The 454171-nt window shown below is 63.8% G+C and carries 418 protein-coding genes, 4 tRNA genes, 3 rRNA genes, 1 other RNA gene, 4 pseudogenes and 2 CRISPR repeat arrays (2 of these 432 cut by a window edge); of the genes and pseudogenes, 200 read left to right on the top strand and 230 right to left on the bottom strand.

Annotated elements, in window-relative coordinates:
• The 8 genes from PVE35_RS24880 to PVE35_RS24845 form a co-directional block, all read left to right on the top strand.
• A protein-coding gene (locus tag PVE35_RS24880) for a TonB-dependent receptor (RefSeq protein WP_277374935.1) crosses the window boundary here: on the top strand, positions 1-856 show its 3' portion. Its footprint begins 1826 nt before the window's first position; the window shows 856 of its 2682 coding nt (coding positions 1827-2682); its start codon lies beyond the left edge, outside the window; its stop codon occupies positions 854-856.
• A gap of 105 nt (positions 857-961) precedes the next feature.
• Entirely contained in the window at positions 962-1579 is a 618-nt protein-coding gene (locus PVE35_RS24875) for a heme acquisition protein HasA (RefSeq protein ID WP_277373317.1), read from the top strand.
• 166 nt (positions 1580-1745) lie between these two features.
• A complete protein-coding gene (locus tag PVE35_RS24870) occupies positions 1746-3503 on the top strand; it encodes a type I secretion system permease/ATPase (RefSeq protein WP_277373316.1) in 1758 nt (585 codons plus the stop codon).
• Positions 3500-4816, top strand: a complete 1317-nt coding sequence (locus PVE35_RS24865; RefSeq protein ID WP_277373315.1) for an HlyD family type I secretion periplasmic adaptor subunit — start codon at positions 3500-3502, stop codon at positions 4814-4816. Before PVE35_RS24870 ends, PVE35_RS24865 begins: the two co-directional genes overlap by 4 nt.
• Before the next feature lie 2 nt (positions 4817-4818).
• The gene (locus PVE35_RS24860) at positions 4819-6150 is read left to right on the top strand and encodes a TolC family outer membrane protein (protein WP_277373314.1); all 1332 of its coding nucleotides are present in this window, start codon (positions 4819-4821) and stop codon (positions 6148-6150) included.
• A gap of 40 nt (positions 6151-6190) precedes the next feature.
• Positions 6191-6778, top strand: coding sequence for a biliverdin-producing heme oxygenase (locus PVE35_RS24855; RefSeq protein WP_277373313.1), 588 nt, complete (start codon positions 6191-6193; stop codon positions 6776-6778).
• Positions 6771-7169, top strand: a complete 399-nt coding sequence (locus PVE35_RS24850) for a YbaN family protein (protein ID WP_277373312.1) — start codon at positions 6771-6773, stop codon at positions 7167-7169. Before PVE35_RS24855 ends, PVE35_RS24850 begins: the two co-directional genes overlap by 8 nt.
• Before the next feature lie 126 nt (positions 7170-7295).
• Positions 7296-7724, top strand: coding sequence for a GFA family protein (locus PVE35_RS24845; protein WP_277373311.1), 429 nt, complete (start codon positions 7296-7298; stop codon positions 7722-7724).
• 197 nt (positions 7725-7921) lie between these two features.
• Here PVE35_RS24845 and PVE35_RS24840 read toward each other — a convergent pair whose 3' ends face one another.
• The 7 genes from PVE35_RS24840 to zur form a co-directional block, all read right to left on the bottom strand.
• Positions 7922-8692, bottom strand: a complete 771-nt coding sequence (locus tag PVE35_RS24840; protein WP_277373310.1) for a MetQ/NlpA family ABC transporter substrate-binding protein — start codon at positions 8690-8692, stop codon at positions 7922-7924.
• Positions 8693-8735: 43 nt separating this feature from the next.
• A complete protein-coding gene (locus PVE35_RS24835) occupies positions 8736-9404 on the bottom strand; it encodes a methionine ABC transporter permease (RefSeq protein ID WP_277373309.1) in 669 nt (222 codons plus the stop codon).
• Positions 9404-10411 (bottom strand): methionine ABC transporter ATP-binding protein, encoded by a 1008-nt coding sequence (locus PVE35_RS24830; protein ID WP_277373308.1) that lies wholly within the window; start codon positions 10409-10411, stop codon positions 9404-9406. Before PVE35_RS24830 ends, PVE35_RS24835 begins: the two co-directional genes overlap by 1 nt.
• 164 nt (positions 10412-10575) lie before the next feature.
• Entirely contained in the window at positions 10576-10947 is a 372-nt protein-coding gene (locus PVE35_RS24825) for a hypothetical protein (RefSeq protein WP_277373307.1), read from the bottom strand.
• Positions 10948-11076: 129 nt separating this feature from the next.
• Positions 11077-11865, bottom strand: a complete 789-nt coding sequence (gene znuB, locus PVE35_RS24820; RefSeq protein WP_277373306.1) for a zinc ABC transporter permease subunit ZnuB — start codon at positions 11863-11865, stop codon at positions 11077-11079.
• Complete coding sequence (znuC, locus tag PVE35_RS24815; protein WP_277373305.1) at positions 11865-12653, bottom strand: zinc ABC transporter ATP-binding protein ZnuC; 789 nt, start codon at positions 12651-12653, stop codon at positions 11865-11867. Before znuC ends, znuB begins: the two co-directional genes overlap by 1 nt.
• Positions 12650-13135 carry a zinc uptake transcriptional repressor Zur gene (zur, locus tag PVE35_RS24810; protein WP_277373304.1) on the bottom strand — a complete coding sequence of 162 codons (486 nt, stop codon included), beginning with the start codon at positions 13133-13135 and terminating at the stop codon, positions 12650-12652. The genes znuC and zur overlap by 4 nt, the downstream gene beginning before the upstream one ends.
• 66 nt (positions 13136-13201) lie before the next feature.
• Between zur and znuA the strand changes: the two genes are divergently transcribed.
• The 4 genes from znuA (at position 13202) to PVE35_RS24790 (ending at position 17826) form a co-directional block, all read left to right on the top strand.
• Positions 13202-14140: a zinc ABC transporter substrate-binding protein ZnuA gene (gene znuA, locus PVE35_RS24805; RefSeq protein ID WP_277373303.1), complete on the top strand. Its 939-nt coding sequence runs from the start codon at positions 13202-13204 to the stop codon at positions 14138-14140.
• 243 nt (positions 14141-14383) lie between these two features.
• Complete coding sequence (locus tag PVE35_RS24800; RefSeq protein ID WP_277373301.1) at positions 14384-15637, top strand: MFS transporter; 1254 nt, start codon at positions 14384-14386, stop codon at positions 15635-15637.
• Positions 15638-15813: 176 nt separating this feature from the next.
• Entirely contained in the window at positions 15814-16806 is a 993-nt protein-coding gene (locus tag PVE35_RS24795) for an SUMF1/EgtB/PvdO family nonheme iron enzyme (protein ID WP_277373300.1), read from the top strand.
• Positions 16807-16833: 27 nt separating this feature from the next.
• Complete coding sequence (locus tag PVE35_RS24790) at positions 16834-17826, top strand: SUMF1/EgtB/PvdO family nonheme iron enzyme (protein ID WP_277373299.1); 993 nt, start codon at positions 16834-16836, stop codon at positions 17824-17826.
• 34 nt (positions 17827-17860) lie between these two features.
• Here the strand turns inward: PVE35_RS24790 and PVE35_RS24785 are convergent, their stop codons facing one another.
• The 5 genes from PVE35_RS24785 to zwf all read right to left on the bottom strand — a co-directional run bounded on the left by PVE35_RS24785 (position 17861) and on the right by zwf (position 25865).
• The gene (locus PVE35_RS24785; protein WP_277373298.1) at positions 17861-20416 is read right to left on the bottom strand and encodes a LysM domain-containing protein; all 2556 of its coding nucleotides are present in this window, start codon (positions 20414-20416) and stop codon (positions 17861-17863) included.
• Between the two features lie 11 nt (positions 20417-20427).
• Positions 20428-21264: a DUF4123 domain-containing protein gene (locus tag PVE35_RS24780; RefSeq protein WP_277373297.1), complete on the bottom strand. Its 837-nt coding sequence runs from the start codon at positions 21262-21264 to the stop codon at positions 20428-20430.
• A 5-nt stretch (positions 21265-21269) separates the two neighbouring features.
• Positions 21270-23321 (bottom strand): type VI secretion system tip protein TssI/VgrG, encoded by a 2052-nt coding sequence (gene tssI / locus PVE35_RS24775; protein WP_277373296.1) that lies wholly within the window; start codon positions 23319-23321, stop codon positions 21270-21272.
• Between the two features lie 318 nt (positions 23322-23639).
• A complete protein-coding gene (locus PVE35_RS24770) occupies positions 23640-24158 on the bottom strand; it encodes an Hcp family type VI secretion system effector (RefSeq protein ID WP_003241180.1) in 519 nt (172 codons plus the stop codon).
• A 285-nt stretch (positions 24159-24443) separates the two neighbouring features.
• Positions 24444-25865 carry a glucose-6-phosphate dehydrogenase gene (gene zwf, locus PVE35_RS24765; RefSeq protein ID WP_277374934.1) on the bottom strand — a complete coding sequence of 474 codons (1422 nt, stop codon included), beginning with the start codon at positions 25863-25865 and terminating at the stop codon, positions 24444-24446.
• Positions 25866-26059: 194 nt separating this feature from the next.
• Between zwf and hexR the strand changes: the two genes are divergently transcribed.
• Positions 26060-26926, top strand: coding sequence for a transcriptional regulator HexR (hexR, locus tag PVE35_RS24760; protein ID WP_277373295.1), 867 nt, complete (start codon positions 26060-26062; stop codon positions 26924-26926).
• 7 nt (positions 26927-26933) lie between these two features.
• Here the strand turns inward: hexR and PVE35_RS24755 are convergent, their stop codons facing one another.
• Positions 26934-27710: an IclR family transcriptional regulator gene (locus PVE35_RS24755; RefSeq protein WP_277373294.1), complete on the bottom strand. Its 777-nt coding sequence runs from the start codon at positions 27708-27710 to the stop codon at positions 26934-26936.
• A gap of 167 nt (positions 27711-27877) precedes the next feature.
• On the opposite strand from PVE35_RS24755, the gene PVE35_RS24750 reads away from it, so the two are divergent.
• The 5 genes from PVE35_RS24750 to PVE35_RS24730 all read left to right on the top strand — a co-directional run bounded on the left by PVE35_RS24750 (position 27878) and on the right by PVE35_RS24730 (position 31683).
• Complete coding sequence (locus PVE35_RS24750; protein ID WP_277373293.1) at positions 27878-28633, top strand: ABC transporter substrate-binding protein; 756 nt, start codon at positions 27878-27880, stop codon at positions 28631-28633.
• Between the two features lie 60 nt (positions 28634-28693).
• Positions 28694-29350 (top strand): amino acid ABC transporter permease, encoded by a 657-nt coding sequence (locus tag PVE35_RS24745; protein WP_277373292.1) that lies wholly within the window; start codon positions 28694-28696, stop codon positions 29348-29350.
• Positions 29347-30090 carry an amino acid ABC transporter ATP-binding protein gene (locus PVE35_RS24740; protein ID WP_277373291.1) on the top strand — a complete coding sequence of 248 codons (744 nt, stop codon included), beginning with the start codon at positions 29347-29349 and terminating at the stop codon, positions 30088-30090. Before PVE35_RS24745 ends, PVE35_RS24740 begins: the two co-directional genes overlap by 4 nt.
• Complete coding sequence (locus PVE35_RS24735; protein ID WP_277373290.1) at positions 30087-31373, top strand: FAD-dependent oxidoreductase; 1287 nt, start codon at positions 30087-30089, stop codon at positions 31371-31373. The genes PVE35_RS24740 and PVE35_RS24735 overlap by 4 nt, the downstream gene beginning before the upstream one ends.
• 106 nt (positions 31374-31479) lie before the next feature.
• The gene (locus PVE35_RS24730) at positions 31480-31683 is read left to right on the top strand and encodes a transcriptional regulator (protein ID WP_268179923.1); all 204 of its coding nucleotides are present in this window, start codon (positions 31480-31482) and stop codon (positions 31681-31683) included.
• A gap of 6 nt (positions 31684-31689) precedes the next feature.
• Here PVE35_RS24730 and PVE35_RS24725 read toward each other — a convergent pair whose 3' ends face one another.
• Entirely contained in the window at positions 31690-32634 is a 945-nt protein-coding gene (locus PVE35_RS24725) for a LysR family transcriptional regulator (protein ID WP_277373289.1), read from the bottom strand.
• Positions 32635-32789: 155 nt separating this feature from the next.
• On the opposite strand from PVE35_RS24725, the gene PVE35_RS24720 reads away from it, so the two are divergent.
• Together PVE35_RS24720 and oadA are read left to right on the top strand one after the other, a co-directional pair.
• The gene (locus PVE35_RS24720) at positions 32790-34205 is read left to right on the top strand and encodes an acetyl-CoA carboxylase biotin carboxylase subunit (protein ID WP_277373288.1); all 1416 of its coding nucleotides are present in this window, start codon (positions 32790-32792) and stop codon (positions 34203-34205) included.
• A 97-nt stretch (positions 34206-34302) separates the two neighbouring features.
• A complete protein-coding gene (gene oadA / locus PVE35_RS24715; protein ID WP_277373287.1) occupies positions 34303-36117 on the top strand; it encodes a sodium-extruding oxaloacetate decarboxylase subunit alpha in 1815 nt (604 codons plus the stop codon).
• Between the two features lie 254 nt (positions 36118-36371).
• Here the strand turns inward: oadA and PVE35_RS24710 are convergent, their stop codons facing one another.
• The 12 genes from PVE35_RS24710 to PVE35_RS24655 all read right to left on the bottom strand — a co-directional run bounded on the left by PVE35_RS24710 (position 36372) and on the right by PVE35_RS24655 (position 49510).
• On the bottom strand, positions 36372-37100 hold the full coding sequence (locus tag PVE35_RS24710; RefSeq protein ID WP_277373286.1) for a carbonic anhydrase: 729 nt from the start codon (positions 37098-37100) through the stop codon (positions 36372-36374).
• Between the two features lie 184 nt (positions 37101-37284).
• On the bottom strand, positions 37285-38232 hold the full coding sequence (locus PVE35_RS24705; protein WP_277373285.1) for a carbohydrate kinase: 948 nt from the start codon (positions 38230-38232) through the stop codon (positions 37285-37287).
• Between the two features lie 28 nt (positions 38233-38260).
• Positions 38261-39760 (bottom strand): xylulokinase, encoded by a 1500-nt coding sequence (gene xylB / locus PVE35_RS24700; RefSeq protein WP_277373284.1) that lies wholly within the window; start codon positions 39758-39760, stop codon positions 38261-38263.
• Positions 39761-39762: 2 nt separating this feature from the next.
• Positions 39763-41238 carry a mannitol dehydrogenase family protein gene (locus tag PVE35_RS24695; RefSeq protein ID WP_277373283.1) on the bottom strand — a complete coding sequence of 492 codons (1476 nt, stop codon included), beginning with the start codon at positions 41236-41238 and terminating at the stop codon, positions 39763-39765.
• Between the two features lie 26 nt (positions 41239-41264).
• Positions 41265-42368, bottom strand: coding sequence for a sn-glycerol-3-phosphate ABC transporter ATP-binding protein UgpC (ugpC, locus tag PVE35_RS24690; RefSeq protein WP_277373282.1), 1104 nt, complete (start codon positions 42366-42368; stop codon positions 41265-41267).
• A gap of 15 nt (positions 42369-42383) precedes the next feature.
• Complete coding sequence (locus tag PVE35_RS24685) at positions 42384-43217, bottom strand: carbohydrate ABC transporter permease (protein ID WP_277373281.1); 834 nt, start codon at positions 43215-43217, stop codon at positions 42384-42386.
• A 10-nt stretch (positions 43218-43227) separates the two neighbouring features.
• Positions 43228-44160: a sugar ABC transporter permease gene (locus tag PVE35_RS24680; RefSeq protein ID WP_277374933.1), complete on the bottom strand. Its 933-nt coding sequence runs from the start codon at positions 44158-44160 to the stop codon at positions 43228-43230.
• A 156-nt stretch (positions 44161-44316) separates the two neighbouring features.
• Positions 44317-45627, bottom strand: coding sequence for a sugar ABC transporter substrate-binding protein (locus tag PVE35_RS24675; RefSeq protein ID WP_277373280.1), 1311 nt, complete (start codon positions 45625-45627; stop codon positions 44317-44319).
• Positions 45628-45854: 227 nt separating this feature from the next.
• Positions 45855-46760 carry an AraC family transcriptional regulator gene (locus PVE35_RS24670; RefSeq protein WP_268179902.1) on the bottom strand — a complete coding sequence of 302 codons (906 nt, stop codon included), beginning with the start codon at positions 46758-46760 and terminating at the stop codon, positions 45855-45857.
• 61 nt (positions 46761-46821) lie between these two features.
• Positions 46822-47883 carry a PA0069 family radical SAM protein gene (locus tag PVE35_RS24665; RefSeq protein WP_277373279.1) on the bottom strand — a complete coding sequence of 354 codons (1062 nt, stop codon included), beginning with the start codon at positions 47881-47883 and terminating at the stop codon, positions 46822-46824.
• 72 nt (positions 47884-47955) lie between these two features.
• Positions 47956-48459: a hypothetical protein gene (locus PVE35_RS24660; protein ID WP_277373278.1), complete on the bottom strand. Its 504-nt coding sequence runs from the start codon at positions 48457-48459 to the stop codon at positions 47956-47958.
• Positions 48460-48514: 55 nt separating this feature from the next.
• The gene (locus tag PVE35_RS24655) at positions 48515-49510 is read right to left on the bottom strand and encodes a bile acid:sodium symporter family protein (protein ID WP_277373277.1); all 996 of its coding nucleotides are present in this window, start codon (positions 49508-49510) and stop codon (positions 48515-48517) included.
• An 82-nt stretch (positions 49511-49592) separates the two neighbouring features.
• Between PVE35_RS24655 and PVE35_RS24650 the strand changes: the two genes are divergently transcribed.
• Both PVE35_RS24650 and PVE35_RS24645 read left to right on the top strand, forming a co-directional pair.
• Positions 49593-50384, top strand: coding sequence for a helix-turn-helix transcriptional regulator (locus tag PVE35_RS24650; protein WP_277373276.1), 792 nt, complete (start codon positions 49593-49595; stop codon positions 50382-50384).
• Between the two features lie 105 nt (positions 50385-50489).
• Entirely contained in the window at positions 50490-50675 is a 186-nt protein-coding gene (locus tag PVE35_RS24645; protein WP_277373275.1) for a hypothetical protein, read from the top strand.
• Between the two features lie 515 nt (positions 50676-51190).
• Here PVE35_RS24645 and PVE35_RS24640 read toward each other — a convergent pair.
• Positions 51191-51454, bottom strand: coding sequence for a YheV family putative zinc ribbon protein (locus PVE35_RS24640; RefSeq protein ID WP_277373274.1), 264 nt, complete (start codon positions 51452-51454; stop codon positions 51191-51193).
• Positions 51451-53499 carry an oligopeptidase A gene (prlC, locus tag PVE35_RS24635; RefSeq protein ID WP_277373273.1) on the bottom strand — a complete coding sequence of 683 codons (2049 nt, stop codon included), beginning with the start codon at positions 53497-53499 and terminating at the stop codon, positions 51451-51453. Before prlC ends, PVE35_RS24640 begins: the two co-directional genes overlap by 4 nt.
• A 128-nt stretch (positions 53500-53627) precedes the next feature.
• Here prlC and PVE35_RS24630 point away from each other — a divergent pair, with 128 nt between their 5' ends.
• Complete coding sequence (locus PVE35_RS24630) at positions 53628-54170, top strand: gamma carbonic anhydrase family protein (RefSeq protein ID WP_277373272.1); 543 nt, start codon at positions 53628-53630, stop codon at positions 54168-54170.
• A complete protein-coding gene (locus PVE35_RS24625) occupies positions 54167-54667 on the top strand; it encodes a GNAT family N-acetyltransferase (RefSeq protein WP_277373271.1) in 501 nt (166 codons plus the stop codon). Before PVE35_RS24630 ends, PVE35_RS24625 begins: the two co-directional genes overlap by 4 nt.
• 282 nt (positions 54668-54949) lie before the next feature.
• On the opposite strand, the gene PVE35_RS24620 is transcribed toward PVE35_RS24625, so the two are convergent.
• The 6 genes from PVE35_RS24620 to csy1 all read right to left on the bottom strand — a co-directional run bounded on the left by PVE35_RS24620 (position 54950) and on the right by csy1 (position 61397).
• Positions 54950-56236, bottom strand: coding sequence for a HipA domain-containing protein (locus tag PVE35_RS24620; RefSeq protein ID WP_277373270.1), 1287 nt, complete (start codon positions 56234-56236; stop codon positions 54950-54952).
• Positions 56233-56484: a helix-turn-helix domain-containing protein gene (locus tag PVE35_RS24615; RefSeq protein WP_268179884.1), complete on the bottom strand. Its 252-nt coding sequence runs from the start codon at positions 56482-56484 to the stop codon at positions 56233-56235. The genes PVE35_RS24620 and PVE35_RS24615 overlap by 4 nt, the downstream gene beginning before the upstream one ends.
• A gap of 207 nt (positions 56485-56691) precedes the next feature.
• A CRISPR array of direct repeats spans positions 56692-57320; the repeat unit is 28 nt; unit sequence TTTCTGAGCTGCCTATACGGCAGTGAAC.
• A 130-nt stretch (positions 57321-57450) separates the two neighbouring features.
• Positions 57451-58014: a type I-F CRISPR-associated endoribonuclease Cas6/Csy4 gene (gene cas6f, locus PVE35_RS24610; RefSeq protein ID WP_268179882.1), complete on the bottom strand. Its 564-nt coding sequence runs from the start codon at positions 58012-58014 to the stop codon at positions 57451-57453.
• Between the two features lie 2 nt (positions 58015-58016).
• The gene (gene csy3, locus PVE35_RS24605) at positions 58017-59036 is read right to left on the bottom strand and encodes a type I-F CRISPR-associated protein Csy3 (RefSeq protein ID WP_277373269.1); all 1020 of its coding nucleotides are present in this window, start codon (positions 59034-59036) and stop codon (positions 58017-58019) included.
• Positions 59037-59041: 5 nt separating this feature from the next.
• The gene (csy2, locus tag PVE35_RS24600) at positions 59042-60043 is read right to left on the bottom strand and encodes a type I-F CRISPR-associated protein Csy2 (RefSeq protein WP_277373268.1); all 1002 of its coding nucleotides are present in this window, start codon (positions 60041-60043) and stop codon (positions 59042-59044) included.
• Entirely contained in the window at positions 60036-61397 is a 1362-nt protein-coding gene (gene csy1, locus PVE35_RS24595) for a type I-F CRISPR-associated protein Csy1 (protein WP_277373267.1), read from the bottom strand. The genes csy2 and csy1 overlap by 8 nt, the downstream gene beginning before the upstream one ends.
• Positions 61398-61673: 276 nt before the next feature.
• On the opposite strand from csy1, the gene PVE35_RS24590 reads away from it, so the two are divergent.
• Positions 61674-62015, top strand: coding sequence for a helix-turn-helix transcriptional regulator (locus PVE35_RS24590; RefSeq protein WP_277373266.1), 342 nt, complete (start codon positions 61674-61676; stop codon positions 62013-62015).
• The gene (locus PVE35_RS24585) at positions 62015-63280 is read left to right on the top strand and encodes a type II toxin-antitoxin system HipA family toxin (RefSeq protein ID WP_277373265.1); all 1266 of its coding nucleotides are present in this window, start codon (positions 62015-62017) and stop codon (positions 63278-63280) included. Before PVE35_RS24590 ends, PVE35_RS24585 begins: the two co-directional genes overlap by 1 nt.
• 78 nt (positions 63281-63358) lie before the next feature.
• On the opposite strand, the gene cas3f is transcribed toward PVE35_RS24585, so the two are convergent.
• The gene (cas3f, locus tag PVE35_RS24580) at positions 63359-66709 is read right to left on the bottom strand and encodes a type I-F CRISPR-associated helicase Cas3f (RefSeq protein WP_277373264.1); all 3351 of its coding nucleotides are present in this window, start codon (positions 66707-66709) and stop codon (positions 63359-63361) included.
• Positions 66706-67674: a type I-F CRISPR-associated endonuclease Cas1f gene (gene cas1f, locus PVE35_RS24575; RefSeq protein ID WP_268179872.1), complete on the bottom strand. Its 969-nt coding sequence runs from the start codon at positions 67672-67674 to the stop codon at positions 66706-66708. Before cas1f ends, cas3f begins: the two co-directional genes overlap by 4 nt.
• Before the next feature lie 231 nt (positions 67675-67905).
• A CRISPR array of direct repeats spans positions 67906-68833; the repeat unit is 28 nt; unit sequence TTTCTAAGCTGCCTACTCGGCAGTGAAG.
• Between the two features lie 278 nt (positions 68834-69111).
• Here cas1f and PVE35_RS24570 point away from each other — a divergent pair.
• Positions 69112-69759, top strand: coding sequence for an HAD family hydrolase (locus PVE35_RS24570; RefSeq protein ID WP_277373263.1), 648 nt, complete (start codon positions 69112-69114; stop codon positions 69757-69759).
• Between the two features lie 88 nt (positions 69760-69847).
• Here the strand turns inward: PVE35_RS24570 and PVE35_RS24565 are convergent, their stop codons facing one another.
• Together PVE35_RS24565 and PVE35_RS24560 are read right to left on the bottom strand one after the other, a co-directional pair.
• On the bottom strand, positions 69848-70078 hold the full coding sequence (locus tag PVE35_RS24565) for a DUF1161 domain-containing protein (protein WP_277373262.1): 231 nt from the start codon (positions 70076-70078) through the stop codon (positions 69848-69850).
• Positions 70079-70135: 57 nt separating this feature from the next.
• Complete coding sequence (locus PVE35_RS24560) at positions 70136-71203, bottom strand: aminopeptidase (RefSeq protein ID WP_277373261.1); 1068 nt, start codon at positions 71201-71203, stop codon at positions 70136-70138.
• Positions 71204-71315: 112 nt separating this feature from the next.
• On the opposite strand from PVE35_RS24560, the gene PVE35_RS24555 reads away from it, so the two are divergent.
• Positions 71316-71738 carry a hypothetical protein gene (locus PVE35_RS24555; protein ID WP_277373260.1) on the top strand — a complete coding sequence of 141 codons (423 nt, stop codon included), beginning with the start codon at positions 71316-71318 and terminating at the stop codon, positions 71736-71738.
• A gap of 23 nt (positions 71739-71761) precedes the next feature.
• On the opposite strand, the gene PVE35_RS24550 is transcribed toward PVE35_RS24555, so the two are convergent.
• Complete coding sequence (locus PVE35_RS24550) at positions 71762-72187, bottom strand: OsmC family protein (RefSeq protein ID WP_268179860.1); 426 nt, start codon at positions 72185-72187, stop codon at positions 71762-71764.
• 86 nt (positions 72188-72273) lie between these two features.
• Positions 72274-73275, bottom strand: coding sequence for an LLM class flavin-dependent oxidoreductase (locus PVE35_RS24545; RefSeq protein ID WP_277373259.1), 1002 nt, complete (start codon positions 73273-73275; stop codon positions 72274-72276).
• Positions 73276-73556: 281 nt separating this feature from the next.
• Here PVE35_RS24545 and PVE35_RS24540 point away from each other — a divergent pair, with 281 nt between their 5' ends.
• Positions 73557-74528 (top strand): TAXI family TRAP transporter solute-binding subunit, encoded by a 972-nt coding sequence (locus PVE35_RS24540; protein WP_277373258.1) that lies wholly within the window; start codon positions 73557-73559, stop codon positions 74526-74528.
• Positions 74529-74669: 141 nt separating this feature from the next.
• Positions 74670-77228, top strand: a complete 2559-nt coding sequence (locus PVE35_RS24535) for a TRAP transporter permease (RefSeq protein ID WP_277373257.1) — start codon at positions 74670-74672, stop codon at positions 77226-77228.
• Between the two features lie 61 nt (positions 77229-77289).
• Here PVE35_RS24535 and PVE35_RS24530 read toward each other — a convergent pair whose 3' ends face one another.
• From PVE35_RS24530 to PVE35_RS24510, 5 genes are all read right to left on the bottom strand, one after another.
• Positions 77290-78420, bottom strand: a complete 1131-nt coding sequence (locus PVE35_RS24530) for a PilT/PilU family type 4a pilus ATPase (RefSeq protein WP_268179853.1) — start codon at positions 78418-78420, stop codon at positions 77290-77292.
• A gap of 107 nt (positions 78421-78527) precedes the next feature.
• Positions 78528-78827, bottom strand: coding sequence for a hypothetical protein (locus PVE35_RS24525; RefSeq protein ID WP_268179851.1), 300 nt, complete (start codon positions 78825-78827; stop codon positions 78528-78530).
• Positions 78828-78974: 147 nt separating this feature from the next.
• Positions 78975-79736 (bottom strand): TerC family protein, encoded by a 762-nt coding sequence (locus tag PVE35_RS24520; RefSeq protein ID WP_268179849.1) that lies wholly within the window; start codon positions 79734-79736, stop codon positions 78975-78977.
• 93 nt (positions 79737-79829) lie between these two features.
• On the bottom strand, positions 79830-81134 hold the full coding sequence (locus PVE35_RS24515; RefSeq protein ID WP_277373256.1) for a CitMHS family transporter: 1305 nt from the start codon (positions 81132-81134) through the stop codon (positions 79830-79832).
• 203 nt (positions 81135-81337) lie between these two features.
• A complete protein-coding gene (locus tag PVE35_RS24510; protein WP_277374932.1) occupies positions 81338-82207 on the bottom strand; it encodes an AEC family transporter in 870 nt (289 codons plus the stop codon).
• Positions 82208-82313: 106 nt separating this feature from the next.
• Between PVE35_RS24510 and PVE35_RS24505 the strand changes: the two genes are divergently transcribed.
• Entirely contained in the window at positions 82314-82718 is a 405-nt protein-coding gene (locus PVE35_RS24505) for a GFA family protein (protein WP_277373255.1), read from the top strand.
• 71 nt (positions 82719-82789) lie between these two features.
• Here PVE35_RS24505 and PVE35_RS24500 read toward each other — a convergent pair whose 3' ends face one another.
• From PVE35_RS24500 to PVE35_RS24465, 8 genes are all read right to left on the bottom strand, one after another.
• A complete protein-coding gene (locus tag PVE35_RS24500) occupies positions 82790-84745 on the bottom strand; it encodes a DUF4105 domain-containing protein (RefSeq protein WP_277373254.1) in 1956 nt (651 codons plus the stop codon).
• A complete protein-coding gene (locus PVE35_RS24495) occupies positions 84742-85062 on the bottom strand; it encodes a DUF2388 domain-containing protein (RefSeq protein WP_268179842.1) in 321 nt (106 codons plus the stop codon). Before PVE35_RS24495 ends, PVE35_RS24500 begins: the two co-directional genes overlap by 4 nt.
• Before the next feature lie 124 nt (positions 85063-85186).
• Entirely contained in the window at positions 85187-85507 is a 321-nt protein-coding gene (locus PVE35_RS24490) for a DUF2388 domain-containing protein (RefSeq protein WP_277373253.1), read from the bottom strand.
• Positions 85508-85647: 140 nt separating this feature from the next.
• Positions 85648-85863, bottom strand: coding sequence for a DUF1127 domain-containing protein (locus PVE35_RS24485; protein ID WP_268179838.1), 216 nt, complete (start codon positions 85861-85863; stop codon positions 85648-85650).
• A 356-nt stretch (positions 85864-86219) separates the two neighbouring features.
• On the bottom strand, positions 86220-87656 hold the full coding sequence (locus PVE35_RS24480; protein WP_277373252.1) for an NAD(P)(+) transhydrogenase (Re/Si-specific) subunit beta: 1437 nt from the start codon (positions 87654-87656) through the stop codon (positions 86220-86222).
• Between the two features lie 3 nt (positions 87657-87659).
• Positions 87660-87971, bottom strand: a complete 312-nt coding sequence (locus PVE35_RS24475; RefSeq protein ID WP_027591131.1) for an NAD(P) transhydrogenase subunit alpha — start codon at positions 87969-87971, stop codon at positions 87660-87662.
• A 114-nt stretch (positions 87972-88085) separates the two neighbouring features.
• Positions 88086-89207, bottom strand: a complete 1122-nt coding sequence (locus PVE35_RS24470) for a Re/Si-specific NAD(P)(+) transhydrogenase subunit alpha (protein ID WP_277373251.1) — start codon at positions 89205-89207, stop codon at positions 88086-88088.
• A gap of 417 nt (positions 89208-89624) precedes the next feature.
• Positions 89625-90566, bottom strand: a complete 942-nt coding sequence (locus PVE35_RS24465; RefSeq protein WP_277373250.1) for a LysR family transcriptional regulator — start codon at positions 90564-90566, stop codon at positions 89625-89627.
• Between the two features lie 168 nt (positions 90567-90734).
• Here PVE35_RS24465 and PVE35_RS24460 point away from each other — a divergent pair, with 168 nt between their 5' ends.
• From PVE35_RS24460 to PVE35_RS24400, 13 genes are all read left to right on the top strand, one after another.
• Complete coding sequence (locus PVE35_RS24460; protein WP_277373249.1) at positions 90735-91913, top strand: acyl-CoA dehydrogenase; 1179 nt, start codon at positions 90735-90737, stop codon at positions 91911-91913.
• Between the two features lie 70 nt (positions 91914-91983).
• A complete protein-coding gene (locus tag PVE35_RS24455) occupies positions 91984-93207 on the top strand; it encodes a CaiB/BaiF CoA-transferase family protein (RefSeq protein WP_277373248.1) in 1224 nt (407 codons plus the stop codon).
• 539 nt (positions 93208-93746) lie between these two features.
• A 16S ribosomal RNA gene (locus tag PVE35_RS24450) occupies positions 93747-95281 on the top strand.
• A gap of 85 nt (positions 95282-95366) precedes the next feature.
• A tRNA-Ile gene (locus PVE35_RS24445) sits at positions 95367-95443 on the top strand.
• Between the two features lie 22 nt (positions 95444-95465).
• Positions 95466-95541: transfer RNA gene (locus PVE35_RS24440), tRNA-Ala, on the top strand.
• 257 nt (positions 95542-95798) lie between these two features.
• A 23S ribosomal RNA gene (locus PVE35_RS24435) occupies positions 95799-98689 on the top strand.
• 138 nt (positions 98690-98827) lie between these two features.
• Positions 98828-98943, top strand: a 5S ribosomal RNA gene (rrf, locus tag PVE35_RS24430).
• The 16S, 23S and 5S rRNA genes sit together here with 2 tRNA genes alongside, the layout of an rRNA operon.
• A gap of 311 nt (positions 98944-99254) precedes the next feature.
• Complete coding sequence (locus PVE35_RS24425; protein WP_277373247.1) at positions 99255-99806, top strand: chorismate lyase; 552 nt, start codon at positions 99255-99257, stop codon at positions 99804-99806.
• A 169-nt stretch (positions 99807-99975) separates the two neighbouring features.
• A complete protein-coding gene (gene ubiA / locus PVE35_RS24420) occupies positions 99976-100869 on the top strand; it encodes a 4-hydroxybenzoate octaprenyltransferase (protein WP_277373246.1) in 894 nt (297 codons plus the stop codon).
• Positions 100870-100948: 79 nt separating this feature from the next.
• Positions 100949-101638 carry a phosphate regulon transcriptional regulator PhoB gene (gene phoB, locus PVE35_RS24415; protein WP_268179822.1) on the top strand — a complete coding sequence of 230 codons (690 nt, stop codon included), beginning with the start codon at positions 100949-100951 and terminating at the stop codon, positions 101636-101638.
• 51 nt (positions 101639-101689) lie between these two features.
• Positions 101690-102997, top strand: a complete 1308-nt coding sequence (gene phoR / locus PVE35_RS24410; RefSeq protein ID WP_268179820.1) for a phosphate regulon sensor histidine kinase PhoR — start codon at positions 101690-101692, stop codon at positions 102995-102997.
• 62 nt (positions 102998-103059) lie between these two features.
• Positions 103060-104400 carry a hemolysin family protein gene (locus tag PVE35_RS24405; protein ID WP_277373245.1) on the top strand — a complete coding sequence of 447 codons (1341 nt, stop codon included), beginning with the start codon at positions 103060-103062 and terminating at the stop codon, positions 104398-104400.
• A 206-nt stretch (positions 104401-104606) separates the two neighbouring features.
• Positions 104607-105362 (top strand): outer membrane beta-barrel protein, encoded by a 756-nt coding sequence (locus PVE35_RS24400; protein WP_268179817.1) that lies wholly within the window; start codon positions 104607-104609, stop codon positions 105360-105362.
• Positions 105363-105456: 94 nt separating this feature from the next.
• Here PVE35_RS24400 and PVE35_RS24395 read toward each other — a convergent pair whose 3' ends face one another.
• A complete protein-coding gene (locus tag PVE35_RS24395) occupies positions 105457-106332 on the bottom strand; it encodes a DMT family transporter (RefSeq protein WP_277373244.1) in 876 nt (291 codons plus the stop codon).
• Between the two features lie 351 nt (positions 106333-106683).
• On the opposite strand from PVE35_RS24395, the gene PVE35_RS24390 reads away from it, so the two are divergent.
• From PVE35_RS24390 to PVE35_RS24375, 4 genes are all read left to right on the top strand, one after another.
• Positions 106684-108177 carry an acetyl-CoA hydrolase/transferase family protein gene (locus PVE35_RS24390; protein ID WP_277373243.1) on the top strand — a complete coding sequence of 498 codons (1494 nt, stop codon included), beginning with the start codon at positions 106684-106686 and terminating at the stop codon, positions 108175-108177.
• Between the two features lie 162 nt (positions 108178-108339).
• Positions 108340-108507, top strand: a complete 168-nt coding sequence (locus PVE35_RS24385; protein ID WP_268179792.1) for a rubredoxin — start codon at positions 108340-108342, stop codon at positions 108505-108507.
• An 83-nt stretch (positions 108508-108590) separates the two neighbouring features.
• A complete protein-coding gene (locus PVE35_RS24380; protein WP_268179790.1) occupies positions 108591-109739 on the top strand; it encodes an FAD-dependent oxidoreductase in 1149 nt (382 codons plus the stop codon).
• A gap of 186 nt (positions 109740-109925) precedes the next feature.
• Positions 109926-110198, top strand: a complete 273-nt coding sequence (locus PVE35_RS24375; RefSeq protein ID WP_268179788.1) for an HU family DNA-binding protein — start codon at positions 109926-109928, stop codon at positions 110196-110198.
• Positions 110199-110280: 82 nt separating this feature from the next.
• Here PVE35_RS24375 and PVE35_RS24370 read toward each other — a convergent pair whose 3' ends face one another.
• On the bottom strand, positions 110281-110646 hold the full coding sequence (locus PVE35_RS24370) for an SH3 domain-containing protein (RefSeq protein ID WP_268179786.1): 366 nt from the start codon (positions 110644-110646) through the stop codon (positions 110281-110283).
• Positions 110647-110801: 155 nt separating this feature from the next.
• Here PVE35_RS24370 and PVE35_RS24365 point away from each other — a divergent pair, with 155 nt between their 5' ends.
• Both PVE35_RS24365 and PVE35_RS24360 read left to right on the top strand, forming a co-directional pair.
• Positions 110802-111197, top strand: a complete 396-nt coding sequence (locus tag PVE35_RS24365; RefSeq protein WP_268179784.1) for a helicase — start codon at positions 110802-110804, stop codon at positions 111195-111197.
• A gap of 60 nt (positions 111198-111257) precedes the next feature.
• Positions 111258-112010, top strand: a complete 753-nt coding sequence (locus tag PVE35_RS24360; protein WP_268179782.1) for a hypothetical protein — start codon at positions 111258-111260, stop codon at positions 112008-112010.
• 187 nt (positions 112011-112197) lie between these two features.
• Here PVE35_RS24360 and PVE35_RS24355 read toward each other — a convergent pair whose 3' ends face one another.
• From PVE35_RS24355 to exbB, 6 genes are all read right to left on the bottom strand, one after another.
• A complete protein-coding gene (locus PVE35_RS24355; RefSeq protein ID WP_277373242.1) occupies positions 112198-113601 on the bottom strand; it encodes an aminoacyl-tRNA deacylase and HDOD domain-containing protein in 1404 nt (467 codons plus the stop codon).
• Between the two features lie 90 nt (positions 113602-113691).
• Positions 113692-115767: an ATP-dependent DNA helicase RecG gene (gene recG / locus PVE35_RS24350; protein WP_277373241.1), complete on the bottom strand. Its 2076-nt coding sequence runs from the start codon at positions 115765-115767 to the stop codon at positions 113692-113694.
• A 7-nt stretch (positions 115768-115774) separates the two neighbouring features.
• Positions 115775-116701: a hydrogen peroxide-inducible genes activator gene (locus PVE35_RS24345; protein ID WP_268179779.1), complete on the bottom strand. Its 927-nt coding sequence runs from the start codon at positions 116699-116701 to the stop codon at positions 115775-115777.
• Between the two features lie 87 nt (positions 116702-116788).
• Positions 116789-117529, bottom strand: coding sequence for an energy transducer TonB (locus PVE35_RS24340; protein WP_268179778.1), 741 nt, complete (start codon positions 117527-117529; stop codon positions 116789-116791).
• Positions 117529-117948 (bottom strand): TonB system transport protein ExbD, encoded by a 420-nt coding sequence (gene exbD, locus PVE35_RS24335; protein WP_268179777.1) that lies wholly within the window; start codon positions 117946-117948, stop codon positions 117529-117531. The genes PVE35_RS24340 and exbD overlap by 1 nt, the downstream gene beginning before the upstream one ends.
• 3 nt (positions 117949-117951) lie before the next feature.
• Entirely contained in the window at positions 117952-119046 is a 1095-nt protein-coding gene (gene exbB, locus PVE35_RS24330) for a tonB-system energizer ExbB (RefSeq protein WP_268179776.1), read from the bottom strand.
• A gap of 182 nt (positions 119047-119228) precedes the next feature.
• Here exbB and PVE35_RS24325 point away from each other — a divergent pair, with 182 nt between their 5' ends.
• The 3 genes from PVE35_RS24325 to PVE35_RS24315 all read left to right on the top strand — a co-directional run bounded on the left by PVE35_RS24325 (position 119229) and on the right by PVE35_RS24315 (position 121580).
• A complete protein-coding gene (locus tag PVE35_RS24325; RefSeq protein ID WP_268179775.1) occupies positions 119229-120086 on the top strand; it encodes an NAD-dependent epimerase/dehydratase family protein in 858 nt (285 codons plus the stop codon).
• A gap of 2 nt (positions 120087-120088) precedes the next feature.
• Positions 120089-120889, top strand: a complete 801-nt coding sequence (locus PVE35_RS24320; protein ID WP_268179774.1) for an AraC family transcriptional regulator — start codon at positions 120089-120091, stop codon at positions 120887-120889.
• Positions 120890-120959: 70 nt separating this feature from the next.
• On the top strand, positions 120960-121580 hold the full coding sequence (locus PVE35_RS24315; RefSeq protein ID WP_268179772.1) for a LysE family translocator: 621 nt from the start codon (positions 120960-120962) through the stop codon (positions 121578-121580).
• A gap of 18 nt (positions 121581-121598) precedes the next feature.
• Here PVE35_RS24315 and PVE35_RS24310 read toward each other — a convergent pair whose 3' ends face one another.
• From PVE35_RS24310 to PVE35_RS24285, 6 genes are all read right to left on the bottom strand, one after another.
• Complete coding sequence (locus PVE35_RS24310) at positions 121599-122330, bottom strand: hypothetical protein (RefSeq protein ID WP_268179771.1); 732 nt, start codon at positions 122328-122330, stop codon at positions 121599-121601.
• Positions 122331-122389: 59 nt separating this feature from the next.
• Positions 122390-122770, bottom strand: coding sequence for a RidA family protein (locus tag PVE35_RS24305; RefSeq protein ID WP_268179770.1), 381 nt, complete (start codon positions 122768-122770; stop codon positions 122390-122392).
• Between the two features lie 141 nt (positions 122771-122911).
• Positions 122912-125020 (bottom strand): bifunctional GTP diphosphokinase/guanosine-3',5'-bis pyrophosphate 3'-pyrophosphohydrolase, encoded by a 2109-nt coding sequence (spoT, locus tag PVE35_RS24300; RefSeq protein ID WP_268179768.1) that lies wholly within the window; start codon positions 125018-125020, stop codon positions 122912-122914.
• Positions 125021-125083: 63 nt separating this feature from the next.
• On the bottom strand, positions 125084-125347 hold the full coding sequence (gene rpoZ, locus PVE35_RS24295) for a DNA-directed RNA polymerase subunit omega (protein ID WP_037051139.1): 264 nt from the start codon (positions 125345-125347) through the stop codon (positions 125084-125086).
• Positions 125348-125497: 150 nt separating this feature from the next.
• A complete protein-coding gene (gene gmk / locus PVE35_RS24290) occupies positions 125498-126118 on the bottom strand; it encodes a guanylate kinase (protein ID WP_268179765.1) in 621 nt (206 codons plus the stop codon).
• A 53-nt stretch (positions 126119-126171) separates the two neighbouring features.
• Positions 126172-127035 (bottom strand): YicC/YloC family endoribonuclease, encoded by an 864-nt coding sequence (locus tag PVE35_RS24285; RefSeq protein ID WP_277373240.1) that lies wholly within the window; start codon positions 127033-127035, stop codon positions 126172-126174.
• A gap of 186 nt (positions 127036-127221) precedes the next feature.
• On the opposite strand from PVE35_RS24285, the gene rph reads away from it, so the two are divergent.
• Positions 127222-127941, top strand: coding sequence for a ribonuclease PH (rph, locus tag PVE35_RS24280; protein ID WP_268179761.1), 720 nt, complete (start codon positions 127222-127224; stop codon positions 127939-127941).
• A 26-nt stretch (positions 127942-127967) separates the two neighbouring features.
• Positions 127968-128339, top strand: coding sequence for a DUF4870 domain-containing protein (locus tag PVE35_RS24275; RefSeq protein WP_268179759.1), 372 nt, complete (start codon positions 127968-127970; stop codon positions 128337-128339).
• A gap of 53 nt (positions 128340-128392) precedes the next feature.
• Here the strand turns inward: PVE35_RS24275 and PVE35_RS24270 are convergent, their stop codons facing one another.
• Complete coding sequence (locus PVE35_RS24270; RefSeq protein ID WP_268179758.1) at positions 128393-129172, bottom strand: exodeoxyribonuclease III; 780 nt, start codon at positions 129170-129172, stop codon at positions 128393-128395.
• An 81-nt stretch (positions 129173-129253) separates the two neighbouring features.
• Between PVE35_RS24270 and pyrE the strand changes: the two genes are divergently transcribed.
• Together pyrE and PVE35_RS24260 are read left to right on the top strand one after the other, a co-directional pair.
• Positions 129254-129895 carry an orotate phosphoribosyltransferase gene (gene pyrE / locus PVE35_RS24265; protein ID WP_277373239.1) on the top strand — a complete coding sequence of 214 codons (642 nt, stop codon included), beginning with the start codon at positions 129254-129256 and terminating at the stop codon, positions 129893-129895.
• 21 nt (positions 129896-129916) lie between these two features.
• Complete coding sequence (locus PVE35_RS24260; RefSeq protein ID WP_268179754.1) at positions 129917-130519, top strand: DUF4124 domain-containing protein; 603 nt, start codon at positions 129917-129919, stop codon at positions 130517-130519.
• Positions 130520-130729: 210 nt separating this feature from the next.
• Here PVE35_RS24260 and argB read toward each other — a convergent pair whose 3' ends face one another.
• The 4 genes from argB to coaBC all read right to left on the bottom strand — a co-directional run bounded on the left by argB (position 130730) and on the right by coaBC (position 135957).
• On the bottom strand, positions 130730-131635 hold the full coding sequence (gene argB / locus PVE35_RS24255; RefSeq protein ID WP_268179752.1) for an acetylglutamate kinase: 906 nt from the start codon (positions 131633-131635) through the stop codon (positions 130730-130732).
• A gap of 24 nt (positions 131636-131659) precedes the next feature.
• On the bottom strand, positions 131660-133054 hold the full coding sequence (gene algC / locus PVE35_RS24250) for a phosphomannomutase/phosphoglucomutase (RefSeq protein WP_268184417.1): 1395 nt from the start codon (positions 133052-133054) through the stop codon (positions 131660-131662).
• A 1236-nt stretch (positions 133055-134290) separates the two neighbouring features.
• Positions 134291-134746 carry a dUTP diphosphatase gene (gene dut, locus PVE35_RS24245; protein WP_277373238.1) on the bottom strand — a complete coding sequence of 152 codons (456 nt, stop codon included), beginning with the start codon at positions 134744-134746 and terminating at the stop codon, positions 134291-134293.
• A 2-nt stretch (positions 134747-134748) separates the two neighbouring features.
• The gene (gene coaBC / locus PVE35_RS24240) at positions 134749-135957 is read right to left on the bottom strand and encodes a bifunctional phosphopantothenoylcysteine decarboxylase/phosphopantothenate--cysteine ligase CoaBC (protein WP_277373237.1); all 1209 of its coding nucleotides are present in this window, start codon (positions 135955-135957) and stop codon (positions 134749-134751) included.
• A 144-nt stretch (positions 135958-136101) separates the two neighbouring features.
• Here coaBC and radC point away from each other — a divergent pair, with 144 nt between their 5' ends.
• A complete protein-coding gene (radC, locus tag PVE35_RS24235; RefSeq protein ID WP_268179747.1) occupies positions 136102-136776 on the top strand; it encodes a DNA repair protein RadC in 675 nt (224 codons plus the stop codon).
• Between the two features lie 52 nt (positions 136777-136828).
• Here the strand turns inward: radC and PVE35_RS24230 are convergent, their stop codons facing one another.
• Positions 136829-138406: an ABC transporter substrate-binding protein gene (locus PVE35_RS24230; RefSeq protein WP_277373236.1), complete on the bottom strand. Its 1578-nt coding sequence runs from the start codon at positions 138404-138406 to the stop codon at positions 136829-136831.
• Between the two features lie 339 nt (positions 138407-138745).
• Between PVE35_RS24230 and rpmB the strand changes: the two genes are divergently transcribed.
• Both rpmB and rpmG read left to right on the top strand, forming a co-directional pair.
• Entirely contained in the window at positions 138746-138982 is a 237-nt protein-coding gene (rpmB, locus tag PVE35_RS24225) for a 50S ribosomal protein L28 (protein ID WP_003242523.1), read from the top strand.
• 10 nt (positions 138983-138992) lie between these two features.
• Positions 138993-139148 (top strand): 50S ribosomal protein L33, encoded by a 156-nt coding sequence (gene rpmG / locus PVE35_RS24220; protein WP_012703270.1) that lies wholly within the window; start codon positions 138993-138995, stop codon positions 139146-139148.
• Between the two features lie 73 nt (positions 139149-139221).
• On the opposite strand, the gene PVE35_RS24215 is transcribed toward rpmG, so the two are convergent.
• Together PVE35_RS24215 and PVE35_RS24210 are read right to left on the bottom strand one after the other, a co-directional pair.
• A complete protein-coding gene (locus tag PVE35_RS24215) occupies positions 139222-142065 on the bottom strand; it encodes an EAL domain-containing protein (RefSeq protein ID WP_277373235.1) in 2844 nt (947 codons plus the stop codon).
• A gap of 159 nt (positions 142066-142224) precedes the next feature.
• Positions 142225-143283 (bottom strand): fatty acid desaturase, encoded by a 1059-nt coding sequence (locus PVE35_RS24210; RefSeq protein ID WP_277373234.1) that lies wholly within the window; start codon positions 143281-143283, stop codon positions 142225-142227.
• Positions 143284-143444: 161 nt separating this feature from the next.
• Here PVE35_RS24210 and PVE35_RS24205 point away from each other — a divergent pair, with 161 nt between their 5' ends.
• The 3 genes from PVE35_RS24205 to PVE35_RS24195 all read left to right on the top strand — a co-directional run bounded on the left by PVE35_RS24205 (position 143445) and on the right by PVE35_RS24195 (position 147398).
• Positions 143445-144458: an AraC family transcriptional regulator gene (locus PVE35_RS24205; protein ID WP_268179739.1), complete on the top strand. Its 1014-nt coding sequence runs from the start codon at positions 143445-143447 to the stop codon at positions 144456-144458.
• Positions 144455-145531, top strand: coding sequence for an FAD-dependent oxidoreductase (locus PVE35_RS24200; protein WP_268179737.1), 1077 nt, complete (start codon positions 144455-144457; stop codon positions 145529-145531). The genes PVE35_RS24205 and PVE35_RS24200 overlap by 4 nt, the downstream gene beginning before the upstream one ends.
• A gap of 286 nt (positions 145532-145817) precedes the next feature.
• Positions 145818-147398 (top strand): methyl-accepting chemotaxis protein, encoded by a 1581-nt coding sequence (locus PVE35_RS24195; RefSeq protein WP_268179735.1) that lies wholly within the window; start codon positions 145818-145820, stop codon positions 147396-147398.
• 1052 nt (positions 147399-148450) lie between these two features.
• Here the strand turns inward: PVE35_RS24195 and PVE35_RS24190 are convergent.
• Positions 148451-149023 carry a xanthine phosphoribosyltransferase gene (locus PVE35_RS24190; protein ID WP_268179734.1) on the bottom strand — a complete coding sequence of 191 codons (573 nt, stop codon included), beginning with the start codon at positions 149021-149023 and terminating at the stop codon, positions 148451-148453.
• 228 nt (positions 149024-149251) lie between these two features.
• Complete coding sequence (gene rep / locus PVE35_RS24185) at positions 149252-151261, bottom strand: DNA helicase Rep (protein ID WP_277373233.1); 2010 nt, start codon at positions 151259-151261, stop codon at positions 149252-149254.
• A gap of 265 nt (positions 151262-151526) precedes the next feature.
• Here rep and PVE35_RS24180 point away from each other — a divergent pair, with 265 nt between their 5' ends.
• Positions 151527-153206 (top strand): bifunctional diguanylate cyclase/phosphodiesterase, encoded by a 1680-nt coding sequence (locus PVE35_RS24180; protein WP_268179730.1) that lies wholly within the window; start codon positions 151527-151529, stop codon positions 153204-153206.
• Here the strand turns inward: PVE35_RS24180 and PVE35_RS24175 are convergent.
• On the bottom strand, positions 153174-154586 hold the full coding sequence (locus PVE35_RS24175) for a NorM family multidrug efflux MATE transporter (protein WP_277373231.1): 1413 nt from the start codon (positions 154584-154586) through the stop codon (positions 153174-153176). The genes PVE35_RS24180 and PVE35_RS24175 overlap by 33 nt on opposite strands.
• A 138-nt stretch (positions 154587-154724) precedes the next feature.
• On the opposite strand from PVE35_RS24175, the gene PVE35_RS24170 reads away from it, so the two are divergent.
• Together PVE35_RS24170 and PVE35_RS24165 are read left to right on the top strand one after the other, a co-directional pair.
• The gene (locus tag PVE35_RS24170; RefSeq protein WP_277373230.1) at positions 154725-155648 is read left to right on the top strand and encodes a LysR substrate-binding domain-containing protein; all 924 of its coding nucleotides are present in this window, start codon (positions 154725-154727) and stop codon (positions 155646-155648) included.
• Between the two features lie 159 nt (positions 155649-155807).
• Positions 155808-157784 carry a methyl-accepting chemotaxis protein gene (locus PVE35_RS24165; protein WP_277373229.1) on the top strand — a complete coding sequence of 659 codons (1977 nt, stop codon included), beginning with the start codon at positions 155808-155810 and terminating at the stop codon, positions 157782-157784.
• A gap of 5 nt (positions 157785-157789) precedes the next feature.
• On the opposite strand, the gene PVE35_RS24160 is transcribed toward PVE35_RS24165, so the two are convergent.
• Positions 157790-159283: a YifB family Mg chelatase-like AAA ATPase gene (locus PVE35_RS24160; RefSeq protein WP_268179721.1), complete on the bottom strand. Its 1494-nt coding sequence runs from the start codon at positions 159281-159283 to the stop codon at positions 157790-157792.
• Positions 159284-159507: 224 nt separating this feature from the next.
• On the opposite strand from PVE35_RS24160, the pseudogene PVE35_RS24155 reads away from it, so the two are divergent.
• Together PVE35_RS24155 and PVE35_RS24150 are read left to right on the top strand one after the other, a co-directional pair.
• Positions 159508-159639: pseudogene (locus tag PVE35_RS24155) on the top strand (IS3 family transposase); the annotation flags it as partial.
• A 511-nt stretch (positions 159640-160150) separates the two neighbouring features.
• Positions 160151-161130, top strand: a pseudogene (locus PVE35_RS24150) (IS5 family transposase).
• Positions 161131-161267: 137 nt separating this feature from the next.
• Here PVE35_RS24150 and PVE35_RS24145 read toward each other — a convergent pair.
• The 4 genes from PVE35_RS24145 to PVE35_RS24130 form a co-directional block, all read right to left on the bottom strand.
• Positions 161268-162764, bottom strand: coding sequence for an anti-phage dCTP deaminase (locus PVE35_RS24145; RefSeq protein ID WP_277373228.1), 1497 nt, complete (start codon positions 162762-162764; stop codon positions 161268-161270).
• A 41-nt stretch (positions 162765-162805) separates the two neighbouring features.
• Positions 162806-162979, bottom strand: coding sequence for a hypothetical protein (locus PVE35_RS24140; protein ID WP_277373227.1), 174 nt, complete (start codon positions 162977-162979; stop codon positions 162806-162808).
• Between the two features lie 150 nt (positions 162980-163129).
• Entirely contained in the window at positions 163130-163294 is a 165-nt protein-coding gene (locus PVE35_RS24135; RefSeq protein WP_277374944.1) for a hypothetical protein, read from the bottom strand.
• Positions 163295-163325: 31 nt separating this feature from the next.
• Complete coding sequence (locus PVE35_RS24130) at positions 163326-163586, bottom strand: accessory factor UbiK family protein (protein WP_277373226.1); 261 nt, start codon at positions 163584-163586, stop codon at positions 163326-163328.
• A 408-nt stretch (positions 163587-163994) separates the two neighbouring features.
• Between PVE35_RS24130 and glnK the strand changes: the two genes are divergently transcribed.
• The 5 genes from glnK (at position 163995) to sutA (ending at position 167982) form a co-directional block, all read left to right on the top strand.
• Positions 163995-164333 carry a P-II family nitrogen regulator gene (glnK, locus tag PVE35_RS24125; protein WP_003096476.1) on the top strand — a complete coding sequence of 113 codons (339 nt, stop codon included), beginning with the start codon at positions 163995-163997 and terminating at the stop codon, positions 164331-164333.
• A gap of 45 nt (positions 164334-164378) precedes the next feature.
• A complete protein-coding gene (locus tag PVE35_RS24120) occupies positions 164379-165695 on the top strand; it encodes an ammonium transporter (protein ID WP_268179719.1) in 1317 nt (438 codons plus the stop codon).
• A gap of 114 nt (positions 165696-165809) precedes the next feature.
• Positions 165810-167063: an ammonium transporter gene (locus tag PVE35_RS24115; RefSeq protein WP_268179717.1), complete on the top strand. Its 1254-nt coding sequence runs from the start codon at positions 165810-165812 to the stop codon at positions 167061-167063.
• A 92-nt stretch (positions 167064-167155) separates the two neighbouring features.
• Complete coding sequence (locus PVE35_RS24110) at positions 167156-167581, top strand: secondary thiamine-phosphate synthase enzyme YjbQ (RefSeq protein ID WP_268179715.1); 426 nt, start codon at positions 167156-167158, stop codon at positions 167579-167581.
• Between the two features lie 77 nt (positions 167582-167658).
• Positions 167659-167982: a transcriptional regulator SutA gene (sutA, locus tag PVE35_RS24105; RefSeq protein WP_268179713.1), complete on the top strand. Its 324-nt coding sequence runs from the start codon at positions 167659-167661 to the stop codon at positions 167980-167982.
• Positions 167983-168230: 248 nt separating this feature from the next.
• On the opposite strand, the gene PVE35_RS24100 is transcribed toward sutA, so the two are convergent.
• The 6 genes from PVE35_RS24100 to PVE35_RS24075 all read right to left on the bottom strand — a co-directional run bounded on the left by PVE35_RS24100 (position 168231) and on the right by PVE35_RS24075 (position 172825).
• The gene (locus PVE35_RS24100) at positions 168231-168932 is read right to left on the bottom strand and encodes an HAD-IA family hydrolase (RefSeq protein WP_268180618.1); all 702 of its coding nucleotides are present in this window, start codon (positions 168930-168932) and stop codon (positions 168231-168233) included.
• Positions 168929-169831 (bottom strand): tyrosine recombinase XerC, encoded by a 903-nt coding sequence (gene xerC, locus PVE35_RS24095; protein ID WP_277373225.1) that lies wholly within the window; start codon positions 169829-169831, stop codon positions 168929-168931. The genes PVE35_RS24100 and xerC overlap by 4 nt, the downstream gene beginning before the upstream one ends.
• A 72-nt stretch (positions 169832-169903) precedes the next feature.
• Positions 169904-170602, bottom strand: coding sequence for a DUF484 family protein (locus tag PVE35_RS24090; protein ID WP_268180620.1), 699 nt, complete (start codon positions 170600-170602; stop codon positions 169904-169906).
• Positions 170599-171429: a diaminopimelate epimerase gene (gene dapF / locus PVE35_RS24085; RefSeq protein ID WP_268180621.1), complete on the bottom strand. Its 831-nt coding sequence runs from the start codon at positions 171427-171429 to the stop codon at positions 170599-170601. The genes PVE35_RS24090 and dapF overlap by 4 nt, the downstream gene beginning before the upstream one ends.
• A gap of 10 nt (positions 171430-171439) precedes the next feature.
• Entirely contained in the window at positions 171440-172687 is a 1248-nt protein-coding gene (gene lysA, locus PVE35_RS24080; RefSeq protein WP_268180622.1) for a diaminopimelate decarboxylase, read from the bottom strand.
• Positions 172688-172699: 12 nt separating this feature from the next.
• On the bottom strand, positions 172700-172825 hold the full coding sequence (locus tag PVE35_RS24075) for a lipoprotein (RefSeq protein WP_268180623.1): 126 nt from the start codon (positions 172823-172825) through the stop codon (positions 172700-172702).
• Positions 172826-172960: 135 nt separating this feature from the next.
• Here PVE35_RS24075 and PVE35_RS24070 point away from each other — a divergent pair, with 135 nt between their 5' ends.
• The 5 genes from PVE35_RS24070 to PVE35_RS24050 all read left to right on the top strand — a co-directional run bounded on the left by PVE35_RS24070 (position 172961) and on the right by PVE35_RS24050 (position 176527).
• Entirely contained in the window at positions 172961-173998 is a 1038-nt protein-coding gene (locus PVE35_RS24070; RefSeq protein ID WP_277373224.1) for an AraC family transcriptional regulator, read from the top strand.
• 58 nt (positions 173999-174056) lie between these two features.
• A complete protein-coding gene (cyaY, locus tag PVE35_RS24065; protein WP_268180625.1) occupies positions 174057-174389 on the top strand; it encodes an iron donor protein CyaY in 333 nt (110 codons plus the stop codon).
• Positions 174379-174570: a DUF1289 domain-containing protein gene (locus tag PVE35_RS24060; protein ID WP_268180626.1), complete on the top strand. Its 192-nt coding sequence runs from the start codon at positions 174379-174381 to the stop codon at positions 174568-174570. The genes cyaY and PVE35_RS24060 overlap by 11 nt, the downstream gene beginning before the upstream one ends.
• A gap of 382 nt (positions 174571-174952) precedes the next feature.
• Positions 174953-175360 (top strand): nucleoside diphosphate kinase regulator, encoded by a 408-nt coding sequence (gene rnk / locus PVE35_RS24055; protein WP_268180627.1) that lies wholly within the window; start codon positions 174953-174955, stop codon positions 175358-175360.
• Positions 175361-175729: 369 nt separating this feature from the next.
• Positions 175730-176527, top strand: a complete 798-nt coding sequence (locus PVE35_RS24050) for a lipase family protein (RefSeq protein ID WP_277373223.1) — start codon at positions 175730-175732, stop codon at positions 176525-176527.
• Here PVE35_RS24050 and PVE35_RS24045 read toward each other — a convergent pair.
• The 7 genes from PVE35_RS24045 to argH all read right to left on the bottom strand — a co-directional run bounded on the left by PVE35_RS24045 (position 176524) and on the right by argH (position 183102).
• Entirely contained in the window at positions 176524-179382 is a 2859-nt protein-coding gene (locus tag PVE35_RS24045) for a class I adenylate cyclase (RefSeq protein WP_277373222.1), read from the bottom strand. The genes PVE35_RS24050 and PVE35_RS24045 overlap by 4 nt on opposite strands.
• A gap of 119 nt (positions 179383-179501) precedes the next feature.
• The gene (locus tag PVE35_RS24040) at positions 179502-179756 is read right to left on the bottom strand and encodes a TIGR02647 family protein (protein ID WP_268180630.1); all 255 of its coding nucleotides are present in this window, start codon (positions 179754-179756) and stop codon (positions 179502-179504) included.
• The gene (locus PVE35_RS24035) at positions 179753-180565 is read right to left on the bottom strand and encodes a transporter substrate-binding domain-containing protein (RefSeq protein WP_277373221.1); all 813 of its coding nucleotides are present in this window, start codon (positions 180563-180565) and stop codon (positions 179753-179755) included. Before PVE35_RS24035 ends, PVE35_RS24040 begins: the two co-directional genes overlap by 4 nt.
• An 86-nt stretch (positions 180566-180651) precedes the next feature.
• Positions 180652-180924, bottom strand: a complete 273-nt coding sequence (locus PVE35_RS24030) for a hypothetical protein (protein WP_268180632.1) — start codon at positions 180922-180924, stop codon at positions 180652-180654.
• A 10-nt stretch (positions 180925-180934) separates the two neighbouring features.
• Positions 180935-181420 (bottom strand): GNAT family N-acetyltransferase, encoded by a 486-nt coding sequence (locus PVE35_RS24025; RefSeq protein ID WP_277373220.1) that lies wholly within the window; start codon positions 181418-181420, stop codon positions 180935-180937.
• 18 nt (positions 181421-181438) lie between these two features.
• On the bottom strand, positions 181439-181681 hold the full coding sequence (locus PVE35_RS24020; protein WP_268180634.1) for a hypothetical protein: 243 nt from the start codon (positions 181679-181681) through the stop codon (positions 181439-181441).
• A gap of 26 nt (positions 181682-181707) precedes the next feature.
• Positions 181708-183102 carry an argininosuccinate lyase gene (gene argH, locus PVE35_RS24015; RefSeq protein WP_277373219.1) on the bottom strand — a complete coding sequence of 465 codons (1395 nt, stop codon included), beginning with the start codon at positions 183100-183102 and terminating at the stop codon, positions 181708-181710.
• A gap of 227 nt (positions 183103-183329) precedes the next feature.
• On the opposite strand from argH, the gene PVE35_RS24010 reads away from it, so the two are divergent.
• The 8 genes from PVE35_RS24010 to rsd all read left to right on the top strand — a co-directional run bounded on the left by PVE35_RS24010 (position 183330) and on the right by rsd (position 190704).
• On the top strand, positions 183330-184415 hold the full coding sequence (locus PVE35_RS24010) for a sensor histidine kinase (RefSeq protein ID WP_268180636.1): 1086 nt from the start codon (positions 183330-183332) through the stop codon (positions 184413-184415).
• A complete protein-coding gene (locus PVE35_RS24005; protein WP_268180638.1) occupies positions 184412-185158 on the top strand; it encodes a LytTR family DNA-binding domain-containing protein in 747 nt (248 codons plus the stop codon). The genes PVE35_RS24010 and PVE35_RS24005 overlap by 4 nt, the downstream gene beginning before the upstream one ends.
• A 169-nt stretch (positions 185159-185327) precedes the next feature.
• Positions 185328-186266 (top strand): hydroxymethylbilane synthase, encoded by a 939-nt coding sequence (hemC, locus tag PVE35_RS24000; protein WP_277373218.1) that lies wholly within the window; start codon positions 185328-185330, stop codon positions 186264-186266.
• A complete protein-coding gene (locus PVE35_RS23995) occupies positions 186263-187036 on the top strand; it encodes a uroporphyrinogen-III synthase (protein ID WP_277373217.1) in 774 nt (257 codons plus the stop codon). The genes hemC and PVE35_RS23995 overlap by 4 nt, the downstream gene beginning before the upstream one ends.
• A 12-nt stretch (positions 187037-187048) precedes the next feature.
• On the top strand, positions 187049-188176 hold the full coding sequence (locus PVE35_RS23990) for a uroporphyrinogen-III C-methyltransferase (protein WP_277373216.1): 1128 nt from the start codon (positions 187049-187051) through the stop codon (positions 188174-188176).
• Positions 188173-189420 carry a heme biosynthesis HemY N-terminal domain-containing protein gene (locus tag PVE35_RS23985; protein WP_277373215.1) on the top strand — a complete coding sequence of 416 codons (1248 nt, stop codon included), beginning with the start codon at positions 188173-188175 and terminating at the stop codon, positions 189418-189420. The genes PVE35_RS23990 and PVE35_RS23985 overlap by 4 nt, the downstream gene beginning before the upstream one ends.
• Positions 189421-189534: 114 nt before the next feature.
• A complete protein-coding gene (locus tag PVE35_RS23980; RefSeq protein ID WP_268180648.1) occupies positions 189535-190026 on the top strand; it encodes a disulfide bond formation protein B in 492 nt (163 codons plus the stop codon).
• A 204-nt stretch (positions 190027-190230) separates the two neighbouring features.
• On the top strand, positions 190231-190704 hold the full coding sequence (gene rsd, locus PVE35_RS23975; RefSeq protein ID WP_277373214.1) for a sigma D regulator: 474 nt from the start codon (positions 190231-190233) through the stop codon (positions 190702-190704).
• Positions 190705-190720: 16 nt separating this feature from the next.
• Here the strand turns inward: rsd and PVE35_RS23970 are convergent, their stop codons facing one another.
• Positions 190721-191365, bottom strand: coding sequence for an FKBP-type peptidyl-prolyl cis-trans isomerase (locus tag PVE35_RS23970; protein WP_277373213.1), 645 nt, complete (start codon positions 191363-191365; stop codon positions 190721-190723).
• A 137-nt stretch (positions 191366-191502) separates the two neighbouring features.
• Here PVE35_RS23970 and PVE35_RS23965 point away from each other — a divergent pair, with 137 nt between their 5' ends.
• Positions 191503-192372: an AlgP family protein gene (locus PVE35_RS23965; protein ID WP_277373212.1), complete on the top strand. Its 870-nt coding sequence runs from the start codon at positions 191503-191505 to the stop codon at positions 192370-192372.
• On the opposite strand, the gene PVE35_RS23960 is transcribed toward PVE35_RS23965, so the two are convergent.
• On the bottom strand, positions 192369-192812 hold the full coding sequence (locus PVE35_RS23960) for a TIGR02444 family protein (protein WP_277373211.1): 444 nt from the start codon (positions 192810-192812) through the stop codon (positions 192369-192371). The two genes, PVE35_RS23965 and PVE35_RS23960, sit on opposite strands and share 4 nt — an antisense overlap.
• Before the next feature lie 38 nt (positions 192813-192850).
• On the opposite strand from PVE35_RS23960, the gene abc-f reads away from it, so the two are divergent.
• From abc-f to PVE35_RS23930, 6 genes are all read left to right on the top strand, one after another.
• Positions 192851-194761, top strand: a complete 1911-nt coding sequence (abc-f, locus tag PVE35_RS23955) for a ribosomal protection-like ABC-F family protein (protein ID WP_268180655.1) — start codon at positions 192851-192853, stop codon at positions 194759-194761.
• Positions 194762-194769: 8 nt separating this feature from the next.
• Positions 194770-195309 (top strand): mechanosensitive ion channel family protein, encoded by a 540-nt coding sequence (locus PVE35_RS23950; protein ID WP_268184444.1) that lies wholly within the window; start codon positions 194770-194772, stop codon positions 195307-195309.
• A 63-nt stretch (positions 195310-195372) separates the two neighbouring features.
• Positions 195373-196005 (top strand): LysE family transporter, encoded by a 633-nt coding sequence (locus PVE35_RS23945; protein ID WP_268180657.1) that lies wholly within the window; start codon positions 195373-195375, stop codon positions 196003-196005.
• A 97-nt stretch (positions 196006-196102) separates the two neighbouring features.
• Positions 196103-197992, top strand: a complete 1890-nt coding sequence (locus tag PVE35_RS23940) for a cytochrome c/FTR1 family iron permease (protein WP_277373210.1) — start codon at positions 196103-196105, stop codon at positions 197990-197992.
• A 162-nt stretch (positions 197993-198154) separates the two neighbouring features.
• The gene (locus PVE35_RS23935; RefSeq protein WP_277373209.1) at positions 198155-198490 is read left to right on the top strand and encodes an enhanced serine sensitivity protein SseB C-terminal domain-containing protein; all 336 of its coding nucleotides are present in this window, start codon (positions 198155-198157) and stop codon (positions 198488-198490) included.
• 41 nt (positions 198491-198531) lie between these two features.
• Positions 198532-198981, top strand: coding sequence for a YaiI/YqxD family protein (locus PVE35_RS23930; RefSeq protein ID WP_061237351.1), 450 nt, complete (start codon positions 198532-198534; stop codon positions 198979-198981).
• Positions 198982-199018: 37 nt separating this feature from the next.
• On the opposite strand, the gene PVE35_RS23925 is transcribed toward PVE35_RS23930, so the two are convergent.
• Positions 199019-199486: a thioesterase family protein gene (locus PVE35_RS23925; RefSeq protein ID WP_277373208.1), complete on the bottom strand. Its 468-nt coding sequence runs from the start codon at positions 199484-199486 to the stop codon at positions 199019-199021.
• Between the two features lie 217 nt (positions 199487-199703).
• Positions 199704-200363, bottom strand: coding sequence for an isoprenoid biosynthesis glyoxalase ElbB (gene elbB / locus PVE35_RS23920; RefSeq protein ID WP_277373207.1), 660 nt, complete (start codon positions 200361-200363; stop codon positions 199704-199706).
• A 174-nt stretch (positions 200364-200537) separates the two neighbouring features.
• On the opposite strand from elbB, the gene PVE35_RS23915 reads away from it, so the two are divergent.
• Positions 200538-201782: a sterol desaturase family protein gene (locus PVE35_RS23915; RefSeq protein ID WP_277373206.1), complete on the top strand. Its 1245-nt coding sequence runs from the start codon at positions 200538-200540 to the stop codon at positions 201780-201782.
• Here PVE35_RS23915 and PVE35_RS23910 read toward each other — a convergent pair.
• Entirely contained in the window at positions 201750-202304 is a 555-nt protein-coding gene (locus PVE35_RS23910; protein ID WP_268180668.1) for a DedA family protein, read from the bottom strand. The two genes, PVE35_RS23915 and PVE35_RS23910, sit on opposite strands and share 33 nt — an antisense overlap.
• A gap of 376 nt (positions 202305-202680) precedes the next feature.
• Between PVE35_RS23910 and hemB the strand changes: the two genes are divergently transcribed.
• Both hemB and ppk1 read left to right on the top strand, forming a co-directional pair.
• The gene (hemB, locus tag PVE35_RS23905; protein WP_268180669.1) at positions 202681-203694 is read left to right on the top strand and encodes a porphobilinogen synthase; all 1014 of its coding nucleotides are present in this window, start codon (positions 202681-202683) and stop codon (positions 203692-203694) included.
• Positions 203695-203716: 22 nt separating this feature from the next.
• On the top strand, positions 203717-205903 hold the full coding sequence (ppk1, locus tag PVE35_RS23900; RefSeq protein WP_268180671.1) for a polyphosphate kinase 1: 2187 nt from the start codon (positions 203717-203719) through the stop codon (positions 205901-205903).
• Between the two features lie 396 nt (positions 205904-206299).
• Here the strand turns inward: ppk1 and ppx are convergent, their stop codons facing one another.
• The 6 genes from ppx to PVE35_RS23870 all read right to left on the bottom strand — a co-directional run bounded on the left by ppx (position 206300) and on the right by PVE35_RS23870 (position 211243).
• Positions 206300-207802: an exopolyphosphatase gene (gene ppx, locus PVE35_RS23895; RefSeq protein WP_268180673.1), complete on the bottom strand. Its 1503-nt coding sequence runs from the start codon at positions 207800-207802 to the stop codon at positions 206300-206302.
• A gap of 98 nt (positions 207803-207900) precedes the next feature.
• Positions 207901-208410: an ureidoglycolate lyase gene (locus PVE35_RS23890; RefSeq protein WP_268180674.1), complete on the bottom strand. Its 510-nt coding sequence runs from the start codon at positions 208408-208410 to the stop codon at positions 207901-207903.
• Positions 208407-209138, bottom strand: a complete 732-nt coding sequence (locus PVE35_RS23885) for an amino acid ABC transporter ATP-binding protein (protein ID WP_277373205.1) — start codon at positions 209136-209138, stop codon at positions 208407-208409. Before PVE35_RS23885 ends, PVE35_RS23890 begins: the two co-directional genes overlap by 4 nt.
• Positions 209125-209775 (bottom strand): amino acid ABC transporter permease, encoded by a 651-nt coding sequence (locus PVE35_RS23880; RefSeq protein WP_277373204.1) that lies wholly within the window; start codon positions 209773-209775, stop codon positions 209125-209127. Before PVE35_RS23880 ends, PVE35_RS23885 begins: the two co-directional genes overlap by 14 nt.
• Positions 209772-210437 (bottom strand): amino acid ABC transporter permease, encoded by a 666-nt coding sequence (locus PVE35_RS23875; protein ID WP_268180679.1) that lies wholly within the window; start codon positions 210435-210437, stop codon positions 209772-209774. The genes PVE35_RS23880 and PVE35_RS23875 overlap by 4 nt, the downstream gene beginning before the upstream one ends.
• A 20-nt stretch (positions 210438-210457) precedes the next feature.
• Entirely contained in the window at positions 210458-211243 is a 786-nt protein-coding gene (locus tag PVE35_RS23870) for a transporter substrate-binding domain-containing protein (protein WP_268180680.1), read from the bottom strand.
• A 287-nt stretch (positions 211244-211530) separates the two neighbouring features.
• Here PVE35_RS23870 and PVE35_RS23865 point away from each other — a divergent pair, with 287 nt between their 5' ends.
• The 5 genes from PVE35_RS23865 (at position 211531) to PVE35_RS23845 (ending at position 216912) form a co-directional block, all read left to right on the top strand.
• Entirely contained in the window at positions 211531-212235 is a 705-nt protein-coding gene (locus PVE35_RS23865) for a FadR/GntR family transcriptional regulator (RefSeq protein ID WP_277373203.1), read from the top strand.
• Positions 212236-212404: 169 nt separating this feature from the next.
• On the top strand, positions 212405-212731 hold the full coding sequence (trxA, locus tag PVE35_RS23860; RefSeq protein WP_004373332.1) for a thioredoxin TrxA: 327 nt from the start codon (positions 212405-212407) through the stop codon (positions 212729-212731).
• A 308-nt stretch (positions 212732-213039) separates the two neighbouring features.
• Positions 213040-214299 carry a transcription termination factor Rho gene (gene rho / locus PVE35_RS23855; RefSeq protein ID WP_268180685.1) on the top strand — a complete coding sequence of 420 codons (1260 nt, stop codon included), beginning with the start codon at positions 213040-213042 and terminating at the stop codon, positions 214297-214299.
• 178 nt (positions 214300-214477) lie between these two features.
• Positions 214478-215944: a 4-hydroxy-3-polyprenylbenzoate decarboxylase gene (gene ubiD, locus PVE35_RS23850; RefSeq protein ID WP_277373201.1), complete on the top strand. Its 1467-nt coding sequence runs from the start codon at positions 214478-214480 to the stop codon at positions 215942-215944.
• Positions 215944-216912 (top strand): CDP-6-deoxy-delta-3,4-glucoseen reductase, encoded by a 969-nt coding sequence (locus PVE35_RS23845; RefSeq protein ID WP_268180689.1) that lies wholly within the window; start codon positions 215944-215946, stop codon positions 216910-216912. Before ubiD ends, PVE35_RS23845 begins: the two co-directional genes overlap by 1 nt.
• On the opposite strand, the gene PVE35_RS23840 is transcribed toward PVE35_RS23845, so the two are convergent.
• Both PVE35_RS23840 and PVE35_RS23835 read right to left on the bottom strand, forming a co-directional pair.
• Positions 216909-218858, bottom strand: a complete 1950-nt coding sequence (locus PVE35_RS23840; RefSeq protein ID WP_277373200.1) for an alkaline phosphatase family protein — start codon at positions 218856-218858, stop codon at positions 216909-216911. The two genes, PVE35_RS23845 and PVE35_RS23840, sit on opposite strands and share 4 nt — an antisense overlap.
• A 59-nt stretch (positions 218859-218917) precedes the next feature.
• Entirely contained in the window at positions 218918-219601 is a 684-nt protein-coding gene (locus PVE35_RS23835; RefSeq protein WP_277373199.1) for a Crp/Fnr family transcriptional regulator, read from the bottom strand.
• A 101-nt stretch (positions 219602-219702) separates the two neighbouring features.
• On the opposite strand from PVE35_RS23835, the gene PVE35_RS23830 reads away from it, so the two are divergent.
• On the top strand, positions 219703-220227 hold the full coding sequence (locus PVE35_RS23830) for an Mpo1-like protein (RefSeq protein WP_277373198.1): 525 nt from the start codon (positions 219703-219705) through the stop codon (positions 220225-220227).
• 9 nt (positions 220228-220236) lie between these two features.
• On the opposite strand, the gene PVE35_RS23825 is transcribed toward PVE35_RS23830, so the two are convergent.
• Together PVE35_RS23825 and PVE35_RS23820 are read right to left on the bottom strand one after the other, a co-directional pair.
• Positions 220237-220986, bottom strand: a complete 750-nt coding sequence (locus PVE35_RS23825) for a hypothetical protein (RefSeq protein WP_268180697.1) — start codon at positions 220984-220986, stop codon at positions 220237-220239.
• 168 nt (positions 220987-221154) lie between these two features.
• A complete protein-coding gene (locus PVE35_RS23820; protein ID WP_277373197.1) occupies positions 221155-221895 on the bottom strand; it encodes a sulfite exporter TauE/SafE family protein in 741 nt (246 codons plus the stop codon).
• Between the two features lie 144 nt (positions 221896-222039).
• Here PVE35_RS23820 and PVE35_RS23815 point away from each other — a divergent pair, with 144 nt between their 5' ends.
• A complete protein-coding gene (locus tag PVE35_RS23815) occupies positions 222040-222732 on the top strand; it encodes a metalloregulator ArsR/SmtB family transcription factor (RefSeq protein ID WP_277373196.1) in 693 nt (230 codons plus the stop codon).
• Between the two features lie 3 nt (positions 222733-222735).
• Here PVE35_RS23815 and PVE35_RS23810 read toward each other — a convergent pair whose 3' ends face one another.
• The 5 genes from PVE35_RS23810 to oscA all read right to left on the bottom strand — a co-directional run bounded on the left by PVE35_RS23810 (position 222736) and on the right by oscA (position 226808).
• Positions 222736-223728, bottom strand: coding sequence for a sulfate ABC transporter ATP-binding protein (locus tag PVE35_RS23810; RefSeq protein WP_268180703.1), 993 nt, complete (start codon positions 223726-223728; stop codon positions 222736-222738).
• Between the two features lie 41 nt (positions 223729-223769).
• Positions 223770-224636 carry a sulfate ABC transporter permease subunit CysW gene (cysW, locus tag PVE35_RS23805; RefSeq protein WP_277373195.1) on the bottom strand — a complete coding sequence of 289 codons (867 nt, stop codon included), beginning with the start codon at positions 224634-224636 and terminating at the stop codon, positions 223770-223772.
• A gap of 10 nt (positions 224637-224646) precedes the next feature.
• A complete protein-coding gene (cysT, locus tag PVE35_RS23800) occupies positions 224647-225459 on the bottom strand; it encodes a sulfate ABC transporter permease subunit CysT (protein ID WP_268180707.1) in 813 nt (270 codons plus the stop codon).
• Between the two features lie 73 nt (positions 225460-225532).
• Positions 225533-226534 (bottom strand): sulfate ABC transporter substrate-binding protein, encoded by a 1002-nt coding sequence (locus PVE35_RS23795; RefSeq protein ID WP_277373194.1) that lies wholly within the window; start codon positions 226532-226534, stop codon positions 225533-225535.
• Positions 226535-226625: 91 nt separating this feature from the next.
• Positions 226626-226808, bottom strand: a complete 183-nt coding sequence (gene oscA / locus PVE35_RS23790; RefSeq protein ID WP_268180710.1) for a sulfur starvation response protein OscA — start codon at positions 226806-226808, stop codon at positions 226626-226628.
• 234 nt (positions 226809-227042) lie between these two features.
• Between oscA and PVE35_RS23785 the strand changes: the two genes are divergently transcribed.
• Both PVE35_RS23785 and PVE35_RS23780 read left to right on the top strand, forming a co-directional pair.
• Positions 227043-227624 (top strand): alpha/beta hydrolase, encoded by a 582-nt coding sequence (locus PVE35_RS23785; RefSeq protein WP_277373193.1) that lies wholly within the window; start codon positions 227043-227045, stop codon positions 227622-227624.
• 91 nt (positions 227625-227715) lie between these two features.
• The gene (locus PVE35_RS23780) at positions 227716-228531 is read left to right on the top strand and encodes a sigma 54-interacting transcriptional regulator (RefSeq protein WP_277373192.1); all 816 of its coding nucleotides are present in this window, start codon (positions 227716-227718) and stop codon (positions 228529-228531) included.
• Between the two features lie 36 nt (positions 228532-228567).
• On the opposite strand, the gene PVE35_RS23775 is transcribed toward PVE35_RS23780, so the two are convergent.
• Positions 228568-230394, bottom strand: a complete 1827-nt coding sequence (locus PVE35_RS23775) for an NAD(P)/FAD-dependent oxidoreductase (RefSeq protein ID WP_277373191.1) — start codon at positions 230392-230394, stop codon at positions 228568-228570.
• A gap of 237 nt (positions 230395-230631) precedes the next feature.
• Here PVE35_RS23775 and PVE35_RS23770 point away from each other — a divergent pair, with 237 nt between their 5' ends.
• On the top strand, positions 230632-232536 hold the full coding sequence (locus PVE35_RS23770; protein WP_277373190.1) for a sigma-54-dependent Fis family transcriptional regulator: 1905 nt from the start codon (positions 230632-230634) through the stop codon (positions 232534-232536).
• Between the two features lie 6 nt (positions 232537-232542).
• Here the strand turns inward: PVE35_RS23770 and modC are convergent, their stop codons facing one another.
• From modC to modA, 3 genes are read right to left on the bottom strand one after another with little or no spacing between them, the layout of a single operon-like run.
• Entirely contained in the window at positions 232543-233667 is a 1125-nt protein-coding gene (modC, locus tag PVE35_RS23765) for a molybdenum ABC transporter ATP-binding protein (RefSeq protein ID WP_277374930.1), read from the bottom strand.
• Positions 233667-234347: a molybdate ABC transporter permease subunit gene (gene modB, locus PVE35_RS23760; protein ID WP_277373189.1), complete on the bottom strand. Its 681-nt coding sequence runs from the start codon at positions 234345-234347 to the stop codon at positions 233667-233669. Before modB ends, modC begins: the two co-directional genes overlap by 1 nt.
• Before the next feature lie 14 nt (positions 234348-234361).
• On the bottom strand, positions 234362-235117 hold the full coding sequence (gene modA, locus PVE35_RS23755; RefSeq protein ID WP_277373188.1) for a molybdate ABC transporter substrate-binding protein: 756 nt from the start codon (positions 235115-235117) through the stop codon (positions 234362-234364).
• 221 nt (positions 235118-235338) lie between these two features.
• Here modA and PVE35_RS23750 point away from each other — a divergent pair, with 221 nt between their 5' ends.
• From PVE35_RS23750 to PVE35_RS23715, 8 genes are all read left to right on the top strand, one after another.
• Entirely contained in the window at positions 235339-235872 is a 534-nt protein-coding gene (locus tag PVE35_RS23750) for a L,D-transpeptidase family protein (RefSeq protein WP_277373187.1), read from the top strand.
• 23 nt (positions 235873-235895) lie between these two features.
• Positions 235896-236324, top strand: coding sequence for a hypothetical protein (locus tag PVE35_RS23745; protein ID WP_277373186.1), 429 nt, complete (start codon positions 235896-235898; stop codon positions 236322-236324).
• Positions 236325-236559: 235 nt separating this feature from the next.
• A complete protein-coding gene (locus tag PVE35_RS23740) occupies positions 236560-237234 on the top strand; it encodes a GntR family transcriptional regulator (protein WP_268180719.1) in 675 nt (224 codons plus the stop codon).
• 88 nt (positions 237235-237322) lie between these two features.
• Positions 237323-238099, top strand: a complete 777-nt coding sequence (locus PVE35_RS23735; RefSeq protein WP_268184448.1) for an ABC transporter substrate-binding protein — start codon at positions 237323-237325, stop codon at positions 238097-238099.
• Between the two features lie 9 nt (positions 238100-238108).
• Positions 238109-238876 carry an amino acid ABC transporter permease gene (locus PVE35_RS23730; protein ID WP_277373185.1) on the top strand — a complete coding sequence of 256 codons (768 nt, stop codon included), beginning with the start codon at positions 238109-238111 and terminating at the stop codon, positions 238874-238876.
• A 1-nt stretch (position 238877) separates the two neighbouring features.
• Positions 238878-239657 (top strand): amino acid ABC transporter ATP-binding protein, encoded by a 780-nt coding sequence (locus PVE35_RS23725; protein WP_277373184.1) that lies wholly within the window; start codon positions 238878-238880, stop codon positions 239655-239657.
• A 62-nt stretch (positions 239658-239719) separates the two neighbouring features.
• Positions 239720-241336 carry a gamma-glutamyltransferase family protein gene (locus tag PVE35_RS23720; protein ID WP_277373183.1) on the top strand — a complete coding sequence of 539 codons (1617 nt, stop codon included), beginning with the start codon at positions 239720-239722 and terminating at the stop codon, positions 241334-241336.
• Between the two features lie 578 nt (positions 241337-241914).
• The gene (locus PVE35_RS23715; protein ID WP_277373182.1) at positions 241915-243279 is read left to right on the top strand and encodes an autotransporter outer membrane beta-barrel domain-containing protein; all 1365 of its coding nucleotides are present in this window, start codon (positions 241915-241917) and stop codon (positions 243277-243279) included.
• 207 nt (positions 243280-243486) lie between these two features.
• On the opposite strand, the gene PVE35_RS23710 is transcribed toward PVE35_RS23715, so the two are convergent.
• Positions 243487-244320 carry a MurR/RpiR family transcriptional regulator gene (locus PVE35_RS23710; RefSeq protein WP_268180723.1) on the bottom strand — a complete coding sequence of 278 codons (834 nt, stop codon included), beginning with the start codon at positions 244318-244320 and terminating at the stop codon, positions 243487-243489.
• 229 nt (positions 244321-244549) lie between these two features.
• Here PVE35_RS23710 and PVE35_RS23705 point away from each other — a divergent pair, with 229 nt between their 5' ends.
• The 5 genes from PVE35_RS23705 to PVE35_RS23685 all read left to right on the top strand — a co-directional run bounded on the left by PVE35_RS23705 (position 244550) and on the right by PVE35_RS23685 (position 249630).
• Positions 244550-245587 carry a spermidine/putrescine ABC transporter substrate-binding protein gene (locus PVE35_RS23705; protein ID WP_277373181.1) on the top strand — a complete coding sequence of 346 codons (1038 nt, stop codon included), beginning with the start codon at positions 244550-244552 and terminating at the stop codon, positions 245585-245587.
• Between the two features lie 117 nt (positions 245588-245704).
• Complete coding sequence (locus PVE35_RS23700) at positions 245705-246811, top strand: ABC transporter ATP-binding protein (RefSeq protein WP_277373180.1); 1107 nt, start codon at positions 245705-245707, stop codon at positions 246809-246811.
• On the top strand, positions 246811-247698 hold the full coding sequence (locus PVE35_RS23695; protein ID WP_277373179.1) for an ABC transporter permease: 888 nt from the start codon (positions 246811-246813) through the stop codon (positions 247696-247698). Before PVE35_RS23700 ends, PVE35_RS23695 begins: the two co-directional genes overlap by 1 nt.
• Complete coding sequence (locus PVE35_RS23690; RefSeq protein ID WP_277373178.1) at positions 247695-248555, top strand: ABC transporter permease; 861 nt, start codon at positions 247695-247697, stop codon at positions 248553-248555. Before PVE35_RS23695 ends, PVE35_RS23690 begins: the two co-directional genes overlap by 4 nt.
• Positions 248548-249630, top strand: coding sequence for a P1 family peptidase (locus PVE35_RS23685; RefSeq protein WP_277373177.1), 1083 nt, complete (start codon positions 248548-248550; stop codon positions 249628-249630). The genes PVE35_RS23690 and PVE35_RS23685 overlap by 8 nt, the downstream gene beginning before the upstream one ends.
• 76 nt (positions 249631-249706) lie before the next feature.
• On the opposite strand, the gene PVE35_RS23680 is transcribed toward PVE35_RS23685, so the two are convergent.
• Entirely contained in the window at positions 249707-250636 is a 930-nt protein-coding gene (locus tag PVE35_RS23680; protein WP_277373176.1) for a DMT family transporter, read from the bottom strand.
• A 103-nt stretch (positions 250637-250739) separates the two neighbouring features.
• Between PVE35_RS23680 and PVE35_RS23675 the strand changes: the two genes are divergently transcribed.
• Entirely contained in the window at positions 250740-251657 is a 918-nt protein-coding gene (locus PVE35_RS23675) for a LysR substrate-binding domain-containing protein (RefSeq protein ID WP_277373175.1), read from the top strand.
• Between the two features lies 1 nt (position 251658).
• Here PVE35_RS23675 and PVE35_RS23670 read toward each other — a convergent pair whose 3' ends face one another.
• Positions 251659-252639, bottom strand: coding sequence for an NADPH:quinone oxidoreductase family protein (locus PVE35_RS23670; protein ID WP_268180739.1), 981 nt, complete (start codon positions 252637-252639; stop codon positions 251659-251661).
• A 156-nt stretch (positions 252640-252795) separates the two neighbouring features.
• On the opposite strand from PVE35_RS23670, the gene PVE35_RS23665 reads away from it, so the two are divergent.
• Positions 252796-253200, top strand: coding sequence for a flagellar basal body-associated protein FliL (locus PVE35_RS23665; RefSeq protein WP_268180741.1), 405 nt, complete (start codon positions 252796-252798; stop codon positions 253198-253200).
• An 85-nt stretch (positions 253201-253285) separates the two neighbouring features.
• On the opposite strand, the gene PVE35_RS23660 is transcribed toward PVE35_RS23665, so the two are convergent.
• The 4 genes from PVE35_RS23660 to PVE35_RS23645 form a co-directional block, all read right to left on the bottom strand.
• Positions 253286-254410 (bottom strand): ABC transporter permease, encoded by a 1125-nt coding sequence (locus tag PVE35_RS23660; protein ID WP_277373174.1) that lies wholly within the window; start codon positions 254408-254410, stop codon positions 253286-253288.
• A 1-nt stretch (position 254411) separates the two neighbouring features.
• Entirely contained in the window at positions 254412-257147 is a 2736-nt protein-coding gene (rbbA, locus tag PVE35_RS23655; protein ID WP_277373173.1) for a ribosome-associated ATPase/putative transporter RbbA, read from the bottom strand.
• Positions 257144-258214 carry an HlyD family efflux transporter periplasmic adaptor subunit gene (locus PVE35_RS23650; protein WP_268180747.1) on the bottom strand — a complete coding sequence of 357 codons (1071 nt, stop codon included), beginning with the start codon at positions 258212-258214 and terminating at the stop codon, positions 257144-257146. Before PVE35_RS23650 ends, rbbA begins: the two co-directional genes overlap by 4 nt.
• Before the next feature lie 103 nt (positions 258215-258317).
• Entirely contained in the window at positions 258318-258767 is a 450-nt protein-coding gene (locus PVE35_RS23645) for an EVE domain-containing protein (protein ID WP_268180749.1), read from the bottom strand.
• Between the two features lie 195 nt (positions 258768-258962).
• Between PVE35_RS23645 and PVE35_RS23640 the strand changes: the two genes are divergently transcribed.
• Positions 258963-259094, top strand: coding sequence for a hypothetical protein (locus PVE35_RS23640; RefSeq protein ID WP_268180751.1), 132 nt, complete (start codon positions 258963-258965; stop codon positions 259092-259094).
• Positions 259095-259129: 35 nt separating this feature from the next.
• Here the strand turns inward: PVE35_RS23640 and PVE35_RS23635 are convergent, their stop codons facing one another.
• The 4 genes from PVE35_RS23635 to PVE35_RS23620 all read right to left on the bottom strand — a co-directional run bounded on the left by PVE35_RS23635 (position 259130) and on the right by PVE35_RS23620 (position 260533).
• Positions 259130-259735, bottom strand: a complete 606-nt coding sequence (locus PVE35_RS23635; protein ID WP_277373172.1) for a 5-formyltetrahydrofolate cyclo-ligase — start codon at positions 259733-259735, stop codon at positions 259130-259132.
• A 37-nt stretch (positions 259736-259772) separates the two neighbouring features.
• Positions 259773-259951: non-coding RNA, 6S RNA (gene ssrS, locus PVE35_RS23630), on the bottom strand.
• Positions 259952-260018: 67 nt separating this feature from the next.
• Complete coding sequence (locus PVE35_RS23625) at positions 260019-260327, bottom strand: cell division protein ZapA (RefSeq protein WP_268180755.1); 309 nt, start codon at positions 260325-260327, stop codon at positions 260019-260021.
• Complete coding sequence (locus tag PVE35_RS23620) at positions 260324-260533, bottom strand: TIGR02449 family protein (protein ID WP_268180757.1); 210 nt, start codon at positions 260531-260533, stop codon at positions 260324-260326. Before PVE35_RS23620 ends, PVE35_RS23625 begins: the two co-directional genes overlap by 4 nt.
• 203 nt (positions 260534-260736) lie before the next feature.
• On the opposite strand from PVE35_RS23620, the gene PVE35_RS23615 reads away from it, so the two are divergent.
• From PVE35_RS23615 to PVE35_RS23560, 12 genes are all read left to right on the top strand, one after another.
• Complete coding sequence (locus tag PVE35_RS23615) at positions 260737-261288, top strand: YecA family protein (RefSeq protein ID WP_268180759.1); 552 nt, start codon at positions 260737-260739, stop codon at positions 261286-261288.
• 22 nt (positions 261289-261310) lie between these two features.
• Positions 261311-262645 (top strand): Xaa-Pro aminopeptidase, encoded by a 1335-nt coding sequence (gene pepP, locus PVE35_RS23610; protein ID WP_268180761.1) that lies wholly within the window; start codon positions 261311-261313, stop codon positions 262643-262645.
• Between the two features lie 4 nt (positions 262646-262649).
• Positions 262650-263834, top strand: coding sequence for a 2-octaprenyl-6-methoxyphenyl hydroxylase (gene ubiH / locus PVE35_RS23605; RefSeq protein WP_277373171.1), 1185 nt, complete (start codon positions 262650-262652; stop codon positions 263832-263834).
• A gap of 93 nt (positions 263835-263927) precedes the next feature.
• Positions 263928-265145 (top strand): 2-octaprenyl-3-methyl-6-methoxy-1,4-benzoquinol hydroxylase, encoded by a 1218-nt coding sequence (locus PVE35_RS23600; RefSeq protein ID WP_277373170.1) that lies wholly within the window; start codon positions 263928-263930, stop codon positions 265143-265145.
• A gap of 960 nt (positions 265146-266105) precedes the next feature.
• Complete coding sequence (locus PVE35_RS23595; protein WP_277373169.1) at positions 266106-267107, top strand: extracellular solute-binding protein; 1002 nt, start codon at positions 266106-266108, stop codon at positions 267105-267107.
• A gap of 277 nt (positions 267108-267384) precedes the next feature.
• On the top strand, positions 267385-269001 hold the full coding sequence (locus tag PVE35_RS23590) for an iron ABC transporter permease (protein WP_277373168.1): 1617 nt from the start codon (positions 267385-267387) through the stop codon (positions 268999-269001).
• Between the two features lie 360 nt (positions 269002-269361).
• A complete protein-coding gene (gene gcvT, locus PVE35_RS23585) occupies positions 269362-270459 on the top strand; it encodes a glycine cleavage system aminomethyltransferase GcvT (RefSeq protein WP_268179602.1) in 1098 nt (365 codons plus the stop codon).
• Between the two features lie 92 nt (positions 270460-270551).
• Positions 270552-270941 carry a glycine cleavage system protein GcvH gene (gcvH, locus tag PVE35_RS23580; RefSeq protein WP_277373167.1) on the top strand — a complete coding sequence of 130 codons (390 nt, stop codon included), beginning with the start codon at positions 270552-270554 and terminating at the stop codon, positions 270939-270941.
• 269 nt (positions 270942-271210) lie between these two features.
• The gene (locus PVE35_RS23575; RefSeq protein WP_277373166.1) at positions 271211-271525 is read left to right on the top strand and encodes a metalloregulator ArsR/SmtB family transcription factor; all 315 of its coding nucleotides are present in this window, start codon (positions 271211-271213) and stop codon (positions 271523-271525) included.
• Entirely contained in the window at positions 271522-271956 is a 435-nt protein-coding gene (locus tag PVE35_RS23570; protein ID WP_268179597.1) for a YeeE/YedE family protein, read from the top strand. The genes PVE35_RS23575 and PVE35_RS23570 overlap by 4 nt, the downstream gene beginning before the upstream one ends.
• A 2-nt stretch (positions 271957-271958) precedes the next feature.
• Positions 271959-272378: a DUF6691 family protein gene (locus PVE35_RS23565; protein ID WP_268179595.1), complete on the top strand. Its 420-nt coding sequence runs from the start codon at positions 271959-271961 to the stop codon at positions 272376-272378.
• Between the two features lie 14 nt (positions 272379-272392).
• Positions 272393-272581, top strand: a complete 189-nt coding sequence (locus tag PVE35_RS23560) for a DUF2892 domain-containing protein (protein ID WP_268179593.1) — start codon at positions 272393-272395, stop codon at positions 272579-272581.
• Between the two features lie 97 nt (positions 272582-272678).
• On the opposite strand, the gene aguA is transcribed toward PVE35_RS23560, so the two are convergent.
• From aguA to PVE35_RS23540, 4 genes are all read right to left on the bottom strand, one after another.
• The gene (gene aguA / locus PVE35_RS23555; RefSeq protein ID WP_277373165.1) at positions 272679-273785 is read right to left on the bottom strand and encodes an agmatine deiminase; all 1107 of its coding nucleotides are present in this window, start codon (positions 273783-273785) and stop codon (positions 272679-272681) included.
• 67 nt (positions 273786-273852) lie between these two features.
• A complete protein-coding gene (aguB, locus tag PVE35_RS23550) occupies positions 273853-274737 on the bottom strand; it encodes an N-carbamoylputrescine amidase (RefSeq protein WP_277373164.1) in 885 nt (294 codons plus the stop codon).
• Positions 274738-275076: 339 nt separating this feature from the next.
• A complete protein-coding gene (locus PVE35_RS23545) occupies positions 275077-275718 on the bottom strand; it encodes a TetR/AcrR family transcriptional regulator (RefSeq protein ID WP_277373163.1) in 642 nt (213 codons plus the stop codon).
• Between the two features lie 95 nt (positions 275719-275813).
• Complete coding sequence (locus PVE35_RS23540; protein WP_268179583.1) at positions 275814-277193, bottom strand: glutamine synthetase family protein; 1380 nt, start codon at positions 277191-277193, stop codon at positions 275814-275816.
• A 715-nt stretch (positions 277194-277908) separates the two neighbouring features.
• Between PVE35_RS23540 and PVE35_RS23535 the strand changes: the two genes are divergently transcribed.
• The 7 genes from PVE35_RS23535 to PVE35_RS23505 all read left to right on the top strand — a co-directional run bounded on the left by PVE35_RS23535 (position 277909) and on the right by PVE35_RS23505 (position 286226).
• Positions 277909-279267 (top strand): glutamine synthetase family protein, encoded by a 1359-nt coding sequence (locus tag PVE35_RS23535; RefSeq protein ID WP_268179581.1) that lies wholly within the window; start codon positions 277909-277911, stop codon positions 279265-279267.
• 85 nt (positions 279268-279352) lie between these two features.
• The gene (locus PVE35_RS23530; protein WP_277373162.1) at positions 279353-280726 is read left to right on the top strand and encodes an aspartate aminotransferase family protein; all 1374 of its coding nucleotides are present in this window, start codon (positions 279353-279355) and stop codon (positions 280724-280726) included.
• Positions 280727-280857: 131 nt separating this feature from the next.
• The gene (locus PVE35_RS23525) at positions 280858-281955 is read left to right on the top strand and encodes a polyamine ABC transporter substrate-binding protein (protein WP_277373161.1); all 1098 of its coding nucleotides are present in this window, start codon (positions 280858-280860) and stop codon (positions 281953-281955) included.
• A 113-nt stretch (positions 281956-282068) separates the two neighbouring features.
• Positions 282069-283160 carry a polyamine ABC transporter substrate-binding protein gene (locus tag PVE35_RS23520; protein ID WP_268179577.1) on the top strand — a complete coding sequence of 364 codons (1092 nt, stop codon included), beginning with the start codon at positions 282069-282071 and terminating at the stop codon, positions 283158-283160.
• A 54-nt stretch (positions 283161-283214) separates the two neighbouring features.
• A complete protein-coding gene (potA, locus tag PVE35_RS23515) occupies positions 283215-284369 on the top strand; it encodes a polyamine ABC transporter ATP-binding protein (RefSeq protein WP_268179575.1) in 1155 nt (384 codons plus the stop codon).
• A gap of 23 nt (positions 284370-284392) precedes the next feature.
• A complete protein-coding gene (locus PVE35_RS23510) occupies positions 284393-285274 on the top strand; it encodes an ABC transporter permease subunit (protein ID WP_268184408.1) in 882 nt (293 codons plus the stop codon).
• Positions 285275-285356: 82 nt separating this feature from the next.
• Positions 285357-286226, top strand: coding sequence for an ABC transporter permease subunit (locus PVE35_RS23505; RefSeq protein ID WP_277373160.1), 870 nt, complete (start codon positions 285357-285359; stop codon positions 286224-286226).
• Positions 286227-287203: 977 nt separating this feature from the next.
• Here the strand turns inward: PVE35_RS23505 and dctM are convergent.
• The 9 genes from dctM to rfbB form a co-directional block, all read right to left on the bottom strand.
• On the bottom strand, positions 287204-288487 hold the full coding sequence (dctM, locus tag PVE35_RS23500; RefSeq protein ID WP_268179572.1) for a C4-dicarboxylate TRAP transporter large permease protein DctM: 1284 nt from the start codon (positions 288485-288487) through the stop codon (positions 287204-287206).
• Positions 288487-289113 (bottom strand): TRAP transporter small permease, encoded by a 627-nt coding sequence (locus PVE35_RS23495; RefSeq protein WP_277373159.1) that lies wholly within the window; start codon positions 289111-289113, stop codon positions 288487-288489. Before PVE35_RS23495 ends, dctM begins: the two co-directional genes overlap by 1 nt.
• 132 nt (positions 289114-289245) lie before the next feature.
• Positions 289246-290238, bottom strand: a complete 993-nt coding sequence (gene dctP / locus PVE35_RS23490; RefSeq protein ID WP_277373158.1) for a C4-dicarboxylate TRAP substrate-binding protein DctP — start codon at positions 290236-290238, stop codon at positions 289246-289248.
• A gap of 314 nt (positions 290239-290552) precedes the next feature.
• The gene (locus PVE35_RS23485) at positions 290553-291938 is read right to left on the bottom strand and encodes a sigma-54 dependent transcriptional regulator (protein ID WP_277373157.1); all 1386 of its coding nucleotides are present in this window, start codon (positions 291936-291938) and stop codon (positions 290553-290555) included.
• Positions 291935-293749, bottom strand: a complete 1815-nt coding sequence (locus tag PVE35_RS23480; protein WP_277373156.1) for an ATP-binding protein — start codon at positions 293747-293749, stop codon at positions 291935-291937. The genes PVE35_RS23485 and PVE35_RS23480 overlap by 4 nt, the downstream gene beginning before the upstream one ends.
• A 95-nt stretch (positions 293750-293844) precedes the next feature.
• A complete protein-coding gene (gene rfbD, locus PVE35_RS23475) occupies positions 293845-294708 on the bottom strand; it encodes a dTDP-4-dehydrorhamnose reductase (RefSeq protein ID WP_277373155.1) in 864 nt (287 codons plus the stop codon).
• Entirely contained in the window at positions 294705-295253 is a 549-nt protein-coding gene (rfbC, locus tag PVE35_RS23470; protein WP_277373154.1) for a dTDP-4-dehydrorhamnose 3,5-epimerase, read from the bottom strand. Before rfbC ends, rfbD begins: the two co-directional genes overlap by 4 nt.
• A complete protein-coding gene (gene rfbA / locus PVE35_RS23465; protein WP_277373153.1) occupies positions 295250-296122 on the bottom strand; it encodes a glucose-1-phosphate thymidylyltransferase RfbA in 873 nt (290 codons plus the stop codon). The genes rfbC and rfbA overlap by 4 nt, the downstream gene beginning before the upstream one ends.
• A gap of 12 nt (positions 296123-296134) precedes the next feature.
• On the bottom strand, positions 296135-297196 hold the full coding sequence (gene rfbB / locus PVE35_RS23460; RefSeq protein WP_277373152.1) for a dTDP-glucose 4,6-dehydratase: 1062 nt from the start codon (positions 297194-297196) through the stop codon (positions 296135-296137).
• Positions 297197-297491: 295 nt separating this feature from the next.
• Between rfbB and PVE35_RS23455 the strand changes: the two genes are divergently transcribed.
• The 15 genes and pseudogenes from PVE35_RS23455 (at position 297492) to PVE35_RS23385 (ending at position 316001) form a co-directional block, all read left to right on the top strand.
• Positions 297492-298925: an undecaprenyl-phosphate glucose phosphotransferase gene (locus PVE35_RS23455; protein ID WP_277373151.1), complete on the top strand. Its 1434-nt coding sequence runs from the start codon at positions 297492-297494 to the stop codon at positions 298923-298925.
• 2 nt (positions 298926-298927) lie between these two features.
• On the top strand, positions 298928-300385 hold the full coding sequence (locus PVE35_RS23450; protein WP_268179552.1) for a mannose-1-phosphate guanylyltransferase/mannose-6-phosphate isomerase: 1458 nt from the start codon (positions 298928-298930) through the stop codon (positions 300383-300385).
• Positions 300385-301296 (top strand): glycosyltransferase family 2 protein, encoded by a 912-nt coding sequence (locus PVE35_RS23445; protein ID WP_277373150.1) that lies wholly within the window; start codon positions 300385-300387, stop codon positions 301294-301296. The genes PVE35_RS23450 and PVE35_RS23445 overlap by 1 nt, the downstream gene beginning before the upstream one ends.
• A 4-nt stretch (positions 301297-301300) precedes the next feature.
• On the top strand, positions 301301-302143 hold the full coding sequence (locus tag PVE35_RS23440) for a polysaccharide biosynthesis/export family protein (protein WP_277373149.1): 843 nt from the start codon (positions 301301-301303) through the stop codon (positions 302141-302143).
• Between the two features lie 51 nt (positions 302144-302194).
• Positions 302195-304153: pseudogene (locus PVE35_RS23435) on the top strand (lipopolysaccharide biosynthesis protein); the annotation flags it as partial.
• Between the two features lie 351 nt (positions 304154-304504).
• Positions 304505-304840: a cupin domain-containing protein gene (locus PVE35_RS23430; RefSeq protein ID WP_268184407.1), complete on the top strand. Its 336-nt coding sequence runs from the start codon at positions 304505-304507 to the stop codon at positions 304838-304840.
• Positions 304841-304974: 134 nt separating this feature from the next.
• Positions 304975-305334: a cupin domain-containing protein gene (locus PVE35_RS23425; protein ID WP_277373148.1), complete on the top strand. Its 360-nt coding sequence runs from the start codon at positions 304975-304977 to the stop codon at positions 305332-305334.
• A gap of 249 nt (positions 305335-305583) precedes the next feature.
• Positions 305584-307575 (top strand): lipopolysaccharide biosynthesis protein, encoded by a 1992-nt coding sequence (locus tag PVE35_RS23420; protein ID WP_277373147.1) that lies wholly within the window; start codon positions 305584-305586, stop codon positions 307573-307575.
• Positions 307575-308747: a glycosyltransferase gene (locus PVE35_RS23415; RefSeq protein WP_268179544.1), complete on the top strand. Its 1173-nt coding sequence runs from the start codon at positions 307575-307577 to the stop codon at positions 308745-308747. Before PVE35_RS23420 ends, PVE35_RS23415 begins: the two co-directional genes overlap by 1 nt.
• A 65-nt stretch (positions 308748-308812) precedes the next feature.
• On the top strand, positions 308813-310072 hold the full coding sequence (locus PVE35_RS23410; RefSeq protein WP_268184405.1) for a cellulase family glycosylhydrolase: 1260 nt from the start codon (positions 308813-308815) through the stop codon (positions 310070-310072).
• An 8-nt stretch (positions 310073-310080) separates the two neighbouring features.
• Positions 310081-311289, top strand: a complete 1209-nt coding sequence (locus PVE35_RS23405) for a glycosyltransferase family 4 protein (RefSeq protein ID WP_268179542.1) — start codon at positions 310081-310083, stop codon at positions 311287-311289.
• Positions 311280-312377: a glycosyltransferase family 1 protein gene (locus PVE35_RS23400; protein WP_277373146.1), complete on the top strand. Its 1098-nt coding sequence runs from the start codon at positions 311280-311282 to the stop codon at positions 312375-312377. The genes PVE35_RS23405 and PVE35_RS23400 overlap by 10 nt, the downstream gene beginning before the upstream one ends.
• The gene (locus tag PVE35_RS23395; protein WP_277373145.1) at positions 312377-313774 is read left to right on the top strand and encodes an O-antigen ligase family protein; all 1398 of its coding nucleotides are present in this window, start codon (positions 312377-312379) and stop codon (positions 313772-313774) included. The genes PVE35_RS23400 and PVE35_RS23395 overlap by 1 nt, the downstream gene beginning before the upstream one ends.
• Positions 313771-314583: an acyltransferase gene (locus PVE35_RS23390; RefSeq protein ID WP_268179538.1), complete on the top strand. Its 813-nt coding sequence runs from the start codon at positions 313771-313773 to the stop codon at positions 314581-314583. Before PVE35_RS23395 ends, PVE35_RS23390 begins: the two co-directional genes overlap by 4 nt.
• A 5-nt stretch (positions 314584-314588) precedes the next feature.
• Complete coding sequence (locus tag PVE35_RS23385; RefSeq protein ID WP_277373144.1) at positions 314589-316001, top strand: lipid II flippase MurJ; 1413 nt, start codon at positions 314589-314591, stop codon at positions 315999-316001.
• Positions 316002-316005: 4 nt separating this feature from the next.
• Here the strand turns inward: PVE35_RS23385 and chrA are convergent, their stop codons facing one another.
• From chrA to arsB, 6 genes and pseudogenes are all read right to left on the bottom strand, one after another.
• On the bottom strand, positions 316006-317211 hold the full coding sequence (gene chrA / locus PVE35_RS23380) for a chromate efflux transporter (RefSeq protein WP_277373143.1): 1206 nt from the start codon (positions 317209-317211) through the stop codon (positions 316006-316008).
• A gap of 137 nt (positions 317212-317348) precedes the next feature.
• Positions 317349-317622, bottom strand: a pseudogene (locus PVE35_RS23375) (SulP family inorganic anion transporter); the annotation flags it as partial.
• A 302-nt stretch (positions 317623-317924) separates the two neighbouring features.
• Positions 317925-319115, bottom strand: a complete 1191-nt coding sequence (locus PVE35_RS23370) for an MFS transporter (RefSeq protein WP_277373142.1) — start codon at positions 319113-319115, stop codon at positions 317925-317927.
• A 486-nt stretch (positions 319116-319601) separates the two neighbouring features.
• Complete coding sequence (locus PVE35_RS23365) at positions 319602-319838, bottom strand: thioredoxin family protein (RefSeq protein ID WP_268179534.1); 237 nt, start codon at positions 319836-319838, stop codon at positions 319602-319604.
• A gap of 24 nt (positions 319839-319862) precedes the next feature.
• A complete protein-coding gene (locus tag PVE35_RS23360) occupies positions 319863-320867 on the bottom strand; it encodes a permease (protein ID WP_277373141.1) in 1005 nt (334 codons plus the stop codon).
• A gap of 11 nt (positions 320868-320878) precedes the next feature.
• On the bottom strand, positions 320879-321958 hold the full coding sequence (gene arsB, locus PVE35_RS23355) for an ACR3 family arsenite efflux transporter (RefSeq protein ID WP_277373140.1): 1080 nt from the start codon (positions 321956-321958) through the stop codon (positions 320879-320881).
• Between the two features lie 105 nt (positions 321959-322063).
• Between arsB and PVE35_RS23350 the strand changes: the two genes are divergently transcribed.
• The 5 genes from PVE35_RS23350 (at position 322064) to arsJ (ending at position 326497) form a co-directional block, all read left to right on the top strand.
• Positions 322064-322840 carry a metalloregulator ArsR/SmtB family transcription factor gene (locus PVE35_RS23350; RefSeq protein WP_277373139.1) on the top strand — a complete coding sequence of 259 codons (777 nt, stop codon included), beginning with the start codon at positions 322064-322066 and terminating at the stop codon, positions 322838-322840.
• Between the two features lie 84 nt (positions 322841-322924).
• Entirely contained in the window at positions 322925-323605 is a 681-nt protein-coding gene (gene arsH / locus PVE35_RS23345) for an arsenical resistance protein ArsH (RefSeq protein ID WP_268184402.1), read from the top strand.
• An 18-nt stretch (positions 323606-323623) separates the two neighbouring features.
• Positions 323624-324124: a cyclin-dependent kinase inhibitor 3 family protein gene (locus PVE35_RS23340; protein WP_268179529.1), complete on the top strand. Its 501-nt coding sequence runs from the start codon at positions 323624-323626 to the stop codon at positions 324122-324124.
• A gap of 13 nt (positions 324125-324137) precedes the next feature.
• Complete coding sequence (locus PVE35_RS23335; RefSeq protein WP_277373138.1) at positions 324138-325142, top strand: ArsJ-associated glyceraldehyde-3-phosphate dehydrogenase; 1005 nt, start codon at positions 324138-324140, stop codon at positions 325140-325142.
• A 137-nt stretch (positions 325143-325279) separates the two neighbouring features.
• Entirely contained in the window at positions 325280-326497 is a 1218-nt protein-coding gene (gene arsJ / locus PVE35_RS23330; RefSeq protein ID WP_277373137.1) for an organoarsenical effux MFS transporter ArsJ, read from the top strand.
• A gap of 31 nt (positions 326498-326528) precedes the next feature.
• Here the strand turns inward: arsJ and PVE35_RS23325 are convergent, their stop codons facing one another.
• From PVE35_RS23325 to PVE35_RS23245, 17 genes are all read right to left on the bottom strand, one after another.
• Positions 326529-327230: a SprT family zinc-dependent metalloprotease gene (locus tag PVE35_RS23325; protein WP_277373136.1), complete on the bottom strand. Its 702-nt coding sequence runs from the start codon at positions 327228-327230 to the stop codon at positions 326529-326531.
• The gene (locus PVE35_RS23320; RefSeq protein ID WP_277373135.1) at positions 327227-330541 is read right to left on the bottom strand and encodes a type I restriction endonuclease subunit R; all 3315 of its coding nucleotides are present in this window, start codon (positions 330539-330541) and stop codon (positions 327227-327229) included. The genes PVE35_RS23325 and PVE35_RS23320 overlap by 4 nt, the downstream gene beginning before the upstream one ends.
• Positions 330542-330684: 143 nt before the next feature.
• The gene (locus PVE35_RS23315) at positions 330685-331734 is read right to left on the bottom strand and encodes a macro domain-containing protein (protein WP_277373134.1); all 1050 of its coding nucleotides are present in this window, start codon (positions 331732-331734) and stop codon (positions 330685-330687) included.
• Position 331735: 1 nt separating this feature from the next.
• Positions 331736-332386: a DUF4433 domain-containing protein gene (locus PVE35_RS23310; protein WP_277373133.1), complete on the bottom strand. Its 651-nt coding sequence runs from the start codon at positions 332384-332386 to the stop codon at positions 331736-331738.
• Entirely contained in the window at positions 332383-332511 is a 129-nt protein-coding gene (locus PVE35_RS23305; RefSeq protein WP_277373132.1) for a hypothetical protein, read from the bottom strand. The genes PVE35_RS23310 and PVE35_RS23305 overlap by 4 nt, the downstream gene beginning before the upstream one ends.
• A gap of 1 nt (position 332512) precedes the next feature.
• Positions 332513-333850 (bottom strand): restriction endonuclease subunit S, encoded by a 1338-nt coding sequence (locus PVE35_RS23300; RefSeq protein ID WP_277373131.1) that lies wholly within the window; start codon positions 333848-333850, stop codon positions 332513-332515.
• Positions 333843-336338 (bottom strand): N-6 DNA methylase, encoded by a 2496-nt coding sequence (locus PVE35_RS23295; protein WP_277373130.1) that lies wholly within the window; start codon positions 336336-336338, stop codon positions 333843-333845. The genes PVE35_RS23300 and PVE35_RS23295 overlap by 8 nt, the downstream gene beginning before the upstream one ends.
• A 274-nt stretch (positions 336339-336612) precedes the next feature.
• Positions 336613-336688 (bottom strand) — tRNA-Thr (locus PVE35_RS23290).
• A 295-nt stretch (positions 336689-336983) separates the two neighbouring features.
• The gene (locus tag PVE35_RS23285; protein ID WP_277373129.1) at positions 336984-338201 is read right to left on the bottom strand and encodes a methyltransferase; all 1218 of its coding nucleotides are present in this window, start codon (positions 338199-338201) and stop codon (positions 336984-336986) included.
• A gap of 188 nt (positions 338202-338389) precedes the next feature.
• The gene (locus tag PVE35_RS23280; RefSeq protein WP_268179440.1) at positions 338390-339082 is read right to left on the bottom strand and encodes an ABC transporter permease; all 693 of its coding nucleotides are present in this window, start codon (positions 339080-339082) and stop codon (positions 338390-338392) included.
• Positions 339079-339774, bottom strand: coding sequence for an ABC transporter permease (locus PVE35_RS23275; protein WP_268179439.1), 696 nt, complete (start codon positions 339772-339774; stop codon positions 339079-339081). Before PVE35_RS23275 ends, PVE35_RS23280 begins: the two co-directional genes overlap by 4 nt.
• Positions 339775-339828: 54 nt before the next feature.
• A complete protein-coding gene (locus tag PVE35_RS23270; protein ID WP_277373128.1) occupies positions 339829-340581 on the bottom strand; it encodes an ABC transporter substrate-binding protein in 753 nt (250 codons plus the stop codon).
• Positions 340582-340596: 15 nt separating this feature from the next.
• Positions 340597-341370, bottom strand: a complete 774-nt coding sequence (locus tag PVE35_RS23265; protein ID WP_268179437.1) for an ABC transporter ATP-binding protein — start codon at positions 341368-341370, stop codon at positions 340597-340599.
• A 244-nt stretch (positions 341371-341614) separates the two neighbouring features.
• Positions 341615-341690 (bottom strand) — tRNA-Phe (locus PVE35_RS23260).
• A gap of 177 nt (positions 341691-341867) precedes the next feature.
• Positions 341868-342140, bottom strand: coding sequence for an oxidative damage protection protein (locus PVE35_RS23255; RefSeq protein WP_268179436.1), 273 nt, complete (start codon positions 342138-342140; stop codon positions 341868-341870).
• Positions 342137-343204: an A/G-specific adenine glycosylase gene (mutY, locus tag PVE35_RS23250; RefSeq protein ID WP_277373127.1), complete on the bottom strand. Its 1068-nt coding sequence runs from the start codon at positions 343202-343204 to the stop codon at positions 342137-342139. The genes PVE35_RS23255 and mutY overlap by 4 nt, the downstream gene beginning before the upstream one ends.
• Positions 343201-345426, bottom strand: coding sequence for an AsmA family protein (locus tag PVE35_RS23245; RefSeq protein WP_277373126.1), 2226 nt, complete (start codon positions 345424-345426; stop codon positions 343201-343203). The genes mutY and PVE35_RS23245 overlap by 4 nt, the downstream gene beginning before the upstream one ends.
• A 410-nt stretch (positions 345427-345836) precedes the next feature.
• Between PVE35_RS23245 and PVE35_RS23240 the strand changes: the two genes are divergently transcribed.
• The 8 genes from PVE35_RS23240 (at position 345837) to PVE35_RS23205 (ending at position 352608) form a co-directional block, all read left to right on the top strand.
• Positions 345837-347495, top strand: a complete 1659-nt coding sequence (locus PVE35_RS23240; RefSeq protein WP_268179433.1) for an OFA family MFS transporter — start codon at positions 345837-345839, stop codon at positions 347493-347495.
• A gap of 145 nt (positions 347496-347640) precedes the next feature.
• On the top strand, positions 347641-348234 hold the full coding sequence (gene hisB / locus PVE35_RS23235; protein ID WP_268179432.1) for an imidazoleglycerol-phosphate dehydratase HisB: 594 nt from the start codon (positions 347641-347643) through the stop codon (positions 348232-348234).
• A complete protein-coding gene (gene hisH / locus PVE35_RS23230) occupies positions 348234-348872 on the top strand; it encodes an imidazole glycerol phosphate synthase subunit HisH (protein WP_268179431.1) in 639 nt (212 codons plus the stop codon). The genes hisB and hisH overlap by 1 nt, the downstream gene beginning before the upstream one ends.
• Positions 348872-349129, top strand: coding sequence for a DUF2164 domain-containing protein (locus PVE35_RS23225; protein ID WP_268179430.1), 258 nt, complete (start codon positions 348872-348874; stop codon positions 349127-349129). The genes hisH and PVE35_RS23225 overlap by 1 nt, the downstream gene beginning before the upstream one ends.
• A 95-nt stretch (positions 349130-349224) precedes the next feature.
• Positions 349225-349962, top strand: coding sequence for a 1-(5-phosphoribosyl)-5-[(5-phosphoribosylamino)methylideneamino]imidazole-4-carboxamide isomerase (gene hisA, locus PVE35_RS23220; protein WP_268179429.1), 738 nt, complete (start codon positions 349225-349227; stop codon positions 349960-349962).
• Positions 349963-350034: 72 nt separating this feature from the next.
• Entirely contained in the window at positions 350035-350805 is a 771-nt protein-coding gene (gene hisF, locus PVE35_RS23215; protein ID WP_004374000.1) for an imidazole glycerol phosphate synthase subunit HisF, read from the top strand.
• A 224-nt stretch (positions 350806-351029) separates the two neighbouring features.
• Complete coding sequence (locus tag PVE35_RS23210; protein ID WP_268179428.1) at positions 351030-351779, top strand: ABC transporter substrate-binding protein; 750 nt, start codon at positions 351030-351032, stop codon at positions 351777-351779.
• Between the two features lie 73 nt (positions 351780-351852).
• Positions 351853-352608 carry an ABC transporter substrate-binding protein gene (locus PVE35_RS23205; protein ID WP_268179427.1) on the top strand — a complete coding sequence of 252 codons (756 nt, stop codon included), beginning with the start codon at positions 351853-351855 and terminating at the stop codon, positions 352606-352608.
• Positions 352609-352668: 60 nt separating this feature from the next.
• Here PVE35_RS23205 and PVE35_RS23200 read toward each other — a convergent pair whose 3' ends face one another.
• The 3 genes from PVE35_RS23200 to gpmI form a co-directional block, all read right to left on the bottom strand.
• Positions 352669-353982 carry a S41 family peptidase gene (locus tag PVE35_RS23200; RefSeq protein ID WP_268179426.1) on the bottom strand — a complete coding sequence of 438 codons (1314 nt, stop codon included), beginning with the start codon at positions 353980-353982 and terminating at the stop codon, positions 352669-352671.
• 47 nt (positions 353983-354029) lie between these two features.
• The gene (locus PVE35_RS23195; RefSeq protein ID WP_277373125.1) at positions 354030-355271 is read right to left on the bottom strand and encodes a murein hydrolase activator EnvC; all 1242 of its coding nucleotides are present in this window, start codon (positions 355269-355271) and stop codon (positions 354030-354032) included.
• A 178-nt stretch (positions 355272-355449) separates the two neighbouring features.
• Entirely contained in the window at positions 355450-356982 is a 1533-nt protein-coding gene (gene gpmI, locus PVE35_RS23190; RefSeq protein ID WP_268179424.1) for a 2,3-bisphosphoglycerate-independent phosphoglycerate mutase, read from the bottom strand.
• A gap of 146 nt (positions 356983-357128) precedes the next feature.
• Between gpmI and PVE35_RS23185 the strand changes: the two genes are divergently transcribed.
• From PVE35_RS23185 to secB, 3 genes are read left to right on the top strand one after another with little or no spacing between them, the layout of a single operon-like run.
• Positions 357129-357542 carry a rhodanese-like domain-containing protein gene (locus PVE35_RS23185; RefSeq protein ID WP_277373124.1) on the top strand — a complete coding sequence of 138 codons (414 nt, stop codon included), beginning with the start codon at positions 357129-357131 and terminating at the stop codon, positions 357540-357542.
• 1 nt (position 357543) lies between these two features.
• Positions 357544-357804 carry a glutaredoxin 3 gene (gene grxC, locus PVE35_RS23180; RefSeq protein ID WP_268179422.1) on the top strand — a complete coding sequence of 87 codons (261 nt, stop codon included), beginning with the start codon at positions 357544-357546 and terminating at the stop codon, positions 357802-357804.
• Between the two features lie 28 nt (positions 357805-357832).
• Positions 357833-358312, top strand: coding sequence for a protein-export chaperone SecB (gene secB / locus PVE35_RS23175; protein WP_268179421.1), 480 nt, complete (start codon positions 357833-357835; stop codon positions 358310-358312).
• A 995-nt stretch (positions 358313-359307) separates the two neighbouring features.
• Here secB and trmL read toward each other — a convergent pair.
• Positions 359308-359772 (bottom strand): tRNA (uridine(34)/cytosine(34)/5-carboxymethylaminomethyluridine(34)-2'-O)-methyltransferase TrmL, encoded by a 465-nt coding sequence (gene trmL, locus PVE35_RS23170; RefSeq protein WP_277373123.1) that lies wholly within the window; start codon positions 359770-359772, stop codon positions 359308-359310.
• Between trmL and PVE35_RS23165 the strand changes: the two genes are divergently transcribed.
• The gene (locus PVE35_RS23165) at positions 359771-360214 is read left to right on the top strand and encodes a hypothetical protein (RefSeq protein ID WP_268179419.1); all 444 of its coding nucleotides are present in this window, start codon (positions 359771-359773) and stop codon (positions 360212-360214) included. The two genes, trmL and PVE35_RS23165, sit on opposite strands and share 2 nt — an antisense overlap.
• A 426-nt stretch (positions 360215-360640) precedes the next feature.
• On the opposite strand, the gene PVE35_RS23160 is transcribed toward PVE35_RS23165, so the two are convergent.
• Complete coding sequence (locus PVE35_RS23160; RefSeq protein WP_277373121.1) at positions 360641-363019, bottom strand: penicillin acylase family protein; 2379 nt, start codon at positions 363017-363019, stop codon at positions 360641-360643.
• A gap of 118 nt (positions 363020-363137) precedes the next feature.
• Between PVE35_RS23160 and PVE35_RS23155 the strand changes: the two genes are divergently transcribed.
• On the top strand, positions 363138-364151 hold the full coding sequence (locus tag PVE35_RS23155; RefSeq protein WP_277373120.1) for an AraC family transcriptional regulator: 1014 nt from the start codon (positions 363138-363140) through the stop codon (positions 364149-364151).
• Here the strand turns inward: PVE35_RS23155 and PVE35_RS23150 are convergent.
• Positions 364148-364723, bottom strand: a complete 576-nt coding sequence (locus PVE35_RS23150) for a DUF6436 domain-containing protein (RefSeq protein WP_268179416.1) — start codon at positions 364721-364723, stop codon at positions 364148-364150. The genes PVE35_RS23155 and PVE35_RS23150 overlap by 4 nt on opposite strands.
• A 109-nt stretch (positions 364724-364832) precedes the next feature.
• On the opposite strand from PVE35_RS23150, the gene PVE35_RS23145 reads away from it, so the two are divergent.
• The gene (locus tag PVE35_RS23145; RefSeq protein ID WP_277373119.1) at positions 364833-365774 is read left to right on the top strand and encodes an alpha/beta hydrolase; all 942 of its coding nucleotides are present in this window, start codon (positions 364833-364835) and stop codon (positions 365772-365774) included.
• A gap of 192 nt (positions 365775-365966) precedes the next feature.
• Here the strand turns inward: PVE35_RS23145 and PVE35_RS23140 are convergent, their stop codons facing one another.
• The gene (locus tag PVE35_RS23140; RefSeq protein ID WP_268179414.1) at positions 365967-366731 is read right to left on the bottom strand and encodes a hypothetical protein; all 765 of its coding nucleotides are present in this window, start codon (positions 366729-366731) and stop codon (positions 365967-365969) included.
• A gap of 120 nt (positions 366732-366851) precedes the next feature.
• Here PVE35_RS23140 and PVE35_RS23135 point away from each other — a divergent pair, with 120 nt between their 5' ends.
• The 3 genes from PVE35_RS23135 to PVE35_RS23125 are packed head-to-tail and all read left to right on the top strand — an operon-like array spanning position 366852 to position 368460.
• A complete protein-coding gene (locus PVE35_RS23135) occupies positions 366852-367469 on the top strand; it encodes a 2OG-Fe(II) oxygenase (RefSeq protein ID WP_268179413.1) in 618 nt (205 codons plus the stop codon).
• A 3-nt stretch (positions 367470-367472) separates the two neighbouring features.
• Positions 367473-367985 (top strand): DUF523 domain-containing protein, encoded by a 513-nt coding sequence (locus PVE35_RS23130; RefSeq protein WP_277373118.1) that lies wholly within the window; start codon positions 367473-367475, stop codon positions 367983-367985.
• A 37-nt stretch (positions 367986-368022) separates the two neighbouring features.
• Positions 368023-368460 carry a DUF4399 domain-containing protein gene (locus PVE35_RS23125; RefSeq protein WP_268179411.1) on the top strand — a complete coding sequence of 146 codons (438 nt, stop codon included), beginning with the start codon at positions 368023-368025 and terminating at the stop codon, positions 368458-368460.
• Positions 368461-368538: 78 nt separating this feature from the next.
• Here the strand turns inward: PVE35_RS23125 and serA are convergent, their stop codons facing one another.
• Complete coding sequence (gene serA / locus PVE35_RS23120) at positions 368539-369768, bottom strand: phosphoglycerate dehydrogenase (RefSeq protein ID WP_268179410.1); 1230 nt, start codon at positions 369766-369768, stop codon at positions 368539-368541.
• A 181-nt stretch (positions 369769-369949) separates the two neighbouring features.
• Here serA and PVE35_RS23115 point away from each other — a divergent pair, with 181 nt between their 5' ends.
• The 5 genes from PVE35_RS23115 to PVE35_RS23095 all read left to right on the top strand — a co-directional run bounded on the left by PVE35_RS23115 (position 369950) and on the right by PVE35_RS23095 (position 374532).
• Positions 369950-371341 carry an FAD-binding oxidoreductase gene (locus tag PVE35_RS23115; RefSeq protein WP_268179409.1) on the top strand — a complete coding sequence of 464 codons (1392 nt, stop codon included), beginning with the start codon at positions 369950-369952 and terminating at the stop codon, positions 371339-371341.
• Between the two features lie 87 nt (positions 371342-371428).
• On the top strand, positions 371429-372094 hold the full coding sequence (locus PVE35_RS23110) for a fumarylacetoacetate hydrolase family protein (RefSeq protein ID WP_277373117.1): 666 nt from the start codon (positions 371429-371431) through the stop codon (positions 372092-372094).
• A gap of 94 nt (positions 372095-372188) precedes the next feature.
• A complete protein-coding gene (locus PVE35_RS23105) occupies positions 372189-373106 on the top strand; it encodes an SdiA-regulated domain-containing protein (RefSeq protein WP_277373116.1) in 918 nt (305 codons plus the stop codon).
• A 101-nt stretch (positions 373107-373207) separates the two neighbouring features.
• Positions 373208-373555, top strand: a complete 348-nt coding sequence (locus PVE35_RS23100) for a NirD/YgiW/YdeI family stress tolerance protein (protein ID WP_268179406.1) — start codon at positions 373208-373210, stop codon at positions 373553-373555.
• A 62-nt stretch (positions 373556-373617) separates the two neighbouring features.
• Entirely contained in the window at positions 373618-374532 is a 915-nt protein-coding gene (locus tag PVE35_RS23095) for an SdiA-regulated domain-containing protein (RefSeq protein WP_277373115.1), read from the top strand.
• On the opposite strand, the gene PVE35_RS23090 is transcribed toward PVE35_RS23095, so the two are convergent.
• Positions 374529-374864, bottom strand: a complete 336-nt coding sequence (locus PVE35_RS23090; protein ID WP_277373114.1) for a YegP family protein — start codon at positions 374862-374864, stop codon at positions 374529-374531. The genes PVE35_RS23095 and PVE35_RS23090 overlap by 4 nt on opposite strands.
• Positions 374865-374924: 60 nt before the next feature.
• Positions 374925-375377 carry a Cd(II)/Pb(II)-responsive transcriptional regulator gene (cadR, locus tag PVE35_RS23085; RefSeq protein WP_268179403.1) on the bottom strand — a complete coding sequence of 151 codons (453 nt, stop codon included), beginning with the start codon at positions 375375-375377 and terminating at the stop codon, positions 374925-374927.
• Positions 375378-375456: 79 nt separating this feature from the next.
• On the opposite strand from cadR, the gene PVE35_RS23080 reads away from it, so the two are divergent.
• On the top strand, positions 375457-377667 hold the full coding sequence (locus PVE35_RS23080) for a heavy metal translocating P-type ATPase (RefSeq protein WP_277373113.1): 2211 nt from the start codon (positions 375457-375459) through the stop codon (positions 377665-377667).
• Positions 377668-377742: 75 nt separating this feature from the next.
• Here PVE35_RS23080 and rpiA read toward each other — a convergent pair whose 3' ends face one another.
• Positions 377743-378414: a ribose-5-phosphate isomerase RpiA gene (gene rpiA, locus PVE35_RS23075; RefSeq protein ID WP_277373112.1), complete on the bottom strand. Its 672-nt coding sequence runs from the start codon at positions 378412-378414 to the stop codon at positions 377743-377745.
• 160 nt (positions 378415-378574) lie between these two features.
• Between rpiA and ilvA the strand changes: the two genes are divergently transcribed.
• Both ilvA and PVE35_RS23065 read left to right on the top strand, forming a co-directional pair.
• Positions 378575-380089: a threonine ammonia-lyase, biosynthetic gene (ilvA, locus tag PVE35_RS23070; protein ID WP_277373111.1), complete on the top strand. Its 1515-nt coding sequence runs from the start codon at positions 378575-378577 to the stop codon at positions 380087-380089.
• A 14-nt stretch (positions 380090-380103) separates the two neighbouring features.
• Positions 380104-380544: a DUF2269 family protein gene (locus tag PVE35_RS23065; protein ID WP_277373110.1), complete on the top strand. Its 441-nt coding sequence runs from the start codon at positions 380104-380106 to the stop codon at positions 380542-380544.
• 371 nt (positions 380545-380915) lie between these two features.
• Here the strand turns inward: PVE35_RS23065 and PVE35_RS23060 are convergent, their stop codons facing one another.
• Positions 380916-381569 (bottom strand): HAD family hydrolase, encoded by a 654-nt coding sequence (locus tag PVE35_RS23060; protein WP_268179398.1) that lies wholly within the window; start codon positions 381567-381569, stop codon positions 380916-380918.
• 144 nt (positions 381570-381713) lie between these two features.
• On the opposite strand from PVE35_RS23060, the gene PVE35_RS23055 reads away from it, so the two are divergent.
• Both PVE35_RS23055 and ptsP read left to right on the top strand, forming a co-directional pair.
• Positions 381714-382193 carry an RNA pyrophosphohydrolase gene (locus tag PVE35_RS23055; protein WP_159970811.1) on the top strand — a complete coding sequence of 160 codons (480 nt, stop codon included), beginning with the start codon at positions 381714-381716 and terminating at the stop codon, positions 382191-382193.
• Between the two features lie 20 nt (positions 382194-382213).
• Positions 382214-384493 (top strand): phosphoenolpyruvate--protein phosphotransferase, encoded by a 2280-nt coding sequence (ptsP, locus tag PVE35_RS23050; protein WP_277373109.1) that lies wholly within the window; start codon positions 382214-382216, stop codon positions 384491-384493.
• A gap of 123 nt (positions 384494-384616) precedes the next feature.
• Here ptsP and PVE35_RS23045 read toward each other — a convergent pair whose 3' ends face one another.
• Entirely contained in the window at positions 384617-385360 is a 744-nt protein-coding gene (locus PVE35_RS23045) for an NRDE family protein (RefSeq protein WP_277373108.1), read from the bottom strand.
• Positions 385361-385490: 130 nt separating this feature from the next.
• Here PVE35_RS23045 and PVE35_RS23040 point away from each other — a divergent pair, with 130 nt between their 5' ends.
• Genes PVE35_RS23040 through PVE35_RS23030 form a run of 3 tightly spaced genes read left to right on the top strand, consistent with a single transcriptional unit; the run spans position 385491 to position 387878 of the window.
• Positions 385491-386273: a sulfite exporter TauE/SafE family protein gene (locus PVE35_RS23040; RefSeq protein ID WP_268179395.1), complete on the top strand. Its 783-nt coding sequence runs from the start codon at positions 385491-385493 to the stop codon at positions 386271-386273.
• A 10-nt stretch (positions 386274-386283) separates the two neighbouring features.
• Entirely contained in the window at positions 386284-387084 is an 801-nt protein-coding gene (lgt, locus tag PVE35_RS23035; protein WP_277373107.1) for a prolipoprotein diacylglyceryl transferase, read from the top strand.
• A complete protein-coding gene (locus tag PVE35_RS23030; protein ID WP_277373106.1) occupies positions 387084-387878 on the top strand; it encodes a thymidylate synthase in 795 nt (264 codons plus the stop codon). Before lgt ends, PVE35_RS23030 begins: the two co-directional genes overlap by 1 nt.
• A 35-nt stretch (positions 387879-387913) precedes the next feature.
• On the opposite strand, the gene PVE35_RS23025 is transcribed toward PVE35_RS23030, so the two are convergent.
• The 3 genes from PVE35_RS23025 to PVE35_RS23015 form a co-directional block, all read right to left on the bottom strand.
• Entirely contained in the window at positions 387914-389296 is a 1383-nt protein-coding gene (locus PVE35_RS23025) for a GTPase/DUF3482 domain-containing protein (protein ID WP_277373105.1), read from the bottom strand.
• Between the two features lie 105 nt (positions 389297-389401).
• Positions 389402-390793 carry a DUF2868 domain-containing protein gene (locus tag PVE35_RS23020; RefSeq protein WP_277373104.1) on the bottom strand — a complete coding sequence of 464 codons (1392 nt, stop codon included), beginning with the start codon at positions 390791-390793 and terminating at the stop codon, positions 389402-389404.
• A gap of 60 nt (positions 390794-390853) precedes the next feature.
• A complete protein-coding gene (locus tag PVE35_RS23015) occupies positions 390854-391993 on the bottom strand; it encodes a glycerophosphodiester phosphodiesterase (protein WP_277373103.1) in 1140 nt (379 codons plus the stop codon).
• A 132-nt stretch (positions 391994-392125) separates the two neighbouring features.
• On the opposite strand from PVE35_RS23015, the gene PVE35_RS23010 reads away from it, so the two are divergent.
• The gene (locus tag PVE35_RS23010) at positions 392126-392644 is read left to right on the top strand and encodes a dihydrofolate reductase (RefSeq protein ID WP_277373102.1); all 519 of its coding nucleotides are present in this window, start codon (positions 392126-392128) and stop codon (positions 392642-392644) included.
• 46 nt (positions 392645-392690) lie between these two features.
• Here PVE35_RS23010 and gloA read toward each other — a convergent pair whose 3' ends face one another.
• From gloA to ilvD, 3 genes are all read right to left on the bottom strand, one after another.
• On the bottom strand, positions 392691-393218 hold the full coding sequence (gene gloA, locus PVE35_RS23005) for a lactoylglutathione lyase (protein WP_277373101.1): 528 nt from the start codon (positions 393216-393218) through the stop codon (positions 392691-392693).
• Between the two features lie 198 nt (positions 393219-393416).
• Positions 393417-393875, bottom strand: a complete 459-nt coding sequence (locus PVE35_RS23000) for a metallophosphoesterase family protein (RefSeq protein ID WP_277373100.1) — start codon at positions 393873-393875, stop codon at positions 393417-393419.
• A gap of 125 nt (positions 393876-394000) precedes the next feature.
• Complete coding sequence (gene ilvD, locus PVE35_RS22995; RefSeq protein ID WP_268179387.1) at positions 394001-395839, bottom strand: dihydroxy-acid dehydratase; 1839 nt, start codon at positions 395837-395839, stop codon at positions 394001-394003.
• Between the two features lie 446 nt (positions 395840-396285).
• On the opposite strand from ilvD, the gene PVE35_RS22990 reads away from it, so the two are divergent.
• Positions 396286-397128 (top strand): alpha/beta hydrolase, encoded by an 843-nt coding sequence (locus tag PVE35_RS22990; protein ID WP_268179386.1) that lies wholly within the window; start codon positions 396286-396288, stop codon positions 397126-397128.
• A gap of 283 nt (positions 397129-397411) precedes the next feature.
• Here PVE35_RS22990 and PVE35_RS22985 read toward each other — a convergent pair whose 3' ends face one another.
• The 34 genes from PVE35_RS22985 to PVE35_RS22820 form a co-directional block, all read right to left on the bottom strand.
• Positions 397412-398476 carry a chemotaxis response regulator protein-glutamate methylesterase gene (locus PVE35_RS22985; protein ID WP_277373099.1) on the bottom strand — a complete coding sequence of 355 codons (1065 nt, stop codon included), beginning with the start codon at positions 398474-398476 and terminating at the stop codon, positions 397412-397414.
• Positions 398473-398979 (bottom strand): chemotaxis protein CheD, encoded by a 507-nt coding sequence (locus PVE35_RS22980; RefSeq protein ID WP_268179384.1) that lies wholly within the window; start codon positions 398977-398979, stop codon positions 398473-398475. Before PVE35_RS22980 ends, PVE35_RS22985 begins: the two co-directional genes overlap by 4 nt.
• Entirely contained in the window at positions 398972-399781 is an 810-nt protein-coding gene (locus PVE35_RS22975; RefSeq protein ID WP_277373098.1) for a protein-glutamate O-methyltransferase CheR, read from the bottom strand. The genes PVE35_RS22980 and PVE35_RS22975 overlap by 8 nt, the downstream gene beginning before the upstream one ends.
• A 15-nt stretch (positions 399782-399796) precedes the next feature.
• Positions 399797-400306, bottom strand: a complete 510-nt coding sequence (locus PVE35_RS22970; RefSeq protein ID WP_277373097.1) for a chemotaxis protein CheW — start codon at positions 400304-400306, stop codon at positions 399797-399799.
• Positions 400307-400356: 50 nt separating this feature from the next.
• Complete coding sequence (locus tag PVE35_RS22965) at positions 400357-401976, bottom strand: methyl-accepting chemotaxis protein (RefSeq protein ID WP_277373096.1); 1620 nt, start codon at positions 401974-401976, stop codon at positions 400357-400359.
• Positions 401973-402524 carry a chemotaxis protein CheW gene (locus PVE35_RS22960; RefSeq protein WP_268179379.1) on the bottom strand — a complete coding sequence of 184 codons (552 nt, stop codon included), beginning with the start codon at positions 402522-402524 and terminating at the stop codon, positions 401973-401975. Before PVE35_RS22960 ends, PVE35_RS22965 begins: the two co-directional genes overlap by 4 nt.
• 2 nt (positions 402525-402526) lie before the next feature.
• On the bottom strand, positions 402527-404461 hold the full coding sequence (locus PVE35_RS22955; RefSeq protein ID WP_268179378.1) for a methyl-accepting chemotaxis protein: 1935 nt from the start codon (positions 404459-404461) through the stop codon (positions 402527-402529).
• Positions 404458-406614: a chemotaxis protein CheA gene (locus tag PVE35_RS22950; protein ID WP_277373095.1), complete on the bottom strand. Its 2157-nt coding sequence runs from the start codon at positions 406612-406614 to the stop codon at positions 404458-404460. Before PVE35_RS22950 ends, PVE35_RS22955 begins: the two co-directional genes overlap by 4 nt.
• On the bottom strand, positions 406611-406919 hold the full coding sequence (locus PVE35_RS22945) for an STAS domain-containing protein (RefSeq protein WP_268179376.1): 309 nt from the start codon (positions 406917-406919) through the stop codon (positions 406611-406613). Before PVE35_RS22945 ends, PVE35_RS22950 begins: the two co-directional genes overlap by 4 nt.
• Before the next feature lie 15 nt (positions 406920-406934).
• The gene (locus PVE35_RS22940) at positions 406935-407303 is read right to left on the bottom strand and encodes a response regulator (protein WP_277373094.1); all 369 of its coding nucleotides are present in this window, start codon (positions 407301-407303) and stop codon (positions 406935-406937) included.
• Between the two features lie 11 nt (positions 407304-407314).
• On the bottom strand, positions 407315-408469 hold the full coding sequence (locus PVE35_RS22935) for a methyl-accepting chemotaxis protein (protein ID WP_277373093.1): 1155 nt from the start codon (positions 408467-408469) through the stop codon (positions 407315-407317).
• 1165 nt (positions 408470-409634) lie between these two features.
• The gene (locus tag PVE35_RS22930; RefSeq protein WP_268179373.1) at positions 409635-410264 is read right to left on the bottom strand and encodes a response regulator transcription factor; all 630 of its coding nucleotides are present in this window, start codon (positions 410262-410264) and stop codon (positions 409635-409637) included.
• Positions 410261-412066 (bottom strand): PAS domain-containing protein, encoded by a 1806-nt coding sequence (locus tag PVE35_RS22925; RefSeq protein ID WP_268179372.1) that lies wholly within the window; start codon positions 412064-412066, stop codon positions 410261-410263. Before PVE35_RS22925 ends, PVE35_RS22930 begins: the two co-directional genes overlap by 4 nt.
• Before the next feature lie 83 nt (positions 412067-412149).
• Entirely contained in the window at positions 412150-413205 is a 1056-nt protein-coding gene (locus PVE35_RS22920; RefSeq protein ID WP_268179371.1) for a chemotaxis response regulator protein-glutamate methylesterase, read from the bottom strand.
• Positions 413202-413720, bottom strand: coding sequence for a chemotaxis protein CheD (locus tag PVE35_RS22915; protein WP_277373092.1), 519 nt, complete (start codon positions 413718-413720; stop codon positions 413202-413204). The genes PVE35_RS22920 and PVE35_RS22915 overlap by 4 nt, the downstream gene beginning before the upstream one ends.
• The gene (locus PVE35_RS22910) at positions 413713-414534 is read right to left on the bottom strand and encodes a protein-glutamate O-methyltransferase CheR (protein WP_277373091.1); all 822 of its coding nucleotides are present in this window, start codon (positions 414532-414534) and stop codon (positions 413713-413715) included. The genes PVE35_RS22915 and PVE35_RS22910 overlap by 8 nt, the downstream gene beginning before the upstream one ends.
• On the bottom strand, positions 414531-415037 hold the full coding sequence (locus tag PVE35_RS22905) for a chemotaxis protein CheW (RefSeq protein WP_277373090.1): 507 nt from the start codon (positions 415035-415037) through the stop codon (positions 414531-414533). Before PVE35_RS22905 ends, PVE35_RS22910 begins: the two co-directional genes overlap by 4 nt.
• A 3-nt stretch (positions 415038-415040) precedes the next feature.
• Positions 415041-416678 (bottom strand): methyl-accepting chemotaxis protein, encoded by a 1638-nt coding sequence (locus PVE35_RS22900; RefSeq protein ID WP_277373089.1) that lies wholly within the window; start codon positions 416676-416678, stop codon positions 415041-415043.
• A gap of 49 nt (positions 416679-416727) precedes the next feature.
• Entirely contained in the window at positions 416728-417282 is a 555-nt protein-coding gene (locus PVE35_RS22895) for a chemotaxis protein CheW (RefSeq protein WP_277373088.1), read from the bottom strand.
• Between the two features lie 22 nt (positions 417283-417304).
• Complete coding sequence (locus PVE35_RS22890; RefSeq protein WP_277373087.1) at positions 417305-419482, bottom strand: chemotaxis protein CheA; 2178 nt, start codon at positions 419480-419482, stop codon at positions 417305-417307.
• Positions 419479-419808, bottom strand: a complete 330-nt coding sequence (locus PVE35_RS22885; protein ID WP_277373086.1) for an STAS domain-containing protein — start codon at positions 419806-419808, stop codon at positions 419479-419481. The genes PVE35_RS22890 and PVE35_RS22885 overlap by 4 nt, the downstream gene beginning before the upstream one ends.
• A 10-nt stretch (positions 419809-419818) precedes the next feature.
• Positions 419819-420187, bottom strand: a complete 369-nt coding sequence (locus tag PVE35_RS22880; protein WP_268179363.1) for a response regulator — start codon at positions 420185-420187, stop codon at positions 419819-419821.
• A gap of 8 nt (positions 420188-420195) precedes the next feature.
• Complete coding sequence (locus tag PVE35_RS22875; protein ID WP_277373085.1) at positions 420196-421281, bottom strand: methyl-accepting chemotaxis protein; 1086 nt, start codon at positions 421279-421281, stop codon at positions 420196-420198.
• A gap of 259 nt (positions 421282-421540) precedes the next feature.
• Entirely contained in the window at positions 421541-422179 is a 639-nt protein-coding gene (locus PVE35_RS22870) for a response regulator transcription factor (protein ID WP_277373084.1), read from the bottom strand.
• Positions 422154-422813, bottom strand: coding sequence for a sensor histidine kinase (locus PVE35_RS22865; RefSeq protein WP_277373083.1), 660 nt, complete (start codon positions 422811-422813; stop codon positions 422154-422156). The genes PVE35_RS22870 and PVE35_RS22865 overlap by 26 nt, the downstream gene beginning before the upstream one ends.
• Positions 422814-423441: 628 nt before the next feature.
• A complete protein-coding gene (locus PVE35_RS22860) occupies positions 423442-424641 on the bottom strand; it encodes a class I SAM-dependent rRNA methyltransferase (RefSeq protein ID WP_277373082.1) in 1200 nt (399 codons plus the stop codon).
• A 214-nt stretch (positions 424642-424855) separates the two neighbouring features.
• A complete protein-coding gene (locus PVE35_RS22855) occupies positions 424856-426025 on the bottom strand; it encodes a hypothetical protein (RefSeq protein ID WP_277373081.1) in 1170 nt (389 codons plus the stop codon).
• 100 nt (positions 426026-426125) lie between these two features.
• On the bottom strand, positions 426126-427001 hold the full coding sequence (locus PVE35_RS22850) for a sel1 repeat family protein (RefSeq protein ID WP_277373080.1): 876 nt from the start codon (positions 426999-427001) through the stop codon (positions 426126-426128).
• Positions 427002-427099: 98 nt separating this feature from the next.
• On the bottom strand, positions 427100-428059 hold the full coding sequence (locus tag PVE35_RS22845; protein WP_277373079.1) for a tetratricopeptide repeat protein: 960 nt from the start codon (positions 428057-428059) through the stop codon (positions 427100-427102).
• Between the two features lie 2 nt (positions 428060-428061).
• Complete coding sequence (locus PVE35_RS22840; RefSeq protein WP_277373078.1) at positions 428062-429027, bottom strand: tetratricopeptide repeat protein; 966 nt, start codon at positions 429025-429027, stop codon at positions 428062-428064.
• Entirely contained in the window at positions 429020-432007 is a 2988-nt protein-coding gene (locus PVE35_RS22835; RefSeq protein ID WP_277373077.1) for a hypothetical protein, read from the bottom strand. The genes PVE35_RS22840 and PVE35_RS22835 overlap by 8 nt, the downstream gene beginning before the upstream one ends.
• Before the next feature lies 1 nt (position 432008).
• Positions 432009-432842: a DUF4123 domain-containing protein gene (locus PVE35_RS22830; protein WP_277373076.1), complete on the bottom strand. Its 834-nt coding sequence runs from the start codon at positions 432840-432842 to the stop codon at positions 432009-432011.
• Positions 432827-434938 (bottom strand): type VI secretion system tip protein VgrG, encoded by a 2112-nt coding sequence (locus PVE35_RS22825; RefSeq protein WP_277373075.1) that lies wholly within the window; start codon positions 434936-434938, stop codon positions 432827-432829. The genes PVE35_RS22830 and PVE35_RS22825 overlap by 16 nt, the downstream gene beginning before the upstream one ends.
• Before the next feature lie 139 nt (positions 434939-435077).
• Positions 435078-435323 (bottom strand): hypothetical protein, encoded by a 246-nt coding sequence (locus PVE35_RS22820; RefSeq protein WP_277373074.1) that lies wholly within the window; start codon positions 435321-435323, stop codon positions 435078-435080.
• A 636-nt stretch (positions 435324-435959) separates the two neighbouring features.
• Between PVE35_RS22820 and PVE35_RS22815 the strand changes: the two genes are divergently transcribed.
• The 5 genes from PVE35_RS22815 to PVE35_RS22795 all read left to right on the top strand — a co-directional run bounded on the left by PVE35_RS22815 (position 435960) and on the right by PVE35_RS22795 (position 440912).
• Positions 435960-436772 carry an HDOD domain-containing protein gene (locus PVE35_RS22815; protein WP_268184398.1) on the top strand — a complete coding sequence of 271 codons (813 nt, stop codon included), beginning with the start codon at positions 435960-435962 and terminating at the stop codon, positions 436770-436772.
• A 91-nt stretch (positions 436773-436863) separates the two neighbouring features.
• The gene (mutM, locus tag PVE35_RS22810; RefSeq protein WP_268179358.1) at positions 436864-437676 is read left to right on the top strand and encodes a bifunctional DNA-formamidopyrimidine glycosylase/DNA-(apurinic or apyrimidinic site) lyase; all 813 of its coding nucleotides are present in this window, start codon (positions 436864-436866) and stop codon (positions 437674-437676) included.
• Positions 437677-437721: 45 nt separating this feature from the next.
• Positions 437722-438300, top strand: coding sequence for a lysophospholipid acyltransferase family protein (locus tag PVE35_RS22805; protein WP_268179357.1), 579 nt, complete (start codon positions 437722-437724; stop codon positions 438298-438300).
• Between the two features lie 75 nt (positions 438301-438375).
• Positions 438376-438714 carry a multidrug transporter gene (locus PVE35_RS22800; RefSeq protein WP_277373073.1) on the top strand — a complete coding sequence of 113 codons (339 nt, stop codon included), beginning with the start codon at positions 438376-438378 and terminating at the stop codon, positions 438712-438714.
• Between the two features lie 383 nt (positions 438715-439097).
• The gene (locus PVE35_RS22795; protein WP_277374929.1) at positions 439098-440912 is read left to right on the top strand and encodes a Na/Pi symporter; all 1815 of its coding nucleotides are present in this window, start codon (positions 439098-439100) and stop codon (positions 440910-440912) included.
• Positions 440913-440972: 60 nt separating this feature from the next.
• On the opposite strand, the gene ggt is transcribed toward PVE35_RS22795, so the two are convergent.
• The 6 genes from ggt to PVE35_RS22765 all read right to left on the bottom strand — a co-directional run bounded on the left by ggt (position 440973) and on the right by PVE35_RS22765 (position 447599).
• On the bottom strand, positions 440973-442646 hold the full coding sequence (ggt, locus tag PVE35_RS22790) for a gamma-glutamyltransferase (protein WP_277373072.1): 1674 nt from the start codon (positions 442644-442646) through the stop codon (positions 440973-440975).
• 99 nt (positions 442647-442745) lie between these two features.
• Positions 442746-442997 carry a YfhL family 4Fe-4S dicluster ferredoxin gene (locus PVE35_RS22785; RefSeq protein WP_268179353.1) on the bottom strand — a complete coding sequence of 84 codons (252 nt, stop codon included), beginning with the start codon at positions 442995-442997 and terminating at the stop codon, positions 442746-442748.
• A gap of 129 nt (positions 442998-443126) precedes the next feature.
• Positions 443127-443609, bottom strand: a complete 483-nt coding sequence (coaD, locus tag PVE35_RS22780; protein WP_268179352.1) for a pantetheine-phosphate adenylyltransferase — start codon at positions 443607-443609, stop codon at positions 443127-443129.
• 104 nt (positions 443610-443713) lie between these two features.
• Positions 443714-445312 (bottom strand): GMC family oxidoreductase, encoded by a 1599-nt coding sequence (locus PVE35_RS22775; protein WP_268179351.1) that lies wholly within the window; start codon positions 445310-445312, stop codon positions 443714-443716.
• A gap of 268 nt (positions 445313-445580) precedes the next feature.
• Positions 445581-446126 (bottom strand): twin-arginine translocation pathway signal protein, encoded by a 546-nt coding sequence (locus PVE35_RS22770; RefSeq protein ID WP_277373071.1) that lies wholly within the window; start codon positions 446124-446126, stop codon positions 445581-445583.
• A gap of 42 nt (positions 446127-446168) precedes the next feature.
• A complete protein-coding gene (locus PVE35_RS22765) occupies positions 446169-447599 on the bottom strand; it encodes a coniferyl aldehyde dehydrogenase (protein WP_277373070.1) in 1431 nt (476 codons plus the stop codon).
• 200 nt (positions 447600-447799) lie between these two features.
• Here PVE35_RS22765 and PVE35_RS22760 point away from each other — a divergent pair, with 200 nt between their 5' ends.
• Entirely contained in the window at positions 447800-448459 is a 660-nt protein-coding gene (locus tag PVE35_RS22760) for a TetR/AcrR family transcriptional regulator (protein WP_277373069.1), read from the top strand.
• A 108-nt stretch (positions 448460-448567) separates the two neighbouring features.
• Here PVE35_RS22760 and PVE35_RS22755 read toward each other — a convergent pair whose 3' ends face one another.
• The 4 genes from PVE35_RS22755 to PVE35_RS22740 form a co-directional block, all read right to left on the bottom strand.
• Positions 448568-449563 (bottom strand): hydrolase, encoded by a 996-nt coding sequence (locus PVE35_RS22755; RefSeq protein WP_277373068.1) that lies wholly within the window; start codon positions 449561-449563, stop codon positions 448568-448570.
• Between the two features lie 144 nt (positions 449564-449707).
• Positions 449708-450310, bottom strand: a complete 603-nt coding sequence (gene rsmD, locus PVE35_RS22750; RefSeq protein ID WP_277373067.1) for a 16S rRNA (guanine(966)-N(2))-methyltransferase RsmD — start codon at positions 450308-450310, stop codon at positions 449708-449710.
• Positions 450310-451770, bottom strand: a complete 1461-nt coding sequence (locus PVE35_RS22745) for a pitrilysin family protein (protein ID WP_268179345.1) — start codon at positions 451768-451770, stop codon at positions 450310-450312. The genes rsmD and PVE35_RS22745 overlap by 1 nt, the downstream gene beginning before the upstream one ends.
• A complete protein-coding gene (locus tag PVE35_RS22740; protein ID WP_277373066.1) occupies positions 451767-453134 on the bottom strand; it encodes a pitrilysin family protein in 1368 nt (455 codons plus the stop codon). Before PVE35_RS22740 ends, PVE35_RS22745 begins: the two co-directional genes overlap by 4 nt.
• 141 nt (positions 453135-453275) lie before the next feature.
• Between PVE35_RS22740 and ftsY the strand changes: the two genes are divergently transcribed.
• A protein-coding gene (gene ftsY, locus PVE35_RS22735; protein WP_277373065.1) for a signal recognition particle-docking protein FtsY crosses the window boundary here: on the top strand, positions 453276-454171 show its 5' portion. Its footprint extends 406 nt past the window's final position; only the first 896 of its 1302 coding nucleotides appear in the window; the start codon lies at positions 453276-453278; its stop codon lies beyond the right edge, outside the window.

The following is a 454171-nucleotide window of genomic DNA, read 5'->3' as shown; positions in this document are numbered from 1 at the left end:
CCGCCCTCATGGCGGCGGCAACGAGATGGTCTATCCCAACCCCTTCCTCGAAGCGGAGCGTTCGCACAACTGGGAGGCCGGCTTCAACGTCTTCAAGGAATCCTTGCTGCGTGACGGCGACCGCCTGGGCATCAAGGTGGCCTATTTCGATACCCGTATCGACAACTTCTCCTTCATGGATATCAACGTCAGCGTGCCGGGAGCTACGGTGGGCGGCACGGCCCTTGGCCGCTCGGCCTACCAGAACAACCTGAAGCAGACGCGCTTTCGCGGTGTCGAGTACAACCTCGATTACGACGCCGGTGACTACTACGCGCAGCTCAGCTACACCCACATGATCGGCAGCAACGAGTTCTGCTCGAAGGACTTCTACCTGGGCGGGGCGCAGAAGCGTGTGCAGGTGGGCACTGTCACCACCTTCATCCGCGTCGGGACGCGCCTGATTCCGGTGCGGCGGCCCCTCTACGAGGCGCAGCCCAACGAGGCGCTGAACGAGCAGGTTTCCTGCAATCACATCATGGGCAATGCCGCCTACATGCCGGCTGATCGCGGTTCGCTGACCCTGGGCATGCGCTTTCTCGACAGACGCCTGGATCTGGGCGCGCGCCTGCGTTACAGCGCCGGCAATGGCGAGAACCTCGACAACCACTCCTACTCGCAGATCGATCAGGCGCTCTGGCCGCAATACAAGGTCTACGACCTCTACGCCAGCTACTGGATGACCAGCAGCCTGAACCTGGCTCTGTCGATGGAGAACGTCACCGATCAGGCCTACTTCGTCGCCATGGGTGATGCCAACAACCTGTCCCTGGCCCGTGGCCGCACCCTCACCGGGATGCTCGAGTATCGCTTCTGAACGGCCCCGGCCAAGGGGCCGGGGCAAGGCTTTGCCCACGTCGGGCAAAGGCGCTGCAGCCTGTTGCAGCAGCGTCCAATACACCCTGTCACACGAGGATTTGTCATGAGCGTTTCCGTTACCTACGACCCGACTTTCGGCAGCTCCACCATCGACGACTACCTGGCCTTCTGGACGAGCGGCTTCGCCACTGCCGGCCATGGTCAGAGCAACACCGGTGGTTTCAGCAACGGCACATTCAGTGGCGACCAGTACGCCACCCACGGCGCCAATGGCTCGGACTACGCCTTCATCGCCGACAGCGACACCAGCAATGGCCTGCACTACGTGTTCAACCCGCTGTTGCCGGCCAGCAGCAACCAGAACCACTACCTCTACGGGGAACTGGACAACGTCTCCCTGGGCGAGGTGCTTGGCGGTGGTTCGGGCAGCGATTTCACCCTGAGCAACTACGTGGTCACCTTCAGCGGTCTGGACCTGTCCGCCGCTTACGGTGCTGGCCGTGCCGGCAACGAAGTGCACGAAACCATCTACGGCCTGATGCAGGGCAACACCGCGCCGCTGGAGTCGGTGCTGGACGAGCTGTTCGCCGCCTATGGCGTGTCCACCGACGACACCTTCGACGTGGTCGCCGCCGCCCTGGCTGCCGGCCCGCTGAGTAGCAGCTCGGCCGAGACGGTCGGCGTAGCTGAGCTGGCCGACGACCTGGCCATGGCGGCCTGATCGCGCGGTGATGAAAAAGGCGGCGGGGAGATCGCTCTCCCGGCCGCCGGCAACGACTACCGTGGTGCTGGCCTGAACAACTCGCGCCACGGTGGCCGAAGGAATTCTCGACATTCGCGGCCTGCTGCGTCAATCGCGGCAGGCGGCGTTTCTGGGGTGCTACGGCATGCAACCTGGCAATGAAATCCTCGCCGCGCTGGCCACCTGCCGGCGCGGCTTCGTCAGCGTCGGCGCGTTCAGCGCGGTGATCAATCTGCTGATGCTGGCGCCGGCGCTGTACATGCTGCAGGTCTACGACCGTGTACTGGCCTCCGGCAACCACATGACCCTGGCCATGCTGACGCTGATGGCGCTTGGTCTGTACCTCTTCATGGGCCTGCTGGAATGGGTGCGCAGCCTGGTGGTAATCCGCCTCGGCGCGCAGATCGACCAGCGCCTGGGTGAGCGGGTCTACGACGCCACCTTCGATGCCAGCCTGCGCCTCGGTCGTGGCAGCAGCGCGCAGCCGCTCAACGACCTGACCAGCCTGCGCCAGTTCGCCACCGGCAACGCCCTGTTCGCCCTGTTCGATGCGCCCTGGTTCCCGCTCTACCTGGCCGTGCTGTTTCTCTTCCACCCCTGGCTCGGCTGGTTGGCGCTGGGCGGTGCGGCGTTGCTGCTGGCGCTGACCTGGGGCAACCAGTGGCTGACCCGCGCGCCATTGGCCGAGGCCGGGCAACTGGCGATCCAGGCCACCCAGGCGGCCAGCGCGCACCTGCGCAACGCCGAGGCCACCGAGGCCATGGGCATGCTGGCGCGCCTGCGTCAGCGCTGGCAGGCCGAGCATGGCCGCTTCCTGCACCTGCAGAACCACGCCAGCGAGCAGGGCGCGGGGTTCAGCGCGGCGTCCAAGGCCGTGCGCCTGGCGTTGCAGTCGCTGATGCTCGGCCTCGGCGCGCTGCTGGCGGTGGACGGGCAGATCACCCCCGGCATGATGATCGCTGGCTCCATCCTCGCCGGGCGCGTGCTCGGCCCGCTGGATCAACTGATCAATGCCTGGAAACAGTGGAGCGGCGCGCAGCAGGCCTACCAGCGCCTGCGCGATCTGCTCCGCGCGCAGCCGCCGCGCACTTGCGGCATGAGGCTGCCGGCGCCGCGTGGCGCCCTGCGCGTGGAGCAGTTGTCGGCCTGCGCGCCGGGCTCGCGCACGCCGGTGCTGGCCGGGGTCAGCTTTGCCCTGGAGCCGGGCCAGCGCCTGGTGGTGCTGGGCCCGTCCGGTTGCGGCAAGTCCAGCCTGGCGCGCCTGCTGGTGGCGGCGCAGGCGCCGCTGGCCGGCAAGGTGCGCCTGGATGGCGCCGACCTGCAGCAGTGGCACAAGGACGCGCTCGGCCCGCACCTGGGCTACCTGCCGCAGGACGTGCAACTGTTCGCCGGCAGTATCGCCGAGAACATCGCCCGTTTCGCCGAGGTGGAGGCGGACAAGGTGGTCGCCGCAGCGCAGATGGCCGGTGTGCACGAGATGATCCTGCGCCTGCCGCAGGGCTACGACACGCGCCTGGGCGAGGGTGGCGCCGGGCTCTCCGGTGGGCAGAAGCAGCGCATCGGCCTGGCCCGCGCGGTCTATGGCTTGCCGGCGCTGATCGTGCTCGACGAGCCTGACGCCAACCTCGACGAGGCGGGGGAGCAGGCGCTGCTGGCCGCCCTCGATCGTCTGCGTGAACAGGGCCGTACCCTGGTGCTGGTCAGCCATCGCCCGGCGCTGCTCGCGGGCGCCGATCAACTGCTGGTGCTGCGTGGCGGGCAGATGCAGGCCTTCGGCCCGGCCAGCCGGGTGTTGCAGGACCTGCAGCAGGCCGCCCGTCCGGCGGTGCAGAACGCGTCGATACGGCGTGTCACGCCGACATTGAGCATGAGTTATGGCACCACGCCGGGAGGCCCGCGATGAGCGCGCCGGCTTCGCTGCCCCCTCTGCATGTGGTCGATGCGCGGGCGCCGACGCGGCTCGGCTGGTGGCTGCTGCTCGCCGGCTTCGGCGGCTTTCTCGCCTGGGCCGCGCTGGCGCCCTTGGACAAGGGCGTGCCGGTGAGCGGCACGGTGATGGTCAGCGGCAACCGCCAGGCGCTGCAGCATCCCACGGGCGGCACGGTGCGGCGCATCCTGGCCCGCGATGGTGATGCGGTGCAGGCCGGCCAGCCGCTGCTGGAGCTGGACGACCAGGCCTTGCAGGCGCAGGCCGAGGCCCTGCGTGCGCAACTGATCGGCAGCCGCGCCAGCGCCGCGCGCCTGGCCGCCGAGCGCGATGGCGCGGCGGGCATCGACTTCGGCCCCTGGTTGCTGGCGCGTGCGGATGACCCTTTGGCGCTCGCCAGCCTGGAGTTGCAGCGCCAGTTGTTCGCCAGCCGTCGCCAGGCCCTGGCCCTGGAGCTTGACGGCCTGGCGCAGAACCTGGCCGGCAGCGAGGCGCAACTGGGTGGCCTGCGTGCGCTGCATGGCAGCAAGCAAGCGCAGTTGCGCGTGCTCGACGAGCAACTGCTGGGCCTGCGCGAACTGGCGGCCGAGCAGTACATCCCGCGTAATCGCCTGCTCGATGCCGAACGCCAGCGGGCCGAGCTGAGCGGCCTGCTGGCCGACGACGCCGGGCGCATCGGCCAGTTGCAGCGGCAGATCGCCGAACTGCGCCTGCGCGCCGCGCAGCGCCGCGAGCAGTTTCAGGAACAGGTGCGCAGCCAACTGGCCGAGGCGCAGATTCGCAGCGAGGAGCTGCACCATCGCCTGGCCGGGGTCGAGATCGAATTGCAGCGTACCCTGTTGCGGGCGCCGGCCAGCGGCCTGGTGGTCGGCCTCAGCGTGTTCACCGAAGGCGGTGTGGTCGCGCCCGGTCAGGCGCTGATGGAGATTGTCCCGCAGGATCAACCGCTGCTGGTCGAAGGCCGTCTGAGCCCGGCGCTGGTGGACAAGGTGCACCCCGGCCTGCCGGTGGAACTGCTGTTCACCGCCTTCGAGCAGCGCACCACGCCACGGGTCGCCGGCACCCTGGAGCTGGTGTCCGCCGACCGCCTGCAGGACGAACGCAGTGGCGAGCCGTACTACGCCATCCGCATTCGCGTGGACGAAGACGCTATGCAGCCACTGGCCGGCCTGCGCATCCGCCCCGGCATGCCGGTGGAGGCCTTTATCCGTAGTGGCGAGCGCTCGCTGCTCAACTACCTGTTCAAGCCGCTGCTCGACCGTACCCACCTGGCCCTGGCGGAAGACTGACTATGCGCGCGCTCTGTTTCGCCCTGCTCCTGTGCCTGGCAACGCCGGCGGGCGCGCTCGGCCTGCTCGACGCCTATACCCTGGCGCTGCGCCATGACCCGAGCTTCCAGGCCGCCATCGCCGAGCGCGACGCCGGCCTCGAGGAGCGGGCCATCGGCCGCGCCGGGTTGCTGCCACGGCTTTCGTGGAGCTACAGCAACCAGCGCAACGACTCGCAGGTGACGGCCGGCGAGCGTCGCGTCGAGCGCGACTACCGCAGTTACGCCTCGGTGCTCAGCCTGCAGCAACCCTTGTTCGATTACGCCGCCTGGGCCGACTACCGCCAGGGCGTGGCGCGCACCTTGTTGGCCGACGAGCGCTTCCGCGCGCGCAGCCAGGAACTGGCGGTGCGCCTGTTCGAGGCCTACAGCCAGGCCTTGCTGAGTGACGAGCGCATCGCCCTGGCGCGTGCCCAGCGCCGCGCCCTGAACGAGCGTCTGCGTCTCAACCAGCGTCTGCTGCGGGCCGGCGAGGGCACCCGTACCGATGCGCTGGAAACCGAGGCGCGCCTGGCCCTGGCCGAGGCCGAGCTGATCCAGGCACAGGACGATCTGGACCTGGCCCTGCGCGCGCTGGAGGCCATCATCGGCGAGCCGCTGGCGCGCAGCGACCTGCAACCGTTACTCGAGGACTTTCCCATCCAGCCGCCGCAGCCGTCGCGTTTCGAGGCCTGGCGCGAGCTGGCCGTGGCCGCCAACGCCGAACTGGCCGCGCAGCGACGCGCCGTCGAGGTGGCGGCCCAGGGCATCGAGAAGCAGCGTGCCGGCCACCTGCCGACCCTGAGCCTGGTGGCCAACAGTCGCCTGACCAACTCCGATTCGGAGAGCAGCTACAACCAGCGCTACGACACCGACAGCATCGGCATCCAGCTCAGCCTGCCGTTGTTCGCCGGTGGCGGGGTGAGCGCGGCGACCCGGCAGGCCACGGCCGCCCATGTGCAGGCTGGCTTCGAGCTGGATGCGCAGACCGCCGAGCTGCTCACCCGCCTGCGTCAGCAATTCAACCTGTGCAACAGCGCGGCGGCGCGGGTGCGTGCCTATCGCCTGGCCGTGAGCGCGGCCGAGACGCTGGTGGCGGCGACGCGCAAGAGCGTGGCCGGCGGCGAGCGAGTCAACCTCGACGTGCTCGACGCCGAGCAGCAACTGCATGGTGCCCGCCGCGACCTGGCCGAGGCGCGCCACGGCTACCTGCGCGCCTGGTTGCAGCTACGCCAGTTGGCCGGCCAGCTCGATGCAACGGACTTGCAGCGCCTGGCCGGTTACTTCAGTGAGGTGCGGATTACTGACAAAGGCTGAGTGATTCGTCCTTATTTCATCGAACATATGGGGAACCATCATGACCGCATCCGCACTGTTCCACCCGCTGCGCTCGCAGCGCCTCAATGCCATCACCCACGAGCCGCACAGCCGTCTCGACGCCCGGGTGAAAAGCCATGAACCCTTCGCCAGCGTCGAGCGCTTTGCCCATTTCGTGGCGGCGCAATACCTGTTCCAGCGCGATTTGCAGAACCTCTATCAGGATCCGCGCCTGGTCGCGCTGATCCCTGACCTGCCGCAGCGCTGCCGCGTGCAGCAGACCGTGCTGGATCTGGCCGACCTGCAACGCCCCTTGCCCGAGGGCGACGACAGCATCCGTGATCGGCAGATGGATCTTGGCGAAGCGCTGGCCTGGCTGTTCGTCTCCGAAGGCTCCAAGCTCGGCGCGGCCTTTCTGCTCAAGCGCATGCCGGCGCTGGGCCTGAGCGAAACCTTCGGTGCGCGTCATCTGGGCGAGCCGGAGGGTGGGCGGGCGCAAGGCTGGAAAGCCTTCACGGCGGTGCTCGACAGCGTGGAACTGGATACCGAGCAGGAACGCCTGGCTGAAGCTGCGGCTATCGCCGCCTTCGAGCGCTTCAACCAGCACCTGGAGCGCTGCTTTGCCTGAGGCGACTCTGCCTCGGGCCGCCTGGCAGCGCTGGCTGTGGCTGCTGTTGGCCTACCTGAGCATCGGCATGGCCATGCTCGGCGTGATCCTGCCGGGCCTGCCCACCACCGAGTTCGTGCTGCTGGCCGCCTGGGCGGCATCGCGCAGCTCGCCACGGCTGGCCGCCTGGCTGGAGCAGCATCGGGTGTTCGGTCCGCTGCTGCGGGACTGGAAGAACGGCGGCCGGATCGCCCGGCGCAGCAAATGGCTGGCCAGCGCCAGCATGCTGGTGGCGCTGGCGATCATGCTGCTGACGGTCGATCACCGGCCGTCGGTGCTGTTCGCCGCGGCCGGCATGAGTTGCGGTGCGCTGTTCATCTGGACACGGCCGGAGAAACCCAAGGCCGGGTAGGGTGCGCTGTGCGCACCAGCGGTCTTGTGGTGCGCACGGCGCACCCTGCGGGCAATTGCATCATCCGTTGCTCGAGCGATGTTTGGCTTATGCTCTGTGTTCGATCGAACTGAGGGGGTGACGGCGATGAACAAGGATATCGGCGAGATCAACGGTGCCTGCCACTGCGGCGGTGTGCGTTTTCACGTGACCTTGAGCGATGGCTTGCACAGCGCGCGGCGCTGCAACTGTTCCTACTGCCGGATGCGCGGGGCGGTGGCGGTCTCGGCCGAGCTGGCCGGCTTGCGTATTCTTCAGGGCCAAGAACTGCTGACGTCCTATCGCTTCAATACCAAGAGTGCAGAGCACTTCTTCTGCTCGCGCTGCGGCATCTACACCCACCACCAGCGCCGCTCCAATCCCCATCAGTACGGCGTCAACGTCGCCTGCCTGGAGGGCATCAGCCCGTTCGACTTCGCCGAGGTGCCGGTTACCGATGGCATCGCCCATCCCAGTGACGACCCGACGGGAGCGGGGGCGCGACAAGCCGGCGTATTGCGCTTTATCCCGTCATGAGTGGCCAGCCGGGTAGGGTGCGCTGTGCGCACCGAGGGTTGCGGATTACCGTAGCCCGGATGCAATCCGGGATGCTGGCGAGGTGGGCTTGGTGCGCATGGCGCACCCTAGGGTTCGCCGACACATTCCGCGCATAAAAATGCCGCGCGGCTTGGCAGCGGCGCGGCATCAGGTAGGGCGAAGGCTGTCAGTGGCAATCAGAACGCCGGTACGACGGCGCCCTTGTACTTCTCTTCGATGAACTGCTTCACCTCGGCGCTGTGCAGCGCCTTGACCAGCTTCTGCACGGCGGCGTTGTCCTTGTTGTCGGCGCGGGTCACCAGGATGTTCACGTAGGGCGAGTCGCTGCCTTCGATGGCCAGCGCGTCCTGGGTCGGGTTCAGCTTGGCTTCCAGGGCGTAATTGGTGTTGATCAGGGCCAGATCAACCTGGCTCAGCACGCGCGGCAGGGTGGCCGCTTCCAGTTCACGCACCTTGATGGCCTTGGGGTTCTCGACGATGTCCTTCGGCGTGGCGAGGATGCCGGCATCCGGCTTGAGTTTGATCACCCCAGCTTTCTGCAGCAGCAGCAGGGCACGGCCACCGTTGGTGGCATCGTTGGGGATGGCGACGATGGCGCCTTGCGGCAGCTCGTCGAGGCTCTTGATCTTGCTGGAGTAGGCGCCGAAGGGCTCGACATGCACGCCCGCGACGCTGACCAGATCGGTCTTGCGGCTGGCGTTGAACTCGTCCAGGTACGGCTGATGCTGGAAGAAGTTGGCGTCCAGGTTGCCCTGTTGCACCTGCAGGTTGGGCTGCACGTAGTCGGTGAACACGCGCACCTTCAGCTCCACACCCTCTTTGGCCAGGGCAGGTTTGACGAACTCGAGGATTTCCGCGTGCGGCACCGGGGTAGCGGCCACGCTCAGGGTTTCGGCCTGGGCCGAGAAGGCCGCGAAGGCGGCCAGGGCAGTCAGCAGTTTCTTCATTTCAAGGTTCCTTTTGGGAAGGTTGGCGCTGGCAAGTCGCCGTTCATTTACGGGAAAAGTGCACCACCAGCAGATCACCGACCATCTGCAGTACCTGCACCAGAATCAGCAGCAGGATCACGGTCACGGCCATCACGTCCGGCTGGTAGCGCTGGTAGCCGTAGCGCACCGCCAGGTCGCCGAGGCCGCCGCCGCCGATCAGGCCGCTCATGGCGGTGTAGCCTACCAGCGTGATCGCGGTGACGGTGGTGGCCGCGAGCAGGCCGGGCAGGGCCTCGGGCAGCAGCGCGCGGGTGATTATCTGCCAGGTACTGGCGCCCATGGCCTGGGTCGCCTCGATGATGCCGCGTTCCACTTCGCGCAGGGCGGTTTCCACCAGGCGCGCGAAGAACGGCGTGGCGCCCACCACCAGCGGCGGGATGGCGCCAGCGACACCCAGCGAGGTGCCGACCAGCACTTCGGTGACCGGCAGCATCAGAATCAGCAGGATGACGAAGGGCACCGAGCGCACGACATTCACCACCAGCGACAGCACGCCATAAAGGGCCTTCTGCTCGAACAGCTGGCGCGGGCCGGTGAGGAACAGCAGCACGCCGAGCGGCAGGCCGAGCAGCACGGTGAACAGCATCGAGCCGAGCAGCATGTTCAGGGTGTCGAGGCTGGCCTGCCAGATTTCCGGCCAGAACACGTTGGGCAGCAGTTGTTCGAGCATCAGCGCAGTACCTCCATATCCACCTCGGCGGCCTCGAAGCGCGCCAGGGCGGCTTCGATGTCGCCACCGGTCAGGGCCAGGGTGAGCTGGCCGTAGGGGCTGTCCTTGATGCGGTCGATGCGCCCGGCGAGGATGCTGTAGTCCACCCCGGTCTCACGGGCCACGGTGCCCAGTAGCGGGGCGTAGGTGGCTTCGCCGCGGAAGGTCAGGCGCAGGATGCGGCCTGCGACATGGGCGAAATCGTCGCGCTGCCCGGACTCGTCGATGTGCTCGGACTCCTGCACGAAACGCCGTGTGGTCACGTGCTGCGGGTGCAGGAACACCTCGGCCACCGGGCCTTCTTCGACGATCACACCGGCATCCATCACCGCCACGCGGTCGCAGACGCGGCGGATCACGTCCATTTCATGGGTGATCAGCACAATGGTCAGGCCCAGCTCGCGGTTGATCTCGGCCAGCAGTTGCAGCACGGTGGTGGTGGTCTGCGGGTCGAGGGCACTGGTGGCCTCGTCGCACAGCAGGATCTTCGGCCGCGTGCTCAGCGCGCGGGCGATGCCGACGCGCTGCTTCTGCCCACCGGAGAGCTGCGCCGGGTATTTGTTGGCGTGATCCTGCAGGCCGACGCGAGCCAGCAGCTCGGCGACGCGGGCGTCGATCTCGGCGCGGCTCAGCTCGCCGGCCAGGCGCAGCGGCATGGCGATATTGTCGGCGACGGTCTTCGACGACAGCAGGTTGAAGTGCTGGAAGATCATCCCGACCTGCTGGCGGAAGCGGCGCAGGCCGCTGGCATCGAGGGCGGTAACGTCGACGTCGTCGATCTCGATGCGCCCGCCGGAGGGTTCTTCCAGGCGGTTGATCAGGCGCAGCAGGGTGCTCTTGCCGGCGCCGGAGTGGCCGATGATGCCGAATACCTGGCCGCTGCCGATCTGCAGCGTGGTGGGCTGCAGTGCCGGAATCTCGCTGCCCGCGACGCGGTAGGCCTTGTGGACGGATTGAAACTGGATCACGCGAACGACCTTTTGGGTGTGTTCAGGGCCGGGTTCTGGGTTGCGAAGCGGCCGATCGGCGCCGGATGGGCGCAAAAGGGCGCTAGTTTACCCGGCGATTTTTAGGCCGAGAAAATCTTTGTTGGCCTATGGTTATTTCAAAATGACATTAAGCCTGCTCAGGCTCATTGCCGAGCCTGTTCCAGCGTCTGGCGCACGTCGCTGCCCAGGGCCGGCGCGTCGGGCAGCAGGCTGCGTGCCTGGCCGATGGCCCTGGCGGCGGCGTCCAGATCGCCGCGTTGCAGGGCCTCACGACCTTGCTGCATGTAGGCATCGGCCAGGCGCCGCTGGTACTGGCGCACGCGCGCGTCCTGGCCGGCCTGCGCCTGGAGTGCGGCAAGCTGCTCACGGGCGCTGTCGAGCTTCGCCTGTGCAAGGCTCTGCTCGATCTGTTGCAAGGCCGGGGCCAGCGTATCGACGGGCGCTGGCGCGCTCTGGCAGGCGGCCAGCAGCAGTGCGAGGCCGAATGCGAGGCCGCGAAGAACGAACGACTTCATGCGTGTGCGTCTCGTGTTGTGCAAAAAACGCGCAATCATACCCTGTTGCCCGAGGGATTTCATGCCGCTCGACGGCGCGGGGGGCGAGCGCCCCGTGCGGTCGCCACGTCGGATGATGCAAGCGAGGCTTCAGGCGTTACGCCGCGGCAGCGCGAAACTGGCCAGGAACAGCGCGGCGGCGCTGACCACGATGGACGGCCCGGCCGGGGTGTCCTGATACCAGGACAGCGCCAGGCCGCAGCACACCGCCAGCAGGCCGAGCAGGCTGGCGCCCACGGCCATCTGCTCCGGCGTGCGCGCATGGCGCTGGGCGGCAGCGGCGGGGATGATCAGCAAGGAGGTGATCAGCAGCACGCCGACGATCTTCATCGCCACGGCGATCACCACGGCGATCAGCAGCATCAGCGCCAGGCGGATCGCCGCCACTGGCAGGCCTTCGACCCGCGCCAGTTCCTCGTGCACGGTGATCGCCAGCAGCGGTCGCCACAGCCAGGCCAGCAGTGCCAGCACCAGCGCACTGCCACCGATGATCCAGGCCAGGTCGCCGGGGCTGACGGCGAGCAGGTCGCCGAACAGGTAGCTCATCAGGTCGATGCGCACGTCGTGCATGAAGCTCAGCGCCACCAGGCCCAGCGACAGGGTGCTGTGGGCGAGGATGCCGAGCAGGGTGTCCGAGGCCAACGGCTGGCGCTGCTGCAGGGTCACCAGCAGCACGGCCAGCAGCACGCAACCGACGGTCACCGTGAGGGTCGGACTGACGTCCAGCATCAGGCCCAGGGCCACGCCGAGCAGGGCGGCGTGGGACAGGGTGTCGCCAAAATAGGCCATGCGCCGCCACACCACGAAGGAGCCGAGCGGGCCAGCCACCAGGGCCAGCGTCAGGCCGGCGAGCAGGGCGTTGAGGAGAAAATCGGGCATCAGTGCTTGCAACCAGGGCCGTGAACGTGGGCCGGGCCATGGATGGTCAGGCCGGGCTGAACCACGCCGCCATGCAGGTCGTGATCGTGGTCGTGATGGTGGTGGTAGACGGCCAGACTCTTGGCGTCCTGGCCGAACAGCTCGATGAAGGCCGGGTCGCCACTGACCTGTTCGGGATGGCCCGAGCAGCACACATGGCGGTTGAGGCAGACCACCTGATCGGTGGCGCTCATCACCAGATGCAGGTCGTGCGAGACCATCAGCACGCCGCAGCCATGGCGCTCGCGCAGCCGCGAAATCAACCGATACAGCTCGGCCTGGCCGGCGACGTCGACGCCCTGTACCGGCTCGTCGAGCACCAGCAGTTGCGGTTCGCGCAGCAGGGCGCGGGCCAGCAGCACGCGCTGCATCTCGCCACCGGAAATGTTCTGCAGCGGGCTGTCGATCACCTGCTCGGCACCCACTTCAGCCAGCGCCGCCAGCGCGCGCTTGCGATCCACGCCCGGCACCAGGCGCAAAAAGCGCAGCACCGACAGCGGCAGGGTGGCATCGACATGGAGTTTCTGTGGCATGTAGCCGATACGCAGGCGTGGCGCTCGGCGCACGCTGCCACGCTCGGGCTGCAACAGGCCGAGCACCACGCGCACCAGGGTGGTCTTGCCGGCGCCGTTGGGGCCGATCAGGGTGACGATCTCGCCAGGGCGCACGCTCAGTTGCACATCCTCGAGCACCGCCTGGTCGTTGAAGCTGACCGCGATGCCATCGAGACGGATCAGGGGCTCGCTCATGCCTTGCCCTTGCAGCCCGCGCACAGGCCGACCACTTCCACGGTCTGGCTTTCCACGGCGAAACCGACGCCGGCCGCGCCATCGACTATGGCCTGGCTGATGGCCGGTTGTTCCAGCTCGGTGGCGGCATGGCAGGCGCGGCAGATCAGGAACTGGCCCTGGTGCGCGTGCTCGGGGTGGCTGCAGCCGACGAAGGCGTTGAGCGAAGCGATGCGGTGCACCAGGCCGTTTTCCAGGAGGAAATCCAGCGCGCGGTAGACCGTGGGCGGCGCGGCACGGCGGCCATCCTCTTCGCTCAGTACGCCGAGGATGTCGTAGGCGCCGAGCGGCTTGTGGCTGGCCCATACCAGCTCCAGCACACGCTTGCGCAGAGCGGTCAGACGCAGGCCCTGGCGTGCGCAGATGGCTTCGGCTTCGGCCAGCGCATGGCTGACGCAGCGGGAGTGATCATGTGGGCGTGCAGCCAGGGGTGTGTCGGTCATGGGCAAGGACGGCGCGGGTAAGAGACGTTATTATGTTACCTGTTCAATCCCGCTTGAGTATGCCCCGTGTTGCGTCTTTTCTGTCTTATCGCCCTGTTTTTTGTCACCAGCGCCCAGGCCGAGGTGCGCGTTCTGACCAGTATCAAGCCGCTGCAACTGATCGCCGCAGCGGTGCAGGACGGCATCGGCGAACCCGAAGTGCTACTGTCGCCCGGCGCATCACCGCACCATTACGCGCTGCGCCCATCCGACGTACGGCGCGTGCGTGACGCCGACCTGCTGTACTGGATCGGCCCCGACATGGAGGCCTTCCTGCCGCGTGTGCTGGAAAGCCGCGACAAGCCGCAGGTGGCGGTGCAGGACTTGCCCGGCATGACCCTGCGCCGTTTCGGCGACAGCCATGACGAGCACGATCATGACCACGATGCGCACGAGCACGAACACACCAGCGCTGACCTGGGTCATGACCACGACCATCGCCCCGGCAGCCTGGATGCCCACCTCTGGCTGCTGCCGGCCAATGCACGGGTGATCGCCGCACGCATGGCGGCTGACCTGAGCAAGCTGGATGCCGCCAATGCACAGCGCTACGCCGCCAACCTGCAAGCCTTCGGGCAGCGCCTGGATGTACTCGATGGACGGATTCGCCCGCAACTGGTCGCCCTGCATGGCAAGCCCTACTTCGTCTTCCACGAGGCCTTCGATTACTTCGAGGCCGCTTACGGCCTCAAGCATGCCGGCGTGTTCAGTGTGCTGACCGAAGTGCAGCCCGGTGCCCAGCACGTCGCCGCCATGCGTGAGCGCCTGCAGCAGGCTGGCCCGAGCTGCCTGTTCAGCGAACCGCCACTGCGCCCGCGCCTGGCCGAAACCCTCACCGCTGGCCTGCCGGTCAAACTGGCCGAGCTGGATGCCCTGGGCGGCAACCTGCCGGTCGATGCCAGTGGCTACGAACGACTGCTGGAAAACCTGGCAAACGGCCTGACCGAGTGCCTGGGCAGCCTGTAGGGTGGAACACGCCTTATCGCTCCATCGGAGAAGCGCCTGCCGAGCCCTTTATGGCGGATGAAAAAAGCGTCATCCACCCTACGCTCTGGCAGCGATCCCGGATTGCATCTGGGTTACGGGCTGGCGAGGCTTTGTGGGAGGGGCTTCAGCCGCGACGAACCGAGCTACGAACTGTAACCACCCTCACGTTGCCGCTCGCCGGCGCAAACCACTAGGCTTGCGCTTTTGCCGCGAGCGCCCGCTATGTCGCCCACCGCACCTCGCCCGTCCAACGCCACACTGGTACTGCTGGCCTCGCTCTATTGCGCGCAGGGCCTTCCCTCCGGGCTGATCGCCCACTCGCTGCCGGTGCTGCTGCGTCAGCACGGCGTCGATCTGGCACTGATCGGCCTGCTCAAGCTGCTGGCACTGCCCTGGCTGCTGAAAGTCCTCTGGGCACCCTGGATCGACCGCCTGGCATCGCGACGTCTGGGCCATCACCGTGGCTGGATCCTGCCGCTGCAAAGCGGGGTGATCGGTTGCGTCGCCGTGCTGGCGCTGTTGGCTCCGCAAACCCTGTTCGGCGCCGGCCTGTGGGGCCTGCTTGGTCTTTTGCTGCTGATCAACCTGCTGGCAGCGACCCAGGACGTGGCCACCGACGGCCTCACCGTGCGCCTGCTACCCGAGCGCTGGCGTGGCCTGGGCAACAGCCTGCAGGTGGGCGGCTACAAGGTCGGCATGATCGTCAGCGGCAGCGGCCTGTTGCTGGTGATCGACCCGCTGGGCTGGAACCTGGCACTCGGCCTGCTGGCCGGCCTGATCCTCTTGATGACCATGCCGATCTGGTTGTTCCCCGAACGTCGCGTACTGCCCTTTCAGCCCGCCCTGGCGGAAAGCGCCCTCGGCCCGCGCTTGTTGCTGAACCACTATCGCGGCCTGCTGGCGCAGCCCGGCATGCTGCTGTGGTTGGTGGTGGTGCTCACCTTCAAGCTGGGGGACTCGCTGGGCTCGCCGATGCTCAAGCCGATGCTGGTGGATCAGGGCTGGAGCACCGCAGCGCTCGGCCAACTGACCCTGATCAGCAGCCTGGCCGGCATCGGCGGCGCCTTGCTCGGCGGTTTGCTCTACGCCCGCATCGGCGTGCTGCGTGCGCTGATCCTGTTCGGCGCCCTGCAGGCCATCGGCATCGCGGCCCAGGCCTTGTTGGTGGGGCAGGGCGCCAATACCGTGCTGGTGTATGCCGTGACCCTGTTCGAGCAGGTGGCCGACGGCATGTCCACCGTCGCCCTGTTCGCCGCCATGATGCGCATGTGCCGCCCCGAACACGAAGGCGCCGACTTCACCCTGCAGGCTTCGGCACAGGTGCTGCTGTCCGGCTTCGTCGGCGCTAGCAGCGGGGTGCTGGCCAAGGCGTTGGGGTATGAGGGGTTGTTTGTTGGGGCGGGGGTGTTGGGGATGTTGGTGCTGGTGGTCGTGTTGATGCATGCGCGTTTGCTGACTCAGCCTGCACAGAACTAGCTGGCAATGATGCAGTCAGTCATTACTTGAGTTTTGCCATGACAGGACGCACAAAGTGGTGACCCAAGCCTGGCGTTAGCGCCCGAGCTGTAGGTATGGTCGCGAGCTGTCGTTGAGATTTTCTCTGGTAAGTATTGTCGCCAGAGTTGCCCACCTGATTGATAGGGACGTTGCCAATGAATGACCGACTGATATCTCTTTTGCTCGCACCGCTGCTGCTGGCCGGCTGTCAGGCACAGTCACAGCCTTTGCCGAAAAGCGAAAGGCTTGGCCCGGAAAAGGTTGCCGCCATCGCCGAGCGCATCGAGTCGCAGTATCCCAAGCTTTCGTCTGCACTGCGCAGCCAGATGCTCGAGACGGTGGTGCGCTCGCTGGATGAGATGGTGTTTATCGAAGGGGGCGAGTTCGAGATGGGCGACTTCGGCGCGCCCTGCGATTTCGACCAGACCAATATGGGCACCTGGCCCTATGGCTACGAGCCGGATGAGCTGTGCCCAATTACCCCCAAGTTCCACGATGACTATCTGCATCAGGTGCGTTTGAGTAGTTACTACTTGGCGAGTTACCAGACTCGGCTGGGGGATTTCGATTTGTTCCGTACCAGCCAGGGCTTACCCTTGTTCGACGCAGAGTATCGTGATCGAGAAGACTTGCAGTTTCGTTATAGAGAAAACAATCCCGCGCCGCCTAGGGAGTGGCAAGAAGCCAAAGACTACTGTCTGTGGTTAGGTCAGCTCAGTGACTATCCAGTTGACTTGCCGACCGAGGCACAATGGGAATATGCCGCCCGTAATCGTGGGCAGTACGTACAATTCCCTACGGATACGGGAAGCCTGGACTATGGGCGTAATATCCCCCGTGATGAAGACACCAAAATACATCCCGTTGGACAGTTCGCTCCGAATCCACTGGGCTTATATGATATGGCGGGTAACGCCACCGACTGGGTCAATGACTGGTATGATCCTGATTATTACAGGGCTTCGCCTGTAGATAATCCACAAGGGCCTGAAACGGGAACGCAAAAAATTCATCGGGGCTCTAATTTTTCGGAGCAGAATTGGCAGTCTGCGAATACTGTCCGGCGTTGGGCCGATAATCCCGTCCTGAATGGGTATTTTTTCGGTAATGGTTTCCGCTGTGCCATTCAATCTGATAAGGCGCTTTAGTTGTTAGCTTTTTATAGGGATATTGCCATGTATCGTCGAGTGATATTTTCTCTGTTTGCTCCTCTTATGGTTGCTGGTTGCCAGGCACAGTCACAGCCTCTGCCGAAAAGCGAAAGGCTAAACCCGGAAAAGGTTGCCGCCATCGCCGAGCGCATCGACTCGCAGTATCCCAAGCTGTCGTCTGCATTGCGCAGCCAGATGCTCGAGACGGTGGTGCGCTCGCTGGATGAGATGGTGTTTATCGAGGGGGGTGAGTTCGAGATGGGCGACTTTGGCGCGCCCTGCGACTTCGACCAGACCAATATGGGCACCTGGCCCTATGGCTACGAGCCGGATGAGCTGTGCCCAATTACCCCCACGTTCGACGATGACTATCTGCATCAGGTGCGTTTGAGTAGTTACTACCTGGCGAGTTACCAGACTCGGCTGGGGGATTTCGATTTGTTCCGTACCAGCCAGGGCTTACCTTTGTTCGACGCAGAGTATCGTGATCGAGAAGACTTGCAGTTTCGTTATAGAGAAAACAATCCCGCGCCGCCTAGGGAGTGGCAAGAAGCCAAAGACTACTGTCTGTGGTTAGGTCAGCTCAGTGACTATCCAGTTGACTTGCCGACCGAGGCACAATGGGAATATGCCGCCCGTAATCGTGGGCAGTACGTACAATTCCCTACGGATACGGGAAGCCTGGACTATGGGCATAATATCCCTCGTGACGAGGATATTGAAGTACATTCAGTTGGGTCGTTTGCACCAAATCCTCTTGGGCTTTATGACATGGCGGGTAACGCAACCGATTGGGTCAATGACTGGTATGACCCTGATTACTACAGGAATTCGCCTGTTGATAACCCACAAGGGCCAACTACAGGCACCCAGAAGATTCGTCGAGGATCAAACTACTTTGAGTCAGGTTGGCAGTCCGCGAATACAGTTCGACGCTGGGCAGATAAGCCGGAACAGGACGGATATTATCCAGGAACTAGTTTTCGCTGCGCTATTCAGCTCGACCAGAAACTTTAAGAGACAAGGGCTCCCTATTGAGAGCCTTTGCTTTTTAGGCTAGCCCGTCGAACTGCCCACTGGATCTCGCTGCGATCAGAACGTCGCGCTTGCGCCATGCGTCTGTGGGTGTCCAAGCCAGCATCACAGTCGGGCTGGTATCCATTGAGCCCGGTAGACCGCGCACAGCCAGTCTCTCGATAAATTGATTGAATTCCTGCTGCTGCCGTCCATCGAGCAGTCGGTTAAGGCGATTGAGGCTTTCCATTGCATTGACCTTGGCGCCATTCGGCGAGCAGTGTTCCATCGTCTCTATGAATTGGCGCCAACGGCGATAGAGGTGGCTGAGTAGCAGGACGATCGCTTTTTCTTGATACTCTTGGAAACTATCCACATAGCTCTCGCTAAGCACATACAGCATTGGGCCAACGGTCTGCGGTGGGAGTTTATCCAGAGGTAAGCGCTTTCCATTTATCAGCACAGCATGGTTTGTTAGAAGATAGCGTGCTAAGTTTTCGGCTTCAGCTTTAGATGCATGCCTGTTTTCCCACCATTGGATTAGCTCTAGCCTGCCCATCTCGAATGCTTGAACTGTAGTGTCTAATGGTGCAGATGCAATTTTATATAAACCCCAGGCCATATAGTTAAAGGCATCCTGAGAAACCCCCAGCAGATATCGATAATCCACATCGGCCAGTGCTTCACACACCAGCTTCAGCAGTGCATAGGTCTTCTCCAGATCCACCACGGTCGAAAAGCCGCCGCTGGCGCCGGGGCCGAATACCAGGCGGCCTTTGCAGTTCACGGCGAGTCGGTCGCTGGCGATGGTGATACCGAATTCGCCGCCGATACCTGCACCGAAGGCGGCACTGGCCTCGGCCTTGATTTCCGCCAGGCTGCTCCAACTGCTACTGGCGTTGGATTGGCCTTTGACAACGGTGCCCTTGCCTTGATTCGAGGGCTCTACCCATTGCAGTGCGCCGCTCAGTGCGCCGCCGGCCTGAGCGCCGGCGAAGGCATCGCCTTTCAACCCTATATTGCCGCCACGGCTCGGCTCGATATGCGGTGAGCCCAGCAATGCCGTGGCGCCCCCCGCGCCTTCGTCACCGGGTTTGTAGCGTACGCTCACACCCGCCGATGCCTGGGCATGGGCGCCGACGAAGCAGGAAAGCTCCACCTTGCCTTGCAAACGTATGACACCCAGCGGGCAGTCGACGTCCTTGCCTTCTGCGTTACGGTAACGCAGACGCAGCGGATAGCCGCCTTGGGAGGGGAAGAAGCTGGTGAGCGAAACGGAACCTTCCGCCAACGAGAACGCCGCACTGGCCTTGGCGCCCACCTCGATGTTGCCCTCGGCCGGGTTCCAGTTGTTCACACCCGCGCTGGCACTGGCGGCGAAGCGTAGAGCGTGAGCTTCGGCCGAGATGGCGTAAGGTGCAGAATCATCCGGATTGCTGCTCCAGTTGGTCTCCTTGTGCAGGGCGTTGAGCAGGTTGTCTTCCTTGCTCGTCCAGCTAACCAGTTTGGCCTCCAGTGCACCTATCGGGCTGGATTTGCGACCTTCGCCGATCCCCTTGCGGATGTCGTCGATCAGATCCTTGGCCAGTTGGCGGTCGAAGGGTTTGCCTGCCAGCACGGTGCTGCGCACCTTGAGCTTCCAGTCCACCTGTTCATGGTAGCGGGTGCTGATGTAGTAACGCCGATCTGGCTGGCTGAACAGCACGACCTCTACCACGGTGACGCCGCTGCGGCGTCGCGTACCACGCTGTCGTTCGGTGCTGCGGCCCCGGCCGTGGGCTAGGTCGGGTCTGGTACCGCTGGCCAGTGTGCCACTGTCTCCCGGCTCTGTTTTCAGGCGGCCCCTTAAGGTCGCGATCTCCGCATCCAGTTCGGCCAGCTTTTTCTGACGTAGCGTGCGCCAGTTACTTTCGAGCAGGTTGCCGGTGGCATGGGATGGGCTGAACACTGGCGTATAGGATTCATACCAGATGCGCGCATCCTGCAGTGTGCGCAGTTGGCCCTGGATATCTTCTTCCGTGGTCGGAACGGTGGCTTCTTGTTCCTGCGGCGGCGGTGAAAGAAGAACCAGGCCGGCTTGTTCGGCCTTTTCGTTCCAGGCCTGCTTGATGCAACGGCTGCAATTGCATTCGTTGCCCTGGGTGCGTTCTTTCAGGCATTCGACACGCTCCACGGCTTGCGCGAGCTTTTGCTGCAGTTCGTCCATCAAGGCTTGTACGCGCTGGATTTCACGCTTCAGTGCCTGTGCCTGTCGCTCGTTCAGCACGTAATAGTGAGAGTCGCCCGTGATGTGCGCCACATCCACCAGTTCATCCTGGCATTGGCTGGTGCATTGCGCCTGGCTGCTGCTCTCATCCGTGCTGTGTTTGGCGGGTGGCAGCGATGAAGGCGTCTGTTTGCCGGGGGCTGGCGTCTTGGCTTCATTGGCTGCCGCCTGATCTGGAACCTTGAGCTTCCAGCCGGCATGAATGACGTTGGGATCACGAATGATCGGGTTCAGGCGCTGCAGCTCGCTCGTTGTGGTTGCATGCTGTTGGGCGATTGCCCCCAGTGTGTCGCCGTTTTGGACGGTGTGGATCTTGGTACTCGACATATCCCTTGCCCTTAGCCTGAAAGGTTTTCCAGTTCATCCAGTTTTGTGCTGATCGCGAGATCCTGGCGTGCTAACACGCTGTTAACAGGCGTTGACTGCCAGAACTGCGTGCCGTGACTCAGCGTCAATCGCAACCAGCGCTCGTACTGGGCTTTTTGGGTAACGCCCGCTGAATGCGCGTTCGATAGCTGGTCGAAGACGAACTCTTCGGCGGGCGAGCTTTCGATTGCGCTGCGATAGTCCTCGGCCAGCTCGGCGGCAAGCAGTCTAAGGCGTGCTTCTTCCATTTCCTGGCGGCGTTGCTGCCCCAGCCATAGCCAACCTGGTGCTTGCACTGTTCCATCCCAGGGTTGGTTGCGCTCCGTGTAGCGCCATCCCAGCTCATTGCGCCAGGCCAATCCGGAGAATGGGCCTAGGAATGCCTGTTTCTCTCCTTCGCTCAGCGTTGCGAGTAGCGGTTCAAGCCAGCGTGGCTCAAAGAAGCGCATCAATTGATCCGGGCGTTCTTCCGTACGAGCGGAAAGCAGGCTCTGGCAATGCTCGACGGCCGATGGCCAGTGCTGAGCGTTCTCAAGATAAAGGATGCAGCCAGCATCGCTCTGGGACAGCAGGGCGTTGGCATAGTCACTCCACTGATCCGAGGCGTTGCTCATGACCAGCACTGGCCCTTGATCGACAAGCGGATGATGTGGCGTATCGAGGAACAGAGGAACCCATTGCGGGATGCCGTCCGGTGCGAGCTGATAGAGCCATCGATGTAAGTCCGGGTCGGCAGCAGCCTCGAGAATCACGCAACGAAGGTGAGAGTTGGGGGCCTGCTCAAATGGCGATTGGATCGGCTTTACCATGTCGCTCATCCGTGATTGTGGATCATGCATTTGCCGCTGGCGTCGAATATGCAGTCCGAAGCCGGCAGTAGGTGACCTGCTAGTGCTTGCGCGCGATAGCTGCTGGTAACCATGCCCGTTTTATCAGCATCCGTCGGCTTCACCGCCCCCGGCAGGATGGGCGCTGCCCCCGAGCCATTGCCCGGCGCGCCGCCGGAGTTGATCTTGATCACCGGCCCCACCAGGGTCACGCCGCCGCCGTCGAGTTTGATGAAGCTGCCGCCGCCCTTGAGGGTCAGTTCGCTGCCGGCTTCGAGTACGACTTTCAGGCCGCTGGAGAGGTGGATTTCCTGGCCGGCCTTGATGAACTGGCCGTTGCCCAGTTTGATGTGCTGGCTGTCGCCGACGGTGAGATGGTCGTTGGCCTTGATCTCGGTCTTGCGGTCGGCGTGGGTGGTGCGGTGTTCTTCGGCCTTGAAGTGGCTGTAGGCATTGGCCTCGACGGTGTCGTGACGTTCATTGCCGACGCGGATCTTCTGGTCGTGCTCGATGTTCTCGTCCCAGTCGCGCTGGGCATGCACGTAGATCTGCTCGGCACCCTTGCGATCCTCGATGCGCAGTTCGTTGTAGCCACCGCCCCCAGGGCTGCTGAGGGTCTTGAACACGCTGCGGGTCTTGTTCGCCGGCAGGTCGTAGGGCACCACGTGTTCGGCGTGGTACAGGCAGCCGGTGACCAGCGGCTGGTCGGGGTCGCCTTCGAGGAAGGTGACCAGCACTTCCATACCGATGCGCGGGATGGTGATGGCGCCATAGCGGTCACCGGCCCAGCTAGAGCTGACGCGCAGCCAGCAACTGGTCTTGTCGTCGGCCTGGCCTTCACGATCCCAGAAGAATTGCACTTTCACGCGGCCATATTGGTCGCAGTGGATCTCTTCGCCGGCCGGGCCGGTGACCACGGCGCTCTGGCTGCCAAGCAGGCGCGGCTTGGGGTGGGCCAGCAGCGGGCGGAAGGGCACGTCCCACGGCGTGGCGGTAAAGCGGTTGCGGTAGCCCTGGGTGAAACCGTCGGCAGGCTGGGTGTCGCTGGTCACCGATTCTTCCAGCACCTGCGGCTGCTTGCCTTCGTGCTGCACTTCGGTGAGCAGCCAGAGCTGGTTCCACTCGCTGCGCGGGTGCTCGGTCAGTTCGAGGAAGTGGCCGCTGAGCAGGGTCGGTGAGTCGCCATCACCTTCGGCCAGCTCGAAGTCGTGGCGATGACGCTCCAGGGCGCGTTTGGCCAGATGGCGGCCACGCTCGCGGTCGGTGTAGCGACCGGGGTAGTCGTAGTCTTCCAGCTTGGGCTGGACGTCACCGTCGGCCTTGGCCTCCAGTTGCAGGCGCGGTTTCTCGAAGTCGTAGTCGCGGCGGGTGACCTGGCTGGTGCGGGTTTCCACGCGGGCGCCGAAGTTCTTGATCACCGGGTCATCCGCCACCAGGCCGGTGTCCTGCTGGTAGGCCAGCGGCGCCAGGCGCGGGAACGGCGTCTGGTCATCGCCGAAGGTCAGCACATGCCCCTCGGTGCTGTGGCGGAAGTGGTAATGAATGCCTTCCTCTTCGCACAGACGCTGGACGAAGTGCAGATCCGTCTCGTCGTACTGCACGCAGTACTCACGCTCGGGGTAGAGCGAACCGAGCTGGAATTGATAAGCGTCGGCCTGGATGCCGTGTTCCTCGAGCACCTGGCTGATGATCTTGTCCACCGTCAGGTGCTGGAAGATGCGTTGGTTGGTGCGGTGGGCCAGGTAGGCCAGTTGCGGCACCAGGGTCAGGTGGTAGCGCGTCATGCGCTGGCCGGACTCACCCTGGGCGATGCGGTGGATGAGGCCGTGGATACCGGCGCCGTGCTGATCGAAGGCGAGAAAGGCGCGCTGGTGCAGCAGGCTTTCCAGGTCGAGGTCGGGGCGTTCGCTGATCAGCGCCACGCTGAAGGCGTAAGGCTGGCTGATGGCTTCGCGCCCGCTGAATTCGAGCACCTGCAGGTCGTGCTCGCCCCCTTCGATGCTCAGGCTGAAATGGGTCTGATTGGCCGGGGCGAACATTCTGTGTTCCTCTCGTTTCGATCCGTGAAGGCGCGGGCCATTCTAGGCAGGCAGCGCGACAAAGGCTGTGCTCTTGATCGCGAATAAACTCGCTCCTACAGCCTGTACACACTCAAAACGCAACGGCCAGGACGATGCCTGGCCGCTGCGGTATTGCACGAACTCGGCCAGGACTTAGCAGGCTGTTGAAAAACTACCTGCGTTGCCATTGCTGCGTTAAAAACAGCCTCAAAATGCTCATTTACAACACGTAAACTGCGCTTTTTCGGCTGTTTTTGCCTTGCACTGGCTGCCTCGCCTACGTTTTTCAACGGCCTGTTAGGCAGAGATCGGGGTACGCCAGTCGTCGGAGCCGGAAGTGCCGGAGACTTCGTGGGTCCAGACGATCTTGCGGTAGGTGAAGTAGACGTCTTCCAGGTGAGTGAAGTGGGCCATGTTCGGGTCCTGGCAGTTCGGCATGCGCGACTGCACGTCGACGATCACGGCGTCTTCCAGTTCGATGGTGAAGTAGTGCTCCTGGGTACCGGTGGAGGAGGTGCGGTACCACTCCAGACGGCACTTGTTCAGACGCTCACCGGAGGTCAGGGCGTTGAAGATCAGCGGCGAGGACTTGTCGAAGACCTTGGTGATCATCAGCGGCTTGTGTACGCGCTGGCCGGTGGGTTGGCCGGACTGCGGATCACGCGGGATGATGACCTGGTGGTTGTAGGCCTGAACCAGAATCTGGTCTTCATGACCTTCCTGGAAGATGTTGCCGACCGAGTCCTCGGTGAAGGTGCCAGCGGTGATCAGACCTTGTTTGGTGCCTTCGAGGGACAGATACGCGGGTGTTGGCATGAGTGCTCTCCTTGCCTTGGGTCATGGATCGGAAGTGATCCGGGAGCCTGGTCTAAAGCGATCTGCGTGCCAATTTTTATAAGTACATATAAATCAGTCAGTTAAAGTGACCAATAAGAAGAATTTGGTCATATTGCGCATTGTGTCACGAAAAAGTGCGCAAGAAGTTGCGCACTACTGCGCAACTTTTTGCGCAGTGCCTTCGAGGCCTTTAAATCTGTAGCCTGTAGCGATGTGTCCACAGGTTTATCCACATTTTGCTGTGCAAGAAGTTGCGCAGTTGCCTTACTCGGCCCAGTGCCTGCCATAGCGTTCCAGCAGGTGTTGCAACTGCTCCGGGCCGTCGCTGCCGGCCGGGTAGGGGCGTGGGCTCTGGTAGTGCTGGTGCCAGCCCTGCAGGATGGGGTCGACCCAGCGCCAGGCCGCCTCCACTTCGTCGCGGCGCATGAACAGGGTCGAGTCGCCCTCGATGACATCGAGCAGCAGACGCTCGTAGGCGTCCCAGCGGCGCTGCTTGTTGAAGGCGTTGGCCAGGTTGAGATCCAGTTCCACCGGGTTCAGGTGCATGCCCTTGCCGGGTTGCTTGGCCATCAGTTGCAGGCTGATGCGTTCTTCCGGTTGCAGGCGAATCAATAGCTGGTTGGCCTGGCCTTCGGCGAACAGGCGGTGCGGTACGGGCTTGAACTGGATGAGGATTTCCGAGGTCTTGCGCGCCAGGCGCTTGCCAGTGCGCAGGTAGAAGGGCACGCCGGCCCAGCGCCAGTTGTCGATCTCCACCTGCACGGCGACGAAGGTTTCGGTGTCGCTGTCGTTGTCGACGTTCTTCTCGAAGTAGTAGGCCGGCACGTCCTGGCCGCCGATCTTGCCGGCGGTGTACTGGCCGCGCACGGTCTTGTCCTGCACGTCGAGGCCGCTGATGGGTTTGAGGGCTTCGAGTATCTTCACCTTTTCGTTGCGCACGGATTCGGCGTCGAAGCGCACCGGCGCCTCCATGGCCACCAGGCAGAGCAGTTGCAGCAGGTGGTTCTGCACCATGTCGCGCATGGCTCCGGCCTGGTCGTAGTAGCCGCCGCGATTCTCCACGCCTAGGGTTTCGCAGACGCTGATCTGGATGTGGTCGATGTGTCCGGCACGCCACACCGGCTCGAACAGGGCATTGGCGAAGCGCAGCGCCATGAGGTTCTGCACGGTTTCCTTGCCCAGGTAGTGGTCGATGCGGAACACCCGCGACTCGTCGAACACGGCGCCGATCGCCGCGTTGATGGCGCGGGCCGACTCCAGCGAATGGCCGATGGGTTTTTCCAGCACGATTCGCGACAGCGGGCCGGCCAGGCCGGCATTGGCCAGGTGCGAGGCGATGTCCTCGAACAGGCTGGGCGCGGTGGCCAGGTAGTAGACGCGCACGCGCTCGTCGCTGCCCAGGCGGCGGGCCAGGCGCGAGAACTCGGCGCGCTGCGCCGCATCCATGGCGAAATAGTCCAGGCGCGCGGCGAAGTGGCTCCAGGTGTCGCTGTCGAAGTCACTGCGCGCCACCTGGGCGCGGCAGTGGCGCTCGGCCAGGGCCTGGTAGCTCTCGCGGGTGTGGGCCGTGCGCGCCAAGGCGAGGATGCGGGTGTCGCGGTGCAGGCGGCCATCACGGTGCAGGTGGTAAAGCGCGGGCAGCAGCTTGTGCAAGGCCAGATCGCCTGTGCCACCGAAAACCAGCATGTCGCAGGGGATGATCAAGGAAAAAGCTCCAACTGGGTTGTAACAGGTCGTGGAAATCCGCCTGTTGACTGTGCGCGGGTGCGATCCATGTAGTATAACTACAAGGTCACTACAACCGCCGTTTCCCGATCATAACCGAGCCTCGCTCGATCTGGTGCCTGTGGTTGCCCCTTTTCTGCGAAGAGCCCTACACCGTGAATCTGTTGCAACACATCGCCCAGTCGCGCCACCTGCTGCGCAAGTCCGAGCTCAAGGTGGCCGACCATGTCCTGCTCGATCCTGCATCGGTGATGCACAGCTCCATGGCCGAGCTGGCGCACAGCGTCGGCATCAGCGAGCCGACCATCGTGCGTTTCTGCCGGGCCATCGGTTGCAGTGGTTTCCAGGATCTCAAGCTGAAGCTGGCACAGAGCCTGGCCGCTGGTGCCAGTTTCGGCCAGTTCGCCATTCATGAGGACGACTCGGTCGCCGATTTCAGCCTGAAGATCTTTGACACGACCCTGCACACCCTGATGGAGGTGCGCGAGAAACTCGACCCCGAGGCCCTGCAGCGCGCCATCTCCGCCTGCTCAAATGCGCAGCGTGTGGAGTTCTATGGCTTCGGGGCCTCCGGTGCGGTGGCGGCCGATGCCCAGCACAAGTTCTTCCGCCTGCTGCTCAATGCGGCGGCCTATTCCGACCCGCACATGCAGGCAATGAGCGCCGTGACCCTGCAGCCGGGCGACGTGGCGGTGTGCATATCCCAGTCCGGGCGCTCCAAGGATCTGCTGATCACCGCCAACCTGGTGCGTGAGTCCGGTGCCAACCTGATCACCCTGTGCCCGAGTCAGACGCCACTGGCCGAGCTGGCCACGGTCAACCTGGCCATCGACGTGCAGGAAGACACCGAGATCTACACCCCGCTGACCTCGCGCATCGCCCACCTGGTGGTGATCGACGTGCTGGCCATGGGCGTGGCCATGGCGCGCGGGCCGAGCCTGGTCAACCACCTCAAGAGCGTCAAGCGCAGCCTGCGCAGCCTGCGGCTATCGCCCAAATCGATCAAGGCCGTCGAGGACTGATCCGCCCTCAGAGGGTTCTGATCGAGGTGCGAATCGCCCGTGCGCATTCGATCACGGCGGGTGCCAGGCGCCGCTCGGCCTCCTCGAGCGTCCAGCGGCTGGTGGGCGCCACCACATGTACCGCTGCCACCGGCTGCCCCTGGCTACCGAGAATCGGCGCGGCGATGGTCATGTCGCCGAGAAACAGCTCTTCGTTATTGATCGCATAGCCCTTGCGCCGTGCCGTCTCGATCTGCCCGAGGATTTCATCGAGGTCGATGATGGTCTGTTGGGTATGGCGCTTCAGCTCACTGCTGTTCAGCACTCGGCGTGCCTCGTCGCCCTCCAGGGCACTGAGGTAGGCGCGGCCCGAGCCGGTACAATACATCGGGATGCGGCTGCCGATGGGCATGTGGATGGGGATGAACTTCGGCGCCACGAAGCGCGCCACGTAGACCATCTCCAGTCCGTCGGGCTCGGTCAGGTTGGTGGTTTCTCCGGTGGTTTGCGCCAGCTCGGCGAGAAAGGGGTTGGCCACGTCCACCAGCGTATCGGCGGCCAGATAGTTGTAGCCGATCTCCATGACTCGCGGCGTGAGTTGAAAGCGTTTGGTCTGCGCATGCTTGCGCACGTAGCCCAGGGTTTCCAGGGTGTGAATCATGCGTTGCGCCGAGCTCTTGTTGATGCCCGCCGCCTCGGCGACTTCCGCCAGGTTCATGGTGCGCCGCCTGGCATTGAAGGCGCGCAGTACCGCGAGCCCCTTCTCCAGGGACTGGTTGAACAGTGAATTTTCGCTTTCGCTCACGGCTTCATCCTTTTGTTTTTTGAGCTTGGATATCGATATTCGATATTTATAAATCTCTTTACGATTCTTGTAAATTGTTTATATTGAGGTCGACGCCTCCTGCCGATAACGAAGAGGCCATCCATAGCGCACAACGACAATAAACAGCGTCCAATGGGAGTACCGCCATGCGTCTCAGCCTTCGTAATCTCACCTGGGCCTGCGCTCTGTTCGCCGGCCTTCTGTCCTTCACCGCCAGCGCCGAACCCCTGCGAGTTGGCGCCACCGCCACCGGCGTGCCCTTCACCTTTCTCGACGTCAAGACCCAGAGCATCCAGGGCATGATGGTCGACGCGGCCGAGGCCGTGGCCAAGGCCGGTGGCTTCGAGGTGCAGATCCAGCAGACCAACTTCGCCGCCTTGATCCCCTCGCTGACCACCAGAAAGATCGACATCATCTCCGCCGCCATGCTGCGCACGCCCGCTCGGGAGAAAGTGGTGCAGTACTCCGAGCCGGTGTTCAGCTATGGCGAAGGCTTGATCGTGCGTGCCGACGACGACACCGCCTACACCAGCATGGAGGATCTGGCCGGTGAGGTGGTCGGTGCTCAGGTTGGTACCGTGTTCATCGATGAGTTGAACAAGCGCGGCATCTTCAAGGAGGTACGCAGTTACGACTCCATTTCCGATCTGATGCGCGATCTGGTGCTCGGGCGGGTCAAGGCCGGCTTCGCCGACCGTCCGATCCTCGCCTATCAACTCGCCCAGGGCACCCATGACCAGGTGCGCCTGGTGCAGAGCTACCAGCCGGTGATCATGGGTGATGTCTGCCTGATCGTGCGCAAGGGTGAGCCAGCCCTGCTCGAGCAGGTCAACAAGGGCATCGCCGCGATCAAGGCAGATGGCACGCTCGAGAAGATCATCGAGAAGTGGCAACTCGATTGATCGGCCTCCGGCCCGCGCTTTCCAGCGGGCCGTTCCTACCTTCTGTTCGCGAGTAATCCCATGTTTCTCCAGAACGCTCTGGACTTCCTGCCCATTCTTCTGAAAGGGGCGGTGGTCACCGTGCAGGTCACGGCGGGTTCCTTCCTGCTCAGTTCCGTCATCGGCCTGGTCTTCGCGCTGATGATGGTCTCCAAGGTGCGCGCGATCGCGTTGTTCGCCATTGGCGTGGTCAACGTCATCCGCGGCCTGCCGATCATCGTGCAGCTCTTCTACATCTACTTCGTGTTGCCGGATTTCGGCATCCAGCTCACCGCCTTCCAGGCCGGCGTGATCGGCCTCGGTATCGCCTATTCGGCCTATCAGGCAGAGAACTTCCGTGCCGGTATCCAGGCCATCCACCAGGGCCAGATCGAAGCCGCCGAATCCCTCGGCATGCGTGGTGCCATGGTGATGCGCCGGGTGGTGCTGCCGCAGGCCTTTCGCATTGCCCTGCCGCCTTACGGCAACACCCTGGTGATGATGCTCAAGGACTCGTCGTTGGTGTCGACCATCACGGTGGCGGAAATGACCCGTGCCGGGCAACTGATCGCTTCGTCGACCTTCGAGAACATGACGGTCTACACCCTGGTCGCGCTGCTTTACCTGGCGCTGAGTCTGCCGCTGGGCTACGGCTTGCGCCGGCTGGAAGCGCGTATCGGCAAGAGGGGTAAGGCATGATTGAGATCAAGCAACTGCACAAGAGTTTCGGCGATCTGGCCGTACTGGAAGGCATCGACCTGAGCGTCGAGAGCGGTGAAGTGGTGTGCCTGATCGGCCCATCGGGCTCGGGCAAATCCACCCTGCTGCGTTGCATCAATGGCCTGGAGAGCCATGACCGTGGCGAGATTCTGGTCAGCGGGCAGCCGGTCAACCGTCACCATGACAGCATCCACCAGATCCGCACCCAGGTGGCGATGGTCTTCCAGCGCTTCAACCTGTTTCCTCATCGCACGGCTGTGGAAAACGTCATGGAAGGGCCGGTCTATGTGAAGAAGGAGCCGCCGCGCGAAGCCCGCCAGCAGGCCGAGGCGCTGCTGCAGAAGGTCGGCCTGGCTCATCGCATGAATGCCTACCCCGACGAGCTGTCCGGCGGCCAGCAGCAGCGCGTGGCCATTGCCCGGGCCCTGGCGATGCAGCCCAAGGCGATTCTTTTCGACGAGCCGACCTCAGCGCTTGACCCGGAACTGGTCGGCGAGGTGTTGGCGGTTATGCGCAAGCTGGCTGACGAAGGCATGACCATGGTGGTGGTCACGCACGAGATGGGCTTTGCTCGCGACGTGGCGGACAAGGTGTGCTTCCTCCATGACGGGCGCATCGTCGAATCCGGCCCGGCTCGTGAGGTGCTGGGTGCGCCGAGTCATCCGCGCACCCAGGAATTTCTGCGGCGCCTGCTGAGCAACCCCGAGGCCTCGGCATGAACGCGATAGTCCATCCTGCCTTGCCCCCGTCCCTCTGGGCTGCCACGGCGCTGCCCGCTGTCGCTGCGCCGCCTCTGGTCGAGAGCTGCGAGGCCGACGTGGCCATCGTTGGCGCCGGTTATACCGGGCTGGTCACGGCACTGCACCTGGCCGAAGCCGGCGTGCGCGTCTGCGTGCTGGATGCCGGCGAGCCGGGCTGGGGGGCTTCCGGGCGCAACGGTGGGCAGGTCATTCCCGGCCTCAAGTACGACCCAGAACAACTGCTCGAAAAATTCGGTGAGAGGGGGGAGGCGATGATCGCCGCTGCCGGTGGTGCTGCTGACGAGGTGTTCGCGCTGATCGAGCGACTCGGTATCCAGTGCGATGCCTGTCGCAAGGGCTGGATCCAGCCGGCTGCTTCCAGCGTCGCCTTGCGTGGCCTGGAGCAGCGCGCCAGGCAATGGAGCGCACGCGGTGTTGCCGTCGAGCTGCTGGATCAGCCGGCTGTGGCGCGACGCATTGGCAGCCAGGCGTATCTCGGCGCCTGGGTCGATCCGCGTGCCGGCAGCCTGCAGCCCTTGAGCTACGCGCGTGGCCTGGCCGCTGCCGCGCTTCGTGCCGGCGCTGGCATTCATGGGCACAGCCGTGTCACCGCGCTGGCCCGCGAAGGGCAGCGCTGGAAACTGAGCACCGCGCAGGGTGCCAGCGTGCATGCCGAGCGCGTGCTGCTGGCGGGCAACGGTTACACCGACGATCTATGGCCGGGGTTGCGGCAAACGCTGATCGCCGCCAACAGCTTCATCATCGCAACCCAGCCTCTACCCAAGCACCTGCGGCGAACCGTCCTGCCGGGCGGAGAGGTGTGCTCGGATGCGCGCCGGTTGCTGCTGTACTTCAAGCAGGATGCTCAGGGGCGTGTGTTGTTGGGCGGTCGCGGCCCCTTCCCGGAGCCGCGCCAGGCGAGCGACTGGGCCCATCTGGAGCGCTCGCTGAGCGGGCTGTTCCCACAGCTCGCCGGCGTGTCCATCGAGTATCGCTGGAGTGGGCGCGTGGCTTTGACCCAGGACTTCCTGCCACATGTCCATGAGCCGGCACCCGGCTTGTCCATGCTGCTGGGTTACAACGGGCGTGGCGTCGCCCTGGCCACCAGTCTCGGCCGGCATATGGCCAGGCGCCTGGTCGGGCAGGCCGAGGACTTCCCCTTTGCCGTCACGCCGATCCGGCGTATTCCCCTGCATGCCTTGCAGCGTTTCTATCTGGGCGCCGGGATCGCCTGGTATCGATTGCTCGATGCGCTGTTGTAAGTGAATCCGGTGGCCAATGGTCACCGGAGTTTCACTGCCCTGCCGTCAAAGCGTCATCTGCTCGGAGCAAGCTGAGGCCTCCAGTCCTCGTTCCGGGAGAACCGAGATGCCTCGTATCTTCGATGACGCGCTGTTGGCCGTCCAGCCTGATGCCAAGACCCGTCGCAAACTGCAGGATCAACGGCGCATGGCCTATCGCCGGGCCATCGAGACCTACGCCGAGCAGTGCCGCTTGCAGCGTGAGTTGGCCGATTTCCCCGACCTGATTCCGGGCGGTTATCTGGTCGATGGGCAGCGTAGCGCGGCCTGATTGCCGCTACGGGCTGCTGTGCTGAAAGCGTTCCCCCAGTCGCACGATGGCGGCCCGTTCGCTGCGGATGAAGTCGACGAAGGCCTGTGCCACCGGCGACAGGCGTCGGCCACGGATATTCACCACGCACCAGCTACGATGCAGCGGCAGTTCGGCGACCGGCAGCTCGCGTAGCGAGCCGTGCTGTAGCTCCAGGCGTACCGCATGGCGCGGTAGCAAGGCCAGGCCGAGGCCGGCCAGCACGGCCTCGCGCTGCGACTCCAGCGAGCCGATCTCCAGTGTCTGCGGAAAATGAGCGCGCTTCTGGTGGCAATATTCCTCGCAGGCGCGGCGGGTGCCCGAACCGTTTTCGCGGATCAGCAGTGGGTAGGTCGTCAGATCCTGCAGGTGTAGGGCTTCGCGCTCGCACAGTGGGTGGTGGGGTGGCGCCACGGCGATGATGGGGTTTTCGAGAAAGGGCATGAAGTCCAGCGCCATGTCCTGTGGCACCTGGCTCATGATCATCAGGTCGTCGCGGCTGAGGGTCAGGCGGCGCACCACCAGGGCATGGTTGACCACCGTGAGGTTGAGGCTGACTTCTGGGTAATGGCGGCGAAATTCGGCGAACAGGTGCGGTACGAAATACTTCGCGCTGGATTCCACGCACAGGTTGAGCTGGCCCTGCAACGAGCCCTGCAAGTCCGATAGCTGCATGTCCAGGCTTTCCAGGCGACCGAAGATATCGCTGCTGGCGCGGCGCAGCGCCTCGGCGGCCTCGGTCAGGTAAAGCTTCTTGCCAACGTACTCGAACAGGGGCTGGCCGACCAGTTCCTCCAGTTGGCGAATCTGCAGGCTCACGGCCGGCTGGGTCAGGGCCATCTCGTCGGCGGCGCGGCTGTAGGAGCCCTGTTCGCACACGGCACGGAACACCTGAAGCTGGCGCAGGGTCATGCGCAGCAGGGTTTTACGCACGGTTCAATCCTCTTCGATTTGATGCATAAGTAATAACTTATGCTTGATCAAATAATTATTCATTTTTGTTAATTCGTATAGCCGGATAGGGTTTCACCACGTTTTGCAACCAACTGTTGCAACGGCCCTTGCAGCTCTGCGCTGAGGATTGGATCGTGATAAGAAAAATACTGATCGCCAACCGTGGTGAGATTGCCGTCCGCATCGTGCGGGCCTGTGCCGAAATGGGCATCCGCTCGGTGGCCATCTATTCCGAGGCGGATCGCCATGCGCTGCACGTCAAGCGTGCCGACGAGGCGCACAGCATCGGTGATGATCCGCTGGCCGGCTACCTGAACCCGCGCAAACTGGTCAATCTGGCGGTGGAAACCGGCTGCGATGCACTGCACCCGGGTTATGGCTTCCTCTCGGAAAACGCCGAGCTGGCCGAGATCTGCGCCGAGCGGGGGATCAAGTTCATCGGCCCGAGCGCCGAAGTGATCCGCCGCATGGGCGACAAGACCGAAGCGCGCCGCAGCATGATGGCCGCTGGCGTGCCCTGCACCCCCGGCACCGAAGGCAACGTCGCTGACCTGGCCGAAGCCTTGCGCGAAGCCGAGCGCATCGGCTACCCGGTGATGCTCAAGGCCACTTCCGGTGGTGGCGGTCGCGGTATTCGTCGTTGCAACTCGCGCTCCGAGCTGGAGCAGGCCTACCCGCGCGTCATCTCCGAGGCCACCAAGGCCTTCGGCAGCGCGGAAGTCTTCCTGGAAAAGTGCATCGTCAACCCGAAGCACATCGAAGCGCAGATTCTCGCCGACAGCCATGGCAACACCGTGCACCTGTACGAGCGCGACTGCTCGATCCAGCGCCGCAACCAGAAGCTCATCGAGATCGCCCCGAGCCCGCAGCTCACCCCCGAACAGCGCGCCTATATCGGCGACCTGGCCGTGCGCGCCGCGCAGGCCGTGGGTTACGAGAACGCCGGCACCGTGGAGTTCCTGCTCGCCGAAGGCGAGGTGTATTTCATGGAGATGAACACCCGGGTGCAGGTGGAGCACACCATCACCGAGGAAATCACCGGCATCGACATCGTGCGTGAGCAGATCCGCATTGCCTCGGGCCTGGCTTTGTCGGTGAAGCAGGAAGACATCATCCACCGGGGTTATGCCCTGCAGTTCCGCATCAATGCCGAGGATCCGAAGAACAACTTCCTGCCCTCGTTCGGCAAGATCACCCGTTACTACGCGCCCGGTGGCCCTGGCGTTCGCACTGATACCGCGATCTACACCGGCTACACCATTCCGCCGTACTACGACTCGATGTGCCTGAAGCTGATCGTCTGGGCGCTGACCTGGGAAGAGGCGATGGATCGTGGCCTGCGCGCGTTGGATGACATGCGCGTGCAGGGCGTGCGCACCACCGCGCCCTATTACCAGGAAATCCTGCGCAACCCGGAATTCCGTAGCGGCCAGTTCAACACCAGCTTCGTCGAGAGCCACCCGGAACTGACCCAGTACTCGATCAAGCGCAACCCGTCGCACCTGGCCATCGCCATCGCCACCGCCATCGCTGCCCACGCAGGCTTATGAAGCAGCGGCAAGCTTCAAGCTTCAAGCTACAAGAAAGCGCCCGCGTGCCTTTACTTGCAGCTTGTAGCTTGCGGCTTGCAGCTCAGGAGAAATAGGAATGAAGACGACTCGTCGTATCACTGTTACCGATACCGTCCTGCGCGATGCTCACCAGTCGCTGCTGGCCACGCGCATGTGCACCGAGGACATGCTGCCGATCTGCGACAAACTCGACCGCGTCGGCTACTGGTCGCTGGAAGTCTGGGGTGGCGCCACCTTCGACGCCTGTGTGCGCTTCCTCAAGGAAGACCCCTGGGAGCGCCTGCGCAAGCTCAAGGCCGCGCTGCCCAATACCCGCCTGCAGATGCTTTTGCGCGGGCAGAACCTGCTCGGCTATCGCCACTACAGCGATGACGTGGTCAAGGCCTTCGTCGCCAAGGCGGCGGTCAACGGCATCGACGTGTTCCGCATCTTCGACGCGATGAATGACGTGCGTAACCTGCGCGTGGCCATCGAGGCGGTCAAGGCCGCCGGCAAGCATGCCCAGGGCACCATCGCCTACACCACCAGCCCGGTACACACCAACGAGGCCTTCGTTGCCCAGGCCAAGGCCATGCAGGCCATGGGCATCGACTCCATCGCCATCAAGGACATGGCCGGCCTGCTCACGCCCTATGCCACCTTCGAGCTGGTCAAGGCGCTGAAGAGCGAAGTCGACCTGCCGGTGTTCATTCACAGCCACGACACCGCCGGCCTCGGCTCCATGTGCCAGCTCAAGGCCATCGAAGCCGGAGCCGACCATATCGACACCGCCATTTCCAGCCTGGCCTGGGGCACCAGCCACCCGGGCACCGAGTCGATGGTCGCCGCGCTCAAGGGCAGCCAGTATGACACCGGCCTGGATCTGGAACTGATCCAGGAGATCGGCATGTACTTCCATGCCGTGCGCAAGAAGTACCACCAGTTCGAGAGCGAATTCACCGGCGTGGATACCCGCGTGCAGGTCAACCAGGTGCCGGGCGGGATGATTTCCAACCTGGCCAACCAGCTCAAGGAGCAGGGCGCGCTGAACCGCATGAACGAAGTGCTGGAAGAGATTCCGCGCGTGCGTGCCGACCTCGGCTTCCCGCCGCTGGTCACGCCTACTTCGCAGATCGTCGGCACCCAGGCGTTCTTCAACGTGCTGGCCGGCGAGCGCTACAAGACCATCACCAACGAGGTGAAGCTGTACCTGCAGGGCCGCTACGGCAAGGCGCCGGGCAAGGTGGACGAGCAACTGCGCAAGCAGGCCATCGGCAGCGAGGAAGTCATCGACGTGCGCCCGGCCGACCTGCTCAAGCCCGAGCTGGCGCGCCTGCGTGAAGAGATCGGCAGCCTGGCCAGATCCGAAGAGGACGTGCTGACCTTCGCCATGTTCCCCGACATCGGGCGCAAGTTCCTCGAAGAGCGCGAGGCCGGCACCCTCAAGCCGGAAGTGCTGCTGCCCATGCCCAATGGCCAGGGCCCGGCGCCGGTCGGCGGCGAGGGCGTGCCGACCGAGTTCGTGGTCGATGTGCACGGCGAAAGCTACCGCGTGGACATCACCGGCGTGGGCGTCAAGGGTGACGGCAAGCGCCACTTCTACCTATCCATCGATGGCATGCCGGAAGAGGTGGTGTTCGAGCCGCTCAATGATTTCGTCGCCGGCAGCGGCGGCAAGCGCAAGCAGGCCGGCGAGCCGGGTGACGTGTCCACCACCATGCCCGGCAACATCGTCGATGTGCTGGTCAAGGAGGGTGACACGGTCAAGGCCGGCCAGGCGGTGCTGATCACCGAAGCGATGAAGATGGAAACCGAAGTGCAGGCGCCGATTGCCGGCAAGGTCAAGGCCGTTCACGTGGCCAAGGGCGACCGCGTCAATCCGGGCGAAGTGCTGGTGGAAATCGAAGGTTAACCTCAGGAGCCCGGCCTGTTGGATGGGCAAGTTTGACGGGGCGTAACCCGGGCTCCTTTTTTATTCAGGGGCGCTTCGCTTGAAGCGCCATAAGCGCCATAAGCGCCATGGGCGTGGTTGCCACGCCCAGCGCATCAGTTCTCTGGCCATGCCCCAGGTGCGCGAGCACGGCGCGGGCGATCAGCACCGCTGGCGCGGGGCATGGCCCTTTCCCTTCCATCGGCCGGAGCGCACAAGGCTCCGGCCGTCTCGTTTCAACTTTGCGCGAAGCGCGCGCGTGGCGTGGCCATCGGCACCTGGTCGCCATCGAGTGGCAGGAAGCTGCCCAGCTCGGCGTCGTAGGCCTTGATCTGGCTGGTTTCGATGTCGTAGACCCAGCCATGGATGAACAGTTGGCCGCGTGCCAGTTTGGCCGCCACCGAGGGGTGGGTGCACAGGTGGTTGAGCTGGGCCACCACGTTCTCTTCGGTGAGGATGGCCAGGGCTTCCTTGTCGTCGCTGCAGTTGCAGTTTTCCGCCACCACGGTGCGAGCTACTTCGGCATGGCGCAGCCAGGCCTTGACCGTGGGCATGTTTTCCAGCGACTGCGGGTTGAGCACCGCCTTCATCGCGCCGCAGTCGGAGTGGCCGCAAACGACGATATGCTGCACGCCCAGGGCCAGCACCGCATATTCGATGGCGGTGGAAACGCCACCCATCATCTGCCCGTAGGCCGGCACCACGTTACCCACGTTGCGGTTGACGAACAGGTCGCCCGGCGAGCTCTGGGTGATCAGCTCCGGCACCACGCGCGAGTCGGCGCAGGTGATGAACATGGCGCGTGGGTTCTGCGCGGTGGCGAGCTTCTTGAACAGTTCTTCCTGCTGGGGAAACACCTCGGTGCGAAAGCGCTTGAAGCCATCGACGATATTTCGCAGCGCCTGCTCGGCGGTTTCGTTGCCCTCATGGGTCTGCAGCGGAATCACCTGATGTTTGTAAGGCATGCCCTGAATCTCTGGGTTATCTGAAAAATACGCTGCTAGAACGACAGCCTCTGCGCTGTGCGAGTCACACGCCCAGTTGCGTCTTGCGCAGCCGGTACGACAACTGGTCGCTTTCCGCCACGTCCCGCTTGTGTCGCCAGGGCAGTGTAGTGGAACAGGAGCGCTGCGCTGCAGGTTACTCGGATCAACGGGCGCTTTGCCGCTCCAGTTCATGCAGGTAGGGCAGGTCGGGGCCGACCCGGGCGCAGGTCAGTGCGGCGGCCTCGATGGCCAGGCGCAGCATGGCGTCGATCTGCTCGCGGCTCAGGGTCGCCAGCGCCTCGGGGCTGTCCAGCCGGTGCCGTGCCAGATAGCTGAGCAGCGCGGCCTGGAAGGTATCGCCGGCGCCGACGGTGTCGCGGGTAGCCACGGCCACGGCCGGTACCGACCACTGCCCGTGGCGGCTATGCACACTGGCGCCTGCGCTGCCATGGGTGAGGAACACCAGTTGGCAGCGCTCGGTGCGCCAGCTTGCCGCGACCGCCTGCGGGTCGCGTTCGGGGTAGAGCAATTGCAGGTCTTCCTCGCTGACCTTGATCAGGTGCGCGTAGCGGGCGAAGGTTTCGATGCGCTCGCGCCAGCGGGCGATATCCGGCGCCGGGCCGAGGCGCACGTTGGGGTCGAGGCTGATCAGGCGCCGGTCATGCTCGCGCTCCACCAACGCCAGCAGCGTACTGGCCACCGGCTCCACCACCAGGGAGAAGGAGCCGAGGTGCAGGCCGCGTATCTGTGCCGTCAGGGCCGGCAGATGCTCGGCCAGTAGCTGGCGGTCGGCGCAGCCTTCGCCACGAAAGCTGTAATGCGGCGAGCCGGCAGCGTCCAGGCCGACCATGGCCAGGGTGGTCGGTGCCTCGCTGGCGATCAGGTAGGTATCGCTCACGCCTTCTTCATCCAGCACCTGGCGCAGGCGCTGGCCGAGCGTATCCGAGGAAATCCCGGTGAACAGCGCCGAGTCGCAGCCCAACCGGCGCAGGCCGACTGCCACGTTGAACGGCGAGCCGCCAGCGATGGCCTTGAAGGCCAGCTCGTTGCTGCGCTCGCCGTCATTCTGGATGAACACGTCGAACAGCGCTTCGCCACAGACCAGGTACATAGGCATCTCCTCTAGCGTCGTGGCGTTTTCACGCCGGTGTATTTTCGGCGAGTCGGCTGACCTGCTCGCGATAACGTTGATAGACCCCCTCGTACTGCGCCGTGCGCGCCGGGTCGGGCTGTGTCTGGGTGCTGGCATCCAGATGCACGCAGCGCTCGCACAGCGCGGCCAGTTGCGCCTGGCGGTCGCTGCCCGGCGTCAGGCACCAGGCCGCTTGAATTGCAGCGCCCAGAGCTGCGGCTTCGGTGTGCTGCGGGCAGACCAGCGGGGTGCCCATGATATCGGCGATTACCTGGCGCCATACCGGGCTCTTCGCCGCGCCACCGATCAGGCGGATGGTCTCGCTCTGCAAGCCGCTGGCGCGCAGCAGGTCGAGGCCATAGCGCAGGCCGAAGGCGGTGCCTTCGACCACCGCCCGGCACAGGTTGGCGCGGGTCAGGTTATCGCTGTCCATGCCCAGCAGGCTGGCGCGCGAGCGGGGCAGGGCCGGTACCCGTTCGCCGTTGAAGAAGGGCAGCAACAGCAATCCCTCGGCACCGATGGGGGCGTGTTCGACCAGTTCGCCGAAGGTCTGGATGTCCAGTTCCAGCAATTGCTGGATCAGCCCGGTGGCGTTGGTCAGGTTCATGGTGCAGATCAGCGGCAGCCAGCCACCGCTGGATGAGCAGAAGGTGGCCACCTGGGCGTGCGGGCTGACCGTCGGCTGGTCGCTGTAGGCGTAGAGCGTGCCAGAGGTGCCCAGGCTCATGGTGATGGCGCCGGGGCGGATATTGCCGGTGCCGATGGCGCCCAGCATGTTGTCGCCACCACCGCTGGCCACCACCGCCTCCGGGTTCAGACCCAGTTGCCGGGCGATCTGCGGGCGGATGCGGCCCGCCGGCTGATCCGGCTCGATCAGCTCTGGCAGCGCCTTGCGCAGGCGCCCGCTGGGGTCGATGAAGCTCAGCAGTTCGGTATCCCAGGTGCGTGTACGCACATCGAAATACCCGGTGCCGGAGGCGTCGCCGTACTCGCTGCAGGCGCGGCCGGTGAGCCAGTGATTGAGGTAGTCGTGGGGCAGCAGGATATGGGCGATACGGGCGAATGCATCGGGGTGCTGCTCCTTGGTCCAGAGCAGCTTGGATACCGTATAGCCTGGTGCGATGGCCACGCCCAGGCGTTGCAGCGAGCCTGCCTCGCCGCCGAGATGAGCGAGCAGGCGCTGGTTTTCCGGGGTCGATTCGGTGTCGCACCAGAGCTTGGCCGGGCGCAGCACGTCGCCCTGTTCGTCGAGCAGCACCAGGCCATGCTGCTGGCCGGACACGCCAATGCCGAGAATCCGCTCGCCGCCGATGCCCGCAGCCGCCAGCGCCTGTCGGGTCGCCTGCTCGAAAGCTTCCAGCCACTGTTGCGGCTGCTGTTCGCGACGGCCATTGGCGCCGCTGTGCAGGCTATGGCTGGCGCTGCCGGCGCCGAGCACCTGGCCGCTGCCGGCATCCAGCACCAGGGCCTTGGTGCCCTGGGTGCCGCAATCGATACCGAGGTACATGCTCAATCGCCCAGCAGGGTCTGCAGGGTGCGGGTCACACCGAGCTTGCGCAGGCTGTCGTAACACAGCTCGAAGGCTGCGACGAAGGCTGCCGACTGCGGTATCGCCGTACCGAAGATCGTCTCGACGCCGAGCACCCGCTGGCGCACCTGGTCGTCATCGGCTACCAGTGCCTGGCAGAACTCGGCGCGTGGGTCGGGGATGCGATAGTGCGCGCCGTTCTCGTCGACGCCCTTGAGGTACAGCGCCCAGGCCGCGACCACCAGCGCAGCGCGTTCCAGTGGCCGACCGTCCTCGATCAGGCGGTTGAGGGTGGGCACGATGAACTTGGGAAACTTCGACGAGCCGTCCGAGCAGACCCGCTCCAGTTGATCGGCGATGGCCTGGTTGGAGAAGCGCTCGATCAGCGTGTCCTTGTAGACGTGCAGGTCGATGCCCGGCACCGGCGCCAGTTGTGGCGTTACGTCGAGATCCATGAAGGTGCGCACGTAGCGGCGCAGCAGCGGGTCGTTCATGGTCTCGTGAACGTAGCGATAGCCCTTGAGAAAGCCCAGGTAGGTCAGCGCCAGGTGGCTGCCGTTGAGCAGCTTGATCTTCATCTCCTCATAGGGCGTGACGTCGTCGGTGAACTGCACGCCCACCTCTTCCCAGGCTGGGCGGCCGTTGACGAACCTGTCTTCCAGCACCCATTGCACGAAGGGCTCGCAGACCACCGGCCAGGCGTCCTCGACGCCGTGCTGCTCGGCCAGTTGCTGGCGGTGGGCGGCGCTGGTCATTGGCGTGATGCGGTCGACCATGGCGTTGGGGAAGCTCACGTGATGGTCGATCCAGGTGGCCAGCTCATGGTCGGCCAGGTGGGCGAAGGCCAGCAGCGCCTTGCGCGTGACCTCGCCGTTGTGCGGCAGGTTATCGCAGGACATCAGAGTGAAGGCCGGAATGCCGGCGGCGCGGCGCTTGGCCAGGGCGGCGCAGAGCAGGCCGAACACGCTGCGCGGCGACTCGGGGTGGCGCAGGTCGTGGGCGATGGCCGGCAGCTCGGCGAGAAATTCTCCCGTGCTGTCGTCAATGCAATAGCCGCCTTCGGTGATGGTCAGCGAGACGATGCGGATGGCCGGGTCGGCCAGCTTGTCGATCAGCGCTTGCGGCGATTCCTCGATCAGCAGCATGTCGGTGATGGCGCCGATCACCCGCACCGGCAGGTTCGGTTCGTCGCCCAGTTCCACCAGGGTGTAGAGAAAGTCCTGGCTGGCCAGGGCGTCGCGCATGGCACGGTCTTCGCTGCGCACGCCGACCCCGCAGATGCCCCAGTCCAGGGCTTGGCCGCGGTTCATCAGGGCGTCGGTGTAGACCGCCTGGTGGGCGCGGTGAAAGCCGCCGACGCCGATATGGGCGATGCCGTTGCGGAGCGTTCGCGGGTCGTATTGCGGCAGCGCGACGGCGCCGCCAAGCTGGGAAAGCTGCTGGCGATTGAGTTTCATCTGGATGATCCCGTCATGAAGTGGCGTCAGGCGGCCTGCTGCAAGGGTTTGGCGACGGCCTGGCCATCGGCGTCGAAGAGGTGGCAGTGCGCCGGGTCGAAATCCAGCTTCAGCGTCTCGCCATAACGCGGGGCGAAGTCACCACGCACGCGCACCGTGAGCATCTCGCCCGAGGCGCAGCGCACATGGCAGAAGGTGTCGCTGCCCAGGCGCTCGCTGACGTCGGCGCTCACCTGCAGGCGCCCGGCACCCTCGCCGACCAGATTGAGGTGCTCGGGGCGCACCCCCAGGGTCACCGCGCTGCCGACCTCGAGGCCGGTGGCGGACAGCGGCAGCCTCAGTTGCGCGCCGCATTCCAGTTGCACCTCGCAGCTATCGTCCTGGGCCTTGTGCAGGGTGCCGCGCAGAAAGCCCATCTTCGGCGTGCCGAGAAAACCGGCGACGAACAGGTTGGCCGGGTGGTGATAGAGCTCCAGCGGCGAGCCCACCTGCTCGACACGGCCGCCATTGAGCACCACCACCTTGTCGGCCAGGGTCATGGCTTCGACCTGGTCGTGGGTCACGTAGATCATGGTGGCCTGCAGTTCCTTGTGCAGCCGCGCCAGCTCCAGGCGGGTCTGCACGCGCAGGGCGGCGTCGAGGTTGGACAGCGGCTCGTCGAACAGGAAGATCTTCGGGTTGCGCACGATGGCGCGGCCGATGGCCACGCGCTGGCGCTGGCCGCCGGAGAGCTGCCTGGGCTTGCGTTCGAGCAGCGCCTCCAGTTGCAGGATGCGCGCGGCGTTGGCCACCTTGGCTGCGACTTCCTGCTTGCCCACCCGAGCCAGGTCGAGGGCGAAGGACAGGTTCTTGCGCACGGTCATGTGCGGGTACAGCGCGTAGGTCTGGAACACCATGGCCAGGTCGCGTTTGGCCGGCGCAGTATCGGTGATGTCCTGGCCATCGAGTTCGATATGGCCGCTGCTGACCTCTTCCAGCCCGGCGATCAGGCGCAGCAGGGTGGATTTGCCGCAGCCCGAGGGGCCGACGAACACCACGAATTCGCGGTCGCGGATATCCAGGTCGACGCCCTGGATGATCGCCGTGCCGTCGAAGCCTTTTTGCAGATTGCGGATCTTCAGATCAGCCATGTCGGAGTTCTCCCGTTATTTCACCGCGCCGAAGGACAGGCCGCGTACCAGTTGTTTTTGGCTGATCCAGCCGAAGATCAGGATGGGCGCGCAGGCCAGGGTCGAGACGGCGGAAAGCTTGGCCCAGAACAGGCCTTCGGGGCTGGAGTAGGAGGCCACCAGGGCGGTCAGCGGGGCGGCGGCGGAGCTGGTCAGGTTGAGCGACCAGAAGGCCTCGTTCCAGCACAGGATCAGCGACAGCAGCATGGTCGAGGCCAGGCCGCCGCGGGCGATCGGCAGCAGCACGCGGACGATCTCCTGCCAGGTGGTGGCGCCGTCCAGGCGCGCCGCTTCGAGGATGTCCACGGGGATGTCCTTGAAGTAGGTGTACACCATCCATACCAGGATCGGCAGGTTGATCAGGGTGTAGATGATGATCAGCGCCAGGCGCGAATCGAGCAGGCCGAACTGTTTGGCCAGCAGGTAGATCGGCACCAGCACGCCCACCGGCGGCAGCATCTTGGTGGACAGCATCCACAGCAGCGTGCGCTTGGTGTGGCGCGTCTCGAAGAAGGCCATGGAATAGGCGGCCGGCACCGCCAGGAGCATGCCCAGCAGCGTCGCCGAGACGGAGATCAGCACCGAGTTCCAGGCGAAGGCGAAGTAGTCGCTGCGCTCGTTGATGTGCAGGTAGTTCTCCAGCGTCGGGGTGAAGATGAACTGCGGCGGCGTGGCGAAGGCGTCGATCTCGGTCTTCAGGCTGGTCAGCACCATCCAGAAGATCGGGAAGAAGATCAGCGCGGCGATGGCCCAGGCCAGGAGGCCGATGACCAGGCTGTGCAGGCGCCGGGACTGTTTCAGGGTCAGCATGCTGCGCTCCTCACTGCCGTTCGGTCAGGTTCTTGCCGATCATGCGGATCAGCACGATGGCGGCGATGTTGGCGATGACCACCGCGATCAGCCCGCCGGCCGAGGCCATGCCGACGTCGAACTGCAGCAGCGCCTGGGTGTAGATCAGGTAGGCCAGATTGGTGGATTCGTAGCCGGGGCCGCCGCTGGTGGTGGTGTAGATCTCGGCGAACACCGAGAGCAGGAAGATGGTCTCGATCATCACCACCACCGCGATCGGCCGCGCCAGGTGCGGCAGGGTGAGGTGCCAGAAGATGGCGATGGGGCCGGCGCCGTCGAGGCGCGCGGCTTCCTTCTGCTCCTGATCCAGCGATTGCATGGCGGTCATCAGGATCAGGATGGCGAACGGCAGCCACTGCCAGGACACGATCAGGATGATCGAGAACATGGGGTGGTGCGCCAGCCAGTCCACCGGCTGGGCGCCGAAGAACTGCCAGACGGCGGCGAGAATCCCCGACACCGGATGGAAGATCAGGTTCTTCCACAACAGCGCGCTGACCGTGGGCATGATGAAGAATGGCGAGATCAGCAGCACCCGCACGATGCCGCGGCCGAAGAACTCGCTGGCCTCCAGCAGCGCGGAAATCAGAACCCCGAACACCACGCTGATCGCCAGCACGCTGCCCACCAGCAACAGGGTATTGCCGGCGCCGGAGAGGAAGGCGGCATCGGTGACGAAGTACTCGAAGTTCTCCAGGCCGACGAAACCGTTCTCGCCGGGGTAGAGCAGGTTGTAGCGGATCAGCGAGAAATACACCGTCATGCCCAGCGGCACGATCATCCAGATCAGCAGCAGAAGCACCGAAGGGCTGACCAGGAACCAGCCTGGCGCCAGGCGCCGCGGCTTGCGCCCGCCTGGCGTGCTGACCTGCGTTGTGGGTGAGTCGATGGCCGGAGAGTTCATCATGCCTCCGAGGGCGGTGTCGTGGTGAAACGTAGGGTGGGCAACGCTCTTTTTGTCCACCATTGGCGACATAGAGCGGTGGACAAGCTTCGCGTTGTTCACCCTACATACTTGGCGAATGGCGGCGCTAACCCACCCTGCGGGACGGCGGCTTGCTTACTTCGGATACCCGGCGCGCTTCATTTCCCGCTCGGTGCTCTGCTGCGCCGCCTGCAGCGCTTGCTCCGGCTGCATCTGCCCGGTGAGCGCGGCGGCGAACAGCTTGCCGACACTGGTGCCGATGGCCTGGAACTCGGGAATGGTCACTAGCTGGATGCCGACGTAGGGCACCGGCTTGGCGCTGGGGTTGGCCGGGTCGGCCTTCTTCAGCGAATCCAGGGTGACCTTGGCGAATGGCGCCGCCTGCATGTAGGCCTCGCTGTAGGTGGAGGCACGGGTACCCGGCGGCACGTTGGCCACGCCGTCGGTGTCGGCCACCAGCTTGGCGTAGTCCTTGGAGGTGGCCCAGGCGGCGAAGGTCTTGGCGGCGTCCTTGGCCTTGGAGCTGGTGGGAATCGCCAAGGCCCAGGAATACAACCAGGAAGCGCCCTTGTCGGTGACCTGGGTGGGGGCGAAGGTGAAGCCTACCGAGTCGGCCACCTTGCTCTGCGAGCTGTCGGTGACGAAGGAGCCGGCCACGCTGGCATCGACCCACTGTGCGCACTTGCCACTGTTGAACAGCGCCAGGTTCTCGTTGAAGCCGTTGCTGGAGGCGCCGGGCGGGCCGTACTTCTTCATGTTGTCGACATAGAAGTTCAGCGCGTTCTTCCACTCGCTGCCAGTGAATTCCGGCTGCCATTGCTCGTCGAACCAGCGGGCGCCGAAGGCATTGGCCAGGGTGGTGATCAGCGCCATGTTCTCGCCCCAGCCGGCCTTGCCGCGCAGGCACAGACCATAGATGCCCTTGTCCGGCTGGTGCAGCTTGCCGGCGAATTCGGCGATCTGCTCCCAGGTCGGCTGCTCCGGCATCGTCAGGCCGGCCTGCTCGAACAGATCCTTGCGGTAATAGGTGATCGAGGCTTCGGCGTAGAACGGCAGGGCATACAGCGTGCCCTTGGCGGACAGGCCTTCGCGCACCGAAGGGAACACGTCGTCGAGGTCGTAGTCGGCCGGCAGCCCGGTCATCGGCGCCAGCCAGCCTTTCTCGCCCCACAGCGCCGCTTCGTACATGCCGATGGTGAGCACGTCGAACTGGCCGCCCTGGGTGGCGATATCGGTGGTCAGGCGCTGGCGCAGCACGTTCTCTTCGAGCACCACCCACTTGAGCTTGATGTCCGGGTGCTGCTGCTCGAAGGTCTTGGCCAGCCGCTGCATGCGGATCATGTCGCTGTTGTTGACCGTGGCGATGGTCAGGGTTTCGGCGCCCTGAGCAAGCACGGCGAAGGACAGGCAAGAGGTGGCCACCAGGGCCTTGATCGAGTGGTTCATGCTTGTGAACTCCTCTTCCGCGCCGGGGCGGCTACGGAAGAACGCTATTGTTTTTGTTTCGCTCGGGCCGGATTACACCCCCGCAAGGGCGAGCGAACAAATCCTTGAGCGCACAGCGACCGATACTTTTTTGCACTCGATGAGCAGGGAAAAACTGCCCGGACGGCAGACGAATCTGCCTGGCACTGGGCTTGAAGAGGAGGTTGCAGGAGAAGGCCGTGGCCGATTCAGTACAGGTTTTGCTCGGTCAGGCGTTGTACCACCAGCTTGCGATAACCCGAGGGCGTCATGCCCTTGAGCTGCTGGAAGCGGCGGTTGAAGTTGGAGATGTTGCCGAAGCCGGACTCGAAGCACACCTCGGTCACCGGCTTGTCGCTCTGGCTCAGCAGCTCGCAGGACTTGCTCACCCGCAGGCGGTTGACGAACTCGACGAAGCCGCGCCCGGTGGCCTGCTTGAAGAAGCGCGAGAAGTAGGTGGGGGTCATGCCCAAGTATTCGGCCACCTCCTCCTGGCCGATGCCCTGGGCGTAGTGCTGGAAGATGTAGTCCACCGCGCGGTTGATGCGCTCGACATGCTGTTCGTCGCCCAGTTCCGAAGAGGTCAGGGTCGAGAGCAACTGGTAGTCCTCGCTGGCGGCCAGCAGCTCCATGAGGATGAAGAAATGCCCCAGGCGGGTGATGCCCTGGCTGTCTGCGATCCTGCGCAGCAGCACGGCGGCTTCGCGGATCACCTGCGGGTCGCGGAACTCGATGCCGAACTGCGCGCGCGCCAGCAAGGGCTGCAGGGTCTTGAGCTCGGCGAACACCGCGCTGCCGCTTTCCAGCACCTCGTCGGTGAAGTTGACCAGCATGTCGCGGGTCTGCACCACCTCGCCGTCCGCGACCTGGCTGATCCAGTTGTGCGGCAGACCGGGGCCGGTGAGGAACAGGGTGTAGGGAGAGAAGTTGCCGATGTAGTCGCCGATGAACACCTTGCCCGAGCTGGCGACGATCAGGTGCAGCTCGTATTCCTTGTGAAAATGCCAGCGCACCAGCGGCGAAGGAAAGCCGTGCTGACGGTAGATCAGCGAATGGCCTTCGTGGTCGTCCATCAGCTCGTAGGACGGGTCGGCTACGCGGGAGGTGCGGGTCATGGGCTGCGTCGCTCAATGCCTCGTATTGCGACGTTTTAACATATCGACGGCGGACGCCAAGTCATAGCAGGCTCAATTGCAGCCCCGGCGGGCAGAACTGTGAACAGTCCAGCACCACGCGCTCGCGCTTGTCCAGGCCGAGCTTGCGCCGTGCCAGGCGAAAGCGCTGGGCCAGCAGCCCGGCGAACTGGCCCTCGCCGCGCATGCGGCTGCCGAAGCGGCTGTCGTAGTTCTTGCCGCCGCGGCTCTGGCGGATCAGGCTCATGACATGGGCGGCGCGCTCGGGGAAATGCACCTGCAACCACTCCTCGAACAAACCGGCGATTTCCAGCGGCAGGCGCAGCAGCACGTAGCCGGCCGAGCGTGCGCCGGCATCGGCAGCGGCTTCGAGCAACGCTTCCAGTTCCATGTCGTTGATCATGGGGATCATCGGCGCGCACATCACGCTCACCGGCACCCCGGCTTCATGCAGCGTGCGCATGGCGCGCAGGCGGGCGGCCGGGGCGGCGGTACGCGGCTCCATGATGCGTTTGAGCTCGTCGTCCAGGGTGGTCAGGCTGAAGGCGACACTGACCAGGTTGTGGCTGGCCAGCTCGCTGAGCAGGTCGAGGTCGCGCAGGATCAGCGAGCCCTTGGTGATGATGCTCAGCGGGTGCTTGTAGCGCAGCAGGATCTCCAGCGCCTGGCGGGTCAGGCGCTGTTCGCGCTCGATGGGCTGGTAGGCATCGGTGTTGATGCCCAGGGCGATGGGCTGCGGCACGTAGCCCGGCTTCTGCAACTGTTCTTCCAGGCGCTCGGCCAGGTTGGTCTTGGCGATCAGGCGGGTCTCGAAGTCGATGCCCGGCGACATGTCCCAGTAGGCATGGGAAGGGCGGGCGAAGCAGTAGATGCAGCCGTGCTCACAGCCACGGTAGGGGTTCACCGAGCGGTCGAAGCCGACGTCCGGCGAGTCGTTGCGGGTGATCGCCGTCTTCGCCTTCTCCTTGCGCACCTCGGTGGCGCGGCTTGGTGGGGTTTCGTCCTGATACCAGCCGTCGTCTTCCTGCTCCGAGCGGGTCGGCGCATAGCGGTTGTGTGGGTTGCTGGCGGTACCGCGACCGCGCGTGGGCAGATTCAGGGCCATGGGAAACGCTCCATATACTGTATGGATGAACAGTATATGGATTGATCGATCCGCGCCAGTGCTGAGCGTCGCTCAGTCGTCCTCCTCGACAGGTGGAGGCGGCGGCGTGAACGGCTCGATCAGGTACTGGCGGCCATGGCGGCGGCAGTCTTCCAGGGTACCGTTGGCGTCACGACGGGTGACGAGGAAGGTGCTGCCCTGCGGATCATCGGCGTCGATCACGCCGGTCTGCAGATCGATGGCCTTGTTCAGATACCACTCGAATTCATCGTCAGACCAGTCGCTGCCGCCATGCCAGCGCAGGATCAGACCGCCCTCGCGCCAGTGCACGGAGGCGAACTGCATGCCATCCGGCCAGCGATAGCCGACCATGCAGAAGTGGTTGCGGCTGCCATAGGCCTTCTGCGACTGCAGCAGGACGCGCAGTTCGGGCTCCGGGTTCTGGTAGGGCGACGTGGTGGCGGTATCGAAGCGGGCGGTCATCCCGGCGTAGATCGAGGGGCCGAAATCGGTGGCGATGGCGAGCGGCGCGGCACCGAGCAGGGCCGCGGCGATCAGGTGTGCGAGCGTGCGCATGGACATCCTTGTGAGGGTGATCGACGCCCTGCACGCTAGCGCATTGCGGGGGTGTTCAGGAAGCCGTCCTGGCTTCGATCACCTCGGCTTCCGGGCGGCTCGCATAACGCTGCGCCAGCACCGCGCAGACCATTAGCTGGATCTGGTGGAACAACATCAGCGGCAGGATCAGCACGCCGATGCTGCTGCCGGCGAACAGCACCTGGGCCATGGGCACGCCGGTCGCCAGGCTCTTCTTCGAGCCGCAGAAGAGGATGGTGATGCGATCTTCCTGATTGAAGCCCAGCCATTTGCCGAGCAGGTGGGTGCTCAGCAGCGCCAGGGCCAGCAGCACGCAGCAGGCGAGGATCAGGGCCAGCAGGGTGATCAGCGGCACTTCCTGCCACAGTCCGCCGATCACCGCCGCGCTGAAAGCCGTATAGACCACCAGCAGGATCGAGCTCTGGTCGACGTACTTCAGCCAGTTCTTGTTCTTCGTCACCCAGCCACCGATCCAGCGCTGGGCGATCTGCCCGAGCACGAAGGGCAGCAGAAGTTGCAGGCTGATCTTGCCGATGGCATCGAGGGTCGAGCCGTTGTCGCCGTGCACGCCCATCAGCAGCGCCACCAGCAGGGGAGTGAGGAATATGCCCAGCAGGCTGGACGCTGCTGCGCTGCAGATCGCCGCCGGGATATTGCCGCGCGCCAGCGAGGTGAAGGCGATGGCCGACTGCACCGTGGCCGGCAGGGCGCACAGATAAAGCATGCCCATGAACAGCTCGGTACCCAGCAGTGGCTCCAGCAGCGGGCGCAGCAGCAGGCCGAGCAGCGGGAAGATGATGAAGGTGCAGGAGAACACCAGTAGGTGCAGGCGCCAATGGCCGGCACCGGCGATGATCGCCTGGCGCGACAGCTTGGCGCCATGCAGGAAGAACAGCAGGGCGATGGCCAGGTCGGTGATCCACTCGAAGACCGTGGCGACCTGGCCGCTGGCGGGCAGCAGCGAGGCGGTGAGCACCACCGCGAGCAGGGTAAGGGTGAAATTGTCGGGCAGCAGGCGAGAGCGGGCCATGTTCGAGATCCGGTTGTTGTCAGACTGGCCCGGCCACTCTAGCCTGTGTCGTATCGACCGACTAACGCCATCAGGCCAGAGAATGTCGCTTAACGGACAAAATCCGCTGCCCGAACGTGCGGTACCGCGCCTGCCCCATCTGCCCAGGCCGCTCTATGCGCGCAACGAATCCCTGGTGCTGGCGGTCAGCACGCCACGCCATAGCCACCCCTGGGTGCAGCTTTCCTACGCACTGGAAGGGGTGCTGCACGTGCACAGCGCGGCCGGTCGCTTCGTCGCGCCGCCACAACGGGCGATCTGGATTCCCGCCGACCTCGAGCACGAAGTGATCAGCTCGCCGGGCACCGAGATGCGCAGCCTGTACATCGACTGCGCCGTCAGCGCCTGGGCACCGCCACGCTGCCGGGTGCTGGCCATCGACAGCCTGACCCGCGAGCTGATCCGAGGCTTCTGCGAGCTGCCGGTGGAATACGACGAGCAGGGCGCCGATGGCCGTCTGGCGCAGGTGCTGCTGGATCAGTTGCGCGCGGCGCAGGAGGTGGGGCTGTCCTTGCCGTTGCCGCAGGACGCGCGCCTGCTGCGCCTGTGCCGCGCCTTGCAAGAGCAACCGGACGATGGCCGCAGCCTCATGCAATGGAGCCAGGTGCTCGGCGCCTCGGAGAAGACCCTCAGCCGCCTGTTCCTGCGCGAAACCGGCCTGACCTTCCGCGCCTGGCGCCAACGCCTGCGCCTGCTGCATGCGCTGGAACCGCTGCAGCGCGGCGAGCGCGTCACCGACGTGGCGCTGGCCTGCGGCTACGACTCCACCTCGGCCTTTATCGCCGCCTTTCGCCAACAGTTTGGTGCGACGCCGGGGGAGTTCTTTCGTGGTTAAGGCGAGCGCTGAGTCGCAAAGCGCGACCCAGTCAATGATTTGAAGAAGCGCCCACGGGTTAGACTTCCCCGTTTCGCATAACCAAGTAGCAAGGACGCAGGCAAGATGAAATATCTGAAGAAGACCATCTGGGTACTGTTGTGCATCGGTTCGGGCATTTCCATGGCCGCGGGCCTGTTCCAGTTCATGACTCCCCAAGGGGATAACGGACTGGGGCTGATGCTGGTCATGATCGCCGTCATCTCAGGCTTCTATCTTCGCCCCGAAAAGCCTCGCCCCAGGGTGCGCTGAGCCGCCGTAGCCCGGATGCAATCCGGGAAGAAGCGCACACATCCGTCCCGGCCTTCATGGCATGACCCGCCAGTGGTGCCAGGCACACCTCCGCCCGGTGGGTTACGCGGCGCGTGACCTTCATTGGTGTTGGTCAGCCCGTGCCCGGCGCCGCTAACCCACCCTACGGTTCCCGTCCGGCGCAATGATCGCCAGCGCCACTTTGCCGAAGACGGTTGCGGCGAGCTGAAAAGCATCCCGTTGATTGTAGGAGCGAGCTCTGCTCGCGAACCATGGCAAACGGCAGAAGCTTCGCGAGCAGAGCTCGCTCTTACAGCGGGGCCCGCTTGCCAGCTCCTCTCCCAAGGGGCGAGGGTGCTGACCGGAGTCGCCATCACGTCCAGCGGCACGGTTTGGCTCCCCTCTCCCATTTATGGGAGAGGGGCTGGGGGAGAGGGTGCTTTTTCAGCCCGTAGCCCGGATGCAATCCGGGAAATACCTGGCACATCGCCCCGGATTGCATCCGGGCTACGTCGTTACTCGCTCGGCTTCTTCAGCTTGGGATTGGGAAAGAACTGTACGGCCTGCACATTGGGGTCGGCGGCCTTGGGCTTCAGGCCGCTGACGTTGACCCGGGTCGGCAATTCCTTGGGCACCGAGTTGCCGTTGGCATCCAGGGTATCGGCGTAGCCGCAGGCCACGCATTCGCGGTGCGGCACGCCGTCCTCTTCCCACATCTGGATCTTGTCCTGCTCGCTGCAGGCCGGGCACACGGCGCCGGCGATGAATCGCTTCTTCATGCGGCCTCCTGACTCAGGCCAAGGTGGCGCAGCAGGGCGTCGATGCTCGGTTCGCGGCCACGGAAGTCGACGAACAGCACCATTGGTTCCTGCGAGCCGCCACGGGCCAGAATGGCCTCACGGAAGGCGCGGCCGGTGTCGGCGTTGAACACCCCTTCTTCCTCGAACTTGGAGAAGGCATCGGCGCTGAGCACCTCGGCCCACTTGTAGCTGTAGTAACCAGCCGCATAGCCGCCGGCGAAGATATGCGCGAAGCCATTGGCGAAGCGGTTGTAGGCCGGCGGGCGCATCACCGACACCTCGCGGCGCACCCCTTCGAGCACGTCCAGCACGCTGCGACCGTCGCCATGGGTGGCGTGCAGCTCGAAGTCGAACAGGGAGAACTCCAACTGGCGCACCATCATCAGCCCGGACTGGAAGTTCTTCGCCGCCAGCATCTTGTCCAGCAGGGTCTGCGGCAGCGCCTCGCCGGTTTCATGGTGGCCGGAGATCAGCGCCAGACCTTCCGGTTCCCAGCACCAGTTCTCCATGAACTGACTGGGTAGCTCGACTGCGTCCCAGGCCACGCCATTGATGCCCGAGGCACCGGCATGCTCGACGCGGGTCAGCAGGTGATGCAGGCCGTGGCCGAATTCGTGGAACAGGGTGGTGACCTCGTCGTGGGTCAGCAGCGCCGGCTTGCCGCCGACCGGCGGGGTGAAGTTGCACACCAGGTTGGCCACCGGGGCGATCAGCTTGCCCTGGGCATCACGGCGCTTGTCGCGCGCGCCGTCCATCCAGGCGCCGCCGCGCTTGTTGGCGCGGGCGTAGAGATCGAAGAAGAAGCGCCCGACGTGCTGGCCGTTCTCGGTGATCTCGAACAGGCGTACATCCGGGTGCCAGGTGTCGAAGTCTTTCAGCTCGCGAATCTCGATGCCGTAGAGCTTGCGCACGATGGCGAACAGGCCGCTGAGCACCTTGTCCACCGGGAACCAGGCGCGCACCTCTTCCTGGGAAATGCTGTAGCGCTGCTGGCGCAGCTTCTCGCTGTAGTAGCCCACATCCCAGCTCTGCAGATCGTTCAGGCCACGCTCGGCGGCGAAGGCCTGCAGCTCGGCCAGATCCTGCTCGGCGAAGGGCTTGCTGCGCACCGCCAGGTCACGCAGGAAGCTCAGCACCTGCTCGGTGTTCTCGGCCATCTTGCTGGCCAGGCTCAGCTCGCTGTAGTTGGCGAAGCCGAGCAGGCGCGCCAGCTCCTGGCGCAGGTCGAGAATCTCGCTCATCAGCGGGCCATTGTCGTTCTCCCCGGCATTTGGCCCCTGGTCGGAGGCGCGGGTGCAGTAGGCGGCATACACCTCTTCGCGCAGGGCGCGGTCGTCGGCGTAGGTCATCACCGCGTAGTAGCTGGGGAATTCCAGGGTGATCAGCCAGCCGTCCAGACCCTTGGCTTCGGCGGCCTGCTTCATCTGCGCCTTGGCCGAGTCGGTCAGGCCGCTGAGCAGGGCTTCGTCGGTGATGTGTTTGGTCCAGGCCTGGGTGGCGTCGAGCAACTGGTTGGAAAATTTGCTGGTCAGCTCGGACAGACGCATCTGGATTTCGCCATAGCGCTTCTGCTGCTCGACCGGCAGATCGATGCCGGACAGGCGGAAGTCACGCAGGGCGTGCTCGAGGATGGTCTTCTGCGCCACGTCGAAGCCTTCGGCTGCCGGGCTCTTGGCCAGCGCGTCATAGGCCTCGAACAGCGGCTTGTTCTGGCCCATCTCCGTCCAGTATTCCGACAGTTTGGGCAGGCAGGCCTCATAGGCCGCGCGCAGTTCAGGGCTGTTGCACACCGCGTTGAGGTGGCTTACCGGGCTCCAGGCACGACCCAGGCGCGCGCCGAGTTCGTCCAGCGCCAGCACCAGGCCGTCCCAGCTCGGATTGGCCTGCTGTTGTTCGAGCAGTTTGGCGATGGCGGCGCGGCTGTCTGCCAGGATCTGGTCGACGGCGGGTTCGACGTGTTCCGGTTTGATCTGCGAATAGGGCGGCAGGTCGAAGTCTTGCAGCAGGGGATTGTTCGCGGTCACGACGAGATACCTGTGGCGAAGGAAGGCGGTGTTGAGGTGGCTGGCATCCGAGAATCCAGCACGCTGACAACAGACATGGGGGCATCTTAATTACAATCAAGCTTTCCCGCAGCCCAGGAGCCTCTATCGTGGCCATTCGCAAATACCAACAGCACCTCCCGCAACTAGGCGAGCGCGTCTTCGTCGACGCCAGCGCCGTGGTCATCGGCGACGTGGTGCTGGGCGAGGACAGCTCGGTGTGGCCGCTGACCGTGATCCGTGGCGACATGCACCGCATCCGCATCGGTGCGCGCACCAGCGTGCAGGACGGCAGCGTGCTGCACATCACCCACGCCGGCCCGTTCAACCCGGAGGGTTTCCCGCTGATCATCGGCGACGAAGTGACCGTCGGGCACAAGGTCACCCTGCACGGCTGCACCCTTGGCAACCGCATCCTGGTGGGCATGGGCAGCATCGTCATGGACGGTGCAGTGGTCGAGGACGAGGTGATCATCGGCGCAGGCAGCCTGGTGCCGCCGGGCAAGCGCCTGGAAAGCGGCTATCTGTACGTCGGCAGCCCGGTGAAACAGGCACGCCCGCTGACCGACAAGGAGCGCAACTTCTTCAGCTACACGGCGGGCAACTACGTGAAACTCAAGGATCAGCACCTGGTCGAGGGGTACGACCAATGAGCGACGCACTGATCATCCGCCCCATCGAGGCTGCAGATTTCGACCAGGTCTGGCCGATCATCCGTGACGTGGTACAGGCGCAGGAAACCTACGCCTATGACCCCGACATGGATCGTGAAACAGCCTGGAAACTCTGGGTCGAGCTGCCGCGCGCCACCTTCGTTGCCGAAGAGGGTGGGCAGATTCTCGGCACCTACTACATCAAGGCCAATGCCGCCGGGCCCGGCGACCACGTCTGCAACTGCGGCTATATGACCGCTCCTGCCGCGCGTGGTAAGGGTGTGGCCAGCCGGCTCTGCGCTCACTCGCTGGAGGTGGCGCGCGAACTGGATTTCAGCGCCATGCAGTTCAACAGCGTGGTGGCCACCAATACGGTGGCCGTGGCGTTGTGGCAGAAGCACGGTTTCGAGATAGTCGGCACCCTGCCCAAGGCCTACCGTCACGCTCGGCATGGTTTGGTGGATTGTTATGTGATGTATCGCAGTTTGCTGGATTGAGGGGGCGGCAAACCGCGCCTGCGCATAAACCGAGCCGATAAGTAGCCTGGGTTGAGCACCGCGAAACCCGGGAAACGCTGCCCCGGGTATCGCTCCGCTCCACCCAGGCTACAGGCCTGACGCCGAACATCGACGCGAACAGCCCGCCGGGGCTGTCTGTGCGGCAGTGCGCTGTACAGCAAACCGCCCAGCAAGCAGTCTCATGAATCGCCATTTTCTTTATGCGTCGAGCGCTGAGTGCTACGCGTAAAGAAAATGGCGATTCTTTATGCACCTCAGTGTTTATTGCAGCCGAGCGGCCTGCTCCGCTACCAGCGCCCGAATTGCGCGCAGGCAACGCATCTCACCAGCAAAGGTGGCGCGTAGCTCTGGGCGTTCGGTTGCCAGCCCGGCATTTTCCCGCTCTGTCTGTTCCAGCAATTCGTCGGCGTGCGCGACGATGCGCCCCTGCATGCGCTGCAACTGCGCGTTGGCCGGGGAGCGTTTCAGGCCCAGCGCTTCGGCGGCATCGAGCAGGTGCTGGCGGTCGATACGTGCCAGGTGCGATTCGCCGAGGAGCGGCCAGGCCAGGGTGGTCGCCTGCGGCCAGCGATCCTGCTCGAAGGCGCGGGTTTCGTAGACGGCGGTGCTCAACAGGTCATAGAACGGCGCCAACTGCTGGCCGCGTGGGCCGACCAGAAAGCTGATGTTCTTCAGATGGGCGTCGGTATTGCCGATCAGCAGGTTGAACAGCAGCCAGTTGAACAGACGGGTACGCGCCACTGCCGGAGCTGTGGTCAGCCCCAATAGCTGAACCAGGCGTTCGATGCTGCCGGCCTGGTACTTGAAATGACGATCCAGGCCGAGCATCTGGCAGGCGTCGATGCTGTGCAGGCGTTGCCAGGTGTCGCCCTGTGCCTGGCGGTCGAAGCGCTCGATCAGATAGACCGGCTGGGGCACGTAATGACGGCTGACGTTGGGCACGGCCACACCGACGCGGGCGGCCAGGCGCATGCAGAACCACTCGTTGATCACCGAATGGGCGAAGGCGCGCTCGGGGTGATCCGGCTTGAGAATATGCGTCGAGGGTGCGTCGCCGACCGGTTCATACAGCTCGCCGCCTTTGAGCACCACGGCCAGCTTGTGCTGGGCGCCAGCCAGGGACATGCGCTTGCGGGCTTCGTGGGTCAGTGGCAGGCGCGGCATGGCGGCGATGCGCCTGGCCAATGCTTCGTCCGTCAGGGCGCGCAGTTCGCCTGTTGGCAATGTCTCGCCCGGCGGCAGCAGGGTCAGGGAACCGGCCGATTCGGCGCCGTAGTACGCCAGCAGGGCGAAGGCGTCGCTGGCCTCCAGGCGGGCATCGGCAGCCAGCAACTGGCGCTGGCCCTCCTCGGGCAGCAAGTTGTCGAAGTACCACTGCACGGGGCGCTGGCTGCTGTTGTCGAGGATGGTGCCTCGTGCCCGTGGCAGGTTCGGGCAGAGGTCGAAAGCGCCCCAGTCGTGCGCATAGCGGAAACTCCACACGCCATTGTCGTCGTAGAGATGCCCCATCAGGCGATCACCGATCCAGGCCAGCAGCTCGCGTTTCATGCTTCAGGCTCGCCGGGCAGTTTTGCCACCTCATCTGGCAGGTCGACGATCAGCCGCAGGCCGAGGCCATCGAGCACCTGGAACAGTTTGCCCCACTGCACGCTCTCGCTACCTCGCTCCACCTTGCCGAGGAAGTTCTCGCTGACACCGATGCTGCCAGCGGCGTCATCCTGGCGGATGTTCTGCGCCTTGCGTGCCCGGCGTATCAATTCGCCCAGTTCGGCGGCGCTCTTGAGTGTGGTTTGCATCTGAAATCCTCATTTTCGTGAGGATTTTGGCGCGGAATGCCTTCTTGATCAATAAAATCCTCATGTTTGTGAGGATTTATGGCTGGATAGCCTTGCTAATAACGATATCCTCATGATCGTAAGGACTATCACTTGTGGGCGGCAGCCAGGGTTTTATGCCAGCGCCAGACCTCGTCGGTTGGGGCGCTGGAACTGGCTGGCATACTGTTTCTGAGCTGCCTGTGCGGCAGTGAACAAGAGCGGCGGATTCTGACTCTGCAGGTCGTTTTTCTGAGCTGCCTATACGGCAGTGAACGACGACTACCTGCGCGACATACCGCTGGGCTGTTTCTGAGCTGCCTATACGGCAGTGAACCGCGAGCGCCTGGCCGAGGCGCCCCTCCTCGATTTCTGAGCTGCCTATACGGCAGTGAACTGGCTCGGGCCATTATCGGGCTCGAAGCTGCTTTTCTGAGCTGCCTATACGGCAGTGAACGCCACCGGCCCGCTGAACGCCGCGATTGCAGCTTTCTGAGCTGCCTATACGGCAGTGAACGGCATGCCTATCTGGCTGGTGGCGGTGCAACATTTCTGAGCTGCCTATACGGCAGTGAACCACGGCTGAGCGGGTCGTACCAGTCCCCCTCTTTTCTGAGCTGCCTATACGGCAGTGAACGCACCGACCCCCAGCCCGACCCGCCCGGCGAGTTTCTGAGCTGCCTATACGGCAGTGAACAGGACGAAGCCGAAGCCGGCACGGGCACGGCGCTTTCTGAGCTGCCTATACGGCAGTGAACCCTGGTCAACGGCAAGCCGAACACTCGCTGCTTTTCTGAGCTGCCTATACGGCAGTGAACTAGAGCCTGAAAACCCTAACCCTTTGATTGTTAAAGAACCATCCCTGTTTTATCGCTGTTACCCCTTTTTTCGGAGCCACCTGCAAGTCATTGATTTTGCGGGGGCTCCGTTTGTGCTTGGAAAAAAGGGTCAGAACCAGGGCACGCTGGCCTGGGCGCTCAGGCCGTAGGCGCCGAAGGTGCCTGGGGTGGGTTTATCGAGTAGTGGGCCGTGACGGATGAAGAGGCGGAAGCTGTGGCCGCTGCCGTTGCTGCGCAGGCTGGCATAAGGCAGGTCGCAGCGTTTGCCGGCGCTGTCGGGGATGCGCTGGCGCGCCTCCGCTTCGCTGATACCGTGGCGCTTGATCAGGCGGCGGCGGGCACGCTCCGGGTTGCTGTCCACCTGCACACGGCTGACGCAACGCCAGCGTACCTGCGCCGGGATCGGCGCCAGCTCCCCCAGATGCAGGTGGTCGCGCATGCCGGTGAGCCAGTTCAGCACCATCAGCCGATCCAGCGCCTCGGCACTGCCATGCAGGCGCAGGCGGGCACCGAGGCCGGAGCCCGCTGTTTCCACATCCGGGAAGCTGATGCCCACATCGCTACGACGCAGGTCATGCAGGCCACGATGCAGTTTGGCCAGCAGCGCGCTCATCAACTGTGTGGCCGGAAATTCCGGGTCGGGCAGGAGTTTGAGGTCGAGGTAGTGATCCATGGCTAGCCCGCCTCACCAAAGACGCCACCGCGAATCAGGGTGGCCATGACGTAATGCTGGTCGCCTACGCTGGGTTCCTTGTCCTTGAGCAGCCAGTTGTCCAGCAGGTTGTAGAAGTCCGCCTTGGCCTTCGGCTGGCGATAGGCGCGACCTTCGGTTGTTACCGAGCCGTAGGGTTCGACGGCGATGGGGCCGAGTTCGCCTGCGTCCGGATACCAGGTGTCGATGGTGCGCAGGGCATTGCCGAGTTTCTGCGAGTGCATACCGGCGACGCCGTTGACGCTGTACAGGGTTTTGCTCTTGTCGCCTTTGCCCCGGTCGAGGATCAGTTCCTGCGAGGGGAAGACTTCCTGGCCTGCGCCCATGCGCACATAGGCGGTGATGCCCAGCAGCAGGTGACGCTCGCCACCGAGACCTGCAGCGATCAGATTGGTCAGTTCGCCCAGGGCCATGGCCACCGGGCCGCTGGCGTCGAAGTTGCGCAGGGACAGGCTCAGGGCATCGAAGCTCCATTGCTGGGTGGCCTTGCCATCCACCAAATGAGCGATCTGCACTTCCACCTGTTCGGCGCCGATGCGGTTGCGCCAGAGGAAGCGACCATTGGCCAGGTTATGTGCATAGCGGCGCGCCAGTTCGGCGAAGCCGTGGCTGGCGACGTAGCCCTGTACGGTGTCCAGCAGCTTCTGCCGGTAGCCGGCGTCGTTGCATGCCGAGGGGGTGCCAGCGCCGCCGAGCACGCGCAGGGTGAAACTGACGCGTAGCGTGTCGGCGTCATGGGGCAGGGCCGCGACATCGACGGTCTGCAGATTGGGGTTCTCGATGGCAGCGTCGAGCTTGGCCGGATCCTGATCCTTGGCCTTGAGGCGGTTGGAGATGGTGCCGCGCACGGATTTTTCCCGCACGGCGAGCGGTTGCCAGTTGTCGCGCGTCTGCCAGTCACCGGCATAAAACAGCGCATCGGAAGGGTCGAGCTTGCGCTCGAAGGCCAGGACGGAAGCAGTTTTCAGAGGGGCGGTGGTCATGATGGTCACTCCATGTCATCAGTGCAGAGGGTTTGGCTGTAAAGGTTGTGGCAGCGGTACAGGCCGGCCTCGGGGGCAGCGTCGGCGTACCAGAGCAGGTCATCGACATCGCGCAGCCGGTGAGGGCTGAGCCATTGGCCGATGGAGTAGAGGCTTTCGACGAAGCGCAGCGGGGTTTGCCCGTCCCGCGCGTTGGCTACGCTGCCGGCGGCCTGCAACGGGCCGAGGGCGCCATAACCGACCGGGATTGGCACCAGCCAGCCGTTGGGCATTACGCGCTGGGCGCGCCACTCCACTTTGGCCGCCTGGGTTTCGCTGGCTGGGCGGGCTTCCTGAGCGCGCAGGTTCAGGCGTGACAGATCGAGCCAGGCATCGAGCAGGTCGGCGCTGGCGTTCTCGTCACGCAGATGTTGCAGATGGGTGTGCAGCAGGTCGTCGCGGCTGACCAGGGCAAAGCCCGGTAACCAGCGGCGGCGCAACCGACGGAACTGGGCACTGCGTTCCTCGCCCTGGGCCAGGGGCTGCAGCATCGGCTTGTGCTGCGGGTCGAGGAATACACTGCCCCCGGCGATACGCATGCCGCCCAGCAGTTCGGCGATGTCGCGGGCAATCTGCTGGCGCTGTTGCCAGTCGCCCTGTACCGGGTCGGGCTCGCCGTCTTCGCTATAGCCGCTGACGCCGAAGATCAGCGTGATATCCAGGTGGATGCGCCCCTCTTCGACGATGGCAGCGGTTTCACCGCGCTCGTTGACCGGGTTGCGGGTCAGGCGGAAGGCGCGTTGATAGCCCCCAGTGACCTGCGCCTCGTGGCTGTGGCAGACCACGCCGACGCTGTCGAACATCAGGGCGAAGCGGCCATCGAGCTTGCGTTCCAATGCTTGCATCAGGCCAATGAACGCGCTGATGGCGGGGAAGCCCCAGGTCAGTGGGCTGGAGATGGCGTTGGCGTTCTGCACCCGCAGGTGGGGGACGATCAGCAGGCCGTTGGAGGTGGGCAGTTCACTCATGTTCGGCCTCCAGGTCGCGTTGTTCACGCTCGAACTGATCGACCCAGGCTTGGTTCAGCCGGTCGAGGTCGAGCCACAGGGCATTGCTGCCAGCCTGTTTGGCCCAGTAGCTGTTTTCCACATCGCCGACCGAGAGCTTGCTGACCAGGCGGGCGTTGAGCCAGTTGGCGAAGCGCTCGCGGATTTCCACGAGCCATTCCATGCGCCGCCATTCGCTGGCGAAGATGGCATCGTGCTCTGCGCGGCGGAAATCCAGCCACAGTTGCTCGGCGCGGTTGAGGTTGCACTCGGGCTTGGCCGACCAGCCCGGCTCGAAGGCCCAGAGTTCGGCTGCATACAGCAGCAGTTCGTCGATCAGCTCGGTAAGCAGTTCATCACGGCTGTTGCGAGTATGCACATTGGGTGGCGGGCCGCTGAGCAGGAAATCGCGCAGGTGGCGCACCAGTTCGGCCACTGCCGGGCGCTGGCCGAAGGCAGGGAAGATCGAGCCGTCACGGGTACGGATCGGCAGGCGCACTTCGCGCTGCTGCCAGCTTGGCGGCAGGGAGGCGAGCAGGTAGTTATCGCCACGGCGCTCGCTGTTGAGCTGGGAGATGTTCTGCGGCTTGGTGCCGCCGAGCTTCTGCACCGCCAGGTCGGGGTACTCGTGGATCACGCCAGAGTGAAACTGCTTGTCGCGGCGAGCCTGGCGCGCTTCCTTGGCTGGCTCGCCGAAGCGGTCGGCCTGGATTTGCTGGTAGACCCGATGCGCCAGCGAGCTGGCATATAGCGGGGCGAGTAGATGGTATTGCTCATCGTCGCGCGGATCTTCGCCAACCAGCCAGTACAACTGCTTGCCGTGGGTGTGGGAGGCCAGGCCGTCGCGGGCGCGGGTGATGCCGGTAAAGGCTGCCGCCAGGATCTGCGCTTGCTCGCCATCTTCATGCAGCGCGCCAATGGCGTCGGCATCATCGGCCAGCAGCAGGCTGAGCAGCGACTGGCCGTCGTGCTCCAGCTTGAGCAGTTTGTAGACATCCAGCGCGGCAGCGTTGCCCACCACATCGCCGGCAAAGTCGTCGCCCAGGCAATGGCTGCCGACCAAAGCATGCCGGGGCAGGCTGTTCGGCAGGCAATAGAGGTTGGTGCCCTTGGCGTCCGGGTGAATGGCTTTGAGCGTATGGGTGACTGCCTGGATCTGCCCGGCACGGCGCGCGGCATCTTCCAGCCATACGTCCGGGGCGTATTGGGCAAGCAGGGTGGCGCGTTTGGGGTCTTCTTCGGCCAGGCCTTCGAGCTTGGTGGCCAGGCGTTCGGCGATAAAGTGTTCAAGCAAGTTGCGGATGGCCTGTCGTCGGCCGGAGGAGGGGTTGTGCATAGCGACAAATCCTTGTGCTGGGAAGCAACACGAAAAGTAGCATTGTTTTGCCACTGGCCTTGGCTGCCCGCCTGACTCAATTTGAATGATCTTTATATGTTGCAGTAGTCTTCTAAAGCAGCATTTATGCTTCAAATAAAGACTTGTGAAGCTTTTAAACTTCATTTACTAATGAAGCACATAACCTTCAAAGAGACTTTTCTGCAGCATAAAAGGCTCTTTTTCTCTAATAGAGCCTTTTATGCTGCATTTTTGGTAGAGCGAGTGAGGGAGCCCATGCGCAGCAAAGTGCTGACCCAGATCAAACGCCGTCGCTTGCAGCTTGGCCTGAAGGGCACGGATATGCCGTTGCGGGTCGGACTCAATCGCCAGCAGTACGGCAAGATCGAAAAAGACGGTAACCCCAGCCTGGCCACGCTGGACAAGATTGCCGAGGGGCTCGACGCCACCCTGATGCTGATCCCCAAGGAGTTGGCGCGTGAGGTCGAGCAACTGCTGGAGGCCGGCCCTGCCAGGGCGCAGCAGAACTACGGAATGAACCGCACACCGGCATCAGCGCCAGAGGTGGGGATCAAGGAAACCATCGAAGACCCCTGGCAAGTGCTGGGTGATGACTGATGGCCGGGGAGCAGGTATCGGCGCTCAAGCTGACGCTGCATGGCCAACTGGTTGGGTATGTTGCCGGTTATGCCCATGGCCGCACGGTGCTGTCGCTGGCGCCGTCGTTCGTGGCCAATCGCAATCGCCCGGCATTGACCTTGTCGCTGGCCAACCCGGATACCTTCGCCGCGCGTGCCGGCAAGCTGTTTCCCGTGGCAAGCAAAATGCAGCTGCATCCGTTGCTGAGTAACCTGCTGCCTGAAGGCGCGTTGCGCCAGTTGCTGGCGCAACGCCTGAAGATCCACGAGCACAACGAGTTCCCGCTGTTGGTGCACCTGGGCGGTGACTTGCCGGGGGCGCTGATTGCCGAGCCCATCGCCGCAGAGGCCATTCCCGATGTGGCTTTCGGCGATCTCGGACGGCTCGACCGAGTGGCGGTGAATGCCGTGGATCGTGTGGCGCATTTTTCCCTGGCCGGGGTGCAGATGAAGTTTTCCATGCACCAGCGCGATGGTCGTTATCAATTGGGGGATGCGGCAGAGCCTGGTGACTGGATCATCAAAACGCCATCGACGGTGCACAGTCATGTACCGCTCAACGAATACACCTGCATGCGCCTGGCCGAGCTGGCCGGTGTGGATATACCGGAAGTTCGCCTGGTGGCGCTCGACAAGATCGAGCGCCTGCCGCAGATCAAGCTACCCGACGAGGGCTACGCCTATGGCATTCGACGCTTCGACCGGGTGGATGGGCAACGTGTGCACGCCGAGGATTTCGGCCAGGTGCTATTCGCCTATGCGGCGGACAAGTACCAGAAGGCCAGCTACGAACAGATCGCCCGGCTGATCTACCAGAACACCTACAGCGGCCAGCGTGACGTGGCGCAGATGGGGGTGCGCCTGTTGGTCAACATCCTGCTGGGCAATGGCGACGCGCATCTGAAGAACTGGAGCATTCTCTACCCCGATGGCGTGAGCCCGGTGTTGTCGCCGGCCTACGACATTCTCTTCACCCGTGCCTACATCCCGGACGAGCAGCGTTATGCGCTGAACATGGCGCAGACCAAGCAGTGGTACGAGGTATCTCTAGAACACTTCCGGCGCTGGGCCAGGCGCGCGGACTTGCCGGAGTCGCCGATTTTCTACAACCTCAAGGCGGCCATCGGCAAAGCGCGCGAGCGATGGCCGGCAGCCCTGCGCGACAGCCCCATGCACGATGCGCAAAAGGCTGCGCTGCGCGAGCACTGGCGGGCGCTGCATGGGGATTTTCGGATTGATAGTTAGCTGCTGACATCACGGGTTCCTACCCAACGGAGTCGCGGCTAAAGCCCTGCTACACGCCGCGTACGGTGTAGGGGAATCTCACCTGCGTTTGGCAAACCCAAGCGCCGGGTGAAAGCGCCAGCCGCGCTCGCTCTCGGGCAGGCTGACGGTGCCGAAGCGTTTGGCGCAGCCCTCCAGGCTCATGTCCAGCTCCTGTGCCAGCTCAGCCAGGGCTTCGAGGTAATCTGTGGCGCTCCAGCAGCTAATGCGCGGGCCGGCCAGTTCGCTGTCGGGGATGCGCTGGTGCAGGCTGTTTTCCACCGGCACGTAGATCTGCTCGTAGCGGCGCTGGCCGGGGTCGATACGGTGCAGTTGGTAATCCTCGCCGTCTTCATTCGGCAGCAGGATCAGCTCGACCCTGGGTTGGGTGTCGAGGCGAAAGGGCTGTTGCTGCTGCGCCAGGGCTGTGAGGTGCAACAGCGGCTGGCTCCAGCCGTCATGGGCGTTCATTTCGCGCGGCTGGCTGCTTTGCCGTCGCCGTTCGCGAAGAGACAGTGTGGTCGGGTCGGTTTCGGCGGGTTGCAGCATCCAGCCTTGCAGGCGAGCGTGTTCCAGGTCGACCAGGTTGTTCTTGGCATCCAGTGGTGCGGGGCGTTCGAGGATGCGCGGGCGGGCATCGATCTGCTGGTACTGCTCGGCCTCCAGCAGTTTGTCCAGACGATGGCTGTTCAGCCGCCAAGGGTGTTCCGTCTCGAAACCGGGCTTGCAGAAAGCTGGCTGGTCGCGCCGTTCGGCATGGCGCAGGTTGCTGTCGAATATCTGCACATTGGTTGCGCTCCAGGGCTCGGGGCGATGGCGGCGCACGCGCCCGCCCAACTGGATCAGCGAGCGCATCGACGAGGGCTCGACCAGGGCCCAGTCGTAATCATGGTCGCGGCCCACTTCGGTCACGGGCGAGCCGAGCACGATGAACAACTGATCCGGCTCGTCGTGGCGTAGCAGACGCTGGCGGATGTCCGGCAGGGCGAAAACCGCTTGCGGCTGTTCGCGTTGCAGGGTTGTGTCCAGACGGTTTTCGATGGCCGAGCGCAGCAGCAGTGGGTACTGCGAGTGATATACGCACAGGTGGATGCGAGTGCCTTCGGCGGCACCCAGGCGAAATAGCGCCAGGGCCACGTCGAACAAGGGCTCGATATTGGCCATGCGTACCAGGCCGAAACTCACGCGCTTGCCGCTGTGCGGGTCGGTTGTGGCGTTGGCCTCGTGCAGTCTGCGGGCGGCGGTCAGTAGCTGTTCGGCAAAGGCCGGGCGAATCTCCTCCGGGCGCTGGCTGGCAAAGCGCAGGGGCAGCAGTTGCGCATGACGGCGCGCGGGCTGCGTCGCGAGCCAGGCGTGGCGGCGTTGGGCAAAGTCGTGGTGGGCAGCGCTGAACGCGGCGCTGTCGCTGCAGTCCAGGCGGCTTTGCCGCTGTTCGTCGATCCAGGCGCAGGCGATGGCTGGCAGCTCGCCGGGGCGTTCGCCACGGTGGCGCTGATACTCGATACGCCCGGCACGATAGGCCTCGAACAAACCCTGGATCAGGGCGGGCGGCAGGGTGGCCGAGGACAGCAGCACGCGGCTACCCAGCAGCCCGGCCCAATGCACCAGACGCGCCAGGGCAGGCAGGTCGGCGATATCGAAATCGTCCGGCTCGTCGAGCACCAGGTCTCCGCTCATCAGGCGCAACATGGGGGCTATCTGTCGCCCGCCGCGCTGGCTCTCGGTGGCTGGGGTCAGGTGGTCGATGGTGCAGACCAGTACCGGCGCGACCAGCAGGGCGCGCACTTGGGGTTCGTGGATCACCTTGTTGAGCAGCGGATGGGCGTCCACATTGCCGTCGAAGCGCACATGGCCATCGTCCTCGAACAGTGCCTGGCTGGAGGCCGAGCCGCTGCGTTCGGCGAGCGCCTGCTGGTGCTCGAACAAGGTGCTGTTGGCCGTGCCACCGACGCGAATGGCCAGGTCATCCTCGTCCAGTTGCAGGCGTTGGCGGAAGGCGCGCCCGGTTTGCAGGGTCAGGCTGCGTAGGCCCAGAGCGAAGGCACAGCGCATGCCGCGCTCGGGGTCGCTCAGGGCATACATGATGCGTGCATTGCCCAGGGTCTTGCCGCAGCCGGTGGAGGCCATGTTGACGATGAAGGCGCCGTGCCGGGCAGCCTGTTCGCGCATGCCGGCAGCCAGGTCGAAGGCCTTGTCCTGCCAACGAAAGCGTTCGTTGCTACTGCGCTTCTTCAAACCCTTGTGCCGGGCCAGGCGTGGCAGGCTGCGCTCGAAGTCGGTCAGGCGATGGCCGATCAGCCCGGCGTTGGCCTCGACCCCCAGCAGGTGTTCGTCGAGTCCCTGATTGAACCTGCCGCTTTTGCGCTCGGTATTGGCCCACAGCGGATAACCCGCCTCGCCCTGCACCCGGCCTGGGCCGGTGAGGCTGGAGTAGTGGTGATCGGCGAGCATCAGGTTCAGGCGTGCCAGGTGCATCAGGTAAGGGCTGCCCAGCCAGTCTCGCTGGGGGCGGCGTGGCAGCAGCGCCAGCAGGCGTTGGGCCTGCTTGGCGGCCCGTTTGCGCCAGCGCTCGGTGGTCACGGGCAGGCCGTGGGGGAAGTGCCAGTAAGGTTCGATCTGCCCTCTGTCCTGGGTGGCACAATGCTCGTTCCAGCTGGCGTCGATATCTCCTGGCAGGTTCTTCAACATGCCGAGCTGTAAGTGGCGGATCTTGCTGCCCAGGCGCGCGTCCTCGCTGGGCATCAGGGGCAGGCGGTGATGGGTTAGTACCAGCCAGGCCAGGGCGGCGGCCAGAGGCGGCAAGTTACGAAAGGGCTTGTCGCAGTTGGGGTCGAGGCCATCGCGTTGAAGGCGGCTCAGCCAGGTGGCGTCGTCCTGCTCGCTGGGGCTGGCCAGGCGTGCCAGCCAGGCCTGATCGTCGTCATTCCCGACGAAGGCCTGGAACAGACGCAGCGATGTCCATTCGTGGCGATACAGGTTGCGCTCCATGGGCGCGCCAGGTTTGAGGCGGTTCTGGAAGGCCAGGCTGGCTTTGCCCAGATCATGCAGCAGCGCGGCCAGGGCGCTGAGCAGACGAAGGTCCTCGGCGCTGTGCCAGTCGTTCTCGTCATCCTTGCGCAACACGTCGCGGCGGGTGGTATTGGTCGGTACCGCGCCCTGTTCGTTGAAGCGGCTAGCGTCGCCGACTATCCACAGCAGCTCGCTGTGGTCCTTGCCGCGTATCCAGTGGCAGGCCACGGCGGTATTGCGCCTGGCGCTCTTCTTCAACAGCTTGCGCAGGGTATCCAGCCCGGCCTGGGTGATCGGCGTTTGCCAGGTGCGCTCGCCGCGGCGCTCGGCGAACTGGTCGAGGATGCGCCGGCTTTCCACCAGTGCGCGTTTGTCGCACTGACTGATCAGCAACACGTTCATGCGCCAACCTGCTCGGCCACGGCCTTGAGGGTGTCGATCATGAAGTCCAGTGACTCGCTGCGGGTGAGGTTCTCGATGCAGGCCTGGCGGAACTCCTGTTCCTCGTCGCCGCGCACGGCGCTGACGAAAGCTTGCGGCAGGATGGTCGCGTCCTTGACCAGATCGGCCACGTCGAACACCAGGCCGCCACGGCGCGTCTTGCCGTGCAGCACGGCCAGGCCATGGGGGATGCCCAGCACCCAGGTAGCGCTGGCGGCCAGGCCATAGGCCAGGTAGTTGCCGTGATCGAGAAAGCGGTTGGCCGGGTCGCTGCCACTGCCCTTCTTGGCGCGGGTGAAGTCGCCATAGCTGACGGCGCGGGCGGCCAAGGCGAACAGTTGCTTGCTCAGGCGTGCTTCTTCGGTGAGCAGGAAGGTGTTGTCCGGCGCGGCGACGATGGCGCGCTGCGAGGCATCGAGGGCATTTTCCAGAGCGGCGGAATCGACCTGAAAACCGGCATCCTTCAGTGGTCGGCTGTTCAGCCAGCCCTGGCGGATGCGTTGCAGGCGCGCCAACTGGAAGGCCTTGGCTGCCTCCAGGCGTTTGCCGTCATCGAACCAGAACCCTACCCACTTCTGCAGATATTCCGTGGGGCGGTATTCGCTCTGTGGTGAGAACCAGGCGACTTCCATGTCCATCTCGTTGGCCGAGAACAGCGGCGTGCCGCCGCTACCGCAGAAGCCCACCAACACACCGGCCTTGGCCAGCTCGCGCATCGCCGCCTGGGTGATCGAGGTACCGGTGCCGAGCAGGATGGTGGTGGTATTGGCGATGGGGATATTCCAGTACAGCGACTGCTTGCCAGCATCGGTGACGTACTCCACCCGCCCGCCATTGACCAGCACCCGGCAGTGCTGCAGGTAGTACAGGTTGGCGCGCTTGGAATGGAGGATGGTCTTGAGGTCGGAGGGGCTGATGTCGTCCATGAAAGACTCCTGAGGCAATGCCGGCAGTTAAGCGCTTTTGCCAGAAGGTGCCAAGTGCAGGGGCGGCTTCGTTGACGATCTCATGGCCCATTCATGAGCGGCAGGGCGACCGGTACGCCGGCCGCTCGTAGCACCAGTGGTAGGGTGGACTCAGGAGCGCCAGCGAACAGTCTGCCGCAGACCTCATGGCGGCATACTGCTTCGCGAGTACGCCCTACGGCTGCCCAGACACCATTTCTCTGCCTACTCGGCAGTGAAGGGCTCGCCCTTGAAGCCGATTTGAACGACCAGTTTCTAAGCTGCCTACTCGGCAGTGAAGACGTCTGCGTTGAAATAGGCGATGTCCGTTGCTTTCTAAGCTGCCTACTCGGCAGTGAAGGTTGAGCACGGTTTCCGCGTCCTTCGGGGTGTTTTCTAAGCTGCCTACTCGGCAGTGAAGAGCACGTCGGCTCGCACTCTGGCGGCACCTTCTTTCTAAGCTGCCTACTCGGCAGTGAAGGCTCGGGCATGTGCCGCTGGTGACGCTGACCCTTTCTAAGCTGCCTACTCGGCAGTGAAGTAGTCCGGCGGGGCGCTATCGGCTACCGCCAATTTCTAAGCTGCCTACTCGGCAGTGAAGGACGGCGCCGCGAAGAAGCTGTTCCGCGACAATTTCTAAGCTGCCTACTCGGCAGTGAAGTGGGCCTCCATGACCTCGATAGCACGCTGCACTTTCTAAGCTGCCTACTCGGCAGTGAAGCTTGGCCGGCTCGGCCAGGCGTGAGGTGCCCATTTCTAAGCTGCCTACTCGGCAGTGAAGCAATGCGGCGGCCGTCGCTCAGCGAGTAGCCATTTCTAAGCTGCCTACTCGGCAGTGAAGTGTGGCGAAGAGCTGCAGGCGTTCATCCTCGCTTTCTAAGCTGCCTACTCGGCAGTGAAGGGCCTGGCCAATGGCACGCTGACCCTGCGCGATTTCTAAGCTGCCTACTCGGCAGTGAAGGCGAACAGGGCCTTGGCCCTGCTGCAATCTCGTTTCTAAGCTGCCTACTCGGCAGTGAAGGACGTTGCCGCGGAAATTGAAATCTCCCATAATTTCTAAGCTGCCTACTCGGCAGTGAAGCGAGCAGACCCGCGCCGCATTGAAGGCCGCGCTTTCTAAGCTGCCTACTCGGCAGTGAAGTAGAGACGATAGCTGGCCAGGCCTTGTGGCTCAAGGCCTGGCGCGATTGAGTCGTCGTAGACCCTTTTTTCTGGCTTGTTCGTAACTCGTTGATTTTGAACAGTGCTTCATCTGCTCTGGAAAAGAGGGTGTGAGCAGGGCTGGCCTGCCCAAGTCATAACGCCCATCTCCGTCCCAGGCTGTTGTCATCGTGGGCGAGCGCAAGCTGCCTGAGGGTGAAGCAGGCGGCAAAGGCGGGTATCCTGCGGGGCCGTTGCGCTTACCAACAGGCCTTCGCCATGCAGCATTCCACAATCCTTTTCGACCTCGACGGCACGCTCACCGACCCGCGCGAGGGCATCACCCGTTCGGTGCAGTACGCCTTGACCAAGCTGGGTATCGACGAGCCGGATATCACTGCGCTGGAGCACTTTATCGGTCCACCCTTGCTGCAGTGTTTCATGAGTACCTACGGGTTGGACGAAGCCACCGGCTGGCAGGCGGTCAATCACTACCGCGAGCGTTTCCGGGTGACCGGCCTGTACGAGAACCGTGTGTTCGAGGGGGTGCAGGGGCTGCTGGAAGCGCTGGTGGCGCAGGGGCGCACGCTGTATATCGCCACCAGCAAGCCGACGGTGTTCGCCGAGGAAATCGCTCGGCATTTCGGCTTCGACCGCTATTTCAAGCGCATTTATGGCAGCGAGCTGGATGGCACGCGCACCAACAAGGTGGAGCTACTTGCGCATCTGCTGGCGTCGGAAAAGCTGACGCCCGAGTCGGCGTTGATGGTCGGTGACCGCAAGCACGATCTGATCGGGGCGCGCAGCAATGGGCTGCAGGCAGTGGCGGTGGGCTATGGTTTCGGCAGCCGTGAGGAGTTGCTCGGCGAGGCGCCGGCCTATCACTTCGAGACGCTGGCAGAACTGCACAGGGCCTTGATCGGCTGAAGGTCGTGTAGGAGCGAGCTCTGCTCGCGAAACCTGTCATGCAGATAAATGCTTCGCAAGCAGAGCTCGCTCCTACAGGCGCTGGGTGTCAGTCGTTGCGCTGGTAGATGATCTTCTTGGTGCCGCCGTCGCAGCTACCCACCACCATGTTCTGATCCTTGACCTCGTCGTTGGCGACGATTTCCAGGGTGTAGCTGGGCACGTTGTTGGCCTGGATCTTCACTTCGATTTCCTGCTTGAGTTCTTCGCAGGGTTTGGTCGCGGCCATTGCGCTGCCCGTGAGCAGCATCAGGGCCAGAGCGGGAATCAGTCGTTGCATCGCTTGTACCTCCGGTGTTGGGCGAAACCTGAATAGGTTTGACTGGCAAATGGCCGCTCAGTTCTGACTCTTTTGCAGCAGGGCTTGCAGTTCGGCCTGGCGTTCGGGCGCAGGCAACCGGCCCAATGCGGCGACGGCGGTATAGAAGGCTGGCCAGTTGCGCCCTTCACGCTCGAATAGCGCAGCGAAGGCTGGCACCCACTGGTCGTAGAGGCCGAAGGGCAGCAGCTTGGCGTTGTTCATCGGGCTGTCGATCCAGGCATCGAAGCGCCCCTGGCCGCCCCATTCACGTTGGCGCAAGGCGCGATAATCACGGCGCAGGCGGGCGAATTCGGCCTGCTTGGCCTTACGCATGGCGGCGGCTGGCAGGTTGCTGGCATAGAGCTGGCGCAGGCGTTCGCGGCTGGCCAGCACCAGTTCGACGAACTGTTGGCGCTGGCGATCATTGCTGGCTGATGGCGTTTCGCTGCGGGCCACGTGCCACTGGCGCAGGCCTTCGCGCTCGACGAAGGTGGCGAAGGATTCGTTGAAGGCGGTATCGCCCGCCAGGTAGTACTGCTGATGCGCCAGCTCGTGGAAGATCACCGCCACCAGGCGTTCGTCGTTCCAGCGCAGCATGGTGCTGAGCAGCGGGTCGTCGAACCAACCCAGGGTGGAGTAGGCCTCCACGCCGCCGATGTAGGTGTCCAGCCCCTGCTCGCGCAGCAGCGCGGCGGCGCCTCGGGCACGGCCTAGCTGGTAGTAGCCGCGGTAGGCGACGCAGCCGGCGATGGGGAAGCAATGCAGCTCGGGGTCTAGGGAGAATTCCGGGGTGGCGAAGACGTTCCACACCACGAAGGGCCGGTGCAGGTCGGCGTACAGGCGATAGCTGCGGTTATCCGGCAGGTGCAACTGAGCGCTGGCGAAGTCCCGCGCGGTTTGCGACAGGCGTAGGCGCCGGGTCAGATCGGGGTCGGTGGCCGGGTCGGCGAGCAGGCGTTCGACCGGCTCGCGCGCTTGCAGCAGTTGCCACTGGCCCTGGCCCAGGTGGGCGTAGTAGTCCAGGGTCGAGCAGCCGCCGAGCAGCAGGGCGAGTAGGGGAACCGCCAGGCGGCGCAGGAGGTCGATAGGGGAGACGTCAGGCATGCGCTCACGCTAGCCGATCCACTCGGCCAGCGCATCGTCTTTTGTGTGCTTCGTCTCGGTTTCGCCTGCCTCCCGGTGTAGGCTGGTGTCTGAACCCTGATCGGAGGTCGCCATGCGCGCCCTGCTTCTCGCCCCCGCCCTGCTGATGCTCGGCGCCTGCGCTTCGCCACTGCCCAAGCCCGACCCGCAGCAGGCCTGGGTCGAGTTGTACTCCAGCGCCGATACACTGCTGATGGCTGACCGCCTGGATGGCCAGCGCTGGCCAGACGGTCGTTACTTTCAGGTAATGCCCGGCGAGCATGAGCTACAGACCCGTTTCCAGTTCGAGGTGCGCGGGGGTGGTGCGCTGAGCATGCAGAGCGAGCCGCTGCGCATGACCTGCGAGATCACCCTGCGTTATCAGGGTTTCGCCCCCGGCCAGCGCTATCGCATCGTGGCCAGACCGCTGCTGATGAAGGCGCAGGCCTGGCTCTACGACGAGCAGCGCCGGATGTTGGCGCGGGGCGAGGTGAAGCGCTGTGGCACGGCGATCTAGCCAGCGTAGCGCACTCCATGGCCTCAGTTGTCGAGTACCGCTTCCAGGGTGATCTTGGCGTTGAGTACCTTGGAGACCGGGCAGCCGGTCTTGGCGGTTTCCACGGCCTTCTCGAAGGCGGCTCGGTCGGCGCCGGGGATCTTGGCCCGCAGCGACAGGTGCACGGCGCTGATCTCGAAGCCGCCTTCCACCTTGTCCAGACTCACTTCGGCCTTGGTGTCAATGCTCTCGGCGGTCATGCCAGCATCACCCAGCTCCTTGGACAGGGCCATGGAAAAACAGCCGGCATGAGCCGCGCCGATCAGCTCCTCGGGGTTGGTGCCGGGCTCGTTCTCGAAGCGGGTATTGAAGCCGTAGGGGTTGTCCTTGAGGGCGCCGCTCTGGGTGCTGATGGTGCCCTTGCCGTCCTTGATGCCGCCTTGCCAGTGGGCCGATGCTGTCTTCTTCATGCGCGTTCTCCCATTGCTTGATGGCGGGCCGCCCGGCTGGCGGCCCCTCGTGCATTCAGAGGCCTTCGTGGCGCACAAGTTCGGCTTTAGCTGTGTTGCAGCTCGGCGAGGATATCGAAGGCATGCAGGCGGTCGGCGAAGTCATACATGTCGCAGGTGAAGATCAGCTCGTCCGCCTCGGTCTGCTCCAGCAACTGCTCCAGACGGTTGCGCACGGTCTGTGGCCCGCCGATGGCGGCCAGGCCGAGGAACTCGCTGACGGCCTGGCGCTCGTGTGGCAGCCACAGGCCTTCCATGCTCGCCACCGGCTTGCGCTGCACCAGGCTCTGGCCACGGATCAGCGCGAGGATGCGCTGGAAGGCCGAGGTGGCCAGGTGTTGCGCCTGCTCGTCGCTGTCGGCCGCCAGCAGCGGCACGCCGAGCATCACGTAGGGCTTGTCCAGCACCGCCGAGGGGCGGAAGTGGTTGCGGTAGACGCGGATCGCCTCGTGCAGGTAGCGCGGGGCGAAGTGCGAGGCGAAGGCGTAGGGTAGGCCTTTCATGCCGGCGAGCTGGGCGCTGAACAGGCTGGAGCCGAGCAGCCAGATCGGCACTTCGGTGCCGCTGCCGGGCATGGCGATGACCCGCTGGCCCTCCTGGCGCGGACCGAGATAGGCCTGCAGTTCCTCGACGTCGTTGGGGAAGTCCTCGGCGCTGCCATCGCGGCTGCGGCGCAGGGCATGGGCGGTGTACTGATCAGCGCCGGGCGCGCGGCCCAGGCCCAGGTCGATGCGGCCAGGGTAGAGGGTGGCGAGGGTGCCGAACTGCTCGGCGATCACCAGTGGCGCATGGTTGGGCAGCATCACGCCGCCAGCGCCAAGACGGATGCGCGAGGTGCCGGCGGCCAGGTAGCCGATCAGCACGGCGGTGGCGGAGCTGGCGATGCCGTCCATGTTGTGGTGCTCGGCGACCCAGAAGCGCTCGAAACCCAGGCTTTCCACATGGCGGGCCAGGGCCAGCGAGTTGTGCAGGGCCTGGGCGGCGTTGCCGTCATCACGAATCGGCGCCAGGTCGAGGGTGGAGAGCTTGATGGAGGCCAGTCGGCTCATGGATGGAATCCTCATGACAACAGGGTGAACACTCTACGGGCTTTGCCGACAGGGCGCCAAACCCTGCCGGCAAGTACTCGTCTGGCGACGAGAATGCTTGGCTGCCGCCTCCCCAGCACCTCTGCTCGCGCGGCGTTACAAGAAACGCGTTACACAAGCGGTTACGAGCCCCGGGGCACGCCGGGCGTGCATTCTCGTGCTCAGCGGTTAGACTGCAAGTTCCCCGGCGCGTGCCCACGAGGTGTGCGCCGGCTCCATAAAACAGAAAAAGGAGATTCCCCATGAAAGGCAAATCCTTGGCATGGGCTCTGTCTGCCGTACTCGCAGGCACCACCTTCGGTGGAATGGCACAGGCTGACGAGAAGTTCGTCACCATCGGCACCGGCGGCCAGACCGGCGTGTATTACGTGGCAGGCCAATCCATCTGCCGTTTCCTCAACCGTGGCTCGGCCGAGCACGGTATCAAGTGCAACGCGCCGGCCAGCGGCGGTGGCGTGGCCAACGTCAATGGCATTCGCAGTGGCGAATTCAACTTCGGCATCATGCAGTCCGACCACCAGTACAAGGCGCTCAAGGGAACCTCGCCGTTCGAGGCCGAGGGCCCGATGGAGGATATCCGCGCGGTGTTCTCGCTGCAGAGCGAGGTGTTCACCATCCTCGCCCGTCGTGACGCCAACATCAAAAGTTTCGATGACCTCAAGGGCAAGCGCGTCAATATCGGCAACCCCGGTTCCGGCCAGCGTGACACCCTGGAAGAGATCATGGCCGTCAAGGGCTGGGATCGTTCCGCCTTTGCCCTGGCTGCCGAGTTGAAGCCGGCTGAGCAGGCCAGCGCCCTGGGCGACAACAACATCGACGCCATGACCTACTTCGTCGGTCATCCCAACGGCGCGATCCAGGAAGCCACTACCACCGTCGACGCCGTGCTGGTGCCGGTGACCGGCGCCGAGATCGACAAGCTGCTGGCTGAGAAACCTTACTACACCAAGGCCGACATCCCTGGCGGGCTGTACAAGGGCAACGATCAGCCGACCCCGTCCATCGGCGGCAAGGCCGTGCTGTCCACCAGCGCCAAGGCCGACCCGGAAGTGGTCTACCAACTGGTCAAGTCGGTATTCGACAACATCGACCGCTTCAAGCGTCTGCACCCGGCCTTCGCCGACCTCAAGGAGACCGACATGATCAAGGTCGGCCTGAGTGCGCCGCTGCATGAAGGCGCCGTGCGTTACTACAAGGAACGCGGCTGGATGTAAGGCCCAGGGTTCGCCGATAGCTGTTGGTGAACCCGTAACGCCCCGCTGCCGGCGGTATCCGGCAGTCTCGGCAAAACCCGCATGGCGCAGGCCTGCGGGTTTTTGCCGTTTTCCGAATCATTCAAACGCAGGTTCCACTCCATGCCTGACAAGCAACTGTCCACCGAGGAACTGATCGCCCAGGATGTCGGCGCGCGCTCGCCTGTCGGCCTCATGGCCCAGGTGATCACTGGCCTCGCCCTGCTCTGGTCGCTGTTCCAGCTATGGATCGCCTCGCCGCTGCCGTTCATCTTCGGCTTCGGCGTACTCAACGATACCCAGACCCGCGCTATCCACCTGACTTTCGCCCTGCTGCTGGCCTTTCTCGCCTATCCGGCCTTCAAGCGCTCGCCACGCGACCGGGTGCCGCTCATGGACATCGCCCTCGGCCTGGTGGCGGCGGCCAGTTCGGCCTATTTGTTCGTCTTCTACGAGCAACTGGCGCTGCGCCCCGGCAGCCTGACCACGGCAGACCTGGTCACCGCCTGCATCGGCATTCCGCTGCTGCTGGAGGCCACCCGTCGCGCGCTTGGCCCGCCCCTGGCGATCATCGCCCTGATATTCCTCGTCTACAGCCTGGCCGGCCCCTACATGCCGGGCCTGCTGGCGCACCGTGGGGTGAGCCTGCAGGCGCTGGCCAACCACCAGTGGATCACCACCGAGGGGGTGTTCGGCATCGCCCTGGGGGTTTCCACCAGCTTCGTCTTCCTCTTCGTGCTGTTCGGTGCGCTGCTCGAACGGGCCGGCGCCGGGCATTACTTCATCCAGCTCGCGTTCAGCCTGCTCGGCCACTTCCGCGGCGGCCCGGCCAAGGCTGCGGTGCTGGCCTCCGGCCTGACCGGGATGATCTCCGGTTCATCCATCGCCAACGTGGTCACCACTGGTACCTTCACCATCCCGATGATGAAGCGTACTGGCTTCTCTTCGGAGAAGGCGGGCGCAGTGGAGGTGGCGTCCTCGGTCAACGGCCAGATCATGCCGCCAGTAATGGGCGCGGCGGCTTTCCTGATGGTCGAGTACATCGGCATGCCCTATGTCGAGATCATCAAGCACGCCTTCCTGCCGGCCGCGATTTCTTACATTGCGCTGCTCTACATCGTCCACCTGGAGGCCCTCAAGCTGGGGCTGCAGCCCATCGGCGGGCAGCAGCCCAGGCCCTGGCTACGGCGCCTGACCGGCTTCGCCTTCGGTGCGGCGCTGATCAGCGGCCTCTCCCTGGCGGTGTATTACGGCCTGGGCTGGCTCAAGCCGTTGCTGGGCGAGCATGCCCTGCCGGTGATCGGCGCCCTGCTCGCGGTGGTCTATCTGGGCCTGCTGAAGGTCGCGGCCAGCGTGCCGGTACTGCCGCCGGAAGACCCCAACGCCCCCTTGGAGGAACTGCCGCAGACCCGCGCGGTGCTGCTGTCGGGCCTGCACTTCCTGCTGCCGGTGGTGGTGCTGGTCTGGTGTCTGATGGTCGAGCGCCTGTCGCCCGGCCTGTCGGCCTTCTGGGGCAGCGTGATGCTGGTGATCATCCTGCTCACCCAACGTCCGCTGCTGAGCTGGATGCGCCGTGATGGCAGCCATGACCACGGCACCTTCAAGGACGGCGTGATCGACTTGCGCGAAGGCCTGATCGCTGGCGCGCGCAACATGATCGGCATTGGCATCGCTACGGCGGCGGCTGGCGTCATCGTCGGCGCGGTATCGCAGACCGGCGTCGGCCTGGTGCTGGCCGACCTGGTCGAGCTGCTGTCGATGGGCAACCTGTTGCTGATGTTGGTGCTGGTGGCGGTGTTCAGCCTGATCCTTGGCATGGGCCTGCCGACCACCGCCAACTACATCGTGGTATCCAGCCTGCTGGCGCCGGTGGTGGTGGCGCTGGGGCAGCAGAACGGCCTGATCGTGCCGCTGATCGCGGTGCACCTGTTCGTCTTCTACTTCGGCATCATGGCCGATGTGACGCCGCCGGTGGGGCTGGCCTCGTTCGCTGCAGCGGCGGTGTCCAAGGGCGACCCGATCAAGACCGGCCTCGTGGCGTTCTTCTACAGCCTGCGTACCGCCGCGCTACCGTTCCTGTTCATCTTCAACACTGATCTGTTGCTGATCGACGTGGACTTCTGGCACGGCGTGCTGATCTTCATCGTGGCCACCATCGCCATGTTGATCTTCGCCGCCGGCACCCAGGGCTTCTTCCTGGTGCGCAGCCGCTGGTACGAGAGCATGCTGCTGCTGCTGGTGGCCTTCACCCTGTTCCGCCCCGGGTTCTGGATGGACATGTTGCACGACCCCTATCGGGAAGTGCCGCCAGCGCAACTGGTGCAGGCGCTGGGCAATGTCGAAGACGGCAGCTCGCTGCGCGTGTGGATACGCGGCGAAGATTCCGTGGGCGATCCGCGCGAGTTCGTCGTGCTGCTGCCGGTGCCTGCGGGTGAGGACGGCCAGGCGCGGCTGGACAAGCTGGGCCTGATGACCTACGAGGACAACGGCAAGGTGCTGATCGACAGCGTCGGTTTCGGCAGCCCGGCGGCCGAAGCGGGGCTGGAGTTCGATCAGCAGATCCTCAGCATCAAGGCGCCCACCGACCGCTGGGTCAAGGAGCTGATGTGGATTCCGGGCTTCCTGCTGTTCGCCCTGGTCGTCGCCCTGCAGCGTCGGCGCAAGGCGCTGCAACCAGCCTGACCCGTTGGGGGCAAGGCATACACAAGGCAGCTTCGGCTGCCTTGTGCGTTTCTGGCCCGGCTCAAGCGTCGCGCAGCACCTTGAGCTCGGCCTCGTCGGCGGAGAATCCGCGTTCGAGTTTGAACCTTAGGCTGAGGTCGGTGCGTGAGTCGGCGAATTTCAGCGCGTCGGCCAGGCCGATACGCCCGGCTGCGAGCAGGGCGAACAGGTGCTGGTCGAAGGTCTGCAGGCCCTGTTCGGCGGCGCGGCCGATGGCCTCGCGCAACTCGTCCAGCTCGTCGCGCTGGATCAGGTCGCGGATATAGGGGGTGCCGAGCATCAGCTCCACCGCCGCCACGCGCTTGTGGTCAAGGCCGGGTATCAGGCGTTGGCCGATCACCGCCAGCAGGTTGTGCGCGACGTCGGCCAGCACCTGCTTGCGCGCCTCGTCGGGAAAGAAGCGCGCGATGCGCTCGATGGCGTGGCTGCTGCTGGTGGCATGCAGCGTGGCCACGCACAGGTGGCCGCTTTCCGCGTAATGCAGGGCGTGCTGCATGGTGGCCGCGTCGCGAATCTCGCCAAGCATGATCACGTCCGGCGCCTCGCGCAGCACGTTGCGCAGAGCATCGGCGAAGCTGTGGGTGTCCAGGCCCACCTCACGCTGGTCGATGATCGAGCGCTGGTGGCTGTGGAGGAACTCGATGGGGTCTTCGATGCAGAGGATATGCCCGCTCTTGTGGCGGTTGCGATAGTCCAGCATGGCCGCCAGCGTGGTGGACTTGCCCGAGCCGGCGGCGCCGGTGACGAGGATCAGCCCGCGATCCTGCAGGGCCAGTTTCTCCAGCAGCCGGGGCAGGCCGAGCGCGTCGAAGCCTGGGATCTGGCTCTTGATCAGGCGCACCACCATGGCCACTTCGCCGCGCTGGTAGTAGAGGTTGACCCGATAGCGCCCAGAACCTTGCAGACTCACCGCCAGATTCATCTCCAGATCGCGCTCGAACTCGGCGATTTGCTTCTGGCTCAGCAACTGGTAGGCCAGTTGCTGCACTTCGCCTGCCTGGAACGCACGTTGGCCGACCGGCTGGCTATGGCCCTCGACCTTCATGTGTGGCGGCGCGCCGACGCTGAAGAACAGGTCGGAGCCTGCATGCTGGCGCATCAGTTGCAGATAGGGGAAGACGTCGAGGGTGTCGCTGGCGTCGCTCATCGGCATGACCCTGTGCTGGATCGAATGCCGGCCAGCATAGTCGTCGCGGCCCGGTTGCGTGCTGAGCGGGATCAATCTCGGCGCAGGGCTCTATGCCTACATGGGCGCGCGCTTCAGCCTACCGCCGCGCTGACGAACATCCAGGCACCTAGCGGAACGCCTATGGCAATGCCGAGGGCAACCACGCCGAAAAGCAGCAAAGCCGTTTCAATGTTGGCGCCAGGCACTGCATCGAAAAATCCCGTTGCACGTTTTGCTTCGGGACGCTTCAGCGGTACGACCTTGCCCTGGCCGCGCAGCGGAACAGGGGTACGAGAAGAGGCAGGCGATGATGCTGATAACTGCTCGGCAAGGCTGCGGTTATCGTCGAGCTGAGGTTGTCGATACTTGGGTAGGGTAGCGGTACTCTTCATCTGTGACCGGGTATGGTTTCGCGGGGCGAGAAGGCTAACACCATGATTTATCAATCAAAAACAAATTTTGGAGCGGCTGTGGCATTTTCGTCAGGCAAAGAAAAAGGGCCTCGTTATCGAGGCCCTTGATCTGGGTGGCAGCCGGCCTTACTGGCCCGGGATGTCCTTGCGCAGCTTGACCGGGTCTTCCTTGCGCCCGCGCAGTACGCGCATGCGGATGTTCAGCGCCTCCACGCCCAGCGAGAAGGCCATGGCGAAGTAGACGTAGCCCTTGGGCACGTGCACCTCGAAGGCCTCGGCGATGAGCACGGTGCCGACTACCACGAGGAAGGACAGCGCCAGCATCTTCAAAGAAGGGTGTTTGTCGATGAAATTGCTGATGGTGCCGGCGGCCAGCATCATCACCAGCACGGCGACGATGATCGCTGCGACCATCACCGGCACGTGGGACACCATGCCGACGGCGGTGATCACCGAGTCCAGGCTGAACACGATGTCGATAATGGCGATCTGGATGATGGTGCCGATGAAGTTGCGTGCCGCGCCGTTGCCCGGGGTCTGCTCGGCTTCATCCTCGCCCTCGAGGCTGTGGTACATCTCGGTGCTGCTCTTCCACAGCAGGAACAGGCCGCCGAAGAAGAGGATCAGGTCGCGCCCGGAGATGCCCTGGCCGAACAGGTGGAACAGGTCGTTGGTCAGACGCATGATCCAGGTGATCGACAGCAGCAGGCCGATGCGCGTGACCATCGCCAGGGCCAGGCCGAAGAAGCGCGTGCGCGCCTGCATGTGCGGGGGCATGCGGCCGACCAGGATGGCGATCATGATGATGTTGTCGATGCCGAGGACGATCTCCAGGGCAGTTAGGGTCAAGAAAGCAACCCAGATTTCAGGGCTGGTCAGCCATTCCATGTTCGATTCTCGTAAGCGTTGAGCGGAGCCCACGCGATGGTGGGCGCCGCATGTTACACGGCTGCTTGTGAAAATTTCGTCAAATCACGATTTTCAGCGACTCAGCAGTGGGAAGACACCCAGCAGCAGCGCCGCCGCCAGGATAGCCATGCAGACCAGCACCGCCCATTTCAGAGTGAAGCGCTGCAGGTCGCCGAACTCGATCTTGGCCAGGCCAATCAACAGGTAGGTCGAGGGCACCAGCGGGCTGAGCAGGTGCACCGGCTGGCCAACGATCGAGGCGCGAGCCATTTCCACAGCACTGATGCCGTAGTTCGAGGCCGCCTGGTTGAGCACCGGCAGAATGCCGTAATAGAAGGCGTCGTTGGACATGAAGAAGGTGAACGGCATGCTCACCAGCGCGGTGATCACCGCCAGGTAGGGGCCGAAGGCATCCGGGATCACGGCCAGCAGACTCTTGGACATGGCCTCGACCATGCCGGTACCGCTGAGAATGCCGGTGAAGATGCCTGCCGCGAAGATCAGGCCAACCACGGCCAGGACGTTACCGGCATGGGCGGCGACGCGTTCCTTCTGCTGTTGCAGGCAGGGGTAGTTGATGATCATGGCGATGCTGAAGGCGATCATGAACAGCACCGGCATCGGCAGCAGGCCAGCAATCAGGGTGCTCATCAGTACCACGGTGAGGATCGCATTGATCCACAGCAGTTTCGGCCGGCGCGCTTCCGGGAATTGCGAAACGCTGATCTCTTCCTGCTGCAGTTGCTCGTCCGGCAGTTGCAGTACACCCAGGCGCTTGCGCTCGCGCAGGCCGTACAGGTAGGCGATAGCGAACAGGACGATGGCGCCGAGCATCATGCCGGGAATCATCGGCACGAATATATGCGACGGGTCGACGTGCAGGGCGCTGGCGGCACGTGCGGTCGGGCCGCCCCAGGGCGTCATGTTCATGATGCCGCCGGCCATGATGATCAGGCCGGCCATGATGGTCGGGCTCATCTTCAGGCGGCTGTAGAGCGGTAGCATGGCGCCAACGCAGATCATGTAGGTGGTCGAACCGTCGCCATCGAGCGATACGATCAGGGCTAGAGCCACGGTGCCCATTGCCACTTTCAGCGGGTCACCCTTGACCAGTTTGAGGATCAGGCGCACGGGCGGATCGAACAGGCCCGAGTCGATCATGATGGCGAAATAAAGGATGGCGAACATCAGCATCACGCCAGTAGGCGCGAGCTTGCTGATGCCTTCGAGCATCATCGGGCCGATCTGCGTGGCGAAACCGCCGATCAGAGCAAAGAGGATGGGGATGATGATCAGCGCGATCAGCGCCGACAGACGTCTGCTCATGATCAGGAACATGAAGGTCGAGACCATGGCGAAGCCAAGGAAAGTCAGCATGGCGGTTCTCCGTGAGTCAGATTGAGTAGCAGGCGCTGAGGCGCGCGCGCAGACAAGCACGGAGGGGTAGGGCACGGAGCATGGTTGGGCTACCTGTATTGTTTTTGTAGGCTGCCGAACCTGTCAGGTACCGGCGACCGCGCCATGCTAGATACAGTCGCTTTCGGCGAGCTTTCAGCTTGCCACCAATCGTCTACCGGAGTTCAGGGTGCCAGGGCGGCCATCACCAGTAGCAGGCTGCCAGCCGCGAGCAGGGTCTGCAGGGTGATGATGCCGGCCATCAACTGGCTGTCGCCGCCGAGCTGGCGGGTCAGCACGTAGGCGGTGGGCGCGGTGGGTAGGGCGAAGAACAGTACCAGCACGGCACTTTCCATGGACGGCAGGCTTAATCCCCAGGCCACGCCCCAGGCCAGCAGCGGCATGGCCAGCAGGCGCAGGGTGCTGTTCCAGCCCAGCGCGGGAATCTCGCCGCCCAGTTGCTCGGGCTTGAGCGCCGCACCGACGCAGAGCAGACCCAGTGGCAGACTGGCGGCGGCGAGCAGACTGAGCAGGCGATCCGTACCGCCCGGCAGGCCGATGCCGGTGAGGTTGAACAATGCGCCGCCGACACAGGCGAGGATCAGCGGGTTCTTGATGATCGGCAGCAACAGGCTGCGCGCGCTGACGCCGCGCTCGGCGGTCAGCGACCACACCGACAGCACATTCACCGTAGGCACCATCAGGGCGAGCATGATGGCTGCCAGGGTCAGGCCTGGCTGACCGAACAGGCTGCCGACAGCGGCCAGGCCGAGGTAGGTGTTGAAGCGCAGGATACCCTGGCTGAATGCCCCGAAGCGCCCTGCTGGCCAGCCGCGTAGACGGCGTATCAGCAGCAGGGCGATCCAGGCGATGCCGAGACCGAGCAGCACCGCCAGGGCCAGGCGCGGCAAGGCCGGATTGTTCAACGGTGCCTTGGCCAGGCTGGAGAACAGCAGGGCAGGGAACAGGATGAAGTAGTTGAGGCGCTCGGCGCCGGGCCAGAAGGCCTCGCTGGGAAACTCACGCGAGCGTAGCCAGTAGCCGGCGACTATCATGGCGAACAACGGCCACAGGGCCAGCAGCAGATCGATCACGGCAATTCTCGGTGGCGATGGTCGCGCTATCTTGGTCAGCGGGGCGGGGCAATGCAAGGAGGGGCGAATGAGCGAGCGTCATGAAGGTGGCTGTCAGTGCGGGGCGCTGCGTTATCGCATCGAGGCCGTGTTGCACGACAGTGCGCATTGCCACTGCGCGATCTGCCGACGCAGCAGCGGCGGCATTCTCACCACCTGGGTCACGGTGCCGCGCCAGGCGTTCCAGTGGCTGCGGGGCACGCCGAAGGCCTTCGCCTCTTCGGCTAGCTGCACGCGCTATTTCTGCGGCGACTGCGGTGCACACTTGGCGCTGTTCACCTCGCTCAGCCCGCAGACGCTGGACGTGACCGTGGCTACCCTCGACGAGCCCGAGCAGATCCCGGCCGATCGGCATATCTGGGTAGGCAGCCGACTGCCCTGGCTGACGGTCGATCCGCAACTGCCGGAAGAAGACGAAGAGATCATCCCGTAGCCCGGCTGCAATCCGGGGACTGGACAGAACGATTTCCCGGATTTCATCCGGGCTACTCATTACTCTCGAGGCTAGGGTAACTGCAGGCCGCCGCTGGCCTTGTGCAGGGCACGCAGGTGTTCACCCAGGGCGAGCAGGTTGGCTTCGTTGGCTTCCAGTTCGGCTCGGCGCTCGGGCAGCAACAGGTTGCGCACTTCGCCGTCCAGTTCATCGCTGAGCTGGCGCAGTTGCTGCTGGCGTTCGCGGCTGCTCGCCTCCAGGCGCTCCCATTCCTGTTGCTGCGGCAGCCCGTAGCCGCCTTCGAGCAATTCGGCCGGGCGACTTAGAAAACCGCTGTTGGTCAGTATCTGCTCCAGCGTGGCGCCGGCCTTGTTCAGGCTCGGGTCGCCGGCCGCGCGGCCGGTCAGGTAGCGGCGCTTGAGTTCGTCCTGGGCGAGCAGGAGTTGTCGGCGTAGCGCCGCTTGCTCCAGCAGCAGCAGGGCGGCGCTGGTGCGCAGGTCGGCCTGGGCGAACCATTGCTGGCGCTGCTGCGCAGGTTGTGCCAGCCAGGTTTCCACGTTGTCCTGAGTGATCGGCAGGCGCTGACGCAGCACGGCGAACATGGCCTGGTAGCGGTCACGGAAAGAGTCGAAGCGGTAGCCCAGGCGCAGGGCTTCGCGCGGGTCGTCCAGTACCGAGGTGTCGGCCAGTCCGCGCGCTGCCAACATGTCCAGCAGGCCGTTGGGCAGGATGCTGTCGAGGGCTTGTAGGCGCGGATTGCCGGTACCGCTGCGCAGTAGCTTGAGGGTTTCCACCGCGCAGTTGTTGGAGATGAAGTAGTAGTCGCCGTCATAGCTCCAGTGCTGCTCGGCGGCCCGTGCCACCAGGCGCTCCAGTTCGTCGCGCGACAGGCGCAGCGGTACCGAGGCCAGGCTGCGCAGCTCGACCTTGGTGTATTCGTCGATCACCTGTTCCAGCGGCAGGACGAACAGGCGCGAAGGATAGGCGCCGGTCAGCCCGTCCCAGCTCGACAGTTGCACATCGCCGACGAAGGCGCGGTAGGACAGCACCAGGTGCTGGTCGAGATCCAACCGACAATCCGGGCCGCGCGGTCGTCCAGGTGCACAGATCACCAGGCGCAGCATGCTGTGGCCCCAGCGGCTCATCCAGGCGTCGTTGGCTTCGGCCAACAGGTAGTCCACGGCGTAGACCCGTTCGGGGTCTATGCGCGCCAGCGGCTGACGAGCGAAGTCGCGCCCGGCGTTGAGGTAGGCGTAGCCCTCGGCGCAGGGCTGGCTTGGCGGCGTCCAGTCGAAATGCTCACGGAAGTAGCGGGCCAGGGACGGGCGGCGGCAGGCGTAACTGGGGTCGAGCAGAAAGTACTCGAGGTTGACTGCGACGAACTCCAGCGGGTTGCTTAGCTCGTAGCTGTCTGGGCTGCGCGCCACCTGACCGTTGTCGATATCACGCGCGCCGCGCCGACCGACCCGTTGTGGCCAGCCGGCCAGGTCAAGCAGGTGTGGATCGTCGCTGAGGGTAAAACGGCGCTCGGTCTGGCCGCGACAGGCATCTGGCAGCCCGACCAGCCCTGTGGATTTGGTGCGTTGCCGGCACAGGACGATCTGCCGGCGTTGGGCGGCGGGCCAGAGGCGGGCGCGGTCGTAGAGATGAGTCAGCTCATGCAGCAAGGTGGCCAGCAGTTCCTGGCGCTGGGTGCCATGGGGGCGACCGGTGCGGTTCTGCGCTGCCGAGCCATCGACCAGTTTCGGCAGCAGTCCGGCGTTGAGTTCGATACCGCTATAGCGCCCGACCTGGCCGTACACCTCGGCCGGCATGTCGGCTCGCCAACTGACCCGCACCTGGCGATCCAGGCGTTCGACGAAGCGCGGCGGCAGTGCTGCCATGGCCTCGTCAAGCAGGGCATGGCTGGCCTGGCGTTGGCCGGCGTCGAGGCCGCGGTTGTCCAGGGTCAATCGCAATTGCGCCTGGGCGACGCCTGCGGCCAGGGCCAGCAGCGCGCCGCAGCACCAGGCGGCAAGGCGTATCACAGGGCGAGGATGGCTTCGGCCAGTTGCAGATCGCTGGCGCTTTGCGCCTCGGGCAATTGCTGGCGGAGGGTTTGCAGCGCAGCTTCCAGTTGTGCGCCGCGAATCTCGCCAGCGCTGGCGACGAAGCTGGCGGCATCGTCACGGGCCTGTACCACGGCTTTCATGTCACGTATCGAGGTGGTGGTATCGGAGGTGAAGTTGATGCTGCGATCCAGGGCGCGCACCACGATGTTACTGGTGGCGACCACGGTTTGCGCCTGGGCGATACCGCTGAACAGGGCGCAGGCAGCTAGGGCGATGACGAGTGAACGACGCATGAGATAGCTCCGGGAACTGCAGGACGGACGATTGGACGCGCCCTGGCCAGCGCGGTTCCGCTGGCGAGGGTGTCGCCGTAGTTTACGGGGCGAGGGCGCGGCGGTCAGCAGCGGCGCGGTGCATTCAGCGCGCGAGGATGGCGCTGGCCAGTTGCAGGTCGCTGACGCTTTGCAGGGCCGCCGACTGGCTCCGCAGATAGCGCAGTGCACTTTCCAGTCGAACCCCGCGCACCTGGCCATTGCTGGCGATGAAGCTGGCGGCATCATCCTGGGCGGCCTGCACGACCTTGCTGTCGCGCAGCGAAGAGGTGGCGTCCGAGCTGGCTTCTGCGCTGCCCGCCAAGGCACTGCCGAGGGTATCGGTGGTGGCGACGAAGCTGCTCGCAGAGGCAGCGCCTGCCAGTGTCATCAGGAGGGTGAGGCTGATCAGGTAACGGGTGTGCATGGCAAGGCTCCGAAAATGCCGCCTCGTTATCGTTGAGCGGTCAGGCGAGCTTATGCAGGGCGTGAATAAAACGAAAGCCCTACCGCGCAGAAACGGTAGAGCTCTCAGAAGATCCCGTAACGGGATGGAGCAAAGGGGTATCAGCGCCAGAACGGCTTCTGCAGTTCGAGGTAACGCTGATCTTCGGTGATGCCGGCGTCGGCCAGCAGGCGGGCATCGAGTCGAGCCAGTTGACGACGGCTGACGATGCGGCGCTGCCACTGGGTGACGGTGGCGATCACGCGGAGCGGCCAGGGGGACTTGTCACTGGCGGCGCTGTGGGTCTGGAGCAGGGCGGAACTGAGGGTACGTTCCATGATGTTCATCCTTCCGCTTGTGGCGGGGTGTGTTTGCTGTCGATGGGCAAATTATCCCGAGCGCGGAGAAGACCCAGTAGTCACAGATGGAGAAAATTGTCGTGCTATTAGATAGGTTGCTTTGTAACTGTTATGTCAAAATTTGATTTAACTGTACCGGTAATAAGTGAAAATACTGGGTGCAACCATAATTCTCAGTGTTTTTAACTGGGTGCAACCCAAAAAATACAGCCTTTCAAGCAGTACAGTTTGGAATTGATTGGCTTTTGTTTCTGACCTGAAAATCAATTTTTTCCGAGAGCCCGGACACAAAAAACCCGGCACGAGGCCGGGTTTCCTGTCGGGTTGGTCAGCGCTTATTCAACGGCCTTGACCATGTCCTCGATGACCTTCTTGGCATCACCGAAGACCATCATGGTCTTGTCCATGTAGAACAGTTCATTGTCCAGGCCGGCGTAGCCGCTGGCCATCGAGCGCTTGTTGACGATCACGGTTTTGGCCTTGTACGCCTCGAGGATCGGCATGCCGGCGATCGGCGACTTCGGATCGTTCTTCGCCGCCGGGTTGACCACGTCGTTGGCGCCAAGCACCAGCACCACGTCGGTCTGCCCGAATTCGGAGTTGATGTCCTCCATCTCGAACACCTGCTCGTAGGGCACCTCGGCCTCGGCCAGCAGCACGTTCATATGGCCCGGCATACGACCGGCCACCGGGTGGATCGCGTACTTCACGGTGACGCCGCGGTGGGTCAGCTTCTCCGCCAGCTCCATCAGCGCGTGCTGGGCACGGGCCACTGCCAGGCCGTAACCGGGGACGATGACCACGGTGTCGGCGTTGGTCAGCAGGAAGGCGGCGTCGTCGGAGGAACCCGACTTGACGCTGCGTTGCTCCTGGCTGCCCGCGGCGGCACCCGCGTCGGCATCGGCACCGAAACCGCCGAGGATGACGTTGAAGAACGAGCGGTTCATCGCCTTGCACATGATGTACGAGAGGATGGCGCCCGAGGAGCCCACCAGGGAGCCGGCGACGATCAGCATGGAGTTGTTCAGCGAGAAGCCGATACCGGCCGCTGCCCAGCCCGAGTAGCTGTTGAGCATCGACACCACCACCGGCATGTCGGCGCCGCCGATGGGGATGATGATCAGCACGCCGATGACGAAGGCCAGGGCCACCAGGATGGCGAAGGCGCGGATGTCGCCAGTGAAGGTGAAGTACAGGCCCAGGGCGACGATGGCGATGCCCACCAGCAGGTTCAGCAGGTGCTGGCCCTTGAACACCACGGGCGCGCCCTGGAACAGGCGGAACTTGTACTTGCCCGACAGCTTGCCGAAGGCGATCACCGAACCGGAGAAGGTGATGGCGCCGATGGCGGCACCGAGGAACAGCTCCAGGCGATTACCGGCTGGAATCGCATCATCCAGGGCGGCGACGATGCCCAGCGACTGCGGCTCGACCACGGCGGCGATGGCGATGAACACGGCGGCCAGGCCGATCATGCTGTGCATGAAGGCGACCAGTTCCGGCATCTTGGTCATCTCGACACGCTTGGCCATGATTGAGCCAGCGGTACCGCCGACCAGCAGGCCGACGATGACGAAGCCGATGCCCTGCACGGCCAGTTCAGCGCCCAGCTTGTGGATCAGGCCGACGGTGGTGAGCACGGCGATGGCCATGCCGACCATGCCGAACAGGTTGCCGCGCCGCGAGGTGGTCGGGTGCGACAGACCCTTGAGCGCCTGGATGAAACACACCGAGGCGACAAGGTAGAGAACGGTGATCAGATTCATGCTCATCGCTTACTTCTCCACCTGGGCCTTGGGGGCCTTCTTCTTGAACATTTCCAGCATGCGCCGGGTGACCAGGAAGCCACCGAATACGTTCACCGCCGCCAGGGCCACGGCCAGGGTGCCCATGGCCTTGCCCAGCGGGGTGACGGTGAGCGCGGCGGCCAGCATGGCGCCGACGATGACGATGGCGGAAATGGCGTTGGTCACGGCCATCAGCGGGGTGTGCAGGGCCGGGGTGACGTTCCACACCACGTGGTAGCCGACGTAGATGGCCAGCACGAAGATGATCAGGTTGTAGATGCCGTCGGAAATCAGATCCATGTTGTGATCCTTTGTAGTTCGACTATCAGGTCTCGGGACGAGGGGACGTACCCTCTCCCGCCCTTCGGGCACCCTCTCCCAGAGGGCGAGGGTCATGTGATGCCTGCGGCCCTTTTATCCGTTCTTGCGCACGACTTCGCCGGCGTTGCACATCAGGCAGGCCGCGACGATGTCGTCTTCGAGGTTGAGCTGGAACTGGCCTTCCTTGTCGATCACGAGCTTGAGGAAGTCCAGCAGGTTGCGTGCGTACAGGGCGGAGGCATCTGCCGGCACCAGGGCGGCCAGGTTGGTATGGCCGACGAAGGTGACGCCATGCTTGACCACCACCTGGTCGGCTTCGGTCAGCGGGCAGTTACCGCCCTGAGCGGCAGCCAGGTCGATGACCACGGAGCCGGGCTTCATTTCCTGTACGGTGGCTTCGTGCAGCAGCGTCGGTGCCTTGCGGCCTGGGATCAGCGCGGTGGTGATGACGATATCGGCCTGCTTGGCGCGTTCGTGCACGGCCTTGGCCTGGCGCTCCATCCACGAGGCAGGCATCGGCCGGGCGTAGCCGCCCACACCCTGAGCACACTCGCGTTCCTCGTCGGTCTCGAACGGCACGTCGACGAACTTGGCGCCGAGCGACTCGATCTGCTCCTTCACGGCCGGGCGCACGTCGGAGGCCTCGATCACCGCACCCAGGCGTTTGGCCGTGGCGATGGCCTGCAGGCCGGCGACGCCGGCACCGAGGATCAGCACGCGGGCGGCCTTCACCGTACCGGCGGCGGTCATCAGCATGGGCATGAAGCGCGGATAGTGGTTGGCGGCGAGCATCACGGCCTTGTAGCCGGCGATGTTGGCCTGCGAGCTCAGCACGTCCAGGCTCTGCGCGCGGGAGGTACGCGGCGCGGCCTCCAGGGCGAAGGCGGTGATGTCGCGGGCATTCATGCGCGCAATGGTGTCGTTGCAGAAGGGGTTGAGCATGCCCACCAGCACGGCGCCGTTCTTCATCTGCGCCAGTTCGGCGTCGGTCGGCGCGACCACCTTGAGCACCAGGTCGGCGCCGAAGGCGGCCGCATCGTTGCCAATGGTGGCGCCAGCGGCTTCATAGGCGCTGTCCGGGATGCTGGCGCTGATGCCGGCGCCGGTCTGGACGGTCACCTGGTGGCCTTGGCCAACCAGTTTCTTGACGGTCTCGGGCGTCGCGGCAACCCGCGTCTCCCCAGCATGGGTTTCGAGAGGAACACCAATGTGCACTTCTAATCTCCTGCGTGATCTTTTTTGTGAACCGGTGCACTGCGCTGGCGCGCCGGCGATTGGGGATCAGCACAACACCTGCCGGAAGAGGGCGGGCGCGGCGATTGTGCAATCGAATGCAGACCCTTACAAGAAGTTATGGAGTAAAAAAAATGGATTACTACAAGTAATGGGTCTATGAGGGATTTTTATACTGCGGCAAGCCCGCGTCATCTCTGGGGAACAGCAGGCTTTACGGGCTTTGTGCTGCACGCGCGGCATTCATCGAGCGAATGACCGTTGGTCGCATTGGCTGCAGTGTGAAAAGTCACGAACGGGGCGTTCAAAATTGTGGAATCACCCGAAAGTACTGGGCATGGCGCGCATTGGCTCAAGAGTGGCGCTGTAGTGTGACCAATTTGTTGCTACCCGTCTTGCTCATGACTTTTTTGACTTTCTCTTGCCATCTTCGTGGCGCTGGATATCGCCCTCGCGGTAGGCGCTTGCTTGCAGCAGGAGCCAGTCGCGGAAGGCCTTGAGCGCCGCCGACTCGGCCTTGCGCTCCGGCACCATCAGGTAATAGGCGCGGTCGTTGTTCGGTACCGCACGATCGAGGGCAATCACCAGGCTGCCATCCTGCAGCTCGCGCTGGATCAGGAAGGGCGGAATCAGCGCCACACCCATTTCGTGCCGCGCGGCCTGGGCGAGCATGGAAAACAGCTCCAGGCGCGGGCCGGTCATGTCACGGGAGACATTCATGCCCTGAGCCGCGAACCATTGGCGCCAGGCATAGGGGCGAGTGGTCTGCTGCAGCAGTGGTAGCGTTGCAATGCGCTCGGCTGTGACCGGGCTCTCGCCGAGCAAGGCCGGGCTGCACACCGGCAGCAGGTGCTCGTGCATTAAAAAATGCGCCTCGGTACCTGACCATTCGGCATCGCCATAATAGATGGCGGCATCGAAATGGGTGTCGGCGAACAGGAAGGGACGGGTGCGGTTGGTCAGGTGCACCGTTACCTGCGGATGCAGTTGCTGGAATGTGCGCAGACGCGGCAGCAGCCATTGTGTGCCGAAGGTGGGAACCACTGCCAGCTCGATGCTGCTGGTGCCCTGGTTGCCCATCAGTGCCAGGGTGTCGCGCTCCACCGCATCCAGTTGCGCGGCCACCTTGCGGCTATAGGCGACGCCGGCCTCGGTCAGCACCACGCCGCGCCGTGAGCGGCGGAACAGCTCGACATTGAGAAAGCTCTCCAGTCCACCGATCTGCCGGCAGATTGCGCTTTGCGTCAGGCTGAGCTCATCGGCGGCCTTGGTGAAGCTCTGATGGCGCGCAGCAGCCTCGAAGGCGACCAGTGCGGCGGTGCTGGGGATCTTGCGGCGCATTTATGCAAAGGCCTCACTCATGAGCCATGAATATAGTCTTGCAGGCTATCTTGAAGTGAGTAAAAAGCACAGATCTGTGCAAATTCTGCGTTTGCCCGTCGCACCAGGTCGGCCTAGGATCGGTGTCATTCATCGACTGCTCTATTCACTGCTTCGAGGTTTTTCGCGATGGCCAAGGCAAGCTTCAACTGGATCGACCCGCTCCTGCTCGATCAGCAACTGACCGAAGAAGAGCGCATGGTGCGTGACAGCGCCCAGCAGTTCGCCAATGACAAACTGGCGCCGCGCGTGCTGGAGGCTTTCCGTCACGAGCGCACCGATCCTGCGATCTTCCGCGAGATGGGCGAAACCGGCTTGCTTGGTGCGACTATCCCTGAGGCATACGGCGGCAGCGGCCTCAACTACGTGTGCTATGGCCTGATCGCCCGTGAAGTGGAGCGTATCGACTCCGGTTACCGCTCGATGATGAGCGTGCAGTCGTCTCTGGTCATGGTGCCGATCAATGAGTTCGGCAATGAAGCGACCAAGCAGAAATACCTGCCCAAGCTGGCCAGCGGCGAATATATCGGCTGCTTCGGCCTGACCGAGCCGAACCATGGCTCCGATCCGGGCTCTATGGTGACCCGCGCCAAGAAGGTCGATGGCGGCTACCGCCTGAGCGGTAGCAAGATGTGGATCACCAACAGTCCCATCGCCGACGTATTCGTGGTCTGGGCCAAGGATGATGCCGGCGAGATTCGCGGCTTCGTGCTGGAGAAGGGCTGGGAGGGGCTGTCTGCTCCGGCGATTCACGGCAAGGTCGGCCTGCGCGCTTCGATCACCGGTGAGATCGTCATGGACAACGTGTTCTGCCCCGAAGAGAACGCCTTCCCCGATGTGCGCGGCTTGCGCGGCCCCTTCACCTGCCTGAACTCTGCCCGTTACGGCATCAGTTGGGGGGCACTGGGCGCTGCCGAATTCTGCTGGCACACCGCGCGTCAGTACGTGCTCGATCGCAACCAGTTCGGCCGGCCGCTGGCGGCCAATCAGTTAATCCAGAAGAAGCTGGCGGACATGCAGACCGAGATCACCCTCGCCCTGCAAGGCTGCCTGCGTCTCGGTCGGATGAAGGACGAAGGCACCGCCGCGGTGGAAATCACCTCCATCATGAAGCGCAACAGTTGCGGCAAGGCCTTGGACATCGCCCGTATGGCCCGCGACATGCTGGGCGGCAACGGCATCAGCGACGAGTTCGGTATCGCCCGTCACCTGGTCAACCTCGAGGTGGTCAACACCTATGAGGGCACCCATGACGTGCATGCGCTGATCCTTGGTCGCGCGCAAACCGGCATTCAGGCGTTTTTCTAACGGTAGTAGGGTGCGCTATGCGCACCACCGAGTGGTTCATGGTGCGCGCGGCGCACCCTACGGAGTTCTCATGGCCGGTGCCCTTTCCCATATCCGTGTGCTCGATCTTTCCCGCGTACTCGCCGGCCCCTGGTGCGGGCAGATCCTCGGTGACCTGGGCGCCGAGGTGATCAAGGTCGAGCGGCCGGGTACCGGCGACGATACTCGGCACTGGGGCCCTCCTTATATAAAGGATGCCGAGGGCAACGACTCGCGGGAGGCGGCCTATTTCCAGAGTGCCAACCGCAACAAGCAGTCGCTGACCCTGGATTTCACCCAGCCCGAAGGCCAGCGCCTGGTGCGTGAGCTGGTCACGCAGTGCGACGTGCTGTTGGAGAACTTCAAGGTCGGCGGGCTGGCGGCCTATGGCCTCGACTACGAGTCCTTGAAGGCGATCAACCCGCGCCTGATCTATTGCTCCATCACCGGCTTCGGCCAGACCGGCCCCTACGCCAAGCGTGCCGGTTACGACTTCATGATCCAGGGCCTCGGTGGTCTGATGAGCCTGACCGGGCGACCGGAGGGGGAGGAAGGGGCTGGGCCGATCAAGGTCGGCGTGGCACTGACCGATATCCTCACTGGCCTCTATGCCACCGTTGGTGTGCTGGCTGCGCTGAATCAGCGCGAGCAGTCCGGTATTGGCCAGCATATAGACGTAGCGCTGCTGGACGTGCAGGTGGCCTGTCTGGCCAACCAGGCCATGAACTACCTGGCCACCGGTGTATCGCCCAAGCGCCTGGGTAATGCTCATCCCAATATCGTGCCTTACCAGGATTTTCCCAGTGCCGATGGCAGTTTCATCCTGGCCGTGGGCAACGATGGGCAGTTCCGCAAGTTCTGCGAGGTGGCGGGTATCGCCCATCTTGCGGACGATTCACGCTTCGCCAGCAACAAGGCACGGGTGGCGCACCGTGCCGAGCTGATCCCGCTATTGCGCCAGGCCACGGTATTCAAGACCACGGCGCAATGGGTCGAGCTGCTGGAGAAGGCTGGAGTGCCCTGTGGGCCGATCAACGATCTGCAGCAAGTGTTCGCCGATCCGCAGGTGCAGGCGCGCGGCCTGCGCCTCGATCTGCCCAATGCCCTGGGTAGCGCCACGCCGCAGGTCGCCAGCCCGTTGCGTCTGTCTGCTACGCCGGTCGCCTACCGAGCGGCGCCTCCCTTGCTGGGCCAGCATACCGATGCTCTGCTGGAGCGGCTGCTGGGCATGAGTGAGGCGCAGGTTGCCGAGCTGCGCAAGGCGGGGGTGATCTGAGGTCTTTCGTTTCGATACATGAGAGAGCTGGAAGCACCTGATCTATATATGAATATTTTTGCATGTCAGGGGTTTACAGCTCGCCAAGCTCATGTAGAATGCGCGCCTCGCTGAGACGAACCCAGGTTTGACGAAGCGCTAAGTTGTTGAGATAGAAAGAAAATTTCTTCAAAAAACAACTTGACGAAGTAACGAGGTGCTGTAGAATACGCGCCTCACCGAAGCGGAAGAAATGAAGCTGAGGTTGCTGCAAGTGGTTGAGTAGAAAGAAGTTTCTCCGGAAATAAAGTCGAAAAACAGCTTGACAGAAAGAAGGGCTGCTGTAGAATGCGCGGCCTGGTTGAGGCGAGAGGCTTAGCCAACTGTTCTTTAACAACTGAATCAAGCAATTCGTGTGGGTGCTTGTGAGGTAAGCCTGGTAGTCGACAGATTATCAGCATCACAAAGCAACACTCGTGAATTCGAGAGTTACTCTTTTAAGTAAGAGATTTGCGATTGCTGAGCCAAGTTTAGGGTTTTCTCAAAACCCAAGCAGTATTGAACTGAAGAGTTTGATCATGGCTCAGATTGAACGCTGGCGGCAGGCCTAACACATGCAAGTCGAGCGGATGAGAGGGGCTTGCTCCTTGATTTAGCGGCGGACGGGTGAGTAATGCCTAGGAATCTGCCTGGTAGTGGGGGATAACGTTCCGAAAGGAACGCTAATACCGCATACGTCCTACGGGAGAAAGCAGGGGCCTTCGGGCCTTGCGCTATCAGATGAGCCTAGGTCGGATTAGCTAGTTGGTGAGGTAATGGCTCACCAAGGCGACGATCCGTAACTGGTCTGAGAGGATGATCAGTCACACTGGAACTGAGACACGGTCCAGACTCCTACGGGAGGCAGCAGTGGGGAATATTGGACAATGGGCGAAAGCCTGATCCAGCCATGCCGCGTGTGTGAAGAAGGTCTTCGGATTGTAAAGCACTTTAAGTTGGGAGGAAGGGTTGTACGTTAATACCGTGCAATTTTGACGTTACCGACAGAATAAGCACCGGCTAACTTCGTGCCAGCAGCCGCGGTAATACGAAGGGTGCAAGCGTTAATCGGAATTACTGGGCGTAAAGCGCGCGTAGGTGGTTCGTTAAGTTGGATGTGAAAGCCCCGGGCTCAACCTGGGAACTGCATCCAAAACTGGCGAGCTAGAGTACGGTAGAGGGTGGTGGAATTTCCTGTGTAGCGGTGAAATGCGTAGATATAGGAAGGAACACCAGTGGCGAAGGCGACCACCTGGACTGATACTGACACTGAGGTGCGAAAGCGTGGGGAGCAAACAGGATTAGATACCCTGGTAGTCCACGCCGTAAACGATGTCAACTAGCCGTTGGAATCCTTGAGATTTTAGTGGCGCAGCTAACGCATTAAGTTGACCGCCTGGGGAGTACGGCCGCAAGGTTAAAACTCAAATGAATTGACGGGGGCCCGCACAAGCGGTGGAGCATGTGGTTTAATTCGAAGCAACGCGAAGAACCTTACCTGGCCTTGACATGCTGAGAACTTTCCAGAGATGGATTGGTGCCTTCGGGAACTCAGACACAGGTGCTGCATGGCTGTCGTCAGCTCGTGTCGTGAGATGTTGGGTTAAGTCCCGTAACGAGCGCAACCCTTGTCCTTAGTTACCAGCACCTCGGGTGGGCACTCTAAGGAGACTGCCGGTGACAAACCGGAGGAAGGTGGGGATGACGTCAAGTCATCATGGCCCTTACGGCCAGGGCTACACACGTGCTACAATGGTCGGTACAAAGGGTTGCCAAGCCGCGAGGTGGAGCTAATCCCATAAAACCGATCGTAGTCCGGATCGCAGTCTGCAACTCGACTGCGTGAAGTCGGAATCGCTAGTAATCGTGAATCAGAATGTCACGGTGAATACGTTCCCGGGCCTTGTACACACCGCCCGTCACACCATGGGAGTGGGTTGCTCCAGAAGTAGCTAGTCTAACCTTCGGGGGGACGGTTACCACGGAGTGATTCATGACTGGGGTGAAGTCGTAACAAGGTAGCCGTAGGGGAACCTGCGGCTGGATCACCTCCTTAATCGAAGACATCAGCTTCTTCATAAGTTCCCACACGAATTGCTTGATTCATAGTCGAAGACGATGCTGTAACGCGACCCTGTTATAGGTCTGTAGCTCAGTTGGTTAGAGCGCACCCCTGATAAGGGTGAGGTCGGCAGTTCAAATCTGCCCAGACCTACCAATTGCTTGGTGCAGAAGATTACGGGGCCATAGCTCGGCTGGGAGAGCGCCTGCTTTGCACGCAGGAGGTCAGCGGTTCGATCCCGCTTGGCTCCACCACTCTCGCGCGTTGCGGTAGAAGGAAAGAGTTCAGAAATGAGCGCTTCAGGGTAGACCTGGTGAGTGCTGATTTCTGGTCTTTTGACCGGTAGAAACATCGTTCTTTAAAAATTTGGATATGTGATAGAAGTGACTGATTGATTGCTTTCACTGGCAATTGATCTGGTCAAGGTAAAATTTGTAGTTCTCAAGACGCAAATTTTCGGCGAATGTCGTCTTCACGATTGAGACAGTAACCAGATTGCTTGGGGTTATATGGTCAAGTGAAGAAGCGCATACGGTGGATGCCTTGGCAGTCAGAGGCGATGAAAGACGTGGTAGCCTGCGAAAAGCTTTGGGGAGTCGGCAAACAGACTGTGATCCAGAGATGTCTGAATGGGGGAACCCACCTAGGATAACCTAGGTATCTTGTACTGAATCCATAGGTGCAAGAGGCGAACCAGGGGAACTGAAACATCTAAGTACCCTGAGGAAAAGAAATCAACCGAGATTCCCTAAGTAGTGGCGAGCGAACGGGGACTAGCCCTTAAGTTGATTTGAGTGTAGTGGAAGGCTCTGGAAAGTGCCGCCGTAGTGGGTGATAGCCCCGTACACGAAACGCTCTTATCAATGAAATCGAGTAGGACGGGGCACGAGAAACCTTGTCTGAACATGGGGGACCATCCTCCAAGGCTAAATACTACTGACTGACCGATAGTGAACCAGTACCGTGAGGGAAAGGCGAAAAGAACCCCGGAGAGGGGAGTGAAATAGAACCTGAAACCGTATGCGTACAAGCAGTGGGAGCCTACTTTGTTGGGTGACTGCGTACCTTTTGTATAATGGGTCAGCGACTTATATTCAGTGGCGAGCTTAACCGAATAGGGGAGGCGTAGCGAAAGCGAGTCTTAATAGGGCGCTTTAGTCGCTGGGTATAGACCCGAAACCGGGCGATCTATCCATGGGCAGGTTGAAGGTTAGGTAACACTGACTGGAGGATGAACCGACTACCGTTGAAAAGTTAGCGGATGACCTGTGGATCGGAGTGAAAGGCTAATCAAGCTCGGAGATAGCTGGTTCTCCTCGAAAGCTATTTAGGTAGCGCCTCGTGTATCACTGCTGGGGGTAGAGCACTGTTTCGGCTAGGGGGTCATCCCGACTTACCAAACCGATGCAAACTCCGAATACCAGCAAGTGTCAGCACGGGAGACACACGGCGGGTGCTAACGTCCGTCGTGAAAAGGGAAACAACCCAGACCGTCAGCTAAGGTCCCAAAGTTATGGTTAAGTGGGAAACGATGTGGGAAGGCTTAGACAGCTAGGAGGTTGGCTTAGAAGCAGCCATCCTTTAAAGAAAGCGTAATAGCTCACTAGTCGAGTCGGCCTGCGCGGAAGATGTAACGGGGCTCAAACCATACACCGAAGCTACGGGTTCATCCTTTGGATGAGCGGTAGAGGAGCGTTCTGTAAGCCTGTGAAGGTGAGTTGAGAAGCTTGCTGGAGGTATCAGAAGTGCGAATGCTGACATGAGTAACGACAATGCGAGTGAAAAACTCGCACGCCGAAAGACCAAGGTTTCCTGCGCAACGTTAATCGACGCAGGGTGAGTCGGCCCCTAAGGCGAGGCAGAAATGCGTAGTCGATGGGAAACGGGTTAATATTCCCGTACTTCTAGTTACTGCGATGGAGGGACGGAGAAGGCTAGGCCAGCACGGCGTTGGTTGTCCGTGTTTAAGGCGGTAGGCTGGTTTCTTAGGTAAATCCGGGAGATCAAGGCCGAGAGCTGATGACGAGCGTTCTTTTAGAATGCGAAGTGGTTGATGCCATGCTTCCAGGAAAAGCTTCTAAGCTTCAGGTAACTAGGAACCGTACCCCAAACCGACACAGGTGGTTAGGTAGAGAATACCAAGGCGCTTGAGAGAACTCGGGTGAAGGAACTAGGCAAAATGGCACCGTAACTTCGGGAGAAGGTGCGCCGGTGAGGGTGAAGCATTTACTGCGTAAGCCCATGCCGGTCGAAGATACCAGGCCGCTGCGACTGTTTATTAAAAACACAGCACTCTGCAAACACGAAAGTGGACGTATAGGGTGTGACGCCTGCCCGGTGCCGGAAGGTTAATTGATGGGGTTAGCGCAAGCGAAGCTCTTGATCGAAGCCCCGGTAAACGGCGGCCGTAACTATAACGGTCCTAAGGTAGCGAAATTCCTTGTCGGGTAAGTTCCGACCTGCACGAATGGCGTAACGATGGCGGCGCTGTCTCCACCCGAGACTCAGTGAAATTGAAATCGCTGTGAAGATGCAGTGTATCCGCGGCTAGACGGAAAGACCCCGTGAACCTTTACTATAGCTTTGCACTGGACTTTGAGCTTGCTTGTGTAGGATAGGTGGGAGGCTTTGAAGTGGGGACGCCAGTTCTCATGGAGCCATCCTTGAAATACCACCCTGGCAACCTTGAGGTTCTAACTCTGGCCCGTCATCCGGGTCGAGGACAGTGTATGGTGGGTAGTTTGACTGGGGCGGTCTCCTCCCAAAGAGTAACGGAGGAGTACGAAGGTGCGCTCAGACCGGTCGGAAATCGGTCGTAGAGTATAAAGGCAAAAGCGCGCTTGACTGCGAGACAGACACGTCGAGCAGGTACGAAAGTAGGTCTTAGTGATCCGGTGGTTCTGTATGGAAGGGCCATCGCTCAACGGATAAAAGGTACTCCGGGGATAACAGGCTGATACCGCCCAAGAGTTCATATCGACGGCGGTGTTTGGCACCTCGATGTCGGCTCATCACATCCTGGGGCTGAAGCCGGTCCCAAGGGTATGGCTGTTCGCCATTTAAAGTGGTACGCGAGCTGGGTTTAGAACGTCGTGAGACAGTTCGGTCCCTATCTGCCGTGGACGTTTGAGATTTGAGAGGGGCTGACCTTAGTACGAGAGGACCGGGTTGGACGAACCTCTGGTGTTCCGGTTGTCACGCCAGTGGCACTGCCGGGTAGCTATGTTCGGAAGAGATAACCGCTGAAAGCATCTAAGCGGGAAACTTGCCTCAAGATGAGATCTCACTGGAGCCTCGAGCTCCCTAAAGGGCCGTCGGAGACTACGACGTTGATAGGTTGGGTGTGTAAGCGCTGTGAGGCGTTGAGCTAACCAATACTAATTGCCCGTGAGGCTTGACCATATAACACCCAAACAATCTGCCCTCGTGCAGAGGGTGTCGATGGTGAAGTCGACAGAAAGCCGAAAATTTGCAAGAACTACAAAGCCTCTATCACGTATCCAAGGGATAGCGTCTAACGACGAGATCCCAACCGAATTGCTTGACGACCATAGAGCGTTGGAACCACCTGATCCCATCCCGAACTCAGTAGTGAAACGACGCATCGCCGATGGTAGTGTGGTGCTTCACCATGTGAGAGTAGGTCATCGTCAAGCTCCTATACGAACGCCCTGATCAGGTAACTGGTCGGGGCGTTCTTCTATGTGCGCGAAAAATGGCAGGTGGCGGTGAGAGTCCCGGAGTGCCGGCCAGATCATCGTCAAGCTCCTATACGAAACCCCAGATCGCCAACGCGGTCTGGGGTTTCTTCTTTGCGCCGGGAAAAGCCGAAACCTGGCGTAGGGTGCGCTGTGCGCACCGAAGCACCGGGGGCATGGGCCATGTGCGCGCGGCGCACCCTACGCTGGCTGACAGAGCCGTGTGCCGTGCTAGACTCGCGCGCTTTCGATCTGTGTGATTTCTCACCGTGCCGCACACCGCTTCCGCTCATGCCCCCTGTTGGCTGCCCCTGGCCCGGCTGGATCCGCAGCCTGCTGCCGATGTGAGCGGCTGGCTGTTCAACGAGGACTCGCTGACCCGCCGCCTCACCGCCCTCTCCGCTGGTGGGTTCTCGGTGACGCCCCTGCAGGAGGGCTGGCAGGCTCTGCGCCAGGACGAATGTGCCGCGCTCGGCGTGGCCGCTGGCAGCCAGGGCTGGGTGCGTGAGGTGTACCTGCGCGGCCATGGGCAGCCCTGGGTATTCGCCCGCAGCGTGGCCGCTCGCAGTGTGCTGGAGGGCTCTGGATTGAACCTGGCGGAGTTGGGCAGTCGTTCGCTCGGCGAGCTGTTGTTCAGTGACAAGGCCTTCGACCGGGGTGAGCTTCAGGCCTGCCGTTACCCCGCCGCCTGGTTGCCGGCAGAGGTGTGTGCGGAACATCTGTGGGCACGTCGTTCATGCTTCAGCCGTGGCGCCTTGGGCGTGCTGGTGGCCGAGGTCTTTCTGCCGGCCTTCTGGTTGGCGGCGGGTATCGAGGCGTAAGGAGAAAACCGCGCAGTGTTTCTCACCGGCATCTGCGCGACGCGAAGGCGCAGCCGTACCTGTCCCTGTGCCTGCATCGGTGGCTGAAAAAAGCGTCGACTACGCGCCCTGATCCACCCTACGCTGGCATGCCCCGTATAATCCGCGCAACCTGCACGGAGACGCTTCGATGTATACCCGCCTGCTGCAATCGACCAATCGCCTGCACCCGCGTGCCTGGGACTTCATCCAGTTGATGCGCCTGGATAAGCCCATCGGCATCTACCTGTTGCTCTGGCCCACCTTGTGGGCGCTGTGGGTCGCTTCGGCAGGACTGCCCAGCATGAAGAACTTGTTGATCTTCGTCTTCGGCGTGATCTTCATGCGCGCGGCCGGCTGTGTGATCAACGACTACGCCGACCGCAATTTCGACGGCCATGTCAGTCGCACCCAGTTGCGCCCGCTGGCCAGCGGCAAGATCAAACCACGCGAAGCGCTGGTGTTGTTCGCCGTGCTGGTGGCGATGAGTTTCGTGCTGGTGCTGTTCACCAACGGCACGACCATCTGGCTGTCCTTCGGCGGCCTGGCCCTGGCGGCCTGCTATCCCTTCATGAAGCGCTACACCTTCTACCCGCAGGTGGTGCTGGGCGCCGCGTTCTCCTGGGGGATGCCGATGGCGTTCAGCGCTGTCAGCGGTGAGTTGCCACCTCCCGAAGCCTGGCTGCTGTATATCGCCAACCTGCTGTGGACGGTGGCCTACGATACTTATTACGCCATGGCCGACCGCGAGGACGACCTGAAGATCGGGGTGAAGTCGACCGCCATTCTGTTCGGCGATGCCGACCGTCTGATCATCGCCACCCTGCAGGGCCTGGCACTGCTCTGTCTGCTGCTGGCGGGCGCGCGTTTCGAGCTGGGTGTGCCCTTCCAGCTCGGTTTGCTGGGGGCTGCTGCCTGTTTCGTCTGGGAGTACCACAGAACTCGTCGGCGCGAGCCCATGGTCTGTTTCCAGGCCTTTCTGCACAACCATTGGGCAGGCCTGGCGATCTTTGCCGGAATCCTGGCCGATTATGCGCTGCGCTGAGCATCGGCCTGTCATATCGCTGCAATAATTCCGTTATCTAATGCGGCGCACGACAGCATAACGAGCAGAGGCAAGGCCAATGGTTGGCAAGAACATCCTCATCGTCGACGACGAAGCACCGATCCGTGAAATGATTGCGGTTGCCCTGGAAATGGCCGGCTACGAATGCCTGGAGGCAGAGAATGCGCAGCAGGCGCATGCCGTGATCGTCGATCGCAAACCCGATCTGATCCTGTTGGACTGGATGTTACCCGGCACCAGCGGTATCGAGCTGGCTCGCCGTCTCAAGCGTGACGAGCTGACCGGCGACATCCCGATCATCATGCTCACCGCGAAGGGTGAAGAGGACAACAAGATCCAGGGCCTGGAAGTCGGTGCCGACGATTACATCACCAAGCCCTTTTCGCCGCGCGAACTGGTGGCACGTCTCAAGGCCGTGCTGCGCCGCGCCGGCCCCAGTGACAGCGAAGCGCCGATCGAGGTCGGTGGTCTGCTGCTCGACCCGGTCAGCCATCGCGTGACCATCGATGGCAAGCCGGCCGAGATGGGGCCGACCGAATATCGCCTGCTGCAGTTCTTCATGACCCATCAGGAACGCGCCTATACCCGTGGCCAGTTGCTCGATCAGGTCTGGGGTGGCAACGTCTACGTCGAGGAGCGCACGGTGGACGTGCACATTCGCCGTCTGCGCAAGGCGCTGGGTGAGGTCTACGAGAATCTGGTGCAGACGGTACGTGGCACTGGCTATCGTTTCTCCACCAAAGGCTGATAGCGCGCACCTGTTGCCCATGCCCGCTGCAAGACAAGGAAGCGTTTCATCGTGAACCAAGACTGGCGTGGCGCCGTAGTGCGCCGCTTGCTGCTACTGATCGGTGTCTGCCTGCTGCTTGGTTTCATCACCGGGGAATATGCCTGGGTGCTGGTCATCGGGCTTGCCCTCCACCTGGGGTGGACGCTCAGCCAGTTGCTGCGCTTGCACAAATGGCTGCGCGAGCATCGCCCGGATGAGCCCCCGCCCGACGGCTACGGCCTGTGGGGTGAGGTATTCGACAGCATCTACCACTTGCAGCGGCGCAACCAGAAGGCGCGTGGGCGTTTGCAGGCGGTGATCGACCGGGTGCAGGAATCCACCGCTGCGCTCAAGGATGCCGTGGTGATGCTCGACAGCCATGGCAACCTGGAGTGGTGGAACCTGGCGGCAGAAACCCTGCTGGGCCTGAAGACCCCTCAGGACAGCGGCCAGCCCCTGGCGCACCTGCTACGCGATCCCCGTTTCAAGGAGTATTTCGAGCGCGGCAATTATGCCGAGGCGTTGGAAATTCCCTCGCCGGTCAGTGATCGTCGGCGTCTGCAGATGCACATTACCCAGTACGGCAATCGTGAACACCTGCTGCTGGTGCGTGACGTCACCCGTCTCCATCAACTGGAGCAGATGCGCAAGGATTTCGTCGCCAACGTTTCCCATGAGCTGCGCACGCCACTGACGGTGATCGCCGGCTACCTGGAAACCCTGTTGGACAACGTCGAGGCGGTGAATCCCCGCTGGTTGCGTGCGTTGCAGCAGATGCAGCAGCAGGGCGCGCGCATGCAGACCCTGCTCAATGACCTGCTGCTGCTGGCCAAGCTGGAGGCTACCGATTACCCCTCCGACAACCAGCCGGTGGCGGTCGACCTGCTGCTGCTGTCGATCAGGAACGACGCCCAGGCGCTGTCGGGCGACCAGCATCACCGTATCAGCCTGGAGGCCGATGCCCATCTCAAGCTCAAGGGCAGCGAGGCGGAGCTGCGCAGCGCCTTCTCCAATCTGGTATTCAACGCCGTGAAGTACACCCCGGCCGGTGGCGACATACAGATTCGCTGGTGGGGCGACGAGCAGGGGGCGCACCTGTCCGTGCAGGACAGCGGCATGGGCATCGAGGCCAGGCACCTGCCACGCCTGACCGAGCGCTTCTATCGGGTCGACTCCAGTCGTGCCAGCAATACCGGCGGTACCGGGTTGGGGTTGGCGATCGTCAAGCACGTGCTGCTGCGCCATCGCGGCCGTCTGGAGATCGTCAGCGCACTGGGCCAGGGCAGTACCTTCACCTGTCACTTCGCGACGGCACAGGTGGTGCAGCGCGGCCGCTGATGACTTGCAATCGCCGCGCACAGCCCCCAACCTAAGCCGATCATTAGCCAAGCCTGACATCCATGGATCCTTCCACGAGTCTTTCCTCCTCTGCTTATCTGGCCGACTTCGGCCTCATGCTGTTCGCCCTGTTCCTGGTACTGCTCAACGGTTTCTTCGTCGCTGCCGAGTTCGCCATCGTGCGCTTGCGTTCCACCAAGGTGGATAGCCTGGCTGAGGCCCATGGCTGGCGTGGGCGTATCCTGCGCACCGTGCACAACCAGATGGATGCTTACCTCTCCGCCTGTCAGTTGGGTATCACCCTGGCGTCGCTGGGCCTGGGCTGGGTCGGTGAGCCGGCCTTCGCCGAGCTGCTCACGCCGTTGCTCGGTGCTCTGGGTATCGAATCGCCCAAGCTGGTGCATGGCATCGCCTTCTTCACCGCGTTCTCGATCATTTCCTACCTGCACATCGTCATCGGTGAACTGGCGCCCAAGTCCTGGGCGATCCGCAAGCCGGAGCTGCTCTCGCTGTGGACGGCGGCGCCGCTGTACGCCTTCTACTGGCTGATGTACCCGGCGATCTTCGTGCTCAATGCCAGTGCCAACGCCATTCTGCGCATCGCCGGGCAAGGTGAGCCGGGGCCGCACCATGAGCACCATTACAGCCGCGATGAGCTCAAGCTGATCCTGCACTCCAGCCGCGCCAGCAATGACAGCGATCAGGACATGCGCGTGCTGGCCTCGGCGGTGGAGCTTGGCGAGCTGGAAGTGGTGGACTGGGCCAACTCGCGCGAGGATCTGGTCTATCTGGAAGTCAATGCCAGCCTCGATCAGGTGTTCACCACCTTCCGCCGACACAAGTACAGCCGCTATCCGATCTTCGACGAGAGCAAGGGCGAGTTCGTCGGCGTACTGCACATCAAGGATCTGTTGCTGCAGTTGTCGCTGCTGGAGATGCTGCCTTCGGCGCTCAAGCTGGCGGATCTGATGCACCCGCTGGAACGGGTCAGCCGCCACCTGCCGTTGTCGCAGTTGCTCGAGCGCTTCCGCCAGGGCGGCGCGCACTTCGCTCTGGTCGAGGAAGCTGATGGCAAGGTGATCGGCTACCTGACCATGGAGGATGTGCTCGAGGCGCTGGTCGGCGACATTCAGGATGAACACCGCAAGGCCGAGCGCGGCATCCTCGCCTACCAGCCAGGCAAGCTGCTGGTGCGTGGTGATACGCCGCTGGCGAAGATCGAGCGCCTGCTCGGCGTCGACCTCGACCATATCGAGGCCGAAACCCTCGCCGGGCTGATCTACGACAGCCTCAAGCGCATGCCCGAGGAAGAAGAGGTGCTGGAGACCGAGGGTCTGCGCATCATCGTCAAGAAGATGAAGGGGCCGAAGGTGGTGCTGGCCAAGGTGCTGAAGATCGATTGACTGCGCCTGCCACCGCTCGCTCGGACGGTGGCAGGCGACCTCCTTTTGCTCGATTCCTCCCATGCGAAGCGTCTGGTGTCAGGCCTCGTTCAGTTTCGCAACCACTCATCGTATTTACCGAATCGCAGTCGCCTGGGGCAGTCTAGGAGTTTGCGTCGCACCATTTTGGTGAGCGGCGTTATTCACTCATTGCCAAGGATATAGCCATGCAACTGACCAGAATGACCCCGAAAGCGACTCTTGCCCTGTGCCTGGCGGGCGCCTCGCAGGCCTATGCCGATTCGGTCACCGACCCGATCTCCACCTTCGGCGTGATCGCCTCGCACAATCAGTACAAGCTCACCGTGGATGACGACAGCGACAAGGAACGCCTCAACCAGGGCGGCCTGTTCTACCACTTCGGCAACAAGCTGACGGGGCAGGAAGGCTTCATCTACCAGGCCGGCATCGAAGGCCAGTACCGCGACAAGGATGATGTCGAATACAAGTCCGCGCGGGCCGATATCGACCTTGGCCTGCGTGCGGCACTGAGCACCAACAATTACGTCGACCTGATCGTCGGCGGCGGTTATGACTGGGGGCGCATCGAGCAGGATGACGTCGGCCCGTTCGACAGCAACGTCAAGCTCACCAGCAAGTCGCCCTTCGCCAAGGCGGGTTTGGGCTACAACTACCTGACGCCGAACTACACCCTGCGCCTGGAGGTCGGGGCACGCTACTCGATCAACTCCGAGGCACGTCTGAAGGTCGATGGCGACAGTGACTCGGTGGATCTCAAGGACAAGGTCAACCCTTATGGCGAGCTGACCATGCTGTGGAACAAGGGCATCAACAATGTCCCTATCAGCACCAGCCTGTACTACACCCAGACGCGCTACGAGCTGGACAGCAACAGCGAGCTGGCCGAGCGCAGCAAGCTCAAGCAGGAGCAGGTGGGCCTGCGCGTCGGTCTGGCATTCTAGGCCTGGTAGGCAGTACCGCAGCGCCCGGTTCGTCCGGGCGCACCGCGCTTCAGGGTGGTGCTAGCCGCTGCGGGGCAATCTCACAGCGAAGTGGTCATGGTTTGGCCTCGCAGCCCACGGCAGCTACGGGGCGCGAAGGCCGTTCAGCGAGCAGCGCGGCGATCAGCACCAGGGCGCCGCCGAACCATTCGCCCGGCCCCAACTGGCGCTCGCCGAAGGCCGCGGCGGTGAGTACCGCGACCACCAGTTCGACCAGCACCAGCACCGCCGCGCGGCTGGTTTCGACGTGGCTGAAGCCATATTGCGCGGCACACATGGCGATCAGCCAGAACACCCCGAACAGGCCAAGCTGCAGCCACTGCATGGGGGCCACCGCCGGCAGCGCGATCTCCTGCAGCAAGCAGAACAGCCCACCGCTGAGCGCCGCCCCGACGAAGGCGGCGAGCGTCTTGCTGGCCAGTGGAACCTGCCCGGCGGAGCGGGTGGCCAGGTTGTTGGCGGCGAAGGCGATGCCGGCTGACAGCGCCAGCCAGTCACTGCCTTGCAGCGGACGGAAGGTGTCGGCATCGATACCCAGGGTCAGGGCAATGCCGATCATGGCCAGCACGACCGCGCCGATGCGACTGGCGTTGAGCCGTTCGCCGAGCAGCAGGCGGCTGCCCAGCAGGCTCCATACCGGCGCCAGGTAGAACAGCAGCATGGCGCGTACCACGTCGCCTTCGGACAGGGCACCGACCAGTCCGGCAGTGGCCCAGCCGCCACACAGACAGACCACCGCCAGGGCGCGCCGCTGCGGCCACCAGGCGCGTTGCTGAGCCAGCAGCACCGGCACGGCCAGCAGGCATAGCAGGCTGTAGCTGTAGACCACCACCGGCATGCCGAGCAGTCCCTGTCTGGCCAGGTGTTCCAGGGGCATCCAGCCCAGGCCCCAGAAGCTGGCGCCGAGCAGCAGAACGACTTCCGGGCGCATCCCAATCTCCCATCCAGGCACCGTCACCGGGTGCTCTGCATCTGTTCATCGAGGAGGCTCATCGCGCAGCGTCGCGTCGTCTGGCGCGGCTGCGTGTCCGAGCCGAGTGAGTTCGGGCAGCAAGTCCGGTGCCAGCTACGTCCGAGTGCCTGAATGACGGGCATTGCACTGGCGCGACTCTCTTGGCCCCGCACCAAAGCCAGGCAGGTGCCTGGCTTTGGTGCGGGGTTTGCCTGAATCCGACGAAAGGCTCGTCCTAGAGCCATCAATGCGACCTTGGTCGAGCATGCGAAGGCGGTTCGCGGCTCTAGACTGCCGCTCTTTCCGACCCTGCCTTTCGAGGTTTTTCCGATGCATTGTGATCGTGTGCGGCTGCCTGCGCTGTTGGACAAGGTGATGACGGCGGCCGAAGCGGCCGCCCTGATCGAGGACGGCATGACCGTCGGCATGAGCGGTTTCACCCGCGCAGGCGAAGCCAAGGCGGTACCGCTGGCGCTGGCCGAACGTGCCCGCCAGCAGCCGCTGAGCATCAGCCTGATGACCGGCGCGAGCCTCGGTAACGACCTCGACAAGCAACTCACCGAGGCCGGCGTGCTGGCCCGGCGCATGCCGTTCCAGGTCGATGCCACGCTGCGCAAGGCGATCAACGACGGCCGCGTCATGTTCATCGACCAGCACCTGTCGGAAACCGTTGAGCAACTGCGCAACCACCAGCTCAAGAAGCCCGATATCGCCGTGATCGAGGCGCTGGCTATCACCGAGCAGGGCCATATCGTACCGACCACCTCGGTGGGCAACTCGGCCAGCTTCGCCATTTTCGCCGAGCGTGTGATCGTCGAGATCAACCTGGCGCACAACGCCAATCTCGAAGGCCTGCACGACATCTACATTCCCACCTACCGGCCGACCCGCACGCCCATCCCGTTGACCCGGGTGGACGACCGCATCGGCGCCACCGCCATCCCCATCCCGGCGGAGAAGATCGCCGCCATCGTCATCAGCGAGCAGCCGGACTCGCCCTCCACCGTGCTGCCGCCGGACTGCGAAACCCAGGCCATTGCCGACCACCTGATCGACTTCTTCAAGCGCGAAGTGAACGCCGGGCGCATGAGCAACAGCCTCGGCCCGCTGCAGGCCGGCATCGGCTCCATCGCCAATGCGGTGATGTGTGGCCTGATCGACTCGCCGTTCGAGGGCCTGAGCATGTACTCCGAGGTGCTGCAGGACTCCACCTTCGCCCTGTTCGATGCCGGCAAGCTGGCCTTCGCCTCGGGCAGCTCGATCACCCTCTCGGCGCGGCGCAATGCCGATGTGTTCGGTAACCTGGAGCGCTACAAGGACAAGTTGGTGCTGCGCCCGCAGGAAATCTCCAATCACCCCGAGGTGGTGCGGCGCCTGGGCATCATCGGCATCAACACGGCGCTGGAGTTCGACCTGTACGGCAACGTCAACTCCACCCACGTCGGCGGCACGCGGATGATGAACGGCATCGGTGGCAGTGGCGATTTCGCCCGCAACGCCCACCTGGCGATCTTCGTCACCAAGTCCATCGCCAAGGCCGGGGCGATCTCCAGCGTGGTGCCCATGGTCAGCCATGTCGATCATAGCGAGCATGACGTCGATATCCTCGTCACCGAGCAGGGCCTGGCCGACCTGCGGGGTCTGGCGCCGCGCGAGCGCGCCCGGGCGATCATCGACAATTGCGTGCACCCGGACTTCCGCGCCGCACTGAACGACTACTTCGAGCGTGCCTGCCAACGGGGTGGCCACACGCCGCACATCCTGCGCGAAGCGCTGCAGTGGCACATCAACCTGGAAGAGACCGGGCGCATGCTCGCAGGCTGATGGGCTAGGGGCTGTTGTCGTTTCGCGCATGACTCGCGTCGAAACGGCACAGACCCTATGCTGGTCATACCTAACCTCCGACTGGCCGGCCGGCGCTGATCTGGCCAGCCGGCGCACGATCCAGTAGGGTGTGATGCGCCAGCTTCCGGGGAGACCTGAACCATGCGCAAATGGCAATGCATCGTCTGCGGTTTCATCTACGACGAGGCCCTGGGCCTGCCCGAGGAGGGCATCGCGCCCGGCACGGCCTGGGAAGACGTGCCCGCCGACTGGGTGTGCCCGGACTGCGGCGTGGGCAAGGTCGACTTCGAGATGATCGAGATCGTCTGAGCACGGCGAGCTGGCATGAGCAACGGATCAATGGCGACGGCCTGCAGGCCGTCGCGTCGTTTTCGCAGTGAGGAATCACCCCCATGAGTGCACCTGTCGTCATCGTCGGTACCGGCCTGGCCGGTTACAACCTGGCCAAGGAATGGCGCAAGCTCGACAGCGAGACGCCGCTGCTGCTGATCAGCGCCGATGACGGCCGCTCCTACTCCAAGCCCATGCTGTCCACCGGCTTCGGCAAGAACAAGGATGCCGACGGCCTGGTGATGGCCGAGGCCGGCGCCATGGCCGAGCAGCTCAAGGCCGAGATCCGCACCCATACCCGTATCACCGGCATCGACCCGGGCCACAAGCGCCTGTGGATCGGCGAGGAAGCCGTGCCTTACCGCGACCTGGTGCTGGCCTGGGGCGCCGAGCCGATCCGCGTGCCGGTGGCCGGTGATGCCGAGGACGCCATCTTTCCCATCAACGACCTCGAGGACTACGCACGCTTCCGTGCAGCCGCGGCAGGCAAGCGCCGCGTGCTGATCCTTGGGGCCGGGCTGATCGGCTGCGAGTTCGCCAACGACCTGCGCCTGGGGGGGCTGGATGTCGACGTGGTGGCGCCTTGCGAGCAGGTGATGCCGGGCCTGCTGCATCCGGCCGCGGCTGCTGCCGTACAGGCTGGGCTGGAAGGGCTGGGCACACGTTTTCATCTCGGCCCGACCCTGGCCAGCCTGCAGCACCAGGGCGAGGCGCTGCAGGCACATCTGTCCGACGGTACGCTGATCGACTGCGACCTGGTGGTGTCCGCCGTCGGCCTGCGTCCGCGTACCGCGCTGGCCGCAGCGGCTGGCCTGGACATCAACCGTGGGGTGATGGTGGATCGGCAATTGCGCACCTCGCACGCCAATATCTTCGCCCTGGGTGATTGCGCCGAGGTCGATGGCCTCAACCTGCTCTACGTCATGCCGTTGATGAATTGCGCGCGGGCCCTGGCCAAGACCCTGGCCGGCGAGCCGACTGCGGTGGCCTACGGCCCCATGCCGGTGACGGTGAAGACCCCGGCCTGCCCGCTGGTGGTGTCGCCCCCTCCCCATGGCAGCCAGGGCGAGTGGACGATCGACGGCAGCGGCGCGGATATCAAGGCGCTATGTCGAGATGCCGCCGGTGCACTGCTTGGCTACGCCCTGACCGGGGCTGCCGTGCAGGAGAAACTGGCCTTGAACAAGGAGTTGCCAGCGCTGTTGGCCTAAATACCGGGCGTTCTGTCGGATACGCCACGAAAATCGGCCTGTAATGCCTGGCGGGGTACTGGCGCCGGGCGAACTGGCGTGCCATTCTGCTTGCGTCTGCCGCAGCGCAGAGCTGTTGCGGCGCCTTGGGCGCTGTTCTGAAGAACAGCACGGACACAACAACAAAAAACCGTCAAAGAGGCACTTATGCGTAAACCGGAACTCGCCGCCGCCATTGCCGAGAAGGCTGACCTGACCAAGGATCAGGCCAATCGTGTACTCAACGCCGTACTCGAAGAGATCACCAATGCGCTGAACCGCAAGGACAGCGTGACTCTGGTGGGCTTCGGCACATTCGTCCAGCGTCATCGCGGTGCCCGCACGGGCAAGAACCCGCAAACCGGCCAGCCGGTGAAGATCAAGGCCAGTAACACCGTGGCCTTCAAGCCGGGAAAATCCCTCAAGGATGCGGTCAACTGACGAGCCAGGCTTCGGCAGGCCGTTAGGCAAGGCGCCCTGCAAGCGCTTCCTGTCGGTGGAGGCGGTTGCAGGGCGTCGTGTTTCAGGGCGTGATTTCGCGCAGGTTCGCCAGCGGCACCCAGCCGGACGCCTGACTGCCCAGCTTTTCGCACCAGACCCAGCCGTTCAGATGGCGGCTGCCGATGAGCCGCTCCCCGATGCGCACATCCAGTTCCCTGGCCGTGTAATCCTCGCGGGCGCGAGCACAGTGCTCATCGATCCTGTCGAGAATTTGCAGGGGAACCCAGCCGCCTTTCTGTCCAGGTGCCGTGCAGAACCGCCAGTCCTCCCAGCCTTCCGGCCCCTCGTAGCGCTCGCCCAGGATCAACCGCGTGCCCTTCACGAAATGAATGGGCTCAGGGTATTCGCTCTGGTGATCCTGAATGACCTGATAATGAACGCTCAGCATGGAACCTGCACGCGGATGGGGAGGATGTCTGTCACCTTAGGCGGCAGGTCAGAGGTGAGCAAGGGTTCGGGCAAGCCGTTCTTTGGGCAGGCTGTAGTTCGGCGTTCAAGACACTACAATGCGCCATCATCCTCTTCGTTTCCTGAGGCCTGCGCATGAAATTTCGTTTTCTTCTTTGGATGCTGGGCCGGCTGATGGCCAAGGCCAGCCGTGACAACCCTGCTTTCCAGCAGCAACTGGAAGGGCGTGATCTGGTATTCCAGTTGCACACCCTGGACGGCAAGCTGGCACGTCACTACATCGTCAAGAACCAGCGGGTCAGCAGCAAGCGTGGCGTGGCCAATGAGCCGGCTTTCGCCATCGGCTTCAAGGACGCCCCCTTCGGCTTCGCCACCATGACCGCGAAGAACAAGCAACTGGCGTTCATGCAGGGCATCCAGAACAAGGACATCCAGATTCAGGGCAACCCGGCATTGGTCATGTGGTTCCAGGGCCTGACCAAGTACCTGATGCCCAAGAAGAAGGCCGGTTCGGCGAAAAAGGCCGCTTGACTGGTCGTCAGGCCGGGCATTGTCTAGGCTGCCTGCAGGTTCCTGCGAGAAGCCTCGATCATGCGCTCCCTGCTCCTGCCCTGCCTGTTGCTATCGGCCTGCCTGGCGCGTGCCGAGCCCGTCTCGGCGCCTGCCATGTTGCGCGTCTTCGAGCTGGCGGGCATTCAACTGCTCTGCGAGCAGAGCGCGCCCATGCTGTCGCACGGCCAGGATGCCGCGCAACATGCGCTCCTGCAGACCCTCTTCGACCCACAGGCGCTTTGCCGGCAACTGGCCGAGCGTCTTGCCGTGCGCTTCGAGTTGGCACAGCTTGAGCAGGCCCAGGCCGCACTTGGTGGCGAGTTGGCACAGCGTTTCACTGAGGCCGAACGCGAAGTGGGCGAGCAACCCGAGGCACTGGCCGCCTACCGCGAACGTCTGCGGCAACAGCCGGTGCGAGGCGCACGACTGGCGTTGATCCAGCGCCTCGACCAGGCCGCCCATACCTCCGAACTGGCCAGCCTGCTGCGTTACGAGGTGGGCAAGACCCAGGCCCTGCTGGCGCTCCTGGCGCGCGGCGAGGATCTGGACGAGCAAAGTCTGCAGGAGCGCACGCAAGCGCAGGCCGAAGCCATCCACCAGTCCAGTGCGCAGGCGGTGGAATCCTTCATGCTCTTTGCCTATCGGCAGATGCCCAGCGACCAGTTGGCCGCCTATGCGGCGCTGTATGAGCAGCCCGAGGTACAGGCATTGCTTGCGGCCAGCCTGCAGACCATGCCGGAACTATTCGGCGAGCGGCGCGAGCAGCTACGCAAGACGGTGAGCAAGCCGTAGGGCGGACTGGAACGCCGGTCGTTCGTAGCGAACAGTCCGCCTGGCCATGCCGAGTTCGGCGCCACGACTCCTGTCCAATACTCCACAAATGGCGCGCTGCCCGGTGCGCCCTGCGGCACTGCATGGATGCAGGCGACGCAGGAGGCCAAAGCCGAGTACGCCTTACGTACCTTCGTGGCGGCAGGCTTCAGTGCGTGGGGAACTGCGCAGCCAGTTCGCGCAGCGCCGCTTCGGCACTGAGCACCTTGTTCACGGCGTCTTCGGCTTTTTCCCGGCTCAGGCCGAGGGCCTCGAACAGTTCCTCGGGAATCTCGCCGCGTGGGCCGGCGCCGATACCGCGATTGCGCAGCAGGCTCACGGCCAGGCACACCAGGTTGGCGAACGCGGCGTTGTCCCCGGCGTAGCTCGGGTCGTGCTGGAAACGCAGGGCGCAGGACAGCTCTTCGGGCATGTCCCAGTGGCGCATCAGCCAGGCGCCGATCTGCTCGCGGGTGATGCCCAGCAGGTGCTGCTCGACATGGCTGTGCGACAGGTGCGGATTGACCTCCAGGTGACGGCAGATCAGCGAGAAGTGCGGCGGAAAGACATGCGCCAGCACCAGATAGCCGAAGTTGTGCAGCAGGCCAGCGAGGTAGGTCAGGCCTGCCTCCGGGCGTTGCGCGCGGGGTAGAGCCCGGGTCAGGCCCTCGATCACGGCGGCGGTGTAGATCGCCTGTTGCCAGTAGGGGGTGGCTTGTTGCGGTTGATCCTTGGGCAGGCTCAGGGTCTTGCCCAGCGCCAGGCCCAGGGCCAGGTTGATCACCAGGTCGAAACCCAGTACGCGGACGATGGCGTCCTCTACCGAGCGGATCTTGCCGGGGGCCGCGTAGTAGGGCGAAGCGGCCCAGCTCACCACCTGTGCCGCCAGCGCCGGATCGGTCTCGACCACGCCGGTGATGTCATCCACCGTGGCATTGGGGTCGACGCGCAGCTTGATGATCTTCTGTGCGGTTTCCGCCAGCGGCGGAATCTCGATGGTTTCTTCCAGGCGCTGCTGGATGCGGCGTGCGGTGAAGGCCTGTACCGCCTGGGTGATCTCGGCGCGGTCATCGTCGGGGCGGTCGAGGTTCAGGCGAATGGCACTGACGAGCTCGCCGAAACGTGCGGCGCTGGCCTTGCTGAGCAGGGTCTTGAAGGCTTCCGTGGGGATCTCCAGCAGTACGCCGGGCTGGCCGGAGTCGACCAGCAGCTTGGGCGCTTGCAACAGGCGCTCTTCATACAGGCAAGGCGAACTGGTCAGGGGTGGCAGGCCGGGCAGCAGCGCCAGGGCATGCTTTCCCAGCATGCGCTCCAGGCGTTCCGGGCGCACGGCGGTGAGCTGGCGTCCGGTGAGTTCGGCCAGGCGCGCCAGGTCGAGCAACTGACTGCGCGGATAGAGCACCAGCAGGGCGCCGACGGCGTCCTCCAGCAGTACCGCCTGGACGCGTGCCTCGGCCGGCAGGCCAGGGCGCTCCGTGATGACCTGGTAGGGCAGGGCGAGCTTTTCCAGCAGTTGCACGATCATGGCAGGCGGTTGCAGTGAGGCGTCGGGAGCGAAAGCGGCTTCAGTCATATCGATATCCAGCGTTGGCGCGTCTGCCCGAAGTATAACCAGTGGGCAGGTGCGCACAGTTTCGTGGCGACGGGCGTATTGTGAAGAATGTCACACTTGACCGTATTGTTGGCCGTGACGCAACCAGCGTTCCAGCAGCGGCGCCACATGTTGCGGCCAATGTTCCATCAGGGCCTGGGCGGCGTCACGCACGGCCGGCAGCAGATCGGCGTCGCGCATCAGGTCGGCGACCTTGAATTGCAGCAGGCCGGTCTGGCGTGTACCGAGCATTTCCCCGGGGCCGCGCAGTTCCAGATCCTTTTCGGCGATGACGAAGCCATCGGTGGTCTCGCGCATGATCGCCAGGCGTTCGCGGCCCAGTTGCGACAGCGGCGCGTGATAGAGCAGCACGCAATGGCTGGCGGCGCTACCCCGGCCGACCCGCCCACGTAGCTGGTGCAACTGGGCCAGGCCCAGGCGCTCCGGGTTCTCGATGATCATCAGGCTGGCGTTGGGCACGTCCACGCCCACCTCGATCACCGTGGTGGCCACCAGCAACTGCAGGTGGCCTTGCTTGAATTCGTCCATCACCGCCGCCTTCTCAGCCGGCTTCATGCGCCCGTGAATCAGGCCCACGCGCAACTCTCCGAGGGCGGCGGAAAGCTCCTCGAAACTGGTTTCCGCGGCCTGGCAGGTCAGCTCCTCGGATTCCTCGATCAGGGTGCACACCCAGTAGGCCTGGCGCCCCTGGCGGCAGGCATTGCGCACTCGCTCGATGACTTCGATGCGACGGCTATCGGCGATCACCAGGGTATTCACCGGGGTACGACCAGGGGGCAGTTCGTCGAGGATCGAGGTGTCCAGGTCGGCGTAGGCGCTCATGGCCAGCGTACGCGGGATGGGCGTGGCGGTCATGATCAACTGATGTGGGCACAGGCGCCCGTCGATGCCTTTCTGGCGCAGGGCCAGACGCTGTTGCACGCCGAAGCGGTGCTGCTCGTCGATGATCACCAGTGCCAGCCGCTTGAATTTCACCTCGTCCTGAAACAGCGCATGGGTGCCGACCACCATGGGGCAGCCGCCTGCGATCTGCCCCAGAGCCGCTGCGCGGGCCTTGCCCTTGAGCTTGCCGGCCAGCCAGGCGACCTCCAGGCCAAGCGGTGCCAGCCATTTGCTGAAGTTGAGAAAGTGCTGCTCGGCGAGGATCTCGGTGGGTGCCATCAGCGCCACCTGATAGCCGGCCTCCAGCGCCTGCAGGGCGGCCAGTGCGGCGACCACGGTCTTGCCGGCGCCGACGTCGCCCTGCACCAGGCGCAGCATGGGCTCGCTCTGCGCCAGGTCATAGGCGATCTCGGCGCCGACCCGCTGCTGCGCGCCGGTGGGGGCGAAGCCGAGGTTATCGAGGAACTGCCGGGGCAGTTTCTGCGCCGCCGGCAGCGCCGGAGCCTGCTGGGTGCGCACCTGCTCGCGCAGGCGTTGCAGGGAAAGCTGATGGGTCAGCAACTCCTCGAAGGCCAGGCGGTGCTGGGCCCAGTGACGGCCTTCGGCAAGCTCTTCGACATCGGCGTCCGGCGGTGGCCGGTGCAGGTAGCGAATGGCTTCATCCAGCGGTGCCAGGCGGTAATCGCGGGCTAGCTGGTCGGGCAGCCAGTCCGGCAGGCTGCGTGGGCCGAGCCGCGCCAGGGCTTGCTGGCTGAGCTGGCGCAGACGCTGTTGGGTGAGGCCTTCGGTAGTGGGGTAGATGGGGGTCAGGCTCTGTTCTACCGGGGCCGGTTCGTCGCCATTCTGCGCGCGGTATTCCGGGTGATAGATCTCCAGGCCGGTGGCGCCCGGACGCACCTCGCCGTAGCAGCGCAGGGTGGTGCCGCGTTTCAGGCCATCCTTCTGCGCCTGGCTGAAGTGGAAGAAGCGCAGGCTCAGGGTACCGCTGCCGTCCTGCAGGCGCACCAGCAGGCTGCGGCGGCGACCCATGACCACATCGGCCCCGGCGACCATGCCTTCGACCACTGCATCCTGGCCTGGGCGGAGGGCGCCGATGGGGGTGATGCGGGTGCGATCCTGATAGCGCAGCGGCAGGTGGAAGAGCACGTCCTGCAGGTTTTCCAGGCCCACCTTGGCGAGCTTTTCCGCCAGGGCGGCGCCCACGCCCTTGAGCGCGGTGACCGGTACCGTCGCCAGTTCGCTCACGCCAGCCTCAGGCGCTCTTGGCCTGTGGGCGGGCGACCGAGCACAGGCGCACGGAGTCGGCCAGCACTTCGATGGCGTTGGGCCGTGGGAAGCTGGCGCGCCAGGCGATGGCCACGGTGCGGAAGGGCACGGGCGCGCTGAGCGGGCGTACTTCGATCACCCCAGGGGCGTAATGGTGGCTGTCCACCGCCGAGAACGGCAGGATCGACACGCCGAGGCCGGAGGCGACCATGTGGCGGATGGTTTCCAGCGAGCTGGACTCCACCGTGGTGTGCTTGGCATGTTCGTCGCCGCCCTTGCGCAGGGAGGGGCAGGCCTCCAGCACCTGGTCGCGGAAGCAGTGGCCCTCGCCCAGCAGCAGGAGGCTCTTGTCGTTGAGCAGCTTGGTGTCGATGCTGTCCATCTTCGCCCAGGGGTGGCCGGCGGGTAGCAGGGCGAAGAAGGGCTCGTCGTACAGCGGCTTGGTCAGGACATCGGCTTCCTGGAAGGGCAGGGCGATGATGATGGCGTCCAGTTCACCCGTGCGCAGCTTGTCGCGCAGGATATGGGTGAAGTTTTCCTCGATGTACAACGGCATGTCCGGGGCGACCCGGTGCAGTTGCGGAATCAGGTGCGGGAACAGGTAGGGGCCAACGGTATAGATGGCGCCGATGCGCAGCGGCGCGGCTAGCTGGTTCTTGCCGGCTTGGGCCAGTTCGCGGATGCCTTGCGCTTGCTCCAGTACCTTCTGTGCCTGGGTGACGATGCCTTCGCCCACTGGCGTCAGGCGCACCGCGCTCTTGCTGCGCTCGAAGATCAGCACGCCGAGTTCGTCCTCGAGCTTCTTCACGCCCACCGACAGGGTCGGCTGGCTGACGTGGCAACGCTCGGCCGCGCGGCCGAAATGCTGCTCCTGAGCGAGGGTGACGATGTAGCGCAGTTCGGTGAGGGTCATAGTATTTTTCCATTGGACTGCCGCAAGCATAGCGGTTGCAGTCAATGGAACCAAGCGCCCATGGCTGCATGCCTGGGCGCTCGGCCGTCAGCGTCGTTCCAGCGAGTAGGAGAACGGCGCGATGATTTCCAGCGTGCCGTTGTTCAGCAGCTCTGCTGGCGGCTTGGGTAGCGGCTGGGCACGACGGATGGTCTGCAGCGTGGCGCGATCCAGCGAGGCGCTGCCGGATTTGCCGACCAGGCTGTAGGACTGCACCATGCCATTGGCATCGACCACGAAACGCAGGCGATTGGTGCCCTTGATGCCACGACGACGCGCATCCTCCGGGTAACGCTTGTAGCGCGCCAGGTGGTTGAACAGCTCGCTCTGCCAGGTGCGTTCGGCCGCACTCGGCGCACTCGCGGCGGCGGCCTGCGGTGCTGCCGGTTTGCTGTCGCTGGGCGCCGGGGTTGTCGGGGCGACGGTTTCCTTGACGCTCTCGGTCTCCTGCGGTTTGACAGGCTTGGGCTCCGGCGGCTTGGGTTTCGGAGGCTGCGGCTTGGGCTTGGGTTTCGGCTTGGGCGGCAGGGCGATCTTCGGCTTCGGCGCTTCGACGACCTTGGGCTGCGGCTCGGGCTCCGGTTCCGGTTGTACCGGCGGCGGTGGTGGCGCCGGCGCGGGGGCGGGAGCCGGCAGTGGCTCCAGCTCGATCATCATGGCGGCAGGCGGCAACTCCAGCGGCTGCGCCTTGACCGTCCAGAACATCATCCATAGTCCGATCGCCACATGCAGGCCGAGAATCACCAGCAGGCTGAGGCCCCAACCGGACAGCTTGCGTACATTGGCCATCAGTTACCGACCGTCTCCAGGCCTACCAGGCCGATCTTCAGATAGCCCGCGCTACGCAGGGCGTCCATCACTTCCATGAGGCGACCGTAATCGACCTTCTTGTCGCCACGGACGAAGATGGTCTTGTCCTTGTCGGCCTGGGTCAGCTTGTCCAGGGCGGCGCCGAGCTGCTGCTCGCTGACCACCTCGTTGTCCAGATACAGGCTGAGGTCTTCCTTGATGCTCAGGTAGATCGGCTTGTCCGGACGCGGCGCGGGTTTGGCCGTGGAGGCGGGTAGATCCACCTTGATGTCCACGGTCGCCAGCGGTGCGGCGACCATGAAGATGATCAACAGCACCAGCATCACGTCGATGAAGGGCGTCACGTTGATTTCGTGCGTTTCCTGCAGATCGTCGCTCTCGTTGAGATGAATGCCCATGGCTTACCCTGCCTTGACCATGTGCGGTGCTTGGCGCTCGCCCGGCAGGTGGTCGAGGTCGCGGCTGACCAGCAGCAGCACCTGTGCCGAGGCGTCGGAGACCTGGGCCTTGTAGCTGGCGATGGAGCGGGCGAAGGCGTTGTAGATGACTACGGCCGGGATCGCCGCGACCAGGCCCAGGGCGGTGGCCAGCAGGGCTTCGGCGATGCCGGGGGCGACCACGGCGAGGTTGGTGGTCTGGGTCTTGGCGATGCCGATGAAGCTGTTCATGATTCCCCAGACGGTGCCGAACAGGCCGACGAAGGGGGCGGTGGAACCGATGGTGGCGAGCACGCCGGTGCCCTGGCTCATCTGCCTGCCGCAGGCGGCGACCAGGCGCTCGAGGCGAAAGCTGACGCGCTCCTTGATGCCATCGGTGCCCTGCACGTTGCCGGATAGCTTCACTTCCTCCAGAGCATCCTGCACCAGGCGATGGGAGATGCACGCCTCGCCGTTCATGCTGTTGCCGGCGTCTTTCAGGGTGCGCGCGGCTTTCAGTACCGGCAGTTCGCGACGCAGGCGACGGCGGGCGACGGTCAGCTCGACGGTCTTCGCCAGCCACACGGTCCAGGTCAGGATGGACGCGAGAATCAGGCCGATCATCACCCCTTTGACCACTACGTCCGCGCCCTGGTACATGCCCCAGGGAGAGAGGTCATGGGCCATGGCTGGCTCCTCGAGTGCCGCATCGTCCAGCCCTGCGCCGATATTCTCGGCCTGAGCCATGGCCTCCAGTGTCTTCTCGATCTCCTCGGCCGGCACCCCCTGCTCGGTCAGCGTCTGGCGGGTCGTTTCACGAATCTGCTGCGGCGTGGCATCCGCGCCGAGCGCCTCCAGTTTGCTGGCCAGCTCCGCATTGCCTGCCGATACGGCTGCCGGCAGCGCAGCATCGTTCGCGGCAGGTGCTTCGGCCGCTGTCGCAGCCGCAGCAGGCGTGGCTGGTTCTTCGGCGAATGCGGTGCCACCGGGCAGCAGGGCCATGCCGAGCAGGAAGGCGGCCAGCGTGCGGGTGCGACGGAAGAACGAGAAGGGCTTGGCGCTGAGAGCGGTAGGTTTCATGGGGTGGACCTGAACGGTGAATTGCAATGTCGACCGTCGCACAGGTGCGGCGGAAAGTGGTGCATTATTGCAATTAATTCTTGTTTGTGAAAGTGATAATGTAACACTCGCTCGGCCTTGCCGCTGAAGTTTGCCGCTTGCGGGCCGCGCCCTTTATCCTCGGGCTTTTGGGAGGCGCTCCGATGCTCGAATCTCCTCGTGTACTGATAGCCGGTTGCGGCGACGTAGGCAGTCGCCTGGCATTGCGCCTGCAAGACAAGGGCTGGGTGGTGCATGGCTTGCGGCGCAACGTCGCGGCCTTGCCGGCGGGCATTCATGCGGTGCCGGGCGACCTGCAGGTGGCCACCTGCCCAGCGGCCTGGCCGACCGCTGAGCTGGACTACCTGGTGTACTGCGCCGCTGCCAGCCAGCATGACGAGGCCGGCTATCGCGCCGCATACGTCGAGGGCTTGCGCCATGTGCTGAGTTGGCTGGCCACGCATGGACAGCGACCTCGGCGCCTGCTCTTCGTGTCCAGCAGCGGGGTCTATGGTCAGCAGGAGGGGGAGTGGGTCGACGAGGATTCGCTGGCCGAGGCGCAGAGCTACTCGGCTGTGATCATGCGCGAGGCGGAACGCCTCGCCCTGAACAGCGGTCTGCCAGCGACCACGGTGCGCCTGACCGGGCTCTACGGCCCAGGCCGCCAGTGGTTGCTGAATCAGGTGCGCAATGGCTACCGGGTCAACGCGACGCCGCCGCTGTACGGCAATCGCATCCATGTCGACGACGCCGCCGGGCTGCTCGCTCATCTGCTCGAAGCCGATGGTCGTGGCGAGCCTCTGGCCGACTGCTACCTGGGCGTGGACGATGAGCCGGCGCCGCTGCACGAGGTGGTGGCCTGGCTGCGTGAGCGCCTGGGTGTTAGCCACTGGAGCGACGAGCAGCGCGTGCGCCGTGCCGGCAGCAAGCGTTGCAGCAACGCCCGCGCCCGCGCACTGGGCTGGGCGCCGCAGTATCCCAGCTACCGCGAAGGCTACAGCGCGATCCTGCAAGGTGCCTGAGGGTGGACGCCAACCGCCTGCTGGCCAAGCCCTGGTTGCCCGGTGTGGAGCTGTTTCACGCCGACTTCTCCGGACAGCCGTTCGGGCGTCACAGCCACGATGCCTTCGCCATCGGTGCCATCGTCCAGGGTGTCGGTGGCTACCAGTGTCGCGGTCAGCGCCACGCTCTGCCGGCCGGCACCCTGTCGCTGATGAATCCCGAGGAGCCGCATACCGGTCATGCCGAGTCGCCGCGCCTGGTTTACCGCATGCTCTATGTGGAGGAGTTGCGGCTGCCGGCCTTGCTCGGGCGCAAGCGTCTGCCGGGTGGTTTTGACTGTCTCAATCCCGCCGATGATGGCGCCATTGCCGCTGCCCTGGCGCGCCTGGCCGGGGAATTCGAGCGCAGTGATGCGCTGGTCCTGGAAAGCGAGCTGCTGGCCGTGCTGGAACTGGTGTTCGTGCGCCATGGCGGTTTGCGTGCGGCACGCCCCGCCGCGCGTGATGGCGGGGTGACGGCGCGGGTGCGCGACTATCTGGAGGCGCATTACGCCGAGGCGGTTTCCCTTGAGCAACTGGCGGCATTGGTGCAACGCCATCCGCGTCACCTGATCGAGGCTTTCCGCCAGGCCTATGGCGTACCGCCGCATACCTACCTGTTGCAGCGCCGGGTGCGCGAGGCCAAGCGTCTGCTGCTGGGCGACCAGGCGCCGCTGGCGGTGGCCCTGGGCCTGGGCTTCTACGATCAGGCGCATTTTTCCGGCACCTTCAAGCGTTTCACTGGCGTGACCCCCGGTCAGTTCCGGCGCGCCGCGCAGACCTGAGTTTTCTCCAAGACGGCGGCTCATGGGGCTGGCGAGACTGACCTCCTGTTCAGAGGGAGGTCATTTTGCGATGTTCGCGTTGTTCCTGTTGGTGGCTGGCACCCATTTCGCCGCGCTGTTGTCGCCGGGGCCGGATTTCTTTCTGCTGATCCGTACGGCGCTCGGTGAGGGGCGGCGCCAGGCCGATGGTTGCGCCAGCGGTATCGCCCTGGCCAACCTGCTGAGCATGATCCTGGTGCTGCTCGCGCTGGGGATGTTGCCGGGGCAGGGCGGAGCGTTCTGGCGGGCCTTGCAGGCGGTTGGTGGCGGTTATTTCATCTGGCTCGGTATGCAGGCGCTGTTCGCCAGGCGCGAGCTGCAGTTGTCGTCGGCGGAGCAACTGGCGCAAGGCAACTGGTGGCACGGCCTGCGTCAGGGCCTGCTGGCCAGCAGCCTCAACCCCAAGCTGCCCTTGTTCTATGCCGGGTTGTTTGGCGTGCTGCGCGAAGCGGCAATGCCCGCCTGGGGCCTGGCATTGGCCATGCTGTGGATGACTCTGGTGGTCTTGGGGTGGGATCTGGCCCTGGTGCGGCTACTGCGTCATCGGCGCTGGCGAGCCTGGTTGCAGCGCCAGGTGCGCTGGCTGGATCGAGGCTGTGGAGTGCTGCTGTCGGCCCTTGGGCTCTGGTTGTTGATCGGCAGCGCGGCCTGAGCGCCGCGCTGCCTGCGATCATTTGCGCTTGAGCAACCAGCGTTGCGGGCCGGGCTGGTACTCGGGCATCTCGTCGAACTGGGCACGGTTCTGCGCCTCGAAGATGCGTAGCTGATTGCCCTCATGGACGAACAGCCAGGGGCTGCCCTGATCGCCCAGTTGCAGCCAGATGCTGTCGTTGTCACCGCTCATGGCAGCGCAATCACCGGCCAGGCACAGCGCGTAGCGTTCGGCGCCGGGCAGGCCCTGCAGGCTGCCGTCCGCGCCAAAGCGCACCAGGCCGCCCTGGCCGGGGCCTTCCACGATCATCCAGTCGCCGCCCAGGTAGGCGCGGTACAGGGCCTGCTCGAAATTGCTACCCGGGGCCGACGAAGCCTGGGCTGGCGGCACCCGGACGAACTGCTGCTCTGGCCAGTAATCGCTGGCAACCTGAGTGAGTTGACCCTCGTGCATGCTGAGCTGCTCGCGGTAGTTGCCGTAGAAGGTCACCTGCCAGTGCAGGGGATCCAGCGGCTCGATGTTGCCTTCGGCCAGCTCGAAGCCATTGCTGTAGGTCGCCTGCCGTTGCCGGGTATCGATATGCCACTCGAGGTTGGGGCCGTAGGCCAGCAGTGATTCGCGCAGATGGCCGCTCTCGCGCGCGGCATCGATGGCAGCCTGGTTGATCCAGGTGCCATTGGGATCGTCGTTCGGTTTGCTGGCGCAGCCAACCAGCAAGGTGCTGCACAACAGCAGGGTGATCAGGCGCATGATGCTCTCCGCACGGGAGAAAGGAGGGAACAGGCGGGGCCTGAGCCCCGCCGCCGGGCTTATTCGAGCACCAGGATGGCGTCCATTTCCACCTGCGCGCCGCGCGGCAGAGCGGCCACGCCGATGGCGGCACGGGCCGGGTAGGGCTGCTCGAAGTAACGGCCCATGATCTCGTTGACCTTGGCGAAGTGCGACAGGTCGGTGAGGAAGATGTTCAGCTTGACGATGTCCTTGAACGAACCACCGGCTGCTTCGGCCACGGCCTTGAGGTTCTCGAACACCTGCACGGTCTGCGCCTCGAAACCTTCCACCAGTTCCATGCTCGCCGGATCCAGCGGGATCTGCCCGGACATGTAGACGGTGTTGCCGGCCTTGATCGCCTGGGAGTAGGTGCCGATGGCGGCGGGGGCCTTGTCGCTGCTGATGACGGTCTTGCTCATGAATGACTCCTTGAAAGGGCAGCCTCAAGCCGGAAGCTCCAAGCTGCAAGTAAAGACGGCTGTCAGGCTACAGATTGCACATGGCGGGCTCAAGAAAGCAGCGCGTGCTTGTCGCTTGCAGCATGAGGCTGGTCGCTGTCGTCAGGCGCGTACCCGAGTGATGCGGGTGACGCCCTTGAGCGCGCGCAGCTTCTTGATCACCCGTGCCAGGTGCACGCGGTCGTGCACGCTGATCACCAGTTGTACCACGCTGATGCGGCCATCGCGCTCGTCCATGCCGATCTTCTCGATATTGCCATCGGCGGCGTTGACGCTGCTGGCCAGCAGGGCGATCAGGCCGCGCTGGTGCTCCAGCTCGACGCGCAATTCGACGTTGAATTCGCCGGTGACATCCTTGGCCCAGTTGAGCTGGATGCATTTTTCAGGGTTGTGGCGGATGTCGACGATATTGCGGCAGCTTTCCATGTGCACCACCATGCCCTTGCCGGCAGACAGGTAGCCGACGATGGGGTCGCCCGGGATTGGTGTGCAGCATTTGGCGTAGCTCATCACCAGGCCTTCGGTGCCGCGGATCGCCAGTGGCCCTTCGCTATTCGGCAGGGCATCGCCGCTCTCGGCCAGCAGGCGGCGGGCGACCACGTAGGCCATGCGGTTGCCCAGGCCGATGTCCTCGAGCAGATCCTCGAAGACTTCCTGGCGGTACTCGGCAACCACGGCTTGCACGCGCTCCGGGGCGATCTTTTCCAAGTGTGTGTCGAAGCTGGCCAGCACCTTGTTCAGCAGGCGTTCGCCGAGGCTGATGGATTCGGAGCGGCGCTGCTGTTTGAGGGCGTGGCGAATGTGCGTACGTGCCTTGCCGGTGACCACGAAGTTGAGCCAGGCCGGATTGGGGCGGGCACCCGGGGCGGTGACGATTTCCACCGTCGAGCCGCTTTCCAGCGCCTGCGACAGCGGCGCCAGGCGGCGATTGATGCGGCAGGCGATGCAGGTATTGCCGACGTCGGTGTGCACCGCGTAGGCGAAGTCGACCGCGGTGGAGCCTTTCGGCAGCTCCATGATGCGGCCCTTGGGCGTGAACACGTAGACCTCGTCCGGGAACAGGTCGATCTTCACGCTCTCGATGAATTCCAGGGAATTACCCGCTCTCTGCTGGAGTTCGAGTACACCCTTGACCCACTGCCGCGCACGGGCGTGATTGCCCTTGGGCACATCGTCATCGTTGGACTTGTACAGCCAGTGCGCGGCGATGCCGTTGTTGGCCATCTCCTCCATCTCGCGGGTGCGGATCTGGATCTCGATGGGCACGCCGTGCATGCCGAACAGCGTGGTGTGCAGCGACTGGTAGCCGTTGGCCTTGGGAATCGCGATGTAATCCTTGAAGCGCCCCGGCAGCGGCTTGTACAGGTTGTGCACGGCGCCGAGCACGCGGTAGCAGGTGTCGACCTTGTCGACGATGATACGGAAGGCGTAGACGTCCATGATCTCGTTGAACGCCTTACGCTTGCCGCGCATCTTCTGGTAGATGCTGTAGAGGTGCTTCTCGCGGCCGATCACCTCGCCTTCCATGCCCTCGCGTTGCAGGCAGGCCTGGATCGATTCCTCGATCTTGGCGACGATCTCCTTGCGGTTGCCCCGAGCGCGGCGCACGGCGGCGCGGATGCGCTCGGAGCGCATCGGGTGCATGGCCTTGAAGCCCAGATCCTCGAACTCCACGCGCATGTTGTGCATGCCCAGGCGGTTGGCGATGGGGGCGTAGATTTCCAGGGTTTCCTTGGCGATGCGCCGGCTCTTCTCGTGCGGCATGGCATCGAGGGTGCGCATGTTGTGCAGGCGGTCGGCGAGCTTGACCAGAATCACGCGAATGTCGCGGGCCATGGCCATGGCCATCTTCTGGAAGTTCTCGGCCTGCGCCTCGGCCTTGGTCTCGAAGTTCATCTGGGTCAGCTTGCTGACCCCGTCGACCAGTTCGGCCACGGTTTCGCCGAACTGCGCGTTGAGCGCTTCCTTGGCGATGCCGGTGTCTTCGATGACGTCGTGCAGCATGGCGGCCATCAGGCTCTGATGATCCATGTGCATGTCGGCGAGGATGCTGGCCACGGCCAGCGGATGGGTCACGTAGGCTTCGCCGCTGCGGCGGCGTTGCCCATCGTGCGCCTGTTCGGCGTAGAAATAGGCTCGGCGCACCAGGTTGACCTGGTCATGGCCGAGGTAGGTCGAAAGTCGGTCGGCGAGAGCGTCTATGCCAGCCATGGGGTGCCTCCCTCATGACCGGCTTGGCTATGCGCCGCGCAACTTCGACCCGGCATCATCGACTTACAGAGGCTCGTTGGCCTCTTCCTCGAAGGCAGCGAACAGAGGCTCTTCTTCGACGATGTCTTCCTGGGCGACGATCTCGGCGTCTACCAGGCCAGCCGCGATCTCGCGCAGGGCGACGACGGTGGGCTTGTCGTTTTCCCAAGCCACTTTCGGCTCCTTGCCGCCGGTGGCTAGCTGGCGCGAACGCTTGGTCGCGAGCATGACCAGCTCGAAGCGGTTATCAACGTTGTCCAGGCAATCTTCGACGGTAACGCGAGCCATGGTGTTCCTCGTAACATGTGCGGATAAGCTTGGCCCGAGCGGGCGAGCGGACTCAATAGTGTAAAGCAGCCGCAAGCGACAAGCTACAAGCAGAAGCCAATCCGGCCTTGCTTTTACTTGCAGCTTGTGGCTTGAAGCGTGCCGCTGCTTTTAGGCCAACAACTCGCCGAGCAAACCGGCGTGGCGTTGCTGTTGCTGCGCCTGGCATAGCTGATTGCAGCGGAAGATGGCTTTCAGATCGCTCAGGGCATGGTTGAAGTCATCGTTGATCACCAGGTAGTCGTACTCGACGTAGTGGCTCATTTCGCTGACCGCTTCGCGCATGCGGCGCTCGATGATCTCGCCGCTGTCCTGGCCGCGGTTGGTCAGGCGGTGACGCAGGGCTTCCTGGGTCGGTGGCAGGATGAAGATGGATCTGGCCTGCGGCATCAGCTTGCGTACCTGCTGCGCGCCCTGCCAGTCGATTTCCAGGATCAGGTCGAAGCCCTCGGCCAGGGTCTGTTCGACCCACTTCTGCGAGGTGCCGTAGAAGTTGTCGAACACCTGGGCGTGCTCGAGAAACTCGCTACGCTCGATCATGGCGCTGAACTGTGCATGGTCGACGAAGTGGTAGTTGACCCCGTCCACCTCGCCCGGACGCATGGCGCGGGTGGTGTGCGATACCGAGACGCGAATCTGCGGTTCGCTCTCGATCAGCGCCTTGACCAGGCTGGTCTTGCCGGCGCCAGAGGGGGCGGAAACGATATAGAGGGTGCCGGTGGTGATGGCCATGGAAAAGCGTCCTGAAAAACGGTGAACGAAAGATAGCAGCCGTCTGGCTGGCGTTACTCGATGTTCTGCACCTGCTCGCGCATCTGCTCGATCAGCACCTTGAGGTTGACCGCTGCCTGGGTACTGCGCGGATCGAAGGCCTTGGAGCCGAGGGTATTGGCCTCGCGGTTGAGTTCCTGCATCAGGAAGTCCAGGCGCCGCCCGGCGGCGCCACCGACCTTGAGCACGCGGCGCACTTCGCTGACATGGGTGCTCAGACGATCCAGTTCCTCGGCCACGTCGCTCTTCTGCGCCAGCAGCACCAGCTCCTGCTCCAGGCGCTGCGGGTCGAGTTCGGCCTGCATCTCGGCGAAGCGGGTTTCAATCTTGGTGCGCTGGCCGGCGAGCATCTGCGGTACCAGTTCGCGCAGGGCGGCGACTTCGTCGAGGATGGCGTCGAGGCGTTCGTTGAGCAGCTTGGCCAGTTCCGCCCCTTCACGGGCACGGCCGGCCTTGAGTTCTTCCAGCGCCTGGCCGAACAGGGTCAGGGCGGCAGCGTTCAGGGCCTGCGGATCGGCCGAGTCGGCCACCAGCACGCCAGGCCAGGCCAGCACTTCCAGTGGGTTGAGCGGCGCCGGCTGCTGGATCAGGGCGGCGATCTGTTCGGCGGCGGCGATCAGTTGGCGGGCGCGCTCGTTGTCGACCTGCAGCGCTTTGCCGGCATTTTCTTCGGCGAAGCGCAAGGTGCATTCCACTTTTCCGCGCGACAGGCCCTGGCGCAGGGCCTCACGCACCGCGCCTTCGAGATCGCGAAAGGCGTCGGGCAGACGCAGGTGCGGTTCCAGATAGCGATGATTGACGGAGCGCAGTTCCCAGCTCAGGGTGCCGTGGGCAGTCGCCTGCTCGTGGCGGGCAAAGGCCGTCATGCTGTGGACCATGGGGATACCTCGCGGACATTCGGCTCGAAAAGCGCAGGATTGTAGCCCAGGGCGAGTGCCCATTTCATGCGCTGGCAATCCGGCATGCCCCTGCTCGCCGTCTGCCAGGGCCAATTCGGCGTGTCGTGGCGCCCTGCCGCCCCTATAATGCGTGCTGTTTTCACTTAACGAAGTAGGTATCGCTCGATGAAACGTCCCAGTGGCCGCGCCGCCGATCAGTTGCGCTCGATCCGCATCACCCGCAACTACACCAAGCACGCCGAGGGTTCGGTACTGGTGGAGTTCGGCGATACCAAGGTGATTTGCACCGTCAGCGTCGAATCCGGCGTGCCGCGCTTCCTCAAGGGCCAGGGCCAGGGTTGGCTGACCGCCGAGTACGGCATGCTGCCGCGCGCCACCGGCGAGCGTAACCAGCGTGAAGCCAGCCGTGGCAAGCAGGGCGGTCGCACCCTGGAAATCCAGCGTCTGATCGGCCGGTCGCTGCGTGCTGCGCTGGACATGAGCAAGCTGGGCGAGAATACCCTGTATGTCGACTGCGACGTGATCCAGGCCGACGGTGGCACCCGTACCGCATCGATCACCGGAGCCATGGTGGCGCTGATCGACGCACTGAAGGTGCTGAAGAAGCGCGGTGCGCTCAAGGGTGAGCCGCTCAAGCAGATGATCGCCGCCGTTTCGGTGGGTATCTACCAGGGCGAACCGGTGCTGGATCTGGATTATCTGGAGGACTCGGCGGCCGAAACCGATCTCAACGTGGTCATGACCAACGCTGGCGGTTTCATCGAGGTGCAGGGCACCGCCGAAGGCGCGCCGTTCCAGCCTGAGGAGTTCAACGCCATGCTGGCCCTGGCGCAGAAGGGCATGAACGAGATCTTTGAACTGCAACGTGTCGCATTGGTCGACTGATCGATCGCGCCATAAGGAGACGCCGCATGAGCGAAGAGTTCCAGGTACCGCAACCCGTTCCGAGCCAGGAGGCGCGTCAGTGGGCGATGTTCTGCCACTTCGCCGCCTTTCTCGGGCTGGTGTTTCCCTTCGGCAATCTGCTCGGGCCCTTGATTGTCTGGCAGGTGAAGAAGGACATGGATCCCTTCGTCGACGCGCAGGGCAAGGAGGCGCTGAACTTTCAGATCAGCGTCGCCCTGGCGGCGGCGCTGTGCTTCTTGCTGATGATCGTGGTGATCGGTTTTCCGCTGTTGTTGCTGGTCGGCCTGGCGGCGTTGGTGCTGACCATCATCGCTGGTATCAAGGCCAACGAGGGCAAGGCCTATCGCTACCCCTTCAGTTGGCGCCTGGTGAAGTAGGCGAGCGTGCAACAAAAAAGCCGGCGGTCAGCCGGCTTTTTCATGTCTGCAGATCAGATGCTGAGGATCCAGTCGTAATCGACGATCAGCGGCGCATGCTGGGAGAAGCGCGGCTGGCGCGGCAGGCGGGCGCTGCGCACGGTGCGACGCATGCCCGGCGTGAGGAGCTGATAGTCGAAGCGATAGCCCAGGTTGAGCATTTCTGCCTGCTCGCTGTCCGGCCACCAACTGAACTGGTCGCCTTCGCGGCTGACTTCGCGCAAGGCATCGACATAGCCCATGCTGCCGACCACTTCGTCCATCCAGGCGCGTTCCGGCGCCAGGAAGCCCGGCGACTGCTGGCAGTCGCGCCAGTTCTTCACGTCCTGCTTCTGGTGCGCAACATGCAGCGAGCCACAGTAGATGTACTCGCGGCGCTTGCGCCGTTGCTTGTCCAGATAATGGGTGAAGTCGTCCATGAACTTGAATTTCTGATTCAAGCTCTCGTCGCCATCCCGGCCGGTGGGCAGGAGTAGGCTGGCAATACTGACCTTGTCGAAATCTGCCTGCAGGTAGCGCCCGTAGCGATCGGCCATCTCGAAGCCGAGGCCGCTGATCACCGCCTTGGGTTGCAAACGCGAGTAGAGTGCCACGCCACCTTGGCTGGGCACTTCGCCGTCGCATGCATAGAGGAAATAGCCATCCAGTTGGAAAGCTTGGTCGTCCATTTCAAAGGCGGAGGCACGGGTGTCTTGCAGGCAGATCACGTCGGCATTCTGGGCTTGTAGCCAACTGAGCAAACCTCGCTCGGCCGCAGCCTGAATACCATTCACGTTCACACTGATGATCCGCATAAATGGCCCCCAAAAACACGTGCGTGTATGATACCCGAGCTCACTTCATTTAGCTAAATCCGTGCCGTCCGGGACTTTTTCATGCAAGCGTACCAGTGCGATTTCATTCGCTTCGCCATCGAACGTGGGGTTCTGCGTTTCGGTCAGTTCACCCTCAAGTCCGGGCGCACCAGCCCCTATTTCTTCAACGCCGGCCTGTTCGACAGCGGCCTGGCGCTGGCTCAGCTAGGGCGTTTCTACGCCGCTGCCATCGTCGACAGCGGCATCGAATTCGATGTGCTGTTCGGCCCGGCCTACAAGGGTATTCCGTTGGCAGCGACCACTGCCGTGGCACTGGCCGAGCATCATCAGCGCGACCTGCCCTGGTGCTTCAACCGCAAGGAAGCCAAGGATCATGGCGAAGGTGGCACCCTGGTCGGCGCGCCGCTCAAGGGTCGCGTGCTGATAGTCGACGACGTGATCACCGCCGGCACCGCCATTCGCGAAGTCATGCAGATCATCCAGAGCCAGGGCGCGCAGGCCGCCGGTACCCTGATCGCGCTGAACCGCCAGGAACGCGGTCAAGGCGAGCTCTCGGCGATTCAGGAAGTGGAGCGCGATTTCGGCATGCCCGTGGTGAGCATCGTCTCGCTCGAGCAGGTCTTGGAATATCTGGCAGGGGATGCTGAACTCAAACGACATCTGCCGGCGGTCGAAGCCTACCGCGCCGAGTACGGAATCTAGCCCCAGACCAAGGTGGCCCTTATGTCTGCACCGTGCCTGACCCGCTATATGCTGCTGCTGAGCCTGACCCTGCCCTTGTCCGGGATGGCCGCCGAGCTGTATCGCTACGTCGATGACAAGGGGGTGACGGTGCTCAGCCGCCAGGGCGTGCCGCCGGAATTCATCGGCAAGGGCTACGAGGTGCTCAACGACCACGGCCGCGTGCTGCGGGTGATCCCGCCGGCACCGACACCGGAGGAGTTCGCCCGTATGCAGGCAGAGAAGGCGCGAGCCAGCAGCGACGCGCAGTTGCTGCGCCTGTATAGCAATCTCGATGACGTCGATCGGGCGCGCGAGCGCAAGCTCTCCGAGCTGGATGGCTTGATCCGCGTGGCGCGTGGCAACCTGCAGTCGGTGCGTACCCAGCAGGCCAACCTGCAGGGCAAGGCGGCCGAGCACGAGCGCGCCGGGCGTCAGGTGCCGGAAAATCTGCTGGTGCAGATCAGCGGTCTGAGGGATGAACAGGAGCGCCTGCAGCGCGACATCGACCGCTATCAGGCGTCGCGCTTACAGGCCGAGAAGGACTTCGCCGCTGATCGCGCGCGTCTGGCTGAGCTGTTTGGTGGGGGCCAGCGCAAGCAGTAAGCGCCTGGTGTTCCTTTCCTAGACGGGGTATGGGACGTGGCGGCCGCCTTGCCCTCTCCCGCCCTGCGGGCACCCACGGCTTTGGCCTCCTGCATCCTTGTAGCCGTTTCCTGGGGGAGATGCGTGGCGACCGCCTTTCCCTCTCCCGCCCTTCGGGCACCCTCTCCCAGAGGGAGAGGGTCATCAGGAAGCCGCATTCGCGGCTTGCTTTTAATGGCGCTTGCGGTTGCTGATCATGGTGCCGTTGCCGGTATCGGTGAAGATCTCCAGCAGAACGGCATTCGGTACCCGGCCATCGATGATGTGCGCGCTGGTGACGCCACCCTGCACCGACTCCAGGGCGCATTTGATCTTCGGCAGCATGCCGCCGTAGATGGTGCCGTCGGCGATCAGTTCGTTGACCTGCTCGGTGGTCAGGCCGGTGAGCACGTCGCCCTGCTTGTTCATCAGCCCGGCGATGTTGGTCAGCAGCATCAGTTTCTCGGCCTTCAAGGCTTCGGCCACCTTGCCTGCCACCAGGTCGGCATTGATATTGTAGGACTCGCCATCCGGGCCGACGCCGATGGGCGCGATGACCGGGATGAAGTCGCCCTTGACCAGCATGTTCAGCAGCTCGGTATTGACCCCGGTGACCTCGCCGACATGGCCGATGTCGATGATTTCCGGCTGGGTCATTTCCGGCGTCTGGCGGCTGACCTTGAGCTTCTTCGCGCGGATCAGGCCTGCATCCTTGCCGGTCAGGCCGATGGCGCTGCCACCGTGCTGGTTGATCAGGTTGACGATGCTCTTGTTGACCTGGCCGCCGAGCACCATTTCCACCACGTCCATGGTGGCGGTGTCGGTGACGCGCATGCCATCGATGAAGTGGCTTTCGATGGACAGTCGTTTGAGCAGGTCGCCGATCTGCGGGCCGCCACCGTGTACCACCACCGGGTTGATGCCCACCGCTTTCATCAGCACGATGTCGCGGGCGAAGCCCTGCTTGAGTTCCTCGCTCTCCATGGCGTTGCCGCCGTACTTGATCACCAGGGTCTTGCCGACGAAGCGGCGGATATAGGGCAGGGCTTCGGACAGTACCTTGGCAACCTGGGCGGCGGCGTCACGCTCGAGGGTCATGCAGGGGCTCCTGAGTCAGGTCGATCAAAAGGGGAGTTGCAGGTCGGGGGCGACCTTGAGCAACTGGGCGCGGAACACATCCTGGATGCGCTCCAGCTCTTGCTGGGTATCGGCCTCGAAGCGCAGCACCAGCACTGGCGTGGTGTTGGAAGCGCGGATCAGGCCCCAGCCCTTGGGATAGTCGACGCGCACACCGTCGATGCTGGTGAGGTTGGCTTCGCCCCATTGGCCTTCACGCTGCAGGCGTTCGATCATGCCGAACTTGGTCTGCTCGGTGACCTTGATGTTGATTTCCGGCGTGGAAATGTCGCTGGGGAAGGCGCTGAACACCTGCTCGGCGTCGCGTTTTTCCTGGCTGAGGATTTCCAGCAGGCGCGCGGCACTGTAGATACCGTCGTCGAAACCGTACCAGCGTTCCTTGAAGAAAATGTGGCCGCTCATTTCCCCGGCCAGCAGGGCGCCGGTTTCCTTCATCTTCTTCTTGATCAGCGAGTGGCCGGTCTTCCACATCACCGGGCGACCGCCATAACCGCTGATCAGCGGGGTCAGGCGACGGGTGCATTTGACGTCGAAGATGATGTCGGCACCGGGGTTGCGCGAGACCACGTCCTTGGCGAACAGCATCAGCAGGCGATCCGGGTAGACGATGTTGCCGGTGTTGGTCACCACGCCGACACGATCGCCGTCGCCGTCGAAGGCCAGGCCCAGGTCGGCCTTCTCTGCCTTGACCCGGGCGATCAGGTCGACCAGGTTCTCCGGTTTGCCCGGATCTGGATGGTGGTTGGGGAAGGTGCCGTCGACATCGCAGTACAGCGGGGTCACGCTGCAGCCCAGCGCCTCGATCAGTTGTGGTGCGATCACCCCGGCGGCGCCATTGCCGCAGTCCACCACCACCTTGAGCGGCTTGGCCAGGGCGATGTCGTCGCGGATGGTCTTGAAGTAACGCGGCAGCACGTCGACCTGCTGCACGCTGCCGACGCCGCTGGCCAGGTCGTTGTCGTCGAGACGCTGCTTGAGCGCCTGGATCTGTTCGTTGGCCAGGGTGTCGCCGGCGATGATGATCTTGAAGCCGTTGTAGTCCGGCGGGTTGTGGCTGCCGGTGAGCATCACCGCCGAGCGGCCTTCCAGCACGTTGGCGGCGAAGTACACCACCGGGGTGGGCACCATGCCAATGTCGGTGACTTCGCAGCCGCAATCGAGCAGGCCCTGTACCAGTTGCTGCAGCAGCTCGGGGCCGGAGAGGCGGCCGTCGCGGCCGACGATGACCTTGGGCTCACCCTGGGCCAGGCTCTGAGAACCGATGGCGCGACCGATCCAGTAGGCGTATTCGGCGGTCAGGGTGTCACCCACCACGCCACGGATGTCGTAGGCGCGGAAGATGTCGGCGGGAAGTTTCGGGGCGCTTTGGCTAGTGGTCATTGCGGTGCTCTGCTCCAATCCCAGGAGATCCTGGTCTTCATCGAGAATGTCGATATCGAGGATATCGGTGTCCTGAAACAGCGGGTCGACCAGCTCGGCGGGCCTGAAGGCGGGCTGAGTGGCGGTGGCCGCCGGTGCTGCTTTTGCGGGGGCGCTGCCGGCGGCGCTTTCACTGCTGCGGCGTGGCAGACGGGCCAGGCTCTGGGCCAGACCGTCGAGTGCCGGCAGGCTCAGGCTGAAGGCTTTGACGTTTTTGCCCGCAGAGAGTTCTTCGAGCATTTGCCTGAGCTGGCTTGCATCGTTGTCGAGGCGTCGCAACAGGCTGCCGCGCAGCAGAATCAGGCCGATCAGCGCGCCGCCCAGGGCCAGCAGCGCCGCGAGGCCGAGCATCAGCGGCGGCACGCCACCTTGGGCCAGTGCCGGCCCAGGGCTGAACAGCAGTTGCCAATTCGGATTGCCAGTGGCGAAGGTCTGGACGCTGTCCGCTTCGGCCTGGCCACGTTGTAGCAGGAGCTGGGTGGGGGCGTTGGCGAACTGCTGCTGCAGGCGCACCTGGCCCAGCTCGGCCGGCAATTGCGGCAGGCTATCGAGCAGGCGGGCCAGGTCCACCACCAGCAGCAGCGTACCTTGTGCCGGCTGGCCTTCGCCCTGGCCGAGGGCCACGGCGCTGTAGGCCAGCCAGCGCTGACCGACACGGTAGGCCTCGACTGCTGGGCGCTGGCCGTTTTCCGCGCGGCGCAGCATGTCCAGGCCGGCGAAGTTCATCGGTGCGGCGCGGTTGTTGTCCTGTACCGCCTCACCGCGGCGGTTGAGGTGGGCGTCGACGACGCCGGCCCAGTATCCCAGGCGCTGTTCGGCCTGGCGGATCTGCGCACTGTCGCCGCTCTGCAGGGCCTGCAACAGCTCCGGGTTGCGTGCGGCGGCGAGGGTGTCGGCCTGCAGTTGCTTGAGCGCCTGCTGCACGGCGCTGGCCTGGCTGCTGCCGATGGCTTGCAGCAGTTCGCTCTGGCGTGCCTGAGTCTCGCTGTTCTGTACCAGCCAGAGCAGGGCACCGCCAGCGCCGATGCCCAGCAATGTGGCCAGCAAGCCCGGCAGCAGTGCGCCCAGCGCGGGGCTGCCAGACGTTTTACCGGCCTTGGGCGGCGCGGAGTTGACGGCGGTGGCGGCTTCCTTGGCGTTACGCTTGAAGAGTTTCACGCGTTGGGCTCCTCGGCGAGTCGTTGTCGATGACGGCGATCAGTGGCTGCCGGAATGGCCGAAGCCGCCAGCGCCACGCTGGGTCTGGTCGAATTCCTCGACCAGCTCGAAACGTGCTTGTACCACCGGCACCAGCACCAATTGTGCGATGCGCTCGCCAATGGCGATGCGGAAACTGTCCTGACCCCGGTTCCAGCACGACACCATCAGCTCGCCCTGGTAGTCCGAGTCGATCAGCCCGACCAGGTTGCCGAGGACGATGCCGTGTTTGTGGCCCAGGCCCGAGCGCGGCAGGATCAGTGCGGCCAGGTCGGGGTCGGCGACGAAGATCGACAGGCCGGTGGGGATCAGTACGGTCTGCCCCGGCTCGAGGACGATCTCCTCCTTGAGCATGGCGCGCAGGTCGAGGCCAGCGGAGCCTGGCGTGGCGTACTGCGGCAGGGGAAATTCCTGGCCGAGGCGGGGGTCGAGGATCTTGGCTTGCAGAGCGTGCATGGTCAGTTCTTGTTCAGTCGGTCGGCGATGAGGGTGATCAACTGGCGGGCGATCTTGCCCTTGCTGGTCTGGGCGAAGCTGGTTTGCTGCAGCTCACGGTCGATCACGGTGATGGCGTTCTCTTCACTGTTGAAGCCTATGCTGGGGTTGGCCACATCGTTGGCGACGATCAGGTCGAGATTCTTGTCGCGCAATTTGCGCGAGGCGTACTCCAGCAGGTTTTCGGTCTCGGCGGCGAAGCCCACGCTGAACGGGCGATCCTCGCGGCCGGCGATGGTGGCGAGGATATCCGGGTTGCGCACCATTTGCAGGAGCATGCCCTCGCCGCTGCTGGGGTCTTTCTTCAATTTGTGCTGGGCGACCACTTCCGGGCGGTAGTCGGCCACGGCGGCGGCGGCGATCAGCACGTCGCAGGGCATCGCCGCTTCGCAGGCGGCGAGCATGTCGCGGGCGCTGATCACGTCGATGCGGCTGACCCGGTCCGGCGTCGGTAGGTGTACCGGGCCGCTGACCAGGGTGACCTTGGCACCGGCTTCGGCAGCGGCCTCGGCCAGGGCGAAACCCATCTTGCCGGAGCTGTGGTTGGTGATGTAGCGCACCGGGTCGATGTTTTCCTGGGTCGGCCCGGCGGTGATCAGGATGTGCAGGCCGTCGAGGGCCTGGCGCTGGAAGCAGTCGGCGGCCAGGCTGGCCAGGTCGGTGGGTTCGAGCATGCGCCCGAGGCCGACATCGCCACAGGCCTGGCTGCCGGAGGCCGGGCCGAACAGGCGCATGCCGCGCTGCTGCAGCAACTCCAGATTGGCCTGGGTGGCGGCGTCGCGCCACATGGCCTGGTTCATCGCCGGGGCCAGGGCGATGGGCGCATCGGTGGCCAGCACCAGAGTGGTCAGCAGGTCGTTGGCGATGCCCTGGGCCAGGCGCGCGATCAGGTCGGCGGTGGCCGGGGCAATGAGAATCAGGTCGGCCCAGCGGGCCAGCTCGATATGGCCCATCGCCGCTTCGGCGGCCGGGTCGAGCAGATCGAGATGAACGGGGTGGCCGGAGAGGGCCTGCAGGGTCAGCGGGGTGATGAATTCACGGCCGCCCTGGGTCATTACCACACGCACTTCGGCGCCTTGATCCTTGAGCCGGCGAACCAGTTCAGCGCTCTTGTAGGCGGCGATACCGCCCCCTACGCCGACGATGATGCGTTTGCGATACAGCCGCTGCATAGGCCTGCCTTGTCTGGACGGATGAATGTGCGCCATGCGGCCAACGCCTCCCCAGGCCGACCGCAGGCAAAAAAGATGGGCTACGATAGCACAGCGCCCGCAGTGGAACAGCGGGCGCCTGACTCGACAGGGAGGTGTATGAGAATGAGCATTCGCAATTGGCCTGCGGCAGAGCGCCCGCGGGAAAAACTGCTGGCCCAGGGCGCGGCGGCGCTGACCGATGCCGAGCTGCTGGCGATCTTTCTGCGTACCGGCGTGGCCGGCTGTAGCGCGGTGGAGCTGGCGCGGCGCCTGCTTGCCGAGTTCGGCAGCCTGCGCGCCTTGCTCGAGGCCGAGCTACCCGACTTCAGCCAGCATCTGGGGCTGGGCCCGGCCAAGTACGCGCAATTGCAGGCGGTGCTGGAAATGGCCAGGCGTCATCTGGCCGAGCGCCTGCGTCGTGACTCTGCGCTGGAAAGCCCGCAGGCGGTGCGTGATTACCTCAAGGCACAACTGCGCCATGAGCCGCATGAGGTGTTCGCCTGCCTGTTCCTCGACTCCAAGCACCGGGTACTGGCCTTCGAGGTGCTGTTTCGCGGCAGCATCGACAGCGCCAGCGTGTATCCCAGGCAGGTGGTCAAGCGTGCCCTGGCCAACAATGCCGCGGCGTTGATCCTCACCCACAACCACCCCTCTGGCGTCTGCGAGCCGAGCCAGGCCGATCGCGTACTGACCCAGCGCCTCAAGGATGCCCTGGCGCTGGTGGACGTGCGTGTGCTTGACCATTTCATCGTCGGCGATGGCGAGCCGCTGTCCATGGCCGAGCTGGGCTGGATGTAGGGCGGCGCTCCTACAGCGCGTAGGGTGGGCTTTAGCCCATCATGATGACGGCTTACGGCGCCATTTGTAGCGAGGCAAAATCCTGCCGGCCGAACGGGCTGACCTGGTAGCCCTGAACCTTGGCACTGAGCAGGGCGAACGCCGTCGGATGTGCCAGCGGCAGCCATAGCGCCTGCTCCTGGATGATCTTCTGCGCCTGGTGGTAGAGGCGGCTGCGCTCGGCCTGGTCGCTGCTGCTCTTGCCTTCGGCGATCAACGTGTCCAGCGTTTCATTGCAGTAACGGGCGAAGTTCAACCCGGATTGCACCGAGGCACAGGCGAATTGCGGGGTGAGGAAGTTGTCCGGGTCGCCGTTGTCGCCGGCCCAGCCCATGAACAGCAGGTCATGCTCGCCGGCCTTGGCCCGGCGGATCAGCTCGCCCCATTCGATCACGCGGATTTCGGCGTCGATGCCCACCTGGGCCAGGTCGGCCTGCAGCAGTTGTGCGCCGAGATTGGGGTTGGGGTTGAGCAGGCTGCCGCTGGGGCGTGTCCAGATGGTGGTCTTGAAGCCATCTTGCAGGCCTGCTTCGGCCAGCAGGGCGCGGGCCTTGTCCGGGTCATGGGGGTAGCCGGGCAGCTCGCTGGCGTAGCTCCAGGTATTGGGCGGGTAGGGACCATTGGCCGGCTCGGCGCTGCCCTCGAACACGGCCTTGACGTAGCTGGCCTTGTCGAACGCCAGGTTGATGGCCTGGCGTACCTGCGGCTTGTCCAGTGGTGGATGCTGGCTGTTGAGGGCGACGAAGGCGGTCATGAAGGCGGCGGTCTGCGCGCTTTTCAGCCTGGTGTCGTCGGCAATGGCCTGTACGTCCTGCGGTTTCGGTGACAGGGCGATCTGGCACTCGCCACGGCGCAGTTTCTGCAGGCGCACGTTGCTGTCCGGGGTGATGGCGAAGACCACCTTGTCCATGGCCGGTTTGCCGCCGAAGTAGTCGGGGTTGGCGCGGTAGCGCACCACGGCGTCTTTCTGGAAGCGCTCGAAGACGAACGGGCCGCTGCCGATGGGGGCGCTGTTGAGCTTCTCCGGGGTGCCGGCTGCGAGCAGCTTGTCGGCATATTCGGCTGGGTAGATGGAGGCGAAGCCCATGCTCAGGGTGGCGAGGAAGGTGGCATCGCGACGGTTCAGGGTGATGCGTACGCTGTGTGCATCCGGCGCCTCGATCTTGGCGATCAGGCTTGGCCACTGCATCGACTGGGCATGCGGGTAGCCGCTGGCGGCGACCTCGTGCCAGGGGTGCTGCGGATCGAGCATGCGCTGGAAGCTGAACAGCACGTCCTGGGCGTTCAGGTTGCGGCTGGGGGTGAAGTCGGCGCTGTGGTGGAATTGCACGTCGTCGCGCAACTGGAAGTCATAGACCAGGCCGTCGTCCGAGACCGACCAGCTCCGCGCCAGGCTCGGCAGCAATTTGCCCTGCTCGGCGTCGAACTCCACCAGGCGGTTCATCAGCATGTCGGCCGAGGCGTTGGTGGTGGTCAGCGAGTTGTACTGCACCACGTCGAAACCATCCGGGCTGGCTTCCGTGCAGACGGCGAGGGTGGCGGCCTGGCTCAGCAGGGGCGCGCAGAACAGCGTGGCGAGTAACAGGCGCATGGTCGACTCCTCATTGGTTCCCGGTGATGACGGCATGCATGAACCCTAGTCGATTTGCTCGGTGCTGAATACCGTTTGCAGGCGACGAGCGGTCATTGGCGAGCGAAGCCTCATGCCTACGGCGCTTGGCCGCTCGAGGCTGCGTTTTATCCTGCGTTTTTCCTTGTTGCGCCCAAGGCTTTCTGGTATAAAGCAGCGCTCTTTTCTAGGGGCCCGGTTCTTGCGCTATCCAGTGCGCCCGGTAAGACCCTCGAGAAACGCGGCGCCGAGCGCCAATGACATTGAGTTTAAGCGGCCAACCCATGCCGGGTTGGGCATGTGGTTTTAGAGGGCTGAGGCATGTCGAGAGTCTGTCAAGTTACCGGTAAGGGTCCGGTAACCGGGAATAACATTTCCCACGCGAACAACAAAACCCGTCGTCGTTTCCTGCCGAACCTGCAGCATCATCGCTTCTGGGTCGAGTCGGAGAAGCGCTTCGTGCGTCTGCGCGTATCTGCCAAGGGCATGCGTGTCATCGACAAGCGTGGCATCGACGTAGTGCTGGCTGAGCTGCGCGCTCGCGGCGAAAAGGTTTAAGGAGAGAGTCATGCGTGAACTGATCCGTTTGGTGTCCAGCGCCGGTACCGGCCACTTCTACACCACCGACAAGAACAAGCGCACTACTCCCGACAAGATCGAGATCAAGAAGTACGATCCTGTCGTGCGTAAGCACGTGATCTACAAGGAAGCCAAGATCAAGTAATTGATTGCCGCTTGCCGCGAAGAAACCCGCCGTCACCGGCGGGTTTTTTATGCCTGGGATTTACTGCAACGGTTCAGGCGTGATCGGCCAACTGCGCCAGCGGCTGCGGGCGGCCGACGTGGTAGCCCTGGGCATAGTCGACGCCAAGTTGGCGCAGGCACTCCAGGCTCTGCTGCGTTTCGACGAACTCGGCCACCGTCTGCAGGCCGAGTTGCGTGGCGATCTGCTGCATCGAGCCGACCATGGCCTGGTTGATCGGATCCGTTTCGATGCCACGGATGAAGCTGCCGTCGATCTTGAGAATATCCAGCGGTAGTTGGCGCAGGTAGGCATAGGACGCGAAGCCGCTGCCGAAGTCGTCCAGCGCCACCTTGAGGCCCTGGCGGCGCAGTTCCTCGATCCACTTGGTCGATACCGCCAGTTCACCCAGGGCCACCATCTCGGTGATCTCGATGCACAGCTTGGCGGCCGGCAGTGCGTGTAGTTGCAGGGTGTCGTGCAGCAGGGCGTGAAAGCTCGGGTCGAGCAGCGAGTCGGCGCTGATATTGAGGTTGACCTGCTCCAGCGCCTGCAGGTGCCGTGGATTGGCGGCCAGCCAGGTGCACAGGTGGCGAACCACCCAACGGTCGATGGCGCCGAGAAAGCCGTAGCGCGCCGCCGCATCGAGAAACTGTGCGGGGCTGATCCACTCGCCGCTGTGTGGATCGCGATAGCGCAGCAGCACTTCGTAGTGCAGACCGCTGCGCGCCTGCTGCAGGGGCTGCACGGGCTGGAAGAACAGCTCGAAGTGATCCTCTTCGGTGGCTTCGCGCAGGCGAGTGATCCACTGCAACTGACGTTGATGCTCGAGCAACGCGCCATCGGCGGGGTTGAAGGCATGCACACGGTTGCGCCCCTGATGTTTGGCCAGTTGCATGGCATTGCTGGCCCAGCTCAGTGCGGTTTCCCAGTCGCGTGCGCCGGAGTCGAGAGTCAGCAGGCCGATGCTGGCATTGAGGCGAAAGGGTCGGCCCTGCCAGGTGAAGACGAACTGCTCGATGCTCTGGCGCAGCGTCTGTGCCTGGCCAGTGGCCGCGTCATCGTCCGCAGCGTGCAGGAGAATGGCGAACTCGTCGCCGCCTATGCGCGCCAGCGCGCTGTCTTTGGGCAGGGTATGACCCAGTTGGTAAGCCACCTGGCGTAGCAACTGATCGCCGGCCAGATGGCCGCACAGGTCGTTGACCTGCTTGAAGCGATCCAGGCCCAGGTACAGCAGATGACTGAAGCGCATCGGGCCTGGGCCGCTCAGGGTCTGCGAGAGCAGGCGTTCCAGCTCGCGCCGATTGTGCAGGCCGGTCAGTGCGTCGTGGCTGGCTTGATGCTGCAGGCGCTCTTCCAGTGCACGGCGCTCGTTGAGGTCGACCACTATGCCTTCCATGCAGGCCTGCCCCGGTTGTCGGTGCAGCGAGAGATAGACCCAGTGTGCGTGACCCTGCTGGTCGTGGATCTGGCACTCGCGGCTGACCGTGCCGCCGGCTTCGTCCAGCCCCGTCAGCAGTTCGTTCCAGGTGGTCTCGCCGAGCAGCCGTTGTAGCGTGCTGCCCTGTACACCATCGCCCAGCAGGCGTATCAGGCTGGGGTTGGCCTCGACGAGCTGACCGTCACGGCGGCAGCGGAAAATGCCTTCGCCACTGTGGCGAAACAGGGCGTGGTACTGCTCGAGGTTGTCGATGGCCTGGGCCTGGGTGTGCGTGAGGATGCGGCGCATGCGTTCCAGTTGCTTGTCGAGCAGGGCACCGAACATCAGCATGCTGAGCACCGGCATTGCCGCATTGAGGTTGTGCAGACCCGCCGGCCAGGCGGCTAACCCGGCACGGCTCAAGGGCAGCAGGAGCATCAGCAACAGGGCCCCGCTCCAGCACAGCAGGTAGCCCAAGGCGTAGGCCCTGCGTAGGCGCAAAGCCAGCAGCAAGAGCAGCAGTTGGTAGGCGCCGGTCAGCAGGATCAGCAGATTGAGCACGCTGTAGGTCTGTGGGTGATCGCTCAGGTAGCCGCCGACGCACACCAAGGCGATGGCCGCGAAGAGGGGCTCGCGCAGCCAGCGCAGGCGCTGTATTGGCAGTTGCAGGGCACAGGCCAGAAACAGTGAGCTGAAGATCAGCATGCCGGCCGTGGATAGGTTGATCAGCAGGCGCCACAGTTCTGCCGGCGCATCCATCGCCAGGCCGGCGATGCCGTACAGATTGGCGTTATAGACGGCTGCGCAGAGGGCGGTGAGGCTGAAATAGGCCTGCGCGGTTTCGCGCAGGGTACTGAAGCGGATCAGGTAGAACAGCGCCAGGCTGAACAGGGCACCCACCAGCAAACCGCTGCGCAGCCAGCTCCGTGCGATCAGCGGCTTGCTGTGAGAGTCGCCGATCAGTTGTAGCGGCAGGTGGATCGAGGAATGACTGCTGACGCGCAGCAGCAGGGTGTAGGTGCCCTGGGCCTGGACAGGCGGCAGTGCCAGCATGAACTGTGGATAGGGCTCGCCACGGGCGGCGAACGGCATGCGATTGCCACTGTGCATCTGGCCGAGGTCATGTTCGCCATCGAACAGCCAGACATCCAGGTGGTCGAGAAAGGGGGTAGCGACGATCAGGTGCAACGGCTCGGCGCTGGGCACGCGCAGGCGCAGTGCCTGCCACCAGGTGCTGCTGGAGTAGCCGATCCGGGCGCTGCCGAGCACCGGTGTACCGCGCTCGCTCAGAGCTTGCAGGGCTTGATTTGCACCGAGCCGTGCCGACGGGTCTTCCAGCAGCAGGCTGTGCTCGATGTTCACCGGCCTGGCCAGATCGGCCGCGCTGAGCTCCAGCAGCGGCAGCGCGCTGTCTGCCCAGGCCGGCAAGACACTGACCAGGCAGAGCAGCAATATCAGTGAGTGAAGCGGTCGAAGCATCCTTGGCGCCTCATGGCTACTACGAGGGCGCCGAAGTCCGATGGATGGGGTTGGAGCCGAGGGGCGACCGGGCGCAGATGAATTCTAGCCGACTACCGATGCTTCGATTGCGCGGCGGGTCTCATCCCTTGGGATCACGTGACACATGAGTGGGCTCGATCACGCCGCCTGTGCGCGCTCCTCTGCTGCCTGCCTTGAGCGGCTCCAGCGATTGGCACGGGCAAAGGTGCCGAAGTCGTTGAAGCGCACACCCATCTCGCGCATCACCCCGTGGGCGAAGGGGACGGTTAGCTGACGAATGTAGAAAGGCTCCTTGACCACGAAGTGGTGGATCGCATGGCTGCTGCCGAAGTTGAAGCAGAAGGCCTGCAGCGGCCACAGCCACCAGGGGTTGAGCACCTGGGTCTGCTGGATCACGTTGCCTGGCTCCACATCACCGTAGTAGTGCATGTTGGAGCTGACGAAGTGCAGGCAGAAGGTGCGCAGCACATTGGGCCCGACCAGCACCACCACGGCGATGTTCACCCCATCCATCAGACTCAGCGTAGTGGCCGACCAGGCGATGGGGGCGCCGAGCGCGGCGCTGGCCCAGTCCAGCAGGTGGAAGCCGAGAAACAGGTACCAGGTTGCCCAGTTGAGCAGTCCCAGCGGCGCATAGACTTTCAGCGTGCGGCTGAGTATCAGTCGGCGGTGTTGCGGGTTCTTCGCCCGTAGCCAGCGAATGAAGGAACTCATCATGTTGTCACCAACCATTAGCAGGCGGGCGATGCCCCAGGGCTCGCCGTTGGTGATGGCGCGCTCCTCCATGTCGGCTTCGCTGCCGGACACCTTGTGGTGGTTCAGGTGCAGGTGGCGGCGTACCCAGGGGTTGATGGTGCTCGGTCGCGCCAGCCAGACCAGCGCCAGCATCAGGTTATGCGGCAGCGGTCGCTTGCGAAAATACATCGAGTGAATAAGGTCGTGCTCCAGCTCGTGGGTCAGCGAAGCGAAGAAGGCGTTGAGCAGCAGGCAGGCCCACCAGGCCAGATGGCCTGCGATATAAAGCGCTGCCGAGCCGAGCATGCCGCACAGGGCGAAGGCCAGGATGCCGGCGCCGAGCGCGTCCTGATGCTGCAGGATCGGGTAACGCTGGCGCAGGGCGTTACCGTGGGCCATCACCTGTTCGCGGATATAAGCGGCGCGTTGCTGATCATTAAGGCTTGCGGGAGAAGGGGACATACCGACATCCTCTCGTTATTGGGCTGTGACTTCAGAGCACCTGCAGAAACCTGGGCGATGGCGCTGCAGGGAGTTGCCGAAGGTGCCTTTCACTGTGCCGTGACGCGCGTCGCAGCGCTCGGCCCTGCACGCCAACCTGCCTACCGGATACGCCAATCTGCATGAACGCCGAACCCTCCACCCTGGCTAGCTGGACCCGCGCCCTGCGCAAGCAGCTCGATGCCCTCGGGCTCGACAGCGTTGCTCTGTGCCGCGAGGCGGGGCTCGACCCGGCGTTGCTCGACGACCCCAACGCGCGCTGCCCGCTGTCGCTGACCACGCGCCTGTGGCAACTGGCGGTGGCCGCCAGCGGTGACCCGGCGCTGGGCCTGAAAACCTCGCAGTACGTCAGCCCGACCACCTTCCATGCCCTCGGCTATGCGCTGATCGCCAGCAGCAGCCTGCGCGAAATGTTCGAGCGCATCGTGCGTTATCACCGGGTGGTCAGCGATGCGCTGCAACTGGAGTTGCGCGAAGTGGACGATGCCTACGAATTCAGTTTTCGTGTTCCGCCGGGCAGCCCGGCACCGGCGCCCGAAGCGCTGGACGCCTTCGCCGCGATCTACGTGCGCAGTTGTCGCAACCGCCTGAATCGCGAGTTCTCACCGTTGCTGGTACAGCTACAACGCCCCCGGCCGGCCGACCCAGCGCCCTGGCAGGCGGTGTTCCGCGCGCCGCTGCAGTTCGACGCCGAGCAGAGCCTGCTGCGCTTTGCGCGCACGGCGTTCGAACAACGGCTGGACGACGGCAATCCGGAGCTGGCCGCGCACAACGAAACCGTGCTCAGGCGCAGCCTGGAGCAATTACAGGCGGCCAGTTACAGCGAGCGGGTGCGCAGTTGCCTGGAGGCGCAGTTGCCCGATGGTGAGCCATCCGCCGAGCGCATTGCCCAGGCACTGCACCTGAGTTTGCGCAGCCTGCAGCGCCACCTGGCCGAGGAGGGCAGCAGTTACGAGGTACTGCTCGGCGAGACGCGTCACGCTCTGGCGCTGCGGCATATGCGCGACCCACGCTATTCGATCAGTGAAGTTGCCTACCTGCTTGGCTTCAGCGACAGCAGCAGCTTCGGTCGCGCCTTCAAGCGCTGGACCGGGCAGACGCCGAGCCAGTACCGCGATGGCTGTAACAGCCCATGACCGCGTACGACCTGATCCTGGCTGGGGGCGGACACGCTCATCTTGGCGTACTGCGCCGCTGGGCGCTGGTGGAGCGCCCGAAAGGTCGCATTGCCTTGCTCAGCCCTGGTCCGCATGCCTGGTATGCCGGCATGCTGTCCGGGTTGCTCGGTGGCCGCTTCAGCGCGGCGCACTGCCGGGTGGAGCTGCAGCCGCTATGTCGTGCCGCCAAGGTCGATCTGATCCAGGGCGAAATCGCCTCGCTGGATGCCGCCGCGCGGATCCTTCAGCTCGGCGACGGGCGCCGCCTGCAAGGAGAGTGGCTGTCGCTCGACGTCGGTGCCGGAATGGCCATTCCACCACAGCAGGGCGATGCCATGCAGGTGTTGGCCGTCAGGCCCATAGACAGGCTCCTCGATGGCTGGCAGCAGTGGCAGGCCGAGCCTCGGCGCCTGGCCATTCTCGGGGGCGGTGTGCAAGGCGTGGAGCTGGCCCTGGTACTGGCCGACAAGGTGCCGGCGCTGGCCTTGTTCTGCGCTGGCCAGTTGCTCGATGGGCAGTCACTGGGGCTGCGCATGCGCGCCTTGGGCCATTTGCGCCTGCGTGGCGTGCAGGTACGAGAACACTGCCCGATCGGGCGTATCGACGATGACTGGCTGCTCAGTGGCGACGAGCCGGTCTGGCGTGGTCGGCGCCTGCTCGTCGCCGGCGGCGCCCAGCCCTTGGCCTGGCTGCGCGAGACGGGTCTGGCCTGTGATCAGGAAGGCTTCGTGGCCATCCGCGAAAGCCTGCAAAGCCAGTCGCACGCGCAGATTTTCGCCGTGGGCGAGTGTGCCACCCTGCTCGACGTGCCACGCAGCCTGAGCCACTCCTCACGCCAGGGGCGGGTGCTGGCGGTCAACCTGCAGGCTGCGTTGCAGGGCCGACCGCTGCGCCTGTATCGAGTACCGCGTCAAGGCTTGACGCTGATGGCCAGCGGCGACGGTGGGGCACTGCTGGACTGGCGTGGCTGGAGCGCCGATGGTCAGTTCTACGGACGCTGCAAGGATTGGCTGGACGAACGCTTCATGCGCCGCCATCACCTGGCTGGTTAGGGTCTGTTGCCGTTTCGCGCACGGCTCGCGTCGAAACGGCAATAGACCCTAGGTAGCGTTGTTCTTGCGTACAGGCTAGGCTGCGACCAAAGTGTCATGGCGGTCATGTTGGCTGAGTGGTCGAATCAAGAATTACTTGGCTGGTGATCACGCGAAGGTCGCTGTCGGTCAATCTGCCGAGCCCTTGAGCCGTTCAGGCTGGCGAGATGATCAAGGAGGTCGTCCAATGCAAGCGTCCGCTCCTCGTGCTGCCATGCGCGCCAGAACAAGAATTTCGAGGTCGGTCATGCAAGCTGCTTTTGTCCGTTCCCCTGTCGCCTGTCTGCTGCATGCTCTGGGCCTGGCTGCCCTGATGCTGCTCTATCTGCGCATGCAGCTACCGGCATACGTCAGCATTCCGTCCTTGTTGATCCTGGCGCTGTGGCCCTGGCTTGGGCCCTGGCAGCGCCGTGACGACCCTGACAGCACGGCCAGGCCGCCTACCTCGGCTGCGGCCAGCGATTTCACCGAGATCAGTCGTGGGCTTTCCCGCCATACTTGTCACAACGCCCTGTCCGCGGCGCGCGTGGCCCACGCGGTGCAGCAACTGGCAGGGCGCCTGCAATCGCAACTGGCGGCGGTAGAGCAGGTCAGTCAGGCGGCCGCCGCCATCACCACCACCGAGCAGGACAGTGCCGAACGCTCTGCCACCACTCTGGCCGCCGCCGAGCGGGTGCGCAGCGCCAGCAGCAGTGGGCAGGACGAGTTGAGCCAGGCCATCGCGCGCATGCGTCAGCTCAGCGAGCAGACTCACGCCAGCCGTGAACTGATCGATGGCCTGGGTAGTCGTACCGAGCAGATCGAACAGGTCACCCAGGTGATCCAGTCCATCGCCAGCCAGACCAACCTGCTGGCGCTCAATGCCGCCATCGAGGCGGCCCGCGCCGGCGAGATGGGTCGTGGTTTCGCCGTGGTGGCCGATGAGGTGCGCAACCTGGCGGCGCGCACCGCCAGCGCCACCGAAGAGGTCAGCCAGATGGTCGCCGATATCCGTCAGCAGAGCGAAGCGGTGGTCAGCCATATCCAGCGCCAGAGCGGCGAGCTGGAGCAGGCGGCGGTGCAGATCGAGCAGGCCGGTCAGCACCTGCACGGCATTGCCGATCAGGCCGGGCAAGTGGAGCAGCAGGTGGCGCAGATCAGCGCCGGCACCGCGGACAATCATCAGCGCCTGGCCAGCCTCTCGGCTGCCGCCTTGCAACTGCACGATGACGTGCAGGGCAGCGAGGGCCAGACACGGCAGTTGGCGCTGGCTGCCGAGCAGCTCGTGGGCCTCGCCGAGACGGTCAGCGAGCAGCTCGCCGAGGTGGGGCTTGACGATTATCACCAGCGCATCTACGACCTGGCCCGCGAAGGTGCCGCCGCCATCGGCGCACGCTTCGAGGCCGATATCGAGGCGGGTCGCATCACCCTCGACGATCTGTTCGACCGGCAGTATCAGCCGATTGCCGGCACCCAGCCGCAGAAATACCGCACCCGCTTCGACCAGTATGCCGACCAGGTGCTGCCAGCGCTGCAGGAACCGTTACTGAGTCGTCACGATGGCCTGGTGTTCGCCATCGCCACCACGCCAGAAGGCTACGTGCCGACCCACAACCAGGCATTCAACCAGCCGCCGAGCGGTGACCCGGCGGTGGATGCCGTGCGTAGCCGTGGCAAGCGCCTGTTCAACGACCGGACCGGCATTCGCTGTGGCAGCCATCAGCAGGCGCTGCTGTTGCAGACCTACATGCGCGATACCGGGGAGCTGATGCACGACCTGTCGGTGCCGATCTGGGTGCGTGGCCGGCATTGGGGTGGTTTGCGCCTGGGCTATAAGCCCGAGCCATGAGCGCCGCGTGGCGTCAGTTGTGACACCGGACTGGCAAGTTTGTGTGTGGCTTGTTGGTTATTCGGTGCTTGTTCCGGCTTGCCGCGTTTTTGTTGATGTTTTTGGTTTCGCCCTCCCGGGCGAGTCACTTTGCGGGCAAAGTAACCAAAACCTCCGCCCTTTCATCCGGCCCTGGCTGCGCCAGGGTTCGCTCACTCCATCGCCGCTCCAGAGGCCCGCCGCGGTGGGCCATCCCTGGCCCATCGCGGCTCTCGCGACATCCATGTCGCTCGACCTCTTCCACGACGACTCCGTTCGCCCTCCTGGGCGGGCTCTGCACGCGCCTGAACCTGCGGTAACCCAGAAGTAGCACGGAGTGGTTGCACATGAGGTCAGCCTTAGGGCTGACCTGAATGCCGGCTGCAAGCCGGCAAGCTGTTCACGCATGAAACTGCGCGAATGAAACTATTGGTTTAATTCAACCGCCACATCGCGACTTCACAGCCGCCAGAGCACGCAGGACTAGCCTGGCACACCTGTTCGTTCAGGCGCGCGAATGCCCCCCTCAGGAGGCCGAACGTAGGCATTGCGCAGGGGGCGAGTGGCATGGATGCCGCGAGATACCGATGGCGGCCCCGCGTAATGGGCCAGGGATGGCCCATGTACGCCGACCCCGGAGCGATGCCGGAGTGAGGGGAGTCGAGCGAAGCATGACGGGGACGCCTAGTTCCGGATGGCGGGGGTGCGTTTCTTTTGCTTACTTTTCTTTGCGCTGGGCGGCATTCCGATTTCAAAGAAAAGTGAGTCGCCCGAGGGGGCGAAACCTGGAATTTCTGAAAACACCCAATGCGGCGTCCGGAACACCAAACCAGGACAACAAGACCACACACAAACTTGCCAGTCCGGTGCCAACCAAGCCTTCTCCCCAAGGGGGCAAAACAGGTTGGAGCGCCGCCCGCTCGTGCTGCTCATTCACGGCTCGTGAAGTCGAGCGCGACGCTCCTGTTTTTGCGGCGCCGCCATCGGTCTCGTATGGCTCCAGCTCGCGAGATCGTGAACAGGCTCCGACTGCCTCAGTCGATAAAGCGTACCTGGCCGCCTTCCAGCGAGGCCACGCGGGCCAGCGACTCGACCCGGTAACCCTCGCTTTCCAGCAAGGCGCGGCCCTCCTGGAAGGACTTCTCGATGACGATGCCGATACCGGCGACCTGCGCCCCGGCCTGCTGGATCAGGTCGATCAGCGCCTTGGCAGCGTGGCCGTTGGCGAGGAAGTCGTCGATCACCAGTACCTTGTCGGCGGCCGTCAGGTGGCGGGAGGAGATGGCGATGGTGCTCTCGGTCTGCTTGGTGAAGGAGAACACCTTGGAGATCAGCAGGTCGTCCTTGAGGGTCAGCGACTGGAACTTGCGCGCGAAGATCACCGGGATGCCCAGCTCCAGGCCGGCCATCACCGCCGGGGCGATCCCAGAAGCCTCGATGGTGACGATCTTGCTGATGCCCTGTCCGGCGAAGCGCTGGGCGAATTCGTGGCCGATCTGCTGCATCAGCGCCGGGTCGATCTGGTGGTTGAGAAAGGCATCGACCTTCAGTACCTGCTCGGACAGGACAATGCCTTCGTCGCGAATTTTCTGTTTCAGCGCTTGCACGCGGGATTCCTCTCAAGATGAACGTAGCCCGGATGCAATCCGGGACGGTTTCCCCGGATTGCATCCGGGCTACGGTGTCGCTTGTTGTGTATCTACCGTCCCTGGCGGCCGCCCTTCGGGCCATCGCTGCGCGATGTTAAAAATGACTCCCGGTCATTTTTTACGGCCCGCCATCCCTGGCGGCCGCCCTTCGGGCCGTCGCTGCGCGACGTTAAAAATAGCTCCCGGCTATTTTTTCAGCATGGCGCGCATGTTGGCCAGGGCGTCGTTGCCGCGGGCGGTCTTGACCTCCACCGGTGCTTCCTCCAGGCCCTCCCAGCGCAGATCCTCCTGCGGCAGTTCGTCGAGGAAGCGACTCGGCGAGCAGTCGATCACCTCGCCGTACTGCTTGCGCTTGGCGGCATAGGTCAGCGCCAGGTTACGCTTGGCGCGGGTGATGCCCACGTAGGCCAGGCGCCTTTCTTCCTCGATGGTGTCGGCTTCGATGCTGGACCGGTGGGGGAGAATCTCCTCCTCGAAACCGATGATGTACACCGAGGGGAATTCCAGACCCTTGGAGGCGTGCATGGTCATCATCTGCACGCCCTCGGCGCCTTCTTCCTCCTCCTGCTGGCGTTCGAGCATGTCGCGCAGCACCAGCTTGCCGATGGCGTCCTCGATGGTCATGTCGCCATCCTCGTCGCGTTCCAGGGTGCTTTTCAACGCATCGACGAGGAACCAGACATTACCCATGCGCGCGTCGGCCACCTTGTCGCTGGAGGCGTTCTGGCGCAGCCAGTTCTCGTAGTCGATGTCCATGACCATGCTGCGGATGGCGGCGATCGGGTCGTTCTGCGCGCACTCCTGGCGCACCCGATCCATCCAGCGGGTGAAACGCTGCAGGCGCTCGGTGAAGCGCGCGTCGAGGTGCTCGCCGAGGCCGATTTCGCCGGCGGCGGCGTACATGCTGATCTTGCGCTCGTTGGCGTAGTTGCCGAGCTTTTCCAGGGTGGCGGAGCCGATCTCGCGGCGCGGCACGTTGATCACCCGTAGGAAGGCGTTGTCGTCGTCCGGGTTGACCAACAGGCGGAAGTAGCTCATCAGGTCCTTCACCTCCTGGCGGGCGAAGAAGCTGGTGCCGCCAGAGAGGCGATAGGGAATCTGGTGGTGCTGCAGCTTCAGCTCCATCAGCTTGGCCTGGTAGTTGCCGCGATAGAGGATGGCGAAGTCGCTGTAGGGGCGCTGGGTGCGCAGGTGCTCGGTGAGGATCTCCAGGGCCACGCGCTCGCACTCGGCGTCTTCGTTGCGGGTGCGGATCACGCGGATCTCGTCGCCATGGCCCATCTCCGACCAGAGTTGCTTCTCGAACACGTGCGGGTTGTTGGCAATCAGCACGTTGGCGCACTTGAGGATGCGGCTGGTGGAGCGGTAGTTCTGCTCCAGCATCACCACCTTCAAGGACGGATAGTCCTCCTTGAGCAGCATCAGGTTTTCCGGGCGTGCGCCGCGCCAGGCATAGATCGACTGGTCATCGTCGCCGACCACGGTGAACTGGTTGCGCATGCCCACCAGCAGCTTCACCAGCAGGTACTGGCTGGCGTTGGTGTCCTGGTATTCGTCCACCAACAGGTAGCGGATGCGGTTTTGCCACTTTTCCAGGATGTCGGCATGCTCCTGGAACAGCTTGACCGGCAGCAGGATCAGGTCGTTGAAGTCCACCGCGTTGTACGCCTTGAGCGTGCGCTGGTAGTGCAGGTAGACGATGGCGGCGGTCTGCTCCTTGGGATTGCGCGCCTTGGCCAGGGCTTCGTCGGGCAGGATCAGGTCGTTCTTCCAGCTGTCGATGAGGTTCTTCACCTCGTCGGCACCATCATCGCCGGAATATTCCTTCTGCATGATGTCGCTGAGCAGCGCCTTGATGTCGCCGTCGTCGAAGATCGAGAAGCCGGGCTTGTAGCCCAGGCGCGCATATTCCTTGCGGATGATGTTCATGCCCAGGTTGTGGAAGGTGGACACGGTCAGGCCGCGCGCCTCGCTGCCCTTGAGCAGGGTGCCGACGCGCTCCTTCATCTCGCGCGCGGCCTTGTTGGTGAAGGTCATGGCGACGATGTGCTGGGCGCGGATACCGCAGTTCTGCACCAGGTGGGCGATCTTGCGCGTGATCACGCTGGTCTTGCCGGAACCCGCGCCGGCCAGCACCAGAAGGGGGCCGCCGACGTAGTTCACGGCTTCTTGCTGCCGGGGATTGAGTCGGGACATGGGATCACTTGCCGGTAAAAGGAAGCCGCGCATTCTAACAGGCCCAGGGAGATCTGCCGTGCCCTTCGCCACTTGGGGGCGCCATGCAACAGGGTTGTCATGGATTGTTTGTTTCATGGCGAGGGAACAGAGTACTTGCCGGTTTTTTGGCTATAGCTCAGGATGTGCTCCACCTTTTACACGGATGTCCTTGATTAGACGTCGGTTACGACGCGGCCAGGCGAGCAGGGTTCGCCGTCATACTTGTGTTTTGGGGGGAGTTTGCTTGTCCATGCTCATCGAACCCGTACGCCTGGTGCTGTTGGCGCAGGCAGCCGACTGGGCCGAATTGCTGCGCGCCCAACTGCGCGTGCTGGGCAGCCCGTCACCCTTGATCACGGCGCCTTCGTGGGAGGTGGCCCGTCACCTCTGCGATGACTCGGCGGTCAGCCTGCTGCTGGCGACGCCGGAGCTATTGCCCGACCCCAATCTCTGTTCGCTGCCGGTGATTCTTCTGCTCGAGCAGGAACCGGCACAGGAGCCCGTCGGCGTCAGCGATTGGTTGGTACGCGGCAGCCTGAATCCCGAAGTGTTCAGGCGCTGCCTGCGTTACGCACACGAGCAGGGCACTCTCAAGCAGACCCTGCAACGCCTGACCGAACAGGATCCACTGACCGGTATCGCCAATCGTCAGGGCTTGCAGACGCTGCTCGTGGCCCATCTGAGCGAGCACGGGGGCCGTGGCTGGGTGCTCGGTCATCTCGATCTGGACAACTTCCGCCACGCCAACGACGCCCTCGGCTATCAGGGCGGTGATCGCCTGATCGTGCAGGTGGTGACGCGCCTCAAGGAGCTGCTGCAGCCCGGTGACCACCTGGCGCGTCTGGGCAGCGACGAATTCGCCCTGCTGCTGGACATGCGTCGCGACCCGCAGCGGCTCGAAGGCTTGGCCGAACGTATCACCGAGGCGCTGGCCGAGCCCTACTGGGTCGATGGCGAGAGCCTGCTGATCGGTTGCAGCCTGGGATTCGCCCATGCGCGGGCCGGCGAGGGCGTCGACCCGCTGTTATGGCGGGCGCACACCGCCATGCAGCAGGCCAAGGGCCAATCTGGCTGCGCCTTCCGTGTCTATGACGAACGCTTCAGCCGTAGCGCGCGCAACCTGGTCGAACTGGAAAGCGAGCTGCGTCGGGCCTTGCGTCGTGACGAGCTGGAGCTGCACTACCAGCCACGGCTGTGCCTGGAGAGCGGGCGCATCGTCGGGGTGGAGGCGCTGGTGCGCTGGCGCCATGCCGAGCGAGGCTTGCTGCCGCCCAGCGAGTTCGTGCCCCTGGCCGAGGAGACCGGGCTGATCGTGCCGCTCGGCTACTGGGTGATCTCCCGCGCCTTGCGCGACATGCAATGGCTGCGCGGGCGTGGCCTGCCGCCCTTGCACATGGCGGTCAACCTGTCGTTCAGCCAGTTCCAGGACAGCCAGCTTCTGGCCACCCTGAGCCGCCTGATCGAGGTACGTGGGGTGGACGCGCAATGGCTCGAGTTCGAGCTGACCGAAACCGCCGTGATGCGCCGTAGCGATCAGGTGCTGGAGACCATGTCGGCACTCGGGCGGTTTGGCGTGCGCTTCTCCCTGGACGACTTCGGCACCGGCTTTTCCTCCTTCGTGCATCTCAACAGTCTGCCCATCGCCCTGCTGAAGATCGACAAGAGCTTCGTCGCTGGCATGAGCGAACGCGCCGAGAACCGGCAACTGGTGCGTGCCATGATCAACCTGGCCCACAGCCTCAACCTGGAAGTGGTCGCCGAAGGCGTGGAGAACACCGAGCAATTGCAGCTACTGCGCCAGTTCGGCTGTGGTCAGGTACAGGGCTATCTGATCAGCAAGCCCGTGCCGCTGGCCGATCTGGCCCGTTTCCTGGTATTCGGCATGCGCCAGCTACGCCTGCCCGACACCCCCGTCCTGGTGTAGACGGGCGCTGCCGAACGGCTCTGGGCTGTCGCGAAACAGGCGCGCGCTCTTGTACTCGAAGCCCAGCAGCAGGCCACTGGCGGTGACCGCCAGGCCGGCTGCCAGGCCCCACCAGACGCCCTGGGCGCCCCAGCCCAGAGTGAATGCCAGCAGCCAGGCCAGCGGCGCGCCGACGCCCCAGTAACCGGCCAGGCCGATCAGCAGGGTGGTACGGCCATCGTTGAGGCCGCGGATCGCCCCCATGGCGATGCTCTGCAGGCCGTCGAACAGCTCGAACCAGGCGGCAATCGCCAGCAGCGTCACGGCCAGACCGATGATCTCGGCGAAGGCCGGGTCATCGCGGTCGAGAAACAGGCCGATGATCCACTCCGGCAGCAGCCAGAAGGCCAGGGCAAACAGCAGCATCAGCGTTGCACCCAGGCCCATGCCCAGCCGCCCGCTCAGGCGTGACAGACCCGGCCGCCCGGCGCCGTGATGCAGGCCGACGCGGTAGGTCACGGCATAGGACAGCCCCTGCGGCACGATGAAGGCCAGCGCTACCGTCTGCATGGCGATCTGGTGCGCGGCCAGTTGCACGCTGCCCAGCGCTCCCATGCACAGCGTGGCGAAGGTGAACAGGCCTTGCTCGGCCGCATAGGTGCCGCCGATGGGCAGCCCCAGGCGCAGCAGCGCCTGCAGCTCGCTGCGTTGCGGTCGGGCCAGAGCCGCGCGCAGTGCGTAGTGCCGGTACAGGGGCGCACGCAGGATGTGCAATGCCAACGCCAGGGCCATGCCGCTGCTGACCAGTGCGGTGGTCATGCCGATGCCGCTCAGGCCCAGGCTGGGCAAGCCGAACCAACCCTGGATCAGTGCGTAGTTGATGGCGAAGTTGGCCAGCGTGCCGGCGATGCTGATGGCCATGACCGGGCCGGGATGGCCAATGGCGCTGGTGAAGCCACGCAAGGTCAGGAAGCACAGGTAGCCGGGCAAGGCCAGCGACAGCGGATGCAGGAACGCCATGGCCTGCTCGGCAGCGCCGGCATTCTGGCCCAGATGCGGCAGCAGAGGGCCAAGGCCGTTGAGGCACAGTGCGCTGCCGATGGCCAGCGCCAGGGCCAGCCACAGACCGTTCTGCAGCAGGCGCGTGACGCCCGCGCTATCGCCCGCCCCATGACGGATGGCCACCAGGCTGCCGACGGCGGCGATCACCCCGCTGCAGAAGATCGAAAAGATGAAATAGCAGGTGGCGCCCAGCGCGCCGCCGGCCAGTTGCTGCGGGCCGAGCATCGCCATCATCAGCGTGTCGGTGAAGATCATCAGCGCGTGCGCCAGTTGCGCGGAAATCAGCGGGCCGGCCAGGCGCAGCAGCGCCCGCGCCTCATGCCCAAGAGGGTTTCTCATGATGAGTAAAACTTCGGCAATATAGACAGCTCCAGGCTCATCATTGAGCTGGGAGATGGCTATTCTCGGGTCTCGATTCGGCCTCCACAAAAGGAAAATAACCATGCCAGGCATGATAAAAACTCATGGTATAGCCTCATGAGTCGTCGCTTACCCGCGCTCTATGCCCTGCGTGCCTTCGAGGCGGCCGCACGGCATGCCTCCTTTACCCGCGCGGCCGAGGAACTGGCCATCACCCAGAGCGCGGTGAGCCGGCACATCCGCACCCTCGAGGAGCACTTTGCCTGCCGTCTGTTCGAGCGACGTGGGCGCAGTCTGCTGCTGACCGAGCCGGCCAAGGCCTTGCTGCCCGGCCTGCGTGAGGGCTTCGATGCCCTGGAGCGCGCCTGCGCCAGTCTGCGCCTGGATGATGCCGTGCTACGCCTGAAGGCGCCCTCGACCCTGACCGTGCGCTGGCTGCTGGCGCGGCTGTCGCAGTTCCGTCAGGCCCACCCGGAAGACGAGGTGCAACTGACCAGTGCCTGGATGGACGTGGACAAGGTGGATTTCCGCCACGAGCCCTTCGACTGCGCCGTGCTGCTCTCCGACGGCCAGTTCCCCGACGAATGGGAGAGTGCGCTGCTGTTCGAGGAATGGCTGATCCCAGTGTGCGCGGCACAGGAAACGCAGGCCGGTGTCTGGTCGCTCGAGCGGTTGCAGGCCGCCGAACAGTTGCACCCCACCCCGGATCGGCGTGACTGGCGGCGCTGGCTGCAGGTCACCGGGCTGAGCGCCGAGGTGCCGCTCAAGACCGGGCAGGTCTTCGACATGCTCGAACTGGGCATCATGGCGGCGGGGCGCGGCTACGGGGTATCCATCGGCGATCTGCTGATGATCGCCGAGGACGTCGAGGCCGGGCGCCTCGGGCTGCCCTGGCGCACGGCCGTGAGCAGTGGCGAGGGCTACTACCTGGTCTGGCCGCGTGCTCATCGGGCACGCACGCGTTTGCAGCGGTTATGCCGTTTCCTGCAGGCGCAGGTCGCCGCCATGCGTCTGCCCGAGGTACAGCGGGCAGACTCTTGAGCGGCTGCAGGGCAGGAAAATAGATAACTGGTTCTAGGTGCTGGCAATTTGCAATTGACCTACTGATACAGTGGGTTAAGCTGCTGAGCTACTACTAAAGTAGTAGAGATACGATCTCTTTTCCCGCCCCTCTGACCTGCTGTAAGCATCGAGGCCCTCATGCAAGCTCCACGGTCCCGCATCGCCCTGCAACTCGCCGCCACCCTGGCGTTGGTGCTGGTCATACTGATCGGCGTCAGTACCCTGTTCGCCCTGCGCTCGCTCAACGAGGCCAACCTGGTGACTCGCGAGAGACATCTGGGCAGTGAGGCCGCCCTGCTGGCCGATCAGCTCGAAACCTTCCACGGCAGTCTGCGTGATAGCACCCAGCGCCTCGCGGGGTTGTTCGAGCAGCGCTTCAGCAACGGGCTGCAACTGCGCGCCGACGAGCGGGTCGGCGTCGGCAGTCTGCAGACGCCCGCGCTCTACCTCAACGGCGTGAGACTAAACAACGAATTCTCCGAGGTCGATGACTTCACCCGCATGACAGCCGGTGTGGCCACTGTGTTTGTGCGCGATGGCAACGAGTTCATCCGCATTACCACCTCGCTGACCAAGGAGGATGGTACCCGGGCCCTGGGCACCATTCTCGATCACCAGCACCCGGCCTATCAGCGCCTGCTGGCTGGCCAGAGCTATGTGGGGCGTGCCGCGCTGTTCGGGCGCAATTACATGACCCAGTACACGCCGGTGCGCGATGGCAGCGGGCAGGTGATCGCCGTGCTCTTCGTTGGCTTCGACTACACCGACGCGCAGAAACTGCAGTTCAACAAGCTGGGCGAGTTCCGCATCGGTAGCAGCGGCTCTTTGGCGCTGCTCGACGAACAGGGCCAGTGGCTGGTCAAACCGGCTGGCAGCCATGCCCTGGAGCCCTTGCCTGCCGACCTCGGCGGGCTGATCGAGCATCCGGGTGAAGGCGGCTTCTGGAGCGATGGCACACAGGAGTTCTACAGCGTCGCCCGGCCTTTCGCCGGTGGCCCCTGGACGGTGCTGGCGAGCATGCCGCGCGAGGAAATCCAGGCGGTAACCTGGAGCGTCGGCACGCGGCTGGCCATCGGCAGCGCCATCACCCTGTTGCTGGCGGTTGCGGCGGTGGTCTGGCTGCTGCGCCGCAAGCTGCGGCCATTGGGCGACCTGGTGCAGCAGGCTCATGCGCTGGGGGCGGGCGATCTGAGCGCGCGCCTGGCGCTGTCCAGCGATGACGAGATCGGCCTGCTGGCGCACAGCTTCAACCAGATGGGTGAAGCCCTGTCGACCATGGTGGCGCGCATCCGTCATGCCTCGCAGGATGTCAGTGCTCGCGCGCAAACGTTGTCGTCCCTGTCCAGCGAGGCCTACACCGGGATTGATCAGCAATCCGGCGAGATCAGCAGCATGGCCGGCGCGGTCGAAGAATTCAGTGCCACCTCGCAGAATATCGCCGACAACATGCGCGACACCGAGCGCCTGGCCAGCGAAAACGCCCAGCAGACCCGCAGCGGTCGTGCCTCCATGGATCAGGCCTCCGAAGCGCTGGTGCAGATTGCCGAAGCCCTGAATGAAACCTCGCGGGTGATCGATGGCCTGGGCCAGCGTTCCCAGGAGATCGGCGGCATCGTCAGCGTGATTACCGCGATTGCCGACCAGACCAACCTGCTGGCACTCAATGCCGCCATCGAGGCCGCACGGGCCGGCGAACAAGGCCGTGGTTTCGCCGTGGTCGCCGACGAGGTGCGCAACCTGGCCGGCCGCACCCGCGAAGCGACCAACGAGATCTCGGCGATGATCGGCAGCATCCAGAGCGAGACCAACAGCGCCATCGCCACCATGGAGCAGGGCCGGCAACTGATGCAGGACGGCCTCGAGCGCAACTCCACGGTGGCCGCCGCGTTGGCGCAGATCACCGAGCGCAGCAGCGCCGCCGGCGAACAGTTCGCCGTGATCACCACGGCCACTCAGGAGCAGAGCCGCACTGCCACCGTGCTCAGCGGCAACCTGCAGAACATCGCCCACGCCAACGGCGAACAGCGCGAAGTGGTGGCCAATCTGGCGCAGACCGCCAGCGCCCTGGATCAGGTGGCGGCGCAGCTACGGCAGGAAGTCGAGCGCTTCCACTGAGCCGTTCAGCTCTGGCTGGGGCGGTACTGCAACGCCTCGGCCAGATGCTGGCGGGCGATGGATTCGGCGCCTTCCAGGTCGGCCAGGGTGCGTGCCACCTTGAGCACTCTATGGGCGGCGCGTAGCGACAGCCCCAGGCGTTCGCAGGCGTTTTCCAGCCACTGGCGGTCGATGTCCGGTAGGTGGCAGTGTTGGCGCAGGCCGGGCAGGTCGAGAAAGGCGTTGGCCACGCCCTGGCGCTGTAGCTGGCGCTGGCGCGCGGCGGCCACCTTGGCGGCGGCCTGTGCGGTGTTTTCACCCTCCTGACTGCTGACCTGCAGCGCCGTGCTCTCACGGGCCACGGTCAGGTGCAGGTCGATACGGTCGAGCAGCGGCCCGGACAGCTTGGCGCGGTAGCGCTGGATCTGATCCGGGGTGCATCGGCAGCGATTGCTGGGGTCGCCCAGATAGCCGCAGGGGCAGGGGTTCATCGCCGCGACGAGCTGGAAGCGCGCGGGAAACCTGACTCGATCCCGGGCGCGGGCAATCACGATATGGCCGCTTTCCAGTGGCTCACGCAAGACTTCCAGTACCTTGCGATCGAACTCCGGCAGCTCATCGAGAAACAGGATGCCCAGGTGCGCCAGGGTTATCTCGCCGGGTTGCGGGCGGCTGCCGCCACCGACCAGCGCCGGCCCCGACGCACTATGGTGGGGCGTGCGAAACGGCCGTTGCGGCCAGTGCTGCAGCGGCGCATGGCTGGCCACGGAATGGATCGCCGCCACCTGCAAGGCTTCGTCCTCTTCCAATGGCGGCAACAGGCCCGGCAGGCGGCTGGCCAGCAGGGTCTTGCCGGTGCCTGGTGGGCCGCTTAGCAAGAGGTTGTGCGAACCCGCGGCTGCCACCAGCAGGGCGCGCTTGGCGGCCAGTTGGCCTTGCACTTCGGCCAGGTCGGGGTAGGGCAGGCTCTGCCTGAGCAGGCCCTTGGCCTGGTAGGGCTCTAGTGGCTGACTGCCGTTGAGGTGGCCGGCCACCTGCAGCAGATGATCGACGGCGATGACCTTCAGGCCGGAGGCCAGGCTGGCTTCTTCGGCATTGGCCTGGGGCACCAGCAAGGTGCGCCCGGCCGCGCGTGCCGCCAAGGCGGCTGGCAGCACGCCCTGCACCGGGCGTATGGCGCCGGAAAGCGCCAGTTCACCCAGGCACTCGTACTCATTCAGCGTATCGGCGGGGATCTGGCCGCTGGCGGCAAGAATACCCAGGGCGATGGCGAGGTCGAAACGCCCACCATCCTTGGGCAGATCAGCCGGTGCCAGGTTGAGTGTGATGCGGCGATTGGGAAAATCGAAGGCGCTATTGAGAATGGCGCTGCGCACGCGATCCTTGCTTTCCTTCACCGCCGTTTCCGGCAGCCCCACCAGTGTCAGTGCCGGCAGACCGTTGGCCAGGTGGGCTTCGACGGTGACGGCCGGTGCTTCGACACCGACCTGGGCACGGCTGTGGACGATGGCCAGGGACATGATCGCTCCTTGATCAGCCCGCCGGGCTTATTCGGCGGGTGGGTTCAGCTTGGCTTCCAGCTCGACGACCTTGGCCTCCAGCGCCTCCAGGCGGGCGCGGGTACGGGCCAGGACGACCATCTGGATCACAGGTTGCGGACGACTGCTGCTGTGGACTGAGAATAGCTAAGCGGTTGCAGGCGCTGAGTGCAACACGTTTATTGAATTGACGTAGGCGCATCATGCGTTTCATTAATCGCGCCCAGATGCGCGAAACCGTATTTGAACACATCGAGATCGATTACAACCGTCAGCGGCGTCACAGCGCGCTGAGGCACATCAGCCCGGAGACCTTTGAGATCCGAATGAGTGCTTAAACCCGTGTTCGTAGCTGCTGGGTAAGATCAGAGTTCTTCTCAAACCAAGCCCTTAGAAAGGACTTGGTTGATCAGGCAAACAGGTCTAAAGAGGCTGCATATGCGGAGAGAGACACTGATAGCGCCTATCACACGCGAGCGGCAGACACCTCCAGCTCCGCAACAAACTCAGAACGATGGACTGGGTACAAAGAAAGGCCCTAGCGCGGGCATTCAATCGAGGCTGTTGCTTCTATACCGCTTCTGAAGAGGCGGCCTACTCTGGGAGGGGACAGGGTAGGCCTCAGGACTTAAGCTGCTCTCGGCGGAGGGGGTGGCGGCGGGGTAGTTGGAGCAGGAGGTGGCGGTGTATGTGCGGGCGGTGGGTTAGGTGCAGGCGGGAGTGGAGACACCTTCTGCATCATATCCTCTACCACTTTTTCTTCTATTGTCTGGTAGGGATCTAGGGAAAGTCTGAAGAAGACTTCCCGTTTCTGGTGAAATAGGCCAATCCCGTTGCCCGAGTTTCTCAATGAAGCAAATGACCTTCGCTGACGCCGAATACGCCGGTAAACGTAAGCAGACCCGCAAGGAGCTGTTCCTGATCGAGATGGATCAGGTTGTGCCCTGGAAGGGGCTGGTAGCGCTGATCGAGCCACACTATCCCAAAGGTGAAGGCGGTCGGCCAGCCTACCCGTTGATGGCCATGCTGCGGGTACACCTGATGCAAAACTGGTTCGGCTACAGCGATCCAGCCATGGAGGAGGCGCTGTATGAAACGACCATCCTGCGCCAATTCGCAAGCTTGAGCCTAGAGCGTATACCGGACGAAACGACCATCCTCAATTTCCGTCGACTGCTGGAGAAGCATGACCTGGCTGCCGGCATTCTCAGTGTCATCAATGGCTACCTGGGCGACCGAGGCCTGTCCTTGCGCCAGGGCACCATCGTTGATGCCACGCTGATCCATGCGCCCAGTTCGACCAAGAACAGGAAGGCAAACGCGACCCCGAAATGCACCAGACCAAGAAAGGCAACCAGTACTACTTCGGTGCCAAGGCGCATATTGGGGTCGATGTGGAGTCGGGGTTGGTGCACCACGTCCATGTCACAGCCGCCAATGTTGCGGACGTTACCCAGGTGGACAAGCTGCTGCATGGCGAAGAGAACATGGTGGCGGCTGACGCTGGTTATACGGGCGTCGAGAAGCGCGAGGAGCATAAGGGGCGCCAGGTAATCTGGCAGATCGCGGCTCGGCGCATCACGTACGAAAAGCACGGCAAGAAAAGCGCACTGTACAAGGCATACCGCCGCCTCGAGAAAGCTAAGGCGCAGACACGCTCGAAGGTCGAGCACCCGTTCCGGGTGATCAAGCGCCAGTTTGGTTACACCAAGGTGCGGTTTCGTGGCTTGGTGAAGAACACGGTACAGATGGTGACGTTATTTGCTCTGTCGAATCTGTGGATGGCACGCCGATATTTGTTGGGGGGCGCAGGAGAGGTGCGTCTGTAATGTGGGAAATAGCCTCCGCAGGCAGCTTGCGGAGGTCAGAAATGGAGAAATAAGCGGGCAATCTGAGCGTTTTTTGATCAGATGGCCCTCTTTCAAAATCGGTAGCGACCGAAGCAGGTCTGAAATGTCGGTCTATTTCAGACCATCCCTAGGTACTCAACACCGATGTGTTTTGCATCAGTCTTTATTAGGTCGATAGCCAGCCCTTCGCGATCCTTCCGATCACCACGCGCAACAAAGAAAGAGGCGTACTTACTGGGTGATACTCCAGAAAATGTCTCAAACAATGTTTTATTAGAAACGTTTTCATCGGTAGAAATAGCATCTTCGTGAAGATCTAAGGCAAGACTTTTTTCATAGGGCTCGATATAGACAACTCGTTTAATTCCCGCTGCAATGATATGCCTTGCACAATTGTGACATGGGAACGTTGTGGTATAGAGAACGCAAGAGTCTGTAGAGTTACCCTGTGAACGAGCCAGTCCAAGAATAGCCTCCATTTCAGCATGGATCGCGCGAGAGAACTCTATAATGGAACCTGCTCTAGTTTCTTTTTGAATTAGCCTAGATAATTTATCCCTGATCTCGGGAGGCACTTCGACTTCAGAGCTTACAATGTTCACGATATCCGATATCAATCTATTTTTATGGATATCGTTGTAGCACTTTCCACCATGATAAATACAGCGTTGATCGTTTGTGGAGTCCGAGGTATACAGTCCACCACCGAATTTTGGTACGTCATTCCAGCCTAAAGATATGACGCTTCCTTCCTTGTTGGCTATAGCCGCACCTACCTGCCGACTTAAACAAGCTGATTTCAGAGATGCCGAGTAAGCGGCATACATGCCAGATTCATCTCTGGTAGGGGTGACGCCATTTTTACCATGAACTAGAGCCACAAAGCGCTGGCAGGGATTGAAAAGGTTAGAGATGTTGTCTTGATTATTCCTTATAAAATAATCGGCAAGCTGAACAGTTTTTTCCAGTTTCTGCCCATGAGTGGCATGACTTTCGTTCCTGTCACGCTCAATCAGAAATTGCGCGTCATGCCCGGAAATACGTTCTGTTCTGGTTAGGTGGTTGAAGCGAACATTTTGGGGGCTGAGAACGCCAACTAGATAGAAAATATTTCCATAAACAAGTTTAAATAGCTCAACTTCCTCGGGGTGCTTAAGTTGATCTATAAGATAGACTGTTTTGGGTGGTTTTTTTGTATTGCTTTTCTGTTGGTAAATATGGCGATTAGCTGCTACCTTGGCCATAGCTAAAGCGGCCAAAATCTTAGCGTCGAATTTTTTGCGTAGAGCATTGCCCAGATCTTGAAGCGCGGTATATCGCTCTGTTCCGGTTAAGGAATCTAGAGACAAAGAAGCGTGTTCGGTGGGAAGGCCATGTTCTTTAAAATGGCTTTTGATGATATCACTGATTTTTATATGCTCAGTGGTATATCCGTATTCTTCAAACTGAGAACGAATTGTCCTTACTACGTCTGTAAGGTTGCATCCGACTGGTCCGCAAAAAGCAATGATTATTTCATCACTCCTTCGGCCATCCACGCGTTCTAGAATGCCCTTTTTACTACCGAAGTCTTCATTGGAAGATGTTCTTTCCTTTACGGCTGCTGTAGACACTCTTCGCGCCCCTCCCTCTGGCGCGAGCCAAAGCTAACGCGTTACCAGTCTACTTTTTGTGCTCGCGCAATAATATTGTTAATAGCTTTTTTATATTCTTCATCCGCTTTCTTCTCCTTGAATGCGGAAAAGCCGACCACATTAGAGTTCTGGTTAACTCCCTGATTTACTGATTTATCATTTTGATAAATAGTATTCTTATCAGAACTCTTCATTTTCTTCCCCTTTGCTCCCTTTACGCACCGGAGGTTGGACTCTAAAAAATCGAGGCATTCTACAGCTACTAACCATAAAATCAACGCCTTGACAAGGGCTAGGTTAGCCTGAATTCCGCGCGAAGCAAGCGGTGTCCTTAGGTTTGTCCGCTATAGATATGGATCTTCTTGTTTTTTAAATCGCTTGTTAAGCGCCGTTTCCGGCAGGCCCACCAGAGTCAGGGCCGGCAGGCCGTTGGCCAGATGGGCTTCGATGGTGACGGCCGGTGCTTCGACACCGACCTGGGCACGGCTGTGGACGATGGCCAGGGACATGATCGCTCCTTGATCAGCATGCCCCGCCGGATCAGTCGGCGGGTGGGTTCAGCTTGGCTTCCAGCTCGACGACCTTGGCCTCCAGCGCCTCCAGGCGGGCGCGGGTACGGGCCAGAACGACCATCTGGCTGTCGAATTCCTCACGGCTGACCAGATCCAGCTTGGCGAAGCCGCTTTGCAGCAAGGCCTTGAACTGGGCTTCCAACTCGGCGCGTGGCAGCGGGCTGTCGCCGCTGAACAGGCGTGAGGCGTGGCTACTGAGGGTGTCGAGCAGAGCTTTGGGCGGCAGCATGGTTGTGTTCCAGATCCAGTTGCGCGGCAGTGTAGCACGCATGCTTTTTCTGGCTTGCTGCGATCCTTTGCACGATTTTCGGGCGATATGGCGCTCCTGAATGCCTTATTTTGGTGCGGGCGTTGTGGGGATGCCCCTGGCCAGTATCCCGCCCTCTGGGCTAACTGCCTGAAACAAAGGGCCTTTCAGCGAGCTGGCAAGCTTTCTGCTTAACCCCTCGTGACGCATGCACCGATGCAGTTCCGGGGCGTCAGGCGAAGCGCAGGAGTGCTCCGTCGGAAGCGGTTGGTGGGTATCGGCCAGACCAGGTTGGGCGGTCGGTGCATTACAAAAGCCGGACACTGCGCTTAGACTTGCGACGGGCCGAAAATTCCTGGGGCAAGTCCACCTTACACGGGAGAGAGTTTCATGAAGCTAGTCACTGCCATCATCAAGCCGTTCAAGCTGGACGACGTGCGCGAGTCCTTGTCGGAAATCGGCGTGCAGGGCATCACCGTCACCGAGGTCAAGGGCTTTGGCCGTCAGAAGGGCCACACCGAGCTGTACCGTGGCGCCGAATACGTCGTCGACTTCCTGCCCAAGGTCAAGATCGACGTGGCCATCGCCGACGATCAGCTCGATCGTGTGATCGAAGCCATCACCAAGGCGGCCAACACCGGCAAGATCGGTGACGGCAAGATTTTCGTGGTCAATCTGGAGCAGGCGATTCGTATCCGTACCGGCGAAACCGATACCGACGCGATCTAAGCCCAATCGTCGGCCCACCCCCAGAATCGTCCCAGGAGTTAAATCATGACTCTGCGAAAAATCGCAGGGCTTGGAGCCCTTTTGTCCCTGTTTTCCCCGGGCTTGGCCATGGCCGCGGAAACCACGCTGAATTCCGGTGACACGGCTTGGATGCTGACCGCCACCGCGTTGGTTCTGTTCATGACCATCCCGGGCCTGGCCCTGTTCTACGCCGGTATGGTGCGCTCGAAGAACGTGCTGTCGGTGATGATGCAGTGCTTCGCCATCACAGGTCTGATCAGCATTCTCTGGGTGGTCTACGGCTACAGCCTGGCGTTCGATACCACGGGCATGGAGAAGGGCGTCACCAACCTCCATTCCTTCATCGGTGGCCTGGACAAGGCCTTCCTCAGCGGCCTGACCGTCGACAGTCTGGTCAGCGCCTTCCCGGAGAGCGTGTTCATCACCTTCCAGATGACCTTCGCCATCATCACCCCGGCGCTCATCGTCGGCGCCTTCGCTGAGCGCATGAAGTTCTCCGCGATGCTGGTGTTCATGGGCGTCTGGTTCACCTTGGTGTATGCCCCCATCTGCCACATGGTCTGGTCTGGTGACGGCGCCTTCCTGTGGGATGAGGGTGTGCTGGACTTCGCCGGTGGCACCGTGGTGCACATCAACGCCGGTATCGCCGGCCTGGTGGCCTGCCTGGTGCTGGGTAAGCGCAAGGGCTTCCCGACCACGCCGATGGCGCCGCACAACCTGGGTTACACCCTGGTCGGCGCAGCGATGCTGTGGGTTGGTTGGTTCGGCTTCAACGCTGGCTCCGCGGTTGCCGCCAACGGCACTGCCGGCATGGCCATGCTGGTGACCCAGATCGCCACCGCCGCTGCAGCGCTGGGCTGGATGTTCGCCGAGTGGCTGACCCACGGTAAGCCGAGCGCCCTGGGCATCGCTTCCGGTGTGGTAGCCGGTCTGGTCGCCATCACCCCGGCAGCCGGTACCGCAGGCCCCATGGGCGCCCTGGCCATCGGCCTGGCTGCAGGTGTGATCTGCTTCCTCTGCGCCACCAGCCTCAAGCGCAAGCTGGGCTATGACGACTCGCTGGACGCCTTCGGCGTACATGGTGTCGGCGGTATCGTCGGCGCCATCCTCACCGGCGTGTTCGCTGCGCCTGCGCTGGGTGGCTTCGGCACCGTCGAGGACATCGGCGCGCAAGTCTGGACGCAGTTCGTCGGCGTGCTGGTCACTGTGGTCTACACCGCCATCGTCACCTTCGTCATCCTCAAGCTGATCGATGTGGTGATGGGGCTGCGCGTCAGCGAAGAGGACGAGAACGTCGGCCTCGACCTGGCCCAGCACAACGAGCGTGGTTACATCCTGTAAGAACCAGGTGGCCTGACGGAGTCCGACAGGCCTACACATGGAGCGCGCCCGGCGCCAACCCGGGCGTCTTCTACCGAAGAGCGCACCAATAAGCGCACCGGCAAGAGGTGAACAATGGACAACACAGCATTGACTGCATTGCAGTATGGTTTCGATACCTTTTACTTTCTGATCTGTGGGGCTCTGGTGATGTGGATGGCGGCTGGTTTCGCCATGCTCGAATCCGGTTTGGTACGCGCCAAGAACACCACCGAGATCCTGACCAAGAACATCGCCCTCTACGCGGTGGCCAGCGTCATGTATCTGGTGATCGGTTACCACATCATGTACTCCAGCCCGGAAGGCGGCATCTTCCCCAGCCTGGGTTTCCTGATCGGTGACGAGAACACCGCAGAAGCCGTTCTGGCCGGTGGCGATGACGCCCCCTACTACTCGGCTCGTTCGGACTTCTTCTTCCAGGTGGTGTTCGCCGCGACCTGCATGTCGATCGTCTCAGGTGCTGTCGCCGAGCGCATGAAGCTGTGGGCCTTCCTGGCCTTCGCCGTGGTCATGACCGGCTTCATCTATCCGGTGCAGGGCTTCTGGAAATGGGGTTCGGGCTTCCTCAACGAAGCCGGCTTCCTCGACTTCGCCGGTTCCGGCGTGGTGCACATGGCGGGCGCCTCCGCCGCTCTGGCCGGTGTGTTGTTGCTGGGGGCGCGCAAGGGCAAGTACGGCGCCAACGGCCAGGTCAATGCCATTCCGGGTGCCAATCTGCCGCTGGCGACCCTGGGCGCCTTCATCCTGTGGATGGGCTGGTTCGGCTTCAACGGTGGCTCGCAGTTGAAAATGAGCACCATCGAAGACGCCAACGCCGTGGCTCAGGTGTTCACCAATACCAACATGGCTGCTGCCGGCGGCCTGATCGCCGCACTGATCGTGGCGCGCATCCTGTTCGGCAAGGCCGACCTGACCATGGCGCTCAACGGCGCGCTGGCCGGTCTGGTGGCCATCACCGCCGAGCCGCTGACCCCGAGCGCCCTGCAGGCCACCCTGATCGGTGGCGTCGGTGGCGTGCTGGTGGTGTTCTCCATCCTCGCTCTGGACAAGCTCAAGCTCGACGATCCGGTCGGTGCCATCTCCGTGCATGGCGTGGTCGGCATCTGGGGCCTGCTGGCGGTCTGCCTGACCAACGGCGATGCTTCCCTGGGCGCGCAACTGCTGGGTATCGGTTGCATCTTCGCCTGGGTATTCGTCGCCAGCCTGATCGTCTGGAGCATCATCAAGGCGGTGATGGGCCTGCGCGTCAGCGAAGAAGAGGAATACGAGGGTGTGGACATTGCCGAGTGTGGCATGGAAGCCTACCCGGAGTTCACCGGCAAGAAATAAGCGTCGGTGGAAAATACAAGGGCGCCTTTCGGCGCCCTTTGTTTTTTCTGGCAGCACGCTAGAATGCGCGCGCTAAAGCCTGGGAGAGTGCCATGTGGATGCAGCGTGTGATCGAACTGTCGCCGCGCAGTCGCGGCTTTCATCTGGTGAGCGAAGAGATCGTCAGAGGATTGCCTGAACTGACGCAGATACGCATGGGTCTGTTGCACCTGTGGCTGCAGCACACCTCGGCGTCCTTGACGGTCAACGAGAATGCCGACCCGGCTGTGCGTCGCGATTTCGAGCGGTTCTTCAACCGCTTGGTGCCGCAAGGGGAGGCGGGTTACGAACACGATTACGAAGGCCCGGACGATTTGCCGGCGCACTTCAAGGGCAGTCTGCTGGGGTTTCAATTGCTCCTGCCGATACAGGATGGACGCCTGGCGTTAGGCACCTGGCAAGGCATCTATCTCGGCGAGCACCGTGATCATGGCGGGGCTCGGCGAGTGATGGCGACGCTGCAGGGCGAGGCTATTTGAATTTTTTCCGGTCGTGCGGTGCACGCTGCATGACTGGTCTATAACTAACCTGCTTTTCGCAAGTCATGAGGTTGAACATGAGCGACGAAGACCTGGAACAAGATGATCTGGAAGCCTCCGACGAGGATGATGGTGAGGAGCTGGCGGCAGCCGATGACGGCGACGCCGGGGATGATGACGGCGAGAGTGAGGCCGTAGCGCCTGGCAAGAAAAGCAAGGCCAAGGCCGTCGAGGTCGACGAGATGCCTAGCATCGAGGCCAAGCAGAAGGAGCGCGATGCTCTGGCCAAGGCCATGGAAGAGTTTCTCGCCCGTGGCGGCAAGGTGCAGGAGGTGGAGCCCAATGTGGTCGCCGACCCACCCAAGAAGCCCGACAGCAAATACGGCAGCCGCCCCATCTGAGGACGGCTCGCTATAAGAAACCCGCCTGCGTGGCGGGTTTTTTGTGCTCGACCTGCCCATGCGCCTCACTCGTTCGGGGCGTGCGTGCTATCAACTCGTGCCGGCAACCATGTAGGAGCCCGCTGCGGGCGATTGGGGCGCGGCAGTCGGATCGCTCGCAAGCGGGCTCCTGCACAGGAGTAGGGTGCGCCGTGCGCACCGACTTCCCCTGTGTATCGGCAGTGGTGCGCGCAGCGCACCCTACGGGGTTAGCGCAGCCAGCTATCCAGCAGTCCCGGCAGTTCGGCCAGGCTGCTGATCTGTGCATCCGGCGTGCCATGGCCATCCCAGGTTAGCCCTTGCGGGTTGAACCAGATAGCGCGCATCCCGGCCGCCTGGGCACCGGCGATGTCGTCGCTGGGGTGGTCGCCGATATGCACGGCGCGCTCGGCCGCCACGCCGCCGGCGCGGCTGAGCGCTTCGCGGAAGGGTTTCGGGTCGGGCTTGCCGATACCCAGCTCTTCGGCGCACAGAGCGAACCGGAAATACTCGGACAGGCCCAGGCGGCGCACATCGGCATTGCCATTGGTGATCACCCCCAGCATGAAGCGTTCGGCCAGCGCCTCCAGAGTGGGGTGTACTTCGCTGAACAGTTCCACCTGATGGCGCGCATTGAGAAAGACCTGAAAACCGGCCTCGGCCAGGGTCTGCGCTTCGCCGTGTGGATAGCCGGCGTCTTCCAGTGCATGGAAGAGAATGCGTCGACGTAGCTCGCTCAAGCGGTGCTTGAGCAGCGGCTCGGCCTCGAGCAAACGGCTGCGTACGGCCCACAGGTGTTCGATGGGCACCGCCCCCAGACGCGGTGCGTGCAGGGCCAGCCAGTTGCGCAGGGCAGCTTCGGCGTCCTGCATGACCGGGGTGACGTCCCACAGGGTGTCGTCGAGGTCGAAGGTGATCAATTCGATGCTCATTCGCTACCGCCTTTGCGCTTGGCGCGTGGATGGGCCTGGTCATAGACCTTGGCCAGATGCTGAAAGTCGAGGTGGGTATAGATCTGTGTGGTGGCGATGTCGGCGTGGCCAAGCAGCTCCTGCACTGCACGCAGATCCTGGGAGGACTCCAGCATATGGCTGGCGAAGCTGTGGCGCAGCATGTGCGGGTGCAGGTGCTGGCCCAGTTCACGTACGCCAGCCTGGCGCACGCGCAGTTGCACCGCACGCGCGCCCAGGCGCCGACCTTGCTGGCTGATGAACACCGCGCCGTCGTTCGGATTGGCCAGTTTGCGCAGCGGCAGCCATTGCTCCAAGGCCTGGCGTGCCATCCTGCCGACCGGCAATTCGCGCACCTTGTTGCCCTTGCCGCGCACGCGCACCAGGCCGGCAGCCAGGTCGAGGCCATCGAGATCGAGCCCGACCAGCTCCGACAGGCGCAGGCCGGAGGAGTAGAAGAGTTCGAGCATGGCCTGATCGCGGCGGGCGATGAAGTCGTCCTCCACGGCGCCGTCGAGCAGTTGTGCGCTGCGGTCGGCATCCAGGGTGCGCGGCAGGCGGCGTTCACGTTTCGGCGGGCTCAGGCCGGTGGCCGGGTCGTGGCGGCACAGGCCTTCACGTAGCAAATATTGGTACAGGCCGCGGGTGGCCGAAAGCAGGCGCGCCAGGCTGCGGCTGGATAGGCCCTGCTGATGCAGGCGGGCGACCAGGCGGCGCAGGTTGCGTGTATCCAGTTCGCTCCAGTCGCCCAGCCCTTCGGCCTCGCAGAACGCCTGCACCTTGGCCAGGTCGCGGCGGTAGCCATCGAGGGTGTGCACCGACACCTGACGCTCACGGCGCAGGTGTTCGAGGTAGGCGTCGAGGGCAGCGGCAAGCTTCAAGCTTCAAGCTCCAAGTAAAAGCGTTCGGTCTGCCTGTTCTTGCAGCTTGAGGCTTGAAGCTTGTAGCTGCTTCTAACGTACCGAGCGCAGCGGTGTGGCGAAGCCCGGCAGTACGCGCGCCAGCACTTCGGCGATGTAGCCGAGGAACAGGGTGCCCAGCGAGCTCTTGTAGTGTTGCGGGTCGGCACTGCCAATGGCCAGCACGCCATGCAGGCCTTGGTGGTTGAGGCCGACCACGGCTGCCGAACCGACCTGCGCGGCTTCGTCCTTGCCGAACAGGAATTCCAGCTCGTGCGGGCGCAGCACGCCACAGACGGTCTTGCCGCCGCCGAGCAGGCCGCCGATCTGCTGATGGGCCTCGGCCGAGCTGACCGAGCGGCCGACCGGCAGCTTGTTGTCGCTGAACAGGATCAGGCCGACGAAGGGCACCTGAAATTCGTGGCGCAGGCTGTCCTCGACCACGCCGACCACTTCTTCCAGGCTACCGGCATCGAGCAGGTCGAGCACCAGGCGGCGGGTCTTGTCGAACAGGCGGTCGTTGTCGCGGGCCACATCCATCAACTGGCCGAGGCGGTGGCGCATTTCGATGTTGCGCTCGCGCAGCAGCTTGACCTGGCGTTCCACCAGCGACACGGCATTGCCGGGCTGGTGCGGAATGCGCAGTTCAGGGATCAGCTCTTCATGGTCGATGAAGAACTCCGGATGCAGGCGCAGATAGGCCGCGACCGTTTCCGAGTCGAGCGGTTTGGGCGAATCCTGCTGGTCGGTCATAGGCGAACCTGTCCTTCGTACACGCGGGCGGCTGGCCCGGTCATCATAACCGGCTGACCTTCGCCTGCCCATTCGATGGACAGTTTGCCGCCTGGCAGTTCCAGTTGCACGGGCGAATCCATCCAGCCCTGACGAATCGCCGCTACGGCCGCAGCGCAGGCGCCGGTGCCGCAGGCCTGGGTTTCCCCGGCGCCGCGCTCCCATACGCGCAGGCGCGCATGCTTGCGATCCAGCACCTGCAGGAAGCCGACGTTGACCCGCTGCGGGAAGCGCGGATGGTGTTCCAGCTTCGGCCCGAGCGCATGTACCGGGGCATCATCGACGTTGTCGACGCGCAACACCGCATGCGGGTTGCCCATCGACAGCGCGGCCAGCTCGACGCTCTGGCCGTCGACCTCGACGCGATAGCTGAGCGCGGCCTGTTCGGCCTGGAAGGGCACCTGTTCCGGCTGCAGGCGCGGTGCACCCATGTTGACGCAGACCTGGCCATCGTTCTGCACGCGCAGCTCGATGATGCCGCTCTTGGTCTCGACGCGAATGACTTTCTTGGTGGTCAGGCGCTTGTCCAGCACGAAGCGGGCGAAGCAGCGCGCGCCGTTGCCGCATTGCTCCACTTCCGAGCCGTCGGCGTTGAAGATGCGGTAGCGAAAGTCGACGTCCGGGTGGCTCGGTGGCTCGACGATCAACAACTGGTCGAAGCCGACGCCGGTGTGGCGGTCGCCCCACTGCTTGGCATGCTTGGGCTGCACGTGGGCATGCTGACTGATCAGGTCGAGAACCATGAAGTCATTGCCCAGGCCGTGCATCTTGGTAAAGCGCAATAGCATGGCTCTACCCTCAGCCTGGCAGCAGGCTTTCGCCGGCATAGAGCTCTTGAATTGTTTCGCGACGACGCACCTCGAAGGCCTGCTCGCCATCGACCAGCACCTCGGCGGCGCGGCCACGGGTGTTGTAGTTGGAGCTCATGACGAAGCCATAGGCACCGGCCGAGCGCACGGCCAACAGGTCGCCTTCTTCCAGCACCAACTGGCGATTCTTGGCCAGGAAGTCGCCTGTTTCGCAGATCGGCCCGACCAGGTCGTAGTTGCGCGCCTCGCCGTCACGTGGCTGCACTGGCGACACGTCCATCCATGCCTGATAAAGAGCGGGGCGGATCAGGTCGTTCATCGCCGCATCGACGATGGCGAAGTCCTTGTGCTCGGTGTGCTTGAGATACTCCACCTGGGTCAGCAACACGCCGGCGTTGGCCACGATGAAGCGCCCCGGCTCGAACACCAGCGACAGATCACGGCCGGCCAGACGCTTGCGCACGGCGGCGATGTAGTCGCCGGCCAGCGGTGGCTGCTCGTCGCGGTACTGCACGCCGAGGCCGCCGCCGAGATCCAGATGCTGGATGGCGATGCCACGCGCGGCCAGCTTGTCGACCAGCAGCAGCAGGCGATCCAGGGCATCGAGGAAGGGCTCGAGCGTGGTCAGTTGCGAACCGATGTGGCAATCGACGCCGATCACGTCCAGGTTCGGCAGCTCGGCGGCGCGGGCGTAGACTGCCTCGGCCTGCTCGATGTCGATGCCGAACTTGTTTTCCTTGAGGCCGGTGGAGATGTACGGGTGAGTGCCAGCGTCCACGTCCGGGTTGACCCGCAGCGACACAGGCGCCTTGACGCCCAGCTCAGCTGCGACTTTCTGCAGGCGCTCCAGCTCGACGCTGGACTCGACGTTGAAGCAGTGCACGCCGACTTCCAGGGCGCGGCGCATGTCATCGCGGCTCTTGCCGACGCCGGAGAAGACGATGCGGCTCGGCTCGCCGCCAGCGGCCAGGACGCGCTCCAGCTCGCCGCTGGAGACGATGTCGAAACCGGCACCGAGGCGCGCCAGCACGTTCAGCACGCCGATGTTGGAGTTGGCCTTGACCGCGAAGCAGACCAGGTGCGGCATGCCGGCCAGGGCATCGGCATAGGCCCGGTACTGCCCCTCGATATGGGCACGGGAATAGACGTAGGTGGGCGTGCCGAAGCGCTGGGCCAGCGCGGACAAGGCAACGCCTTCCGCGAACAGCTCACCGTCGCGGTAGTTGAAGGCTTCCATGGTGGGCTCCTGTCAGAGTTCGAAACGGTCTCGGCTGTTGCCGGCTTTTTCGTCGCCCGGCATGTACAGCGGGCCTTTCTGGCCGCAGCCGGCCACTAGGCAGACAACGGCGAGGAGCGCGAGGGTCAGTCGCTTCATGGGACAGTCCTTGAAAAAAGCGTGAATTGCGCTGGAGTATACCGACCCCCCGCCACCTTGCCTATGCGCCCAGCGCCCGTCCGGCGCGGGCTGGCCGAATCGGCACGGCAGGCAGATAGCGATCGAGGAGAGCTGATGGAACACCCTGTGCTACTGGCCGGCTCGGTTTCGGCCGCCTATTTGCAAGGCCTGATCGCCTATCTGCAGCGCCAGGGCGTGGAGCCGGCGGTGCTGCTCGCCCGCGCCCGCTTGCCCAGCGAACTGCTCGGCCAGCACCCGCAGCGCATGGCCGCCAGTGCCTACCTGCGTCTGCTGGAGGAGGGCATGCGCCTGACCGGCGACGATTGCCTGGGGCTGCACCTGGGCGAAGCAGTGAGGCCGGGTGACTACGGTGTGCTCGGCCATCTGCTGATGAGTTGTGCGACCTTGGCCGATGCCCTCCACCGCCAGGCGCGCTATGCCGCGCTGGTGGGCAGCCTGGGGCAGGTCGGGCTGGACGACGAGCCGACGTGTGACGGCGGCGAGGCCCTGGTCGCCCATAGCTGGCAGCCACTGTTGCTACAACAGCAACGGCAGTTGAGTGAGGAAACCCTGGCCGGCTGGGTCAGCTTCGGGCGCTGGATCAGCGGCCTGGACATCGCGCCGGTGCAGGTACGCTTCCAGCATGCGGCACCAGTCGATATCCGCGAACACCAGCGTATCTTCCGCTGCCCGGTGTTGTTCGAGCAGCCCGACAACGCCCTGGTCTTTCCCAAGCGCCTGTTGAGCGTGGCGCTGGGCCAGGCCGACGCGCAGGTCAGCGGCATGCTCGACGCCTACGCCGATCGTCTGCTGGGCGAATTGCGTCAGGGTGCTAGCCTGCTTGAGCGGGCGCGGCGGATTCTGCTGGCGCAACTCGCCGAGCAGCGTCCGGAGCTGCATGCCATCGCCGAGGCGCTGGCGCTGAGCCCACGCACCCTGCAGCGGCGTCTGGGCGAAGCGGGGGTGTCGTTCAACCAGTTCGTCGACGAGACGCGTCAATTGCTGACGCTGCACTACCTGCGCGAGACCTCGCTGGCGCTGGAGGACATCGCCTTGAGGGTCGGTTTCAGCGAGCCAGCTTCGCTGTTGCGGGCCTTTCGCCGCTGGACGGGAAGGAGCCCGGGCGAGTACCGTCGCCACCTGCCCGGCTGAGTGCCGGGTAGCGTTTACCCATTTTTCTGCAGTCGCTGCACCTTGTGAGGACACCCCGATGAGCCTGAGCGAAGCCCGCTTCCACGATCTGGTCGATGCCACCCAGCAGGCGGTGGAGGATATCTTCGACGACAGTGATCTGGACGTCGACCTGGAGAACAGCGGCGGTGTGCTGACCGTGCGCTTCGACAACGGCACGCAACTGATCTTCAGCCGGCAGGCGCCGATCCGTCAGCTCTGGGTGGCGGCGCGTTCCGGCGGCTTCCATTACGACTACGACGAGGACGAGCAGCGCTGGGTCTGCGACAGCAGCGACGAACTGCTGGGGGAAATGCTCGCGCGCTTCGTGACCGAGCAGGCGGGTGTCGAACTGGAGTTCGATGAGCTCTGAAAGCGCGGCGCCGGCCTCGCCCTGCCAGCGCAAGTGCTGCTTGGACGAGCAGAACATCTGCCTGGGTTGTGGCCGCAGCATGCAGGAGATTCTCGACTGGGGCGCTGCCGATGCGCAGCGCCGCCGGCAGATCTGTGAAGCTGCCGAAGCGCGTCTGCGGGCGCGCAAGTCGCCGAGCTGACCTGCTGGTCTTGTTTATTCGGCCAGCTATGTTAGGGTCGGTTGACGTTTCGGCGCGTACCGCGTTGCTGCGCCAAATTGCGCCAGGCTAGGCGTGGGATGCAGGGAATGGTTGTTCCCTTGCCAAATCCCACAACGACGCATGGCGCAATTTGCCGCGCAACCCGAAGGGACGGGCCAGTTTTTGCGCGGATCGTCGTTGCTCGACGACTCATTTGGGCGACCAAACTTCGCGTCTCGCGCCTAGCTCCGCGCAAAAACTGGCTCCGTCGCGGACGCGAGCGAAACGTTAACCGACCCTAGGGTCGACAAAACGCTGCAAAACCCCGCCTTCGGGCGGGGTTTTGCTTTTTGAGTCTCACGCAAGGAGTCTGCCCGGCATCATGAACAGCGCACCCGCCATCACCATCACCCGTCTCGATCTGCAGCGCCTGGAGCGCCTGCTGGATTCCCTGGAGGATTTCGGCCCTGGCGCCGAGGCGCTGGAGAAAGAGCTGGCACGCGCGCAGGTGGTCGGTCATGACGAGATCCCTGCTGGCGTGGTGACCATGAACTCGCGCGTGCATTGCCGCGAGGAAAGCAGCGGCAAGGACTACCACCTGACCCTGGTCTACCCGCAGGATGCCGGGGGTGAGGGCAAGGTCAGCATTCTTGCGCCAGTAGGCAGCGCCTTGCTCGGCCTCTCCGTTGGCCAGCACATCGACTGGCCGGTACCGAGCGGCAAGCAGCTCAAGCTGACCCTGTTGGAAGTGGAATATCAGCCGGAAGCGGCGGGCGAATACGACCGTTGAGTGCAGGGGCATCAAGGCTGGGCTAGCAGGCCGTTGAAAAACGTAGGCGACGACTGCATGGATGCAGGAGGTAGAGCGAAGCAGGAGGCCCGAGCCGAGGCAGGCTGACCTATACCGATGGCGGCCCCGCAAAAACAGCCGAAACGACCAACGGGAGTAACAGCCGAAGGCTGGCCCGAAGGGCGAACGCAGTGAGTCAAAACGCTCGGAGTCGCGCTCGACTTTACGTGTTGTAAATGAGCATTTTTGACGGGGGCGCCTAGCCTGGGCTCGCACGCGAGGCTGTTTTTAACGACGGGCAGACAACGCAGGTAGTTTTTCGACAGTCTGCTAGAGTGAGATGTCAATGATCAGCAAGGAAGCTCCGCCATGCCCAGTCTCCCTCTGTACTTCCCACCCACCTATTCGCAACCGCGTGGCCTGCTCTGCGCCGAGCTGGTGCTCGACGCTTATGACCAGTACGCGCAATGGCTGAAGCAGCAGCGCCCGCGCGTTGCCCAGCACTTCCACTGGCAGCCGCCGCAGCGTCCCGATTGGCAGTTTTCCGCGCCGATCTGGAGCATCCTCAGCGAGTGGCATCTGTTCAACGAGTCGGAACCCTTCGGCTTTGCCGCGCGTGATCCGCAGGGCGACTGCTATCTGGTGTTCCGCGGTACCGAGTCGGTGCAGGACTGGCTCGACGACCTGGATCTGGATCAGCGCGACTATCCCTGGCAGGGCAGTGCCGGCCTGGTGCACGACGGTTTCCTCAAGCTCTACACCTCGCTGCGCGATCAGGCCCTTCTGGCGCTGGAGGATCTGCAGCCCCAAGCGCAGTTGTGGGCTTGTGCCCACAGCCTGGGCAGTGCCCTGAGCAGCCTGGCGGTGCCGGATCTGCGCCGGCGCTGGCCCTTCCTGCCGTTGCAGCACTACAACTTCGCCAGCCCACGCTTGGCCTCGCCGGCCTTCGCCAGCTACTACAACGCGCTGGCAGTGCCCACTTACCGCCTGGTCAACGACAGCGATCTGGTGCCCGAGGTGCCGCCCGCCGACAGTGAACGCTGGTGGTATCAGCATCTCGGTCTGCCGGTGACCTTCACCGCCAGCTATGGTGGCGTCGTCGACAATCACAGCATGAGTGGTTGCTACCTCTATGCGCTGAACAATCCCCAATCCCCCATGCGCTAGGCCTGTTGCAGTGCGGCATTGAGGGCGTCTTCCAGCTCGCTCTTGTAGCGCAGGTAATGCACGGTCTGCGCCTGTTGTTCGGCGAGCACAGCGGACAGATCCAGGTCGGTGATGTAGCAGGGGTAGCGCTCGCCGCCGGCGCGCTGGGCGAGGATGTGCTGGGCCACGGCGCGGTAGAGGTCGCGGCCGTATTCCAGTTCGGAGAATTCGCGATGGTTGCAGTACAGGGTAACGTGGCGCTGGCGTCCGTCACCCGGCTCGATGATGGCTTGCACGTCATAGAAGGGATGGCTGATCGGCGCCTGTGGCGCGACCCGACGTTCGACGCTCTGAGCGCGCAGCGGCGCATCGGGCAGTAGCTGGTGGTAGAGCACTTCCAGCGGCATATCGCTGCTCAGGTCATCCAGCGGTAGTTGCGCGTTGCGTCGGTACAGCAGCGACTGCAGGAAGCGCTGCAGCGGGGTGAGCAGGCTTTGCTCGTCGCGGTATGGCAGGCGCCGGCGCCACAGGGCATTGTGCTCGTCGAGCACGGTCAGCTCGGCTTCGCTGCTCTGTTCGTTGAGGCGGTAGAACACCTGGATGGTCTGCGGCTTGCCCAGCGGTAGAATCAACGCCAGGTCGCTGCCCTCCAGGGCGTAACGGTCGAGGCTCAGTGGGCTGAACAGCGCCTGTTCGGCGCCCAGGTGCTCGAGCAGCGCCGGCAGGTCGCCCAGGGCGGTATGGCTGACCTGGCCGGGAGTCAGTTGCAGTACGTGGTAATGCTGGCGCACCTGCAGCAGGTAACGCGAGGCCTTGCCACTGGTGTAGTTGTCGAGTAGGTCGCGCAATAGCTCCTCGACCCGGCTGGCGATGGCCGGGGCGCGGTTGCGGCAGTAGCAGCGCACCTGCACCTCGGGGTATGGGCCTGCGGGCGGCAGGCCGTTGAGCAGGTCGCTGAGGCAATCGAGCAGGGCATCCTCGCCGTCATAACGCGCCACCTGCAGCTCGTTCCAACTGTTGAGGCTGACCTGATCCAGGGTCAGCACCAGGTTCTCGCGCACGCCCGAATAACCCAGGGCATCGGTGCGCCCGCTGGTCATGTGCAGGTTCATCTGGCTGTGCTGCTTGAGCGGGTCGAGGCCGACGTTCACCAGCAGCAATATTCGGCTCGGTGTGCTGCTGCGCAGCAGAGCCGCTTCTTCCACCAGGGGCAGGGGCAGGGCGAACATCTGCTGCAGGCTGGTGATCAGGTTGGCCAGCTCGAAGTCGCTCAGGTCGCTGCTGCCGGGGTGCAACGAGAGCCTTGTGCTGGCGTCGATCACGCCGTTGCGGTGGCACCAGGCGAGCAGTTCGATCAGCTCGCGGGAGCGCTTGATCGGGGCGAAGTCCGGCCATTCCTGCGCGCCCAGGCTGCCGCTGAACAGCTCCCACTGGTAGTCGCCCGATGTCTCGCTGCTGGGGCGCTGCACCAGGGTGAGGGTGTCTTCGGCCAGATCCGGGGCGATGCCGGGGTTGATGAACTCCACCTTGCCGGCCTTGCGCTCGAAGGCCGCATACAGGCGCCGGCCGAGCACGTTGAGGTCGCGGTTGCTCAGCGAGCTGCCGACCTGGGCACTGCGGGCGAACTGGGTGAGGAAGCGATAGCTGTAGGTCAGCTCGTTGACCAGCAGGCGTCGTTCGGCAGCCACCTGGCGAACCTTCCACTGGCTGCGACTGTCGAGCAGGTTGAGTTGGCGCGTCTGCCAACCCCACTCGCCGGTCAGGCGTTCGAGCAGCAGGCGCTGCCAGCTCTTGGGCCGGCCACGGGTCGGCGGGCGGCTGATCTTCTTGTTCACCTTGAGGTACAGGCAGCGGCGGATCAGCTCCAGGCGTTCCTGATCGCCTCGGGCGCTGAGGTATTCCTCCAGGCGCCGGTAGACGACGATATAGGGGTCGAGTTCGTCCAGATCCAGACGCCCCTCGAACACCGCCTGCTTGAAGCGCAGCGCCAGGCACTCGACCTTGGGGTGCTCGCTGGCGTAGACCTCGGTGAGCAGCAGCTTGAGCGCGGACTTGTACGGCGATTCGATGCCCTTGTAGAGCTGCCACATGCCGGCGCCGAGGAATTCCTGTGGGGGAATCTGCGCCAGGTGGCCGAGGTCGAGCACGTCTTCTTCACGCACGAAACGCTTGCTCAGCAGGGTGCGGCAATAGTCTTCGTAGCGGTTTTCCTCGTAGACCGGCACCAGCCACCAGATCGGCGTGCGTCCGCCGAGCCAGATGGCAGTGCGATAGAACTCGTCGAGCAGCAGGTAGTGCTGGGTGGTACCGCAGTCATCGGAGGTGAGCTGGGTGTCACGCATGCCGCGGGCAAAACGCAGGGGCTCGATGAGAAAGACATGCACCTCGGCGCCCAGGCCTGCGGCCCAGCTTTCCAGTTGGTCGCATTTCTTGCGCAGCTCCTGCAGCGCCTGTTCACTCAGGTTGGCGGCATGGCACAGCCACAGATCCATGTCGCTCTGCTCGGCCTGTGCCACGGTACCCAGGCTGCCCATCATGAATAGGCCATGCAGCGGTGCGGCGCCCTGGCCGCGGCGCGGTTTGTAACTGAAGGAGCGGGTCAGACGCTGCACTTCGGCCAGGCTGGCATCGTCCGGCTCGAAGCCGCTGAGCCCCGCCGGGGTGCTGGCTGAGACGTAGCCCGGTAGCAGCGGATGGTTGACGTGCAACAGCAGCGGCAGCAGCTTGAGCACCAGTTGCTGGCGTGTCGACAGGGCCTGGGTGGCGCGTTGCAGGCGGCCCTGATTGATCTGCAGAAAGCGTGCGCGCAGTTGCGCCAGCACCTTGCGATCGATGCCGTCGTCGATATCGGGGCGGATTTCCTGGCTGCGCGTCATGCTCTAACTCTACTGGCGGGTGGTGCAAGCCTATCAGCGGCGTGCTCGCCAGTGCAGTGCCTTGACGCTATATCGCCCGCCGCGCCTTTCCCTTGAGGGCGGCCGGCGGGCAACTGAGATTAAGCGGGAGTGGTCTGGCGGGCCGAAAGAATGGTCAGCAGTGCTTGTGCGTGTTCGGCGGCATCGATGCCCAGGCTGGTGAGGTAACCGCCATCGGCCTGGCTCACCAGGCCTTTTTCGTAGAGGCGGGTGATGGCGCCTTGCGCCTTGAAGGAGGCGTTGTTGTGCACCTTGAGCCCTTCCTGATGGTTGTCCAGGTTGTACAGGGCGAGGATTTCCAGCTCGTCTATCAGTTCAGCAGTGAAGGACTTCATGGTGACTCCGTCTTGTCGTTATGGCGTTCCTGCAGTGTAGAGCCTAGAACCGTGCTCTGCCCGGTGCGTGTCTGCCAGGTTTCGAGGATGCGCTGATAGGTGCCGTCACGCCTGATCCGGCGCATGCCTTCGTCGAAACGCTGCAGCAGCTCAGGCGCCTGCGGGTGGTGGCGGGAGAAGCTCAGATAGAGCTGCGGGCGATGTACCCGGGCCAGGGGGACGAACTGCCCGGCCAGCTCCGGGTGTTCGCGTAGCAAGGCCTCGGTGGTGGCGCGAAAGGCGATGACGTAGTCGACGCGCTGGTGCTGCAGCATGAGGAAACCGTTGAGGTCGCGCCTTACCGGAACGCGCCGAATGCCGGAGTAGCTATCGAAGTACTCGCCATAGGTGTAGCCGCTGGTCACTGCGACACGCTTGCCCTTGAGCGCTTCGAGGTCGTCGATCGGTGCCGAGCCGGCTGGCCCCCAGAGCTGTATGTCGTCGCTGAACAGCGTTTGCTCGGGGAGCAGGAAGTGGTCGCGGATATAGGTATCGGGCGTGGTGTTGAAGCAAGCCACCAGGCTGCCGGTGCGTGCCAGCTCCATGCAGCGTGAGTAGGGGTAGGGGGCCAGTTCGAGTTCGATATCGGTGGCGGCGAAGGCCGCGCGCACGATATCGGCCGACATGCCTTCGATACGCTCGTTGCGCCAGGCCGTATAGGGGTACCAGTCATCCTCGGCGCCGATGCGCAGGCTATCGGCCATGGCCATGTGAGCGGACGGCAGGCTCAATGCCAGCCCTATGGCGAAGCGGAAGCGTCGGTGCAGCATTGCACAGGCACCTTGAACGGCAAGAGACAGGAATGACCCTAGCAGTCTATTGGCCGCTACGCCCATTGGCATGAGTCAAACCTGCTTCAGTTTTCCTCTGGCAGCTCGGGCAGGGCACGCAGGGCCTGTTCATACCAGGCGCCGTCGAAGGGGCGATCATCGCGCAGCATGGCATCGACCTCGTGGGCCAGCACCAGAGCCATGAGTTCGAGAATCTCCTCGCGCTCGTAGCCCACCAGGCTCAGCTTGTTGTACACCGCCTTGGCGGCGGCCGGCTCGCCGCTTTCCAGTTGGTTTTCGATGGCCTGGATCAGGGTGGCCTGGGCGAAATCTTCGTCGTTGTCGTCGTGCTCGCTCATCTGTGGTTCCTCATGCTGTGCCAGCGGCGAAGTCCAGCAGGGCCTTGCCGGTCAGGCGGTACGTGGACCACTCGCTCTGCGGGCGGGCGCCAAAGGATTCGTAGAAGTCGATGGCCGGGGTGTTCCAGTCCAGCACCGACCACTCGAAGCGGCCGCAGCCACGGGTCACGGCCAGTTGCGCCAGGTGACGCAACAGCGCCTTGCCGGCGCCCAGGCCGCGCGCTTCGGGGCTGACGTAGAGGTCTTCCAGATAGAGACCGTGCTTGCCCAGCCAGGTGGAGTAGTTGAAGAAGTACACCGCATAGCCGATGGCCTGGCCGTCGCGCTCGCAGACCAGGCCATGGGCGGTGCTGCCCTCGGCGAACAGGCTGTCGCGGATACCGGCGGCGTCGGTCTTCACCTCATGCTCGGCCTTCTCGTAGACGGCCAGCTCGGTGATGAAGCGCAGGATCAGTTCGGCGTCGTCAGCGGTGGCGGGGCGGATGGTCATGGACATGGCATATCTCGTTGTAAATCAGCCTTGGTTGAGGGCTAGCCAGGTCACTGGCAGGCCTACGAGGCAAAAGAAACCGAACGCTGCGACCCAGGCGGTGCGTGAGCCCATCGGGTCATCCACGCGCAGTGGCAGGCCTGGGTAGCGGCCCAGTGTCAGCAGGCGCAGGGCGAGCCAGCCGGTGCAATAGAAGAGATAGCCGAGAACGACTTCGGCCAGCAATTCGCCCAGAAACAGCAGGCCACGCAGCAGTAGCTCGAACATGGGGACATCCTTTTCCCACCTTGGGTTTAGCGGCTGGTCAGCAGCTCGCGACCACGCGCCACGGCCGCGCGTACCTGATTCGGCGCAGTACCGCCGATATGATCGCGGGCACCCACCGAGCCTTCCAGGGTCAGCACGGCGAAGACGTCGTCAGCGATCTGGTCGCTGAACTGGCGTAGTTCGTCCAGGCTCATCTCGGCCAGATCCTTGCCGCTCTGCACGCCGTATTTCACCGCGTGGCCGACGATCTCGTGGCAGTCGCGGAAGGGCAGGCCCTTGCGCACCAGGTAGTCGGCCAGATCGGTGGCGGTGGAGAAGCCGCGCAGCGCCGCCTCGCGCATGATCTCGCGCTTGGGCTTGATCGCCGGCACCATGTCGGCGAAGGCGCGCAGGCTGTCGCGCAGGGTGTCGGCGGCGTCGAACAGCGGTTCCTTGTCTTCTTGGTTGTCCTTGTTGTAGGCCAGTGGCTGGCCCTTCATCAGGGTCAGCAGGCCGGTCAGGGCGCCGAACACGCGGCCGGTCTTGCCGCGTACCAGCTCGGGCACGTCGGGGTTCTTCTTCTGCGGCATGATCGAGCTGCCGGTGCAGAAACGATCCGGTAGGTCGATGAACTGGAACTGCGCAGATGTCCACAGCACCAGCTCTTCGGAAAAGCGCGACAGGTGCATCATCGCCAGCGACGCGGCGGCGCAGAATTCGATGGCGAAGTCGCGATCCGACACGCCGTCCAGCGAGTTGCCGCCCACGGCATCGAAACCCAGCAGCTCGGCGGTGATCTCGCGCTGGATCGGGTAGGTGGTGCCAGCCAGCGCAGCGCTGCCCAGCGGCATGCGGTTGGCGCGCTTGCGGCAGTCCACCAGGCGCTCGTAGTCGCGCGAAAGCATCTCGAACCAGGCCAGCAGATGGTGGCCGAAGGTCACCGGCTGAGCGGTCTGCAGGTGGGTGAAGCCGGGCATGATGGTGTCCGCCTCGGCTTCGGCCAGGCCCAGCAGGCCCTGCTGCAGGCGGGTGATCTCGGCCAGGATGGTGTCGATTTCGTCACGCAGCCACAGGCGGATGTCGGTAGCCACCTGGTCGTTGCGCGAACGGCCGGTGTGCAGCTTCTTGCCGGTCACGCCGATGCGGTCGGTCAGGCGTGCCTCGATGTTCATGTGCACGTCTTCCAGGTCGACGCGCCAGTCGAACTGACCGGCTTCGATCTCGGCCTGGATCTGCTTGAGGCCGTCGATGATGGCGTCACGCTCGTCGGCGGTGAGTACGCCGACCTTGGCCAGCATCGTGGCGTGGGCGACGGAGCCCATGATGTCGTGGCGATAGAGGCGCTTGTCGAATTCCACCGAGGCGGTGAAACGGGCGACGAAGGCGTCGACGGGCTCGCTGAAGCGACCGCCCCAGGATTGGTTGGTTTTTTCGCTGCTCATGGTTATGGCTCTGGATCGGGCAGACCATGGAGTCTGCATGGCGGACAAAGTGCACTGATGATAACAGGGGTATGACCCGCTGCCGATCAGATAAGCCCTCTCCGCTAGGGCAACCTGGGCCAGGCGAGCGCATGAATTTGTCGCCTGGTCTGCATTTCGGTGCTTTATTTGCCTTGCTCGGGTCGCTCTGGCTTGCCGCCGTGCGAAGCGCCACGGAAACTGCTGCCATGTCTAGCCAAACCCACGTCAACCATCCCAAGCCTTCGCCGGTGGATGACTTCTTCGTGCCCGAACTGTGCCAGCCCGAGGCGCTGCTGAGCATGGTGCTGCTGGCCGAGCTGCTGGTACTGGTATTGGTGCTGGCCGAACCCATGGTGCCGAACTTCGATTGGGTGCGCCTGGCGCTGACCTCGCTGTTCGTGCAGTGGATCGTGCTGCTGTCGGCGGCCTTGCTGTGCCGGCTGCGGCCCTTGCTGGCGCGCTTGCGTCCGGCCCTGGCCGGCGTGCTGTGCTGCCTGCTGGTGGTGCTGCTGACCCTGGGCTGCACCGCCGTCGCCGATTACTACGACCTTGGCGGGCCCTTGCCGCGCAGTGGTGAAACGCGACTTTACCTGCGTCATGCACTGATCAGCCTGATCATGTCGGCACTGCTGCTACGCTACTTCTATCTGCAGAGCCAATGGCGCAGGCAGGAGCAGGCCGAGTTGCGCGCGCGCATCGAGTCGTTGCAGGCGCGGATTCGCCCACACTTCCTGTTCAACAGCCTCAACAGCATCGCCAGTCTGGTGGCGGTCGACCCAGCCAAGGCCGAGCAGGCAGTACTGGATCTGTCCGATCTGTTTCGCGCCAGCCTGGCCAAGCCGGGCACGCTGGTTTCCTGGGGAGAGGAACTCGAATTGGCGAAACGTTATCTATCGATCGAGCACTATAGGCTCGGCGAACGGCTACAGTTGCAATGGGAGGTCGATAATGTGCCCGAGGATCTGCCGATTCCTCAGCTCACCTTGCAACCTCTTTTGGAAAACGCCTTGATCTATGGCATCCAGCCACGCATAGCAGGTGGCCTGGTGCGCATCGAGGCGGATTACCAGGACGGTGTGTTCAGTTTGTGTGTCAGCAATCCGTATGAAGAGCGTGGCGAGCAGCAGCACCCGTCGCGGGGTACGCGCCAAGCGCTGAGCAACATCGACGCGCGTTTGACGGCACTTTTCGGGCCGCGCGCCAGTCTCAGCGTGGAGCGTCGTGACGGCCGTCATTACAGCTGTCTACGCTATCCTTGTGCGAGACTCACGCAGGAAGCCAGAGCAATATGAATGTCCTGATAGTCGATGACGAACCCCTTGCCCGCGAGCGCCTCAGCCGCATGGTCGGCGAGCTCGAGGGTTACCGAGTATTGGAGCCCGCCGCCAGCAATGGCGAGGAGGCCCTTACCCTGATCGACAGCCTGAAACCGGATGTCGTGCTGCTGGACATCCGCATGCCCGGGCTGGACGGGCTGCAGGTGGCCGCCAAGCTTTGCGAGCGCGAAGCGCCGCCGGCAGTGATCTTCTGCACCGCCCATGATGAATTCGCCCTGGAAGCCTTTCAGGTCAGCGCGGTCGGCTACCTGGTCAAGCCAGTGCGTGCCGAAAACCTGCGCGAGGCGTTGAAGAAGGCCGAGCGTCCCAACCGCGTGCAACTGGCGGCCCTGACCCGTCCGGCTGCGGAGAGCGGTACCGGCCCACGCAGCCATATCAGCGCCCGCACGCGCAAGGGCATCGAGCTGATTCCCCTGGATCAGGTGGTCTACTTCATCGCCGATCACAAGTACGTGACCCTGCGTCACGAGGGCGGCGAAGTGCTGCTGGACGAGCCGCTCAAGTCGCTGGAAGACGAATTCGGCGAGCGTTTCGTGCGTATCCATCGCAACGCCCTGGTGGCCCGCGAGCGCATCGAGCGCCTGCAGCGCACTCCGCTGGGGCATTTTCAACTCTACCTCAAGGGCCTTGGCGGGGACGCGCTGGTGGTGAGCCGGCGCCATGTGGCCGGCGTGCGCAAGCTGATGCAGAACCTTTAGAGCAGCTACAAGCGGCAAGCTGCAAGCAGCAAGTAAAAGCAAGGTGCGGCGCTTGGTCGCTCGGGGTTGCCCTTACACGGATTGGCTTGGGGCTTGGGGCTTGGAGGGGGCGGCCAATCGGTATTGGAGCTTGCTATCATGACGGCAATCCGTTTTCTGGAATTGCCCCATGCCCCGCGAAATCCGCATCGCCACCCGCAAGAGCGCCCTGGCCCTTTGGCAGGCCGAATACGTCAAAGCCCGCCTGGAACAGGCTCATCCCGGCCTGAAAGTCAGTCTGGTGCCCATGGTCAGTCGGGGCGACAAACTGCTCGACGCGCCGCTGGCGAAGATCGGCGGCAAGGGTCTGTTCGTCAAGGAGCTGGAAACCGCGCTACTGGAGAACGACGCCGACATCGCCGTGCATTCGATGAAGGACGTGCCCATGGACTTCCCCGAAGGCCTGGGCCTGTACTGCATCTGCGAGCGCGAAGATCCGCGTGATGCCTTCGTCTCCAACACCCATGACAGCCTCGATGCGCTGCCGGCCGGCAGCGTGGTCGGCACCTCCAGTCTGCGTCGGCAGGCCCAGTTGCTGGCGCGCCGGCCCGATCTGCAGATCCGTTTCCTGCGCGGCAACGTCAACACCCGCCTGGCCAAGCTCGATGCCGGTGAGTACGACGCCATCATCCTCGCCGCAGCCGGGCTGATCCGCCTGGGCTTCGAGGAGCGCATTCGCAGCTCGATCAGTGCCGAGGACAGCCTGCCAGCCGGTGGCCAGGGCGCCGTGGGCATCGAGTGCCGCAGCGCTGACAGCGACGTGCAGGCCCTGCTGGCGCCGCTGCACCACCGCGAAACCGCCCTGCGCGTCACCGCCGAGCGGGCGCTGAACAAGCGCCTCAATGGTGGCTGCCAGGTGCCCATCGCCTGTTATGCCCTGCTCGAAGACGATCAGCTCTGGCTGCGTGGCTTGGTCGGCCAACCGGACGGTGGCCTGCTGCTACGCGCCGAAGAGCGTGCCGCCAGCGGCGATGCCGAGGCCCTCGGCGTGCGCGTGGCCGAGGCGCTGCTGGCGCAGGGAGCAGAAGATATTCTCAAGGCGGTGTACGGCGAGGCCGGCCACCCGTGAGCGCCTGGCGCCTGCTGCTGACCCGCCCCGCCGAGGAGTGCGCGGCGCTGGCGCAGACGCTGGCCGCGCAGGGCATCGCCAGCCATTGCCTGCCCCTGCTGGCCATCGAGTCACTGCCTGAATGCGCCGAGCAGCACGAAACCTTCGCCGGCCTGCGGCGCTATTGCGCGGTGATCGTGGTCAGCAAGCCGGCGGCCCGCCTGAGCCTGCAATGGCTCGCGCGCTACTGGCCGCAAGCACCGGCGACGCCCGCCTGGTTCAGCGTTGGCGCTGCCACCGCCGATGTGCTCGCCGAGCAGGGGCTGCAGGTGCATTTTCCCGTCAGCGGTGATGACAGCGAAGCGCTGCTGGAGTTACCGGCCCTGCAGCAGGCCATCGCCACCGCCGAGGCACCACGGGTGCTGATCCTGCGTGGCGAAGGTGGCCGAGAATTTCTCGCCGAGCGCTTGCGCGGCCAAGGCGTGACGGTCGACTATCTGCCACTTTACCGGCGCACGCTGCCTTCATACCCCGCCGGTGAGCTGATGCGCTGCGTGCTGGCGGAACGCCTGAACGCCCTGATGGTCAGCAGTGGGCAGGGGCTCGAACATCTGCTGCAGCTCGCCGGGGCCGACTGGCCGAGGCTGGCTCGGCTACCCTTGTTCGTACCCAGCCCGCGTGTGGCCGAGCAAGCGCGCCGTGCGGGCGCCGAAATCGTTGTGGACTGTCGCGGTGCCAGTGCCGCGGCCTTGCAGGCAGCTCTGGAGCATTTTCCGGCTGCCACCCTCTAGAAGGATGGATACGTGAGCGAAGCAGCCACCCCGAAACAACAAGATGAAACCTCGGCCAGCGCAGCCGCGAACACGCCCAGCAAACCGCCGGTGAAGGCGCCACGCAGTGGCGGCACGGGGCTCGCCGCCCTGGCCTTGCTGATCGGTCTGGGCGGGGCGGCTGCAGGTGGTTGGAGCCTGTGGCAACTGCAGCAGATGCAGGGGCTGGAGCAACAGCAGGCGCAGGCGCTGCAACGCATCGCCGATGACAGTGAGCAACAGGTGCGTGGTGTGGCCCAGCGCCTCGATGCGCGCCTGGCCGAGCTGCCCAGTGCCACCGAGCTGGATGAGCGCCGGCGGCTGCTGGCCAATCTGCAGAGCGATCAGCAGCGCCTCAGCCAGCGCCTGGAGTCCGTGCTCGATGGCAGTCGTCAGGACTGGCGCCTGGACGAGGCCGAGCACCTGCTACGCCTGGCCACGCTGCGTCTGAGCGCCCTGCAGGACGTTGACAGTGCCGAGACGCTGGTGCAGACCGCCGATGACATCCTGCGGGATCAGAACGACCCGGCTGCCTTCGCCGCCCGCGAACAGCTCAGCCGTAGCCTGGAAGCCCTGCGCACCACGCAGCGCCCGGATCGGGTCGGCCTGTTCCTGCAACTGGCTGCCCTGCGTGAGCAGGCGGCCACCCTCAATCCGCTGGCGCCGACCCTGGAAGGGCAGGGCGACGTGCTCTCCGACCTGGCTGCCGAAGGCGACGGCAGTGCCTGGTGGAGCGAGTGGCTGAAAAAACTCTCCGACTACTTCCGCATCGAGTTCGACGCTGATCGCAACGTGCGCCCGCTGCTCTCCGGGCAGAGCCTGGCGCAGGTGCGTCTGAGCCTGTCGCTGGCCCTGGAACAGGCGCAATGGGCCGCGCTGCATGGGCAGAGCGGGGTATACCGGCAGGCGCTGAAGCAGGCCGAGGAGATCCTCGACGCCCACTTCAACCTGGACAATCCTGACAGCCGTGCCCTGCTTCAGCGCTTCGCCGAACTGGCCGACGCCCCCGTCGAGGTCAAGGTGCCGGATCTGAGCGAATCGGTCGATGCACTGCAAGCCTATCTGCAGCGCAAGCACGCCCAGCGTCGGCAGGGGGCCGCAGCGGCCGGGGAGGTGCAATGAAACGCCTGCTCTGGCTGCTCGTTCTGCTCGCCGTTGGCGCGGCGCTCTATCTGCTCAGCCTGGCCATCGAGGCCGACCCTGGCTACGTGCTGTTCGCCTACAAGGGCTTCCGCTACCAGTCCAGCCTGTGGGCTTTCCTCGGGCTGCTGGTGGTCGTGGTGCTGCTGTACTACCTGACCAAGGCCCTGCTGCGCCTGTTGCTCAGCTCCACGCGCCTGGCCAACCCCTGGTCGCGCCTGCATCGTGAACGGCGCGCTCGCCTGGCCTCCGAGCAAGGCATGCTGGATTTGGCCGAAGGGCGCTGGGCGCGTGCGCAGCGGCAACTGAGCCGTGCTGCCGAGGCCTCCAGCCAGCCCTTGATGTACTACCTTGGGGCAGCGCGGGCAGCCGGCAAGCTCGGCCAGCACGAACAGAGCGATGCGCTGCTGGAAAAGGCGCTGCAACAGCAACCTCGAGCCGAGCTGGCGATTGCCCTGACCCATGCCGAACTGCAGCGCAAACGGGGCGACAGCGATGCCGCGCTGGAGACCCTGCAGGCCATGCGCGAGCGCCACCCAGGGCACCACCTGGTGCTGCGTCAGTTGCAGCGCCTGTATCTGCAGCGTCAGGACTGGTCGGCCCTGCTGGGCCTGTTGCCGGAGCTGCGCAAGGAGAAGGCGCTGCCAGCCGCCGAGTTGGACGAGCTGGAGCGTGAAACCTGGCGTGGACGTCTGGCCGAGGTTGGCGAGCAGGGTCTGGAGCAGGGCGAGACTACCCTGCAACCGCTGACCCAAGCCTGGAACCAGCTCTCCGCTGGCCTGCGCCATGACCCGGAACTGATCGCCACCTACGTCGAGCAACTGCGCCGTCTCGGTGCTCAGGAGGAGGCCGAGCAGGTGCTGCGTAGCGCGCTCAAACGCAGTTACGACAGCCGCCTGGCGCGTTTCTACGGGGTGCTGCGCGGCAGCGATCCGGCGCGCCAGCTAGAGTACGCCGAGGGCTGGCTGAAACAGCACCCGGACGATGCCGCGCTGCAACTGACCCTCGGCCGGCTGTGCCTGCAGAACCAGTTGTGGGGCAAGGCGCGCGACTATTTCGAGAGCAGCCTGCGTCTGCAGCGCCATCCGGAGACCTGCGCCGAGCTGGCTCGCCTGCTGGCGCAGCTCGGCGACGTGGAGCGCAGCAATCAACTGCTGCTGGAAAGCCATGACCTGCTCCACCACGGCTTGCCCAACCTGCCACAGCCACGAGGTGCGGCGAGCTAACGGACGGAACGCTACCATCGCCTGACCAGCAGTGTTCTACCATGCATGGGCGCCTTGAAAGGCGCCCATGCTTTCCTCTACCGTACGCGCTCGATTTTCCTCTTCGGAGTCACCATGCACTTGGCCAGTCCGCGTCCTCTGTTCTTCCTGGCGTTTCTCGGTTGCGTACTGCTCATGGCAGCGGCTCTGTATCTGGAGCATGTGGTGGGGCTCGAGCCCTGCCCGCTGTGCATCGTCCAGCGCATCTGCGTGATCGCCTTCGGCCTGGTGTGCCTGGTGGCGGCACTGCATGGGCCGGGGCGTTTCGGGCAGCGCGTGTATGCGCTGCTGGCGCTGTTCTTCGCCCTCGCCGGGGCGGCCACGGCTGGTCGGCAGATCTGGCTGCAGAGCGTACCGCCGGAGCAACTGGAGGCTTGCCTACCAGGGCTGGAGTACATGATCGAGGCCTTCCCCCTGCAGGAGATCGTCAGCAAGGTCTTCCGTGGTACGGCCGATTGCGCCGAGGTCAACTGGACGCTGTTCGGCATGAGCATCCCGGAGTGGAGCCTGCTGGGTTTCATCGGCATGCTGGGGTTTGCCCTGTTCCAGTCGTTGCGCCGTAGCTGAGCCTGGACATGAGTCAAACGGGCGTATGAATTTTTCTCCCAGGGCGCCTTGAAGGCTGTCACTTTGCGGGCATAATCTGGCACGCATGTACCGCAGGAGCGGCGACTCGTTGCGTCGCTCCCCTCAATGCCATTTGCCGACAGACAGAGCGTCTCGGGAACGGGCGTACGACAGGCATCCGCGATAAGGGAAGTGAGGCTCACCATGCTCGAAAGTTGCCGCAACGCCCAGGAGCGCTGGGGAGGTGTGCACCAGTTGATCGACCGCTGGCTGCATGAGCGCCATGAACTGGTAAATGCCTACAAGGGGCTGGCCGACGCGCCGCCGAGTTCGGTTGTCACGGCAGAGCGCCTGCACGGCTTCTGTGAATTGCTGGTCGATTATGTCTCGGCGGGGCATTTCGAGGTCTATGAACAGCTCACCAGCGAGGCCAAGGCCTTCAATGACCAACGTGGCCTGGAGCTGGCCAAGCAGATCTATCCACGTATCGAAGCCATCACCGAAGTTGCCCTGGCCTTCAATGATCGCTGCGACGGCAGTGGTGGCGAGGGTGTCAGTGAGCTGCTGGCCGAGTTGCAGCGTCTGGGGCCCTTGCTGCACGAGCGCTTCGAGCTGGAAGACTGCCTGATCGAGGTGCTGCACAACTCGCATCAGCAACAGGCCGCCGCACTGGCCTGAGGCTCGTGGGTGCGGCTCAGTTGGCCACGCCGAGCAGCTCCAGGTCGAAAACCAGCGGCGAATAGGGCGGTATCAGATCCCCCGCGCCTTCTGCCCCATAGGCCTGGGCCGATGGCACCACCAGGCGCCAGTGCGCGCCGACCGGCATCTGCAGCAGGGCGCTGCGCCAGCCCGCGATCAGGCTGTCGAGCCTGAACCACTGCGGCGTCTGGCTCTCGTCGAACAGGCTGCCATCGGCCAGATGGCCACTGTAACGCACCTGCACACGGCTACGTGCAGTCGGCTTGGCGCCGCTGCCGGGCCGTACCTCGCTGACCAGTACGCCCCCCTCCAATACCCGTACACCAGGTTTGGCTTGCTCCTCGGCGAGAAAGCGCTGCTCGTCCTGCTGGGCCTTGGCATGGCGCTGCGGGTCTTGCGCCATGCGCGCTTCATGTTCTTCCAGCAGTCGTTCGATGCGCGCCTCGTCCAGCTTCAGAGGCTGGCCCACGTAAGCCTGGCGCAGGCCTTCGATCAGCTCCGGCAGCGCCAGATCCGGCACCTCATCGCGCAGGCGTTCACCCAGGCGGGCACCCAGGCTGTATGCCAGGTCGTCTTGTGGCGTGGCGAAGGCGAGTGGGCTGATGCACAGGCAAAATGCGGCAGCTAGGGCGCGGCTCATGACGGGGTCTCCAATCCGATTGCGGCGATTATGCCAGCGCCGGATGCAGCCCGATGCCCCGTCGGTGAAAAGTGCTATGGCAGGGGCAAACGCCTGAGTCTAGTATGGGCGCTTCTACATCCGCCCGGAGGCGCGTCATGTCGGCTAAGAAGAAGTCCATCAGCACCCCTTTGCACCTGCTTCATCAGTTGTCCGGTAGCTTACTCGAGCATTTGGAAAATGCCTGCTCGCAAGCCCTGATCGATGCCGAGAAACTCCTCGCCAAACTCGAGAAGCAGCGCGGCAAGGCCCAGGAAAAATTGCACAAGGCGCGCGGCAAGCTGCAGGATGCCGCCGTAGCCGGCAAAGCCAAGGCGCAAGCCAAGGCCAAGGATGCAGTTGCCGAGCTTGAAGAGCTGCTCGACACCCTCAAGGTTCGTCAGAGCGAGACCCGTGCCTATATCGCCGAGCTCAAGCGTGACGCACAGGAAAGCCTGAAGCTGGCTCAGGGCGTGGGCAAGGTGAAGGAAGCTGCCGGCAAGGCGCTCGAAGCACGTGACGAGTCGGCAGCCAAACCAGCTACGGCGAAGAAGCCGGCTGCTGCCAAGGCGCCTGCCGCCCGTAAGCCTGCAGCCAAACCAGCAGCGGCCAAGGCCGCCGCCAAACCGGCCCCGGCCAAAGCACCTGCCAAGCCGGCCGCGAGCAAGCCTGCAGCCAAACCAGCTACGAGCAAGCCCGCAACAGCCAAGGCTCCGGCCAAGCCGGCCGCCAGCAAGCCGGCGGCAGCCAAGCCAGCTACGAGCCAACCCGTGGCAGCCAAGGCCTCGGCCAAACCGGCTGCAAGCAAGCCTGCTGCCAAACCGGCAGCAGCCAAACCAGCGGCTGCCAAGCCGGCTGCGGCGAAGAAGCCGGCCGCTGCGAAAGCGCCGGTGAAGAAGGCTCCGGCCAAGCCTGCTGCCGCACCGGCCGCGCCCGTAGCGCCTGCCGCTGATAACGGAGCCGCTGCGAATACGCCCAGCGCGTCCTAAGGCGAGCCTGCAGCGCCGCGTAGCATCTGCAGCGCGGCGCTGCTTTTCCCAGCCAGGCGAGCGAACCAATCGTCTTCGCCTGCCTCTTCGGGCCATTTTTCTGCCAGCGCCTGCAAGCGTTCGAGCAGCACCCGCTCGGCCTGCAATTCCAGTCTCTTGAGCTGTTCGCGCAGAGCGTCCAACTCTGCATCCTCACGGGCGGCGGATCGCCATTGATGACGTGTTTGCCGCAGCGGGGCGACCACGTCGCGCTGCCAGGGGCCGGCCAACTCGCGCAATGCTGCCAGGCGCTCGTCCAGGCAGCGCACGCCGCGCTTTTGCAGCCAGGCGCCGGTAAGCAGCAGGCAGACGTCGCTGCCTGCTTCCTGCAATTGCAGGCAGGCCTGTTCCACGCCGGGTCTGGCGTAGAGTTCGAGGGCGAAATTCCACAGATCCTGCACGCGGCCTCCAGGGCGATTTGCTAGACTCCGCCGCCATTATGATCCGACTCCAGAACCTCACTCTACAGCGTGGTCCGCAACGCCTGCTCGAAGGCGCCGAGCTGACCCTGCACGCCGGCCAGAAGGTCGGCCTGATCGGTGCCAATGGCGCCGGCAAATCCAGCCTGTTCGCCCTGCTGCGTGGCGAGCTCGGCCCCGATGCCGGCGACTGCCAGTTGCCGCCGGACTGGCGCATCGCCCATATGCGTCAGGAAGTGGACGACCTCGAACGCCTGGCGGTGGACTACGTGCTCGACGGCGACGTGCACCTGCGCTCGATCCAGGCCGAGCTGGCCAAGGCCGAAGCCGCACACGACGGCAGCGCCATCGCCCGTCTACACAACGAACTGGACAACGCCCAGGGCTACAGCGCCGACTCACGTGCGCGCAAGCTGCTGGCCGGGCTGGGTTTCACCAGCGAGCAGATGGACAGGCGCGTCGGCGACTTCTCCGGCGGCTGGCGCATGCGCCTTAACCTGGCCCAGGCGCTGATGTGCCCGTCCGAGCTGCTGCTGCTCGACGAGCCGACCAACCACCTCGACCTCGACGCCATCCTCTGGCTGGAGGAGTGGCTCAAAGGCTACCCCGGCACGCTGCTGCTGATTTCCCACGACCGTGACTTCCTCGATGCCGTGGTCGATCACATCGCGCATCTGGAACAGCAGAAGCTGACCCTCTATCGCGGCGGCTATTCGGCCTTCGAGCGCACCCGCGCCGAACGCCTGGCGCAGCAGCAGCAGGCCTTCGAGAAGCAGCAGGCGCAGCGCGCGCACATGGAAGACTTCATCCGCCGCTTCAAGGCCAAGGCGACCAAGGCGCGCCAGGCGCAGAGCCGCATCAAGGCGCTGGAGCGCCTGGAGGAGCTGGCTCCGGCACACGTCGACTCGCCCTTCGATTTCGTTTTTCGCGAGGCGGACAAGGTGTCCAGCCCGCTGCTGAATCTGTCTGAGGCGCGCCTGGGCTATGGCGACAAGGCCGTGCTGGAGAAGGTCAAGCTGAGCCTGGCGCCCGGCGCGCGCATCGGCCTGCTCGGCCCCAACGGTGCGGGCAAGTCGACCCTGATCAAGACCCTGGCCGGTGACCTTGCCGTGCTCGGCGGCGAACTGGCCCGTGGCGAGAACCTGGCCATCGGCTACTTCGCCCAGCATCAGCTCGATGCTCTGGATCCCAAGGCCAGCCCGCTGTTGCACCTGCAACGCCTGGCACCGAGCGAGCGCGAGCAGACGTTGCGTGACTTCATCGGCGGCTTCGATTTCCGTGGCGACCGTTGTGACGAGCCGGTGCTCAATTTCTCCGGTGGCGAGAAGGCGCGCCTGGCCCTGGCGTTGATCGCCTGGCAGAAGCCCAACCTGCTGCTGCTGGACGAGCCGACCAACCACCTCGACCTGGAAATGCGCCTGGCCCTGACCCTGGCGCTGCAGGAGTTTGCCGGTGCGGTACTGGTGGTCTCTCACGATCGTCACCTGCTCAAGAGCACCACCGACGAGTTCCTGCTGGTGGCCGATGGGCGCATCCAGCCATTTGAAGGCGACCTGGACGACTACGCGCGCTGGTTGATCGATTTTCGCGCCCGTCAGCAGCCGGTCAGCGCCCCGCTTGCCGGTGCCGAGAAGACCGACAAGCGCGCCCAGCGCCAGGCCGCCGCCGCGCTGCGCCAGCAACTGGCGCCGCACAAGAAGCAGGCCGACAAGCTCGAACAGGAGCTGGGCAAGGTGCAGGAAAAGCTTGCCTCCGTGGAAGCCCAGTTGGGTGATAGTGGTCTGTACGAGTCCGCGCGCAAGGACGAGCTGCGCCAGCGCCTGTCCGAACAGGCGCAGCTCAAGGCGCGCGAAGCCGAACTGGAGGAAGCCTGGCTGCTGGCGCTGGAAACCCTGGAGGCACTGCAGCAACAGCTAGAGGAGGCCGAATGATCGAGCAAGTGGATCTGCTGCAATGGCTCGCCACCTGGCGCGAGCCGCTGATACGAACCGGGCAGGTGCTGCTGATCATCCTGCTGGCATGGATCGCGCAGCGCATCCTTACCCGCGCCATCAGTCGCCTGGGCGCACGTTACAGCCTGCTGCCGCAGGAGGTGCTGCTGCCACTGCGCGGGTTGGTGCGCTGGCTGATCATGGGCAGCGCACTGCTCATGGTGCTGGAGCGTCTGGGGGTGTCGGCGACGGTACTTTGGACGGCGCTGACCGGCTTCACCGCCGTCGCTGCGGTGGCTTTCTTTGCCATCTGGAGCGTGCTGTCGAACATGTTCTGCGCATTGCTGATCTTCACCATGGGGCCGTTCCGCATGGGCGACACCGTGGAGGTCATCGAGAGCGCCGACAAGCCCGGCGTGAAGGGCCGAGTCATCGCCATCAACCTCTTCTACACCACCCTGCAGGACGTCAGCGAAGAGGGTGCCGGAGCCTTGTTGCAGGTGCCCAACAGCCTGTTCTTCCAGAAGTCGGTACGGCGCTGGCGTTGAACGCGGGGGCAGGAGTAGGCTGTAGCGCTCTTCCCCTGATTCGAGTCATTCGAGGTACGCACCATGGCCATGGAAACCTGGCTCGCTTTCTTCGTCGCCTGCTGGGTGATCAGCCTGTCGCCGGGTGCCGGCGCGGTCGCCTCGATGTCCGCTGGCCTGCAGTATGGCTTCTGGCGTGGCTACTGGAATGCCCTGGGCCTGCAACTGGGCCTGGCCCTGCAAATCGCCATCGTCGCCGCTGGCGTGGGCGCCATTCTCGCCACCTCGGCTTTGGCCTTCAGCGTGATCAAGTGGTTCGGTGTGGTCTATCTGCTGTTTCTCGCCTACAAGCAGTGGGTCGCCTTGCCCAGCGAGCTGGATGCCGGTGCCACCGAGCGTAGCATCGGCCGGCCGCTGACCCTGGTGCTGCGTGGTTTCCTGGTCAATGCCAGCAACCCCAAGGCCATCGTCTTCATGCTCGCCGTACTGCCGCAGTTCCTCGATCCCCATGCACCGCTGCTGGCGCAGTATCTGGTGATGGGCGTGACCATGATCGTCGTCGACCTGATCGTCATGGCGGGCTATACCGGCCTCGCCTCGCGTGTGCTGCGGGCGCTGCGCACGCCGCGTCAGCAACGGGTGATGAACCGCAGCTTCGCCGCCCTCTTCGCAGCAGCGGCCGGTCTGCTGGCAACGGTCAAGCGCGCCGCCGTCTGACGCCAGGTCTGTTACCAAATATTTCAGATTTTCCTTGTCTGCGCAGGGCAGGCCGGCAACAATTTAATGCCATCCATTCGCGTTTCGGAATGCATTGATGAGCCGTTATCGTTCCCTGTTGTCCTGCCTGTTGCTCTCCCTGCTGGCGTTGAGCAGCCTGTCCGTTCAGGCCGAGTCGTCCGATGGGGCCGCCCAGGCTCTGCACCTGCTTGGCTATATCGGCGCCGACTATCCGGCCACGGTGGCTGAAGGGCAGGTGCTCGACGCTGGCGAATACCGCGAGCAACTGGAGTTCCTCGGCGTGCTACAAGGCCTGGTGGCCGAATTGCCGGCCAAGGCCGAGCGCGGTGAGCTGGAGCAGGGCATCGCCGCGCTGCAGCAGGCGGTGCAGCAGCATCAGCCCGGTGAGCAGGTGGCCCAGCAGGCGCGCCAGCTCAGCGCGCGCCTGGCCGAGCTGTATCAGGTGGCGCAGACCCCGGCCATTACCCCCGACCCCGAACGCGGCGCGCCGCTCTATGCCCAGCATTGCTCGGTGTGCCATGGCGATAGCGGCGCCGGCGACGGTCCGGCTGGCATCGGCCTGGAGCCGCCGCCCTCCAACCTGCGCGATGCTGCGCGGATGGATCGGCTGAGCCTGTACGACCTCTACAACACCCTGGGCCTGGGTATCGAAGGCACCGACATGCCGTCCTTTGCCGACCAACTGGATGATCGCCAACGTTGGGATCTGGCCACCTATATCGCCGGCTTCAGCGCTACCCAGGCACAAGGTGAGAAGCATTTCAGCATGGCCGAGCTGGCCGGGCGCACACCGGCGGAAATCGCCGCTGCCGATGGCGATGTCGCCACATTCCGCGCCCAGCGCGCTCATCCGACCGTGCAACAGCGTGGCCCGCAGCAGTTGATCGGGCACACTCGCAGTACCCTCGAGCGCAGCCTGCAGGCCTATCGTGACGGCCATGTCGAGCAGGCCTACGACCTGTCTGTCGGCGCCTATCTGGAAGGGTTCGAGCTGGTCGAGGGCGCGCTGGACAACCTCGATGCGGCACAACGCAAGACTACCGAGAAGGCGCTGATGGCCTACCGCCAGACCATCCAGGACGGTGCCAGTGTCGCTCAGGCCGCCCAAGCGCTGGAGCTGGCGCGGGTGCAGCTGGACAAGTCGGCGGCCCTGCTCGAAGGCGGTGCGATGAACGCCTCGCTGAGCTTCTTCTCCAGTCTGCTGATCCTGCTGCGTGAGGGGCTGGAAGCCATTCTGGTGCTGGCGGCGATTCTCGCCTTCCTGCGCAACACTGGACAGCAGCAGGCAGTGCGCAGCGTGCACATCGGCTGGGGCCTGGCCCTGCTAGCCGGAGTGGCGACCTGGGCGGTGGCGGCCTATGTCATCGATGTCAGCGGTGCGCAGCGCGAATTGCTCGAAGGCGTGACCGCGCTGTTCGCCAGCGTGGTGCTGCTGTGGGTCGGGGTGTGGATGCACGATCGTCGTCATGCCGCTGCCTGGCAGGACTACATCAAGAGCAGCCTGGTCGGCGGCGGTGGTCGCTTCGGCTTCGCCGTGCTGGCGTTCTTCTCGGTGTACCGCGAGCTGTTCGAGGTCATCCTGTTCTACGAAACCCTCTGGCTGCAGGCCGGCCCGGCCGGACACGGTGCGGTGCTGGCCGGTGCCGGCGCTGCACTGGTGGCGCTGCTCGGCCTGGCCTGGGTGATCCTGCGCGGCTCGCGCAAGCTGCCGCTGGCCACCTTCTTCGGCGCCAATGCCGTGCTGCTGTGCGTGCTCTCGGTGGTGTTCGCCGGCCATGGCGTGGCCGCCTTGCAGGAGGCCGGCGTGCTGGGCACGCGGCCAGTGCCGTTCTTCGACTTCGATTGGCTGGGCATTCATGCCGATGCCTGGAGCCTCTCGGCCCAGGGCCTGGCCCTGCTGGGTATCGCGCTGCTCTACGGGCGTAGCCGCCTGAACGAGCGGCGCCGTCTGATCGCCCAGGGCTGACCGAGGAAAGGTTCCGCTGGGGCGAATTCGCAGCTCGTGAATTCGCCCCGCTGGCAAGGCGCTGGGTTTTGGTACTATCGTTGCAAAAGATCGTGAACCGGCTCCGCGACAACTTGTCTGATAGCGCTTAGGCTGATTCCAATTCTTCTGCCGAGTGCCCGCATGTCCTCCACGAGTTCCTCCACTCACTACGCCGACAGTCCCGATCTGGCGGTTGCCCCCCTGCGTCATCCCACTCTGGAGCAGGCGCTGTCCAGTGCCTGTGCCCAGCTCAAGGTTCGGCAAGCCTACCTGGCCGCCTTGCGCGATCCGGCCATCGGCCCGCAGCCCCGACTGCTGCTGGCGGTTTCCGGTGCCGACGTACAGGGCCAGCGGCGTTTGGCTGCGCAGGTGGCCGAGCTGCTGCCGGATGAAGTCGAGCTGGATCTGATCGAGCTGAGCGAGGACAACCTGTCGCGCGCCGTGCGCGAGCGCTGCCAGCCGTTCTACAGCGCCTGAGCTGGCATACTGGCCACTGGTTTTGCTGTCGAAGGTGTTCCATGCGCGTATGGATAGATGCCGATGCCTGCCCCCGGGCGGCGCGGGATCAGGTGGTCAAGTTCGCCCTCAAACGTGGTTTCGAGGTGGTGCTGGTGGCCGGGCAGGCCGTGGCCCGGCCCAACTTCGCCTGCGTGAAACTGGTGGTGGTACCGAGCGGTCCGGATGCGGCGGACGATCATCTGGTCGAGCATGCCGTGCCTGGCGAGCTGGTGATCTGCAGCGACGTACCGCTGGCCGACCGCCTGGTGAAGAAGGGCGTGGCGGCACTGGATCCGCGCGGCCGCGAATTCGACGAGCGCAACATGGGCGAGCGTCTGGCGGTGCGCAACCTGTTCACCGATCTGCGTGAGCAGGGGCAGGTCGGTGGTGGTCAGGCGCCCTACTCGGAAAAGGATCGCCAGGCCTTCGCCAATGCACTGGATCGGATTCTCACGCGGCTGAGTCGCTAGGCCGTAGTTTTGATGAGCTCGCTCCTACAACCCCATCTCAGCCACACAGATAGGTGCCGGTGCCCACCGCCACCAGCACGCCTTCGTCGTTGTGCAACTCCATGCGGATCACCGCCACCTTGTTGCCGGCGCGCAACGGCATGGCGGTGGCAATGAAACGCTGGCCACGGCCAGGGCGTAAGTAGTCGATGCGTAGATCGATGGTACCCAGTTTGGACAGCTTGCTCATGCGCTCGGCTGGCGGCAGGTGCTGGTGGTTGGCGAAGGCGCCGATCAGCGCCATGGCGCCGCCGCAGACATCCAGCAGTGACGAGATCACTCCGCCATGTAGGATGCCGTGAACGAAGTTGCCTATCAGCTCGGGCTTCATCGGCAGGTGCATGACCACCTGTTCCTCGCTCAGCCTGTCGATCTCGATGCCGAGCAACTGGTTGAAGGGGATGCGCTGGAAGAAGGCGATCACCGCCTGCTGCAGGTCGGCATCGAGGGTGAAGGCATGGGGCATTGTCGTCGCTCCGCGAATTGCTCCCTCGCACGCTGCCGTAGCCTGGCAGCTTTGGCCAGGGGCGCTGCAGGAGCGCCCTGGCCAATGGCCGGATCGTCGTATCCGGTTCGGCGCAGGCGCTGCTCGGAGGGGCCTTTGTGGGAGCGAATTCATTCGCGATGGGATCAGCAGCAGGCTGACCTGAAACACGAATGAATTCGTTACAGCCATGGCCCAATCAGTGGTGGGTCAGCTCCAGCACGCGGTCGACCAGCTTGTTGATGCCGGAGGCCGCCTCACTGATGGACTGGGCGAGCATGTAGGCAGGGGTGGTGACCAGCTTGCGCGCTGTGTCTTCGACGATCTCGTCCACGGCGCACTCATGGTGTTCGGCGCCCATTTGGGTCATGGCGGCTGCGGTGTCGTGGTCATTGCCGATGGTGCAGACCACACCGGCACCGAAGATCTTCGCCGCCAGGGCCGGGGCAATGCAGATCAGGCCGACTGGCTTGCCGGCGTCGACGAAGGCCTTGCAGGCGGCCAGTACGTCAGGCTGCACGCTGCAACCGGCACCATGGGTGGCGAAGTCGGAGAGGTTCTTCGCCACGCCGAAGCCGCCCGGCAGGATCAGCGCGTCGAAGTCGGCGACGTGCAGCGCCTTGACGTCCTTGATGTTGCCACGGGCGATGCGCGCCGATTCCACCAGCACGTTGCGTGTCTCGTCCATCTCGTCGCCGCTGTAGTGATCGACCACGTGCAATTGCGCTACGTTGGGTGCGAAGCATTGCACCTGGGCGCCGCGCTGATCGAGGCGCAGCATGGTGATCACGCTCTCGTGGATCTCGGCGCCATCGTAGACGCCGCAGCCGGACAGAATCACTGCCACTTTCTTGCTCATGGTCGAACTCCTGAAGGTCGCGCGCCTGACGCAGGCGCGCTGGTTGTCGGTCAAAGGGTGCGCTGTCGCCAAATGCCACTCGTACTGTCACGTGGCGACGCGAACCCGCACGGCAGGTCGCATAGGATGAATATCAGCCCAATCCCGGCACAAGTACAACAACGTGGCGCAGTCATGAATTACATCCTCTATGCAGTGCCTTTCTTCTTCCTGCTCATTGCCCTGGAATTGCTGGCCGACCGCTGGCGCGGTCTGCGTACCTATCGGCTGGCCGACGCCCTGAGCAGCCTCGGCGCCGGCGTGCTGTCCCAGGCTACGGGGCTGTTGACCAAGGTGGTGGGCTTGCTCACTTACGCCTTCGCCTGGGAGCACCTGGCGCTGCTCCCACTCGCCGAAAACAGCCTGTGGGTGTGGATCTTCGCCTTCGTCTTCTACGACTTCTGCTACTACTGGAACCATCGCCTGGGCCACGAGCGCAACGTGCTCTGGGCCGCCCATGCGGTGCACCACCAGAGCGAGGACTACAACCTCTCCACCGCCTTGCGCCAGACCAGCACGGGCTTTCTCTTCAGTTGGCTGTTCTATCTGCCGCTGGCCGTGGTCGGCGTGCCGCCGTTGGTGTTCGTCTCGGTGGCGGCGCTGAACCTGCTCTATCAGTTCTGGGTGCATACCCGCCATATCCCCAAGCTGGGCTGGTTTGAGTGGCTGTTCATCACACCCTCGAACCACCGGGTTCATCATGCGCAGAATCCTATCTACATGGATCGTAATTACGGCGGAGTGTTCATTGTCTGGGATCGTCTGTTCGGCACCTTCCAAGAGGAACTGGACGAGCATCCGGTGGTATTCGGCGTGACCGTGCCATTGGCTAGCTGGAATCCGCTGTGGGCCAATCTGCAGGTGTATGCCGGGCTTTGGCACGACGCGCGGCGAGCGCAGTCCTGGTGGGATCGGTTGCGCATCTGGTTCATGCCTACCGGCTGGCGACCAGCCGATGTGGCGGCCCGCTATCCACAGGCCAAGCCCGACCTCGGCCAGTTCCGCAAGTACGAGGTGCTGCTGAGCACTGGCGCGCAGGTTTATGCCCTGCTGCAGTTCGCCTGCTACCTGCTGGCGGGCGTCTGGCTGCTGGCCCAAGGTGACGTGCTATCGCTGAGCGCCGCGCTGCTGGGCTGTGCATGGATTGCCCTGGGCCTGTACAGCATGGGCGTCTGGTTGGAAAACCGTGGCTGGGCGCTGCGCCTGGAATGCCTGCGCCTGGCGCTCAACCTGCCAGCCCTGTGGCTGGCCGAGCGTCTGGCCATGCTGACGCCGGATGTCACTGCCTGGGGCTGGCTGGTCGTCTACAGCCTGGCCAGTCTGTTTGGTATCTGGCTGGCGCGTCGTTCAGCCGCGCCGGCGCTGACGCCATCGGTATAGCCAGGCCAGGGCGAGCAGCAGCACCACGGCGGCCAGCAGCAGAACCTGATAGTGGCGCAGCTCTTCCAGCAGGCCTCCCATGGCATTGCCCAGGCTGTAGGCCAGCAGGCTGATGCCGCCAGCCCAGGCGCCCGCGCCGATGGCGTCGAGCAGCAGGTAGCGGCGCCAGGAATAGCCGGACAGGCCGATGGTCAGCGGCATCACCGTGCGCAGGCCATAGAGAAAGCGAAAGGATAGCACCCACAGATCCGGGTAGCGCTGGATCAACGCGCTGGCACGATCGCCCAGCGGCTGCCAGCGAGGCTTGCGCGCCAGCAGGGCGCGGCCATGGCGACGCCCCAGGTAGTACCAGAGCTGATCGCTGGCGAAGGCGCCGAGGAAGGCGCACAGCGCCACCCATTGGATTTCCAGCAGGTCGCGCACGGCCATGTAAGCGGCCAGCAGCAACGAGACCTCACCCTCGAGAAAGGTGCCAAGTACCAGCGCCGGGTAACCGAACTGCTGTATCAGGTCATGTAGCATGTGCTGCGCTCATGGAGGGGGTGATGCAGACTACTCCGACCGCGAAGAGCCCGGAAGGTGGCGTGACGTGCCACAATGGGCCACTGCCCGTGCGACGCGCCGTCGCATGCGGTCATTCGACCGTCATCAAATGGTCATAATGCTCGTAGAACCTATTCACGATCTGCTGCGCGTCGGCTCTGCTGCGTCAAGGACAGGCTGGAATGCTCCTGCATCAGGGCTCCGCCGTCCGGCTCGCTGACGCTCGTCCTTCGCGCCAGCCTCTGGCTGTGCCTTGCGTTGGTCGTTGCGTCCTGCATAGTGCTAGCTCGCGAAATCGTGAACAGGGTCTATAACCTGTCACACTGGCCCGCTGCTGCGGGCTCTGGAGTCTGCCGTGAGTGTTACCCCCGCCAACCGCCTGTTCCCTGCCACTCGCCTGCGTCGCAACCGTCGCGATGAGTTTTCCCGCCGCCTGGTGCGTGAGAACCGTCTGAGCGTTGACGACCTGATCCTGCCGGTCTTCGTCCTCGACGGCGACAATCGCCGCGAGAGCGTGCCGTCGATGCCGGGCGTGGAGCGTCTGTCCATCGACCTGCTGCTCAAGGAAGCCGAGCACTGGGTGGAGCTGGGCATTCCGGCGCTGGCGTTGTTTCCGGTCACGCCGCTGGAGAAGAAATCCCTCGATGGCAGTGAGGCCTGGAACCCAGACGGCATCGCCCAGCGCGCGATCCGTGCGCTGCGGGCGAAATTCCCCGAATTGGGGGTGATCAGCGATGTGGCCCTCGATCCCTTCACCACCCACGGTCAGGACGGCATCCTCGATGCCGACGGCTACGTGCAGAACGACATCACCGTCGATGCCCTGGTCAAGCAAGCACTGTCCCATGCCGAGGCCGGTGCTCAGGTGGTGGCGCCATCGGACATGATGGACGGGCGCATCCAGGCCATCCGCGAGGCCCTGGAGCTGGCCGACCACGTCAACGTGCGCATCATGGCCTACTCGGCCAAATACGCCAGCGCCTACTATGGCCCGTTCCGCGATGCCGTCGGCTCGGCCGCCAATCTCGGTAAGGGCAGCAAGAACACCTATCAGATGGATCCGGCCAATGGTGACGAGGCGCTGCATGAAGTGGCCGCCGACCTCGCCGAAGGCGCCGACATGGTCATGGTCAAACCGGGCATGCCCTACCTGGACATCGTCTGGCGTGTTAAGGAGGCCTACAAGGTGCCGACCTTCGCCTATCAGGTCAGTGGCGAATACGCCATGCACATGGCCGCCATCGGCAACGGCTGGTTGAGCGAGGCGGTGATCCTCGAGTCGCTCACCGCCTTCAAACGTGCCGGTGCCGATGGCATCCTCACCTATTTCGCCGTGCGTGCGGCAGAACTGTTACAACAGGGGCGATGACGCCCCCCCAGGAACCCAGCCGATGAATACCGAAGGACTCAACAGCGAAGCACTCGACAGCAGCAACCCGGCTCCCGTGGAAGTGGTCGCCGAACCACCCGTGGTGGAAACCCCGCCGCCAGCGCCCGTGCCTGGCCTGGATGACAGCAGCTTGTACATCCATCGCGAGCTGTCGCAACTGCAGTTCAACATCCGCGTGCTGGAGCAGGCGCTGGATGAGTCCTACCCCTTGCTGGAGCGCCTGAAGTTCCTGCTGATCTTCTCCAGCAACCTCGACGAGTTCTTCGAGATCCGCGTCGCCGGCCTGAAGAAGCAGATCAACTTCGCCCGCGAGCAGGCCGGCGCCGACGGCCTGCAGCCGCACCAGGCGCTGGCGCGCATCAGCGAGATCGTCCATGAGCAGGTGGATCGCCAGTACGCCATTCTCAACGATACCCTGTTCCCGGCGCTGGCCAAGCAGGGCATCACCTTCATCCGCCGGCGTTACTGGACGACCAAGCTCAAGACCTGGGTACGGCGTTACTTCCGTGACGAGATCGCGCCGATCATCACCCCCATCGGTCTCGACCCGACTCACCCCTTCCCGCTGCTGGTGAACAAGAGCCTGAACTTCATCGTCGAGCTGGAAGGCGTCGATGCCTTCGGCCGTGACTCGGGTCTGGCCATCATCCCGGCGCCGCGCCTGCTGCCGCGGGTGATCCGCGTGCCGGAGGAAGTGGGTGGCCCGGGTGACAACTTCATCTTCCTGTCGTCGATGATCCACGCCCATGCCGACGACCTGTTCCCCGGCATGAAGGTCAAGGGCTGCTACCAGTTCCGCCTGACCCGCAACGCCGACCTGTCGGTGGACGCCGAGGATGTCGAGGATCTGGCCCGCGCCCTGCGTGGCGAACTGTTCTCGCGGCGTTATGGCGATGCGGTGCGTCTGGAGGTGGTCGACACCTGCCCGAAGCACCTGAGCGACCACCTGCTCAAGCAGTTCGGCCTGACCGAGAACGAGCTGTATCAGGTCAACGGCCCGGTCAACCTGACCCGCCTGTTCTCCATCACCGGCCTCGACAGTCATCCGGAGCTGCAGTACACGCCGTTCACTCCGGTGATCCCCAAACCGCTGCAGAACGCCGAGAACATCTTCAGCGTGGTCAGCAAGCAGGACATCCTCCTGCTGCACCCCTTCGAGTCCTTCACCCCGGTGGTCGACCTGTTGCGCCAGGCCGCCAAGGATCCGCATGTCCTGGCGATCAAGCAGACCCTGTACCGCTCCGGGGCCAACTCGGAAATCGTCGACGCCCTGGTGGAAGCGGCGCGTAACGGCAAGGAGGTCACCGCAGTGATCGAGCTGCGTGCGCGCTTCGACGAAGAGTCCAACCTGGCCCTGGCCAGCCGCCTGCAGGCCGCCGGTGCCGTGGTGATCTACGGGGTGGTGGGGCTCAAGACCCACTCCAAGATGATGCTGATCCTGCGCCGCGAGAATGGTGAAATTCGCCGCTACGCCCACCTCGGCACCGGCAACTACCACGCCGGCAACGCGCGCCTGTACACCGACTACAGCCTGCTCACCGCCGACGTGGCCCTGGGCGAGGACGTGGCCAAGCTGTTCAGTCAGCTCATCGGCATGGGCAAGACCCTGCGCATGAAGAAGTTGCTGCACGCGCCCTTCACCCTGAAGAAGACCCTGCTCGACCTGATCGCCAAGGAAACCGCCGCCGCAGCCGAAGGCAAGCCGGCGCACATCATCGCCAAGTTCAACTCGCTGACCGACCCCAAGGTGATCCGCGCGCTTTACAAGGCCAGCCAGACCGGGGTGAAGATCGAACTGGTGGTGCGTGGCATGTGCTGCCTGCGTCCGGGGGTGCCGGGGGTGTCGCACAATATCCAGGTGCGCTCGATCATCGGCCGCTTCCTCGAACACACGCGGGTCTACTACTTCCTCAATGGCGGTGACGAGCTGGTCTATCTGTCCAGTGCCGATTGGATGGAGCGTAACCTCGACAAGCGCGTTGAGACCTGCTTCCCGGTGGAAGGCAAGAAGCTCATCACCCGTGTCAAGAAGGAATTGGAGGCCTACCTGACCGACAACACCCAGGCCTGGGTGCTGCAGTCGGACGGCCGCTACGTGCGCCAGCAACCCACCGGCAACCAGAACTCGCGCAATGCCCAGGCGAGCCTGATGGAAAAGCTCACCGCGCCGGTGCTGGTGACGCGATAAAAAGGCCGCTAGCGGCCATCTGATGACCCTCTCCCATTCATGGGAGAGGGTGCCCGAAGGGCGGGAGAGGGCGGTGCCATAGTCCTCTCCCGCTTGCGGGGCTAAGACGCGTGCTTTTGGAAGCACTGCTTCCTGCGCCGATGAGCGCCTGATCGCTGGCGATCAGGCCGGGGCGCGGAGCGGGGTGCCGAAGGGCGGGAGAGGGTGTGAAAGGCCGCGTGCTGTGGCTCTTTGAAGACGCACATCTTCCTGCGCCAATGCTCGATAGCTCACCAAGCTGCGTGTCATCGCTTGCTGATAACGGCGGACGGCGGGTTTCCCCCGTCCTACGCTTGCTGCCCGAGTCCCGGTGCGCGCGGCGCACCCTACGGGGACTGATTCTGACTCAGAAGGTGATCAGCACACGCTCAGCGTCAGGTCGATGCGCTTGAGCCACTCCGCCTCGGCCTCGAAGTCCGCCTGGGTCAGCGGGTTGGCTGTCAGCCAGCCTTCGGGGAAGCGAATCTCCAGACCGTTTTCCGTTGCCTTGAACTGCACCTGCGGCATGTCCTGGGTACCCCGGATGTGGTGGAACAGGATGGCGAAGCGCAGCAGTACGCACAGGCGCATCAGCTTTACGCCTTCCTCGCCGAACTCGGCGAACTTGTCCTTGGGGATATTGCGCCGATGGCCGCGCACCAGCAGGGCGAGCATTTGCTGATCCTGGCGGGAGAAACCGGCCAGGTCGGAGTGTTCGATCAGGTAGGCGCCGTGCTTGTGGTACTGGTAGTGGGCGATGTCCAGGCCCACCTCGTGCACCTTGGCGCCCCAGCTCAGCAGCTCGCGGTGCCAGTCGTCGTTCAGGCCCCAGTCGGCAGCTACCTTGTCCAGTGCCGAGAGCGCCTTGGCTTCGACCCGTGCGGCCTGATCCACGTCGACGTGGTAGCGCTCCATGAAGGCCGCCAGGGTGCGCTCGCGCACGTCCTCGTGCTGATGACGGCCGAGCAGGTCGTAGAGCACGCCTTCGCGCAGGGCGCCTTCGGAATGGCTCATGCGCTGGATTTCGCAGGCATCGAAGATGGCTTCGAGAATCGCCAGGCCGGCGGGGAAGATGCTGCGTCGATCCGGCTTGATGCCGTCCAGCTCGATCTTTTCCACTTCGCCCAGCTTGAACAGCTTGCGCTTGAGCCAGGCCAGGCCCTCGACCGTGACCTCGCCATTACCCAGGCCCGCCGCCTTGATCGCCAGGCCGATGGCCTTGATGGTGCCGGAGGCGCCCACGGCGTCTTCCCAGCCGAGACGGCGAAGGCCCTGCTCGATGCCCATGAGCTCCAGGCGGGCGGCGGTATAGGCCTGGGCATAGCGTGCCGGAGTGATCTTGCCGTCCTTGAAGTAGCGCTGGGTGAAGCTCACGCAGCCCATCTGCAGGCTCTCACGCAGCAGCGGCTCGAAGCGTTGGCCGATGATGAACTCGGTGCTGCCGCCGCCGATGTCGGCGACCAGGCGCTTGCCGGGAGTGTCGGCGATGCTGTGGGACACCCCGAGATAGATCAGGCGTGCTTCCTCGCGACCGGAAATCACCTCGACCTGGTGGCCGAGAATCTCCTCGGCGCGGCGGATGAACTCGGCGCGGTTGCGCGCTTCGCGCAGGGCGTTGGTGCCAACGATGCGCACCGCGCCTTCCGGCAGGCTGTTGGTGAACTGGGCGAAACGGCGCAGACAGTCGAGGCCGCGCTGCATGGCCTCCTCGCTGAGCTGACGCTCATCGTCCAGGCCGGCAGCCAGTTGCACCTTGTCGCCGAGGCGTTCGAGGATACGAATCTCGTGGTTGTCGGCCTTGGCCAGCACCATGTGAAAACTGTTCGAGCCCAGGTCGATGGCGGCGATCAGAGGGAAATTCTCGGCAGGGGCTTGGGGCATGATTACGGCATCTCGGTCGATAACGGCGCCATCCTGCCACGACTGAGCGCATGAGCCAACGCATTCGGATGTCGCAGGAATCTGGTCTAGACCTGTAATTACCGGAGGTTCAGTGCTTGAAGAGGCTGCTTGAGCACCCGTTCGTCGCAATTGTTGCCGTCGCCGCCACGGTCGACCACGAGGAAGCGGCCGGGGTATTCCAGGCACAGCAGCGGGTGGTGCCAGGTGCCACGGGCGTAGTTGACGCCCTGATCCGGTGCGCTGATGAAGGCGCGGATTCGCGACTCGTCCAGTTCGCCGGGCGGCGCTACGACGATCAGCATGCGGCTGCCATCCACCGGATAGAAGGCCTGGCTGCCCAGCGGGTGGCGTTCGAGCATGGCGATGGTGATGGGCGCGTGCCAGGCCTTGCCCTCGAAGATATTCACCAGGGTTCTTGGCGATTCGCCGGCCAACTCCACCTGTACCAGGTCGTGGTAGCGCGTGGTGGTGCCGGCGTTGATCGGGAAGGTGTTGGCGCCTGCCGTTTCGATCACGTCACCGAAAGGCGCGAAGGCTTCGCGGGTCAGTGGCTCGACCTGCAGCGGCAGGGTCGCTGGCGCGTTCACAGGTTCACCGAGCCAATGAAGTTGCGCAGCTCCTCGGTTTGCGGGGCGGCGAACAGTTCCTTGGGATCGCCGATCTCATGCACCTTGCCCTGGTGCATGAATACCAGCTTGTCGCCGACTTCGCGGGCGAAGCGCATCTCGTGGGTGACCATGATCAGGGTCATGCCCTCGCTGGCCAGTTGCTTGACCACCGCCAGCACCTCGTTGACCAGCTCCGGATCGAGCGCCGAGGTGATCTCGTCGCACAGCAGCACCTTGGGCGACATGGCCAGGGCGCGGGCGATGGCCACGCGTTGCTGTTGGCCGCCAGACAGTCGCTCGGGGTAGGCGTCGAACTTTTCCGCCAGGCCGACGCGTTCGAGCATTTGCCGGGCGATTTTCTCGGCCTCGGCGCGTGGGGTCTTCTTCACCACCTGCGGCGCCAGCATGACGTTCTCGCCGACGGTCAGGTGCGGGAACAGGTTGAACTGCTGGAACACCATGCCGACTTTCTGCCGCAGGCTGCGCAGGTCGGCGCGGGCGGCGTCGATGTACTCGCCGTCGACTTCGATGACGCCATCGTTGATCGACTCCAGGCCGTTGAGGGTGCGCAGGAAGGTGCTCTTGCCCGAGCCGCTGCGGCCGATGATGGCGACCACCTCGCCTTCCTCGACCTTGAGGTCGATGCCCTTGAGCACGTGGTTGTCGCCGTAGTACTTGTGCAGGGCGGTGACGTTAAGCAGTGACATTCAGCCTCCTTTCCAGGCGGTATGCAGCGAGCGAGAGCGGGTAGCAAAGCAGGAAGTAACCGAGGGCGACGAAGCCGTAGACCATGAAGGGCTCGAAGGTGGCGTTGGCCAGCATGCTGCCGGTCTTGGTCAGCTCGGTGAAACCGATGATCGAAGTCACCGCAGTGCCCTTGACCACCTGCACGGAGAAGCCGACGGTGGGTGCCACGGCGATGCGCAATGCCTGTGGCAGCACGACTTGGCGCAGGGTTTCCAGGCGGCTCATGGCCAGGCTTTCGGCGGCCTCCCACTGACCGCGACTGATCGACTCGACGCAGCCGCGCCAGATCTCGGCGAGAAAGGCGCTGGTGAACAGGGTCAGCGCCGTGGCGGCTGCCAGCCAGGGCGACACGTCGACGCCGAGCAGGGCGATGCCGAAGAACACCAGAAACAGTTGCATCAACAGCGGCGTGCCCTGGAACAGTTCGATATAGCCGCGTGCCAGAACCCGTGGCGCCGATAGCGGCGACAGGCGCGCCAGCAACACCAGCAGGCCGGCGATACCACCACAGACGAAGGCCACCAATGACAGCAGCAGCGTCCACTGCAGGCCGGTGAGCAGGTTGCGCAGGATGTCCCAGAGGGTGAAGTCCATCAACGGGCTCCCATGATGAAGCGACGGCCGAACCAGGCCAGCAACTGGCGAATCAGGATGGCCATGAGCAGGTACAGCGCCGTGGTCAGCAGATAGGTCTCGAAGGCGCGGAAGTTACGCGACTGGATGAAGTTGGCGGCGAACGACAGCTCTTCGGTGGAAATCTGCGAGCACACCGCCGAGCCCAGCATGACGATGATGATCTGGCTCGACAGGGCCGGCCACACCTTGCCCAGGGCCGGGCGCAACACCACGTGGCGGAAGGTCTCGAAGCGGCTCATGGCCAGCGCGGCGGCGGCTTCGAGCTGGCCATGCGGAATCGCCTGGATCCCGGCGCGGATGATCTCGGTGGAGTAGGCGCCGAGGTTGATCACCATGGCCAGCACCGCGGCTTCCCATTCGCTCAGGCGGACGCCGAGCGAGGGCAGGCCGAAGAAAATGAAGAATAGCTGGACGATGAACGGCGTGTTGCGGATCAGCTCCACGTACACGCCGAAAATCCGGTCGAACGGGCGGATGCGCCAGGCGCGCAGTATCGCCCCGACGATGCCGAGACCGACCCCCAGCAGGGTGCCGATCGCCGTCAGGCCGAGGGTGAAAGCCGCGCCCTGCAGCAGCAGATCGCTGTGCTGCAGGACGGCGGCGAAGTCGAACTGGTACGCCATGGCTCAGATCCCCACGCAGCTCAGAGGTCGGCCGGCAGTGGTTGCTTCAGCCACTTCTGGCTGATTGCGTCGAGGCTGCCGTCGGCCTTGGCGGCGGCGATGATGGCGTTGACCTTGGCCAGCAGGGTGGCCTGATCCTTGTTCACGCCGACGTATACCGGTGAATCCTTGAGCTTGAGTTTCATGCTCGGGATGCGCTTGGGATTTTTCTCGGCGATGGCCACCATCACCACGTTACCGCTGGCGATCAGGTCGACCTGGCCGGACAGGTAGGCGGCGATGGTCGAGTTGTTGTCCTCGAAGCGCTTGATGGTGGCGCCTTGCGGGGCAACCTTGGTCAGTTCGATGTCTTCGATCGAGCCACGGGTGACGCTGATGGTCTTGCCGGCCAGGTCGTCGAGGCTGGCGATGGCGGCGTCTTGCGGGCCGAACACGCCGAGGTAGAAGGGCGCGTAGGGCGCGGAGAAGTCGATCACCGCTTCACGCTCGGGGTTCTTGCCCAGGCTGGAGATCACCAGATCCACCTTGCCCGTGGTAAGGAAGGGGATGCGGTTGGTGCTGTTGACCGGCGTCAGCTCCAGCTTTACCGCCAGCTTGTCGGCCAACAGTTGCGCGGTGTCGATATCCAGGCCGCGCGGCTTGAGATCCGGGCCGACCGAGCCGAAAGGCGGAAAATCCTGCGGTACGGCGACTTTCAGTACGCCGGCCTTGCCGATGTCTTCGAGGGCATCGGCGTGAACGGTGCTGGCGCCGAAGGCCAGTGCGGCGAACAAGGTGCCCAGCAGTGTGCGGTGGAATAAGCGCATGTCGATCTCCCCAGGTATGAACTGAAAATTCAGCATTTCGGTTTGCTGAAGCTTTGCATCGCCTGTGCCAAGTCCAGTGAAAATGCGGGTTGGGTCGACCTCCATGCGTAGAAACAAGGTCTTACTGGTCTGAACAGTTGGCAAAATTGATCGAGTGGTCAGGTGTCATTCTGGGTCATCTTGGTGCATGGCCTCTCGGCGCTGATCCATAAGGGCGCGTCGCTTGCCTGGCATGGGCTTATGGCCTTACAAAGGCGGCACGACTGGACTGACCGGCCCGAACAGCCATGCATGCTTCTGCTCCCCGCGCGGTACCCGAATATGCCCTGCAGGCGATCCGCCGTCTGATCGAGGAGGGCGGCTATCGCCCTGGTGATGCGCTGCCGTCGCAGCGTGATCTGGCCGAGCGCCTGGGCGTGAGCCGCGCGTCCTTGCGTGAGGCGTTGTCGTCGCTCAGTGCCCTGGGGCTGATCAGTGTGCAGGCCGGCAAGGGGGTATTCGTTCAGGCGGCGCCCAAGGCGGAGGCCGGTGCGGGCTTCGTCTGGCCCTTCGCCGCGCAGGTGTCGGCGGCCGATACCTTCCAGCTGCGCTTCGCTCTGGAAGGTTTCGCCTGTGGCCTGGCCGCCGGCACCATGACCGCCGAGGAGCTGGATCTGCTCGAAGACAACGTCGAGCAGATGCGTCGCGAGCTGCGTGCCGAGGATTTCGAGCAGGCCACGCGGCTGGATTTCGAGTTCCATCAGCGCATTCTGGCGGCCAGTGGCAATCAGGCGATGTTCGCCCTGGTCACCTCCAGTGCGGATATCTTCCTGGAAAGCCAGAAGCTGCCGTTCATCCGCCCGGAACGAGCCATGGAAACCTGGCAGGAGCACCGCAAGATCCTCAAGGCCCTGGCGCGGCATGCCGCCGGCTCGGCGCAGAAGGCCATGCAGCAGCACATCCGCGCCGCGGCGCTACGCACCGGCATTGCCTTCATCACGCTGGGTGATTGAAACTATTGAGTGGCTCAATCGCCAGTGCCTTTCGGTGCCAGGCAAGCCGGGCTATGATGTCGCCACTTTTGGTTGCCTGCCATTCTTGGCGGCAATCCTTCGGGCCGTCGCACGCGACGTCAAAAATTTCTCCCGGCATTTTTTGCTTCCGAACATACGGAGATTTCCAATGAGTGAATTCATCACCAACGTCAGCGATGCCAGCTTCGACCAGGACGTCATCCAGGCTGAAGGTCCGGTTCTGGTCGACTACTGGGCTGAGTGGTGCGGCCCGTGCAAGATGATCGCGCCGGTGCTCGACGAGATCGCCAAGGACTACCAGGGCAAACTGAAGATCTGCAAGCTGAACATCGACGAGAATCAGGAAACTCCGCCCAAGTACGGCGTGCGTGGTATCCCCACCCTGATGCTGTTCAAGAACGGCAACGTCGAGGCCACCAAGGTGGGTGCCCTGTCCAAGTCGCAACTGGCGGCCTTCCTCGACAGCAACATCTGAGCCGTAGGCGGTAGGGTGGATCACGCTTCATCGATCCACCATGGCACCGCAAGTGGTGGATAAGAAAAGCGTCATCCACCCTACGCAGCCTTGAAGCCCCGAATTTCGCGGGGCTTTTTCGTTTTTCGGGCTAGACGCTGTTTTTTCACGGTGTTACATTCGGCCTCGCTGCTTCCTCTAGGCAGCCCTCTGCATGCCGTCGCCGATTCATTCCAATACGAATTCGTTCGCGATCCTGTCGCCTTCCTTGCGGCGCGGCCTCTCAAGCTAACAGCTTCTTTCCTCTCTTAAATGATTACGTCATTCCTATGAATCTGACCGAACTCAAGCAAAAACCGATTGCCGAACTGCTGGACATGGCCGAACAGATGGGCCTGGAAAACATGGCCCGTTCGCGCAAGCAGGACATCATCTTCGCCCTGCTGAAAAAGCACGCCAAGGGCGGCGAAGAGATCGGCGGCGACGGTGTGCTGGAGATTCTCCAGGACGGTTTCGGCTTCCTCCGTTCCGCCGACTCCTCCTACCTGGCCGGCCCGGACGACATCTACGTCTCGCCCAGCCAGATCCGCCGCTTCAACCTGCGTACCGGTGACACCATCGTCGGCAAGATCCGCCCGCCGAAGGAAGGCGAGCGTTACTTCGCCCTGCTCAAGGTCGACAGCATCAACTTCGACCGCCCGGAAAACGCCAAGAACAAGATCCTGTTCGAGAACCTCACGCCGCTGTTCCCGAACGAGCGCCTGACCATGGAAGCCGGCAACGGCTCCACCGAGGACATCACCGGCCGCGTGATCGACCTCTGCTCGCCGATTGGCAAGGGCCAGCGCGGCCTGATCGTCGCCCCGCCGAAAGCGGGCAAGACCATCATGCTGCAGAACATCGCTAGCAACATCACCCGCAATAACCCCGAGTGCCACCTGATCGTTCTGCTGATCGACGAGCGCCCGGAAGAAGTGACCGAAATGCAGCGCACCGTGCGCGGCGAAGTGGTCGCCTCCACCTTCGACGAGCCGCCGACCCGCCACGTACAGGTCGCGGAAATGGTGATCGAGAAAGCCAAGCGCCTGGTCGAGCACAAGAAGGATGTGGTCATCCTGCTCGACTCCATCACCCGCCTGGCGCGCGCCTACAACACCGTCATCCCCAGCTCCGGCAAGGTACTGACTGGTGGTGTCGACGCCCACGCCCTGGAGAAGCCCAAGCGCTTCTTCGGCGCCGCACGTAACATCGAGGAAGGCGGCTCGCTGACCATCATCGCTACTGCGCTGGTGGAAACCGGCTCGAAGATGGATGAAGTGATCTACGAGGAATTCAAAGGCACCGGCAACATGGAGCTGATCCTCGATCGCCGTGTTTCCGAGAAGCGTGTGTTCCCCGCCATCAACATCAACAAGTCAGGCACCCGCCGTGAAGAACTGCTGACCGGCGAGGAAGAGCTGTCGCGTATGTGGATCCTGCGCAAGCTGCTGCACCCGATGGACGAGATCGCCGCCATCGAGTTCCTCATCGACAAACTCAAGGTCACCAAGACCAACGACGAGTTCTTCCTGTCGATGAAGCGCAAGTAAGCCGCAAGCTACAGGCCACAAGCTGCAAGCGGTTTTACGCTTGAGGCTTGTAGTCAACTTGCTACGAGGCCGGGGAAACCCGGCCTTGTCGTATCTGGAGGCTTTCAAGCCTTCTGAAAGCCCGACTTCGGCGCTAAACTTTGCGGTCACTCAAGCCTGTCCGACACGAGGCTCCTGCATGCAGTATCGCGACCTGCGCGACTTCATCCGTGAACTGGAAAAGCGCGGCGAACTCAAGCGTATCCAGACCCCGGTTTCGCCCATTCTGGAAATGACCGAAATCTGTGACCGCACCCTGCGCAAGGGCGGCCCGGCGCTGTTGTTCGACAAGCCCACGGGGTTCGACGTGCCGGTGCTCGGCAATCTGTTCGGCACGCCCAAGCGCGTGGCGCTGGGCATGGGGGCCGAGGACGTGGCCGAGCTGCGCGAGATCGGCAAGCTGCTGGCCTTCCTCAAGGAGCCGGAGCCGCCGAAAGGCCTCAAGGATGCCTGGAGCAAGCTGCCGATCTTCAAGAAGGTCATTTCCATGGCGCCCAAGGTGGTCAAGGACGCGCCCTGCCATGAAGTGATCGAGGAGGGCGACGACGTCGACCTGGGCAAGCTGCCGATCCAGCATTGCTGGCCGGGTGACGTGGCGCCGCTGATCACCTGGGGCCTGACCATCACCAAGGGGCCGAACAAGGAACGGCAGAACCTCGGCATATATCGCCAGCAGGTGATTGGTCGCAACAAGGTGATCATGCGCTGGCTCAGCCACCGTGGCGGCGCACTGGACTTTCGCGACTGGTGCCAGAAGCACCCGGACAAGCCCTATCCGGTCTGCGTCGCGCTTGGCGCCGACCCGGCGACCATTCTCGGTGCCGTTACCCCCGTGCCCGACACCCTCTCCGAATACGCCTTCGCCGGCCTCTTGCGCGGTCATCGCACCGAGCTGATCAAGGCCCGTGGCAGCGACCTGCAGGTGCCGGCCAGTGCCGAGATCGTCCTCGAGGGCTTGATCCATCCGGGCGAGACCGCGCCGGAAGGCCCCTACGGCGACCACACCGGCTACTACAACGAAGTGGACAGCTTCCCGGTGTTCACCGTCGAGCGCATCACCCGCCGTCGCGAGCCGATCTACCACAGCACCTACACCGGCCGGCCGCCAGATGAGCCGGCGATTCTCGGCGTGGCGCTGAACGAAGTGTTCGTGCCGATCCTGCAGAAGCAGTTCCCCGAGATCACCGACTTCTACCTGCCGCCGGAAGGCTGTTCCTACCGCATGGCGGTGGTGACCATGAAGAAGCAGTACCCGGGCCACGCCAAGCGCGTAATGCTGGGTGTGTGGTCGTTCTTGCGACAGTTCATGTACACCAAGTTCGTTATCGTCACCGACGACGACATCAACGCACGGGACTGGAACGACGTGATCTGGGCGATTACCACGCGCATGGATCCCAAGCGCGACACGGTGATGATCGACAATACGCCGATCGACTACCTCGACTTCGCCTCGCCGGTCTCCGGTCTGGGCTCGAAGATGGGCCTGGACGCCACCCACAAGTGGCCGGGCGAAACCAGCCGCGAATGGGGCCGCGCCATCGAGAAGGATCCCGCCGTGGTGGCGCGCGTCGACGCGCTATGGAGCGAGCTGGGAATCGATTGATGAACGTCACCCTGCAACCCTCCGGCATCACCCTTGCCCTGCAGCCGGGCGAGCGCATCCTCGATGGCGCCCGCCGTCTGGGCTACGACTGCCCGCAGAGCTGCCGAAATGGCAACTGCCATATCTGCGCTGCCTTGCTGGTGGAGGGGCGGGTGCGGCAGAACGGTGTGGATCTGGATCATGGCGAACTGTTCACCTGCCTGGCCGAGCCGCTGGAGGACTGCGTGCTGCACTGGGATGGCGTGTTGGCGCCGGGGGAGTTGCCGGTGCGCGAGCTGAGCTGCCAGGTGGTCGAATGCCAGGCCGTGGGCGGCGACGTATTCCGCGTGCGCCTGCGTGCGCCGGCCGGCAAGGCACCGCGCTACCATGCCGGGCAGTATCTGCTGCTGCTGCGCCCGGACGGTGAGATGGCGGCCTTTTCCCTGGCCTCAGCGCCGCATGCCGGGCGTGAGCTGGAACTGCACATCCTCGCCCGCGAGGACAGCAGCATCGCGCTGCTGGAACACCTGCGCAGCACCGGCATGGCTCGGGTGCAGATGCCCTATGGCGACACCCATCTGGCCGAGCTGCCGGATGGCCCGCTGGTGCTGATCGCCGCCGGCACTGGCATGGGCCAGATGCACAGCCTGATCGAGCACTGCCGCGCCGCCGGTTTCGCCCATCCGGTGCACCTGTACTGGGGCGCGCGCCGGCCCGAGGACTTCTATGAGCTGCCGCACTGGGCCGAGTGGCTGCAGTTGGACAATCTGCACCTGCATCAGGTGGTCAGCGACCAGTGTGGCTGGCAGGGCCGTTGTGGCCTGCTGCACGAGGCGGTGCGCGAAGACTTCCCCGACCTCAAGGCGCTGCACGTCTACGCCAGCGGCTCACCGGCCATGGTCTACGCCACGCTCGATGCGCTGGTCGAAGCCGGCATGGACGCCCACCAGATGCGTGCCGATGTGTTTGCCTACGCGCCTCGTGGCTAACGGCTGATGCTTACCTGCCGGTGCTGCGGCGCCTCGCGTTCGGCGCCGAATGCCACCGGCCGCGAGCCATCGGCATTGAGCTGAAGAATGCGTCTGGGCCGGCCTTGTTCATCGAAGAACACCTGACCCAGGCCGGCGCCGTTCCATAGGCGTTCCCCCGAGCGGCTACGGTCGGGAATCAGGGGGGCGACCCGCATACGGCGGCGTTTGGTCAGCCAGTTCAGTGGTGACCAGGGCGCGTAGAGCCAGCGGTTGAAGCGGTCGAACCAGTCCAGCAGCCTGGGCGGAAACTCGTTCTTGATGCCGCTGCTGGTGATCTGCCAGATGGTCGGGCTGGCGCGCTTGTGGCGAATGCTCACGCGGTAGACGAAGGAGTAGTGCACGTCACCGGAGAGAATCACGAAGTCACCCGGCGTGCGCGAATGGCGGAAGATGTTCAGCATCACGCTGGCCGCGCCGCGATGGGCCATCCAGTTCTCGGCATCCACCAGTAGCGGATGGCCGGCCAGGGTGAACAGTTTCTGGATGCCCTCGATCAATTTGACCCCGAACATCGGCGCCGGCGAGACGATGATGCAGCTAGGGTGGTCGAGCAGTGCCTGCTGGAATTCGCACAGTGCTTCCCAGTCCATCAGCCCCGATGGCCGTGACAGCCGGCTTTCACTGCGCCAGCGGCGGGTGCGGGTGTCCAGCACCAGCAGTGCCGGGGTGCTGGGCAGCACGTAATGCCAGTGCTCGAAGTGCAGCAACTGGTCGATCAGCGCGTCCTGCGCCCTGGCCTCGAGGTGGTTGTCCTGGCGCTCGGTCAGCAGCTTGCGGCAGGCCTGCAAGGGTTCCTCGAAGGCGTCCGGGTGGTTGCCCCAGCCCTGGCACAGCAGGTAGGCGAGCAGGGCGTTGCCGATGATGCGCTTGGAGAAGGGGTGACCGTAGGCGGTCTGCTCCCAGCGCGCCGAGAGGTTCCAGTCGTCGGTGACATCGTGATCGTCGAAGATCATCAACGTTGGCAGGTGGGCGAATACGCGGGCAGCCTGGCCGAGGCTCTGGCGGAAGGCGTCGATGCGCTGGCGTTCGTCGGCGTAGCGTTGCTGGCGTTCCTCGTTCAGCGTCGGTTGGCTTTCCTCGATCAATGTCCAGGGCACGGGTGACCAGACCAGCAGGTACATGGCGATCATCTCGGCGAAGGTCACCAGATGATTGTCGGCATTGCTGCTGGTGAAGATGGGCTTCTCCACGCCGCCGAAGAACTTGTCGCGCAGGGTCTGGTTGCTCTTCAGCGCCGGCAGCAGGTCGGCGCGCTGGTAGTAGCCCACCGGGGTGGCGTAGAGCGCCTGGCTGTCTTCGACCACGGCGCCTTCGAGTCGCTCGTCGAACAGGCCGAGGCGGGCGATCAACTGGTGGATGGCGCACAGCATCGGCCCGGCGACATCGTCGACGTAGACCTGGTCGCCGCTCATCAGCAGCAGGGCCGGGCGTTGTCTGGCGTCGTGCGGTTCGGCCAGCAGGCGGTCGGCGCAGAGCAGGCCGTCGTCGGCAGCATGGTGCGGCTTGCGGCAGGAACCATGGAGCAACTGGTCGATCCGCGAGCGCAGGACGAAGTCGGCCCGTTCGCGCCCCTCATGCAGCAGATGCGGTGCCCAGTCTGTCAGGCCGCGTTGCGCGCCGTTCTCGACGATCTGCAGGTCATAGGCGATGCGCACGTCCTGCGGCAGCGCCTGTTCCAGCGTCAGGTCGATCAGATGCAATACGGCGTGTCGGCCCAATGGCAGGTACTGGCAATGGGCGTCGAGCTTCAGGATGCGGTCTGCCTCGTCTTCGGGCTGCAGACACAGTTGTAGCGGCAGCTCCCGACGAGCCACCAGCCACAGCACCAGGCGTCCGGTCTCCAGTCGGCGCAATAGCGGGCCGGCGAGGACATCGGGCAAGAGCGTGTGCTGGCTGTCGGTCATCGAAGCGGTGAATCCTCAGGGAAAAGATTGAAATTCGACAGTAGCAGGGCGCCAGCAGTTCACCAGGCGGCCTGGCGCAGGCGTTGCAAGTCGAGTATCTCGATCTCGCCGTAGGTCAGGCGCACGATGCCTTGCGCCTCCAGCTCCTTAAGTATCTGGTTGGTGGTCTGGCGCGACAGCGACAGCATCAGCGCCAGTTGTTCCTGCGCCAGGTGCAGCACCCGGCGCGGCTCGCCCTCGCCGTAGTTCTCGGCCATCAGCAACAGGCGCCTGGCCAACCTTGGCGCGGCGGGCAGCAGGCTCATGTCCTCCAGGATGAGGAAGGCCAGGCGCAGCTTGTGGCTCATCAGCAGGGCGAAGTCGCGCCAGTGCTGCGGCTGGCGTTCGAGCAGGGCGAGCAGTTCGCCCTGCGGCAGCAGTAGCAGGGTGCTGGCGCTTTCGGCGAAGGCGTCATGGGTGCGTGGCAGGCCGTCGAACAGGGAAATCTCGCCGAACCAGTAGGGGGGCTCGATCAGGGTCAGCAGCGCTTCCTTGCCGCTTTCGCTGACCGCGCCAATGCGCATCGCGCCCTCGATCACTGCATACAGGCCGCTGGGCCTGTCGCCACGGCGGAACAGTCGCTGGCCTGCCTCCAGGCGCTGTACTTGGGCCATGGCCAGCAACTCGTCGCGCAGCGCCTGGGGCAGGGCCGCGAACCAGTGACCTTGCAGCAGGCGTGGGAGATGGTGCTGAAGATCGTGCATCGTGACTCCTGCGGTGACGGCATTGTCGGCTAGCTGACAGAGCAGCGCTAGCGGCCGGAGGGATGATGCTCTGGCCTGTTCCTCTGCAAAGGACGATAACAATGAAAACCCTCGTCGATCATCTGGCCCAGTATGCGGCCTATCACCGTGACCGCCGCAATATCGTCAGCCACTTCATCGGCATCCCCATGATCGTGCTGGCCGTGGCCGTGCTGCTGTCGCGCCCCGGCTTCGCCCTGGCCGGGCTGTGGCTGGCGCCGGCGACCCTGGCGGCACTGGCAGCGGCTGTGTTCTATCTGCGTCTGGATCGCCGCTTCGGCCTGGTCATGAGTGCCCTGCTGCTGCTCTGTCTGTGGTGCGCGGCCAAGCTGGCGGTGGCGAGCACGGCGCTGTGGCTGGGGGCAGGCCTCGGCCTGTTCGTGGTCGGCTGGATCATCCAGTTCGTCGGCCATTACTACGAAGGGCGCAAGCCGGCCTTCGTCGACGATGTGATGGGGCTGGTCATCGGCCCCTTGTTCGTCGTCGCCGAAGCCGCCTTCCTGCTCGGCCTGCGCAAGGAGGTCGAACACGCCGTGGTAGAGATCGCCGGCCCCACCTGCATTCGTGAGAAGAAGGCCCTGGCCTGAACCAGGGCTTCAGGGGGACATCGCCATCCACTGCGTGCTCAATGCGCGGGTATGGCGATCCACCGTGATCGGCGCGAAGGGCCGGCCGGAAACGCTGACCAGGGCGTTGCTCCTGCTGTTCATGTCGGCCAGGGCGGTGCGCAGATAGCTCCAGCGCATCTTGAGCTTGGTCACCTGCGGGGCGCCTGTTTCGTCCAGCAGTTGCAGTTGCGCATCGATGGCCGGCAGCAGCAGGCGTTCATCCTGGCCCAGGTAGGTTTCCGGGTGTTCGCGGGCGATCTCGAAGTTACCCATGTAGGCACGTGCCAGGTACTGCACGCCGAGGTACTCGACCTTGGCCGCCAGCTCGCTGCCGTCGGTCTCGGCCCCCGGCAGGGCGCGGGCCACGACAAGGAAGTCGCGCAGCGAGCGGCCCAGGTCTTCCGGGTAGCGCCAGGGCACCTGCTCCTCACCCGGGCCATAGCTCACGCCGTTGCGTAGCTGGGTAACCAAAGCCTGATGGGCCTGCTGCAGCTCGGCGTTGCTTGGCTGCGCCTGCATCACAGTGGCCAGGGCATCGAGATCCATTTCCAGACGCTGCAGATGCACCTTCTGGAAGCCTTCGCCACGCAACAGCAGCAGGCTGCTGGTGGCGCGGCTGGCATGAACCTGTAGCTGTTGTGGTGGGCTGATGGCTTCGGCGAAGGAAAAGGGGACGAGACTGGCGATCAGGCCGAGCGACCAGAGGAAAGCATGACGCAACAGTGCTTTGCAGCGCATCCGGGGTGCTCCTTGTTATTGTTTTGAGCAGGTATGCATGGGGCAGCGTCAAGACTACTGCGCCAGGCGCTACGGAGCATGACCCTAAAGAGTGATTTCGTCGGAATTCAACGCCGCTCAATCGTTTCCCGTAGGTTGGCACAGGTGCTTGAGAACGGTGGCTGGGTTTCAGAACAGCCCGCGCAACGCCAGCTCGGCACCAAGCAGCAATAGACCGATGAAGAACCAGCGCTTGAAGTGCTCCGCGCTGATGCGCTTGCGCAGCCACTGGCCGGCCACCATACCCAGCAGAGCCGGCACCAGGGCCAGGGCAGACAGCCCGAGCACCGCCGGTTGCAGCAGGTCACCGCTATGACCGAGCGCTGCTGCCAGAGCCAGAGTCGAGACGCTGAACGACAGCCCCAGGGCCTGGATCAGGTCGTCCTTTTCCAGGCCGATGGCCTGCAAGTAAGGCACGGCGGGGATCACGAACACTCCGGTAACCGCGGTGATTGCGCCGGTGATCGCGCCGATCACCGGGCCCAGCCAGGCTTCCCTGGCCCGCTCCACACGAAACTGTACCCTGGCCAGGCCGAGCAGTGCGTAAAGCACCAGGGCGGCGCCCAGCCAACGGGTAGCGCCGGGCAGCTCGAGACGCTGCAGCAGGCCGGCGACCAGCAGCGTGCCGCAGAGGATTCCCAACAGCATCGGCCATAGTCGGCGCAGCATCGGCAACGGGCTGCGACCGTCACACAGTTGCCAGATATTGCTCACCATCGAGGGGATGATCAGCAGCGCGGCTGCTTGCAGCGGCGCCATTACCAAGCCGAGCAGACCGACGGCGATGGTTGGCAGACCGAGGCCGACCACGCCCTTGACCATGCCGGCGAGCAGGAAGGTGGCGAGAATCAACGGCAGGTATTCAATCATCGCGTCGTTCCCTGCTGCTGGCCAGACTTGGCCTCGACTTTGAATATCACTGCGAGCATCGGGGTTCTCCTGGGCTGGCTCTGGCTGAAGTTGCCTGCCAGTATCCATAGTTCCTGCACGCCATGTTTCGTCATGAGGTGAACTATGGAATACGCACCGGGTTTCAGTTCGATCGCTGCTCTGCTTGCCGATGCCGGGCGCGCCGCCATGGTCTGGGCACTGATGGATGGCAGCGCGCGCCCGGCCGGTGAGCTGGCCTTGCTGGCGGGGCTGTCGTCATCGTCCACCAGTGCGCACCTGGCCAAGCTGGTGGAGGGCGGCCTGCTGGTGCAGCAGCGGCACGGGCGCAATCGTTACTACCGCCTGGCCGGGCCGGAAGTCGGGCAACTGGTCGAGGCGCTGGCCAGTGCCGCGCTCGCTGCGCAGCCACGGCAACCCCGTGCTGTACCGACCTCACGCGGCACGCCGCTGGCCATGCGTGAAGCACGTACCTGCTACGACCACCTTGCTGGTGAGCTGGCGGTGGGTGTGTTCGCACGCATGCGCGCGGCTGACTGGCTGAGCGAGGAGGGCGGTGCGCTGCAGTTGACCGCAATTGGCGAGCAGGGGCTGCAGGCATTGGGCATCGACCTGCAACAGGTCAATCGTCAGCGCCGCCAGCGCCTGTGCGCCTGCCCGGACTGGAGCGAGCGCAAACCGCATCTGGGCGGTGCGCTGGGCGCGGCGTTGCTGAATCTGTGCGAAGGCGAGGGCTGGCTGCGGCGCAGCCAGGGTTCGCGTGCGCTGCAGGTTTCACCGCAGGGACGCAGGGCGATCATGGCGATCGCCCTGGAGTAGAGATCAAGCCGATGTGCTGACCGGCTTGCCGCCCTTGGGCTTGAAGTACAGGGTGGTGCCACGGGCGAGGTTATCCAGGCTGGCGTGATCCTTGGCCACCTCGGCCTCGATCAGCTCGTCCTGGCCTTCGACCTTGAGCGTGATGCGGGTGATGGCGCCGAGCAGGCGGATGTCGCGCACCTCGCCGCTCTGGTGACCGGCTGCCGGTTGCAGCGACAGGTCGACCTCGTGCGGGCGGAACAGCACGTGGTGATCATTGCCGACGTACAGACGGTTGGCGTCGCCGAGGAAGTGATAGACGAAGTCGCTGGCTGGATATTCATAGACCTCTGCCGGCGAGCCGATCTGTTCGATCACGCCCTTGTTCATTACCACGATGCGGTCGGCCACTTCCATCGCCTCTTCCTGGTCGTGGGTGACGAACACGCTGGTCAGGTGCACCTCTTCATGCAAGCGCGCCAGCCAGCGGCGCAGTTCCTTGCGCACCTTGGCATCCAGGGCGCCGAAGGGTTCGTCGAGCAGCAGCACCTTGGGCTCCACCGCCAGGGCGCGGGCCAGGGCGATACGCTGGCGCTGGCCGCCGGAGAGCTGCTCCGGGTAGCGGTCGCCGAGCCAGTCGAGCTGCACCAGGTTGAGCAGCTCGTGCACTTTTTCGGCGATCTGCGTTTCGCTCGGGCGCTCGCGCTTGGGCTTCATGCGCAGGCCGAAGGCGACGTTGTCGAACACCGTCATATGGCGGAACAGGGCGTAGTGCTGGAAGACGAAGCCGACGTTGCGATCACGCACGTCGTGCTCGGACACGTCCTCGCCGTGGAAGCCGATGCTGCCGCTGTCCGGGGTTTCCAGGCCGGCGATGATGCGCAGCAGGGTGGTCTTGCCGCAGCCGGACGGGCCGAGCAGGGCGACCAGCTCGCCGCTCTGGATGCTCAGGTTGATGTCTTGCAGCGCCTTGAACTGGCCGAACTGCTTGTTGACGCCTTTGACTTCGATACTCATGGCTTATTCCTGGTGGTTCCGTGGGCCGTGCCTCACGGCTGTCAGTCTTCTCGGTTGGCTTGTAGTTGGCGGCTTAGACGCGCTTCGCTCCATTGGCGAAGCAGCAGCACCACCAGGGCCATGACGAGCAACAGGATCGCCACGCTGAAGGCAGCGACGATGTTGTACTCGTTGTAGAGAATTTCGATGTGCAGCGGCAGGGTGTTGGTGTATCCACGGATATGTCCGGAAACCACCGAAACTGCGCCGAATTCGCCCATCGCACGGGCGGTGCACAGCACCACACCGTAGATCAGCGCCCATTTTACGTTAGGCAGCGTGACATGCCAGAACATCTGCCAACCGTTGGCACCAAGCAGGCGCGCGGCCTCTTCCTCGGTGGTGCCCTGCTCCTCCATCAGCGGGATCAGTTCACGGGCGACGAAGGGGAAGGTGACGAAGATCGTGGCCAGCACGATGCCGGGCACGGCGTAGACGATCTGCAGGTTCTGCGAGTCGAGATACGGCGCGAGAAAACTCTGCGAGCCGAACAGCAGTACGTAGATCAGGCCGGCGACCACCGGCGACACCGAGAAGGGCATGTCGATCAGGGTGATCAGGATGCTCTTGCCGCGGAACTCGAACTTGGTCACCGCCCAGGCCGCTGCAACGCCGAACACCAGGTTCAGTGGCACCGAGATGGCAGTGGCCAGCAGGGTCAGCTTGAAGGCGGAAATGGCATCCGGTTCGCGAATCGCCGCCCAGAAGAACTCCAGGCCACGACTGAGGCCTTGAGTCACCACCATGTACAGCGGCAACACGAGAATCGCGGCGAACACCGCCCAGGCTATGACGATCAGGAGGATGGCGCCGACGGAGCGGCTGGCCGGGCGCACAGCCGCGCGCTGGCCAAGGGTTGCAAGGCTCATGACGGGCTCCTCAGGTGTTGGGCTGGATGCGCCGCTGCAGCAGGTTGATCAACAGCAGCAGGAGGAAGGACACCACCAGCATGATCACGCCGATGGCCGTGGCGCCGGGGTAGTCGTACTGATCCAGCTTGGAGACGATCAGCAGCGGCAGAATCTCGGTCTTCAGCGGGATGTTGCCGGCGATGAACACCACCGAGCCGTACTCGCCGACGCCACGGGCGAAGGCCAGGGCGAAGCCGGTGATCCAGGCTGGCAGCAGACTCGGCAGCAGCACGTGGCGGAACACCTGCAACGGCTTGGCGCCCAGGCAGGCGGCGGCTTCCTCGACTTCCTTGGGGATGTCGGCCAGCACCGGCTGCAAGGTGCGCACCACGAACGGCAGGGTGACGAACACCAGCGCCAGGGTGATGCCCAGCGGGGTGTAGGCAATCTTGAAGGGGAAAAGCGAGCCGATCAGGCCGCTGGGAGCGTACAGCGCGGTCAGGGCGATGCCGGCCACGGCGGTGGGCAGGGCGAACGGCATGTCGACCATCGCGTCGATGATGCGACGGCCGGGGAAGCTGTAGCGCACCAGCACCCAGGCGATGACAGTGCCGAGAATGCCATTGAGCAGGGCGGCGGCCAGCGCGGTGCCGAACGAGAGTTTCAGCGAGAACTGCAGTTGGCGATTGTTCAGCAATGCCCACCACTGTTCGCCGGTCAGTTGCAGGGAGAAGAGGAACATCGCCCCCAGCGGAATCAGCACGATCAACGCCAGGTAGGTGATGGTGTAGCCCAGGGTCAGCCCGAAGCCGGGTATGACCGGGGAAGTTCGACGAGACATGGAGACTTCTTCCGTTGGTAACGATCAGATGCGAAACCCGGACTTTCCCGGGTTTCGCTGCGCTCTACCCAGGCTACTGGTTGATTTTGGTGAAGATCTGGTCGAACACGCCGCCGTCGTCGAAGTACTTGGGCTGGGCCTGTTTCCAGCCGCCGAAGTCCTTGTCGATGGTCACCAGCTTGAGATCCTGGAACTGGCCCTTGAACTCGGCGGCGATCTTCTCGTTGCGTGGGCGGTAGAAGTGCTTCGCGGCGATGCGCTGGCCTTCCTCGCTGTACAGGTGCTCGAGGTAGGCCTCGGCCACGGCGCGGGTGCCCTTGCGCTCTACGTTGGCATCGACCACCGCCACCGGCGGTTCGGCGAGGATCGACAGCGACGGGGTGACGATCTCCAACTGGTCGCCGCCTTCTTCGGCCAGCGACAGGTAGGCCTCGTTTTCCCAGGCCAGCAGCACATCACCCAGGCCACGCTGGACGAAGCTGATGGTCGAGCCACGGGCGCCGGTATCCAGCACCGGGGCATGACGGTACAGCTCGGTGACGAATTCCAGGGCCTTGTCTTCGCTGCCGAACTTCTCGCGGGCATAGGCCCAGGCGGCGAGGAAGTTCCAGCGTGCGCCGCCGGAGGTTTTCGGATTCGGGGTGATGACTTCCACGCCGTCTTTGACCAGATCATCCCAGTCCTTGATGCCCTTCGGGTTGCCCTTGCGCACCAGGAACACGATGGTTGAGGTATAGGGCGTGCTGTTGTCCGGCAGGCGCGCCTGCCAGTTCGGGTCGATCAATTGCTGGTTGAGGTTCAGCGCGTCGATGTCGCCGGACAGCGCCAGGGTCACCACGTCGGCGCGCAGGCCATCGATCACTGCGCGGGCCTGCTTGCCCGAGCCACCGTGGGATTGCTGGATGGTCAGCGGCGGGTGGCCCTTGGCTTGCCAGAACTTGTTGAAGGCGGCGTTGTACTCGACGTACAGCTCGCGGGTCGGGTCGTAGGACACGTTGAGCAGGGTTTCGGCGGCGACCGGGCCGGCGATCAGAGTGCTGGCCAGCGCGGCCAGGGCAAAGCGACGAATGGACATGGTGCAGCTCCTAAGGGGCGGAATTCTTGTGTTGGCGTGCGTTTAGCCCTCTGGTGGTCCAGTCGGGCTGCATCATGAGGTCGAGGTTCTGTTAGCTGTTCTTGGTGTTCGGTTGTTGCAGACGGATCTTTTCCTTGCGCTCGATCTGCACCACCTGGCCGTTGTGCACGGTGATTTCCACCGAACCGAATTTCAGGCCATGCAGGGCGCTCTGGATCTCACGCAGGATGCTGGTTTCATCCTGACCTTCGAGGTTTCTCAGCGTCGCGGTCATTTTCAGACTCCTTGTGAATGGCGCCGCGCGGGTCAGCAAGCCGCCGGCACTGGCGTGGAGCGGATAGTAGAAAGGCTTTAATATTCTTAAAAATAATGTTTAAGAACATTAATATTCTTTTTTGAGCTAATAAGATCTCGGAATTAATGGAATAAATAAATAATTTCTTATTCTTTTTGAATCGATCCCGTGCTGCCTAGACTGATGCCATTCGATTCAAGGAGGCGCCGAATCATGCGCAGCGAAGCAATCCGTTATCTGATCCTGCCAGGCTGGCAGGGCTCCCCTGAGGAACACTGGCAAAGTCACTGGCAGCGCAGCCTGCCGGGTAGCGTGCGAGTCGAGCAGCGGGACTGGTTCAATCCGCAACGGGGCGACTGGGTCGCTGCGCTTAACCAGGCGATTGCCGCCGATCCGCGTCCGGCCACCCTTGTTGCTCACAGCCTGGGCTGCGTGACGGTGGCCCATTGGGCGCAGCAGGCAACGCGTGAACTGTTGCGCCGGGTACGCGGTGCGCTGTTGGTGGCGCCGGCCGATGTCGAGCGGCCAGGGTGCCCCGAGCCGCTGCAGAACTTCGCGCCTATCCCGCGCGCGCTGCTGCCCTTTCCCAGCCTGCTGATCGGCTCCGATAACGACGCTGCCGCCAGTGCCACACGGGCCATCGAGCTGGCCCGCGACTGGGGCAGCGAGGCAGTGATTCTGGGTGGCGCCGGGCATATCAATGTGAAGTCCGGGCACCACCATTGGGAGCAGGGCTTCGCCTATCTGTACCGCCTGCAGCACCGCATCGAGCAACAGCAGCGTCTGCAGGCGTGATCGTTCGAGGCGGGGAGGCCAGGCAGCCACCCGCTTCCTTTTTCTTCCTGTATGCGCCACCCCATGAGGGGTGAGCATGGAGCGCTCCGCCATGACGTTCGCAGCGAACCCCCCTCTGACCTTCGCCGAATCCGACCGGAGCCCGCTGAGCATCCGCGCCAAGGCGCTGGTGTTCGTCGATGCCCGCTCGCAGCAGTTGCGCGAAAGGGCCGAGGCCCTGGCCAGCACTGGAATGCCTCTGTCGATTCTCGGTGAGACGGGCACCGGCAAGGAGCTGCTGGCGCGCTATGTTCATCGTCGGAGCGAGCGCGCTGGTCTGTTCGTAGCGGTGAACTGCGCGGCCATCAGTCCGCAATGGGGAGAGGCCGAGCTGTTCGGCCATGTCGAGGGTGCCCATGTCGGTGCCGCCAGCAGTCGCGCCGGCTGGTTCGGTTCGGCCAATGGCGGCACCCTCTACCTGGACGAGATCGCCGACCTGCCGCGCCCGTTGCAGAGCAAGCTGCTGGCGGCGCTGGAAACCCGCGAGGTCTACCGTGTCGGCGCCAGCCAGGCCTTGCCGGTGGACGTGCGCTTAGTGGCGGCGAGCAGCGTCGATCTGGCCCGTGCGGTGGCCGCCGGTACCTTCGACGAGCGCCTGCATGCTTACCTGTGCGATGGCCAGTTGTTGTTCCCGGCGTTGCGCCAGCGAATCGGCGATATCCTGCCGCTGGCCGAATATTTCCTCGGTATCCATGCCCATCGCCTGGGGCTGGCCATCGCCGGTATCAGCCCGGCGGCGCAGGCCGCGCTGCAGGCTCACTCCTGGCCGGGCAACACCCGTGAACTGGAGAATGTCATTCACTTCGCCCTGCTGCTGGCCGGCGAAGAGGAAATCGGGCCGGAGCATCTGCAGTTGCCTGGGGGCTGAGGTGGCCGGCAGGCAAGCTGCCTGCCGGCCTGCGCTTCAGCTCTTGTGGTAGCTCGGGGCGAGCTTGTAGACCTCGGTGTCGAGGCCCTCGAAGCGTGCCTTGAGTTGCAGTGCCAGGTACAGCGAGTAGTGCCGCGACTGGTGCAGGTTGCCACCGTGGAACCACAGGTTGGCCTGTTGCGTGGGTTTCCACATGTTGCGCAGTTCCCCCTCGTATGGGCCGGGATCCTTGAGGGTGCCGGAGCCCAACCCCCAGCAGCGGCCCACCTTGTCTGCCACTTGCTGGGAGATCAGTTGCGCCGCCCAGCCGTTCATCGAGCCGTAGCCGGTGGCGTAGACGATCAGGTCGGCGGGCAGGCGGCTACCGTCGTTGAGCAGCACGGCATCCTCTTCGATGCGTTCCACACCGAGGCCCTTGCCACTCTTCAGGGCGATGCTGCCGTTGGCGATCAGCTCGCAGGCACCGACGTCGATGTAGTAACCCGAACCCCGGCGTAGATACTTGAGGAACAAGCCAGAGTCATCGTCGCCGAAGTCGAGCATGAAGCCAGCGGCGCTGAGGCGCTCGTAGAAGTCCTTGTCGCGCTCGCGCACCTGCTCGAAGACCTGGCGGTGAAGGGCGGGCAGCACCTGATAGGGCAGCGAGGCGAACAGCAGGTCGGCCTTATCGGTGCTGATGCCCTGTTCCAGGGCCTCTTCCGAGTACAGTGGGCCGAAGACCAGATCCATCAGCGTTTCAGAACGCACGATATGGGTGCTGGAGCGTTGCACCATCGTCACTTGCGCACCGTTCTCCACCAGGTCGGCGCAGATGTCGTGGGCCGAGTTGTTCGAGCCGATCACCACGGCGCGCTTGCCGCGCCAGGCATCGCCGCCGGGATGACGGCTGGAGTGGTGCTGCTGACCACGGAAGTTTTCCGCCCCGGGGTACTGCGGCACATTGGGTACGCCGGACATGCCGGTGGCGAGAATCAATTGGGTGGGCTGCAGCGTCAGTGGCTTGCCGTCGCGCATCACCTGCACGTTCCAGCGTGCGTTGGCCTCGTCGTAACTGGCCTTCACGCACTCGGTGCGGTTCCAGTAGTTCAGCTCCATCACCTGGCAGTACATCTCCAGCCAGTCGCCCATCTTGTCCTTGGGGGTGAACACGGGCCAGTGATCGGGAAATGGCAGGTAGGGCAGGTGGTCGTACCACACCGGATCATGCAAACACAGTGACTTGTAGCGGCCGCGCCACTGATCGCCTGGGCGCTCGGCCTTGTCCACGATCAACGTCGGCACACCCAGCCGCTTGAGGCGCGCACCCAGCGCCAGGCCGCCCTGGCCGCCGCCGACGATCAGGCAGTAGGGCTGCTGGCTGACGCCGAGCGTGGCTTGTTCGTCGCGGCGCTTTTCCAGCCAGTTGCGTTTGTCGGCATGCCCGTGGCCGTGCTCGGCGCCCAGTGGCCGGCGACGTCCGGCGGGCTCCTCGAAGCCCTTGAGCTCGCGCATGGCGGTGAGCAGGGTCCAGCAGCGGCCATCTTTCAGGCGTACATAGCCTTTGCCGCGTGCCGCTGCGGTTTCCAGGCTGATCCAGCCTTCCAGCACGCCATCCTTGAGGCTGGCTTCGCCTTCCACTTGCCAATTCTGCGGGGCAACCTGCGGCAGGCGGGCATCGAGCATGGCGCGGATCTCGGGCTTGCCGCTGAGGGTGACCAGGTTCCAGGAGAACAGCACCAGGTCGCGCCAGTGGCAGTCGTCGGCGAACAGTTCCAGTGCGCCGTCGCTATCACGATCGGCCAGGCACTGGCCGAGGCGCTCGACCCAGGCCGAGAGTTGTGCGGTGGGGTGGTTTGCAGCAATCGAATCGTCATGAGTGTTCATGGTTACTCGCTTTCTTGTTGTTGTTGAGGGACTCGCCTGTGGGCTGGAGCAAGTCCGGGGCCATGTCGCTCTGAGGCGCGTGGCAGAGCGGTTGGCGCGCGTTGGTCGGGGGCTGCTTCTGTTCCCGCGCTGGTACAGCGGGGTGACACAACGTGGCATGCGTGTGACAGCGGGGCGCCACGCCTCTGGCTGGCGTATGCTGGTAGCGACGCGATGCCTTGAAGGAGTCCAACAACAATGTCTTCGATCCGTCAGCACGCACATCAGGTGATGCGTTTCGGCGAAGGGCTTGGCGGCGCCAGTGGCCCGGCCCAGGATCCAGCCATCGCCCGTTCTTGGCGCCGTTGTCTGCACCAGCATCAGCTCGACCCATCGCGCCCCGAGGCGCCCTGCGTGGTCGAAGAGAGGCGCCTGGCCGAGCGGCGCGAACCTCTGGACAACCTGATTGGCATTGCCCGTGGGCAGATGAGCAGCCTGCACCAGCAGCTCGGTGGCCGTGGCCGCACGATCCTGCTGACCGACACCGAGGGGGTGGTGATCGACAGCCTCTGCCATCCGGACGAACGCCGCGAGTTTCAGCGCGCCGGGCTCTGGTTGGGGTCGGTCTGGAGTGAAGCGGTGGAGGGCACCAATGGCGTCGGCACCTGCCTGGTGGAACGCCAGCCGCTGACCATCCGGCGCGACGAACATTTCCGTGGCCGGCACACCGGGCTGAGCTGCTCGGCGATTCCGCTGTTCGACCCACAAGGCGGTCTGCAGGCGGTGCTCAATGTCTCCAGCACCCGCGAGGAGTTGTCCGGGCAGAGCCAGTTCCACGCCACCGCCCTGACCACCCTGTCGGCCAAGCTGATCGAGAGTTGCTGCTTCCTGCAGCATTGTGAGGATCGCTACCTGCTGCGTTTTCATGCCCAGGCCCAGTTCATCGGCCTGCTCAGCGAGGGGCTGTTGGCTTTCGGTGGCGATGGCCGGGTCGAGGCGGTCAACGAGGCGGCGCTGGCGTTGCTCGAGGAAAGCCGCGAGCGTTTGCTCGGGCGCCCGCTGGAGAGCTTGTTCGCGGTACGCCTCGACGAGCTGCTGCAGCGTGCCCGCCCCGAACCGGACACCTGTTGGCCGCTGCGCCTGACCAGCGGCCGGCTGCTGCACGCACGTTTGCGTGGCCAGCGTCTGCGCAGCTTGCCGGCAATTCCCGCGCCGTTGCCTGGCCGACAGCGAGAGGCTGCGCCCTGTTTCGCCGACGCGCAGGTGCAGAAGGACTTGGCGCGGGCGCTCAAGGTGCTGGAGCGTGATGTCCCCGTGCTGCTGTGCGGCGAAACCGGTACAGGCAAGGAGGTGTTTGCCTGCGCCTTGCACCGTGCCAGTTCGCGTGCTGGCAAGCCGTTCGTGGCGCTCAATTGTGCGGCGATTCCAGAGGGCCTGATCGAGAGCGAACTGTTTGGTTACCGGGCCGGCAGCTTCACGGGCGCACGCAAGGAGGGCATGAGCGGCAAGCTGCAGCAGGCCAATGGTGGTGTGCTGTTTCTCGACGAGATCGGTGATATGCCGCTGCACCTGCAGACTCGCCTGCTACGCGTGCTGGAAGAGCGGCGGGTGATGCCGCTGGGGGCGACCGAGGCACAGCCGCTGGACATCCGCGTGATCAGCGCCAGCCACCGTGATCTGCAGGCGTTGGTGGCCGAGGGGCGCTTCCGCGAGGATCTGTATTACCGCCTCAATGGTCTGTGCATCGCCCTGCCGGCCCTGCGCGAACGTAGCGACCGCGCGATATTGATCGAGCAAGTGCTGGAGGAGGAGGCGCAGGGCCAGAGGCTGCAGTTGGAGCCGGGAGTGCGCGAGGCCCTGCTGGCCTTTGCCTGGCCGGGCAATGTGCGACAGTTGCGCAACGTGCTGCGCGCCCTGGTGGCGCTCAACGAGGATGGCTGGGTGTCGCTGGCAGAGTTGCAGCGGGTATTACCGGCGGCCGTAGCGGCGACGCGCCCGGCACAGCAGGCCGATCCGCTCGCGGCCGCCGAACGCGATGCCCTGCTGTCAGCCGTGCGCCGGTGCAACTGGCAACTGACGGCCGTGGCTGCGGAACTGGGCATCAGCCGCAATACCCTGTACCGCAAGCTACGCCGTTACGGTATTCGGCGCCAGGTGGACTGACGAGGTTCAAGGCGCCAGCAGCGACACCGACTTGATCTGCGCCCAGAGCGCTTGCCCGTCATGGATTCCGAGCTGCTCGAAGGAGTAACGGGTGATCCGTGCCAGCAAATGTTGATCACCGATACGCAGGGTCAGCAGCACCTGCGTATCCAGCACTTGCCAGCTTTCCACCTGTGCCGGCAGTAGGTTGAGCAGGCTGCTGCCTTCGGCACGATTGAGCCCCAGGCTGACGTCGCGCGCCTTGATCTTCACTCGCACCGTCTTCCCTTGCAGCAACGGCCCGTGGGGCAGGAGCAGCGTCGCCTCGCTGCCTGGCAGGCGCAGATGCAGCAGGCCGTAGCGGGCGTCGTGGGCGCAGACCTGGCCGTCGATCACCGCCTCGGCATCGTCTTCGCTGGCAAAGGGCAAGTCGGCGCGCAGCAGCAACTCCTTGAGCGGGCCGCTGGCGCGTACCCGGCCTTCGTCGAGCAGCACCAGGTGATCGGCCAGGCGCGCCACTTCATCCGGCGCATGGCTGACATAGATCACCGGGATGTCCAGTTCTTCGTGCAGGCGCTGCAGGTAGGGCAGCACCTCCTGCTTGCGCTTGAGATCCAGCGAGGCCAGTGGCTCGTCCATCAGCAGCAGGCGTGGGCTGGTCACCAGGGCGCGGGCGATGCCGACGCGCTGACGCTCGCCACCGGACAGCGCCGAGGGCAGGCGTTCGAGCAGATGGCCGATGCCCAGCAGCTCCAGCGCCTGATCCAGTGCCACCTTGCGCTGTGCGGCCGGGATGCGTTTCTGCCCGTATTCCAGATTGCGCCGCACGTTCAGATGGGGGAACAGGTTGGCGTCCTGGAACACATAGCCAATGGCACGCTGGTGCGCGGGCAGAAAGAAGCCGCGTTCGCTGTCCTGCCAGCATTCCCCGGCCACCTGCAGGTAACCCTGCTGTGGTCGATCCAACCCGGCGAAGCAGCGCAGGCAACTGGTCTTGCCCGAGCCGGAATGACCGAACAGGGCGCTGACGCCACGGGCGGGCAGGTCGAGATTCACGTCCAGGCGAAAGCCAGGATGCTGCACCAGGAAATGCGCGCGGATACGTCCGTCATCGGTTACAGGCAGAGGCGAGGTCTTGCCGAAAGCGAACATCACCAGGCCCTCACGCTGCCGCTGCGGCCACTGTATAGCGCCAGCAGGACGATGAAGGAGAACGCCACCATGCCGCCCGCCAGCCAGTGCGCCTGGGCGTATTCCATGGCCTCGACATGGTTGTAGATCTGCACCGAGACCACCTGCGTCTTGCCAGGAATATTGCCGCCGATCATCAGCACCACGCCGAACTCGCCGACCGTATGGGCGAAGGCAAGGATCGCCGCAGTGACGAAGCCCGGCCGCGCCAGCGGCAGCACCACGCTGAAAAAACTGTCCCAGGGGCCTGCCCGCAACGTCGCGGCGGCCTCCAGCGGGGCGCGGCCGATGGCCTCGAAGGCGTTCTGCAGCGGCTGCACGACGAAGGGCAGGGAGTAGAAGATCGAGCCGATCACCAGGCCGGTGAAGGTGAACGTGAAGGTGCCGAGGCCGAGGCTCTGCGTCAGTTGGCCGAAGAAACCGTTGGGGCCCATGCTCACCAGCAGGTAGAAGCCGATCACCGTCGGCGGCAGTACCAGCGGCAGTGCCACCAGCGCGCCGACCGGGCGCTTGAGCCAGGAGTCGGTGCGGGTCAGCCACAGCGCGATGGGCGTGCCGATGATCAATAGCAGCACGGTAGTCAGCGAGGCCAGCTCCAGGGTCAGCAGGATGGCATCGAGATCGTTCTTGGACAGCGACATGGATGGGGCCCGGGCTACGGCAGTTTATAGCCAAAGGACTCGATCACCTTGGCCGCTTCCGGGCCTTTCAGGTACTCGACCAGCGCGGCGGCAGCCGGGTTGTTCGCGCCCGGTTTGAGGATCACTGCGTCCTGCTTGATCGGTTCGTGCATCGCTTCCGGTACGATCCAGGCCGAGCCGCTGGCGAGCTGGCCATCCTTGTACACCTGCGACAGCGCGACGAAGCCCAGTTCGGCATTGCCGGTGGCGACGAACTGCTGTGCCTGGGTGATGTTCTGACCCTCGACCAACTTGCCCTTGACCGCCTCGCTCAGCCCCAGCTTGTCCAGCACCTGGGTCGCCGCCAGACCGTAGGGCGCAGCCTTCGGGTTGGCGATGGCCAGGTGCTTGAACTGGCCGGCCTTCAATGCCGCGTCCGTGCCGTCGAGGTAGTTGGCATCGGCCGACCACAGCACCAGGCTGCCGATGGCATAGGTGAAGCGTGAGCCGGGCACCGTCGCCCCGTTGCGCTCCAGCTTGGCCGGTGTGCTGTCATCGGCAGCCAGGAACACCTCGAAGGGCGCGCCGTTCTGGATTTGCGCATAGAACTGCCCGGTGGCGCCGAAGGAGGCCACCAGCTTGTGCCCGGTGGCTTTCTCGAATGCCGGCGCAAGGGCCTGGATGGGGGCAGTGAAGTTGGCGGCGACCGCGACCTTGACTTCATCGGCGATGGCGCCGCTGGCGAAGGCCAGGCCGAGGGCGAGCAAACCGTGCTGGAGAGACTTGAGCATGGAAATTCCTTGTTGTTCTTGGGCGATCACGCGGCCTTGGGGCAGGCCAGATGCGGTAATCCTACAGCGTTGTGTAATTTTGTATATAGCGATAGTGAGCGCTGCGCCTTCGACACCGTGGATTTGCGTTCGATGCACGCTCGGGCAATCGGGCGATCTGCTAAGGTGCGCGTCGCGCCGGCTGTCTGGCCCGAGGGAGAAGCAATGAAAGGAATCCCGCAATGAAGCGTTGGTTACTGGCGAGCCTGTGTCTGCTCGTGCTGTTGGTGGGCTACACCAAGGTCATGGGGCGCCTGGCTGGTGGCCCGGCACCGGTGGCGGAAAGCGTCGAACAGGCCGACCTGATCATCGTCGACAAGGCCCAGCGACGCATGCAGCTCTGGCATGCGGGCAAGGTGTTGAGCGAGTACCGCATCGTTCTTGGCGCGGCGGGAGACGAGGGGCATAAACAGCGCGAAGGCGACCAGCGCACGCCAGAGGGGCGCTACCTGATCGATTGGCGCAATTCCAAATCCATGGCCTACCTCAGCCTGCACATCTCCTACCCGAACGAGCAGGATCAGGCCGCCGCTGCTGCGCGTGGCGAGAGCCCTGGCGGCAATATCATGATCCACGGCCTGCCCAATGGCTGGGGCTGGCTCGGGCCGCTGCATCACCTCTGGGACTGGACCGATGGCTGCATCGCCGTGAGCAACGACGAAATGCGCGACATCTGGCTGCGGGTCGCCAACGGCACGCCCATCGAAATTCACTGAATGCACCTATCGAGGAAAGTGTCATGCGCGTGCCTGTGATCCAGGAAGAAGTCTCCGGCTGCGGCATTGCCAGCGCCGCTAATATCCTCGGCAAGACCTACGCACAGATGAAGGCCATCGCCAATGCCATGGGCATCCATGCCGAGGACGAGGCGCTGTGGTCGGACACCCGTTATGTGCGCCGCCTGCTGGCCAGCGAGGGCGTGGTCTGCGCCGACGGGGAAACCCCGTTCCAGTCTTGGGAGGCATTGCCCGCCCTGGCCCTGCTGGCCATCAAGTTCCATCGCGAGGGCGAGCGCGACTTTTGGCACTGGGTGGTGTTCCGGCGTGAGGCCGGTGCCGCCGTCGTGCTGGATTCTGCGAGTTATCTGCCGAGCAATCGACGCACCGATTTCCAGGCCATGCAGCCCAAGTGGTTTATCGAAGTGTTCGGCGCCAGCGAGCAGCTCTGAGTAAGGCATATGGCGGGCGCCTAATCGCGAGAGGCGCCATCGCTTCGTTGTGGCATTCGGACTCGTTTTCTGCCTCGTCATGGGGCGTCAGGTAACGCTTTTGGTGCGCGCGTTGAGGCGCTGCTATCCGCTCTAAAAGCTATTTTCCTTGAAAAACAGCAAGTTGTGATTTTAGGCACGGCACCTGCATTTGGATGATTGTGTTTTTGGATCCAAAAATTCAGGAATCCTCACAATGCCTTTCGCCGTGACCACCTTCAATGCCCAGCCGGCCCTCTCGGCCGAGGACGAGGCTTACCTGCATCTGCTTGATGCCATCTGTCAGGGCCGTTACCGCACCGGCGACCGCCTGATAGCCGAGGACATCGCCGGGGAACTGGAGATGAGCCGCATGCCCATCCGTGGCGCCTTCAAGCGCTTGGCAGCGGAAGGCCTGGTGACGCTACGGCCCAATCGCGGTGCGATCGTCAGTGGCCTCAACCTCGAGCAGATGCGCGAAGTCTTCGAGATGCGCAGCGCCCTGGAGGGGCTGGCGATTCGCGTGGCCACGGCCAAGGTCAACGAGCGTCATCTGGCGCGCCTGGAGCGCCTGCTCGATGAAATGGACGAGTGCCGTGAGGACAGCTCGGAGTGGGTGGTGCGCCACCGCATCTTCCACGAGTACCTGTGCAGCCTCAGCGAGCGGCCACGGTTGATGCGCCAGATCAGTGCCCTCTACGCGCTGATCGAGCCGTACATGCGCCTCTGGCTCAAGCACGTCGACAAGCCCCTGAGCGCCCGCGAAGAACATCAGGTAATCCTCGACGCCCTGCGCACCGGTGATGCCCGGCATGCCGAGCGGATCCTCTGCGAGCACATCGAGGGCACCGTCCCCGACCTGCTCGAATTCCTGGAAAAGTCGGGCGCCTGAGACCCGTCCTCCCCCTTCATTTCGTACTGCCATACCAACAATTACACCGGAGTCGAACATGTCAAAACGTACCTTCGCAGCATCCCTGATGACTCTCTCGCTGATGGCCGGCCTGGCCCAGGCCGAGGTCACGGTTCCCGAGCGCCTGAAGACGACGGACAAGATCGTCTATTGCGGCGCCATGGATTCGCCGCCCATGGGTTTCTTCGACGAGAAGCAGAAACCGGTGGGTATCACCGTCGAGCTGGGCGACGAGATCGCCAAGCGCCTCGGCGGCAAGCGTGTGGAATGGCGCGTGACGCCCTTTTCCGGCCTGATCCCGGCGCTGATGGCGCGCCATTGCGACATGATCGTCGACCAGTTGTTCGACAAGCCGGCGCGCCGCGAAGTCATCGACATCGTCAACTACATGTACTCCAGCCAGGCGGTCACCGTGCTCAAGGGCAACCCGGCCGGCATCCACAGCCTCGACGACCTCTCCGGCAAGCGCGTCGCCGTGCTCAACGGCTCCACCATCCGCACCCTGCTCGAAGCGCACAACGATGTGCTGACCAAGGCTGGTAAGGCGCCCATGACCCTGGTGGTGTTCAACTCCGACACCGATGCCTTCCAGGCGCTGCGCGTCGGCCAGGCCGATGCCTACGGCACCACCATGGAAACCGCTGGCTACTACCAGAGCATGGCGCCGGAGCTGTTCGAGGTCGGCGTGCCGGCCTTCGACAAGATCCTCACCGGTCTCGGCATCCGCAAGGACGACCCCGAGCTGAGCACGGCGGTCAGTCAGGCCCTGGCCGACATGAAAGCCGATGGCAGTTACATGGCGCTACTGAGCAAGTGGCACATCGAAGGCAATAAGCTCGACTGAGGCGCGACGATGAACTTCAACTGGGACATATTCTGGCAATACCTGCTGCAGCCCAGCGACGTATACCTCTACGGCCTCTGGCTGACCTGCGTGATCGCGGTGATGGCGATGCTGCTGGGATGCGTCCTCGGCCTGCTGGCGGCGCTGATGCGCGCCTCCAGCAACCCGCTGCTCAACTATCCGGTGCGCTTCTACATCTGGCTGATGCGCGGCACACCGCTGCTGGTACAGATCGTCTTCCTCTATACCGCGTTGGCGGCTGGCGGCATCTTCCGCTTCGAGGATCTGGATCTGGGCCTGTTCATCCTGCCGGGCAACATCCAGGCGGCGATCATCGCCCTGGGCCTCAATGAAGGTGCCTACATGGCGGAGATCATCCGCTCCGGCATCAATGCAGTGGATCGTGGCCAGTACGAGGCGGGACGCTCGCTGGGCATGACCTACCCCCGGCTGATGCGCCGCATCGTCCTGCCGCAGGCCTTCCGCGTGATCGTGCCGCCGCTGGGCAACGAGTTCAACGTGATGCTCAAGAACACCACCCTGGTCAGCGTGATCGGCGTGCAGGAGCTGCTGCTGAGCACGCAGATGATCACCTCGGCCACCTTCCGCGTGTTCGAGCTGTACCTGGTGGTGGCCATCTACTTCCTGCTGCTGACCACGCTGTGGGGCTTCTTCCAGCGCTGGCTGGAGATGCGCTTCGGGCGTACCGACGGCCATGTGCCGGCAAGTGGTCGGATGTTCGGCCTCGGTTCCATGAAATTTCTGAGGGGGCGTTGAAATGAACGCATCGGATCCATCCTGGGTGATCCAGGCGCAAGGCGTGCACAAGCGCTTCGGCGAGATGGAGATCCTCAAGGGCGTGTCGCTGAACGTGCGCCGTGGCGAGGTGGTGGTGCTGATCGGCGCCTCCGGCTCGGGCAAGACCACCTTCATCCGCTGCCTCAACTACCTGGAGGACATCCAGGGCGGCAGCATCCTGATCAACGGCAAGCCCATGGGCTACATCGAGCGGGCCGACGGCAAACGTGTGCGCGACGCCGAGCGCAACATTGCACGCATGCGTCGTGACATCGGCATGGTGTTCCAGCGCTTCAACCTGTTCCCGCACATGACCGTGCTGGAGAACATCATCGAGGCGCCGACCCAGGTGCTGGGGGTGAGTCGGCGCGAAGCCGAGGAACAGGCGCGGCAACTGCTGGCCCGTGTACGCCTGTCGGACAAGGCCGATCACTACCCCAGCCAGCTTTCCGGTGGCCAGCAGCAGCGCGTGGCGATCGCCCGCGCGTTGGCGATGAAACCGCAGGCCATGCTCTTCGACGAACCGACCAGCGCGTTGGACCCGGAAACCGTGGGCGAGGTACTGCAAGTGATGAAGGAGCTGGCCGAGGAGGGCATGACCATGGTGGTGGTCACCCACGAGATGGGTTTTGCCCGCGAGGTGGCCGACCGTGTGGTGGTGCTGCACCAGGGCGAACTGATCGAAGAAGGGCCACCGGCCCAGGTATTCGGCAACCCCCATCACCCGCGCACGCGGGAGTTCCTCAGTCGCGTTCTGTGAGAGGCGAGCGGCAGCGACCTGCCGCTCAGCCCTGCAATCAAACCCTGTATCGAGTTCCAGTCATGCTCAATTTCTCTGCCCACGAATATCCCTACGCCTCTCAGCGCCAGAGCGTGTTCGCCCGCAAGGGCATGGTCGCGGCCTCGCAGCCGCTGGCGGCCGAAGCCGGTATCGCCATGCTGCGCCGTGGCGGCAATGCGGTGGACGCCGCCATCGCCACTGCCGCCGCGCTGACGGTGGTCGAGCCCACCGGCTGCGCCATCGGCGGCGACGCCTTCGCCCTGGTGTGGATCAAGGACAAACTCCATGGCCTGGACGCCAGTGGCCATGCGCCGGCAGCGCTGTCCAGCGAAGCGGTCAAGGCCGCCGGCCACGAGCGCGTGCCGGTGCACGGCTGGTTGCCGGTCACCGTACCCGGTTGTCCCGCGGCCTGGGCCGAGCTGTCGCGGCGCTTCGGCAAGCTGCCCTTCGCCGAACTGCTGCAGCCGGCCATCGAGCTGGCGCGCGATGGCTTCCCGGTGTCTCCGGTGGTCGCCCACCAGTGGCGCATCGCCCAGGGTGAGTACCAGGCCAGCCGCGAGGCCTTCCCTGAGCTGCAAGCCTGGTTCGACACCTACCTGATCGACGGCCAGGCGCCTGTAGCCGGGCAACTGTTCCGCAATCCGGCGCAGGCGCAGACCCTGACCGAGCTGGCCGAAACCCAGTGCGAAAGCTTCTACCGCGGCGCCATCGCCGAGCGTCTGGCCAGTCATGCTGCCGCTACTGGCGGCAAGCTCACTGCCGCCGACCTGGCCGGCTATCTGCCGCGCTGGGTCGAGCCGATCAAGGTCAACTACCGCGGCTACGACGTCTGGGAAATTCCGCCGGCCGGCCAGGGCCTGATCGCCCTGATGACCCTGAAGATTCTCGAAGGCTTCGACTTCGACCATCGCGACAGCCGCCAGACCTGGCACCGCCAGATCGAGGCGATGAAGCTGGCCTACGCCGACGGTCTGCACTACATCACCGACCCCGAGCACATGCGCGTGGCCGCCGAGCAACTGCTCGCCGACGACTACTGCGCAAAGCGCCGCGCACTGATCGGCGAACGTGCCCGCGAGCCGTTGCACGGCGACCCCCAGGCCAGCGGCACGGTGTACATCGCCACCGCCGATGGTGAGGGCAACATGGTCTCCTTCATTCAGAGCGCCTATCACGGCTTCGGCTCCGGCGTGGTGCTGCCGGACAGCGGCATCGCCCTGCAGAACCGTGGTTCGGAGTTCAGCCTCGACCCGAGTCATTCCAACTACCTGCTGCCGGGCAAGAAGACCTTCCACACCATCATTCCGGGCTTCCTCAGCAAGGACGGCGTGGCGGTCGGCCCGTTCGGTGTGATGGGCGGCTATATGCAGCCGCAGGGGCACGTGCAGATGGTGATGAACCTGGTGGACTTCGGCCTCAACCCCCAGGCTGCGCTGGATGCCCCACGCTGGCAGTGGCTGGGCGGGCAGAAAGTGGGCATCGAGCAGGAAACTCCGCGCGATCTCACCTTCGCCCTGGCCCGTTGCGGCCATCAGATCGAAGTGGCCTGCGACCGCACCGACTACGGGCGCGGCCAGATCATCGTGCGCGATCCGCAGACCGGCGTGCTCTGCGGCGGCACCGAGCCGAGGGCCGACTCGCATATTGCGGTGTGCTGATGAGGCAGCGTCCCTGGGCGCTCATGCCGGGGACGTGTTTTACACCCTAGAACGTATTCAGAACCATTCTGCATACACTGCGCAGGAGCCAGCTTGCTGGCGATCATCGGGGGTCAAAAGGACGCGGATCGCCGCTAAGCCGGCTCCTGCGACTTTGCCAGGCCATGACAGCTCCGGGCAGAGCGCCAGCTAGCGATAGATTCGACCACAGATCAGCCATTCTCCACTCGTATAGCACGTGCTCTGGTCTGTTGCCTGACGTGCTGTTTTCGATGTGTCCCCAGATATCTATCAGTGAGCTGAAGTTAATTGATCAATGCCAATCTGGCCCGGGTTGAATGGGACGATTGCTTGACCATTTTTCACGCTCTGACGTCAGTTCGGAAGGCTTCAGGGATGGTGGAAGATAGCGTTCAAGTAAGAATTTTATACGTGTTGCAATTCAGAACTGCGCCCTTGGCCTGATCCGCAATCGAAGATTTTAGTATCTGTACGGCAATTTGCCATTAGTTGTAGTATGCGTTCGGCCGGTTGACAGAAGTCAATGGGTGTTGCCGCGCTTGCCATCAGGAGGATTTATGCGCCGTATGAAAGTTCTGTTCTCAAGCAGTTTGCTTGCCGGTACCCTTCTGGCTCAGGTGAGCCTTATATACGCAGCGCCTGCTCCAGAAAGGCGGCCAACGGTTGTGGTCAATTACGGCGGTAGTGATTATATGATCACTTCGCAATATTTGAACTACACGACGCATTTTGCACTTCTGCAGTCCCAGCCATGGTGGGGTAACTCTGAGCTGGCCATTGCATTGTCGGTATTGCTAGAGAGGCAGGCTGGAAGTTTTATTCCGGGTGACACCTTGTTCGGTCTTGCATTTGCCAGTGGCACTTGGGCCAATGGTGATGTTGGTAGCGCTATATATCCGGTCTCGGGTATTTCTTGGTATCCTTGGGCTGGTTCTTACCCGATGCGGCCCGATGTTGATCTTTATTATGCCCTGATTGGCCCGTTGGTGACTCTGGAGTCATTGGCTGGCAGTCTGCAGTCCACTTCCGCTGGTGTAACTTCCATCAACAACAGCCTGAACATGATGATCAATGGCGCTCATAGCCGGCCATTGGCACGCTTGGTTGCGCCCGGGCAGAAAACCTTCTGGCTGGCAGGTGACTGGGGACGCGACGATCACGGTAACCGTTCCGGTTCCAATGGCATGGCAGAACTGGGTGTTGGCTATCGTTTCGACTTCGCTCAGTTCAATCTATCCATTGGTCAGACCTGGGCCAGGCAGGATCTGATGAACGATGGCGAGGTGAAGGCGGATGGTCAGTATCTGATGCTCGAAAGCATCATCCCGCTGACGCAGGTGGAGGGCCTCTATGCGACCCTGGGTGCTTACGGGCACTGGGGTGAAGCGGACATGCGGCGCGGTTATATCAATATGAGTGTGCCGGACTCCTCCAAGGCAAGCCCGGACACCCAGACCTGGGGCGTGCGTGCCCGCCTGGACTGGCAGAATGTGTTCAGCTTCGCTAATACCGGCATCAGTCCTTATATTGATCTGAGCTACACCAACAGCCACATGGAAAGTTACAGCGAAAAAGGTGGTGGCATTCCGGCGCACTTCGAGGGGCGCACGGATGATTACACCGAGGCGCGCCTTGGCTTCAATACGCAGACGCCTCTGCCATTTGCCTCGGGCTATGACTTCGTCACCAATCTGGAAGTCGCTCACCGCTTCGAGAGGAACGCGGCAGGGATCAATGGTGAGGTCGAAGGTTTCTTTACCTTCAACCTGCCTGGCGAGGACATCACCAACGACTGGATAAAAGCCGGTGTAGGGGTCGAAGGCGAGGCGGGGCCTGGAAAGCTGTCGTTCATGCTCAATGGCACGACCAAGAGCGAAATGCCGAATTTCTGGGTAGCGACCTCTTACCAACTGGCATTTTGAAGAAGGGTCGGCTCTTATCTGCCATATCCCAATCATTTGCACTTTGCTGGCCGTGGTCTGGGTTGCAGGCTTGCCGTGATGTTCCACCCATCACACCTGCAGCTCAGTGCTGTCATGCAGAGCCAGCTTGCTGGCGATCGATGAGGCCCAGGCGGAGCGGATCGCCAGCAAGCCGGCTCCTACATGGGCGTGCGCAGGCCTGTGGGCTTAGCTGCGATACAGCTTGAGGCTTTCGACCCGCGCCCGGTAGGCGCCGAGGCGTTCCTTGAGCTGATCCTTGCGGGCGCTGGCGACGCAGTGCAGCAGCACGTTCAGGGCGCTGGTCAGGCCGCCGGTGGACTCGAGGATCAGGCCGGTCTTGGTCTTCATGGTGACGATATGCGGCGTGTCGATATGCTTGGCGATGCCGTATTCGTCGGTGAACACCACCAGGTCGGTGTTCTGCTGCAGGCAGTTGTTGGCGAAGGCGATGCCGGCATCGGCGTAGGGCGCGATGTCGATGAGGATCACGCAGCAGCGCTGGTTGTGGCTGTCCAGCCACTGGCCGAGCACGCCGCTGTAGAGGTCGAGAAATTCCACCCCCGAGCGCACTAGGGCCAGGCGGTTGGCGAAGTCCTCGGCCAACCCGCGAATGGTCTGGAAGCCACAGACGAACACACGCTCGGCATCCCCCACGCGGGCCACGATGTCGCGCCAGTGCTGGCTGCCGAGCAGCGCGGCGAAGGCGCGCAGGGCTTCGATTTCCTCGTTGAGGTGGGCCACCAGATCGTCCGGTTGCTCCACCCGCTCGATCAGCGCCGGGTTGAGCAGCGATTGCACGCGCACTTCATCGCGCAGCTCGTCCTTCAGGCTTTTCAGGCCCTTGTAGCCGAGCCGGCGCAGGAAGCGGCTGACGGTGTTGGGGCTGACCCCGCTCTTGGCCGCCAGGCTGGCGCCGTTCTCGAAGGCGAGGGTTTCCAGATTGGCCTGGATATAGGCCCACAAGGTGCGCTCGGCCGGCGTCAGCTTGCCTTCCAGATGTTGCATCTTGCCATCGAGCATGGTGAGTTCTCTTTCATGCCAAATCGTTCTGACATTTAAATGTCAGAGTATTGATCTTTGGAAGAAATATATTCTACTCTGCAGCCGTAACGCAAAGAGATGTCGATTGGCCGTTACCAGGGTGAAGAAAGCCATCAGAGCCTTTCCGCTGCGCAGTCGACACTCGCGCTTCCTGCCGCAACAAGCAAACGTCGCGCCCTGCGCGGCCACAACAGTGGAGAACAGGAACATGCCCACACTGCGTCATCTCACCCTGTGCGTCGCGCTTGGCAGCGGCTGCGTCACTGGTGCCGCCCAGGCCGCCGAAGAATTGCGCCTGTACAACTGGGGCGACTACATCAACCCCGAGGTATTGACCCGTTTCACCGCCGAGACCGGCATCAAGGTATCGCTCGACACCTATGGCAGCAACGAAGAGATGCTGGCCAAGCTGCAGGCCGGCGCACAAGGCTACGACATCGTCTTCCCCTCGGTGCACATGCACGACACCATGGCTGCCATCGGCCTGCTGGAGAAGACCGAGATCAACCAGGATCCGGCTTTCGCCAATATCGACCCCGCCTTCCTGCGCTCGAAATCCGATCCCAAGGGTGATTACTGCATGCCCTACGCCTGGGGCACGGTGGGCATCTTTTACAACAAGAACAAGGTCTCTAAGCCGATCGAGAGCTGGGACGACTTCTTCGCCGAGGCCAAGGCCGGCAAGAAGGTGATCATGCTCGACGACATGCGCGAAACCCTCGGCGTCGGCCTGATCAAGGACGGCAAGTCGGTCAACACCACCAACCCCGACGACCTCAAGCAGGCTGCCGACTGGCTGATCGAGCGCAAGCCGCTGATCTCCGCCTTCACCTACGACAGCGTGCCGATGGTGCAGTCCGGCGACGCTGCCGCCTCGCACTATTTCGTCGGCGCCATGATGTACGTGAAGCAGGACCCGCAGAACCTCGCTTACGTCATTCCCAAGGAAGGCGCGACGATGTACCAGGAGGACATGTGCGTGCTCAAGAGCGCGCCGAACAAGGCCAACGCCAAGCGCTTCATGAGCTTCTTCCTGCAACCGGAGATCGCCGCGCTGAATACCGCGCAGCAGATGAACGGCACGCCCAACAAGGAGGCGCTGAAGCTGCTGCCGGCCGAGCTGCGCGACAACCCGCAGGTCAACCCGCCAGCCGAGGTGATGGCCAAGCTGCAGATCTTCGAGGATCTGGGTAAGGGGCTGCGTCAGTACGACCGGGTGTGGACGCGCGTGCGTACCGCCAACTGAAGGTGGGTTGCGCAGGGCTGTTAGGGCTCTGCGTAGCCGATGTTGCCAACGGTGCGCACAGCGCACCCTACGGCGTCCGTTTCGCCTTCGGTGAACGGGCCTGTGCTGGAGTCTTCCATGACCGCTTTCACCCAGACCGCGCCTGTGGTCGAGATCCGTGGCGCGGTGAAGCACTACCGTGCACCGGAAGGGCACCTGGTGCGTGCCCTCGATGGCCTCGATCTGGCCGTCGGCGCCAATGAATTCGTCACCCTGCTGGGGCCGTCCGGCTGCGGCAAGACCACGTTGCTGCGCACCATCAGCGGTTTCGAGCAACTCGATGGTGGTGAGCTGCTGATCCAGGGCCAGCCGATGAACAGCGTGCCGCCGCACCGCCGCCCGGTGCATACGGTGTTCCAGAGCTACGCGCTGTTCCCGCACATGAGCATCGGCGACAACGTCGGCTACGCGCTGGACGTGCGCGGCGTGGGCAAGGCCGAGAAACGCCAGCGCGTCGGCGAGGCCCTGGAAATGGTCGGCCTGGCCGGTATGGAGCGGCGCAAGCCCGGCCAGCTCTCCGGTGGTCAGCAGCAACGGGTGGCGCTGGCTCGCGCCATCGTCGATCGCCCGGCGCTGCTGTTGCTCGACGAGCCGCTGTCGGCCCTCGACCGCCAGTTGCGCCAGGCCATGCAGCGCGAGCTGAAGAACCTGCAGCACGAGCTGGGCATCGCCTTCGTCTTCGTCACTCACGATCAGGAAGAGGCCCTGACCATGAGCGACCGCATCGTCGTGCTCAATGGTGGCCATATCCAGCAGATCGGCGCCCCGGCAGAGATCTACCACCGCCCGGCCAACGCCTTCGTTGCCGGTTTCATCGGCGAGAGCAACCTGTTCAACGCGCACGTCGGTTCGGTCAACGACGGCATCGCCTATCTGCTCGACAGCCAGGGCGACCTGCTGCAGGCGCGCCATCCCGACCTGCGCGTCGGCCAGTACGCCCAGCTCATGCTGCGTCCCGAGCAGTTCCACCTGCAGTGCCCCGGCGAGGGCTTCGCCGCGCTGGAAGGGCGGCTGGAGCAACTGCTGTTCATCGGCAAGGATTTCGAGCTGCTGCTGCGTACCTCGCACGGTCGCCTGGTCAAGGCGGTGCTGCGTGACGCCGCGCCGCAAGGCCTACGCACCGGCGATAGCGTGCAGCTCTGGTACGGCCGGGAGGCCGCGCACCTGATCCCAGGAGGTGCCTGATGCCGTTGCGCGAGCGCTTGCGCCTGGTCGGCCTGCTGACCCCGGTGACGCTGATCATCGGCGTGTTCTTTCTCGCCCCGTTGACCATCATGGCGGTGTACAGCCTGCTCGAGCCGGGACTCTATGGTGGCGTCGAGTGGAACTTCTACCCGGACAACTTCGGCCGCGTGCTGGGCTGGGCCGATGGCACCAATGAGGACTTCGATCCGGTCTACCTGGAAATCATCCTGCGCTCGTTCAAGCTGGCCGGGCTGACCGTGCTGGCGACCCTGGTGCTGTGCTACCCGGCGGCCTTCTGGGTGGCGCGGCAGCCGGAGCGGATGCGCAACTTCTGCCTGTTCCTGATCACCCTGCCGTTCTTCACCAGCCTGATCGTGCGCCTCTACGCCTGGCTGCTGATCCTGCGTCCCAGTGGTGTGATCAACACCGCGCTGGCGGCGCTGGGTTTCTACAACCCGGTGGAACTGATCTACACCGAGACGGCGGTGCTGATCGGCATGACCTACATCTTCATCCCGTTCATGTTCATGCCGGTCTACGCCAGCGTCGAGAAGCTCGACAGGCGCCTGCTGGAGGCCTCTGCCGACCTCGGCGCGAGCCGCTGGCAGAGCTTCTGGAAGGTGATCTTCCCGCTGACCCTGCCGGGCATCGCCGCCGGCTCGATCATCGTCTTCATCCCCAGCCTGGGTAACTTCATCGTGCCGTCGCTGCTCGGCGGCGCGCGCGTGCTGATGATCGGCAGCCTGGTGGAGCAGCAGTTCCTCGCCGCGCGCAACTGGCCGTTCGGCGCCGCCCTGGCGATGTTGCTGATGGCTGCGGTGCTGGTGTGCCTGGTGCTCTACGTGCTGGCGCAGGGGCGTAACAGCGCACAGGAGGCCAGCCGATGAATGCCTTGCTCGCACGTCTCGGGCGCCGCCTGCTGGGCGGCTACAGCCTGGCCTTCTTCGTCTTCCTGTACCTGCCGATTGGTCTGATCGTCGCCTACTCGTTCAACAGCAACCCGATCAACATGATGATCTGGGACGGCTTCAGCCTGGACTGGTATCGCTCGCTGTTCGGCCTGTCCACCAGCCTCAGCGAGAACGCGCTGTACGTCGAGTCCACCGACCAGTTGCTGGCCGCGCTGCGCACCAGCCTGGTGGTGGCGCTGACCACCACGGCGATCTCCACGGTGATTGGCACGCTTACCGCACTTGCCGTGGCGCGTTATCGCTTCCGTTTGCAGAAGTTCTACCGGGTGCTGCTGTTCATGCCGATGCTGATGCCCGACATCGTGCTCGGCATCGCCCTGCTGATCTTCTTCGTCGGCGTCGGCCTGCCGCTGGGCAAGCTGTCGATCATCATCGGCCACTGCACCTTCCTGATCAGCTACGTGTTCCTCATCGTCAGCGCCCGTCTGGCCGGCATGGACACACGCCTGGAGGAGGCCTCGGCCGATCTCGGCGCCTCGCCCTGGATGACCTTCCGCCGGGTGACCCTGCCGCAGATCCTGCCCGGTGTGGTCGGCGGCGCGCTGCTGGCGTTCATCATCTCGATGGACGACCTGGTGATCACCTACTTCATCGCCGGTGTGGACTCCACCACGCTGCCGGTCTTCATCTACGGCATGATCCGCCGTGGCATCAAGCCGGAGATCAACGCCATCGCCACCCTGCTGCTGATCGCCTCGCTGCTGATCGCCGCCCTCGGCCTGTACCTGCGCAATCGCAAGCCCGCTACCTCTCAGGATGATTCCCATGGCTAAACCTCGCGCCCGCGAACTCGGCCTGCCGCTGCCCGGCACCCCCGGTCCGTACAACGCCATCACCGACGTGCCTGGTGTGCTGGTGGGCTACCGCACCCTCGATGGCGTGGCCGCCAACGGTCGGCGCATCCAGACCGGTGTCACCGCCATCCTGCCGCGCGGCCGCGATGCAGAGCCGCAGCCGGTGTGGGCGGGCTTCCATGCGCTCAACGGCAATGGCGAGATGACCGGCACCCACTGGATCGAACACGGCGGTTACTTCGTCGGCCCGCTGTGCATCACCAACTCGCACAGCGTCGGCATCGTTCACCACGCCGCCACGCGCTGGACCATCCAGCAGTACGCCGATGCCTGGCAGCGCGAGCACCTGTGGGCCATGCCGGTGGTGGCCGAGACCTATGACGGGGTGATCAACGATATCAACGGTCAGCACGTCAGCGAGGCCGATGCCCTGGCCGCGCTGGATGATGCCAAAGGCGGCGCCATCGCCGAGGGCAACGTCGGCGGCGGCAACGGCATGATCTGCTACGGCTACAAGGGCGGCACCGGCAGTGCTTCGCGCCTTGTCGAGATCGACGGCCAGACCTACACCCTCGGCGCCCTGGTGCAGGCCAACCATGGTCAGCGCGACTGGCTCAAGGTCTGCGGCGTGCCGGTGGGCGAGCGCCTGGAGGACGAACTGCCGGCCGGGCTGGAGCGCGAGCGCGGCTCGATCATCGTCATCCTCGCCACCGATGCGCCGCTGCTGCCGCATCAGCTAAAGCGTCTGGCGCAGCGCGCCGGCCTCGGCATCGCCCTGGCCGGCACGCCGGGTGGCAACAACTCCGGCGATATCTTCCTGGCCTTCAGCGTGGCCAACCCACGGCCCGTGCCGCAGGTGTCGCAAGCGCGGCTGAGCCTGGACTACCTCAACGACGAGTGTTTCGACGCCCTGTATCTGGCCGCCGTGCAGGCCACCGACGAAGCCGTGCTCAACGCCATGCTCGCCGCCGAAGACTCTCCGATGCAGAAGCCCGAAGGCATCTGCCGCGCCATCGATGGCCAGCGTTTGCGCGAACTGGTGACTGGGGCCTGACGTAGCCCGGATGCAATCCGGGGACTCGGTATCGCCTCCCCCGGATTTCATCCGGGCTACATGGGGCCGGCTCCTCTCAGGTGGCCTTGCGCTTGCCCGCCGACAACCTCGAGACGCCCAGTAGCACCAGGGCCAGGCCGGCAATCTGGTACAGGCTGATGGCCTCATCGAGCAGCAGCCAGGCGGCGAACAGGGTCAGCACCGGGCCCAGGTTGCCGAACAGGGCAGCATGGCTGGCGCCCATGCGCTGCACGGCCAGGGCCAGCCAGTAGATCGGCAAGACCGTCGACAGTACCGCCATCAGTGCGCCGTACCACCATACTTCACTTGGCAGGCTCGCCAGTTGCGCAGGGTCGCGGGTCGCGCCGTAGTGGATCAGCACCATCACTGCCGAGGCGCTGCCGGCCAGGCCGGCCAGGCGCATCGAGCCGACCCGGCGGATCACCACGCCGGTGCCCAGGTAGTACAGGGCATAGGTCACCGCACTGGCGAACACCCAGGCTGCGCCCAGCAGGATCTGCTCGCTGTCGCCCTCGACGCGGATGTCATGCATCAGGGCGATGCCCAGGCCCAGGTAGCACAAGCCCATGGCCAGGAAAGTGCGCGGGCCTGGCCGCTCGCCCTGCGTCAGCATCTGCAACAGCAGCACCAGGGTCGGGTAGGTGAACAGGATCAGCCGTTCCAGCCCGGCGCTGATGTACTGCAGGCCCTGGAAGTCGAACAGGCTCGACAGGTAGTAACCGAACATCCCCAGCAGCAGGACATGCGCCCAGTCTTTCGGCGTGAGCCGGGCCTGTCCGGTGCCCCGGCTCAGCCACAGCAGCCAGAGAAACAGCGGCAGCGCCAGAGCCATGCGCAGGCTCAGCACGGTGACGGCATCCACCGGCGCGGCGGCATAGGTGAGTTTGACGAAGATGGCTTTCAGGCTGAAGCCGGTGGCCGAGAGCACGGCGAACAGCACGCCGTTGTCGAGGCTGCGGCGGTACGAGGCGGTCAGAGCATTCATGGCAAGGCTGCGGCAGGAGAGTGAGTCGTTATTCTGAATGGAATGCCAAGCGGCTAGAATCGCAATTTCACGAAGATGGCTTTCTGTTTTGGAGAATGCTCGAATGCACTTCGACCTGCCCGATCTGCGCCTGATCGTCGCCATTGCCGCGAGTGGCAGCCTGAGCAAGGCGGCGGCCACCTTTCCCGTCGCGGTATCGGCGGCGAGCACGCGGCTGAGGGCGTTCGAGGAGCGCTGCGGCCTGACCCTGTTCGTGCGCAGCAGCGATGGCATGAGCCTGACGCCGGCCGGGCGCCTGGTACTGGATGCCTGCCAGGGCGTACTGAAGGAGGCCCACCAGCTCAGCGACACCCTGCAGGAACTCAAGGGCGAGCGGCGCATCACCTTGCGTCTGGCTGCTTCCACCGTAGCCAACAGCACCTTCCTGCCAGCGGCGCTCGGCCCGTTTCTGGCCGACTACCCGGAAGTGGATCTGCAACTGGCCGAGCAGGGCAGCAAGGCCGTGCTGAGATCGGTCAGGGAAGGCAGCATCGACATCGGCGTATACGACGGCAACCTGCCCACCGATGACCTGCTGTCGCTGCCGTTTCGCAACGACCGTCTGGTGCTGCTGGTGCCCCGTGGTCATGCGCTGATCGAGCAGCGTCCGGCGTTGTTGCGCAGCGCGCTGAATTTCCCCTTCGTCTGCCTGCCAGCCGAGCGCGCCATGCAGCGCTTCATCGAATACATGGCGGTGCGCAACGCGATGCCGCTCAGGGTGCGGGTGCGCGCGCCGAGCTTCGATGCCATCGCCCAACTGGTGGCACAGGGTGTCGGCGTGGCCATGCTTCCGGAAGCGGCGGCGATCCGTCTGGCCCAGGAGCTGCCGGTGAAGGTGGTGATGCTGGAGGATATCTGGGCCACCCGTGAACTGCGCCTGTGCGTGCGCAGTTGGGAGGGATTGTCCTCCCATGCGCGACAGTTGCTCAGCTACCTCACCCGCGACAGTGCCGCCGGTGAGGTAACGGGCGAGAGGGCCTGAGTCAGCGAACCTGCACCACCACCTTACCCACCGCCTTGCGCTGGCCGAGGGCATCGATGGCTTCGCCCGCGCGGGCCAGGGGGAAGGTCTGCGAGACTAGCGGCTTGAGCTTGCCTTCGGCATGCCAGGCAAACAGTTGCTGGAAATTCGCGGCATTGTCCTGCGGCTGACGCTGGGCGAAGGAACCCCAGAACACGCCGACCAGGGAGGCGCCCTTGAGCAATGGCAGGTTGGCCGGCAGTGCCGGGATGCCACCGCCGGCGGCGAAGCCCACCACCAGGAAGCGGCCATTCCAGCCGATGCAGCGGAAGGCTTCCTCGAACAGCGGGCCGCCTACCGGATCGTAGATCACGTCCACGCCCTGGCCGCCGGTCAGTCGTTTCACCTCGTCCTTGAGGCTTTGCTCGCTGTAGTTGATCAACTCATCGGCGCCGGCCTGGCGTGCGACTTCCAGTTTCTCCGCCGTGCTCGCGGCGGCGATCACCTTGGCGCCCATGGCCTTGCCGATCTCCACTGCCGCGAGGCCGACGCCGCCGGAGGCACCGAGCACCAGCAGGGTTTCGCCGGCCTGAAGGTTGGCGCGCTGCCTGAGCGCATGCATGGACGTGCCGTAGGTCATGCCGAAGGCCGCTGCGGTGTTCAGCTCCATGCTCCTGGGTACCGGCAGCACGTTATAGGACGGCACGGCCACTTCCTCGGCGAAACCGCCCCAGCCGGTCAGGGCCATCACCCGGTCACCGGCGCGCAGATGGCTGACCTTTTCGCCGACGGCCTTGACCACGCCGGCTACCTCGCCACCCGGGGCGAAGGGGAAGGGGGGCTTGAACTGGTACTTGCCTTCGATGATCAGCGTATCGGGAAAATTGACCCCGGCAGCCTGCACCTCGATCAGCACCTCGTTCTTCTTGGGTTCGGGGCTGGCGACCTCTTCCAGAGCCAGGGTGTCGGCGGGGCCGAAGGCTTTGCACAGCAGGGCTTTCATCGCGCTTTCCTCGCGTTCGTGATTGCCTTGCAGTGTAGAAAACGAGCGCCACGGGTCAACGAGCATGCCGCTGCCTGATGACCCGGCATAAGCATCGGGCTTGGGTGCTGGCGCGTGGATGGCTATGCTAGGCACATCCCCGATGGAGTGCCTGCCGTGAAACTGTTGACCGCCCTGTTGCTGAGCCTGTCGATCTGCCTGCCTGCGCTGGCGTCTTCGGAGAAGAAGGAAGAGGCGCCGACGACGCTCTACTACAACCTGTTCCCGGCGCTGATCGGCAATCTGGCTGATCCGGGGGCGCGCTTGAAGTTCTTCAAGGCCGATGTGTCCCTGCGCGTCACTGGCACCGAGGCCGAGGAGAAGATCAAGCATCACGAGCCGCTGATCCGCCATCAACTGGTGCTGTTGTTTTCGGCCCAGACCAGCGAAGCGATCAACGCCCCCGATGGCCGCGAAACCCTGCGTCAGGAGGCACTGAAGAAGGTGCAGGACGCGCTCAACGGCGAAGAGGGCAAGCCCATCGTCGAAGACCTGCTGTTCAACAATCTCATCATTCAATAGCGGCAAGCCACAAGCCACAAGCCACAAGCTGCAAGAGGGTGCTCGCTTCTACTTGTGGCTTGCCGTTTGAATCTTGCCGCTGCTTCTAGGCCATCTGCGCCAGGGTCTTGCGAAAGCGGCCCAAGGCTGCGAGGAAGAACAGCGTGCCGATCATCGCGATGGCCAGCAGTTGCGGCCAGACGATGGCCAGCCCCGCACCGCGATAGAGGATGGCCTGGGCCAGATCGACGAAGTGGGTGGTCGGTGCGGCGAGCATGATCCGTTGCACCAGCTCGGGCATGCTTTCACGCGGCGTGGTGCCGCCGGAGAGGATTTCCAGTGGCAGCAGCACCAGGATGATCAACAATCCCAGTTGCGGCATCGAGCGCGCCACGGTGCCGAAGAAGATGCCCATGGAGGTGGTGGCGAACAGGTGCAGCGTCGCCCCCAGCAGGAACAAGGCGATGGAACCCTCTATCGGCACCTGCAACCAGCCCTGCACTACCAGCAGCAGCGACAGCGCTGCGGCCGTCAGCACCACCAGGCCCATCGACCAGACTTTGGCCAGCATGATTTCCAGCGGCGTCACCGGCATCACCAGCAGGTGTTCGACCGTGCCGTGCTCGCGCTCGCGGATCAATGCCGCGCCGGTGAGGATGATCGACAGCATGGTGATCTGGTTGATCACCTCCATCACCGAGCCGAACCAGGCGCGCGTCAGGTTGGGGTTGAAGGCCACGCGCATGGCCAGTTCGGCCTGCTGCGGAAGGCTGGCGCGGTAGTGACGGACGAATTCGGCGATCTCCTCGCTGGCGATGCTCTGGATATAGCCGGCGCCTGTAAAGGCCATGCTCACCTGGGTGGCATCGACGTTCAGTTGCACCGCCGGCGAGCGTCCGGCCAGCAGGTCACGCTGGAAGTTCGGCGGGATGTTCAGAGTGAAGGTGTAGCGCCCGGCGTCCATGCCGCGATCCATTTCGCTCAGGTCGATAAGGGCAGGCGGGCGGAAGAAGGGTGGCTGGAAGGCCTGCACCAGACGCCCGGAGAGCGGCGAGCGGTCTTCGTCCACCACCGCGATCGAAGCATTGTGCAGGCTTTCCGGCATGCTGGTGGCCGAGGAATAGACGCCCATGCTGAAGGCCCAGATGATCAGGAGCAGCAGCGCATAGTCATGCTGCAGGCTGCGAAACTCCTTGACGCCCAAGTGAAGGATGTTGGCTAGCTGACGCATCTCAGACCTCCTGCTTCTTCAGCAGGCTGACGCACAGCGCCAGCAACAGCGGAATGGTCAGTGCCAGCGGGATGAAGTAGCCATATAGCTCGCCCAGGTCGAGTGCCTTGGAGAATACGCCACGGCTGATCACCAGAAAGTGCGAGGTGGGGTAGAGCTGGCCGATCACTGCGCCGGCGCCTTCCAGCGAGGACACCGGATAGATCAGCCCGGAGAACTGGATGGCCGGCAGTAGGGTGACGATGGCGGTGCCGAACACGGCGGCGATCTGGCTGCGGGTGAATGTGGACATCAACAGCCCCAGCGCCGTGGCACAGCCAATGTACAGTGCGCCGCCGAGCAACAGGGTCAGCGGGCTGCCCTTGAGCGGTACGTGGAACACCGTGATTGCCAGGAGCACCAACAGGACGAAGTTGAGCAGGCCCAGGCCGACATAGGGCAACTGCTTGCCGATCAGGAACTCCAGGCGTGTCACCGGGGTGACGTAGAGGTTGATGATCGAGCCCAGCTCCTTCTCGCGCACCACGCCGAGGGCGGTGAGCATGGCTGGAATCAGCATCAGCAGCATGGGGATCACCGCCGGCACCATGGCCTTGAGGCTTTCCACGTCCGGGTTGTAGCGGTAGCGCAGCTCGAGCCTGGCCGGGCTGGCGGCAGCCGTTTGCGGTGAGCGCCGCGCCAGTTCTTCCAGGTAGGCGGCATGGATGCCTTGCACGTAGCCCTTGATGGTTTCTGCGCGTGTGGGCATGGCGCCGTCGATCCAGATGCCCACTTGCGGCACGGCGCCGCGCTTGAGGTCGCGTCCGAAGTTCGGTGGCAGCTCCACCGCCAGGCTGATCTCGCCACTGCGCAGGCGCCGCTCGAGGTCGGCGTAATTGGCCAGTGGCGGCTTCTCGATGAAGTAGCGCGAGCCGGACAGGTTGAGCACGTAGTCCTGGCTGGTGGTGGTCTGGTCGCGGTCGAGTACGGCGAAGGTCAGGTCTTCGACATCCAGGCTGATGCCGTAACCGATGATGAACAGCAGCAGGACGCTGCCGAGCAACGCCATGCCGCCGCGAATCGGGTCGCGGCGCAACTCCAGCGATTCACGGCGGGCATAGCTGAGCAACCGGCGCAGGCTGAAGCGGCGACGCAGGGCGGCGCCGGTATCTGCGGGGGGCGTACTGACCGGCGCCGTTTCGCTGGCATCAGCGGTGCTGCCTGCGGCCTCCTGAAGGTAGGCGATGAAGGTCGCCTCCAGGGTCGGCAGGCCGCGCTTGGCCATCAGGCCCTGCGGCGTATCGCTGTCGAGCACCTTGCCGGCATGCATCAACGAGATGCGGTCGCAGCGCTGCGCTTCGTTCATGAAGTGGGTGGAGATGAAGATGGTCACGCCATCGCCGCGCGACAGATCGAGCATCAGTTGCCAGAAGCCGTCGCGTGCGATCGGGTCGACGCCCGAGGTGGGTTCGTCGAGGATGAGGATTTCCGGTTCGTGGATCACCGCCACGGCCAGCGACAGGCGCTGGCGGATGCCCAGTGGCAGGCGCTCGGGCAGCATGTCTATGACCGTGTCGAGGTCGAAACGGCGGGCCATGGCCTCGACTCGCTCGGCGATGCGTTCGCGTGGCACGTGGAACAGTTGCGCGTGCAGCACCAGGTTCTGCCGCACCGTCAGCTCGCTGTACAGCGAGAAGGCCTGGGACATGTAGCCGACGCGCTGGCGCGTGGCCATGTCGCTGGGGTCGATGGCCTGGCCGAATAGCAGCGCCTCGCCTTCGCTGGCGGGCAGCAGGCCGGTGAGCATCTTCATGGTGGTGCTCTTGCCACAGCCGTTGGAGCCGAGGAAGCCGAAGATTTCCCCACGCTCGATGCGGAAGTTGACCCGATCCACCGCGACGAAGTCGCCGAAGCGGCAGGTCAGCCCGCGCGCCTCGATGGCGATGTCGCCGTTGCCGGCGTTGGCGCGGGGGGGGATCTGCAACTGCTGGTGGCCCTGACGTTTCTCCTCCGGCAGCAAGGCGATGAAGGCCGTTTCCAGCTCGCTGCAGGCGGTGCGCTGCAGCAGTTCGGCCGGGCTGCCCTCGGCCAGCACGCGACCGGCGTCCATCGCCACCAGATGATCGAAGCGCGCCGCTTCCTCCATGTAGGCGGTGGCCACCAGCACGCTCATCTGTGGGCGCTGCTGGCGGATGCGGCCAATCAGCTCCCAGAACTGGTTGCGCGACAGCGGGTCGACGCCGGTGGTGGGCTCGTCGAGGATCAGCAGGTCCGGGTCGTGGATCAGCGCGCAGCACAGCCCGAGCTTCTGCTTCATGCCGCCGGAGAGCTTGCCCGCCGGGCGCTCACGGAAAGGCGCCAGGCCGGTGCTGCGCAGCAGGTCGTCGATGCGCGCGGCGCGTTCGGTGGCGCCCTGGCCGAACAGGCGGCCGAAGAAGTCGAGGTTCTCCACCACCGATAGCGTCGGGTAGAGGTTCTTGCCCAGGCCTTGCGGCATGTAGGCGATCTGCGGGCAGACGGCGCGACGATGTGCGCGGCTGGCCATGTCGCCCCCGAGCACTTCGACCTGGCCGTCCTGGATCTTGCGTGCGCCGGCGATCAGCGCCAGCAGGCTGGACTTGCCGACGCCGTCCGGGCCGATCAGGCCGACCATGCGGCGCGCCGGGATGGCCAGGTCGACGGCATCCACCGCGCGGGTGCCGCCATAGCGCAGCGACACCCCCTGCAGACGGGCGACGGGCTCGGCCGCAGCGTTCATTGCGGAACCTTGATCGCCAGATGTTCAGGCCAGGCCTGCTCGGGGTCGAGGCGCAGATAGGCCATGCCTGGCACGCCGGTTTTCACCTGGGCCAGGTGCTTGCGCAGCAGCTCGGGATCGATGCGTGCCTTGACGCGGAACATCAGCTTCTCGCGTTCGTTGGCGGTTTCTACCGTCTTGGGGGTGAACTGGGCGACGCTGGCGACGAAGCTGATCTCGGCCGGAATCACGTATTGCGGCGCGGCGTCGATCACCAGCCTTGCTTCGCTGCCAAGGGCGACACGACCGGCCAGGCGTTCGGGAAGGAAGAAGGTCATGTAGACGTCGGTGAGATCCACCAGGTTGAGCACCTTGCCGCCGGCGCCAAGCACCTCGCCAGGCTGCGCGACGCGATATTGCACGCGGCCAGCACGTGGCGCGCGCAACTGGCTGTCGTCGATATCGGCCTGTAGACGCTCGACGCTGGCGCGGGCCGCTTCCACTGCCGAGCGGGCTTCCTCGACCTGAGCCTGGGCGGCGGTTATGCCGGCACCAGCCGATGCTACCTGGGCATTGGCCGCGGCCAAGGCGGCCTGGCTGCTCTGCAGGCGTGCCAGGTCGTCGTCCAGGGTTTGTTGGGGCAGGGCGTTGCGTTTGACCAGGGTGGCGCTGCGCGCATGGCGCTTATGCGCGGCCTCTAGCTCGGCCTGGCGCTGGCGCACCACGGCTTCGGCGCTGAGCTTTTCGCTCTCGCGCAGGGCCACCTGGGCCACGGCAGTGCGTTCGGCGTTCTCGGCCTGGCGCACCTGGGCCTGGGCCTGCTGCAACTGGGCGTCGAGCACCTGGGTGTCCATGCGCGCGACGACCTGGCCGGGCTCGACGAAGGCACCTTCGTCCACCTCGATGCTGGCGACGCGCCCGGCCAGTTTGGTGGCCACGTCCACTTCGGTGGCTTCGATGCGCCCGTTGCCGCTGACGAAACCATCCCCCAGGCCGCTGGGGCGCAGCTCTAACCAGAGCAGAGCGGCCAGGGCGGTACAGGCGAAGAGGATCAAGGCACGGGTGACAAGGCGTTGATTGAGGGTCATGGCACGACGATTTCCTTTTCTGACAGCAGTCAGTATGGCCAAGGTGCACGTGGCCATCCTGATATGTGTCAAATCGTCGCCTGTTACGGCCTGTGCGGGCGCCTCAGCGCATGGCGAGGACGGCCTGCCACTGCGCTTCGCTCACCGGCATCACCGATAGCCGGCTGGCCCGTTGCACCAGAGGCAGTTCATGCAATGCCGGATTGTTCTTCAGGGCTGGTAACGGCAGCACTTCGGTGAAAGCTTCGACGAACTCGACGTCCAGCGCGCTCCAGGGATTCTTTTCGGCACTGGCCTTGGCGTCGTGATAATGGCTCTGCGGATCGAGGGCGGTGGGGTCGGGGTAAACCGTGCTGGTGATCCGGCCAATGCCGGCGATGCCCGGCTGTGGGCAACTGGAGTGGTAGAAGAAGAACAGGTCGCCGGGTTGCATTGCGCGCAGGAAGTTGCGCGCCTGGTAATTGCGCACGCCATCCCAGCGTGCCGTGCCGAGGCGTTCGAGGTCGCGGATGGATAATTCATCGGGTTCCGATTTCATCAGCCAATAAGGCATGAACTTTGCTCCTAGTCGTTTGTCCCTGAGCGGACGCAATTGAGTCGAGGTCTCCGACGATCGGTGGGAGACGGAAATTGCGCAGCGCTTCGCGCTGGCGGAAAATGCGCGGCTAAACGCTTGGTAGCGTCGGATTGCACGAGTCCATAATGCAGCAGTCCACGCCTGAAATTGCCTGAAAGGGGGAGGCAATCAATGAAACGCAAGCCAGATCTTCTGTGGGTTATCGTTATTTTGTTCGGCCTGGGCGTGGTTACCACGGGTTACACCCAGAGTCTCTGGGAGCGCCAGAACGACGCTCCGGTCAGCATCACGCAGCAGCCCTGACGGGTCTGCATGGGCCGCAAGGATTGCGGCGCGCTTCACTTACCGCAATACCATCTCTCATCGCTCACCGTCGCCTGCAAGGGCACGTCCCAACTGGCCAATGCCAGTTCATCCACGCGCTGGCATTCATGGGCAAGGCCCAACAGTGTCGGCTTGTGCCAATTTTTGCGCATGCGCAGGTAAGCCAGGCTGCGGTCATAGAAGCCGCCGCCCATGCCCAGACGCCCGCCGCGATCATCGAAGCCCACCAGGGGCAGCAGCAGCAGATCCAGCGTCCAGGGCTGGCGTTGTCGCTTGGGCTGCGGGCGCGGTTCGAGAATGCGAAAGCGATTGCCGGCGAGCTTCTCGTTGCGGCTGATCCTTTGGAACACCATTTTGGTTCGCGGCCAGGCGCTGAGCACTGGCAGGTAGGTGTGCTTGCCATGTCGTTGTGCGGCGCGCAGCAGGGGGCGTGGGTCGATCTCGCCATCGTTGGGCAGGTACAGGGCAATGTGTCGTGCCCGGCGAAACAGGGGGTGTTGAACCAGTTGCCGATACAGGCCATGTGCGGCCTGGCGTTGCTGGCTGGGGGACAGGCTGCGGCGCTTCTGGCGCAGCAGGCGGCGCAACTGCGGGCGGCTGAGAGTGGTGGCTTCGATCATGCAGAGTGGCGCCGAATGGCGTGAGCAGAAGAAGGCGTGGCTCCCCGGCATGCCGCTGTCGGTTTAGCCCTTGAACCCGAAAGTTCAAGGTGGAGGTTGCAGGAGGCGTTAAGGCTTTCCGTCAGGCGGACATGCACACCGGCCCCAACTGGCAACCCCCGTGGTTGTGCGTATCGGCTCAGGGACATCCCCGACTGGCGCACACCCCAGGGAACGGAGGCCAGTATACCCGATACGACCGCCATGCGGGCACCACTCGGCGAGTCAGCTTGCAGGCAGTGGCTCAGGGCGTGTTGCCGTCGTCGCTCAGGGCCTGATCGACGCGGTCGAGCAGGTCGCGTACCTGCTTGCGGGTGGAGTTGGCATCCATGTCCAGGCGCTGCTGCTTGTGCAGCAGGTCATGGGTGATGTTCAGCGCGGCCATCACCGCCACGCGGTCGGCGCCGATCACCTTGCCGGTGGTGCGGATCTCTCGCATCTTGCCGTCCAGATAGCGTGCGGCGCTTTCCAGATTGGCGTGTTCTTCTGGCGGGCAGGCGATGCAATATTCTTTGTCCAGGATGTGGACGGTCACGGTTTTCGATTGAGTCATGTGTCCTGCTCCAGGGCTTTGAGGCGCGAAATCATCGATTCGACCTTGTGCCGGGCCAATTCGTTCTTTTCGATCAGATGGGCACGTTCCTCGCGCCATGCCTGTTCATTCGCCAGCAGGAGTCGGTTGTGAGCCTTGAGCTGTTCGACACGCTGGATCAGCAGCTCCAGCTTGCTGGTCAGGATTTGCAGATCGGCGTCTTCCATGGGCTCTCGCTGTGGGAGGGAATGGCTGGACTTCAGGGCTCCCCCAAAAACGGCCTGCGCTTTTGGAAAGGCTCTTTATAGGCATGTCCAGCAGGCAGGTCAAACGCCTGGCAAACGGGCCTCCGATGGCCTTGGTTCACCTGCCGATGCTAGGATACGAGGCCGTCATTCTAGAGATTGCGCCCTCTGGCGCCTAGCTGCCCATGTCGACTTCCTCTTCTCCCTACGCTGCCTTTGCTGCTCTGCTGAGCAACGCTGGCCACACCGTTTCTCCCGCCGAGCTGCATGGCCTGCTGCTCGGACGCAGTTGCGCCGGCGCTGGCTTCGAGCCCGGCCCCTGGCTGGTGGATGCCGCCGAGCTGCTCGGTGGCGAGCCGCAGGATGCCGTGCGCCAGGCCCTGATCGGCCTGCAGGAGATGGTCAAGGGCGAGCTGTGCAGTGAAGACATCACCCTGGTGTTGTTGCTGCCGGACGACGAAGCCCCGCTGGCCCAGCGTGCCACCGCCCTCGGCCAGTGGTGCCAGGGCTTTCTCGGTGGCTTCGGCCTGACTGCCCGTGATGGCGCGCTGAGCGCCGAGGCCATGGAGGTGCTGCAGGATCTTTCCGCCATAGCCCAGGTGCAGAGTGCCCTGGATGAATCCGAGGACGGCGAGAGCGACTACATGGAGGTGATGGAGTACCTGCGAGTGGCGCCGCTGCTGCTGTTCGCCGAATGCGCCAAGCCCGTCGCCGCGCCGAAACCTTCCCTGCACTGACTACCACTGGTTGGAGCCTGCCTTGATCAGCATTCCCAAGTCCGAATATGCCCGTCGGCGCAAGGCGCTGATGGCGCAGATGGAACCCAACAGCATCGCCATCCTGCCGGCCGCGCCGGTGTACATCCGCAACCGCGACGTCGAGCACACCTACCGTCAGGACAGCGATTTCCAGTACCTCACCGGCTTCCCCGAGCCGGAGGCGGTGATGGCGCTGATCCCCGGTCGCGAACACGGTGAATACGTGCTGTTCTGCCGCGAGCGTGACCCTGAGCGCGAGCTGTGGGACGGCCTGCGCGCCGGCCAGGACGGTGCCGTGAGCACCTTCGGCGCCGACGATGCCTTCCCCATCGGCGATATCGACGACATCCTGCCGGGGTTGATCGAAGGTCGTGAGCGCGTCTACTACGCCATCGGCTTCAATCAGGAATTCGATCACCGGCTGATGGAGTGGATCAACCATATCCGCGCCAAGGCGCGTCAGGGCGCCACGCCGCCGAACGAGTTCGTCGCCCTCGACCACCTGCTGCACGACATGCGCCTGTACAAGTCCGCCGCCGAGGTCAAGGTGATGCGCGAGGCCGCCGAGATCAGCGCGCGTGCGCACGTCCGCGCCATGCAGGCCAGCCGTGCCGGCCTTTACGAATACCATCTGGAAGCCGAGCTGGATTACGAGTTCCGCAAGGGCGGGGCGAAGATGCCGGCTTACGGCAGCATCGTCGCGGCGGGCAAGAATGCCTGCATCCTGCACTACCGCGAGAACGATGCAGTGCTCAAGGACGGTGACCTGGTGCTGATCGACGCCGGCTGCGAGATCGACTGCTACGCCAGCGATATCACCCGCACCTTCCCGGTCAGCGGCAAGTTTTCCCCCGAGCAGAAGGCCATCTACGAACTGGTGCTGAAAGCCAACGAAGAGGCCTTCAAGCACATCGCCCCCGGTAAACACTGGAACGAGGCCCACGAGGCCACTGTGCGGGTGATCACCGCCGGCCTGGTGGAGCTGGGATTGCTCAGCGGGGATGTCGAACAACTGATCGCCAGCGAAGCCTATAAACCCTTCTACATGCACCGTGCCGGCCACTGGCTGGGCATGGACGTGCACGATGTCGGCGACTACAAGGTCGGTGGGCAGTGGCGCGTGCTCGAGCCGGGTATGGCCATGACCGTGGAGCCGGGCATCTATATCGCCCCGGACAACGACAAGGTGGCGAAGAAATGGCGCGGCATCGGCGTGCGTATCGAGGACGACGTGGTGGTGACCAAGAAGGGCTGCGAGATTCTCACGGGTGGCGTGCCCAAAGCGGTCGCCGAGATCGAGGCGCTGATGGCTGCCGCGCGCAGCGAGGCGGCCTGAGCCCATGGCCCAGGTGAACCTGGCGATCATCGGTGGCGGCCTGGTAGGCGCTAGCCTGGCCTTGGCCCTGCAGGAAACGGCGCGTCAGCGTGGCTGGCGTATCGCCCTGATCGAGCCTTTCGCTCCTGGCGATGCCTATCAGCCCAGCTACGACGCGCGCTCCACCGCGCTGTCCTACGGCAGCCGGCTGATCTACGAGCGCCTCGAGCTGTGGCAGGCCATCGCCCAGCGCGCCGAGCCGATCCGGCAGATTCATGTATCCGACCGTGGCCGTTTCGGCGCCACCCGTCTGCAGGCCATCGAAGAAGGTGTGCCCGCCCTGGGCTACGTGGTGGAGAACGCCTGGATCGGCCATTGCCTGTGGCAGGCCCTCGACCCCGAAATCGTCCAGTGGCACTGCCCGGCCGAGGTCAGTGCCTTGCAGCAGATCGAGGCTGGCTATCGCCTGCGCCTGAACGATGGCAGCACGCTGGATTGCCAACTGGCGGTGCTGGCCGACGGCGGTCGCTCCGGCCTGCGCGAGCAACTGGGCATCGCCGTCAGCCAGACGCCTTATGGGCAGAGCGCCATCATTGCCAACGTCAGCCCCCTGGAAGCTCATCGCGGCCAGGCCTTCGAGCGTTTCACCGACGAGGGGCCGATGGCCATGCTACCGCTGGACGGTAATCGTTGCGCCTTGGTCTGGACGCGCGCCAGCAGCGATGCCGAGCGGCTGATGGCCCTGAGCGAACGCGCTTTCCTTGACGAACTGCAACAGGCCTTCGGCTATCGCCTCGGTGCGCTGCGCCAGGTTGGCCAGCGCCATCTTTATCCCTTGTCACTGGTGGAAGCCCGCGAGCAGGTGCGGCCAAACCTGGTAGTGCTGGGCAATGCGGCGCACAGCCTGCACCCCATCGCGGGGCAAGGCTACAACCTCTCGCTGCGCGATACCCTGGCGCTGGCCGAGGTGCTGCAGCGCGGCGACGCGCCCTTGGGGGATTTCGCCACCCTGCAGCGTTACCTGCAGCGCCAGCAGATGGATCAGCAGCTTACGGTCGGCTTCTCCGACCGGGTGACGCGCCTGTTCAGTACCAACCAACCGCTGCTGGCCGCCGGGCGTAACCTCGGCCTGCTCGGGCTGGATCTGCTGCCACCTGCCAAGCGCTGGTTCGCCCGCCAGGCCATGGGCATGGGAACCCGCAGCCTGTGAGTAATTCCGTAGGGTGTCGCGGGGCCGCCCAGGCCGTGCGCAGCAAACGGAAGCCATGGTGCGCACGGCGCACCCTACGGTTTAAGGAGTGATATGCGCGCGGATCTGATCATCGTCGGTGCCGGAATGGTCGGCAGCACCCTGGCCCTGGCGCTGGAACACAGTGGCCTGGATATCCTCATCGTCGATGGCAGCCCGCTGAGCGTGGCGCCATTCGCCGCCGAGGCGCCGTTCGAGCCACGGGTCAGCGCCCTGTCGGTGGCCAGCCAGCGCATCATCGAGCGTCTCGATGCCTGGCAGGGCATCGCCAGCCGGCGCGCCTGCCCCTACGGCGAAATGCGCGTCTGGGATGGCTCTGGCACCGGCAGCATCCATTTCGCGGCGGCCAGCGTGCACGCCGACACCCTGGGGCATATCGTCGAGAACCGTGTGGTGCAGGATGCCCTGCTCGAACGCCTGCACGACAGCCAGATCGGCCTGTTGCCCAGTGCCCGTCTGGAGCAGTTGCGCCACAGCGGCGACGACTGGCTGCTGACCCTCACCGATGGTCGCCAGTTGCGCACGCCCTTGCTGGTGGCCGCCGATGGCGCCAACTCGGCGGTACGCCGCCTGGCCGGTTGCGCCACTCGCGAGTGGGATTATCTGCACCATGCCATCGTCACCAGCGTGCGTTGCGAGCGCCCGCACCAGGCCACCGCCTGGCAGCGTTTCACCGACGATGGTCCACTGGCCTTCCTGCCGCTGGCTGGGCCGGCTGGCGAGCACTGGTGCTCGATCGTCTGGTCGACCATCCCTGCCGAAGCCGAGCGCCTGATGGCGTTGGGCGACGAGGATTTCTGTCGGGAACTGACCCGCGCCTTCGAGTCGCGTCTGGGCCGCGTGCTGCATGCCGATTCGCGTCTGTGCATCCCGCTGCGTCAGCGTCATGCCAAGCGTTATGTCGAACCGGGCCTGGCGCTGATCGGCGATGCCGCGCACACCATCCACCCGCTAGCGGGGCAGGGGGTCAACCTGGGCTTTCTCGACGCCGCCGTGCTGGCCGAGGTGCTGCTGCATGCCGCCGAGCGTGGCGAGAACCTGGCCGACGAGCGCGTGCTGAGCCGCTACGAGCGCCGGCGCATGCCGCACAACCTGGCGATGATGGCGGCGATGGAAGGTTTCGAGCGGCTGTTCCAGGCCGATCCGCTGCCACTGCGCCTGCTGCGTAATATCGGCCTGGATCTGGTCGATGGCCAGGCCGAGGCCAAGGCGCTGTTCGTGCGTCAAGCGCTGGGGCTGTCGGGTGATCTGCCGGAGTTGGCGCGGGTCTGAGCTGGCCTGGTAAATGGATCTTCGCAGCGTTTGTGTGTTGTCTTTGGGCGTCTGTTCCGAATTGCCGCGTTTTTGCTGATGTTTTTAGTTTCGCCCTCCCGGGCGAGTCACTTTGCGGGCAAAGTAACCAAAACCTTCCGCCCGATCATCCGGCCCTCGCTGCGCGAGGGTTCGCTCACTCCATCGCCGTTCCAGAGGCCCGCCGCGAAGGGCCATCCCTGGCCCATCGCGGCTCTCGCGACATCCATGTCGCTCAACCTCTTCCACGACGATTGCGTTCGCCCTCCTGGGCGGGCTCTGCACGCGCCTGAACCTGCGGTAACCCAGAAGTAGCACGGAGTGGTTGCACATGAGGTCAGCCTTAGGGCTGACCGGGATGTCGGCTACAAGCCGGCAAGCTATCCAGGCGAATGAAACTGCTCGAATGAAACTATTGGTTTAATTCGACAGCCACGTTTTGGTTCCACTGTTACCAGAACACGTCGAGCATTCTTTGGAATGCCGGTTCGTTCAGGCGCGCGAATGGCCCCTTCAGGAGGGTGAGCGGAATCGTTGCGTAGAGGGGCGAGCAGCATGGATGCTGCGAGAGGCGTAATGGGCCAGGGATGGCCCATGTACGCCGACCCTCGGAGCGACGATGGAGCGAACGAACCCCGGCGCAGCCGGGGCCGGATGGCGGGCCAAGCCTTTTTGCCTTCTTTTGTGGCGTTTGACAAAGAAGGTCGCCGGGGGGCGAAACGGGAAATATCAGCAGAACGCGATAAGCAGCTTTACGCCGAGAACGAAAGCACACTCACACAAACTCGTCAGTCCAGTATCAACCAAGCATTCCCCCCTAAATACGAAGAACCTTGTAAATGCCTTGTAACAACTGGCCATCATTGCACGCTGTGTTTCATTGAGAAGCTAAATGCCATTCACTAGTATTCAGCCACTTTCACGACGATAGAGGCTGGTTCCATGAAGGCTCGCAACGCGCTCTTTGCCGCATTCACCCTCGGCACCCTGGCAACTGCCGTGCAGGCTGCCGATGAGGTGGTGGTCTACTCCGCCCGTATCGACGAGCTGATCAAGCCGGTGTTCGATGCCTACACCGAGAAGACCGGGGTCGAGGTGAAGTTCATTACCGACAAGGAAGCCCCGCTGATCGCCCGCCTCAAGGCCGAGGGCGCCAACACCCCGGCCGACCTGCTGATCACCGTCGATGCCGGCAACCTCTGGCAGGCCGAACAGGCTGGTGTGTTGCAGCCGACCGAGTCCGCGGTGATCGCCGCCAACATCCCGGCCCAGTACCGCTCCAGTACCGATAGCTGGACGGGCTTGTCGCTGCGTGCGCGCACCATCTTCTACTCCCCCGAGCGGGTCAAGCCGGAGGAGTTGTCCACCTACGAAGCCCTGGCCGACAAGAACTGGGAAGGCCGCCTGTGCCTGCGTACCAGCAAGAAGGTCTACAACCAGTCGCTGACCGCCACCCTGATCGAGGCCCACGGTGCCGAGCAGACCGAGGAAATCATCAAGGGCTGGGTCAACAACCTGGCCACCGACGTGTTCGCCGACGACACCGCCCTGCTGCAGGCCATCGATGCCGGCCAGTGCGACGTGGGCATCACCAACACCTATTACTATGGCCGTCTGCACAAGCAGAACCCGGATCTGAAGGTTAAACCCTTCTGGCCGAACCAGGATGGCCGTGGCGTGCACGTCAATCTGGCGGGTGCCGGGGTGACCAAGCACGCGCCGCATGCCGAGCAGGCCAGGAAGCTGCTGGAGTGGATGACCACTCCGGAAGCGCAGACCATCTTCGCCGGCGTCAACCAGGAATACCCGGCCAACCCGGCGGTCGAGCCGTCCGCTGAAGTCGCTTCCTGGGGCAGCTTCAAGGCCGACACCGTGGCCACCGAAGTGGCCGGCAAGCGCCAGGCCGAGGCGACCATGCTGATGGATCGCGCTGGGTGGCAGTGAGGCAGCTACAAGCTGCAAGCGACAAGCTTCAAGTAAGAGCAAAAGCGCTGTGTAGCAGTTGATCAGCTTCGATAGCCCGTCTGCACACTGACTTAGCTTGCAGCTTGCAGCTTGCAGCTTGCAGCTTGCAGCTTGCAGCTTGCAGCTTGCAGCTTGCAGCTTGCAGCTTGCAGCTTGCAGCTTGCAGCTTGCAGCTTGCAGCTTGCAGCCTCCGGCTGTTTTACTTCGACGCCCCGCCTGGTCGGGGCGTCGTCTTTTCTGTGTTCGAGGAATCCGCGTGCCGCATCCTGTCCAGCGTCGCTGGTATCCCATCGTCCTTGCCGCCGTTGCCCTGGTGTTGATGCCGTTGTCCGTGCTGCTGCTCAGCTGGCAAGACCTGGACACGCAGATCTGGGCGCACCTGTGGCAGACGCAGATGACGCGGCTGATCGGCAATACCCTGACCCTGGTGCTCGGTGTCGGCGTCGGGGTGAGCCTGCTCGGCGTCAGCTTGGCCTGGCTCACCAGCCTCTGCGAGTTTCCTGGCCGGCGCTGGCTGGACTGGGCGCTGATGCTGCCCTTCGCCATCCCCGCCTATGTGTTGGCCTTCGTCTTCGTCGGCCTGCTGGATTTCGCCGGCCCGGTGCAGACGTTGCTGCGTGAATGCTTCGGCAGCGGCGTGCGGCTACCCAGGGTGCGTTCCACCGGTGGGGTGATCATCGTTCTGGTGCTGGTGTTCTACCCCTACGTCTACCTGCTCGCGCGTACTGCCTTTCTGGCTCAGGGCAAGGGTTTGATGGAGGCGGCGCGGGTACTCGGGCAGACCCCCTGGCAAGCCTTCTGGCGCGTTGCCTTGCCGATGGCGCGCCCGGCCATCGGCGCCGGCCTGGCCCTGGCGCTGATGGAGACGCTGGCTGATTTCGGCGCGGTGTCGATCTTCAATTTCGATACCTTCACCACCGCCATCTACAAGACCTGGTACAGCTTCTATAGCCTGACCAGCGCCACCCAGCTCGCCAACCTGCTGTTGCTGGCAGTCGCCCTGGTGCTCTACGGCGAACGTCGTGCACGCGGTGCCGCGCGCCCTGCCAACGAGCGTGCCCGTGGCCGGGCGCTGTACCACCTGCGAGGCTGGAAGGCCGTGGCGGCCAGCGCCTGGTGCGGCCTGGTATTCGCCTGTGCCTTCGTCATCCCCATGCTGCAGTTGCTGGTCTGGTTCTGGCAGCGTGGGCGTTTCGACCTCGACGAGCGCTACGCCGGGCTGATCCTGCATACGCTCTATCTGGGTGGCATGGCGGCGCTGATCACGGTGAGCGTTGCGCTGCTGCTGGCCTTCGCCCGGCGCCAGGCGCCGACGCGCGCGATACGCGCCGGCGTGGCCTTCGCCAACCTCGGCTATGCGTTGCCGGGATCTGTGCTGGCGGTGGCGATCATGCTGGCGTTCAGCCTTCTCGACCGCGAACTGGTGATCCCGTTGGCCGGCGCGCTCGGTGGCGTCGGCAAGCCGCTGCTGTTGGGCAGCCTGGCGGCGCTGCTGGTGGCTTACCTGATTCGCTTCCTGGCCGTGGCCTACGGGCCGCTGGAAACCAGCCTGGCGCGCATCCGCCCGTCGCTGCCGGAGGCCTCGCGCAGCCTGGGCGTCGGTGGCCTCGGCCTGTTCCTGCGGGTCTATCTGCCGTTGCTGCTGCCCGGCACCCTGTCGGCGGCGCTGCTGGTGTTCGTCGACGTGCTCAAGGAAATGCCGGCCACCCTGCTGATGCGCCCCTTCGGTTGGGACACCTTGGCCGTGCGGGTGTTCGAGATGACCAGCGAAGGCGAATGGGCACGTGCCTCGCTGCCGGCGCTGACCCTGGTGGCGGTCGGCCTGTTGCCGGTGATCCTGCTGATCCGCCGCTCGGCGCGGCGTTTCGGTTGAGGGCGACGAAGCTGGCGGCAGGCTCGATGGAGCATTCTCGGATTGCATCCGGGCCAAGACTGCGGGACGACCTTTGGTCGGGTGACCCCTGCCCACCTTGCGGCTACAATGCGCGCCATTCGCGAGCCGGCCCACCCGGCAGACGTGTCGAGAAGCGTAGGCGACGACTGCATGGACGCAGGAGGTAGAGTGAAGCAGGAAGCTCGAGCCGAGGCTGCCAGCGCAAGGCGCAGGCAAGCGAGAAAGCGCAGTGTGCTCCTGCACATGAGCATTTCAAGCTTGTCTGCAACGCAGCAATGGCAACGCAGCTAGCTTCTCGGGGGTCTGAATCGCTTCGCCAAGCCCGGAAGGAGATTACCCATGGGACAGCGTACACCCCTCTATGACCTGCACCTGGCGCTGGGTGCCAAGATGGTGGATTTCGGTGGCTGGGACATGCCACTGCACTACGGTTCGCAGGTAGAGGAGCATCATCAGGTACGCCGCGAGTGCGGCGTATTCGACGTTTCCCACATGTGCGTGGTGGACGTCACCGGCAGCCAGGCGCAGGCCTATCTGCAACGCCTGCTGGCCAATGACGTGGCGCGTCTGCAGAATCCCGGCATGGCGCTGTACAGTGCCATGCTCAACGAACGCGGCGGAGTGGTCGACGATCTGATCGTCTACCTCACCGGCTCTTCTGCCCAGGAGCAGGGCTACCGCCTGGTGGTCAACGCCGGCACCCGCGACAAGGATCTGGCCTGGATGCACGCTCAGGCCGGCGACTTCGCTGTCGAGCTGCGTGAGCGCCGCGACCTCTCGATACTGGCCATTCAAGGCCCCAAGGCCCGTGCCCGTGTCGCCGAACTGGTGACCCAGGCTCGCGCTGCGCTGATCCACGAACTCAAGCCGTTCCAGGGGCTGCCCGAGGGCGACTGGTTCATCGCCCGCACCGGCTACACCGGCGAGGATGGTCTGGAGATCATCCTGCCCAATGCCGGGGTGGTGGCCTTTCTCAACGAGCTGGTGGGCGCCGGTATCTCGCCCATCGGCCTGGGCGCGCGTGACACCCTACGTCTGGAGGCCGGGTTGAATCTCTACGGCCAGGACATGGACGAGAACGTCTCGCCGCTGGCGGCCAACATGGCCTGGACCATCGCCTGGGAGCCGGCCGAGCGTGACTTCATCGGCCGCACGGCGCTGCAGGCGCAGCGCACCGCCGGCTGCCCGAGCAAGCTGGTCGGCCTGGTACTGGAAGAGCGCGGTGTGCTGCGTGCCCATCAGGTGGTGCGGGTGCCCGAGGTGGGTGATGGCGAGATCACCAGCGGCAGCTTCTCGCCGACCTTGAACAAGTCCATCGCCCTGGCCCGCGTGCCGGTGGCCACCGGCGAGCGTGCCGAGGTGGAAATCCGTGGCAAGTGGTACCCGGTGCGGGTGGTGCAACCGAGTTTCGTGCGTAACGGCAAGACGCTGATTTGATCCCTGGGCCGTGATCCGGGCTTTCGCCCGCGTCACGGCCTGCTAAATTGTCCTGACGGCCTGCATGCCGTCATCGCTTAGAGGAATGACACATGAGCAATATCCCCGCCGATCTGCGTTATGCCGCCAGTCATGAATGGGCACGCCTGGAGGCCGATGGCAGCGTGACCGTGGGTATCTCCGACCACGCTCAGGAAGCGCTGGGCGACGTGGTATTCATCGAGCTGCCGGAAATCGGCAAGCAACTGGCCGCTGGCCAGGAGGCCGGCGTGGTGGAGTCGGTCAAGGCTGCTTCCGACATCTATGCGCCGGTCGGTGGCGAGGTCATCGCCATCAACGAAGCCCTGGCCGACAGCCCGGAAAGTGTCAACAGCGATCCTTACGGGAGCTGGTTCTTCAAGCTCAAGCCGAGCGATGCCAGCGAGCTGGACAAGCTGCTCGATGCCGCCGCCTATCAGGCCGCCGCTGACGCCGACGCCTGATTGGCGTGGCCCGACGAGAAACCCGCTGCGGCGGGTTTTTTCGTTTTCGGCGCCCTAGCAGGCAATGCCTAGCAGCGCTGGCCTCTGGGGCTGGCAGTGGGGCGGCGATGATCGCGAATGCATGCGCTCCGACAGGGCAATGCCTCGTAGCCGGATGCAATCCGGGGCAGGCTTGCATCGGGGCTACGGCTGACCGTTGGTCGCCTGGGCTATCACTTCTCATGAATACAATATATATAAATACATATTGTTTTAACTGAAGGTAACTTATGGCCGGTCCGATCGATATCCAGCAACTGCGCGCCAATGCCGATGCCGCCGGGCAGTTGCTCAAGGCACTGGCCAATCAGGATCGCCTGTTGCTGCTCTGCCAGCTCTCCCAGGGTGAGCGTAACGTCAGCGAGCTGGAAGCTCTGCTGGGTATCCAGCAGCCCACCTTGTCCCAGCAACTGGCGGTGCTGCGGCGTGAGGGGCTGGTGGCGACCCGTCGCGATGGCAAGCAGATCTTCTACCGCATTAGCAGCCCGGCGGCACTGGCGGTGATCGAAACGCTCTACCGCCTGTTCTGCGAGGGGCAATCATGAATATCGATTGGGCCAGCTTCACGCCCTGGAGCGCACTGGCTGGCGGCGCCCTGATCGGCTTGGCGGCTGCCGTATTCGCCCTGGCCAATGGTCGTATCGCCGGTATCAGCGGCCTGCTCGGCAGCCTGTTGCAGCGTGGTGGCGAGGGGCGCGGCGAGAAGGCGGCTTTCCTTCTCGGCCTGCTGCTGGCTCCAGTGCTCTGGGGGCTGTTCGCGGCCTTGCCGCCGATTCATTTCGATACCGGCAGTCTGGGGCTGATCGGCGCCGGCCTGCTGGTGGGCATCGGCACTCGTTATGGCTCGGGCTGCACCAGTGGTCATGGCGTCTGCGGTATTTCCCGTCTGTCGCCGCGCTCGCTGGTGGCCACTCTGTGCTTCATGGGCACGGGGTTCGCCACGGTCTTTGTCCTGCGTCATCTTCTGGGGGCCTGAACGTGGTCAGACTCAGTGCATTCGTTTGCGGTCTGCTGTTCGGCCTGGGCCTGTTGCTGGCGGGCATGGCCGATCCGCACAAGGTACTGGCCTTTCTCGATCTGGCCGGCGCCTGGGATCCGTCCCTGGCATTGGTGATGGCGGGCGCCATAGGTATGGCGGCATTGCCGCTGAACCTGGCGCAGCGCCGCGGCCAGGCACTGCTGGGCGGCGCCATGCAATTGCCGACGCGACGTGACCTGGACGCCCGCCTGATCGGCGGCAGTCTGTTGTTCGGCGTCGGCTGGGGTATCGCCGGTATCTGCCCGGGCCCGGCCGTGGCCATCCTGCTGACCGGGCACTGGCAAGCGCTGCTGTTTGTCGCGGCGATGCTGGTCGGCATGCTGATCTTTACCGCGCTGGAGGGCTGGCGCGGGCGTTGACCTGGAGATACTCGATGAATGCCAATGTGGGAACCCTGGATCGCAGCCTGCGCATCGCCGTGGGCCTGATACTGATTGCGCTGAGCCTGGCTGGCGTCATTGGCCTGTGGGGCTGGATCGGTGTGGTGCCGCTGGCCACCGGCATCTTGCGTTACTGCCCGATTTACCCGCTGCTGGGTATCAATACCTGCAAGATGAAATGACGCCCGTTGACTAAGCGAGAACGCCCGGCGGGTGCCGGGCGTTCTCAGGCTTGCCAGCGCCTGTGGGAGGCGCTTCAGCGACGTGCCTTCGCAGGGCTCAGGCCTTTTGCGGCGCCGGTTGCTGCTGGGTGATGCAGTGGATGTTGCCGCCGCCGAGGAGGATCTCGCGGCCTGGTACCATCACCACGCGGTGCTCGGGGAAGATGCGTCCGAGGATGGCGCGGGCTTCTTCATCCTTGGGATCGTCGAAGCTGGGCGCGACGATGCCGCCGTTGACGATGAGGAAGTTGACGTAGGAGCCGGCCAGGCGAACTTCCGGGCTGCGCTCCTGGCTGCTGTCGGCCATGTCGACGCCGGCGCATTCCTCGGCGGTGGCATGCAGCGGGCCGGGAATCGGCATCTTGTGCACGATCAATTGGCGGCCTTTGGCATCACGGGTGTTTTCCAGCACGCCCATGGCGGCCTGGCAGCGCGGGTAGTTGGGGTCGTTCTCGTCGTCGGTCCAGGCCAGCAGCACCTCACCGGGACGCACGTAACAGCAGAAGTTGTCGACGTGGCCATCGGTCTCGTCGTTGTACAGGCCGTGCGGCAGCCAGATCACCGTATCGATGGCCAGATGCTCGCGCAGCACCTGCTCGATCTCTTCGCGCGACAGGTGCGGGTTGCGGTTCTGGTTCAGCAGGCACTCTTCGGTGGTGATCAGCGTGCCTTCGCCATCGACATGGATCGAGCCGCCCTCGAGGACGAAACCCTCGGTACGGTAGCGCTTGCAGCCTTCTATCTCGAGGATCTTGCGGGCCACCTGATCGTCGCGCTGCCAGGGCCAGTAGAGGCCGCCGTTGAAGCCGCCCCAGGCATTGAACGCCCAGTCCACGCCGCGCACTTCGCCGCTGTCATTGATCACGAAGGTCGGGCCGGTGTCGCGCACCCAGGCATCGTCGGTGGTGATTTCCACCACGCGGATATTGCTCATGTCCAGCCGCGCGCGGGCATTCTCGTATTGCGCGGCGCTGACGCACATGGTCACCGGCTCGAACTGGGCGATGGCACGGGCGACGGCGGCGTAGGCGGCCTGCGCCGGCTTGCCGCCATTGCGCCAGTTGTCCGGACGTTCGGGCCAGACCATCCAGGTCTGGCTATGTCGTGCCCACTCGGCGGGCATGTGGAAACCATCGGCGCGAGGGGTGGTGCTGAGGGTGGTCATATTTCGCTTCCGTAGGGTGCGCCATGCGCACCGGCAAAATGTTTGGGGGCTAGGTGCGCACAGCGCACTACGGGCTCGACGGCGTTTCGCCATCGAGCGTGGAAAGTGGCCAGTATAGGTTCGGCCGGCGGTCGCGGAATACACCCCAGCTAGTGCGCGTCTTCTCCAGGGCAGTGAGGTCGAAGCTGTGCACCAGGATGCCTTCCTCGCTCTGATCCAGTTCCTTGACCTTCGCACCGTACTGGTCGGCGATGAACGAGCTGCCGTAGAAGGTGATGTCGTAGCCGTCCTGTTCCTCGCGGCCGATGCGATTGCTGGCCACCAGCGGCATCAGGTTGGCGCCGGCATGGCCCTGTTGCACGCGCTGCCAGTGCTCGCGCGAGTCGATGCCGGCATCGTGCGGTTCGCTGCCGATGGCGGTGGGGTAGAAGAGGATTTCCGCGCCCATCAGCGCCATGCTACGCGCGCATTCGGGGAACCACTGATCCCAGCAGATACCCACGCCGATGCGGGCGTAGGCGGTGTCCCAGACCTTGAAGCCGGTATCGCCGGGGTTGAAGTAGTACTTCTCGTGGTAGCCAGGGCCGTCCGGGATATGGCTTTTCCGATAAATCCCGAGATTGCTGCCGTCGGCATCGATGATGGCGATGCTGTTGAAACGGGCGCGTCCGGCGCGCTCGAAGAAGCTGATCGGCAATACCACCTTCAACTCCGCCGCCACCTTGCTGAAGTGCGCGATGGCTGGGTTCTCGTCCACCGTGGTTGCCAACTGGCTGTAGTCGGCATTGGGCTTCTGGCAGAAGTAGGGGGTCTCGAACAATTCCTGGATCAGGATGATCTGTGCACCCTGGGCGGCCGCCTGGCGCACCAGCTTTTCGGCGTTGGCGATATTGGCGGCGCTATCCCAGGAGCAGGCCATCTGGGTTGCGGCAACGGTGACGATACGGGACATAAGGCACCTCTTGGTTCGTGTGCAGGCCTGTGGAAGCCATGCATGGGGCGCCATGGCAAGCTTCGACATGGCTGAGTGCTCAATTTATATTCGATAAATATCGATATTGGAAGGGTTTCAGTGCTCTGGTTATGAGATATTTCCGATTTTTATCGAATAAATATCTGGATTTTGAGTGCATACCCTGCATGCGGGTTTCAGTGGCGAAGGGAGAGCGCTGAGAATCGCGAATAAATTCACCTACCGACCGAGCTGCCTGTAGGCGCGGATTTATCCACGAAAGGGGCTGGCACCGAGCCCGTGAACCTGGCAAATGCCTTTGCCCGCCCAAAGGGGGGCTCAGCCCAGCGGTGCGGGGCGTTTGGGCAGGGCGGCGGGCAGGTACAGGCCGAGGTAGGCATCGAACACGCGCATGCCCTCTTCGGCCAGGCGCGGGGTGATGCTGCCGTGCAGTTGCACGGAGCGGGCATAGACGCGATCACCGAGCGACATGGCCAGGTTGAAGACGTCGATATCCTCCGGCAATTGCGGCAGGGGAAAGTGGCGGTCGAACAGCGCGCGCATCAACCGGCCCAGCTCCTGGTCGTACTGGTGATCGGCCTGGGTCACTTCGGCCAGACCATGTTGCGCCAGGATCAGTTGCCGGGCGGCGGCGTCTGTGGCGTAGATGGCCAGTATGCGCTGTTCCACCAGGCGTGAGAGGTCGTGCCAGGTGCGCAGGGCGGCATGCTCGACCGGCTCCTGCAGGCTGGCACGAAAGGCTGCGTGTACGTCACTGGTCAAGCCTTCGAGCAGGGCCGGTACGCTGGCGAAGAAATGGTAGATCGAGGAGGGCGGAATGCCGGCGCGTTCGGCTACCGAGTAGATCGACAGGTTGGCCATGCCCTGTTCGGCCAGCAGTTCACGCGCGGCCGCGAGGATCTGGGCGATCCTCGCCTGGCTGCTGGCGCGTGGCTTGCGCGGGCTGGCAGTGCGCGACATGGCGAAGCTCCTCTGGGCATGAGGCGCTATTGGACGCCAGGCTACGCCGGCGATGCAAGCCATGCCGCGCCTGCTCGAGGGCATGGCGCGTGCCGTTACACGGTGTGCAGGTACCAGTTGTATTCGAGGTCGGAGATGGTGGTCTCGAACTCCTGCAGCTCGGCTTCCTTGCACGCGACGAAGATGTCGATGTATTTGGGATCGATGTACTTGTTCAGCACTTCACTATCGTCCAGCTCGCGCAAGGCATCGCGCAGGTTGTTCGGCAGGCTGGGTTCGAGCTGTTCGTAGGCGTTGCCTTCCACCGGCTCACCGGGCTCGATCTGATTGGTCAGACCGTGGTGGATGCCGGCGAGGATCGACGCCAGCATCAGGTAGGGGTTGGCGTCGGCACCGGCTACGCGGTGTTCGATGCGCACGGCGTCCGGGCTGCCGGTGGGCACGCGTACGGCTACGGTGCGGTTGTCCAGTGCCCAGCTCGGTGCGTTGGGGACGTAGAAGTTGGCACCGAAACGGCGGTAGGAGTTGACGTTGGGGCAAAGGAAGGCCATGGATGCGGCCAGGGTGTCGAGGATGCCGCCGACGGCGTGGCGCAGCGAACTGTTGGTCAGCGGATCTTCGGCCGCAAAGATGTTCTGCCCGGTCTTCTTGTCCAGCAGCGAGATGTGCACGTGCAGGCCATTGCCCGCCTGGCCCGGATAGGGCTTGGCCATGAAGGTGGAGTCCATCTCATGGTCGTAGGCGATGTTCTTGATCAGGCGCTTGAGCAGCAGAGCATAGTCGCACGCCTTGATGGCGTCCTCGACGTGGTGCAGGTTGACCTCGAACTGCGCCGGGGCACTTTCCTTGACGATGGCGTCGGCCGGAATGTCCTGTTCCTTGGCGGCTTCGAGCATGTCCTGCAGGCAGTCGACGTATTCGTCGAGGTCGTCGATCAGGTACACCTGAGTGGACTGTGGACGCTTGCCGGAAATGGGCGAGCGTGGCGGCTGCGGACGGCCGTTCACGTTCTCCTGGTCGATCAGGTAGAACTCCAGTTCAAAGGCTGCGCAGATACGCAGGCCCAGTTCGTCGAACTTCTGCACCACCTGGCGCAATACCTCGCGCGGGTCGGCGAAGAAAGGCGTGCCGTCCAGCTCGTGCATGGTCATCAGCAGTTGCGCGGTAGGGCGCTTCTGCCAGGGCTCGTTGCACAGGGTATTGGGGATGGGAAAGCAGATACGGTCAGCATCGCCGATGTCCAGGCCGAGGCCGGTGCTTTCGACGGTGGCGCCATTGATGTCGAGGGCGAAGAGCGAGGCGGGCAGGTTGATGCCTTTCTCGTACACCTTATGGAGGGCGTTACGGTCGATGCGCTTGCCGCGCACCACTCCGTTCATATCTGCAATAAGAAGGTCGACGAACTGGACCTCGGGATGTTCCTTGAGGAACGCGTTCGCTTCGTTAAGCTGAACGGCACGCGGGGGTACCGACATGATGCAACACCTTTTTGTTAAATATATCAATCATGCGACTGCATGGGTGTGAGTCAATCCGAAACGCACATTGCTGTCAAGCAGGCGCCATGGTGCCCTCAAGTGGGGCATTGCGGCCATTTTTGGGGCGTTTCAGGGCATTGCAGGTGGGCTCCAGCCTTAGCCGCTCGCGGTGCTCAATGGGGTGTGTTCGATTTTTTACAGACCTATTGTGTAAAAAAATGAACAAGGCTAAGCTCCGATCAAACCCACTAACAGCAATAACACGGGTGTCTCATGTCTCGCTTGCCGATCATCGGCTTCAGCGCTCGCTCCAGGGGCTTCGCTTCGGCCTCTCGGGGAATACCAGTCGAGCGCGCTGCGATCTTGTGCCGATGGCCTGTCGATGCGCCATCAGGCTTCTGCGTAACCCTTTCTCCTGCTGGCGTCACCCGTTCCTCCCTGGATGTTCAAGATAGTGCGTCGAGTTCGCCTCTGCCGGCTTCTGCTGCTGGCGCATCTTGTGCAGTGCTCTTGCAGGCCCGCGTCGCCGTGCCGCATGCCGGAGTGATTGCAGCAAAAGCGTCGTGCTCGGAGTGCACTATCTTTCATCGCTAGCAGTTAGCATCTTGAGTTTGTCGTGCTCTCCCAGGCCTTTGGTGAGGTTTGCAGGGGGAGGACGGAGCAACGCTGAAGCGGCTATAACTCCAGCCGGTTCTACAACCCCGAGGTCTCTATGAGTACCAAGCTAGACCAGCTCACCAGCTGGCTGAAAGAACGCAAAATCACCGAAGTCGAATGCCTGATCAGTGACATGACCGGTATTGCCCGCGGCAAGATATCGCCGACCAACAAGTTCCTCGATGAAAAGGGCATGCGCCTGCCCGAAAGTGTGTTGCTGCAGACAGTGACCGGCGATTATGTCGAAGACGACATCTATTACGAGTTGCTGGACGAGGCGGACATCGACATGTTCTGCCGTCCCGACTCCGATGCGGTGTTCCTCGTGCCCTGGGCCATCGAGCCCACCGCCATGGTGATTCACGACACCTTCGACAAGCAGGGCAACCCTATCGAACTGTCGCCGCGCAACATCCTCAAGCGTGTGCTGCAGATGTACGCCGACAAGGGCTGGAAGCCCATCGTCGCGCCGGAGATGGAGTTCTACCTGACCAAGCGCAACAGCGACCCGGACTTCCCGCTGGTGGCACCGATGGGCCGCTCCGGCCGCCCGGAAGTAGGCCGGCAATCATTCTCCATCGACGCTGCCAACGAATTCGACCCGCTGTTCGAGGATGTCTACGACTGGTGCGAACTGCAGCACCTGGATCTCGACACGCTGATCCACGAAGACGGCCCGGCGCAGATGGAGATCAACTTCCGCCATGGCGAGGCCTTGCACCTGGCCGACCAGATCACCGTGTTCAAGCGCACCATGCGCGAGGCGGCGCTCAAGCATGACGTGGCCGCCACCTTCATGGCCAAGCCGATCACCGACGAGCCGGGCAGTGCCATGCACATTCACCAGAGCGTGGTGGACATCAAGACCGGCAAGAGCCTGTTCTCCAATGAGGACGGCACCATGAGCCAATTGTTCCTGCACCACATCGGTGGCCTGCAGAAGTACATCCCCGAGCTGCTGCCGCTGTTCGCCCCCAACGTCAACTCGTTCCGCCGTTTCCTGCCCGATACCTCGGCGCCGGTGAACGTCGAATGGGGCGAAGAGAACCGCACCGTGGGCCTGCGGGTGCCGGAGGCGAGCCCGCAGAACCGCCGCGTGGAGAACCGTCTGGCCGGTGCCGACGCCAACCCCTATCTGGTGCTGGCGGCGTCGTTGCTGTGTGGCTACATCGGCATGGTCGAGGGCATCAACCCCAGTGCGCCGGTCAAGGGTCGCGGCTACGAGCGTCGCAACCTGCGCTTGCCGCTGACCATCGAAGCGGCGCTGGAGCGCATGGAGGCGTGCAAGACCGCCGAGAAGTACCTCGGCGAGAAGTTCATGCGGGGCTATGTCGCGGTCAAGCGCGCCGAGCACGAGAACTTCAAGCGCGTGATCAGCTCCTGGGAGCGTGAGTTCCTGTTGCTGTCGGTGTAACGGGCCGTCGGCCGCGCCTGGCGCGGCCGCTGCCAATAATTTCTGCGTAGCGCCGATGGCGCTGTGTGTCAGCAAGGTGTTGGTAATGAACAAGCAAGCGAACAGCCCCAAGACCGCCCATTGGCAGGCCCTGAGCCAGGCCCATCATCTGGCGCCGTTCAGTGATTACAGGCAACTGGCCGAGAAGGGCCCGCGCATCATCACCGAGGCGAAGGGCGTGCACCTGTGGGACAGCGAGGGCCACAAGATCCTCGACGGCATGGCCGGCCTGTGGTGCGTGGCGGTCGGCTATGGCCGCGAGGAGCTGGTCGAGGCCGCTGCTCGGCAGATGCGCCAGTTGCCGTTCTACAACACCTTCTTCCAGACCGCCCACCCGCCGGTGCTGGAGCTGGCGCATGCCATCTCGCAACTGGCGCCGGCCGGCATGAACCATGTGTTTTTTACTGGCTCGGGCTCGGAAGGCAACGACACCATGCTGCGCCTGGTGCGCCACTACTGGGCGTGCAAGGGCCAACCGAGCAAGAAAATCATCATTGGCCGTGAGAACGGCTACCACGGCTCCACCGTGGCCGGTGCCAGCCTCGGTGGCATGAAGTTCATGCACGAGCAGGGCGACCTGCCGATTCCCGGCATTGCCCATATCCCGCAGCCCTACTGGTTTGGCGAGGGCGGCGACAAATCGCCCGAGGAATTCGGCATCTGGGCTGCCGACCAGTTGGAGAAGAAGATTCTCGAACTGGGCGAGGACAATGTGGCGGCCTTTATTGCCGAGCCGGTGCAGGGCGCTGGCGGCGTGATCATCCCGCCCGAAACCTACTGGCCGCGTATCAAGGAAATCCTCGGCAAGTACGACATCCTGTTCGTGGCCGACGAGGTGATCTGTGGCTTTGGTCGTACCGGCGAGTGGTTCGGCAGCCAGTACTACGATCTGAAACCCGACCTGATGACCATTGCCAAGGGCCTGACCAGCGGCTACGTGCCCATGGGCGGGCTGATCGTCAGCGACAAGGTGTTCGAGGTGATCGAGGCGCACGGCGACTTCAACCACGGCTTCACCTACTCCGGTCACCCGGTGGCAGCGGCGGTGGGCCTGGAGAACCTGCGCATTCTCAAGGAGGAAGGCATCGTCGAGCGGGTCAAGGCAGAAACGGCACCCTATTTGCAGCGTCGTCTGCGTGAGCTGGCCGATCACCCGCTGGTGGGTGAAGTGCGCGGCCTGGGCATGCTCGGCGCCATCGAACTGGTGCAGGACAAGGCCGCGCGCAAGCGTTACCCGGATGAAATGGCTGCCGGCATGGTCTGCCGTGGCCACTGCTTCAACAATGGTCTGATCATGCGTGCCGTGGGTGACACCATGATCATCGCGCCGCCCTTGGTGATCAGCCAGGCAGAAGTGGATGAGCTGGTCGAGAAAGCGCGCAAGTGCCTGGATCTGACCTTGCGTGACCTGTCGGTCTGAACGTCCGCAGTCACGGAAAGTTGTCAGCGGTGCCATGACCTTGCCAGACTGCGCCAGAGTGCGCGGGCCGGTGTGATGACAACGGCTTGCGCGACCTCTGGATTACCGACACAACAACAGGAGCTGTACGCATGAAAACAATCGGCAAGACCCTTCTCGCGTTGTCCCTGAGCGCGACCCTGGCAGGCGTTGCCCAGGCTGAAGACAAAGTGCTGCATGTCTACAACTGGAGCGACTATATCGCCGAAGACACCCTGGCCAACTTCGAGAAGGAAACCGGCATCAAGGTCGTCTACGACGTTTTCGACAGCAACGAGGTGCTGGAAGCCAAGCTGCTCGCCGGCAGCTCCGGCTACGACATCGTGGTGCCGTCCAACCCCTTCCTGGCCAAGCAGATCAAGGCCGGCGTGTTCCAGAAGCTGGACAAGTCCAAGCTGCCGAACTGGTCGAACCTGGACAAGGATCTGCTCAAGGCGCTGGAGCCGAGCGATCCGGGCAACCAGTACTCGATCCCCTACATGTGGGGCACCATCGGCATCGGCTACAACGTCGAGAAGGTCAAGGCTGCGCTGGGTGACAACGCCCCGGTGGACTCCTGGGATCTGGTGTTCAAGCCGGAGAACATGGAAAAGCTGAAATCCTGCGGCGTGTCCTTCCTCGATTCGCCGACCGAGATTCTGCCGGCCGCGCTGCACTACCTCGGCTACGCCCCGGACAGCAGCGACAAGGGTGAGCTGAAGAAGGCCGAAGAGCTGTTCATGAAGATTCGTCCGTCGGTGGCCTACTTCCACAGCTCCAAGTACATCTCCGACCTGGCCAACGGCAACATCTGCGTCGCCATCGGCTACTCCGGCGACATCTACCAGGCCAAGGCGCGTGCCGAAGAAGCCAAGAACGGTGTGCAGGTCAAGTACAACATCCCGAAAGAGGGCGCCGGCGCCTTCTTCGACATGCTCGCCGTACCGGCCGATGCCAAGAACGTCGAGGCCGCTCACGTCTTCCTCAACTACCTGATGAAGCCGGAAGTGATGGCCAGCATCACCAACTACGTGCAGTTCCCCAACGGTAACGCCGCTGCCACGCCGCTGGTGGATGAAGCCCTGCGCAACGACCCGGGTGTGTACCCGAGCCCGGCAGTGCTGAAGAAGATCTACACCTTCCCGGATCTGGCGCCTGCCGTGCAGCGCAACATGACCCGTAGCTGGACCAAGATCAAATCCGGTCGCTGATCGGATCTCGCGACACCTGGCGGCCAGCGCCGCCAGGTAGTCGCTGCTTCACGACGCGATTTCCTATAAAGTGCCGCGCTTTTTTGGCGGCGCAGCAATGCGAGGATGAACCTGTGCGAGTGACTCTGCCCAAGACCCTGATCGCCTTGGCTGCCGCCAGCCTGAGTGGCGCCGTGCTGGCCCAGCAGACGGTGCATATCTACAACTGGAGCGACTACATCGGCGAGCAGACGCTGGCCGAGTTCGAGAGCGCCACCGGCATCAAGCCGGTCTACGACGTGTTCGACTCCAACGAAACCCTCGAGGGCAAGCTGCTGGCCGGCAACACTGGCTATGACGTGGTGGTGCCGTCCAACCACTTCCTCGGCAAGCAGATCAAGGCCGGGGCCTTCCAGAAGCTCGACCGTAGCAAGCTGCCGAACTGGAACAACCTCGACCCGGCGCTGCTCAAGCAACTGGAGAAGAACGATCCCGGCAACCAGTACGCCGTGCCTTACCTATGGGGTACCAACGGCATCGGCTACAACGTCGAGAAGGTCAAGGCCGTGCTGGGTGTCGACGAGATCGATTCCTGGGCCGTGCTGTTCGAGCCGGAGAACATCAAGAAGCTCAGTCAGTGTGGCGTCGCCTTCCTCGACTCGGCCGACGAGATGATCCCGGCCATGCTCAATTACCTCGGCCTGGATCCCAACAGCACCAATCCCGACGATTACGCCAAGGCCGAAGCCAAGCTCATGGCTGTGCGCCCCTACGTCACCTACTTCAACAGCTCCAAGTACATCAGCGATCTGGCCAACGGCAACATCTGCGTCGCGGCGGGTTTCTCCGGCGACGTGCTGCAGGCCGCCGACCGGGCTGAAGAGGCCGGCAAGGGCATCGACATCGGCTACGCCATTCCCAAGGAAGGCGCCAACCTCTGGTTCGACATGCTGGCCATCCCGGCCGACGCACCGAACGTCGAGCCGGCTCACGCCTTCATCAATTACCTGCTCGATCCCAAGGTGATCGCCCAGGTCAGCGACTACGTCGGTTACGCCAACCCCAATACCAAGGCGGCCGAGCTGATGGATCAGGACGTGCGCAATGACCCGTCCGTGTACCCGCCACAAGCGGTGCTGGACAAACTCTACGTGTCGGCCGAGTTGCCGCCGCGTGTGCAGCGTTTGATGACTCGCACCTGGACCAAGGTCAAGTCGGGTCAGTAACAGTTCCTGCCTGGCCGCAGGGGCCGGGCACAATCTTCCGGGAGTTTTCCAATAATGGCTGTCGCTTCCAGCGCCTACAAAAAAGCCCTCGAGGGAAGCCAGACACCGAAAGAGGTGCTGGTGAAGATCGATCGGGTAACCAAGAAATTCGACGAGACAGTGGCAGTCGACGATGTCTCCCTGACCATCAATAAGGGTGAGATCTTCGCCCTGCTCGGTGGCTCGGGTTCGGGCAAATCCACGCTGCTGCGCATGCTCGCCGGCTTCGAGCGGCCCACCGAGGGGCGCATCATCCTCGATGGTGTGGACATCACCGACATGCCGCCTTACCAGCGGCCGATCAACATGATGTTCCAGTCCTACGCGCTGTTCCCGCACATGACCGTGGCGCAGAACATCGCCTTCGGCCTCAAGCAGGACGGCCTGCCCAAGGCCGAGATCGAAGAGCGCGTGGCCGAGATGCTCAAGCTGGTGCACATGACCCAGTACGCCAAGCGCAAGCCGCATCAGCTCTCCGGCGGGCAGCGTCAGCGCGTGGCCCTGGCCCGCTCGTTGGCCAAGCGGCCCAAACTGCTGCTGCTCGACGAGCCCATGGGCGCGCTGGACAAGAAACTGCGCTCGCAGATGCAGCTCGAGCTGGTGGAAATCATCGAACGCGTCGGCGTGACCTGCGTGATGGTGACCCACGATCAGGAAGAGGCCATGACCATGGCCCAACGTATCGCCATCATGCACCTGGGCTGGATCGCCCAGACCGGCAGCCCGGTGGACGTCTACGAAAGCCCGGCCAACCGTCTGGTGTGCGAGTTCATCGGTAACGTCAACCTGTTCGACGGCGAGATCACCACCGATGATGCCGACCACGCCATCATCGCCTGCCCGCAACTGGACAAGCCCATCTACATCGGCCACGGCATCAGTACCCGTGCCGAAGAGAAGCGGGTCACCTATGCCCTGCGCCCGGAAAAGCTGCTGATGGCCACCGAGCTGCCGGCCGATCACGAACACCCGGAATACAACTGGAGCCGGGGTCACGTGCACGATATCGCCTATCTCGGCGGCCACTCGGTGTTCTACGTCAAGCTCGACACCGGCCCGATTGTGCAATGCTTCATCGCCAACGCCGAGCGCCGTGGCAAGCGCCCCACCTGGGACGAGCCAGTGGTGGTGTACTGGGAAGACGACAGCGGCGTGGTACTGCAATCATGAAACTGGCCAAACTCTCGCGCTACCTGCCCAGCGGGCGGCATGTCGTGATCGGCATTCCGTTCCTGTGGCTGTTCCTGTTCTTCCTGTTGCCCTTCATCATCGTGCTGAAGATCAGCTTCGCCGAAGCCGACGTGGCCATTCCGCCCTACACGGAAATCTACGAGTGGGCGGACGACAAGCTGACCATCCTGCTCAACCTGGGTAACTACATCTTCCTCTCCGAGGATGCCTTGTATCTGTCGGCCTACCTCGGCTCGCTGCGTATCGCCCTGTTCAGCACCCTGCTGTGCCTGGTGATCGGCTACCCCATGGCCTACGCCATCGCCCGGGCGCCCAAGGACAAGCAGACCGTCTTCCTGCTGCTGATCATGATGCCGACCTGGACCGCGATCCTGATTCGCGTCTATGCCTGGATGGGCATTCTCGGCAACAACGGCCTGCTCAACAGCCTGTTGCAGAGCATCGGTCTGATCGATCAACCGCTGCAGATCCTCAACACCAACCTCGCGGTCTACATCGGCGTGGTCTATTCCTACCTGCCGTTCATGATCCTGCCGCTCTACGCCAACCTGGTGAAGCACGACCCGACCCTGCTGGAGGCTGCCTCCGACCTGGGCTCGAGCAACTTCAACAACTTCTGGCGCATCACCGTACCGCTGTCGAAGAACGGCATCATCGCCGGCTCCATGCTGGTGTTCATTCCGGTGGTGGGCGAGTTCGTCATCCCCGAACTGCTCGGTGGCCCGGAGACCCTGATGATCGGCAAGGTGCTGTGGCAGGAATTCTTCAACAACCGCGACTGGCCGGTAGCCTCGGCGCTGGCAGTGGTGATGCTGGCGATCCTGATGGTGCCCATCATCCTGTTCAACCGTAACCAGGCGAAAGAGCTGGAGGGGCGGCCATGAGTTATCCAATCGTGATGAGCCCGGCATCCTGTTCAACCGGCTTTTCAACCATAAGCGGAGCGAAAGAACTGGAGGGCCGGCCATGAAGCGTCTGAGTTTCTCCAATGTCATGCTCTGGGCGGGTCTGGCGTTCATCTACCTGCCCATGGTGATTCTGGTCATCTACTCGTTCAACGGCTCGCGTCTGGTGACGGTCTGGGGTGGCTGGTCGGTCAAGTGGTACGTTGGTCTGCTGGACAACACCCAGTTGATGAGCGCGGTTGCGCGCTCGCTGGAAATTGCCCTGTACACCGCCATCTCGGCGGTGATCCTCGGTACCCTGGCGGCCTTCGTGCTGACCCGCATCACCCACTTCAAGGGGCGTACCCTGTTCGGTGGCCTGGTCACCGCACCGCTGGTGATGCCGGAAGTGATCACCGGTCTGTCCTTGCTGCTGCTGTTCGTGCTGATGGCGCAACTGTTCGGCTGGCCGGCGCAGCGTGGCTTGAGCACCATCTGGATCGCCCACACCACCTTCTGCTCGGCCTATGTGGCAGTGGTGGTGTCGTCACGCCTGCGCGAGCTGGACATGTCCATCGAAGAGGCGGCCATGGATCTTGGGGCGCGGCCGTGGAAGGTGTTCTTCCTGATCACCGTACCGATGATCGCGCCGTCGCTGGCCGCTGGTGCCATGATGTCCTTTGCCCTGTCGCTGGACGACCTGGTGCTGGCCAGCTTCGTCTCTGGCCCGGGCTCCACCACCTTGCCGATGGAGATCTTCTCTGCCGTGCGTCTGGGGGTGAAGCCGGAGATCAACGCCGTGGCCAGCCTGATCCTGCTGGCGGTGTCCTTCGCCACCTTCCTGGCCTGGTTCTTCAGCCAGCGCGCCGAGGAAAAACGCAAGAAGGCCCTGCAGCAGGCGATGGACGAGACCACGGGCAAGGCCACTAGCTTGCAGGCGGAAAAGGCCTGATCGATCCTTAGTGATCCGAGAAACGGGCCTTTGGGGCCCGTTTTTCGTTGGGTCGGGGAATTTGATACCGGAGCGGCAAGTTTGTGTGTTGTCTTGTTGGTTGTTCGGGTGCTTGTTCCGAATTGCCGCGTTTTTGCTGATGTTTTTGGTTTCGCCCTCCCGGGCGAGTCACTTTGCGGGCAAAGTAACCAAAACCTCCGCCCTTTCATCCGGCCCTGGCTGCGCCAGGGTTCGTTCGCTCCATCGCCGCTCCAGAGGCCCGCCGCGGTGGGCCATCCCTGGCCCATCGCGGCTCTCGCGACATCCATGTCGCTCAACCTCTTCCACGACGATTCCGCTCACCCTCCTGGGCGGGCTCTGCACGCGCCTGAACCTGCGGTAACCCAGAATTAGCGTGGAGTGTTTGAACATGGGTCAGCCTTAGGGCTGACCTGAATGCCGGCTACAAGCCGGCAAGCTGTTCACTGCATGAAACTGCGCGAATGAAACTATTGGTTTAATTCAACCGCCACATCGCGACTTCACAGCTACCAGAGCACGCAGGACTAGCCTGGCACACCTGTTCGTTCAGGCGCGCAAATTCCCCCTTCAGGAGGCCGAACGCAGGCATTGCGCAGGGGGCGAGCGGCATGGATGCCGCGAGAGGCGTAATGGGCCAGGGATGGCCCATGTACGCCGACCCCGGAGCGATGCCGGAGTGAGGGGAGTCGAGCGAAGCGAGACCCGGATGGCGGGGGTGCGTTTCTTTTGCTTACTTTTCTTTGCGCAGTTCAAAGAAAAGTGAGTCGCCCGAGGGGGCGAAACAAGGAGTTTCTGCGCACACCGCAGCGGCGTCCAGAACACCAAAAAAGCCCACCCTCAGAACACAAACTTGCCAGCTCAGTATCAAGCCTACTCCCCGCCGCCCCCCACCCCATAAAAAAGCCCGGCACGAGGCCGGGCGCAATGGGTACCAGTGGTACCCGAAGCAGCGATGCTCAGTTCATCCCGAGCCAGTTCGGCAGGGCCATGGACACGGCCGGGATATAGGTAATGATCATCAGGAAACTGAGCAGCAGCATCAGCCACGGCATGGCGGCGCGGATCACTGCGGTCAGCGACATCCCGGTCACCGCCGAGGTGACGAACAGGTTCAGCCCCACCGGCGGCGTGATCAGACCGATCTCCATGTTCACCACCATGATGATGCCCAGGTGGATCGGATCGATGCCCAGTTGCATGGCGATCGGGAACAGGATCGGCGCCAGGATCAGGATGATCGCCGACGGCTCCATGAAGGCACCGGCCACCAGCAGCACGATGTTCACCACCAGCAGGAACTGCCAGGGCTGCAGGCCCAGCTCCACCACCCAGGCGGTGATCTGCTGCGGAATCTGCTCGGTGGTCAGCACGTGGGCGAAGAGCATGGCGTTGGCGATGATGAACATCAGCATGATGGTCAGCTTGCCGGACTCCAGCAGCACCTTCGGGCACTCGCGCCAGGTCAGATCCTTGTACACGAACAGGGCGACGAAGCCGGCGTACACGGCGGCCACGGCGGCCGCTTCGGTCGGGGTGAACATGCCGGTGTAGATGCCGCCGAGGATGATCACCATCAGCAGCAGGCCCCAGATCGCCTCACGGGCGGCGCGCAGCCACTCGCGGAAGCTGGCGCGCGGCAGGGCCGGCAGCTTCTTGATGCGCGCGACGATGTAGATCGCCACCATCAGCACCACGCCCAGCAGCACACCCGGAATCACCCCGGCCATGAACAGCTTGCCCACCGACTGCTCGGTGGCGGCGGCGTACACCACCATCACGATCGACGGCGGAATCAGGATGCCCAGGGTGCCGGCGTTACACACGATGCCGGCGCCGAACGCCTGCGGGTAACCGGAGCGCACCATGCCGGCGATGGCGATGGAGCCCACTGCAGCCACGGTAGCCGGCGAGGAGCCGGACAGCGCGGCGAACAGCATGCACGCCAGCACCGCGCCGATGGCCAGGCCGCCACGGATGTGGCCGACGCAGGCGTTGGCGAAGTCGATCAGGCGCTTGGCCACGCCACCGGTGGTCATGAAAGCGCCGGACAGCAGGAAGAACGGAATCGCCAGCAGGGTGTAGTGCTCGGAGGTCTCGAACAGCTTGATCGCCAGCGAGCGCACCGAGTCAGGGCTGAACAGCATGATGGTGATCGAACCGGCCAGACCGAGCGATGCGGCGATCGGCACGCCGATGAACATCAGCAGGAACAGCAGCAGGAAGAGGAACAGGACGGTCATTATTTGGCCTCCTCGTGCTCGTTGATTTTCAGCGCATCGGCGGCTTCGTCAGCCAGGCCGAGGCCGGTCTGCTCGTTGCGCAGGATGCGCACGAGGATTTCCAGGAAGCGGATGAACACCATGGCGTAGCCGAAGGGCACGATCATGCCGATATGCCATTGCTGGATGCCGTAGTGGCCGAGGTCTTCGGCGCCGATGCCGGCGATGAACAGGGTGCGCACCCAGTCGAAGCTGCCGACCGCGATCAGGCCGGCATAGCCCAGGCAGCACAGGCAGGCGATCACGCCGATGATGCGCTGGATGCCGCGCGGGGCGAGCTTGACCAGGGCGTCGACGCCGATATGGCCGGCAGTGCGCACGCCGTAGGCCAGGCCAAAGAAGATCAGCCAGCCGAACAGGGCCTTGGTCAGGGCGCTGCTCCAGGTCATGGCCTGGGCCGCTTCGAGGATGACATCGCCGATGCTCAGCAGGGTTTCGTTGCCCCCGAAGGTGTCACCCAGCCAGTAGAAAACGGTATAGAAATTGTTGAGGATCACGTAGGTGAAGGTGATCAGCGTCATGGCCGCCAGCAGAAAGGCGATGAAGCCTTCCTCGAAGTGCTCCCAGACGCGCCGCAAGGCGTTCATGGATGGTTCTCCCGAATGGAAAGGGCGTAGGGTGGGCCGAAGTGGCCCACCGTTTACAGCAGACGACGCCCATCGCGGGCATCATGGTGGGTCAGAGCCGTAGCGCTCTGCCCACCCTACGGCTCTCCGGCCTTATTGCTGGTTGGCGGCCTGGGCAGCCTTGATCAGGTCGGCACCGATCTCACCCTCGAACTTCTTCCACACCGGCTGCATGGCGGTACGCCATTCGTTGCGCTGCTCGGGCGTCAGGGTCAGGATCTCGGTGGTGCCGGCGTCCAGGATGCGCTGCTTGTCGCCCTGGTTCAGCGCATCGGCCTGCTTGTTCACCTCGACGGTGACCTCGGCGATGATCTTGTTCAGCTCGTCGCGTACGTCAGCCGGCAGACCGTCCCAGAACTTGGTGTTGGTAATCAGCATGTAGTCCAGCAGGCCGTGGTTGGACTCGGTGATGTACTTCTGCACTTCGTACATCTTCTGGCTGTAGATGTTCGAGTAGGGGTTCTCGGCACCGTTGACCACGCCAGTCTGCAGGCCCTGGTAGACCTCGGCGAAGCTCATCTTGCGCGGGTTGGCGCGCACGGCCTTGAACTGCTCTTCCAGTACGGCGGAAGCCTGTACACGGAATTTCAGACCACGGGCGTCCTTGGGCTCGAGCAGGGCCTTGTTGGCCGACAGTTGCTTGAGGCCGTTGTGCCAGTAGGCCAGGCCAGTGATGCCCTTGTCGGTCATGGAGTTCAGCAGTTTCTGACCTTCCGGGCCCTTCTGGAAGCGATCGACCGCTGCCATGTCGTCGAACAGGAACGGCAGGTCGAATACCTGCAGTTGCTTGGTGTACTGCTCGAACTTGGCCAGGGACGGGGCGATGATCTGCACGTCGCCGAGCAGCAGCGCTTCCATTTCCTTGCCGTCACCGAACAGCGAGGAGTTCGGGTAGACCTCGACCTTGACCTTGCCAGGCAGGCGTTCTTCGGCCAGTTGCTTGAACAGCATGGCACCCTGACCTTTCGGGGTGTGCTCGGCAACGACGTGGGAGAACTTGATGACAATCGGATCGGCGGCCTGGGCCATGCCGGCGATGGACAGGGACAGGGCGCAAGCCAGCGCCTTGGCAGTGGTTTTGAACATGCGGATGCTTCCTCTTGTTGTGTTTATCGCGTTGACGCCGGTGCGTCGCAACGAACGGACAAGAGCAAGTCTAGGCGGCTGAGGGAAAAACGCCGTCATTGGGCAGCGAGGCCTGGACTTGTACTTGTGGGTTCGCTTGAGGCTAGCTCAGAGCAACCCTTGTGCCAGAGTGCCATCGTGGTCACTACAGAAGCATGAAAGGCCCTGAAAAGACGCATACCTGCGCGCCTTCGGCCAATACGCGCAGGGCGCTGCGGCTGGCGGGCGCCGGTTCCGGTCGGTGAGGGGGGGAGGAAGTGGCGGTTTGCCGCCAATCAGTCGAATTCCTCTGGCGAGCTTCCGCCAGAACCGGAAAAGTTCAGGCCGTGCTTGCGCAGTTTGTCGTGCAGGGTCTTGCGTGGAATGCCCAGGGCCTCGGCCAGGCTGCGCAATGAACCGTGCGGACGGCTCAGCTCGCCGGCGATCAGGGCACGCTCGAAGGCCTCGACCTGTTCGCTCAGGCCACCTTGAACCGGCGGCAGGTTGGGCGCGTTGCTGTCCAGGGCCAGTTCCAGGCCCAGGGCGAAGCGTTCGGCGGCGTTCTGCAGCTCGCGCACGTTGCCCGGCCAGGGGTGGCGCAGCAGCAGGGCACGCTGGCCAGGTTGCAGCTCGCGTACCGGCAGGCCATGGCGGGCAGCCGCGCTTTCGCTGAAATGCTGGAACAGCAGCAGGGCATCTTCGCCGCGCTCGCGCAGCGGCGGAATGTTCAGCGGCGCGACGTTCAGGCGGTAGTATAGGTCGGCGCGGAAGCGGCCCTGGTCGGCGGCCTGGCGCAGGTCTTCCTTGGTCGCGGCTATGACGCGGATATCCAGGGGGATCAACTGGTTGCCGCCGAGGCGCTCGACCACCCGTTCCTGCAACAGGCGCAGCAGCTTGACCTGCACGTCCAGGCTCATGCTCTCGATCTCGTCGAGGAACAGGGTGCCGCCGTTGGCGAACTCGAACTTGCCGATGCGGCGTTTCTGCGCACCGGTGAAGGCGCCGGCCTCGTGGCCGAACAGCTCGCTTTCCACCACCGACTCGGCCAGGGCGCCGGCGTTGATGGCGACGAAGGGGCCATCGCGGCGGTTGGACAGGTCGTGCAGGGCGCGCGCCACCACCTCCTTGCCGGCGCCGGTTTCGCCGAGGATCAGCACGTCGGTGGCGATGCCAGCCAGCGCGCCGATCTGTTCGCGCAGGCGCTGCATCGCTGGGGATTGACCGACCAGGCGCCCGGCCAGTTGCTGGCGGTCGGTCAGGGCCATGCGCAGGCTGCGGTTGTCCAGCACCAGGCGGCGCAGGTCGAGGGCGCGGCGCACGCTGTCGAGCAGGGCGTCGTTGGCGAAGGGTTTTTCCAGAAAGTCGTAGGCGCCGGCGCGCATCGCCTGCACGGCCAGGGGCACGTCGCCGTGGCCTGTGATCAGCAGCACCGGCAGCTCGGTGTCCTGCTCGTGCAACTGCCGCAGCAGTTCCAGGCCATCGATGCCGGGCATGCGGATATCGCTGACCACCACGCCGGGCCAGCCAGCAGGAATGCGTTCGGCCAGGCCCTTGGCATCACCCAGGCTGAGCACCTTGAGCCCGGCCAGGTCGAGGGTCTGGCTGAGCGCCTGGCGCAGATGGGCGTCGTCGTCGATCAGCAGAACCTGGATACGGCTGTCGATGGCGCTATCGCTGGTCATGGCGAGGGATCCTCCGGGGGTTGCAGGTTGACGCCAGGGCTGGCCAGGCGCAGGCGCAGGGTGATCAACGCGCCGCCTTGTGCATGGTTGTCGAGCAGCAGCTCGCCGTCCAGGGCGCGCATCAGGCTTTCGCAGATGGCCAGACCAAGGCCCAGGCCCTGGGCGCTGGTCTTGGTGGTGAAGAAAGGCTCGCGGGCGCGCGCCAGCGATTCGGCGGAGAAGCCTGGGCCGTTGTCGCGCAGCAGCAGTTCGAGCTGCTCGTCCTGGGTGTGCGCGCTGATCCAGATGCGCCGTGGCGGCGCCTTGTCGACGAGGGCGTCGAGGGCGTTGGCCAGCAGGTTACCGAGCACCTGGCGCAGGCGCGTCTCGCCGGCCTGCACCCAGAGGGTGGCGTCCGGCAGGTCGCGGATCAGTTCCACGTCCATGGACCGGCGGCGCTTGGCCAGCAGCGCCAGGGCATCATCGAGCGCCGGTTGCAGGGCCACGCGCTCCGGGGCATGGCGGTCCCGCCGAGCGAAGGCGCGCAGGTGGGCGATGATCGAGGCCATGCGCTCGGTCAGCTCGCGGATCAGGCCGAGGTTGGCGCGCACGTCCTCGCTGCGTTGATGGTCGAGCAGGGTGGTGGCGTTCTCCGCATAGCTGCGGATCGCCGCCAGCGGCTGGTTGAGCTCGTGGCTGATGCTGGCGCTCATGGTGCCCAGGGCCGAGAGCTTGCCGGCCTGCACCAGCTCGTCCTGGGCACGCACCAGCTCCTGCTGGGCCTGCTCGCGCTCCAGCACTTCCTGCTTGAGGCGGCTGTTGAGCAGCTCGAGGTCGTGGGTGCGTTCGGCCACGCGCTGTTCCAGCTCGGCCTTGGCGCGGCTGTCGAGGGCGATGCGTTCGAGGTAGTGGCGGCGCCGCTGCATCAGCAGGCCGAGCAGCAGCAACAGCACCAGCAGCGCCGTGGCGCCCACCGCCACGGCGCTGCGCACCGGGCGGTCGAGGAGAATGCGCGGGGCGAGGATGTTCACCGTCCAGCCGGTTTCCTCCAGCACCCGGCTTTGCACCAGCCAGGCGCTCGGGTCGAGATCCAGCGCCGGTGGCGCCTGGGTCGGGTAGGGCTGGTTGGCGGCGATGGCGGCCTGTTCCACGCGATCCAGTGGGCGGCTGGCATGAAAGCGCCAGTCGGGGCGCGAGGTGAGGATCACCACGCCGTTGGTGTCGGTCACCAGCAGTTGTTCGGGGGTGTTGCCCCACAGCGTCTCGGTGTGGTCGAGGTCGACCTTGACCACCAGCGCGCCGATGTTGCGCTCGTCTTCGCGTACCGGGTAGGCGAAGTAGTAGCCGCGCTTGCCCGAGGTGGTGCCGAGGCCGAAGAAACGCCCCAGGCGCCCGGCCAGGGCTTCGCGAAAATAAGGGCGGAAGGCGAAATTGCCGGCGACGAAACTGTCGGGTTTGTCCCAGTTGGAGGCGGCCAGGGTGACGCCACGGCTGTTCATCAGGTAGATGACGTCGGCACCGGTCTGTACCCGTGTGCGGGCCAGCAGGCGGTTGGCGCCGTCGAGGATGGCGGGATCATCCGGTTCGTGAAGCGCCGCGCGCACCCCAGGCAGGTCACCGAGAATCTGCGGCAGCACCTCGTAGCGGCGCAGGGTGCCCAGCAGGTTGGCGACGTACAGGTCGAGAGTCTGGCGGTTCTGCTCGATCAGTACGCCGCGGTAATAGCGCTCGGCCAGGTAGTGCACCGGCCACAACAGCGGCGCGAGCAGCAGCGCCAGGAGCAGCAGGCTGCGCCAGCGGGGGCGACGTAAGGTGGAAGGAGCAATGGTCATGGAGCGAGGACGGGCGCCGAGATGATCGGCGCATTATGCACATTCCCGCCCGCTCTGCTGCCGTTTCGCGCGTAAACGGCAGCAGGCCCGTGCCTTCAGTCCTGGCGCGCCAGGCAGGCGTCCAGCGCCTGCTCCCAAGGCGGCAGGCTCACCTGCCAGGCTTGCGCCAGTCGTTCGCCATCCAGGCGCGAGTTGAGCGGTCGTTGCGCAGGCGTGGGGTATTCGCTGGAGGGAATCGGCAGCAGCTCGGCACAGCGCTTGCCCTCGGCGCGTAGGCGTTCCGCGATGGCGCTGGCGAAGCCGAACCAACTGGTCTGGCCCTGGCAGGTCAGGTGATAGGTGCCCCAGTGGTAGCGGCCCTGCTGCCACTTGTCGATCAGCTCGGCCGTGGCGCTGGCGATGCTGCCGGCCCAGGTGGGCGCGCCGATCTGGTCGTCCACCACCTTGAGCTGCTCGCGCTCCTGCAGCAGGCGTTGCATGGTCAGCAGGAAGTTGCGCCCGTGCCGTGAGTAGACCCAGCTGGTACGCAGGATCAGGTGATCACAGCCGCTGATGCGCAGGGCCTGCTCGCCGGCCGCCTTGCTGGCGCCATAGACGCCCAGCGGGTGCGGTGTGTCGGCCTCGCGGTAGGGGGTGGCCTTGCTGCCGTCGAAGACGTAGTCGGTGGAGTAGTGAATCAGCGGAATGTCCAGCTCGAAGCAGGCATCGGCCATGGCGCCTGGCGCCTCGGCGTTGATGGTGAAGGCCAGCTCGCGCTCCTGCTCGGCCTGGTCGACGGCGGTATAGGCGGCCGCGTTGATGACCAGTGCCGGACGCTCGCGGAGGATGACCTCGCCCAGGCGCTGTGGCTGGGCCAGGTCGAAATCGGCACGGCCCAGGCTGAGCAGCTCATGGCCGGCGAGCGCACGCTGCAGCTCGCGGGCGACCTGGCCGGTATGGCCGGTGATGAGAATCTTCATGGGAAGGTGTCGGCCTCCTCGAATGGCATGCCCTGCTGATCCTTGGCTGACAGTTGCGGCGTCTGCCCGGCCAGCGGCCAGGCGATGGCCAGGTGCGGGTCGTCCCAGCGGATGCAGCGTTCGTGGGCGGGGGCGTAATAGTCGGTGGTCTTGTAGAGGAACTCGGCATGCTCGCTGAGCACCAGAAAACCGTGCGCGAAGCCTGCCGGAATCCAGAGCTGGCGCTTGTTCTCGGCGGACAGGTGGACGCCGACCCATTTGCCGAAGTGCGCCGAGCCGCGACGCAGGTCGACGGCGACGTCATACACCTCGCCGGCAGTCACCCGCACCAGCTTGCCCTGCGCCTGCTGCACCTGGTAGTGCAGGCCACGCAGCACGCCGCGCGCCGAACGCGAGTGGTTGTCCTGGACGAACTCGCCGTGCACGCCAGTCAGTTCGGCGAAGCGCCGCGCGTTGAAGCTCTCGTAGAAGAAGCCGCGCTCGTCGCCGAACACCTGGGGCTCGATGATCAGCACGTCGGGCAGGTCGGTGGCGATGATCTTCATGCATGTCCCTCGGCGAGTTTGTACAGGTATTGGCCATAGCCGGTCTTGCCGAAGGCCTTGGCCTGGCTCAACAGGCGCGTGTGGTCGATCCAGCCCTGCTGGTAGGCGATTTCCTCAAGACAGGCGATCTTCAGACCCTGGCGCTTCTCCACGGTCTGCACATATTGCGAGGCGTCGAGCAGGCTGTCGTGGGTGCCGGTGTCGAGCCAGGCGAAGCCGCGGCCGAAACGCTCGACGCGCAGGTCGCCACGGGCCAGGTAGGCGTTGTTGACATCGGTGATCTCCAGCTCGCCGCGTGGCGAGGGCTTGACCGCCTTGGCGATGCGCACCACGTCGTTGTCGTAGAAGTACAGGCCGGTGACGGCGTAGCTGGATTTCGGCTGCGCCGGTTTTTCCTCGATGGACAGGGCATTGCCGGCGGCATCGAACTCCACCACGCCGAAGCGCTCGGGGTCGCTGACCCAGTAGCCGAACACCGTGGCGCCGCTGGGCTGGCTGGCGGCACGCAGCAGCTTCTCGGTGAAGTGCTGACCATGGAAGATGTTGTCGCCGAGGATCAGGCACACCGGGTCGCTGCCGATGAACGCCTCGCCGATCAGGAAGGCCTGGGCCAGGCCGTCCGGCGAGGGTTGCTCGGCGTACTGCAGGCGAACACCGAACTGGCTGCCGTCGCCGAGCATCTTGGCGAAGTTGGGCAGATCCTCGGGAGTGGAGATGATCAGGATGTCGCGGATGCCGGTGAGCATCAGCACCGACAGCGGGTAGTAGATCATCGGCTTGTCGTAGATCGGCAGCAGTTGCTTGGATACGCCAAGGGTGATGGGGTGCAGACGGGTACCGGAACCTCCGGCGAGGATGATGCCTTTCATGGCGGGCGTTCCTTAAACGGTGCCGAGTCGTTGGCCCTGGTAGCTGCCATCTTGAACGTGGCGGCACCAGTCGAGGTTGTGCAGATACCAGAGCACGGTCTTGCGCAAGCCGCTGGCGAAGGTTTCCTGCGGTACCCAGCCCAGTTCGCGTTCGATCTTGCTGGCATCGATAGCGTAGCGCAGGTCATGGCCGGGGCGATCCTTGACGTAGCTGATCAGGTCTTCGTAGCGGCTGACTCCTGCCGGCTTCTCGGGTGCCAGCTCTTCCAGCAGGGCGCAGATGGCCTTCACCACGTCGAGGTTCTTCTGCTCGTTGTGCCCGCCGATGTTGTAGGTCTCGCCCACCTTGCCGGCGCTGACCACCCTGAGCAGGGCGCGTGCGTGATCCTCCACGTACAGCCAGTCGCGCACCTGCTGGCCGTTGCCATAGACCGGCAGTGGTTTGCCCGCCAGGGCGTTGAGGATCATCAGCGGGATCAGCTTCTCGGGGAAATGGTAGGGGCCATAGTTGTTCGAGCAGTTGGTGATCAGCACCGGCAGGCCATAGGTGCGTTGCCAGGCACGCACCAGGTGGTCGGAAGCGGCCTTGCTCGCCGAGTAGGGCGAGCTGGGAGCGTAGGGCGTGGTCTCGGTGAACAGGTCGTCTGCACCGTGCAGGTCGCCGTACACCTCGTCGGTGGATATGTGGTGGAAGCGGAAGGCGGCCTTGCGTTCGCCGTCCAGCCCCAGCCAGTAGGCGCGGGTGCTTTCCAGCAGGGCGTAGGTGCCGACGATGTTGGTCTGGATGAAGGCGGCCGGGCCGTCGATGGAGCGGTCGACATGGGATTCGGCGGCCAGGTGCATGATCGCCTCCGGCTGGAACTCGGCCAGTGTCTGCGCGACCACGGAGCTGTCGGCGATGTCGGCCTGGACGAAGCGGTAGCGCGGATGGCCGGATACTTGCAGCAGTGATTCGAGATTGCCGGCGTAGGTCAGCTTGTCCAGGTTGAGTACCTCGTGCTCGGTGTCCTGAATCAGGTGACGAACCAGTGCCGAACCGATGAAGCCGGCACCGCCGGTGATCAAGATGCGCATGCTGAGCCTTTCGCTTAAGGGGTGAATGGGTCTGGGTGCCAATCATAGGCCAGATGGGCGCTTGCGCCGAGCGCTCAGGGCATGGCGACATGAGATATGTCGCTGGTTTTATGGCGCCATGAATTAACTGTGCTATTGGTTAAGTAGAATATTGAAATGCCACTATAAAAATGGTTTAGTCGCGCCATGGTTGTTTCGACGAAATTCTGTCGTTGTGGCGAAATGCGAATTATGACTGTCTTTTTTCTGACGTCTCGTGGATTCGAGTCGCAAGTCACGGCGGGGTAGTGGTTTCATGCGTCAGCTGTCAGGTGGTAGTTCATTGCTGGCGCGTCCTGGCTTCATCGAATATTTCCTGGCTGGCTGTCGGCTGTTGCATGGCCTGACGGCGGCATTACCGGGATTGCTGTTGCTGTTGTGGTTGTCCGAAGAGCCGGCGCTGACCCATAGCTATGCGGCGGTACTGCTGTTCTTCAGCGTACTGACGGTAATGATGTTTCAGGCGCTCGGCGTCTACTCGGATGAGATTTTCAGCAACCTGCTGCGTTTTCGGGTGATGTTCTTCGCCTGGTCGGCTGCGTTCTGTCTGATGTTGTTCATGCACCAGGCGCTGTCGATGTTCAATTTCATGCAGTGGTACTACCTGAGCTTCTGGTTCCTGGCCAGTTTCATGGCGTTCGTCGCCGAGCGCCTGCTGATTCTGACGCTGTACCGCTACTGGATGAGCACGGGGCAGTACCTGCAGGCTACAGTGATTCTCGGCGCGACCGATAACGGTGTGCGCCTGGCGGAATTCATGTCGCGCCATCGCGATGTGCGCTCGGGGTTGATCGGTTTCATCGACGATCGTATCGGGCGTTTGCCCGAGCGCGTGGCGGGGCTGCCATTGCTGGGCAACAGCCGTGAGCTGGAGCGCCTGGTGCGCGAGGAGCGCATCACTCAGGTGCTGGTGGCCTTGCCCTGGTCTGCGGAAAGCCGTATCGGCCAGATCGTGCGGGAGTTGCGCAGGTTGCCGGTGAATGTGTTGCTGGTGCCGGACATGCTGGCGTTCCGGCACGCGCGCAATCGCATCACCGAGGTGGCTGGGCTGCCGATGTTCAACGTGTCCGAACGGCCGCTCGATGGCTGGTCGCCACTGATCAAGCGTCTGGAGGATCTGTGTCTGGCTTCTCTGGCGCTGATGCTGGCATTGCCCGTGATGACTCTGGTCGCTCTGGCGATCAAGCTCGACTCACCTGGGCCCGTGCTGTTCCGGCAGAAACGCTATGGTTACAACAACAAATTGATCGAAGTGTTCAAGTTCCGCTCGATGTATTGCGACAAGGCCGATGCCAATGCCGAGCGCCAGACCACGCGTGGCGATGATCGCATCACCCGGGTCGGGCGTTTCATTCGCAAGACCAGCCTGGACGAGCTGCCGCAGCTATTCAACGTGCTGCTCGGCAGCATGTCCATGGTCGGCCCCAGGCCTCATGCCACGGCGACCAAGGCGGCAGGCATCCTCTTCGAGGATGCGGTCAAGGAGTACACCGCGCGCCATCGGGTCAAGCCGGGCATCACCGGGTGGGCGCAGATCAACGGCTATCGTGGCGAGACCGATACGCTGGAGAAGATCGAGAAGCGCGTCGAGTTCGACCTGCAATACATCGAGAACTGGTCGGTCTGGTTCGACCTTTACATCCTGTTCCGCACCCTGCCGGCGGTTCTGCTCACGCGAGAGGCTTATTGACCATGACTGCCCTGATTCCCTGCATCATCGCCGGTGGCGCGGGAACCCGTCTGTGGCCGGTTTCGCGGGAGGCCATGCCGAAACCCTTCATGCGTCTGGCCGATGGCCGCAGCCTGTTGCAGAAGACCTTCGAGCGGGTCGCCGCCTTGCCCGACGTCAGCCAGTTGCTCAGCGTGATCAACCGCGAGCTGCTGTTTCGCACGCTCGACGACTATCGCGTGCTCAAGCTGCAGTGCCGGGGGCTGGACTTCCTTCTGGAACCCATGGGGCGCAATACCGCTCCGGCCATCGCTGCGGCGGCCCTGCACGTGCTCGAACAGCATGGCGAAGACGCCCAGTTGCTGGTGCTGCCGGCCGATCACCTGATTCGTGACCAGGCCGCCTTCAGCGCCGCCGTGGAGCAGGCACGAGCCCTGGCCGCAGCCGGCTGGCTGGTGACCTTCGGCATTCGCCCGGATCATGCCGAGACCGGCTATGGTTACATCCGCCAGGGCGAAGCCCTGGAGCACGGCGGCCTGCGCGTGGCCAGTTTCGTCGAGAAGCCGGATCTGGCCACCGCCCAGGCCTACCTCGACGGCGGTCAGCATCTGTGGAATGCCGGTATGTTCTGCTTCCGTGCCGATGTGCTGCTGCGCGAACTGCGCGAGCATGCCGCCGAGGTGGTGGAGGGCGTGGAGCGCTGCCTGGCTGCCAGTACCTCGACGACCGGCAAGCTGGGCGTGCAGTGCGAGCTGGATGCCGAACGTTTTGCCCAGGTGACCGATATTTCCATCGACTATGCCCTGATGGAGCGCTCGAACAAGGTAGCCGTGGTGCCCTGCGACCTGGGCTGGAGCGATATCGGTTCGTGGCAGGCACTGCGTGAGTTGAGCCCGGCCGATGCCAATGGCAACCAGATCCGTGGCGAGGCGGTGCTGCACAACGTGCAGGGCTGCTACATCGATTCGCCCAAGCGCATGGTCGGTGCTGTCGGCGTGCGTGACCTGGTGGTGGTGGACACCCCCGACGCCCTGCTGATCGCCGATGCCAACAACACCCAGGACGTCAAGTACGTCGCCCAGGAGCTCAAGAAGCGCGGCCACGAGGCCTATCGCCTGCACCGCACGGTCACCCGCCCCTGGGGCACCTACACCGTGCTCGAGGAAGGCTCGCGTTTCAAGATCAAGCGCATCATGGTGCGCCCTGGCGAATCCCTGTCGCTGCAGATGCACCACCACCGCAGCGAGCACTGGATAGTCGTCAGCGGCATGGCGCGGGTGGTCAATGGCGAGCGCGACTTTCTGCTCAACACCAACGAGTCCACCTTCATTCCTGCCGGGCACAGCCATCGCCTGGTCAACCCCGGGGTGATCGACCTGGTGATGATCGAGGTGCAGAGCGGCGAGTACCTGGGCGAGGATGACATCGTCCGCTTCACCGACATCTACGGCCGTGCGCCGGCCAGCGAGCCCAAGACCTGATGCGTGTGGCTCTGATCATTCCGACCCGCAATGCCGGTGCGCACCTCGACCGGCTGTTGCCGGCGCTCGCCGAGCAGACCCTGCAGGCGGACGAATTCCTGGTGGTCGACAGCGCCTCGCATGACGATACCGTGGCGCGCATGCGCGCTGCCGGTGCGCGGGTCGAGGTGATCGAGCCGAGCCAGTTCAACCATGGCGGCACGCGACGCTGGGCCAGCCAGCAGGTGCAGGCCGACGTGTTGATCTACCTGACCCAGGACGCCATTCCGGCCAACCCGCAGAGCTTTGCCCGCCTGCTGGCGAACCTGCTCAGCGAGCCGGACATCGGCGTCGCCTATGGCCGCCAGTTACCACACGCGGATGCCGGTTTGCTGGGCGCGCAGGCGCGGCGCTTCAACTACCCGTCGCAGTCGCGTACCAAGCGCCTGGCCGATGCCGCCGAACTGGGCATCAAGACCTGTTTCAGCTCCGACTCCTTCGCCGCCTATCGGCGCGAGGCGCTGGAAGCCGTGGGCGGCTTTCCCGAGGACGTGATCGGCAGCGAGGATGCCTACGTCGCAGCGCGCCTGCTGCTGGCCGGTCATGCGGTGCGCTACGCCGCCGATGCCGAGGTGCGGCACTCGCACGATTATCGCGTGCTCGACGAGTTTCGCCGCTATTTCGACATCGGCGTGTTCTATGGTCGCGAGCGCTGGATCGGCCAGGCCTTCGGCGCTGCCGGTGGCGAAGGCCTGCGCTACGTCAAGGCAGAGCTGCGAACCTTGCAGGGCGCCGGTGCCCTATGGCGCATTCCCGAGGTGTTGTTGCGTACCGCGTGCAAACTGCTGGGCTATCGTCTCGGTCATCTCGAAGCCCATCTGCCATGCTCCATCAAGCGTCGTCTCAGCATGTTTTCCACTTACTGGACCTAGACCCATGTTCGCTCATACCAAGAAGTCATTCGTTCAGTCCTCTGTCGTCGTCGCCTTGCTGGCATTGCTGCTGGTCGGTTGCAGCACGCCGGCGCGGGTACACCTGCCCGACGACGAGGCGCTCAAGCAGCGCCACCAGGAAATCTACAAGCTGGCCGACCTGCCGCCACCGCAGGTACGCATCCAGAGTGGCGACACCCTGCGCATCGTGCGTGACGCTCAGGAGCCCTCCGAGAAGGACGACATGACCCTGTTCGTGGTACGCCCGGACGGCTACTTCTCCATGCCCTACGTGGGCCTGATAAAAGCCGACGGGCGTACCCCCGAGGACGTGGCCAAGGAGGTCACCAGCAAGCTGAGCAAGATCTACCGCCGCCCCAACGCCACGGTGAACATCGCCATCGCGCCGAGCAACAAGGTGTTCATCGGTGGCGCGGTGCCCAATGCGGCCTTCTTCGACCTGGTCGGCCACGCCACGCTGGAGCAGGTGCTGCTGGCTTCCGGCGGCGTGCTGCCCTCGGCCGACAGCGACAATATCGCCCTGCTGCGCGCGGGTGACGACGGCAAGTACAAGATGTATTTCTTCAGCCTGGCCTCGCTGCTGCAGGACAAGGACAGGCCGATGATCGCCATGCAGCGTGGCGATCTCATCTACGTGCCGCAGTCGGGGATCGGCAGCACCGTCGAGGCGGTGGACATGTATTTCACGCGGCTCTTCCCGATCAACAAGGGGATCGGGGTCGGGTTCAACTATGACCTGAACGGTACGCGGGTGAAGAACAGCGGTAACACCACCAACATCGAAAACACCAGCATTGGTCCAGTTGATTCAATAAGTATCCCGTAATGCCAACCTACCGAAATACTCCTCAACTTCCGCACTTTCGTGGAGAGATTGATGCTTGAGATTCGCTCTTTCCGCGACCTGCTGCGCCTGTTCTTTATCTTCCGCAGGGAGTTCCAGCTCGCGGTGATCGCCACCGTGGTGGTGGCCGTGCTCGGCGCTTTCCTGCTGCCGACCCAGTACGAGTCCACCGCGCGCATGCTGGTCAAGCCTGGGCGTTACAACGCCACCATGCCGATCGACGCCACTGGTCGAGCCGCGCTGATCGCTCCCAGCACGCAACGCGATCCGGTGGTCGACGAAGAGAAGCTGCTCACCGGCCGGCCCATCGTGCACATGGTCGCCGAGCGCTATCTGGAGCTGATGGCCAACTACCGCCCGGAAGGCTTCTGGAAGACGGTCAAGTTCCATGTCGGTGCGGCGGTCAATGCCGTCATCGAAGCGTTGCGTAGCGTGCTGCAGGTGCTGGGGCTGGTGGAGGCGCAGACGCCCGTGGAGCGCCTGGCCAAGAAGCTGGAGAAGAACTTCAGCGTCGGCCACGAGCCGGGCTCGGCGGTCATGGAGGTCAGCTTCACCTGGAACGACCCCTATATCGCCCAGCAGGTGGTGCAGACCTGGATCGACGCCTACCTCGAGGAGCGCACCCGTGCCCTGGGCCGCGACAGCCTGTACTCCTTCTATGAGGGTGAGCGTGACAAGGTCGGCGAACAGATCGACAGCCTCAAGCACGCCTTGCGCGACCGTCTGCAGAAGGTCAATGCCATCAGCGTGCAGGAGCGTCTGGAAAACCTCACCAACCAGATCAACCGGCTCTCCGATGCGCGTGCTGAGAAGCTCAACGAACAGGCGGGGATCGCCACCTTCCTGGCCGATGCACGCCAACAGCTCAAGCGCCAACCCAAAGAGCTGGTCACCAGCCGCGAGATCAGCCTAAATCCCAATCAGCTCGACCTGCATCGCCGCTTGAATGCGCTGGAGGAGCAGCGTTCCAGCCTGCTGCGCACCTTCATGCCCGATGCCCCGCCGGTGCGCGAGGTGGAGCAGAGCATCGAGCAGATGCAGGCCCTGATCGCCAAACAGGCCGAGCGCATTGAGCGTTCGCAGAACCTGGAACCCAACAGCATCGCCACCAACCTGCGCCAGCAGATCGTCGACGCCGAGTTGCGTGAACGCCGGTTGGCCGGGCAGATCAAGGACTATGCCGAGCAACTGGCGGCCCTGCGTGCCGAGCGCCTGAAGGTGATGAGCGACGAGCCGGAAATCAACCGCTTGCTGCTGGAGCTGGACAACGCCGAGAAGAGCTTCAGCCTCTACGGCGAGAACCTGGAAAAGGCCCGCATCGACCAGGCCCTGGATCGCAGCCAGATCAGCAATATCGCCTTGCTCGAAGCGGCCACGCTCAACCCTTCGCGGGTCTTTCCCAAGAGCCTGCTGATTCTCGCCCTGGCGCTGCCGCTGGGCCTGGCGGTGGGGCTGCTGACGCTGTACCTGTGCTTCTTGCTCGACCAGCGCATCCACGATGGCGCGCGCGTCGAGGAGGTGTTCAAGGTGCCGCTGTGGACCACCTTGCAGCACCTCGGGCCGCGCCCCTGGAAGATCGTCAGCGCCTTCACCGCCAGCATCTACCGGCTCTACAGCCAGTTGCCCCTGGAGCGCATCGAGCGCGAAGGCCTGACCCTGGCGCTGACCTCGGCGCGGCCGGGGGAGGGCGTGCGCTTCGTCAGCGAGCACCTGGGGCAGTTGCTCATCGAGCGCGGCCATGCCGTGCGTTTCGACGGCAGCGAGCCGGCTCGCCCCGGTGAAGTGGTGCTGCTCAATGCGTCCTCCTTGCTGAGCAATCAGGATGCCTTCCTGGCCATGCGCCGCGCCGATCTGATCGCCCTGGTGGTGGAAGCCAAGACCAGCACCATCCCGGTGGTGCAGAACGCCTTGTCGGTACTCAACACGGCATTCGGCAAGATCGACGGCATCATCCTCAACAAACGCCGTTTCGAGGTGCCGGCGCGCCTGCTCAATCTGCTCGCCGGCGGCCGCGTGCTGCCCGAGCCGGCGTCCGTTGCGCCAGCGCCCGAGGCAGCGAGCCAGCCACCACTGCTGACCGAGCGGACACAGGCGCCGGCAGCGGCTGCCGCGCCTGTCGCGACCCCGGCCCCCATAGCGGTCGCCACGCCTGAACCCGTCGTTACGCCTGAACCCTCAGCCGCGCCGCAAGCGGCCTCGGCACCTGCCAGCGTGCCAGGCAGTCCGCTGCCGCCGCTGGTCAGCACCACGGCCGGCCTCGTGGCGCATCCGCCGGCTCGCGTCACTTCTGCTCAGCCACAGAGCGCGCCTGCGCCGGCTCGCCCGCTGGCGGCCGAGCCGGCCATGCTGGTCGATGCCCCCAGCCAGGTGCATGGCTGGGGCAGCAACCGCCTGATCGAGCAAACGCCGCTGCACAGCGTGCTGCTGGTCGAGCTCAAGCCGGGAGCGCTGATTCCCGCGCATTACCATGCGCACCGCAGCAAGCACCTGCTGATGCTTTCCGGGATATTGCAGGTCGAGATCGACGGCCAGGTACAGCGCCTGCGTGAGGGCGATGGCATCGATATCGCCATGGAGCAGGTGCATGCGCTGAGCAATGCGGGTGTTTCCCCGGCGACCTTCTTCGAGGTGCGCCTGGGTGAGTTCCTCGCCGACGAGGATTGCGTTTTCGTTCAATGAGGCGGGCAGACGGCCGATGATGTCATCATCGGCCTTGCCAGCCAGACGCTGCATAGCGTGAGATAACCGCGGCCAGGGCGCAGAGACCGTCCTGCCAACCACGACAACATTTGACCGACAAGGAACAGCAAAAGATGTCCAACGAATTCTTCCACCCCGCCAGCACCTCTCCCAAAGGCCTTTGCCAGTACCCATGGGGCACCAGTCAGGCACTGGAGGAGTCGCCGCGTCACTGCCTGGTCAAGGTGACCATCGCACCGGGCCATGGGCTGCCCGCGCACTACCACCAGCACCGTAGCAAGCGCCTGCTGGTGCTGTCCGGCATTCTCCACGTCGACATCGACGGCCAGGTGCATCGCCTGCGCAGCGGCGAGGGGCTGAACGTGGCCCTGGAGCAGGTGCACGCGATGAACAACCCGAGCGTGGCCCCGGTGCAGTTCTACGAAGTGCAGAGCGGTGATTATTTCGGTGCGGAAGACGTGACCTACGTCTGAGTGCCGTCGCCTCGGCGCCCTGGTCTGACCGGGCGCTCGCGGCCTGAATCGATACCACCTGTGCCAGGAGCTCTGCATGATCGGATCGCTACCCTGCCACGGCCCTGTCGAACAGTCTGATGACTGGCGCGATGGCGGCTGGCGCTCTTCGCGAGCGGCCTGCACGGTGCCCTGTTTCACCCGCGCGTCGCGCCTGTCCGGCGGCACGTCGCGTTCGATTTCTCTCTCGCCTGTCATGAGTATGTCCAGATGATCGATATCCGCTCCTTCCGCGACCTGCTGCGGTTGTTCTTCATCTTCCGGCGAGAGTTCGAGGCGGCGGTGGTGGTGACCCTGGTGCTGGTGCTGCTGGGTGCATTCCTGCTGCCGACCAAGTACGAATCCAACGCGCGCCTGTTGGTCAAACCGGGCCGCGAGAGCACCACGCTGCCGTTGGAAGTGGCCAACCGCCAGGCGTTGATCGCCCCCAGCACCCAACGTGACCCGATAGTCGACGAAGAGAAGATGCTCACCGGGCGGCCCATCGTGCGCATGGTCGCCGAGCGCTATATCGAGCTGATGGCCAATTACCAACCGCAGGGGGTGTGGAAGACCATCAAGTTCGAGGTCGGCAAGGCGGTCAATGCGCTGATCGATGCGCTGCGCAGCGTGCTGCAGTTGCTCGGGCTGGTGGAGGCGCAATCGCCGGTCGAACGTCTGGCCAAGAAGCTGGAGAAGAACTTCACCGTCGGCCATGAACCCGGTTCGGCGGTCATGGAAATCAGCTTCACCTGGAACGACCCGGCCATTGCCCAGAAAGTGGTGCAGACCTGGGTCGATGTCTACCTCGCGGAGCGTGCCCGTACCCTGGGGCGCAAGAGCCTGCAGGTGTTCTACGAGAACGAGATGCAGCAGGTCGCGGCGCAGATCGACGGCCTCAAGAACGACCTGCGCACGCGCTTGCAGGAGGTCAATGCGGTCAGCGTGCAGGAACGTCTGGAGAACCTCACCAACCAGATCAACCGCCTGGCCGATGCTCGCGCCGAAAGTCTCAACGAGCAGGCCGGTATCGCCAGTTTCCTGGCCGATGCGCGCCTGCAGCTCAAGCGTCAGCCGCAGGAGGTGGTGACCGCGCGTGAGGTCAGCCTCAACCCCAACCAGCTCGACCTCAAGCGCCGCCTCAATGCATTGGAGGAGCAGCGCGCCGGCCTGCTGCGCACCTTCCTGCCCGACACGCCGCCAGTGCGTGAAGTCGACCAGAGCATCGAGCAGATGAAGGCCATGATCGCCAAGGAAGCCGAGCGCATCGAGCGCTCGAAGAACTTCGCGCCGAACGCCATAGTGGCCAATCTGCAGCAGCAGATCATCGACGCCGAGCTGCGCGCCAAGCAGCTGGCTGGGCAGGTCAAGGACTACGATGCGCAGCTCGCCCAGTTGCAGCAGGAGCGCCTGCGCGTCATGGCCGACGAACCGGCGATCACCCGCCTGTTGCTGGAACTGGCCAACGCCGAGAAGAGCTATGCGCTGTATGCCGAAACCCTGGAGAAGGCGCGTATCGACCAGGCGCTGGACAACAGCCAGATCAGCAATATCGCCAAGATCGAAGAGGCTACCTTCAACCCCAGCCGAGTCTTCCCCAAGAGCCTGATGATGCTGCTGCTGGCCCTGCCGGCGGCGCTGGCGGTGGGCCTGCTGACGCTGTATCTGTGCTACCTGATCGACCAGCGCATTCATGACGGCGCGCGCATCGAGACCGTGTTCAAGGTGCCGCTGTGGAGCACCCTGCAGGATCTCGGGCCGCAGCCGTGGAAGCTCGACAGCGCCTTTACCGCCAGCCTCTATCGGCTCTACAGTCATTTGCCGCTCGACCGTGTACAGCAGCAGGGCCTGACCCTGGCGCTGGCGTCGGCGCGACCGGGGGAGGGGGTGCGTTTCGTCACCGAGCACCTTGCTCGCCTGCTGATCGAGCATGGCTACCAGGTGCGCCTGCTGGGCAGCGAGCCGGCCAGGCCGGGCGAGGTGCTGATCCTCAATGCCTCGTCGTTGCTGAGCAACCAGGACGCCTTCCTCGCCCTGCGTCGTGCCGACCTGATCGCCTTGGTGGTGGAGGCCAAGACCAGCACCATCCCGGTGGTGCAGAACGCCTTGTCGCTGTTGCAGACCGGCTTCGGCAAGGTCGACGGCATCATCCTCAACAAGCGCCGCTTCGAGGTGCCGGGCGCCGTGCTGGATCTGTTCAGGCGTCTGCGGGGCGGAGCCTGATGCGCATTGCCCTGCTGGCGCCCTTGCCGCCCGAGCAGACCGGCATCGCCGATTACGCCTGGCACCTGAGTACGGCCTTGCAGGCCGCCGGTGTCGAGGTGCTGTGCCCGCTACGCGGTTGTGGCATGGATGCGCAGCGTAATGCTGCGGCACTCGCCGCCTTCGACTGGAGTTCGGTGGATCTGGCGCATGCCGAGCTGGGCGGTGGACGCCTGGGGGAGTTTCAGGCCTTGCGCTGGTTGCAGAAGCATCAACCGCAGTTGCCCCTGACCGCCACCGTGCACGACCCGGAGCGCTTGGTCTGGCGCCGCGCCAGCCTGCCCTGGGCGCTGCGCTGGCTGGGGCGGCTACCCAGCCCGCTGCCACAACTGGCGGCGCTGCTGGCCGACCCGCTGACCCTGCGCGAAGAGCGCCAGGTGGCGCAGGGCCTGGCAAGGGTGGTGACCCTCACCGAACTGGGTGGCGGCCTGCTGGCCCGGCGCATGCGCCTGCCCGCCGGGCGTCAGCTCAGCATCGCCCACGGCAACCTGCAGATCGCGCCGCAACCGCTGCCAGCGGCCGAGCCGTTGCGCCTGCTGTATTTCGGTTTCATCTATCGCGGCAAGGGTATCGAGGATCTGCTCGATGCCCTGGCAGCCACCTTGCAACGGCGCCCCGAGCTGCATGGGCGCATCCGTCTCACCCTGGCCGGTGGCAGCGCCCCGGAGATCGCCTTCGGCCCCCGTGGTAACTACCTCGACGAGCTGCGTGCACGGGCCCGTGCCCTGCGTCTGGAGGGTTGCCTGGACTGGTCGCTGGATCTGCCGGCCAGCGACATCGCCGCCTGCATTCAGGCGCACCATGTGCTGGTGCTGCCCTATCGTGAATCGAAGAAGCTCAGCCTGCTCGGCGAGATGCGTGGCACCAGCGGCGCGCTGTCCTGGGCCAATGCCTGCGGGCGCGGGGCGATCACCTCCGACGCCCGCGCCTTCGCCGAAGAAGTGCGCGGCGGCAATGGCCTGACCTACCCGCAGGGCAACGTCGAAGCCTTGTCGGCCTGCATCGAACAGGCGGCCGAGACGCCGCAGCGGGTCGCCCAGTGGGCCGAGCGCGCGGCCGAGATCGGCGCGGCCCGTGCCTGGCCCAAGACGGCCGAGCGTTTTCGCCAACTCTTCGCAGAGGTATGTGCATGATCAGCCCATGGTTTTCCCGTCTGGCGCTGCTGGCGGGGCTGACGCTCGGCCTGGCCGGCTGTGGCATGAGCCAGCCGGCCCAGGCCGAGGCCACGCAACTGAAGGCGCCGCGTGCGGTGGTCTGGAAGGACTTTCTCGGGGTCAATGCGCACTTTCTCTGGTTCAGCCCCGAGCAATACCGCGAGCAGATGCAGCGCCTGCGCGATCTGGGCCTGGAGTGGACGCGCATCGATCTGCACTGGGATCGCCACGAGCCCAAGGAAGGTCGCTACCGCCTGGGTGAGCTGGATCAACTGGTCGCTGACCTCAAAGCGCAGCAGCTCAAGTCGGTGTTCTACCTGGTCGGTTCGGCGCCCCATGCCACCAGCGCGCCGCCCGGCTCGCCGACGCCGGATCAGTACCCACCGCGCGACCCGCGCGTGTTCGCTGAGCGCATGGCCATGCTGGCCAAGCGTTACCCCAGTGTCGATGCCTGGCAGGTGTGGAACGAACCGAACCTGCCCTCGTTCTGGCGCCCCCACGAGGATCCAGAAGGCTATGGCCGCTTGTTGCAGGTGACCACCCAGGCGCTACGCCAGGCCGTGCCGGACAAGCCGGTGGTGATGGGTGGCATGGCCTACTACAGCCAGATGCCGGTCAAGGGCGGGTTGATGCTGGAAAGCCTGGGCAAGCTGGGTGTGCAGCAACTGGGCACCATCGTCGCCTATCACCCCTATTCACAGACTCCGGAAACCGACGAGCCCGGCGCGCGCGATTTCGTGCTGCGCAGCCAGCAGCTCAACGCCACCCTGCGCGGTGCGCAGGTGCCGCAGATCTGGGCCACCGAATGGGGCTGGTCGAGCTACAGTGGGCCGAAGGAATTGCAGGAAATTATCGGTGATCAGGGCCAGGCGGACTACGTGCTGCGCCGTCTGGCACTGATGAGCGCGCTGGACTACGACAAGGTATTCCTCTTCGCCCTGTCCGACCTCGACAGCCGCGCGTCGGCGCGTGATCAGCATTACGGCCTGCTCGATCTGCAAGGCAAACCCAAGCCGGTCTATCTGGCCCTGCAGCGCTTCCTCAAGCTGACCGGGCCGCGCCTGGAACCGGCGGACGCCCCCACGCTGGAAGCGACCCCCGATGACCTGTTCAGCGTTGCCTGGCAGCGCGAGGACGGCAAGCATGTCTGGCTGTTCTGGAGCGAAAGCTCGGCACCGTTGCACTTGCCGCAGATCAGCGCCGCCGAACTGCACGACCCGTTGGCAGGCAACCAGACGGCCCTGAGCGAGGCAGGTGGCATTCGCCTGCAGGCCAAGCCCAGCCTGCAGATGCTGGTGTGGTGAGAGCGAGCATGCGCGTGCTGTGGATCGTGCCCTATCTGCCCTGGCCAACCACCAGTGGCGGCAAGACGCGCCAGTACCAGTTGCTGCGCGCCCTGGCCGCGCGCGGCCATCGCATCACCCTGCTGGTGCAGTCCAAGACGGCGCTGGACGATGAGTGCCGGCAGCGCCTCGAACCCTTGCTCGAACGCCTGGTCGTGCTGCCGCGGCGCAACCTGCGCAGCCCGCTGACCCTGCTGGCGGCGCTGTTTGCCCCCTGGCCGCTGCTGGCTTCGGTCAATGGTCTGTCCGGCGCCCTGCGCGAGCGCTTCGACAGCCTGCTGGCCGAGGGCGGCTGGGACGTGGTGCAGGTCGAGCACAGTTATGGCTTCCAGCCGCTGGCCGGCCCGTTGGCGCGGCGCGGCCAGCCCTTCGTGCTCACCGAACACAACCTGGAGTCGGCACTGGGTGCGGCCACCTATGACCGCTTCCCTGACTGGCTGGCGCCCTTCGTGCGGTATGACCAATGGCGCGCACGGCGTTGGGAGCGCCGCGTTTTCGACCAGGCACGGCATGTGGTCGCCGTGACCGAGGCTGATGCCCAGGCCATGCGCCGCCTGACCGACACGCCGGTGGCGGTGGTGGTCAATGGTGTCGACTGCCAGGCCTTCGCCCAGGTGCAGGCGGCGACCGGCAGCCAGCGCATCCTGTTCGTCGGCAACTACGAATACGCGCCCAACTGCGATGCCGTGCAGTGGGCGCTGGACGAAATCCTGCCACGGCTCTGGCAGGCCTGCCCGCGGGCGCGCTTCGTTGTCGCCGGCCATGCCCTGCCGTCGGCCTGGGCGCAGCGCTGGCCCGATCCGCGTATCGAGTGGCTGGGCTTCGTCGCCGATCTGCCGAGCGTGCAGGCCGAGTGTGCGGCGTTTCTCGCACCCCTGCGCCATGGCGGCGGCTCCAAGCTCAAGGTGATCGAAGCCCTGGCCGCTGGCCTGCCAGTGGTGAGCACGGCGCAGGGGGTGTCCGGGTTGGCGGTCGAGGCGCGGCGTGACTACCTGGCCGGCGAGACGGCTGCTGAGCTGGCCGCCGCCCTGGCCGAGGTGCTGGCCGATGCCGAGCAGGCCGCCGCTCTGGCTGCCAATGGCCGCGCCTACGTGCGCCGCGAGCATGACTGGGCCGGTGCGGCCGAGCGGCTCGAGGCGGTTTATCGGCAGATCGAGCAGGAGCGGGTATGCGCGTAGGCCTGGATTACCGACCGGCGACCGTCGCCCCGGCCTCGGGTATCGGGCGCCAGGTGCTGGCGCAGGAGCAGGCGTTACTGGCGCTGCCTGACACCGAGCTGGTGCGCTTCACTGAAGCGCCGCTGGATCATCCGCAGCGTGCCACGGCCTGCTGCCCGGAGTGGGCCAGCCCCTTGCAGGGCCTGCAACGACCGCAGGTGCGCTGGCGCTTCGAGGCCAGGTTCCTGCCCCGCGCCCTGCACGAGGCGCGCATCGACCTGTATATCGCCACGGCCAACATGGGCCTGCCCCTGGGGCGCAAGCGCGGGCGCAAACAGGTGCTGGTGCTGCATGACCTGTTCCAGCTCACCGAACGCAATTTCCATCGCTCACGCCTCAAGGCACTGGCCTATCGCGGCATCGACGGCTTGTCCATCGCCTGGTCGGTGCTGATGGCCGATCGCATCTGGTGCCCCTCGCAGTTCTCGGCGGACGAAGCGGCGCGGCTGTTCCCCTTCGCCCGCAACAAGCTGCGCGTGCTGCCCAATCTGGTGCCGGGCTTCGCCACCGCGGCGGCGCAGTTGCCGGACGATCTGCCCGAGCGCTTCTGGCTGGCCGTGGGCACCCGCGAGCCGCGCAAGAACATGGCGCTGTTCCTCGACTGCTGGCAGCAGGCGCGCCGGCAGTCGGCGCAGGTGCCGGCGCTGGTTCTGGTCGGCCATGCCGAGGATGTGGCGCCTGAGCTGCGCGAACTGCCCGGCCTGCATTGGCGCAGCGGTTTGAGTGAGGCGCAGTTATGCGGTCTGTATCAGCGCGCCGAATGCCTGTGGCAGCCTTCCTATGGCGAAGGCTTCGGCTTGCCGGTGGTGGAGGCGCTGAGCGTCTCCACGCCGGTCGCTGCCGCCACTGGCTCGGCCCTGGATGAAGTGTTGCCGCCCGGTAGCCCGCGCTTCGCCCCGCACGATCGCCAGGCCCTGCTCGGCTGCCTGCTGCAGGTAGCCGCGCAGCCACCTGCACGCACGGCAGAGTTGGCCGAATGGGCGCGGCGTTATGAGTTTCCGGCCTACAGCCGGCGTCTGAATGAACTTGTCATGGAGTTGTCGCGCTGATGGCCATGGGATTACCTGTCGCGCTGATTCTCGGCGTGTTGTTCGGTGTGCTGCTGTGGTTCCTCAGCGTCGGCAAGCTGCTGGTGCTGCTGGCCGGTGGTGCTCTGACCCTGACCCTGCTGCGCAAGCCGCTGTGGGGCCTGCTGCTGTTCGCCGTGCTGGCCACCAGCATCCCTTACACCACGGTGCAGGTGGGCATCCGCACCACCATCAGCGAGGCGGTACTGGGCCTGACCTGGCTGGCGCTGCTCTGGCAGGCGTTCATCGGCCGCAGCCGTGGCCTGCTGCAATGGCGCCCGGTGGAGCGCACCCTGCTGTGGCTGATGCTGTTCAGCACCCTGCCGTTCGTGGTTGGCATGATCATCATCGATGCCGACGGTAACGGCCCGGTGAACTGGGTACGCTGGCTGATGAACCTGTCGCTGCTGTTCATGGTGCCGCTGCTGCTGCGCAGCGAGCGCGACCGCGATCAACTGATCGTGGCCCTGCTGCTGGGCAACCTGGCCATGCTCTGCCTGTCGATATTCATCTTCCTCAAGGATCGTGACGCCACCACCATGATCCCGATTCTCACCGACCTCAAGTACGCCCACCCCGAGGCGGTCAGAGACATCTTCTCGGCCAACTACCAGCGCATGGCCTCGCCCTGGGTGCACCCGAACCTGACCGGCGGCATCCTCGCCCTGTTCGTGCCGCTGGCGCTGCTCTACGGCTGGACGCGCAAGGGCTGGCGGCGCCTGCTGGGGCTGTCGGTGGCGCTGCTGGGTTGTGCCGGCCTGCTGTTCAGCATCTCCCGTGGCGCCATCGTCTCGCTGGCTCTGGTGCTGCTGTGGCTGACCTACAAGCGCACGCCCTACAGCGGGCGTATCCTCGGTCTGGGCATCGCTTTCGGCGCGGCGCTGGTGCTGTTCTACCCGCCGCTGCAGGAGCGCCTGCTGACCATGTTCTCGCCGAGCAACGCCAGTACCGAGGTGCGCTTCCTGGAGTACGCCATGTTCCCCGAGGCGATGGCGCGCTATCCGCTGGGCATCGGCTTCAAGGTCGACCCGCCTGTGCCGGGCAGCGGCCTGCTGGGCATTTCCAACCTGTGGCTGAACTTCATCTACAAGATCGGCATTCCCGGCATGCTGCTGTTCGTCGCCGTGACCCTGCTGTGGTGGCGTGAGGTCAGGCCGGTGGGCGCGGTGCGCCGCATCGATGCCGACAATGCCATCTGGCTCGGCAGCACGGCGGGTGTGCTGGCGGCCATCCTCACCGGCCTGTTCGACCACTACTACAGCTTCACCTACGTCATCATCGCGCTGTTCTGGCTGCTCATGGGCCTCAGCCTACAGGTGGTTCGCCTGCACCCGGAACTGCGTGATGCCAGCGACTCTCACAGGGAATCCTCGCCATGAAACACCGTGTCAGGCTGCGTTCGGATCTGCGTGCGCAACTGGATGATTACGCCGCCAAGCTGGGCGTGACGCGCGACGAGCTGGAGCGCGCGCTGCAGTGGATGTTCGAGCATGACGTGGCCTTCGACGAGAGCGGCGTCTACGCCATCAGCTCGGTGGATATCGAGCCACGTATCGAGAACCCCCTGGCGCGACGCTTCTACGCCTTGCTCAAGACCGAGATTCCCGCGCGTTACTTCGTGCCGCTGTATGGCAAGAACTGGGCGACGCTCAGGGATCGCTGGCTGCGCGCCTGGGAGCAGGCCTACAACATCCTGATCAACAAGATCCCCAGCCACCATGTGCGCATCTGGTGGCTACGTGCCGGTGGCGCGAAGATCGGCAAGGGCAGCTCGATCTGGCGCAACACCGAGGTGCTGGGGGTGGAGAACCTGGTGATCGGCGACGACAGCGTGATTGCCTGGCACTGCCAGGTCGATGCCCGTGCCGGGCTGGTGATCGGCGACCATGTGGCGATCGCCTCGCACGTGCTGATCATCGCCGGCACCCATGATCTGGCCGCCCCCGAGTTCTGGTCGATTTCCGCGCCCATCTACATCGACGACTATGCCTGGATCGCCAGCCGCGCGCTGATCGGCCAGGGTTCGCACATCGGCCGTGGCGCGGTGGTCACCGCCAACACCGTGGTGGCCAAGGAGGTGGCGCCGTACAAGATCGTCGGTGGCAGCGGCGCCAAGATCATGGGCGAGCGCCCGCATGACCTAAATTACAAGGTCGGCGGCAAGGGCCTGTTCACCTTGTTCCACTAATAGCCATGTTCAACAGCACGCTGTGGCTGACGCTGGCGACCCTGGCCGGTCTGGGCCTGGGTTTTGCCCGCGAATGGCTGCTGGTCACCTCCTGGGGCGCGGGGGAGCGCAGCGACGCCTTCATCGTCGCGCTGTTCCTGCCGGAGGCCCTGCGCATGGCGCTGGCTGGTGGCTTGCTGGCCGCTGCCGCGCTGCCGTTGTATGGCCAGCGTGACGAGCAGCAGCGCCGGCGCTGGCTGAATGCGGTCAGCCCCGGGTTGCTGCTGATTGCCCTGGCGCTCTGGGCGCTGCTGGCTTTGGCCGCGCCGCTGTGGGTACGCCTGATCGGCCCGGGCCTCGGCGAGCAGGCGCGGCAGGTGGCCGGCGACAGCCTGGCGCTGCTGGCGGCCTGCGTGCCCGGCCTGATGCTGCACGCGCTGCTGAGCATACCGCTGCAGGCGCGCGAGCGTTTCGTTCTGGTGGGCCTGGGCTCGCTGATGTTCAACCTGCCGGCCGTCGCCTACCTGGCCTGGCGCGGCGCTGCCAGCCAGCCGGCGGAACTGGCACTGGCCTGCGTGCTGGGTAGCCTGTTGATGCCGCTGTCGCTGCTACCCTCGGCGTGGCGCCTGGGTTGGCGGCCCCTGGCGCGGGAACGTGAGCATGGCGCCGCGCGCGAATTGCTGGGGCGAATGGGCCCACTGCTGGCCAGCAACCTGGCCAGCCACGGCCTGGCGCTGCTGGAGCGCATGGTCGCCAGCCTGCTGGGCGAGGGCGTGGTCACCTGGGTCAACCTGGCGCGCAAGCTGATCAACCTGCCGCTGATCGCCCTGATGAATCTCAATCAGGTGCTGCTCGGCATGATGAGCGCGCGTCAGCCGGGTGCCCGTCTGGCGCTGCTGCACCAGGGCCTGGCCGCCGCCACCCTGTTCAGCTTGCCGGCCTCCTTCGGCCTGATCGCCGCCAGCCCCACCTTCATTCTGTGGCTGCTGCCGACCGACGTGGCGGCCGGGCCATTACCGCTGTTACTGGCCTGGTTCTCCGTGCCGCTGGTGTTCGGCGCCTGGAACGCATTGCTGGCGCGCTACGCCTATGCCGCTGGCGATACCGCGTTACCCTTGCGCTGCGAGCTGTTCGGTGGCGCCATCAATGCTCTGTTGCTGTTGAGCCTGCCGTTTCTCTTCGGTGCGCCTGGCATCGCCCTGGCTGCCTTGGGTGGGGTAATCACCACGGGGCTGGCGTTGTTGCAACGCCAGGGGCTGCTGGGTGCCGTGCGCTGGCGCCAGCAGGGCATCGTCAGCGTGCTGCTGCTGGGCCTGGCTGCCGTGCTGGTGCATCCGCTGCCGGCGGGTATCGGCCAATTGCTGCTGGCCACGGCCGGTAGTGCGCTGGTGCTGGCGGGTGTCGTTGTCTGGTTACGGCCCTGGCGTATGCAGGGCTGACCGATCACACAGCCAGGCTCAGCAGTCCTCCCGCAACACCACTGGCGATCACCACCAGCCAGGGCGGCAGCTTCCAGAACAGCAGCGCGACCAGCGCCACCAGGGCCAGGGCGAAGTCCAGCGGGCCGTGAATCGCGCTCGTCCACACTGGCTGGTAAAGCGCGGCCAGCAGCAGGCCGACCACGGCGGCATTGACGCCTTGCAAGGCGGCCTGGGTGCGCAGGCTGTGGCGCAGGCGCTCCCAGAACGGCAGCGCGCCGGCCACCAGCAGGAAGGCTGGCAGGAAGATCGCCAGCAGGGCGATCAGCCCACCCAGCCAGCCGTTGGGCGCCGGGTTCATCGAGGCGCCGAGAAAGGCGGCGAAGGTGAACAATGGCCCCGGCACCGCCTGCGCCGCGCCATACCCGGCGAGGAAGGCCGTGTTGTCCACCCAGCCAGTGGGTACCACTTCGGCCTGCAACAGCGGCAGCACCACATGGCCGCCACCGAAGACCAGCGAGCCGGCGCGGTAGAAGGCGTCCACCAGTGCCAGGGTCTGGCTCGGGAACAGCGCTGTCAGCAGCGGCAGCCCGACCAGCAGGAGGACGAACAGCGCCAGCCAGAACAGGCCAACGCCAGGCCGAACGCTGATCGACAGGGCTTCATGGGCTTCGCTTTGCTGCGGCTTGAACAGCAGCAGGCCGAGGATGGCGGCCAGCAGGATGACTCCGACCTGGCTCCAGGCGGAAGGCAGCAGCAGTACCAGGCAAGTGGCCGCTGCCATGATGCTGATGCGCGGCGCATCGGGGCACAGGTTGCGTGCCATGCCCCACACCGCCTGCGCCACCACCGCCACGGCCACCACCTTGAGCCCTTGCAGCACGCCAGCGGGCAGCACATCGCCATAGCTGGCGATGCCGAGGGCGAAGAGGATTAGGGCCAGCGCCGAGGGCAGGGTGAAGCCCAGCCAGGCCGCCAGGGCGCCGCCATAACCGGCACGCGACAGCCCCAGCGCCAGGCCGACCTGGCTGCTGGCCGGGCCGGGCAGGAACTGGCAGAGGGCGACCAGATCGGCATAGCTGCGCTCGCTCAGCCATTGCCGGCGCACCACGAACTCGTCGCGAAAATAGCCGAGATGCGCGATCGGTCCACCGAAGGCGGTCAGCCCTAGGCGCAGAAAGATCAGAAATACGGCCCAGGGCGATCGATCGGTTGCGAGAGGAGCGTGCATGAGCATTCGTTCGGCTATAGATAAGCGGCCACGATAATCGAATTTGGTGAATGAAGTACGACAATGGCGGCCAGGGCTGGCCTGGTTGAAGCCGAGCACTTCGATCTCGGTGCCTTCGCGGCGAGCTTGACCACCACCATGATCATCACGGCGACCAGGGCGGCCATGGGATCTGCCTGACCAGTCGCTGAGAAACACCGCCATCGACAGCAATACCACGCCGGTGACCAGGCACGACAGGTGCGTGCGGCCGGCCGATTTCACGTTGCTTACCGACTGCCCGAACATGGCGCAACCGGCCATGCCGCCGAGCAGGCCGGAGGCGATATTGGCGACGCCCTGGCCCTTGCATTCGCGGTTCTTGTCGCTGCTGGTGTCGGTCAGGTCATCGACGATGGTGGCCGTCATGACATAGACGTGCCGTAGCGGTGTGCCGGAAGCGTCGGGTTCAAGTTGTGGTTATCGAGGATGATCGCCAGGGCGATCCTGTTGCTGCAGGCGCAGCAACAGGATCAGCAGGCAAGCCGAGCTGGCTCAGGGGAGGGGGCGTTGCGTTATGGCGGCGTGGCAGCCAGGTAACGATTTTCAAAGCAGTCATGCTGTCAGGCCTTGAGCAGCCAGAGCGATAAGCGAGACCGGGGCCTATCACAGGATTCGTGATGGGACGAACTGCAGGTTCAAGGCTCCTTGTCAGGCCCGCAGGCTATGTCTAGTTACTTGCTGGGGAGGCGCCAGCATGACAGCAACCCCACAAAAGCGATCCCAGCAAGCAGCGCCAGTAATGTCTCAGCGCTGAAAGCGTCCAGGATCATCGCAGCGCCTATTGGCCCAACCGCCTGTGCAACCAGCATCGGCCTGGCGAGCAAGCCCATTCGTATTCCATAACCTGCGGGGCCGAACAGCACCAGTGGCAAGGTGCCTCGGGTAATGGTCAGGATGCCATTGCCTGCGCCGTATAAAGCAATTGCCATGAATGCCAGCCAAGGCTGCGCCGGTAGCAGCAGAACTATTCCGATCAGGCATAGCAGCACACCCAGTCGGGTGGCCCAGGTGGGATGTAGCCCCTGGCCCCAGGTGAATTCGGCGATACGTCCTGCGACTTGTGCCGGCCCGATGACCATCCCGATGGCCAAGACCGTGGTGGCCGCTATGCCGAGCAGTTTGAGTACATCCAGCAGATGTACCGAAACGCTCGATGTCACTAACGATTGAAGTGTTAGTAGCAACGCGAGCAGAAGAAATAGTTGGCGGTAGGTAGATGGTTGGAGGTTCCCCACGTTTATCGCGGTGCTGCCAGTAGCGGTGGCAGGGGCAGTCTGCGTTCTGGGAACAAAAGACAGATATATCGGCACGCCTATTAGTAGGTGGGCTCCCGCCATCACGAAACAAGCGCCTCGCCAGCCCAGCTCATGCTCCAGATAGGCTAGAAGGGGCCATCCCACAGTACTAGCGAAGCCTCCCAGCAGCGTGAGACCGCTGATGGATGAGCGTGCCGTCGAGCCCAGCAAGCGGCCCAGTGTGGCGAACGCGGCGTCATATAAGCCCGCTGCCATGGCGAAGCCGATAATCGTCCATGCCAGGTAGTAGACTGCGAGATGTTGAGCTGCGCCCATGAGAGCAAGGCCCAATGCCATGAGGAGCGAGCTGGCTGCCAGAATCGAGCGGCCGCCATATCGGTCGATCATGCGCCCGATCTTGGGTGAGCATGCCCCTGCAACCAGCAAGCCCAGGGAAAGCCCCATCACCACGTGCGTAATCGACCAACCTGTGGTCTGAGAGATAGGACTGGCCAGCACCGCAGGTAGATAGTAGGTCGAACTCCAGGCCAGTATCTGACCAACCCCCATGGCACCCACCAGGCGAACTCGGTTGAGCTGGGCTTCAGTGGGGGCAGCTTGAGGCATATTCAAAGGTATCCAGTTGCTCGGTATCACGGCTACCGAATGGGTGGTATGTGCTGACGCAGATTATCCGGACAGCCTGAAGATGCTGCGCATCACCTGCGTTCAGGCGCTAAGGGCAGCATATAAGGCTGCTCGGCCTGACGCTGAAAAAAAGAGAAGCCGCCCGAAGGCGGCTGCGAGTACTGGCGGGATTGCCTCCAGGCGCTTGATCGCTACTGCCGCAGGTAATCCTTGAGGGCCTGCTCATCAGCTCATTTGACCGTCATGCCATCCGGGCCGCTACCAATGTCGGTGAACTGCTTGGCCGGCTCGCCGCTGGCTTTGAAGTCCTTCAGTTCCTGAAACTTCTCGCGAAATACCCACGGACGGCCGTCCTCGATTTCGGTGACGAGGCCGGGCCTGTCGTACTGGCTGGCCAGCGTGGTGCCGGCTAAGCGCCTGTAAGGTTCTATGTCAAATTGATATCTGCCATAGATTTCACCGTGCTCAGCTCTTCTTCAGCAGCGCTTCCAGCTCGGCGGGGCTGAGTACCTTGCCCATCGAGACTACCTGCTCGTCGATGGCTAGTGCGGGGGTCGACATCACACCCATGGCCGCGATTTCGGCGATATCCGTGACCTTGACGATCTCGGCCTCGCACTTGAGGTTGGCCAACGCGGCCCGTGTATTTTCGGTGAGGGTGACGCACTTTTTGCAGCCCGTGCCGAGGATTTTGATGATCATGGTGGTTCTCCTGGGGAGAGTGGATCAGAGGAACAGGTAGGCGAAGCTATTGAACAGATAACCGATCAGCATGATGCCGATGACCACGATGGCGAAGAACAGAGCCAGCAGCGGAGCCTTGACGACCTTCTTGAGCATGATCAGCGAGGGCAGCGACAGCGCAGTCACCGCCATCATGAACGCCAGCACGGTGCCCAGACCTACACCTTTACCGACCAGTGCTTCGGCTATTGGCAGCGTGCCGAAAATGTCGGCGTACATCGGCACACCGACCAGCGTCGCCAATGGCACCGACCACCAGTTATCTCGCCCGATCAGGGCACTGATCAGGTCCTGTGGAATCCAGTTGTGAATCGCCGCGCCGATACCAACGCCGATCAGGATATACAGCCATACGCGCTGGATGATCTCGGCAACCTGCTCGCGGGCGTAGCTCATGCGATCAGCCAGGCTTAGTTCTTCCTGGGGTAGGTCGAGCGCCTTGTGCTGGGTGACGAACGACTCGACGTAGCCTTCCATTCGCGCCCGGCCAATCAGGGTACCGCCGAGCACCGCCAGCACGATGCCGACGGCCACGTAGGCCAGGGCAATCGACCAGTTGAAGACGCTCGCCAGCAGGATCATCGAGGCCAGGTCGACCAGTGGTGAGGAAATCAGGAAGGAGAAGGTCACCGCCAGCGGCAGCCCCGAACTGGTGAAACCGATGAACAACGGAATCGACGAGCACGAGCAGAAGGGGGTGACCGTACCGAGTAGTGCGCCGGTGAGGTTGGCGCGCAAGCCGCGCATGCCGCCCAGAATCCTGCGGGTACGCTCTGGCGGGAAGTAGCTCTGCACCCAGGAGATGCTGAAGATCAGCACCGACAGCAGGATGAAGATCTTGATCACGTCGTAGATGAAGAAGTGCAGGCTGCCGCCGAGGCGGCTGCTCATGTTCAGGCCAAACACCTCTTCCACCAGCAACTGGACGAGATGGGCCAGCCAGTCCATACGCAGGAGCTGGTCATTCAGCCACTGGAAAATCTCCATGGATCCTTACCTCAACGCGATGGCAGGGCGCGTTCGTACCAGTTGCGGCTCTTGTTGACCATGCGTACCAGCCAGAGCATCACCGGTACCTCGATCAGCACACCGACCACGGTGGCCAGCGCGGCGCCGGAGTCGAAACCGTAGAGCACGATGGCCACCGCCACGGCCAGCTCGAAGAAGTTGGACGCGCCGATCATGGTCGAGGGGCCGGCCACATCATGGCGCACCTTGAGCGAACGGTTGAGCCAGTAACCGAGCGCGGCAATGAGCAGTGTCTGCAGCAGGATCGGCACGGCCAGCATGCCGATCACCAGGGGCTGCTCGACGATGGCCTGACCCTGGAAGGAAAACAGCAACACCAGGGTGGCCAGCAGGGCGAGGATGGAGAAGGGAGCGATCTTCGCCAGGGCTGCGTCGAAGGCAGGCTTGCCGCGTTTGAGCAGTTGGGCGCGCACGGCCTGGGCGATGGCCAGGGGGATGACGATGTACATCAGCACCGACAGCAGCAGGGTGTCCCAGGGTACCGGGATCGACGACACGCCCAGCAGCAGGGCAACGATGGGGGCGAAGGCGAGCACCATCACCAGATCGTTGAGGGCCACCTGGCTGATGGTGAAATTGGCATTGCCGCCACACAGGTTGCTCCACACGAACACCATCGCCGTACAGGGCGCGGCGCCAAGCAGGATCAGCCCGGCCATGTAGCTGTCGAGCTGGTCGGCCGGCAGCCAGTCGGCGAACAGGATCTTGATGAACAGCCAGCCGATCAGGGCCATGGAGAAGGGCTTGACCACCCAGTTGATGAACAGGGTGACGCCGATGCCGGCTTTCTGCCCGCGCACTTCATGCAGCGAGCCGAAGTCGATCTTCATCAGCATGGGGATGATCATTACCCAGATCAGCAGGCCGACCGGGATGTTCACCTGGGCAATCTCCATGGCGCCCACCCCCTGAGCGGCCTGCGGAGCGACCAGGCCGAGTGCCGTACCGGCCGCGATACAGAGGAACACCCACAGGGTCAGGTAACGCTCGAAGAACCCCAGGGGCGCACCTGCGGATTGCTTCAGGGCGGTTTCACACGCATTTGTCATCTTGGTTGCCTATGCTCGTCATGACCGAATGACTCAACATATTCGCTTTACTGCATATATGTAAAATAATATATTTGCTCATGTGCCTCCTTGACGGAAATCAACATGAGTCAGAAAAAGCGTGTCCTGTTCCTCTGCGTGGCCAACTCGTCGCGCTCGCAGATGGCCGAAGCGCTGCTGCGCCATACCGACTCCGAACATTTCGAAGCCTTCAGTGCGGGCACCGCGCCCACTGAGGTAGACCCGCGCACCTGCGATGCGCTGGAGCACCTTGGCGTTTCCACCGCCGGGCTGTTCAGCAAGTCCGTCGAGCAGGTGGCGGGCGAGCCGTTCGACTATGTGATCACGCTATGCGACAAGTCGGCGCTGGAGTGCCTGGCGCTTCCCGGCACTGGCGAGTACATCGCCTGGAACTTCGAGGATCCGGTGACCAGCTCGCAGAGGGACGCCTATCGCAAGACGCTGCACGAGATCCACGAGCGGATAAAAATGTTCGTGCTGATCAAGAGCAAGCCAGCCAGTGCTGCCAATGACGACATGACCCCCACTGAGCTGTTCAAGTGCCTGGCCGATGAGACACGAGCGCGTATCGCCATGCTCGTTACCCTGGAGCAGGAGCTGTGCGTCTGTGAGCTGACCGAGGCCCTGGAAGAGGCCCAGCCGAAAATCTCGCGGCACCTGGCGCTATTACGCAGTTGCGGCCTGCTGGAAGATCGCCGCAACGGTCAGTGGGTGTACTACCGCCTGCACCCGCAACTGCCCGAGTGGGTCAGGGATGTGCTCAAACGAACCCTCGACAGCAATGCCGAGTGGTTGCGCCCGGATGTCCAGCGTCTGTGGCAGATGCGCGAGCGCCCTGGGCGCAAGCCGGCCTGTGACTGAGCGGCGAGCCTCGTGAAGATCCTGTTCTGACCCCATTCCTGGAGCGACATCGTGCAAGACGACCTGCCCAACGCCGACCTGCAACTGCTCGATCTGCCGAGCGAGGACAAACTCGCCGTCGAGTCGGCCTCGACCCATGCGCCGCGCATCCTGCTGCTGTACGGCTCGACTCGCGAGAAGTCTTTCAGCCGGTTGCTGACCGAGGAAGCCGCGCGCCTGTTGCAGCACTTTGGTGCCGAGACGCGCATCTTCGACCCGCGCGGCCTGCCGCTGCCGGACGATGCGCCGGAAAGCCACCCCAAGGTGCAGGAGCTGCGCGAACTGATGCAGTGGTCGGAGGGCCAGGTGTGGTGCTCCCCCGAGCGCCACGGCTCGATGACAGCCGTGTTCAAGGCGCAGATCGACTGGGTGCCGCTGGCCATGGGCGCGGTTCGCCCAACCCAGGGCAAGACCCTGGCGGTGATGCAGGTTTGCGGTGGCTCGCAGTCGTTCAACGTGGTCAACCAATTGCGCGTACTGGGGCGCTGGATGCGCATGTTCACCATCCCCAACCAGTCCTCGGTGCCCAAGGCCTTCATGGAGTTCGACGCCGAGGGTCGGATGAAACCGTCCTCGTTCTACGACCGCCTGGTGGACGTGATGGAGGAGCTGGTCAAGTTCACCCTGCTGCTGCGTGACCGCTCCGACTACCTGGTCGACCGTTATTCCGAGCGCAAGGAGTCGGCCGAAGAACTGTCCAAGCGTGTCAACCAGCGCGCCATCTGAGCGAAGGAACTGCCCGCCATGACTCATCCCTACGACATCCTGCGCGTGCCCGGCCTGGCTGGCGCGCTGATCTTCACGCCCTGTCCAGGCACCCGTGAGACCACGCTCGAACAGGCGTTGTTGGCGCTCAAGCAAGCCGGTGCAGCCGGCGTGATCACGCTGATGCCGCACAACGAGCTGGCCGCCAGCGGTGCCGGGCAGATCGCTCAGCAGTGCCAGGCTTTGGATCTGGCTTGGTACCACCTGCCGGTGGCCGACGAACAAGTGCCACTGGAGGACTTCGGCGAGGGTTGGAGGGCGTCCCGTCAGGCGCTCGTCGAGCACCTGCGTGGCGGTCGCTCGCTGGCCATCCACTGCAAGGGCGGCTCCGGGCGCACCGGCCTGATTGCCGCACGCCTTCTCATCGAAGCCGGTATCGTGCGCTCAGAGGCCATCGCCCTGGTGCAGGCGTTGCGGCCCAAGGCCATCCAGCATCCGGCACACCTCAATTGGATCAACCAGTTCGACACGACCCACTGACAGAGGCATCGACATGACCATCAAAGTAGGCATCAACGGTTTTGGCCGTATCGGCCGTCTGGCCCTGCGCGCCGCCTGGGGCTGGCCCGAGCTGGAGTTCGTGCAGATCAACGACCCGGCAGGCGACGCCGCCACCCACGCGCACTTGCTCAATTTCGACTCGGTGCATGGCCGCTGGCAGCATGAGGCGAGCAGCGCCGGTGACTATCTGGTGATCGACGGCAAGCGCATTGCGGTGAGCGCCAACAAGGCCATCGCCGACACCGACTGGAGCGGCTGCGACCTGGTGCTCGAAGCCAGCGGCAAGATGAAGACGGTGACCGTGCTGCAAGGTTATCTGCAGCAGGGCGTGAAGCGCGTGGTGGTCTGCGCGCCGGTCAAGGAGCAGGGCGCGCTGAACGTGGTGATGGGGGTCAACCAGCACCTGTTCGACCCGGTGCAACACCGTATCGTCACCGCGGCCTCCTGCACCACCAACTGCCTAGCCCCGGTGGTCAAGGTGATCCACGAGGCGCTGGGCATTCGTCACGGCTCGATCACCACCATCCACGACCTGACCAACACCCAGAGCATCCTCGACACGCCGCACAAGGATCTACGTCGTGCTCGTGCCTCCAGCATGAGCCTGATCCCCACCACCACCGGCTCGGCCACCGCCATTGCCGAGATCTTCCCCGAGCTGCGTGGCAAGTTGAACGGCCATGCCGTGCGTGTGCCGTTGGCTAATGCCTCGCTGACCGACTGCGTGTTCGAGGTCGAGCGTGCCACCACCGCCGAGGAAGTCAATGCGCTGCTCAAGGCCGCCGCCGCAGGGCCACTCAAAGGCATCCTGGGTTACGAGGAGCGCCCGCTGGTGTCCATCGACTACCGCACCGATCCGCGCTCGTCCATCGTCGATGCGCTGTCGACCATGGTGGTGGCCGGCACTCAGGTGAAGATCTATGCCTGGTACGACAACGAGTGGGGCTATGCCAACCGCGCGGTGGAACTGGCGCGCCTGGTCGGCCAGGCTGGCTGACCCGTAGGGTGCGCTGCGCGCACCGCATATTACGGGGCCTCCTTCCTGCGGCCAGGTACGAATCATCTGCCCTTTAAGGAGAGCCTTGGTGCGCGCAGCGCACCCTACGAAATCACGCTCGATCAGGAAATCACGCCATGCACGCCCTCGCACGACTCTCTCCGGAGATCCGCCAGTACCTGCTGGTGACCGGCAACTACTGGGCCTTTACCCTCACCGACGGCGCCCTGCGCATGCTGGTGGTGCTGCACTTTCACAGCCTCGGCTACACGCCGCTGCAGATCGCCGCGCTGTTTCTGTTCTACGAGATCTTCGGCGTGGTCACCAACTTGGTGGGCGGTTACCTGGGCGCGCGTCTGGGCCTCAACCGCACCATGAACCTTGGCCTGGGCCTGCAGGTGCTCGCGCTGTTGATGCTCACCGTGCCGGCTGCCTGGTTGACCGTGCCCTGGGTCATGGGCGCTCAGGCGCTGTCCGGCATCGCCAAGGATCTGAACAAGATGAGCGCCAAGAGTTCGATCAAGCTCCTGGTGCCGGACAGCCAACAGGGCACGCTGTACAAGTGGGTGGCCATCCTCACCGGCTCGAAGAATGCACTCAAGGGCGTGGGCTTCTTTCTCGGTGGCGCGTTGCTCGCTCTGCTCGGCTTCAGCGGCGCGGTGTTGGCCATGGCCGCTGCGCTGGCGCTGATCTGGCTGGCCAGCCTGATGCTGCTGACGAAGGATCTGGGCAAGGCCAAGGCCAAGCCGAAATTCCGCGACCTGCTGTCCAAGAGCCGGGCGATCAACATTCTCTCCGCTGCCCGGTTGTTCCTGTTCGGTGCGCGTGACGTCTGGTTCGTGGTGGCGTTGCCGGTGTACCTGAGCAGTGTGTTCGGCTGGGACTTCTGGCTGGTGGGCGGCTTTCTCGCGGCCTGGGTGATCGGCTACGGCATGGTGCAATCGTTTGCACCGCATATCACCGGCAAGCGCAGTGGGCGAGTACCGGATGGCCGCGCGGCTTTTATCTGGGCGGCGCTGCTGGCCGGCCTGCCGGCGCTGATCGCCTTGGGGCTGGGCGCCGGTTGGTCGGCGCAGGTGGTCTTGCTCGGTGGGCTGATGCTGTTCGGCGTGCTGTTCGCGATCAACTCCTCGCTGCACAGCTACCTGATCGTCAGCTACGCCAAGGAAGACGGCGTGTCCCTGGACGTGGGCTTCTACTACATGTCCAACGCCCTGGGCCGGCTGATCGGCACGTTGCTCTCGGGTTGGGTCTACCAGGCTCATGGCCTGGAGGCCTGCCTGTGGTTATCCAGCGCATTCGTGCTGGCCGCCGCGCTGATCTCCATGGCCTTGCCCAGGCATCGGGATGGCTGAACTTCCGTCTAAGGTGCGATCGAGGGGAGGGCTAGATGCCCTCGACCTCGATGCCGTGTTCCGCCAACCAGGCCTTGCGTTGTGCATAGTCCGGCATGGCGCGCTCCAGGCGTAGCCAAAACTCCGGGCTGTGGTGTGGCTCATGCAGATGCACCATCTCATGCACCACCACATACTCGGCGATGTGCTTGGGCAGCAGGATGGTCTTCCAGTGGAAATAGAGCTGCGCACCCTTGCCGCAGGAGCCCCAGCGATAGCCCAAGTCCTGTACGCGCACCCCGCCAGGGGCAAGATCCATACGGGCCTGGTAGCTCTTCACGCGCAAGGCCAGCCAGTTGCGGGCATGCTCGCTGTACCAGCGGATAAAATGCTCCCGTGCTTTGGGCAGCTCGCTACGCAGCAAGCGGAAGCGGCCGGCTGAGAGTTTGAGTGGCACATCCTGTTCATCTACCAGCTTGAGGCGATAACTGCGCCCCAGGTAGAGAAAACCTTCGCCGTCGACATATTCCTTGCTAGGGATGGCCCGCTGCAGGCGCTCCTTTTCCGCGAGGCGCGAATAAATCCAGAAGCTTTTTTCTGCTACGAAATGGCGCAGCACCTGCTCATCCACTTCGGGCGGAGCGCAGAGGGTAAGCGTGCCGTCTCGCTCGACGGTGATCTGCATGGTCTTGCGCCGCGTGCTACGGCGCAGTGTCAACTGCAGATCCTCAACGATGAGGGTGTGATTGCTCATAGCTTCATCAGTCGCTCATGGCTGGCCCTGGCCTGATCCAGCAGGCGATCAGCCAGCACGGCCGCCTTGTCGTCATCCACCAAAGGCGGGCGCAGGCGCATCAGATGATCGAATAGCTGCCCGCCCAGTTCCTCCTGGGCCGCGCGCTTGCGCGGGCTCCAGATGTCGCGGTGGCTTTGCAGTTCTTCCACCAGCAGATCGACCAGATCCACGGTGACATCCTTCAAGCGCAGCAGCTCGGCTGGCGCAGGGCGGGCATCGGCGCACACCACATCCAGCAGGGTGCGCAGGAAGGGCGCGTAGTGCTCGGGCAAGCCCACCGGGCTGCTGTCAGCGCTCAACTGGCCGCTGTGCAGTTCATCGATGATCTTCTGCAGTTGCTCGACCAGCCGATCCCACTGCTCGCCCAGCGATTTGAGCAGCTCGTTCAGGCGTTCGGACAGCTTGCGATACAGCACCGGGTCTTCATCGGCATGCTTGCGCACATGCGAGCGAATGGCGTGTTCCATCTCCGAGGCCTTGGCGCGATCGTTGACGCTACGCGACAGATGTTTCTCGAAGTCCGCATCGGTGAGCTGAATCGGCGGAATCTTCGGGTCGATGCCCAGTGAGATCACATGGTCGTCGATCAGCTTGCGCACCTTGGCGCCCACGTCCTTGCCCAGTTGCGGCAGATCCTTGTAGCGACCACGCGCCCGCGCATGGATATAGGCCAGGCGCTTGGCATCCTTGACGAAGGGCAAGCCCTCGGGGCGCGGCAGTACGGTATCCAGGGTATCGAGGAAGGCTTTGAGCTTGACGGTGAATTCGGCACGCACCTTTTCCGATTCCAGTGCCGTGATGCAGGCTTCGGCATCGTCCAGCGCCTCGATTCCCTGGCGGCGCAACACATCCACCACGCGCAGGTGGCGGTCACGCAGCACCGGCAGCTCGTCCTTGATACTGCTCAGTGCGCCCTCGATGTCCTCGTCGGCATAAGCCGCCAGGGCTTCGCGCAGGTGGTTGGCGACCCCGTAGTAATCGACCACGATGCCGCAGCGTTTGCCGAAGCCGGTACGGTTGACCCGCGCGATTGCTTGCAGCAGCTCGGCCTCCTTGATCGGCCGGTCGAGGTACATCACGCCTTCGATTGGAGCGTCAAAGCCGGTCAGCAGCATCGATTTGACGATCAGGAAAGCCAGCGGGTCGGCTTTGCCCGGTTGCTCATGATTCAGGGGCTTCTTGAAGCGCTTGATCAGTTGCTCGTGCTTGCTGCCATCCGTCCAGGTTTTCCACTCGGCTGGGTCGTTGTTCGAGCCGGAAATGATCGGTGCGAACTCCAGGTTGCGCAGCCTGTCGCGATAACGCCACGCCTGCACCCGTGCCTGCAGCTTGGGCGGGCGCTGGCACAGGGCCTCATCGTCCAGGGTCTGGTCAATGGCGGGCAGCGCCTCGGCCTCAGCCAGCAGCTCATCGCGGGCGGCCTGCAGCGCATGGAAGTAGCGTACGGCGGCAATCCGGCTGTAGGCCACCACCTGCGCCTTGTAGCCATTGGGCAGGATATGGGTGACGTAGTGGCGGAGTATGTCACGGGCCTTGTCGGCGATCAGTGCTGGCGCATCGAAGATATGCCCCTTGGTGGCGTACTTCTGCTTGATCAGCTCCAGCTCGTCCTGAGTGTGTTCGCGGAACAGATCCTCGAACAGCTCGTCCAGGCTCGCCCCGTCCTTCACCGCGCCGCGGGCGGTGCGCCCTTCATACAGCACCGGCACGGTAGCGCCATCTGCCTCGGCTTCCTTGATGCTGTACTTGTCGATGAAGGCACCGAAAATCTCGTGGGTGCGCTTCTTCGCGCCCATGATGATCGGCGTGCCGGTAAAGCCGATACGCACGCAGTTGGGCAGGCCAGCCAGCAGGTTGGCATGCAGGTCGCCGGCCTGGGTGCGGTGCGCCTCATCGATCAGCAGCAGAATGCTCTCGTCATGGTTGAGCACCTCGAAGGGTTTACTCACCTGGTAGGGCGCGCGCATTTCCGCGGCCTTGGCTGGTGCGGGGCTGGCGGCAGACTCTTCCTCGTCCTGCTCGGGGTTGCGGTACTTCTGGATGGTGGCGAACACCAGGCCGGGGCCTCTGCGCCGCGCCAGGGCCTTGACCCCCTGGATACTGGATGCCACCTCCGGCAGCTCCCCGCTCAGCGTGGCGGTGGCGGCAAGCTGGTTCTGCAGATCCTTGCGGTCGGTGACCACGACGATCTTGAAGCGGCGTAGCTGCGTATCGGTGCGCATCTTGCGCACCAGAAACACCATGGTCAGGCTCTTGCCCGAGCCCTGGGTATGCCAGACGATGCCGCCGCGCTGGTCGCTCTCGCCATGTTCCAGGCGCGTCTGCCCTCCCTTCATGCGGCTCACCGCTCGGTTCACGGCGCGGTACTGCTGGTAGCGGCCCACCGTCTTGATGGTCTGCCCACCCACCTGCATGAACAGCATGAAATGCCGGATCAGATCGAGCAGATGAGCCGGCGTCAGCATGCCCGCCACCAGGCGCTCCTGCTCGGACAGCTTGGCCTTGCCCAACTGCTCGGCCACTGCCTGTTCGCTACCGTTGCCATCCGGGCCGATCACGGTCTTCCACTGCGCGAAGTGGGCGAAACCGGCGCCAATGCAGCCCACCCGCGCTTCGTCGTAACTGCTGGCGATCAACAGTTGCACGCTGGCGAACAGCGCCTCGTTGCCCTCGTTCTCCTCGACCTCGAAGGCCGCCTTGCGCTGGTTGCTGTAACGGCGCAGTTGATCGACGGCCTCGGCCAGCGGTTCGGGAATGGACGGGCTCTTGCATTCCACCACCACCAGCGGGATGCCGTTCACCAGCAGCACCAGATCCGGGACGATGAATTTCTTGCCGCTGTTGTAGCCCGGCGGGCAATCGACGCGGTACTGGCTGATCACGCTGAAGTGGTTGTTGGCTGGGGTGTCCCAGTCGATGTACTGGATGGTCTGCCCACGCCCGCCATCCCAGCCTGGCAGGCCATCGACGGTGATGCCCTTGAGCAGCAGCTCGGTGACGGTCTGATTGGCCTCCATCAGCTTGCTGGCACCCACGCGGGTAATGGCCGCGACTGCCTCGGCAATGCGCTGATCGTTCAGCCAGGGCTGGCCGTCGCGCAGGTTGATGGTGCGCAGGCGCTCGACCAGTGCGGCACGCTGAATGACTTCACTGAAACTGCTGCGGCCGCTCGTGGCCGGGTCGTCCAGGCTACCCTCGGTGTGCTGCCAGTTCAGCCCCTGCAACTGCGCCACAAAGGGTTTTTCGACGTCTTCCAGTTCCCAGCCCACAGGGTTACTCCTTTAATCCAGTTCAGGCGCATCGTGGCGAGCACGCTATGCGTACACGGGAACGCATAGAAACGCATAGAAACGCATAGAAACGCATAGAAATGCATATGGTCCAGTTTCAGGCGTGTACAGGCTCATATCACTCAGAGCGGGGAGGGCTCCAGCCAATTGCGTTGGGCCAGATGCGACCAAGCGGTACGGATATGCTCTGGGCGAAATATCCTGGCTTTGCGTGAGTTCCAGCTATGCACGGCATTAACTGCCTGTTCGGCATTACTCAAACCGGTGTTAGCGACCCAATGCACTGTGGCCAACAGCTCCATGCCGTAAGGCGTTTCGAACCCCTCGATCAGTTCGGAAACCCTTTGCAGGCGAGGCTTGCATGCTTGGTGATCGGCAAGAAATGAGTCCGCTTCGGCGATTGCGCCTGGCAACAATTCGATTGGCGCATCCGGTTTCTGACTGTCGCCATAACCCCGAATGAAATGCCCTTCCATGACCTCCAGCACCTTATTCAGGTTGTGGGCATAGGGGCCGTAGATACCGGCCTGGTATTTCAGCCGCAGAGGCTCACCGGCAGCCTGCAGGAAGTAAGCGAGCTTCTGAACTTCCAGTAGGGTGCGGCTGTAGTCCAGCGCGCCATAAGCATCCATCAGCTTGATGAACAGCGCGCGTGCAGACGTCATCTTCGGGCGTGGCGTAGCCACCGGCATGCTGCGGGCATCTGGAGCGCCAGAGGGTTCGTAGAGCAGAACCCGCACTTCGGTCAGAGGGGCAAAAGCGGCTTCGATCATTGGCCGTACGTCTTGCCAGTCCAGCCCTCCCAGGCCACAACCGAGCGGCGGGATGGCAATGGAGCGAATACCCAAGCGCTGCACATCGCTGACCAGTGCAGACAAGCCCGAGGCGATGTCTTCAATGCGTGACTTACCCTTCCAGTGCCGCTTGGTGGGGAAATTGACGATGTAGCGCGGGTTCACCAACGCGCCATTGTCATGGATAAGCATCTGGCCAGGTGAAACCCGTCCGGCCTTGCAGGCTGCCTGGTACTCCGTGAAGTTGGCCGGGAACGCCTGCTTGAACTGCAGGGCGATGCCTTTGCCCATATAGCCTACGCAATTGACGGTGTTGACCACCGCTTCGGCGTTGGCCATCAGCAGATTGCCCTGTGCGCTCTCGATCATCGTCTTCATCTCAGTAATACCAATGCCGCATCACCTTTACCGGCGGCTGATGACGTTGGGGGAAACGTTGCAGGATGTCCACCACGCGCTGGCGTGAGGCTTCATCGTATACCGCTATTCCGGCGACCTGCGACCAATCCAGCGCCTGCCAGACGAGAAACTCGGCCTGCTTACGGCGCTGGCGGTCGTTGTCTTCAGGACGGTCGGACCAGTAACGCTCACCAACCCGCTCCCAATCCACGGCATCAAGCTGGGCCAGATCGTCATACCAGCCGCTGAAGCGGGCCAGCCCATGACCGTCGGAGAACACGAAACGACACCCTGCGGCACTCAACGCCTCGGCTTTGGCTACCAGATAGAGCAGCGGCTGCTGCCCCTCGTCATAGCCCTCGACCTGCCCGGACTTCAGCTTGAGCAGCATGACTGACAGGGGGCCAAAATAGAACGGCACATAGTCATGCGCCGTACCTCCTGGGCCGCAGGGAATGACGTGAAGGTGACGGTTAGCCTGCACGCCGACATCGTGAATGGTGCGATAAGGCAGGCCATCATCCGGCGTGCTGTTGGGCGCGTGCAGTGCGCCGCGCTGCAGAAGAGAGCTGAGGTTATCGATATGCACCAATCGGTATAACAAGGTGGGCTTGGCATCTGTGCTGGTCATGCTTCACCGTATTCGCTGTTGTCCAGATAGATCAGCGCCTCGATCAGCTTACGCTCGGGCAGCCTGCTGCGGTCGCTCTTGAACTCGACGCTAAGGGATTCGCAGGAAGGCAGGCGCTGGGGCATATCAGGCTCCCGTTGGTGCAGTCGTTTGCAGCATGGATTCCAGCAGTGGGGTGACGCGGACGCGGCCGGTTAGCAGGTCATCCATTAGGCTGAGTTTTTTCTGGCACAGCTTGTTCACAGCAATTTGTTCCGCCTCCAGCCGTGCCTGAATCGCGTTATAACGCTCCGCAATGGCATCTTGCTCGATCCTATCTGGCACTGCTAATAAGAGCGGGCGTAGGTCTTGGAGGTTGATATTTTTCTGTGCGCTCTGAGGAGCGCGAGCATCCAGGGTTCTCTTTGCCCGGCGAATCGACAGTTCAACAAAGCGGATGTTGTGTTCTGGCGCAACTACAGCCCCTACAACGCTGTCTGGAAAGAACATCGGGCGCGCTAGAATTGCGGTATCTGCAATGTTGGCTGCGATCGTAATGGCGATAGTGCCAGCCGGGAACTCTTGGCTTACGGTAATGCCCCGCTCACTTAGCGTTTGGGAGTAGCTGGATATGTAGCCTCCCTGAGCTAGTGCGACGTCTCCAGTTTGGATGAATGGGTATTCTCCATCAAAGAAAGCAGGATCATTCCTCGGTCTATGTGTGAATTTACCGCGCGAAACTTCTGCCAGCTTTCCAAGTTCTCGCAATTCCCATCCCCTCGGAATCCACCCCAACAGTGACTCTTTGTAGAGCTGCGGCGCTTCGCTCTGCGGGGGGCGCAGTTGGCCGTTGGTATCGATGCCGCGGGTCAGCAGGTCTTGTAGCAGACCCTGCTTGACGGCCTTGAGCTTATTGATCAGTGCCTCGGTTTCGCAGATGGCAGTGTCGAGGGTGTCGAGGATTCGCGTGATCGCTTGCTGCTCTATAAGTTCTGGAGCCAGGCAGCCGACCGTCTTCAGCACACTAAGATTGATCCGTACTCGTGTTGAGCCGATTGCTTTCTTCTCGGCCTCTCGGCGCGTGTAAGGACTGTTGATTGACCGAACAACGAAGCCGGGATCAAAGCGAGACTGATCCAAGCGAAGCCGAATGCAATCAGCCACTACGACGAACTGCTTCGACACTGGTGGCACAAGACAAGCCCGTGCTACCGGGTCAGCCATCTTTGCGATGGCTATATCACCTGGAACTGCGCCATGGCGTTCGAGAGTCTTAAACTTTCGAGGAGTAATGAACTTTTTGTTCTCGTCATGCCACTTGCCTTCACCGATATTTTGTAGCTGGATTAGCCGAACACCGGCATCGACGTACTCATGTGACTTGAGACCGGAACCGAAAGGTCCATCTACGAATGTGTCTGTGCCCAGCGCCGCTAGCTCGGCCAGTTGATATCGAGGGAATGGTGATTGTATCGGCTTAGACATACCCCAACCCCTTCAGGAACCCCTGTAACTCCTTCGCTGCCGCATCGCGCTTCTGCTCGATCTCATTCAGCGTCACCCGATACTTGTCCCACCAGTTCTCGAAGGCGGCGACTATCTGCTTGCGCTGGGCGGCGATATAGCGCTCGACGATGGCTTGCATATCGTTATGCAGAATGGTCAGCAGCAACTCGGCGGTCTGCGCCTCGTCCAGTCCGTCGACGGCCTTGTTCAGGTGGCTGGCGAAGTTTTCCTGCTGGGTCTTGAGCTGTTTCTTCACCTTGGCCAGCTCGGCCTTCCAGGCCTTGAGCTGGGCTTCGTCGATGGGGTTTTCCTCGTCATCGGCGTCCGCCTGGCTGTCGGCCTCGTCGGCATCTTCCCCTTTGCTGGGGGCGGCGGCCTTGAGTTGGCTGTCCAGCTCGGCCTTTTTCGCCTCCAGCTCGGCCAACCCGGCGACGAAATCGCCGAGCAGGAATTTCACCAGCTTGTGTTCCAGCGGGCTTTGCTTGCTGGCCTTGTCTTCCAGGGCGGTGATGATGCTGGTGCGCCAGGCGTCGATCACGCCCCGACTGCCACGGGCCATCAAACCGAGAAAGTCGTATTTGCTCTGGTACCAGAAGCCGGCGACGATGCCCCGCACCTGGAAGGGGTCGAGCAGGCCGATGCCTTCCAGGGTCTGGCTAAAACTGTTTAGTAGCTCGCCGCGCAGCTCGACCAGGGCGGCGCTGTTATCCAGCTTGCCTGCCAGGGCGGTGATGCGTGGGCTGTGCAGGTACCACCAGGTCTCGAAGGTATCGCGCAGGGCGGCTTCTTTGGCTAACAGGCCGGCATTGCCTTCGATGGCCGGCTTGAGGTCGGCGCGGCGGCTCAGCTCATGGCGAAAGTCGAAATACTGGGCGTCGCGCGCGATGAACAGGTCATGCGGGTCGAGGCCATGGGCGGCGAACAGCGGCGCTTTCGCTTCGACTTCGGCCTTGGGCACGCCACCCAGCAGGTGAGCACGCACATCATGGGGCTCGGGCGGCGGGGCGTTGTCCACATAGCGGCGGATGTTCAGGTTGTAGTCGTTGGCGCGCAGGGTGGCGATGTCCACCACATCGCTGAGGCCGTCGATGCGGCGGAATTCGTCGAAGGCGGTGCTGATCTTCTCAATATGCTCGGGCAGCAGATGGTTCTGCGCGCGGCCCTCGAAGTACTCGCGGTCGGCGTTGATGAACAGCACCTTGCCCTGGCGCGCGGCAGGCTTGGCGCTGACCCGGTTGGCGCCTTCCTGCTTCTGTTGGCGCAGGATCAGGATGCAGGCCGGGATGCCGGTGCCGTAGAACAGATTGGCTGGCAGGCCGATCACCGCTTCGAGCAGGTCGTTCTCGATGATGCCGGCGCGAATGCCGCGCTCCTCTCCACCGCGGAACAGCACGCCGTGGGGCAGTACGGTGGCGATCATGCCCTCGTCGCGGGTGACGGCGAGCATGTGCTGGAGGAACATCAGATCCGCCTTTTTCGAGCCCAGCGGCACTTCGCCAAAGCGGAAGCGTTCCTCGCGTAAGGTCGGGTTCCAGGCCAGGCTGCCATCTGGGTTTTTCTCGGTGTGGCCCCAGTTGATGGAAAACGGCGGGTTGGTGAGGATGCGGTCGAAGCGGCGCAGTTCGCCGTTCTCGATATGCCGAGGGTCGGCCAGGGTGTCTTCGTTCTCCAGCCAGGCGTTGCTGATGCCGTGCAGCAACATGTTCATCTGCGCGATGGACCAGACGGTGCCGTTGAATTCCTGGCCGAACAGGTTGGCCTTGCGGCCGTCTTCGCCGTGCTCGTCGATGTATTCCTTGGCGGCGATCAGCATGCCGCCCGAGCCGCAGCAGGGGTCATAGATGTCGTGATCAAGGGTTGGCTTGAGCAATTGCACCATCAGCCGTACCACCGAGCGCGGCGTATAGAACTCGCCGCCTTTCTTGCCGGCCGAGTCGGCGAACTCGGCGATCAGGTACTCGTAGGCAGCACCCAGCAGGTCGGGGAACTCGAAGTCGCTGTTGCGCAGGCGCACTTCACCGAAGTGGCTGATGAGCTGACGCAGCTTCTGGTCGGGGATCTTGCTCTGGCCGACCTTGCGGGTGAAGTCGATATGCTCCAGTACCCCGTTGAGGGATATGTTGTTTTCCTCGATGCCGGCCAGCGCCTTGTTCAGCAGATCGCCAACGTTGATATGGGCTTCGTTGAGCAGGTACCAGAAGCGCGAATGGACGGGCACCCAGAAATTGCCATGGAGCTTGTACCAGTGCGGATTTTCCGCCGTGGCACAGGCCTCGGACTTGCTCTTGCCGGCGCTCATCTGGTCGGCAACGACCTGCTCGTAGCGCTCCTCGAATACGTCGGAACAGCGCTTGAGGAACAGCATGCCGAAGATGTATTCCTTGAACTCCGAGGCATCCATCTTGCCGCGCAGAATATCGGCGGCCTTGAACAGGTGACGTTCCAGTTGTTGCAGGGTGAGGGGCATTGCGAAATCCCTAGTGGGCACCCAGGGCGGGTGCCGATCCTGATGGCATAAATGCCGGGGATTCTAACCCAAGCCGGGCGGCGGGCTGCAGTTGGGCAGTCCCAATAAGGGCCAGTAGCCGAATTGATTGGGGATTGTTTTCTCCACTGCTCAGGAAAAGGCAGCAGCCAGTAGGTGCCCTCGATGATTGGGCACCGAAAACCTTGAGCAGCGGAAATGTGCCAAGCAAAAACGAAAAAGGCCACCCTGAGGTGAGCCTAAGTCGTCAATTCTATGGTGCCGGCACCAGGAGTCGAACCCGGGACCTACTGATTACAAGTCAGTTGCTCTACCAGCTGAGCTATACCGGCATAGGTGGGGGCGCCATTATATCCATTCATTGGCTCGCGTAAAGCCATGATCATGCTCGGAATTCCTGCGCGCGCTATCAGCGTCCGCTGGCTTATGCACAATCGGAATTTATCTTCCAGCGGCAGGCATGAAAGGTTTGACTTTCATCACGCTTTTCTGCAAGTGGCTGTTTTATCTAGGGTTTAGCGTTACTGTTCAGAAAATGATCAGCTATGCGCGGGCCTTTCTGCGCGGTCGTTGCAGGCAGTTGCCCAGTCAGCATCAACAGAGTTATCCACAGCTTCTGTGAGCAACTCAGGAGCGCTCGGCCAGCAGCAGGAGGTTGCGTGGGCTGAGGCGGTAATCGCAGAAGCTGCCCAGGCGTACGTCGTAGCCCTGCTCCTGCAGGTAGAGGGCGCGGTCGAGCAGCAACCAGAGTTCCAGCGGGCGGCGAAACAGGCCGCGAACCAGCTCCAGGTTGCGCACCATGGCCAGGCGTTGCCAGCCCTGGGCCTCCAGCGCAGGCCAATCTTCATCACCAGGGGCGGGGACATCTCGCAGGGTGGCCAGGTCGCGGCAGAAGTCGGCGAAGGGCTTATCGAACCAGTGGTTGGCCAGAGCGGGGGTGGTGAGGTATTGATCCGTGCCGCGCAGGCGCCGTTGCAGCAGGTCGAAGGCCAGGCGCCAGGCCATGGAGCGATCTCGCTGGCGTCTGGTGCGGGCGCCGGCCGTGACGGTTTCGCTCAGCGGCAGGCCCAGATCGTCTCGGGAGAGTTGCAGGCTGGAGGCCTGGGCCGCAGTGCTGAGTGGCCGATAGTGCGCCGTGCGGATGCGGTTGTAACAGCAGGGTGCCACGGCCAGGTACATGCAGCCCTTGGTACTGGCCAGTTGCAGCAGACGCACGTGCAGGTCGCCACAGGCATGCAGGGCCACCGGGCTGTGTTCGGGTTGCAGGCGCAAGCTGGCGTCATCAGCCATGACGTCCTGGCACAGGTGCTCGGCGGCGATGTTCAGGCGCTGGCTGAGGGCGGCGCCCGCTGTCACCAGGGCTGGGTCGTATTCCAGGCAGGTCAGCTGTTGTCCGCCACGGGCCAGCCAGCGTCCCAGGTGGCCTTTGCCCGAGCACCAATCGAGCCAGTGGCTGGGAGCAGTATTGAACTGCAGGCGGCTGGCGAAGGCCTGGATCTGCTCCAGTTTACGTCCGGGAATATCGTGCAGATGGCGCGCACTGGGTGGAGTCTCATCGGCTCTGCCTGGCAGGCTGCCAACGCTGGCCAGCTCACGCGCTTGCACTGCCCATTTCCGGAACGGGGCGGGGGCATCGAGCGTCCAGGGTTCGCCGTGGTCGGCCTCGGCTTGTTCCAGGGTGCGGCTGCGCAGCCAGGTGGCGAGTTCGGGCCAGTCGCCTTCCCAGGGCAGTTGCAAGTGGGTGAAGGGCTTGGGGCGCCAGAGCCGCTGGTGCTCATCGATCCAGGCGTCGAGTGCCTGAAAGCGTTCGAGCAGTACAGGGCCTTGGAGGATGGTGTCTGGCATGGTGCACAACTGGGCAGGGCCGGGAATCGCGGATTCTAGCAGGCTGTGGAAGAACTACCGGGTAGCGCCTGATGCCAGTCAGTCAGGGGACTGCCCAATCCTGTAGGAGCGAATTCATTCGCGATCTGGCCAGGCACGGAGCCAAAGCCTATCGCGAATGTTCGCGCCTACACCGGCATGGCGGCGTATCAGCGGCCCTGGCTGGCGTCGACCCGCAGCCAGCGCTCCAGGCAGCGGAACATCAGGGTCAGCACCAGGGTGATGAGCAGGTAGAAGAGGCCGGCGTAGCAGAAGAACAGCATGTACTGGTAGTTCTTCGCGGCAATGGTCTTGGCCATGCCCATCAGGTCGTACAGGGTCACGGTGTAGACCACGGCGCTGGCCTTGAGCATGAGGATGACCTCGTTGCTGTAGGCCGGCAGGGCGATGCGCGCGGCGCGTGGCAGGATGATGTACAGCAGCGCCTGCCTGCGCGACATGCCCAGCGAACGCGCCGCTTCCACTTCTCCCTTGGGAATGGCCTGGATGGCGCCGCGCAGAATCTCGGCGATATAGGCTGCCGTGTGCAGCGACATGGCCAGCAGGGTGCAGAAGAACGGATCGCGCAGGTAAGGCCAGAGCATGCTCTTGCGCACGGCCTCGAACTGCGCCAGCCCGTAGTACACCAGGGCCAGTTGCAGCAGCAGCGGGGTGCCACGGAAGAAGAAGATGTAGCCGTAGGGCAGGGCGCGCACGTACCAGTGCCGGGATGCGCGGGCGATACCCAGCGGCACGGCGAGTATCAGGCCGATGATGGCCGACAGGCCCAGCAGCTCCAGGGTGAGCAGGGCGCCCTCGAGCATCTTGGGCGTCCACTTGGCGAGCAGTTCCCACTCGCTCATAGCTCGTTCCTCGTGAAGCCCTGACTGACGCGTTTTTCCGCCAGGTGCATGATGGTCATGGCGACGACGGTCAGGCCCAGGTAGATGAGCGCCGCCGTCAGGTAGAAGGTGAAGGGTTCCTTGGTGGCGTTGGAGGCGATGCTGGCCTTGCGCATGATCTCGTCGAGGGAGATCAGCGAGACCAGCGCGGTGTCCTTGAGCAGCACCAGATACAGGTTGCCCAGGCCGGGCAGGGCGACACGCCAGACCTGCGGCAGGATGATGCGCCAGAAGATGCGTGCCGAGGAAAGTCCGAGCGTCTGCCCGGCTTCACGGTGGCCCTTGGGGATCGCCAGCAGGGCGCCGCGCAGCACTTCCGTGGCGTAGGCGCCGAAGCACAGCGCCAGGGCGCAGGTGCCAGCGGCGAAGGGCGACAGCGCCAGGTCGGGATGGCCGAACAGGCTGCCCAGGGCATTCAGACCACTGACGGTACCGAAGTAGACCATGAGCACCCATAGCGTTTCGGGCACGCCACGCACCACCGTGGTGTAGAGCGTGGCCAGCGCACGCAGGGCGCGGAAGCGGGAGGTCTTGGCGACGGCGCCCAGCAGACCCAGGAGCAGTCCCGCCGACACGGCGGCCAGCGAGAGCTTGATGGTCATGAGCGTGCCTTCGGCAAGCTGGTTGCCGAAGCCATGCAGGTCAAGAATCATGGTCTTGGTTTCTAGTCGGTGCAGGGGCGCCCCGGTTCGGGGCGCCGGGGCGCATCAATAGATGCTGAACGGGAAGTACTTGTCGTTGATCTGCTTGTAGGTGCCGTCAGCGACGATTTCCTTCAGTGCGGTGTTGAGTTTCTCGCGCAGCGGGTCGCCCTTACGCACGGCAATGCCGATCTTGTCGTTATCGAACACCGGCTCGCCCTTGAACTCGAAGTCCTTGCCGGCATCGCTCTTGAGCCATTCCCAGTTGACGAACTTGTCCGCCAGCACGCCATCGACGCGACCGGAAGCCAGATCCAGGTAGGCGTTTTCCTGGGTGTCATAGAGCTTGATATCGACGACGTCTTCGAGGTTCTCTTCCAGCCAGGTGCCGGCGATGGTCGAGCGCTGGGCGCCGATCACCTTGCCCTTGAGGCTGTCCTTGTCGGTCTTGAAGTCAGCGTCTTTCGGGGCGATGAACTGCAGCTTGTTGGTGTAGTAGGGATCGGTGAAGTCCACGGCCTGCTTGCGCTCGTCGGTGATCGACATGGAGGCGATGAGGAAGTCGAACTTCTTGGCATTGAGTGCCGGGATGATGCCGTCCCAGTCGGAGGTGACCACCTCGCACTCGGCCTTCATCTTGGCGCACAGGGCCTGGCCGATCTCGACGTCGAAGCCGGTAGCCTTGCCGCTGGCGTCGATCAGGTTGAAGGGCGGGTAGGCGCCTTCGGTGCCGATCTTCAGCTTGTCGGCAGCGATGGCCTGGGTGCCGAAGGCCAGGGTAGCGGCCGCAGCCAGCAGGATCTTCTTGTAACTGTGCATGGGGTTTGCTCCGTGTTAGCGATTGCTGGACATGAATTGTTTACAGCGAGCCGATAGCGGGTTGTCGAACACCTGGGCCGGTGGCCCCTGTTCCTCGACCAGACCCTGATGCAGGAACACCACTTCGCTGGATACCTGGCGAGCGAAGTTCATCTCGTGGGTCACCAGCAGCATGGTGCGCCCTTCATCGGCAAGCGCGCGGATCACGTTAAGCACTTCTTGTACCATCTCCGGGTCGAGGGCCGAAGTGGGCTCGTCGAACAGGATGACCTTGGGCTGCATGGCCAGGGTGCGCGCGATGGCCGCGCGTTGTTGCTGACCACCGGAAAGCTGGTTGGGGTAGACGTGGCGCTTGTCGGCGATGCCGACCTTGGCCAGCAGCGCTTCGGCCACTTCGATGGCCTCGGCCTTGCTCTGGCCGAGCACGCGGCGCGGTGCCTCGATGATGTTGTCGAGCACACTCATGTGCGGCCACAGATTGAAGTTTTGGAAGACGAAGCCGATCTCGCTGCGCAGGCGGTTGATCTGCTGATTGTCGGCGGCCACCAGCTCGCCGTTCTTCGCGGCCTTGAGCTTGAGCTCCTCACCGGCGACGAAGATCTGCCCTTCGTGCGGGTTCTCCAGCAGGTTGATGCAGCGCAGGAAGGTGGACTTGCCGGAGCCAGAGGAGCCGAGGATGGAGATGACGTCGCCGTCTTTGGCTGTCAGGGAAATGCCCTTGAGCACTTCGAGGTCGCCGTAGCGTTTGTGCAGGTTGCGAATGTCCAGCGCGGGCGTCGCCTCGGCCATGGGGTGGAATCCTCTTCTTCTTCGATAGCGCTCCGGCGGGCTGCAGACCGTCCTGGCAGGCGGCCAAGCTAGCATAGCGGTTTCGTGACCGCCAAGCCGTTTGCCGGCCTGAAGGCGGGTCCGTGCCCAGGGTGTCGCCTGGTTGCAGCAGCTTGTCGCGCAGGCGAAAAATGACGCGCGATTATTGTCGGAGCAGAAAGCAAAAAGCCCCAGCGCATGGCTGAGGCTTCTTGTAATCAATCAGTGGTGCCCAGGGACGGAATCGAACCGCCGACACGGGGATTTTCAATCCCCTGCTCTACCAACTGAGCTACCTGGGCCAACGGGGCGCTATTAGACGGATTTGACGGATCAGTGTCAAGCGCGGGTTTGAAAAATATTTAATTATTTCGGGCGCTTAGGTTAATGGCGGTAGGGTGCGCCGTGCGCACCGCTATCGAGAGCCTGGCGGCTGGTGCGCATGGCGCACCCTACCCGAAGCCGTCCCATGGTTGCCCTTACTCGCTCGGCGGTACGTAGCCTTCGGCCTGGGCGTATTCCTCACCGGAAAGGAACTTGTCCATCTCCACCTGGAGGAACTTGCGATCCTCGGCGTTCATCATGTTCAGGCGGCGTTCGTTGATCAGCATGGTCTGGTGTTTCTGCCACTCGTCCCAGGCCTGCTTGGAAACGTTATTGAAGATGTCTTCGCCCTTGGGGCCGGGGTAGGGCGCGCGATCCAGGCCGGGCAGTTCCTGTTTGTATTTGCGGCACTGTACGGTGCGGGTCATGTCGATTCTCCAGCGGTAATGGCTTGCGCCGCGCGTTTCAGTAGCTTCTTCACCGGGGCGGCGAGACCCAGGCGCGGCGGGGTGGCGAGGTTATACCAGAGCCAGTCGGCCTCGGCCACGCGGCCGGGCTGCTCGGTGGCCTCGATCAGCCAGGGTTCGATGGCTAGCTGGAAGTGGCTGAAGGTGTGGGTCAGGCCTTCCAGTTCGCGGCGTTTGCCGAGGCTTAACCGCTGCTGCCCGGCGAGGTCGTCGAGCTGGGCCAGGTCGTCCAGCTCCGGCAGGCTCCACAGCCCGCCCCACAGGCCGGTGGCCGGGCGGCGATAGAGCAGGATGTCGCCCGCCTGGTTGACCAGCAGCGGCATCAGGGTGCGCTTCTGCGGCAGTGCCTTGCGCGGCTTGGGCACCGGGTAGCGAATCTCCAGGCCGAGCAGGTGCGCCTGGCAGCCACTGCGCACCGGGCACAGCAGGCAGGTGGGTTTGCTGCGGGTGCAGAGGGTGGCGCCGAGATCCATCATCGCCTGGGTGTAGTGGCCGACGCGCTCGTGCGGGGTGAGGCGCTCGGCTACGTCCCAGAGTTGCTTGGCCACCTTGGGCTCGCCTGGGTAGCCCTCTTGCGCCACGTAGCGCGCCAGCACGCGTTTGACGTTGCCGTCGAGGATCGGCGCACGCAGGCCCATGCTCAGGCTGGCGATGGCGCCGGCCGTGGAGCGGCCGATGCCGGGCAGCTCGCTGAGGGCTTCGACGCTGCGGGGGAATTCGCCGCCGTGCTCGCGCATGACGATCTGCGCGGTTTTCTGCAGGTTGCGTGCGCGAGTGTAGTAGCCCAGGCCTGTCCATAGATGCAGCACTTCGTCCTCGGGCGCCTCGGCCAGGTCGCGCACTGTGGGGAGCGCGGCCATAAAGCGGTCGAAGTAGCCGAGCACGGTGCTGACCTGGGTCTGCTGCAGCATGATTTCCGAAACCCAGACGCGGTAGGGGGTGATGTTCTGCTGCCAGGGCAGATCCTTGCGCCCGTGCTGGTCGTACCAGGCCAGCACGGCGCTGTTGAACTGCTCCGGGCTCATCGGTTGAACAGGCCCTTGAGTGCGTCTTTCAGTTCCGGGCTGACCTTGTCGCCGAGCTTCTCTTCCAGCTTCTCGGTCAGCTTGTTGCCGGCCAGGCGTGCGGCGATCTTGCCGAGACCGTCCTGATCCAGGCGGCAGGCCTTGGCGCCCATTTCCAGTGGGCCACGGCAGCGCAGCGGCCATTCGATGCCGACATAGCGCTCGTTGACCTGGCAGGCAGGGTCGGGCATTTCCCGCTGGTCGCCCTCGATGGTGATGCCCACCTTGTAGTCCAGGCCGAGCACGCGCAGGTCGAGGTCGCCATCGCCGCTGACCGCCAGGCCCGGTATCTGTGCGGCCAGATCCGGGTTGTGCGCCACGCCATCGCGCACGCTGAGGCTGCCCTTGAGTTCGCGGAAGGGGGTGTCTTTGCCACTCGGCGGGTTGCTCAGGGTCTTGCGGTTGAGGGTGGCGATGCCACGGCACAGTTGCTGTTCGAGGTTGGCGCCGACCAGCACGCCATCGTTGAGGACGAAGCTGGCATTGCCGTTGAGCGCCTCGATCCAGGCTTTCTGGCTGTTGCCGCGGGTGTTGAACTTGGCGTCCAGATCCAGCAGCCCGCGGATGGGCGAGGGTTGATCCTCCTTCTTGAGGAAGGGTTCCACGGGGATGCGGCTGAGCCGCTTCTCGACACTGATCATCGGCTCGGCCTGGCGCACGTCGATGCGCCCGCTGCCGCTGAAGCTGCCGCCCTGCAGTTTGCCGCGCACGTCTTCCAGGGTGATCAGGCCGCCACGGCCATTGGCCTTGAGGGTCACGTCGGTGAAGGGCTGCTGGTCGAAGGTGAGCTGGCCGAGGCTCAGCGCAAGCTGCAGATCGAGGCTGCGCAGGCGCTCGATAGGCAGCACTTTCTCGTCGCTCCAGGCCTGCTGGGTCGGGGCGTTGGGCAGCGGCGTGGTGCCGCTGGAACCGGCATCGGCGATGCTGGCCTTGACCTCCGACTGGCGCGCGGCGGCGGCGCTGTCCTTGCTCTTGGGTGGCAGGTAGCGGTCGAGGTCGAGCTTGTCGCCCTTGAGATCGGCGCGCAGCGCCTGTTTGGCGAAGTCGGCCACGCCCAGGCTGCCGCTGTAGCTGCTGCCGTCGAGCTTGAGGTCGAGGTTTTCCAGCATCAGCCCCTTGCTCGAGCCGTTGAGACGGCTGACCAGCTCGAACTGGCTGAGGCTGCCTGCATCACGCATGGGCGGCAGTTCGACGCCGATGCCATCGAGGAATTCGCGCAGGTTGAGTGCGGCGATGGACAGGCCGCCGGCGAGCTTGGCGTCCTTATCCAGCTCTCGCACCTTGAGCTCGCCCAGGGCGCGCAATTGGTTGGCGGACAGCTTGAGGCCGTTCCATTCGGCGATATTGGCGGCCTGGTCGAGCAGCAACTGCCCCTGGGCGGAGAAGTTCAGGGTCTTGCCATTGAGTGGCTCGCCCGAGGCTTCGCCGGCCAGCTTGAGATCTTCGAGCTGGTAGCGCTTGAGGGCACGGTCGAAGCGCAGCGAGCCTTCCAGTTCGCTGCGCGCACGCAGCACCGGCTGGTTGGTGCCGAAGAAGGCGCTGAGCTTGAGCGGGATGCTGGCGCCTTCGCGGATAGCACCGGTCTTCAGTTCGATGTTCTCCACGGTGAATTGCTGGCCTTTCTGCGCATCGTCGTAGTCGATGCGCGAGTTGCTCAGGGTCAGGCTGTCGATATCCAGTTTCAGCGGTTGCGCGGTGGATTTGCCCGGTTCAGTGCCGGGCTCGGTGTCCGCCACCGGCGGCTGCTCGGCCGGGGGCTGTTCGCTGCCGTCGGTCTTGGCCGGGCGGCCGACGCCTTCCCAGTTGCCATGGCCCTTGGCGTCGCGCTGCAGGTTGAGGTTGAGGCCGTCGACGCGGATATCGCTCATCTGCACTTCCTTGCGCAGCAGCGGCAGTACACGTACCGACAGGCCGATCATGCGCAGGTCGGCGAAGGGCTTGTCCGGGGTGTCGGCGCTGGCCAGGGTGGCGTCGGTGAGTTCCAGGCCGAGCCAGGGGAACAGGCTCCAGCCGATGTCGCCCTTGAGTTGCAGGTCGAGATTGGCCTTGTCGTGAGCGATCTGGCGAATCTCATCCTTGTAGTCGTTGGGGTCGAACAGGTGGGTCAGGGCGAACAGCAGCGCCACTATGATCAGCAGCAATCCGAGAAGGAAGAGGCCGAGGATCTTGCCAAGCGCTTTCATGGACGAGTCCTTGTTTCGATGGCTGGAATGAAAGGGCGCCCAGTATAACGTCAAGCGCCGTCGCGATAGGTTCGGTTGGCCTGTGGCCGTGCCACAGCCTGGCCACAGAGAGAACCGGCAGGGGGTTGGATCGGGAAGAGGATGAGCGGTTCCTTGTTCGAGGAGTCTGCACTCGAACCTGGGCAACCTTGATTGCACCTGGCCGTAATGGCCTTTGAATCGATGGCCTCTATCATGCAATAGAGGCTGTCTTTTGTGATTTGCCGAAAACTCGGAAAAAAAGCAAAAAAAAGCAAAAAGATCATTCTTATGCGACGTTTTGTCGCGGCTCGGTGCTACTCTCTGCAAACTTTGGCGCCAGGCTGCTGTCGCGTGCGCCTTTGTCTGCAACCATAAATAGAGACTCTGCTATGACTGACGCCCTTGCATTGAACGGCGTTGCGGCGAAGCCTGCATTCCTCTCCAAGGAACGCATCATCGCGCGCCCCGGCTTCAACCGTTGGCTGGTTCCGCCAGCCGCGCTCGCTATTCACCTGTGTATCGGTATGGCCTATGGCTTCTCGGTGTTCTGGCTGCCGCTGTCCAAGGCTGTGGGTATCACCGCCGCCACGGCCTGCGCCCCGGAAATGGGCTTCTTCGAGCAGATATTCGCCAGCAACTGCGACTGGCAGATTTCCATGCTCGGCTGGGTTTACACCCTGTTCTTCGTCTTCCTCGGCTGCTCGGCTGCCATCTGGGGTGGCTGGCTGGAGCATGCCGGCCCGCGCAAGGCCGGCATGGTATCGGCGCTGTGCTGGTGTGGCGGTCTGCTGATTTCCGCGCTGGGCGTCTACACCCATCAGATCTGGCTGCTGTGGCTGGGCTCGGGGGTGATCGGCGGTATCGGCCTGGGCCTGGGCTACATCTCGCCGGTGTCCACCCTGATCAAATGGTTCCCGGACAAGCGCGGCATGGCCACCGGCATGGCGATCATGGGCTTCGGCGGCGGTGCCATGGTCGGTGCGCCGCTGGCAGCGATGCTGATGAACCACTTCGCTACCCCGGATAGCGTCGGCGTGTGGCAGAGCTTCGTGGTCATGGCGGTGATCTACTTCATCTTCATGATGGGCGGTGCACTGGCTTATCGCGTGCCGCCGACCGGCTGGAAGCCGGCAGGCTGGGCTGCGCCAGAGGCCAAGGCCAACAACGCGATGATCACCAAGGGTCATGTGCACGTCGATACCGCGCTGAAAACGCCGCAGTTCTGGCTGGTCTGGGCCGTACTGTGCCTGAACGTATCGGCGGGCATCGGCATCATCGGCATGGCTTCGCCGCTGCTGCAGGAAGTCTTCGCCGGCAAGCTGATCGGTGTCGACCTGAGCTTCAACCAGCTCGACGCGGCTCAGCTCGCGCAAATCGCCGCGATCGCGGCGGGCTTCACCGGCCTGCTCAGCCTGTTCAACATCGGCGGCCGCTTCTTCTGGGCCTCCTGCTCGGACTTCATCGGCCGCAAGGGCACCTACTTCGTGTTCTTCGGCCTGGGTCTGGCGCTCTACGCTTCGGTGCCAATGCTCGGTCATCTGGGCAGCCTGGCGCTGTTCGTGCTGGCCTTCTGCATCATCCTGTCGATGTACGGCGGTGGCTTCGCCACCGTGCCGGCCTACCTGGCCGACCTGTTCGGCACGCAGATGGTCGGGGCCATCCACGGTCGTCTGCTGACTGCCTGGGCGGTAGCCGGTGTGCTCGGCCCGGTGCTGGTCAACTACCTGCGCGAGTACCAGTTGAGTATCGGTGTGGAGAAGGCCGCAGCCTACGACATCACCCTGTACATCCTCGCTGGCCTGCTGGTGCTGGGCTTCATCTGCAACGCCCTGGTGCGCCCGGTTGCGCCCAAGTACTTCATGAGCGAGGCCGAGCTGGCCGCCGAGCGTGCCCATGGCGAGAAATCCACCCCGGCAGCGGGCGCGCTGGAGTGGTCGGCCGATCCGTCGAGCAAGCCGCTGGTCATCGCCGCCTGGCTGGTGGTGGGCATTCCGCTGGCCTGGGGTGTATGGATCACCCTGCAGAAGACCGTCGTACTGTTCCAGTAACGCCGCGTTTGCCGAAAAGCCCGTGCAGGCTCCGCGCCTGCACGGGCTTTTTCATTCTGGCCGTCCGACCATCGCCGGTAGCCGTTGCGGCCGCGGCACGCCTATAATGCTGGCCTTTTTCCGTTGGCAATTCGTGGAGCTGGTGATGGCCGAACGTACGGCATCCGTCGAGCGCAACACCCTGGAAACCCAGGTCAAGGTCTCTATCAATCTGGATGGTACTGGCAAGGCCAACTTCGACATTGGCGTGCCCTTCCTCGAGCACATGCTCGACCAGATCGCCCGCCATGGCCTGATCGACCTCGACATCCACTGCAAGGGTGACCTGCATATCGACGACCACCATACCGTCGAAGACGTCGGCATCACCCTTGGCCAGGCTTTCGCCAAGGCCGTCGGCGACAAGAAGGGCATGACCCGCTACGGCCACTCCTACGTGCCGCTGGACGAGGCGCTGTCGCGCGTGGTGATCGACTTTTCCGGTCGCCCCGGCCTGCAGATGCACGTGCCGTTCACTCGCGCCGTGGTCGGTGGCTTCGATGTCGACCTGTTCCAGGAGTTCTTCCAGGGCTTCGTCAACCACGCCCAGGTCAGCCTGCACATCGACAACCTGCGTGGGCACAACACCCACCACCAGATCGAGACCGTGTTCAAGGCCTTCGGCCGTGCCCTGCGCATGGCGGTGGAACTCGACCCGCGCATGGCCGGGCAGATGCCGTCGACCAAGGGAAGCCTCTGATGCAGACCGTAGCCGTCATCGACTATGGCATGGGCAACCTGCACTCGGTGGCCAAGGCGCTGGAGCACGTCGGCGCCGGCCGCGTGCTGGTGACCGCGGACGCCAAGGTGATCCGCGAGGCGGATCGGGTGGTGTTCCCCGGCGTCGGCGCGATCCGCGACTGCATGGCCGAGATCAAACGCCTGGGCTTCGACGAGCTGGTGCGTGAAGTCAGCGCCGACCGCCCGTTCCTCGGCATCTGCGTCGGCATGCAGGCGCTGCTCGAGCGCAGCGAGGAAAACGACGGCGTCGACTGCATCGGCCTGTTCCCCGGCCAGGTGCGCTTCTTCGGCAAGGATCTGGCCGAGGACGGCGAACGCCTCAAGGTGCCGCACATGGGCTGGAACGAAGTGGCGCAGGCGGTGAAGCACCCGCTGTGGCACGACATCCCCGATCATGCGCGCTTCTATTTCGTGCACAGCTATTACATCGAGGCCGGCAAGCCGCAGCAGGTGGTCGGTCGTGGTCACTACGGCAAGGACTTCGCCGCCGCGCTGGCCGAAGGCTCGCGCTTCGCCGTGCAGTTCCATCCGGAGAAGAGCCACAGCCACGGCCTGCAGTTGCTGCAGAACTTCATCGCCTGGGACGGCCGCTGGTAATGGCCCGCGCCAAGGTGCCGAGCCTGGCGCTGGAGCCTGCCCAGGAGCAGGCCGCATTGCTGCTGTTGCAGCGTTTTCTCGATGAGCGTTTCGAGCTGCAGCTAGGCACCTTCGAGGTGCAGGAAGTGCTCGACCTGATCACCCGCGAATTGGCACCACACTACTACAACAAGGCGATTCTCGATGTGCAGGCGCACCTGAAAGACAGGTTCGAGAGCATCGAGAGCGACCTCTGGGCACTCGAAAAAGGTAGCTGAAAGCGACAAGCCGCAAGCTGCAAGAGAAACGAATGCGCCTGCCTGCAGCTCGAGGCTTGCAGCTTGCCGCTCTTTTTGACGTTAGGAAAAAAGACATGCTGATTATCCCCGCTATCGATCTCAAGGACGGCGCTTGCGTGCGTCTGCGCCAGGGCCGCATGGAAGACTCCACGGTGTTCTCCGATGACCCGGTGAGCATGGCTGCCAAGTGGGTCGAGGGTGGCTGCCGTCGTCTGCACCTGGTCGATCTGAACGGCGCCTTCGAGGGGCAGCCGGTCAATGGTGAAGTGGTCACCGCCATCGCCAAGCGTTATCCGACCCTGCCGATCCAGATCGGCGGCGGCATACGCACCCTGGAAACCATCGAGCACTACGTGCGCGCTGGCGTCAGCTACGTGATCATCGGCACCAAGGCAGTGAAGGAGCCCGAGTTCGTCAGCGAGGCGTGCAAGGCCTTTCCCGGCAAGGTGATCGTCGGCCTGGATGCCAAGGACGGTTTCGTCGCCACCGATGGCTGGGCCGAGGTGTCCAGCGTGCAGGCCACCGACCTGGCCAGGCGCTTCGAGGCCGATGGCGTGTCGGCCATCGTTTATACCGACATTGCCAAAGACGGCATGATGCAGGGCTGCAACGTCGAAGCCACCGCCGCGCTGGCCGCTGCCAGCCGCATTCCGGTGATCGCCTCCGGCGGCATCCACAACCTCGGCGATATCGAGAAGCTGCTGCTGGCGCGTGCGCCCGGCATCATCGGCGCCATCACCGGCCGTGCTATCTACGAAGGCACCCTCGACGTGGCCGAGGCGCAGAGCTTCTGCGATAGCTTCAAAGGTTAATGAGTAGGGTGCGCAGTGCGCACCGCTGACGGTTTATCGGTGCGCGCGGCGCACCCTACGAGAGAAGTCGACATGGCACTGGCTAAACGCATCATCCCCTGCCTCGACGTGGACAATGGCCGCGTGGTCAAGGGCGTCAAGTTCGAGAATATCCGCGATGCCGGCGATCCGGTGGAGATCGCTCGTCGCTACGATGAGCAGGGCGCCGACGAGATCACCTTCCTCGACATCACCGCCAGCGTCGATGGCCGTGACACTACCCTGCATACCGTCGAGCGCATGGCCAGCCAGGTGTTCATCCCGCTCACCGTCGGTGGCGGCGTGCGCACTGTACAGGACATCCGCAACCTGCTCAATGCCGGCGCCGACAAGGTATCGATCAACACCGCTGCGGTGTTCAACCCCGAGTTCGTTGGTGAGGCCGCTGCACGTTTCGGCTCGCAGTGCATCGTCGTCGCCATCGACGCCAAGCGCGTCTCCGCGCCGGGCGAGCCGGGCCGCTGGGAAATCTTCACCCATGGCGGGCGCAAACCCACCGGCCTGGATGCCGTGGAGTGGGCACGCAAGATGGAAGGTCTGGGCGCCGGTGAAATTCTGCTGACCAGCATGGATCAGGACGGCGTGAAGAGCGGCTACGACCTCGGCGTGACCCGCGCCATCAGCGAGGCCGTGCGCGTGCCGGTGATCGCCTCCGGTGGTGTCGGCAACCTGCAGCACCTGGCCGACGGCATTCTCGAAGGCAAGGCCGATGCGGTGCTGGCCGCGAGCATCTTCCACTTCGGCGAATACACCGTGCCGGAAGCCAAGGCCTACCTGGCCAGTCGCGGTATCGTGGTGCGCTGATCGCAGCGCTGCCAGGGGCGGGCAGGGCGCCCCTGGCCACTCGCTCCCTGCGCTTCTCCTATTCCCGGGGCTAATGGCCCTGGTGCAGAACTTGCTACTGTGAACTTCGTCACGTAGTGGCACATTCGTCCAGATGATGGCAGCAGACGGCTATCGATCACTGTGCCGAGGCCGGTATGGGGGTTATCCTCGCGCGGTCTGCTTTGCTGAATACGAGAAATACCATGTTGAAACGCATGTTGATGTTGCTGGGAAGCACGCTTGTGGTGCTGGCCAGCAGTGTGCGCGCCGAGTTGAGCGAACCTGTGGTGCTGCTGACCGAGAATTTCCCGCCCTACAACATGGCCACCAATGGCAAGAATTTCGCGCATGAGGAAAACATCGAAGGCATTGCCGTGGATGTCGTCAGGGAAATGTTCAAGCGGGCGGAGGTGCCCTACAGTCTGACCCTGCGCTTTCCCTGGGATCGCATCTACAAGCTGGCGCTGGAAAAGCCGGGCTATGGCGTATTCGTCGCGGCGCGTCTGCCCGAGCGTGAACAGCTCTTCAAGTGGGTCGGGCCCATCGGCCCGGACGACTGGGTGATGCTGGCCAAGGGCGATAGCGATATGAAGCTCGACAGCCTGGAACAGGCCAGCCAGTACCGGATCGGTGCCTACAAGGGCGATGCCATTTCCGAGTACCTGAGCGAGCACGGGGTCGAGCACAGCACCTCGCTGCGCGACCAGGAAAATGCGCGCAAGCTGATGACCGGGCAGATCGACCTGTGGGCCACGGGCGATCCCGCTGGGCGCTACCTGGCCAGGCAGGAGGGCGTCAGCGGTTTGAAGGTGGTGCTGCGTTTCAACAGTGCCGAACTTTATCTGGCATTGAACCGGGAAACCCCGGATGAGCTGGTGAAGCGCCTGCAGGCCGCTCTGGAACAGATGCGTGCCGAAGGTGTGCTGGACGAGATACAGAGAAACTACATGTGAGTGCGCCGTGCGGGAGCGGGTGCTCTCGGCGGTGGGCCGATCCTATCGATATGAAGTCTGGGGAGTCGCTCTTATGCTGAAGAAACTGAGTCAACGTCTGCTGTTTGTCCTGTGCCTCGGCGCCGGTATCGCCCATGCGGAACTGCCGCAGGATTACAAGGTGATCCTGCTGACCGAGAATTTCCCGCCGTTCAACATGGCGATCGATGACAAGAACTTCGCCCGTGACGACTCGATCGATGGCATCAGTGCCGATATCGTCCGTGAGATGTTCAAGCGCGCCGGCATCAACTACACCCTGACCCTGCGCTTTCCCTGGGATCGCCTGTATCGCCTGACCCTGGACAAGCCCAACTACGGCCTGTTCTCCACCACCTACACCGAGGAGCGCAAGCCGCTGTTCAAGTGGGTTGGCCCCATCGCCAAGACCGGCTGGGTGCTGCTCGCGGCGCCGGGTAGCGACATCAAGGTGTCGAGCCTGAAGGAGGCGGCCAAGTATCGTATCGGTGCCTACAAGAACGACGCCGTCAGCCAGAATCTGGAAAGCCAGGGCCTGGCGCCGATCAACGCCCTGCGTGACCAGGAGAACGTGAAGAAGCTGGTGCGCGGGCAGATCGACCTGTGGGCCACCACCGACCCGGTAGGCCGCTACCTGGCCAAGCAGGAAGACGTTACCGGCCTCAATACCGTGTTGCGTTTCAAGGATGCCGAGCTGTACCTGGCCCTGAACAAGGATACTCCCGACGAGGTGGTGCAGCGGCTGCAGCAGGCGCTGGACGCCATGCGCGCTGAGGGCTACATCGACGAAGTGACCAACAACTACTTGTAACGGCTGCGCAATGAAAAAGCCCGGACTGCATGTCCGGGCTTTTTCATTGCGCGTCTGGCCTCACTCGTCGCGGGTGACGTTCAACCCCTTGAGCAGGTTCAGCGCCTGGCTCAGTTGATAGTCGTCATCCTGCGGGCGCTCTTTGCGAGAGGCCTGCGCGGCCTTGCTCGGGCGGTCGGCGCCGCCATTGCCATTGCCCAGGTGGCCGAGCAGATCGGCTTCCTTGATGCCTTCGGGATCCTGCTCACGGGTGACCTTGGCGCGCTCCACCTCGATGTCCGGAACGATGCCCTGCGCCTGGATCGAGCGGCCGTTGGGGGTGAAGTACAGCGCTGTAGTCAGCTTCAACGCGCGGTCGTTGTTCAGCGGCAGCACGGTTTGCACCGAGCCCTTGCCGAAGCTGTCGGTGCCCATCAGCACGGCGCGTTTGTGATCCTGCAAGGCACCGGCGACGATTTCCGAGGCCGAGGCGCTGCCGCCGTTGATCAATACCACCAGAGGCACGCCCTCGCTGGCATCGGCCGGATCGGCGTTGAAGCGCAACTCGGAGTTGGCCAGGCGCCCTTCGGTGTAGACGATCAGGCCGCTCTTGAGGAAGTGGTCGGCCACTTCCACCGCCGCCTGCAGCACGCCGCCCGGGTTGTTGCGCAGATCCATCACCAGGCCGCGCAGCTTCTTGTTGCCGTTTTCCTTGCGCAGCTTGGTCAGCGCCTTGCCCACTTCCTCGCCAGTGTTGACCTGGAACTGCGAGATCCGCAGGTAGCCGTAACCATCTTCCAGCAACTGGCTCTTGACGCTGCGCACCTTGATCACCGCGCGGGTCAGGGTGATGTCGAATGGGCGACCGCCATCGCGCACCAGGGTCAGCTCGATCTCGCTGCCGGCCTTGCCGCGCATCTTGTCCACGGCTTCCATCATCGACAGGCCCTTGGTCGGCTGGCCGTCGATCTTGATGATCAGGTCACCTGGCTGGATGCCGGCTTTCGAGGCCGGAGTATCGTCGATCGGCGACACCACCTTGACGAAGCCATCCTCCATGCCCACTTCGATGCCCAGGCCACCGAATTCGCCGCTGGTGCTTTCCTGCAGCTCGGCGAAGGCGTCTGGCTCCAGATAGGCCGAATGCGGGTCCAGGTTGCTGAGCATGCCCTTGATGGCATTCTCCAGCAGGGTCTTGTCGCTGACCGGCTCGACATAGGCGGCCTTGATGCGATCCATCACCTCGGCGAAGGTGCGCAGCTCATCCAGTGGCAGTGGCGCCGCCTTGCTGCTCGCCGCTGGCGCGGGGGCAGGCTCGGCAGCCTGCAGGGCGGGAGCGCCGAGCAACAGACCAAGGGCCAGAGCCAGGCAGGTGGGGCGGAAGCGATGGGGCATGAAGACAACTCCTAAGTGGATGAGGCGCCACCAGGCAGCAAGCCTGGTTATCCCTGCGCGCGGCACCATTGTGCCGGATCACTCGGGCGACCGTTCTGGCGGATGGCGAAATACAGTGCCGGGGTAGCCTGGCCGCCGCTGGTTCCGACCGTGGAAATGGCTTCGCCCGCCTTGACCAGGTCACCGGCTCGCTTGAGCAGGCTCTGATTATGGCCGTACAGGCTCAGATAGCCGTTACCATGGTCGAGAATGACTAACAGACCGGCGCCGCGCAACCAGTCTGCGAAAACCACGCGTCCCCCGTGCACGGCGCGCACCTGGCTGCCCGCCTGCGCGCCGATCAGGACGCCATCCCACTTAGTACGAGCATCATCGCCGCGTGGGGTTCCGTAGCGAGCTACCAATCGGCCATCGACGGGCCAGGGCAACTTGCCCCGTGCGCTGGCAAAAGGCCCGCCATAGATGGCCCCGGAGCTGACCAGGGGGCCGCTGGCAGCGGGCTTGCCGCTACTGCTGGGGCGGGCTTCGCGGGCGGCCAGCTCGCGCTTGCGCGCCTCTTCCGCTTCGCGCGCCTGGCGCGCCAGGGTTTCTTCGATGGTCTTGAGCACGCGGCCCAGCTCGGCTTGCTCCTGCTGGCGGGCCTTGAGGCGCTTGTCACGGCTGGAAAATTCGCTATTGAGCTTGGCCAGGGCCTGCTGGCGTTCCTTGCGCGCCTCGGCGAGCTGGGCATGGCGCTGATCCAGCTCGGCCTTCTGCGCCTGCAGTTGGGCCTGGTGATTGCTGATTTCCTGTTCGACGTTGGCCAGTTGGCGCAGGGTCTCGTTGAATGCCGAGAGTTGCTCCAGGCGCGCATGGCTCAGGTAGTCATAGTAGGTGAGGGTGCGCGAGAACTTTTCCGGATTCTGCTGGTTGAGCAGCAGCTTGAGGTATTCCTGGCGGCCGCTCTGATAGGCGGCGCGGGCCTGAATGGCGATCAGCCGTTGTTGTTCACTGCGTGCGCTCTGGAGTTTTTTTTTCTCCTGATCCAGGCGCTGGATTTCCGTCTCGCTGCTGTCGAGCTCACGCTTCAGCTCGTTGACCTGCTTCTGCAGGTCGCCCATCTCGGTTTCAGTCTTCTTCAACTGTTGCTGAACGCCGGATTTCTCCTGCTGCAGTTTCTCCAGCATCTTCTTCAGCTCGGTGACGTCCTGACGCGCCGCTTCTAGCTGGCGCTGGGTATCGGCACGCTGATCGGCCATGGCCGGAGCGAGCAGGCTGCTGAGTAGAACGAAGATGAGGACACGACGCATGGAGTGAGCGACACCTGAGACGGGGCGGCAATGGCGCTTAGTATGCCTAAAAAAGCAGCGGCAAGCTGCAAGCCACAAGCGGCAAGAAGAGCGAAAACGACGGGTAGCCCGGATGCAATCCGGGAGCGGACTCCCCGGATTGCATCCGGGCTACGATTCTCGTGGCCTGAAGCTGCTCTTATTGCAGCTCGACGATGGGCTTGCCGGTCATTTCGCTCGGTTGCGGCAGGCCCATCAGTTTGAGCAGGGTGGGCGCCACGTCGGCCAGCACGCCGCCTTCGCGGATGCGCGCCGGGCGCTTGCCGACGTAGATGAACGGCACTGGCTCGCAGGTATGGGCGGTGTGCGCCTGGCCGGTGCACTCGTCTTCCATCTGCTCGACGTTGCCGTGGTCGGCGGTGATCAGCGCCTCGCCGCCCACCTTTTCCAGCGCCTCGGTGATGCGCCCGACGCAGGTATCGAGGGTTTCCACGGCCTTGACTGCAGCCTCGAACACGCCGGTGTGACCGACCATGTCGCCGTTGGCGTAGTTGACGATGATCACGTCATAACGCTGGTTCTCGATGGCGTCGACTATCTTGTCGGTGACTTCCGGGGCACTCATTTCCGGCTTGAGGTCGTAGGTGGCGACGTTCGGCGATGGAATCAGGATGCGCTCCTCGCCCTCGAACGGCTCTTCGCGACCACCGGAGAAGAAAAAGGTGACGTGGGCGTATTTCTCGGTCTCGGCGATGCGTAGCTGGGTCTTGCCGTTCTTCGCCAGGTACTCGCCGAGCACGTTGGTCAGCGCTTCCGGGGCGAAGGCCGCCGGTGCCGGTATGCTCGCCGCGTACTGGGTGAGCATGACGAAGCTGACCTGTGGCGCACGCTTGCGCTCGAATTCCTTGAAACCGGGCTCGACGAAGGCGCGGGTCAGTTCGCGGGCACGGTCGGCGCGGAAGTTCATGAATACCACGGCGTCGCCGTCCTCGACCCGTACCGGCTCACCGATGCTGGTGGCCTTGACGAACTCGTCGCTCTCGCCACGCTCGTAGGCAGCCTGCAGGCCCTCCACGGCTGAGGCAGCCTTGAACTGGCCAGCGCCGTCGACGATCAGGTGGTAGGCCTGTTCGACGCGATCCCAGCGGTTGTCGCGATCCATGGCGAAGTAGCGGCCGGTGAGGCTGGCGATACGGCCCTTGCCGAGGCGGGCGAAGGTGGCGTCAAGCAGTTCGATGGAGGGTTGCGCGCTCTTCGGCGGGGTGTCGCGGCCATCGAGGAAGGCGTGCAGGTAGATCTTCTCGGCGCCGCGTTTGGCGGCCAGTTCGGCCATGGCGACGATGTGATCCTGGTGGCTGTGCACGCCACCATCGGAGAGCAGGCCGAGGATGTGCACGGCCTTGCCGGCAGCCACGGCCTTGTCCACGGCCTGGTTGATCGTGGCGTTGTCGAAGAATTCGCCGTCGCGGATCGCCTTGGTCACGCGGGTGAAGTCCTGGTACACCACGCGCCCGGCACCGAGGTTCATGTGACCGACTTCGGAGTTGCCCATCTGCCCGTCCGGCAGGCCGACATCCATGCCGCTGCCGGAGATCAGGCCGTGTGGGTAGGTGGCGCGCAGGCGATCGTAGACCGGTGTGTTGGCCGCATAAATGGCGTTGTATTCGGGTTTGTCGCTGTGACCGAAGCCGTCGAGGATGATCAGAACCAAGGGTTTGGGCGTGGCGCTCATTTAGCTGGCTCGCTCTGGGTCGATTGGCGGAAGACAAGGCCGGGCATTCTACGGTCAAGCGCCTGGCACGTCACTGCCGGACGGGGTTTGGCCGACCTGTGGGGCTGTGTATACTGGCCGGCATTTTACCGTCCTGGGTCTTATAGATGTTCGCCAACCTGATTGAGTTCGTCACCAACCACTACGTATTGGCCGGAACCTTCGTGGTTCTGCTGGTGCTGCTGATCGTCACCGAAATGCGCAAGGGCGGGCAGAGCCTGTCCACTCGCGAGCTGACCGCGCTGGTCAACAGCGACCAGGGCGTGGTACTCGACGTGCGTTCGCAGAAGGATTTCTCCGCCGGGCATATCGTCGATTCGCTGCACATTCCCTACGAGAAGGTGAACGCGCGTATCGCCGAGCTGGAAAAGCACAAGGCCAAGACCATCATCATCGTCGATGCCATGGGCCAGCAGGCCGGCAGCATCGCGCGCGAGCTGAAGAAAGCCGGTTTCACCGCTGCCAAACTCTCCGGTGGCATCGCCACCTGGCGTGGTGACAACCTGCCGCTGGTGAAGTGACATGGCCCAGGTGGTCATCTACTCCAGCGACTGGTGCCCCTTCTGCGTACGGGCCAAGCAACTGCTGGCCAGCAAAGGGGTGGATTACGAGGAGATTCGCGTCGATGGCCAGCCGGCCGTGCGCGCGGAGATGACCCGCAAGGCCGGGCGCACCTCGGTACCGCAAATCTGGATCGGCAGCACCCACGTGGGTGGCTGTGACGACCTCTATGCCCTGGAGCGCGCCGGCAAGCTCGACGCCCTGCTGCAGAGCCCCGCTTGAAACCTCAACGTTAAGGAAGGCCAACGCCATGACCGAGCAAGCCAACAGCGGCGCCGCCGCCGAGCAGACCCCTCAGTTCTCCCTGCAGCGCATCTACGTCAAGGATCTGTCCTTCGAGGCGCCGAAGAGCCCGGAAATCTTCCGTCAGGAGTGGACGCCGAGCGTCGGTCTGGATCTCAACACCCGCCAGAAGGCCCTGGAAGGTGACTTCCACGAAGTGGTGCTGACGCTGTCGGTGACCGTGAAGAACGGTGAAGAAGTCGCCTTCATCGCCGAAGTGCAGCAGGCTGGTATCTTCCTGATCAAGGGCCTCGATGGCGCCTCCATGAGCCACACCCTCGGCGCCTTCTGCCCGAACATCCTGTTCCCTTATGCCCGTGAAGCACTGGACAGCCTGGTGACCCGCGGCTCCTTCCCGGCGCTGATGCTGTCGCCGGTGAACTTCGATGCTCTGTACGCCCAGGAGCTGCAGCGCATGCAGCAGGCTGGCGAGACCACTGTTCAGTAAGAGCATGTTGGTTGAGTGAGAAAGCGCCCTTCGGGGCGCTTTTTGCGTTTTGTGGCGTCATGCTGGACTGGCAAGTTTTGTGTGGGGTGTTGGCTTGTTGGTTGTTCGGGTGTTTGTTCCGAATTGCCGCGTTTTTGCTGATGTCTTTGGTTTCGCCCTCCCGGGCGAGTCACTTTTGCGGGCAAAAGTAACCAAAACCCTCCGCCCGATCATCCGGCCCTCGCTGCGCGAGGGTTCGCTCACTCCATCGCCGCTCCAGAGGCCCGCCACGGTGGGCCATCCCTGGCCCATCGTGGCTCTCGCGACATCCATGTCGCTCGACCTCTTCCACGACGATTCCGTTCGCCCTCCTGGGCGGGCTCTGCACGCGCCTGAACCTGCGGTAACCCAGAATTAGCATGGAGTGCTTGAACATGGGTCAGCCTTAGGGCGGACTCAGGAGCGCCAGCGAACAGTCCGCCGGGCCATGCCGAGTTCGGCACTACGGCTCACGCCCAATACTTCCACCAACGGCGTACTGCTTCGCGAGTACGCCCTACGCGAATGAAAGTTTTGGTTTAACACGACGACCCAGCCGCGACCTCACAACCACTAGAACACGCCGCGCAGACCCTGAAATGCCAGTTCGTTCAGGCGCGCGAATGGCCCCTTTAGGAGGGTGAGTGGAATCGTTGCGTAGAGGGGCGAACGGCATGGATGCCGTGAGAGGCTTAAAGGGCCAGGGACGGCCCTTGTAAGCCGACCCTCGGAGCAGCGATGGAGCGAACGAACCCCGGCGCAGCCGGGGCCGGATGGCGGGGCCAAGCCTTTTTGCTTTCTTTTGTGGCGTTTGACAAAAGAAAGTCGCCGGGGGGCGAAACGGGAGATATCAGCAGAACGCCGATAAGCAGCTTGAACACCGAAAATAACAGCAGATCCACACGAAATTGCCAGTCCGGTGCCCGAACTGCCTTCCACGAAAATCCACGAAGAACCTTACTCGTCCGTCTGTAGCCTCAGTCCGCTTCGGCGAAGCCATTCTGCCGCCAGGCCTCGTAAACGGTCACCGCCACGGTATTGGACAGATTCAGGCTGCGGCAACCCGCGCGCATCGGCAGGCGTACGCGCCGTTCGGGTGGCAGCGCGTTGCGCACGTCCTCCGGTAGGCCACGGCTCTCCGGGCCGAATAGGAAAGCATCACCAGGTTGGTAGGCGATATCGTGGAACGGCTGCGAGCCCTTGGTAGTGAAGGCGAACAGGCGTGGTTGGCCGAGGCTGTCGAGGCAGCTCTGCAGATCCGCGTGGCGCTTGAGCGTGGCGTATTCGTGATAATCCAGGCCGGCGCGGCGCAGGCGCTTGTCGTCCAGCTCGAAGCCCAATGGCTCGATCAGGTGCAACTGGCAGCCGCTGTTGGCGCACAGCCTGATAATGTTGCCGGTATTGGGCGGAATTTCCGGTTGAAACAGGATGACGTGAAACATGCAGCACTCCGAGCACTGGGACGGGCGCCATTCTACGCCGCCGGAGGATCCGCGGCCGCGTTTGCGCTGGCGTTTCGTGGCTTCGATCATGCTCATCGCCTTTCTTGTCGGCGTGATGATCGGCCGGGTGTTCGACCCGCCGCGCCTGCGCGTCGAGGCTGCCGAGCCCTGGGAGCAGGGGCTGCAGCTCTGGTTCAACCGGGCGCCAGAGGCACAGGCCGAGCCGGTCGACGGTGCGCTGAGATATCGCTTCGAGGATGCCTATGGGCGGGTGCGGGAAGGGCAGTTGAAGCTGCCCCTGGGCCTGGTGAACTGGCGCATCGAGCGCGACGGTCGGGATCTGCTGCTGGTGCTGGTGTCGACTCGCCCGCTGAGCGGGGAGTGGCGTGGTAGTGAGGTGGATGGACGTTGGCGCGTGCAACTGACGCTGCGCCCCGAATAAAGAGGGGGATTCCCCGGCCTGCCTGTACCAAGGTCCCCGAAATGGGTGGCGCCTGGCCCGTCGGGCGGGTTGCGGCGCACTGCACGTGACGCTGAGGTCACGGCGAATAAAGAGGGGATTCCCCGGCCTGCCTGTACCAAGGTCCCCGAAACGGGTGGCGCCTGGCCCATCGAGTGGGTTGCGGCGCGCGGCATGTGACGTAGAGGTCACGTCGAATAAAGAGGGGGATTCCCCGGCCTGCCTGTACCAAGGTCCCCGAAACTGGGCTTGCCTTAGCCTATGCAGGGCGTGTGCCAATTTCGTGACCGAAGCGAGAAAGCCCGATCTGGCGGGCTTCAGAGCGCCCTGGCAAAGGACTGGCCGGGGCGTGGGGATGATGGCGGTGCACCAGAGAGCGGCATGCTGCTCTCTGGTGCACCATGCTGCTCAACGCGGTAGCAGCTCGAGGGTGCCCTGGGTATGGCTCGCTATGTCCGCTTCGCTCAGATGCTGTGGCCGATAGAGGCCAAGCACATGGCCAGCGGCCTGGTCGGCGTAGTGTGCGTCGAACGGCACGCCGCTCTGGCCGACCGGATTACCGCCCAGTGCCTGGCTCGCGTCAGCCAGGTCGATCAGGCGCCGCGTCGAGGGGCCATAGACCACCTGCCAGGGCGCCGGGCCGATCCTGTGCGAGAGGTTGTCCGGCACCTCGTGGCTACCCGGGGCGGCGAAGGGGCCGACGTTGAGCAGGCGACCGAGCAAGGGCTGCTGGCCCAGCGGATGGGCGTGGGTCAGGGTATGGACGCGGCCCCATTGCCAGCTTTGCGAATCATCCCCGAACTGCTCGCGCAGGTGTGACAGGCTGGCGCGCCAGGCCTCGGCGACGATCTGCGCGCGAGTTGCCGTGCCGCTGCCGTCCTTGCGTTGCCACCAGGGCGAATCCGCATCGGCGGTCAGGCGTGGCAAGGCGATATCGAGTGATCGGCTTTGCAGCAGGCTGTCGAAGAAGGCTTCGCCCAGTTCGTCGGCCATGGCTTCGTGGGCCAGTTGATAGAGCAACTGGTTGAACAGCGTCGCGGTGACCGAATCCAGCGGGTGCTCGCCATTCCATTCGGCCAGCCGCTGCACCAGAGCCTGTTCCTGCTCGCCCTGGGCGGCGTTGCGCAGCTCGTCGAGGATCGGCGCCAGCACGCGCCTGGGGTAGCCGGTACCCGTATCGAGCTGCAAGGCCTGGCTGTTGCGCACATCCCATTTCACCGAGGCGTCGCTCAGGCGCTGGTTCAGGCGCTGGCCACGGTCGGGCAGGTTGTAGTAGCCGGGAATCTCGATGCCGCTGGCCGGCACCGGCTGGTAGTTGGCCGAGACGATATAGCCACGTGCCGGATTCTCTTCCTGCGGGTTGGCACTGAAAGGCTGCCAGCCGAGCTTGTCTGCCTCGCTGCTGGCACCGTCGAGGATGAAGGTCGGGTTGACGCCAGCCGGGCGCAGCGGCAGCTTGGCCGCCGCCCACCAGCCGATATCGCCGGCAGCATTGGCCCAGATCACGTTGAGGCCGGGTGCCTCGATCTTCTCGACGGCGGCGCGGGCCTTGTCCAGGGTGTCGGCGCGATCCAGCTGGTAGAAGGCATCGAGCAAGGGGTTGTCGGTTTCGAGGAAGGCCCACCACATGGCGATGGGGGGGCTGCCGCTGCTCTGGCCGAGGGTGTCGTTGACGATAGGGCCATGGGGCGAACGGCGCAGGGTGATCTGCACCGGCTCGGCGCCCTTGACCTGAATGCTTTCCGTGCGTTGCTCGAGGTCGACCCAGCGGCCCTGATACCAGACCTGGTTAGGGTTGTCCGGGTTGACCCGCTCGGCGATCAAATCGAGGTCGTCGTTCTGGAACATGGTCAGGCTCCAGGCGAAGTCACGGTTGTGACCGAGCATGGCGCTGGGGATCAGGGCGTGGTGGTAGCCGTACAGCTCGTAACTGGGCGCTTGCAGGTGCGCTTCGTACCACACCGCTGGCAGGGAGAAGCGGATGTGTGGATCGCCCGCCAGTAGCGGTTTGCCGCTGGCGGTGCGGCTGCCGGAAACGGCCCAGGCGTTGCTGCCCTCGAATTGCGGCAGGCCGCTGCCGGCCAGCGCGGCATCGCTGAGCTGGGCGAGGGCGGCCAGATCCTGCCAGTCGCCAGCAGCCAGGGGCGTGCCGAGTACGCCCTCGGGGTGCCAGTCGAGGTCGAAGACCTTGAGGTAGTCGGCGCCGAGCTGGTCGCGGATATGCGTCATCAGGGGCTCGGTACGCAGCGCGGCGGCGAAGCTGTAGGCCATGTAGCCGGCGACGCTGAGGGTGTCGGCGACGCTGAAGGGGCGCGGTTCGATGCCCAACAGGTCGAACTCCACCGGCAGCGGGCGGCTGGCCTGGTACTGGTTGATGCCGTCCAGGTAGCTCTGCAGGGCACGCACGGACGGGCTGCTGGCATCCAGCTGGGCGGCACGGGCGTCAGCGTGGCGACCGATCTCCAGAGTGCGGAACAGGCGATCGGTGGGCAGCAGCTTTTCTCCCAGCACCTGGGCCAGCTCGCCGCGCGCCAGGCGCCTGAGCAATTCCATCTGGAACAGGCGATCCTGGGCGTGCACGAAACCCAGGGCACGGTAGAGGTCGTCCTGATTCTGTGCCTTGAGATGCGGTACGCCGCGCTCGTCGTAGCGCACCGTCACGGGTGCATGCAGGCCTGCCAGGGCCAGTTCGCCGTCACGTTGCGGTTGTTTGCCATGCAGATACCAGCCAGCGCCGGCGGCACCAATGGCAACGATCAGGGCCAGGGCGGTGAGGGTACGTTTCATCGAGATCCTTGTTCTTGTGGGGCAGCAGGTCGGCATTCTGCGTAGCTGCCTCGGCGCTGGCATTGACTAAATACAGCAGGCTTGAAAGTCTATGGTCAATTTTGCCCCGGATTCTGCCATGCCTGATGCCGAGCGCTCCGCATTCACCGCTCTGACGCACTCCGCCACCCTGCGCCGCCTGCTCTACGAGGCCCTGGCCGCGCTACGCCTGGATCCCACCGAGAGCTACCGGCGGGCCTATGCCGGGGTACCGCTGGCCTCGCCGCTGCTCGAGGCGCGAGAGGATCACGACAATGCCCCGCGCTTCTGGCAGGCCATTGCCGGGATCAGCGGTGATGCCGATATCGGCCTGCACCTGGCCGAGGTCATGCAGCCAAGGCCGATGGATGTGGTCGGCTACCTGCTGCTCAGCGCAGCCGACCTGCGCCAGGGGCTGCAGGCCTTCGTGCGTTTTCAGCACATCCTTTCCGGTGGCTTTGCCGCGCGGCTGGAGGAGGGCGACGAGCAGGTGCGCCTGGTGATCGATCTGAACTACCGGGGCTTCGCTTCGTTGCGCCAGCAGATGGAATGCCTGGCCCTGCTGCTGCACAAGATGTTGCTGGCGGTCTGCCCGGTGCCCTTGCCGCTGCTGGGCGTCGAGTTTCGTCATCCTGCCCCGCGCCGGCTGCACGAGCATCGGCGCCTATTGGGCGTTACGCCGCTATTCGAGCAGCCCCACGATGCCTTGATTCTGCCGCGTGGGGCGCTTGGCAGGCCGCTGCGCAGTGCCAATGCGCGGCTGTTCGAGGTGCTCTGCGAAGAGGCGCAGCGGCAACTGGGCGAACTGGTGGAAAACCAGTTGCTGGCGCGCGTGCGCTACTGGCTGGAACGTAATCTGGGTCAGGCCCGCTGCGACCTGAGAGGCTGCGCTGCAGCGCTGGGTTTCTCCTATTCGACGTTGCAGCGCGCACTGAGTGAGCATGGCAGCAGCTTTCGTGCCCTGCATGACGAGGTGCGCCGCCTCAAGGCGCTGCACCTGCTCGAACAGGGGGCGGCGGTGCGCGATGTGGCCCGTGCCTGTGGTTTCGCCGAACTATCACCCTTCTACCGGGCCTTTCGCCGTTGGCAGGGTGGCACGCCGCGCGGACGCTAGTCGGCGGCCTGCCAATCGCAAAAGCAGCCCACCGCCAGGGTGTTGCTGGCATCCACGCGGCGCCCTTCGGCCAGGGCTTCGAGGATCGGCTCGATGAAACTGTTGCTCGAATTGCACACCAGCCCCTCGCTGTAGGGGCCGAAATAGGCGAGCTGGCCCTGCCGATCCCAGATCGCCACCGCAGGGCTGGCGGGGATGGCGTCGCTGCCCGGGAGTGTTTCGAGTACCTGCAGGCCGCCGAGATCGGCTGGCAGGCTGCCCTTGCTGCCGGGGCGTTGTACGGCGTAGAAGGCCACCCCCTTGGGGGCATAGCCGGCGATCAGCTCGGCCAGGTGCTGCTGGTTGCCGACGTTGCACGGGCAGGCCGGATCCCAGAAATGCACCAAGCGGATCGGGCCGGGGCCGGCCAGTTCCTCGGGCAGGCGCAGGGCGGCGCCGGAGAAGACCGCCGCGCGCTCGTCGAAGGGGCGCAGATAGCGGGCCTCGAACCAGCGGTAGGCCATGAGCAAGGCCACCGCGCAGACGGTGGCCAGCAGCAGAACGATCCAGGTGGTGCGTGATGGACGAGGCATGGGGCAGGACCGGCAAACGGGCGCCTAGCTTGCCATGCCGCGCTCGGCAGCAGAATATCGCTGCATCGAGAAACTCGCTTCGCCTCATGCGAACCCCGTCGGAAGCCCCATGTCAGAGCCTTTCCAGCCCGAGCTGCTACGCCCCTTGCTGCGACCCTTGGCCGCAGCGCGTCTCGATCTGCCGGCCGTGCAGGCTTACCGCAGCTTCTATGGCCTCGACCTGGCGACGCGCCATGCCGGGCTGGACTGCCGCCTGGGCAGCTTCAACGCTGCCGGCTACCAGATTGCCGTGCAGCTCTGGGCACCCTCCGAGCCGCGCGGTGCCTTGCTGCTGCTGCATGGCTATTACGACCATATGGGGCTGTATCGCCACGTCATCGACTGGGCCTTGAGCATGGGCCTCGCCGTGCTGGCCTGTGACCTGCCGGGGCATGGCCTGTCCAGCGGCGCACGGGCCAGCATCGACGACTTCGCCGAATACCAGCAGGTGCTGCTCGGCCTGTTCGAGCAAGCCGCCGAGCTGGGCCTGCCGCAGCCCTGGCATCTATGTGGACAGAGCACCGGCGGGGCGATCCTGCTGGATTACCTGCTCACCGATGGCCAGCGGCCCGAGCTGGGCCAGAGCATCCTCCTGGCACCGCTGGTGCGGCCGCGTGCCTGGAACTGGTCGAAGTTCAGCTACCTGATGCTCAGCCCCTTCGTCCGTGAGATACCCCGACGCTTCAGCGAGAATTCCAGCGACGCGGCCTTCATCGATTTCGTCCACAACCTCGACCCGCTGCAACCGCGTAGCTTGCCCACACTCTGGGTCGGTGCACTGAAACGCTGGGTGCCGCGCATCGAGGCGGCAGCGCGCAGCTCGCACAGCCCGCTGATCGTGCAGGGTGAAAAGGACATGACAGTGGACTGGCAGCACAACCTGGAGGTACTGCAGGACAAGTTCCGCCAGCCGAGCATCCTGCGCCTGCCCGAGGCGCGCCATCACCTGGCCAACGAGAACGAAGCGCTGCGCCGGCGCTACTTCGACTTTCTCAGTGAGCGTTTGGCGTAGGTTGGAGTCGCTGGCACAGGTGGTAGGAGCGGATTTATCCGCGATGGGTGTTGGTGTCGCAGGGCGTACCGGGCGCGATCCGCACGCGAAGATGTACGCTGGCGGAGTTTCGCTGGAGCGTTGTGGTGCCAAGCTGGGCATGGCCTGGCGGGCGGTTCGCTGGCGCTCCTGAGCGCTGCCCTACTTAATGCTTCAGATACCCTGCGGCGGTGGCTCCAGCTCGCTGGTGCTCAGGCCCACGGCCAGACCGGCGCGCAATGCGGCCAGGGCGGCCTTGTAGTAGGCCTGGCCATCGGCGGACTGGGCGAATTCGACGAACTGCTCCAGCTCCGGGTCGGACAGGTCGCGATAGACATGCAGCAGGGTGTTGTCGAGATCCTGCTCGATCTGTGCCATCAGGCGTTCACGCTGGCCGTTGAGCAGGCTCTGTGCCTGGCCGCCGCTGAGCAGGCCGGGGATCATCTGGCTGAGGCTGTCGGCGGCCACACCGGCCAGTGCCAGGCTGACCTCGGCACCGGCCTCCTTGGCCGGCAGGGCCTGGGCCAGGTGGCGGATCAGCAGGCGGCGGGTGGCATCGGCCTCGGTGCGGGGCAGGCCATTGGCGTAGCGTGCCAGTTGGTCGCTACTGGTGGCACGTACCTCGGCAGCGACGATCTTGCGGCCCAGTTCGGACTCGAAGAAGGTCAGGGCCGGCTTGGGGTTGGCCAGCTCCATGCGCATGCTGTACTCGGCACGGCGGTCGATGGAGGCCGCGGCGAAGCGCTGGTTGCTGTTGTCCACCAGTGCCTGGTAGACGGCCGGCGGCAGGGTGCTGCGGTAGCGTTGCTGAGCGGCGTCCAGCGCTTGGTTGAAATGCTCGCGCTGTTGCGGCCAGCCGGCCGCCTGGTACAGGCGCAGATGGTCGTCGGCCATGGCCGGCAAGGCCAGACAGAGCAACAGGGCAAACAGAACGCGCATCGCAAACTCCTTGGCAGACCGCCTGACCGTTGCACGGGACGAGGACTCGGCGGCGGGCTATTTTCAGTGGCTGGCATTGGCTTGTCGAGCGCTTCACCGGGGGCTGCTAGAATCGCCGGCATGACCGACATTCCTACCCCCTTTTCTGCTCTCATCGATGACCTGGCCAGCCAAGGTTGGTCCCAACATGGGCTATTCGCCCCAGAGGGTCTGACCCGCGAACTGGCCGTTGAGTGCCACCGCCGTGCGCAGAACGGCGACCTGCACGCCGCAGCCGTGGGTCGCGGCGGGGCCCAGCAGGTGCAGGAGGGCATTCGTGGCGATCGCATCCAGTGGCTCGAGCCCGGTCAGAGCGAGGCCTGCGACCGCTACCTGGGGCTGATGGACGAGCTGCGCCAGGCGCTCAACCAGGCCTTCTATCTGGGGCTGGAAGACTTCGAGTGCCATTTCGCCTGCTATGCACCGGGGGCTTTCTATCAGCGTCACCTCGACCGCTTCCGTGATGATGACCGCCGTACCGTGTCGGCGGTGTTCTACCTCAACGACGACTGGCGGCCCGAGCAGGGTGGGGCGCTGCGCCTGCACCTGGCCGATGGTCGCGCGCACGACGTGCTGCCGCAGGCCGGCACCCTGGCATTGTTCATGTCCGCCGAGATGCCCCATGAAGTGCTGGCGGCCACGCGCGAGCGCCTGTCGCTGACCGGCTGGTTCCGCCGCCGTGGCGAGAGCCCGCTCTGAGTCATGCACAAGATTCTCGTCAGTCGCTGCCTGCTGGGCCATCGCGTGCGCTACGACGGCGGTGCCCACGGCCCTTACGAGCTGCTGCAGCAGTGGCTGGACGAGGGACGGGTGGTTGCGCTGTGCCCGGAAGTGGCTGGCGGCCTGCCAACACCCCGTCCGCCTGCCGAGATAGCGGGTGGGCAGGGCGCGCAGGTGCTGGATGGGCGTTTGCCGGTACTGACCATCGACGGTGCCGACGTCACCAGCGCCTTCGTCGAGGGGGCGCAGCAGGCGTTGGCGCTGGTGCGCGAGCATGGCATCCGCATGGCGCTGCTCAAGGCCCGCAGCCCCTCCTGCGGCAACCTGGAGAACTACGATGGCACCTTCAGCGGCGTGCGCGTGGCCGGTGAGGGGGTGACGGCTGCCCTGTTGCGTCGCGCCGGGGTGCGGGTGTTCAACGAGCAGCAACTGGCCGAGGCGCGGCAAGCCTTGCTGGCGCTGGAGAGCGAAACGGGAACGTCTGGCGCCGTTTAGAGTCCACCGTTTCCCTGTTTCTCTCGAGGACGCCGTGATGACCAGAACGCTGAATGCCATCTCTCTCTGCGCTGCCCTGCTGCTGGGCGCCAGCGCCACTGCCTGGGCCGACATGCCGCGCACCGCGGCGCCGGAGGGGGCCAAGGTGTACTTCATCGAGCCGGCCGATGGCGCCACGGTGGGCCAGACCTTCACCGTCAAGTTCGGCCTCCAGGGCATGGGAGTGGCGCCGGCGGGCGTCGATGTCGCGGGTACCGGGCACCATCACCTGCTGATCGATGTCGACAAGCTGCCGCCGATGAACGCGCCCCTGCCAATGACCGATGCCATCCGCCACTTCGGCAAGGGCCAGACCGAAACCCAGGTGACCCTGCCGCCAGGCAAGCACACGCTGCAGTTGCTGGTGGGAGACAAGAACCACGTACCGCTGGATCCGCCGGTGATGTCGGAGAAGATCAGCGTCACGGTGAAGTGATCCTGTAGCCCGGATTCACCCCCATCCAAACGAAAAGGGCGACCCGAGGGTCGCCCTTTTTTCGTTACCGCCTGCTGCTTAGAACAGCACGCGGCTACGGATGGTGCCATGCACCTGCTGCAGCTTCTCCAGCGCCAGATCGGAGTACTCGGCGTCGACGTCGATCACCACGTAGCCGACCTTGTCGTTGGTCTGCAGGAACTGGCCAGAGATGTTGATATTGTTGTCGGCGAACACCTTGTTGATCTCGCTCATCACGCCCGGCACGTTCTCGTGGATGTGCAGCAGGCGGTGCTTGCCAGCATGGGCCGGCAGGGCCACTTCGGGGAAGTTGACCGAGGACACCGAGGTGCCGTTGTCGCTGTACTTGACCAGCTTCTCGGCCACTTCCAGGCCGATGTTGGCCTGGGCTTCGGCGGTGGAGCCACCGATGTGCGGGGTGAGGATCACGCGATCCAGGCCGCGCAGCGGGCTCTCGAAGATGTCGTCGTTGGACTTGGGCTCGACCGGGAACACGTCGATGGCAGCGCCGATCAGGTGCTCGTCCTTGATGGCCGCGGCCAGGTGATCCAGCTCGACCACGGTGCCACGGGCGGCGTTGATCAGGATGGCGCCCTTCTTCATGGCGCGGATTTCCTTCTCACCGATCATCCACTGGGTGGACGGCAGCTCCGGCACGTGCAGCGAGACGATGTCGGCCAGGCCCAGCAGCTCGTGCAGGCTGCCGATCTGCGTGGCGTTGCCCAGCGGCAGCTTGGTCACGGTGTCATAGAAATACACCTGCATGCCCAGGGCTTCGGCCAGCACCGAGAGCTGGGTGCCGATGGAGCCGTAGCCGATGATGCCCAGCTTCTTGCCACGGATCTCGAAGGAGTTGGCCGCCGACTTGATCCAGCCGCCGCGATGGCAGGAGGCGTTCTTCTCGGGGATGCCGCGCAGCAGCAGGATGGCTTCGGCCAGTACCAGCTCGGCCACCGAGCGGGTGTTGGAGTAGGGGGCGTTGAACACGGCGATGCCGCGCTCGCGGGCGGCGTCCAGGTCGACCTGGTTGGTGCCGATGCAGAAGCAGCCGACGGCGACCAGCTTCTTCGCACAGTCGAAGACCTCGGCCGTCAGTTGGGTACGCGAGCGGATACCGATGAAGTGGGCGTCGGCGATCTTCTCTTTCAGCTCCTCGCCTGACAGGGCAGTCTTGAGGTACTCGATGTTGGTGTAACCGGCGGCCTTCAACGTATCCACGGCGTTCTGGTGCACGCCTTCGAGAAGAAGGAACTTGATCTTGCTCTTTTCGAGAGAGGTCTTGCTCATCGGAGTACCTGTGTCCCACGGGATGTTTTCAGGGAAGGGCTGAGAAAATCAGCCAGCACCCGCAGATCGCTGCATGTCACGATTCGCGGGGTGCGTATGCTAGCATGTTCGCCTTTTTCAATGCTCGGTTGCGACCTGAATGGTTCTCAGGGCGACCATGAATCCTTTGAGAGTTCACTTGATGACTACTGCGGTGCAGATCGAAGAGCTGAAGACCCTGGTCGAGCCCGGCAAGGTGCTGACCGACGCCGATTCCCTGGAAACCTATGGCAAGGACTGGACCAAGCAGTACGCGCCCGCGCCTTCGGCCATCGTCTTCCCCAAGAGCACCGAACAGGTGCAGGCCATCGTGCGCTGGGCCAATCAGCACAAGATCGCCCTGGTGCCCTCGGGTGGCCGTACCGGCCTCTCCGCTGCTGCCGTGGCGGCCAATGGTGAGGTGGTGGTGTCCTTCGACTACATGAACCGCATCGTCGCCTTCAACGAATACGACCGCACCGTGGTCTGCCAGCCGGGCGTGGTGACCAAGCAACTGCAATTGTTCGCCGAGGAAAAGGGCCTGTACTACCCGGTGGACTTCGCATCGAGCGGCTCCAGCCAGATCGGCGGCAATATCGGCACCAATGCCGGCGGTATCAAGGTGATTCGCTACGGCATGACCCGCAACTGGGTCGCCGGCCTCAAGGTGGTCACCGGCACTGGCGAGCTGCTGGAGCTCAACCGCGACCTGGTCAAGAACGCCACCGGCTATGACCTGCGCCAACTGTTCATCGGCGCCGAAGGCACCCTGGGCTTCGTGGTCGAGGCCACCATGCGCCTGGAACGTGCGCCGAAGAATCTCACCGCGATGGTGCTCGGCACGCCGGATTTCGATTCGATCATGCCGGTGCTGCATGCCTTCCAGGGCAAGCTCGACCTGACCGCCTTCGAGTTCTTCTCCGACCGCTGCCTGGAGAAGATCCTCGGCCGTGGCGACGTGCCGGCGCCGTTCGAGAGCCGCACGCCGTTCTACGCCCTGCTGGAATTCGAGGCGCTCAACGAGGACGTGGCCAACGAAGCCCTGGCCACCTTCGAGCACTGCGTCGAGCAGGGCTGGGTGCTCGACGGCGTGATGAGCCAGAGCGAGCAGCAACTGCAGAACCTGTGGAAGCTGCGCGAGTACATCTCCGAAACCATCAGTCACTGGACGCCGTACAAGAACGACATCTCCGTCACCGTCGGCCAGGTGCCGGCCTTCCTCAAGGACATCGACGACATCGTCTCGGCCAACTACCCGGACTTCGACGTGCTCTGGTACGGCCATATCGGTGACGGCAACCTGCACCTGAACATCCTCAAGCCCGAGAATCTGGCCAAGGAAGACTTCTTCGCCAAGTGCGCGGTGGTCAACAAGTGGGTGTTCGAGATCGTCGAGAAGTACAACGGCTCGATCAGCGCCGAACATGGCGTGGGCATGACCAAGCGTGATTACCTGCAGTACAGCCGCTCACCGGCCGAGATCGCCTGCATGAAGGCGATCAAGGCCGTGTTCGACCCCAATGGCATCATGAATCCCGGAAAGATCTTCAATTAAAGCCGCAAGCTTCAAGCTGCAAGCCGCAAGAAAAGCAGGGCGCGGACATACTTGCAGCTTGGGGCTTGAAGCTGCGGAGCAACCCAAATGAGCTATCAGCACCAGTACGTCGACGGTACCACCGTGCACTTTCCCCTTGGCAAGGTGGTCTGCATCGGCCGCAACTACGCCGAGCACGCCAAGGAACTGAACAACCCGGTGCCCAGCGAGCCGCTGCTGTTCATCAAGCCGGGCTCCTGTGTAGTGCCGCTCGATGGCGGTTTCAGCATTCCTGACGATCGCGGCGCGGTGCATTACGAGGCGGAGATCGCCGTGCTGATCGGCAAACCCCTGTCATCGAGGCCGGATGCCGAGGAGGTGCGCGATGCCATCAGCGGTTTCGCTCCGGCACTGGATCTGACCCTGCGTGACGTACAGGCCAAGCTCAAGGAAAAGGGCTATCCCTGGGAAATCGCTAAGAGCTTCGACGGCGCCTGCGTGCTGGCGCCTTTCGTGCCGGGGGATGCCATCGAGGACCTGGCCGATATCGGCATTCGCCTTGTCATCAATGGCGAAACCCGCCAGGACGGCAACAGCCGCGATATGCTCAACCCCATCGTCGGCATGATCCAGCACATGGCCGGGCATTTCGCTCTGCAGCCGGGTGACGTGATCCTCACCGGCACGCCGGTGGGTGTCGGCGCGCTGAACAAAGGCGACGAACTGGAGCTGGAGCTGGTCGGTCATAGCCGCTTTACCAGTCGCGTGCTATAAGCGATGACCACCAAGCGATGACCGCCGCCTGACTGCGGCGGAACTCCCGTCGATAGCGGGAGTCGCATGGCTATCCTGCAGTCGAGTCGTCGCGATGTCCTCTCTCCGCTTCCGCCTGAAACACCCTGGCTACTGGCTCACGGGTTGTGCATTGCTGGCCTTCGGTGTGCTGGCGCAGACCCAGCACTGGGACGACCGCGCCCAGCTCTGGTGGCAGGAGCGCTCCACGCCGCTGGTCAGCCGCCTCGCCAGTATTTGGCTGCCTGGTTATCGCGCGGTGATCCAGGCCAAAACGCTCGATGGGTTGGAAAAGGACGAGACCTCCGGGCTGACCTACAACCCGCTCACCGGCACCCTGTTCACCGTCACCGGCAAGAACCCGCTGCTGGTGGAACTGTCCCGCGACGGCGACATCCTGCGCCGCATCCGTCTGAAGGGCTTCTCCGACCCGGAGGGAGTGGAGATGCTCGGCAACGGTCGTATGGCCATCGTCGACGAGCGCCGGCGTCAGCTCACCACCTTCACCCTGCAGGTCGATGATCTGGAGTTGGATGCCGCTGATTTCCCCGGCTTCGACCTGGGGTTCGCCGATGCCGGCAACAAGGGCTTCGAGGGCCTGGGCTGGGACTCGCGCAGCCACAGCCTGCTGCTCGGCAAGGAGCGCAGCCCGATGGGCTTGTTCAGCCTGCCGTTCCCCGATGAGGGTGGCCAGGGCGGTACGCTACGGCCGCTGGTGGCCGGCAACCTGGGACTGCGCGATATATCCTCGCTCAGCGTCGATGAGCGCACCGGCCACCTGCTGCTGCTGTCCGACGAGTCGCGCATGCTGCTGGAACTCGACCGTGCCGGCCAGCCGGTCAGCTTCCTCAGCCTCAGTGGTGGCCTCAATGGTCTGGACAGCGGCATCCAGCAGGCCGAAGGCGTGGCCATGGACGAGGATGGCGACATCTATATCGTCGCCGAACCCAATCTGTTCTACCGCTTCCGCAAGCCGCTGCCGGATGCGGGCTGAGCCGGCTTGCGCGTTCAGCTTGGCTTAAGCGGCGATTCAGTCTGGCTTCAGCTAGCGGCACTAATCTGAGCCCGTCACTTACGAACAACGAGGTTCACACCATGAAACGTACCGCTCTCGCTCTGATGGTTCTGCCGCTGCTCAGCACCGCCGCTTTCGCCACCGGTTACACCGGCCCGGGTGCCACCCCGCAGGTCACTACCGTTGCCGCCGCGCTGCAGGCTGCCGATGACACCCATGTCGTGCTCGAAGGCCAGATCGTCAAGCGCCTGCAGGACGAACTCTACGAGTTCAAGGACGCCACCGGCACCATCCAGGTGGAGATCGACGACGAAGACTGGCCGAACCAGACCGTCTCGGAAACCGCCAAGGTGCGCCTGACCGGCGAAGTCGATAAGGACTTCAATAATCGTGAGATCGATGTCGACCGTGTCGAACTGATCAACTGATTCCCGCTGTTCCGCCCACCCGCCACAGACGAGCTGTGGCGGGTTTTTTCGTGAGAGGGCCTATGCGCCGCCTGCTTGCCATCAACCCCTGGTTCTACCTGTTCGGCCTGGCGCTGCTGGCCGTCGCCTTGGCTGCCCAGCAATACCGTCTTTTCGAGCGTGCCTGGTTCACCGTGCAAGAGTGGCAGCATGGCGAGCAGTGGCGTGAGCGCTCGTTGTGGCTGGGCGATTACCGCGTGGTGATCGAGGCCAAGCCCATCGGCGACATCAGCGATGTTTCGGCGCTGACCTTCGACCCGGATCGGCACAGCCTGTTCAGCGTCACCAACAAGCCGGCCAGAGTGATCGAGCTGAGCCTGGAGGGTGATCTCAAACGCACTATCGACCTGCAGGGGTTCGGCGATCCCGAGGCCATCGAGTACGTCGCGCCCGGCACCTACGTGATCGCCGACGAGCGCGAGCAGCGCCTGGTCAAGGTGCGCATTGACGATGCCACACGGGTGCTCGATGCGGCGGACTACCAGCAGCTTTCGTTGGGGATCGGGCTCAACGGCAACAAGGGTTTCGAGGGGCTGGCCTATGATGCTGCCAACCACCGCCTGCTGGTGGCCAAGGAGCGCGACCCGGTGCGTATCTTCGAGGTGCTGGGCTTCCCCCATGTCGATGAGGGCAAGCCGCTGGCCCTGCACGTCAATACCGATCCCAAGCGTGATGCGCGACTGTTCGTGCGGGATCTCTCTAGCCTGGATTTCGATGCGGCGACCGGCCACCTGCTGGCGCTGTCGGACGAATCGCGCCTGGTGATCGAACTGGATGCCGAGGGCAAGCCGATCAGCACCCTGTCCCTGCTGCCGGGCCAGCATGGTCTCAGGCGCGGCGTGCCCCAGGCCGAGGGGGTGGCCAGCGACGATGCCGGCAACCTGTACCTGATCAGCGAGCCCAACCTGTTCTACCTATTCAGGAAGCAGGGCGACTAGCCCGTCTGGTCGTCCGTCTGTGCATCGGGCGCATTCTTCTGCACCGACTCGATACCGCTCTTGCAACTGGCGGCGCTGGCATACATCTGGCTCTGCCCGACTACCTGGCCATTGCTGGCCTTGAGCAGGAAGCAGTGTTTGTCGTTGCTTGAGGTCTTGGTCTCGAAGGCGCCCTCGCGCTGGGCGTTCTTCTTCACCGAGTCGATACCGCCCAGCGCCGAATCCTTGGCCTTGTACATCTCGCTGCTGAGGATGACCTGGCCATTGGTGGCCAGCAGGTTGAAATGGTACTGGCCGTCTTTGGCCTTCTTCAGTTCGAACTTACCTGGCATTTTCGTTTCTCCCTGAGTGCCCGGCGGTATGCCGAAGCGGTGCTCTGGAAGCGTAGCTCATCAGTGCGAATGGCTCTTGCCGACATGGGTATGGTTGTCGTCCGGTAGCGGCTGCACGCCGCCGCTGACGTTGAGCTGGCGCAGAATGCCGCAGTCCTCCGCCTCCTGCGGGCCGTTGCAGCGGTCGCGCAGCTCGCTCAGTTGATCGCGCAGGGCCAGCAGGCTGTCGATGCGCGCCTGTACGTGCTCGATATGTTCGTCCACCAGGCTGTTGATGCCGGCGCAGCTCTCATGGGGCAGATCGCGCAGCGCCAGCAGGCGCTGGATTTCCTCCAGGGTCATGTCCAGGGTGCGGCAGTTGCGGATGAACACCAGGCGCTCCAGGTGTTCGGGGCCGTACAGGCGGTAGTTGCCTTCGCTGCGCGCGGGCGCTGGCAGCAGGCCTTCGCGCTCGTAGTAACGTACCGTCTCCACCTGGCAGCCGGCCTTCTTCGCCAATTCTCCGATTTTCATGCGATCTCCTCCCGAGTGCTTGACCCTATAGTGACTACAGGGTGTGTACTCGGCAACAGAGACCTGACGGAGAGTTGCCATGAGTCGCTGCTGCGATCACACGCACCAACAGACACCTGTCCCGCATGACCATTCTGGGCATGATCACCAGGGCGCTACCCGCTCGGCGAGCGACGAGCCGCTGACGGGCGCGCTGAACACCCGCATTCGCATCGAGCAGATGGACTGCCCCACGGAGGAGCGCCTGATCCGCGATGCTTTGGGCCGTCTGCCGGGTGTCGCGGGGCTGCACTTCAACCTGCTGCAGCGGGTACTCACCGTCAGCCATGACGCCGGGGTGCTGGATCAGGTTCTGCCCGCCATTCGCACGCTGGGCTTTACCCCGCAGGTGGAGGACGAGGGCGCGATGCAGCAGCCAGACGCCGCGTCGACAAAAGCGTCTTGGTGGCCGCTGGCCCTGGCGGGTGTGCTGGCGACGGCTGCCGAGGTCGCGCACTTCGCTGCGCTCGGCGCCGACTGGCTGGTGGCCGTGCTGGCCCTGGCGGCCATCGGTTTATGTGGCCTCAATACCTACAAGAAGGGCTGGATCGCCCTGAAGAACCGCAACCTCAATATCAACGCGCTGATGAGCATTGCCGTGACGGGGGCGGTGTTGATCGGCCAATGGCCGGAAGCGGCGATGGTGATGGTGCTGTTCAATCTGGCTGAGCTGATCGAGGCACGCTCGCTGGATCGGGCGCGCAACGCCATCCGGGGCTTGATGGATCTGGCGCCGTCGCGCGCCACGGTCAGGCAGGCCGATGGCAGTTGGCAGGAGGTGGACGTGCAGAGCATCGCGGTGGGCGCCGTGATGCGTGTGCGCCCTGGGGAGCGCATCAGCCTCGACGGCGAGGTGGTCAGCGGCAGCTCGACGGTCAACCAGGCACCCATCACCGGGGAAAGCCTGCCGGTGGAGAAGCGCGCGGGGGATTCACTGTTCGCTGGCACCATCAACGGGGCCGGCTCGTTGGAGTTCCGCGTCATGGCAGCGGCGCGCGACACCACTCTGGCGTGCATCATTCATGCGGTGGAAGAGGCGCAGGGCTCGCGCGCCCCGACCCAGCGTTTCGTCGACCAGTTCTCGCGTATCTACACCCCGGCGGTGTTCGCCTTCGCCCTGGCGGTGGCCGTGCTGCCGCCGTTGCTGATTGGCGGTGCCTGGCTCGACTGGATCTACCGGGCGCTGGTGCTGCTGGTGGTGGCCTGCCCCTGTGCGCTGGTGATCTCCACCCCGGTGACCATCGTCAGCGGTCTGGCGGCGGCAGCGCGCAAGGGCATCCTGATCAAGGGCGGCGTCTACCTGGAGAATGGCCGGCATCTGGCCCTGCTGGCGCTGGACAAGACCGGCACCCTGACCCACGGCAAGCCGGTGCAGACCGACAGTCTCCCTCTGCTAGAGGTGGACGACCCTGTGCATGCCATCTGGGCGGCGAGCCTCGCGGCGCGCTCCGATCACCCGGTTTCTCGGGCGCTGGCCCAGCACGCCGAACAGCAGGGGCAGACGCTACGTGAGGTGGAAGAATTCGAGGCGTTGGCGGGGCGGGGCACCAAAGGTCGGATCGATGGCAGGTTGCTGTACTTGGGCAACCATCGCCTGGTGGAAGACCTCGGGCTCTGCTCGGCGCAACTGGAGCAGCGCCTGGAAGCGTTGGAGCGCCAGGGCAAGAGCCTGGTGGTGCTGTGCGACGAGCAGCGCCCGCTGATGCTCTTCGCCGTGGCCGATACGCTGCGCCAGACCAGCCGCGAGGCGATCGCCGAACTGCACGAACTGGGCGTGCGCACCTGCATGCTCACCGGCGACAACGCCCACACCGCCGCGGCCATCGCCGAACAGGTGGGTGTGGATGAAGCGCGCGGCGATCTGCTGCCGGCGGAAAAGCTGGCCTGGGTCGAGTCACGCCAGGCGCAGGGCAGGGTGGTGGGCATGGTGGGCGACGGCATCAACGATGCCCCGGCGCTGGCCAGGGCCGAGATCGGCTTCGCCATGGGCGCCGCCGGTACCGACACGGCCATCGAGACGGCTGACGTGGCGCTGATGGACGACGATCTGCGCAAGATTCCGGCATTCGTCCGTCTGTCCCGTCAGACCCACGCGATCCTGCTGCAGAACATAGTCCTGGCTTTGGGAATCAAGGCGATCTTCCTGGGCATGACCCTGGCCGGCGAGGCGACCATGTGGATGGCGGTGTTCGCCGACATGGGCGTCAGCCTGATGGTGGTGTTCAACGGCCTGCGGTTGTTGCGCAAGTGAACACCACCCTGCGTAGCCCGGATGAAATCCGGGGATGCCTGACGCAATGTTCCCGGATTGCATCCGGGCTACGTTTTAGCGCTTGAGCGTTTTCACGCCTTCGGCGGTGCCGAGCAGCAGCAGGTCGGCCGGGCGGGCGGCGAACAGGCCGTTGGTGACCACACCGACGATGGCATTGATGTCCGCTTCCAGCTTCACCGGGTCGGTGATCGACATGTTGTGCACGTCGAGGATGATGTTGCCGTTGTCGGTCAGCACGCCCTCGCGGTACACCGGGTCGCCGCCCAGCTTGACCAGCTCGCGGGCCACGTGGCTGCGGGCCATGGGGATGACTTCCACCGGCAGCGGGAACTCGCCCAGCACCGGCACCAGTTTGCTGGCGTCGGCGATGCAGATGAAGGTCTTGGCTACGGCTGCGACGATCTTCTCGCGGGTCAGCGCGGCGCCGCCGCCCTTGATCAGGTGCAGGTGCTCGTCGCTCTCGTCGGCGCCGTCGACATAGAACTCCAGGTCGCTGACGGCGTTGAGGTCGTATACCGGGATGCCATGACCTTTCAGGCGCGCGGCGGTGGCTTCGGAGCTGGCCACGGCACCGTCGAACTCCATCTTGTGCTGGGCCAGCGCGTCGATGAAGAAGTTGGCGGTGGAGCCGGTGCCAACGCCGACGATGCTCTTGCTGTCGAGGCGCGGGAGAATGTGCTCGACAGCGGCCTGGGCCACGGCCTGTTTCAACTGATCCTGGTTCATCGCGGGTCTGTGCCTGAGAGTGGGGAGAACGAAAGGGGCGAATTATAGCGGCAAGTGGCGTGTTCACGGGGCAAAACCCGCGCGTTTCGTATGGTCGCCCGGCGCGGCGCTGGGGTAGACTCGGCAGTCCCCTCAAAGCCCGAACGCCTGCGAAATCGCCATGCTCGAACAGTACGTGAAGAAGATCCTCACCTCGCGCGTCTACGACGTCGCGGTGGAAACCCCGCTGCAACCCGCCCGTCAGCTCAGTGAGCGACTGGGCAGCCAGATCCTGCTCAAGCGCGAGGATCTGCAGCCGGTGTACTCGTTCAAGATTCGCGGCGCCTACAACAAGCTGGCGCAGCTCTCGCCCGAGGAGCTGGCGCGCGGCGTGGTCACCGCTTCGGCGGGCAATCATGCGCAGGGCCTGGCCCTGGCGGCCAAGCACCTGGGGGTGAAGGCGACCATCGTCATGCCGCGTACCACGCCTGAGCTGAAGGTACAGGGTGTGCGTTCCCGTGGCGGCAAGGCGGTGCTGCACGGCGACGCCTTCCCCGAGGCGCTGGCGCACTCGTTGAAGCTGGTGGAGGAGAAGGGCTACACCTATATCCACCCCTACGACGACCCGCTGGTGATCGCTGGCCAGGGCACCGTGGCCATGGAGGTGCTGCGCCAGCACCAGGGGCATATCGATGCCATCTTCGTGCCGGTCGGTGGCGGCGGCCTGATCGCCGGCATCGCGGCGTACGTGAAGTACCTGCGCCCGGAGATCAAGGTGATTGGCGTCGAGCCGGATGACTCCAACTGCCTGCAGCAGGCGCTGGCGGCGGGCGAGCGCGTGGTGCTGCCAACCGTCGGGCTGTTCGCCGACGGCGTGGCGGTGGCACAGATCGGCCAGCACACCTTCGATATCTGCAGGCATCACGTCGATGAGGTGATCACCGTCAGCACCGACGAGATCTGCGCGGCGATCAAGGACATCTACGACGACACCCGCTCGATCACCGAGCCGGCCGGCGCGCTGGCTGTAGCCGGGATCAAGAAGTATGTCGAGCGTGAGGGTGCCAAGGGCGAAGTGCTGGTGGGCATCGATTCCGGCGCCAATGTCAATTTCGACCGCCTGCGCCATGTGGCCGAGCGCGCCGAGCTGGGCGAGAAGCGCGAGGCCATCATCGCCGTCACCATCCCTGAGCAGCCCGGCAGCTTCAAGGCCTTCTGCGAGGCAGTGGGCAAGCGCCAGATCACCGAGTTCAACTACCGCTATCACAGCGAAGGCGAGGCGCACATCTTCGTCGGCGTGCAGACCCACCCGGAGAACGATCCGCGCCAGGCGCTGGTCGAGGGCCTGCGCGCGCAGGGCTTCCCGGTGCTGGATCTGACCGACAACGAGCTGGCCAAGCTGCATATTCGCCACATGGTTGGTGGCCATGCCGCTGGGGTGGGTGACGAGATGGTGCTGCGCTTCGAGTTCCCCGAGCGTCCGGGCGCGCTGTTCAACTTCCTGCAGAAGCTCGGCGGGCGCTGGAACATCTCGATGTTCCACTACCGCAACCATGGTGCCGCCGATGGTCGTGTGCTGGCCGCGCTGCAGGTGCCGGAAGACGAACGCCATCTGGTGCCGGAGGCGCTGGACGCCATTGGTTATCCCTACTGGGACGAGAGCGAAAACCCGGCTTATCGCCTGTTTCTGGGCTGAACAAGGATTCCCTGATGGAACACTATCTGCTGGTTCGCATTCTCCACGGCGCCCCGGGTGTGTTGCTGCTGCTCGGCCTGATCGCCCACGGCGTCATGCTGTTCAAGGCGCAACGCAGCGGTGATGCGGCGGTGCTGGCGCGCAAGCTGCGCGTGACCCTGCTGTTCAGCCTGCCGGCCTTTGCCGTGTTGGCGCTGAGCCTGCCGATTACCGGCTACTGGCTGGTGGACACCGCCGGCTGGCCGCTGGGGCAGACCTGGCTGCTGCTGGGCAGCATTCTCTATGGCCTGATGATGCTGCTTGGCCTGCTGCTGGCCGGTCGTCTGGCCGCCTGGCGGGCGCTGGGTGATACGCCGGCGCCGACAGCGCTCAAGCGCCTGTGCTTGATCCATGCTGGGCTGATACTGCTGTTGCTGCTCGTCATCATGGCCCTGATGGGGGCCAAGCCGGCCTGATCGAGGCTACGACCCGGATTGCATCCGGGCTACGGGCTAACTCCCTCTTTGCGATTCTGCGTGACGAGGCATCTGCTGCCTCGGTGCGCGCAGCGCACCCTACGTCGTTGCGCGGCGTGCGCTCAGATTCGTAGGGTGCGCTATGCGCACCAGCTTCTGCCAAGGGGGCTGGCGTAGGTTGTGGTGCCGAACTCGGTATGGCCCGACGGACTGTTCGCTGGCGCTACGAGCGGCGGGCGTCCCAGTCCGCCGCTGCTGCCTCGGTGCGCGCAGCGCACCCTACGTCATTGCACGGCGTGCGCTCGGATTCGTAGGGTGCGCTATGCGCACCAGCTCCTGAAAAAGGGACGATGCGCAGGGCGAACCGAGGCTCAACGCAGCGAAATCACCGGCCAACCACGTTCGATGGCCGTGGCGCGCAGTACGTCGTCCGGGTCGACCGCCACCGGGTTGGCTACCGCTTCCAGCAAGGGCAGGTCGTTGCGCGAGTCGCTGTAGAAGTAGGCGTCGTCCAGGCTGTGGCCAGTCTCGTTCAGCCACTCGTTCAGCCTCGTGACCTTGCCGCCCTGGTAGCACGGCGTGCCGGTGATCTGGCCGGTGTAGCGACCGTCCTGCATGCCGCATTCGGTGGCGATCAGCGTTTCCACACCCAGGCGCTCGGCGATGGGCGCGGTGACGAAGCGGTTGGTGGCGGTGATGATCACCAGCTTGTCGCCCGCGGAGCGATGCTCGTCCAATAACGCTTCGCCCTTGGCCAGGATGATCGGCTCGATCACCTCGGCCATGAACTCGCGGTGCCACCGCTCCAGTTGCGTCATCTCGCTGCGACCGAGAATGGCCTGGCTGAAGTTCTGGTAGGCCACCACGTCCAGCTTGCCGGCGCAGTAGTCGGCATAGAAAGCATCGTTGCGCGCCAGGTACTCGGCGGCATCCACCAGGCCACGCTGGCAGACGAATTCCCCCCAGCTATGATCGCTGTCGCCAGCCAACAGGGTATTGTCGAGGTCGAAAAGGGCCAAGCGCACGGTTCTGTACCTGTTCTGCAAATGTTTTGGGCGCGCCAGAATAGCCGCTTTGCCAGGGCTTTCAAACTGCGCCAAAACCTGCGTTGCTGCTGTCGGCGGCTTTATGGAACAATGCCCTAACTTGCGTCTATGAGGTTGCTTGCCGTGATCGATTCCGATGGTTTCCGCCCGAATGTCGGCATCATCCTGACCAACGATGTCGGCCAGGTGCTCTGGGCGCGCCGAATCAACCAAGACGCCTGGCAGTTCCCCCAGGGCGGCATCAATGACCGTGAGTCGCCTGAAGAAGCGCTGTACCGTGAACTGAACGAGGAGGTCGGGCTCGAAGAGCGGGACGTGAAGATCCTCGCCTGCACCCGGGGTTGGTTGCGTTATCGTCTGCCTCAACGACTGGTGCGCACGCACAGTCAACCATTGTGTATCGGGCAGAAGCAGAAGTGGTTCCTGCTGCGCCTGACCGGCTCCGAAGATCGTGTGCGCATGGATCTGACCGGCAAGCCGGAGTTCGATGGCTGGCGCTGGGTCAGCTACTGGTATCCGCTGGGCCAGGTGGTCACCTTCAAGCGCGAGGTCTACCGCCGGGCCCTCAAGGAACTTGCACCGCGCCTCAGTGTGCGCGACTGATTACGGGATTCTGACCGAGCATGCTCAACACGCTGCGCAAGATCGTCCAGGAAGTGAACGCCGCCAAGGATCTCAAGGCGGCGTTGTCGATCATCGTGCAGCGGGTCAAGGAGGCCATGGGCAGTCAGGTCTGTTCGGTCTATCTGCTCGACCCGGACAGCAACCGTTTCGTCCTGATGGCCACCGAGGGCCTCAACAAGCGCTCCATCGGTAAGGTCAGCATGGCGCCCAACGAAGGCCTGGTGGGCCTGGTCGGTACCCGTGAGGAGCCGCTGAACCTCGAGGACGCCGCCAGCCATCCCCGCTATCGCTACTTCGCCGAGACCGGCGAGGAGCGCTTCGCTTCCTTCCTCGGCGCTCCGATCATCCACCACCGTCGGGTGATGGGGGTTCTCGTCGTGCAGCAGAAGGAACGCCGCCAGTTCGACGAAGGCGAAGAGGCCTTCCTGGTCACCATGAGTGCGCAGCTCGCCGGCGTCATCGCCCATGCCGAGGCCACCGGCTCGATCCGCGGCCTGGGCCGTCAGGGCAAGGGTGTACAGGAGGCCAAGTTCGTCGGCGTGCCGGGGGCGCCGGGGGCAGCGGTGGGCACCGCTGTGGTGGTGCTGCCCCCGGCCGATCTGAATGTGGTTCCCGATCGCAGCGTCGATGACATCGAAGCCGAGCTGGCCCTGTTCGACAAGGCCCTGGGCTGGGTGCGCGAGGACATGCAGGAATTGTCCGAGAAGCTCGCCACGCAACTGCGCAAGGAAGAGCGCGCACTGTTCGACGTCTACCTGATGATGCTCGACGACGCCGCCCTGGGTAACGAGGTGCGCAAGGTCATCAAGACCGGTCAGTGGGCGCAGGGCGCCCTGCGTCAGGTGGTACTCGACCACGTCAAGCGCTTCGAGCTGATGGACGATGCCTACCTGCGCGAGCGCGCCAGTGACGTGCGCGACCTCGGCCGGCGGCTGCTCGCCTACCTGCAGGAAGAACGCAAGACCTCGCTGGTCTACCCGGACAACACCATTCTGGTCAGCGAGGAGCTGTCGCCGGCAATGCTCGGCGAGGTGCCGGAAGGCAAGCTGGTGGGCCTGATCTCGGTGACCGGTTCGGGCAACTCCCACGTGGCCATCTTCGCCCGCGCCATGGGTATTCCCACGGTGATGGGCGTGGTCGACCTGCCGTACTCGAAGATCGACGGCATCAAGCTGATCGTCGACGGCTATCACGGCGAAGTCTTCACCAACCCCAGCGAGCTGCTGAGCAAGCAGTACGCCGACGTGGTCGAGGAGGAGCGCCAGCTCACCGAAGGTCTCGACGCCCTGCGCGCGCTGCCCTGTGAGACGCTCGACGGCCATCGCATGCCGTTGTGGGTCAATACCGGCCTGCTCGCCGACGTGGCCCGTGCCCAGCAGCGCGGCGCCGAGGGCGTGGGCCTGTACCGCACCGAAGTGCCGTTCATGATCAACGAGCGCTTCCCCAGCGAGAAGGAGCAGCTCGCCACCTACCGCGAGCAGTTGCAGGCCTTTCACCCGCTGCCGGTGACCATGCGCACCCTGGACATCGGTGGCGACAAGGCGCTGTCCTACTTCCCGATCAAGGAAGAGAATCCCTTCCTCGGCTGGCGTGGCATCCGCGTTACCCTCGACCACCCGGAAATCTTCCTGGTGCAGACCCGCGCCATGCTCAAGGCCAGCGAGGGGCTGAATAACCTGCGCATCCTGCTGCCGATGATTTCCGGCACCCAGGAGCTGGAAGAGGCGCTGCACCTGATCCACCGCGCCTGGGGCGAGGTGCGTGACGAGGGCACCGACGTGCCGCTGCCGCCCATCGGCATGATGGTCGAGATTCCCGCCGCGGTCTACCAGACCCGCGAACTGGCGCGGCAGGTGGACTTCCTCTCGGTCGGCTCGAACGACCTGACCCAGTACTTGCTGGCGGTTGACCGCAACAACCCGCGCGTGGCCGACCTCTACGACTTCCTCCACCCGGCGGTGCTGCAGGCGCTGCAGAAGGTGGTGCACGACGCCCATCTGGAAGGCAAGCCAGTGAGCATCTGCGGCGAGATGGCCGGTGACCCGGCGGCGGCCGTGCTGCTGTTGGCCATGGGCTTCGATTCGTTGTCGATGAACGCCACCAACCTACCCAAGGTGAAGTGGCTGCTACGGCAGATCACCCAGAGCAAGGCCAAGGAACTGCTGGGCCAGGTGATGACCATGGACAACCCGCACCTGATCTACAGCACCCTGCATCTGGCGTTGCGCAACCTCGGCCTGGGTCGAGTCATTAACCCGGCCTCCAATATCCAGGCCTGATCCGTCTAGGTAGGAGCGAGCTCTGCTCGCGAACCCTAGCGGTGCAGAAGCTTCGCCAGCAGAGCTCGCTCCTACTCCTGGGGAACTATCCGACCATTGGTGTTTTCCCGGATTGCATCCGGGCTACCCGTGCAAGGCCACCTCGCCCAAGGGGGCGCCATGTGGGCCGAAGCTGCGTTCGGTGATGCTCCACTGCTCGTCCCGGCCAAGCTTCAGCACCGTGCTGGCGCGCGTGCCGTAGGTGGCGCTGGCGATGAAGATGCTCGACAGTAGGCGCTCTGCTGCCAGGCCAACACCAGTGTCCGGCAGCTCGCTGTCGGCTGGCCGATGGGTGTCGGCCATCAGCGCCAGCAGCCGTTGATCGTCGGCATGCGGCTCGTCCTGCAATCTCTGGCGCGCGCGCAGCAGCTTGGGCCATGGCGTGTCCAGGTCGGCGTTGCCCAGGCCATAGACGCCTGCCTCCAGGCGGCGCGCCTGACCGCTATGGGAGTTGAAGTGCCAGAGCTGGCTTCTGTCGCCCAGCAGCAGATTGAAGCCGCCGTAGCTCGCCGCCCGCGCCATCACCGCTTCGAGGTAGGCCTTTGGCCCAAGCTGGCCGCACAGGTAGTCGGCGCTCAGCTCGCCGCGCGAGCGCAGGCCTGCGCGCTGCTTGGGGTCACGGATATTGGTCAGGGCGGCGAAGCGCCCCTCCGCGCTGATGCCCAGCCAGGTGCCGCCAGCCTCCAGGTCACACCCGGCGAAGACGCCGCGTGCCTCTTGCCATTCACTCAGCGCGGCGCTCGGGCGCTCATAGAACTCGTCGCGGTTGGCGACCAGGCGTAGAACCTGGGGATGCTCGGGTTGCCAGGCGAAGACGATCAGGCACATGGGCAGCTCCTTGTGAGCGATGACCACGGCAGGCTAGCACGAAGTGGCATGCAGACAGGTGCCCGACACCTGGCGCCTGCCGTTTCGGGGGCATTTCCGCTAACATGCGGCTTTGTTTTCGGGGGTGTCGATGGAACTGCTGCTCTACCTGGTGCTGGGCGCGGCGGCCGGTGTGCTGGCCGGGCTGTTCGGCGTGGGCGGCGGTCTGATCATCGTGCCGGTGCTGGTGTTCAGCTTCGCCTCGCACGGCATGTCGGCGGAGATTCTCACGCACCTGGCAGTAGGCACCTCGCTGGCCACCATCGTCTTCACCTCGATCAACTCGTTGTTGGCGCATCACCGCATGGGGGCCGTGCGTTGGCCGCTGTTTCGCTGGCTCACCGGCGGCATCCTGCTCGGCGCGGCGCTGGGGGCCATGACCGCAGCGCTGATCCAGGGGCCGCTGTTGCAGAAGATCATCGGCACCTTCGCCATCGTCATCGCCGTGCAAATGCTGCTGGACCTGAAACCCAAGGCCAGCCGTGGTGTCCCAGGCAAGCCCACACTGACCCTGGCCGGTGGCGTGATCGGCTGGGCTTCGGCGATCTTCGGCATCGGCGGTGGTTCGTTGACCGTGCCCTTTCTGGTCTGGCGCAGCGTACCGATGCAGCAGGCCGTGGCGACCTCGGCGGCCTGTGGCCTGCCCATCGCCATCGCCGGGGCGTTGAGTTTTATGTACACGGGCTGGAACAACCCGGATCTGCCGCCATGGAGCGTCGGTTTCGTCTATCTTCCAGCGCTGCTGGGCATTGCCCTGACCAGCATGTTCTTCGCCCGTTTCGGCGCGCGCCTGGCTCACCGCCTGTCGCCGCGCCTGCTCAAGCGTCTGTTCGCCCTGCTGCTGTTCAGCGTGGGCCTGAGTTTTCTCATCTAAGGAGTTCTGCATGCTGCCTTATCCGCAGATCGACCCGGTGGCTGTCGCCCTCGGCCCGCTGAAAATCCACTGGTACGGTCTGATGTACCTGGTCGGCATCGGTGGCGCCTGGCTGCTGGCCTCGCGCCGGTTGCACCGCTTCGACCCCACCTGGAACAAGGACAAGCTGTCCGACCTGGTGTTCTGGGTGGCCATGGGGGTGATCCTCGGCGGACGCCTGGGCTACGTGCTGTTCTACGACCTGCCGGCGTACCTCGCCGAACCGGCGAAGATCCTGCGCATCTGGGAAGGCGGCATGTCCTTCCATGGCGGCCTGATCGGCGTGATGCTGGCCACCTGGTGGTTCGGCAAGCGCAACGGCAAGAGCTTCTTCGAGCTGATGGACTTTATCGCGCCGCTGGTGCCCATCGGTCTGGGGGCCGGGCGTATCGGCAACTTCATCAATGCCGAGCTGTGGGGCAAGGCCACCGACGTGCCCTGGGCGATGATCTTCCCCACCGATCCGCAGCAGTTGCCGCGCCACCCGTCGCAGCTCTACCAGTTCGCCCTGGAGGGCGTGGCGCTGTTCCTCATCCTCTGGTTCTACTCGCGCAAGCCGCGCCCGACCATGGCCGTGTCCGGCATGTTCGCCGCCTGCTACGGGGTGTTCCGCTTCATCGTCGAGTTCGTCCGCGTACCCGATGCCCAGCTCGGCTACCTGGCCTGGGGCTGGCTGACCATGGGGCAGATTCTCTGCGTGCCGATGGTGCTCGGCGGCATCGGCCTGATCGTCTACGCCTACAAGCGTCAGCCCGTTCAAGGAGCTGCCTGATGAAACAGTACCTCGACCTGATGCGCCACGTGCGCGAGCACGGCACCTTCAAGGAAGACCGCACCGGCACCGGCACCTACAGCGTGTTCGGCTACCAGATGCGCTTCGACCTGGCCGCAGGCTTTCCCCTCGTCACCACCAAGAAGTGCCACCTGCGCTCGATCATCCACGAGCTGCTGTGGTTCCTGCAGGGCGACACCAACATCCGTTACCTGAAAGAAAACGGCGTTTCCATCTGGGATGAGTGGGCCGACGAGAACGGCGACCTCGGCCCGGTGTACGGCTATCAGTGGCGCAGTTGGCCGGCGCCCAATGGCGAGTCCATCGACCAGATCGCCAAGCTGATCGAGATGATCAGGAGCAACCCGGACTCGCGCCGCCTGATCGTCTCGGCCTGGAACCCGGCGCTGATCGAGCAGATGGCGCTGCCGCCGTGCCATGCGCTGTTCCAGTTCTACGTGGCCGACGGCAAGCTGTCCTGCCAGCTCTATCAGCGTTCGGCGGACATCTTCCTCGGCGTGCCCTTCAACATCGCCAGCTATGCGCTGCTGACGCTGATGGTGGCCCAGGTCTGCGGCCTGCAGCCGGGCGAGTTCATCTGGACCGGTGGCGACTGCCACCTGTACGCCAACCATATCGAGCAGGCCGACCTGCAGTTAACCCGTGAGCCGCTGCCACTGCCGACCATGCAGCTCAACCCCGAGGTGAAGGATCTGCTGGCCTTCAAGTACGAGGACTTCGAGTTGGTCGGTTACCAGGCGCATCCGCATATCAAGGCGCCGGTAGCCGTCTGAGATGAAACAGGGTGGGCGTAGGGCGGCGCTCCGCTTTAGCCCAGCGGTTGTATGGCGAGGTCGCTACGCAGGCGCTCTACCTGCTCGGCACGCTCGGCCTCTTCCAGGCGGGCGCCGGGATTGAGCGACGACCATTCCGGATGCGCCCGCGCCACATTGAGCGGGGCGGGCAGTTTGCCCTGGCGCCACAGGCTTTCCTGCGGGGCGCCGAGGGCGATGGCTTCCATCGCGGCGTGGCCACGGGCGTCCAGGGCGGCCAGCAGTTGCTGTTGGCGCAGGGCCAGCAGGCGCAGTACGGCGTCGTCCACGGTCAGTTCGCGCTGGCCCTTCAATTTGCCTTTCAGTCTTTCCCCGTAATTACGCAGGGTCTGGGCGCTACCGCCGATCACCGCCCCCAGCGCAGCAGCGGCGCCCATGGTCAGGCCGCCGACCAGCAGGTCGACGCCGACGCCGGTGGCGGCACCGGCGGCCATGCCACCGCCCACCTTGATGCCGAGCTGTTTCAGCGTCTCCGGGTTGAACAGGTCGTCACCCCAGCGGCCATCGAGCAGGGGCAGGTCGCCGGCCTTGGCATCGCTGCTGCGAAAGGCATACAGGCGCAGCAGGGCTTCGACGCAGCGTTGCTCGCGCTGACGAATCGCATCGCGCAGCTCGGCGACCGCACCCTTCTCCAGCAGCGGTTGGGCGGCAACGCTACGGCGGCAGGCGGCGCAGTCGATCAGCAGTTCGGCGATCAATCGATGGCCAGCCTGGCGCCGGGCCTGGCGCTGCGCTTCGTGATCCTCGATCAGCCTCTGCAGTTGCGGGCGCGCGCGTTCCAGCAGCAGGGCCAGGCTTTCGTACAGGCGCCGTTCGCCGTCTTCCGGCGGTGCCACGCTGTCGAACGCCACCAGGGCATGCAGGCCAAGACGGGCCAGGGCCTCGCGCCATTCGCCTTCGCGGTGGCTGGCGCTGGCGACGAAGTTGAGTACCGGCAGCAAGGGGCGGCCACACATGTTGAGCACCGCCAGTTCGTCGCGGTACTTGGCCAGCACCGGCTCGCGCACGTCGATGACGTAGAGCCCCGCGTCGGACGCCAGCAACTGGCGCAGCACCTTGGCTTCCTGTTCGTAGCGCTGGCGTGCTTCGCTGCCCTCGAGAAAGCGAGCCAGGCGCGCCGGGCCGTCCAGACGCTCGCCGGGGCGGTCGAGGCGTTCCAGGTAGTCGAGCAGGGCGATGGCGTCTTCCAGGCCGGGGGTGTCGTACAGCTCCAGCAGCGCCTGGCCATCCACCGACAGGCGCGCGCCTTCGACATGACGGGTGGTGCTGGCGCGCGGCGAGACTTCGCCAAAGTCGATGTCGCGGGTCAGGGTGCGCAGCAGCGAAGTCTTGCCGACATTGGTGTGGCCGACCAGGGCCAGTTTCAGCGGTGCGCTCATGGGGCAGACCCCGACATGGTGTTCCCGGATTGCATCCGGGCTACGGGCTGAGGCTCCCCTCTCCCGCTTGCGGGAGAGGGGGTGGGGGAGAGGGTAATGGAAGCGTCAGTCATGCCCGCTCTCCAGCCAGCTCAAGGGCGCCGTATCGCGGTGCGCCAGGCCCAGGCTGGCGAGGGCCTGGTGCCAGTCCGCCAGGCGCGCACTGTCCAGGCTTTCACCGGGGGCAGGTGGCAGCAGCCAGATGCGTGTGGTGGTTGCGCAGCGCGCCAGCTCGCCGAGCAGCGCCAGGGTGCCGCGATCCGGCGAGCGGCGCGGGTCGCAGGCGATGGCCAGGCGTTCGGGCGGAAAGCGGGTCAACTGTTCGAGCAACTGGCGACGTTGTTCGCGGCTGTCGATCACCCCGGCATCGGCCACGCCCCTGGGCAACGTGGCGGGAGGCCAAGGCCGGCTATCGTCCAGCTCCAGGCCGAGCAGCAGGGCACCGCTGCTGGGCTGGGCGCTGCTGCCGCCCTGCGGCTGGTGCAGGGCAGCGGGGGCCAGGTCACAGACGCCGAGGCGTTCGCTATCCGGCTGCAGGCGCTGGCGCAACAGGCCATAGCCGGGCAGGTCGAGATCCAGGCGCAGCGAGGCTTTGCCGGATAGCCAGCGCCACAGGCACAGCAACGCCAGCAACAGGCGTGGCAGCAGGCCATAGACCAGCACCACGCCCACCAGCCAGCCGGCCCAGCTTTGTCGTGCGGCCTCGCTGGCGATGGCGGCGTCGCCGCTGGCGCGGATCAGCTCCACGTCCGGCAGGCTGAAACCGAGCAGGGCGGGCAGGGCGCCGATGGCTTGGGTCAGGGTGATGAAGGTGTCGCCGCCGAGGATGGTGGTTTCCCAGACGAAGCCATAGCGGCGGGTGGCGAGCAGCAGCAACAGGGTACTCAGCGTAGCGAGCATGGCCAGTGTCCACAGGCCATTGATCAGCAGGCCCAGGCCCCAGCGGGTCAGGCGCTGGCGTTGCAGCATCAACAGCAGGGCCGGGCCCAGTTGCGCGGCGCTGGCATCGCGCGCCAGCTTCTCGCTGAGCCACAACCACAGGCGGCCCAGTGCACCGGGATGGTCGCGGGTCAGCAGCAGGCCCAGCAGCCAGCCGAGCAGCATCAGCATGTTCAGCCCCAGCAGGCTGCCCAGGGCCCAGAACACATTGACCGGCTGGCGCCCGTCACCCAGCGCCGCCAGGGCCAGGCCAGCGCCGCTGAGCAGGGCCAGCAGCACCAGCAGCAGGCCGGCCAGGCGTGCCCCTTGCAACCAGTGCAACAGGGCCTGCCATTGGCCATCGCGGCGGGCCAGCAGCAGGGCACGATGCTGGATGCGCTCGGCCAGTTCACCATACTCGGCACGGGCCAGGCGATTGGCCTCGGTGTCTTCCAGCGGGCCGGTGTGTTCCTCGCGCAGACGAATGGTTTCGCTGAGCCAGAGGCGTTGCAAAGGCGTAGGGGAGGAGGCGTCAGTCACGTGGCGTCTCGTCGTGCGGATCAGGGGTTGAGGATAACCCCTGATCCGCCGGGACGCGAATCAGGGCTTATCGCGCAGACGCACAGCGATATCCGGTTGGTCGATGAACAGGCCGTCGATGCCGGTGGCGAGGAAGGTGCGCAGTTCGGCGTCGATGTCGCCGCGCTCGGTCGGGTCGTTGCCGCTGCGCAAGCTGGTGGGCAGGAAGGCGTTCTCGGCGCGGAAGGTGTAGGGGTGCACCTTGAGCTTGGCGGCGTGGGCATCGCGCACCAGGCTGGTGGGCGTGGTGAGGTTACCGGCGGCGTCACGCGGGATGATCATGCCTTTCTCCGGGCCGATGCCATCGGCGTAGCGGGCGATGGCTTGCAGGCCTTTGGGGGTGATCATCTGCGCATAGCTGAGGTCGGTGCCCAGGGCCTGCTGATCGTAGGGCTGGCCCTCCGTCCAGAGCAGTTGGATGAGGCGGATGGAGGTCATGCGGCTGAGGGTCTTGAGGTTCTGTACCTCGAAGGACTGGATGTACACCGGCGCTTTGGCGCTGGCGTAACCGTTGCGCTTGAGCACCGCCAGCAGCGGCTTTTCCATGGCCAGGCCGAGTTGCTGGAAGTGGGTGGGGTGCTTGGTTTCCGGGTACAGGCCGATGACCCGCTGCTGGCTGAGCTGCAGGCTTTTCACCAGGTCGATGATTTCCTGCAGAGTGGGTATCTCGAACTGGCCGTCGAAACGGGTGTTGGCCGGGCGCACCTGGGGGATGCGCTCGATGGCGCGCAGAGTCTTGAGTTCGGCCAGGGTGAAGTCCTCGCTGAACCAGCCTTCCAGGCTGACGCCATCCACCGTCTGGGTGCGCTTGCGGCTGGCGAATTCGGGGTGCTGCGCCACGTCGGTGGTCAGCCCCAGCTCGTTGTCGTGGCGGGCCACCAGTTGGCCGTCGCGGGTCATCACCAGATCCGGCTCGATGTAATCGGCGCCTTGTAGCACGGCCAGAGCGTAGGCGGCCAGGGTGTGTTCGGGCACGTAGCCGCTCGCACCACGGTGGGCGATCACCAGTGGCGAGCGGGTGCCCTTGTCCGGGGCGTGCTTGGCGCCAGGCTGTTGTTGGGCCCACTCGATGGCGGCCTGTACGTTACCGGCCAGGGCCTGCGTGCTGCCAAGCAACAGGCCGGCGCATAACAGGCCGGTGCGCAGAAGGTTGGACATCATGGAGGCATCTCCTTGCTCATGGGGGGAAGTCAAAGCCTGCCTGAGCAAGCGTGACGATTAGGCGACAAACCGATAATTGGTATGGCTTGCCTGTGCTGCTCGTCACAGGATGGCTCTGCTATGCTCGCCAGCATGAAAAAGACCCTGCCTCTCTCGCTGATCTCTGCCCTCGCCCATAACCGGGTGATTGGCCGCGACAATCAACTGCCCTGGCACTTGCCGGCGGATCTCAAGCACTTCAAGGCCTTGACCCTGGGCAAGCCGATCATCATGGGCCGCAAGACCTGGGATTCACTGGGGCGCCCGCTGCCGGGCCGGCTCAATCTGGTAGTCAGCCGCCAGCCGGGCCTGCAGCTCGAAGGCGCCGAGGTGTTCGCCAGCCTGGAGGCGGCCATCGCCCGCGCCGACGAATGGGCGCGCCAGGAGGAGGCCGACGAACTGATGCTGATTGGCGGGGCTCAGCTCTATGCCCAGGGCCTGGCGTTGGCCGAGCGCCTGTACCTGACCCGTGTGGGGCTGGAGCCTGAAGGCGATGCCTTCTTCCCCGAGGTGAGCGAGGCCGATTGGCACCTGAGCTCCAGCGTCGAGCACCCGAGCACGGGGGACACCCCCTTCTACGCCTTCGAGGTGTGGCAGCGCCGTAGCGCTTGATGGCGAGCGGCCTGGCGTTGTCGCCAGGCCGGCAGCCGCCGGGGGCTCAGTTCACCTCGGTGAACTGGATGATCTCCACCCAGTAGCCGTCCGGATCCTTGATGAAGGCGATGTCGCGCATGCGGCCGTCGCTCAGGCGCTTCTGGAAGGCCACGCCGAGATCCTCGAAACGCTGGCAGGCGGCCTTGATGTCCGGCACCGCCACGCATAGATGGCCAAAGCCGCGCGGGTCGCTGTTGCCGCTGTGGTAGGCAAACTCCGGATCCTTCTCGGTGCCGTAGTTGTAGGTCAGCTCCAGCACGCCGGGGATGGACTTGCGCCACTGGTGACGGGCGGCCGGGTCTGCCGGAATCTGCGACTTGTCCGCGATCAGCGCCAGGAAGTAGAGGCTGAACTCGGCCTCGGGAAAGTCCTTCTTCTCCAGCAGGGTGAAGCCCAGCACGCGGGTGTAGAAATCCAGGGACTTCTCGAGATCCTTCACGCGGATCATGGTGTGGTTGTAGACGAAGTCGGCGGTGGCGGCGTCGGGTTTGGCGGTCACGCCGGGCAGGGCGTTGAGTTCGTCGAGGGTCATGGGATTCTCCATCAGGCGTGAAAAAGCGATACCTGCCTAGATGGACGCGGCGGTGGCGTTTTTCAAGGCAGGTGGTTGGGAATAGGGCAGCGAGCGCTCTGCTGGGTTCCCCGGATTGCATCCGGGCTACGGACTTTGCGCGTAGGGTGGACAACTCTGTTTTTGTCCACCATGGATTGGCACAGCGATGGACGGATTTCAGACCTGCAGCGTGATCAGCTCGGCCCTAAACTGGTCGCCGTCGATATGCAGCAGGCCCACGCCGATGGGCAGTTTGAAGCGCCGGGGCCCGGCGCTGCCAGGGTTGAGGTAGAGCACGCCATCGCGCATTTCGTGCAGCGGTTTGTGCGAATGGCCGGCGATCACCGCATCGATGCCCTGGGCCGCTGGGTCGATGTCGAGCTGCTTGAGGTCGTGCCGCACATGCAGGCTGATGGCGCCGAAGCGCAGCGTCAGGCGCTCGGGGATGGCCTCGGCCCAGGCCTCCTGATCGTTGTTGCCGCGCACCACCGACAGCGGCGCGATGCGCCCCAGCTCCTCGAGGATATGCGGCCCGCCGATGTCGCCGGCATGGATCAGGTGGTCGACACCCTGCAATGCCGCCAGCGCCTCGGGGCGCAGCAGGTTGTGGGTGTCGGCGATCAGGCCGATGCGCATGATGAGCTCCTGAGCATGGGGTTTAGGAGCCAGCTTGCTGGCGATCAGGCCCGAATGCAAAACCCTGCGACAAGAAAAAGCCCGGCAACCATGGCCGGGCTTTTCATTACAGCGGCGCTGAGGGCTCAGCCTTCCAGCATCGTCTTGTCACGCACCGCACCCTTGTCGGCGCTGGTGGCCAGCAGGGCGTAGGCCTTCAGCGCGGTGGACACCTTGCGTGCGCGCGGCTGCGCCGGTTTCCAGCCCTTCTTGTCCTGCTCGGCGCGGCGTTCGGCCAGTTCTTCATCGCTGACCAGCAGGTTGATGCTGCGGTTGGGGATGTCGATGAGGATCTTGTCGCCGTCCTTGACCAGGCCGATGGCGCCGCCGGCAGCCGCTTCCGGCGAGGCGTGGCCGATGGACAGGCCGCTGGTGCCGCCGGAGAAGCGGCCGTCGGTGAGCAGGGCGCACTGCTTGCCCAGGCCCTTGGATTTCAGGTAACTGGTGGGGTAGAGCATCTCTTGCATGCCCGGGCCACCTTTCGGGCCTTCGTAACGGATGATGACGATATCGCCGGGCTTCACTTCGTCGGCGAGGATACCTTTGACCGCACCATCCTGACTCTCGAAGATCTTCGCGCGGCCCTCGAAGACGTGGATGGATTCGTCCACCCCGGCGGTTTTCACCACGCAGCCGTCGAGGGCGATATTGCCGTACAGAACGGCCAGGCCGCCTTCCTGCGAGTAGGCGTGCTCCACCGAACGGATGCAGCCGTTCTCACGGTCATCGTCCAGGCTCGGCCAGCGCGTGTTCTGGCTGAACGCCACCTGGGTGGGGATGCCGCCCGGGCCGGCCTTGAAGAAGGTGTGCACGGCTTCGTCATTGGTCTGGGTGATGTCCCACTGGGCGATGGCGTCGGCCATGCTCGGGTTGTGCACGGTGGGCACGTCGGTGTGCAGCAGGCCGCCACGGGCCAGCTCGCCGAGGATGGAGAAGATGCCGCCGGCGCGGTGCACGTCTTCCATGTGGTACTTCTGGATGTTCGGCGCCACCTTGCACAGTTGCGGCACCTTGCGCGACAGACGGTCGATGTCGCGCAGGTCGAAGGGGATCTCGGCTTCCTGGGCGGCGGCCAGCAGGTGCAGGATGGTGTTGGTCGAGCCGCCCATGGCGATGTCCAGGGTCATGGCGTTCTCGAACGCCTTGAAGCTGGCGACGTTGCGCGGCAGCACCGATTCGTCGCCTTCGCCGTAGTAGCGCTGGCACAGCTCGACGGCCAGACGGCCGGCGCGCAGGAACAGTTGCTCACGGTCGGCATGGGTGGCCAGGGTGGAGCCGTTGCCCGGCAGGGCCAGGCCCAGGGCTTCGACCAGGCAGTTCATCGAGTTGGCGGTGAACATGCCGGAGCAGGAGCCGCAGGTGGGGCAGGCGCTGCGCTCGTATTCGGCGACCTTCTCGTCGGAGCAGGAATCGTCGGCAGCCACCACCATGGCATCGACCAGATCCAGGCCATGGTTGGCCAGCTTGGTCTTGCCGGCTTCCATCGGCCCGCCGGAGACGAACACCACCGGGATGTTCAGGCGCAGGGCGGCCATCAGCATGCCGGGGGTGATCTTGTCGCAGTTGCTGATGCAGACGATGGCGTCGGCGCAGTGGGCGTTGACCATGTACTCCACGGAGTCGGCGATGATCTCGCGGCTCGGCAGGGAATAGAGCATGCCGTCGTGGCCCATGGCGATGCCGTCGTCCACGGCGATGGTGTTGAATTCCTTGGCCACGCCGCCATGGCGTTTGATCTCGCGGGCGACCAGTTGGCCGAGATCCTTCAGGTGTACGTGGCCGGGCACGAACTGGGTGAAGGAGTTGGCGATGGCGATGATCGGTTTCTTGAAGTCTTCGTCCTTCATCCCGGTCGCGCGCCACAGGGCGCGGGCGCCGGCCATGTTGCGGCCGTGGGTGGAGGTTTTCGAGCGGTAATCGGGCATGACACGGTTCCTGCGGCTGATCAGGTGATGTTCGTATGCTGAGCGTCGACTGAACCGGATGCAAACGGGAGGTGGCCGTGCGTTCGGCGGGGCCGCAGGACGCTGCGGGGTGGCCGCGCGTCTGGCCCGTGCTCAGGGCCCGCCAGGGGATGAGTGGCGAGAGATGCGGTGATTCTACGCCGGCCACCGGCGCAGCGCCAAGGCGCGGCTGATTGCCGGTGCCGATGGCTGTCGCTCCTTGGTGTCATGCCGTTCATCCGGTTGCGCTGTTCGGGCGACTGTTGACGTCACCATTTGCTCATCTAGGCTGCCTCACGGGCGCTCTGCTCATCGGCAGGGGCCCACGTTCGCCAGCGCAAGCTAGGAGGTGTGCTGCGCCGCCCTATCCGATCTGGTCGTTCGCGGGGCGATGGCGACTCGTACAACAATGGAATGAGGAACCTTCGATGCTTAACTTGAAACTCGCTGGCCTGGCGGTCTCCTGCCTGTCCGTCTGCGCCACCGTCACGGCTGCTCCCCTGCCGGATACACCGGGAGCGCCATTTCCGGCTGTCGCCAATTTCGACCGCAGTGGCCCCTACGCCGTCAGCAGCCAGAGCGAGGGGCCGAGCTGTCGCATCTATCGGCCCCGCGACCTGGGTCAGGGTGGCGTGCGTCATCCGCTGATCCTCTGGGGTAATGGCACCGGTGCCGGGCCGTCCACCTATGCCAGCTTGCTGTCGCACTGGGCAAGCCACGGTTTCGTGGTGGCGGCGGCGGAAACCTCCAATGCCGGTACCGGGCGGGAAATGCTTGCCTGCCTGGATTATCTGGTGCGTGAGAACGACACCCCCTACGGCACCTATGCCGGCAAGCTCAATACCGGGCGAGTCGGTACCTCGGGGCATTCCCAGGGCGGTGGCGGCTCGATCATGGCGGGGCAGGATACGAGGGTACGTACCACGGCGCCGATCCAGCCTTACACCCTCGGCCTGGGTCACGACAGCGCCTCGCAGCGGCGTCAGCAAGGGCCGATGTTCCTGATGTCCGGTGGCGGCGACACCATCGCCTTTCCCTACCTCAACGCCCAGCCGGTCTACCAGCGCGCCAATGTGCCGGTGTTCTGGGGGGAGCGACGTTACGTCAGCCACTTCGAGCCGGTCGGTGGCGGTGGCGCCTATCGTGGCCCGAGCACGGCCTGGTTCCGCTTCCAGTTGATGGACGACCAAAGCGCCCGCAGCACTTTCTACGGCACGCGGTGCAGCCTGTGCACCAGCCTGTTATGGTCGGTCGAGCGCCGCGGGCTCTAGCAGGCTGTTGAAAAACTACCTGCGTTGGCAATACTGCGTTAAAAACGGCCTCGCGTGCGAGCCCAGTCAAAATGCTCATTTACAGCACGTAAACTGCGCTTTTTCGGCTGTTTGATTCGCTAGCGCTCACCCTTCGGGCCAGCCTTTGGCTGTTACTCCCGTTGGTCGTTGCGCCTTGTCTTGCCTGCCTCGCCTACGTTTTTCAACGGCCTGTATAGCGCTGCGCCATGCTCCGCCCTGTGGGGCGGAGCTTCAGGCGTTCGATGCTCAGGTTGTAGAGGCGCTAACCACGCAGAATGGCCGTTGGAATCTGCTCCAGCGGAATTTCCCGGCTGACCCCGCCGAGTTTCATGGCTTCCTTGGGCATGCCGTAGACCACGCAACTGGCTTCGTCCTGACCGAGAGTGAGGGCGCCGGCTTCGTGCATCTCGCGCAGGCCACGGGCGCCGTCGTCGCCCATGCCGGTCATGATGATGCCGGTGGCATTGGCGCCTGCGGCACGGGCGGTGGAGCGGAACAGCACGTCCACCGAGGGTTTGTGCCGGCTGACGGGCGGGCCGTCGACCACTTCCACCAGGTACTGCGCGCCACTGCGCTTGAGCAGCATGTGGCGCCCGCCGGGGGCGATCAGGGCGCGACCGGGGATGACCCGATCACCGTGCTTCGCTTCGCGCACTTCGATCTGGCACAGGGTGTTGAGGCGTTCGGCGAAGGCGGCGGTGAATTTCTCCGGCATGTGCTGGACGATGACGATGCCCGGGCACACGCGCGGCAGGGCGGTGAGCACGTATTCCAGGGCCTGGGTGCCGCCGGTGGAGGTGCCGATGGCGACGATGCGCTCGGTGGTGCGGGTCATGGCGCCTGCGCCGCCGGCCGGCAGGATCGCATCGGCGCTGAGCTTGGGCGCTGGTGGCGGCTGCGGCGGCTTGGGCGTGAGCCGCTTGAGGCGGGCCTGGGCGGCGGCGCGGATGGCGCTGGCCAGCTCTTCGGTGGCTTCCAGGAGGAACTGGCGCAGTCCGGCCTGGGGCTTGGTGACGATGGCCACGGCCCCGGCGGCCATGGCTTCCATGGTGGTGGCGGCGCCTTTTTCGGTGAGGGTGGAGCAGATCACCACCGGCGTGGGGCGTTCTGCCATCAGCTTCTTGAGGAAGGAGATGCCATCCATGCGTGGCATTTCCACATCCAGCACGATCACGTCGGGCCACTCGCGTTGCATCTTGTCCATGGCGAACAGGGGGTCGGCGGCCGTGCCGATCACCTCGATCCCGGCGTGCTCGGACAGGGTGCCACTCAATACCTGGCGTACGACGGCGGAGTCGTCGACGATCATCACCTTGATCTTGTTCATTTCTGCGCCTCGTAGCGGCGTGTAGCGATCTGTTGTTGGGAGGGGCTGCGCATTGCGACCTGGCCACTCCAGATGTCGAAAATCAGGTTGCGATAACCTGCGCCTCCTGCATCTCGGGCATGACAACGCAGGCCGTGCGCGGTGAGCAGTTCCAGGCCGGCGTTGACGTTCGAGTCGCCGATGTTGCTCTGCGTCAGGCTCGCGAACATGTTGCCGCCACCGAACAGGCTGATGCGGTAGTCCTTGGCCTGGGTGCCGCTGGCGCGAATCTCGCCGAGCAACAGGTGCAGCGCCTCGTCGGCGTAGCGGCCATCGAATCGGGTGCCGCGATTGCGGCGGCTGGGCAGCATGTAATGGCACATGCCGCCGAGCAATTCACGCTCGTGCCACAGCACCAGCGATACGCACGAACCCAGCAGGGTGCGGATGCGCGTGTGACGGTCGCCGAAGTACAGGTCGCCTGGCTGCAGGAAGACTTCGATGACGCCGTCGGGCTTATGCATGGGGCTTCCGGTAAATGGACGGGCGCAGCGGCTGCAGCTCGTCGCTGATGCCGTTGAGGCTTTCCGAGTGGCTGACGAAGAAATAGCCACCGGGGCGCAGTCGCGCGCTCAGGCGCTGTACCACCTGGCGCTTGGTGGGCTGGTCGAAATAGATCATCACGTTACGCAGGAAGATCACGTCGAACAGGCCCACTTCGGGCAGGGCGTTGTTGAGGTTGATCTGACGAAAACCAATGCGTTTCTTCAGCGAAGGCTCCAGGGTGAACATGCCGGCATGCTGGCCGGTGCCCTGCAGGCAGTGACGGTGCAGCAGCTCACGGGGGATGCCGCTGGAGTCTTCCAGCGGGTAGATGCCAGCACGTGCCTTGTCGAGAATGCGCGTGCTGATGTCCGAGGCGAGTATCTCCCATTGCCGCGTGCCCAGGCAGTCGGCCAGCAGCAGGGCCAGGGTGTAGGGCTCTTCGCCGCTGGAACAGGCCGCGCTCCAGATGCGCAGGGGTTGGCTGCCAGTGCGCAGATCATCCTGCAGGCGTTCACGCAGGAAGTCGAAGTGCTTGGGCTCGCGGAAGAAGTAGGTCTCGTTGGTGGTCAGCAGATCCACGGCCGTCTGCAGTTCGGTCTTGTCCTTGAGCAGCAACTGGAAGTAGTCGCCGAAACTGTCCAGCTCGTAATGGCGCAGACGCTTGCTCAGGCGTCCGACTATCAACTGGCGTTTGGCCTCGCTCATGGCGATGCCGGCGATCTCGTAGATCATGTCGCGAAACTGCTGGAACTCGCGGTTGCTCAGGCTGGTGGCGGTCATTGCGGGCTCCAGGAGTCAGGCCGAGCGGGGCAGTTCGGCGCTGGCCAACAAGCGCAGATCGTCGAGCGACAGCACGCGGCCAATGTCGATCAGCACCACCAGACGGTTTTCGAGCTTGCCCATGCCGATGAGGAAATCGGTGGGGATGTGGCTGCCGAAGCTGGGCGGCGGCTCGATATCTTCTTCGGGAATCTCCAGCACGGCATTCACCGCTTCGACGACGATGCCGATGACCTGTTCGGCGCCCTCGCGCTGCACTTCCAGAATGACGATGCAGGTGCGCCGACCGACCTGGGTGGCGCCCTGGCCGAAGCGCTGGCGCAGATCCATGATCGGCACCACGCCGCCGCGCAGGTTGATCACGCCGAGGATGCTCGGGGGCATCAGCGGCACCGAGGTGAGGTGGCCGTATTCGATGATCTCGCGCACGTTGCGCGTGCCCACGGCGAAGATTTCTTCACCGAGGGAGAAGGTCAGGTACTGCTGGCGGGTGTCCGTGGCCGTCGCTGGGTTGAAGCTGGACATGAATCGCTCCTGGGGCACCCCCTGGTGCCCGGCTGCGAAGGTGGGACGGATCAGTGCTGGAAGCGAATGAAGCCGCCAGACATCGATGGCTGGGCGAACGACTTGCTGCCGTTATCGCTGCTGTCGTGCTGGGTAGCCGCTTGCTTGCTGCGCTCGGGGCGCTTGTTGCCGCTGCTGTTGATCTTGAAGAAGTCCATCAGTTGCTGCAGTTGCTCGGCCTGGCCACTCATTTCCTCGGCGGTGGCGGCCAGCTCTTCGGAGGCCGATGCCGACTGCTGGGTGATGCTGCTGAGCTGGGTCATGGCACTGTTGATCTGCCCGACCCCGGAGCTTTGTTCTTCGGAGGCAGCGGAGATTTCCTGCACCAGATCGGAGGTCTTGTTGATCGTGGGCACCATCTCGTCGAGCAAGTGGCCGGCACGTTCGGCCAGCGACACGCTGCTCTTGGCCACTTCGCTGATTTCCTGGGCGGCGATCTGGCTACGCTCGGCCAGCTTGCGCACTTCGGCTGCGACCACGGCGAAGCCCTTGCCGTGCTCGCCGGCACGGGCCGCCTCGATGGCGGCGTTGAGGGCCAACAGGTTGGTCTGGTAGGCGATGTCGTCGACGATACCGATCTTGTCGGCAATGGTCTTCATCGCCGCCACCGTGTTCTTCACCGCCTGACCACCTTCGTCGGCCTCGCGTGCGGCCTTGCTGGCCATGCCATCGGTGATCTTGGCATTTTCCGTGTTCTGCGCGATGGAGGCGGACATCTGTTCCATCGAGGCGCTGGTTTCCTCGACCGAGGCGGCCTGTTCCGAAGCGCCTTGGCTCATGCTCTGGGCCGTGGCGGAAATCTGCTCGGAGGCGCTGGACAGCGAGTCGGCGTTACTGCGTACTTCGCCGATGATCTGCGCCAGCTTTTCCACCATGCCCTTGATCGCGGCCAGCATGCTGCTGGTATCGCCGGTCTTGGTCTCTACGTTGACGGTCAAGTCGCCGGCGGCGATGCGGCTCACCATTTCGGCAGCGTAGGCGGGCTCGCCACCGAGCTGACGCAACAGGTTGCGGGTGATGAAGGTGCCGAGCAGGGCGATGACCACCAGCGTGATCAGCGAGACGACGATGGACAGCAGCGTCGCCTGCTGCAGCGCTTCCTGCGCCGCATGGCTGCCGTTATTGGCGGCCGTGATGTTGTATTCGAGGTGCGTATTGAGGTCTTCGCGCAGTGGGTCGATGACTTCACGCTGCAGCGCTAGCATGGCGTCACGGGCGGCCTCGTTCTCGTTCCTGCGCGACAGGGTCAGCGCGCCGTCAGCGCCTTGCAGGAAGCTGGCGATGCCTTTGCGATCGGCTTCCAGCAGTTGCCCGTCCTTCTCGTCGGACAGCAGCTTGGAGTACTCCTCGAGCGCTTGCTGGATGTCGCCTCGGTTGCTCTTGATGCGCGTTTCTATCTCGGCCATCGCCGCATCGTTGGTGGTCAGGATATGGCTGTAGAGCAACTGGATCTGCACGTTGATGGCGCTGCGCACCTTGTTCAGGGTGACGATGCTGGGCACCGAGTTGATGTTGCCGTAGTTGGCTGCGGTGAACACCTTGTTCATCTGCTGATAGCCCAGGCCGGATAACAACAGGATGCCGAATAGTGCCGAAAGCACCAGAAGGATCATTTTCTTGCTGATGGTCATTTGCTTGCTCCTGCGCGCTCGCGCGCATCGCATGGAAGGAGAGAGAGGTCATGGGGTTGGCCTGCCATGGCTGCGATCTGGGTGACCGACAGCACTTGCTCCATGCGCAGCAGGGTGAGGAACTGCTCGTCGAGACGAGCCATGTCCTCGATGAATTCGCCGCGGATGCGGCTGCCGAACGCGGGGGCCTGGCGGATGGCCCCCGGTTCGATTTCCACCACCGCGTTGACCGCATCGACCAGGGCACCCATCAGATGGGTCTCCTCCTCGTCGAGGATCTCCACGATGACGATGCAAGTACGCGCGCCGAGGGCGGTGCGACCATGGCCGAAGCGCTCGGCCAGGTCGATGATCGGCACCACGGCGCCGCGCAGATTGATCACGCCGCGCACCAGCCTGGGCATCATCGGCACCAGGGTGATCTGGTCGAACTCGAGGATCTCCCGCACGTAGCGGGTGGCGACGCCGTAAGCATCCTGGCCGACGCGGAAGGTCAGGTACTGGCTTTGCTGTTCCTGGCTGACCAGCAGGGCGAGATCGGTGGTCATGATCAGCTCCCGAAGCGGATGAAGCCGCTTTCCTGTTCATCGGCCTGAGCCGGCTTGGCACTGCGTGTGGCTGGCGTGGCCTTCACGACGCTGGCCGTGCTGCGCTGGCTGGACAGTTGGAAGAACTGCATCAGGCTCTGCAGATTCATCGATTGCCCGGTCATCTCCTCGGAGGTGGCGGCCAGCTCCTCGGAGGCGGCCGCGTTCTGCTGGGTGATGTCGCTGAGCTGGGTCATGGCTGAGCTGATCTGGTTGACGCCGGTGTTCTGCTCCTCGGAAGCGGCAGCGATCTCCTGCACCAGGTCTGAGGTCTTGGAGATCGACGGCAGCATGTGGTCGAGCAGGGTGCCGGCACGCTCGGCCAGTTGCACGCTGGACTTGGCCACTTCGCCGATTTCCTGGGCGGCTACCTGGCTGCGTTCGGCCAGCTTGCGCACCTCGGCAGCGACCACGGCGAAGCCCTTGCCGTGCTCGCCGGCGCGGGCCGCCTCGATGGCGGCGTTGAGCGCCAGCAGGTTGGTCTGGTAGGCGATGTCGTCGACGATGCCGATCTTGTCGGCGATGGTCTTCATGGCGCGCACGGTTTCCTTGACCGCCTGGCCACCTTCGCTGGCCTCGCAGGAGGCCTTGCCGGCCATGCCGTCGGTGATCTTGGCGTTTTCGGTGTTCTGCGCGATGGAGGCGGACATCTGCTCCATCGCCGCGCTGGTTTCCTCGACCGAGGCAGCCTGGCTGGAGGCGGCATGGCTGAGGCTCTGCGCGGTGGCGGAGATTTCCTCGGCAGCGCTGCTGAGCATGCTGGTGGACTGATGCACCTGGCCAATGACGTCAGCCAGTTTGTTCACCGTGGCATTGAGCGATTGCTGCAGGTCGGCGAGATGCCCCTTGTAATGGCCCTCCATGGTCTGGGTCAGGTCGCCTTCGGCCAGCCCGGCAATCACGTTCATGGCTTCGCGCAGCGGCGCGATGATGGCCTCCAGGGTGTCGTTGATGCCTTCGACGATGCGGCGGAAGTCGCCCTGATGGCGGCTGGCATCGGCACGGGTGTCGAGGCGGCCGTCGAGTGCGGCCTGGCTGAGCATCTGAGTGTCTTCGATCAGCGCCAGGACATTGCGGCGCAGGGTTTCGATGTTGTCGTTGATGAAGGCCTTCTTGCCGGGGAACTGTTCCAGCGGCGCCTTGAGGTCGCCTTCGCTGAAGGCCTTGATGCAGGCCATGGCCTTCTTCTTCACGCTGATATGGCCGGCGACCATGGCGTTGATGCCCTGGGCGATCTCGGCATAGCTGCCCGGGAAGCGCGAGGCATCGATGGTCACGTCGATATCGCCCTTGTCGTGCTCGTCGGACATGTGGCGCATCTCGTCCATCAGACCGGCGATATTGCGGCGCAGGGTCTCGATGTTGTCATTGATGAAGGCCTTCTTGCCAGGGAACTGTTCCAGGGGGGCTTTGAGGTCGCCTTCGGCGATCGAGCGCACGCAGGCCATGGCCTTTTTCTTCACGTCTATATGGCTGCTCACCAGGGCGTTGATGCCCTGGGCCACTTCGCCATAGAGGCCGGGAAGACGGGTATCGAGGGTCACATCGATATCGCCACGGGCGTGTTCATCGCTGACCTGGTGCAGGTTCCGGGCAAGGCCGCCAAGCTGGCCGGCGATCTGGTGCAGTTGCTCCTGCAGCGAGCCAGCAGCGGCCGATGGCTGCGGCTGGCGGCTGATTTCGCCGCGCGCCAGTTGCCCGGCGAATTCGAGCAGAGCCTGGGGCTCCGCGCCCAGTGGCTGCAGGCTGCGCTGCAGCAGCAGGCCCTGGATGACCACGGCCAGAGCCGCCAGGATGGCGAGGGGCATGGCTGCGCCGGGCGCCAGGCCGAATGCCAGGATCAGCAGGGGGAGGATGGCGGTTGCGAGCAGAGCCGCGATACGAATGGAGAGGTTCATTGCACGGTACTCCTCAGTGGGTTGGATTGGGGCATGGCACGCGCACTGCTGTGCTGCGTGACTTCGGCCAGCAGGCCTGGGATATCGAGGATCAGGGCGACGGCACCGCTGCCGAGAATGGTGAAGCCGCTCAGCGCCGGCACCTGGCAGAACACCTTGCCCAGGGGTTTGATCACGGTCTGGAATTCGCCGAGCAACTGGTCGACCACCAACCCGGCACGCACGCCGGCGTAGCTCACCACCACCACGTTCTCGCGGCGCGGCGGCTGGCTCTGGTCATCGAACATCTGGCGCAGGCGGATGAAGGGCAGCACGTTGCCGCGCAGATCCAGGTGCTGTTGCCCGGCTATCTCCTCGCTGGGCAGCTCGATGCATTCTTCCACCATGTCCAGCGGCACCACGTAGCTGGCCTGGCCGACACCGATGAGGAAGCCATCGATGATGGCCAGGGTCAGCGGCAGGCGGATGCGCACGCAGGTGCCCTGGCCCAGCTTGCTGTCCAGTTCGACTGTGCCGCGCAGGGCGGTGATGTTGCGCTTGACCACGTCCATGCCGACGCCACGGCCGGAGAGGTTGCTGATCTGCTCGGCGGTGGAGAAGCCGGGCTCGAAGATCAGGTTGAAAATCTCCTTGTCACTGAGCTGCTGGCCTTCGCTGATCAGGCCGCGTTGGATGGCCTTGGCGAGGATTTTCTGCGGGTTGAGACCGCCGCCGTCGTCGGAGACTTCGATGAGGATGCCGCCGGCCTCGTGGTAGGCATTGAGGCGCACCACGCCCTGCAGTGGCTTGCCAGCGGCGTGGCGCACCTCGGCGGGCTCGATGCCATGATCCATGGCATTGCGCACCAGGTGGGTGAGCGGGTCGCCGATCTTTTCCACCACTGTCTTGTCCAGCTCGGTGTCACCACCGCTGACCTGCAGGACGATGTCCTTGCCCAGCTCCTTGGACACGTCGCGTACCACGCGCTGGAAGCGGTTGAAAGTAGCGCCGATCTGCACCATGCGCAGGGTCAGGGCGCTGTCGCGCACCTCCTCGACCAGGCGTGAGAGGGTCTCGGCGGACTCGCCCATTTCGCTCAGGCCACTGCGCTGGGCCAGCATGCGGGTGTTGGCGCCGGCGATGATCAGCTCGCCGACCAGGTTGATCAACTGGTCGAGCTTGGTCGCATCGACGCGGATCAGGTTGGCGTCGCCATTGCTGCGAGCCATCTCCTTGCCGCTGCTGGCGCGTGTTTCGCTGGCCACGGCCGGGACGCTGCTCTCGGTCGCTGCGGGTATTTCCAGGGCGCTCGGTACGGCGGCGCTGGCGCTCAGCTCGTCGCGGCTCAGGCCCGTGCAGCGCAGCAGGCGCTCGAGCTGTGCCGGGCCTTCGTCAGCGCGCTCCTGCAGCAGCGTCTGGAAGTCGCCCAGGCTGCTGCCGGGCGGCAACAGGCGGATGCTGCCATCGTCACGGACGAACTCGAAGGCGCCTTCGATGGCGCTCGGCTCGGCGTCGCTGGCGAAGCTGACTTCCAGCCCCAGGTAGCAGGTTTCCGGATCCAGCGCCTCGAGCGCAGGCAGGTGATCGAGCACCGTCTCGATGTGCAGCACCTGGCCGAGGGTGCTCAGGTAGCGGATGAAGGCCAGCGGATCCATGCCGTTGCGCAGGGTGTCGGGGCCGAAGCGCAGCGACAGATGCCAGTGCTCGCTGCCGCCGGCCGTGCCCGCTGCCGGGTGAGCGGCGGCAGGCTGCATGGACTGCTGGGCTGCGGGCTCGGTTTGCAGGTAGCGGCCGAGGGCCGTGACCAGCTCGCGGTCGTTGTCATGCACGCTTGGCGGCAGGTGCGCCAGGTCGCCTTCGGCGGCCAGATGGCGGATCAGCCCGGCGAGGTGATCACCGGCCTTGAGCAGCAGGGCGATCATCTCGGCGTCGAGGTGCAGTTCACCGCCGCGCACGCGGTCGAGCACGCTTTCGGCGACATGGGTGAAGGCGACGATGCCGTCGAAGCCGAACAGCCCGGCCGAGCCCTTGATGGTGTGAGCCGCGCGGAAGATGGCATTGATCAGCTCCGGGTCATCGGGGCTGTGTTCGATCTGCAGCAGGGCGTCTTCCATCTGCAGCAGCAGTTCCTGGCTCTCGGCGATGAAGGTGCCGATGATGCTGTCGAGGTTCATTGTTTGCTCTCCCGCGTGAGCAGTAGCTCACCCAGCCCGGCGAGCTTGAACAGCTCGGTCACGACGGGGCTCACGCCGGTGAAATGCAGGTCGATATCCATGCGCCGGGCCTGCTCGCAGGTGGCCAGCAGCAGTTGCAGCCCCGCGCAGTCGAATTCATCGACGGCGCTCAGGTCGATTTGCAGCGCAAGCGTTCCTTGCAGGGCCGAGCTCAAGCGTGGCTTGGTATCGGCTGCGGTGTAGATGCTCAGCGCTCCATCGAGATCCAGTTTCTGGGGAGCATTGCTGTTGGGTGTGGCGTGCATGGTGCACCTCTTGGATCAGGGCAGGATCAGCTTGGAAACGGCGGTCAGCATCTGCGCCGGCTGGAAGGGCTTGACCACCCAGGCCTTGGCGCCGGCCGCCTGGCCTTCGCTCTTCTTCGCATCACCCGCCTCGGTGGTGAGCATGATCACGGGGGTGAACTTGTAGTTGGGTAGCTGCTTGACGTTCTTGAGGAAGGTGATGCCGTCCATGTTCGGCATGTTCACGTCGCTGATGATCAGGTGCACCTTGCGCCCGTCGAGTTTGGTCAGCGCGTCCTTGCCGTCGCAGCCTTCGATGACGTCGTAGCCGGCACCCTTGAGGGTCATGCCTACCACCTGGCGGATGGAGGCGGAGTCGTCGACGATGAGAATGGTCTTGGCCATGAGGCGTGTCCTCAGAAGAAGGTGATGTCGGAGGCGGTGTCGGCTTTGGCGACGCTACGGCCCTGATGGATGGCGTGCTGCTCGGGCATGGTGTAGCTGTGCGACAGCTCGTCGAGCCAGGTGCGGGCGTCGACTCGCTCGCAGGGCTCGCTCAGGTGCAGGCCCAGGCGCTGGATGTCGTCACGCATGTGGCCGAGCATCTGGCTGACCCGATCCTGGAACTGCAGCGCCACCAGCACCTCGGAGATTTCCGCGCCGACGGCCTGGTTCTCCTGGTGGAGCACCGAGCCGTGCTCGACCAGGCGAGTGGCGCTGCCGCGCAGGTCATCGATGAGCTGACGGATGACCTCGCTGGCATTTTTCAGGGTGTTGGCGTCACGGTCGGAGTGCTCGTTGGAAACCTGCAGGGTGCGCTCGATGGCCGCGCTGACGGTCTCGATGGTGTCGTCGATGCGCTTGCCGGTGGCTTCGGATAGGGTGGAGAGCTTGCGCACTTCGTCAGCGACCACGGCGAAGCCACGCCCGGCTTCGCCGGCGCGGGCGGCTTCGATGGCGGCATTGAGGGCCAGCAGGTTGGTCTGCTTGGCGACGTCGCCCACCTCCTTGGCCATGGCGCGCAGTTGGCTGGTATAGCCGCTGAGGCTGACTACTTCGGCCAGCAGGGTTTCCTTGCTGCTCAGGGCCTGGCGCAACTGGCTGACGATCTCTTTCAGCTCGCGCTCGCTGCTGCCCAGCAGGCCGAGCAGTGATTGCTCGTCGCCCTGCTGGTCGGCACTGATCACCGCACTGATGCGTTGGGCCAGTTGGGTGAAGCGGGCGCTGAGTGATTCGATGGCTGTCTCGGTGTGCTGGCGTGCCGCTTCGATCTGCTGCGACCAGACCGGTGACAGCAGGCGGCAGAGGTCGTCCAGACCCTCGACATGACGCTTGGCCTCCTGCGCCTGGCCAAGCGCGACCCCCTGCTCATGGGCCAGGTCGATGGCCTTGGCGTGCTGGCCGCTCAGGCCATGCAGGCTGAGATGCACCAGGGCGGCGGGCAGCACCGCTGCCAGCAGCCAGTAGTAGCTGGGCCACTGCAGCACCAGCCAGGCCAGCGACAGGCAGCCAAGGCCGGCCAGGATGGTTGGCAGCCAGGGGGTTCGTGGGGCAGTCGTCTGAGAGGTCACCTTCACACTCCATCGGGCAACGTGGCTGGGCGCGGATGGCCCGTTCATGGCTGTCAGAATGGCGTATGCGCGGCGAGCGGGGCATCGTCAGTTCCCGATGATGGCCTAGGGACACTCTGTTTCTTTGTAGGGATTTTCCTAGGGGCGTTGAAAACCATCTTGGCGTTGGCTGCCTGCGTCGCTCTACCTCCTGCATCCGTGCAGTCGTTGCCTAAGGTTTTCCAGGTTCTTCTTGTTTGAGGGGGGAGGATTGGTTGGTGCCGGGGTGGCGAGGTTATGTGTTGGCTTATCGGTGTTCTGAACGCCGCTTCGGTGTGTTCAGTTATTCCGGGTTTCGCCCCCTCGGGCGACTCACTTTTCTTTGAACTCGGATTGCCGCCCAGCGCAAAGAAAAGTAAGCAAAAGAAACGCACCCCCGCCATCCGGAACTAGGCGTCCCCGTCATGCTTCGCTCGACTTCCCTCACTCCGGCATCGCTCCAGGGTCGGCTTACAAGGGCCATCCCTGGCCCTTTAAGCGGGGCCGCCATCGGTATCTCGCGGCATCCATGCCGCTCGCCCCCTGCGCAATGCCTACGTTCGGCCTCCTGAAGGGGGAGTTAGCGCGCCTGAACGTACATCGGTTTCGGGCATGCCCGGCGTGTTCTGGTAACAGCGAAGTCACGACGTGGCCGTCGGTTAAACCAAAACTTTCATTCGCGTGGTTTCATCCGCATGGATAGCTTGCCGGCTTTCAGCCGGCATTCTGGTCAGCCCTAAGGCTGACCTCATGCTCAAGCACTCAGAGCCCTTGGGAATAACCGCACGTTCAGGCGCGTGCAGAGCCCGCCCAGGAGGGCGAACGGAATCGTCGTGGAAGAGGTTGAGCGACATGGATGTCGCGAGAGCCGCGATGGGCCAGGGATGGTCCACCGCGGCGGGCCTCTGGAACGGCGATGGAGTGAGCGAACCCTGGCGCAGCCAGGGCCGGATGATCGGGCGGAAGGTTTTGGTTACTTTGCCCGCAAAGTGACTCGCCCGGGAGGGCGAAACCAGAAACATCAGCAAAAACGCGGCAATCCGGAACGGGCACAAGAACAACCAACAAGCCAACACACAACCTTGCCAGTCCGTTATCAACACCGAACTTCCCCGAGACTCCACGAAGAACCTGTATCAACGCCCTGCTACCGGGACAATTGCTCCGTCAGCACGAAGCGAATGATGTCGGCGTTGGAGTTGAAGCCCATCTTTTCCATCAGGCGGGTCTTGTGCGTGCTCACGGTCTTGTTGCTGATGGCCAGGCGTTCGGCGATCTGGTTAACGCTCAAACCATCGGCGAGCAGGCGCAGCACCTGGAATTCCCGATCCGAAAGGCTGTCCAGGCCGCTGTCACGCTGCTCGGCATTGGCGAACGCCAGTTGCTCGGCAATGCGTGGGTCCAGATAGCGGCCGCCCTTGGCCACCTTGTTGATGATCGCGAGGAGGGTTTCGGCATTGTGATCCTTGGTCAGGTAGCCGCTGGCGCCGGCGCGCAGGGCGCGTTGGGCGATCTGCGCTTCGTTGTGCATGCTCAGCACCAGGATCGGCAGCTTCTCGTAGTGGCTGCGGATGCGAGCGATGAGATCCTCGCCGCTGATGCCAGGCATGCTCATGTCCAGCAGAACCAGGTCGACCTCGATATGGCGCAGGTTTTCCAGGACCTGGCCGCCGTTTTCAGCTTCTGCGACGACCTGCAGGCCACTGTCGAATTCGATCAGTTGCTTGAGGCCATTGCGCATGATGGTGTGATCGTCAGCGATCATGATGCGCGTCATGGGGTATTCCGTTTGGACTTGATGGGTAAGGTTGCCTGTACGGTGGTGCCTTGCCCAGGATGGCTGAAAATGACCACTTCGCCACCCAGGCTGATGCCACGTTCGCGCATGCCGGCGAGCCCCAGCGAGCGCTTGCTGACCGAGGCCTGGTCGAAGCCGCGGCCGTTGTCGGTGATGTCCAGGCGGCAGACGCCGTCGAGGTGTTCCAGGCTGACCACGGCGCGGCTGGCGCCGGAATGGCGCCCGATGTTGTTCAGGGCCTCCTGGACGATGCGAAAGGCTGTGGTGGCCTGGTCGTCGGTAAGGGGCGGTTCGTCGCTGTGGGTGGTCAGTTCGCACTCGATCCGGCTGTGCTGGCGAAACTCGCTGATCAGCCATTGCAGGGCCGGGTACAGGCCCATGTTGAGTACCGCCGGGCGCAGGCTGGTGGCGATGGAGCGCACCACCTGGATGGTGCGGTCGCACAGGCCCATCAGGCCATCCACGGCCTCGTTCAGGCCAGGCGCCTGGGAGCCGAACTGCAGGTGCAGCATGGAAATACCCATGCGCAGGGCCGTCAGGTGCTGGCCCAGTTCGTCATGGATTTCCCGTGCGATCAGCTTGCGTTCTTCTTCGCGGGCCGATTCCCGGCGCGAGGTCAGCTCGCGCAGTTGCTGGTTGCTCTCGGCCAGGCGCCGCTCGGCCTTGCGAATATTGGTGATGTCGCGGGCCAGGGACAGGATGCTGACGATCTCGCCGTTGTCGTCCCGTTCGGGCACCAGGCGTACCAGATAGTGCTGTTGCTGGTCGCTAGGGGCGTCGAGGCCGAGGATCAGCTCTTCCTCGAGGGAAACGCCACGGCGGGCGACTTCCCGCGTCATGTCGGCGAGGATGTCGACCTGCGCGTTATCGCCGAAGGCATCCCGTGCGGGGCGACCCCTGGCCTCGACCAGGGGCATGCGGCACAGGGCCACGAGGGCCGGGTTGGCGTAGAGCAGGCGGAAGTCGGGAGTGAGGCGCCCGATGGCGTCGGGGGTGTTCTCGATCAGGGCGCGGAACTGACGTTCATTCTGCTGCAGCGTGTCGGTCAGGCGCTGCTGCTCGGTGAGATCGTGCAGCACCGCGAGGCTGTAGCCACGCCGGTCGTAGTGGAAGCGGGTGAACTTCACCAAGACGTGGTAGTGGGCGCCGTCGACGGGATTGCTCAGTTTCAGTTGGACGCTCTGTTGCTGCTGCACCAGTTCGCGCAAGGCCGGCTCGTCGTGCTTGGCCAGCGGCGGCAGCGCATATTCGATGCCTTGCCCTATCAGGTATTGGTGGGCCTGGCCGAGCAGGCGACTGGCGGCGTCGTTGAGGTACTGGATGTGCAGGTCTTCGTCGAGCAGCAGGGCGCCGTCGGCGGTGTAGTCGAGGGCGGAGCTGAGCAGGTAGACCTGCTCGGCGCGCTCCTGGGTCGAGCGTGCCGGGGTGAAGCGTATCAACAGGTGGGCGGCGCTGGTCTCGGTCTCCGGTATCCAGCAGACGCTGGTGCGCAGCCACCGATAGCCCTCCTGTCGGCAGTTGAGCCGCAGTTCCCCGCAAGGGATGTCCGTCTGCTGGCGTCTGGCGCGCTCGGTTGCGTAGTCGAAGGCGTCCTTGTCCTGTGGGTGCAGCCAGTGCACCAGCGGTTCGTGCGAGGGCAGTTGCACATCGGCGCCCAATAGTTCCAGCAGCGCGGGGTTGGCGTATTGCAGGCAACCATCCAGACCGAGCAGGCCGAGGCCAAGAGGGGCCGAGCGCCAGGTCGCCTCGAGCAGGGCATTTCTCGCGTGATGATCCTTCACGGTGTTCCCCCGGTGACTGATTTTTTCAGTATGGGTCAATTTTCCTCAAGTCGTCTTCGACGGTCGCCTACCCGCGCCATCGCTCAGCTACGCAGAATATGGCCCGGTATCTGCTCCAGGGGAATCTCGCGGCTGACCGCACCGAGCTTCATCGCCTCCTTGGGCATGCCGTAGACCACGCAACTGGCTTCGTCCTGGCCGAGGGTGAGGGCACCGGCTTCGGACATCTCGCGCAGGCCCCGGGCGCCGTCGTCACCCATGCCGGTCATGATGATGCCGGTGGCATTGGCCCCGGCGGCGCGGGCGGTGGAGCGAAACAGCACATCCACCGAGGGCTTGTGCCGGCTGACGGGCGGGCCGTCGACCACCTCGACCAGGTACTGCGCGCCGCTGCGCTTGAGCAACATATGCCGCCCACCCGGAGCGATCAGGGCGCGGCCAGGGATGACGCGGTCGCCATGGCGGGCTTCGAGCACCTCGATCTGGCACAGGCCGTTGAGGCGTTCGGCGAAGGCAGCGGTGAAACGCTCGGGCATGTGCTGGACGATGACGATGCCCGGGCACACGCGTGGCAGGGCGGTGAGCACGTATTCCAGGGCCTGGGTGCCGCCGGTGGAGGTGCCGATGGCCACGACCCGCTCGGTGGTGCGCGCCATGGCGCTGCCCTCGACTGCTGGTAGCACGGCGTCGGCGCCGAGCTTGGGCGTGACCGTGGCTCTGTTCTTGAGCTGACGCAGGTTGGCGCGAGCAGCCGCCTTGACCGCACCGAGCAGGTCGTCGCTGGCATTGACCAGGAACTTGCTCAGGTTCATCTGTGGCTTGGTGACGATGCTCACCGCGCCTGCGGCCATGGCCTGCATGGTGGTGCTGGCGCCTTTCTCGGTGAGGGTGGAGCAGATCACCACGGGCGTGGGGCGTTCGGCCATGAGTTTTTTCAGGAAGGTGATGCCGTCCATGCGTGGCATTTCCACGTCGAGCACGATCACGTCAGGCCATTGCCGCTCCATCTTGCTCAGGGCGAACAGCGGATCGGCCGCCGTGCCGAGCACTTCGATGGCCGGGTCGGCGGCGAGCACCGACGCCAGTACCTGGCGAACCACCGCCGAGTCGTCGACGATCATGACTTTGATGGGTTTCATCTGGGTTGGATTCCATGGGGAGTGCCGCTGTCCGTCGGAAGAGAAGACCGTTTCAGTGCCAACTGGCCGCTCCAGATATCGAATAGCAGGTGGATGTGGCTGGTACCACCGACGAGTTCGCCATGACTCACCAGCCCATGCTGGGCAATAAGCTTATGAGCCATGTCGACGTTCTGCTGGCCGATGTGGCTCTTGGTTCGTGGCTGGAGGTCGGGAAACATGTTGCCGCCACCGAAGATGCGCAGGTGATACTCGCTGGGGCGCGTGCCATGGGCGCTCATGGCCTTGAACAACAGGAGCATGGCCTCGTCGGCGTAGCGCCCGTCCAGCGGCAGGCCGGGCAGGCCGCGTGTTGGCAGCATGTAGTGGCACATGCCGCCCAGGCGATGGCGTGGGTGCCAGAACACCAGGGCGACGCAGGAGCCCAGCAAGGTGCGGATACGGGTACCGGCCCCCGCGAAGTGCAACTCCCCGGGGTTCAGGTAGACATCATGGGTCGTAGCGGGCCTAGACATCGGGATTGCGGTAGATCGAAGGTTTCACTGTCTTGAGCGTGTCATCGATACCGTTGAGGCTTTCCGAGTGGCTGATGATGAAGTAACCGCCCGGTCGCAGGCGGCCGAGCAGGCGTTTGACCACCTGACGCTTGGTGTCGCCGTCGAAGTAGATCATCACGTTGCGCAGGAAGATCACGTCGAACTGGCCGATCTCCGGTAGCGCGTTGTTCAGGTTGATCTGCTCGAAGCGCACGCGGCGGCGCAGGGCCGGGTCGATCAGCAGGGTGCCCTCGTTGGCACCCACGCCACGGAAACAATGGCGCACCAGCATGTGTCTCGGGATGTTTTCGCTGTCCTGCAGGTCATAGACTCCGGCGCGGGCACGTTCCAGCACCCGCTGGCTGATGTCCGAGGCGAGGATTTCCCAGGGCTTGTCGCCAAGCACGTCGGCAAGCAGCAGGGCGATGCTGTAGGGCTCCTCGCCGCTGGAGCATGCACCGCTCCAGATGCGCAGGGGGCGACCACTGGGCACGAGCCCAGGCTGGCCCAGGCGTTCACGGAGAAAGTCGAAGTGCTTGGGCTCGCGGAAGAAGTAGGTCTCGTTGGTGGTCAGCAGGTCGACGCAGATCTGCAGTTCCGCCGGGTTCTGGTGCAGGAGGCGGAAGTAGTCGCCATAGCTGGCGAGCGCGAATTCGCGCAGGCGCTTGCTCAGTCGCCCGGCGACCAGGGGTTTCTTCGCCTCGGACAGGCTGATGCCGGCGATGTCGTAAATCAGTTGGCGAAACTGGGCGAACTCCTGATCGCTCAGGCTGATGGCCGTGGCACTGCTCATGAGTCCGCCGGCGTCGGGTCGGCTGGCGCGCCAGCCTGATCGAGCAGGGCGATTTCGTCGTCGGAAAGCACTTTGCCGACCTCCAGCAGTACCACCAGGCGCTCGTTCAGCTTGCCCATGCCGCGGATGAAGTCGGCGCGGATGCGCTTGCCGAAACTGGGCGCCGGTTCGATCTGTTCGCTGCCCAGCTCCAGCACTTCGTTGACCGCATCGACCACCATGCCGATCACCCGCAGCCCCTCGGCGGTGGCGATTTCCAGAATGACGATGCAGGTGCGCGGGCCGATTAGAGTGGCCTGGCCACCGAAGCGCAGGCCGAGGTCGATGACCGGCACCACCGCGCCGCGCAGGTTGATCACGCCGAGGATGCTCGGTGGCATCATCGGCACGCTGGTGAGCTGGCCGTACTCGATGATCTCGCGCACGGCATGGATGTCGACGGCGAACAGCTCCTGCGCCAGGGTGAAGGTCAGGTACTGGCCGGCGGCGTTGGCAGTGGCCATCGCTTACTCCTGAAAGCGCACGTAACCGGCCGGCAGGCCACCGGCCATGGGCGCGCCAGCGTCGTCATCGGCGTAGGCGTGGCGCGGCGCATGGCTGGGCCGTGGCGGCTGGGCCTGGCGTTGCGGGCTGCGTACTCCGGCGCTGTTGTTGAGTTTGAAGAATTCCATCAACTGCTGCAGTTGCTCGGCCTGGCCGCTCATTTCTTCGGCGGTGGCGGCCAGTTCCTCGGACGAGGAGGCGTTCTGCTGGGTGATTTCGTTGAGCTGGTTCATCGCCGTGCTGATCTGGCCGACGCCCGAGCTTTGCTCTTCGGAGGCGGCGGCGATCTCCTGCACCAGGTCGGAGGTCTTGGCGATGGACGGCACGATCTCGTCGAGCAGGGTGCCGGCGCGCTCGGCCAGTTGCACGCTGGACTTGGCCACTTCGCCGATTTCCTGCGCCGCCACCTGGCTGCGTTCGGCCAGCTTGCGCACCTCGGCGGCCACCACGGCGAAGCCCTTGCCGTGTTCGCCAGCGCGGGCCGCTTCGATGGCGGCGTTGAGCGCCAGCAGGTTGGTCTGGTAGGCGATGTCGTCGACGATGCCGATCTTGTCGGCGATGGTCTTCATCGCGCGCACGGTTTCCTTGACCGCCTGGCCCCCTTCGCTGGCTTCGCCGCTGGCCTTGCTCGCCATGCCGTCGGTGATGCGGGCGTTCTCGGTGTTCTGCGCGATGGAGGCGGACATCTGCTCCATCGAGGCACTGGTTTCCTCCACCGAGGCGGCCTGCTCGGAAGCGGCCTGGCTCATGCTCTGGGCGGTGGCGGAGATTTCCTCGGAGGCGCTGGTCAGGGCATCGGCGTTGCTGCGGACTTCGGCGATGATCTGCGCCAGACGTTGCGACATGTTGTGGATCGCGGCCAGCATGCTGCTGGTGTCGCCCGGGCGGGTATTGATCTGCACGCGCAGATCACCTTCGGCGATACGGGTCACCACTTCGGCGGCGTAGCTGGGTTCACCTCCGAGTTGACGCAGCAGGTTGCGGGTAATCAGGGTGCCGAGCAGGCTGATCACCAGCAAAGTAATCAGGGATACGAGAATGGAGACCAGAGTGGCCTGCTGCAGCGTCTCTTCAGCGGCCTGACTGCCTTTGTTGGCAGCGTTGACGTTATATTCCAGGTGGGCATTGAGAGCCTCGCTCAGTGGCACGATGGCCTCTTGTTGCAAGGCGATGAGGGCATCGCGAGCTGCCTCGTTCTCGTTCCTGCGTGAATGCTCCAGCGTCACGTCGGCGCCCTGCAAGAAGGCGGAGATCCCCCGGCGGTCAGCATCCAGTAGTTGTTTGTCCTGCTCATCGGACAAGACCTTGGTGTACTCATCGATTGCCTGCTGGATGTCTTCTCGGCTGCTCTTTATCTGGGATTCAAGTTGCGCCATGGCGCTGGCATCAATCGTCAGGATATGCCGGTAGGTCAGTTGTATCTGGGCGTTGACCGCACTGCCCAGCTTTTCCAAGGCGACGATGCTGGGAACCGAGTTGACGTTGCCGTAGTTGGCGGCAGTGAATACCTGGCTCATCTGGTGGTAACCCACTCCGGCCAGAATAAGGATGCCGAGCAAAGCCGAAAGAACCAGAAGAATCATCTTTTTACTGATAGTCATTTGTTTGCTCCTGCGCGCTCTCGCGTTTCGCATGAAAGGTAATTTGATGTCATCGGCTCAGCTTTCCAGAGGACGCTATCTCAGCCACCGCCAGGGTGTTTTCGATGGTCAGCAGAACGATGAAGTCATCGCCCTGGCGCACCATGCCTTGAATGAAGTCGTCGCGAATGGGGTTGCCGAAGGCCGGTGCCGGGCGTATCTGGCCCGCATCGATTTCCAGCACCTCACTGACGGCATCGACGATGATGCCCAGCACCTGGGTGTCTTCTTCATCGGTCACCTCGACGATGATGATGCAGGTGCGTTTGTCGATACGGCTGGCACCCTGGCCGAAGCGCAGGCTCAGGTCGATCACCGGCACCACGGCGCCGCGCAGGTTGATCACGCCATGGATGCAGGAAGCTGCCATGGGCACGCGGGTCAACTGGGGATACTCGATGATCTCGCGCACGCACAGGCCGTCGAGGGCGTAACGCTGCGCGCCAAGCTCGAAGCTCAGGTATTGCTGCGGCGTGTCGGGTTCCGACGCCACTACCGCAACTGCCGTGGCGGTATTCTCTGGCGGTTTCTGCGCGGCGCTGGCCTGGCTGCTGGAACTGCTCATGTTGTGGGCTCTATCGGTGGTTTCAGGCTTCGCTGGCAACTGGCAGCGCCGTGTTGGCAGCAGGGGTGCTGAGTTCGTTCAGCAGGTTGGGAATGTCGAGAATCAGCGCCACGGCGCCGCTGCCGAGGATGGTGAAGCCGCCAATGCCACGGCAGTTGACGAACAGCTTGCCCAGGGGCTTGATCACCGTCTGGAACTCGCCCATCAAGCGATCAACCACCAGCCCGGCGCGCTGGCCGGCATAGCTGACCACCACCACGTTCTCGCGGCGCGGCGGCTGGCCTTGTTCGTCGAACAATTCGCGCAGACGAATGAACGGCAGTACCTCACCACGCAGTGAAAGGTGACCACGGCCTTGCTGGGTGCCGGGTTCCAGCTCGATGCATTCCTCGACCAGATCCAGCGGGATGACATAACCCGCCTCGCCGACGCCGACCAGGAAACCGTCGATGATGGCCAGCGTCAGCGGCAGGCGGATGCGCACACAGGTGCCTTTGCCGAGCTGGCTTTCCAGGTCGATGCTGCCGCGCAGGGCGGTGATGTTGCGCTTGACCACGTCCATGCCGACGCCGCGCCCGGACAGGTTGCTGACCTGCTCGGCGGTGGAGAAACCAGGCTCGAAGATCAGGTTGAAGGTGTCCTTTTCCGTCAGCACCTGGCCTTCGGCGATCAGGCCACGTGCACGGGCCTTGGCCAGGATGCGTTGCGGGTCGAGGCCACCACCGTCGTCGGCCACTTCCAGGACGATGCTGCCGGCATCGTGGTAGGCGTTCAGGCGCACGTTGCCCTGCGCCGGCTTGCCACGGTCAAGGCGCACGGCCAGCGGCTCGATGCCGTGATCCATGGCATTGCGCACCAGGTGGGTGAGCGGGTCGGTGATGCGCTCGACCACGGTCTTGTCCAGCTCGGTGTCGCCACCGCTGATGGACAGGGTGATGTCCTTGCCCAGCTCGCGCGAAACATCGCGCACCACGCGCTGAAAGCGGTTGAAGGTGGCGCCGATCTGCACCATGCGCAGGGTCAGGGCGCTGTCGCGCACTTCCTCGACCAGGCGCGAGAGCAGCTCGGTGGACTCGAGCATTTGCGCGTGACCGACTTGCTGGGCGGTCATGCGCGCACCAGCACCGGCGATGATCAGCTCGCCGACCAGGTTGATCAGTTCGTCGAGCTTGCCGGCATCGACGCGGATCAGGCTGCTCTCGTTGCTGCGGTTTTCCTTGACCTGTTGCTGCTTGTGCAGCGCGGCAGCGATGACGGGCGGCTGCACCAGGCTTTGCTCCATCAGCACCTGGCCGATTGGGCGAGGTTCGTCCTGCTGCTGGCTCTGCACCTGAGCGTGCAGCACCTCCTGCAGCTCGGCGGTGGTCAGGGTGCCGCAGCGCATGAGGATTTCCCCCAGGCGCATGTCCTCTTCTGGCAGGGCACGGATCAGTTCGAGGTATTCGTCGGACTTGCTGTGTGGCGGCAGAATGCGGATCAGGCTGTCTTCGCGGACGAACTCGAACGCGCCCTCGATGGTGGCCTTGTCCGCGTCGCTGACGAAGGCCAGCTCGAAGCCGAGATAGCAGGTTTCCGGATCCATTTCCGCTGCTGGTGGGATGCGGTCGAGCAGCGGCACGATGCTGACGATCTGCCCAAAGGTGTTGAGATAGCGCAGCAGCGACAGCGGATCCATACCGTTGCGCAGGGTATCGGGGCCGAAGCGCAGCGACAGGTGCCAGTGGTCGGCGCTCACGCCGCCGGCCATGCTGCGTTCGACCGGGCGTTCGTTGTGGCTGGGCAGGTTCTGCGAGGCTGGCTCGCTGGCCATGTACTGACTCAGGCGGGCCGCCAGCAAGCGATTCTGTTCCAGGGCCGGGGCATCGACCTGCTCCAGGTCGCCGTGCTCGTCGAGTTGGTTGATCAACTGGCCGAGGTGGTCACCGGTTTCCAGGAACAGCGCCGTCAGCGCTTCGTCGAACTGCAACTCGGCATTGCGCACGCGGTCGAGCACGCTCTCGGCGATGTGGGTGAAGGCGACGATCAGGTCGAAACCGAACAGGCCGGCCGAGCCCTTGATGGTATGGGCCGCACGGAAGATGGCGTTGATGATGTCGGCATCGTCGGGCGCGCTTTCCAGTTGCAGCAGCGCCTCTTCCATCTGTTCGAGCAGTTCGCGGCTTTCGGCGATGAAGGTCTTGAGCACTTCGTCCATGTTCATGCTGGGTCACTCGCCGCAGGTTTGATCAGGATGGGGTCGCCGAAGAAGGACACCAGGCCGCTGAGCTCCAGTGCCTCGATCACGGCCGGGCTGTGGTGGCTCAGGCGCAGTTTGCTGCCCACTCGCTCGGCCTCCTGCTTGGCCAGCACCAGCAGTTGCAGGCCTGCGCTGTCGAGTTCATCCAGGGCGGCCAGATCCAGTTCGACTTCCGTGCCAGGGGTCAGGGCGCGCAGGAGCAGGCTCATGTGTTCGCCGACGCTGTAGATGTTCAGCCCACCTTCGAGCGGCAGGATGCGGTACAGGTTTTCTCCGGGCGCGTCCGTCATGGCGGCAACCTCAGGGCAGGATCAGCTTGGACACGGCAGAGAGCATCTGTGCCGGCTGGAAGGGTTTGACCACCCAGGCCTTGGCACCGGCCGCCTGGCCTTCGCTCTTCTTCGCTTCCCCAGCCTCGGTGGTGAGCATGATCACCGGGGTGAACTTGTAGGCCGGCAGTTGCTTGACGTTCTTGAGGAAGGTGATGCCGTCCATGTTCGGCATGTTCACGTCACTGATGATCAGGTGCACCTTGCGCCCGTCGAGCTTGGTCAGCGCGTCCTTGCCGTCGCAGCCTTCGATGACGTCGTAGCCGGCACCCTTGAGCGTCATGCTGACGACCTGGCGGATGGATGCGGAGTCGTCGACGATAAGTACGGTCTTGCCCATGAGAAACCTCAGAAGAAGGTGATATCGGAATCGTTGCGTTTGCCAGGAGCGTTGCCCTGATGGATGGCGTGTTGCTCGGGCATGGTGTAGGTCTGCGCCAGTTCATCGAGCCAGTGCTGTACATCCAGGGTCGCCGGGGGCAGGCCCTGAGCGCGCCGTTCCTGGCTATCGGTGAGGTGACGCTGCAGTTTGTCCAGGTCGCCTCGGATATGGCCGAGCATCTGGCTGGTGCGATCCTGGAACTGCAAGGCCACCAGCACTTCGGCGATGTCGTTGGCGACGATCACGTTCTGGCTGCGCATCGCCTCGTTATGACTGACGATGGCGCCGGCGCTGTGATGGAAGCGGCTGATCACGCCATTGATCACTTCGCTGGCGTTCTTCAAGGTCAGGGCGTCGGTCTTGGCGTATTCCTGGGAGATGGTCAGGGTCTTGCCGATGGCGCCGTTGACCACGCCGACGGTTTCGCTGATGCGCTGCCCGGTCTGCCCCGACAGCGTCGACAGCTTGCGCACCTCGTCGGCGACCACGGCGAAACCGCGGCCGCTCTCGCCGGCACGGGCCGCTTCGATGGCCGCGTTGAGCGCCAGCAGATTGGTCTGCTTGGCGATCTCGGCCACCTCGTTGGCCATGGCCTGCAACTGCTCGGTGAAGTTCGAGAGCTGCATCACCTCCTGCAGCATGGTTTCCTTGCTGGCCAGGGCTTCGCGCAGGGCCATGATGATCAGGTCGAGTTCGTGCTGGCTGGTGGAGAGCAGGCCCACCAGACGGTTACCCGCTTCGCGCTCGGAATTGTTGCCCAGGCTCTGCTGGATGCGCCCGGCGAGGTTGGAGAAGCGCTCGCTGAGCGCGGAAATGGCCTCTTCGGTGTGGCTGCGCGCGCTTTCGATCTGCTGTGACCAGAGAGGTAGGGTCTGTTCGCAGAGCCGCGTCAGATCGCTTTCCAGATTGCTGCTGACGTTAGGCTCGTGGCTGTCCGGCTCTGCGCCTGTGGTTCTGGCGGGCGCGCTCGCGGGAATCTGCAACAGCAGCAGAGTACCGACCAGGAGCAGGGCAAGGAGCGCATGGAGCGGGGCCAGCCAGTCAAATTGCACGGCCAGAATGGCAAGGACACCGCAAAGTAGGATCAGAGTCGGGACAAGCCGAGGGTGAAGATGAGCGCGCACGAGTGGCTCCGCGACAGTCAATGGGGGAGTGGCGCGAAGGACTTTCCAGGCGTCGAGCGGTGCAGGCCCCTGCCTTTTCGTTTCATTCCATCGGCCAATTCAGGATGCAGGAGCGCCACGACTGTCAGGCATCGGGTTATTTCTGGATTTTCACTCGGACAATCCCTCTCGCCGAGTAGGAATATCCTTAGCTGATATCGGACTTAGTGAGTAGGGAAGCGAACTTGATCAGGTCTGCATTGCTGGTAAATCCCATCTTTTCCATCAGATTTATCTTATGGGTACTGACGGTCTTGTTACTGATCATGAGTTGCTCGGCGATCTGATTCACGCTCATACCATCTGCCAGTAGTCGCATGATCTGGAACTCTCGATTGGTCAGGCTGTCGAGCCCGTGGCTGGCATGTGGCTTGAGGTTGTTCAAGGCGATCCGCTCGAGCAGGTCGGGGTCGATGAAGCGGCCGCCTGCGGCGACTTTTCTCACCGCCTCGATCAGGGTCTCGGGGGGTTGGGTCTTGGTCACATAGCCAGCCGCGCCGGCTCGCAAGGCATGTATGGCGATCTGCACATCGCTGTGCATGCTCAGCACCAGGATGGCCAGCCTGGGATATTGGTGGGTGAGCCGTGAAATCAGTGCCTCGCCGCTGAGGCCCGGCATGCTGATGTCCAGCAGCAGCATATCCACGTCCAGGGTGCGCAGGTGTTCCAGAGCCTGCTGACCGCAGGCGGCCTCTCCGGCAATGTGAATCTCCTGATCCAACTCGAAAATTCGTTTGAGGCCCTCGCGCATGATCGTGTGGTCATCGACGATCATCAGGTTGATCATGGGGTTTCCTTGGTTGTGTGATCTGACGGGGGAAAATGCTCTGTATGAGCGTTCCTTGTCCCGGATGGCTGAATATGATGACAGGGCCGCCCAGGTGCTGGCCGCGTTCGCGCATGCCGCAGAGCCCGTTGGAGGCCGGCATGATGTCGTTGAGGGCGAAGCCCTGGCCGTCATCGCTGATCTCCAGCACGTAATCCTGTTCGCACCGCTCGATGCTGACCTTGGCACTGTTGGCATTGGCGTGGCGCAGGATATTGGTCAGGGATTCCTGCACGATGCGGTACAGGTGGCAGGCACGTTCGGGATCCAGGTCGATGCCCTGCTGAGGGGGCTGATAGCGCAGGTCGATGGCGCAGAGCTGACGAAAATCCTCGATCAGGTTCGCCAGGGCCAGGTTCGGGTCACTGGCGAAGCGCTGCGTATCGCTGCAGTCGATGTTGCGTATGGCGTCGATGGCGCCATGGGCCAGTGCAGCCAGGCGGCTCACCTGCTCCAGGAGGTCGGGAGGTTCGTGGCCCATGCGCATGCGCAATACGCCGAGCCCCTGCAAGAGAGCGGTCAGTTGCTGGCCCAGCTCATCGTGCAGCTCGCGGGCGATACGTTTGCGTTCCCTGAGGCGTGCCTGCCTGCACATGTGGATCAGGTGCTCGCGACATCTGGTGCAAGTGGCGCTTTCATGCGGCAGCTGAGCGTCGTCGTGTAGCTCTGAGAGCCTCGTTGCAGTGGTCACCTTTGCGCTTCTCTTTCTATGCAGTTGATCGTGCTACTCGATACACGGCGACTGCAGTGTTCTCCTCGTGTTGCGTATTCGGCATACGAGTCCGCTCGCGTGGCTAGCCGACATGACCCGTCCTGGTCTTGGTGTCTGGTGCGAGGGATATGGCGTCGTCATTCCCTCGCCAGGCAGGAGAATCTTGCAATAACCCATCCGTTGCGCAACACATACCGGACTCGGCGGCGGGCTTTGTCTTCTTGCGTTGGGCGATGTCTGGGTGCTGGGGTGCCGCTTATCGCCTCAGGTGGCGAAGTCATGCGCACGTGTGGAGCTAGCATATCGTTGAGATTTATTTTTGACGTTGTATTTTTTATCGACGATATATTGGCGTTTTCTGCCCTATTCTAGCGGGCGAGCATGTACCAGCGTCCAACTAAGAGTATGAACGGCATTGCGCCGTCACGGGCGAGTCAGGTGGCAAGGGAGCAGTGGGGGGCGTGCCAAGTGGCATGCCCCCGCCGAGATCGTTGCGGCAGGGGCCGGATGCTCAGCTATTGGGCAGCAGGCGAACGGTCAGGCTCTTGATGTAGCGAGTTTCCGCAATGGCCATGTGCTCGGGGTGATCCGGGCCCTGGGCGCCACGCTCCAGCAACTGGATGTTGCGGTCGAGGTGGCGTGCACTCTGCAGCAGGATCTGGTGCAGGCTGTCTTCGGCCAGGTGCATGGAGCAACTGGCGCTGACCAGGATGCCATCCTTGTTGAGCATGCGCATGGCCATCTCGTTGAGGCGGCGGTAGGCAGCCTCACCGTTCTTGATGTCCTTCTTGCGCTTGATGAAGGCGGGTGGGTCGGCGATCACCACGTCGAAGCGTTCCTCGGCGGCCTTGAGCTCACGCAGGGCGGCGAAGACGTCACCCTCGACGCAGGTGACCTTCTCGGCCAGGCCGTTGAGCGCGGCGTTGCGCTCCACGCCATCGAGGGCGAAGCCCGAGGCATCGACGCAGAACACTTCGCTGGCGCCGAAGGCGGCCGCCTGCACGCCCCAGCCACCGATATAACTGAACAGGTCGAGCACGCGCTTGCCCTGCACGTAGGGCGCCAGGCGTGCACGGTTCATGCGGTGGTCGTAGAACCAGCCGGTCTTCTGCCCTTCGATCACTGGCGCCTCGAACTTCACGCCGTTCTCTTCCAGGGCGACCCATTCCGGCACCTGACCGTAGGCGTTTTCCACATAGCGCTGCAGGCCTTCGGCGTCACGTGCACTGGAGTCGTTCTTGAGCAGGATGCCGCTGGGCTTGAGCACCTGGATGAGCGCGGCGAGTACCTCGTCCTTGTGCCGCTCCATGGTGGCCGAGGCCAGTTGCACCACGAGAATGTCGAAGAAACGGTCGACCACCAGGCCCGGCAGCAGGTCGGAGTCGCCGTAGACCAGGCGGTAGCAGGGCGTGTCGAACAGGCGCTCGCGCAGGCTCAGGCAGACGTTGAGGCGGTGCACCAGCAGCGACTTGTCCAGCTCGTGCTTGAGATCGCGCGACAGCAGGCGGGCGCAGATCAGGTTGTTCGGGCTCATGGCGACGATGCCCAGCGGTTTGCCACCGGCGGCTTCGAGTATGGCCTGGTCACCGGCCTCGAAGGCAGTGAGCGGTGTCGCGGCCACATCGATCTCGTTGCTGTAGACCCACAGATGGCCGGCGCGCAGGCGTCGGTCGGCATTGGCTTTCAGGCGCAGGCTGGGCAGGCTGGACATGGCGTTGGGCTCCAGAAGAAAAAAGAGCGGGATTATAGCGGGTCATGCTGCTGGGCTGTGGGGAAACGGGCTGATGCCCCATCAAAAGCGCTCGTGACAGCACGTAAAGCCGGGCGCAATCCCGGCAGTTTTTCGGCTATTTTTGCGAAGCCACCATCGGTATTGGCTTGCCTACCTCGCCTACGTTTTTCAACGGTCTGCTAGATTTCACCGATTAAGCACTTGGTTTTTGAGCTTCTGGCTTGATTGAATTAATGATTCCAGTTGCCTCGTCAGCGTGCTTGGGCATACGAATCGCTTTGCTATTTTTGGTCACGGCACAGTATGCCGATTCTACCTGCCAATTCTTGCGCTCAGTCTTCATTAGTTTGACTGGGCACAGCAGCAGAACATCTCCAAAAGAAAATAGCGGAAACGCTTTAATTAAAGGCTGGCCACGCAATACACCGACATCCCCCCAGACCTTGGAATCGAAGTCTTCTGCGGCATACGCTTCAGTCAACAAAAAACTGGCTGCAACTTGATCCCTGACCTTCATAATTGATGCTGCCGCATAGACAATGGACGAAGTAGAGCCAGGTGAAATCACGATAACGACTACCAACACGGAAAAAGCAGCCGCCACACAAAGTAAAATACGCTTGAAAACATCAGCCTTGCTGACGTAGAACACCACTACCGGAATCAATGTAATACCTGCTGAAAAAATCGATATAAGCATAAGCGTTGTCGCCGCTTCCGCAGTCTCTTCACCAGAGTACGCCTTTAGAATAAGACTGGCGGGAAACACAGCAGATATGATTGTTCCCAACAGCAAAAACGCCAGCATTATCAAAAGCCAGGCGCGGATAGTCCAGTTATTGGGTTTCTCAGGTAACGCCGCTGTTGCAGATAGATCCACAGCTATCCTGAAGTTTGGACTAACTAGCGGCACCAAAATAACAAGAAGAAACAATAGTATCGTCAGTGCAATCTTCCAAATAGCACCCTGCTCCGGCACTTGGAATGCCGCCGCCATAAACGCGACTATTCCCAAGAGCACCGGCCACAGCAAAACCTTGACAATATGCGCCTGACGGGAAGGTACATTGTTAAACAAAGAGACCGCAAGCCCAAACAAAATCGCTGTAGTCATTAGAATCAGAAGGTAAGCTGCCACTACAAGAACGACAATTAACAACCAAAGAACCAATGACGACTTGGCCTCAATGGCAGCAGCCAAAAGGTCAGGGCGACCTATCGTAGTCGTATAAATAAAGATTGTATAAAAGCCCATAAGCGTACCCAAACCCCCGAGCATCATGCTCAAAGGAGCCCAATACACAAGAACGCGCTTTATATTTAGTTTGAGCGCTTGCTTGAACGTAGTATTAACTTCAGTCACGCAAGGGTTTCTCTAGATAATTTGTCTGAGGGTAAAGCAAATACAGGGCGGCGCAAGCAGAAGAGTTGCACAGTGAAAAGGCGAGGCTATACCTCCAGCGCTAATATCCATATACAGGAACAAAATAGGAAAGAGGCGGGTGGGTCTTTGCCCACTCTTCCGCGAACACTTCTGCCTCTTCAACTTGCTCCATGGACATTAGTGCCTCTACATTTTTTATTTTTCGCCGCGCATCTTCTGCCACCCCGCCGCCTCCTTGGAGTTGAGACATAAGGTAGAACAAAGCATAGCTTTTCACCAAGTCCCGAGAGTATCCAACCTTATCTGGCATATGCGCCAAGTAGGAGGCATAGCTGTACACAGCTTCGACATATCCACCTTCTGCTGAACGTTGAATCCAGATCTTGGCCTCCTCGACTCTGTTTTGATACCCGAGAACATGGGCATATTCCATCATTCCTAACGGAAAACCGGCTTCGGCAGAAGCTTTCAGCCACTTCTCAATAGCCTTCTCGCGATTACAAGGTATGAGGAACCAACCTTCACCCGCTTTGTACAAGCTAGCCAAATGTTGTTGTGCATAGCGGTCACCCGCTTCGGCTGCTTTCTCCAGCCATACCAAGCCTTCCCCGGCATGGAATAAGGCTCGCATAGCTTCCGTATCGCCCTTCTCAGCACGCTCATAAGCCAACTCCAGCGCCTTCTCCCGCCACTCCGGAGCACTTACCGCACACGTTCCTAGGGTATGACAAAGGTCATCGCTGTTTCCTAGGCGGAGCATGGCAAACAGATCGCCTTGTTTAGCGGCCGCCTCATACCATCTCTGGGCTTCGACAGTCATATAGCGTTTGCTGAGACGAATGGCCTCACCTAGGTAATACTGAGCTTCTTTGTCACCAGCCTCGGCGGCAATCTCCAACAGAGGCTGTGAGTCATACCAATCGCTTTGCTGATAAAGGACGAGTCCTTGATCCATAGTCGCCTCTTGGCTAGGCGTCAATTGTGCGAGTGCGGAGCAAGAGAACGCCAACGCCACAAATAAAATCAAGCTGAGCCTTAGCGTCACCATTAAAATCAATGTCCATATACAGGAACAAAGTAAGAGAGCGGAGGAAGTTTGGCTCTCAACTCATCCGTTAGCAGTTGGGACTTGGCCAACTCATTTTCATTCATCTCTTGCTCTATTTCCTTCAACATCTCTAGGCGTATAGTATCTCCTGGCGAGATGTCTACCACCATCCGCATAAGGGCACTACCCCGTAAAAAATCTTGCGGTAATTTATAAGTCTCCGACAATCCCCCGAGATTTGCAGCATACTCAACAACCGCATTGACATAACTCAAGTTTGCAGCCCTAACCAGCCACTTACTCGCTTCCTCAACATTATCAGGAGCAATCGCCAACGAATATTCAAACATCCCTGGTGCGAATCCCTTCTCAGCCGAGCGCTTGAGCCACTTTATAATTTCTTTTTTACGACTGCCGGTCGTTAAGAACCATCCCTCACCCGCTTTGTATCTGCTAGCTAGTTGCTGTTGTGCGCTACTATCCCCAGCCTCTGCAGCTTTCTGCAGCCATACCAATCCCTCTCCGGCATGGTACAGAACACGCATAGCCTCCGTATCGCCTTGTTCTGCGTCCTCATAGGCAAGACTCAAAGCTTTTTCCCGCCAATCGGGGCCACCTCCAGCACAAGTACCTAGAGAATGGCAAAGATCATTGCTATCTCCCAAGCGAAGCATGGCGAAAAGATCCCCTTGCTTAGCTGCCGCCTCGTACCACTTTTGCGCCTCGGGAGTCATAAACATATTGTTCAAACGGAGTGTTTCACCCAAGTAGTACTGCGCTGTTTTATCACCTGCCTCCGCCGCTATACGTAGGGGTTCAACTGCAGAAACTCCCATATATTGATTATAGAGTTTTAGCCCTTGAGCCTTGGCGGATTCTTGCTCAAGCATGGACTGCGCAAAAACGCCACCGCAGATGACATGCGCGGCAAAGAAAATCAGACAAAGCCCCCGTGTCGTTGCCAACGCTAATATCCATATACAGGAACAAAATAGGAAAGAGGCGGGTGGGACTTCTTCCACTCTTTGGCAATTGCCTCTGCTTCTTCAAGTTGAGCTGCGGAAAGTTTAGGACGCAGTTCGTCTACCTTCCACTGCGCATACTCTGGGGAGCCGCCACCACCTTCAAGACGTGCAATGAGAGAGAAGAGCGCATAGCTTTTTACCAGATCAGGAGAAATATCAAAGACCCCCTCCTCGTTGAGCAAGTCTTTTGCATATGCATAAACGCCATTAATAAAACCAGCCTCGGCTGCTCGCTTTCTCCACTCAAAAGCTTTGGCATAGTCACCTTTCTCATAGAGCACACCTGCATACCACATCATGCCCACTGGAAACCCGCCTTCAGCAGAAGCCTTTGCCCATCTCTCAATTTCCTTCTTGCGACTACTGGTCGTTATAAACCAGCCCTCGCCATCGCTGTACACACTAGCCAATAATTGCTGTGCAAAGCTGTCACCTGCTTCGGCTGCTTTCTTTAACCATACCAGGCCTTCACCAGCAGCATATAAGGCCCGCATGGCTTCCGTATCGCCCTTTTCGGCTCGTTCATAGGCAAGAATCAGCGCTTTCTCCCACCATTTAGGGCCGCCACCAGCACAAGTGCCTAGAGAATGGCAAAGATCATTGCTATCCCCCAAACGAAGCATGGCGAAAAGATCCCCTTGCTTAGCCGCAGCCTCATACCACTTCTGTGCGTCTGCAGTCATGAACATATTATTCAGGCGGAGTGTTTCCCCCAAGTAATACTGGGCCGTTCTGTCACCAGCCTCCGCCGCAATACGCAAAGGCTCAATCGCAGAAACTCCCATATGCTGCTGGTAAAGCTCAAGCCCCTTATCCCTTGCGGTTTCTTGCTCAGGTGTCAAATTCGCAAAAGCAATACCGCAATACATCAGCACATAGAAAAAAACGAAGATAATTTGCCTAATCAATATTCGGTCCTTTATAAGTAACTTTAACTTTCTCAGCCCCGCCCAATGCTGGGCCGAATGGTTCGACGCGATACTCACAATAGCCAAATAAGCGAGCCCCGAGTTTCTTGACCCTTTGGCGATAACTGGCCCTCATGTCATCACTTTGAGGATCTTTTAAGCGAAGCACAGGCTCACTCATAAAAGAATCCAGCCGTAATCGATTCTCGCAGTAAGCCTGCCCGGCATTAGGCGGCCTGGCCCCGTCACGGTTCATACGGATCACCGCTTCCTCAAAACGCAGGGAGGCATCCGCTTGCGGCTCTATCCATCCAAGACAGCGTTCGATGGCTTGCTGCTGCAGCAGGTAATCCTCATCCGCGAGAAACCCTGGGAGGCTGCTTAGCGCCATCAGTAGAGGGCCGAGGGCGTCAGGCTGCAGATCGAGCAGCCATCTTTTCATTACGTCCTGTCTTTCGTGTCGCACCAAGGTTCGAGCTATTTGCACACCTCGCCCGCCATCCGTCAGCCCGTTATACAGATCCTTGGCAAAGGCGTAGCCGCGCGCATAGAGGAAGGGCACATCCATGGCAAGGGCACCGAAGAAACTGAGCTTCCTCACATAGGCCATGGCTTCTCCGTCAACCCATTCAGGATCTTCGTTATTGTTGGCCAGAAGCTCCTTGCGTATCAGCTCCAACAAGGCGACCACGCTTTCATAGCCCACCTCGAAGGTCATGTAGCCCTTGAAGCCACCGCCCCAGACCAAGGAACCCTGGATGGACAGAAGGAAACGGCCCTTGTTCAGTTGCAGCCGCACCTTGCCCGACACGCCCCCACCCACGGCGGCCACCAGTTCCAGATCCAATTTGGCCAGGGTTCTCCAGCCATTGATGGGGATGCGGTTGGGCACCGGGGCTGGGGGCAGCGTGCTGGGCGGCGGGCACCAGTCGAGCTGGCCAGTGAGCTTGCACCCTGCTTGGGCGCCGATGAACAGATCGAACTTGGCCAAATCGCCCGTCTTCGTGGCACTGTCATACCCGGCGATGCTGGTGAAGCCCGTCTTCTGGTCTAAGGTCAGGTCGCGGGCAAGCAGCAAGCTGGCCCCGGCAAAGCCCCAGGCCTTGGCGCTCAGACTAAGCGACAGCTTGCCGAAGTCGAACGTACGGGTACTACCGTCGTAGGCCGTATAGCTAGGCGCTATGGGTTCGGCCTTGCTCCGATCCGGCAGCTCGAACTGAAACAAGCTGACTTCACCACGCCACGCGGCAACATCCAGATGGGCCTTGGCGTGAAAGGCCTGGGGCCCCTTGTGCCATTGCGGCCCTTCAACCTTGAGCTCCGTTTGCATATTGCTTCCGGCGGGCAACAGGCAGCGCACAAGTTGAGCCTGCGGGCTGTTGTCGAACAGCATGAGATTTCGCAGTTGCCGATCTTCAAAGATCATCGCTTTGAGGGTCGCCCCCCAGCTCTGCCGTTTGTCCTCTGCTTTCAGGCTCTCGACCTCGAGCCCTTTGCTCTCCAGGGCCGCGAAAAACTCATCCGGCAGAAACAGACCGTCCTCATCGAACCATGGCCCCTTCTCCTTGATTGGATGGGCCCCCTCTAGCTTTAACCAATCGCTGAAGGCGCGATCATCGTCGGCTTGCTTGGCCAGGGATTTCGGTAACGCCTTCATCTCTTTGAGCGCATCGGGGATTCCGCTGGCCCTTTGTTTGGCCAGATCCTGGAGGCTGATGTGGCTCAACTCCTTCCCGGATCCGGCACTGCTCAGTTCGCGAAAGGGAATGTTTGCTTTGGCCAAGCGTTCGATAGGTTTGGGCCGGTAGCTCTCCGGTTCCCAGAGGAACAAGCGTGGCGGCATCAACTCCCGAACACGCGCTTCGGCAATGGCCTTGATGCGCTCCGCTTCGTCATTCAATTGATGCCACTGGGCTTGCAGTTCGACAAAGAGGACGCCGGGCGGTGTCGCATTGTTGCCGGTGGCCGAGATCCACTCGGCATAGCGTTGTTCGATGCTCTGCTCCAGCTTGAGCCGTTGGCCCAGCAGCTTTACATAGGCCTGGAACTCTTCGGTGCCTTGATAGAGGTCATCGGGGCTGAGGGCGAATTCAGGGACGGCGATGCCACATTCGGCCAGCTCGACGATGGCGCCAATGTACTTCGCCATCAAACCTTCAAGGGCCAGGATGTTCAAGCGCACGCCGCGCAGAGCGCGAGCATCCACCTCGCCCGTCTCCACGAATTTCTGGTGAAGGGCCTTGTAGTCTCGTAGGTGCTCCCAGGCGGTACCAACCTTGCGATTGCCCTGATCGAACATCTCGAAGCCATGGGCGATGGCGTTGTCCCGCTCTGCGATATAAGTGTCCACAGCATCACGGGCCTGTAACGCTCGCGGGGTGTAGAACACACCATTCTCCCGCTGGTAGCCGAGGGACTCCGCACGCTGGTATGCCACTTCCTCCAACTGAACGATCACCCGTTCGTTCACTGCAACACGCTCATTGCTATAGAAAATCTTGCGCTCAGCCTCCATGGCTGCAGTGCTGTCACCTCGCGCCCGAGCTTCATGCCACTCTTTGCGATATTGCTCTTGTAGCGTCTTCTCATCCTTGACCGCAGCCTTGGCATCCAGGTAGCGGGTGCGCTCGTCCGTGGCGCCATCACTGAACTCAAGGAAAGCGTCTGGACTAGGGGTCAGGAAGTAATCCAGCAGACCGGAATCGGCGATTTTGCTCATGCGCGCCGCCTTGTCGGTATCTACTGTCTTCTGCTTCAGCGTGGCGGCGGCTTCGGCCAGGTGATCGGCCGCCCGCTTCGGTAGAAGCCAGAAACGGCGCTGGCCGGTGACATAGATAATATCGTGGTAACTCTGGTTGCACCCTGGCTTGGTGTCTTTGCAGAACACTTCATTGCCCGAGTCGGGTAATGGTGCATCTGCGGGTAGAACAACGGGTGCCAATTGCTCTGTGCTTGCTTGGGTTTCGGACGTACCTGTCATGTCAGACTTCCAGTCGTTGTACTTTCTCGAATGCCGGCATTTGGCTGCACAGCACCTGCATGTATTCCGAGTGCTCGCGCAGAGATTGCCGGCCTAGGTGGGGCAGCAAACGCTCCCAATGGCGTCCCTCGTCGATGCCGTGCTCCACCAGTAGGCGTAGATTGTCGAGCACCAAGGGCAGTCGCTCATTGGGCATTCGGCCAGCCGTTTCTGCTTCATGCGCGCGTAGCCAATACCACCAACGCAGATCATCCGCTGCAGCCAGGGTCTTGTCTTCCAACTTGATGGGATAAGCCCCATCGCCGACTCGCGCACCAGTTACCTCACCAGCGCCCCAGATTCGCCAGTTCGGATCGCCGGGGTTGGCTGGCGGTGTAAACACCCGCGCCCAAGGGCCGTAAAGCTCGTGGGCAGGGACTGTCAAAGCCAGCGCACACCAGAACGCCGGGTCGTAGTAACGCGCCAGCGAGTCGCCATAAGTCTCGCTATGCATCCGGAGCAAGCGACGTGCATGCGCAAGCACCTCGACTGGATCGGCGCTGGAGGTCAGTATGATGCCCGAGCGGTTAATACGACACAGCTCTGCAAGGTCAGTCGCAACAGCGCTCCCCGTTTCTACTCTCACCCATAACGGGCTTACTTCATGCATCTCACCAAATGGCGTGCCTTGGAAGAGACGTGAAACCTCGACTGGGTTGGGCAATTGATACAGGGACGCAAGCACGTTCGGGTGACGAACCTGATCGATCACGCAGTAGCAAGCTTCGCCAGCCGCCTCCAGCCAGGGTTCAGCCGTTGCAGGCTGTTCCAGGTACCAACTCAGCCACGAATACATGGGCAATCCTCTCGGCTGCAAACACCATTGGCTTGTTTACCGCAGACCGAAACCAATGGGAGACCTTGTCTACTTTTCTGCACGAAGGGATTGAGCATGGCGGGAACGGTCAGGTCTCCCGCCTTGTCCTGATCCGCCGCCCAGGGAATCACCGGCCCCAGTATCTTCAACCCCGAGCCACTGCCCGGCGCCCCGCCCGTGTTCATCTTGATGGTCGCCCCGCTGATGGTTACGCCGCTGGGGTCGAGTTTGACGAAGCTGCCGCCGCCTGCGGCGGTGAGTTCCATGCCAGCGTCGATGGTGACCTTGTCACCGGCAAAATAATGCAGCTCTGTGCCAGCCTCGATAAACAGGCCGGTACCGATCTTGTTGTGCTGGGTGGTGGCGACGGTGAGGTGGTCGTTGGCGCGCACTTCCACCTTGCGGTCGAGGTCGGTGGTGCGATGTTCTTCGGCCTTGAGTTCGGTGTAGGTGTTGGCCTCGACGGTGTCGTGGCGCTCGTTGCCGACGCGGATCTTCTGGTCGTGTTCGATGTTTTCGTCCCAGTCACGCTGGGCGTGAATGTAGATCTGCTCGGCGCCCTTGCGGTCTTCGATGCGAAATTCGTTGTAGCCACCACCACCGGGGCTGCTCAGGGTCTTGAATACGCTGCGGGTCTTGTTCGCCGGCAGGTCGTAGGGCACGACATGTTCGGCGTGGTAGAGGCAGCCGGTGACCAGGGGCTGGTCGGGGTCACCTTCTAGGAAGGTGACCAGCACTTCCATGCCGACGCGGGGAATGGCCACGCCGCCGTACGCCTTGCCGGCCCAGTTGGAGGCCACGCGCAACCAGCAACTGGTCTTGTCGTTGCCCTGGCCGTCGCGATCCCAGAAGAACTGCACCTTCACTCGGCCATATTGGTCGCAATGAATCTCTTCGCCGGCAGGCCCGGTGACCACGGCGGTCTGGCTGCCCAGCACCTTGGGTTTGGGGTGTTCCAAGATGGGGCGGAAGGGGATATCCCAGGGCGTGGCGGTGAAGCGGTTGCGGTAGCCCTGTTGAAAGCCGTCAGCGTTTTTACCCTCTCCCCCGGCCCCTCTCCCATAAATGGGAGAGGGGAGATCAAGCACCGACTCTTCCAGCACCTGCGGTTGCTTGCCTTCGTGGATCACTTCGGTGAGCAGCCAGAGGTCGTTCCATTGCTGGCGGGGATGGCCGGTCAGGGCAAGGAAGTGGCCGCAGGCGAGAAAGGCGTCGCTCTTGCCTTCGGCCAGTTCGTAGTCGCTGCGCAGGCGCTCCAGGCTGCGCTTGGCCAGGTGCTTGCCACGGGTGCGGTCGGTGAAGCGGCCGGGGTAGTCGTACATTTCCAGGGCAGGGAAAAATTCGCTGCTGTAGCCGGCTTCCATCTGCAGCTTGGGCTGCTCGAAGTCGTAGTCGCGCCAGGTGACCTGGGTGGTACGGGTTTCCAGGCGCACGCCGAAGGCGCGCACCACTTCGTGGCTGGCGGCCAGGCCGCTGTCCTGCTGGTAGTTGAGCGGATCGAGCCGGGGGAAGACGGTGGCATCGTCGCCGAAAACCACGATATGGCCGTCCTCATTCCCCTCGAAATGGAAGCTGATGCCTTCCTCTTCACACAAACGCTGGATGAAATACAGGTCGTTTTCGTCGTACTGGGTGCAGTAGATGCGTTCGGGGTAGACGTAGGGGCCGAACTGCATGCGGTAGTCGGTGCCTTCGAGCAGGCCGTGTTCTTCGAGCACGGCGGCGATGATCTGCGGCGCGGTCATGTGCTGGAAGATGCGTTGATCGAAGCTGTGGCCGAGGTAGGCCAGGGTGGGGCGCAGGTCGATGTGGTAGCGGGTCAGGCGCTTGCCGGAGTCGCCCTGCTCGACGCCATAGATGATGCCGTGCACGCCCTTGCCGCTGGGGCCGAAGGCCAGGTAGGCAGGCTGGTTGATCAGCTCATGGAGGTTGAGGTTAGCCCGTGGGCTGACCAAATCGATCTCGAATCTGAACGGTTTGTTGAGCATCTCCCGGCCAATGAAGGACAGCACTTGCAGGTCGCTGTCGACGGCGGGAATGGTCAGGGTGATATGCGCCTGGTTGGCATCCAGCATGGCGAGTTCCTTCCTTGAATGGCGAGCTGGGCAACAGGGTGCCCGGCTCGGGTGACAGGTTCAATACTGGCGGGGCGATAGCATGCACTGGTTCACGCTAAAGGCCCCGCCATGGGCGATTGGTCGCGAATGAACGCACCTACGGCGAGTGATCCGGGGGCAACCCGCGCACGGCACGCCGGTACAGCGCCGCTGCGTCGCCGAGCAACCTGCTGGCTGTGGCCAGGGTATGCCGTGGAATGCGCGCGGCATCTTTGGGCGGCTGTTCTTCGAGCAGCACCTTGATCAGCGCCTGTACGGATTCCAGGCGCAGGGAGGCCAGCTCGCACAGGGTTTGCGGGTCGAGGTGATGTGGCTTGTCGAGTGAGGTCGGCCGGTCAGTCATGGCGTACCTCCGGGCGGAAGAACGATGAAGGCCCAGGGCGGCGCCCTTGGGTAAAAGGGGGAAGATGGTGCATTTTCCTTATGCTCCTTCGTGAGGTTAAGGAGCCGCCATCCAACCTTCTCACTGGAATGGAGGCGGACCGTGCAAGGGTGAGAAACCGGCCACGAAGGACGCCGGCCAGGCCGAAGCCTGCCTCACACGGCCCGCCATAGAAATGCGGTAGACAGGCATAAAAAAAGCGCCTGCTACACAGCTATGGCGCTACCGCGCCTTCGTGGGAGTCGGGTTCTCACACCCGGTCGCGGGATTGACCGCGACAGCCGGACTGTAGCGTCGATAAGACGATGTGGCAAGCCAGGGGGGGGACGAGGCCTTGCGTCTGATGGGGATTGGCAGGTTCGACAGGTAACCTGGCCGTCCGTATCAGAAGCTGAACGACTCCTGACGATATCTGGAAAACAACGCCGTATTGGCGCGACACTCGTAAACCTGACCCCACCGTCTGGAAAAGTCGGCTGCCGTGATGCCCCGGCTTTGGCTAGACTGTGCGGTATTTCTCATTCACGCATGACAGCCCCTCCGATGACCTACGAACTCACTGCCGAGCAGATCCAGCAAGTGCTGCATGGCATCAGCGTGCCGCCGCAGCCCCAGATCATGGTCGATCTGCAGATGGAGCAGGTCATGCCCGACCCCGATCTGCGCGCCATCGCCAAGCTCATCAGCCAGGATCCCGGGCTTTCCGGTGCGCTGCTGAAGATCGTCAATTCGCCACATTTCGGCCTGGCCAACCGCATCGCCTCCATTCAGCAGGCGGTCAACCTGTTGGGCTGCAACACGGTGATCAACCTGATCAACGCGCAGTCGATCAAGGGCGAGCTGACCGACGAGGCCATTCTGGTGCTCAACCGTTTCTGGGACAGCGCGCAGGACGTGGCCATGACCTGCTTGACCCTGGCCAAGCGCCTCGGTTACCACTCCCCGGACGAGGCTTACAGCCTGGGGCTGTTCCACAACTGTGGCATCCCGCTGATGATCAAACGCTTTCCCGACTACATGCAGGTGCTCGAGGAGGCCTACGCCAATGCCACCGACGAGCACCGCATCGTCGATACGGAAAACGAGCGCCTGAGCACCAACCACGCCGTGGTCGGTTACTTCACGGCGCGCTCCTGGCGCTTGCCGGAGCACCTCTGCCAGGTGATCGCCAATCACCACAATGCCCTGGCCATCTTCAGCGATGACTCCGGGCGCGATGCCCAGCTCAAGACCTTGCTGGCCATCCTCAAGATGGCCGAGCACATCTGTGCCACCCATCGGGTGCTGGGCGGGCAGGGCGTGGATCTGGAGTGGCATTGCATCGAACAGCCCATCCTCGAGTACGTCGGGCTGTCGGAATACGATTTCGAGAACCTGCACGAGAGCATTCGCGATCTGGCCGTGCTGTAGCCGGCGACGGCCTGCGCGCCGCTGCCTGCGGCTTATCCGCCAGCGGCAATCCTGCTAAGGTTGCGCTCCCTCGTTTTGCAGTCGTATCGCCATGCCCGAATTACCCGAAGTCGAAACCACCCGGCGCGGCATCGCCCCCTATCTGGAAGGGCAGCGCGTCAGTCGCGTGATCGTGCGCGAGCGGCGCCTGCGCTGGCCCATTCCCGAAGACCTCGACGTGCGCCTGTCCGGGCAGCGTATCGAGTGCGTGGAGCGCCGCGCCAAGTACCTGCTGATCAAGGCCGAGGTGGGCAGCCTGATCAGCCACCTGGGCATGTCCGGCAGTCTGCGCCTGGTCGAGTCCGGGCTGGTGGCGGCCAAGCACGAGCATGTGGACATCGAGCTGGAGTCCGGCCTGGCGCTGCGCTACACCGACCCGCGCCGTTTCGGGGCGTTGTTGTGGTGCGAGGATCCGCTGCGCCACGAGTTGCTCGCCAGGCTCGGCCCGGAGCCGCTGGGTGGGCTGTTCGATGGCGAGCGGCTGTTCCAGCTCTCGCGTGGGCGCAGCATGGCGGTCAAACCTTTCATCATGGACAACGCGGTGGTGGTCGGGGTGGGCAACATCTACGCCACCGAGGCGCTGTTCGCGGCGGGCATCGACCCGCGCCGTGAAGCCGGTTCGATTTCGCGGGCACGCTATCTGCGCCTGGCCGAGGAGATCAAGCGCATCCTCGCCCATGCCATCGAGCGGGGGGGCACCACCTTGCGTGATTTCGTTGGTGGCGATGGCCAGCCCGGTTACTTCCAGCAGGAGCTGTTCGCCTACGGGCGCGGCGGCGAGTTCTGCAAGGTCTGTGGCAGCACCCTGCGCGAGGTCAAACTGGGCCAGCGAGCTAGCGTTTACTGTCCCAAGTGCCAACGCTGAGCGAACCCTCACTTTCATAAGAACAAGAAGCACCGAGGTGGATCGATGTCCGGTAACTACTTGCCGCCCAATCCTGTGGCCGAATGGCTGGGGCGTAGCGTATTGAAACTCATGGGCTGGCGCATCGAGGGTGAGTTGCCGAAGATCGACCAGTTCGTCGCCATCGGCGCCCACCATACGTCCAATTGGGACTTCGTCATCTTCATTGCCCTGAAGTTCGTGCTGCGCCTGAATGCTCGCTGGTTCGGCAAGCACAGCATCTTTCGCTGGCCGTTCGGCGGGCTGATGCGTGCCTGGGGCGGCATTGCCATCCGTCGGGATCGCCAGCTCAATACGGTGGAGCAGGCGGTACAGGCATTCCGTGACAACCGGCAGTTCATCCTGGTGCTGTCGCCGGAGGGCACGCGCAAGAAGGTAGAGCGCTGGAAGATGGGCTTCTACCATATCGCCCGTGGCGCCGGCGTGCCCATCGTCATGGGTGCGCTGGATTACCAGAACCGCCGCGTGGTGATTGGCCCCACCTTCCATCCAACGGGGGACGAGCAGGCTGATCTGGCCAACATGTTGGCGTTCTTCCGGCCTTACGTGCCGAAAAAGCCGGAATACGCCTTTCACGGCGATTGACGTCCGTCACGCTGACAATTGCCAGGGCGCTGTTATAGTTACTGGCACTTACTCGCACAACCTAAGGATCGATCCATGAAAGCGTTCCGCGCCTGCGCTGCCGTTCTGGCGTTGACCTCTGGCTTGCTGGCACTGCCGACCCAGGCGGAAGTGGCGCAGCAGAACGTCAGTGGCGACCCGCTCTACACCGTCGAAGCCCCCAAGGGCTATGCCATGGTCGGTGACCTGGTCATTGCCCGCCCCCTGCTGATCGGTGCCACCGCCATCGGCACGGCGGCCTTCATCGTCAGCCTGCCGTTCACCGCGCTCGGCGGTAACGTCGGCGAAGCGGCGCAGTCGCTGGTGGTCGAACCCGGTCGCGAAGCCTTCGTGCGCTGCCTGGGCTGCACCAGCAGCGGTTACAAGCAGGACTGATTCGACTCATAAGCTAGCTATTGAAAAACGTAGGCGAGGCAGGCAAGACAAGGCAAAAACAGCCGAAAAAGCGGAGTTTATGTGCTGTAAATGAGCATTTTGAGGCTGTTTTTAACGCAGTATTGCCAACGCAGATAGTTTTTCAAGCGGCCTCTCGCCCGCATGGGGGTGAGAGGCCGCTTGCGTTCGTGCGCCGATAAAGGGCGCCTCTAAAAACGTAGGCGAGGCAGCCAGCGCAAGGCAAAAACAGGCGAGAAAGCGCAGTTTACGCGCTGTAAATGAGCATTTTGAGCCTGTTTTTAACGCCGCGATGGCAACGCAGGTAGTTTTTAGAGGTGCCCTAAAGGGATGAAGCGGTGATCATCAAGTATGTACGTGGGCTGATGCTGGTTCTGCTCGTGGCAGGGCTGCTCGCCTCGTTCTGGTTCAGCCAGGGCTGGCTGCAACTCTGTGCCGGCCTGGCGATCTTCCTGTTCGGCATGCAATGCCTGGAGGAAGGGCTGCGGCAGCTCGCCGGTAGCAAACTGGAGCAGATTCTCGGGCGTAGCACGGCCACGCCGTTCAAGAGTTTGATGTTTGGCGTGAGTGGCACGCTGCTGCTGCAATCCAGCACACTGGTTTCGTTACTGACCATCGCCTTCATCAGTACCGGGTTAATCCAGCTAGCCGGTGGTATCGCCATTCTCTTCGGCGCCAACCTCGGCGCAACCAGTGGCATCTGGCTGCTGGCGCTGGCCGGGCAGAACCTCAGCCTCAGCCCCTTGGCCCTGCCGTTGCTGGTGTTCGGTGTGCTGGCCGGTTTCTTCGGCGACAGAAGCAAGGCGGCCGGGCGTATCGTGCTGGGCATCGCCTTCATCTTCCTCGGCATCGATCAGATCAAGGAGGGCTTCGCCAGCTTCGACGATGGTCTGGACATGACGGGTCTGCATGTCGACGGCGTTCTGGGAGCATTGCTGTTCACTGGCATCGGCATGGCCATCACCGTGGTGCTGCAGTCCAGCCACGCAGCCTTGATGCTGACACTGGCTGCCCTGGCCAGTGGGCAACTGGAGCTGGGCCAGAGTCTGGCCATCGCCATCGGCTCCAACGTCGGCAGCAGCGTCACCACCGCCTTCGTCGGCTCCCTTGGCGGCAACCGCAGCGGCCAGCGTCTGGCCCTGGCCCATGTGCTGTTCAATATCACCACTGGCGTTATCGCCTTCTGCCTGCTCGGCCCGCTGACCTGGCTGGTGCATGCGCTGGCCGAGTCGCTGGGCCTGGGTGGCAACAGCCTGATCCAACTGGCGATGTTCCACACCCTGTTCAACGCCATGGGCGTTGCCCTGTTCTGGCCGTTGCAGGCGCGTCTGGCGCAGTACCTGATTCGCTGGCTGCCGGAGCGGGTCGAGCCGCAGGTGCTGATCACCGAGATGGCGCCGATACAGGTGGTCGAACCCGAGCGTAGCCACGCCCGTTACCTCAACGAGCGCGCGCTGGATTCGGTGGAGTCGGCCTCTGTCGCGGTGGTGCAGGAGTTGGGGCACCTGGGCCGCTTGAGTCTGGAGGTGATCTGCCATGCCCTCTACCTGCCGGTGGAGCAACTGGCGCAGGCCAAGGCCGACGAGCAGTTGCTGCAGGCCCGGCCGCAGCAGCCGGGGTTCGACGCCGACCGTCTCTACCAACGCCACATCAAGGGGGTGTACGGCGATCTGCTGAGCTTCATGGGGCGCATGGAGCTGCCTATGGACGAGGCGCACCAGCAGTTCTGGAACACGTGCCAACTGGCGGCGCTGCAACTGGTGGATGCGGTCAAGGATGCCAAGCACCTGCAGAAGAACCTCGGCCATTACTTGGAGCAGCCGCCTTCGGGCGCGCGCACCTGTTATGTCGAGTTGCGCCGCCATCTGCTGCTGACCTTGCACGAGTTGCGCGAACTGGCCCGCAGTGAGCTGGAAGAGGAGGCCTGGCGCTCACGCCTGGCCTGGCTGGACGACCAGGCCGCGGAGTTCGACGCTCAGTTCCGCCAGCGGCTGTTCAGCGAAGTGCGCTACGGCCACCTCGATGGCCTGCAGACCAGCTCGCTGATGAACGACCTGGGCTATGTCAGCCGTATCTTCCAGAGCCTGCGCAACGTGCTGATGCTGGGCGACGAGCAGACGTTGTTCCGTGAGCTGCGACGTTTCGCCCATGAGCAGGAAAGCCTGATCGAAACCCCGTAGCCCCGATGCAATCCGGGTTGTGGCGTGAGAGCCTCCCCGGATTTCATCCGGGCTACGATCCTACTGCTTGCCCGGCACGACCAGCGATTGCCCGATACCGCGCGGATCGCTCGCGGCCTGCACCTCGCCGCTGACCTTGTTCCAGAACAGCACCTGCTGGTTGCCGTACTGCCGATCCAGACGCTTGAGGCTGTAGCCGCGCGCTTGCAGCTCGGCGACCTGCTGGTCAGTGAAGGTGTCCGGCTCATGCTCGATCACGTCGGGCAGGAACTGGTGATGATAGCGGGCCACGGCGGGCCAGCTTGTGACGGGTTGGTCGTCTAGGTATTGCAGCATCGCCAGCAGCACCATGCTGGGAATGCGGCTGCCCCCCGGCGTGCCGAAGGCCGCGAACTCGTCGGTACTCTCGAGAAAGCTCGGGCTCATCGACGACAGCGGCCGCTTGCCGCCGGCGATCAGGTTGGCCTGGCTGCCCACCAGGCCGTAGGCGTTGGACTCATCGACTGCGGCGGCGAAGTCGTCCATCTCGTTGTTGAGCAGCATGCCGGTACCGGGCACGGTGAAGGCGCCGCCGAACGGCAGGTTGACCGACAGGGTAGCCGCCACCGCATTGCCTTCGGCGTCGAGCACGGCGAAGTGGGTGGTGTTATCGCCTTCGTTCCAGGTGCCGGCAGGCGGCAGGCTGGCGCTGGGGGTGGCGCGCTCGGGCTCGATGCTGCCGGCGAGCACGGCCAGATGGCCGGGGGAGAGCATCTCGTCCAGCGGATTCTTGACGAAATCCGGATCGCCCAGCAGTTCGCGGTCACGGTAGGCGCGGCGCAACGCTTCGACCACGTAATGCACGCGCTGCACGGGCTCGGCATCACGCCAGGGCAGTTGCTCGAGCACGGCCAGGCTCTGCGCCAGGGCCACACCTCCGGCCGAGGGCGGCGGTGCGCTGATCAGTTCGTGACCGTCTTCCAGGGTGAAGCGCAGGGGCTTGCGGCGCTGCACCTGGTAGCCGCGCAGGTCATCCATCGTCCAGATGCCCCCGGCGCGGCGTACGCCCTCGACCAGGCGCTCGGCCAGGGCACCATCGTAGAAGCCGGGGCGGCCTTGTTGCGCTAGGGTCTGCAGGGTGGCGGCCAGTTCCGGTTGGCGCAGCAGATAGCCTTCGGCGGGCACCTGGCCTTGGTTGAGGAACAGGCGCGCGCTTTCCGGATCATCGCGTAGTGCCGCCAGGCGCCAGGTGGCGCGCTCGCGGTAGATGCGGTCGATGGTGAAACCGTCGCGGGCCAGTGCGATGGCCGGGGCCAGGCTGGTTTTCAGCGGCAGGCGGCCATGTTTCTCGGCCAGTTCCACCAGCGCGGCGGGAAGACCGGGAATGGCGGCGGCGAGGGCGCCATCGAGCGACAGTTCGCGCTGCACCTGGCCCTCGCGCACGTACATGTCGGGCTTGGCTTCCAGCGGGGCGCGCTCGCGGGCATCGAGAAAGTCATAGGTTGGCGTTTCGCCAGCGCTGCGCAGCAGGAAGAACCCGCCGCCACCCAGCCCCGAACCATAGGGCTCGACCACGGCCAGTGCGGCACTGGCAGCCACGGCGGCATCGAAAGCGTTGCCGCCGGCATCGAGCATCTTTTGCGCAGCGGCGCTGGCAGCGGGGTGGGCGGTGGCGATGGCGGCCTGATGTGGTGCGGCCTGCGCCAGCAGGCTGGCGCCGAGCAGCAGGGTCGATAGCAGAAGTTTGCGCAGCATGCGATCTACCTAGGTCGACTGAAGGAAGCCGCAGCTTAACAGTCTTGCCCTGGCGTGCGCGCCTGGTTGCTCAGGTGCAGGTCGAGGCTCGGCTCGCGCTCAGGCCTTGCCGGTGATGATCAGGTACTTCTGCATCAGTTCATCCTTGCTCTCGACGTTATTCTCGTCGAGGGGGATGCAGTCCACCGGGCAGACCTGCTGGCACTGCGGCTCGTCGTAATGGCCCACGCATTCGGTGCACAGGTTGGGGTCGATCACATAGATCTCCTCACCCTGGGAGATGGCGCCGTTGGGGCACTCGGGTTCGCAGACGTCGCAGTTGATGCAATCGTCGGTGATGATCAGGGACATGGAACAACTCCTGTCAAGGCGTCGGCCTCGACACAGGCAGATAACGATGGCGCAAATTGTGCCGGATTGCCGCGTCTTGCGCCATGCGACCTTGCTGCGCAGGGCAGGCGCTGGAGCCTGCCCAGAGCGTCAGGCCTTGCGAAAGCGCTCTTGCAGGGCTTGGGCCACGGCCGGGTGGACGAACTTGGTGATGTCGCCACCCAGGGCGGCGATTTCGCGCACCAGGGTCGAGGAAATGAAGGAGTACTTCTCCGACGGGGTGAGGAACAGGCTCTCCACGTCCGGCGCCAGTTGGCGGTTCATGTTGGCCAGCTGGAATTCGTACTCGAAGTCTGAAACCGCACGCAGGCCGCGCAGGAAGACGTTGGCGTTCTGTTCCTTGACGAAGTGCGCGAGCAGGGTGGAGAAACCCACCACTTCGACGTTGGGCAGGTGCTTGGTGACCTCGCGGGCCAGCTCGACGCGTTGCTCCAGGGGGAACAGCGGATTCTTCTTGGGGCTGGCGGCGACGGCGATGATGACGTGATCGAACAGGCGTGCAGCGCGTTCGACCAGATCGCCATGGCCTTTGGTGATGGGGTCGAAGGTGCCGGGGTATAACACTCGATTCATCGGTACGTCCTGGCGGGTCGAAAAGGACTCGGATGGTAGCGCAGCGCATGCCAGCGGCCAAGCCGCGGCCTGCGCTGTGTTTCCCAGCGCCAGATTGGTAGCGTCTAGCTCGGGCTTTTCAGCCGCTCGCCCAGGAGCGTGGCGAGCTTGGCGGTGAGCCCGTAGATCGACAGTTGCGGGTTGGCGCCGATGCTGGTGGGGAACAGCGAGCCGTCGTGGATCGACAGGTTGCCGAGCTGATGATGCCGGCCGAGGCTGTCGACCACCGCTTGCTGCGGGTCTTCGCCCATGGCGCAGCCGCCCATGACGTGGGCACTGCCCAGGCGCGTGCGGTACAGCGCCAGGTCGAGGTCTTCGATCATCTCCTTGGCCTTGCTCCAACTGTCGACGAAACGCGCATCGGCATGGATCGGCAGCACCGCCTTGGCTCCGGCGGCGAACTGGATTTCGGCCATGGTCAGGAAGGCGCGGCGCACGCCGTCCCAGGTGTAGTCGGTCATCTGGTAATCGAGCACCGGGCTGCCGTCGCCGCGCAGCTCCACCCGCCCTTCGGCGCTCTCGGGGTGGAAGCCGTCGCGCAGCAGGGCGAGCATCATGTTGGTGTGCGGCAGTTGCTCCATGCGCAGGGCGTTGTCCTGGCCGAAGCCGCCGAGCAGGGTGGCGGTGAGGGCCGGTTGCAGCGGCGGTACTTCCAGCTTGAAGGACAGGCGCCCGGTGGTGCCGTCGTCCCATTGGAAGTGGTCGGAGTACAGCGACTGCGGCGCACCGTAGAAGGGGTTGATCACCTGATCGAATTGCCCGGCGGAGAAGTTCACCAGGTGCAGGTAGGTGCGTCGGCCCACGCGTTTGTGCGGGTCGGGCGCCTCCGAGCGCAGGAGGATGCCAGGCGTGTTGATACCGCCGCCGGCCAGCACGTAATGCCGCGCCTTGACGCGAATGCGCTTGCCGTTGGGGGCCACGCAGCGCTCGTCCATGCCCAGGCAGTCGAGGCCGACCACCTTGTCGCCTTCGATCACAAGCCTGTCGGCGCGTGCCAGGTAGAGCAGCTCGCCACCAGCATCGAGCGTGGCAGGGATGGTGGTGACCAGCATCGATTGCTTGGCGTTGGTCGGGCAGCCCATGCCGCAGTAACCGAGGTTCCAGCAGCCGCGCACGTTGCGCGGGATCACCGCCCAGTGGTAACCGAGCTTGTCGCAGCCGGTGCGGATCACCTCGTTGTTGGCATTCGGTGGCACCATCCAGGGGGCGACGCCCAGGCGTTGTTCCATCTTCTCGAACCAGGGCGCCATGGACTCGACGTCATGGCCCTTGACCCCAAAGGCCTCGGCCCAGTAGGCCAGGGTCTGTGGCGGGGTGCGGAAGCTGCTGGTCCAGTTGACCAGGGTGGTGCCGCCCACGGCCCGGCCCTGCAGGATGGTGATGGCGCCATCCTTGCTCATGCGGCCGATACCTTCCTGATAGAGCGTCGGGTAGGCCTCGGCCTCCTGCATCTTGAAGTCATCGCTGGTCTTGAGCGGGCCTTCCTCGATCAGCAGCACCTTGTAGCCAGCGGCGCTGAGGATTTCCGCCGTGGTGCCACCACCGGCGCCGCTGCCGACGATGGCGACATCGGCTTCCAGGGTCAGGTCGTTTTCCAGGCGCGAGCCGTCATGGGTCTTCCAACCCCTGGCCAGGCCTTGCTTGAACAGATCGGGTACGGGCATTTCAGGCTCTCTTCTTGTCATTCACAGCGAGCGAGACAGGGCGGGTAGGGTGCGCTGCGCGCACCGAGGCTCAACCCCGTTTTGTGGTATGCATGGCGCACCCTACCAGGCTGTTGAAAAACTACCTACGTGGCCATTGCTGCGTTAAAAACAGCCTCAAAATGCTCATTTACAACACGTAAACTGCGCTTTTTCGGCTGTTTTTGCCTTGCACTGGCTGCCTCGCCTACGTTTTTCAACGGCCTGCTACGGGAGCCGCGACAGGTCTTCAGACGGTGGGTGGCCCCGGATAGCCGCAGTGCGCCCAGGCCTCGGGCCGGCTGTACCAGGCCATCATCACCAACTGCAGCAGCGAGGAATGGCCCATGCGCAGCAGGCTCAGACTGCTGTTCTGCCAGCGCTCGAGAAAGTTGCGCACGTCATTGGCGCTGGCGTTTTCCCAACTGCCCCAGACGCCGGTCAGCGGGCCGCGGGTGACGGCCATGCTCTGCACGTCGAATAGCTGCATGGTGAGCTTCAGCATCTCCGGCGACAGGTGCGCCAGGCTATGATCGAGGCTCTTGATGGTGCCTTCGACGGCCTGTGGCATCTGCCCGGTGGGCACTGCGCCGTCCAGCATCACCGGGATCAGCGCACGCAGGAAGGGCATGTCGCTGCTGCGCAGGATCAGGTAGCCGCTGGCCGGCGTGCTGGCCGAGCAACCGCTGAGGCTGGCCGTCAGGCTGACGGTACCGAGCATGGCCGTGCCCATCAGACCGATCTTGAGCAGGTTGCGCCGCGACAGGTGCGGCGGTTGTAGGGCGGTGTCGTGCATTGTTGTTATCACCTGGCAGAGCGGGCCGCTGGCCCGCGTGGATCAGCGTACGAACAATTTATAGACCAGCTTCTGGATCGCCTTGCCGTAGGGGGGGTAGATCAGCTTGGCGGCGTTGAAGCGCTGCTTGATGAACACGCCCTTGGCCTTGCTGAACGTCAGGAAGCCTTCATGGCCGTGGTAATGGCCCATGCCCGAGGGGCCGATGCCGCCGAACGGCATGTCGTCCTGGGCGACGTGCAGCAGGGTGTCGTTGAGGCACACGCCACCGGAGTGGGTCTCGTGCAGCACGCGCTGCTGTTCGCGCTTGTCGTAGCCGAAGTAATACAGCGCCAGCGGGCGTGGTCGGGCGTTGACGTAGGCGAAGGCGTCTTCCAGGCGGTCGTAAGGCACCACGGGCAGCAGCGGGCCGAAGATTTCGTCCTGCATCACCTTCATCTCGTCGTTCACGTTCAGCAGCAGGCTCTGCGGCAGGCGCCGGCCCTGGCTCTGCGGGAACAGCGGGACGATGCGCGCGCCCTTGGCCTCGGCATCCTGCAGGTAGCCATTGAGGCGGGCCAACTGGCGTTCGTTGATGATGGCCGTGTAGTCCGGGTTGTCCGCCAGCGTCGGGTAGAAGCGCTGCACCACCTCGCGGTAGGCGGTGACGAAGCCCTCGACACGATCCCTTGGCACCAGCACATAGTCGGGCGCCACGCAGGTCTGCCCGGCGTTGAGGGTCTTGCCGAAGGCGATGCGCTCGGCAGCGTCGGCCAACGGTACATCGGCGGAAACGATGGCCGGCGACTTGCCGCCCAGCTCCAGGGTCACCGGGGTGAGGTTCTCGGCGGCGGCACGCATCACGTGCTTGCCGATGCTGGTGGCACCGGTGAACAGCAGGTGATCGAACGGCAGCTTGGAGAAGGCCATGCCCACTTCCGCCTCGCCCAGGGCCACGCTGACCAGGTCTTCGGGGAAGATGCGCGCCAGCAGTTGCTTGAGCAGCAGCGAGGTGACCGGCGTGGATTCGCTCATCTTGATCATCACCCGGTTGCCGGCGGCCAGCGCGCCGGTCAACGGGCCGATGGCGAGGAACAGCGGGTAGTTCCAGGGCACGATGATGCCGACCACTCCCAGCGGCTGGTAGACCACCTTGGCGGCAGCGGGCATGAACTGCAGGCCGACGCTGCGCCGCGAAGGCTTCATCCACTTGCGCAGGCGCTTGGTCGCATAGTGGATGCCGTGCAGGCTGGGCATCAGTTCGGCCAGACGGGTTTCGTCGGCCGAGCGATTGCTGAAGTCCTCGGAGATCGCTGCCACCAGGGTCTCCTGCTGCTCGGTCAGCAGTTCGCGCAGGGAACTCAGCCACCGGATGCGCTGCTCGGCCGACGGCATCGGATTGGCGGCGAACGCCGAGCGCTGCAGGGCGAAGGTGTCGTCTAGCTGATCGATCTGCTGTTGGCTGTGCTGCAGGTAGGCGATGTTGCTGGCCATGGCGTTGCTCCGGAACGTTCCAGTCTGGGGGTACTGGATGTTTAGAGTAATTGCTCTAGTCTGTCAAATAGGATGCCGCGCCCTCGATCTGCCTGCACCCTAACCAAAGGTCAGCGCGTGGCCTTGGCGAGCTGGCGAGGTAACACTTCGCCTGTTTCTGCCTGTACCTTTGCCATTTTGCAGTCGAGAACGAGCCGAGCATGGCGCCGCCAAAGACCCGTGACCGCATCGTTGCCGCGAGCCTGAGCCTGTTCAACAGCCAGGGCGAGCGCAACGTGACGACCAACCATATCGCCGCCCACCTGGGCATTTCGCCGGGCAACCTGTACTACCACTTCCGCAACAAGCAGGTGATCATTGCCGAGCTGTTCGCCCAGTACGAGGCGCAGGTCGACAGCTTTCTGCGCCCACCCGAGGGGCGCGCGTTGACCGTGGACGACAAGACCTTCTATCTGGAGGCGCTGCTGGCTGCGATGTGGCACTACCGCTTCCTGCATCGCGATCTGGAACACCTGCTCGATTCCGACGCCGAGCTGGCCGAGCGTTATCGCGCCTTCGCCCAGCGCTGCCTGGTGGGGGCGCAGGCGATCTACCAGGGTTTCGTCGACGCCGAGATCCTGTTGATGAGCACGGCGCAGATCGAGGCGCTGACGCTCAACGCCTGGATCATCATGACCTCCTGGGTGCGCTTTCTCTGCACTGCCGGAGCCAACCCGGACAACCTCAGCCAGGACATGCTGCGCCGTGGCATCTATCAGGTGCTGGCGCTGGAAGGCGGCTATATCGCCCCGGCCGCGCGCGAGGCGGTCGAGGCCCTGTATGAGCGCCTGCACGTCCCCCTGGAGCAGGTGCTGGGCTGATTGTTGTCGTCCCGGATTCCATCCGGGCTACAACACCGAGGTAGAGCCGTAGCCCGGATGCAATCCGGGGCATTGCGTGTTTTTATAGACCCCTGGATTTCATCCAGGCTACGCAGATCCTGTGTTCAGCGCGGCCAGCCACTGCGGAATGCGTCGCTCCAGGTAGTAGACCGGACGGCGCGGGCTGCCCTCGACGAAGCCGACATGGCCGCCCTTGGCGTGCAGCTCGAACTCGGTGCCAGGCGCCAGCTCGCTGGCTTCCGGCAGGCTGTGGCGGAAGATGAAGGGGTCGTTCCCGGCCTGGATGATCAGCGTGCGCGTGCGGATGTCGCCCAGGTAGAAGCGGCTGGAGGCGCGCCGGTAATAGTCGTGGGCATCGCTGAAACCATGCAGCGGTGCGGTGATGCGCCCATCGAAGTCCCAGAAGGTGCGCATGCCGTCCAGCGGGCCGAGGCGCTCCAGTACCGACAGGTGTTCGCCACGGCCTTGCTCGCTGAACAGGCGCTGCTTGTTGTTCACGTAGGCCACCAGCTCGCGCATGAAATGCGCCTGGTACACCCGCGAGAAGCCCAGGCCGATGCGGTCGGCGCACTGATCCAGACGGAAGGGCACCGAGACCGCCACGGCGCCTTGCAACGGGCATCGCGCGCCGCTTTCGCCCAGGTACTTGAGCAGCACGTTGCCGCCCAGGGAATAGCCCACGGCGTACAGCGGTGCCATTGGTCGCTGTGCGCGCAGGTGCGCCACCACCGAGGCCAGATCCTCGCTGACACCGGAGTGGTAGCCGCGTGGCAGCAGGTTGGGCTCGCCGGAGCAGCCGCGCCAGTTCAACGCCACGCTGGCCCAGCCACCTGCGGCCAGGGCCTGCTGCAGGCCGAGCACGTAGAGCGAGCTGGAGCTGCCGGTCAGACCATGCAGCACCAGCACCAGCGGCGCGTGGGCATCGTGTGGGCCATGCCAGTCGAGGTCGAGAAAATCGCCATCGTCCAGCCACAGCCGTTCGCGCTGGCGTTCAAGCTGCGGCGGCTTGCGGCAGAAGGGGTTCCACAGCGTCTGCAGATGCGGGCCGGGGAGCCACCAGGCGGGGCGAAAGTCAGTGTTCATGGTGCGGTCGATCATCGGCGTTAGACGTAGCCCGGATGCAATCCGGGAGCGGCGGCCCTGGATTTCATCCAGGCTACGGAGCTTGCCTACCCTCCCATAAAACCAATTACGCCGTCATGGTGGATGTAAAAGGCGACATCCACCCTACGCACTTCTTTGCCACAGCGCGTAATGCACCTGGCCGGTGTGTTTCTCCCGATGCAGGCGCCAGTTGCCGGGCAGGCTGAGGGTCGAGGGCGCGGTTTCGCTTTCGGTATAGACCCAGGCGTCGTCGGCCAGCCAGCCCTGTGCCTCCAGCAGATTGCAGGCGTCTTGCAGCAGATCCTTGTGGAACGGCGGATCGAGCAGGACGATATCGAAGCGACGCGGCGCCGGGCGTGCCAGCAACTGCAAAGCATCGCCTAGCTGGATTTCACCAGCGCTGCACTGCAGAGTCGCCAGGTGTCCGCGCAAGGCTGCCACCGAGGCTGGGTTGAGGTCGCAGGCCAGGCCGCTGGCGGCGCCGCGCGACAGCGCTTCGAGCAGCAGTGCGCCGCTGCCGGCGAAGGGGTCGAGCACATGGGCGCCCTCGACATAAGGCGCCAGCCAGTTGAACAGGGTTTCGCGCACCCGATCCGGTGTCGGGCGCAGTCCCGGGCCGTCGGGGAAGGCGAAGCGCCGCGAACGCCACTGGCCGCCGATGATGCGCAACTGGCCTTGGCCACCATGGGCCTTGGCGGCCGGTTTCTGCGGAGTGCGCCCGCGCATCAGTGTGGCACCGTGCTGGGGCGCTCGGCTGGCCGCTCGGTGGGCGGCGGCAGCTCTTTCTGCGGCACAGTCGGGCCAGCGGTGACCACGACCATCGCATTCGGGTCGAGATGCTTGGCCATCGCCGCCTTGACCTGCTCGGTGGTCAGGCTCTGCACGTCACGCATGAAGTCGTCCAGATAGCTCAGCGGCAGGTCGTAGAAGCCCATCGACGCCAGTTGCCCGACGATATCGGCATTGCTCGCGGTGGACAGCGGGAAGCTGCCGGCCAGCTCGCGCTTGGCGTTGTCCAGCTCCTGTGGGGTGGGGCCGTCACGCAGGTAGTCGGCGAGCAGTTGCTTGACCAGGGCCAGGGTGCCTTCGCTGAGGTCGGCGCGGGTTTGCAGGTTGATCATGAACGGGCCGCGCGCCTGCATGGCGCTGAAACCGGAGTAGACACCATAAGTCAGGCCGCGCTTCTCGCGCACCTCGCTCATCAGCCGGGTACCGAAGCCGCCGCCGCCGAAGATCTGGTTGCCCAGGTACAGGGCGGCGTAGTCCGGGTCGCGGCGGTCGATGCCGAGCTGGGCGAGCATCAGGTGGGTCTGGTTGGACGGGTACTCGATATGACTGGTGCCGGGTTTGGGCGTTTGTGGCTGGGGGATCTTCGCCAGTGCCGGGCCTTTCGGCAGGGCAGCAGAAACCTGATTGGCGATGGCCTCGGCCTCGCTGCGCGAGAGGTCACCAACCAGGGCGATCACCGCGTTGCCGGCGGCATAGGCGCGGGCATGGAAGGCCTGCAGTTGCTGGCGGGTAATGCCCGGGATCGACTGCGGTGTGCCATCGCTCGGGTGGGCGTAGGGGTGCTGGCCGTACAGGTGCTCGAACAGCTCCAGGCTGGCCAGTTTGCCCGGGTTCTGCTTCTGGAACTCGAAGCCGGCGAGCAACTGGTTCTTGATCCGTACCAGCGAGTCGGCGGGGAAGGTGGGCTTGCCCAGCACGTCGCTGAACAGTGCCAGGGCGGGTGTGCGTTGTTCCGGCGCGCTCAGGCTGCGCAGGCTGGCCACGGCCATGTCACGGTAGGCGCCGTTGCCGAATTCGGCCCCGAGGCCCTCGAAGCCGGCGGCGATGGCGCCGACATCCTTGCCTGGCACGCCTTCGTTGAGCATGGCGTTGGTCAGGGTGGCCAGGCCTGGCACGCCGCCGTCCTGGCTGCTGCCGGCGGCGAAGGTCAGGCGCAGGTCGAACATCGGCAGTTCGTGGGCTTCGACGAACAGCACCTTGGCGCCTTGCGCGGTGTTCCAGGTCTGGATATCCAGAGTGCGGCGCGTTGGCGCCTTGCCGTCTAGCGCAGCCAGCGACTGCAGCTTGGCGGCATCTCCAGTCACGGTGCTGTCGGACAGGTTGGCGCAGGCGCCCAGAGCCAGGGCGCTGGACAGGATCAGGCCGAGCAGGCCCAGGCGGCGTTGCTCAGTCTTCATGGGCGGGACTCCTCATTACGGGACTCTTCGGGCAGTACGTGGGCGACGCTCAGGCGGTCGCGAACGAAGAAGGTGCGGGCGGCCTGCTGGATGTCGGCTGGGGTCACGGCGCTCAGCTCGGCCAGTTCCTGGTCGATCAGTTGCCAGGACAGGCCGACGGTTTCCAGTTGGCCAATGCTGGTGGCCTGGCTGCTGATCGAGTCGCGCTCGTAAACCAGACCGGCGATGACCTGGGCGCGTACCCGCGCCAGTTCGGCAGCGGACGGCGGCGTTTTCTTCAGCGCTTCCAGCTCGCGCCACAGGCCGGCCTCGACCTGTTCCAGGGTCTTGCCCTTCTGCACGTTGGGGGTGGCCGAGAGAATGAACAGGCTGTCGCCACGGGTGAAGGCGTTGTACCAGGCGCTGGCGCCGGAAACCAGTTCTTCGCCGCGTTCCAGGCGGGTGGACAGGCGCGCGCTGTAGCCGCCATCGAGCAGGGCGGCGGCCAGGCGCAGGGCGTAGACCTGGCGTGGCGTTGCCGCGGTGGCCAGGCCCGGCACGTTGAAGCCCATCAGCAGGCTCGGCAGTTGGGTCTTGAGGTGCAGGATGATGCGGCGTTCACCCGGCGCAGCCAGTTCCAGCGGCAGTTTGGCAGTGGGCACTTCGCCGCGCGGGATGTCGCCGAAGTAGCGCTGTACCTGGCTCTTGACCTCATCCACGGTCACGTCACCGACCACCACCAGGGTGGCGTTGTTCGGTGCATACCACTTCTGGTGCCAGGCACGCAGTTCGTCGATGTGCATGCGCTCCAGGTCGGCCATCCAGCCGATGGTGGGAATGCTGTAGCCGCTGGCCGGGTAGGCCATGGCCTTGAAGCGCTCGAAGGCCTTGGACGAGGGGCGGTCGTCGGTGCGCAGGCGGCGCTCTTCCTTGATCACCTCGATTTCCTTGGCGAACTCGTCTGCTGGCAGCTTCAGGCTGGCCAGGCGGTCGGCTTCCAGCTCCAGGGCCACCGGTAGACGGTCGCGGGCCAGCACCTGGTAGTAGGCGGTGTAGTCGTCGCTGGTGAAGGCATTCTCTTCGGCGCCCAGCTTGCGCAGCACTTCGGAGGCCTCGCCCGGGCCGAGCTTGGCGCTGCCTTTGAACATCATGTGCTCCAGGGCATGGGACAGGCCGGTGGAGCCGGGCGTCTCGTAGCTGGAGCCGACCTTGTACCAGATCTGCGAGACCACCACCGGGGCGCGGTGATCCTCGCGGACGATGACCTTGAGGCCATTGTCCAGGGCGAATTCGTGGGTGGGTTGGGCGGTGGCGGCGAAGGTTGTCAGCGGAGCGCAGAGCAAGCTGAACAGCAAGCCGAGCGAGCGGCGGGCAATGGCATTCATCGAGAGTCTGACCTGTCGGATAGCCTGGGCGGTCGTACCGCCGGCGGGCGAAGAGGTGCTAGGATACCCCATCCTTTTCCGGGGCGGCGCGGCAAGGCTTTTCAGCCTGTTGGCGTCCGCTCCCCTGAGATGCAGCGACCCATGTTTGGTTCCAAAGACGACAAGAAGTCGCCGGCCGAGGCTGGCGCGCAGAATCCGCCTGTGACCGAAGAAAAGAAATCCCTGTTCAGTTGGTGGCGCAAGAAACCGGCAGACACCGCCGCCGAGGCGACGCAGCCGGCCGAGGTCGCGCCTGGCGAGTCGGTTCAACCGCCAGATCCCGCGCCGGCGCCCGCCAGCGAGCCAGCGACTGCCACGGCTGAGGCCGCTCCCGCACCTCAGCCGGTGGCACCCGCCGTCGAGGCACCTGCCCCGACCGCCCCGGTGCAGCCAGGCCCCGCTCCCCAGCCAAGTCTTGTGGTCGAACCTGCGTTGCCCGTGGCTCCGCCCGCTACCTCTGTCACCCAGGAGAAACCCAGCTTCTTCGCCCGCCTCAAGCAGGGCCTGTCCAAGACCAGCGCCAGCCTTGGCGAAGGTATGGCCAGCCTGTTCCTCGGCAAGAAGGCCATCGATGACGACCTGCTCGACGACCTGGAAACCCGTCTGCTCACCGCCGACGTCGGCGTCGAGGCGACCACCGCCATCATCGGCAACCTGACCAAGCGCGTGGCGCGCAAGGAACTGGCCGATAGTGGCGCGCTGTACAAGGCCCTGCAGGAAGAGCTGGTCAGCCTGCTCAAGCCGGTGGAGCAGCCGCTGGTGATCGACAGCGCCAAGCAGCCCTATGTGATCCTCGTCGTGGGCGTCAACGGCGTGGGCAAGACCACCACTATCGGCAAGCTGGCCAAGAAGCTGCAGCTCGAAGGCAAGAAGGTCATGCTCGCCGCTGGCGACACCTTCCGCGCCGCTGCCGTGGAGCAATTGCAGGTCTGGGGCGAGCGCAACAACATCGCGGTGATCGCCCAGCACACCGGCGCCGACTCGGCCTCGGTGATCTT

The organism is Pseudomonas sp. AA-38 (genome assembly GCF_029457475.1).
In the GTDB taxonomy this organism is placed as follows: domain Bacteria; phylum Pseudomonadota; class Gammaproteobacteria; order Pseudomonadales; family Pseudomonadaceae; genus Aquipseudomonas.
The sequence above is the reverse complement of the archived record's forward strand: the minus strand, read 5'-3'. Positions and strand labels throughout refer to the sequence as shown.

Excerpts from the sequence above, each read along its gene's own strand:
- PVE35_RS24270 (WP_268179758.1), bottom strand. The coding sequence starts at position 129,172 with ATGCGGATCATCAGTGTGAACGTGAATGGTATTCAGGCTGCGGCCGAG.
- PVE35_RS22800 (WP_277373073.1), top strand. The coding sequence starts at position 438,376 with ATGAAAGCGTTCCGCGCCTGCGCTGCCGTTCTGGCGTTGACCTCTGGC.
- PVE35_RS22860 (WP_277373082.1), bottom strand. The coding sequence starts at position 424,641 with ATGTCCAGCCTGCCCAGCCTGCGCCTGAAAGCCAATGCCGACCGACGC.
- PVE35_RS23325 (WP_277373136.1), bottom strand. The coding sequence starts at position 327,230 with ATGAGCAATCACACCCTCATCGTTGAGGATCTGCAGTTGACACTGCGC.
- PVE35_RS23930 (WP_061237351.1), top strand. The coding sequence starts at position 198,532 with ATGCGCGTATGGATAGATGCCGATGCCTGCCCCCGGGCGGCGCGGGAT.
- PVE35_RS24465 (WP_277373250.1), bottom strand. The coding sequence starts at position 90,566 with ATGCGCCGCAAGATCCCCAGCACCGCCGCACTGGTCGCCTTCGAGGCT.
- rnk (WP_268180627.1), top strand. The coding sequence starts at position 174,953 with ATGAACAGCGCACCCGCCATCACCATCACCCGTCTCGATCTGCAGCGC.
- PVE35_RS22920 (WP_268179371.1), bottom strand. The coding sequence starts at position 413,205 with ATGAAACCCATCAAAGTCATGATCGTCGACGACTCGGCGGTGGTTCGC.
- PVE35_RS23825 (WP_268180697.1), bottom strand. The coding sequence starts at position 220,986 with ATGCGCTGCAAAGCACTGTTGCGTCATGCTTTCCTCTGGTCGCTCGGC.
- PVE35_RS23505 (WP_277373160.1), top strand. The coding sequence starts at position 285,357 with ATGAAGCGTCTGAGTTTCTCCAATGTCATGCTCTGGGCGGGTCTGGCG.
- PVE35_RS24845 (WP_277373311.1), top strand. The coding sequence starts at position 7,296 with ATGAACAAGGATATCGGCGAGATCAACGGTGCCTGCCACTGCGGCGGT.
- PVE35_RS23645 (WP_268180749.1), bottom strand. The coding sequence starts at position 258,767 with ATGCCTTATTGGCTGATGAAATCGGAACCCGATGAATTATCCATCCGC.
- PVE35_RS24730 (WP_268179923.1), top strand. The coding sequence starts at position 31,480 with ATGCCTCGTATCTTCGATGACGCGCTGTTGGCCGTCCAGCCTGATGCC.
- PVE35_RS23970 (WP_277373213.1), bottom strand. The coding sequence starts at position 191,365 with ATGAGCCGCGCCCTAGCTGCCGCATTTTGCCTGTGCATCAGCCCACTC.
- hisA (WP_268179429.1), top strand. The coding sequence starts at position 349,225 with ATGCTGATTATCCCCGCTATCGATCTCAAGGACGGCGCTTGCGTGCGT.
- gloA (WP_277373101.1), bottom strand. The coding sequence starts at position 393,218 with ATGACCCTCGACGAACTCAACGCCCTGCCCGGCGTGACCGCCAAACCC.
- PVE35_RS24050 (WP_277373223.1), top strand. The coding sequence starts at position 175,730 with ATGCCCAGTCTCCCTCTGTACTTCCCACCCACCTATTCGCAACCGCGT.
- PVE35_RS24870 (WP_277373316.1), top strand. The coding sequence starts at position 1,746 with ATGCAACCTGGCAATGAAATCCTCGCCGCGCTGGCCACCTGCCGGCGC.
- PVE35_RS24495 (WP_268179842.1), bottom strand. The coding sequence starts at position 85,062 with ATGCGTCGTTCACTCGTCATCGCCCTAGCTGCCTGCGCCCTGTTCAGC.
- csy3 (WP_277373269.1), bottom strand. The coding sequence starts at position 59,036 with ATGACCACCGCCCCTCTGAAAACTGCTTCCGTCCTGGCCTTCGAGCGC.
- PVE35_RS24390 (WP_277373243.1), top strand. The coding sequence starts at position 106,684 with ATGCATTGTGATCGTGTGCGGCTGCCTGCGCTGTTGGACAAGGTGATG.
- PVE35_RS22955 (WP_268179378.1), bottom strand. The coding sequence starts at position 404,461 with ATGAACCTCTCCATTCGTATCGCGGCTCTGCTCGCAACCGCCATCCTC.
- PVE35_RS23915 (WP_277373206.1), top strand. The coding sequence starts at position 200,538 with ATGAATTACATCCTCTATGCAGTGCCTTTCTTCTTCCTGCTCATTGCC.
- arsJ (WP_277373137.1), top strand. The coding sequence starts at position 325,280 with ATGCACGCCCTCGCACGACTCTCTCCGGAGATCCGCCAGTACCTGCTG.
- PVE35_RS24020 (WP_268180634.1), bottom strand. The coding sequence starts at position 181,681 with ATGTTCGAGCTACTGCTGCGTGGCCTGCTGTTTCTGGGCGAATTGCTG.
- rpmB (WP_003242523.1), top strand. The coding sequence starts at position 138,746 with ATGTCGAGAGTCTGTCAAGTTACCGGTAAGGGTCCGGTAACCGGGAAT.
- PVE35_RS23285 (WP_277373129.1), bottom strand. The coding sequence starts at position 338,201 with ATGCCAGACACCATCCTCCAAGGCCCTGTACTGCTCGAACGCTTTCAG.
- PVE35_RS23835 (WP_277373199.1), bottom strand. The coding sequence starts at position 219,601 with ATGCACGATCTTCAGCACCATCTCCCACGCCTGCTGCAAGGTCACTGG.
- PVE35_RS22915 (WP_277373092.1), bottom strand. The coding sequence starts at position 413,720 with ATGTCTAGGCCCGCTACGACCCATGATGTCTACCTGAACCCCGGGGAG.
- PVE35_RS24800 (WP_277373301.1), top strand. The coding sequence starts at position 14,384 with ATGTCGCCCACCGCACCTCGCCCGTCCAACGCCACACTGGTACTGCTG.
- PVE35_RS24380 (WP_268179790.1), top strand. The coding sequence starts at position 108,591 with ATGAGTGCACCTGTCGTCATCGTCGGTACCGGCCTGGCCGGTTACAAC.
- PVE35_RS23935 (WP_277373209.1), top strand. The coding sequence starts at position 198,155 with ATGTCCTCCACGAGTTCCTCCACTCACTACGCCGACAGTCCCGATCTG.
- PVE35_RS22785 (WP_268179353.1), bottom strand. The coding sequence starts at position 442,997 with ATGTCCCTGATCATCACCGACGATTGCATCAACTGCGACGTCTGCGAA.
- PVE35_RS23455 (WP_277373151.1), top strand. The coding sequence starts at position 297,492 with ATGCGTCAGCTGTCAGGTGGTAGTTCATTGCTGGCGCGTCCTGGCTTC.
- csy1 (WP_277373267.1), bottom strand. The coding sequence starts at position 61,397 with ATGCACAACCCCTCCTCCGGCCGACGACAGGCCATCCGCAACTTGCTT.
- PVE35_RS22895 (WP_277373088.1), bottom strand. The coding sequence starts at position 417,282 with ATGAGCAGTTCCAGCAGCCAGGCCAGCGCCGCGCAGAAACCGCCAGAG.
- PVE35_RS22900 (WP_277373089.1), bottom strand. The coding sequence starts at position 416,678 with ATGACTATCAGTAAAAAGATGATTCTTCTGGTTCTTTCGGCTTTGCTC.
- PVE35_RS24535 (WP_277373257.1), top strand. The coding sequence starts at position 74,670 with ATGCCTGACAAGCAACTGTCCACCGAGGAACTGATCGCCCAGGATGTC.
- cas6f (WP_268179882.1), bottom strand. The coding sequence starts at position 58,014 with ATGGATCACTACCTCGACCTCAAACTCCTGCCCGACCCGGAATTTCCG.
- PVE35_RS24780 (WP_277373297.1), bottom strand. The coding sequence starts at position 21,264 with ATGGTAAAGCCGATCCAATCGCCATTTGAGCAGGCCCCCAACTCTCAC.
- PVE35_RS24585 (WP_277373265.1), top strand. The coding sequence starts at position 62,015 with ATGGCCGGGGAGCAGGTATCGGCGCTCAAGCTGACGCTGCATGGCCAA.
- PVE35_RS23040 (WP_268179395.1), top strand. The coding sequence starts at position 385,491 with ATGGAACTGCTGCTCTACCTGGTGCTGGGCGCGGCGGCCGGTGTGCTG.
- PVE35_RS22990 (WP_268179386.1), top strand. The coding sequence starts at position 396,286 with ATGCTTAACTTGAAACTCGCTGGCCTGGCGGTCTCCTGCCTGTCCGTC.
- PVE35_RS24680 (WP_277374933.1), bottom strand. The coding sequence starts at position 44,160 with ATGAACTCTCCGGCCATCGACTCACCCACAACGCAGGTCAGCACGCCA.
- PVE35_RS23660 (WP_277373174.1), bottom strand. The coding sequence starts at position 254,410 with ATGCGTCAGCTAGCCAACATCCTTCACTTGGGCGTCAAGGAGTTTCGC.
- PVE35_RS23125 (WP_268179411.1), top strand. The coding sequence starts at position 368,023 with ATGACCAGAACGCTGAATGCCATCTCTCTCTGCGCTGCCCTGCTGCTG.
- ppx (WP_268180673.1), bottom strand. The coding sequence starts at position 207,802 with ATGCCCCAAGCCCCTGCCGAGAATTTCCCTCTGATCGCCGCCATCGAC.
- PVE35_RS23410 (WP_268184405.1), top strand. The coding sequence starts at position 308,813 with ATGAGCCAGCCGGCCCAGGCCGAGGCCACGCAACTGAAGGCGCCGCGT.
- PVE35_RS24685 (WP_277373281.1), bottom strand. The coding sequence starts at position 43,217 with ATGCTGACCCTGAAACAGTCCCGGCGCCTGCACAGCCTGGTCATCGGC.
- PVE35_RS23925 (WP_277373208.1), bottom strand. The coding sequence starts at position 199,486 with ATGCCCCATGCCTTCACCCTCGATGCCGACCTGCAGCAGGCGGTGATC.
- PVE35_RS23730 (WP_277373185.1), top strand. The coding sequence starts at position 238,109 with ATGAACTTCAACTGGGACATATTCTGGCAATACCTGCTGCAGCCCAGC.
- PVE35_RS24360 (WP_268179782.1), top strand. The coding sequence starts at position 111,258 with ATGCGCTCCCTGCTCCTGCCCTGCCTGTTGCTATCGGCCTGCCTGGCG.
- PVE35_RS24340 (WP_268179778.1), bottom strand. The coding sequence starts at position 117,529 with ATGGCCAATGTACGCAAGCTGTCCGGTTGGGGCCTCAGCCTGCTGGTG.
- cas3f (WP_277373264.1), bottom strand. The coding sequence starts at position 66,709 with ATGAACGTGTTGCTGATCAGTCAGTGCGACAAACGCGCACTGGTGGAA.
- PVE35_RS23010 (WP_277373102.1), top strand. The coding sequence starts at position 392,126 with ATGAAAAAGACCCTGCCTCTCTCGCTGATCTCTGCCCTCGCCCATAAC.
- PVE35_RS23140 (WP_268179414.1), bottom strand. The coding sequence starts at position 366,731 with ATGCGCGTTCTGTTTGCCCTGTTGCTCTGTCTGGCCTTGCCGGCCATG.
- PVE35_RS24695 (WP_277373283.1), bottom strand. The coding sequence starts at position 41,238 with ATGAAACTCAATCGCCAGCAGCTTTCCCAGCTTGGCGGCGCCGTCGCG.
- PVE35_RS23615 (WP_268180759.1), top strand. The coding sequence starts at position 260,737 with ATGTCGACTTCCTCTTCTCCCTACGCTGCCTTTGCTGCTCTGCTGAGC.
- PVE35_RS24615 (WP_268179884.1), bottom strand. The coding sequence starts at position 56,484 with ATGCAAACCACACTCAAGAGCGCCGCCGAACTGGGCGAATTGATACGC.
- PVE35_RS24785 (WP_277373298.1), bottom strand. The coding sequence starts at position 20,416 with ATGTCGAGTACCAAGATCCACACCGTCCAAAACGGCGACACACTGGGG.
- PVE35_RS23690 (WP_277373178.1), top strand. The coding sequence starts at position 247,695 with ATGAATGCCTTGCTCGCACGTCTCGGGCGCCGCCTGCTGGGCGGCTAC.
- PVE35_RS24260 (WP_268179754.1), top strand. The coding sequence starts at position 129,917 with ATGTCTGCACCGTGCCTGACCCGCTATATGCTGCTGCTGAGCCTGACC.
- argH (WP_277373219.1), bottom strand. The coding sequence starts at position 183,102 with ATGAGCAGCGAAAAAACCAACCAATCCTGGGGCGGTCGCTTCAGCGAG.
- PVE35_RS23635 (WP_277373172.1), bottom strand. The coding sequence starts at position 259,735 with ATGATCGAAGCCACCACTCTCAGCCGCCCGCAGTTGCGCCGCCTGCTG.
- PVE35_RS24840 (WP_277373310.1), bottom strand. The coding sequence starts at position 8,692 with ATGAAGAAACTGCTGACTGCCCTGGCCGCCTTCGCGGCCTTCTCGGCC.
- PVE35_RS22910 (WP_277373091.1), bottom strand. The coding sequence starts at position 414,534 with ATGAGCAGTGCCACGGCCATCAGCCTGAGCGATCAGGAGTTCGCCCAG.
- PVE35_RS23715 (WP_277373182.1), top strand. The coding sequence starts at position 241,915 with ATGCGCCGTATGAAAGTTCTGTTCTCAAGCAGTTTGCTTGCCGGTACC.
- mutM (WP_268179358.1), top strand. The coding sequence starts at position 436,864 with ATGCCCGAATTACCCGAAGTCGAAACCACCCGGCGCGGCATCGCCCCC.
- PVE35_RS23985 (WP_277373215.1), top strand. The coding sequence starts at position 188,173 with ATGAAACGCCTGCTCTGGCTGCTCGTTCTGCTCGCCGTTGGCGCGGCG.
- PVE35_RS24550 (WP_268179860.1), bottom strand. The coding sequence starts at position 72,187 with ATGAAGAAGACAGCATCGGCCCACTGGCAAGGCGGCATCAAGGACGGC.
- PVE35_RS23445 (WP_277373150.1), top strand. The coding sequence starts at position 300,385 with ATGCGTGTGGCTCTGATCATTCCGACCCGCAATGCCGGTGCGCACCTC.
- rph (WP_268179761.1), top strand. The coding sequence starts at position 127,222 with ATGAAACGTCCCAGTGGCCGCGCCGCCGATCAGTTGCGCTCGATCCGC.
- PVE35_RS24660 (WP_277373278.1), bottom strand. The coding sequence starts at position 48,459 with ATGCGCACGCTCGCACACCTGATCGCCGCGGCCCTGCTCGGTGCCGCG.
- rfbA (WP_277373153.1), bottom strand. The coding sequence starts at position 296,122 with ATGAAAGGCATCATCCTCGCCGGAGGTTCCGGTACCCGTCTGCACCCC.
- PVE35_RS24705 (WP_277373285.1), bottom strand. The coding sequence starts at position 38,232 with ATGTACCTGGTCTGTGGCGAAGCGCTGTTCGACGTGTTCATCCAGAAT.
- PVE35_RS23600 (WP_277373170.1), top strand. The coding sequence starts at position 263,928 with ATGCGCGCGGATCTGATCATCGTCGGTGCCGGAATGGTCGGCAGCACC.
- ilvD (WP_268179387.1), bottom strand. The coding sequence starts at position 395,839 with ATGCCCGATTACCGCTCGAAAACCTCCACCCACGGCCGCAACATGGCC.
- hemC (WP_277373218.1), top strand. The coding sequence starts at position 185,328 with ATGCCCCGCGAAATCCGCATCGCCACCCGCAAGAGCGCCCTGGCCCTT.
- PVE35_RS24160 (WP_268179721.1), bottom strand. The coding sequence starts at position 159,283 with ATGTCCCTGGCCATCGTCCACAGCCGTGCCCAGGTCGGTGTCGAAGCA.
- PVE35_RS23840 (WP_277373200.1), bottom strand. The coding sequence starts at position 218,858 with ATGACCGACAGCCAGCACACGCTCTTGCCCGATGTCCTCGCCGGCCCG.
- PVE35_RS22850 (WP_277373080.1), bottom strand. The coding sequence starts at position 427,001 with ATGGATCAAGGACTCGTCCTTTATCAGCAAAGCGATTGGTATGACTCA.
- trxA (WP_004373332.1), top strand. The coding sequence starts at position 212,405 with ATGAGTGAATTCATCACCAACGTCAGCGATGCCAGCTTCGACCAGGAC.
- PVE35_RS23965 (WP_277373212.1), top strand. The coding sequence starts at position 191,503 with ATGTCGGCTAAGAAGAAGTCCATCAGCACCCCTTTGCACCTGCTTCAT.
- hisH (WP_268179431.1), top strand. The coding sequence starts at position 348,234 with ATGCAGACCGTAGCCGTCATCGACTATGGCATGGGCAACCTGCACTCG.
- phoB (WP_268179822.1), top strand. The coding sequence starts at position 100,949 with ATGGTTGGCAAGAACATCCTCATCGTCGACGACGAAGCACCGATCCGT.
- rep (WP_277373233.1), bottom strand. The coding sequence starts at position 151,261 with ATGTCCCGACTCAATCCCCGGCAGCAAGAAGCCGTGAACTACGTCGGC.
- coaD (WP_268179352.1), bottom strand. The coding sequence starts at position 443,609 with ATGAATCGAGTGTTATACCCCGGCACCTTCGACCCCATCACCAAAGGC.
- PVE35_RS24860 (WP_277373314.1), top strand. The coding sequence starts at position 4,819 with ATGCGCGCGCTCTGTTTCGCCCTGCTCCTGTGCCTGGCAACGCCGGCG.
- PVE35_RS23735 (WP_268184448.1), top strand. The coding sequence starts at position 237,323 with ATGACTCTCTCGCTGATGGCCGGCCTGGCCCAGGCCGAGGTCACGGTT.
- PVE35_RS23575 (WP_277373166.1), top strand. The coding sequence starts at position 271,211 with ATGGCCGGTCCGATCGATATCCAGCAACTGCGCGCCAATGCCGATGCC.
- PVE35_RS23535 (WP_268179581.1), top strand. The coding sequence starts at position 277,909 with ATGAGTACCAAGCTAGACCAGCTCACCAGCTGGCTGAAAGAACGCAAA.
- PVE35_RS23740 (WP_268180719.1), top strand. The coding sequence starts at position 236,560 with ATGCCTTTCGCCGTGACCACCTTCAATGCCCAGCCGGCCCTCTCGGCC.
- PVE35_RS23155 (WP_277373120.1), top strand. The coding sequence starts at position 363,138 with ATGCCTGATGCCGAGCGCTCCGCATTCACCGCTCTGACGCACTCCGCC.
- PVE35_RS22825 (WP_277373075.1), bottom strand. The coding sequence starts at position 434,938 with ATGCTGGATGCCAACCAGGCGCATATCACCCTGACCATTCCCGCCGTC.
- rho (WP_268180685.1), top strand. The coding sequence starts at position 213,040 with ATGAATCTGACCGAACTCAAGCAAAAACCGATTGCCGAACTGCTGGAC.
- PVE35_RS23560 (WP_268179593.1), top strand. The coding sequence starts at position 272,393 with ATGAATGCCAATGTGGGAACCCTGGATCGCAGCCTGCGCATCGCCGTG.
- PVE35_RS24745 (WP_277373292.1), top strand. The coding sequence starts at position 28,694 with ATGTTTCTCCAGAACGCTCTGGACTTCCTGCCCATTCTTCTGAAAGGG.
- PVE35_RS24555 (WP_277373260.1), top strand. The coding sequence starts at position 71,316 with ATGCGCGCCCTGCTTCTCGCCCCCGCCCTGCTGATGCTCGGCGCCTGC.
- PVE35_RS23570 (WP_268179597.1), top strand. The coding sequence starts at position 271,522 with ATGAATATCGATTGGGCCAGCTTCACGCCCTGGAGCGCACTGGCTGGC.
- serA (WP_268179410.1), bottom strand. The coding sequence starts at position 369,768 with ATGAGCAAGACCTCTCTCGAAAAGAGCAAGATCAAGTTCCTTCTTCTC.
- rsmD (WP_277373067.1), bottom strand. The coding sequence starts at position 450,310 with ATGCGCGGGCGCACTCCGCAGAAACCGGCCGCCAAGGCCCATGGTGGC.
- PVE35_RS24275 (WP_268179759.1), top strand. The coding sequence starts at position 127,968 with ATGAGCGAAGAGTTCCAGGTACCGCAACCCGTTCCGAGCCAGGAGGCG.
- ugpC (WP_277373282.1), bottom strand. The coding sequence starts at position 42,368 with ATGGCTGATCTGAAGATCCGCAATCTGCAAAAAGGCTTCGACGGCACG.
- PVE35_RS23135 (WP_268179413.1), top strand. The coding sequence starts at position 366,852 with ATGACCGACATTCCTACCCCCTTTTCTGCTCTCATCGATGACCTGGCC.
- lgt (WP_277373107.1), top strand. The coding sequence starts at position 386,284 with ATGCTGCCTTATCCGCAGATCGACCCGGTGGCTGTCGCCCTCGGCCCG.
- oadA (WP_277373287.1), top strand. The coding sequence starts at position 34,303 with ATGAAGACGACTCGTCGTATCACTGTTACCGATACCGTCCTGCGCGAT.
- PVE35_RS24110 (WP_268179715.1), top strand. The coding sequence starts at position 167,156 with ATGTGGATGCAGCGTGTGATCGAACTGTCGCCGCGCAGTCGCGGCTTT.
- PVE35_RS23680 (WP_277373176.1), bottom strand. The coding sequence starts at position 250,636 with ATGAATGCTCTGACCGCCTCGTACCGCCGCAGCCTCGACAACGGCGTG.
- rpmG (WP_012703270.1), top strand. The coding sequence starts at position 138,993 with ATGCGTGAACTGATCCGTTTGGTGTCCAGCGCCGGTACCGGCCACTTC.
- pyrE (WP_277373239.1), top strand. The coding sequence starts at position 129,254 with ATGCAAGCGTACCAGTGCGATTTCATTCGCTTCGCCATCGAACGTGGG.
- PVE35_RS24305 (WP_268179770.1), bottom strand. The coding sequence starts at position 122,770 with ATGAGCAAGACCGTCATCAGCAGCGACAAGGCCCCCGCCGCCATCGGC.
- PVE35_RS23795 (WP_277373194.1), bottom strand. The coding sequence starts at position 226,534 with ATGTCCATTCGTCGCTTTGCCCTGGCCGCGCTGGCCAGCACTCTGATC.
- PVE35_RS23255 (WP_268179436.1), bottom strand. The coding sequence starts at position 342,140 with ATGACCCGCACCGTACAGTGCCGCAAATACAAACAGGAACTGCCCGGC.
- PVE35_RS24140 (WP_277373227.1), bottom strand. The coding sequence starts at position 162,979 with ATGAAGAGTTCTGATAAGAATACTATTTATCAAAATGATAAATCAGTA.
- PVE35_RS23695 (WP_277373179.1), top strand. The coding sequence starts at position 246,811 with ATGCCGTTGCGCGAGCGCTTGCGCCTGGTCGGCCTGCTGACCCCGGTG.
- PVE35_RS22835 (WP_277373077.1), bottom strand. The coding sequence starts at position 432,007 with ATGACAGGTACGTCCGAAACCCAAGCAAGCACAGAGCAATTGGCACCC.
- PVE35_RS24640 (WP_277373274.1), bottom strand. The coding sequence starts at position 51,454 with ATGAAGAAGCGATTCATCGCCGGCGCCGTGTGCCCGGCCTGCAGCGAG.
- PVE35_RS24655 (WP_277373277.1), bottom strand. The coding sequence starts at position 49,510 with ATGGCCCGCTCTCGCCTGCTGCCCGACAATTTCACCCTTACCCTGCTC.
- PVE35_RS23045 (WP_277373108.1), bottom strand. The coding sequence starts at position 385,360 with ATGTGCCTGATCGTCTTCGCCTGGCAACCCGAGCATCCCCAGGTTCTA.
- PVE35_RS23940 (WP_277373210.1), top strand. The coding sequence starts at position 196,103 with ATGAGCCGTTATCGTTCCCTGTTGTCCTGCCTGTTGCTCTCCCTGCTG.
- ggt (WP_277373072.1), bottom strand. The coding sequence starts at position 442,646 with ATGCTGCGCAAACTTCTGCTATCGACCCTGCTGCTCGGCGCCAGCCTG.
- PVE35_RS24165 (WP_277373229.1), top strand. The coding sequence starts at position 155,808 with ATGCAAGCTCCACGGTCCCGCATCGCCCTGCAACTCGCCGCCACCCTG.
- PVE35_RS23810 (WP_268180703.1), bottom strand. The coding sequence starts at position 223,728 with ATGAGTATCGAAGTCAAAGGCGTCAACAAGCAGTTCGGCCAGTTCAAG.
- PVE35_RS24645 (WP_277373275.1), top strand. The coding sequence starts at position 50,490 with ATGAAATATCTGAAGAAGACCATCTGGGTACTGTTGTGCATCGGTTCG.
- rfbD (WP_277373155.1), bottom strand. The coding sequence starts at position 294,708 with ATGAAGATTCTCATCACCGGCCATACCGGCCAGGTCGCCCGCGAGCTG.
- PVE35_RS23775 (WP_277373191.1), bottom strand. The coding sequence starts at position 230,394 with ATGAACACTCATGACGATTCGATTGCTGCAAACCACCCCACCGCACAA.
- rbbA (WP_277373173.1), bottom strand. The coding sequence starts at position 257,147 with ATGAACGCTGCGGCCGAGCCCGTCGCCCGTCTGCAGGGGGTGTCGCTG.
- PVE35_RS24210 (WP_277373234.1), bottom strand. The coding sequence starts at position 143,283 with ATGTCCCCTTCTCCCGCAAGCCTTAATGATCAGCAACGCGCCGCTTAT.
- PVE35_RS23030 (WP_277373106.1), top strand. The coding sequence starts at position 387,084 with ATGAAACAGTACCTCGACCTGATGCGCCACGTGCGCGAGCACGGCACC.
- cyaY (WP_268180625.1), top strand. The coding sequence starts at position 174,057 with ATGAGCCTGAGCGAAGCCCGCTTCCACGATCTGGTCGATGCCACCCAG.
- PVE35_RS23875 (WP_268180679.1), bottom strand. The coding sequence starts at position 210,437 with ATGGCGTACCAGTTCGACTTCGCCGCCGTCCTGCAGCACAGCGATCTG.
- PVE35_RS24490 (WP_277373253.1), bottom strand. The coding sequence starts at position 85,507 with ATGCACACCCGTTACCTGATCAGCCTCACCCTCCTGATGACACTGGCA.
- PVE35_RS22975 (WP_277373098.1), bottom strand. The coding sequence starts at position 399,781 with ATGACCGCCACCAGCCTGAGCAACCGCGAGTTCCAGCAGTTTCGCGAC.
- PVE35_RS24310 (WP_268179771.1), bottom strand. The coding sequence starts at position 122,330 with ATGCGCCTGATCACCCTGCTGTTGTGCAGCACCTTGCTGGTTGGCTGC.
- PVE35_RS23305 (WP_277373132.1), bottom strand. The coding sequence starts at position 332,511 with ATGCCCCAGCGCCTGCCTTCCTGCGAATCCCTTAGCGTCGAGTTCAAG.
- PVE35_RS23700 (WP_277373180.1), top strand. The coding sequence starts at position 245,705 with ATGACCGCTTTCACCCAGACCGCGCCTGTGGTCGAGATCCGTGGCGCG.
- mutY (WP_277373127.1), bottom strand. The coding sequence starts at position 343,204 with ATGAGCCCGGAGCAGTTCAACAGCGCCGTGCTGGCCTGGTACGACCAG.
- PVE35_RS22905 (WP_277373090.1), bottom strand. The coding sequence starts at position 415,037 with ATGGCCACTGCCAACGCCGCCGGCCAGTACCTGACCTTCACCCTGGCG.
- PVE35_RS22820 (WP_277373074.1), bottom strand. The coding sequence starts at position 435,323 with ATGACTGACCGGCCGACCTCACTCGACAAGCCACATCACCTCGACCCG.
- PVE35_RS24560 (WP_277373261.1), bottom strand. The coding sequence starts at position 71,203 with ATGCCTGACGTCTCCCCTATCGACCTCCTGCGCCGCCTGGCGGTTCCC.
- PVE35_RS24375 (WP_268179788.1), top strand. The coding sequence starts at position 109,926 with ATGCGTAAACCGGAACTCGCCGCCGCCATTGCCGAGAAGGCTGACCTG.
- PVE35_RS23145 (WP_277373119.1), top strand. The coding sequence starts at position 364,833 with ATGTCAGAGCCTTTCCAGCCCGAGCTGCTACGCCCCTTGCTGCGACCC.
- PVE35_RS22770 (WP_277373071.1), bottom strand. The coding sequence starts at position 446,126 with ATGCACGACACCGCCCTACAACCGCCGCACCTGTCGCGGCGCAACCTG.
- gpmI (WP_268179424.1), bottom strand. The coding sequence starts at position 356,982 with ATGAGCGCCACGCCCAAACCCTTGGTTCTGATCATCCTCGACGGCTTC.
- PVE35_RS23365 (WP_268179534.1), bottom strand. The coding sequence starts at position 319,838 with ATGATCATCAAAATCCTCGGCACGGGCTGCAAAAAGTGCGTCACCCTC.
- PVE35_RS24215 (WP_277373235.1), bottom strand. The coding sequence starts at position 142,065 with ATGCTTCGACCGCTTCACTCACTGATATTGCTGCTCTGCCTGGTCAGT.
- PVE35_RS22940 (WP_277373094.1), bottom strand. The coding sequence starts at position 407,303 with ATGGCCAAGACCATTCTCATCGTCGACGACTCCGCCTCCATCCGCCAG.
- PVE35_RS24100 (WP_268180618.1), bottom strand. The coding sequence starts at position 168,932 with ATGAGCATCGAATTGATCACCTTCGACCTCGACGACACCCTGTGGGAC.
- PVE35_RS24795 (WP_277373300.1), top strand. The coding sequence starts at position 15,814 with ATGAATGACCGACTGATATCTCTTTTGCTCGCACCGCTGCTGCTGGCC.
- PVE35_RS23275 (WP_268179439.1), bottom strand. The coding sequence starts at position 339,774 with ATGATTCTTGACCTGCATGGCTTCGGCAACCAGCTTGCCGAAGGCACG.
- PVE35_RS24400 (WP_268179817.1), top strand. The coding sequence starts at position 104,607 with ATGCAACTGACCAGAATGACCCCGAAAGCGACTCTTGCCCTGTGCCTG.
- PVE35_RS24865 (WP_277373315.1), top strand. The coding sequence starts at position 3,500 with ATGAGCGCGCCGGCTTCGCTGCCCCCTCTGCATGTGGTCGATGCGCGG.
- csy2 (WP_277373268.1), bottom strand. The coding sequence starts at position 60,043 with ATGAGTGAACTGCCCACCTCCAACGGCCTGCTGATCGTCCCCCACCTG.
- PVE35_RS23130 (WP_277373118.1), top strand. The coding sequence starts at position 367,473 with ATGCACAAGATTCTCGTCAGTCGCTGCCTGCTGGGCCATCGCGTGCGC.
- PVE35_RS23160 (WP_277373121.1), bottom strand. The coding sequence starts at position 363,019 with ATGAAACGTACCCTCACCGCCCTGGCCCTGATCGTTGCCATTGGTGCC.
- ilvA (WP_277373111.1), top strand. The coding sequence starts at position 378,575 with ATGCTCGAACAGTACGTGAAGAAGATCCTCACCTCGCGCGTCTACGAC.
- PVE35_RS24070 (WP_277373224.1), top strand. The coding sequence starts at position 172,961 with ATGGAACACCCTGTGCTACTGGCCGGCTCGGTTTCGGCCGCCTATTTG.
- PVE35_RS24545 (WP_277373259.1), bottom strand. The coding sequence starts at position 73,275 with ATGAGCCGACTGGCCTCCATCAAGCTCTCCACCCTCGACCTGGCGCCG.
- PVE35_RS22745 (WP_268179345.1), bottom strand. The coding sequence starts at position 451,770 with ATGAAGACTGAGCAACGCCGCCTGGGCCTGCTCGGCCTGATCCTGTCC.
- PVE35_RS23110 (WP_277373117.1), top strand. The coding sequence starts at position 371,429 with ATGAGCTATCAGCACCAGTACGTCGACGGTACCACCGTGCACTTTCCC.
- PVE35_RS24405 (WP_277373245.1), top strand. The coding sequence starts at position 103,060 with ATGGATCCTTCCACGAGTCTTTCCTCCTCTGCTTATCTGGCCGACTTC.
- PVE35_RS23240 (WP_268179433.1), top strand. The coding sequence starts at position 345,837 with ATGACTGACGCCCTTGCATTGAACGGCGTTGCGGCGAAGCCTGCATTC.
- PVE35_RS22865 (WP_277373083.1), bottom strand. The coding sequence starts at position 422,813 with ATGTGCAGGCAGGCACGCCTCAGGGAACGCAAACGTATCGCCCGCGAG.
- PVE35_RS23430 (WP_268184407.1), top strand. The coding sequence starts at position 304,505 with ATGCTGGTCGATGCCCCCAGCCAGGTGCATGGCTGGGGCAGCAACCGC.
- PVE35_RS24530 (WP_268179853.1), bottom strand. The coding sequence starts at position 78,420 with ATGCCGATGAGCGACGCCAGCGACACCCTCGACGTCTTCCCCTATCTG.
- oscA (WP_268180710.1), bottom strand. The coding sequence starts at position 226,808 with ATGACCGCGACGCTGAGAAACCTCGAAGGTCAGGATGAAACCAGCATC.
- PVE35_RS24565 (WP_277373262.1), bottom strand. The coding sequence starts at position 70,078 with ATGCAACGACTGATTCCCGCTCTGGCCCTGATGCTGCTCACGGGCAGC.
- PVE35_RS24395 (WP_277373244.1), bottom strand. The coding sequence starts at position 106,332 with ATGCGCCCGGAAGTCGTTCTGCTGCTCGGCGCCAGCTTCTGGGGCCTG.
- PVE35_RS24750 (WP_277373293.1), top strand. The coding sequence starts at position 27,878 with ATGCGTCTCAGCCTTCGTAATCTCACCTGGGCCTGCGCTCTGTTCGCC.
- PVE35_RS23785 (WP_277373193.1), top strand. The coding sequence starts at position 227,043 with ATGCGCAGCGAAGCAATCCGTTATCTGATCCTGCCAGGCTGGCAGGGC.
- hisF (WP_004374000.1), top strand. The coding sequence starts at position 350,035 with ATGGCACTGGCTAAACGCATCATCCCCTGCCTCGACGTGGACAATGGC.
- PVE35_RS23710 (WP_268180723.1), bottom strand. The coding sequence starts at position 244,320 with ATGCTCGATGGCAAGATGCAACATCTGGAAGGCAAGCTGACGCCGGCC.
- gmk (WP_268179765.1), bottom strand. The coding sequence starts at position 126,118 with ATGGCCATCACCACCGGCACCCTCTATATCGTTTCCGCCCCCTCTGGC.
- PVE35_RS23165 (WP_268179419.1), top strand. The coding sequence starts at position 359,771 with ATGCAGCACTCCGAGCACTGGGACGGGCGCCATTCTACGCCGCCGGAG.
- PVE35_RS24505 (WP_277373255.1), top strand. The coding sequence starts at position 82,314 with ATGAGCGAGCGTCATGAAGGTGGCTGTCAGTGCGGGGCGCTGCGTTAT.
- PVE35_RS23745 (WP_277373186.1), top strand. The coding sequence starts at position 235,896 with ATGCGCGTGCCTGTGATCCAGGAAGAAGTCTCCGGCTGCGGCATTGCC.
- PVE35_RS23440 (WP_277373149.1), top strand. The coding sequence starts at position 301,301 with ATGTTCGCTCATACCAAGAAGTCATTCGTTCAGTCCTCTGTCGTCGTC.
- PVE35_RS24325 (WP_268179775.1), top strand. The coding sequence starts at position 119,229 with ATGCTCGAATCTCCTCGTGTACTGATAGCCGGTTGCGGCGACGTAGGC.
- PVE35_RS24570 (WP_277373263.1), top strand. The coding sequence starts at position 69,112 with ATGCAGCATTCCACAATCCTTTTCGACCTCGACGGCACGCTCACCGAC.
- PVE35_RS23090 (WP_277373114.1), bottom strand. The coding sequence starts at position 374,864 with ATGCCAGGTAAGTTCGAACTGAAGAAGGCCAAAGACGGCCAGTACCAT.
- PVE35_RS23310 (WP_277373133.1), bottom strand. The coding sequence starts at position 332,386 with ATGACCAGCACAGATGCCAAGCCCACCTTGTTATACCGATTGGTGCAT.
- PVE35_RS22760 (WP_277373069.1), top strand. The coding sequence starts at position 447,800 with ATGGCGCCGCCAAAGACCCGTGACCGCATCGTTGCCGCGAGCCTGAGC.
- PVE35_RS23150 (WP_268179416.1), bottom strand. The coding sequence starts at position 364,723 with ATGCCTCGTCCATCACGCACCACCTGGATCGTTCTGCTGCTGGCCACC.
- PVE35_RS23720 (WP_277373183.1), top strand. The coding sequence starts at position 239,720 with ATGCTCAATTTCTCTGCCCACGAATATCCCTACGCCTCTCAGCGCCAG.
- lysA (WP_268180622.1), bottom strand. The coding sequence starts at position 172,687 with ATGGAAGCCTTCAACTACCGCGACGGTGAGCTGTTCGCGGAAGGCGTT.
- exbB (WP_268179776.1), bottom strand. The coding sequence starts at position 119,046 with ATGAAACCTACCGCTCTCAGCGCCAAGCCCTTCTCGTTCTTCCGTCGC.
- dut (WP_277373238.1), bottom strand. The coding sequence starts at position 134,746 with ATGCACGCTCTGCAAGCCAAGATCCTCGACCCCCGCCTCGGCCAGGAA.
- PVE35_RS23000 (WP_277373100.1), bottom strand. The coding sequence starts at position 393,875 with ATGCGCATCGGCCTGATCGCCGACACCCACAACCTGCTGCGCCCCGAG.
- hisB (WP_268179432.1), top strand. The coding sequence starts at position 347,641 with ATGGCCGAACGTACGGCATCCGTCGAGCGCAACACCCTGGAAACCCAG.
- PVE35_RS23315 (WP_277373134.1), bottom strand. The coding sequence starts at position 331,734 with ATGAAGACGATGATCGAGAGCGCACAGGGCAATCTGCTGATGGCCAAC.
- PVE35_RS23845 (WP_268180689.1), top strand. The coding sequence starts at position 215,944 with ATGAACGTCACCCTGCAACCCTCCGGCATCACCCTTGCCCTGCAGCCG.
- PVE35_RS24485 (WP_268179838.1), bottom strand. The coding sequence starts at position 85,863 with ATGGAACGTACCCTCAGTTCCGCCCTGCTCCAGACCCACAGCGCCGCC.
- PVE35_RS23625 (WP_268180755.1), bottom strand. The coding sequence starts at position 260,327 with ATGACTCAATCGAAAACCGTGACCGTCCACATCCTGGACAAAGAATAT.
- PVE35_RS22885 (WP_277373086.1), bottom strand. The coding sequence starts at position 419,808 with ATGACGGACGCGCCCGGAGAAAACCTGTACCGCATCCTGCCGCTCGAA.
- PVE35_RS22830 (WP_277373076.1), bottom strand. The coding sequence starts at position 432,842 with ATGTATTCGTGGCTGAGTTGGTACCTGGAACAGCCTGCAACGGCTGAA.
- PVE35_RS23185 (WP_277373124.1), top strand. The coding sequence starts at position 357,129 with ATGTTCGCCAACCTGATTGAGTTCGTCACCAACCACTACGTATTGGCC.
- PVE35_RS23770 (WP_277373190.1), top strand. The coding sequence starts at position 230,632 with ATGTCTTCGATCCGTCAGCACGCACATCAGGTGATGCGTTTCGGCGAA.
- PVE35_RS23815 (WP_277373196.1), top strand. The coding sequence starts at position 222,040 with ATGGAATACGCACCGGGTTTCAGTTCGATCGCTGCTCTGCTTGCCGAT.
- PVE35_RS23620 (WP_268180757.1), bottom strand. The coding sequence starts at position 260,533 with ATGGAAGACGCCGATCTGCAAATCCTGACCAGCAAGCTGGAGCTGCTG.
- PVE35_RS23545 (WP_277373163.1), bottom strand. The coding sequence starts at position 275,718 with ATGTCGCGCACTGCCAGCCCGCGCAAGCCACGCGCCAGCAGCCAGGCG.
- PVE35_RS24875 (WP_277373317.1), top strand. The coding sequence starts at position 962 with ATGAGCGTTTCCGTTACCTACGACCCGACTTTCGGCAGCTCCACCATC.
- PVE35_RS23395 (WP_277373145.1), top strand. The coding sequence starts at position 312,377 with ATGGCCATGGGATTACCTGTCGCGCTGATTCTCGGCGTGTTGTTCGGT.
- PVE35_RS24365 (WP_268179784.1), top strand. The coding sequence starts at position 110,802 with ATGAAATTTCGTTTTCTTCTTTGGATGCTGGGCCGGCTGATGGCCAAG.
- potA (WP_268179575.1), top strand. The coding sequence starts at position 283,215 with ATGGCTGTCGCTTCCAGCGCCTACAAAAAAGCCCTCGAGGGAAGCCAG.
- PVE35_RS23405 (WP_268179542.1), top strand. The coding sequence starts at position 310,081 with ATGCGCGTGCTGTGGATCGTGCCCTATCTGCCCTGGCCAACCACCAGT.
- algC (WP_268184417.1), bottom strand. The coding sequence starts at position 133,054 with ATGACCACTAGCCAAAGCGCCCCGAAACTTCCCGCCGACATCTTCCGC.
- PVE35_RS23650 (WP_268180747.1), bottom strand. The coding sequence starts at position 258,214 with ATGACCCTCAATCAACGCCTTGTCACCCGTGCCTTGATCCTCTTCGCC.
- PVE35_RS24090 (WP_268180620.1), bottom strand. The coding sequence starts at position 170,602 with ATGACCGACCAGCAGGATTCGCCCAAACCGCTCGACTCGGAAACGGTC.
- cadR (WP_268179403.1), bottom strand. The coding sequence starts at position 375,377 with ATGAAAATCGGAGAATTGGCGAAGAAGGCCGGCTGCCAGGTGGAGACG.
- aguA (WP_277373165.1), bottom strand. The coding sequence starts at position 273,785 with ATGACCACCCTCAGCACCACCCCTCGCGCCGATGGTTTCCACATGCCC.
- PVE35_RS24345 (WP_268179779.1), bottom strand. The coding sequence starts at position 116,701 with ATGACCCTCACCGAACTGCGCTACATCGTCACCCTCGCTCAGGAGCAG.
- PVE35_RS23525 (WP_277373161.1), top strand. The coding sequence starts at position 280,858 with ATGAAAACAATCGGCAAGACCCTTCTCGCGTTGTCCCTGAGCGCGACC.
- PVE35_RS22870 (WP_277373084.1), bottom strand. The coding sequence starts at position 422,179 with ATGATCAACCTGATGATCGTCGATGACCACACGATCATGCGCGAGGGC.
- PVE35_RS24710 (WP_277373286.1), bottom strand. The coding sequence starts at position 37,100 with ATGCCTTACAAACATCAGGTGATTCCGCTGCAGACCCATGAGGGCAAC.
- PVE35_RS23865 (WP_277373203.1), top strand. The coding sequence starts at position 211,531 with ATGCATGCTTCTGCTCCCCGCGCGGTACCCGAATATGCCCTGCAGGCG.
- PVE35_RS24200 (WP_268179737.1), top strand. The coding sequence starts at position 144,455 with ATGACCGCGTACGACCTGATCCTGGCTGGGGGCGGACACGCTCATCTT.
- PVE35_RS24130 (WP_277373226.1), bottom strand. The coding sequence starts at position 163,586 with ATGCTGCCGCCCAAAGCTCTGCTCGACACCCTCAGTAGCCACGCCTCA.
- PVE35_RS24175 (WP_277373231.1), bottom strand. The coding sequence starts at position 154,586 with ATGAGAAACCCTCTTGGGCATGAGGCGCGGGCGCTGCTGCGCCTGGCC.
- PVE35_RS24625 (WP_277373271.1), top strand. The coding sequence starts at position 54,167 with ATGAGCGACGCACTGATCATCCGCCCCATCGAGGCTGCAGATTTCGAC.
- PVE35_RS23830 (WP_277373198.1), top strand. The coding sequence starts at position 219,703 with ATGAAAACCCTCGTCGATCATCTGGCCCAGTATGCGGCCTATCACCGT.
- PVE35_RS22755 (WP_277373068.1), bottom strand. The coding sequence starts at position 449,563 with ATGAACACTGACTTTCGCCCCGCCTGGTGGCTCCCCGGCCCGCATCTG.
- modB (WP_277373189.1), bottom strand. The coding sequence starts at position 234,347 with ATGTCGCTGTCCAAGAACGATCTCGATGCCATCCTGCTGACCCTGGAG.
- PVE35_RS23080 (WP_277373113.1), top strand. The coding sequence starts at position 375,457 with ATGAGTCGCTGCTGCGATCACACGCACCAACAGACACCTGTCCCGCAT.
- PVE35_RS24030 (WP_268180632.1), bottom strand. The coding sequence starts at position 180,924 with ATGAGCGAGCACGACGACAACGACGAAGATTTCGCCCAGGCCACCCTG.
- PVE35_RS23295 (WP_277373130.1), bottom strand. The coding sequence starts at position 336,338 with ATGCCCCTCACCCTGCAACAACTGGAACGTCACCTGTTCAAGGCCGCC.
- PVE35_RS23415 (WP_268179544.1), top strand. The coding sequence starts at position 307,575 with ATGCGCATTGCCCTGCTGGCGCCCTTGCCGCCCGAGCAGACCGGCATC.
- PVE35_RS24790 (WP_277373299.1), top strand. The coding sequence starts at position 16,834 with ATGTATCGTCGAGTGATATTTTCTCTGTTTGCTCCTCTTATGGTTGCT.
- dapF (WP_268180621.1), bottom strand. The coding sequence starts at position 171,429 with ATGCTATTGCGCTTTACCAAGATGCACGGCCTGGGCAATGACTTCATG.
- rpiA (WP_277373112.1), bottom strand. The coding sequence starts at position 378,414 with ATGAACCAGGATCAGTTGAAACAGGCCGTGGCCCAGGCCGCTGTCGAG.
- PVE35_RS23675 (WP_277373175.1), top strand. The coding sequence starts at position 250,740 with ATGCACTTCGACCTGCCCGATCTGCGCCTGATCGTCGCCATTGCCGCG.
- PVE35_RS24460 (WP_277373249.1), top strand. The coding sequence starts at position 90,735 with ATGGCCAAGGCAAGCTTCAACTGGATCGACCCGCTCCTGCTCGATCAG.
- PVE35_RS24475 (WP_027591131.1), bottom strand. The coding sequence starts at position 87,971 with ATGGATCTGATTTCCGACGGCATCTACAACCTGATCATCTTCGTGCTG.
- PVE35_RS24825 (WP_277373307.1), bottom strand. The coding sequence starts at position 10,947 with ATGAAGTCGTTCGTTCTTCGCGGCCTCGCATTCGGCCTCGCACTGCTG.
- PVE35_RS23595 (WP_277373169.1), top strand. The coding sequence starts at position 266,106 with ATGAAGGCTCGCAACGCGCTCTTTGCCGCATTCACCCTCGGCACCCTG.
- PVE35_RS23340 (WP_268179529.1), top strand. The coding sequence starts at position 323,624 with ATGACTCATCCCTACGACATCCTGCGCGTGCCCGGCCTGGCTGGCGCG.
- PVE35_RS23065 (WP_277373110.1), top strand. The coding sequence starts at position 380,104 with ATGGAACACTATCTGCTGGTTCGCATTCTCCACGGCGCCCCGGGTGTG.
- znuC (WP_277373305.1), bottom strand. The coding sequence starts at position 12,653 with ATGAGCGAGCCCCTGATCCGTCTCGATGGCATCGCGGTCAGCTTCAAC.
- PVE35_RS23870 (WP_268180680.1), bottom strand. The coding sequence starts at position 211,243 with ATGCGCTTATTCCACCGCACACTGCTGGGCACCTTGTTCGCCGCACTG.
- PVE35_RS23100 (WP_268179406.1), top strand. The coding sequence starts at position 373,208 with ATGAAACGTACCGCTCTCGCTCTGATGGTTCTGCCGCTGCTCAGCACC.
- spoT (WP_268179768.1), bottom strand. The coding sequence starts at position 125,020 with ATGGCTGGCATAGACGCTCTCGCCGACCGACTTTCGACCTACCTCGGC.
- sutA (WP_268179713.1), top strand. The coding sequence starts at position 167,659 with ATGAGCGACGAAGACCTGGAACAAGATGATCTGGAAGCCTCCGACGAG.
- cysW (WP_277373195.1), bottom strand. The coding sequence starts at position 224,636 with ATGAGCCTTGCAACCCTTGGCCAGCGCGCGGCTGTGCGCCCGGCCAGC.
- PVE35_RS23725 (WP_277373184.1), top strand. The coding sequence starts at position 238,878 with ATGAACGCATCGGATCCATCCTGGGTGATCCAGGCGCAAGGCGTGCAC.
- PVE35_RS22980 (WP_268179384.1), bottom strand. The coding sequence starts at position 398,979 with ATGCATAAGCCCGACGGCGTCATCGAAGTCTTCCTGCAGCCAGGCGAC.
- PVE35_RS23420 (WP_277373147.1), top strand. The coding sequence starts at position 305,584 with ATGATCGATATCCGCTCCTTCCGCGACCTGCTGCGGTTGTTCTTCATC.
- PVE35_RS24770 (WP_003241180.1), bottom strand. The coding sequence starts at position 24,158 with ATGCCAACACCCGCGTATCTGTCCCTCGAAGGCACCAAACAAGGTCTG.
- PVE35_RS24735 (WP_277373290.1), top strand. The coding sequence starts at position 30,087 with ATGAACGCGATAGTCCATCCTGCCTTGCCCCCGTCCCTCTGGGCTGCC.
- PVE35_RS23450 (WP_268179552.1), top strand. The coding sequence starts at position 298,928 with ATGACTGCCCTGATTCCCTGCATCATCGCCGGTGGCGCGGGAACCCGT.
- PVE35_RS23385 (WP_277373144.1), top strand. The coding sequence starts at position 314,589 with ATGTTCAACAGCACGCTGTGGCTGACGCTGGCGACCCTGGCCGGTCTG.
- grxC (WP_268179422.1), top strand. The coding sequence starts at position 357,544 with ATGGCCCAGGTGGTCATCTACTCCAGCGACTGGTGCCCCTTCTGCGTA.
- PVE35_RS23485 (WP_277373157.1), bottom strand. The coding sequence starts at position 291,938 with ATGACCAGCGATAGCGCCATCGACAGCCGTATCCAGGTTCTGCTGATC.
- PVE35_RS24170 (WP_277373230.1), top strand. The coding sequence starts at position 154,725 with ATGAGTCGTCGCTTACCCGCGCTCTATGCCCTGCGTGCCTTCGAGGCG.
- PVE35_RS24385 (WP_268179792.1), top strand. The coding sequence starts at position 108,340 with ATGCGCAAATGGCAATGCATCGTCTGCGGTTTCATCTACGACGAGGCC.
- zur (WP_277373304.1), bottom strand. The coding sequence starts at position 13,135 with ATGACCGACACACCCCTGGCTGCACGCCCACATGATCACTCCCGCTGC.
- arsB (WP_277373140.1), bottom strand. The coding sequence starts at position 321,958 with ATGACAAATGCGTGTGAAACCGCCCTGAAGCAATCCGCAGGTGCGCCC.
- PVE35_RS22890 (WP_277373087.1), bottom strand. The coding sequence starts at position 419,482 with ATGAACATGGACGAAGTGCTCAAGACCTTCATCGCCGAAAGCCGCGAA.
- zwf (WP_277374934.1), bottom strand. The coding sequence starts at position 25,865 with ATGCTGGTTTTCGGTGGCACAGGCGATCTGGCCTTGCACAAGCTGCTG.
- PVE35_RS24510 (WP_277374932.1), bottom strand. The coding sequence starts at position 82,207 with ATGATAGTCGCCGGCTACTGGCTACGCTCGCGTGAGTTTCCCAGCGAG.
- PVE35_RS23225 (WP_268179430.1), top strand. The coding sequence starts at position 348,872 with ATGGCCCGCGCCAAGGTGCCGAGCCTGGCGCTGGAGCCTGCCCAGGAG.
- dctP (WP_277373158.1), bottom strand. The coding sequence starts at position 290,238 with ATGTTCAAAACCACTGCCAAGGCGCTGGCTTGCGCCCTGTCCCTGTCC.
- PVE35_RS24665 (WP_277373279.1), bottom strand. The coding sequence starts at position 47,883 with ATGGCCCTGAATCTGCCCACGCGCGGTCGCGGTACCGCCAGCAACCCA.
- PVE35_RS23400 (WP_277373146.1), top strand. The coding sequence starts at position 311,280 with ATGCGCGTAGGCCTGGATTACCGACCGGCGACCGTCGCCCCGGCCTCG.
- cas1f (WP_268179872.1), bottom strand. The coding sequence starts at position 67,674 with ATGGACGACATCAGCCCCTCCGACCTCAAGACCATCCTCCATTCCAAG.
- PVE35_RS23885 (WP_277373205.1), bottom strand. The coding sequence starts at position 209,138 with ATGTCACTGCTTAACGTCACCGCCCTGCACAAGTACTACGGCGACAAC.
- PVE35_RS24590 (WP_277373266.1), top strand. The coding sequence starts at position 61,674 with ATGCGCAGCAAAGTGCTGACCCAGATCAAACGCCGTCGCTTGCAGCTT.
- trmL (WP_277373123.1), bottom strand. The coding sequence starts at position 359,772 with ATGTTTCACGTCATCCTGTTTCAACCGGAAATTCCGCCCAATACCGGC.
- secB (WP_268179421.1), top strand. The coding sequence starts at position 357,833 with ATGACCGAGCAAGCCAACAGCGGCGCCGCCGCCGAGCAGACCCCTCAG.
- exbD (WP_268179777.1), bottom strand. The coding sequence starts at position 117,948 with ATGGGCATTCATCTCAACGAGAGCGACGATCTGCAGGAAACGCACGAA.
- PVE35_RS22965 (WP_277373096.1), bottom strand. The coding sequence starts at position 401,976 with ATGACCATCAGCAAGAAAATGATCCTTCTGGTGCTTTCGGCACTATTC.
- PVE35_RS24855 (WP_277373313.1), top strand. The coding sequence starts at position 6,191 with ATGACCGCATCCGCACTGTTCCACCCGCTGCGCTCGCAGCGCCTCAAT.
- PVE35_RS23280 (WP_268179440.1), bottom strand. The coding sequence starts at position 339,082 with ATGAGCGAGTGGGAACTGCTCGCCAAGTGGACGCCCAAGATGCTCGAG.
- gcvT (WP_268179602.1), top strand. The coding sequence starts at position 269,362 with ATGGGACAGCGTACACCCCTCTATGACCTGCACCTGGCGCTGGGTGCC.
- PVE35_RS23335 (WP_277373138.1), top strand. The coding sequence starts at position 324,138 with ATGACCATCAAAGTAGGCATCAACGGTTTTGGCCGTATCGGCCGTCTG.
- PVE35_RS23945 (WP_268180657.1), top strand. The coding sequence starts at position 195,373 with ATGGCCATGGAAACCTGGCTCGCTTTCTTCGTCGCCTGCTGGGTGATC.
- PVE35_RS23300 (WP_277373131.1), bottom strand. The coding sequence starts at position 333,850 with ATGTCTAAGCCGATACAATCACCATTCCCTCGATATCAACTGGCCGAG.
- PVE35_RS23105 (WP_277373116.1), top strand. The coding sequence starts at position 372,189 with ATGTCCTCTCTCCGCTTCCGCCTGAAACACCCTGGCTACTGGCTCACG.
- PVE35_RS22775 (WP_268179351.1), bottom strand. The coding sequence starts at position 445,312 with ATGCCCGTACCCGATCTGTTCAAGCAAGGCCTGGCCAGGGGTTGGAAG.
- PVE35_RS24370 (WP_268179786.1), bottom strand. The coding sequence starts at position 110,646 with ATGCTGAGCGTTCATTATCAGGTCATTCAGGATCACCAGAGCGAATAC.
- PVE35_RS22795 (WP_277374929.1), top strand. The coding sequence starts at position 439,098 with ATGCTGGTTCTGCTCGTGGCAGGGCTGCTCGCCTCGTTCTGGTTCAGC.
- xylB (WP_277373284.1), bottom strand. The coding sequence starts at position 39,760 with ATGTACCTCGGTATCGATTGCGGCACCCAGGGCACCAAGGCCCTGGTG.
- glnK (WP_003096476.1), top strand. The coding sequence starts at position 163,995 with ATGAAGCTAGTCACTGCCATCATCAAGCCGTTCAAGCTGGACGACGTG.
- PVE35_RS24195 (WP_268179735.1), top strand. The coding sequence starts at position 145,818 with ATGCAAGCTGCTTTTGTCCGTTCCCCTGTCGCCTGTCTGCTGCATGCT.
- argB (WP_268179752.1), bottom strand. The coding sequence starts at position 131,635 with ATGACCCTCGAGCGTGACGCCGCCGCCCAGGTTGCCAAGGTACTGTCC.
- PVE35_RS23910 (WP_268180668.1), bottom strand. The coding sequence starts at position 202,304 with ATGCTACATGACCTGATACAGCAGTTCGGTTACCCGGCGCTGGTACTT.
- rsd (WP_277373214.1), top strand. The coding sequence starts at position 190,231 with ATGCTCGAAAGTTGCCGCAACGCCCAGGAGCGCTGGGGAGGTGTGCAC.
- modA (WP_277373188.1), bottom strand. The coding sequence starts at position 235,117 with ATGCTCAAGTCTCTCCAGCACGGTTTGCTCGCCCTCGGCCTGGCCTTC.
- PVE35_RS23705 (WP_277373181.1), top strand. The coding sequence starts at position 244,550 with ATGCCCACACTGCGTCATCTCACCCTGTGCGTCGCGCTTGGCAGCGGC.
- PVE35_RS22945 (WP_268179376.1), bottom strand. The coding sequence starts at position 406,919 with ATGCACGCCACACCCAACAGCAATGCTCCCCAGAAACTGGATCTCGAT.
- PVE35_RS24045 (WP_277373222.1), bottom strand. The coding sequence starts at position 179,382 with ATGACGCGCAGCCAGGAAATCCGCCCCGATATCGACGACGGCATCGAT.
- znuB (WP_277373306.1), bottom strand. The coding sequence starts at position 11,865 with ATGCCCGATTTTCTCCTCAACGCCCTGCTCGCCGGCCTGACGCTGGCC.
- PVE35_RS23370 (WP_277373142.1), bottom strand. The coding sequence starts at position 319,115 with ATGCCTCAAGCTGCCCCCACTGAAGCCCAGCTCAACCGAGTTCGCCTG.
- ubiD (WP_277373201.1), top strand. The coding sequence starts at position 214,478 with ATGCAGTATCGCGACCTGCGCGACTTCATCCGTGAACTGGAAAAGCGC.
- PVE35_RS24515 (WP_277373256.1), bottom strand. The coding sequence starts at position 81,134 with ATGCTGACTTTCCTTGGCTTCGCCATGGTCTCGACCTTCATGTTCCTG.
- PVE35_RS24355 (WP_277373242.1), bottom strand. The coding sequence starts at position 113,601 with ATGACTGAAGCCGCTTTCGCTCCCGACGCCTCACTGCAACCGCCTGCC.
- PVE35_RS23980 (WP_268180648.1), top strand. The coding sequence starts at position 189,535 with ATGCACTTGGCCAGTCCGCGTCCTCTGTTCTTCCTGGCGTTTCTCGGT.
- PVE35_RS23195 (WP_277373125.1), bottom strand. The coding sequence starts at position 355,271 with ATGCGTCGTGTCCTCATCTTCGTTCTACTCAGCAGCCTGCTCGCTCCG.
- PVE35_RS24620 (WP_277373270.1), bottom strand. The coding sequence starts at position 56,236 with ATGAAACGCGAGCTGCTGGCCTGGATCGGTGATCGCCTGATGGGGCAT.
- PVE35_RS22985 (WP_277373099.1), bottom strand. The coding sequence starts at position 398,476 with ATGAACAAGATCAAGGTGATGATCGTCGACGACTCCGCCGTCGTACGC.
- gcvH (WP_277373167.1), top strand. The coding sequence starts at position 270,552 with ATGAGCAATATCCCCGCCGATCTGCGTTATGCCGCCAGTCATGAATGG.
- PVE35_RS24035 (WP_277373221.1), bottom strand. The coding sequence starts at position 180,565 with ATGCTGCACCGACGCTTCCGCTTCGCCATAGGGCTGGCATTGAGCCTG.
- PVE35_RS23095 (WP_277373115.1), top strand. The coding sequence starts at position 373,618 with ATGCGCCGCCTGCTTGCCATCAACCCCTGGTTCTACCTGTTCGGCCTG.
- PVE35_RS23750 (WP_277373187.1), top strand. The coding sequence starts at position 235,339 with ATGAAGCGTTGGTTACTGGCGAGCCTGTGTCTGCTCGTGCTGTTGGTG.
- PVE35_RS22880 (WP_268179363.1), bottom strand. The coding sequence starts at position 420,187 with ATGGGCAAGACCGTACTTATCGTCGACGACTCCGCATCCATCCGCCAG.
- PVE35_RS23540 (WP_268179583.1), bottom strand. The coding sequence starts at position 277,193 with ATGTCGGTACCCCCGCGTGCCGTTCAGCTTAACGAAGCGAACGCGTTC.
- PVE35_RS24075 (WP_268180623.1), bottom strand. The coding sequence starts at position 172,825 with ATGAAGCGACTGACCCTCGCGCTCCTCGCCGTTGTCTGCCTAGTGGCC.
- PVE35_RS23265 (WP_268179437.1), bottom strand. The coding sequence starts at position 341,370 with ATGGCCGAGGCGACGCCCGCGCTGGACATTCGCAACCTGCACAAACGC.
- PVE35_RS22960 (WP_268179379.1), bottom strand. The coding sequence starts at position 402,524 with ATGACCACCGATCTCGCCCTGCTGGTCAGCCAGGAACAGCAAAGCCAG.
- PVE35_RS24025 (WP_277373220.1), bottom strand. The coding sequence starts at position 181,420 with ATGTCCATGACCATCCGCCCCGCCACCGCTGACGACGCCGAACTGATC.
- PVE35_RS23480 (WP_277373156.1), bottom strand. The coding sequence starts at position 293,749 with ATGACCATTGCTCCTTCCACCTTACGTCGCCCCCGCTGGCGCAGCCTG.
- PVE35_RS22765 (WP_277373070.1), bottom strand. The coding sequence starts at position 447,599 with ATGGCCAGCAACATCGCCTACCTGCAGCACAGCCAACAGCAGATCGAT.
- PVE35_RS22930 (WP_268179373.1), bottom strand. The coding sequence starts at position 410,264 with ATGACGCGCATCATGATCGCTGACGATCACACCATCATGCGCAATGGC.
- PVE35_RS23685 (WP_277373177.1), top strand. The coding sequence starts at position 248,548 with ATGGCTAAACCTCGCGCCCGCGAACTCGGCCTGCCGCTGCCCGGCACC.
- PVE35_RS24315 (WP_268179772.1), top strand. The coding sequence starts at position 120,960 with ATGTTCGCGTTGTTCCTGTTGGTGGCTGGCACCCATTTCGCCGCGCTG.
- dctM (WP_268179572.1), bottom strand. The coding sequence starts at position 288,487 with ATGACCGTCCTGTTCCTCTTCCTGCTGCTGTTCCTGCTGATGTTCATC.
- PVE35_RS23245 (WP_277373126.1), bottom strand. The coding sequence starts at position 345,426 with ATGAAAGCGCTTGGCAAGATCCTCGGCCTCTTCCTTCTCGGATTGCTG.
- PVE35_RS24060 (WP_268180626.1), top strand. The coding sequence starts at position 174,379 with ATGAGCTCTGAAAGCGCGGCGCCGGCCTCGCCCTGCCAGCGCAAGTGC.
- ppk1 (WP_268180671.1), top strand. The coding sequence starts at position 203,717 with ATGAATACCGAAGGACTCAACAGCGAAGCACTCGACAGCAGCAACCCG.
- PVE35_RS22740 (WP_277373066.1), bottom strand. The coding sequence starts at position 453,134 with ATGAATGCCATTGCCCGCCGCTCGCTCGGCTTGCTGTTCAGCTTGCTC.
- PVE35_RS23015 (WP_277373103.1), bottom strand. The coding sequence starts at position 391,993 with ATGATGTCCAACCTTCTGCGCACCGGCCTGTTATGCGCCGGCCTGTTG.
- PVE35_RS24675 (WP_277373280.1), bottom strand. The coding sequence starts at position 45,627 with ATGAACCACTCGATCAAGGCCCTGGTGGCCACCTCTTGCCTGTCCTTC.
- PVE35_RS23210 (WP_268179428.1), top strand. The coding sequence starts at position 351,030 with ATGTTGAAACGCATGTTGATGTTGCTGGGAAGCACGCTTGTGGTGCTG.
- PVE35_RS24540 (WP_277373258.1), top strand. The coding sequence starts at position 73,557 with ATGAAAGGCAAATCCTTGGCATGGGCTCTGTCTGCCGTACTCGCAGGC.
- PVE35_RS23425 (WP_277373148.1), top strand. The coding sequence starts at position 304,975 with ATGTCCAACGAATTCTTCCACCCCGCCAGCACCTCTCCCAAAGGCCTT.
- PVE35_RS23670 (WP_268180739.1), bottom strand. The coding sequence starts at position 252,639 with ATGAAAGCCCTGCTGTGCAAAGCCTTCGGCCCCGCCGACACCCTGGCT.
- PVE35_RS22950 (WP_277373095.1), bottom strand. The coding sequence starts at position 406,614 with ATGAACCTCGACAGCATCATCGGCACCTTCATCGCCGAGAGCCAGGAA.
- PVE35_RS23025 (WP_277373105.1), bottom strand. The coding sequence starts at position 389,296 with ATGAGCGCACCGCTGAAACTGGCCCTGGTCGGCCACACCAATGTCGGC.
- PVE35_RS23200 (WP_268179426.1), bottom strand. The coding sequence starts at position 353,982 with ATGCCCCATCGCTTCCGCCCCACCTGCCTGGCTCTGGCCCTTGGTCTG.
- cysT (WP_268180707.1), bottom strand. The coding sequence starts at position 225,459 with ATGTCTCGTCGAACTTCCCCGGTCATACCCGGCTTCGGGCTGACCCTG.
- PVE35_RS23360 (WP_277373141.1), bottom strand. The coding sequence starts at position 320,867 with ATGGAGATTTTCCAGTGGCTGAATGACCAGCTCCTGCGTATGGACTGG.
- PVE35_RS24010 (WP_268180636.1), top strand. The coding sequence starts at position 183,330 with ATGTCTAGCCAAACCCACGTCAACCATCCCAAGCCTTCGCCGGTGGAT.
- PVE35_RS23820 (WP_277373197.1), bottom strand. The coding sequence starts at position 221,895 with ATGATTGAATACCTGCCGTTGATTCTCGCCACCTTCCTGCTCGCCGGC.
- PVE35_RS24670 (WP_268179902.1), bottom strand. The coding sequence starts at position 46,760 with ATGACCCGCACCTCCCGCGTAGCCGACCCGTCCTACGAGCTGATGGAC.
- PVE35_RS24455 (WP_277373248.1), top strand. The coding sequence starts at position 91,984 with ATGGCCGGTGCCCTTTCCCATATCCGTGTGCTCGATCTTTCCCGCGTA.
- PVE35_RS24740 (WP_277373291.1), top strand. The coding sequence starts at position 29,347 with ATGATTGAGATCAAGCAACTGCACAAGAGTTTCGGCGATCTGGCCGTA.
- coaBC (WP_277373237.1), bottom strand. The coding sequence starts at position 135,957 with ATGCAGCGGCTGTATCGCAAACGCATCATCGTCGGCGTAGGGGGCGGT.
- PVE35_RS24525 (WP_268179851.1), bottom strand. The coding sequence starts at position 78,827 with ATGAAGAGTACCGCTACCCTACCCAAGTATCGACAACCTCAGCTCGAC.
- aguB (WP_277373164.1), bottom strand. The coding sequence starts at position 274,737 with ATGTCCCGTATCGTCACCGTTGCCGCAACCCAGATGGCCTGCTCCTGG.
- PVE35_RS24230 (WP_277373236.1), bottom strand. The coding sequence starts at position 138,406 with ATGCGCCTGTTACTCGCCACGCTGTTCTGCGCGCCCCTGCTGAGCCAG.
- PVE35_RS22970 (WP_277373097.1), bottom strand. The coding sequence starts at position 400,306 with ATGTCCAGCTTCAACCCAGCGACGGCCACGGACACCCGCCAGCAGTAC.
- PVE35_RS24650 (WP_277373276.1), top strand. The coding sequence starts at position 49,593 with ATGTCGCTTAACGGACAAAATCCGCTGCCCGAACGTGCGGTACCGCGC.
- PVE35_RS23390 (WP_268179538.1), top strand. The coding sequence starts at position 313,771 with ATGAAACACCGTGTCAGGCTGCGTTCGGATCTGCGTGCGCAACTGGAT.
- tssI (WP_277373296.1), bottom strand. The coding sequence starts at position 23,321 with ATGTTCGCCCCGGCCAATCAGACCCATTTCAGCCTGAGCATCGAAGGG.
- PVE35_RS23270 (WP_277373128.1), bottom strand. The coding sequence starts at position 340,581 with ATGCACAGTTACAAGAAGATCCTGCTGGCTGCGGCCGCTACCCTGGCC.
- elbB (WP_277373207.1), bottom strand. The coding sequence starts at position 200,363 with ATGAGCAAGAAAGTGGCAGTGATTCTGTCCGGCTGCGGCGTCTACGAT.
- rpoZ (WP_037051139.1), bottom strand. The coding sequence starts at position 125,347 with ATGGCTCGCGTTACCGTCGAAGATTGCCTGGACAACGTTGATAACCGC.
- ubiH (WP_277373171.1), top strand. The coding sequence starts at position 262,650 with ATGGCCCAGGTGAACCTGGCGATCATCGGTGGCGGCCTGGTAGGCGCT.
- PVE35_RS24115 (WP_268179717.1), top strand. The coding sequence starts at position 165,810 with ATGGACAACACAGCATTGACTGCATTGCAGTATGGTTTCGATACCTTT.
- PVE35_RS23115 (WP_268179409.1), top strand. The coding sequence starts at position 369,950 with ATGACTACTGCGGTGCAGATCGAAGAGCTGAAGACCCTGGTCGAGCCC.
- PVE35_RS24835 (WP_277373309.1), bottom strand. The coding sequence starts at position 9,404 with ATGCTCGAACAACTGCTGCCCAACGTGTTCTGGCCGGAAATCTGGCAG.
- PVE35_RS23350 (WP_277373139.1), top strand. The coding sequence starts at position 322,064 with ATGAGTCAGAAAAAGCGTGTCCTGTTCCTCTGCGTGGCCAACTCGTCG.
- PVE35_RS23640 (WP_268180751.1), top strand. The coding sequence starts at position 258,963 with ATGAAACGCAAGCCAGATCTTCTGTGGGTTATCGTTATTTTGTTCGGC.
- PVE35_RS23205 (WP_268179427.1), top strand. The coding sequence starts at position 351,853 with ATGCTGAAGAAACTGAGTCAACGTCTGCTGTTTGTCCTGTGCCTCGGC.
- abc-f (WP_268180655.1), top strand. The coding sequence starts at position 192,851 with ATGATCCGACTCCAGAACCTCACTCTACAGCGTGGTCCGCAACGCCTG.
- radC (WP_268179747.1), top strand. The coding sequence starts at position 136,102 with ATGAGCATTCGCAATTGGCCTGCGGCAGAGCGCCCGCGGGAAAAACTG.
- rfbC (WP_277373154.1), bottom strand. The coding sequence starts at position 295,253 with ATGAAGATCATCGCCACCGACCTGCCCGACGTGCTGATCATCGAGCCC.
- PVE35_RS24135 (WP_277374944.1), bottom strand. The coding sequence starts at position 163,294 with ATGTCCCTGGCCATCGTCCACAGCCGTGCCCAGGTCGGTGTCGAAGCA.
- PVE35_RS23495 (WP_277373159.1), bottom strand. The coding sequence starts at position 289,113 with ATGAACGCCTTGCGGCGCGTCTGGGAGCACTTCGAGGAAGGCTTCATC.
- PVE35_RS22805 (WP_268179357.1), top strand. The coding sequence starts at position 437,722 with ATGTCCGGTAACTACTTGCCGCCCAATCCTGTGGCCGAATGGCTGGGG.
- PVE35_RS24040 (WP_268180630.1), bottom strand. The coding sequence starts at position 179,756 with ATGAAGTCCTTCACTGCTGAACTGATAGACGAGCTGGAAATCCTCGCC.
- modC (WP_277374930.1), bottom strand. The coding sequence starts at position 233,667 with ATGTTCGCTTTCGGCAAGACCTCGCCTCTGCCTGTAACCGATGACGGA.
- PVE35_RS23530 (WP_277373162.1), top strand. The coding sequence starts at position 279,353 with ATGAACAAGCAAGCGAACAGCCCCAAGACCGCCCATTGGCAGGCCCTG.
- rfbB (WP_277373152.1), bottom strand. The coding sequence starts at position 297,196 with ATGCGCATCTTGATCACCGGCGGTGCCGGCTTCATCGGTTCGGCACTG.
- ubiA (WP_277373246.1), top strand. The coding sequence starts at position 99,976 with ATGTATACCCGCCTGCTGCAATCGACCAATCGCCTGCACCCGCGTGCC.
- PVE35_RS24005 (WP_268180638.1), top strand. The coding sequence starts at position 184,412 with ATGAATGTCCTGATAGTCGATGACGAACCCCTTGCCCGCGAGCGCCTC.
- PVE35_RS24120 (WP_268179719.1), top strand. The coding sequence starts at position 164,379 with ATGACTCTGCGAAAAATCGCAGGGCTTGGAGCCCTTTTGTCCCTGTTT.
- chrA (WP_277373143.1), bottom strand. The coding sequence starts at position 317,211 with ATGCACGCTCCTCTCGCAACCGATCGATCGCCCTGGGCCGTATTTCTG.
- PVE35_RS23780 (WP_277373192.1), top strand. The coding sequence starts at position 227,716 with ATGACGTTCGCAGCGAACCCCCCTCTGACCTTCGCCGAATCCGACCGG.
- PVE35_RS24480 (WP_277373252.1), bottom strand. The coding sequence starts at position 87,656 with ATGAGCATGAATCTGATCACCGTTCTCTACCTTGTCGCCTCGGTGTGT.
- PVE35_RS24285 (WP_277373240.1), bottom strand. The coding sequence starts at position 127,035 with ATGGTCCACAGCATGACGGCCTTTGCCCGCCACGAGCAGGCGACTGCC.
- PVE35_RS24520 (WP_268179849.1), bottom strand. The coding sequence starts at position 79,736 with ATGGAATGGCTGACCAGCCCTGAAATCTGGGTTGCTTTCTTGACCCTA.
- PVE35_RS24205 (WP_268179739.1), top strand. The coding sequence starts at position 143,445 with ATGAACGCCGAACCCTCCACCCTGGCTAGCTGGACCCGCGCCCTGCGC.
- ptsP (WP_277373109.1), top strand. The coding sequence starts at position 382,214 with ATGCTCAACACGCTGCGCAAGATCGTCCAGGAAGTGAACGCCGCCAAG.